Raw genomic sequence first — 461,373 nt, 5'->3', positions numbered from 1 at the left:
CGACGCAGCCGGTGTAGATGGCGGGCAAGATGAAGGTAAGCGCGAGGAAAGAATGGCGATGGCGAGCAAGCATGGTCACGTTGCCTCCTACAATGTCAGGGAAGAGTTCCACGGCCTGGTGCGTTCGACTGAACCTGGGGCTCCCCTATTCCCCTCGCAATCCTGCTCTTCGGCCTGGTCCGGCCGTCCGACGCCGACGCTCCGGGGGCGCACCTCTGCCGTCGACGGCTCAGGCCGCGGTCGACAGCTTGTTTCAGCTGTATTTCGTCAGTGTCAAGAACGGATTTCAGCCTCGTGATCGTCCGTCTGCCTGCCCGGGCACCAGGCCCGGCGCGCCCGGCGCCTCCCGACGTCCGTTCAGGAGGATCTGAAAAGCTGCTCAGGTTGCGGGGACGTGCGAAACAAACTGAAAGGGCGCGGAAGGATCGCGCTTGCGTACCGCGCCTCCCGCTGGTAATCACCGCGCTCCGTTTTCCCGGGCGATCGGGTGTCCTCCCGGTCTCCCAGTAGAAGAGCCGTAACGGCGCTTCGATCCCAGCTCCGCCCCTTCGGCCGCCGCGGGAACCCCCCCGGTGACGCGAAGGGGGCCCACGTCGATGGACGTCGGGCTGGGACCGGAAGTGTACGACGGTGCAACCGGTTCGCAGCGAACCGAAACCCGGTACGGAGTCACTCCGCCCGCCGGTGTCGCGAGGTGTCTCGAATGGTAAGCAAAGCCAGTGCGATGTTTTCGCGGATCGCCCCGCGCAAGGCTCGCATGATCGCCGATCTCGTTCGAGGTCGCGACGCGGACGAGGCGATCCAGTTGCTCTCGTTCACGCAGAAGAGCGGCGCCCCCGTCCTGCGGAAGATCATCGAGAGCGCGGTCGCGAACGCCCAGCAGGCGGGCGCTGACATCGACGCGCTCTTCATCAGCAAGGCCACCGTCGACAAGGGGCCGAACAAGTTCAACCGCCGCTGGCGGCCGCGCGCGATGGGCCGTGCGACCCGGATCACCAAGGGCGTGTCGCACATCGTCATCGAAGTCGACGAGAGAAAGTAAGTAGAGGACCTGCCGATATGGGACAAAAGACCCATCCGTATGGCTTCCGCGTCGGTGTCATCAAGACGTGGAGCAGCAAGTGGTACGAGGACGGCGCTGCGTATCAGAAGTGGCTCCACCAGGACATCCGCATCAAGCGCGCGATCAAGCAGTACCTCTACAACGCCAACATCGCCGGCGTAGAGATCGAGCGCGCCGCCAACCGCGCGAAGGTGATCGTCTTCACCGCTCGCCCCGGCATGGTGATCGGCAAGGGCGGCAAGGGCATCGAGACGCTGAAGAGCGGGAACGTCGGCACCGCGTCGAAGGGTGAGACGCTCTTCCCCGGCGTGTCGTCGTTCACCGACAACGAGGTGTTCATCGACGTGCAGGAGGTCCGGAAGGCCGAGACCAACGCGCAGCTCGTCGCCGAGAACATCGCGACGCAGCTCGAGCGCCGGATCGCGTTCCGCCGGGCGATGAAGAAGGCGGTGTCCACCGCGATGAAGTTCGGCGCGAAGGGCATCCGCGTGCGCTGCGCCGGCAGGCTCGGTGGCAGCGAGATGAGCCGCGTCGAGACCTACCGCGAGGGCCGGGTGCCGCTGCACACGCTCCGCGCCGACATCGAGTTCGGCCTGGCCGAGGCGAAGACGAAGGTCGGCATCATCGGCGTGAAGGTCTGGATGTTCAAGGGCGAGGTCCTGCAGCGTAAGGCGCGCCGGATCCAGTAGAGGGATTGCAGAATGCTGTCTCCGAAGCGAACCAAGTTCCGCAAGATGCAGAAGGGGAACAACCGCGGCCTCGCCATGACGGGCAGCGACGTCTCCTTCGGCGACTTTGCGCTCCAGTGCGTCGAGCCTGCCCGCGTCACCTCGCGGCAGATCGAGGCGGCTCGTATGGCGATCCAGCGGCACGTGAAGCGCGCGGGCAAGCTCTGGATCCGCATCTTCCCGGACCGCCCGGTGACGAAGAAGCCGCTCGAGGTCCGCATGGGTGGGGGCAAGGGCGCGCCCGAGGAGTGGTGCGCGCTCGTGCAGCCGGGCCGCGTGATGTACGAGATCAGCGGCGTGAGCGAGGAGACTGCGAAGGAGGCGTTCCGCCTCGCGTCGCACAAGCTCCCGATGCAGTGCAAGTTCCTCGCCCGCGGGCTGACGTGAGGTAGGCGATGAAGGCGAAGGATTTGCGTGAACGCACCACCGAGCACCTGCGCGAGCTCGAGAAATCTCTGGCGGCGGGTCTGTTCGAGTCGCGGTTCAAAAATTTCACGAATCGGCTGAACGACACCGCGACGATCCGCAAGGCGAAGCGGGATCTCGCGCGGGTGAAGACGATCCTCACGCAGCGCGCGCGTGCCGAGGAGAAGGCGTAGCCATGGCGAAGAAGAAGGCAGAGACCCAGCAGCCGGCCGCTGCGGCGCCCGAGCTGGCAGCCGCGGCGCCTGCGCAGGCCGAGACCGAGGCGAAGGCGCACGGCTTCCGGCGCAAGCTGGTCGGCAAGGTGACCAGCGACAAGATGAACAAGACGGTCACCGTCGAGGTCATCCGGAACGCGCTCGACCCCGTGTACAAGAAGTACGTTCGTCAGCGGGAGCGCTACAAGGCGCACGACGAGACGAACCAGTACAAGGTGGGCGATCGCGTCGAGATCACGGAGCACAGGCCGATCTCCCGTGACAAGCGGTGGCTCGTGACCAAGCTCGTTGCCCGGCCGGTGGAGGAGTAGCGCCATGATCCAGGTGTCGACGCATCTCGAGGTCGCTGACAACTCCGGCGCCCGAATCGTGAAGTGCATCAAGGTGCTCGGCGGCTCGCGCCGCAAGTACGCCGCCCTCGGCGACGTCATCGTCGTCTCGATCAAGGAGGCGTTGCCGGGCACCAAGGTGAAGAAGGGCGAGACGGCGCGCGCCGTCGTCGTCCGCACCGCCCGGGAGTACCAGCGCTCGGACGGCAGCTACATCAAGTTCGACGGGAACAGCGCGGTCCTGATCAACAAGGAGAAGGAGCCGATCGGAACCCGTATCTTCGGGCCGGTCGCTCGCGAGCTCCGCGCGAAGAAGTTCATGAAGATCATCTCCCTCGCTCCGGAGGTCCTCTGATGAAGCGCCTCAGGGTCGGTGACCTCGTGCAGGTCATCAGCGGCAAGGAAGAGGGGAAGCAGGGCCGCATCACCAAGATCCTCGCTGACGAGGATCGCGTGGTCGTGGAAGGCCTGAACACGGTGACCCGCCACCAGCGGCCCACGCCGCGCAATCAGGAGGGCGGGAAGATCACCAAAGAGGCGCCGATTCACGCCTCGAAGGTCATGCCGGTCGATCCGGCGACGGGCAAGCCGACGCGCGTGAAGGTCCGCGTCGGTGAGGACGGCAAGAAGACGCGCGTCGGCAAGAGCGGCAGCGCGATCGGTGTGGGCTAGCCATGGCGGACAAGAAGGAAAAGGACAAGGCGGCCAAGGACGCCGGCAAGGGCAAGGACAAGGACAAGCCCAAGCCGCAGCAGGCCAAGCCGCAGGCGCCCGCCAAGAGCAAGGAAGCCAAGGGCGCGAAGGCCAAGGGTGCCGAGGCCGAGGCTTCCGGGCCGGCCGAGGATCGCCCGCGCGACCCGAACTACGCCCCCCGGCTGCGCACGCACTACCGGAAGAGCGTGACGGCCGCGCTCGCGAAGAAGTTCGGCTACAAGAACCCGATGATGGTGCCCCGCCTGCAGAAGGTGGTCATCAACATGGGGCTCGGCGCCGCGGTGCAGAACCCGAAGATCATCGACTCCGCCGTCGAGGACATGCGGGCGATCTCCGGCCAGAAGCCGGTGGTCACCCGGGCCCGGAAGTCGATCGCGACCTTCAAGCTGCGCGAGAACCTGCCCATCGGGGTGATGGTGACCCTGCGTGCCGAGCGGATGTGGGAGTTCGTGGATCGCCTGATCGCGTTCTCTCTTCCGCGTGTCCGTGACTTCAAGGGCGTGAGCCCGAAGGGGTTCGACGGCAAGGGCAACTTCACGATGGGCCTGCGCGAGCAGATCATCTTCCCCGAGATCGACTACGACAAGATCGATGTCGTGAAGGGGCTCAACATCTCGTTCGTGACGACGGCGAAGACGGACGAAGAAGGACGCGCGCTCCTGACCGAGCTTGGCATCCCGTTCCGGCATTGAGGGATTTTCGATGGCCCGTGCAAAAGAGTTTGCGAAGCTGAACCGTCCGCCGAAGTTTTCTACGCGGCACAAGAACCGTTGCAAGGTGTGCGGGCGCGCGCGCGCTTACTACCGCGACTTCGAGCTCTGCCGCGTCTGCCTTCGGTTGTTCGCGCTCCGTGGTGAGCTCCCTGGTGTGATCAAGGCCAGCTGGTGATTCTATGATGACCGATCCCATCGCCGACATGCTGACCCGCATTCGCAACGCGGCGCTCGCGCGGCACGACAGGACCGAGGTCCCCGCGAGCCGCATCAAGGCCGCGGTCGCGGAGATCCTCAAGTCCGAAGGCTTCATCGCCGACGTGCGCGAGACCGAGGGCGAAGGTCCCAAGAAGCTCACCATCGTGCTCAAGTACGGGCGCGATCGGCAGAGCGCGATCGACGGCGTGCGCCGCGTCTCCCGCCCGGGGCGCCGCGTGTACGTGCGTCACGACAGGATCCCGCGCGTGTTCAGCGGGCTCGGGATCTCGATCCTGAGCACGTCCCGCGGGCTCATGAGCGACAGGGATGCGCGCCGCCTCAAGATGGGTGGCGAGCTGATCTGCGAGGTGTGGTGATGGAAGCTCAGGCGAACGCAGCCCAGCCCGCGAACGGTGACAGCCGGCTCGCTCCGAAGACGTCGCGCGTTGGCAAGCGCCCGATCGACCTGCCGAAGGGGGTCACCGCGACCGTCAACGGCCGGAAGGTCGACGTCAAGGGTCCGAAGGGCCAGCTCTCCCGCGCGATCACCGACAAGGTCGACATCAAGCTCGAGGGCGGCAAGCTGCTCGTGAGCTCGGTGGCGCCGGGGCGCGACGGGTCGCGCCTCCAGGGCCTCACGCGGGCGCTCGTGGCCGCGATGGTGAAGGGCGTCGCCGAGGGCTACGAGCGGACGCTCGAGCTCAAGGGGACCGGCTATCGCGTCGAGCTCAAGGGCACGACGCTGAACTTCGCTCTCGGCTTCTCCCACCCGGTGACGTTCCCGGTGCCCACGGGGCTCACGGCGACGATCCCGGCGGACTCGAAGGGCACCGTCCTCGTCCTCACGGGCGCGGACAAGGAGCTCATCGGGCAGACGGCCGCGACGATCCGTGGCTTCAGGCCGCCGGAGCCGTACGGCGGCAAGGGCGTCCGTTACCGCGGCGAGCGCGTGCGGGAGAAGGCTGGCAAGGCCGGCAAGGGCGGCAAGAAGTAAAGGCGAGCGGCGGCGTATACGCCGCTGCACCGAGGGACGAGACGGTCATGGGCATGAAAATCGTCGGTCGGGAGCGCCGGAAGCTCCGTATCCGCAAGAAGGTCGAGGGGACGCCGGAGCGCCCGCGCCTCAGCGTCTTCCGCAGCTCGAAGCACATTTACGCGCAGGTCATCGACGACGTGAGCGGCAAGACCCTCGCCCACGCTTCGACGCTGTCGAAGGACCTCAAGGGCTCCCTCGACGAGGACAACAAGGTCGAGGCGGCGAAGAAGGTCGGGGCGCTGATCGCGAGGATCTGCAAGGAGAGGCAGATCGACAAGGTCGTCTTCGACCGCAACGGCTATCTGTATCACGGGCGCGTCAGCGCCCTCGCCCAGGCGGCGCGCGAGGCAGGTCTCGATTTCTGACTCCCACAGCCGCTGCCCTGATGGTGAGGGCGGCGGGCGCGGTCAACTGCCGCGGCGGAGAACGTGATAGAGGACGGTTATGGCGTTCGATCATGTCGACGAAGAGAAGCTGAAAGAGCGAGTCATCCACATCAACCGCGTCGCCAAGGTCGTCAAGGGCGGCCGGCGCTTCAGCTTTTCTGCGCTGGTCGTGGTGGGCGACGAAGCGGGCCACGTGGGCATCGGCCTGGGCAAGGCCAACGAGGTGCCGGAGGCCATCCGCAAGGGGAACGATCAGGCTCGCAAGAACCTGTTCCGCATCCCGCTGGACGGCGTGACCATCCCGCACGACTCGTTCGGCCACGTCGGCGCGGGCAAGGTCCTGCTGAAGCCGGCCAGCCCTGGGACGGGCGTCATCGCCGGCGGTGCGGTGCGCGCCGTCGTCGAGTCGGCGGGGATTCACGACGTGCTGTCGAAGTCGCTCGGCACGAGCAACCCGCACAACGTCGTGCACGCGACCGTCGCGGCGCTCCGTGGTCTCAAGAGCCCGGAGAGCGTCGCCGGGAAGCGGTCGATGCAGCTCGACTCGCTCGACTACCAGCGCCGCGGTAGCACGAACACGGCGGGTCGCCGGCGCGCGAGCGTGGCACCGCCCCCCGGGAAGCCGGGCGGCGGCGGTGGTGCACCGAGCGGCGGCGGTGAAGGAGGCTCGCAGTGAAGCTCCGGGTACGTCAGAAGGCCAGCAACATCGGCCAGGTCGAGCACACCCGCAAGATCATCAAGGGGCTCGGCCTGCGTGGGCCGGGGTCCGAGGTGGTCGTCGCGAACACGCCCTCGTTCCGTGGCATGGTGAAGAAGGTCCTCCACCTCGTCGAGGTCGAGGAGGTCGCCGACGGTGCGACCTCCTCGAAGGCCTGAGAAGCGAGATCGTCATTCCAGCGGAGTCGCCGCGTACGGAAGTGTGAAACATGGACATTCTTTCTAAGCTCCAAGCCCCTGAAGGCGCCGTAACCAAGAGGCTCCGCGTTGGCCGTGGCGTGGGCTCGGGCGTCGGCAAGACGTCTGGCCGCGGACAAAAAGGGCAGAAGGCGCGGGCCGGCGGCAACATCAACAAGAAGCACTTCCAGGGCGGGCAGACGCCGATCCAGCGTCGCCTCCCGAAGCGTGGCTTCCGCAACCCGCTCGCGGACATCGTCGTCAACGTCAACGTCGGCGACCTCGAGGCGTTCGACAACGGCGCCCAGGTCGATCTGATCTCGCTCCACGAGCGCCGCCTCGTGCAGGGGCGGTTCGACGTGCTGAAGATCCTCGGCGACGGTGAGCTCACGAAGAAGCTCACCGTGACGGCGCACCGCTTCTCCAAGGGAGCGGTCGAGAAGATCGAGAAGGCGGGGGGCAAGGCGGTCGTGCTCGCGGCGCCTGCACCCCAGGGCAACTCGACGGACTCCTCGTCCTCGTAGTCAGCGCGCACGCGCACCCACCAAGCCGGAGTCCAGGATCGCCTATGGCCAGCCTCGCGGGAATCACCAACTTCCACAAGATCCCCGAGCTCCGGCGACGCGTGATCTTCACCCTGGTGATGCTCGCGGTCTACCGGGTTGGCGTCTTCGTGACGACGCCCGGCGTCGACCGGAACGCGATGCGGCAGTACGTCGCGAAGCAGTCCGGCGGGCTCCTGAGCTTCTTCAACATGTTCTCGGGCGGCGCGCTGGAGAACCTGTCGATCTTCGCGCTCGGGATCATGCCGTACATCTCGGCCTCGATCATCATGCAGCTCATGGGCATGGTCTACAAGCCCATCGACGAGCTGCGGAAAGAGGGCGAGCAGGGCCGGCGGCGGATCGATCAGTACACGCGGTACGGCACGGTCGCGCTCTCGCTGTTCCAGGCCTTCTCGATCGCGAAGATGCTCGAGGGCCTGTCGAGCAGCGAGACCGGGGCTGGCATCGTGAACCACCCCGGCATCGGCTTTCAGCTGATGACGGTCATCACGCTGACGACCGGGACCGCGTTCCTGATGTGGATCGGCGAGCAGATCACGGAGCGCGGCGTCTCGAACGGCGTCTCGCTCCTGATCTTCGCGAGCATCGTCACGCGCATCCCGGCGGAGATCGGCAACTACTTCGCCCAGAACGCCGGCGATCTCCAGCCCCTGACGATGGCCGCGGTCGCCGCGTTCATCGTGTTCGTCATCGCCATCATCGCCTTCTTCGAGAACGGCAGGCGTCAGATCCCGATCGTGTACTCGCGGCGCCAGGTCGGTCGTCGCGTGTACGGCGGGCAGACGGCGCACCTGCCGCTGAAGGTGAACACGTCCGGGACCATCCCCCCCATCTTCGCGTCGTCGCTGCTGATGTTCCCGCAGACGCTGGCGAACATGAACGTCCCCGGGGCCGACCACCTCCAGGCGATCATCAACCGGGGGGACTGGGTCTTCAACACCGGCTATGCGCTGCTCATCGTCTTCTTCTGCTTCTTCTACACGAACGTCACGTTCCAGCCGGTGGACGTCGCGGAGAACCTGAAGAAGCAACAGGCAAATATCCCCGGGATCAGGCCAGGCAAGCAGACGGCGGACTACATCCACCGCGTGATCCAGCGGATCACCGTGGGCGGCGCGCTCTATGTCGCCGCGGTGTGCGTGGTGCCCTCGATCGTCGGCAACCTGCTGCGCGTCCCCTTCGGCTTCGGAGGCACGTCGCTCATGATCGTCGTCGGCGTCGCGCTCGACACCGTGAACCAGCTGGAGGCGCACCTGATCACGCGGAGCTACGAGGGGCTGACGGGCCCCGGTGCCACCCGCATCCGGGGCCGCAGGCTCCCGGAAGCGTGATGGAGGGCAAATGATCTTGGTTCTGGTGGGGCCTCCTGGAGCTGGGAAGGGTACGCAGGCGAAGCTGCTGTGCGCACGCTTCGGCATCCCGCAAATCTCGACGGGCGACATGCTGCGCGAGGCGAAGCGGTCGGGGACGCTGGAGAAGCGCTATCTGGACATCATGGACTCTGGCGGACTCCTGCCGGATGAGGCCGTCATCGGCCTCATCGCTCGCAGGACCGTTGAGCCCGACTGCAGCAATGGCTTCCTCCTGGACGGATTTCCCAGGACGGTGCCCCAGGCGGACGCCCTCGACGAGCTGCTCGCCAGCCAGGGCGGTACCCGGATTGATGCGGTGATCCAGCTGGACGTGGCGCGTCCCCTGCTCGAGGAACGGTTGATCCATCGCCGGACTGACAAACGCAGTGGACAGATATATCATCTCGTCTATAATCCGCCGCCCCCCGGTGCGGAGCTAGAGCATCGGGCCGATGATCGGCCCGAGGCTGTTGCAAAGCGTCTCGACGCCTACGAGGCGATGACGGCGGCCCTTCTGCCGTTCTACGAGCAGAAGCAGCTGCTGCATCGCGTCGATGGGGTCGGGAAGCCTGAAGATGTGACGCACAGGGTACTGTCGGCCATTGGCCGGCCGGGCTCGGGTGGAGAATGAGGCGTAAGAATCAGACCAGACCGCCGAAAGAACCGAAGGGCGACAAGCTCGAGTTCGACGGCGTGGTTCAAGAGGCCCTGCCGAACGCCATGTTTCGCGTGAAGGCGGACAACGGCCTCGGCGTCCTCGCGACCATCAGCGGCCGGATGCGGCAGTACTACATCAAGATCCTGCCGGGCGACCGCGTGACCGTCGAGGTCTCGCCGTATGACCCGAGCCGAGGCCGGATCACGTACCGGCACAAGTAACGTATTTTTTGAGGAATCTGGAGGCTCCCCGTGAAGGTGCGCCCGAGCGTCAAGAAGATCTGCGACAAGTGCAAGGTGGTCCGGCGGCGTGGTGTCGTTCGGATCATCTGCGAGAACCCCCGCCACAAGCAGCGCCAGGGGAACTAGCTCTTTCGGCGGAAGCCCGCCCTCGTTTCGGTTTGGAGTAACCATGGCTCGTATCGCTGGTGTCGATCTCCCGCGTCGGAAGCATGTCGCCTACGCCCTGCCGTACCTGTTCGGCATCGGGCGGACTCTCGCCTTGCAAATCTGCGAGAAGACCAACATTCCGCAGAACAAGCGGATCGAGGAGCTCAGCGATGCTGAGGTGAAGGCGATCCGCGACCTCCTGGACGCCGAGTACAAGGTCGAGGGCGACCTGCGGCGCGAGGTGCAGCTCAACATCAAGCGGCTCATGGACCTCGGCTGCTACCGGGGGCTCCGCCACCGTCGTGGGCTCCCGGCGAACGGGCAGAGGACGCATACGAACGCGCGCACCCGCAAGGGACCGCGCAAGGGCATGTTGCAGCGGCGTCCTGCCGCGACCAAGTGACGAGCGGGGATTAGGACGCCATGGCGCAAGCGAAGACGGCTGCCACCACTACGAAGGCCAAGCAGAAGAAGAAGGTCAAGAAGAATGTCTCCGCGGGCATCGCGCACATTCAATCGACCTTCAACAACACGGTCGTGACGATCACGGACATCAACGGCAACGCGATCGCGTGGTCGTCCGCTGGCGCTCGCGGCTTCAAGGGATCGCGCAAGTCGACGCCGTTCGCCGCGCAGCTGGCGGCGGAAGAGGCGGCGCGCCGGGCGCAGGAGCACGGGATGCGTTCGGTCGCCGTGTTCGTGAAGGGGCCGGGGGCCGGGCGCGAGAGCGCGCTCCGTGCGCTCCAGACCGCTGGCTTCAAGGTGACGCTGATCCGCGACGTCACGCCGATCCCCCACAACGGTTGCCGGCCGCCCAAGCGGCGCAGGGTTTGAGGTAATTCACGATGGCTCGCTACATTGGTCCGGTCTGCAAGCTCTGCCGCCGCGAGGGGATGAAGCTCTACCTCAAGGGCGAGCGGTGCTACTCCGAGAAGTGCGCGTACACGCGGCGCCCGTATCCGCCGGGCCAGCACGGCCAGGGGCGCATCAAGCTGAGCGAGTACGCGGTGCGCCTGCGCGAGAAGCAAAAGGTGCGTCGCATCTACGGCGTGCTCGAGCGGCAGTTCAGCGGGTATTTCCAGGAGGCCAACCGGCGCAAGGGCCGGACGGGCGAGGAGATGCTCGGGCTGCTGGAGCGGCGGCTCGACAACGTGGTGCACCGGATGGGCTTCGGCTCGTCCCGCGCCGAGGCGCGTCAGCTCGTCCGGCACGGGCACGTGCACGTGAACGGCAAGCGGCTGGACATCCCGAGCTACGTCGTGCGGGCGGGTGATCGGGTCGAGCTCACCGAGGGGGCGCGCAAGTTCAAGAGCGTCCTCGCCTCCGTCGGCGGCGCGGACAAGCGGCCGGTCGCGAGCTGGATCGACGTGGATCGCGGCGCGTTCACCGGCTCGATCAAGGGCGCGCCGATCCGCGAGGATCTCAACGAGCCGGAGATCCGCGAGCAGCTCGTCGTCGAGTACTACTCGCGCTGATCGCGCGAGGGCGGCGCGGAGGGGGGCAGCGTCGCGAGCGCACCTTGCAGGGTGCGCTCGCTCGCTGCGGGCTCCCCTCAGCGTCGCCGTCCCGCGTTAGCGCGCGGGAGCATGGAGCCTAGGATGCGGGCAGGAGGCGGCGCCGATCGGTCGAGTGCGGCCGCGGCGTGAGACCTCCGCGCAAACCTCATGAAGGAAGGAGATCGCCATGACGATGAACAACCCGAACCTCACGATGATCGCCCGTAACTGGCGCGATCTGATCCGGCCCAAGGGCATCTCGATCGACGCAGAGAGCGGGACTCAGTTCTACGCCAAGTTCACGTGTGAGCCCCTGGAGCGCGGCTTCGGGATCACGATCGGCAACTCGCTGCGACGCGTGCTGCTCTCCTCCCTCCAGGGGGCGGCCGCGACGGCCATCCGCATCGAGGGCGCGCTGCACGAGTTCACCACCGTGCCGGACGTCGTCGAGGACGTCAGCGACATCATCCTCAACGTGAAGGAGGTCGTCTTCAAGGCGGCCACCCCGAAGACGTACTCGGTGCGGATCGATCGCGAGGGGCCCGGGCCCGTATACGCGCGCGATATCCAGCTGGTCGAGGGCCTGTCGGTGCTCAACCCCGACCACCTCATCGCCGTGCTCGACAAGAAGGGCCCGCTCTCGATGGAGCTCACGGTCAACGTGGGCCGCGGCTACGTGCCCGCCGAGCGCAACAAGACGCCGACCATGCCGATCGGGACGATCCCGATCGACGCGCTGTTCTCGCCGATCCGCAAGGTGAACTACACCGTGCAGAACGCCCGCGTCGGGCAGGTGACCGATTACGACAAGCTCACGCTCGAGGTCTGGACCAATGGGTCCGTCTCGCCCGCGGATGCGGTCGCCTTCGCCGCGAAGATCCTCAAGGAGCAGCTCTCCATCTGGGTCAACTTCGAGGAGAGCGAAGAGACGAGCTACCAGGCGGTGATGAGCGACGACGAGCCGCTCAACGAGAACCTGTTCCGCTCCGTCGAGGAGCTCGAGCTGAGCGTCCGCTCCGCGAACTGCTTGCAGAACGCGAACATCACGCTCATCGGTGAGCTCGTGCAGCGGACCGAGCAGGACATGCTCAAGACCAAGAACTTCGGTCGCAAGTCGCTGAAGGAAATCAAAGAGATCCTCGCGAACATGGGGCTCTCGCTCGGGATGAAGATCGACAACTGGCCGCAGCTCCTCGAGCGCTGGAAGGCGCAGCAGGCGCAGGCGTGAGTCGGTACTGAGGGAACGTCATGCGTCACAAGAAAGCGGGCAGGCAGTTTGGTCGGGATACCTCCAGCCGCAGGGCGATGCTTCGCAACCTGACGGCGAACCTGATCACCCACGAGCGGATCGAGACGACCGACGCCAAGGCGAAGGAGCTGCGGCGCGTGGCCGAGCGGCTCATCACCAAGGCGACGCGGCTCGGCAAGGTCGCGTACACCGCGCACGGGGAGCTCAGCCCCGGCGACAGGGCGCGCCGGCTCCACGCCGAGCGGCTCGTGGGCAGCTACATCCCTCGCTGGGGGGTCGCGACCGATGGCAAGAAGGTCGACATCATCGCGAAGGTGATGATCGATCTCTCGAAGCGCTTCGAGGGGCGACCGGGCGGCTACACGCGGATCATCAAGCTCGGTCCGCGCCGCGGTGACAGCGCGCAGATGAGCCTGATCGAGTTCATCGACGCGCCGCCGGTCGCGGACGCGCCTGCGCAGGCCGCCGAGCCGGTCGCCGCGGCGGAGCCGGCCACCCCGGCGACGACCGCCGGCTGAGCCGGAACCAGGCCGGCGCCGCGTGGCGCCGGCGCAGTGGTAGACAGGACGCCGGGAGAGCGCTCAGCTCGCCCGGCGTTTCTGCGTTGTGAGCCTGGCCAACGATCTGGGGCCGACCGCTGCGTGGGGCTGGTGCGCGCGACGGCTCAGCGGTCGCGCGCGCCGGCTTCAGAGGCGTCATCGCTGCGCGGTTCCGTCTCCTCGATAGGCTGTGCCGGCAGGTCAGGGTCCGCCTTCGAGGAGGCGGTCGGGGACGGCTCGGGAGACGTCTGGGGCTGCGGAGGAGCGGCGCTGTCCTGCATCCGGGGCGGTGCCGAGGCAGGCGATACGGTCGGCTCCGGAGAGGGCGGCGCCGAGGCAGGCGATACGGTCGGCTCCGGAGAGGGCGGCGCCGAGGCAGGCGATGCGGTCGGCTCCGGAGAGGGCGGCGCCGAGGCAGGCGATGCGGTCGGCTCCGGAGAGGGCGGCGCCGAGGCAGGCGATGCGGTGGGCTCCGGAGAGGGCGGCGCCGAGGCAGGCGATGCGGTGGGCTCCGGAGACGGCGGCGCCGAGGCAGGAGACGCCGGCGGGGGCAGAGGAGCCGTGCCGGCTTGCTCTCGAGCGGGCGATGGAGCGCTCCGACGCCGGGCGATGAAGAACATCGAGAGCACCGCGGCGAGACCTACCGCTCCCGCGGCGATGTGGCGGTTCGTCTGGCTCTTCCGCTCGGCGACCTTGTCCCCGAGGGAGGTGAGCGCCGCCCTCGCGCTGGCGTTGGAGGGGTCGAGCTCGAGCGCACGCTCCAGCACGAATTTGTCCGGCGTGCCGCGCTCGATGAGGAGCGCGCCCTCGAGGTAGGCGATCTCCGCTTCGATCTTCTTCGCGCGCTCGCCTGGCGCGTCGAGGCGCAGCGCCTTGCGCAGCATGGCGAGGGCGTCGTCGCGCCGGTCGGCGGGCAGCGATCGCGCCCGCTCCACGTAGGCGTCCACCATCTCCTTGCGGCGCTCGAAGAGCGGCGCGCGGGCGAGGACCTTGTCGAACGCGTCGGTCGCCTCGGCGGGCTTGCCCGCGCTCGCCGCGGCGACGCCCTCGTCCATCAGCTTGTACACCTCCGCGAGGCGCGCGCGATCGTACGTCCCGAAGAGCTCGCGCGCGACACGGTCCCACGACCACTCGCGCGGCGGCTTCGCGCCGGTGAGATCCAGGTAAGCGTCGCGGAGCTGCCAGATGCCGGGCTCGCCGATCGCGGAGATCGCCTCCCGTGCGGCGTCGCGCAGCCGCGCGCGGTCGCTGTTGCAGAAGCTCAGGACCACGCGCATGGCGTCCACGTCCCGGACGCGACCGTAGGCGCGGAGGACGTCGGCCAGGATCTGCGTGTCATTCGACGCGATCGCCTCGCCGGGGATCGCCCGGCCGAGCAGGTCGAGCTGCTTGTTGGCCCACCGCTGGACGATCTTGGCGTCGTGCTGGCGTGCCTCGATCAGCGCGGGGACCGCCTTGTCGCGCAGCTTGGCCACCTGCCGCTGGAGATCGATGCGGAGCAGCTCGCCGAAATAGGCGTGCAGCGCGATGAGCTCGCGGACCGCAGGCGTTGTGCCCGCAGCGACGAGCATCCGCTCCATCGCGAGCAGCTTGACGACATCGCGCCACGCGCTGTCTCGCGGCCGCGCCGCGGCCAGCATGAAATCCAGCCAGTCACCCTCGTCCTTCTCGTCGTCAGCGCCCTTCTTGGTGCTCTGGTCGGCCTTGGTGTCCTTCTTTGTGTCCTTCGCGTCGCCGGCGTCCTTCTTTGCGCCCTGGTCGGCCTTCGCGTCCTTCTTCGCGTCGCCAGCGCCCTTCTTCGCGTCGCCAGCGCCCTTCTTCGCGTCACTGGCGCCCTTCTTCGCGTCACCAGCGCCCTTCTTCGCGCCTTTGTCGGCCTTCGCGTCTGCAGCCTTCTTCTTGTTGCCGTCGCGCGCGTCCTCCCCCTTCTCGCCCTTCATCGCCTTGCGGCCTTCTCTGCGCGCGTCCGCGAGCACGCGAGGCGCCGCGTCCCGATCGAGCGAGCCGCGGATGTCCTGAACGCGCAGCCGCACCGCATCGACGATGCCGGGGATCGGCTCATCGACGGCCGCGCGGGCGTTCTCCCGCGAGCGCGCGTCCTCCGACGTGATCTGGTCGAGTATCCGGTCGAGCTCGCGGACCGCGGTGATGTCGGGCTCCGGGCGGGCGATCGGGGCGAGGCGCGGGAGCTCAGGGAGCGCGGAGGAGGCCGGCGCGGAAGCGCCCGCGTCGCGCTCGCCGGCGGCGCGCGCCGGAGGCGTCGCGAGCGGCGCCGCTGCGAGCAGGCCAAGCAGGACGAGCCGCGCGCACGCCGGCGTGCGTCGCCGCGTCGATCGCGCGCCTGCACCCCTCGGATCCGACGAGCTGCGTGCCAAGCGCCTCAATCCGTGATGCGAAAGTCGAAGAAATCGCCGGAGAAGCCCCGCCACCGGACGTCGACGCGCTCGACGCGCGCGGCGCTCGGGCCGCGGTTCGCCCAGGCGATGAGCTCCTTCAGCTCGTCCTCCTCCCCCTCGGCGAGGACCTCGACGCTGCCGTCGGAGCGGTTTTTCACCCAGCCGGTGAGGCCGAGCCGCTTGGCCTCGCGCTGCGTGGAGGCACGAAAGAAGACGCCCTGGACGCGACCGCGGACGAACAGCTGAACCTGTTTGAGCCCCATGGAACCAGCTTGACTTAGCCGCGCGTTCCGGGGGAGGCAACTTCAGGCAGCACCTGGGGGCCACGCGCAGTTCGCCCGCGCCGTCCTGCGCAAGGATGGCGCGGACGACCTGTGTCCGTGCCGCGCCCCACGACGCGCGCGCATCGTCCGTGCCTCCCGCCGCGCATTGACAGAGCAGACGCGCTTGATAGAGTCGCCGCCCGATCGGCAAGCACAGCCCGCCGATCGAGCGACATGAACGTGAGGGGCGCCGGTTGCGAGGCGAGCCCTCTTCCCTCTGGCGACCCGCCGACATCGACGACATGCTCGGCCCCGCCTCGGGTCCGACCCGCTAGACCCCCCCAACCAAAAAACCAACGACCGACGGCCTCCACGCCCTTGACAGGGCATGCGCCGTCGCATCCTGGAGCTTTCCGACTCATGCACCTCAGGGAACTGAAGCAGAAACCGATGGCCGAGCTCGTCCAGATGGCGAAGGGGCTCAACATCGAGGGCGCTGCCGGGCTGCGCAAGCAGGAGGTCATCTTCGCTCTCCTGCAGGCCCACGCGGCTCAGGACCAGCCGGTCTACGGCGAGGGCGTGCTCGAATGCCTGCCCGACGGCTTCGGCTTCCTCCGGGCGCCGGACTACAACTACCTGCCGGGTCCGGACGACATCTACGTCTCGCCGTCCCAGATCCGGCGCTTCAACCTCCGCACCGGCGACAGCGTGAGCGGCTCCATCCGGCCGCCCAAGGAGCGCGAGGCGTACTTCGCGCTGCTCAAGGTCGACAAGATCAACGGCGAGCCCCCCGAGGTCGCCCGCGACAAGATCCTGTTCGACAACCTCACGCCCCTCTACCCGCAGCAGAAGTTCAACATCGAGAACGGGACGAAGAGCTTCTCGACCCGCATCATCGACATGCTCTGCCCCATCGGGAAGGGGCAGCGCTGCCTCATCGTCTCGCCGCCCCGCGCGGGCAAGACGGTGCTGCTCCAGCAGATCGCCAACGCGATCTCCGCGAACCACCCGGACACGACGCTGATCGTGCTGCTCATCGACGAGCGCCCGGAGGAGGTGACCGACATGCAGCGCACCGTGAAGGGCGAGGTGATCAGCTCGACCTTCGACGAGCCCCCGACGCGGCACGTGCAGGTGGCCGAGATGGTGATCGAGAAGGCGAAGCGCCTCGTCGAGCACAAGCACGACGTCGTGATCTTGCTCGACTCGATCACCCGCCTGGCGCGCGCGTACAACACGGTCGTCCCGCCGAGCGGCAAGATCCTCTCCGGCGGCGTCGACTCGAACGCGCTGCACAAGCCGAAGCGGTTCTTCGGCGCCGCGCGCAACGTCGAGGAGGGCGGCTCGCTGACGATCGTCGCCACCGCGCTCGTCGACACGGGCTCGCGCATGGACGAGGTCATCTTCGAGGAGTTCAAGGGCACGGGTAACAGCGAGATCCACCTGGATCGCAAGCTGATGGAGAAGCGGATCTTCCCCTGCCTCGACATCAACAAGAGCGCGACCCGCAAGGAAGAGCTGCTGCTGCCGGAGTGGATCCTCCAGCGCGTGTGGCTGCTCCGCCAGCTTCTGCACCCCCTCAACGTCATCGACTCGATGGAATTCCTCCTGGACAAGGTGAGCCGCACCGAGACCAATCAGGAATTCCTCGAGAGCATGAACCAGTAGCGGCACGTCCTAAGGGCGCTCCTGGCGGTCGTCGGGAGCGCTCTCTGTCGCGCGAACGGTTCGCGCAGGGGACCGCGCGCGCGCTCCTCCGGGCGAAGTCGTGTTAGCGTCTTCTGGTGACCGCGAAGGCGGAACAACGCACGAAGGCGCTGCAGGCTCGCATACAGGAGCTCGAGGCGCGCCTTGCCCACGCCGACAAGACGGTGCGGGCGCTCCGGGATGTGGGGCTGGCCCTTGGCAGCACCCTGGATCTCGACCAGCTCCTCGCGCTGATCCTGAACAAGATCACCGAGCTGCTCGACGCAGACCGAGCCACCCTCTACCTGCTCGACGAGCAGCGGCAGCGGCTTTTGTCGCGCATCGTCATCGGCGAGGAGGCGCGCGCGATCGAGCTGCCCGTCGGCGCGGGGATCGCGGGCCATGTCGCCAAGATGGGGCGCACCGTCCGCGTGAAGGACGCCTACCGGGATCGCCGGTTCCAGCGCGACTGGGACGAGGTCACGGGGTACCGCACCCGCTCGATCCTCGCGGCGCCGATGAAGAACCACGTCGGCCGGACCATCGGGGTCATCCAGGTCCTGAACAAGCACGGGGAAGGGGAGTTCTCGGTCCACGACGAGGAGCTCCTGAGCGCGCTGGCGACGCAGGCGGCCGTCTCGATCGACAACTCGCGGCTGTTCCTCTCGGTGATCCAGAAGAACACGCAGCTCGTGGAGACGAAGGAGCAGCTCGAGCACCGCGTGAGCGACCTCAAGCTGCTCTTCGACCTCGAGAGCGCGATGGGCCGCGCGACCACGATGGAGGACCTCGCGCGCGCGGTCATCACGGAGGCCGGCAGGGCGTGCGAGGCGCGGGCGGGGGGGATGCTCGTCGACGAGATCGAGGGCGGGCTGTTCCTCTACTTCTTCGATCTCGCGGCGTCCGACGGGGGCAGCGCGCCGCCCCGCGCGCCCGCCCTCGGAGAGGAGCCGGACGGCGTCGTGGGCGGGGCGCCCCCGATGCCGGCGGTGAAGCGCATCGCGATGCGCCGCGGCGAAGGGGTGGTCGGGCGCGCCATGGTGAACAACGAGGCCGTCTGCTTCTCGCGCGAGGGCGGGGGCGAGGAGCCGGACGACACGCTCGTGTCGCCGCGGCTCGCCCAGCTCGTCGGCGCGGAGCTCAGGACGGCGATCGCCGTGCCGCTCGAGGGCGAGGACGCGGTGCCGATCGGCTCCATGGCCCTCTACAACTCCAGGAACCCCCACGGCTTCTCGAAGGACGATCGCGCGTTGCTGCGGCTCGTGTCGGCGAACGCGTCGACCGCGCTGCGGCTGTTCCGGTCGCGCCTCGAGCGGGAGCAGAGCGAGCGGCTCACCACGATCGGGCGCCTGCTCTCGGGCGTGATGCACGACATGCGCACGCCGCTCACGGTGATCAGCGGCTACGTCCAGCTCATGGCCGGCGCTCCCGACGCGGCGACGAGGGAGGACCACGCGCGGCTGATCCTCAAGCAGTTCGACGTGATCAGCGCGATGCAGCGCGAGGTGCTGGAGTTCGCGCGCGGCGAGCGGAGCATCCTCGTGCGCAAGGTCTACTTGACCAAGTTCTTCGGCGACATCGAGAAGCAGCTGGAGCACGAGCTCGCCGGGACCGGCGTCTCGCTCTCCCTGGAGCTCGAGGACCGAGGGACCGCGCGCTTCGACGAGGCGAAGATGACGCGGCTCCTGCACAACCTGGTCCGCAACGCGGTCGAGGCGATGCGGCCAGGCGGTGGCACGGTGACGATCCGCGCCTACCGCGACGAGGGCGACCTCGCGGTCTGCGTCGCGGACACCGGGAAGGGGATCCCCAAGGAGATCCAGGGCCGCCTCTTCCAGTCGTTCGTCACCTCCGGCAAGCGCGGCGGCACCGGCCTCGGGCTCGCGATCGTGAAGAAGATCGTCGACGAGCATGCCGGGACCATCACGGTCGCGTCGTCCGACAAGGGCGCGAAGTTCACCATCCGCCTGCCCCAGGAGAGCGCGCCGTCGCGGTCTCCTGGGACCGGGCAGCCCCAGCTGGCGTCGACGGACGGCGGCTCGGCGACCAAGGCGGGCACGAGCGTCGCGCCGGTCGTCCACGAGGGCATCCCCCGCCGCAGGCCGGCGGGCTCAGCTTCCTCCGTCACTCCCGTGAACGAGCGGGGCCGACGCTCGTCCAGCAACGGCTCGGACGCCTGACGCGCCCCCGCCGCTTGCGCGAGGCGCACCCGATGGAGAGACTCGAACGGTGTCCCAGCTCCGCCTGAAGCTCCTCGAGCCGCACCGGACGTCGCTCGAGAAGTGCGTCTACTGCCCCAAGCTCTCCCGCGCCGCCTGCCCCGTGTCGAACGTCGAGGCGAACGAGACGGTGACGCCGTGGGGGAAGATGTCGATGGCGTACTTCGCCGCGCGCGGCGACGTGCCGCTCGACGCAGGCCACGCGGATCCGGCCTGGGCGTGCTCCGCGTGCTTCGGGTGCCGCGAGCGCTGCGATCACAAGAACGAGGTGGCCACCGTGCTGACGGACGCGCGCGCGGAGCTCTTCGCGCGCGACCTCGCGCCGGAGGGGGCCAGGCGCGTGGCGGAGCGCTTCTCGGCCCGCGAGGAGGGCCGCGCCGGTGAGCTCGACGCGCGCTCTCGGTCGGCCGCGGCCGCGCCTGACGCGGTCCACGTGCTGCTCGGGTGCGGCTACGAGCGCCACGCGCCGGACGTCGCCCGCGACGCGCTCGACGCGACCGAAGCGCTGACGGGCGCCCCGACCCGCCCGGTGCGCGCCTGCTGCGGGTTGCCGCTCCTGTACGCCGGCGATCGCCCGGGCTTCGAGGCCGCCGCGCGGCGGCTCGCCGCAGAGGTCGCGCCCGGGGGGCGCTTCGTCGCCGTCGATCCCGGGTGCGCGCGCGCCGTGCGCGTCGAGTACCCGCGGTTGGGGGTGAGCGTGAAGGCGCCGGAGCTGTTCGTCGATCTCGCGCGCTCGTCGCTCGACCGGCTGCAGCGATCGACCTCGGAGCGGCGGGTGCGCTACCACGATCCCTGCCAGCTCGGGCGCGGCCTCGATCGTTACGACGCGCCCCGGGAGATCCTCGCCCGCATCACGGGGCGCCCGCCGGAGGAGTTCATCCACCGCCGCGAGCACGCCGACTGCAGCGGCGGCGGCGGCCTCCTGCCCGCCACGCGTCCCGCGTCGTCCGCCGCCATCGCCGACGCCAGGATCGCGGAGCACCGCGCGCTCGGCGGCGGGCTGCTCGTGACGCACTGCGCGCAGAGCCTCCGGCGGTTCAGGACGCAGGGCGAGCCGGCGGAGGACCTCGCGAGCCTCGTCGCGCGGGCCGTCGCGCCGCGATGACCGCGCCGCCGCCAGCCGCGGACGAGGCGCGCGGCGGCGCCGCGGGGCCGGACGAGCGGGCGCCCCACAAGCGGCGCACGGTCGCGGGGAGGCTCCTCGCGAGCTACCTCGTGGTGCTCGCCGCCTTCGCGCTGACCGTCGGTTGGAGCGTGCAGGCGCTGCGGGCAGCTTCGCGCGACGCCCAGCTGCTGCGCGCCGGGTACGTCCCGCTGCTGCTCCGCATCGGCGAGGTCCTGGCCGAGCAGAACGTCTTCAACGCCCAGCTCAACCACATCACCGCCGCGAAGAACCCGGGGGACGTGCGCGAGTGGATCGAGACCGCGAGGAGGACCCGCCCGCTCGCCTTCTCGATCGTCAAGGACGCCGCCCGGGCGCTCGCCGGCGCCGATGAGAAGGCGACCGGCGGGGACGCCCGCGTCGAGCAGGCAGCCGCGTCGTCCGGCGTCCGCCGGTTCAGCGACGAGGTCGCGGCCGAGGTGGCGGCGATCGAGCGGCTCGTCGGCGCCAGCCCGGAGCGGTTCGCTCAGCTCTTTCAGGCGCTCGCCGTCGGCGACCGCGACCTCGCCGAGCGCACGCGCGACGAGCTGGTCAAGCGAGAGGTCGAGGGCGCGCAGCGGCTGCGGGCGATCAGGAGCCGCGTCGAGGACCAGATGGAGAGCCTCACCCTCGAGGCGCGGCGGCGCGAGGAGCGCTCGATGCACCTGCTCCTCGGGCTGGGCGTGCTGACGCTCCTCGTCGGCGTGATGATGTCGCTGTACGCGCGGCGCGTGCTCGCCCCGCTGACCGCGGTCACCGAGCGGGCCAACGCCGTCGCGCGCGGCGACCTCACCCCGAAGCAGGCGCTCGCGACGAACGACGAGATCGGCGAACTCGCGACGACGTTCGAGGACATGGTCGCCGCGATCCGCCGCGCGCGCGCCGAGCTCGTGAACGCCGAGCGGCTGGCGGCGATCGGGAAGATGGCCGCGCACGTCACGCACGAGATCAGGAACCCGCTGTCGTCGATCGGGCTGAACCTCGAGCTGCTCGAGGAGGAGGTGGCGCGCGCCTCCGCCGCGGACACGCCTGACGCGGAGCTCAGGCCGGTGATGAAGGAGTCGGCGCAGCTCGTCACGGCCATCCGGGCCGAGGTGGACCGCCTGTCTCGCATCGCGGAGCAGTACCTCAGCGTCGCCCGCCGCCCCCGCCCGCGCCTGGAGCCAGAGCGGGTGGACGACCTGGTGCAGGAGCTGGTGGCGTTCGTGAGGCCCGAGCTCGACCGCGCCGGCGTCGCGGTCCGCGTCGAGGTGGAGGAGGCGGGGCCCGAGATCCTCCTCGACGAGTCGCAGATCCGTCAGGCGCTCCTGAATTTGCTCCGCAACGCGCGCGAGGCGATGCCGAAGGGCGGCGAGATCGTCGTGAGCGTCAGCTTCTCGAGCGGCGCCACGACCATCGCGGTCGACGACACGGGCCCCGGCGTACCGGAGGAGCTGCGCGCGTCCATCTTCGACCCCTTCTTCACGACGAAGCAGCGCGGTACGGGGCTCGGGCTCGCGGTCACGCGGGACATCATCGAGGCGCACGGCGGCACGATCTCGTGCGAGCCGCGCGAGGTGGGGGGAACGCGGTTCCGGATCGCGCTGCCCGCCGGGCGCTCACCGGCCCAGGGCCGCACCGCGGACGCGGTGCTGTGAGCCGCTCCGGCCGCGGCGCGCTCGCGCGGCGGAGAGCGGCACATCCAACGCGGAGCCGCGGCGCGCGGCCTATTTCGGCATGTCCAGGTACTCGAGGGCATACCCCATGAGGAGGAAGCCCACGACGGCGAACAGGATCGCCGCGAGCACATAGACGATGGTTCGAAACGTCCGCGCTGGCGGCGGCGCCGGAGGCCGCTGCTCGATCGGCTGTGGCTCACCGGCGGTGGTAGGCGCCGGGCTCGCCGAGCCCATGCTTGGACGCACGGGTTTGTAGACGAGCGTCGGACCCTGGCCGGTCGTCGACCCGCCCGAGCTGTCCTCGGAGAAATCCGGGAGCGTCCGCGGCGTCACGGGGTGGGACACGAGCGGGGGCACGAGCTCTCGGGCCGCGTTGTTGAGCACCATGGTGCCGTTCGGGCCGGTCCATTGGACGGGCGCCATCGCCGTCTGTCCGCCCGGCGCGCGCCCGCCAGGCATGTAAGGCGGGAGCTGACCCTCGTTCTGCGTGAGCGGCGGCTCCCCGAGGGGGTGGGCTGCCCGCTCAGGCTCGCCATGCGGGCGCACCCCCGTCTCGACCCGCGGTTGCGCCCCCGGGTCGGTCGCCGTGCGGATCAGGATGGGGTCGATCGGCGGCACCGGGAGCTTGACCGCGCCGGAGGACGGGGGCTTGTAGCTCTGGTGCGCTGGCGGGATGGGCGAGCTGCGCGCATTGCCGGAGGCGTTGCTCGCCGGCAGCGTGGAGATGGGTGAGCCGCTGACCGGATGGCTGGAGCTCCTCGCCGGCCGCAGCTCCCGCCAGGCGGTGAGCCCCTCGAGCGCGCTCTGGAAGCGGTCCGCGGGCTCCCGCGCCAGCCCCTTCGCGAGGAACGCCTCGAGCCGCGGGTCGACGGGCCCGTCCATCGCCTCGGCCAGCGTCCGCGCGTCGGTCTTCTGCTTCATCTCGACCATGATGAGCAGGTTGCGCGCCTGGTACGGCAGCTGGCCGCTCATCGACTGGTAGATCATCGTGGCGCAGGCGTAGATGTCCGCGCGGTGGTCGACCGTCTTCGCCTTGCCGATCTGCTCGGGGGGCATGAACGAGAACGTGCCGAGGCTCTGGCCCATCTCGGTCAGGGTCTCCGCTCCCATCTCCTTCGGCAGCTTGGAGATGCCGAAGTCGAGGATCTTGACCCGCTTCGACCCGTCGGGGCGCGCCTCGATGTACACGTTCGACGGCTTCAGATCGCGGTGGATGATCCCGGCGCGGTGCGCGTCGGCGAGCCCCATCCAGACCTGCTCGATGATCGGGTGCAGCTCCTCGAAATCGATCGGTCCCGTCCGCTTCAGCCGATCGATCAGCGATTCGCCCTCGAGCAGCTCGAACACGAGGACGATGCCGTGCTCGGGGTCCTCCTCGACGTCGAGGATCTCGGTGACGTGATCGCTGTTGATGGAGCCCGCGGCGCGCGCCTCGCGCCGGAACCGCTCGGCCGCGGACGACTTGGCCTTCGACTCGGCGCGCAGGAGCTTGACCGCCACCTGGCGGCCGGTGCGGATGTTCTCCGCGGCGAACACCTCGCCCATGCCGCCGCGGCCGAGCTGGCGGATGACGCGATACCGGTTCGCAACGACGGTTCCAGCTTCGAGCTCCAAGCGCGCCCTCGCCACAGAGTATCCTCCGCGCCGATGCAGAGGATCAAATTCTCCGGCGCGAACGAGGTGATCCGACCGTAAGTGGCGGGATGCCGGTCGCAGGCCGCCGTCGCTCTTCCCGGGGCCGAGCGCGGCGGAAGAGCCGTAGGATCGAGCTCTTCCGTGGGCTCTCCCTCCCCCTCGCCGAGGAGCAGGCGCTGCCCCGTCGCGCGCGGTGTCCTCGCGTCGGTCGCAGGGGCACGGCCGCGCCCCTGCGCCGCTGCGGGGCTCACTCCTCTTCTTGCTGGCGGAGCTTCGCCATGACGCTCAGGTCCTCGAGCGTCGAGGTATCGCCGGTCAGCTCTCGACCAGCGGCGACGTCCTTCAGGAGCCGGCGCATGATCTTGCCGCTGCGGGTCTTCGGCAGGGCGTCCGCGAAGCGGATGGCGTCGGGGCGCGCGAACTTGCCGATCTCCTTGGCCACGTGCTCGCCGAGCTTTGCCTGGAGCTCCGGTCCGGCCTTCACCCCCGGCCGGAGCGAGACGAACACCACGAGCGCCTGTCCCTTGAGGTCGTCCGGACGACCGACCGCGGCCGCCTCCGCGACGGAGGGGTGAGACACGAGCGCGCTCTCGATCTCGGCCGTCCCGATGCGGTGACCGGCCACGTTCAGCACGTCGTCGATGCGGCCGACGACCCAGAAGTAGCCGTCCTCGTCGCGGCGCGCGCCGTCGCCGGTGAAGTAGCAGCCCTCGACGTCGCTGAAGTATTGCTTCCGGAAGCGCTCGTCGTCGCCCCACACCGTGCGCAGCATCGACGGCCACGCCTGCTTCAGGACGAGCAGCCCGCCCTCTCCCGCCGCGACGGGCTTGCCGTCCTTCGTCACGACCTCGGGCACGACGCCGAACATCGGCAGCCCGGTCGATCCCGGCTTCGAGAACGACGCGCCGGGCAGCGTGGTCATCATGATCGAGCCCGTCTCCGTCTGCCACCAGGTGTCCACGATCGGGCAGCGGCCGCCGCCGATGGTCCGGTGGTACCAGACCCACGCCTCGGGGTTGATCGGCTCGCCGACCGAGCCGAGGAGCCTGAGGCTCGACAGATCGCTCTTCGCGGGCCACTCGTCGCCTTGCCGCATGAAGGCGCGGATGGCCGTGGGGGCGGTGTAGAGGACGGTGACCCCGTGCTTCTCGATCAGCCGCCAGAAGCGGCCCCAGTCGGGGAAGTTCGGGGCGCCTTCGTACATGAGGCACGTCGCGCCGTTCGAGAGCGGGCCGTACACGATGTAGCTGTGGCCCGTCACCCAGCCGACGTCGGCGGTACACCAGTAGACGTCGTCGTCGCGCAGATCGAAGACGTACTTCGTCGTGATGTGCGCGCCGACCAGGTAACCAGCGGTCGTGTGGAGCACCCCCTTGGGTTTCCCGGTCGAGCCGCTCGTGTAGAGGATGAAGAGCGGGTGCTCGGCGTCGACGATCGTCGGCTCGCAGGCGGGGGCGGCCCCGGCGAGCAGGTCGTGCCAGAAGACGTCGCGGCCCTCCGTCATCTGCACCTCGCAGCGCTCCTGGCCGAGGTGCTGGTACACGACGACGCGCGTCGCGCTCTTCGCCTCCGGCTGCGCGAGCGCCTTGTCGACGGTCGCCTTCAGCGGCACGACCTGCCCGCGCCGGTACGCGCCGTCCTGCGTGATGACGAGCTTGGCCTGGCTGTCGTGGATGCGGTCGCGGAGCGCGTCCGCGGCGAAGCCGCCGAACACGACGGTGTGCACCGCGCCGAGGCGCGCGCAGGCGAGCATCGCCACGGCGACCTCGGGGACCATGCCCATGTAGATCGCGACCCGGTCCCCCTTCTCGATGCCCAGCCGCTTGAGCGCGTTGGCGAGCAGCAGCGTCTCGCGGTGGAGCTGAGCGTAGGTCAACGTGCGCGTGGCGCCGTGCTCACCTTCCCAGATGATGGCGGCCTTGTTCTTGGTGGCCGTCGTCAGGTGTCGATCGAGGCAGCTCTCCGTGACGTTGAGGGTGGCGCCGAGGAACCACTTGGCGTGCGGCAGGGACCAGTCGCTGGTCGTGGTCCACGGCGTGCGGAACACGAGGTCGCCCGCCTCCCGGCGCCAGAACGCGTCCGGCTGCTCGATGCTCTCGCGGTAGAGCGCCTCGTACGTCGCCTGCGCGCCGACGCGCGCACGACGCGAGAACTCGGCCGGCGGCTCGAACCGGCGCGTCTCCTTGAGCAACGACGTGATGGCATCCTGCGACATGGCACCCCTTGAGGGGACGGCGGCAGCCGATCCCCGGCTGACGTTGAAGGGGATGGCGCAAGCCGATCCCCGGCTGACGTGATTGAAGAGGACGGCGGCAGCCGATCCCCGGCCCATGCTCCCCGCTGGAGAGCGCGGCGAACCCTCTACGGCTCACCGCGAGGGCGTGCGAGGATACATCCGTCAAGCGGCAGAACAAGGATGGAACGAGCGCCCGGGATCGGCAGAGGCTGATCACCAGAACGCATACCCGGCGTGCAAGCTGCCCCCCAGCTGCAGCAGCACGGCCGAGTAGAGCGTGACGTCGTCCTGATCGGTGTTCTTGTAGCTGATGCCGCGCGACGACTGGAAGTAGCTGTCGAGCGAGAACCCGAGGAGCACGCCCCCGAGGTCCAGCTCGACGCCCACCTCGGAGAACACGAACGCGTTCACCCCGGCGGCCTTCTGGCACAGGCCATTGCAGATGTCTCCCATCGACGTCTTGATGCTGTCGAACTTCACGGAATCGTAGGTGAGACCGCCCCCGATCGAGCCCACGAACCGCCAGGTCTGCCCAGGGGTCATCAGGCGGACGTTCAGCCCGAGGCGCGTCGAGCCGAGCGTGTAACTGGCGTTCGGGTAAGCGGGGTCATCCGAGCCGGTCGCGATGTTCGCGTACTGGAGCATCACGTCGAACGCCGCGGGGGTGTTCACGCGGTATCCCACCCGGATCGAGCCAGCCCCGCCGCTGTTCGCCTCCGGCGCCGGGAAGGCTCGCGGGTGGCTGAGCGGCCAGAGCAACGACGCGGCGCCGATCACATAGTAGCCCTGCGGCGGGAGCGAGAGGGGCATCGGCTTCGGCGGAGGCGGGGGCAGGGGCGGCGTGAACGGCTGCGCCGTCGGGGTCGCGGGGGCTCTGTCCGGGACCAGCGTGAGCTTCACCTTCTTGTCGCGCTCGCCGCTCACCACGGTGACGCTCTCGTCAGCGCTCGCGTGCCCCTCGGCTCGCGCGCCGATGCGGTGCACCCCCGGCCCGAGCTCCACGACCCGCGTCCCCGAGGACGAGGGGGGCTGTTCCTCGCCGTCGATGATCAGCGTGGCGGTCTGTGGGCTGAGCTCGATCGTGAGATGGGCGAGGAGCGCGCGCATCTCCTCGATGGCGCTGCGCGCCGTCTTCTCGTCGCCCTCATCCATCGTGTCGCGGTGCTGCGCGAGCGCGCGCTCGAGCGCCGCGATGGCCCTCGGGTAGTTGAAGAGGGCCTTCTCGGCGAGCGCGATGTTGAACAGCGGGCTGGCCTTCGGCTTCTCCTTGTAGGCCGCCTCGAACTCGACGACCGCGGCCCGGTAATTCCTGTCCTGGAACAGCTTGATGCCGTTCTCCATGTGCTGCCGGTACGGCTCGACCTGCGCGAGCGCCGGCGAGAGCTGCACGGTCAGGCCGAGCGTCGCCGCGCAGAGCGCCAGCGTGAGTCGTCCGTGTGATCTGCCCAAACCCGCCTCAGTCGACCTTGAGCTGCAAACCAGCCGCGACCCCCGCCGGCTTCGGCGTCGCAACCGCCGGGGTGGCCTGCGCCGGACCGGCGGCCTTCGCCCCGGCGCCCGCGCCCCTGGGGCGCGCCGCGAAGGGGAGCGCCGTCGCCTTCTTCGGGATCGGCTCGGCCTTGGGCGCCGGGGTCGGCGCGACGGGCGCCGCAGCCGTGGCCTCGGCCGGAGGCGGCGCCGGTGTCACAGCCGCCGGCAGCGGGTGGAGCAGGACATCGATCGGGGAGTTGCCGTCCTGGAGCGTCACCTCTTTGTCCACGGGCGTGTAGCCGGAGGCCTCGATCCGCACGCGCTTCGTCTCGCCCGTGCGGCCGCGCAGCGTGCGGTCGGCCAGCGCCACGCCGTCGACGGTGAAGAGGGCGCCTTCGGCGTTCGTCCGGAGCTCGACGGAGACCTGGGTGGGCAGCGCAGGCGCGGTGGCTACGGTGCCCGCCTCCGGCGAGCGGCGCGCGTGAAGGACCGCGCCGGCGAGCCCGCCAATCAGCGCGACCAGCGCCACCGCGGCGAACGCGAGCCGCCGCGGGCCGCGAGCCCCCGTCTGCCCGCTGCTCGACCAGCCCACCTTCGAGCCGCTCCCGGGCACCTCGAGCGTCGGATCCAGCCCGATGCTCGGATCCCCCGGGGTCTGCTTCGCCGGCGTCTGCCCGAGGGCGCCAGGAGCGCTCGTCGTGTGCGCTCCGAGCTCGTCGCTCGAGCTGCGCCGCGACGCGAGGAGCCCGCCGGCGCCGGCGACCAGGGCGTCCAGGAAATCTCGCGCGGAGGAGAACCTCGCGTCCCTGTCCCGCGTGAGCGCCTTCGCGATCACGCGCGCGATCGGCTCGGGGACGGCCGGGTTGCTCATCCGCACGTCCAGCGCGTCCTTCATGCAGATGTTGACGATCACCTGCTCGTACGAGCTGCCGCTGTGCGGCGGGTGCCCCGTCAGACACTCGTAGAGGATCGCGCCGACGGCCCAGAGATCGGTCCTGCCGTCCACGTCGGGCAGCGCCTGCGCTTGCTCCGGCGACATGTAGAACGGCGTTCCGAGCACGGTGCCCTGCCGGGTCAACGTGTGGGCCGGAGCGCCGTCGGCGCGGCGCATCTTCGAGATGCCGAAGTCCAGGATCTTGGCGAAGTTCGGGTCGTCGTCGCGGTCGACCAGGAAGACGTTGTCCGGCTTGAGGTCGCGGTGGACGATGCCCGCCTCGTGGGCGCGGTGGAGGCCGCGGAGGAGCTGCGCGGTCACATGGAGCGCCTCGCCGAGATCGAGCCTGCCGCAGCGCCGGATGCGGTGGCCCAGGTCCTCGCCGCGGAGCAGCTCCATGACGAGGAAGGGGATATCGTCGGCGAAGCCGGCGTCGAAGATCTCGACGATGTGCGCGCTCTCGACGGCGCTGGCCGCCTGCGCCTCGCGGTGGAACCGGGCGACCGCGTCCTTGTTCTGCGCGAGATCGGCGTCGACGAACTTCATCGCGACGCGCTTCCCGATGGCGGTATTCACCGCCTCGTAGACCACGCCCATCCCGCCACGCCCTATCGTCCGTACGATTTCGTACTTCTGAACCCGCTTTCCGACGAGCGCCCCTTCGACCGGCTGGGTCGCTGCGGCGGTGGTGTCGGTGCTGCTAGGCATGGCGGTTCGACGTGGGGGAAGCAGACGAAGCCCGTGAAGCCCTTTGGACGAACCGCATCAAAGAAAGCTGCGCCCCGTCCCCGCGCGGCAGCTTATCACCTCCTCATGCCGGGGTGCATCTTCGCCGGCGGGGCCCCAGGGATGCGTCCGACGAGGATTCTCCGTCGTACCTCAGCCACCCTCATCCGCCTCAGCGCGGCATGGGAGGTGCGTCGGCGCTCGGCGCCTCGGCGAGGCGCGGATCGAGCCCCCCCTCCTTGTCCAGGGCCGAGAGGTCGCTGAATCCGCCGACGCTGGCTCCATTGATGAAGATCTGAGGAACCGTCCGCTGGCCGGAGGCCTTGACCAGCCAGGCGCGGAGGTCGTCGCGGTTCTCCACGTTGATCTCCGTGAAGCGCGCCTGCTTCTGCGTCAGCAGGCGCTTCGCCATGGCGCAGTATGCGCAGTAGTCGGTGACGTAGATGGTGACTTCGGCTGCTTGCATGGGCATCTCGCTCTCTTTCCTTTCCCGGGCAGGCCAAAGATGCAAGCGCGCAGGGCTCTACGTTGCGGTAGGCTGCGCGCATGGCCGAGAAAGAGGGCACGATTCACCTCGATCGCTATACCGGCGACGCGAAGCAGGTCGTTGCCGGCGCACAGCAGATCGCGGACGAGCGCCAGCACGCCGAGGTCACGCCGCTGCACCTGCTCATGAGGTTGCTGGAGCGCGACCGGGGCGTGTCCGAGGTCTTTCGGCGGGCCGGTGCCGACCCGAACGAGGTGCTCCAGCTCGCCGAGAACGCCCTGAAGAAGCTGTCCAGGGCGGGCAGCAGCGGCGTTGCGTACGTGAGCCCTCGCCTGCTCGATCTGCTCGGGCGCGCTGAGCGGGAGGCGACCCGGGACAAGTCGCAGAACGTGGGCATCGAGCACCTGTTGCACGCGCTCGCCCAGGAGATCCGCGGGCCTGCCGGGGAGATCCTCTCTTCGTTCGGCATCGGTCCGGGCGCGTTCCGGCCGCACCTCGGGGCGCTGGAAGCGGCCTCGCGAGAGCCCTCGCCCGCGCCGGCCAACGCGGCCGAGCCGGGTCAACCCGCGCCCTACACGCGGGACCTCGTCGCCGACGCGCGTGAAGGGCGGTTTGACCCGGTCATCGGCCGTGACGTCGAGGCGCGCCGCTTGCTGCAGATCCTCGAGCGGCGGTTCAAGAACCACCCCCTCATCGTCGGCGAGCCCGGTGTAGGCAAGACCGCGCTCATCCGGGGCCTGGCCGACCGGATCGCGCACGGCGACGTGCCCACGAACCTCGCGGGCGCCCACCTCTACGAGCTCGACACCGGCGCGCTGGTCGCCGGGGCGAAGCTCCGCGGGGAAATCGAGCAGCGCCTCAAGGTCCTGGTCGATCGGCTGCGCGGCGAGCAGGACGCGGAGAGCATCCTCGTCGTCGAAGATCTCGACGCGCTGTTCGGCCAAGGGGTGCAGGGCGCCGGTGTGGGCGAGCTCCTGAAGCCGCTCCTGTCGCGCGGGGAGATCCGGATCATCGCCACGACGACGACCGAGGGCGTGCGCAAGATCAACGAGCGCGATCCCGGGATCATCCGGCGGTTCTCGACGATCACGCTGGAGGCGCCGAGCATCGATCAGGCGACGGAGATCCTGCGCGGGATCGCGACAAAGTACGAGGCCCACCACCGCGTCCGCGTGGGGGAGAGCGCCATCACCTCGGCGGTCGCGCTGGCCAAGCGGTACATCTCGGACCGCGCGCTCCCCGACACGGCGGTGGACCTGCTCGACGAGACGTCCGCCCGCAAGCGGGTGGAGGTCGACGGCGTGCCGGCCGAGCTCGACACGCTGACCCGGCGTGTCGACGCGCTCCGCGCCCAGATCGCCGCGCTCGCGGACGACGACGACAAGCTCAGCGTCCAGACCCGCACGCGGCTGGAAGCGGAGCTCGCGGAGATCGAGCCGAAGGCGTCGTCGATGCGCAGCCGCAACGCGTCGCGCCGCGGCGTCATCGCGGCGTGCCAGGCCATCCGCCGGGAGCTCGTCGCCGCGACGGAGGCGTTGAAGGCTGCCCAGCGCGAGAAGGCGTTCGCCAAGATCGGCGAGCTCGAGCACGTCACGCTCCCGGAGATCAGGCGGCGGCTCCAGGCCGCGGAGGAGGCCGCGCAGCGGGAGGGGGTCGCGCCGACCTCGAACGTCGTCGGCGAGTCGGACGTGGCGGCGACGCTCAACGACTGGACCGGCATCCCGGTGGCCAAGATGCTCGAGGGCGAGGCCGAGAAGCTCCTCAAGATGGAGGCGCGGCTCGCGCAGCGGGTGGTGGGTCAGGACGAGGCGGTGCGCGCGATCGCGAAGGCGGTGCGCCGCGGGCGCGTTGGCCTGCGTGATCCGGGCAAGCCGATCGGCTCGTTCCTGTTCCTCGGGCCGAGCGGCGTTGGGAAGACGGAGCTCGCGAAGGCGCTCGCCGAGTTCCTGTTCGACGACGAGCAGGCGCTGACGCGCATGGACATGAGCGAGTTCATGGAGCGCCACATGGCCCAGCGCCTGATCGGGGCGCCACCGGGCTACGCGGACAGCGAGCAGGGCGGCTTCCTCACCGAGGCCGCCCGGCGCCGGCCGTACAGCGTGCTCCTGTTCGACGAGGTCGAGAAGGCCCACGCGGACGTGTTCAACCTCCTGCTCCAGATCCTCGACGACGGCCGGCTCACCGACGGCCGCGGGCGGCTCGCCGACTTCTCGAACACGGTCGTCATCATGACCTCGAACATCGGGTCGAAGCGCGTGCTCGAGACCGACGCCAAGCTCTGGGCCACGGAGGACGGGCGCGAGGCGATCCGCGACGTCCTGCTCGAGGAGCTGCGCGGGTTCTTCCGCCCCGAGTTCCTGAACCGGGTCGACGACATCGTCGTCTTCAAGGCGCTGAGCAAGGAGGACCTCCGGGGCATCGTCGACATCCAGCTCCGTCGGCTGGAGCAACTGCTCACGGACAAGGACATCCGCCTCGCCCTCACGGACGCCGCGAAGGCCCGGCTGGTCGAGCTCGGTTACGAGCCGAGCCTCGGCGCTCGCCCGCTGAAGCGGGCGATACTGCGCGAGCTCCAGAACCCGCTCGCCGAGACCATCCTCGCCGGCGGCTACCAGCCCGGCCAGACGATGCAGGTCGACGTGGCCGACGAGAAGTTCGTCTTCACCAAGGCGTGAGGGCGAAACAGGCGCTGGGCGAGCGGCGAGCGGACCGCGCCGCTGCCGGGCGCGCGGTCCGGGCTGCGCTCTGCCCGGGGCTTTCCAGGGCCCTGCCCGCGTGCGGAGGCCGCGGGCGCGGCCCCAGGTGAAGAACCTGGGCCACGCCGCTGCGAAGCACTTGCCAAGCTGGAGAAGGTCCGTATACTGCCGCTCCCTCGTTCACCGGGCCCTCCAACCGAGGGCCATTTGCGTGGCGTATGGCGAGGGATCGCGGTCCCCAGGTTGAGGAAGACGCACCATGTACGCGGTCATCAAGACGGGCGGCAAGCAGTATCGGGTCGCCGAAGGTCAGAAGCTCCGGGTTGAGAAGCTTGTCGGCAATGCCGGTGACAAGGTCACCTTCAGCGAGGTGCTCCTCGTCGGCGGTGACTCTCCCAAGATTGGCAAGCCCCTCGTGAGCGGCGCATCTGTCGCCGCCGAGATCACCGGGCAGGACCGCGGCAAGAAGATCGTGGTCTTCAAGTTCAGGCGCCGGAAGAACTACCGCCGCAAGAACGGCCACCGCCAGCCGTACACCGAGCTCAAGATCACCGGCATCACCGCCTAGCAGGAGAAGCAGAGATGGCTCACAAAAAAGGCGGCGGCTCCTCCAGGAACGGCCGTGACTCGAATGCGCAGCGCCGTGGGGTGAAGGTGTACGCCGGGGCGCCCGTGCGCGCTGGCAACATCCTGGTCCGGCAGGTCGGCTCCTCGATCCACGCCGGCCACAACGTCGGCACCGGCCGCGACTTCACGCTCTTCGCCCTCGTCGACGGCGTCGTCACGTACGAGTGGAAGTCCAACACCAAGAAGCAGGTGTCGGTCTACCCGGCTTCCTGAGCCTCCCTCACCGGGAGGGCGCCCTGATCCGTCCCATCCAGTCCCGCCTGCTGCGCTCCACGCGCTCCCGAGTTACTCAAGCGCGGTGACGACCTACAAGCTTCTCGCCCTCGACGTCGACGGGACCCTCGTCCGTCGTGACGGGTCCATCCACGACGAGGACCTCCGCGCCATCCAGCGGCTCCAGGATGCCGGCGTCCCGGTCTCGATCGCGACCGGACGTCTGTACTCGGGGACGCGCGAGGTCGCGCGGCGGATCGGCGTGGTCGGCCCCATCGCGTGCGTCGATGGCAGCCACATCGTGCACACCGAGGGCGACGCGCACCTGTACTCGCGCACGATCTCCGGCGCCGAGGCGTCCCTCCTGCGCTCGATCACCGAGCGGCACGCGACGGCGTCGTTCCTCTTCGCGCAGGACAGCATCGTCCACGACGCGACCGGCGCGCCGCACGTCCACTATGTCCGGGGCTGGTCGCCCGCCATCGCCGAGGTCGAGCGCGTCTCGTCGCACCCCTACTGGGAGCACGAGCATGGCCTGCTCGCGCTGGTGGCGCTCGGGAGCGAGCTCCAGGTCGCGGCGGCCGTCGAGGAGGTCCGATCCGAGCTCGGTGAAGCGGCCTTCGTCGTCTCGTTCCCCCTCATGCGCGACGACCAGACGAGCCTCTTCGCGATGATGGTCCGGGCCGCTGGGCCGACGAAGGGGACGGCGATCGCGTGGCTCGCGGAGCACCACGGCTGCGAGCTGTCGGACGTGGTCGTCGTCGGCGACTGGCTCAACGATGTGCCGATGTTCGAGGTTGCGGGGCGATCGTTCGCCATGGCGCAGGCGCCCGAGCACGTGAAGCAGGCGGCGACGGACCGCCTGAAGGCCGACGGCCTGGTGGGCGGCGGCATCGCCGAAGCCATCCGCCGCGCCTTCGGTCGCTGAGCGCCGGCGGACGGGGAGCGCCGGGGGCTACGGAGGAGCGCCGCTCAGCGCTCCCCCACGCCTACGTGCGCGTCAGGTCTTGCGCTGCGCCGGCTGGGCCGCCGCGGCGAGCTGCTGCTGCTGCTGCTGCAGGTACTGAGCAACGGCGCGCGACCGCTCGATGGCGAACTGCTTGACCTCCTTGTTCGGAGAGCCTGCGAGGGCATTCAGCAGCTTGGTCACCTTCTCGAGCTGGCGCGACTGGAACAGCGCCTCGAAGTAGTTGTTCGCCAGGCGCACGTCGCGGCTCATCTTCGCCTCGTGCGGCTGGAGCAGGCGGACCACCGCCTCGAGGTCGTTCTTCTGCCCGTAGAGCGCCGACAGGCAGAGCAGCGCCAGCGGGCTGTCCGGGTTCAGCGCGACCGCCTTCTTGGCGTACTCGACCGCCTTGTCCCGCGTCTCCTCGTTGGCCGCGTAGAAGCCCTGGATCGCGATGTACGGCGCGGCCGTCTTCTTGTCGGCCGAGAACTTCTCGATCGCGGCGACCGCGCTCGCCTCGTCGCCGCGCTGCTTCTCGTACTGGAAGAGGTAGGCCCACGCGTCGATACAGTCCACGTCGATCGCGAGCGCCTTCTCGATGAACTCGCGCTCCTTCGCGTCGTCCTTGCGCGCCTGGTAGAGCTTCGCGAGGTGCAGGGAGGGGTAGGGGTTGTCCTTGAGCAGGTTCTGAGCGCCCTTGAGCGTCCCCTCGGCCTTGTCGTGCTTGTCCTGCGAGAGCTGCGCGATGCCGAGCGCGAGCCAGTCGTCGCCCGTGCCGCCCTTCGCGACCACCTTCGAGAGCACCTGCTCGGCGCGCGCCAGCCGGTTGTGCTTGAGGAGCTCCTGCGCGTAGATGCGCCCGCGGTTCAGGTCGTCGGGCTGCTCGGTCCAGTGCTTCTCGAGCCCCGCGAGCAGGTCCTCCAGGCCGATCGCGATCGGGCGCCCCTGATCGTCCTGCACCTGCACCGCCGGCCCGTTGAAGCCGAGGAGCTGCCACATCTGCTCGAGGGTCACCGCCGCGGGACCCTGCTCGAGCAGGCCCTTCAGCTCGTCGGTCGGCTTGTTCATCGGGATGACGATGAGCGCGTTCCCCGGCACGCCGTTCGGAAACGCGCTCACGGGCGCGACGATCGCCGCCCCTCCGGTGATGTTGAGCCCACCCGCCTGCTGCTGTCCGTTGGTCGTCATCGTCGATGCTCCGAGATCTCTCCCCCACGCGCGCCGAGGCGCAGGCATCGCCCAGCCTCGCCCCGGTACCCTACGCGCCGAAATGATGGGGGCAGTAGTTCGTGTAGAAGGGGCGCGAACGCTAGCAGGGAGGGCCGAGCCGGGCAACGGGGGAGCTCGCAGCGCGCGGGGCCTCACCGCGGCCATCGCGTTCGGGTCAAAGGCGCTTCCGCCCGTGATTCCACCCGCGCTTCCACGCGTCGCCACGGTGAACCTCGCCGCGGTTCCCGCGCTTGAAGTCGGCTGCGCCGCTGCGGTTCGCGTCGCCGTCGCCGCCTCGCGGTCGCTCGTGTGATCCCTGTCGTGCTCGCTGTCGCTATCGCCGTCTCGGACGCCCATCTCGCTCGCCCTCTTCAGCGCTGTCCTAGTCGAGTCGTGGGCCGGCGGCGAGAGGTGCATCGAGCGTGCGCGCCGATCCGGAGCGCGCCGGCGCGCCGCCGCGCAGCCGCTCCGCGAGGTGCGTGCGGCGCTCCTCACGGCGGGTCTCCGCCAGCGCCAGCGACACGGCCCGCGGATCCGCCACGAGCACCACGAGCCGCTTGCCGCGGGTCACCGCCGTGTAGATGAGGTTGCGCGACAGCATCACGAAATGCTGGGTGAGGATCGGCACGATCACCGCCGGATACTCGCTCCCCTGGCTCTTGTGGATGCTCGTCGCGTAGGCGAGCGTCAGCTCGTCGAGCTCCGCTTCCTCGTAGCTGACCTCGCGATCGTCGAAGCGGACCTGGAGCTTCCGCTCCTCGGTGTTCACGTCGGTGATGAAGCCGACGTCGCCGTTGTACACCTCACGGTCGTAGTCGTTGCGGAGCTGCATCACCTTGTCGCCGAGCCGTAACGTCCGCGCGCCGCGCGTGACGCTCGGGCCCTCGGGGTTCAGCGCCGCCTGCAGCCGCGCGTTCAGGTTGATCGCCCCCGCCTCGCCCTTGTGCATCGGCGTCAGGACCTGGACGTCGCGCCGTGCATCCAGCCCGAACCCCTTGCCGATGCGCTCCGTCACGAGGTGGAGGATCAGATCCGCCGCCGCCTCGGCCTCGATCCGCTCGATCACGTAGAACTCGCCGCCGGGCCCGCGCGCGCCCTCCGGCGGCTCGCCGTCGTGGATCCGGTGCGCGTTCCGGACGATGAGGCTGCCCTCGGCCTGGCGGAAGATCTGCGTGAGCCGCACCGTGGGCACCTCGCCGGAGGCGATCACGTCCCGCAGCACCGCGCCCGGCCCCACCGACGGGAGCTGATCGACGTCGCCCACCAGCACGAGGCGCGCCGCGTCGGACGTCGCCTGCAGGAGCGCGTCGGCGAGCGCCAGGTCGAGCATCGACGCTTCGTCGACCACGATGGCCCCCGCCTCGATCGGCCGGCCCCGCTGGCGGCCGAACTTGCGCTGCTTGGGATCGAACTCCAGCAGGCGGTGGAGCGTGACGGCCTCGCGCCCCGTCGCCTCGCTCATCCGCTTCGCGGCGCGGCCCGTGGGCGCGGCGAGCCGCACCGGGAGCCGGGCGCGGTCGAAGAGCGCCAGGATGGCCCGGACGATGGTCGTCTTGCCCACGCCCGGGCCGCCCGTGATGACCAGCACCTTGTTCCGCGCCGCCTGCGCCACGGCGTCCCGCTGGGCAGGCGCCAGCGAGACCTGCGTCTTCGCCTCGAACGCCGCGATCGCCGCGTCGACGCCCTCCACGAGGCGCGCCTCGGGCGCCGCGTCGTCCTCGTCGTCGCCCAGCAAGGAGCGCATCCGGCGCGCGAGCCGCACCTCGGCCTCGTAGAGGTCCTTCGGGTAGACGGCCACCTCGCCGGTCTCGAGCGCCTCGACCCGCACATGGCCGCTCGCCACGAGCGCGTCGATCGCGCTGTCGACCTCGGCGGCGTCGCGCTCGAGCATCGCCGCGGCGAGCTCCGCGAGCTCCGGCCGCGTCGCCAGCGTGTGGCCGCGCGTCGACAGATCCACCAGCGTCTGCAGCACGCCCGCCTGCGCCCGCTCCGGCGAGTCGGCCCGGACGCCGATCGAGCGCGCGATCCGGTCGGCGGTCTTGAAGCCGATGCCCCACACGTCGAGCGCGAGCCGGTACGGGGAGCGGGAGACGATGTCGATCGCGTGGGGGCCGAACCGCTTGTAGATGCGGCTCGCCAGCGCCGGGGAGGCGCCGTGCGCCTGGAGGAAGATCATGATGGCCCCGATCGCCCGCTGCGCAGCCCACGCCTTCGCGACGGCCTGCGCCCGCCGCTGGCCGAGCCCGGGGACCTCGGCGAGCCGCTCCGGCGAGCGGTCGAGGATCTCCAGCGTCTCCGTGCCGAACGCCTCCACGATCCGCTTCGCGTACGCCGGGCCGATGCCCTGCACCATGCCGGACCCGAGGTAGCGCTCGAGCCCATCGAGCGTGGCGGGGGCAATCGGCAGCAGGGTCTCGACCTTGAGCTGCTCGCCGTGCTTCGGATCGCGCTCGTAGCGCCCTGTCGCGCGCACGCGGGTGCCCGGCCCGACCTGCGGGAACACGCCGACCCAGACCTCCGGCGGGGCGCCGGGGGTGACCTCCACCCGCAGCACCCGGAAGCCGCTCGACTCGCTCTCGTACGTGACGCGGACGACCTCTCCCTCGACCGTCGCGGCCCCGTTGCCCGCCACCTCCCGGGCCGAGAAGAGCTTCTGCTGGCCTCCGCCGCCCGGCTGCCGCTCGCCGGTCCCGCCCGTGCGCTCGCCGCGCTCGTCGTGGCGCGGCGCGTTGTCCGGCCCCGGCGTCGGCGCCGGCGCGGCTGCCCCCCGGGCCGCCCGATCGGGGCGGCCGCTCCGCTGGGACGGTTGCACGAGGGCAGCATGTAGCCGCCGACGCGGCGGCGGCAACGTCCTCGTGCGCGGACGAGAGCGCCGCTGCAAAACATCGCGCAACGCCGCACAACGCCCCGCAATCCAGGCCTGCGCTGAACGCGCGTCGCGTGGAGCGCGCCGCATGCGAGCGCGGGGCCGCGGTTGGCGTCGCTCCCTCGTGTCAGTATAGTGGCCCGCGATGGGGCGCAGCACCTTGGTTTCCGTCCTCTGCGCCCTCCTCCTCGCGGGCTGCGCCGGGAGGGCGCCGGAGGCGGCGCGGTCCAAGGACAGCCTGCTGCGCGTGGCCTCCGGGGTGTCCTCGGAGCAGCGCGGCGCCGCGCCTTCGCCCGCGCTCGGAACGGCGGAGGAGGAGGCCGCGCTCGCGGACGCCCACGACGTCGAGGTCGACGACGACGGCGGTGAGGTCGACGACGGCCTGGAGCTGCCGGCGGATCCGGGCACCGGGGCGCGGGCGCACTCGCCGCTCTCGGCGATGACCGAGGCCCAGATCGAGGAGCTGCTCTCGAAGGACCCCGCGGCGCTCGGGCCGATGTCGCTGGGCGCCACCAACGCGGGCGCGCTGTTCAACGGCGTCCGGATGCCCGAGGGCGATCGGTGGGAGCTCGTCGATCCGGCCCACGCCTGGGGGACGCGCGAGACGATCGACGCGATCGACCGGGCGATCGCCGACGTGCACCGGCAGTTCCCGGGGAGCCCGAAGCTCTACATCGGGCACATCAGCGCCCGGGAGGGCGGCCGCCTCTCGCCGCACAAGAGCCACCAGGCCGGGCGCGACGTCGACATCAGCTATTTCCTCGACGCCCGGCACCGCTGGTACCAGCGGGCCACGGCGGCGAACCTCGATCGGGAGCGGACGTGGGCCTTCGTCCGGGCGCTCGTCACCGAGACCGACGTGGAGCTCATCCTCATCGACAGCAGCGTGCAGCGCCTGCTCAAGGAGTACGCGCTGAAGATCGGGGAGGACAAGGACTGGCTCGACGAGGTCTTCCAGCTTGGGTCGAGGAAGCCGCGCCCGCTCGTCCGCCACGCCCGGGGGCACGCGAACCACATCCACGTCCGGTTCTACAGCCCGATCGCGCAGGAGTCGGCCGCGCGCGCGTATCCGCTGCTCGTGAAGCGCGGGGCGATCAAGCCCACGTCGCAGTACGTGCGCCACACAGCGAAGAAGGGGCAGACCCTGGGCTCGCTCGCCCGGCAGTACGGCACCACCGTGGAGGCGATCAAGCGCGCCAACGGCCTTCGATCCACGGCGATCCAGGCGAAGCGCGTCTACAACATCCCGCGGGCGTCCAGCGGCCCCGCCGCGCCGCCGAAGCAGGTCGTCGTGCCGCCGCGGAGGCTGCCCCCGCCGAAGGCGGCCGACGCGCCTCCGCCGCCGGCGCGACACGGCGAGCCCGGGCCCGCGCTGGACGGCTGAGCGGCGGGAGGCGCTCGCGCGTCATCCGGCATGCCCGCGGCGCGGCGAGCCGCCGCAGTGCCGTGGACGCGGCCTCAGCGCCCTCAGTGCTTCACGTCGACGACGAGCCGCGCCGGCTTGGTCAGCTCGAGGACGCGGTACCGGTTCGGCGACGAGACCCCGAGCACCCAGGTCACCTCGGCCTCGAAGTCGCACGTCCGCTCGATCTCGCGCGCCACGCCGAGCGCGAGCTTCCGCTCGCGGAACGGGACCGTGGCGTTCCCCGCGTCGTTGTGCGCCGCCGCGGGGGTCATCCGCACCGCGAGCCATGCGTCGCCCGCGATCTCCGTCGCCTCGCCCGAGCCGCACTGGCGCACCGGCTTGTCGATGTAATCGATGTGGTAGCCCGGCACCGCGTCCCCCTCGAACTCGAACACGACGCGGTCGTAGTGGTCGTGCCGGGCTGCTCGCACGTCGCGCAGGACCGCGACCTTCGCGCCGGCGCGCGGTTTGTCGGTGGCGCCCGCGGTGCCCTCGAACGTGTCGGTGCTCGTGGGATCGGCCTCCTTCGGGGGCCGCGGCGTGGGCGGCTCGTCGTCCACTGCCGGCTCGGCGGAGGCGCGCGTGTCGATCGGCGTGACGTTCGGCATGGGCTGGGCAGGCTCGCTGCCGGCGCCGTTGCGGCAGCCCGCGGCGAGCGACACGGCGGCGGCTGCGAGCAGCAGGGCGGCGGTCCTCATGAGGTCCCTTCCATGGTGCCGCGGCCTCCGCGCGTCCACCGAGACGCCGACGCGCACCGCGACGCGGCGGCGCTCGCGCGGGCGGGGCGGCCGGCGCGCCGCGAGGATCACCGCGCCGAGGCCCGCGCTCGGCTCAGGATGGCCGCGAGCCGGGGCACGATCTCGTCCACCGCGCGCTCGCCCTTCACCGATCCCTCGATGCGGAGGGGCGTTCCCCGGCCGTCCTCGCCGGGCACGACGAAGAGCGGGATCATCTTCGACGCGTAGCCGGCCTCGGCGAGCCGATCCCGATCGCGGTCGAGGTCGAACTCCAGCAGGCGCAGCGCAGGCAGGACCGCGTCGAGCTGGCCGGCCTTCACGGCGTCGTGAAACCTCGTGCACGGCTCGCACCAGGTCGCGCCCACGTAGACGACGAGCTCGCGGCCCTCCCGCCGCGCGCGCTCCCGCGCCTGCTGCACCAGCGCCGCGATCTCGCCGCCCTCCGGCGCCGGCTCGACCTCGGCCCGCAGCGCCGGCGGCCGCGTGGCCCCGCTCCCAGCGGCCGGCTGGGAGGTCTCTTCCCGCGAGCAGCCGAGCAGCGCCGCGAGACAGAGGACCAGCCCAGCGCAAACCGAACCCTTCCTGCCATGAGCGTTCACGTGGTCGTTTGCCTCTCGGCCAGGGTCTTTGCTCAGGGCCGGCCGCGCCGCCAGCGCCTCAGGGCAGCACGAGCTTGATCGAGAACACGTAGTCGACGTTGACGGGCCTGCCCTGGTAGGTGGCCGGCTGGTAGCGGCTCGCCGCGAGCGCGGCGAGGACCGCGTCGTTCATGTGGGGCACGCCCCTGACGATCCGGCAGCCGGTGAGGCTGCCAGCCGTGGTCACCACGCACTTCGCGAGAATCGTCCCCTCGACGTGCGCCTGCCGCGCCTCCCGCGTGTAGACCACCGCGGGCGCCGCGAGCGGCACGGGGCGGGTCATCCCTTCCTGGAAACGCAGGATCTCGGGGGCGGCGGGCGCAGGCGCGGCGGCGGGTCCGGGCGCTGGAGGCGCCGGTAGAGCGACCGCGCTCGGCTCGGCGCCGGGCTCGGCCGTGCCGTCTGCGGTGGCATCGGGCTCGGCTGCCGCCGCGGGGGCGCCACCGGGCTCGGCTGCGCTGATCGCGGCAGCGCCGGGCTCGGCTGCCACCGCGGGGGCGACGCCCGCCTCCACGGGCGCCGACTCTGCCGGCGGCGCTGGCTCCGGCAGCGCGCCTGCCGCCAGCTGCGACCCCGGCGCCGGGGCCGCCGGGAGGGCCGCGGCGAACGCGACGAGCTCCGCCGAGGCGGTCTCGTCCTCCGGGCGCACGAGCAGCACGGCCGGCCTGTAGCCGGGCTTGGTCAGCTGGAGCCGGTACTCGGCCCTGCTCCCGGCGCCCTGCAGCACGAGCCGGCACGGCGTCGCCAGGCAGACCTCCGTCCCTCGGTCGGAGACGCGGGCGCCGGGTGGGGCGCTCTCGATCCTCACGATCCTGAACTCCGCCGCCGCGCCCGGCTCCGCGCCCGCCGATGCCTCGACGGGCACGGCGATCGGCACGGGGGCGGCCTGGACGGCGGCAGGGGTGCTCGTGGCGTCCTGCCCGCGCCAGCCGAGCGCCAGCACCAGGCCCCCGCCGACGATCGCCGCCACGAGCGCGACCAGATAGAGGGACACGGTCGAGTGACGGGGCGGCGCGACGGAGCCGCTGAAGGTCGCGGGAGCCTGCGGTGGAGAGAGCGAGTCGAGCTGCGCCGAGCGAAGCGACACGAGCGGCTCGCCGGGAGAGGGCGAGAAGGCCGAGATGCGGAGCTCCGAGATCGACGGCGCGGAGGGCAGCGCGCCCCCGGGTTGCGCCAGGGACAGGCGGTCCGGGACCGAGGCCCGCGAGCCGTCGGTCGGCTCGCCCGCCGCGCTCTTCAGCGCGGTGAGACACTCCCTCATCGACTGGAAGCGCCTGTCAGGGCTCTTCTCGAGACACCGCATCACGATGGCCGTCATCGCCGGCGACGCGAGCGCGCCCTGGGCGCCATCCGCGAGCGGCGGCGGCGGCTCGCTGACGTGCGCCATGAGCGTCGCTGAGGCCACCTTCCTGTCGAACGGCGCCCTGCCGCAGAGCATCTCGTAGAGCAGGACGCCGAGCGCATAGATGTCCGCGCGCGGCGAGAGCTCGTCGCCCATCGCCTGCTCCGGAGCGGTGTACTTGGGAGAGCCGATGAACAGGCCCCTCTGGGTCAGCTCGTCCAGCTGCCGCCCCGAGACGTCCTTGACCAGGCCGAAGTCGAGCACCTTGACGAAGTCCTTCTCGTCCTCCTGGTCGACGAGGAGCACATTGCCCGGCTTGAGATCCCGATGCACGAGGCCGAGGCCATGCGCCTCGGCGAGCGCGCGGCAGATCTGCCGCGCGATCCGGCCCGCGCGCGCCTCCGGGAGCGCGCCCTCGTCGTGGAGCACGCGGTGGAGCGTGCGCCCGGCGATATACTCCATGGCGATAAAGTAGATCCCGCGCGGATCGTCCCGGCCGTAATCGAAGACCGTGACGGAGTTCGGGTGGGTGAGCCTCGCCGCGGTCGCGGCCTCGCGCGAAAAGCGCCGAAAAAACTCCGGATCTTGCTCGCGGCGCTCATCGGGGAGGAGCAGCTTGAGGGCGCAGATCCGGCCCAGCGCGAACTGCTCTGCCCTGTAGACCCTGCCCATCCCCCCTCGCGCGATGAGCGAGATGATCCGATATCGATCGGCGATCGTCGCGCCGATGAGGGGGTCTTGACCGCTGCTCCTGGCCGCACCCATGGTCTTTACTATATGCGCGATGACGGGCGCACCGCCACCCGAACTCGTGTGTTCTGGCCGACTGCGCGGCTCTGGATCAACGATGCGGCTTGGATCGTACGGCGGTGGAGCGCGATCGATGCGGCGAGTTGCCCACGCGTTTTCCTGACGGCCTCGCCACACGGGTCCGCCGCGGTTAACCAGCGAGCGCCGAATCATTGCGATCCGGTTTCGCGCGGCCCGCGCCCGCGCGCTGTCCAGCGCGGGGCGCCTCTCCTCCGGCGCGCCCGTCACAGCGCGGCGACGTCGATGTCGACCTCGCGCGGCTCCTCGGTGACGCCGCTGCGTGTGGCCTCGGCGCCCAGGATCGCGCCCACGGTCAGGGTCAGGGTCACCTCTCCGCTCGTGAGGGGCGTGGCCACGTACTTCCAGCGCAGCCGCACGCTGCCGCCTCTCTCCCCCTCTGCCGAGAGCGCCTCCACGGCGCGCCGCTCGATCTCCGGCGCCGTGAGCGCGGTGCGGAGCCGATGGCCCGTCGAGGCGATGGCGGGCCAGCGGATGAGGGCGCGGTTGAAGGTCCCATCGAGCGTGTGGGTCACGACCGCGCGGTGCCCCTGGACCCGGACGCCGTTCACGGCCCGGAACACGAACGTCTTGTAACGATGGACCTCCGGGGCGGAAGCCGCCGTTCCGTCCTGGTCCTCACGCAGCGTCCTCCGCTGCACCACGGCCCCGATCTCGTCGTTCGGTATGCCCCAGCTGTTCAGCCGCGCCAGCGCGTTCCGCCGGAGGAGCGCCTCGTCCGGCGAGATCCGCGGCCCGCTCGGCGTCTTCCGCAGGACGAGCACCTGGCCGCTCGACGGGTCCTTCTCATAGGTCCAGTCCGCCGATTCGTGCTCCGTCCGGCGCCCCAGCTCGCTGAGCGGCGTGAACTGCTGATCGGCCCCGATGAGCGAGCGCTGGATGAGCGCGTCATCGAATGAGCGCAGCGTCAGCCGGGCCTCCGGGAGCCTCGCGGCGGGCGCCGTGGCGAGCTCCCGTGAGTCGAACGTGAACCCCTCGAGCGCCTGCGCGGCCGCGGCGATCTCGCCGTCGTCGCCGGTCCCTTCGGTCGTCCCCTCCGGCGCCCCGCAGGCGATGAGGGTCATCGAGAGCGCGGCCCAGAAACCAATCGTTCGCGTCGTCATCGTCATGTCTCCTGTCGTTCGAATCCCTCGGGCAACACGCAGCGTTCGTCGTTCATCCGCCGGGCAGCACGCGCCCGTTCGAGGGGTCGCAGCCGGCGATGTAGTAGATGGTCGAGCCGGTCTTGAGGCCGGTGTTCTTCCGGTCGCGCCACCCGCCGTACTCGTACATGAGCTCCCGCGACGCGAACGACGAGCCGAACACGATGGAGACGGGACAGTCATCGTCGTTGCTGAACTGGCTGTCGTCGTAGGCCTCGTCGATCCAGTTCTCTCCCACCCCGTTGGAGATGGAGCTGATCGAGTAGTCGCCCACATAGTCCTTCACGTGATTGCCGCACGACGAGTCGCCGTGGAACGCGTTCCACATCGTCATCGTGCTGTCCGAGGTCGTGATCTGCTGCCGGTATCCGCCGTTCTTCCACACGTCGTAGTCGCCCGACTGGCACGCTTTGACGACCGCGATCTCCAGATCGCCGCCCGTGCCCGGGTTGCCGAAGAGCATGTTCTCGTTCGTCAGGACGCGGCAGTCGTAGCTGCCGTTGCCCATGACCAGGCCGCTGAAGGCGGGCGTCGACGAGCTCCCGGCGTCGTGCCAGCCGTGCGTGTGGATGAAGACGACATCGGCCTCGTCCGCGCCCGAGCCCGACGCCATGTCGTTCGCCGAGCAGGCGCAGGACGCCGCCTGGCTCGAGTCGGTCCAGTAGCTCCCCCGGGCGCTCGTGTTGTTGCGCGTCGAGACCTCATCCCAGAGCGAGACCATGCTGAGGAGGTTGAACGTGCTCGCGAAGGCGGCGGCGGTGCTCGTGTGCACCGAGTGCGACAGGCTGGTGTCGTCCTCGCACTCCCCCGTGTGTCCGAAGTTCGCGATCCCGTAGACGTGCGCCTCGTGCTGCGCGCGCGCCGACGACGGCATCGCAAGGAGGCACCCGAGCACTGGAACCCCTGCGAGGACATGGAACAATCGCCTGTTGCTCATACGCTCGACTCCTTCGTTGTCTCGATCGGTGGATGTTCGCCGCGACCCGCCGCCCAGCGCGCGCTCCACGGGCACGCCGCCGGTGGACCACGGGCGTGGACCGGCGCCGGGCAGCGTCGACGGGCGCGGGCGTCAGCGCGCCGCGCTCCGTTCAGCGCGGTTGCGCGTCGTTGATGTCGACAACGGCGTCGACCTCGACGACGTCGCCAACGCACCGACGTTATTCGCAGCTTCCGTGCCATCGCCTGGCGTCCGCCAGCGGGGGGCGTCGTGTTGCCCCGGGCTCCAGCGATCTCCCCGGGATGCGCGGCGATCGTGCCTGCGCGGGCGCCGTTGGCCGCCGTCGCCTGCCGTCGGCAGCCCTACGGTTCCGCTAGAGGTGGCGGCGCGATCCCGCGGGGTGATGGCGCGGGCCACCACCACCTCGAGGCGCCGGGCGGCGGTCCAGATGATTCAACCCCCCGGCGCGCGGATGCGCCGCTGAAAATCGCGGCGCGGCTCCGGAACCTGGGGCGGGTAGCGCTGTCGATCCCTGGCGTGGACGCGGTGAGCCGCGGCGCACGCAGAGAGCGGTGAAGCTCGCCGCGCGTGCGCTGGGGCGCGCCGAGAGAGGCGGGCCCTCGAGGGCTCGCTCCATTCAGACCGCTCGCCGCGCGGACATGCGCGCGAGCGCGAGCAGGGAAAGGGCTGTTCTCCGATGGACACGTTCAAGATGGCTCCGGGCATCGCACCCTCGAATCCGTTCCTCAGCAACCTGCCCTTCAGCCCGTATCCGGCCGTCGAGGCCGACGTGCCCGCGGACGCGCCGGAGGGCTCCTATACGTACGCGCTCGTCAAGAGCGCGCCGGACGTCCCCGCCGACGAGTGCGAGACGGACGCGCTGTCGATCGAGGTGATCATCCGGTGGGGGAACACCCCGCTTCACGTGGCGCACCTGACGCCGCCGCGCGCCTTTCATGTCGGCGAGGCGGAGGGCGCCGGGGGCGTGTGCGACTTCTTCCTACCGGCGGAGCGGCTGGGCGCGGCGCGGGCGCCGCTCGTGCTCGTCGGCGAGGGCGGTGAGGTGAGCGCCGTCATCCCGCCGGGCGCGTCGGGATCCATCGATGTCGGCAGCTGCAGGATGACGATCGCGCAGGCGATCGCCACCGGCCGCGCGGTGCCGTGCGCGGAGCTCGACGGGGCGCGGCGGATCGCGCTGCCGCCCGGCGCTCGCGCGAGGCTCGAGCTCGGTGATTTCGGGTTCGAGGTGGCGGTGGGCAAGGCGGGCCGCCGCGTCGCGGGCAAGGTCGGCATGGACCGCCGCAGCCTGCCGTTCACCGCGCTCTCGACGCTGCTCCACGTCGGCCTGCTCGGGGCCATGGCCGCGTTCATGCCCCCGCTCGCCATGGCCGACGACGGCGGCGTGAGCGCGGAGCAGGCCTACCTCATGGCGCAGGCGATCGGGGCGATCGCCGAGAAGGAGCTGCCCGAGGCGAAGGACGTCACCGACGCGAGCGGTCAGACCGAGCGCGAGGGCGGCTCCGGCGCGGCCGCGATGGGCGAGTCGGGCAAGGCCGGGAGCGAGACGAGCCGGAAGACGGGCGGGCGCTTCGAGATCCAGGGGCCGAAGGACAACCGCGACGTGCGGATCTCGCGGGCCCAGGCGCTCGACGACGCGGCGCGCTTCGGCATGATCGGCGTGCTCCAGGCGGGGTCCGGCGGCGATCCCAACGCGCTCTCGGCGCCCTGGGGCGGCGCCGACACGCTCGGGAACGGCGAAAGGAGCGTGATCGGCAACATGTGGGGCGAGACGATCGACGAGTCGGGCGGCGTGGGCGGGCTCGGGTTGACGGGCGTCGGCGAGGGCGGCGGCGGGCATCTCATGGGCATCGGGATCGGGTCCATCGGCACCATCAACCACGGGAGCGGCGTCGGCGACGGGCCGGGCTTCGGCCCTGGCGGCGGCGCGTCGCGCTTCGCCAACGGCCCTGGCCACAAGACGAGCGCGCCGCGCATGCGGGTCGGCTCGCCCTCGGTGTCGGGCCGGATCCCGCCGGAGGTCATCCAGCGCATCGTGCGCCAGAACTTCGGCCGCTTCCGGCTCTGCTATGAGAACGCGCTGCGCAACAACCCGAACCTCACAGGGCGCGTGTCGGTCGGCTTCGTGATTGGCCGCGACGGGGCTGTATCGAGCGTCCATAACGGCGGCTCCGATCTGCCGGACGCCGGCGCGGTCTCTTGCGTGGTGCGCTCGTTCTACGGGCTGTCGTTCCCGCCGCCGGACGCAGGCATCGTGACCGTGACCTATCCGCTCCTCTTCAGCCCCTCTGGCGGCTGATTCCTCGCCTCAACCCCTCCAGAGGCTGATTCGTCTTCTCAGCCTCTCTGTCGGCTGCGGCGTCTCTCGCTTCCGCCGGATCCCTACGGCCCGCCGCCCGTGGCGATCTGGCCGACGGCCCGCTCCGCCTCCGCGATCTCTCGCTCTCGCTGCTGGATCATCACCCCCTGGGGCGGGCCCTGGAAGCGGCGGCGCTCCAGCGCGAACCAGACGATGGCCGTCACGGCGAACACGATGAGCATGATGCCCAGGGCCTTGTCGTTCGGCGGCTGGACGCTCACCACGATCAGCATCAGGCACGCGAGGACGCTGATGATCGCGAGCGGCCGGTACAGCGGGCCGAGGTCCCACGGGCCCATCTTCACCCAGGTGCGGCCGTAGGCGCGCACGCCCATCATCGTGGGCATCACGTACGAGATGTAGAGGAAGATCACGCAGACGGCCGTGATCGTCGAGTAGACGGGCGTGTACACCGTGAAGCCGATCGTCAGCAAGCTGACGACCCAGATCGCCGTCGCCGGCGTCCGGAACTTCGGGCTCACCTTGCGCAGCTGCTCCGAGGCCGGCAGCCCCCCGTCGCGGGCGAACGCGAAGGTCATGCGGGAGGCGGACGTCACCGTCGCCAGCCCGCAGAGGTACTGGGCCACCGAGATGCCGGCATAGAGCGCGATCCGGAGGTTCTCCGGGATGACGCGCTCCATGACCCAGAAGAAGACGCCGCCGCCCTTCGACGCCGCCTCATCCATGTCCGGGATCGCGAGCACGATCGCGCTCAGCATCAGCGCGCCGAAGACGCCGGAGACGAGCACCGCCCGGACGATGCCCCGCGGGACCGTCTGCGCCGCGCCGATCGTCTCCTCGGACGTGTGCGCCGACGCGTCGTACCCCGTGATCGTGTACGCGGGCAGGAGGAAGCTCAGGAGGAACAGCGTGGTCATGCTGCCCGTCTCCGGCCACACGTCGCCTCCCTTCGGCCCGCTGTAGTTCGTGAACGTGACGAGCCGGCTGACGTCGATCGCAGGCGCGTAGAAGAGCATCGCGGCGGTGAGGATCACCGAGACGACGAGGATGAGATACCCGCTGAAGTCGGTGAGCAGCGTGGTGACGCGGATCCCGAGGTGATTGAAGAGCGCCTGCGTCCCCGTGATGAGCGTGACCCCGACGGCCTGCGCCACCAGCGCGCGATCGGGGGGCATCGCGGCGAGATCCACGCCGAACAGCGGGCCGAGCGAGCTCATGATGAACAGGTAGGCGCCGACGTTGATGGCCGCGAGGACGGTGATCAGCCCGATCAGGTTGAACCACGCGGTGGCCCAGCCGAAGCCCCGGCCGCCGAGGATCGAGGCCCAGTGGTACAGGCCGCCCGCGGTCGGGAACGCCGACGCGACCTGGCCCATCGTGAGCGCGATACAGAGCGCGAGCGCGCTGCACACAGGCCACCCGATCCCGATGCCGGCGCCGCCGACGCTGCAAAAGCCCATCTGGAACGACGTGATGCCGCCCGCGATGATGCAGATGATCGAGAACGAGATCGCGAAGTTGGAGAAGCCCCCCATCCTGCGCAGGAGCTCCTGCGCATAGCCCATGCTGTGGAGCGTCTTCACGTCGTCGGCGATCACGCCCTCCACGCTGCCCGGCGCGCCACCTGCGCGCGGCCCGACGTCCCCCTTCGTCTCAACGCTCATGAGCGGTCCCCTTTCGTCACGTGTCTCTCGCCCGGGGCCGACGGAGCCCTTCGGGCCTCGTCAGGATCGGCGCGTCTCGCCGATGAGCGCTCCCCCTCGGGGCCCTCGCCCGGACCTGCACAGCCTACATGGGGGCCCGTGGGCCTGCCCAGGGCTGCGCCCGCGCCCCGCTGCTACCCTCGCCGCCGATGGCCGCCACGACGATCCCCCCGCTCTCGCGCCGGCGCGCGCTGCTCGGCCTCGCCGCGCTCGCCGCGCCCTCGTGCCGGCGAGGCACCTCACCGCCGGCGCCGGAGGAGGCGGCCCCCTCGGCCTGGAAGGATCTCCCGTTCGCGCCCGCCTCCGAGGGCGAAGACCCGCAGCGCGCGCTGCTCCTCGCGCCCGAGGCCGCGCCGGCGCCGCCGCTGCTCGTCGCGCTGCACGGGCGCGGCGAGGCGGTGCGGGGCCTCGAGGTCGGCGCGCGCGGGTGGCGCGACGACTACGGCCTCGACGCGGCGCTGAAGCGGCTCCGCTCGCCGCCGCTCACGCCGGACGATCTCGGGCAGATGGTGACGCCCGAGCGGCTCGCGCAGCTCAACGCCTCGCTGAAGGAGCACCCCTACCGCGGGCTGTGCATCGCCACGCCGTTCACGCCCGACCTCCGCGACCGCTCCGTCGAGGGGGCCGCGGGCTTCGGCCGTTTCCTCGTCGATCGCCTCCTGCCGCGCGCGCGCGCCGAGGGCGGCTGCCAGGCTGCGCGCGAGGCCACCGGTATCGACGGCGTGAGCCTCGGCGGCCGCCTCGCGCTGCTCGTCGGCCTCTCGTTCCCCGACGTCTTCGGCGCGGTCGGCGCCCTGCAGCCCGCGGTGCGGGCGGGCGAGGCGGAGATGTTCTCCGCGCTCGCGCGCCGGGCCATGGAGCGCCGCGCGGTCGCGCTCCGGCTCGTGTCGAGCGAGGCCGACCCCTTCTTGCCCGCCATCCAGGCGCTCAGCGATCGGCTGCGGCAGGACGGCGTGACCCACACCCTGCTCATCGTGCCCGGCCCGCACGACTACGCCTGGAATCGGGGGCCGGGCGGCGTTGAAATGGTGCTCTGGCACGAGCGGATCCAGCGCGGTTTGCCGCCGCCGTGATCGTGGCGGCCCGGCCGTCACAAGCCCCTGACCCAGGCCGCCGAACCGTGTTACTCCCTCGGCAACAACGTGGCTGACCCCACACGCACAGCCCGCGCCGACGGCGCGACCGACCCGCCCACCGTGCGCGAGTGGCTCAAGCCGCTCGAGAGCGCCGGCCTGCGCCGCCACACGAGCGCGAAGCGCGTCGGCGGCAAGGCGGCCTCGCTCGGGCGCCTGCTCCGCGACGGCTTCCCGGTGCCGCGCGGGTGGGTGCTCGACGCGCGGTGCTTCACGGAGCTCGTCGACCGGCAGCTTCCGCCGGGGCACGACCTCGCCACGCTGATCCGGCTCTCGGGCACGAGGGCTGGCGTCGACCGGGCGGCGCGCGCGCGCGACCGCATCCTGAGCGAGCCGCTGCCCGAGGCGCTCTCGACCGCGCTGCAGGCGCTCTGGCAGGCCGTCGAGCAGGAGGCGCCGTGGGGCCTCGCGGTGCGGTCCAGCGCCACGTGCGAGGACAGCGAGGAGACGTCGATGGCGGGGCTCGCGACGTCCGTGCTCGGCGTGCGCGGCGAGGCCGGGCTCGACGCCGCGATCCGGCAGGTCTGGGCGAGCGCCTTCCTGCCGCGCGCGCTCGCGTACCTCGCGCACGCCGGCGTCCGCGACGTCGCGATGGGCGTCGTGCTGCAGGTGATGGTGCGCGCCGAGGCCGCGGGCGTGCTGTTCACCGCGCCCCCGCCGGGGCTCGAGGGCGAGCACTGGCACGCCGGCGAGCGGCTCGTGAACGCCACGCTCGGGCTCGGCGCGCCGGTCGTCGACGGCGCCGCGGCGGCCGACACGATCCGGCTCGCGCGCGACGGCGGCAGGGTCGTCGCGTCGGCGGTGGCGCAGAAGCGGCGCGCGCTCGTCGTGGGCGCGGCGGGTCTCGAAGAGGTCCCGGTGCCCGAGCCGAGCGCCGAGCAGCCGGCGCTCGGCGAGGCCGCGCTGCGGCAGCTCGCCGAGCTCGCCGAGAGGCTCGAGCAAGGCGGCAAGGGTCCGTTCGACGTGGAGTTCGCGGTCGAGGCCGTCGAGGAGGGCCCGCCCGGCGCGGCGCTCGCGGTCGACGGGGAAGCGCCTTCTGGCCAGCCGGAGGCCGCCGCCGCGGCGGGCGCGCACTCCCCGGTAGCATCGGAGGCCGGCGACGGCGCGCCCTCCTCGGTGGCGCGGCGTGTGTGGCTGCTCCAGGTGCGCCCGGTGAGCGGCGGCGGCTTCCCCGAGGGGGGCGACGCCGACACGATCTGGTCGCGCGCCAACGTGGGCGAGGCGCTCCCCGGGGCGGCGACGCCGCTCACCTGGTCGGTGGCGCGGGCGTTCTCCGACCGGGGCTTCCGCGAGGCGTTCGCCGCGCTCGGCTGCCGCGTGCCGCGGGGCGCGCGCCTCGTGGCCAACGTGCACGGGCGCTTCTACCTCAACCTCACCGCCTTCATGCGGATCGCGGCGCAGGTCCCGGGGCTCTCGCCGCGCGCGCTGCTCGGCATGAGCGGCGGGGCGAGCGAGGCGCTCATCGCGCGGCTCGCCGAGCAGAGCGAGGGCGTCTCGCGGCGCGGCTTCTATGCGCGGCTGCCGCTCACGGGGCCGCGGCTCCTCCTCCGGCAGGCGCGGCTCGAGCGCGAGGTCGCGGCCTACGAGGGCGAGGCGCTCTGGGCGCAGCGCGCCCTCTCCGAGCTCGACATGACGCTCCTGCCGGACGACGCCATCGGCACCACGCTCCGGAGCGTCTTCCTGCTGCTCGAGCGGACCGGCACGCGGATGCTGCACTGCGCGTCGGCGTCGCTCGCGAGCCACCTCGCGCTGTGCAAGGCGCTCGAGCGCATCGCGGGCCGCCGCGCCTCCGCGCGCTCCGCCTCCGGGGAGGCGCACCTCGACGCGCCGGCCGGGCGCGCGGAGACGAACGTCGAGCACCTGGCGCAGGTGCTCGCGGGCGGCGTGCGCGAGCTCGACAGCGCGGGGCCGGGCATCGAGCTCGCGCGGGTCGCCGAGCTCGTCATGCAGGATCGGACGGCGCGCGAGCGGCTCCTCGCCGGCGAGGTCCTGTGGCCGCGCGACCTGCCCGAGGGGCCGGCGCGCGACGCGTACGCGCGGTTCCTCGACGCCTACGGCGATCGCGCGGTGCGCGAGGCGGAGCTCGCGACGCCGCGCTGGCGGGAGGATCCGTCGCCGGTCATCGCGATGCTCACGGCGTCGCTGCGCGGGGCGCCGGGAGATCCGGAGCGCGCGCTGGCGCGCGCTCGGGCGCTCGCCGATCGGGAGATGGCGATGCTCGAGACGCGCGTGCCGCGGCTGGAGCTCGCGCTCCTGCGCACGCTCGTCGGCCGGGCGCAGCGCTACGTGCGCCTGCGGGAGCGCATGCGCACGTGGGTGACGCGCGTGCTCGGCATGCTGCGCAGGGTCGCGCTCGACATCGACCGGCGCCTCCGGCGCATCGATCCCTCGCTGGAGCCCGGGAGCGTCTTCTTCTGCACCTACGAGGAGCTCGTGACGGCGCTCTCCAGCGGCCGCGCCGACGTGGGCCACCTCGTCCGGCTGCGGCGCGCCGAGCACCTGCGCGACGCCGCGCGCCCCGATCCGCCGGCCACCTTCATCGGCCGGCCGCCGCCGGTCGTGCTGCCGCCCGCGTCCGGGGAGCGCCTGCTCGGGCTGCCGGCGAGCCCTGGGGTCGTCGAGGGGCGGGCCCGCGTGCTCGATCCGGGCGCCTCGGCGCTCGACGCGGTGGCCCCGGGGGAGGTGCTGGTCGCGCGCACGACCGACGTCGGCCTCTCGCCGCTGTTCCTGGTGGCCGCCGCGGTCGTGACCGAGCTCGGCGGCCCCATGTCGCACGCCTCGATCGTCGCGCGGGAGTACGGCATCCCTGCAGTGGTGAACGTCCCCGGCGTGACGCTGGCGATCAAGACGGGCGATCGGCTCCGGATCGACGGCGATCGCGGCGTGGTCGAGCGCCTGGACGAGCGCGCCTCGCCGTCGTCGCCAGGCGTCGTCGCCGGGGGAGCTCCTGGCGGCGGCGCTGCCCCGCTCGCGACGCCGCCCGGATGACGGCCGCGCGCTTCCGCGTCGGGCCCTCGGACGGCCCCACGGTGGCCGACGTCCTCGAGCGCGCGGGCGGCGCGTCGCGCGGCCTTGCGGGCGCGGCGGCGGAGGGGCGCGCGTTCCTGAACGGCCGGCGCGCGCGGCCCGGCGACGCGGTGGCCCTCGGCGACGAGCTCGCCGTGTGGCCGGCGCGGCGCGACGCGCCGGGGGCGCCGCCTGTGGAGGTGCTGGCGCGCTGGGGGGAGCTCCTTGTCGCGTCGAAGCCCGCGGCGCTGCCGACGGAGCCGGAGCGCCGGGGCACGCGGTCGCTGGTCACGGAGGTCGCGGAGCTGCTCGGGCTGCGCGACCTGCCGCACGCGGCCTCGCGGCTCGACGTCGGCGTGAGCGGCGCGGTGCTGTGCGCGACGGGCGCGCGGGGCCGGCGGCACCTCGCGGCGATGCGCGAGGCGGGGCGCATCGCGCGGGTCTACGTGGGCATCGCCGGGGGTCGCGTCGACGGGGCGGGCACGTGGGATGCGCCCATCGGCGCGGCGCGGGCGCGGGGCGGTCGCAGCCTGCCCGTGGTGGGCGGCGCGGACGCGAAAGACGCGGCGACGCGTTACCGCGCGGTCGCCTCGGCGGGCGGCGGTGCGGCGCCGGCCACGCTGCTGCGCCTGGACCCGGTGACGGGCCGCACGCACCAGCTCCGGGTGCACGCGGCGCACGCGGGGGCGCCGCTCCTGGGCGATCGCGACCATGGAGGGGCCCGGTTGGTGACCACGGCGAGCGGCCGGGTGATCCCGCTCTCGCGCGTCGCGCTGCACGCCTTGCGCGTCACGGTGCCGGACGAGCGCGGCGAGCTCTGCGCGGCGATCTCGCCGGTGCCGGACGAGCTCCGCGAGCTCTGGGGGGCGCTCGACGGCGACGGCTCGGCGTGGGAAGAGGTGCTCTCCGCGACGCTCGAGGCGGCCCTGCCGCTCGGGCCTCCTCCCGGTACCAGATGACCTCGCCTCGCCCTCTCACCCGCGCCGCCCTGGGGATCCTCGCTGGCCTCGCGCTCGCCGCCGCTGGCGTGGTCGCCGTGGCCGAGCCCGAGGCTCCGCCGTCGCGCGCGGGGTATGCGCCGGACCCTGCCGCGCGGCCCAGCGCGAAGCAGTGGGTCTTCGACGTGCAGTACGCGAAGGGGAGGGGCTCGGTCGTACGGGTGCGACCGGTGGCGCTCGATCGCCCTCTCGCGACGGCGCGTGTGATGGGCCGGTTCGCGATCGAGCTGTACGTTGGCCAGGAGCTGCTCGATCGGGTCCGTTTCGACGTGCCGCTGACGGGGGACGCGCCGGAGCGTCCGCCGGGCGCCCTGCTCCGCCGTCCGACGTTCGACAGCGGCGTGACGACGCGGCTGCGCGTGCAGATGGCGGACAACCCGCGCGCGAGCTGGGCCAAGCTGGTGGACCGGAAGACGGGCGCGGAGGAGCGCTTCCTCTGGCCGCCGGAGCAGGACGGCCGGCTCGTGTCGCTGAGCGCGCAGGGCGGGGTGGCCGTCGACGGGGGCGCGCCGGGGGACGCGGGCAAGCTGCCTGCGGACGCCGGGGGATCAGCGGACGCGGGCTGGCCGGACGCTGGCCCCGATGGGGGCTTTCCGCCGGTAGACGCGGGGTGGCAGGACGCGGGGAGGCTCCCGGTGGACGCGGGATGGCCGGACGCGGGCTGGCCGCCGGTGGACGCGGGGCAGCCGCCGGATGCCGGGTTGCCTCCGGATCCGTTCAAGCCGCGGCGGAAGTAGCGCGCCCTGCCTGAGCTGCGGTACCTTGGCGGGCATGCAGGACCGCTCGCTCGCTGTCGTCGCATCGCTCGCCCTCGCCGTCGTCTTCTCCGCGGCGCCGGTCGCCGCCCAGCCGCCTGCGGGCAAGGAGAAGCCGCAGGCGGCCGCGCCTGAGCCGGCGGCGGCCGCGCCCGACGCTGCTTCTTTGCAGCGCAAAGATCCCAACGGGCACACCGGCATCAGCCCCTACACAGAGCAGGTCCTGAAGGGCCAGGCGTCGTTCGTGGCGCGCGACATCCCCGGCGCGATCGCGGCGTTCCAGGAGGCGATCAAGCTGGATTCCTCGAAGATGCTCGGCTTCTACCTGCTCGGCGAGGCGATGCTCGAGTCCGGCAACATGGCGGAGGCCGAGACGGCCTGGACCACGGCGATCGGCAAGAAGGGCACGGAAGAGCTCCACGCCAAGGTGCTCTTCTGCATCGCCGATCTGCGCGAGCGTCAGAAGAACTGGCAGGCGGTGAAGGAGGCGTGGGGGGCCTACAGCGCGTACCTGACGAGCAACCCCAAGGCGACCGGCTACCCGGCGACCGCGGCGGAGCGGCAGAAGCAGGTCGACCGGCGGGTGAAGGACGAGAAGGACTACGCCGCGGTCAAGGAGCGCATCGTTCAGCGCGAGGCCGAGCGCCTGAAGGAAGCCGAAGAGAACGCCAAGAAGGACAAGATGAACCGGTAGCGCGCCCTCGGTTGCGCGCGCTCCCTACCCGCGACGCCAGCCGTCGCTGGGCTGGGCCCCCGCCTCCGTCCACCGGTAGAACCCTTCCCCCGTCTTCTTCCCGAGCTTCCCCGCCCGCACCATCTGTCGCAGGATCACCGGCGGCCGGAACTGCTCCCCCACCTCGCGGTGGAGGTGCTCCAGGATCGCGAGCCGCACGTCGAGCCCGACGAGATCCGTCAGCTTGAGCGGCCCCATCGGGTGCCGGTACCCGAGCTCCATCGCCCGATCGATGTCGACGGCCGACGCCACCCCGGCCTCCAGCATCCGCATCGCCTCTGCACCGAGCGCCACGCCGAGCCGGCTCGTCGCGAAGCCGGGCGTGTCGTTCACCACGATCGGCGTCTTGCCCAGGCGCCTCGCCACCGAGAGCGCCGCCGTCACCGTCGCCTCGTCGGTCTCGAGCCCCCGCACCACCTCGAGCAGCTCCATCACCGGCGGCGGGTTGAAGAAGTGCAGGCCGATCGTGCGCCCGCCCGCGCCGAGCCGGCGCCCGATCTCCGTGATGCTCAGGCTCGACGTGTTCGTGCCGAACAGCGCCCGCTCCGGCGCCGCCGCCTTCACGCGGCCGAGCGCCTCGACCTTGAGATCCATCCGCTCGGGCACCGCCTCGATCACGAGATCGGCGTCCGCCGCAGCGCGCTCGAGATCCGGGGACGCCACGAGCATCCCGATCATCTCGCTGCGCGCCTCGTTGAGCATCTTGCCCTTCTGGACGAGGCGATCGGTCGTGCGCTTGATGTCCTCGATCGCCGCGCCGATCCGCGCGGCGTCGACGTCGTAGAGGCGCGTCACGTAGCCGGCGACCGCCGTGACCTGCGCGATCCCCTGGCCCATCGTGCCCGCGCCGAGCACCAGCACCGTGCGCATGCGCGCTGCGGCGGGGTCCACCACGATCTCGCTCACTTCGGCGGAGCCGCGGTGCCGTCCTTCTGCCGCGCATCCATGCGCTTGCGCACCAGCTCCACCTCCTGGGGCGTCAGCTTGCGCAGGTTCGCCGGGCCCGGCGCGGCGGCGCCCGCCGCGCGCTCGGCCGCGGCGGCGCTCAGGGCCTCCGCGGCGGCCCCCGCCGCGGGCCCGGTCGGCGCCGCCGGACGCGCGCCGGGCTGAGCCGCCGGGCGAGCCTCGGCGATCGCCGGGCGCGCGCCAGCCTGGGCCGGGCGAGCGGCGGCCCCCGGGCGAACCTCGGCTGCGGCCGGGCGCGCGCCTGCCGGCGCGGCCTGCCCCGCGGCGCCGTCGTCACCGCTGCTCATCGCAAGAAAGGTGACGCCAGCCACCACGAAGACCGCGAGCCCCAGCGCAGGGACCCAGTTCGGGGTGGGCGGCTCGTCCGCCGGCAGCGCGCGGGCGGGCTCCCCGTCGAAGCCATGGTGATCGCTCACGTCGTGCGCCGGGGCCGCGTGAGCCTCGTGATGGGCCGTGCTCATGCGCGGACAGTTGCCGCACTTCGAAAGCGGCGTCGAGGGGGTTCCACGCGCTTCCACGTACCGCCCCCACGTCCCGCCCGCGCCCCGCCAGCCAGAACGGCCGGGCGCGCTCAGCCCGCGAGCCGCCGGTGGCTGTCGAGCGCCGCGCGCTGATCCTCGAGATCGTCGCCGTAGACGGCCTCGATCGCCTCCGCCGCCAGGCGGTGCTGCCGCTCCGCCGTCTCCTTCGGCTGCATCCCGTACGCGGCGTCGCGGATCAGCACAGTGCAGAACTCGAAGCGGTGCTCCCCCATCCGCGACCAGATCCGCTGCGCCTCGCCGAAGCGCAGGTGATCCACGAGCGCCGAGGCGTCCGGGATCATCCGGGCGAGCACGCGCGTGTCGAACTCGCGCCCCAGCACCGCCGCGGAGATCACCGTCTGCCGCGTCCGCGGCTCGAGCCGCTCGAGCCGCGCGACGAGCAGGCTGTTCACGGTCCGCGGCGGCATGAACCGGCTCGAGCGCGCGGCGTCGTGGGCCGACCCGTACCGCCCGTCCTCCAGCCAGTACGCGAGGATCTCCTGCGCGAAGAACGGGTTCCCCCCCGCGGTCTGGCCGAGCAGCGACCCGAGCATCGTGGGGAGCGGGCCGCCGAAGAACGGCTCCGCGAGCGCGAGCAGCCGCTCCGCCGGGAGCGGCGCGAGCTCGATCGCCTGCGATGGGATGCCGGCGTCGAGCGGGATGCGGACGTCCACCCCCTCCCCCGAGGACGCCGCCGGCCGCGCCGAGCAGATCACCGCCAGCGGCAGGTCCCTGCAGGCGGCCGTGATCGCGCGCACCGCGTCGAGCGACGTCCGATCGGCCCACTGCGCGTCGTCGAGGTGCACCACCACCGGCTGCAGCGAGCTCTCCGCGACGAGCAGCGCGGCCAGCGCCCCGAGGACCTCGTCGCGCCCCCCGGCGTCGGCCCCGGCCTCCTGGCCGCGCAGCCTGAGCAGCCGCGCGAACGCCCCGCGCGACCTGTCGATCCCGGCCCGCACCTCGGTCCAGCTCTCGGGCAGCCGCTCCAGGAGCAGCTCCAGCGCGAGATCGAGCCCCGCCTCCTTGGCCCGCTGGCCGAGCTCCGACGAGATCCCGAGGTACTCCTTGAGCGCGAACTCGAACGCGTAGAGCGGGGTCCTCAGCGTCTGATCGCAGCGGGCCTCGATCCACAGGAGCGGGCGCATGTCCATGAGCTGCGCGCGCTGGTGGCGGTAGCTGTGCACGAGGTAGCTCTTGCCGATGCCCGCCTCGCCGAGGATGTACACGACGCCGGCGGAGCGCCCGGCGAACAGGGGCTCGAGCGCCTGCGTGAGCCGCCCGAGCTCGACCTCGCGGCCGATGGGGCCGAGATCGTAGAACTCCTCCTGCACCGCGATGCGCCGCCGCTCGAGCGAGTAGACGAGGATCGGCAGGTCGAACCCGTCGAACCGGAAGATGTTCTCCGTCGACCACTGGTGGCTCGCCTCGCCCGCGCGGAACGCCCGCTCGTCCGCCCAGATCGACGACGGCGCGGCCTTCCGCGCGATCTGCGCGGCGAGGTGGATGGCGCGGCCGACGCACGCGAACTCGCGGCGGCCCACGGCGCCGAAGAAGCCGACCAGGCAGCGCGCCCGGGTGACGCCCACCGCGAGCCGGGGCACGCCGAGGCCGTTGCTCTTCAGCTCGAGCGCGAAGTCGAGGGCGCGATCGTGGTCGCTCTCGTGCGCGACGGGCGCGCCGAAGTAGAACTGCGCGCCGAAGCCGCGCTCCGTCACGGTCATGCCGGCGAACGTCGCGCCGTACATCGCCGAGATCTCGTGCAGCTGCTGGAGGAGCTCCGTCGGGCTCTCCACCCGATCGAGCGAGACCGACACCGTCGTCACCTCGCGGATCTCGCCCTCCGGCGCGAGATCGCCCGCGCCCGGCGGCAGGAACGCCTCGACGTCCGCGTCCGTCGGGGCCGACGTGATCGTCAGCGAGGGGGGCCCGCTCAGGAGATCGGCCTCGTCGAGCTCCGCCACGCTCTCCCGCGCGCTGGCCGCGGGGAGCCGCTCGCGGAAGCTGCGATCGAGGTGGAGCTCGCTGTCGTCGACCCCGCGGTCGGTCGCCTGGCAGGCCTCGATCGCGGGGCCGTAGATCAGGAAGTACGCGCGATCCGGGGCGATGCGCACGATCGTCCAGTGGACCGTGCCCCAGGCGAGCCCGATCCTGAACGGCGTCTGCGCGCCCCCGGCGCCCAGGGTGCGCCGCGCCGCGAGCTCCAGGAGGCTGCGCCGCATCGCGAGCGCCGCGCTGCGGGCGTGCCGGGTGACGTTGCGCCCCGGCCGATCGGGGAAGAGCGCGGTGAAACCGCCGCCGGGCGACAGCGTCGCGACGAACCCGCCCGACTGGTGCACGGCCTCGAACAGCGGATCGAAGAACGAGCGCAGCGCGTCCGGATCGAGCGCCTGGCGCGCGATCATCTGCTCGGCGAGCTCCACGATCGCCGGCAGCGAGACGTGCAGGACAGCCGCGTCGACCGCTCCCGCGTATTGCCCTTCGGCGTCCTGTTCGAGGATGAAGTCCGGGACGAGCGGATTCATGTCGAAACTGTATCGGGTATCTCCGCCCGACACGAGCGCGGCGGGAGGGCCGCTCGAGCCCCGGGCGAGCGTCCCCGGGGGGACGCCGAAGAGGCTGTCACGGAAGCGCGCTGCGAGGGTCGTTCAGGACATGTGAAGGGAGGGGTGCGCAGAGAGAGCCTCCGCGCGTGGGCGGAGGTCGGTCCCGTCGGTCCCGTCGGTCCCGTCGGTTTCGTCCGTTTCGTCCGTTTCGTCAGAACGGCCGGGCTGGCAGGCCGTCGACCGGCACCAGGCGGGAGGTGAAGAAGACGCGCACCGTGCCGAGCTCGAGGCGCGCGCCCTCGAGCGTGAAGGGCACCTTGCGGGTCTCTCCCGCGAGGCGCAGGGTCAGCTCGCCGCGCACCGGGCCCGACGCGCTGGCCCCGGGGTTGGAGGCGCCCTCCTCGGCCGACGCGCGCGCGATCTCGACGATGTAGCTCCCCTTGGGGAGGCTCCGCAGCGCGACGGACTCCGTTCTCGTGCTCGTCGCGTCGCGCGAGCGCACACCCACCGACGGGAGGGTCGCGCCCATCCACGAGACGCGCCGCCCCTGCGCGTCGATGACGGAGAGGTCGAGGTCGGCGCCGCCGGTCCACTCGGCGCTGAGCCGCACGTCGCCGGGCAGGTCGGCGGCCGGCGCCGCGTCCGGCTGCGCGAGCCGCCGGTCGATCTCCGCGCGGATGGCGGAGGTCGCGTCGAGGCGGAGCTGGCTCGCGAGCTCGCTCATGCCGCCCTCGCCGGCGCACCGGATCGCGGCGGCGACGAGCTTCGCGTCGCCGGGCGCGAGGTCGGCGAGCGCCACCCGGTGCTGGCACGCGAACGCGGGGCGCCCCGCGGCGTCCCAGAGCTCGGCGAGCCGCGTCTGGGTGGCCCGGTCGCCGGGGCGCACGTCGGCGAGGCCGCCGAGGATGCGCGCGGCGCGGTCGCGCTGGCCCTGCCGCGCCGCGAGGTCGGCGCGGGCGATGAGCGCGTCGGGATCGAGCGCGTCGCGCCCGCTCCAGCGCGCGGTCAGCTCCTGGGCCTCGCCGAGGCGGCCGGTCGTGGCGTAGAGCGCGTAGAGGCCCACCGTCCTGTCGCGGCTGTCCGGGGCCGCCGCGAGCGCCGCCTCGGCGGCCGCGGTCTTCGCGGCGCTCTCGGGCGCGAGCGTGTTCGTCGCGTCGAAGCTCACCTTGCGATCGAACACCCGGCGCATCGGGATCATCCGCCGCGGCGGCGGGCCCGACCAGTCCTGGACGGCGGCGACGCCGTCATCGCGCGACCTCCGGGCGCGAGCGTCCTGCGGGAGCACCGGCTTCGGCTCCGCGGGCGCGGCGGCCGTCGGCGCCGGCGGGGGCGCCGGCATGTCGGTGTCGACGGTGTCGAGCGGGCCCGAGAGCGGATCGAACGACTCCTCGAAGTGGCGCTTCGGCTTGGCGGGCGACGTCGGGCGGGCGCCGGTCGACATGCGAGACTCCGCCTTCGCGGCCGGCGCGGCGTCCGGCCAGCCGGAGCCGCCGCCGCCCCTGCCGCTCCCCGACAGGCCAAGGCCCGCCCCGAGCGCGTCGCCCTTCTCCTCGGCGCCCTCGTCCGCCGCGTTGCCGGGCTCCTCTCCCTCGGCGCTCGCGCTCACGCGCTCGGCCTGCTCCTCGCCCGTGAAGGCGGAGGTGATGCCGTCTCGATCGAGGCCGAACGCCTTGAACATCGCCTCGCTCTCCAGGACGAGCAGCGAGGTGAACCGGCTCGCCACGGAGAAGCGCCGCGACAGCTCGATGATGGCGGGCTTCTGCGCGTCGCCGCCGGTCTCCTCGAGCTCTGCGATCTTCGCCGCGGCGTAGAGGCGCGGGACGAAGGCGTTGCCCGCGCCGGTCGTGGCGACGATGGTGACGGGGTAGGTCTGCTCGAAGCGCTCGCCCGAGACGCGGCCGCGGAGGCGGATCGCGCCGTTGACGTCGGCCCCGGAGCTCATCCGGGCCACGACGAGCGCCTCGCCGCCGGCGCGGATCGGGTCGAGCCGCGCAGGCGTGACCTGGGTGAGGCCGGGCGGGAGCTCGATCTCGGGATCGCGCAGCGCGAGGCCGTACGCCGCGCCGAGGACCGACTGCGCCGCGCTCGCGACCTTCTGGCCGGGCACGTAGGGGACCATCACCCCGCCGCCGCCCCGCGCGAGCGCCCTGAGCGACGTCGTGTCCGCGTCGCTCCCGAGCGCGACAGCGACCACGGCGGCGGCGCCGTCCGCGGGGACCGCGCCGCGCACCGCGGCCTCGATGTGGGCGGGGCGCGTCGGGCCGACCGAGGGCGTGCCGTCGCCGAGGTAGATGATCCGGAGCTCCTTGCCGTCGAGCGGGCCGGCGGCCGCGCGCGCCGCGATCATCGCCGCGGCGAGATCGCTGCCGCCGTCGGGCTCGATGCCGCCGAGGAAGCGCTCGACCTCGCCCGCGGACGCGGCGCCGGGGGCCATGGGGCGCGCGGCGCCGCCCTGGCCGGCGTCGCCGAGCGAGCGGCAGAGGGTGTCGCACGCGAGCACGACGACCTCGTCGCGCCGGTCCATCTCGCGGACGAGCGACGAGGCGAGCCGCGTCGCGCGGGCGAACCGCTCGCCGACCATGGAGCGGCTCGAGTCGACGACGATCGCGTGGCGCCGCGAGGTCGACTCCTGCCACCGGGGGAGCCGGGGCCGGATCGCGATCGCGACGTACGGCGACGTGTCGCTCGCGATGGCCTGCGCCGCGGCGAGGGAGGCCTCGTGCTCCGCGCCGTCGCGCTTCGACGTGCCGCTCGTGCCGGCCGCGCCGCGCCGCGCGCTGTCCACCCGCGGCGCCGCGGGCGGCGTGGGGGCGGGCGCCGGGGCGGGGGGCATCCGGTAGGCCCAGGCGGTGACGGGCCGGTCGCGATCGGGGAGCGCGTACTCGACCGTGAGGTCGCCGGCCGGCGTGAACCCGCGGGCCTCCAGCGTGCGGCGATCGGCCGCGCCGTCCGCGGGCGCGGCGGCGAGCTCGTAGCCGCGCGTCGCGACGCCGAACTCCCGGTCGTGGCCGAGCACCTGAACGTCGAGCGAGAAGTCGCCGATGTTCGCCGTGCCGCTCTGGTCGTGCGCGAGCGGGTAGGTGAAGCGCCGGACGCCGCCGGCCTGCTCGACGGGCTGCGTGTACGTGAGCACGACGCGCCGCGAGCCGCGCTTCGGGATGGGGAAGATGCGCAGCTCGAACCGGCCGCCCCGCTGCCACTCGAGCAGCGCGGGGTCGCGCCACGGGCCGGGGACCCAGATGATCTCCTCGCGCGGCTTGGGCGCCTTGGGGGCGGCGTTCTGGATGACGCCACGCCAGATCGCGGCCCCGCGATCGCGATCGACGAACGCGCCCTCGACGAGCTTGCCGTCCACCTCGAGCGCGAGCCGCTCGATCTGCGCGCCCGGCGGAAGCGGGAACCGGAAGATGCCCTCGAGCTCGTCGTCGGTGTCGTTGGCGAAGGTCTCGTCGATCTCCGTCCTGGCGACGACGTCGACGATCCGCACCTTGACGGCGTGCCTGGCGAGCCGGACGGCCCGCTCTTTCTCCTGCGTCGCGCCTGGCTTGCGCGCCCTGAGCTCGCCGAGGCCGCGGAGCGCCGGGGCGTCGGCCTCCTCGGCGGAGCGGTCGCTCCACTCGAGCGTGTCGGCGAGCGACGTCGCGCTCGCGACCTCCGGCGCGGCGCTCTTCGCGAGCGTCGCCTCCTCACCGGCGCGCACCTCGACGGGCTCGCCGCGCTCGCCGGTGACGCGCACGGCGCCGCGGGCCACCTCGACCGAGGCGCGCCCGGCGCCCGCGGTGATCGCGAGCTTGGTCCCGAGCACCTCGATCTGGCCGTGCGGGACCTCGATGCGCGCGGGCGGTGCGCCGGGGGTCGGGGTGACGTCGAGGACGACGGCGCCCTCGTCGACGCGTGCGCGGCGGCCGTCGCCGGCGATCCACACGCGGGAGCCGCGGTCGATGGCGAGCGCGGAGCCGTCCGCGAGCGACAGGTGGGCGCGCGTCCGCGCGTCGGTGCGCAGGGTCGCGCCCTCCGGGAGCGCGGCGCCCGCGGCGAGCGGCGCGCAGGCGCCCGCGGAGTCGCACGCCTCGAGGCCGCCCGACTTGTCGGCCGAAGCGCGCGACACCGAGGCGACCTTGCCGGACCACGGCGCCCCGGCGGCGGCGACGGACGGCCCCGTTGTTTCGCCGCCGCGCCGCAGGGCGATCCCGGCCGTTACCGCCGCCGCTGCGGCCAGGGCGGCGGCGGCGAAGGCCGAGCGCCGCCCGAAGGCCATGCGGCGCGCTGCCGGCGCGGTTCGCTCCGGGATCGTGGAGCGCGGTCCGCCCGTGCGCGCCTCGGCCGCGCCGGGTCGCGCTCCGGAAGTGTCGGAACGCGGCCGGGGCGTATGGGAACGCCATTCGGGCGTGTCGGATCGGGCGTCAGCGGTATCGGATCGCCCTTCGGTGGTGTCGGATCGTCCTTCGGCGATGTCGGATCGGGCGTCAGCGGTGTCGGATCGCCCTTCGGTGGTGTCGGATCGGGCGTCAGCGGTGTCGGATCGCCCTTCGGCGATGTCCGGTCGCGCTTCAGCGGTGTCCGGTCGCGCTTCGGCGATGTCGGATCGCCCCTCGGTCGCGCTGGATCGCGCACCTGCGGCGCCGTGTTGCTCCTCGGCCGCCACCTTCAGGACGGCGCCGCTCGTTGCGCCCTCCGAGGGGCGCGCCGCCTCGAGCCGCCGGAGCAGCGCGTCTGCGAAGCCGTCCGCCGGCCGGAAGTCCGCGCCGGCCGCCGCGGCGATCTCCGCGGCGCGCGCTGCGTCGTGGCGGAGGTCTCTGCACGCGTCGCAGCCGGCGATGTGCTCGTACAGCGCCGGCCGCGCCGTCCCGTCGAGCACCTCCGCGAGCTGCTCCTCGACCTCGCCGCAAAGCCCAACCGAACCCGTCTCTGTCGCGCCCATCGCCCTTACTCCTCACCCAGCTCGGCCCTGAGCCGCGAAAGCGCGCGGCTCACCCGCTTCCGCGCCGCCGCCTCGTCGATCCCGCATGCGATGGCCACCTCCTTGAAGGAGAGGCCCGCCTCGAAGCGCAGCACCACCGCCTCGCGCTCGCTCGGCTTGAGCCGCGACAGCGCGGCGCGGGCGCGCTCGGCCCGCTCGCGCTCCGCCGCGAGCTCGCTCGCGTCGGGCCGCGGCCGGGTGTCGTGGACGAGGCGCAGCCGCGCCTCACGCCGCGCCCTGAGCTCCGTGTGCCGCCCGCAGAGGCGCCGCGCGATCCCGAAGAGCCAGGCCCGCACGCTCCCCTCGGCGCGGTACTGCGGGAACGCATCGAACGCCGCGAGCAGCGTCTCCTGCACCAGCTCCTCGCTCTCGGCCTGCGACCCCGTGAACGCCATGCACAGCCGGCCCAGCGGCATGGCGTAGGCCTTCGCACACCGCGACAGCGCTTCCCGGAAGTCGCCTGCCCCGATCAGCCCCTCGATCGCTCGCGCCTCGTCGGCCCGCGCGTCGCCCTCCGACCCAACGAGCGCTAACCCAGCTGCCATCGCTGCCTCATCGCCGGCCATGTGCCCCCGTCCCCCGAGTTCGTGACCGGATTTTTTTCGCCCCCCGCCCCCGGCGGACTCCGGTGCCCGATCCCACCGTACAGCGCGGTCCGGCCTTTGCCTTTTGCAATGCGATCCCCGCCGCAGCAGAATCGGCTGTCGCCTCAGGAGCCGCGTTTATGAACGAGACAAGCCCGCCTGGTGTCACCAAGGCCGCCGCGCCCCGAGGTGCGGCGCCGAGCGATCCCGTTGACAGGTCGTGTGTGAAGCGATGGAGACGGTCGCTGGCGCTCGCCGCCGCCGTGTCCGCCGCCGCAGCGCTCGCCGCCCCCGCGGCGCTCGCGCAGGGCGCGCCGGGCGAGGCGCAGGCACAGGGGGAAGGTGAAGCCCCGCCGGCCGGCAAGCGGGTGGTGCTCCCGACCCGGGTCAGCGCGGGCGGGAAGGAGAAGAGGGCGGCCGCCGCCGAGCCGAAGGGGGGCCCGGCCGAGAAGGACAAGGCGGAGCCGTCGGTGGAGGAGCGCGCCGCGCGCGGCGTGGTCGTCATCGAGCGCGGCGGGCAGGTCCTCGGCCTCGGCGCGGCGCTCGCCGGCGACGGGCGCATCCTGACGGCGCTCTCGCCGCTCGGCGCGGGCAACGACCTCACGGCGCGCCTCGCCGATGGGACCACCGTGCGGGTGAAGCTCGGCCACCACGACCGCGTGTGGGACCTCGCGCTGCTCGTGCCGCAGACCGGCAAGTGGGCCGAGGGGCTCACCGCCTCTTCGCGCGATCCGGTCCGGCCGGACGCGCAGATCCGCTCGTTCTCGGCGGCGCGCGGCAAGGTCGCGGCCACCGCGCTCGTGCTGCGATCGCACCGGACGCTGATCGGCGGCGACGACCGGCCGCTCGAGCGCGCGATCGAGCTCGGGTCGCGCGTCTCGCCGCTCGATCTGGGCGCGCCCATCATCGATGAGGACGGCCGCGTGGTCGCGATCCTGGGCCGCGGCTGCGCCCCGAACGAGGGCAAGCCCTGCACGCCCGTCGCGTTCGGCGTACCGATCAGCGCGGTCAGAGCGTTCCTTCGCGCGGTGCCGCCGACGGCCGTGCCGCCCGCGGCGTGGCTCGGGATCCAGGGCGTCAGCGAGGCGGCGCCGGTCGCGAAGGGGGTCCGGGTCACCGTGGTGCACCCCGAGAGCCCTGCGGACGAGGCCCGCTTGACGGGCGGTGATCGCGCGGAGAGCGACATGATCCTCGCCGTCGACGGCGTGCCCGTCACCAGCCCCGAGGCGCTCTCGGACGCGATCCGGACGCACGCGGTCGGCGAGAAGGTCCCGCTCACCTTGCTGAGCCGCGGGAGGTACCGGCAGGTCACGGTCGTGCTCCGCGCTGCGCCGGATCCGTCGGCCGCCGCGGCGAAGCGGCCGGAGGCCGAGCTCCCGCCGCCGAGCTCGAGCGGCAAGGCGACCGAGGAGTACCGCAAGTAGGCAAAAAATGATGCGGGGCCGCGCGCGGATTCTATAAGCTCGGCGCTCGGGCGCGATCCGGTTGACACTGCGTCAACCGAGCCTCCAGGATCGGGCTCGAGCGGCTCGGACGGGCGCGCTTGCGGTTCTCATTCAACCCCGCGCCTCGCGCGGGGCCTTCGATCGGGTGATCCGTGTCCCAAACGTTTCGAATCGAAGTGGCCGGCGAGACGAACGTCGGGCGCAAGCGCAACCACAACGAGGACAACTTCGGCATCATGGTCGAGTACGGCCTCTTCATGGTCGCCGATGGGATGGGGGGGCATGCGTCGGGCGAGGTGGCGTCGAAGATGGCTGTCGACGCGATGCAGGACTTCTTCGCGCAGACGCAGGACGATCCGGAGCGGACCTGGCCCTACAAGATGGACCGGTCGAAGGGCTACGAAGAGAACCGGCTGATCACGGGGATCAAGCTCGCCAACCTGCGGATCTACGAGACCGCGCAGCGCGAGGCGAAGAAGCGGGGCATGGGGACGACGTTCGTCGGCATCTTCACGGCGAACGATGGCGTCTACGTCGCCCACGTCGGCGACAGCCGGGTCTACCGCTTCCGCGAGGGGCGGCTCGAGATGCTCACCGAGGACCACTCGCTCCTCAACGACTACATCAAGATGAAGCGGCTCACGCCCGAGGAGATCGCGAACTTCCCGCACAAGAACGTGATCGTGCGCGCGCTCGGGATGAAGGACACGGTCAAGGTCGACACCCGCTTCGAGGTGCCGCAGCTGAACGACACGTACGTCCTCTGCTCCGACGGGCTCTCCGGGCCGGTGAGCGATCTGGAGATGACGCAGATCCTGACGGAGCATCAGGACATCCAGGTCGCGACCGCCAAGATGATCGAGCGCGCCAACGAGAACGGCGGCCCCGACAACGTGACGTGCGTCCTCGTCCGCTGGACCCAGTGAGCAGCGGTCACCCGCTTCGGATACGGGCCCACCTCGACGTTTTCGGTGCTCAGCGTGCTGGAGCACGCTTCCGCGCCGAAAACGCCGATCTGGGCCCGTCTCCTGTGCGGGTGACCGCCGCTCGGCGGCGGTGATCAGGGCAGGGCGCCGCCGCTCCAGGGGATCAGGACCAGGAAGATGAAGGCGATGAGGGCGAGCATGAAGAGGCTCGTCATCAGGTAGGTCGAGCGCGGCGAACGCGTGGTGCTCCAGCCGTCGCCGTAGAACTTCCCTCGCGAGCGCATCCGGATCCGGCGCTGCACGCCGCGGAGAAGGTTCGGCGGCGCCGCGGGCGGCGGACGCATCGCGCCTCGGACCAGCTCGCGCAGATCGAGCTCGTCGACGAGCGGCAACGAGCCTTCCTCGGGGAGATCGCCTTCCTCGGGGAGATCGCCGTCTTCGGGCAGGTCGCTCAGGGGGGCGGCGGCGGGCGGGCGCTCCACGGGGGGCGCTGAGGGACGGCTGCCGCTCTCCGCGCCCGAAGCGGCCGGCTCATCGGCTTGCCCCGTGCGCTTCGGGTCGTCCGCTCCGCTCATTTCCCGCCTCTCACCTTCTCGCCCATCATCTTCTCGACAAGCGCGCGGAGCTGCCCGCGCGCGCGATGGATCCGGCTCTTCACCGTCCCGTCCGGTAAACCCGTGACCGAGGCGATCTCTTCGTAAGACATGTCCTCCACGTCGCGAAGGATGAGCGCCTCCCGGAACTCGGGATCGAGCTGACCGATGGCGCGCTTCACGACCGCCTCGAGCTGCATCCCCTCCACCAGCTCGTCAGGGCGGCTCACGTCGCCGACGCTCACGCCCTTGGCCGCGGACAGCGGCACCCGCTCGGCCATGGCGTCGACGTCGTCCTGGGCGCCAGCGTGCCGCCGCGAGAGGTACTTCGTCCGGTTCTTGCAGAGATTCACGGCGATCCGATAAATCCACGTCGAGAGCTTCGATTCGCCGCGGAACTGATCGATCGCCTTGAAGACCTGCACGAAGACTTCCTGGGACACGTCCTCGGCCTCGTCACGCCGGCCGAGCATGCGGTAGACGAGCGCGAACACGCGGCGCTCGTACAGGATCACGAGCTCGTTGAACGCGCTCTCGTCACGCGCGACGAGCCGCGCGATGAACTGCGCCTCGCCCGCCTCGAGCGGCGCCGCCGACGCGCGGTCGAGCTCCGCGCCCGCATGAGGCGGAGCGCCGCCCCCGCGGGACCCATCGGCATGGGCCGGGAGGCCGCGTCCGCGGGCCGCATCACCATGGGTCGGGGCTCCGCGTCCGCGGTTCCCTTCATCGCTCGCCACGCCGTCCGGTCCTCCAGGAGCCAGGGGCTCGCGCCCGCCGCGCGGCAGGCGCAGGGCCCTCGGTGAGACCACGGTAAACAACCCCGGCTCGACCGCGCCAGACAATAGCGAGCAGGGCGCGGCCCGAGAGGCGCCTGCGACGGGGTGTGACCGCGCCGGAGGCGCTCGCCCCCGCAAGAGGAACATCGGCCGCCACGATCCCCCTCAGAGCGCGCGGGCGCTCGATTGGTTCCGGCGCGCGGAGCCGAACCACGCCGCGCCGCCGGACGACGGCTCGCAGGGGGTCGACTCGGCGGGAGAGAGGCGGCGGGGCAGGGGATGACGACAGGCGCGCGTCACCCCCGATCGCCGTCGACCTCGGTAGGCGGTTGGAGCGCCTGATACGCCTCGAAGAACACCCGCGATTGCTCCGCGTCAGAGGAGAGCACCCGCGCCCAGCGCCGCGATAGCCGGTGGTAGTCCGCGATCGATAGCCCGCGGGCGGCCAGGGGCGCTGCTGGGCCGCCCGCGAGCTGGATGTCGACGGTGAGCTTCGCCCACGAGGCCGCGTCCGACGGCGGCACGGGCTTCAGCGCGTCCTGCGCCCTGGCGAACGCGTCCGAGTAGACGATCGGGATACGGGCGTTCTCCCCCTTCTCGCGCACGTCCTCGCCGATGCGGGTCATCCAGTGGATCGTCGATTCGTTCCATTGCGCCTCGGTGAGCTGGCGCGCCGCGAGGATCGACGCCTGGGGCCGGTCTCCTTCGGCGATTTCGGCCGAGATCTGCGCGTGATCGAACAGCGTGATCCCGTGGGGCGCACCCTTTTGCGTCGTGCCCTGGTGGGGGCCGTCGGATCCGCCCGGCATGCGCGCATCGTGGTAGCGCCTTGCCGCCGCCGTCCAGAGGGTTGTTGCGGTGCCGAGGCGTGTGTAGACGAGCCCTCGAGATGACGGAGAAGGCGCCTCTCGCGCAGATCCCCGGCGGTCCGAGCCCGGCCGAACCGGTGCCGCGCACGCCGGTCCAGGGGTTCGACCTCGCGACGTACGCTGCCCTGGCGGTGAGGCTCGCCGAGGGCGGCGAGCCGCGCGCGGTGGCGCTGGCGCGCGCTGGCCTCGACGAGGCGCGCTGGCTCTCGATCGAGAAGGCGTGGCTGCTCCGGATCGCGACCTCGCTCTTGCAGCAGGATCTCACGCTCAGCCAGGAGCTCGAGGACGCGAGCGCGGCCGCGCGCGCGGCGCTCCCGCCACCTCCGCCGCTCGCAATGGAAGAGTACGCTGCTCTCGTGGCCGGGATCGAGGCCGGGCGCGATGCGGGCGTGCTCCTCGCCGGAGCGAAGCTGACACCCGCCGCGTTCGCTCGGCACAAGCTCACATGGGAGGCGCGGCTGGCCTCCGACGTGGCGCTCCGTGCGTCGTTCCAGGCCATGGTGGAGCAGAAGAAGCGGACGATGTGACCGCCGCGAGCGTCTGGTCACGGCTGGCCCCGTCCGCTATTCTCGCACGCTGTCGGAAGGGGTGAGCGATGGCCATCGCGGACGCGAAGATTGCCGGCTCCATCGGGCTCGAACCGGACACCTCGGCGGACGAGGGGGCGCCGACGAGCGACGCGCGGGCCGTGCGGCGGGCAGCGCCGGCGCTGCCGGCGATCGCGGCGGTGCGCATCGAGGGCTTCGACGAAGCCACGGGAAAGGCCGTCCTGCGCGCCGACGGCGAGGTGGTGGGGGCGGCGATCGATCCGGCGGTGAGCGTCTCGGTGCTGCGCACCGCGATCGCCCGTGAGGAGCGTGTGATCGTCGAGGCCCACGACACCGGGTGGGTGGTGATCGGCGCGCTGCGGACCGCGGCGACGCCCGGCGTGGACGAGGGCGACGAGTTCCGGATCAAGGCGGGGCGCGTCACCATCGACGCGAATCACGAGCTCAGCTTCGTGACAGGCGCCGCGAGCCTCGTGCTCCGGGCCTACGGCCATGTGGAGACGCTTGCGGAGAACATCACCACCCGCGCCTCGAGCATGCACAAGATCATCGGGCGCATGATCCGGCTCAACTAGGGAGGCTCACATGCCGCTCGCGAACCAGCACAAGCTCGTCGCCTGCATCGCCTCGGGGCACGTCGCCGTGAGCCAGGGCCCGAACGACGTCTGCAAGACACCTGCGCCGCCGGCCCCGTCGCCCGTCCCGCTGCCGTACCCGAACGTCGCCGTGTCCGCGACCATGGGGCCCGGGTACACGACGAAGACGCTGGTGATGGGCACGCCGATGTGGACGAAGAAGGGCAAGACAGCCATCTCCAACGGCGATCAGCCCGGCGTCGCGCTCGGGATCGTCAGCAACAAGATCATGGGGATGTGCGAGATCACGATGGCGTCGAACGACGTCTACGCCGAGAACGGCGCGGTCACGCGCACGCTCGACTCGTCGCTATCGAACGGCTGACGCGCCATGTCGGCCCAATCGAGCGGCACGGTGACGAACGGTCCGGGGACCGGCGCCCCGGGCGGCGACAAGGATCCGTTCTGCGAGACCTTCGTCACGACGCTGCACGAGTGGTGCGGGACGGAGCCCAAGGTCACGCCGTGGTCGAACGGGAAGAAGATCCGGCCGAGCTTCAACAACATGTACTTCAAGAATCTGGCGAAGAACTACCCAGATATCTTCAAGAACATGATGAGGGAGGTCCCGCTCATCGTGAAAGACATCGGCACGAAGACGGCGCCCAACGTCGTCGCCATCTTCCGCGCATCGTCGGTCCCGGCCGGCCATGCCCTCTCCGGTCTGGCTGGGGCCTTGCTCGGCGCCTACAACCCGGCGAACGGACCCAACTGGACCTCCATGCGCGATGGCATGTTCAAGGCATTTTACAGGCAACCCCAGGTGGGGCCATACAAGCCCGCTTTTCCAGACGGGCTCTCCAAGGACGGCAAGACCTGGCTCGAGATCAAGCGTCCGCTGGACAGCACAGACGAATTTCAGGAGGCACAACACAAGAAGTTCAAAGAGACAGGCGGCACGGTCCACGAGGCCGGCTGCAACTGCCCAGGGGCCAACTGCAAGAACGGGAAAGACTGCCCGGAAGGGTATCCGCCGGCCGATCCCCCTCACTGGTGAAGGATTCCACGTCATGCCGATCCTCGATGGTCTCGAGTTTACCCAGGCCAGCCTCCGGGTTCGCTACCGGGCGAGCCTCGATCCGCAGATCGTCACCCTCTCGGTCACGACCCAGGGGGTCGCGAGCTTTCCTTACGCGCAGCTCATCCTGCGCAAGCTGCTCACCTCGATCAACGCGGGGAGCGCCGGCGGCTCGCGCTTTCCCCCCACCGCCGGCGCCGCCATCGTCGTCGACGAGTCGCCCGAGCTGCACGGCCCGAACTATCTCTGGAGGGTCCGACTCGCCGCCGTGGATCCGCTCTTTCTGCGCACGATGGTGGAAGAGCTCCGGTACGCCGGGGCGGGACATGCGGTGACGTCGATGGAGATCTCCGGCTCGCTCCCGCTGGACGACACCGCGCTCTCGGTGCGCGAGGACGACGTGAAGCGCTGGCTCGACAACCCCGGCGCCTACCTGGAAGAGTGGCCGAACCCGGGTTTCCCCATCGTCGAACGGGGGCGCTGGGCGATGTTCCGCTTGCAGCTCGATGCGCAGATCACCGGCGAGCTGCGGCGAAAGCTCGATCTCGTCGCGCTCGGCTGGCTCGATGCCGTCTCTTCCTACCTCTGGGCCACCGGCGAGTACGAGGCGGGCAACATCGATCGCTGCATGCCGCGCTGCGGTTCGAGCAAGGACGAGTTCTCCGCCGCCTATCGCGATTTCTACTTCTCGCCCGTGCCGGCCCGTGCCCGGCTCGTCAACGCGCTCTCGCGCTTCCACCACACCGTGGCGCCCATCGCGCTCGCGACGATCTCCCCATGAGGAAACCTGCCATGGTCGATCCGCCTCCGCCGATCGTCGAGAAAGACGGCATCCCCAAGGTCTACAGCGCGCTCGGGGCCTTCTTTCACCTCGAGCACATCGAGCCGGACGACGAGGCGCGCCTCGATCGGGTGAACGACCTCGTCCACGACTGGTTCGGCGAGCGGCTCACCTTCACGGATGCCCCCTTCGTCGGGGGGATTCCACCGTTCCGGAGGGCCGATCTCGATTACATCTCCGGCTATTGCCGGACGCTGGAGCTGCCGGCCGATCCAGAGGAGAGAGCGGCAGCGCTCAGCTTCGACTTCGGCCGCGACGGCTATTCGCTGCGGTGCTGCGGCGGGGCCGAGCGGAGCCACGCTTCTCCGTACGGCTACGGTTTCTGGGCCACCTTCGGCGGCAGCGAGGCCGAGGTTCGGATCCCGGCGTGCTCGATCCTCCGCTTGACGGTGCCGGACACCTGGCCTCACGAGGATTTCGCCGCGCGCGTGACCGCAATCGCGCGCGAGCTGCGCCTGCGCTGGGCCGCCGCGGGGCTCACCTACGCGACCTGGAAGGTGTATGGATATCAGGTCGAGGACGAGGCCATCTACGCCCACGCCCGGCGCTACCTGGGCTATGACGTCCCTCATTATCTCAACTCGACGGTGCAGCTCTTCGACGCGATCCGGTCGGTCAACTGGCTCACGTTCGTGGGGCCGGCCCTCGCGGGCCGCCTGCGCGAGGCAGGGCAGAAGCTCGAGAGCGCCGGGCCGCTCCAGGTGAGCTCGGTGGGCAGCTCGGTGTTGATCCGCGCCGGCGATCGGCCCGAGCGCGGCGACGTCAACCGCCTCCAGATCCCGCAGGCCTATCAGGCGGCCGACGCGCTCGTGCGGCCCGTGCGCGCGAGCGGGACGCCCGCGCAGAGCCTTGTGCTCTTCGGATCGCCGTGGAGCGTGGCGGAGACCTCGGAGTGGCTCCAGCGCTTCGGCAAGGGCGGTGTCCTGCCGCCGCCGCCTCCGCCAGCGTCGCCCGACGACGATATCCCGTTCTGACGGGCTCGCCATGAAGGTGCAGAACATCACCCGAGGGCGCCACTACGCCGTTCCCATCAAGGACAAGACCGGACGCGCGCACCTCGTCACCCTGCTCAAGGTCACCTTCGCCGCCGGCCCGACAGGCCGGGTCGAGCTCGTCGACGAGGGCGCCGCCGAGGTGGATCTCGTCGACACCTACAACGGCGAAGACGCCGCGAAATCCAGCATCCGGCGGCCGTCGCAGATCTTCGACGCAAAGCCCGGCACCGACGTGATCCTGCTCGGCCACGCGCATCCTCCGCTGCGCGGCAAGGCCACACACGTCGATGTCACGCTGCGCTTCGGGGCCATTGCGAAGACGGTGCGAGCACATGGCCTTCGCGTGTGGAAGGCGGGGACGTTCGGCGGCGTGTCCCCCGGTCCGGCACGCCCCGTCAGCGAGCCCATTCCGCTTTGCTACGAGCTCGCCTGGGGAGGGATGGATCTCTCCGATCCCGAGCACCCGGTGGGGGAGCCGCGCAACTACGTGGGGCGCGGCGTCGCCCGCGATCCCGATGCGCTCGTGGGGCGGCCCGCGGCGCAGCTCGAGCACCCCGAGCACCCGATCGGCAGCCGCGATTGCGTGCCCTGGAGCTTCGGGCCGATCCACCGCCACTGGCAGCCGCGGGCGTCGTATGCGGGCACGTACGACGCGGCGTGGATGGAGACCAAGATGCCGCTCTTGCCCGACGACTTCGATCCCCGCTTCAACGTCTGCGTGCCGCCGGAGCAGTGGTCTCGGGTGCCGCTGCGCGGCGACGAGCCGTGCGAGATCCTGGGGGCCACGCCGGAGGGCGCCTGGCGCTTCCAGCTCCCGCGCTTCGCCCCGGGGTTCTCGAGCTCGATCCGGGGGCGCGTGCAGGATCACCGCACAACCCTCGATACGATCTTGATCGACGCCGACGCCATGCGCGTCGAGCTCACCTGGCGCGCCGCGATCCCGCTGCCGCCGAAGCTCGAGATGATCGAGCACGTGCGGGTGATAGAGAAGAAGATCCTCGCCTGAGGTGCGTCAGGCGTCCTCGACCATCGGCGCCAGCTCGGCCTGCGGCCCGGTGGCGGTGAGCTTGATCTGGCTCGCCTTGATCACCACCTGACCGGCCGAGAGGGTGACGCTCGATCCGCCCACCTTCATCGCGATGCTCGCCGCGTTCATCGCCACGGCGCCGCCCACGTTGATCGACAGGCTCGACTTGCTCGACAGCACGATCTCGCTGGCGGCGTTTGCGGCCCAGGCGCCGCCCACCGTGGTCGCCTTGACGCCGCCGACCTTCACCGCCACGTCCGCGGGGCTCGCCGAGATGAACGCTCCGCCCACCGTCGAGGCGCGGGCGCCGACCGTGACGTCGGTCTTGCCGGTCGCGACAGCCTCGATCTTCGAGCCGCCCACCGTGATCGACGCGACCCCGGCGGCGGCCATGGAGACGCCGAGCCCCGCCGCCTCGACGCAGCTGCCGCCGACGGTCTCGGAGAGCGCGGCCGGCGTGCTGTGGGCGACCACCATCGGCGTCATCGTGGTGTGGCTGCCTCCGATGGACAGCGAGCGCGCGCTGGTGACGGTCACCGACTCACCGCCGCCGATGGTCTTGGACCGCGAGCCGCCGACCGACCACGTCTGGGACGTCCCGACGGTGAGCCCGTGATCGGCGTCGACCTTCAGCGTTTCGTTGGCGCCCACCGTGAGCGCGTGATCCACGCCGACGCTGTGAATGGCCTTCGTGGCCACCTTCTCGGTCTTGTTGTTGGCGACGGCGAGGTTGAGATCCTTCTGCGCGTGCATGTGGAAATGCTCGCCGCCGCCGCTGTCGTCCATGCGGATCTCGTTATGGCCGCCGCCCCCCGGCGATGATCGCGATTTGAGCGATGATGTTGTCTTCTCCTTGGGCAGCGTGTAGGGCGGCTGCAAGGTGCGGTTGTACACGCGCCCCACAACGATCGGGCGGTCGGGATCGCCGTCCTCGAACTCGACGAGCACCTCCCAGCCGACGCGGGGGATGGCCACGGATCCGCTGGTGTGCATCTGGCCCACGCGGACCCAGGCCGAGCTCTTGTCGTCGCGCGAGCTGCGCCGATCCCAGAAGAAGTGCACCTTGATGCGGCCGAACTCGTCGCAGTGGATCTCCTCGCCGCTCGGGCCCATGACCCGGGCGAGCTGCACGCCGCGCACCACGGCCCGCGGCGTCCGCGGGAGCGGGCGATAGGCGGTGGCGCTCGGGAGCGCCTCGAATCGGTTGGAGAAGCTCACGGCTGTGCCCTGCGTCAGCCAGCGGTGCGTGACCTCGACCACCACCCACTCGCGCTCGAGGCCCGCGTCGGGCGCCTCCGTCAGCGCGAACGTGTGCCCCGGGGTCAGGGAGAAGACGTTGCTCTCGCCGGTGACGCGCGACGCGTCGGTATCCATGGCCTCGACGCGGAGCCGCGCGCGCCGCTGCCCCTCCGCGGGATCGACGTAGCGGCCGGGGTAGTCGTAATGCTCGCGATCGAGCGGCGCGCTGCCCTGCGCGGTGGCCTCGAGATCGAGCGCGGGGCGCTTGAAGTCGTGATCGCGGAGCGTCACCTTGACGGGCCGCAGGCGCTCGCGCTCCGTCAGGCGCAGGATCGCCTGGCGCGACGCGAGACCGCTCTGCGGGCGGAAGGGGATCTCGTGGTCCGGCGACGTGGCCGCATATGCCGACGCGCTGTCGCCGAAGACGAGCTTCGTCCCCTCCTCGGTGTGCTCGAAGAAGTAGAAGATGCCGTCCTCTTCCAGGATGCGCGACGCGAACGCGAGGTTCGTCTCGCCGAACTGCGTGCACACCTCGCGTGTCGGGTACGAGCCGGAGAGGCGGAACGAGAGGGTCGCCGCGTCGAGGCCCGCCTCGTCGAGGAGCGCCTGGACGATCTCGCGTGTCGTCTTCTCCTGGAAGATGCGGTGATCGGTGCTGAAGCCGAGGACCGCGAGCGTCGGCTCGATTGTCAGCGAGAACCTCGTGCCTTCGTCGGGGTGGCCGGCGCGGAGGCGGACGCGCGTGACCACGCCGAGGTACCGGCGCACCACTGCGCCGCTCGCTGTGTCGCCGACGAGGACCGCGGCGCTCTTCCACACCAGCGGGCGCGGGTCGAAATCGGCGATCGGCGCCTCGAGATCGACGTCGATGGAATAGAGTCGCGATATCCCCTCGGAGCACGTGACGGCTGTCACCAGGACGGCGCCTGGCTCGATGCCGTCCGCGGCGAAGACGAGCTGGTACACGGCGGTGCTCTCGGTCGTCATGGGATCCTCAGTTGTGGTGAATCTGCGACGCCTGCTTGGTGATCATCGCGCCGGGGCTCGCGAGCGAGGGCGCCTTCACCTCCACGCTGCTGCCGGTGATCGTGATCGACGCGGCGCCGCATCGGATGGAGATCTCCGAGTCGGCCTCGATCTCGATCGACGGCGCATTGGCGAGGAAGGCGCCGCCCACCGTGATCGCCAGCGCGCCGGTCGCCTGCTCGCTCGCGTTGCCGCCCGTCGCGATCACGTACGCTCCGCCCACCGTCTCGGCGAGCGCGCCCTTCACGCTGGTCTCGCAGCCCGAGGCGCCGACATGGATCTTGGCGCCGCCCACCGTCTCGGCCGCCGCGCCGCCCGTCATGTTCCCGAGGCCCGTGGCCGCGGCGGTGATCCAGCTCCCGCCGACGGTCACGCTCATCGAGCCCAGCGCCGCGCGGGAGACCCCGAGCCCCGACGCAGAGAGCATCGAGCCGCCGACCGTGAGCGTGCGCCCGCCCTTGGCCTCGAGCTTGGCGCCGGAGCTCACCGTGACCGAACGGGAGCCGCCGATCGACGCCGACTCCGAGCCGCCCACGGTGACCACGCGATCGGCCGATACGTTGAGCGTCTCGGAGGCGCCGATGGTGACGCTCTGGCTGGATGAGACAGAGGCCTTGAGCTTGCCGCCGACCTTGGTCTCGAGGTTCGAGCCCACGTCGTGCGTGTGGTTGACCCCGACCTTCTCCTGCTTGTTGTCGCCGATGACGACGTTCATGTCCTTCGAGGCATTGATGAAGATCTCCTCGGAGCCCTTCTTGTCCTCGAAGCGGATCTCGTTGGTCGAGCCCCCGCCGGGCGTGGTGGCCGTCTGCCACGCGGTGCGCGTCTTGTTCGCGGGCAGCGCATAGGGCACGGGGTGCTGGCCGTCGTAGAGGTGGGTGAGCACGAAGGGATCGTCGATATCGCCCTCGTGGTGGTGCACGAGCACGTCCCAGCCGATGCGCGGGAGGACCATCGATCCGCCGGTGGCGAACTGCCCGACGCGCATCCAGGTCGACGCCTTGTCATCGCGCTCTCCGCGGCGATCCCAGTGGAGCTGGACGCGCACGCGGCCGGCCGCGTCCGGGTGGATCTCCTCGCCGGGGGCGCCGACCACGACGCCGGTCTGCGGGCCGCCGGGCGTCTGGATCGCGTGCCGCACGCGCGGCGTGCGGAACGGGGTGGCCTTGGGGATCGCCGACCACGCGATGAGCGGGTTCTGCGTCTCCCCCGCGGTGAGGGTGATCGAGTCGAGGAGGTAGTCGCCGTTGAGCGCCGCGATCGGGTGCTCGGCGAGCTCGAAGACGAGGCCCGGACGGAAGCGGGTCGTCTCGGTGTAGCCGCGGAGCTGCGATCGGCGCGCGCGCTGGGCCTCGAGCTCAGCCTGCGCGCGCCGCTGGCCGTCCCGAGGCGCCCGGAAGCGGCCGGGGAAATCGTAGATCTCCAGAGCGCCGTCGCCGGCGCGCTCGTCGAGGAGGAGCCGCGGCTTGTCGAAGTTGTGGTCGCGCAGGCGCACGGCGCTCGACGTGAGGACCGACGCCCTGTGGACCCTCGTGACCGAGTCGGCCGTGGTGTTCAGGCCATGCCCTGCTCGGTACGGCACGCGGGCCTCTCCCTCGATCGGCGCGGAGGTCGTCGAGGTGTCGGAGAAGACAAGCACCGTCGCGTCGCTGGAAAACTCGAACCCATAATAGATGCCCTCTTCGGCCAGGAGCCGCTCGATGAAGGCCCAGTCGGACTCGCGGTATTGAACCCAGAACGGCCGAACGGTGTAGCCCTGCTGCGTCGACCACCGCACGGCGCTCGCGGGGACGCCCGCCTCGTCGAGCACCTGTTTCAGCACGTCGACGACGGTCATCTCCTGGAAGAGGCGGCAGTCTCGACCCACGGTGAGCGGGGCGACCTCCGGCGAGAGGGTGAGCTCGTAGATCGCGCCGCGCGTGGCCGGCGTGCGCGCGACCGCCGTGACGAGGCCATGGATCGAGAGCGCCTGATCGAACCCGTCGCGGAGCGTGAGCGTGAAGGGGCTGCCGAGCAGATCGCGCGCGGCCGGCCCTTCGATCTTCGAGGCGCGCGCGGTGAACGAGAACAGCTCGCTCAGCGCGGCCCGGCCCTGCACGTGGTGCAGCTCGAACGCCTCTCCCGCAGCCGTCAGCTCGATGATGCTCATCGCTCACCCCACGAGGTTCGGATTGCCCGAGATGGTGACCTTGCCCGACGCGTCGAGCGTCACCAGACCCACGAACGAGGCCGACGCCGGCGTCAGGTTGAGAATGCCGCCGCCTCCGAGGAAGTTGGCGACGCCCAGGACCCGAATGGCCACCTTGGGCGCAGCGATCGACACCTTGCTCCCCGCGTTGGCGCAGAGCACGCCGCCCACCGTCACGGCGGCGGCCCCCTTGGTGGCCCCCTCGCGGTTGCCGCCGGCCGCTTGCACCAGCACGCCGCCGACCGTCGCCGCCAGCGCGCCCACCACCGACTCGCTCACCGTCGCGCCGGAGACGGCGAGCTTGACCCCACCGATCGTCTCCGACTTGGCGCCGGCGATCGCCACGCCGACGCCTGCGCCTGCGGCGGAGACCATCGATCCGCCGACGGTCAGGCTGTGTGAGCTCGACGAGCTCCGGCTGACGCCGAGCGCGGCGAGCGTCGTGTGGCTCCCGCCGGTGGTCTCGGAGTCCGAGCCGCCGATGTTCATCTCGAGCCCGCTTCCGATGCTCACCGTCTCCGAGCCGCCCACGCTCTTGGTGCGATCGGTCGTGATCGCCACGCTCGCCGCCGCGCCCACGGTCGTCGACTCGTTTGCGCCGATCGAGACCGTCTCTTTCCCGCCGATGGCGACCTCGCTGTCAGAGCCCACCTGGAGCTTCTCGTCGACGCCGATGGTCTCGGCCTTGTTGTTGTTGGTCTGTCCGTCGTAGTCCTTCGAGGCGTTGATGAAGAGCTCCATCCCGCCCCCGCCGTCCTCCATGCGAAATTCGTTGGATTTGCCGCTCGCGGGGCTCGACGGTGTCTGGATCGCCATCCGCGTCTTCGCCGCGGGGTAACCGTACGGAGAGACCCTCTCCGCGTTGTACAGACGCGCGACCGCCACGGGGCGATCAGGGTCGCCGCCGACGTAGGCGATGGCCATCTCCCACCCCATGCGCGCGAGCGCCATCGATCCGCCGATGGGGAGCTGGCCGACGCGCATCCAGCACGAGCTCGTGTCGTCGTCCTTGCCTGCGCGATCCCAGAAGAACTTGCCCTTCATCCGGCCGAGCTCCTCCGTGTGGATCTCGGCGCCCGAGGGGCCCGTCACCACCGCGGAGTGGACGCCGGAGATGCGCGGCGGCGGCGCCGTGCGGGCCGGCCGGAACGGCCGATCCCAGGGGATCACGGTGATCTCGTTGGTGTAGGAGGACCCTCCGCCGTGCACCTCGATCCGGTGCTCCACGGCGGTGATGAGGTATCTCGTCGAGAGCGCAGGCAGCGCCGTCTCCTCGAGCTCGAACCACGCGCCCGCGCGGAACGCGAGGTGATTCGACGCGCCGGTGCCCACCGTCTCGCCGGCCTGGATCTCCTCGCTGCGGATCTTCGCGAGGATCTGGCCCTCCGCGGGCGTGCGGTGCCCGGTGAAGTACTCGAAGTGATCGCCGTGCCCGCCCGCGCCGTCGCTCACGGTGAGATCGACCATCGGCGTGTCGAAGTTGTAATCGCAGACCGTCGCCTTGGCCGGCACCGCGCGCGTCTCGAGCTCGAAATCGAAGACCCCGAGCCCCCGCGCGTCGGAGGAGACGAAGCGCACGCTCGATTCGCCCGTGATCGGCTCGAACGCGCTCTGCGCGTCCGCGAACGTGACGTGCGTCGATCCGTCGTTGTCCTGGATGACATAGAAGACGCCCTCGTGCTCGGCGAGGCGGGACACGAACGCGAGATCCGTCTCTCGATACTGAACGCAATAGGTCCGCTGGAACGGCTTGCGCTGGAGCGAGAAGCTCACGTGATCGGCCGGTATGCCGGCGCCGTCGAGCACCGCGGCGATGATCTCCTGCGCGTTCTTCTCCTGGAACATCCGCACGTCGGCGCGCAGGGCCAGGAGCGCCAGCTCGTGCGCGAGCTCGACGGCGACGCGGCATCGATCCTCGCCCTCCATGTCCTCGACGCGCGCGCCCGTGACGACCAGGTGGAAGTGTCGGGCGGCGGCGCCGTCGATGGAGACCGCGAGCGAGACGGGCGCGGCCATCTGCGCGTCCCAGTCGATGTCGGCCGGCGCCACGAGGTCGACGCTCGCGCGCGTGGGCTGGGAGAGCGCCTCGACGACGCGCGCCGAGAGGACGACCGCGCCGTCGAGCCCGGGGCCTTGGAGCGTCAGCGAGAGGGCTTGGGGCATCGTCGAGTTCCTCCGCCGATTACACGGTGATGATGTGCGTCCGGTACGCGGGCTCGCCCGAGAAGGTCGGCGGCAGTCCCCACCAGAGCGCGTGCCAGATGAACGTGCTCCCCTGGCCCTGCCAGGCGCCGGCCGGCAGGTGCGCTCCGACCCAGCGCTCCGCGACCGTCCAGCTATCGGCCATCATGGCGATGGCCACGTGCTGACGGTGCGGGCTCACCGCGAACGTGCCGCCGAGCGCGGGGTCGGTGTACTCGTGGCGGTGGGGGTGCGCCCTTCGCCAGCTCGCCCACGCGCCCGCGCTGGTCGTCGGCGAGCCGACGTTGCCCGCGCCGTGCGAGTCGGGCTGATCCGGCGCGCTCAACCGCTGCGCGCCGAAGAAGCGCTTGATCGCGTCCATGTTGGTGGAGTTCCGCCCGATGTTGCACGCGCGCAGCGCCACGTGCGCGAGCCGGAGGCCCTGGACCCGCCGCATCAGCGCGCGCAGCGACGCGACCTGCGCCGCGCTGAGGTTCAGCAGGGGGGCCGCCTCCGCGTCCGGCAGGGGCGCCAGCGCGCTGGTGCCCGGCGCGTCGGCGAGGACGCCCATCGATCGCGCGTCGGCGAGCACAAACTGCGCGCGCTGGCGATCGCGCGCTGGCACGAGCGGCTGCGCCCCGGGGACGAGCGGCATGCTGAGCCCCTCCGGCGTGCCGTGCTGCACGACGAGCGCGCCGCCGCCGCCTGCGAGCGTCGCCATGCTCGTGAGGAGCGACTCCAGCGTCATGCCGGGGAGGAGCACGCTGCTGTCGACGTGCATCGTCTCGGTGGCGCCTATCGCCTCGTTCGGGCAGCGGCGATAGAAAGCGTCCGCGAGCGGGTGCACCTGCGTGTCGATCAACGCAACGGAAGGCACCGTATCCCTCCCCCGGACGCGCTTATGGTCCGGCTCCTGCGCTTCGTCCCCTGGGACGTGCCACGAAGGATACACGACGGCTGGGCCGTTGACACCGTGCGGCGCCGTCGCAAACAATCGCTCGCCCCGTGACCACGCGCCAGCCCTCCCACGCCGATGCGATCCTCGTCGGCGCCGGCGCGCGCACCGCGGGGGGCCTGACGGCGCTGCAGGTCACGATGAGCGCACGTGCGCAAAAGCTCGCGCCGCGCGAATCGTACATGATTGATAAAACCGGAAATCGGATCGCGACGGCGCGGCTGCGCTCCATCGGCGATAACGTCTTCGGCATCGATCGCTTCATCACCCTCGGCGGTCCCGCGCTCACGCAGGCCGCATTCCCCTGGCTCTCCGCGCAGCGCCGCGCCGGGCACCCCGAGCCGCGCCTCCCGGTCATCGTCGCGCTCCCGAGCGATCGCCGGCCGGGCTTCGATCCGCGCCTTCGCCAGCACCTCCTCCCCGCGCTCGCCGCGCGCGCGCAGGTGCCGATCGATCTCGATCGCTCGGAGCTCGTCTGCCGGTGTCGGGGAGGCGGCGTGATCGCGTTCGAGAGGGCGCTCGCGCTGCTTCGACGCGGCGATGCGGCGGCCGTCGCCGTGGGCGGGATCGACAGCTACTTCGATCCCGACGCGCTCGAGCACCTGGACAAAGAGCTGCGCCTGCACGGCCCGGAGACCGAGAACGGCTTCATCCCGGGCGAGGGCTCGGGGTTCGTCGTCCTCGTGCCGCACACAAAGGCGCACGGGCTCCGGCGCGCGGGGAGGGTGCTGTCCGTCGGGGTCGCCGACGAGCCGCGCCCCTACGGATCGCCGGAGCCGAGCCTCGCGCTCGGGATGACGACGGCGCTGAAGCGCGCCGTCGAGTCCGCGAGGCTGTCCGGCGCGCGGAGCATCCCGTGGGCGCTCACCGACGTCGCCAACGAGCGGCACCGCGTCGACGAGTGGTCGAGCGCCTTCCTCCGCGCGCACCTCGCGTTCACCCCGGAAGCGGTCCACGACCAGCCGCTGCTCGCCACCGGTGATCTCGGCGCAGCGAGCGCGGCCGTGCTGCTCGTGATGGCCTCGACGCGCTGGGAGACGGGCTGCGCGCTCGGCGACAGCGCGCTGATCGCGGCGGCTTCCGACGGGCCGGAGCGCGGCGCCATGATCGTCGCCAGGGAGGCCGCGTGACCCTCCCGGAGGCGCGATCGGCGCCCGGTCCGCGCGCAGCCCAGCTCGCGCGCGGCGCGATCGAGGAGGTCCTCTTCGCGATCCAGGACATCCCCGTCGACCTCGATCGGCACGACCTCCGCGATCGGCTCCTGCGCGCCGTGCAATGCACGTTCGCCGTGCGGGACTCACCGGTGATCTCCGCGGCGCACCTCGACGGCCTGCGCGAGGCCGCTGCGATGGCGACCGAGGGCCGCGCTCTGCTGACCCGCGCGGGGGATCCAGCGGCGGTCGAGCCGCTCCGGCGCGCCGTCGAGCGCCTCGACGCCGCGGCCGCCGCGCTGCGCGAGGGGGCGGACGCGGTCGCGCAGATCCAGCTCGCCCGCCGTCACGAGCTCATGGGCGATCCCGACGCCGGAGGGCCGCCTCCGGCGCGCGCGTTCCGAGCCAGCGTCGGCTTGCCCGAGCTGCACGCTCCGCCGCGCCGGCCGCTGCTCCCGCACGTGATCGTGGAGCCCCGCGCGCCCTTGCCGGCCCCGCCGCGCCCGCCGGCCCGCACCCCGCGCCCGTCGACGTTCGAGGAGCTCGAGGCCTTCGCGAACGCGAGCGCCGCGCCCATCGGCGACGATCCCGTCGTCGCCGAAGCGCCGCCCGGCGAGCCCGCCGTCCAGTACTTCGAGCCCGCGATCGCGGAGGTCGACGCCCTGCGCCACCTCGGCCGCGACTGCCTGGAGGACATCGCGGGGCTCCGCAACCTCCGCAAGCCGAACGCGCTGGAGAGCTGGATCGATCAGGGACCCTTCGAGCAACGGCTGCTCGACAACCTCGACGCCTTCGCTGCCCTGGGCGGCGCCGTGCTCCCGCTCGTCTCGCTCTTCCACGCCGAGGCCAGATCCCCCGATCCGGAGCGCGCCTTCGCCGTCGCCCTGACCCTGGGCTGCATCGAGGGCAGCGACACCGTCGGCGCGGCGGTGATGACCCTGAAACAGAGCCCGCCAGAAGAGCTCCCAGGATGGCTCGAAGGCTTCTGGCTCGCCCCGAGCCCTGCCATCGACGTCGCGATGGCCGATCTCTGCGCGAGCTCGCGCCCTTCGCTGGTGGCGCTCGCGCTCGACGTCCTCGGCGCCCGCGGCAGCACGCCCGACGACGTTGTCATGGCGCTGCTCGAACGCCCGGAGCCGGAGATCGCCGCGCGCGTCGCGCGAGCGCTCGCGACCGCGCTGCCGCGAGGCGAGGCGATCGATCACCTCGAGCGCGTCTGTGGCATGACCGGCGACGACGAGGTCTTCGTGACCGCCGTCGAGTCGCTCCTCCGTCGTGGGCACAGCCCGGCGGTCGACCTCCTGCGCAGCGCGATCGACGCGCGCACCTCTCCTGCGCGTGGTCGTCGCGCGCTCCCGCTGCTCTGCCTCGTCGGGCGCGCGGGCGACCTCGACCGCCTCCTCGCTGCAGCGAACGCCGCCCCCACGGCGCTCCTCTTGCGCGGGCTCGGCCGCTTCGGGCACGTCGAGTCGCTCGGGACCTTGCTCAACTTTCTGGAGCACGAGGACAAGGACATCGTCGCGGCCGCTGCGGAAGCGCTGGAGCGGATCACCGGCGCCGGCCTCCGTGAGACCATCGAGGAGCCCTGGGAGCTCGAACTCCCACCTGAAGCCTCGGGGGCCGGCGGCATTCCGGTCCCGGCGCGCCGTGTGGAGCGCATCATCACCGATCTGGCGCCGTGGTCCGCGTGGGTTCGAGACAAGGCACGGCGCCTCGACGCCAAGCAGAAGACCCGGGGCGGCGGGCCGTTCACGCCGCTGCGGATCGTGGCCGAGCTCGAGGCCAGGACCACGCCGCCCGAGCGCAGGGAAGAGGCCTTCCTCGAGCTCTGGCTCGTGACGGGGCTCTCCTCGCCGTTCTCTCCGCACGACTGGGTCGCGCGACAGCAGAGACACCTCGCCGAGCTGCGCGCGCAGGTGTCGGCCGCCGCGGGCGCGCCGGGCGCCTGGTCGATCGCCGCGCGGCACAACGTCATGGCCCCGCTGGCGAAGCCGCGGTCTCCGTTGCCTCGCGCTCCGAGCGCCGACCTTTCGCCGCACCTGGCGGAGCCGTCGCCTCGCGCTTCGAGCGCCGACGTTTCGCCGAGCCTCGCGGAGCCCATATCCTTCGAGGAAAGGGCGTCGAGCCCTCCCGCTGCTCCGACACCTGCGCCCAGCTTCGGAAGCACGACGACGGCCATCCTGTCCCCCGCGTTGATCGCGCAGCTCACGGCAGGGGTGCTGCCGTTTCAGCAGGGCAGCCCGGCGGCCGATGCCGACCCCACGCCTGCGCCCAGCTTCGGAAGCACGACGACGGCCATCCTGTCCCCCGCGTTGATCGCGCAGCTCACTTCAGGGGTGCTGCCGTTTCAGCAGGGCAGCCCGGCGGCAGATGCCGACGAAGGCCGAGCCTCCCAGCCGCCGCCGTCACGCTCGTCTTCGCTCCCGGCTTTGCCGTTCCGGCCGCCCCCGGGCCCCACAAACGCGGAGTCAGCCGCCGCGCCGGCCCAGAGGCCCGCCTCCGAGAGCTCGACGGCGCCCACGCCACCCGGCGCGGCCTCCAGCGCGGGTCCCGCGGAGATGAGCCTCGCACAGTACGCCGCGCTCTGCGCCGAGCTGGCCGTCTTCCCCGAACAGGCCGAGGCGATCTTCGGACGGTACGGGCTCTCTGTTCCGCGCGACCGGCTCGCGGTCGATCTCGCCTGGAAGGAGCGGCTGCGCCGCGACCCCGCGGAGCACCAGCAATGGCAGGCCCGCTACCGCCACTACGTCGCGTACTGGACCGAGCAGCGGACACGAGGACAGAGGTAGGCTCGGGGTCACCCCGGGCTCGGTGCCGCGGCTCCAGCAGCGCCGCCTGAGCAAAGGCGGCACCCGGGGGTGCTGGTCACCGAGCTGCTGGTTCCGGCGCGTGGATTCGAACCACGATTAGGGGATTCAAAGTCCCCCGTCCTGCCCTTGAACGACGCCGGAGTGCTGCGGGACGGAGCCGACCGCCGCGCGGCGCGCACCTTAGCGCGAGTCGCGCAGGATGGCACCCGTCCCGATCCATGAGTCGGCTCTGCGGCCCGGATAGCTGATGCCGCGCGTGGCGTCCGCCTCGGATCGACCTCGCCTCAGGCGGAACTGCCCGCGCTCGCGGCGACCCGCCGGCGCCGGCTTCGCGCCCGACGCCGAGGCCTTCTCCGCCCGGTGGAGCGGCAGCGCGGGCGCGCCGGTGTCCTCGACCGAGGCCGCGGCCGCTTCCTCGCGCGCCGGGGCCGCCTCGGCCGTAGCGCCGTCGCGCGCCAGGGCCGCCTCGGCTGCCGCGCCGTCGTGCGCCGGGGCCGCCTCGGCCGCAGCGCCATCGCGCGCCGGGGTCGCCACGGGCGTCGCTGCGGCAAGTGTCGCAGCGCCGGCCGTCGCGGCGAGCCCCGGGGCAGGCAGGGCGACCTGCGCGGCGGCGGCCGCGACGCCCTGGGCCACGCCGAGGTGCGCAGCCGGCGCGGCCGCAGGCCTCGCCGGCGAGGCCGCGGGGGCGACCACGCTCAGCACCGAGAGGCCCAGCACGAGCACGAGCGCCGCGCTGCCCGCGGCCGCTCCGGCGGCGCTGCGAGAGACGCGGGCGCGCCGCGCGAGCCGCGACCAGACGCCCGACACGCGCCCGCGCGGCGTCTGATCCGCGTCGCGCGCGCCACGCGCCGGCCCGAGCCCGGGCTTCGCGGCGGCGGGCCTCGGCGCCACGGCGCTCGGGAGCGTGTCGGGCGGGGACGAGGGGGCCGCCGGGAAACAGGACGGAATATCAAGAGAAATCGGCTGCGAGGGGCTGTCCTGCCGCAGCACGGCCTCGGTCAGCGGGAACCGGCCCAGGGTGAGCGCCTCGGCGCGCTCGCCGCGCGCCTTCGCGGGGGCGCCCTGGTGGAAGCGGGGCGCGACGGAGCTGAGGTCGTCTGGCGTCAACGCGAAGCTGAGCGGGCCTGTGGACTCAGGCGCCTCGCCCGCGGCGGAGAGGGCGGGCGCCTCGTCGCGCGGGGGCGGCTGGGAAATGGTCCAGCCGAGCGCCTTCACCTCGCCGGCAGGCGTCCAGCACTCGAGGCCTTCGCGCCAGACGCGCGTGCTGTGGGGGAGCTCCCCCAGCTCGAGCGCGCGCCAGAGCGTGACCGTGCTCATCGCCTCCAGAAAGTCGCCGCGGTCGATGCACCAGGGCTTCGACTCCGCCGGTGCCTCCTCCGCGCCGCCGGCGTGCGACGTGAACGGCATCGTGGGGGCGCTGCAGAGGCTGCTCAGCTGCCCCTGCCCGCACCCCTCCGCGCCGCCCGACGCCGGCACGCCGTCGCCAAGCCCCTCCACCTTGTACGCTGCGCTCGGGCCCATCGCTGTCTCCCTAGCGAGCCGTGGCGGCCCACCCGATGCTGCTTCCGGGTGCACCTCCGCTGCTCTCGTGCGTCGGTAGCGGATGGTGGCGCGGTGGGCCAAGAAAGGTGCCGGGCGGGGCAGGCGCCCAGGCCGGGAGCGCTGCGCAGGGCGGCAGGACCCGCGGGGGCGGAGGCGCGGCGGCTGTGTGCGGGGAGAGGGCGCGGCGACGCTGCGCCGGGAAAAGGGCGCGGCGGCTGCGTGCGGTGCAGCGGTGTGGGGCGCGTGTCGCGGCCCGACGTCAGAGATCGGTGTAGTTGTCGGCGAACATCGCGCGCTGGCCGAGGAAGGCGATCTCGAGCGTGCCGCTGACGTCTGTCCCCCCGGTCGAGCTACGGACCACGTTGAGCGCCGGCATCAGCCGGATAAGCCCGCGGTACTCCGTCCCCACCGGCGCGCGCGCCAGCGTTACGTGGACCGGGGCGCGCAGGCTGAGGCGGACATCGGCGGGCGCCTCGTCGTTGAGCGCGACCGCTACCTTCGCGCCGAGCGCTGCGCGGAACGTGGCGTTCGCCACCTTGTCGACGAGCCCGGCGTGCGCCGCGATCGTGAGCTCCCTGCTCTGCACCGGCGCGCCGAGCACCTCCTTCCTGCAGCGCGTGGCAGGGACGAAGGTGGTGGACTGGGTGACCGGATCCACGCCCTGGACGACGTCGCCTGCGGGCTCGCACCACTCGAGCGTGTCCGTCGACGCGGTCCAGCGCGAGTCGAACTTGATCTGCCCTTCGAGCGTGGGCGCGAGCTTCTTTCCGCCCTCGCCGACGTAGATCGCCGCCGCGCCGACGCTCCAGGGCACGGCGGTGAGCTCGCGCGGCGCGTAGGTCGGCGGCAGGCTCTGGTCGCGCCGCTCGGGGCCCGGACCCAGGTAGCTGAACCGGGTGCGGCCGACCGCGCCGCCGACGTAGAGGATCAGCGGGGGATAGGCCGAGCTGCCCTCACCCTCGAAGTCGAGGCGCGCGAACGAGGCGGACAGGCGCAGGGTGCCGGTGGGCGTCTGGGCCGCATCGTCGGTGCCGGAGAACCCGATCAGCGTGGCCAGCCCGTGCTCGGCCGCCACCTCGGCCTCGATCACGGCGCTCACATCCCATGCCGTCGGATCCGTCACCTCGCCGAACCCGGCCAGCACGCCGAAGCCGACCCGCGCGAGCGCCGCGCCCTCGGAGCTGCCCGTGACCTCGACCGGAACGAGGTAAACGAGCTCGCGCCCCGTGGTGGCCGGCGAGATGGCCGCGCCCCCGGCCGGCGCGAGCGGCGCGATGGGGGCGATGGGAGCGCTCGACGCGGCCGGGGCGACAGGCGCAATGGCGCGGCCCGGCTGCGCGGGCGCCACGGTCGCGCCAGCGCCCGGCGTCGGCGCGGCAGGCGCGGCGGGGGTACTCGGCGCGGCGGGCGGGACCGGCGCCGTGGGGGCGCTGGCCGCCGTGGGGGCGCCGGGCGCGCTGGCGGCCGGCCGGACGGGCGCCGGGGGCGTTGCGCCCGGCGGCACGGGAGCCGACGGCTGCCCCGCGCCCTGGGCGAGCGCGGGCGCGGCCAGCGTGAGCGAGAGCAGCGCTGCGGCGCGCCGGAGAAGCGGGGCGCCCCTCACGGCGCCACCGTGAACCGGAACGTGAGGCCGTCGGCGCCGCTCGACGTATCGAATTCGGCGCGGGTGCTCTGGTTCGTCTTGGGATCGAAGGCGAAGATCTGGAACTTGCCGCTTCCATTCCGGACCCTGAAGCGGAACACGTAGTTGCCGGGATCCAGATCGAACTCGGGGAACACCGTGTTGCGGATCGAGAAAGGCTTCACCCCCGCCGGATCCGCGGTGGGCGCCGGGTCCTCGAACAGATAGCCGACGGCGCTGAGGTGGTACTCGTCGCTGTGGAGCTTGAGCTTGATCCTCTTCATGGTCGCGCGCGATCCTCTCACACGCGCGCGGCACGGTACAGCGGCAGATCACCGCCGCACGGCAGACCTCCCCGACACCGCTTCATCGCGTTGGAGCAGGGCGCTGGCGCTGCCCATGTTGCTCAGGCGGATGCACGTCTCCAGGCCATGCCGGAGGTTGCGAAGCGTGAGCAGCGGGCCGAGGTCCACTCGCAGCGACGCCAGGGTCTGGGCCACCGCAGGGCGGACCCCGGTCAGCAGGCAGCGCGCGCCGAGCAGCTCCACCGCGTTCACGAGCCTGAGGAGCCGGTCGGCCGTCGAGGAGTCGACCATTTCCACGCCTGTGACGTCGATGATGACGAACCGGCACGGCTTGCCGGCGACCTCTGCGAGCAGCTGCTCGGTTATCTCTCCGCTCCGCCGCGAGTCGAGGATGCCGATGATCGGCAGCACGAGCACCTCGTTCCATATCTCCAGGATCGGGGTCGACAGCTCCTGGATCGTACGGTGCATCCTGTCGAGCGTCTCGTTTCTCTCGTGCGCGACGGCGAGCTGCTGCTCGAGCTCCTTCTCCCAGTTCTTGCGATCGCTGATGTCGCGAAACACCACGACCGCGCCCCGTGAAGAGCCGTCGTCCGCGTAAACCGGCCGCGCGCTCGCGACGATCGGCACCCCGTCGGGCCGCTTGGGATGGCGGATGAAGAGCTCCACGCCGAGGACGCTCTCGCCTCCCAGCGCCCGGGCGAGCGGCAAGCGCTGAGATGGGAATAGCGTTTTCGTGTCGGGATAGTAAATACCGTACGTCTCACTCCACTGGTCCGGAGCGAGCTCCGGCGCACGGGCCCCGATGAGGTCCTCTGCGACAGGGTTGAAGTACGTGAGCCTACCCTCATTGTCGGCGAACACGACCGCATCGGCGATGCTGTCCAGGATGGCTTGCTGCGAGCGCGCCCGCGCCTCCCAGTCGACGTTCGTGTCGTCGCGCGCAGCGGTGGAAGAGCGCTGGTGGTCTCCGTTCTTGCGCAGGTCCACGCTGCGCTGGACCGCTGGGGCGGTCCGCTTTCGCGGGGCACGCGTCGGCTTGTGCCTGGTGGACTTCGACGAAGCGAGCGCGACCCCGTTGTTCGACCTGGACGGTGGCATAGTTTAGCCCCCTAACGAACCATGTCGTGCGTGATCCTTGCCTGATCTTTCGCTTATACGAGATCGCTTTGGTTGTAAATCGGTGATTTCTCGATAGTCGGTGGTCGTTGCGTGGTGCCAGGCACCGATCCTGTGTTCTGGACGCACGATCGAGATTGGGCGCCTCCGTCCTTCATTGCAATGCAGGCCGCGGTCGCCTCGGGCGGGGGACACGCGAGCACGCCGTGCGCCCGGGGGCTTCCACTTCACCGAGCGGTTCGATGAGAAACTGACACGCGGAAAAGGACGGCCTGTCGCACCAGGAGATGTGGGCACGTCTGCTCCGAGCCCAGCGGCAGCACCAGCAGGAGAGCGTGCTGGCGTATCGGATCAAGCTTCCTCCGCGCCCAAGGGGCACCGTCGGATGCCTACGTCCGCGCGCTATCCCTCGCGTGCTCCGAGTCTGCGCTCGCCGTCCACGCAACGATTGCTGAGCCGCGCCCGGACCATTTTGACGAGCGCAGGTGGGTCATTTCTGGTGAACGCCGAAGGATGCCGGAGCGGTAATGTTTCAGCTGGGCGTGTATGTAGGGAGCGGCGGGGGCGCTCGGGTATCCGTGATAACTTCGGCCTCATGGTGGTATCGATCATCGGGCGGAGCAGTGGCGACGGGCGTGGGCTTCGGCACTGGCGGGCGCCGCACGCAAGTTGGTTCCTCGCGGCGGCGCTGATGACGGTCGCGTGCAATGGGAGGGTTGTGCGAGCGACCGGCGAAGAGGAGAGCGACTCGGCATCGAGCGCCGGCGCGGACGCGGGCGGCGCGCAAGGAAGCGCTGGCGTCGGTCACGCCGCGGGAACAGGCAGTTCCAGCGAGGCGGTGGGCTCGAGCGGCGCGGCCGGCGCCAGTCCCTCGGGGGGCGCTGGTGCGGGAGGTGACGGCCCCGGCCCCGGTTTTCCTTCGGAGGACGGCCCCGGTTACAGCGTCGCGTTCCCCGGAGACGGCGTCAACGACAGCCTCTATGCGGCGGCGCTCGACGCACGGGGGCGGCTCGTGGTCGGCGGCGGTGCGGATGGCACCCTCTCGTTGAATGGTGAGGACCACGCAGGCGCCGTGCTGCTGTGGCTCTCGCCGAGCGGCGAGCTCGTGCAGGCCAGGAGCTTCGGCAGCGCCGCTTACGAGACGCAGGTGAACGGGATTGCTCCGCTCGCCGACGGGTCGATCATCGCGGTCGGCACGTTCCGCACCAGGGTCGTCATCCGCGACGAGATCTGGCTGCCCACGAACGAGAATTTTGGCCCCGACATGTTCGTGATGAAGGTCGCGGCGAACGGCGAGGTGATCTGGGGGCGACACTTCGGCGGTATGGGGTACGACGTGGCGGAGAGCGCGGCCGTGGCGCCGAACGGCAACGTGTACATCTCGGGTTACGTCAGCGGTGCGATCGACTTCGGAGGCGGCGTCCACGAGGCCGGTGGGGACACGCCCTTCTTGCTGACGCTCGACGCCGATGGCGGTTATGTCGCCAGCCAGGTGTTCAACCCGAGAGCTGACCTCGACACGTGGCCCATGACGAACGCAACCGGAATGGCGCTCGGCAGGGACGGGACCGTCTGGCTCACGGGATACGCTGGTCTGTCGGAGATCTACGGCTCGTACTTGACGCAGGTGTCACCGACCGGACAGCTCTTGAGCCGCACGCCTTTCGGTGACGATGGCTTCACGCTGGCAAACGACCTCAACGGCGTGAGAGGCGGCGGCGCCCTGATCGTCGGTTACATGAACGGGACGGCCGATTTCGGCGGAGGCCCGCGGAACACGGTCGACTCCACGAAGCTCTTCGCGGCTCGCTTCGGCCCCGGCGGCGAGCCGCTGTGGAGCTCCCTCGTCGGCGGCGCGGCCGACTACTTCGCACGAGCCTCCGCCGTCGCGGCTGACGGCAGCGTGTTCATCACGGGCGAAGCTTACCGCGTTGCGGAGAACCCGATGCTCGTCCGCTTCGCCGCCGACGGCACGCCGGGCGAACCGGAGGTCTTCAACGCTTTCGGACGCTTCTTCGCCGTCTGCACGGGAGGAGAGCACTCCGTCTACCTCGCCGGCCAGCTCGACGCTCGCAGCGACTTCGGCTTCGGACCCGTCGGCGGGCAGCGCGAATTCGTCGTGGTGCGGTTGGTCAGGTAGCTGGCGCCGACGACAGCGCGGCCGTCGGCTCGGCTTCGCCTGTCTCCGGCTGACGCGCCTCGAGGTGCTCAGCCGCCGCCGGCGCGCCGCACGGCGACGCCGACGCCGGCGGTGCTCCAGCAGCCGCTCATGTTCCACGAGATGGTGGTGTTGGTGTTGGCCACGACGTAGCCGGCCAGCGCTTGCATGATCGCCGGAGAGGTCAGGCGCAGGTTCATGGTGGAGGTCGCCCCGGTGGGGCTGATGGTGCCGCTGACGTTGCCGTTGCGCCCCCCCAGCACCGTGTACACGAACGAGCTGGTCCCGCTGAAGTTGGTGGTCACCCCTCGGGACACCGTGCCGTTGCAGTCCGTCGTGCTGATGTGGGTGCCGGTCGACGTGGTGCTCGCGAACGGGTTCGACTGATGCACGCCCTTCAGCTCCACCACGTTGGCGTAGTACATGCCCCAGGTGGCCGTGTTCGCCATCTGCACCACCACGGGCTTGTTGCCGGTGGTGGTCGGCAGCTGGCTGTCCAGGATGTAGTAGATGCTGGCCCCGGCATTTTTATCGGCCGGCGGCACCTGCTGCGTGTTGTAGAGCGTCATCGCCGTGCCGTCGTAGGTGACGCTCACCGGCGCGAGGGAGTTCTCGGAGGCGACGACCCCTACCAGGACCATGCGATCGTTGCCCGGCAGCGTCGCCAGCGCGTGGGTCACGTTGACGATGGGGATCGTCGTCCCGGTGGAGGCCACGCTGCCGGTCGTGCCCGAGTTGACGACGGCGATGTCCGGCGTGACGACGCAGTTGCCGTTCGAGCAGATGGGCCTCGCTGCCGAGCACACGTCGCCGCAGTCGCCGCAGTTGCTGGCGGTGCCGAGCTGGGTGGTGCAGCCGTCACGGGGGTCGCCGCACGCCTTCCAGCCCGCGTTGCAGGTGGGCACGCAGGTGCCGGAGGTGCAGGCGACGGCGCTCGCGTTGGTGTTCCTGCACACGTCGCCGCAGTCAGCGCAGTTGCTGGCGGTGCCGAGCTGGGTGGTGCAGCCGGCCTCCGGGTTCGCGCACGCTTTCCAGCCCGTGTTGCACGTGGGCACGCAGGCGCCGGCCGTGCAGGCGGTGGCGCTCGCGTGCGCTGAAAGGCACCGGGTGTCGCAAGCGCCGCAGGCATTGATGTCGCTGGAGGCGTCCTTCTCGCAGCCGTTCATGCCGTTGCCGTCGCAGTTGCGCCACAAGCCGCTGCACATCGGCCGGCAGTCGCCGCCGCTGCAGCCGTTGCTGGTCACGTGCGCACCGGCGGCGGTGCTGCACACCTGGTTGCAGTCGCCGCAGTGGTTCGCGTTCGTGGCGGTGTCCGTCTCGCACCCGTTGTTCACGTTGCCGTCGCAGCTCTCGTAGGCTCCGGAGCACACGGGGTTGCAGCCCGACGAGCTGCAGGTGTTGCTGGTGACGTGGGCGCTGGTCCCGCTCTGGCACACGAGGTTGCAGCCGAGGCAGTTGCTCTCGTCGTTCCACAGGTCGATGTTGCAGCCGTTCTTCGGTACCCCGCAGTCGTCGTACTGCGCGGTCGTGCACATCGGGTTGCAGGCGCCGTCGAGGCACTGGTTGCTGGTGGTGTGGATGGTGTTGCACTGGGTGGTGCAGGTGCCGCAGTTCCCCTCGTCGGTCTTGAGGTTGGCCTCGCAGCCGTCGGTCAGCGAGTTGTTGCAGTTGGCGTAGTCCGCCTTGCAGCCGACGAAGGAGCAGGTGCCGCCCTGGCAGGTCGCGCTGGCGTTCGCGTAGATGGTGTTGCAGTTGACGCCGCCGGCGGCCGCGCAGGCGCCGCAATGGGTCTGGTTGACGTTGACGTTCGTCTCGCAGCCGTTGTCCGGATTGCCGTCGCAGTCGCCCATCCCGCTGTTGCAGGTCTTCACCTGGCAGTCGCCGCCCTCGCACTTGGGGGTGCCGCCGGCGATGGTGCAGACCTCGCCGCAGCCGCCGCAGTGGCTGAGGCTCGTCGCCGTGCTGGTCTCGCAGCCGTCGCTGTAGCCGCCGCCGCAGTCGGCAAAGCCCTGCTCGCAGCTGTCGATGGCGCAGCCGGTGGCCGTGCATTTGCCGGTCCCGTTGGCGACCGTGCACAGGCCGCCGCACGTGACGCAGTTCTCCGGATCGGCGGCGAGATCCACCTCGCAGCCGTCTTCGGGGTCGCCGTTGCAGTCGCCCCTGCCGGCCGGGCAAATCGTCTCGCCGCACTCGCCGTCGCGGCACCAGGGCCTGCCGCCCGCCGTGGGCACGCACTCGATGCCGCACCCGCCGCAGTTCAATACGTCGCGGTTGATCGCCCTCTCGCAGCCGTCGCCGATCAGGCCGTTGCAGTTGGTGAAGCCCTCGTCGCACGCGACCTTGCACTCCGACGCCTCGCAATAGGCGTCGCCGTTCACGGCCGGGCACAGCTCTTCGCAGCCGCCGCAGTGGCTCGAGTCGGTCGCGGTGTTCACCTCGCAGCCGTTCTCGGGATCGCCGTCGCAGTCGGCGTAAGGCGCTGCGCACTCCTTGACCTTGCAGGCGCCGCCCTGGCACTCGGCCGTCGCGTGCGGCAGCGCGCACTTCTGGCCGCAATCGCCGCAGTTGTCCGCGTCGGTGCGAACGTTGACCTCGCACTCACCCTTGGCCTTGCGATCGCAGTTGGCGTAGCCATCCGGGCAGGTGGGGCCGCACACCCCGTCGATGCAATCGTTGCTAAGGCAGTCCCCGCTCGAGCGGCAGATCTTGCCGTCCTGGCAGCCCCCGCAGTCGGCGCCGCAGTCCACGTCGCTCTCGGTGCCGTTGGGCACCCCGTCGGTGCAGGTCGGCGCGACGCAGAGGCCCTCCTGGCACACGCCGCTCTCGCAGTCGCTGGCCCGGTTGCACTTCTGGTTGGTCGTGCACTTCTTGTCGCAGCTGCCGCCGCAATCGATGTCCGACTCCGAGCCGTCGCGGGCGTCATTCATGCAGCCCGTTTCCTGGCAGACGCCGTCGATGCACTCGCCCTCGGCGCAGTCGCGGCTCGCGGCGCAGCCGGAGCCGAGCGGGCAGGGATCGCACTCGCCGCCGCAGTTCAGGCCCGTCTCGCCGTCGGACTGCGTGTCGTCTGTACAGTGCGCCGGCGGGCCAGATACCGACGCGAACTCGAAGTCCGGCACGCTGCACGAAACGGCGGCGGCGAAGATCCCCGCCGTCAGCGCGGCGGCCGAGAACGCGCGGAGCAGCGCGAAGCGACGCAGAAAGCTAGGGGTCGACATCGAACGCCAAAAGTATCATTCGCTGGCGGATTTCGCGGCCACAAATTGAGAAGACCGCGTCAGGATCCGCGCGCGAAAGCTCCGCCAGCGCGCGCGCACCTCCAACCACGACGCGGTGCGGCGTCGCGCCGCGAAGGCCGCGCCGCCACGTTGACAGGAGCGGAGGCGTCAAGTCACCATGGCAAGCGCCGCATGAGGAATTTCCCGCGAATTTTCCGCGTCGCAGCGGTGCTGCTGCTGCTGCTCGAGGCGCCCGCGCTCGCCCAGGAGACCGACGAGCTCAAGCAAGCCCGCGCGCAGTTTCAGCAGGCGACCGAGCTCGAACAAGCTGGCAACTGGGCCGCGGCCCTGCAGCGGTTCCGCGAAGTCGGCCAGGTGCGGATGACGCCGCAGGTGCGCTTCCACATCGCCGTGTGCGAGGAGAATCTGGGGCGGCTCGTGGCCGCGCTCGGTGGTTACGAGCTGGCGCTCGCGGAGGCCGACGCCGTCGGGCCCGATTTTCGGGCCGAGGTCGATCAGTCGATCGGCCGGCTGCGCGCCCGGATCCCGAAGCTCGTCATCGTACGCGGCAAAGGGGCGGCCTCCGCGGCCATTGCGCTCGACGGCATCGCCCTCGGCGGGACGTCCATCGGCGTCGAGGTGCCGCTCGATCCCGGGCCTCACGCGCTCACCGCCAAGGCTCCCAATTACAGGCCGTTTCAACAAACGGTGGAGCTGAAGGAGGAGGGGGTGACGCGCGTCGAGGTGACGCTCGAAGCGTTGCCGCAAGAGCTGCTGATCCAGGTGGGCGCCTTGCGGGAAAAGCCGCCGTCCAAGGTGGTGCCGTACGTCATCGGGGGCGTCGGCGCCGCGAGCCTGATCGGCTCCGGGGTGTTGTTCGGGCTCCGCCAGGGAGCGCTCAAGGATCTGGAAGACGCCTGTGGCAAGGACGGCAAGTCGTGCCCGCCCTCCATGCAGTCGCGCTACGACGACCTCAAATTCTATCACTATGGCGCGCAGGTGGCGCTCGGCGTCGGCGTCGTCGCGGTCGGCACGGCGACCGCGATCTTGCTTCTTCAGAACAGGAAGCCAAAGCAGCCCGAGAAGACCTCGCTCGAGCTCGTGCCCGTCGCGGGCGGATCCGAGATCGGCGCGAGTCTCTCAGGAACCTTCTGATCCGGTCGAATTAGCTAGAACCCAGGATCATGCTTCCATGACTTGGGCGGCGTGGCGGTCGGCGTCGGGGTCGGCGACTTGGTCTGCTCGGCGGGCTTGTTCTGACGACGGGACGACGCGCGCGCGGGTGACACCGGGTGCGGCGTCGGCGTTGGCGCCGGCTCCGGCGCTGCGCTGGCCGAGACCGAGGCAGAAGGCTGGCTCGGGGGCGTGTCGAGCTCGGTCGCAGGGGGCGCCTCTGCCTTGGGAGGCGCGGGCGCCAGGGCGGCGGACGCCTGGGCGGCGGGCGCGGCGACGGAAGGAAGAGGGGTTGGTGCGTCGCCGCTCCGGAGCAGTACGGCGAGCACGCCGGCGGCGAGGAGACCGAGGAGCACGACGGCGGGCAGCGCGCGGCTCCTGGAGCGCGCGAACGGCGGGATCTCGTCGTCGAGCGTGATCTGTCCGGCCACGCCAGCGGCCGCGCCGCGGAGGTTGACGGTCCTGAAGGCGCTCACCGACGAGGGGCTCGCGCCCGTCACGTCGGACATGCCGACGTTGTTGCTCAGCTGATTGCGGTCGGCGCGCTCCAGCGCTTCGGCGAGGGCCGCGCGCGTCTGCTGCTGCTCCTCCTCGAACAGCTCGCGGACGAAATTGGCGACGTCCTCGTCGGTGGCTCGCTGGTGCGGCGGCAGCGCCTTGTCGAGCGCTCGCATCAGCTCGTTGGCCGTGGCGAAGCGCTGGTCGCGCTCCTTTTCGAGCGCGCGCATCAGCACGGCCTCGAGCGACGCCGGGTAATCGGGCTGGAACTCGTGCGGCGCCTCCACCGGGTCCGTCGACGAGATGGAGAACAGCGTCGCGCCCTCGTTCTCCTTGCGGAACGGGTGTTTGCCGGTGGTGAGCGCGTAGAGCACGATGCCCATCGCGAACACGTCGACGCGCCGATCGATCGCGTCGCCGCGCACCTGCTCCGGGGCCATGTAGCTCACCTTGCCCTTGAGCTGGCCGGCCTGCGTCGTGCTGTCGTTGAGCGCGGTGGCCTTGGCCACGCCGAAGTCCACGACCTTCGCCAGGCCGTTGTAGGTGACCAGGATGTTCTGCGGGGAGATGTCGCGGTGCACGAGGCCGACGAGCTGACCGCTCTTGTCTTTGAGCTCGTGCGCGGCGTGCAGGCCGGCGCAGGCCTGCGCCACGATGCGCACCGCGATCGGGATCGGCATGCCGGTCTGCCGCTTCGCGACCTTCATCACCTGGTTGAGCGGAATGCCGTCGATCCACTCCATCGCCAGGAACAGCACGCCGTCCTGCTCGCCGAGATCAAGGATCTCGACGGCGTTCGGGTGGCGGATCTGCGACGCGAGCGACGCCTCCGAGAGGAACATGCGCTCGAACTGATCGTCCTCGGACAGCGTCGGCAGCATCGTCTTGACGGCGACGATCTTCTGGAAGCCGCGCGTTCCCTTCAGCCGCGCCGCCCACACCATGGCCATGCCGCCTGCTGCGATCGGCAGCAGCAGCTCATAACGCCCCAACACGGACCCGGGCCCGAGCTCGGCCGGGGTGTTGGGCAGGACGTTCGGCGCAGGATTCACGCTACTCGGAAGGCTTGCTAAGGTCCCTGACTGTACGAGTGTGCGGCGACACGGAGCGAGTGCCTAGCGATAAGAAACACGGCGGAGACAAATCGTGGCTATCGCACCCGTGACCCCCATCTCCTTACATCCACCGACAGCTGGCAGTGCTTCGCGGGTGGGCAGCTGCCGCTAAAACGTCGTTAGGAAGTCCAAACGCCGTCCGGAAGTCAAGCTGCTCTTATCCGCCTATCATCGTACAAGGACGGCGGACGGGCGCGCCGTCGCACATCGTCACCGCCGCACGACGAACATCGCAGCGAAATACCCGTCTGTGCCGTGCACGTGCGGCAGCAGCCGGAACGCGTCGCCGCCGCCCGCGAGCTCCCGCGCGAGCTCTGCGTCGAACGGCGCCGGCTCCAGCCGGACGCCGAGGCCGTCGTCCGCCGGGGCCGCGAGCCGCGCCGTCACGGCCTCGCACTCCTCGCGCAGCACGCTGCACACCGCGAACACGAGCCGGCCGCCGTCCCGGGCGCGGGTCGCGGCGCGCCGCGCGATCGCGACCTGGAGGTCGGCCAGGCGCGGAAGGTCGTCCGCCTCGCGCTGGAGCGCGATCTCCGGGCGCCGCCGCAGCGTGCCCACCCCGGAGCAAGGGGCGTCGACGAGCACCCGGTCGTAGCCCTCGGGGACGTCGCCCGCGCCCACCGTCCAGTCGACGGCGTAGGTCTCGCGCACGGTCGCCGCAGCCCGCCCGAGCCCGTCGCGCGCGCCGGCCTGCGCATCGCCGGCCTCTGCGCCTGCGTCTTCTGCGCCCGTGCCCTCCGCGGTCGAAGGAGGCGCGCCCAGCGCCGCGCGGAGCTGCGAGAGCTTCGCAGGGTACAGATCCGCCGCGTCCACAGCGCCGCCGGGCAGCACCGCGCGCGACAGGATCCACGACTTGTTGCCCCGGCCGGAGCAGGCGTCGAGCACGGCCTCGCCAGGCCGCGCGCCGAGCGCGAAGGCGAGCGCCTGCGCCCCCTCCTCCTGGCCGATCCACGCGGCGCCGAAGCCTGGGAGCCGCCGGAGATCGCCCGCCCCCCGCGCGACGATCGCGGTCTTCGAGACGCGCCCCGCCTCGAAGGTCGCTGTGGGCGCGGCGGCCCGCAGCGCCTCGAGCCACGCGTCGCGGTCCTCGCCAGGGGCGAGGCAGAGGCCTGTCGGCGGCGGCACCGGGCCGGCCGACAGGAACGCCTCGGCCGCGGCCCGGCCAAGCGAGCGGCGCAGGGCGCCCCGCAGCCACCCCGGCGCGGAGGCGACCACCGCGCTCGCGAGCGGCGAGCGACCGCCGGACTCCACGGCCGCCGCGAGCCGGCGCAGCACGGCGTTCGTGAACGCGCCGACCCGCGGCCCGCCGGCCGCCTGGGCGCCGTCCACCGCCTCCGAGACCGCGGCGAACGAGGGGATGCGATCGAGGAAGCAGAGCGAGTACGCCCCCATCAGCACGTGGGCGCGCACCAGCGGGTCGGTCGTCCAGCGGCTCTTCGCGGCGAACTCGGCGATGCGCGCCTCGAGCGCCGCCTGCACGCGCAGGACGCCGTAGACGAGCTCCGTCGCGAGGCCCACGTCCCGCGGGTCCAGCGCCGGCGCGCGGCGCAGCTCGGCGTCGAGGGCCGCCGAGGCGAAGGCCTCCGAGCCCCACACCCGCGCGAGCACGCGCGCCGCGACCGCGCGCGGCGCGCTCTCGGTCGGATGCGGCGGGCGCGCGCCGCGGCCCCCGTCGCGCCCGCCACCCTGGTCCCGGTCAGCCAACGAGCTCCTTGAATTGCCCCTGGATCACGTCCCAGCGGCGCTCGACGTCGTTCTTGAAGGCGATGCCCATCAGGCCGATGAGCACCACGAGCCCGACCAGGCTCGCGATCTCGCGGACGCGCAGCGGCAGCGGGCGCCGCAGCACGGCCTCGAACGTGAAGAACAGGAGGTGGCCGCCGTCGAGCACCGGGATGGGCAGCAGGTTGATGAGCCCGAGGTTGATCGAGATGACCGCCATCGCCCAGACGAAGTAGCTGACGCCCTTCGCGCCCTCCTCGCCGATCACGTCGTACACCGTGATGGGGCCGCCCAGCGTGGAGATGCTGACCTTGCCCTCCATGATGCGGACGATCCCGACCATGATGAACCGGATGACGTCGTACGTCTCGTCGACCGCGCTCTCCAGGGCGAACTGGAAGGCCGAGGGGCTGTCGACGAACGGCTCGGCCACCATCGGCGACCAGTTCGACGCGCGCAGGTAGAAGCGCGGGCGGTGCTGGCCGTACTCGTCGATCCAGTCCTCGCGGCGGAGCTCGATGGTGCCGCTCTTGCGCTGGCCCGAGCGCTGCCACGTGATCACGTGCGGTCTATCCGGAGCCGCGAAGAGCCGCTCGACGAAGGTCGACCAGGCGGTGACCTCGACCCCGTCGACCTCCGTGATGCGATCGCCCGGCCGGAGCTCGGCGTCCCACTCGGCCGAGCCCTCGGGGACCTCGGCGACGTAGAGGTCGGCCGGCTCGATGCCGGTCCGCGCGAGCAGGTCGCCGTGGCCGCTCTCCGGCGTCAGCGCGGCGACGCCCGACTCGTAGACGGCGAGCTCGGCCAGCCCGCCGAGCGCGCGCGGCACCGTGACCGGCCGCAGGTAGGTGACAGGCACCGTGGCGCCGCGGCTCTCCTCGAGCGCGAGCTCCAGGTCGGCGAACGTCTTCACGGGCGTGCCGCGCACCTCCGTCACGACGTCGAACGTGCGCAGCCCGGCCCGGAACGCGGGCGAGTCGGGCCGAGAGACGCCCACCACGGCGGCGGGGCGGCTCGGCCGGATGCCGATCTCGCCCACCCGGTCCACGATCTCGAGCGGCTTCTGGACGACCTTCTCCTCCGGGACGACCGTGACCTCGACGTGCTCCTTGTTGCGGAACACCTTGAGCCGGAGCTCCTGGTTGGGGCTCTTCGTCACGATCCGGTGCAGCTCGGCGAAGGTGCTGACGCGCTCGCCGTCCACCTCGAGGATGCGATCGCCCGGGACCAGCCGGCCCTCGGCCGGGTGCCCCGGCAGGACCACGCCGACCGTCGGCGGGACGAAGCGGGTCTCCCCGATGAAGACGGCGAAGTAGAGCAGCACCGGGAAGAGCACGTTCATCGCCGGGCCGGCCATGACGATGATCACGCGCTTCCAGAGCGCCTGGGACTCGAAGGTGCGCTTGCGATCCTCGGGGAGCACGGCCTCCTGCCGGTTCTCCTCGAGCATCTTCACGAAGCCGCCGAGGGGCAGGAGCGCGACGCAGTACTCCGTCTCCCGGCCTCGCAGGCGCAGCACCCGGGGGCCGAAGCCGATCGAGAAGGTGAGGACCTTCACGCCGAAGATCTTCGCGCACACGAAGTGGCCGAGCTCGTGCACGAAGATGAGCACGGAGCAGAGCAGCGCGAAATACAGGAGGTCCACGGCGGCGGTTGTCTTTACGCGAGGCCGGGCTCGGTGACCACTGGCCACTGAGGGGGCGCAGGGCCGCGACGCCCCCGCACGAAGGGCGGCCTCCGGCGCAGGGACGGCGTCCGGTCCGTGGAAAGGCGCCCTCCGGCGTGAGATGCCTTCATGGCGATGGCCCCGGCCGGTCGCCCACAAACAGCCGCAGTTCCTCCGCGTGGCGAAATGTCACAGAGCGCGGGCGCGCGATGCGCGATGCTGACGAGCGCCAGAGGGCCGCGGGCCCCGTGCATCCGTGATATCTCACCGATGGAACTCGGCCGGGCGCTGCGCCCGCGAGCGGCGTCTCACGGCGGACGGTCCCCTGGCCGATTCTCGCGATGTGCCCTGATACGAACTGCGAGGTCCCATCATGAAGCACACGATTGAGCACGACCTGAACGACAGCGAGGCAAAGCTGGCGACCGAACGAGCGATCGCGCAGTACCGAGAGCGGTACGCCGAGTACGAGCCTTTCCTCGTATGGCACGACGCGCGGCGCGCCGAGCTCGGCTTCTCGGTGAAGGGCGTCAAGCTGAAAGGCAGCATGGAGCTCCGCCCCGGCGCCGTGGATGTGGATCTCGACGTGCCTCTCCTGATGCGCCCCTTCAAGGGGGTAGCGATCGCCGCCATCGACAAGGAGGTTCGTCACTTCATCGAACAGGCGCACCGCGAACGGGCTCAGGGAGGCGGCAAAGCCCCCTGAGCGAGCGGGCTGTTCCGCTATGGACATGAGCGCCAGCCGGCGCTATGTTGCTCCAACAGTAACTACTTCGCCGGCCGAAGTACGCCCCGCGACACGACTCACTCCAGTGCTCGGCCGGCAGGGGGCTGTCTCCTCGCCGCTCACCCTGCCGGCCTCGTCGTCGCGCTCACGGAGCGAGCGCCTTCACGGCCGTCAGCTTGTGCGAGGCCAGCACGGAGTGGATCGCCGTGATGAGGCTGCTCGCGTCGATCTCGCAGCGCATGACGAACCGCGGCGCCAGCTTCTCCACGGTGGTCCTGCGCTCGATGACGACCGCCGGGAGGCCGTTGATGAGGCGCAGCTCGTGGCGGAGCGCTCCGGGGTCGTCGATCCTCAGCAGGCCGACGTAGAACCGCGCGACCCGGTTCGGGCCGACGACGATCCGGCGCGCCGCCTTGAACTCGCCGTTGGCGTCGTTGATGACCCGGACGCCCTCGCTCAGCAGCGCCTCGATGGCGGCGACGTCCTGCGTCGCCAGGGTCTGCAGGAAGCGCACGAGCGCCGCGCCCGACCGCTCGACGAGATCGGGTGAGGGGCGGCAGCGGTCGCGCTCGTACGGCTCGAGGGCGCGGCGGGCGCGGTGGTGGGTCGTCTTCACGCTGGCCTCCGACAGGTCGAGCGCGGCGGCGGTCTCCTGCACCGAGTAGTCGAAGACGTCGCGGAGCAGGAGCACCGCGCGCTGCTGCGGGGTCAGCGCCTCGAGCGCGATGAGGAAGGCGAAGGACGCGCTCTCGAGGAGGTCGTAGCGGCCCTCGGTGCCGTCCTTGCCCGGGATCTCGAACGACGGGGGCTCGGGCTCCGCCTCGATCGGGGAGGGGAGCCACGGTCCGTCGTAGGCGAGGCGCTTGCGGCGCCGGAGGGCGTCGCGGCCGAGGTTCAGCGCGACGCGCGCGAGCCAGGGGCGGACGGGCTCTTCGGTGCGCGCGGGCGGGCGCTCCAGCGCGCGGACGAACGTCTCCTGCACGATGTCGTCCGCGTCCGCGGCGCTGCCGGTGAGCCGGTAGGAGAGGGCCCAGAGGAAGCGCTCGTGCTCGCGGTAGCTCGCGGCGACGAAGCCGGGGGTGGCGAGCCCGGCGCTCGGGGCAGGAGAGGCCGTGGAGCTGCTCATGGAGCGTCGGGTAACCCCGTCACGCCGCGCGGTCGAGGGCGCGGCGCGAGAGGATGGCCCTCGCGGCGTCCCGCGCGCTGGCGAGGCTCGCGTCGGCGAGCATGCCCGTCGGCCCGACCCAGTCGCCCGCGAGGAAGAGCCCGTCGAGATCCGGGACGCGGACGCCGGGGCGCCCTGCGTGGCCGCCGCCCTCCGCCGTGACCACGGCGTTGGAGACGACGAGCGAGGGCAGGAAGCGGCGCTCGACGATCGCGTCGCGGTAGCCGGGCTGCGCGCGGTCGAGCAGATCTTCGAGCTCGCGCTCGGGGTCGCGGCCGGCGAGCTCGGGGCTGTACTGGGCGGTGTGGATCACGGCGCCGCCCGCGGGGGCGAGGCGCGCGGCGTCGGAGTGGACCGACAGGTAGAGCGGGCGGTCGATGCCGAGCACGAAGCCCGGGCGCGCGCGAGGGAGCCTCGACAGGGCGACGTCGAGGCACGCGGCGCGGACCGGGAGGGCGCGCTCGGCGTGCGCGGCGAGCGCCGTGCTCGAGGGAACGAGCGCGGCCACGGCGCGCGGGCTCGCGGCGATGAGGATGGCGCTGGCGCCGAGGCGGTCGCCGTTCGCGAGCTCCACGGCGGAGACGGCGCCACCCTCGGCCGCGATCTGCGTCGCCCGCACGCCGGTGAGGATCTCCACGCCGGCCGCCACGGCGGCGTCGCGCAGGCCGCCGACGAGGGTCCTCCAGCCGCCGTCGAGGTAGAGCACCCCGTGGCTCAGGGCGAGCTGCAGCTGGGCGAGCGCCGCGCCGGCGCTCTGGTGATCGTCGTCGGCGCAGTAGGTCGACAGCCGGATGAGCGCGCCGGCGAAGCGGCGCACCTCGGGCGTCCGGAAGGCGTCGCGGAGCCAGGCCGAGACCGGGACCGACGCGAGCGGCGCGGGGTTCACCGCGGCGAGGCTGGTGAGGACGCGCCCCATCTCGACCTTCGCGGCGAGGGGGAAGAGGCCCGTCGTGAGGAGCGAGAGGGCGCCGGACGGCAGGGTGTGAAGGGCGCCGCGGTCGAGCGCGAGCGCGCCCGACTGGGAGGGCACCGCGCCGGTGAACCGGACGCCGAGCTCGCGGAGCACCTCGTGCGCCGCGCCCCCGCGGTAGAGCGCGTGGGCGCCGAGGTTGAGCGAGAAGCCGTGGCTCTCCTGCGTGGAGGCGCGGCCGCCCGGCGCGTGCGCCTTCTCGACGAGGGCGACCGACCGACCCGCCCGGCCCAGGTACGCCGCCGCGGCCAGCCCCGCGAGCCCGCCGCCGATCACCACCACGTCTTTTGTAGTACGCATCACATAGCCCCTTTCCTGGCGGTACCACGATCGGGGGGCCGGAAAGGTTACGCGCGCCCTGTCGAATTTTCGGGGCGCGCCCGGAGGGCCGGACGGGGAGGGGGCTGGACGGGGAGGGGAAAGCGGCGTGCCGGCGCTCAGGTGGCGCGGACGAGCGGCGTGTCGACGAGGTGCTCGGACAGGAACCACACCTGCATCTCGTTCGTGCGGAGGACGTCGCTCATGAGCAGATCGGCGGTGCCATCGTCGCGGTTGTCGGTGGCGAGCTTCACCGCCTCGCGCGTCTCCGCGAGGATGACCTCATGCGCGTCGAGCAGGCGCGAGAGCTGAGCTGGCACCTGCTCGCGGCCGCGGGGCGCCCGCTCGATCCTCGTCATCTCCGCGACGTCGTGCGCCATGGCGATCGCGACGCCGCCCAGCGTCTGGACGCGCTCGGCGAGCATGTCGATCAGCGCGGCTTGCTCCTTGAAGTGCTTGTCGAAGAGCAGGTGGAGCTGGAAGAAGGTCGCCCCGGACACCTGCCAGTGGTGCTTCTTGTACATGTCGCGCAGGACGAGCGTGTCCGACAGGATCTGATTCAGCGCCCGGATGCTCTCCGCGCGCGACTTCGCGGCGAGCGCCAGCGGATAGTCCACGACCGTCCCGAAAGGCTGGATCTCCTTGCCTCGCTGGCGGAGGAGGGGCTGGGCCTCCAGCGCCCGCGCTCCGCCTTCCTTGCCACGCCGCTGCTTCCTCTGTACTGCCATGGTCCCCTCCACGTCGATCGGTTCACTACGTATCTAGAGCCCGACCCCGCTCCGTCCATGGCCGCACGTCCGCTGTCGTGTCCACGCGGGCCCGCGCGGCGCTCCGCTGGAGGGCGCGCCCGCGCGCCATCGGCGGCTCGCATCCGGCCGCGATTTCGTGCAAAGTCCAGCCCAGCATGAAACGGCTCCTGCTCACCAGCGCGCTGCCCTACGCCAACGGGCACATCCACATCGGCCACCTCGTCGAGTACACCCAGACCGACATCTTTGCCCGTTATTGGCGGATGACCGGGCGGAGGTGCATTTACCTGTGCGCCGACGACACCCACGGCACGGCCATCATGATCCGCGCTCGGCAAGAGGGGCGGAGCGAGGCCGACGTCATCGCGGACATGAGCGCGGCGCACCAGCGCGATTTCGCGGCGTTCCAGATCCGGTTCGACCACTACGGCAGCACGAACTCCCCGGCGAACCGCGCGCTGTGCGAGGAGATCTGGGCGTCGCTGCGCGAGCGCGGCATGGTGACCACGAAGGAGGTCACGCAGCTCTTCGATCCGCAGGAGGGCATGTTCCTGGCGGATCGCTTCGTCAAGGGCACCTGTCCGAAGTGCGCGGCGCCGGACCAGTACGGCGATAGCTGCGACCGGTGCGGCTCGACCTACGCCGCGACCGATCTGGTCGAGCCGAGGAGCGCGCTCACGGGCGCGCGGCCCGAGGTGCGGAGCGCGCAGCACCTCATGGTGGCCATCGAGCCGGAGCGGCCGTTCCTGTCGACCTGGACGCAGGGCGAGGGGCGGATGCCAAAGGAGATCGCGAACTACCTCGCAGGGCATTTCCTGTCGGAGCCGCTCCGCGACTGGGACGTATCGCGCCCCGCGCCGTACTTCGGGTTCGAGATCCCCGACGCGCCAGGGAACTACTGGTATGTCTGGTTCGACGCGCCGATAGGGTACATGGCCGCGAGCAAGGAGTGGTGCGCCCGGGAAAGCGAGGCGTTCGACGACTGGTGGCGTTCCGAGGAGACGGAGATAGTCCACGTCATCGGGAAGGATATCGTGTATTTCCACACGCTCTTCTGGCCGGCGATGCTGAAGAGCGCGAGGTTCTCGCTGCCGTCGCGCGTGCAGGTGCACGGGTTCCTCACCGTGAACGGAGAGAAGATGTCGAAGAGCAAGGGCACCTTCGTGCTGGCCTCGACGTACCTGAATCACCTCGACCCGGCGTACCTCCGTTATTACTACGCGAGCAAGCTGAGCTCGAAGGTCGACGACATCGATCTGAACCTGGAAGAGCTCGTCAACAAGGTGAACGCCGAGCTCGTGAACAAGGTCGTGAACCTGGCGAGCCGGTCGTCGCGCTTCGTGGCGCAGACGGGGCTGTCGGCGGCCTACCCGGAGGATGGGGGGCTGTTCGCGGCGGCGGCGGCGGAGGGCGACGCGATCGGGGCGGCGTACGCGGCGTTCGACTATGCGCGGGCGACGAGGAGCATCGTGGCGCTGGCGGACCGGGCGAACGAGTATGTCGACCGGATGCAGCCGTGGGCGCTGGCGAAGCAGCCGGAGAAGAAGGCGGAGGTGCAGGCCGTTTGCACCGTGGCGCTCAACCTGTTCCGGCAGATCGTTCTCTACTTGGCGCCGGTGCTCCCGAAGCTGGCCGACGACGTCGGGCGGCTGCTCGGGTGCCCCATGGACCGGTGGGAGCTCGCGAAGACGCCGCTTGTGGGGACGCCTGTGGCCGCGTATGAGCACCTCATGAAGCGGGTCGAGCCGGGTGCAGTGGAGAAGATGATCGCGGAGAGCCGCCCTGCCGAGGAGGCGGCGGCGCCTGCTGGTGCGGCGGGGGCGAACGCAGAGGCGGGCCAGGCGGCGGGCGGGGGCGCGGCCGCGGAGGACGATGGCGCGGCGCTCGCCAAGGAGCCGCTCGCGCCGGAGTGTACGATCGACGACTTCACCAAGGTCGACCTGCGCGTCGCGCGCATCGTCGCGGCGGAGCACGTGCCCGAGGCGAAGAAGCTGCTCAAGCTGACCGTCTCGCTCGGCGGCGAGGCGCGGAGGACGGTGTTCGCCGGGATCAAGGCGTATTACAAGCCGGAAGATCTCATCGGGCGGCTCGTCATCGTGTGCGCCAACCTGGCGCCGCGGAAGATGAAGTTCGGCCTCAGTGAGGGGATGGTGCTCGCGGCGGGGGACGAGACGGTGCATATCCTGGCGCCGGACTCGGGGGCGAAGCCGGGGATGCGGGTGCACTGAGACGGCTGCAGGCTGCGCGGGCTCGGTGGGCCCGCGCAGCCGCCGCGCCACGTCCTCGACTGTCGGCGTAGCGGACTACTGGCTGAGGATCGGGGGGAGGGTTGGCCGCGGGAACGGGAGCACGATCAGGCCCTGTTTCTTGATCTCCACGTTGGTGAGCTCGCCGAACGCGCCCCGCGCGGTGACGGTGATGTTGGTCCTCGTGCCGTCAGCCCAGAAGAGCTCGCGGGCCTGGCCGTCAAAGGTCAGCTGGCCGAGCTTGCGCACCTGCTGGTGGACGATGCCGCAGGTCTCGGCGCCGGCGGGCGGGTACTGGGCGGCCAGCGTCGGGTCCTCGACGATGTGCCAGACCACAACGCTCGAACCGAGCGGCGAGTCGTAGACGTCGCCCGCGCCCCAGCGGTTCTCGAGCAGGAAGTACTCCTTGTCGCCGCGCGCGGCGTCCCAGAGCAGCGTGACCTCCTTGCGGGTCTCGATCGAGGCCAGCGGGACGGTCTGGGTGGTCCACGAGCCGATCTCGACGAGGTCCGGGGTCACGAGGGCGCTCTTCAGCTTCTCGAACGGACCCATGTGGGTGGCCTGCCAGTGCCAGTACATGGCGTCGAAGTACTTTGACGCCGTGCTCGACGAGTCGCAGCCGTACATGTCCTGCGCGTCCAGGATGCGGTGGGTGAGCTCGTGGGCGAGCAGGCCCACGCCGTTGCGGCGATCGGAGTCGAACGACGATAGGTAGACGTCGAGGAGGTCGAAGTTCAGCGGCGTCGAATTGCCGTCGACCGCCACGTCGACGCTGCGGTTGGTGCCGTAGGCCGAGTTCTGCGGGCGAACCACGATGAGGACGAGCTCGTCGCGGGTGATCTTGCCGTCACCGTTGGTATCGTAGTTGTGGAAGTTGATGCTCGCGTCGGCGGCGCGGATGGCGTCGCGCCAGGCCTCGGCGTGCCCGCCGGGCGTGTCCCAGTACCAGTTGCCCTGGTGCGCGGCCGGCGCCTGGGCGAACGGGCCGCAGTTCACGTACTGGAAGCTGTCGAAGGCGAGCTTGCCGTCGGTGTTGTCGGCTAGCCAGCCCTTCATGCTCATGCCGCCGTCGCCGCCCTCATGGTAGTTGAGGATCTGGGAGAGCGAGGGCGCGGCGTGATCCGGGCGGACCGGGTCGATGCACAGCACCAGGGCCTTGTGGGTGCGCACGCGCGGCGAGTGGCCATAGCCCAGGCCGATGCCCATGAACGCCTGGGCGAAATCGGAGCCCGAGCGCCTCTTGGCGGCCACGCGGAGGGAGCGGTCGCGGATGTTGGCGGTGGTGCCGGTGTCGCTGCGCGCCTGCAGCGTCACGGTGTGGTTGCCCGGGCGCAGGTTCTTGAGCACGAAGGTGTGCGAGTTCACGCGCATGAGCGGCTCGCCCTGGATGAGGGTGACGTCGCTGGGCTGCGCCGGCACGCCGTCGACAAGGGCGCGCAGGAACAGGCGGCCGCTCGAGGAGTAGACCTCGCCGGAGAAGGTGATGGCCGCGCTCTCGGCGGCGGCCTGGGTGTTGAGGTTGACCGAGAGGTCGGGGATGTTGGTCCAGGTCAGGCCGGAGAACGGCACCGGCGGGCCCTGCATGGTGGCCGCCGCGGTCGAGCCGCCCGGGGCCGAGGCCGGCGCGGCCGAGACGGTCACGGTGCGGTCGCCGAGGCGGATGTCGCCGCCGGCGGTATCGCCGGACCACTGGATCTGCACGGCGTGGTTGCCGGCGGGCACGTTGGGCGCGACGAAGGTCATGCTGCGCGTCCCGCCGCGGTTCGCCATGTTGGCGTGGAGCAGCGTCACGTTGCCCACGTCCACGCCGTCGACGAGCGCGCGCACGAACAGGCGGCCGCTGTTCGAGGAGGCCTCGGCCGCGAAGGTGACGATCAGGTCCTGCTGGGCGCTGGTGGTCAGCTGGGTTGTGAGGCCTGGGACGTTTTCCCAGGCGGTGGTGGTCTTGATGAGGTCCGGGCCGCTGGGCGCGGCGGCCACGGCGAGCCGGCCGTCGCCGCTGAAGGGCGCGGCCGAGTTGACCACCAGCGAGCGATCGCGCATCTGGGCGTCGCCGCCGTTCACCACGTACCACTGGATCTCGACGATGTGCTGACCGGCCGAGACGCCCGACTTCACGAAGGTGAAGGAGCGCGTGCCGTCGAAGTTCTCGCTGCCCATCTTGATCTTCACGTCGCTCGGCGAGACCGGCGCGCCGTCGACGAGCGCGCGCAGCCACACCGTGTTGGTGGCGTAGATCTCGGCGCTGAAGCTGATCTCCAGGTTGTCGCCCGCGTGCGAGTAGACCGCGCTGGACAGTCCGGGGGCCGACGTCCATGCGCTCTTGGTCGCGATCGCGTAGGGCGCGCCCTCGGCGGGCGAGAGCACCGACAGGTTGCCGACGGGGTTCTGCTGGTAGAGCGAGAGCGCGGCTGCCTCGCTCGCGACGTCTTCCTCGTCGGACTCCACCTGCGAGACGTCCTCGTCGCCGGCGCAGCCGAGCTGGACGGTCGAGGCCGTGAGAGCCATGAGGGCAAAGTGCTTGAGACGCCTCCGCGGGGCCAGGAAATCCCAGCCGGCGTCGCGCTTGTCCTGACGCTTGAGATGCTGAAAGAACGCCATGATGACACCTCCGGAAAGAGCCAATAAGCCCTTGTCCTCGAATCGGATCCGGCATGACGGCCCATGTCCCATCGCAGAACACCTGGCGATCGGGCTGTCCGTCAGCGCGTGTCATCCCCGTCACTGCACATGAGGTGCCAAGCAGCGGTGCTGTGTGATTGGGCTCACCGCCGGGCCGGCGTGTGTACGGCGCCGCCCGGGCCAGGCACGCTGGCTTTCGCAGAGCGCGTGCTTTGGAGCGGGAACCTCGCCGCCCCGCGGGCGTCCTCCACGCCCACGCCGACGTTGCGCGACCGAGCCAAGGTCGGCTGGAGCATGGGACGGCGCGCGGTGAGCATGGGACGGCGCGCGGGCGCGCACGTGGGCCGCCCGGAAGCACTCAGGACAGCCCGGACCATGCGGTGTGAGGCGACGACGAACAGAGGCAATGTTCCGAAGACAGGTCGATACCAGGGCCTTCGAGTAGCCCCTTGACAGCCGCCCAGAACTCGAATCACGTAAGCAGCATGACCCCGCATCATGGCGATCGAGCATCTGGCGATCGGGTCAGTGTCGGCGGCGAGCGCCAGCACCATCCTCAGCTTTTCGCCCGCGACGAGGTGCTCCACGAGATCGACGCGCTCTTCCGGAGGGGCGCGACCACGGTCCTCGTCACGGGAACCCCTGGCGTCGGCAAGAGCGCGATCCTGGCCAGCTATCTTCAGCGGGTCACCGCGGCCTGTCAGGTCGAGCGCGTGCGCGGCAGGATCGCTGAGTCGAGCCGGCGCCTCGCGCGCTGGGCTGAGCAGGTTGAACGCAACGTACGAGCGCACCCGTCGAGCGCGCGCTGGGCGGTCGCCTCCCATTTCCTGAGGACCAGCGCGTTCGATCGGCCCGATATCGTCGCGAGCTCGCTCGCAACGCAGCTTGAGAACCGCTTCATCGACATGCGCGACGGGCACGCGCACCCCGAGCGCCGCCTCATCGACCTCATCGAGCGCATCTCGAGGCGTGTCCTGGAGCCGGATTCCATGAGCCTCCTCCTCGTCATTGATGACCTCGACGAGGCGGAAGACGAGAGGGGTTACTCCGATCTCACCCGCCTGCTCCCCGCCCCGCTCCCGCCGCGCGTCGTCCTGCTCGCTTCCTCGCGCCCTACCACGGATCTCGGCTGGTTCATGCGTTACGCCCCGGCGCTCGTCGACCTCGACGCCCCGCGATGGATCCCCTCGAATTACGCGGCGTGCCGGGCCTTCTGGGACGGCGTCGTCCGGGAGCTCGGCCTGCCGGCCTACGTCGCCGACGAGGCCGTGCAGCGCGCCCAGGGCAACATGCTCTACTCCGTCGAGCTCGCCGAGTGGCTGCGGCGGTTGCCCCCCGAGGGCCGCCTCGGCGCTCCGCTCCCCCGCACGCTGCGTGACGTCTTCATCAAGCTATGGGGCCGCGTGAACCACCTACCCGCCGAGTCGGAGCTGCTGGTCAAGCGCAGCCTGGCCCTCCTCTGCGCCGCTCCCTCACCGCTCCCCCTTTCGTATATCGCCGCGCATACCGGCTGGAGCAGCCACCTCCACGCGACCACCTTTCTGCGCGTCACGCGCCCCTTTCTCCAGCGCTTCACGACCCCGGGCGCCGAAGACACGTTCCGCCCGTTCCATGATGAGCTCCGGACGCTGATCACAGAGCAGCTGACCGCCGAAGCTGCGGCAGCCAGGGCCGCTCCGTACTATGCCAGTGTGCCGCCGCCTGCCTCCTTGCCGCCGCCTGCCTCCTTGCCGCCGCCTGCGGCGTCGACCCCGCCGCCGCCGGCGCGGACCACGGGCAACCGAGGCACCCTGGTGATGCGCGCGGTAGAGCCGAGCCAGCGGCCGGCGCTCGACCAGGGCTCGGCGGCGCGCGTGCAGCGGGCTCACGCCCGCGGCGATGAGGCAGAGCGCATCGCTGATGCCGAGGCGGAACGCGCCATGGCCGCTGCGGAGGAGCAGGTGCTCGGTCCCGTGGCCGCTCGCTACGCCTTCCTCGTCGGGGTAGGCCGCTACGATGACCGCAGCATTGGCGATCTGCGTTTTTGTGTCAACGACGTCGTCGCGCTCGGGAACGCACTCAAGAACGAGCTGGGCTACACCGTCGTGAAGGCGATGCACGATGGCGTCGAAGAAGAGCGTATGTTGCCCCTGCGCAACCGCGTCTTGCAGGAGCTGAGCCTCTTCGCCAGTGGGATGAGCCCCAATGACCTGCTCCTGGTGCATTTCTCCTGTCATGGTACCCTGCACAAGGGCAAACCGGTTCTCCTCTTTCGCGACACCGGCAAGCAGGTGCTCTCCGAGACGTCTCTCTCGGTCAACAGGATCAAGAAGATCCTCCTCAAATCGCCCGCCCGTCGCAAGATCCTCATCCTCGACGCCTGCCACGCCGGGGTCGATCTCGGCCGGGCGCCCGGCGCTCCCTCGCTTCTCCCTGGGTTCGTCCACGATGCCTTCGAGCTGGCCGAGGGCATCGCTGTCCTCTCGGGCAGCACTTCCCAGCAGATCGCGATGGAGCGCCCGGAAGCCAAGCTCGGTGTGTTCACATCGTTCGTGCTCGAGGGTCTTCGCGGCGCCGCCGATCGCACGGGTCGCAAGGGGTTCGTCACCGTGGATGATCTGAATCACTACGTCACGTACAGCGTCCAGCAATGGAGCCGCGAGCAGTCGCTCTCCCTGCAGACCCCCACGGCGAGGATCGAGGGGACGGGGAGCATGATCCTCGCCGACTTTCGCCATCGGAGCGCCTGAGGGCTCGACGCCGACGGCGCCTCGGCTCCTCGTGGGGCGACCGGCGCGTCCGCCGCAGAGGTCACGCGCGGTGACGCGCCGCCCGTGCGCGCGGCACGCTGTGCGATAACGTCGATCGCCGCTCTAGCACTGCTGCGGGAAGTTGCCCCGGATCGGCAGAAAAACCGCCATGGCGCCAAGGTCGCCAAGGGGAGAAGAGGAAGTGCCGTCTCGGCATTTCCCCCTCCCATTTCCCTGGTTTCTTGGCGCCCTTGGCGTCATGGCGGTTCGCTTCCCCCTCCGACTTCCCGCAGTAGTGCTAGCGTCCGGCCTGCGCGGTGACGGTTTTCGGCTTTGTGATCAGAGGATCTGCTGGACCCGTGGGGTTGATCTGGGAAGCCTTTGTGCCACCGGCGTCAGTGAACGTGCCGAACTCGGCGGGCCTGGCGTCCTTATGACCTGCCTGTCCAGGCGCCGGATCGCGACCGGCGAGCGCGGCGACGATCTCTTTGCGGCGGAGGGGTGTCGGTGAGCTGAACGCAAGGACCTTCCCCTGGGTGGGCGTGACGAGCCAGCCCGTGGCTGGAATGCGCGTGGCCTCGCCGGCCTTGGCGTGGATGGCTTCGCCATCCAGCGGGTACGTCGTGACGGCCCGACTGCTCTCGGCGACCTGCACCAGGTACACGTAGGCGTCTTGCTCGACCGTTCCCTTGAAGGCTATCTTCGTGTTCGCGGGAGCCACGAACTTCTCGGTCGCGGCGGCGGAGAGCTTCTTCGTCGTGTCGCCGACGAGCACCGAGAGAGCCCACCGCAGGCGGTGGAGCTCGTCGCTCGACGCGGAGGGGGCGCTCTTCTTGGCTTTCCTGCTGGCTGACTTCGCCGCAGCTGCCGTGGACTGTGTTGCCCGCTTGGGTCTCGCAGCGGTGTTCCGGATCGGCATGACCATGTTCTCCTGGAGACGTGTTGTCTGGATGATGGAAGCACACGAGGACCGATAAGCTGCGCGAGCGAGGGCGCCCGGCGGTGAAGCGCCGTCTCTGTCCGTTCCTGGTCGTCGCGGCCGCTGCCGCCTTCTGCTCGCCGCTTCTGCCGGCGAGGTGCGTCACCGCGAGGCGCACCGGAACCCGAGCCCAGAGCGACCCTCGATGCGCTTCGAGCGGCCGCGCGTCACGCCTCGAGACATCACATCGAGCGCCGGCCAGGAACCGCCACGGCGTATGCGCTGGTCCTCCTCGCGCGACACGCCAGGGCCTTCCGTCACGGGATCGACGCAATTGCCGCATGGGCCATAGTGAGAAAGCAAGAACTGATCCTGCACCCATTCCGCTGCATTGCCGCCGAGGTCCCAGACCCCCTCCGGTGTCCTGTCCTGCGGGGACGTGCCCACGTCGTGCTCGCCCTTCGGCGACCTCTCGCAGAGGCCCTTCTCGTACACGCCAAAGGCGACGCCAGCGCAGCGAGGTGGATCTGAGCCCCACGGAAACCGGCGCGCTGTTGCTCCACGCGCGGCGAACTCCCACTCGGCCTCGGTGGGGAGGCGTTTCCCGCGGGCTTTGCAGTAGAGCGAGGCGGCGTCCCAGGTGACCTGGATGACCGGCTTGCTCTCGTAGTCCGGCCGGGGCACGAAGCGCCTCTCCGGGAGCAAGAGGATCCCTGAATACTCGGGGAAGAGATCGACCAGCAGATAGCCGCGCGCGCGCTCGTGCACGTAGCGCTGGATGCGGTGCTCAGGATCCTCCTTGATGTCGAGCGCTGGCGAGGTGACATCGAGCCACGCGGCGAAATCCGCGTTGGTGGTCTCGTAAGCATCGATATAGAACGGGGAGACGGTCACCTCTCGCACGGGCTGCTCTCGCTCGAGCAGGTCCCGGCGGCACTCGGGCCCGAGGCGCCGGCACTCGGCGTCGATCTCGGCGAGCGTGCTCCCCATCCGGAATTGGCCTCCCTGGAGCCGCACCATGTTGGACAGCGTCACCGGCGCTCTCTCCGGGGGCGCTGGCTTCACCGGCACATTGGCCACGAGCGCCGCCTTCAGGGGGGGCCTCCAGGTCAGCGCCGCTTGCACGGGCTCGCCGCCGGCGCCGTTGCTGTACACGCGGGCGAGGCCATAGGATGCGGCGACGAGCAGCGCAGGGATCGCGAGCAAGCCAACCAGGCGCCGCGCCTGTGGCCGCGCGGATGACGCGGTGACCTCTTGCGTCTCGGTGCGCTCGACGCGCACCTCCATCTGCTCCGGTGTGTCGGCCGCGGGGACGGGCGACGGCGTGGCCTCGGACGGAGCCACCTCCGCCGTCTCGGCGACCTTCGTTCCGCCTGGCTGTGAGCCCCTCTCGGTAAGGGTCGTCTCCCGGACGGCCGGCTTCTTCACGGTCGTCCTGCCGGCGTACCCCGCCTCGGAGGTCGCTGCTGACGTCGACTCCGCTGCGGCTCCCACGACCGCTACCGGCGTGACCGCGGTCGTCGCTGCGGTGTCGCGGCGCATGGCCTCGGCGATCTGGGCGATGTCCGGGCGCCGCGACGGTTCCTTCGCCAGCATGCGCCGGATCAAAGTCGAGATCTCCTGGGGCACCTCCGGGGCGACCTCGCTCAGAGGACGCGGATCCTGGAAGAGGTGCATGCGGAGGATCTCGACGGGCTCACCCGTGAACGGCGGCTCCCCGGCGAGCAGCTCGTGGAGGACGACGCCCAAGGAGTAGACATCCGATCGGCTGTCCACCGCCGATTGACCGACACACTGCTCGGGCGACATGTACATCGCCGTTCCGAGCACCGAGCCCGGCGCGGTGACATCGGCCTTGTCCTCGGTGAACCGGGCGATGCCGAAATCCAGCAGCTTCAGGCGCTCCCCGCCGGACGCCTCGTCGTCGGCGACGAGCATCATGTTCGAGGGCTTCAGGTCGCGGTGGACAATCCCGTTCTTGTGGACTGCCGCCAGCGCCGACGCCGCTTGACGTCCGATACGAAGCACCTCCGGAAGGGCGAGCCTCTTGCATCGCATCAGGCGACTCCGGAGCAGCTCACCTCGGAGATACTCCATGAGGATGTACGGCTCGCCCTGGGGTGTCTCACCGAAATCGAAGATCTTCACCAGCCCCGGATGGTCAACCAGGCTCAGCGCGCGCGCCTCATTGGTGAACCGACGAAGCTGGCTCGTGTCCCGGGCGAGCTGGCTGGAGAGCACCTTGACCGCCGCGAGCTGTCCAACGCTCTGATGGACCGCGCGGTAGACAACCCCCATCCCCCCACGGCCGATCTCCTCGGTGATGAGGTACTGGCCGATGGTCGATCGGATGAGTGAATCCACGCTGCGCCTCGGTTCAGACTCGGTGGCCTCGAACGGCTCGGGGGAATTCTATAACGGTGAACGATGGGGGAAAACGACCTATCGATGCCCCAGCCTGCGCGACGCAGCGGGGGCCAATGCGATATGCCGCCCACGCTGTAATTTTGCTTCGCGCTCGGGGAGCGCGCGCAGTGAGCGCCACGTCAGCGGCGGAAGCGCTGCACATCGAGGTCGTGATGGGCAATCCATCGATAGATCTGCTTGCGCGACCGGCGCGTCGCCCGCGCGATGTCCGCCACCACGCCGCGGTGCGTGCGGAGCAGCTCCTCCAGCTGGGCTCGATCGGGGGGAGGCTCCCTCTCGTCGGCCGCGTTGGACGCGTCTTCCTCGCTGGCGAGCGCGGGGTCCGACGAAGCGTGTGCGTCGGAGGTGGTCGTCGGTGGAGCTGCGGGTGCTGCGCTGGACGGAGGCCCGAGCCGGTCGGCCACGAGCTCGAGATCCAGCACGCCGGCATCGCCGCCGCGAATGCGGAGCTGCGCGGCGAGGGCGAACACCTCGCGAACATTGAAGGGCCACGGATGCAGGAGCAGTGCCTCCGCGAGCGCGGAGCTGATGCGCGCGCGGGGCCGGCCCAGGGCGTGATCGAGCAGGGGCAGCACGTCCTCGCGCCGCTCGCGGAGCGGCGCGATCCCGAGCGGGAACTCCGAGAGCCTCGCGAAGAGATCGCCGCGAAAGCGGTGCGCCGCGATATCCGCCGTGAGGTCGCGGTTCGTCGCGGCGACGATGCGGACGTCGCAGGCGACCGGGGTTGTCGCCCCGACGGGGAGCACCATGCGATCCTGCAGCACGCGAAGGAGCTTGGGCTGCACGCCCTGCGGGAGGTCGCCGACCTCATCCAGGAAGAGGGTGCCCCCGTCGGCGGCGCGGAACAGCCCGGGGCGGGCCACTGCCCCGCTGAACGCGTTGGCCAGGTGACCGAACAGCTGGCTCTCGGCGAGGCTCTCGGGGATGGCGCTGCAGTTCACGGCCACGAACGGCCCTCGCCGCTTGCTGGCGTCGTGCACGGCGCGCGCCACCACCTCCTTGCCGCAGCCGCTCTCGGCGAGGAGCAGCACCGTGACCTCGGTGGGGCCGACGCGGTGGATAGCGGCACGCAGCGTGCACATCGATGGAGCGTCGCCGAGGAGCGATGGCACCGGCGCGTCGGCCTGAGGCTCCGGTTCGGCGCGGACCACCAGGTACGAATCGCCTATCGAGAGCACGTCGCCGTCGTCCAGCAACGCTTCCTCGATGCGCCGTCCGTTCACGTACGTGCCGTTGCGGCTCTTCTCATCGACGACCCGCAGCCGGCCGAGCGCGTCTGTGTGAAGCGTCGCGTGGAGCCGCGATGCGCGAGCGTCGCGGGGCAGGGCGATGCCGCTCCGCACCTCCCGCCCCATGGGCGTCGCACCTCGCGACGGCGTGAAGAGGACCGGCGGGTTCAGGAGGTCGTCGCCGGAGTAAACCAGGCGCAGGCGGAACACCCGCAGCAGGCTGCGCAGGATCGCAGGCGCCTTTTCCTCGGTCGTCGCCGCGAGCGGGACCTCGCCTGGCCTGCTGGTGGGTACATCCTGGGGCATTCACTAGACAAATAGCGCATCGCGGCGCTCTCCTGGGGACCGCGAGCGGCTCTCCCGGAGGCCATGCGCCCCGTGGCGGCGCTTCCTGAAATTGCAGTGAGAGTGAACTGGCGCTGCGGTTATCGTTCCGCTGGGTGTGCACGGGTCACGGGACCGCCCGCGGGCCGTCCCGGCGGAGGGCGGTAGGGGCTCGATGGGCGTCGCCGGGTCGCGGCGGGCGTCCACATCGGGCGCGCGGCGACCTATCATCCTGCTCCGCGAAAAACTTCCATGGAGCTCGATGAGCACACGTACGTGGGCGGATGGGTTTGAAGACTCGACTGGCGATCAGGAGCTCGCCGTGAGACGAGATGCGCTCCACTCCTTGCGTGGCCCGGAGGGAGGCTATGCCCGATCGCACCGCGGCCTTGCTTCGTTCTGGGGGACCATCGCGGAAGAGATTCGCGCTCGGCCGCCTTCGCCCGACCTTCTTCCGTTGCTCACGCAGCTTGACGACTGGCTCGTCGGCGGGCCGCGGTGGTGAGCACCAATCCCGCGCTGGTGACGTTCGCCTCCCTCCTCACCGGCTCGGAGCAGCAGCTGGTGCAGCGGTGGGCGACAGACACGTGCGCAGGCCTCGACGAGCTCCTTCCCCGACCGATCCCTCACGTGACGACGGACCGGAGCGCGGCGGACCCGGAGCGAACCCGTCGGATCCGCGCGGGCGCGACATACGACGAAGTCGATGGATACCTGTCGAGGGACATGGTGATTCGCCCCACGGACCTCTCGCCCGACGAAGCTTGGCGCCTCGCGGAGAGCCGAGAGGGGGAATCGCGGATGGTCTCCTTCGCAGGCATCTTGCCCGATCTCCCCGAGGAGATGCGCGAGAGCGCTGTTCGAGAGGTCATGTCCTCCTACTGGGTCCATGGCGACCGGCTGGCGCTACGCGTCCTTTCGGCCTGCGCGCCCTGGATGGCCCTCGCCGACGCGGCCAGGGTCCTCTGCAGCGAGCTCGGCAACGACTGGACAGGCGACCTCCCCGGGATGCTGGTAGGCTTCGGCAGCCTCACCGAGCTCTCTCCGCTCTTGCTGCGGTTGGGCGGGACGGCGGCGATCGTGGGGGTCGCCCGTGCCATCGCCGAGGTGGGTCAATGGCTCTCCTAGCGCACCGATCACATTGGAGTCCCGAGGAATCAACAGAAGGGAAGAGAAACCGCAAGGGGCGCAAGGGGCGCAAGGGGAAGGAAAGAGAATATCTCGTCTCTGGTCCCTTGCGCCCCTTGCGCCCCTTGCGGTTTCTCTCTTTCCCGCATTCCTTGCCCTTGGAGCTTGCTTCCTGGCAGCTCGGCTGGGCCTCGCAACTCATTGAATCCAGGCAACTTTCAACCTGTTCGGTGCTCTAGCTCCGCGTGCCACAGGTCGCGCCAGAAACACCGGTCGATGACGAGCGGCGGCCGGGAGCCCCTGTGGCTGTCAGCGATAGGGCATCTTTCACTTCGCCCAGCGATAGGGCTTCTTTCATTCACGCGCTTGAGCGCTGGTACTACGCCTTCAAGCACGGAGGGCTCGACGCCCTCCGTCCGAAGCCGCGCTCGGATCGCTTGACTTGAAGCGCCGCCGCCATGCGCCGGGGGCCATGCCGGCCCACTGCCGGAACGCGTGACTGAACGAGGCCTCGGACGAGTAGCCGGTGAGGTGCGAGACCTTCGCGAGCGGCGCGCCCTCGCGGAGGAGAACCGCAGCCTTCTGCATGCGGAGCCGCGTGAGGTAGCCGAGCGGCGGCTCGCCGACGAGCTCGGTGAAGCGCGCCGCGAAGACCGAGCGCGAGAGGCCCACTTCCTTCGCGAGCGAGGCCACCGTCCACGGCTCCTCGGCGCGCCGGTGCATCGCGCCGAGCGCCGCGGCGGTGCTCGGATCGCGGAGCGCGCCGAGGAAGCCGCCGCCGTCCTCAGGCAAGCGCGCGAGGTACGCGCGGAGGATCTGGATGAACATGACGTCCGCCATCCGAAGGAGGACGATCTCGGACCCGGGCCGGTTCGTCTCGACCTCACGAGTGATGAACTGGATGTTCTCGAAGAACGACGGCACCGCCTGCTCCGTGTCGGGAGTCATCCGGATGAGCGGTGGCAGCGTCGCGAGGATCGGTGTCGCGAGCGGATCGTCGAGCACGAAGGCGCCGGTGATGAAGGTCGTCTCGGGGCCTTTCGTGCCGAGATCGATGTGGATGACGCCATGGGTCGAGTGGGTGGCGCATCGCGCGACCTCGGCGAAGCTCCGGGGGGTGCTCCGCGGATGGTCGCGCAGCGCGTGGGCGTGGCCGAGCGGAAGTACCGCGAGATCGCCACCGGAGAGCGCGACGCGCGGCTCGTCCGTCTTGTCGACGCTGAGCCAGGCGCTGCCGCGGACCACGTAGTGGAACCGGATGCAGCCCTTGCTCACCGGCAGGGCAACGCCCCACGGCGCGCGCCCGACGGTGGAGACCCAGCGCGTCCGCTGCAGACGAACCAGGGCAAGCACCGCGCTCAAAGCATCCATCGATCGATAGCGTAATGAGCGCGGGCCGCGGTGTCCAAGCCGTGCGGACGATTTCGAAACTTTCCCGGACAGCTTCGCATGGTTCGTACGGATCGCGAACCGTATGAAGGATGCGTCGTTCTCGACGAAAGGAATCTCATGTCCAGCAAGCTCGATCTTTCGAAGGAGTTCATCGGTCGCCGTGTCCTCGTCACCGGAGGCTCGCGCGGCATCGGCGCGGCGATCGCTCAGCGCCTCCTCGATGCCGGCGCCAAGGTCGTGGTCGCCGCGCGCTCGCGCAGCGACGTCACCCCCGCGGCGGCGACGTTCATCTCCGGCGACGTCCGCACGAGCGAAGGGGTGAAGGCGATCGCCGCAGAGGCGCTCGTGGCCCTCGGCGGCCTCGACATCCTCGTGAACAACGCGGGCGGGTCGCGCGCGTTCCTGGAAGGCTCCGCGACGATCCCCGACGAGGAGTGGCAAGACGCCCTCGCGCTCAACCTCTTGTCCGCGGTCCGCCTCACGAACGCGGTCCTGCCGGCGCTCCGCGCCTCGAAGACCGCCGCGGTCGTGAACATCTCGTCGACGGCAGCGACGATGCCGATCGGCTCGTTCGCACATTACTGCGCCGCGAAGGCGGCGCTCGACACCTACTCGCGCGCGCTCGCCGTGGAGCTCGCGCCGAGCGGCGTCCGCGTGAACGTCGTGACGCCGGGGCCGGTGGCGACACCCAGCTCTGACGAGCTGCGGAAGACGTACACCGATGGGATGGGCATGCCGGTCGATGCGTTTGTCCAGCAGGTGCCGCTCGGACGCCTCGGCACCACCGACGATGTCGCGGAGGTCGTCGCGCTCCTCGCGTCGGATCGCGGGAGGTGGCTGACCGGCGGGAACTACCGCGTCGACGGCGGAATGACGGCGCGCTGACGGTCAGGCCATCATCGGGCTGCCGGAGCCAGCAACTGGCGCCCGTATCGAGATGCAGGTCGGCTTGCCTGCGCGGGTAGGCCAGGGCCGCCGGGGTGAAGAGGCTCGTGACGCTCTCGGTCTGGGGCGCCGCGGGCGAGGCGTCCTGCCCGCGGCCGCGCTCCGCTGAGGTAGCGCGCGTCGATCGGCCCCTGATCTGGCATTCTCGCATGTTGCGCGCGGCGCTCGCCCAGCCGGGCTTGTCCTTGGCCATCGCGCGCGCGGCGGCGGGGCGCGCGGCGCACTTTACATCGTGGCGCTCCGCTACGTGGGCGATCCGAACCAGGTGGTGAGGGCGTCGCGAAGGCCGTGGTCCGTCCCTTCTCCGACCCACGCGACGTGTCCGTCGGGTCGAATCAAGACAGCCGCCGGCGCAGGTACCGCGCCGAGCACCGGGAGCTCCCACACACCAGCGGGGCGAGCTTCGAGCAGCCGAACACGAGCGGCCCAGGGAGTGATGTCGAAGGCCCCCGGCTCACCGAGGTTGAGCAAGACCGGCCTTGCCTCGTGCAGCAGCGTGAAGACTCGCAGCGGTCCGCTTTCGGTGACCAGCTCGAGATCGGGCACGCGACGTCCGAGCAGCGGGTGTCCTTCACCGAGGTCGTAGCGAATGTCGAGACCCGACATCATCGCGGCGTAGCGCTTGCGAGGCTCGTCCATCTTGAGCAGCTCGGTCACGGTCTCGCGCAGGGCCTCCGTTCGATCGTCGCCGCGACCGAGCGCGGTTTGTGCCATGGTCAGGCGCAGCACGCGGGCAGCGATGGGGTGCCGCTCGGCGTGATAGGTGTTGAGCAGGCTGTCGGGCGATGTGCCGTTCACCACCTGGGCGAGCTTCCATCCCAGGTTCACGGCGTCCTGGACGCCGATGTTGAGTCCCTGTCCACCTGCCGGCGCGTGCACGTGCGCCGCGTCGCCCGCGAGGAGGATACGCCGGTCTCGGTAGGACGCCGCTTGCCGAGCCATGTCGCTGAATCGGGATAGCCAGGTCGGGTTATGAACACCGAAGTCGGTGCCGTAGACCGCGACGAGCGCATCGCGCAGATCCTGTAGCGTCGGCTTGTCAGTTTTGCCGACGTGCGGCTCCACGAGCACGACGCCAACACGCTTTCCGTCCTCCAGCTTCCCCAGGGCGTTGACGCCCTTTTCTCCGCGGCGGACGCCCCACGCGGGCTCGTCCGCCATGTCCACCTCCGCGATCAGGTAGCTCGTCGACGCGTCCCATCCGGTGAAGTCGATGCCCGCCTTCTTGCGGACCAGGCTGCGACCGCCGTCGCACCCGACGAGATACTTCGCTCGTAGCGTCGCGCCGTCAGACAGCTCGACGTCGACGCCCGTGTCGTCCTGCGCAAACCCCGTCACGTCACGCCCGCGATAGAACGTCACCGGCAGCTCGGAGACCCAGTCGGCCAGGATGCGCTCGATCCGGTTCTGGCGGAGCGCGAGCCCGTGGTTGTGGCGAACAGGGAAGTCGCTGATGTCGAGAGGGATGAACGAGAAGCCAGCGACCTGCATCACCTGCCCTTGTGAGAGAAAGCGCTCCGCGACGCCACGCTGATCGAAGACCTCGATCGTGCGTGCGTGCAGGCCGCCCGCGCGCGAGCCGGCGAGGTCCTGGTTCTCCCGCCGCTCGACGACGGCGACGTCGATTCGCGCCAGCGCAAGCTCGGCCGCCAACATGAGTCCCGTCGGACCTCCACCAGCGATCATCACGGCGTGCTTCGGCATCTTCATGGTGCAGCACGATGCGGCACACCCAGGGGCTTCCGGCAAGCCCCCATGTCTGGTATACGCTAGAGCTGGAGATGGCCGGGAGGCGCGCTCGTCTCCTCGCTGCACGCGCGCCTCGCGGCACGCGGTGGCGCGCCGAATTTTGCGATCGTCCGGCGTTCGTAGGTGATCATCGACGCCGAACGCGGCGTGCTGCATCGCCTTCGCGCGCTCCAAAGCTCTGGACGAGGGGCAGGAAGAGCTCGTCCACGATGGACTGGATGCGTGCGGGCTTCAGCGGCTTGAGATCCATGAGCAGGTCGTGCCGCACGAGGTCGTACGGCAGGGCGAGCACGGCGGAGGGAATGCGCTCGAGGTTGATCTCACCGCGGTCGTGGGCGCGTTGGTAGGGGATGCGGGCACGCGGCTTCGGGGTGTCCATGACCTTGTCGCGCACCTGCGAGGGGGTCAGGCCGGTGCCGGCCAGCAACCCCGAGAAGGCGGCGGCTGCGGCGATGGCGAAGAAGCCGGCAAGGGCGTCGCTCAGGGCCGTCAGGTGGGCGAGCAGGTCGCTGCGCAGGGCGCCGGTGTCGGGGACCGCGACCGGGTTGGCGTCCCGGCGGTGCTGGATGGCGGCGAACACCAGCTCGTCCTTGTTCGCCCAGCGACGGTACAGGACCGCGATCCCCGTGCGAGCGCGCGCGGCGACCGATTCCATGGTCAGGTTCGCGAAGCCGACCTCGACCAGCTCGTCCCAGGTCGCGTCGAGCAGATCGGCCTCGAGCTGCGCGCCGCGCCGCCTGCTGCGCACTCGCGTTCGTGTTCCTGTCGCCATGGATCTGACCGTTTAGAGAGATTTTCATTTCTTATCAACATCGCGGGTGATAAGAGATGGATCACTCTCTTGAACCGGAGGCCGACGATGGCGGATCCCGAGGCGTGCGCAGTGCTGATCGTCGGCGCCGGCCCGACCGGGCTGACGCTGGCTTGCGAGCTCGCCCGCAGCGGCGTGCCCTTCCGCCTGATCGAGGCCGCCCCAGGCCCGCGGCCCGGCTCTCGCGGCAAGGGCATCCAGCCGCGCACGCTCGAGGTCTTCGACGATCTCGGCATCGTCGATCGCGTGATCGCCCACGGCCGGATGGCGATGCCGATCCTCTCCACGGCTCCCGACGGCCGGGTGACGCTGGGCGGCGCCATCCCTGAGGCGTTGAAGGGTCGCTCCGACATCCCCTATCCGGCGAGCCTGATCACGCCCCAATGGCGCACCGAGGAAGCGCTGCGGCTGCGGCTTGTGGAGCTCGGCGGCGCGGTCGAATTCGGTGCTGTGCTCGCGAGCTTCGAGCAGTCCGACGGAGGCGTGTCGGCGGTGGTTGTCAAAGGCGGTGAGACGGAGACGCTCGCCGCGCGCTGGCTGGTCGGCTGCGACGGCGGCCACAGCATCGTCCGCAAGCAGGCCGGCATCGCGTTCGAGGGGGAGACCCGCGAGGAAGTGCGGATGATCGTCGCCGACGCCCACGTCGACGGCCTCGACCGCGACGCCTGGCGCATCTGGTGGCATGAGGAGGGCGTCTTCGGCCTCTGCCCGCTGCCCTCGACCGACGTCTTCCAGGTTCACGCCGTCGTCGCGCCGGGACAGGACCCCGAGCTCAGCCTCGCGAACATGCGGGCGATCCTCGAGCGGCGGAGCGGCCGCACCGACCTCCGGCTCCACGAGCCGACGTGGTCGTCGCTGTGGCGCGCGAACGTCCGCCTGGTCGACAGATATCGCGAGGGTCACGTGTTCCTCGCCGGCGACGCGGCGCACATCCACTCGCCCGCCGGCGGCCAGGGAATGAACACAGGCATCCAGGATGCGCACAACCTCGGCTGGAAGCTGGCGGCGGTCGCGAACGGCGCCTCGCCGGCATTGCTCGACAGCTACGAGGCCGAGCGGCGACCGATCGCAGGCGGCGTGCTCGCGCTCTCGAACACGCGCCTCCAGCAGGTGCTCGAGCGGAAGGACGTCGCCCTCCGCCGCGATGCGAGCGTCACCCAGCTCGACATCCACTACCGCGGCTCTTCCCTGGCGCGCGACGACCGCGAGGAGGCTGCCCTGCTCCGCGCCGGCGACCGCGCCCCCGATGCGACGAAGCTGGCCACGGTGGAAGGTGAACGCCGGCTGTTCGAGCTGACGCGCGGCGGGCGCTTCACGTTGCTGAGCTTCGGGCCCGCGCCTGCGATCGGCGCCTCAGCCTCCGACCTGAGGACGCTCCGTGTCGTCGGACAGCCGGCGGGCCCCGGCGACGTCGCCGACACCGCGGGCCATCTCGCCCGCGCCTATGGCGCGACGGAGCGCACCCTCGTTCTCATCCGCCCCGACGGCTACGTCGCGCTGATCTCCGACGCCGGCGACGCCTCGGCCGTCTCGGACCATCTCGCCGCGTTCCGCTGAGCGTCGCGACGGCGGGTCTGCGACGGGCGCGACAGAGAAGCGCAAACCCGATGTGAGCGAAGTGCGTTCTGGCAGCGGCGAGGGCCATGAGGGCGTTTGGTGCCAGCCGACCGTTGCTTCGACGATGCGAAGCGTGGTCACGGGACGACCAGTACTGGAGCGCCCTTGCGGACCACGTAAGATATGACGAACTTGAGCGGCTTCGTGGCGCTCGTGTTCTTGAACATCACGTGGGGCACGTTCGGCAAGTCCCGAAAGCTCTGCCCTTCGCGGACCTCGATGGTCTTGCCGCCCTCGAAGGTGGATTCGAAGCTGCCGTTCACCACGTACCCGACGCCAGCCGCCGGGTGGTGGTGCGGCGGCGCCGCGACGCCGGGCGCATACTCGATGAGGTACATCCGCGTCTCCCACCCGGGAAGCTCCTGCAAGTCCGACTGATCGAGCAGCGTGCGCGAGATTCCCTGGGCAGTTTTCGGTTCCTGGGCGCGCTCCGCGCTTCCTGCGGAGCCTGGCGCGGTCGTCGCCGGAGCTCGTGCATTCGGGGGCGTTTCCACCGCAGGCGAGGCAAGTTGGTTGGCGTTGGCCGCCGGCACTGGAGCCGCGCCGCCCTCGGTTTCCTGCGTTCGAACGCTCGGCGTCGCCTCCGGCCCGTTCAGCGGGAGCTTCGAGTCAGCGGACACAGGCGCGGGGGACGGCTGCGTCGCACAAGCGCTCACCAGAAGAAGCAACAACGTCGCACCGCCGAACAACGTCGAGGAAAACTTGCAATCGAGCACGCTCTTTTCCATGGCACTCCTCTTCCAAGTCGAACCGTCCGGGGCGAGCTCAGACCTGCGTGGCGATTGCGGCAACGGCCGCCGCCGAGCGCCTCTTCATCGCACACTTCCTGACGGGGCCCTCACGCGTCTCCGCATCAGGAGAGGTTCTTGGAACGCCTCCTACAGAACTACATTTGTAGTTCATGGCTTGCCGCTTGTCAACGGTCCAAAGCAGGGGGACATGGGTTGAAATCTCTCGCCGGATCCCTGGCCGGACCTCAGGCGGGCGAAACTAGCTCTCTTCACCGGTAAGGCCCTGCCGCCGGCGCTCCCGGCAGCCGGCAGGAGCCGCTCGCGCAGGACGGGTGGCCGAACCAGCCCGCGAGCCACTTCCTGTTGCCCGACAGCGCGTGGAAGAAGCGCTCCGCCATCTTCGAGAGCGTGTCGCCGCTCAGCCGGTACGACCACTCGCGATACCCCTCGAGCGCCCAGAGCGCCACGATGAAGGCCGCGGGGCCAGCCCAGACCTCGCCGCGATCGCTGATCACGACGAGCTCCTCGCCGAGCCAGGGAACGGCCCCGTACCGCTCCGCCGCCTCGGGGGAGCGGGCGGGCAGGAACTCCATCTCGACAAGCGCCGTCTGGTGCTCCATCCAGTGGCGGCACCGCGCGCACAGCGCGCATTCGGCGTCATAGAGCACGGTGATTCGCTCGATCATGGCCCGCTCTCCTCGCAGCGCGGAGGCCAGGGCGCCTGGCCGCGCCGCCAGCGCGAGGCGCCACGGCGCCTCACGCCCGCGTCTGCGCTCGTCACGCCGAGACCTCCGCGACGGCCCGCCGGCGCTGTCGCTGCGCGGACATCTCCTCTTCCGCGCGCTCCGTGCGCGGATCGATGCGCATCTGCGGCGCGACCGGGGGAGGCAGGACCGCGAGCTTCGCGCGGCGGCGGATGCGGTGGAACACGAGGAGGTTCGTGAAGTGCATCAGCGCGAGCGAGAGCAGGAGCAGGCCCAGCTTCGACGACAGCACCTCGACCGCCTCCGTCATCGTCGCCGAGCCTTCCGCCTTCAGGATCAGCGACGCATACCCCAGGTTCACCAGGTAGAACCCCACGACGAGCAGGCGGTTCACCGCCTCGGCCATCCTCGGGTTGTCGGCGAACACCTCCTCCAGGAACACCGATCCATTCTTGAACAGCGTGCGGGCGATCCAGATCGTCAGTCCGACGCTGATGACCGCATAGGCCCCGTACACCGCGATGAGATAGCTTTCGACCGCTTCTGCCATGGTTCGTCTCCTCGACAGCCCTCTCAGCAGCGCCCGTGCCAGCCGCGGGATCCGCGCTGATCGACCGGATCGAGGCGCGGCGGCGGGCCGCGGTGCCCAGGCCATGGGCAGGCCGCTGTCCACGCCGTGGACACCTCGCGCCCCCGGGGCCTCTGGCGCTATCGTCGGGGCTTCCTACCCCGCCGAGGCCGTGTGAGACCCCTGGTCGCTCTCGCGTACTACCCGCTCTGGGCCGCTGCCGTGACCGTCGCGGTCACCGCGCTGCGGCTCGGGCGCAACGTGGGCCGCGGCCTCGTCGCGCTCTGCTTCTTCCTCGCCTTCTGGGTGACAGGGCTCATCCTGCTCGAGACCGACGGCACGCTCGTTCTCGCCGAGCACGTCATTCCGAGCGGGATCATCGTCGCCGCGGGCCTCGCCCACGCCTACGCCGACGTCGCCGGCGCCTCGCGCCGCCCCGTCGTCCTGGCCTACGCCGTGAGCGCCGCGGTCGCGCTGCTCGGGGCCGTCGACCCGCGCCTCCTCTACGGTCCTGGCGCCCGCTCGCCTGGACCGCTGTTCTTCCCGCTCTCGGTCGTCATGGGCGTCGCCTGGGTCGTGGTCGGCGTTCGCCTCGGGCGCGCGGCGCTCGCGGCCCGGGGGCTCCAGCGGCAGCGCATCGCCGCGCTCTTCTTCGGCAGCGTGCTCGCCACGCTCGGGGGCGGCTTCGTCGTGGTGCTGCGTGTGCTCCGGCTCGGCGACGTGCTCCTCGGCGCGCCGCTCCTGCTCCTCGCCATCCTGCTCGTGGCCTACGCCGTGCTCATCGGCGAGCTGGGCCGCTCCCGCCGCGTCTTCGCGCAGGGGCTCGCCTACGCCGGCCTGACAGCGCTCCTCTCGACGCTCGGGCTCGTTGTCTTCTTCAAGGTCCTGCCCGTGATCGCGCCAGGCGGCGGCGCGTCGCTCGGCTGGCTCGCCTTCGTCGTCTTCCTCGCCGCGCTCCCGTCCGATCCGCTGCGCATGCTCGTCGTGGAGCACCTCGGGCGCCGGCTGTTCTCGAGGCCCATCGGCGTCCGCGACCTCGCCGACGAGATCGAGCGCGTCGAGGTGCGCGCCGACCAGGCCGAGCGGCTCGCCGAGCTCGGCCGCCTCGCGAGCGCGGTCGCGCACGAGATCCGCAATCCGCTCGGGGTCATCGCCGCGCAGGCGAAGCTGCTCGAGCGGCAGGGCGCCAGGCCCGAGACCGTGGCGTCGCTGCGCGCCCAGGTCGACCGGGCGAGGCGCTTCCTCGACGATCTGCTCCGCTACAGCCGCCCGAGGCCGCTCGAGGTGAGCGAGGTCGACGTGCTCTCCACGCTGCGGCTCGCGGCGAGCCAGGTCCGGCAGATCGTCGGCGAGGGCGCGCCGCCCATCGAGGTGGCGCCCGAGTCAGGCGGCTCGATCTTCGTCGAGGCCGACCGCGGGGCGTTCCTCGACGTCGCCACGGCGCTGCTGCAGAACGCGGCCATCGCGCTCGACGGGAGCCCCGAGGGGCGGATCCGGGCGGTGGTCACGCGCGGCGAGGGCGGCTTCGTGGTCGTGCGCGTGGAGGACAACGGCCCGGGGGTGCCGGCCGAGATCGAGGCGATGCTGTTCCAGCCGTTCGTGACGGGTCGGGGGCGAGACGCAAAGCACCCGGGCACGGGCCTCGGCCTGGCCGTCGCGGCGCGCTGGCTGGAGCGGCACGGGGGAGCGCTGCGCTACGAGCGCGGCCCGGGGGGCGGCGCGCGCTTCGAGGCGCGGTGGCCCGAGAGGGCGGCGGAGGCGGCGGGGTGAGGTGACGCCGGCGCTAGGGCGATCCGATACCGAGGAACGGGTTGAACGAATAGCTCCTGGAGAAGCCCGCAGGCACGCCGAAGTAGTGCGCGACGAGCTTGGCAGGATCGGTCGCGATCTCCCCGCGGGCGATGGGCCCGTCATCGCCGTCGTCCCAGCCCCACGGCGCGTTGGCGGCGTTCGTCGGGCAGTAAAAGGACAGGCCTGAGCCGCAGCCGCCGCCGCGGTCGCCGAGGAAAGCGCCGCTCGAGGTGAACAGCGTCGCGAGGTTGCGGCGGGGCCAGATGCCGTCGGGCCCGTACGTGTCGATCAGCCGGTAACGCACGTCCGGGTCCGAGGCCGACGAGGGCTCCTCGGCCTGGGTGAGCGACGGATAGTACTTCACCCCGTCGCCTACGATATCGTAGCTCGGCCAGGCCTTGAGCCCATGCCCCTTCGCCTCCTGCGCCGTGATCGGGTGGCTCTGCCCCCCGAACGAGGCGAGCGACAGCTTGCCGTCGATGGACTCGTTGCCCCCGACGAGGGGGCTCCCGTCGGGCACGAACGAGTAGAAGTCGGTGTGGGCGACGGTCACGGCGCCTAGGAGGCGGCCGTGCTCGGTGCCGTCGCGCTCGACGATGACGAGCACCCCTTCGGAGTCGTTCTCGTGCTCGGTGTCAAAGGGCGAGTCCATCCAGTCGCGCGGGTGGAAGAAGGTGTACACGATGAACCAGTGTGTGCCGGTCTCGACGACGGCGTGGTAAGCGTGCGCCGGGAGGGCTCGCCCGCCGGCGTTCTCCCAGTTGTTGGTGGCCGACCAGTCCCCGTCGAAGTCGACGCGGGAGATGTAATCGGCGCGGCCGCCGAGCGCGTGCGAGCCGGTCACGTCCACGTCCTGGTAATGGATCGGCGCCCAGCGCAGCGCGAGCGCGGCGCGCCCATCGGCCGAGGTGACAGTGAGCGCGTCGCTGGCCTCCGCGACAGCCTCCTCGGCGACGTCGAGTGAGCAAGCAGAGAGCGCGAGACACGAAGCAGCCACGGCGGCGCCGCGGCGATTCAAGGACATCATGGGAAGACCGCCTTTCCTCCCCACGACTAGATGAACGGCGGAAGAGCTCGCGTGAATTCGTGGCGACGTTGTCGAGGAGCATCAGTTACGAGACGAGATAGTCCAACGCCTCTGCCAAGGAGATGAGATGCCGTCTCCGGCGGCGGCGTCACATCACGCCGAGGCGTGCTCCGCCGCGAGCGGCGCCAGCGTGCGACCGTACGCTTCGGAAACGTCAACCCCCAAACGCAGGACCTGCCCCGACTGACAGAACATTCTTCTCTGCAATCTCGCACTCTTCCTCACCCTGAAAGCTCCCCTGGAAAAGCGGTGCTATATCAACAATTTGTCGATGCATCGAAGGAGTCGCTTTCACGCCACAGCTTGCGGGGCGCACAGCGACGTACCTCAGGCGTCCCGCTCCAGAGGTCGGCACCCACAGAGTCGAGATGGCAGCTATGATGTTGCCCCGCCACGGAGCCTGGGCGCTGTGGGGCAGCTGAACGGAAGGGAAACGACGTGAGAAGCAGGGATGTCATCAGCTGGTCCGTCGCGCAGGGCGCGGTGGCGTTGATCCTCGCCGGCTGTGGCACGAGCGAAGGCGACGGTCTTGGCAGGGCACACCTGGCCGTCGGACAAGAGCTCGCCTCGGAGGCGGAGCCCAACGGGACGGCGTTGCAGGCGAACGCCATCTCCAGCGACACGGTCGTGCGCGCCAACCTCGTTCCAGACGGCGACATGGATCTCTTCTCGTTCCAGGCGCCTGCCGGGAGCCGTGTCTACGCGGCCGTGATGACCGCGTCTTCTACCGCATCGCAGGACGCCGACCTCGACATCCTCGATCAGGATGGCACGACAGTGCTGGAGACCGACGTCTTCAACGGGTCGTTCGGGGGCCTGTCGCCGAGCATCGCGGGCACGCACCTCGCGACCGCGGGAACGTACTACGCGCGCGTGCGCGTGCCCTCCGCGACCGTCCAGGTGCGCCCCTACGACCTCCACCTCAAGGTGCAGAGCGGCGCGCCCACGGCGGAGATCGAGCCGAACGACACGACACCGCAGGCGCTCCCCGCGACCGGCTGGATCGCTGGCACGCACACCAACGCGAGCGATGTCGACAGCTACTCGCTCTCCCTCAACGCCGGCGACACCCTCTTCGCGAGCCTCGATCAGGACCCGACGCGCGACCTCACGCAGTTCGCCGCCGCGCTCGCGATCGGTCCCTTCGGGTCCGGGTTCGACATCCAGGTGGACAACCAATCCGGGCCTGTCGAAACACCGTACTCGGACGCCATCTTCGCGACGGTGAAAGCCGCGGGCACCTACAGGGTGACCGTGACGGGCTCGGTGACGGCGGGTGATTACGGGCTCAGCGTGAGCGTCCATCCGGCGGCGCCGAGCGTGGGGTGCACCACGTACGACAGCGCGAACGTGCCCAGGGACATCGTCTTCGGCGCGCCCACGACGTCGTTCATCGACGTTCCGGGCGCGCCCCGTATCGGTGACCTGAACGTGAGCGTCCGGCTCAGCCATCCCATGCCCCCCGACGTGGACGTGTACCTCGTCTCGCCGGCCGGCAACACCAACGGTCTCTTCACCGATATCGGCAGCAGGACCTACCCGAACCTCGATATCACGATCGACGACGAGGCTGCGTTCCCGGCCGGACACTTCACCCTGCTGAACGGCATGATGGTGCAGCCGGAGCTCGACTACCGCTTGCACTGGTTCGATGGGGAGAACGGTGGAGGCCGGTGGACGCTCACGCTCCGGGACGACACGGACAACTCGAACAACCTCGGCGCGTTGTCCGCGTGGAGCCTCACGATCTGCGACGCGCCGATCCCCGCGCTCTCGTGCTCGAGCGGCGACGACCCGTCCACCCGGCTGTCGGCGGACTTCGAGGGCGGCGCGCAGGGCTTCACGCACGCCGGCACAGCCGACGCGTGGGCGCTCGGCGCACCGAGCGCCGCGCCGATCGCGACGTGCAACGGCGGGACGCAATGCTGGAAGACGAACCTGTCGGGCGTGTACAACGCGAGCTCAAATCAGGATCTCGTCTCCCCTCCGATCGACCTGTCCGGGGTGGAGGGGCCCATCCAGCTCCGCTGGGCGATGAAGTACCAGCTCGACAACGCGTCCTCGGATCACGGGTGGGTGGAGATCCGCGAGGTCGGGGGGGCGAACGCCAGGCGCCTCTGGGAGTTCCTCGATGCATCGATGACCACGACCGTCGGTAGCTCCAACCTGGTGCTCCAGGAGAGCGCGGGATGGGGCACGCATTACGCCGACATCAGCGGATACGCCGGAAAGCGAGTCGAGGTGGTGTTCCACCTCGACAGCGACGCGAGCGTCCAGCTTGCCGGTCTCGCGATCGACGACGTGTCGGTCCTGGGCTGCCCGCGCAGCAGCACGGGCGAAGGCGGCGATACCGGCGGCGGAAGCACCACGGGCGAAGGCGGCGCGACGGGCAGCGGCGCTGGCGGCGCGGGGACCGGCGGCGCCACGGCGACCAGCGGCGCCGTCACGAGCGGCGGAAGCACCACGGGTGAAGGCGGCGCGACCGGCAGCGGCGCCGGCGGCGCAGGGACCGGCGGCGCTACCGCGACCAGCGGCGCCGTCACGAGCGGCGGAAGCACCACGGGTGAAGGCGGCGCGACGGGCAGCGGCGCCGGCGGCGCGGGGACCGGCGGCGCCACGGCGGCCAGCGGCGCCGGCACGAGCGGGGGCAGCACCACGGGCGAAGGCGGCGCGACAGGCAGCGGTGCTGGCGGCGCGGGAACCGGCACCGCCACGGCGGGCAGCGGCGCGGGCGCCAGCCCGAACGGCGACCCGTCCGCCAGCAGCGACGAGACGGGCGGCTGCGGGTGCCGCTTTGTGGGCGGTGACGAGCCCACGTGGCCATGGCCTGCGGCGCTCGCGCTCATCGCGCTGGGCACGATGCGTCGCAAGCGGTTACGCTCGCGAAGCTCCTGAGGAGATCCCGTCCAGATGACCCCTGAAACCGTCGATATCCTCGATCCAGACCTCTACCTCGCGGGTGCGCCGCACGATCGCTTCGAGATCCTCCGCCGGGAGGCGCCCGTCCACTGGCACCCCGAGCCGGCGGGCAGGGGGTTCTGGGCGATCACGCGGCACGCCGACGTCGCCCGCATCTCGCGCGATCCGGCCGCGTTCTGCTCGGGGCGCGGCCTCTTCATCGAGGATCTCCCGCCGGGGGACATGCGCGACAACCCCGATGTCATGATCATGATGGATCCGCCCCGGCACGCCCGCTTCCGGGCGCTGGTCAGCAAGGGGTTCACGCCCCGTGTCATCCAGCGCCTCGAAAGCCACGTGCGGGAGCTCGTGACGAGGCTCATCGACGACGCCTGCGAGCGCGGCGGGTGCGACTTCGCCAGCGACATCGCGGGCAAGCTGCCTCTCTCCGTGATCCTCGAGGTGCTCGGCGTCCCCCGCGAGGATCAGGAGCAGATGCTCGACTGGACGACGCGGTTCTTCGGGGCCAGCGATCCTGCCTATGGCGTCACGCCCGAGGAGCTGAACGCCGTGCTCCACAACATGAACGCCTATGCGCACCAGCTCGCCGAGCAGCGGCGGAAGGAGCCCAAGGACGACATGCTGAGCTTGCTCATGGCCGCCGAGGTGGACGGCGAGAAGCTCTCCTACACGGAGTTCGGCGGCTTCTTCAACCTGCTGCTCACGGCCGGCCACGACACCACGAAGAACCTCATCTCCAACGGGATGCTCGCGCTCCTCGACCACCCCGACCAGCGCCGGCGTCTGCTCGAGGATCCCTCGCTCCTCCCGACCGCCATCGAGGAGATGCTGCGCTTCACGCCGCCGGTCTATTACTTTCGGCGCTCTGCGGTGCGGGACACCGAGCTCCACGGGCAGCGGATCGTCGCCGGGGACAAGGTGGTGCTGTGGTACGTCTCGGCCAACCGCGATGAGGCGGTCTTCAGCGATCCGCATAAGTTCGATGTCGGCCGGACGCCCAACGAGCACCTCTCCTTCGGCATTGGCCCCCACGTGTGCCTGGGCCTCGTGCTCGCGCGCCTGGAGGCGCGGGTCGCCTTCGAGGAGCTCCTGCGCAGGCTCCCCGATCTCGAGCTCGCCGGGCCGGCCGTGCGGCTCCGCTCGAACTGGGTGAGCGGTGTGAAATCGATGCCGGTCCGGTGCGCGCGCCCTGCCGGATAGCTCGTCCCAGGGCGTGCCCCGTCTCCAGCGGCTTCTTCGGATTGCCCGTGGAGGCGATCGCCCAACCGACGTTGGCTTGGAGCCGCGCCCGCACGAGCGAGGTCATGTGCGCCGATTGACCGGCGCAGTCACTTGTAGATGAACCCGAGCTTGTCGATGCGCGCGCCGGAGCGGCCGTGGATACCGGTGATCTCGTCCGATTGCGCGACCGTGCACTGCGCTCCGGAGGGCATGCTGCCGCCTTCGATCACCTGGCCTTGATTGGTCTCGAGCCGGATGTAATGCACTTCGTCCTGGGAGCTCCCCGTGCAAGCCTTCGCGTAGGTGAGCCGCTCGCCCGCGCGCATGTTCATCTCTTTGAGGCTGCCGCCGTCGCCGCCGTACGTCACCTCCTCGCCGGTCTTGTAGCGGAGCGAGATCATGTCGACGCGGGCACCGGTCCGCACCGCGACGTGCGCGATCCTCTTCGGGTTCGCGAAATTCTCGAGGTCGAACGCGCCGCCGCCGTTGCCACCGACGGCGGACGTATAGAGGACGTTCTTGCTCTGCCAGCTCCCTTCCACGGCGCTGTCGTTGTAGGCGACCCAGACGGTGCTCTGCCCGGCTGCGGCCTTGGCGCTCTTCAGCGCCTCGTTCTCGGCCCACGTGCGCGGGACGCCGTAGACGTACTGGCCGCCGCTCTCGTTCCAGCAGATGTCGTCGCCGCCGTACCAGTGGCCCTTCGCCGACGTGATGTACCACGCGCCGGCGTTGTTGCGGCAGGCGAAGGCGTAGGTGCTGGTCAGGCACTTGTCGTCATTGAGCTTGCCCGAGCCCCACGACGTGGCGCAGTCTTCGTCGCCGCTGTCATTGGGCTCGTTCGTGTCCCACAGATACACATCCGGGGTCCACTTCCCCTCCGCGGCGATGTCGTTCGAGGAGATCCACACCGAGGCGGAGCCTCCTTTGAGCGCCTGGAGCTTCTGGTTCTCCGTCGCGTTGACCGGCGTCGCGAACGTGAAGGTGCCGCCGAACTCGCTGTAGCAGGCGGCGGCCCCCTGAGCCCAGGGCCCGTAGCTCGCGGTGATCTTCCAGTTCCTGCCGTCGTCGCGGCAGGCGTACCGGTACGAAGAGGAGCAGGTCGCGTCGTTCCAGCGGCCGTTTGCCTTCATGACGGCGCAATCCTCGTTCCCGCCGGCGTCGTTGGGCTCGCTCGCGTCCCAGCTCCAGACGCCGGCCGCCAGACGATCCGTGTCGTACTCCACCATGTAGTCCAGGTTGACGACGTTGACGCCCGCGAGAAGGTAATCCCTGATGTCGTCCGGGTAGAGGTACGAGCCCTCGCCGGAGATCCCGGAACCGGCCGTCAGATCCTCGAATTTGCGGCCGATCCCGCCCATGCCCGTGAAGACGTACGCGTTGTAGCCGCCGAGCCCCGTGCTGCAGTCACGCGACCTGTTGTCCCAGACGACGACCTTCTTGCCGCCGGCCAGGACCTGGGCCTTGGTCAGCGTCGCGGGGATCTCGCCGCATTGCTGCGGCTTGTAGATCCAGTTGCCGATGTACTCGTCGAGCTCGTCGTACACGACGTCGGCGCGGCCGTCGTAGTAGGCCTCGAGATAGAGGAGGATGACCTGATCCCTGGAGTCGTCGCTCTTGAGCCAATCCCTGATCTCTTGCAGGCCGGTCCTCAGGTAGTTGTCGTAGAAGCTGCAGCCCGCGTGGTCGGACTCGCCGTGGCAGAGGAGCATGCGGTAGGGGTATTGAAACACCCCCTCGTACTTGGGGTACCAGTGCACGTCGAGCTCGATGAAGCGCGCGCCGAGCCGGAGCTGGTCCTTGATGGACAGGGCCTGATTCGGGTCGGCATACCCGTAGTCGGCCGAGTTGAAGCTGTTGTGCGTGCCCATCATGGTGTTGTCGGCGAGGGGCGTCGCATGATCGATCTGGCGCTGGTACTTCCAGGCGCGCCCGATCCATCCGCCATTGTAATCGTCGATCCCGTCGGCGCGGGCGGTGGTCGCGGCGGACGTCACGCCGAGGGTCATCAGGACAGCGGCGATCATGGAGCTCGTTCTCATGGTGAAACCTCGCAGTGGATGGCGTGCGCTCCGCGCGCCGTGATCGGCGCGAAGCGCGAAGGGCTGCATTCATTCGAGATGAGGGCCGAGCCTCGCGCCTCTCGGCGCGCTCGCCTCATCGACTCGTCAATGAATAAGCCCTCTCCCGACCGCTGGCCATGAGCAGGGGTTGCTACCCGTCGAGCGGATTTTGGTCACCCCCGACCGCCGCGCTAGGCCTGCCGGAGCGCCTCCAGGAGCTTGACGACCTCCTCGAACGCCGATCGGATCTTCGGCGACTCGAAGCTCGAGGGGCGGGCCAGCGCCCAGGCGTAGATCTTGCTCTGCACCTGGTCCTCCAGCACAGGCACCAGCCCGCCTTCGAGCGACGCCACGGGGACGGCCACCTCGGGCAGGAACGCGATGCCGCACCCGCGCGCGGCGCACTGCTGCAGCAGGAAGGGATCGGTCATCCTCAGCGAGGGCGCGATCGGGAGCCTCGTCCCGTCGGCGAGGGGGAGCGTGTCTCCGGGGTCTCCGGGGCGCTCCCACAGGAGCAGGCGGTGCGCGGCGAGATCGTCGACCTGCGACGGCGTGCCGTGCTGCTCGAGGTACGCCGGGCTGGCGACGAGCCGCTCCCGCAGCGTGAGCAGCTTGCGGGCCACCCAGGGCCCGTCGGGCGGCTTCGCTCCGAAGCAGATGGCCGCGTGCACCTCACCCGAGAACGCGAGCGCCGGATCGTCCACGGAATGGATGCGCCACGTCACCTTCGGGGTGTGATTGAGCGCGAGGTGAAAGAACGCGCTCGCGATCTCGGGCAGCATCCCCTGCGGGATGGCGATCCGCAGCTCGCCGCTCGGCTCCGCCCCCGCCTGGCGGACCGACTCCGCCAGCGACTGCACGTCGTGGAGCAGCCCGCGCGCCTTGTCCACCAGCACGGCCCCCGCGCCGGTCGGGACGGCGCCCTGGTGGCTGCGATCGAGCAGCTTCACGCCCATCCGCGCCTCGAGCTCGTCGAAGCGCCGCCGGAGGGTGGCGAGCGGGAAGCGCAGCGCCTTGGCCGCTGCCGCGAAGGAGCCTCGGTCGACAATGGCCACGAACACACGCAGCTCATCCAGATCCACGGGTCATGCCTCTCGTCCTGGCGCTGGGGCCTTCGGCGCCGTCTGGGCCCGCGTTCGCCACGCGGGACAGCTCTGGAATGCTTCCAACATGCAGCGCGGGAGACCCGTATCGGACCGCTTCTCAGCGTACACGAGGAGCACACCGACGTGCTCCTGGATGAACCTGTCTGGATCCGCGCCCTGGCGGCGCGGTACGGTCACCCGTGACCGAGACCGTCCTGCTCATCGACGACGATCCGGGGTTTCGCGACGCCTACCGCGAGCTGCTCGCGCTGGAGGGCTACGCCGTCGCCGAGGCCGGCGCCGCCCCGAAGGCGCTCTCTGAGCTCCGCCGCACGAGCGCGCGCCTCGTCGTGCTCGACCTGATGCTCCCGCCGTCGGGCCGCCCTGAGGAGGGCGCAGCGCTCGCGGACAAGCTCCTCGCCGAGCGGCCCGCGGCCAAGGTGATCGTCGTCTCGGGCGCGGGCGAGACCCCGCTCGCGCTGCGCCTCGTCGAGCGCGGCGCGTACGACTTCCTGGCCAAGCCCGTCGACCCCGACGTGCTGCTCTCCGTGGTCGCTCGCGCGGCCGCGCGCCTCGCGCTGGAAGACCGGGTCGCAGAGCTCGAGCGCTCGCTCGCCGCCCGCGAGGGCGACGCCTCGGCGATGCTCGGCCAGTCGCCGGCCTTCCTCGAGGCGAGGACGCTGTGCGAGCGCGCGGCGCCGACCGACGTGCCGGTGCTCATCACCGGCGAATCGGGCACGGGCAAGGAGGTGTTCGCCCGCTACCTGCACGCAAGGAGCCGCCGGAAGGACAAGGCCTTCATCGCGGTCAACTGCGGCGCGCTCGCGCCGACCCTCCTGGAATCGACGCTGTTCGGCCACCGGAAAGGCGCCTTCACGAGCGCGATCAAGGACGCTCCCGGCCTGTTCGTCGAGGCGGACGGAGGGACCTTGTTCCTCGACGAGCTCGGCGACATGGAGCCGGCGCTGCAAGTGAAGCTCTTGCGCGTGCTCGAGACGGGCGAGATCCTGCCGGTGGGCGCCGCGCGGCCGCTGACCGTGGACGTCCGTGTCGTTTCGGCCACCCACAGAGCGCTCGAGTCGATGGTGGCGGACAGGACCTTTCGCGACGACCTCTACTGGCGCGTTCGCGGGATCGAGATCGCCTTGCCGCGGCTCGCGGACCGCGTGGGCGATCTGCCGCTCCTCGCGCAGCACTTCCTGAACCTGTCGCGGGCCCTCGTGCCGCGCTCGCCGGTGACCGCGATCTCGCCCGGGGCGATGCGCCGGCTCGAGGCCTGCGAGTGGCCCGGCAATCTGCGAGAGCTCCGGCACGAGATGCAGCGCGCGCTCGTGATGGCCGGGGGCAGGGGAGAGATCCTCGAGGAGGACCTCTCTCCGGCGCGGCGAGGCAGCGCGCCCGCGGCACCAGCAGGCGACGAGCCGGCCGAGGGGGCGACGCTGGAAGAGAAGATTGCCGCGCTGGAGCGGCGCGAGATCGCCGCCGCGCTCCGGGCGACCCAGGGCAACAGGAGCCAGGCAGCGGCGCGGCTCGGGCTGTCGCGCCAGGGGCTGCTCAACAAGATGGATCGTCATGGACTGAAGTGATCTCGGTCGCTCGTGCGCTGGTGAAGGAAGAGTTTGACCAAACGAGAATGACGCGGGATCTCATGGGCTGAAGTGATCTCGGTCACTCATGTGTTGGTGAAGGAAAAATTCAATCGATCCAGAACGACACGGGATCAGAAAGCACCCACAAAAACATGAGCCGCGCCGAGCGCAGGCCGGCACTGAAGAAGCCGAGAGCGCGGCTCCTCATGAGCTGCAGCTGGGGCGGGTGGATCGAGACCATGGTCCCGCCGGAACGGGGTCGCCTGTGCGCCCTGATCCGGCGCGATGCCCGCCGCCTGACACGCGCGATGTCGCCCGCTCCTCGCGAGGAGCGCCCATCGCACGACGCGCAACTTCAGGAGGAATCATGACGCTAGGCAGGTTGGTGTTCGTGGGGTGTCTGTCGCTGGTTGGCTCCGCCCTCGTCGCCTGTGGGAACAGCGACGCGGATCGCCTGGGCGAGGGGAGAGGCAACGTGGTCGGCACTCCGCCCGCGTCCGAGTGGGACGGCTGTACGCTTACCCAGGGCTACTGGAAGAACCACGTGGCGAGCTGGCCGCTATGGGAGCTCAACATCGGAGGAGTCGAGTACTCCCACGCGGAGCTGCTGGAGCTCTTTCAGACGCCGCCTCGGGGCGACACCAGCCTGATCCTGGCCCACCAGCTGATCGCCGCGCTGCTGAACGTGGGCAGCGGCGCGAACGACGCCGCCCTGGGCGGGGCGCTCGCGGACGCCCAGGCGTGGATGACGGACAACAAGGACGCCGATGGCCGGCTCCCGTACGGCGTCAAGCAAGGCAGCGCGGCCGGGGATGCCGTCGCGCTGGCGGATGTGCTCGCTGACTTCAACGAGGGCGGCATCGGCCCTGGCCATTGCGACGGCGGCCCGAGCAGCGGCTCCGGCGACCCCGGAGACAGCAGCAGTTCCGGCGATCCGGGCTGCAGCGACGACGGCTGGAACGATTGCCCCGACGACGGGAGCACGGGCGAGAGCGATGGCGGCGGCGGCTCCGACCCCGGCAGCTCCGACCCCGGCGGCGGCGGCTCCGACCCCGGCGGCGGCGAAGGCGGGTCGGCTCCGACGTGCGCGGATCCTTGCAGCGACGGGTGCGCCGATGGCTACATCTGCCTCGCCGGGTGTTGCGCGTTCATCGCCAACTGACCCGACGAACGAGCCCCTGTGCGTCGAACGCCCAATGTGAGCGTTCACGTCACAGGTTCGGGGCAAACGCCACGCGGACCGTGACCGCGGCGGTGATACGGAGTTTGCCGGGCTCGACGGGGAAGCCGTCCGCGCCTCCGAACCCACCCTTCATCTGCTGCGCATAGATATCGCGCTCCGGTTGAACGACCGAGATCGACTGCAGCTCGACGATCCTGATGTTCGCCGCCTTGGCCACCGCCTTGGCGTTCGCCTGCGCGTCCTGCACGGCGGCCGCGAGGGCCGCGCGGCGCGCCTCGGTGGGGTTGCTCAGGAAGAACTCGAGCCCGCCGACGTCATTGGCGCCCGAGGTCAGCGCGGCCTGGAGGATCTTCGAGCCTGCGGCCTGTAGCTCGGCCGGCGACACGCCCCGCAGCGCGACGGCGAGCTGGCTGGAAGCCGAATAACCGATGATCCTGGGTTCGGTGATCTCCTCGCGCGCCAGGCTCGACTCCTGGATCGGCGAGAGCGAGATATTGACCGTGCGGATCTCCAGCCCTGGGATAGCGAGGCCGCGCAGGGCGGCGAGCACTGCCTGCGACCTGCTCGCGGCCTTGTCGCGCGCGGCCCCGAGCGTCTTTTCGCGGGCCTCGACGCCGATGCTCGTGCGCATCGAATCCGCAGGCCTCGTGACCTCGCCGGCGCCGCCGATCGTGATCGTCCGGTTCTCGGCGTTCTCCGCCGTGGCCTCGGGTTCCTCGGCTGCGAGGCCATCCGTTGCGAGGCGCCCGGCAACAGGGCTCCCGGCCAGCGCGGTCGACGAAATGCACGTCATGACCCCGAGCGCGAGCCCTGCGATGAGGCTTCGCGTGAGGGTCGGCATCATGGGACGCATCGCGATTCTCCTCCTTCGAGCGGATCGGCTGCCCCCGGCAGCCGAAATCGCTGTCAGCGCACCGAATCTAGGGCCGAGGAGGCTCGACCGCGAGGGGCGGGCTCGAGGGTCCTTCGCTTCTGTAAAGTACGGCCTCTGCCCGCGAGGCGCCCGCATGCCCAGCTGCGGGCCTGCCCCGGGTTGACAGGACATCCTTCTCTGCCCGGCTCGCGCCTCACGCGCCCAGCTCGAAGAGCTGCATCGCCACCAGCGCGACGCAGTCGGGCTCGCGCGAATCCGACACGATCTGCCGGAGCTCGTGAAAATAACGCACGTGCAAGGCCCGCAGCCGCGCGAGATCACCGCGCGCGACGCTGACGAGGTTGTAGGAGTACAGCCCCGGATCGCCGCGGCGCTGCCGGCCCGCTGCGACGTCGAGCCAGTGCGCTTTCAATCGTTGTCGCGGCTCGGCGGCCCCGCGGGTCATGTCGACCGTCTCGGCCGTGACGGCGTACCGCCCTCCGCGCCATCGGATCAGGCCTGCCCGCGACAGGGCCTCGAGGCACGCGCGCACCTCGTCGTGCGGGAGCGCGAGGCGAGCGGCGACCCAGGCGTCGTCATGGCAGGGGAGGGCCGCGTAGCTCGCGAGCTCGAGGACGCGCAGGACCGCGTGAGACCAGGGGAGCTCCGTCGCTACCCGCCGGCGCTCCTCGAGCACACCGAAGTCGCGCGCCACCGAGGGCAGCTGCCCCGGATGGACGAAGAGGGCGAGGAAGTCGAGGAGCCGGTCGGTGGTCGCGTCGACGAGGGCCAGCACGTCGGGCAGCCGCGGCTGGGAGGTGCCCGCGATGAAGCGCGACACCTGGGACGCGCTGCGCCCGATCCGGGAGCCGATCTCGGCGTTGCTCAGCCCTCCCTTGACGACCTGAAGGAGCGTGGCCGTGAGGGCCGGGTCGGAGACGGCGACGCCCGCGCCGAAGGCGGACTCCTGGCGCACGAAGTCCGAGAGCACACGATGGACCTCAACGCCGTTGTAGGCCGCGACGCGCAGCACCGTGGGGAGCGTGGGAAAGCGCCGCCCGGACTCCCAGCCGAAGGCGACGTTCGTCCCGTAGCCAAGGCGGACGCTCAGCTGCCGCTGCGAGCGCCGGCCGCGGAGCGCCCGGCAGAAATCTCTCGCGATTTCATCATATTGCGACGTGTTGTATCGCATTTATGCATCGATACTAGCACATCGGAGCGATAGATAATGCGTAACTGCGCTACGCGACGCTTGCGAGGGCTCCTGCGCTGCGGCAAGTGGATGCTGATGGAGGCTTCGATGAACGTACGGCTTGCTTGCTGGCTCCTGGCGGGGCTGCTCATGGGGTGCGCGGGCGGGGGACAGACGGGGGAGGTCGCCGCCGACCCCTGCGACTTCCTCCCGCAGACAACGGGTCAGGCCGTGGAGCACGCCCTCTCCGACCCGACGCCGCTCGGTGTGAGCGGCCAGCAGGCCATCGACGCGACCGGGGGGACCGGAAGCTTCGACGTGACATGGGCCAACGGGACGGCGAGCGCCGTGAGCTGGTCTCTCGCCGCCGACACCGAGAGCTCACCGGTCGTGGCGTACATCGACCGCAGCAGCGCGTGTGCCGACGCCTATCTGCAGATCCTCGTGCTCGGGCATCTATCGAGCAGCGACGGCATGCTCCACCACGAGCAGCGCGGGGCGCTCTATCGGGGCGACGACGGGGCGGCGCAGCTTCGCCTGTCCTTCTCCTTCGACGAGAACCCGTTCCCGGACGTGTACGCCGGCCGCGGATCGGGGGACAGCTGCGCCGGGTGCGGCGGCGCATTCGAGCTCTCCGTCGAATCGCGCTGGGCGGCGGGCGAGTCGACCCCTCGGGGCCATGTGGACCTGATCGAGAACGGGACGCTGCTCGGCGAGGTCGGCGCCTTTTGAGGGCGCGCCGGTCAGGGCAAAGCGGTGGTGATCACCTCCTTGATGGTCGCGGTGCTCTGGCCCGGGCGGTCGACGCAGGACGGGTAGTACTGGCCGGCCCCGTTGAGGCTCTGGCAGACCCCGCTGCATGGTCCGACCATGCGGATCACCCCGCACCCCACGATCTGGCCGTCGGACATCAGGTGGCCCGCGGCGCAGTCGCGCTGGTAGGCGCGCGAGTTGGCGACCGTTGCGCTGTTGTAGCAGGCGTTGATGTAGGGTTGCGCCGCGAACAGGTTGCCCCAGAAGGCCCCCTCGATGTCCGGATAATCGATGAGCTCCTGGCTGGAGGAGAGCGTCTTCAACGGATCCCGCAGCGAGCGGGCGGAGATGAGGACCGGTACTCGATAGTAGTTCACGCGCGCCGCCACGCAGCTGGAGACCATGCGCTGCCCGAGCTCGTCGAGCGGCCCGCTCGCCCAGGTGGGCGCGACGCCGAGCAGCCCGGGGTAGCGCTCGTTGTGGACGACGCCGCTGGAGTCCGTCCACGAGAAGGCGAAGGACGCCGTGCTGGTCAGGGCGCAGCTCGTCGCATAACGCATGAACTCGCGCGCCAGCGCGCCGCTCGTCCCTGGATCCCGGATCGCGGTGAGGTTTTGCGCGCTGAGACCGTTGAGGTTCAGGGCGTTGAGGTTCAAGGCGTTGAGGTTCAAGGCGTTGAGGTTCAAGGCATTGAGGTTCAGGGCGTTCGCGCTGAGCGCGTTGCCGCTCAGAAGGGCCCCCTGGGATTCCCCCACAGGCTCATCCCACGCACCGATGTCCACCACCTCGGCGGCGCAGCCCGACAGCACACCAGCCCAGCCAAGCACGATGAATGTCTGCTTGAGAGACATGGGTTCCCCCCCATTTCTGGCGTATAACCCGACGGCTCCCTGCGCGCGGGCGCGGGCTAACCAACCATCGCCCATAGGTTCACTATGGGTTCAATATTTTACCTTTTCCTGCATTGTCACGCCCGTGAAAGATGAGTCAGCGGCGATGAGGATGGGTGTCCGGGGCGTCCGATTCGGTCAGCGTCGTCAGCTCCGCGTGCCAGCGACGGAGGCGACTGACCATGACGGTCGGCGTGGTGGAGGCGGCCGCGAGGGCGCGCTCGATCTGCGCCCGGGCATCGACGTGCCGGCCGCGACGGAAGGCGGCGAGGGCCCGCGCTTCGAGCACCTCGATCCGCTCCTGCCCTACCGAGCAGCGCGCGGAGCGCTCCTCGAGCGCCGCCCACGCGGCGCGGTCGTCGTCGCGGGTCGCGAGCTCGATCATCGAGCAGAGCACGTCCTCCGAGGGCTTCAGCGCGTCACCGCCGGCTTCCTCTTGCGCCGCTCGGAGCCCCAGGGCGATCCCGCGAGCGCCCGCCTCGTCGCCCTGGTAGAGGCGCAGGCGCGCGGTCAGGAGCGCCACGGCGATCGGCGCGTGGTGCTCGCCGCAGCGCGGCCCTATCGCCTGGACGGCGCGCGCGTGGGGCGCCGCGGCCTCGAGATCGTCCATCAGGTACAGGTACTCGGCGAGGTTGAAGCGGCCGATGAGCTCGAACGCTGGCTGGCCGAGCTCGTGTCCAAGCGCGATGGTGCGCTCGCAATCGGCGATCATCCCGGCGCGGTCGCCCCGGAGGGCCCGCACGAGCCCGCGGTTGTTCAGCGCTGCGCCGAGGTGCATGAGATCGCTGCGCTCCTCGCAGCTGAGGATCACCGCGTCGAGGTCCCGCGCCGCTTCGTCGACCCGGCCGAGGCTGGCCAGGATGAAGCCGAGCATCAGCCGGGCGATGATGTGCGTCTCGTGGCCCTCGTCCCCGAGCCGCGCCGCTTGCGCCGCGGCGCGCGAGAGCACCATGGCGGCCTCGTCCTCGCGGTCGACGCGGTGGAGCGAGCGGCCCAGGCCGAGGAGCAGGCGGGCGCCGAGCAGGGGTGAGGCCACCCAGTCGGCCAGGCGCTCGGCGGCCGCGACCCGACAGCTCGCCGCCCGGTACTCGCCCGTCCAGTCGAGGATCATGGCCTCATCGAGGAGGAGCTCGATCTCCGCCGCTGGCTCCGACACCTCGGCCGCCTCGTCGCGCGCCGCGGCGAGATCGGCGAGGGCCTCGGCGTGACGCCCGAGCCGGAAGCGAGCGAGGCCCCGCGCGTGGCGCGCCGCGGGGAGCAGCGCGCCGAGCAGCGCCTCGGCGCGCCCATAACAGCCCTCGGCGTCGAGGTAGGCCCGGCGCGCGGCGGCGAGCTCGGCGCCTCGAATGAGCAGCGACGCCGCCTTGGCGGTCAGGCCGCCGCGCTCGCAGTGCGCCGCGAGCACCAGCGGATCGGCCTCGCCCGCGGCCTCGAGCCACTGGGCGGCGAGGCGGTGGCCGAGCGCTCGATCGTCCTCGGTGAGCTGCGCGTAAGCGCCCTCGCGCAGGAGCGCCTGGCGGAAGGAGTACTCCTCCTCGCCCGGGAAGCGGCCCTCGCGGCGGCGGACGCAGAGCTCCCCGGTGACGAGCGCGGCGAGGTGATCCGCGAGCAGAGCGGGGTCGCCGCCGAGCAGGTGCGCGACGGCGCCTCGCCAGAACACCTCGCCGAGCACGCTGGCGGCGCGCAGGATCCGGCGCGCAGGGGGCGGGAGCGCCTCCAGCCGGACCTGCACCATCGCGACCACCGTCTCGGGCAGCGCGTCGCCTCGGCCTTCCGCCGTCGCGCGGATCAGCTCCTCGAGGAAGAAGGGCTGGCCCTCGGACTGGGTGACCAGACGATCGACGAGCGCCCCGTCGGCCGCGTCGCCCAGCGCCTCGCGCGTGAGCTGCGCGCACGCCCTCGGCGAGAGCTGCCTGAGCCAGAGCTCCTGCCGTCCGCGATCGGCCCAGAGATCGGGGTAGGTCTGCTTGATCTCGGGGCGCGCCGTGGCGAGCACGACGAGCGGCTGGTCCGCGAGTTCGCGCAGGGCCGTGTCGATGGCCGCGACCGAGGCGCGATCGGCCCAGTGCACGTCCTCCAGCGCGAGCACCACCGGCTGGACCGCGCACTCGGCGCGCAGAAAATCGCGCAGCGCGCGCTGCATCTGCTCGCCGAGCAGCTCGGGATCCTGCCGGGCGGCGCGGAGCGGGAGGCTGTCCTCGTCGGGAAAGGGGACCCCGGCGAGCTCGCCGAGGAACACCTCGATCCGGCGCCGCTCCTCCTCGGGCACGCGGCGGGCGACGCGGGCCCGGAGGAGCGCGCGCCGGTCCTCGATGGGCTCGCCGCCCGTGATCCCCGCCGCGCTCCGGATCACCTCCGCGAGCAGGCCGCCGATGGAGCCCGCGCGCAGCGGAGCTCCGAGCCCTGCCCAGATCTCCACGGGCGTACCGGCGCGCCGGAGGGCCGCGAGGTGCTCCTGGAGCAGGCGGGACTTGCCCATGCCCGCGGCGCCGAGGACGAGCACCGCCCGGGCGGCGGGCTCGCCGGCGCAGGCGGCGAAGGTCTGCTCCAGCAGGCGGAGCTCGTGATCGCGGCCGACGCAGGGCGTGGGCCTGCCGAGGAGCGGGCGCCACGGCTCGGCGGCGCTGCGCTCGCCGCGCAGCTCGACGGCGCCGGACGCGGTGATCGCGGCCTCGAAGCGGGCCTCGAGCAGCCCGGCGGTGGTCCTGTCGAGGAGGATCTGCGGCGCGTCTGTGCCGCCCGCGCTCCGGAGCAGCCCCGCCGCGCGCTGGATGGCGTCGCCGACCGGCAGGCCGCGCCCGAGCTCGCCCCAGCCGACCGTGATCGCGATCGGGCGATCGGGGACGCGCTCCCGCAGCGCCAGCGCGCAGCGCGCGAGCTGCGCGGCGACGTCGGTGGGCACGTGCGGGCGGCCGACGATGAGCACCGCCGTCCCGTCGGCGAGCAGCTCCAGGCGCCCCTCGAAGCGGGCGGCGACCTCCCGGAGCGCGCCGGTGTCCGCGTCCGCCTCGCAGACCGAGAGGGTGGCGTCCAGCGCGGACGCTGGCGCGCGGCCGATCACCGCGACGCCGTGGAAGCGGCGCTCGCTGTTGGTGAGGGCGGAGCTCGTCGGTGCCGGGATCGATCCGCCGTGGACCTCCTGCGCCGCGAGCGCGGCGTGGGCCGCGGCCCCGTCGCGCGGGCGCCGCGCCGGATTCTTCTCGAGCATCTGCGAGAGCAGCGCGTCGAGCCACAGGGGTGCGCCGACGCAGCGCTCGGACAGGTGCGGCGGATCGTCGAAGATGATCCTGGCGAGGAGGGCGACCAGGTGATCTGCCTGGAATGGCGGCGCGCCGGTGACGCACTGGAAGAGCACGCAGCCGAGCGAGAAGATGTCGGCGGGCGCGCCGACCTCATCGCCGCTGCGCGCCTGCTCCGGGGCCATGTAGTCGGGCGTGCCGACCAGCACCCCGGCGCCGGTGATCGGCGCCATGTCCAGGAGACGGGCGACCCCGAAATCGAGGAGCTTGGGCTCCTCGATCCGGCCGCGGACGAGGAAGATGTTGGCCGGCTTGAGATCGCGGTGGACGATCCCCCGCGCGTGGGCGGCGCCCAGGGCCGCGGCGACGCGCGCCCCGAGCTCGACTGTCTCGGCGACCGTGAGCCGCCGGCGCGAGAGGAGCCGGGAGAGGTCCTCTCCCTCCAGCCATTCCATGACCAGGAAGGGCGTGCTCTCGCGCGCGGCGCTGTAGGCGACGTACCGGACGATTCCGGGGTGTGCGAGACGGGCGAGGAGCTCCGCCTCCCGCGCGAAGCGCGCGAGGTGCTGCGGCGACGGATCGTGCAGCACCTTGGCGGCGACCCGCCTTCCGGTGGTGACGTCCCAGGCGCGGTAGACCGCGCCCATGCCTCCGCTCTCCGCGAGCGCTTCGACGCGGAAGCGCCCCCCCAAGAGCTCCCCCGAGCGCACCGCTCAAGGATAGACGGAGAATGCCGTTCGTCCAGCGATCCTCTGGATTCTGGCCGCGGATCGTGCGCGCGTGGCGCCCCGGACGCATCGATGGTTGACCCCGATTCCGACCCTGGCCGATGTCGCCACGGGCCCGCTGGGGAACCTCCGATGGGGAGATCGCCTCTTCTGAGCGGGAGTCCCTCCCGAGAGCTCGAGGAGGTGAGCGAGGTTACTTCTCGAGCGTCAACAGACCCAGCTTGTACGGCAACTTGCCGTAATCCCCCCCGACGTTCGGATCTCTGCCCTGGTAGAGGAACTGCATGTTGCACGCGTTGATGGTCATTCGCTCGTCCTCCCCGGAGCGGATCAGTTCGCCATGGCTGATGTCGTCGCTCCAGTCCCCGCCTTCGTACGTCACGTTGGAAGGGCCGGCGAAGGGCTTCTGCTTGGTGTCCGCCAGCGGAGCCCAGGGGCCGTCGAGGCTCTCGGACGTCCATGACCTGAAGAAGCGAGGGCTGTTGTCGAACGCCTCCACCAGGAGCAGGTACTTGTTCGTGCCATCCACCTTGTAGACGTTGCTGGCCTCGAACAGGAGCCCCGAGCTGGGAGCCGTCATGACGACCTCGTACCCATCGAAAGCCGGGAATTTATCGATGCTGACCTTGGAGCGGTAGAGCTTCCCGTCGTCCCGCGAGAAGAACAGATGACAGTTCTTGTCGTCGCAGATGTTCCAGAAGTCCAGCGCGCCAAGGACGCTCCCCATGGCGCCGGGCTCGCCTTTGAGCAGCGGTTGGGGCCGGCTCCAGCCGTTGGGGTTGTTGATGTCGTCGTTGGTCGAGTACCGGCCGTTCCACTGGTAGATGAGGTACCACTTGTTGTGCGGCCGGAAAAAGAAGACCTGGGGCGCGACCGTGCTGCCGGTGGGCCAGCTCGCCATGTGCTGTTGCGGAGCGGAGCTCGCCTGAGCGAAGTCGGTGAAGTTCAAGTACACGGAGCTCCACGAGCCGCTGCCCGACGTGGTGTCGAACACGGTGGCAAATACGTGGTACTTGCCGTCGTGGAACACGATCGTCGGGTCCTTGACGGAGGCGAAGGTGCGGCCAGAAGGCGGCTTGGGGCCGATCACCGGAGGCCCCGACTTCCACTTGAACGAGGTGGGCAGGTCGCAGGTCACGGGCGAGCCGCCCGCGCCTGCGCCACCACCGCCGTCCCCCGGAGCGCCGCCGCTCCCCCCGGCCCCGGCCGTCGGGTCGCCGCCCGTACCCGGTTCGCTTCCGCTGCTCGTGCTCGTGCTCGTGCCGGGGATCGATCCACCTGTGCCCCCTGCGCTTGTGCTCGCGCCTGTCGTGCTGCTGGCGCTCGTCGTCGGGTTCTCCGAGCCACCCGCGCCATCAGGGGGTGGCTGCTCGTCCGCCGTGTCGCTGCCGCAACCGGCGAGCGCGGCGAGCACACAACCGAGGACAGAGAAACGAAGGATGGAACGGGACGGAGTCAGGGGGCGGCGAGGCAAGTCGAAGGGAGTGATCATGCTGGTCTCCAGAGGGATGCCCGATCGGGCCGCGAGCTCCTCAGAGCCCGACCGTCAAGGTGAACGCGTACGAGGACGAAGGGCCGGTGCCACATGGCGGCCCACCCAGGGCAAAGCGGAAGGATACCCGGAGTCCGAATTGTGAGCGTTCACATGGCGGGAGTCAAACAAAAACCGGCGCACGGTCATCCTCGGGCTCAATGGGTGCGCAGCGGCGGCCGGCGGCGGCGTTCGTGTGAGCTGTCATACAAGAAAGAAGCATCAAGGGAACGTGGCTTTCGCAATGTCGACCCTGCTGGTCCCCGCCCAAGGAATCCCCTTATTGGGCAGCCCTTTTCAGCGGGGAAATTGAACCGGGGAGGCGGGGAGACAGGGAGTATTTGAAGATTTTCCTCCCTGTCTCCCCGCCTCCCTGTGAATTTTTTGAAAAATTTGAGGGGATGCCTCCAGGGGCCTCGCAGCTGCCGACCGTGGTCCCATGAGCCTGACGATTGGCACCTTTGGCATCGAAAGCTGGCAGGGCGGGGGAGGCGGCTCGATGCCTCCGAGGGCTGACGGGCTCGCTCCGGCCTCGGGAGTTGACCCTCGCGACTTTTCATGGTCGTCTGAATGCCTGGATGAGCCCTCGCACATCGATCCGTTCAACCCTTCTGGTGCTCGCAGCGGCGGCCCTCTCCGCCTGCCAGACCAACGCGGCCTCGCCCGTCCTCAGCACCTCCGCGGCCCTCTCACGCGGTTGCCCGGATGCGGAGCCGCCTCCGGATTGCCAGCTCATCACCGACGGCGGCGTCGCAGCGCCCATCTCTCCGGGAGGCCCGCAGGGGACTCCCCCCGACGCCGTCATCAAGGACTGCCGCGTCGTGCCCCGAGGGACATTCACGTACGGAAACATCAACGTCATCAAGGGCGGCGCGCTCTTCTTCCGCGACGAGCCCGGCGAGACCAGGCTCTATGCCCGATCCATTCTGGTGCAAAAGGGCGGCTCGCTCCGCGCGGGCGCCTGGTGCAAGCCGTTCGGCAGCGGCGGAGGCAAGCTCACGATCGGCCTCTGGGGCGGCGCGCCGGGGGTTGACAAGACACCTGGGGCCACATGCAAGGACGAGAGCGGCAAGGAGGCGGCCTGTTATCCGCCCGATCGGGTGGGTAAGCTCTGCACCGGCCCCGATCTCAACGACCCTTGCCAGGCGTCCGACACGCGCGAGACAGCGGGCAACAGCGCTCGGTTCGAGGGCTACGAGAATCTCCACGGCGACGGCACCTATTTCGGCTCCAAGGTCTTTGCCGTCAGCTACGGCGGCAGCGTCGCGCTTTTTGGCAAGAAGGGAGTCGCTGACAGCGTGCGCGCCAATCCCGAGGCGCCCGCAGCCCGCGAGCGGATGTGCGCGATCCCTCCGGCCGATCAGCAGCTCGACGACGCGGCGTGGGCCGCCGGAAGCGGGATCAGCTGGGCTCGCTTGAACCAGGGCGCGGCGCCGAGCTCCACGGCGCTCGTCGTGGACCGGCCGGTCGACTGGGCGCAAGGGGACAAGATCGTCCTCGCCACGACGGACTGGCAGCCGAGCCACAGTGAGCTGTTGACGCTCGCCGGCGCGAGCGGCCAGGAGCTCACGCTCCCTCCGGGCGGAGCGACCCGCGAGTTTCACGAAGGCAAGCTGTTTCAGATCGATCCAAAGCGCTTGAGCCACGATCCGGCGCGTACCAGGAAAACGGTCGACGTGAGGGCCGCAGTCGGCCTGCTCACGAGGAGCATCACCATCCGCTCCATGGGGGCGACCTTCGATCCGACGAGCGGCATGCCGAAGGACTTCCCGAGAGCCGAGGATTGCCGGCTCGATCCGTCCAAACCCCCTCCGCCCGAGGACTGTTATTTCGGGGGCCATGTCATCGCCCGCCAGGGGTTCGGGCGGTTTCAGCTCCAGGGCGTCGAGCTCTACCAGCTCGGTCAGGGAGGGAGGATGGGCCATTATCCCGTCCATTTCCACCTGGCCAAGGACACCTCGTACACCAACGCGTTCGTCGCCGACAGCTCCATCTGGGAGTCGAATACGCGCTTCGTCACCATCCATGGGACACACGGGGTCAACGTGGCGCGCAACGTCGGCTTCCTCTCGGTTGGCCACGCGTTCTATCTCGAGGACGGCTCCGAGATCGATAACTCGTTCTGCTACAACCTCGGCGTCTCGGCGCGCGCGACGTTCAAGGAGTACTTCACGGCCCAGGACCGCGACAGCCCGACGCAACGGTTCGTCCCTCCGATCCTCGACAAGGTCCTCAACGCGGACACGCAACAGCCGGACACGGTCGGCAGCGATTCAATGACCCCCGCGATGTTCTGGATCATGAACGCCGACAACGATTTCGTCGGTAACAAAGCCGTCGGCGTCGAAGGGGTGGGGACGTGCTACTGGCCTCTCCACTCCTTCATCAGCGGGCCGAGCCGAACCATGTCGTGGTCGCCGGGCTACGCCAGCTGGAACGGGCCCGGCCAGGTGGCGCCGCTGCGCCGCTTCCGCGGAAACTCGTGCTCAACGGCGGCCTACGCGATCATGATGGAGCGGGCGAGCGGCTTTCCCCTGCCCGAGAACCTGTCGAGCAACGCGGGCCTCACCCCGGTCCCCGCCCCTCACGACGTCGGCAGCGACATGCTGCCTCGGTTGAGCGCCAACTTCAACGCGACGAGGGCGACGAGCTCGGGAGAGCCGATGGGCACCTGCAGCCCGGGGATGAAGGGGAACCTGGCCGGTGTGCCGGGCGGGGGCGCCGAGGCGTGCGCCACGACCGTCATCGACCATTTCACCACCTCGTTCAACTGGGCGGAGGACAACGTCGGCTCGGTCTGGCTCCGGCCCTATCATTATCTGTTCTCCAACAGCGCGGTGACGGATCAGCTCTACGGCGGCCTCGGCATGGTGAGCGGCGGCAGCCCGGAGCAGGCGCTGCCCGGCCAGCTCGCGATCGCGGCGGACAGCGTCTTCGTCAGCAGCACCGCCGATCCGCTCGCGCCCGCTGCTTCTTCGCTCGGGCCGATCCTGTGGACCGACGCGAGCAAGACGTGCACGGGCGCCTTCGACAACGAGCGCGCCAGGTGCACGGGCGCCTTCTGCACGCTCAAGAAGGACGGCGTGTCCTACTTCGTCGGTGGCTTCCAGCCGAAGCGGCTCATCACCATCTACGATGGTCCGTTCTTCTCCGACGGCAACGTATTCATCGCCGACGAGCGAGCAGGCAGCCCGCCTTGCTGGAGCGTCTACTCGCGCACCAACCAGCCCCTCGTCGACAAGAGCCGGGTGCGCGTCGTCGACGCCGGCGTCGGCTGGAAACAGCCGAACGGCTTCTATTACCCGCCCGTATTCGCCTTCCGCGACAGCGGTTTCGGCCTTGCCTCGACGCGGCACAACGTCGTCGATCAGTACCAGGATTACTATTATGGCAATGGCGACCCCGTCCCGCCGAAGCCTGAAGTCCACAGGATCCTCGGCGATCAGAGCTTCACGCCGATCGACACGACGACCATCCTCAACGACCTCGACGGCACGCTCAACGGCATCAAGCCCAAGGAGGGGGTTGCGCGAAGCTCGGGCCTCAGCAACAACCATTTCTACGACGCGCCGATGACCGTCCCCGAGTGCAACTCGTTCGGGACGGTGACCATGCCCCACGAGTTCGCGAGCACCTTCATCGCCCGCCTCACCGCCATGCCGAGCTCGCCGGTGATCACCAACGACTCGCCGACCACCGACGACTCCTGGTCTGGCCGCAAGCCGGCGGTCGCCGTGTATCGCCAGTATCGCCTCGATTCAAAGGATCCGGCCGAGCGATGCGAGGGCGCCGCCACGATCTGCTCCGACGCTGCGACGCAGGCCTGCCTCCGCGGCACGTTCTTCATGGGCGCGGCGCTCGGCCAGGGGATGGGGCTCACCATGCGCAACGGGAAGTTCTTCATCGACACGGCCAGCGCCGCGCAGAACGGCGCCTGCCTGGGCGCCAGCAACGTCGGCTATCAACGGGCGAGCTTCGACAAGAACAACACCTATGCGGTCTACAACCTGTTCGCGAACAGCGAGACCAGGGTGACGTATCAGATCTACGTCGGCCCGAGCTTCGATCCGAAGAAACACTTCAACTGGGTGCGGGTGCTGCCGCACGGCAACGCGTCCACGCGGTACCTCACCAAGAAGGAGGCGAGCCTCCCTCCGCCGGACGCCGCCGCGTTCGACCGCAAGACGGGCGTGCTCACGATCACGATCGATCACAGCCGGATCGCGGGCTCCTTCGACTTCGACCCGAAGGACGATCTCCGCTGCCAGCCCCGCGATCTCTGCTCGCCGAGCCCGGACAACAAGGGGTGTGTCGCCGCCGGCTCACTCCCCAGAGGCTACGAGGGGCTGGAGAAGCTGGTCGCCCGCGTCTGCGAGACCTGGGCGGCGCGCGCGTACTCCGAGGTCAAGGACGTCGGGAGCCCGGACAAGGGGCTCTTCCTCGCCGAGTGCCCCGCCGGCGGCTGCCTCGGCTTCGCGTTCACGCTGCCGGCCGATTTCCAGCCCAAGCCGTACAACGCGGTGGACCCGAAGCTGAAGCTCACCGAGGTGTACCCGAAGAATGAGATCTGGAACCGGCCGATGGTCGCCGCCGACGCACAGAGCTGCCCGCTGCCGGCCGGATCGGGGGGCGGCGGCGCTCCATAGCCTCTCTCCCGAGGTTGCTTCAGAACCAGACGTGACGCTGGTTCGGCTGCTTGTTCATGCATCGAAAGGCGCGGCGTTCGCTCCTCAGCCTGCGGGAGCGACGGTCCGGCGGGTGTCCCCGTCCGGTGGGAGGGGATCAGGACCTGAGGGCGTCCGCGAGCTTCTTCTGCTCATGATTGGAGGGAATGCCTTGGTCGTCACGCCGCCTTGCCCGGCAGCAGGGACGGCCAGCTCCGCGGCGGCTTGAACCGGTGGGTCGGCGTGGGCCCGTCGACGATGTGCTCGACGCCCTCGAGGTGACTGCCAGGGAGCAACACCCCGCCCAGCGACTCCCGCACGAGCGGTATCCGCGCCGGATCGAAGCCCATCCCCTGCGAGGCGATCGCGTCGACGAGGCCCGGATCGAACCCGCCGATCAGGAGCCCTGCGCGCACGGGCGTCGCCCCGAGCGGCCCTTCGCCCTCGCCAGCGACGATGCCGTCTACGATCGTCAGGTACCGCCGCTGCGGCTCCACGCGCAGCGCGCCGCCGCGGTCCGCGAAGAACAGGATGCGGTTGAGATCCAGGATGGTCCGCCAGAGCGTGTTGTTCCCCTCCCAGCTGCCATCGATGACCTTCGGCGGCGCCCCGAGCCGCGGCGCGCGCGCGACGAGCGAGTGATCGCCGGGGAGCGGGAACCGGCTGAGCTTGTTCTCCACCGCGTCTCCGAGAGCTTGAGGCCGATCGAACTCGTCGCCGCCCATGGACGGATCGCCCTCGGTGAAGTGCGGGAGCCAGTACTTCTCGTTCGTCAACCCGATCACGCTCTTCAACGAGAGCGTGATACCCGTCTTCTTGTGCGTCTTCAGCTTGGGGAGGTTGATGACGACATCCGCGTCGAGGAGCGTCTGGGGAATGCTGTACTCGTGCCGCTGCCCTGCGTGGTGCGGCACCGGCGTCGCGTAATGGCTGCGGTGGAAGCGGAGCGCCGCGCTGCGCGGGGCGCCCGCGCCGGCGAAGAAGCTGTTCGAGCCCAGATCGACCACCCGGTAGCCCCGCGGATCGCCGGGCAGGCGGCGGCGGAGGAGCAGGCCGAGGTTCCAGGAGCGGCCGAAGCGGCGCACGTCGTCGAGCGCGAACACCGGCGCGACGCGGAAATACCGCAGGTCGATGAAGTCGATGTCATGCCCCTGGGCCTTCAGGTGATCGATGACGTCGAAGATGCCGAGCGGGCCGGCGACTTTCTCGATCTCGCAGCCCTCGACCGGGGAGTCGATGACGCGCACGCTCCCGCGCGGGCCGGCGGCGCGAAGCGCGTAGTCGAGCACGGGCCGGAGCAGCGAGCCGTGCGTGCTGGAGGCGGCGAGCCGCTCGCCCGTGATCTTCTGGTGAAGGTTCTTCGAGGAGACGAGGTTCGGCTTGACGACGACGCGGTCCCCCGGCGCGATCAGGTCGCCGAGCGGGTTCCACGCGGGCGTGCCGGCGCGGGCCGCGTCGAGGCCGAGCCGGCGGAAGAGCGCCTCGACGGCCTCGTAGACAGGGCTCGGCGGGCCGTAGGGCGCGCTGCCCCCGTAGCTCACGCCCGGCCTCGATACCGTCACCACGCGGCTGCTCGTCGCGGTCATCGGGAGCCCCCGGTCAAGCGCCCGCGCCGCTCAGGCCGGACGAGAGGATCTCCGCCGGCGCGGCGCGCTGGAAATCGACGTTGAGGCGCGAGACGCTCGCGAGGTGCTTGCCTGTGCGGACGAGCGCGATGTCGTCGGCGAACTCGACGTCGATGCGCATCCGCTCGCCGAGGTGATGGCGGAACGTCGCGAGGACCTCGTCCAGGACCTGCTGCGAGAACCGCCCGCCCTTGACCACGCGGAAGGTGATGGCGTCGCGCTCCTCCTGCACCACCTGGAAGCGCTTGATCGCGTAATCAAACTCCTTGAGGTAGTGCGCGAAGAACGTGCCGGGCAGATAGCGCCCGTCCGTCCCCCGGATGATGGACTGGACGCGCCCCTCGATGCGGCCGACGCGCGGCGCCCCCCGGCCGCAGGGGCACGGCGCGGACGGGGACATCGCCTCGGCGAGATCGCCGATGCGGTAGCGGACGAACGGCATGCAGAAGTTGTTGAGATCGGTGATCACGACCTCTCCGATCTCCCCCGGCTCGGCGGGGCGCCCGTCGCGCAGGACCTCGACGATGTACCCCTCGGCCACGACGTGGTGGCCCTCGTGCGCGTCACACTCGTACGCGATGCCCGAGAACTCGCGGCTGCCGTACTTGTCGAAGACCTTGCAGCCGAACGCCTCCTCGATGAGCCGGCGGCTCGGCAGCGGCAGCGTCTGCGCGCTCGACATGATCGCGCGCGGCCGAGCCGCGACCTTTCCTGTGCTCTTGACGTAATGGGCCAGGAAATCGAGCGCCTCGGCGTAACCATCCATGAGCACCGGCCGCGCGCCGGCGATCCTCGCGATCATCTCTCCCAGGTTGTCGTCGGAGAGCTCGAAGATCGGGATGAACGTCCGGTTCGAGAGGATGGCGTCCGCGCGCTCGCGGGCCGCCTGCCACTTCGTCATGCCGATCGTCTGGTGCCAGAGCCGCACCGTGGGGTCGCCGAAGCGGTAGCCCGTCCACTCCTGCGCCCGGAGCGTCGCCGCCCAGCGGAACTCGAGCTGAGCCCGGTCCGCGTAGCAGACGAAGGGCTCGCCGGTGGAGCCGCTCGTCGTGATCTTGAGGACCTGCGACTTGTCGTGGTTCTCCGACATGATGTCGAAGTAGAGGTGGCGCCGGATATCCGCCTTGGTGAGGAACGGCAGCTTGTGGAGGTCCTCCTGGCCGCGGATGTCCTCGGGCCGGAGCTTGAGCTCCTGCATGCGAGCGCGGTAATAAGGCACGTTGCGGTAGCAGTGGCGGAGCAGCCGCCTGAGCTTCTCGTCCTGGAGCTCGCGGGTCTGCGACGGCGTGAGCCACTGCGTCCTGCGCAGCGTCTCGTAGTAGTGCTCCACATCGCGCGTGATCATCCAGTGCGTGTGGTTGAACGCGGCCAGGTACGCGCGCCACCTCGCCGTGGAGAGCGGATCGCGCTCCGGCGAGCGGTCGATCACCGGGTTGAGGCGGAGGTACTGAGTGGCCACGTCCGGCGGGATCCGGTCCACGCGGTACTCCCACGCGGCCTTGCCGAGGTCGTAAAACGACTTGACCACGGCGCGCGCCGCGGCCTGGTCGAGGAAAGAGACGCCCTGCCGCCGCTGCTCGAAGAGCGTCTCGACCTCTTTGTAGGAGTAGCCCTTGGCGTGGGCGGCGACCAGGATGAAGGACTGCCAGTAAAAATAGCTGCCCTTGTACGTCAAGAGATCCTGGAACACCTCCCGGGCGCACATCACGAAGCCGCTCTTGTTGTCGTGGAGCGACATACCGAAGGTGGTGTTCAAGAGGCGGTTGAGGCCGCGGCTCAGGTGGTACCGGCGGTCCCTGCGGCGCCCGACGGCGCTCCTCCAGCCCTGGACGACATCGACGCTGTGCTCGTAGAGCTCGCGCCGGAGGCGCAGGAGGTCCTCGGGCTGGTACTGGAGATCGGCGTCGATGGTGGCGACGAGCTTGCCTCGCGCGGCGGCGGCGCCAGTGCGCCACGCCGCCGTGATGCCGCGGTTCTGCGGGTGGAAGCACCCCACGACGAGCCCGGGGTGCGCGGCCATGAGCGCGCTGATCGTCGCCTTGGTGCCGTCGGTCGAGCCGTCGTCGACGAGGATGAGCTCGCCCGTGAGCGCCCCTTCGCGGAAGACGCCGAGGATGCGGTCGGTGAGCTCGGGGATGTTCAGCTCCTCGTTGAGACAGGGCACGAGGACGGAGAGCTCGATCGGCGTCTCCGGAGCAAGCTCACGATGGGCATCGGTCATGGCGTGTTTCCCTAGTTTACCTGGAAGCGGAGCGCGCGACGGTTTGCGGGCGCGCGGCGCGCGGCGCGGCCCGGAGGCGGGGCCGGAGTCACAGGGGCACGCAGCGGAAGCACGCGCGGATCGGCAGCGCGTCGTGCGGCGCGGCGCGGCGCTCGGTCACGCGCAGGTGGCGCGCCAGCAGGCGGCCGAACTCCTCGGGTGTCCACTGGTGCAGGTGGTAGACGTCGCCGCCCCACTGGATCCGGTCGCGCAGGAGATAGCCCACCGGCGTGCGCCGCACGATGCCCTTCAGCCGCGCGATGAGCGGGTCGTTGGGCACCGTGATCGCGGCCACGCCGCCGGGGCGCAGGAGGCGGGCAATGGCCGCGAGGACGGCGGCGGGATCCACGGTGTGCTCCAGGACCTCGGTGCAGACGATGCGATCGAAGCTCGCGGCGGGGAGCTCGAGCTTGTCGACCTCGCCCTTGAGGAAGCGGGCGTCGTAGCCAGCGAGGTTCTTGCGCGCGGTGTCGAGGAAGACGTCGGAGACGTCGATCGCCGTGATGCGGGCCCGCGGGAACATCCGGAGCACGTGCCCGCCGCCCGAGCCGATCTCGGCGAGGTCGAGGCCGGCGCAGTCGCCGAGCATGCTGCGGAGGATGGCGAGCCGCTCGCGCTCGATGAGCCGGATCGGCAGCGGGGCGCGGTCGTAGTAGTCGTCGATCGGGTGCTCTCGGGCGAGGCGGTCGTTCAGCGCCTCCACGTCGATGTCGCCGGCGGCGTTCGCCATGGCCGGGCCCATAGCACGGGGGCGGCGGAGCCTCACCCCGGCGACCGCTCCGCGCCCGGCGATGTGACCGCGCGGCCATCCTCCGACGTGAACGTCGAGGTGGCGATCCGCCTGGTCGCCGCTGTCACCGGCCCCAGGCTGACCGACGTCGTGCTCCAGGAGATCGAGGCCGAGCTCGACGACGTGCCCATGTGCTGGTGTCGCAGCATCCGATGGCGCGCATGGCAACCGAGGACGAGATCGCCGGCTCGGCGCCATGGCTGTGCTCGGATGGATCGGCCTGCGTGACCGGTGCTCCGCTTCCAGTTCCGGTCGACGGCGGCTCCCTGGTCGTGTGAGAGGCCGCTGACGGTGTAGGGCGGCGCGCATCCAGCACGTCCGCCGGGAGACGCTGTTGAGCGCCCCCGGACGCATCGTCTGAGCGCGCGATCACGCGATCACGCGATCGCGTGATCACGCGCTGGTTGCCGCTGCGGGCGGAAAGAAAAAAAGATTGCTAAGACACTCCTTGCTGATGGTGCCCCAAGGGAGTAGCCTGGGCCCCTCACGACGTCACTGGCTCTCGACACGATGCGTTCTCTCTCCCTCCACGCGAGGGAGATCGTTGCTCGCGCGGATGACTGGACGACGCACCGTGTGCCTGCGCGGGTTCGCCGCGCGGCACGTCCCCGTTCGATCCGCGACGGCTTCATCGAATGGCAGGCGAAGAGCGCTCACGAGCGCAGCTGCAAGCCGTGAAAGTAACGTGTCATGGGTAATCGTCTCTATGTCGGCAATCTCTCGTACAGCACCACCCGCGAGTCCCTCGAGGCCGCGTTCGCTGGCAGCGGCGAGGTCCGCGAGGTCTCGATGCCGACCGATCGGGAGACCGGCCAGCCGCGCGGGTTTGCGTTCGTCACGATGGGCTCGGCCCAGGCCGCGAACAACGCCATCTCGCAGCTCAACGGCATGATGCTCGATGGGCGCTCGCTCAAGGTAAACGAGGCGCAGGAGCGTCCGGCAGGCGGCGGCGGCGGCGGCGGTCGCGGTCGTTACTGATCGCTCCTTCGTCGAGTCGGAACATCGCGGCGGGCCACGAAGGCCCGCCGCATTTATTTTGTCTTCAAGGCGCCCGAGCCGCACGCCGGTGCGCGCGAGCGCCGCGCCAGGCGAGAGGGCCGCTGGACCATGGGGCCGCTGCACGACGCCATCGTGAGCTGGCGCGGCCACCGCTACGGCGACTGCAACTTCAACAACGACGACGGCTCGCGCGACACGCTGGCCCTCGATATCGCCGACGCTCGGCGAGCTCTCCCTGAACAACCGCCACAAGTCCTCAATGAGCCCGAGCTTCGCGGTGCGCTGGTTCGAGGTCGACCTGGCCTATCAGATCGCCCGCCTGGAGCCCGCGGCCGCGCGTGCCGAGGAGGTCCACAGTCGTCTCTGGCCGCTGATGCCTGAAGCGCAGGATCGTGAAAAAAGCCCCGCATCGACGAGATCGACCTCTATGTTATCAACTTTCGTGGTGCCGCGGCTCGTTCTCTGGTACAGGATGACGCTCGCGCAGCGAAGTTGGACGCTCGCGCAGCGAAGTTGATAGCGATGCCGCCTGGACCCGTTGGGCTCGAGCGACAGGCAAGGCCGTAAAGAGCCGCTCGAGACAGCTCTGCATGCACATCCGGAAGCGCGCGCCCGGCGTGCCTTCCGCGCTCGTGCGGCTGAGCTCAAGGAAAGTGGTCGCCATGAAAGCGTGTTTATCGCGGGTCGTGGATGGCGTGGAACAGAGGCTCTGCTGGCGCTTCCAGGTGCACGGGAGGAGCGAGGCCCTGTACGAGCCGGCGGACGGCTCGCACGGTCCGTTCGATCGCGACCGCCAGCGGAACCTCAGGCTGGGCGAGACGTTCCAGCGGCTGGACCGCTCGGGATCTCCCCGGAAGTACGATGGGCTCTTCTGGCAGCCAAAGAGCTCGATCGACGGGTTCGGTCCGTAAGTGAGAGGCTGGACCGTGGCGGCCGGAAGCGAGGACAGCATCCATCTCCGGCATGACACGGAATCGTGAACTTGTCGCCGAGCTAGCAACCGAGTCGTGCAACACAGCCATGTCTACCTCCCAGAAGCCCGTCACCTCCGCCACCTTGCTCGCCACCGCTGCCCACCTCAACTTCCGCGCGACGTCCCGCGACCGGAGCGGCTCGACGCTCGGCGTGCTCGTCGACGCGTCCGGCGCTCAGCAGTACCTCGTGATCGCCTCTGGCGGCGCGGAGGGCACCTGGACGCTCGCGAGCGAGCTGCCCGTCGGCCTCGCGCCCTTTCTTCTGTACGAGAGCGCCGCCAACGTGCTGCGCGGCGGAAGCTTGAGCGAGGACGGGAGCATCTCCTTCCATGGAGCGCTGTATACGATCGAGTCATCGGTCGACGGCAGCACCCGCGCAGCGAAGGTGAGCGGTAGTGTTTGAGCGCTGTCGCGCTCGGATGCCAACCCGAGGATCTGGTTCAGCACAGTTGCAGCGCTGAGGCCCGAGCTCGCCTCCCGTCAGGGCTCGACGCGGCACCTCGCGCTGCACCCATCGCCCGCCGCCGTGTTGCCGTCATCGCACGTCTCGAGCCCGGCGACGTCGCCGTCGCCGCAGACGATCGCGGGATCGACCAGCGTGCGGCGCAGCGTGAGGTCGCTGCGCAGGGCGCCCACGTGCGCCTTGAACGCGCTCAGGTCGCCTCGAGTCGCGTCGCCGGCGCTGGCCTTGCCGAGCACCTGCTCCGCCCGATCGATGGCCGCGAGCACGGCGCCCTCGTCCCACGCCGCGCTCACGATACGGGCGAGCTCGGCGCGATACCGCTCGTCGAGCGCCGGGATCTCCCGGATCCGGCGCGGGAGCACGGCGACGGGCTCCGTCTCGGTGTCGAACTGCGGGTCGTCCAGGATGCGGTCCATCCCGTGGGCAATGAACACGAAGCGCCCGTCGGCCGGGTTCTCGTAGAGATAGTAGTTGTTCGCCCGGTAGGCGTAGCCGTCCCAGTGGCCGAGCAGCGTCTCGAGGGCGTAGCTCGTGAGGAACCGATCGAGGTCGAGGCGCTCGCTCACCTCCGCGGCGAGCTGCTCGTCCGACGCTTCCTGGATCGCGGCGGCGAGAGACCGGAGCTCTGCCCCGCCGCCGTCATCGCCGCCGTCGAGCTCCACGGCGTCGATGTCCTCGGCGAAGTCCCCGCAGCACGGGCCCTCGTAGAGCACGCCCTCGTCGTTCACCTCGCCGAAGTGCCGCCGCAGGAACCGCTTGTCGATGGCCTCCGTGACGACGTAGATCCCCTGGTCCGCGCCGTTGAGGCTCACCACCGCGTGCGCGGTGCGCGCCGCGGGCACGCCGGCGCGGTCGTGCAGATCCTCCCCGACCTGCTCGCGAAGGAACGTCGGGTCCTGCTTGGCGTTGTTCAGCAGGAGCTTCTTGAGCCCGTGCAGGCTCACCGCTTCATCGAACTCGTCGAACTTGAGGCTGAAGCTCGGCTTTTCGGACAGATCCACGGCCGAGTTGCCCTTCTGCCGGATGCCAGCGCCGCTGACGACCTCGCCGTCGTAGACGAGGGTGCATGGGACGCGCTGGTCGAGATCCGTGCGGAGCTGCCCCAGGTGGGCCTCATCGACGGTGATCGCGATCTCGTGCAGCGCCGTCCGATCGAAGACCACGTCGCTGCCCGGGTCGAGGGGCACACAGCCACCCTGGCTCGCCGCGACGAGCGCGAGGACCGCGGGCGCATGAAGGGATCTCATCGTTCCCGGCCTACCGCTCCGCATCGCTCCTGGACTCCGTAGTCTGGCCAGGGTGGCTCACCTCGGCGGGGAGCCGGCCGCCGACGGCGTGGCGGAGCTCGCCGACAGCGGTCCAGTAGCGGCGCACGAAGCGCAGCAGCCGGAGCTCAAGGCGCACGCGGCGCTCGTCGACCTCGAGCGCCCGCCCCACGTCGACGTTGCGCCCCTCGATCGCCCGCTGCGCCTCGGCGCCCGCGCGCTCGGCGGCAGGGGTCATCCGGCGCCGGAGCTCGGTCACGAGGGCCCGGGTGGCCTGCGCCTCGGCCAGGCTCGTCCGCACCTCGCGGGTCACGAGCTCGACCGCGGCGCCGAGCGAGCGCTGCTCCGCCTTGCGCGCCGCGTCCGCCGCGACAACGGCCGCGCGGTGCGTGTCGAACACCGGCAGCTCGATGCCGAGCCCGAGCGTCCACCCGAGGCCGAGCACGCTCTCGGGCCGGAAGTCGTAGCCGACCTCGACGAAGGAGAGCCAGGGCCACCGCGCGGCGCGCTCGGCGTGGAGCGTCGCTTCCGCCGCGTCGCCCTGCGCTGCCGCGAGCTCGATCTCGGGCCGGCGCTTGAGCGCGAGCTCGACGGCCTCCGCCTCCGTGGGGAGCTCCGGGGGAGGCCACGCGCTCTTCGGCGCGCCGATGAGGCGCACGGGCGCGCCAGGATCGAGCCCCATGCGCGAGAGGAGCGCCGCGAGCGCCGCGCTCCGCTGCGCGCGCAGATCCGTGCCGTCCTGCTCCGCGTCGACGGCGGTGAGCTCCGTCATCGCCTCGTCGACCGCCGTCGTCCGCGCGGCGGCGAGCTGCCCCTTCATCCAGGTGGCGAGCGACCGGCGCGTCTTGGCCACCGCGTCGGCGGCCTCGATCTCGGCGTCGAAGAGGAGCACCTCGTCGAACAGCGAGCGGACGTCGGCCTCGAGGGCGATCTCGATCTCGCGCGCGTCGGCGCGCGCCTTGGCCTCGTCCACGCGCGCCTCCGCGACGTTCGCGTCGACCTCGCCCGGGCGGGTCACCGGGAAGCGGAGCGCGGCGCTCAGCCTCGGCTCGCGCTCGATGATGCGCTCGAGCTCGATGTTCGAGAGGCGGAGCTCCGGGTTATCGAGGTGGTCCTCCGCGTCGACCTGCGCGGCGGCCGCCTCGGCGCGGGCGCTCTGCGCGGAGAGCTCGGCGCTGTGGTCCCTCGCCCAGGCGACGGCGTCCTCCACGGTCATCGCGATCGGCCCCGCGCTGGACGCGCGCGGGCCCGCGCCCGGGCCCGCGCGGCGGAGCGCCGGCGCGCCGGCGGACGCGCGGCCCTCGCGGTAGAGGGCGATCGCCCGGTCGGACGCCGCCGGCCTCGGCGGGGAAGAGCAGCCCGAGAGGGCCGCGCAGAGCAACATGACGGGGATCGCCGCGCGGCGGCGGCGCTGGCTCACTGGCCCCACGAGAGCTCCTGGAACGAGGGCGCGGCGGCGTCGAACACGATCGTCAGCGCGCCCGGCGTGAGCGACGGCGTGATCCCCTCGGGCTTGAGCCCCGGGAACCGCTGGACGAGGCGCGGCGAGAGGACGCCCCCCTCGGGGCGATCCACCCGCCACAGCGCGCCGGCGTCGCCGTCCGCCGTCGAGGGCGTCGACGTCAGGGCGAGCGCGCCGTCCGGCATGAAGACGAGCTCCGAGATGCCGCCCGGCGTGGGCTTCCCGTCGACCTCCACGTCGACGCGCGCGCGCGCCCACAGCGAGACGCGGGCCGCGTCGAAGCGCGCCGCCTCGGCCGCGGTCCGCTGCTTCTTCTTCGCGCTCGCGGCCTCGACCGCCCCGGCGCCCTCGCCGCCGAACAGCGCGCCGGGGGAGCCGACCCGCCAGATCATCGCGTTGCCCTGCGCGTCGAGCGGCGCCTTCAGCCCGAGGTACAGGGCGCCCTGCCGGAAGGCGAGGCCCTCGATGTCGAGCGCCCGCGTCCCCTCGGGGAGGCCGAGCGCCGCGGCGCGCGATGGGTCCGCGTCGAGGACCTCGGCCAGGTGGATCTCGCCATCGACGCGGAAGCCCTGGCCGTCCTGGCGGAGGCGGAGGAGCGCGGTCCGCTCCGACTTGCGCTTCCCCTTCTTGCTGTAGCTCTGCGACGACAGGAGGTAGATCTCGCCCGCGTCCCCGGCCGCGATCCCCTCGACGTCGTTCAGCTCGTCGACGCCGCTCACCGGCACCGGATCCGCGGCGACGGCGCCGCCCGCGGACATCGCGAAGAGCCAGGGCGCGCCCTCGTTGTTCTGCTCGTGGCCCGTGTCGTCGCTGACGATGAGGTACCGGGACTCGCCGGGGCGCGCGAGGACGCCGGACGGCTCGAAGCGCGTTCGGCTCGCCAGGGTCGGGGGCATCTTCATGGGGGACTGGGACGCGACCGCGCCGGCCTTCGGCGCAGCGCCGGACTTCGGCGCGGTGGTGGTGGGCTTCGGCGGCGGCGGCTGGGCGGGGGCCGCGCCGCGGCGCGCGTCGAACGTGATGTCGAAGGCCTGGCCGGGGACGAGCGCCATCGGCGCGTCCAGCGCGATGGTGACGACGCGGCCCCACGCCGGCATCTCCGGCGTCGGCCAGCAGCGCGGGGGGAGCTGGGAGACGAGCGGCCCCACAGCGACGACCGTGCCCGGGATCGCGTCGCCGAGCTGGCCCCGGATGTAGAGCTCGGCGGAGTCCCCGTCGTTGACGCCGAGGGCGAAGCGCTCGGGGACGCAGGCGACCGCGCGCGCGCCCGTGCGCGCGCTCAGGAGCTGCACCACGGGCATCCCGGCCGGGACCACGTCGCCGGGCTGCCTGTCGATGGACGTGACGCGCCCCGCGTTCGCGGCGCGCAGGACGTAGCTCGCGCGCCGCTGCTCGAGCATCGCGATGTTCTCGGTCGCGACGCGCACGTCCGCGTCGAGCTTCGCCGCCAGCCCCGACGTCCGATCCCGGAGGCCGTTCCGCCGCCGCTCCGTCGCCTTGAGCTGCTCCGTGAGCATGTTGAGCGTCCGCGGCTTCTCGCTGGCGATCGCCGTGACCGTCGCTTGCTGCAGGTCGAGCTTCGTCAGGTCGTCCAGCACGGCCTGCCGGTTCTCGACGAGCGCCTTCACCCTCGATATCTCGCTGTCCAGCACCTTCGCCTCGGCGACCGCCCGGCGCTGCTCCTCGCGGTGGACGGCGAGGTGGCGCTCGACCGTCTCGCGGTTCGTGTCGAGCTCCTGCTCGAGGACGGCGAGCTCCATCTGCAGATCGGCCTCGACCTGGGCCTTCTCCGCCCTGGCGACGGCGATCTCGGCGTCGATCACCGAGCTGTCGAGCGTCGCGATGATCTGCCCGGCCTCGACCTCCTCGCCGACGCTCACCTCGATGGAGGCCACCCGGGCGGTCTCTACCGGCGAGAGCGCCTCGGGCAGCGCCTCCGCGAAGCCGAAGACCCGCCCGCGCGGGCCGTTGCCCAGGTGGAGCCACAGGGCGGCTCCGAGCGTGAGCACGAAGGTGATCGCGGGGGCGGCGTCCTGGAGCGCCGCGCGGAGTCGCTGGAAGCTGTACATCGATGATCCTTGCACGGTGATGACGACGGCGGCTGTGTCAACGAAGCGAGAGGGCCCGCGAGGGCGTGACCGACAGGCATCCTCCGCGATGGACCTCGGCCGCTAGAGATCCAGCGTCGGCTCCTGAAGCATGAGAGAGACGTCCTGCACGCCCGGGATGGCCTGGAGCTTCGCGACGAGCGCCGAGCGCAGCTCGGGCGCGAGGACGGTGATCTGGTAAGCATGCTCCATAACGGTCCCCTGCGCAGCCTCCCGGAGGGTCACCAGCGAGAAGGTCCGGCAGTGGGTGCGGAGCACCTTCGCGAGCGCGTCCTCCACCTCGGGCACGGCGGGCGCGGTGAAGCGGAGCAGGCCATCCGGCTGTCGTCGCGAGCCCCAGCCGGAGAAATGGAGGAGCAAGGTTCCGGCGGCGAAGATCGCGGTCCCGCCGAGGGCCGCGCCGATCGCCTGGAGGCCGCAGGCGATGCCGACGCCGAGCGCCGCGAAGACGAACATGACGTCGCGGGGATCGCGCATGGTCGTGCGGAACCGGACCGCGCTCAGGCCCACAGCGACGCCGATGCCGGCGGCGATGCTGCTGCCGACGGCGAGCATCAGCATGCAGGTGATGACGCTTCCCATCGCCATGCTGTGCACGGATGAGCGGGAGTAGGAGAGCCCGCGAAATGTGGCCATGTAGACGAGCGCGACCGCCTGGCCGAGCCCGAACGCGAGCAGGAGCGCCACGACCGCCCTGCGGAGGTCCATGGCGCTCCCCTGGGTGACCCATCCGAGCCAGTCTATCATGGCGAGCCGCTCTTCCCTGCGGTGATCGCCGGGCGCTGTGCATGCGGATGCACGCGTTTCCGCGTCACGGCGCCTCGGCGGCGGCCCCGCGGCCAGGGTAGGGGCGCGCTTGTTTGATGTAGAGCGTCGGCGGCTCGTCGGGGTTCGCGTCGTTGTCGTACTTGAACTCCACGTCCATCGCATACCAGCCGTCGTTGCCGCTCGCCGGCCCATAAGCGGGGGAGAACCGCTCGTGGATGGCGTCGAGCGCCACGCCGAGCTGATGGACCTGCGCCGTCGAGAGGACCGTCTGGCCCTCCGGCATGAGGCTCGAGTGCGTCAGGTAGGTGACCGGCTGGTTCGGCTGGTTGAAGAAGTAGAGGAACGCGTCGTTCGTCACGCCCGCGGGGGGGGCGACCACCTCCACGTCACCGCCGCTCTGCACGTTGACGTAGAACGCGGGCTGGACCCCGGCCGTGTCGAACGGGTTGTTGGTGACGGCCACGCCGTTCGCCTCCTCGGCCGGGAAGTTGTGGTGCACGAGCAAGGCCATCCCGATGGTCCGGTGGTCGATGCCGTAATAGGTGCGCTCGTCGAAGGTGCGGAGCTTCCAGGCGCTCGCGTAGGTCTTGCGGATGGCGTCGAGGACATCCTCCCAGTCCGTCGGATCGCCGGTGTTCGAGTCGTAGCAGCCGGCGCACGGGAACCCGTCGAGATCCTCGCTGTTCGTGCTGGTGCGGAAGCGCATCGGGTGCCCGGGGTACTCCGCCTCGATCTTCGCCTTGAGGAGCTCCTGGAACTCGGCGTCGATGGGCGCGGCCTTCATGGCGTCGCGGAGCGCCTTCAGCTGCTCGTCGCGGGACGCGGCGTCGGTGTTGAACTTCGGGTCGGCGAGCAGCGCGTCGATCTGGTCGTAGAACCCGTTCTGCTTCATGAACAGGTCATAGTAGTACACCGGGATCGCAAAGGCCTTCTGGATGGGGACCTCGGGGAGCCTGGCCAGGATGGAGTAGTGAGCTGCCTTGCCGCCGAAGGCGAGCACGGCCTGCTTGATCGCGTCCCGGAGCGGCTCACCTTCCGGCGGATCGGGGGTGACCGCCTCGATGTCGCGCAGATCGGTGACCGTCAGATCCAGCTCGGGGAGCGTGACGGGCGTGGGTTTGTGCGCCTCCCAGAACGCCTCGGCCTCCGCCTCGGTGACCTCGCGGACGCTCCAGGACGACGCCCCCGCGGTGAGCTCGACGAGCTTGTCCTTCAGCGCGAGCAGGTCGGGGTGGCTCATGGCGTTGCGCAGCCCCATGTTGGGGGTGCGCCGGTTCTGGGAGAGCACGTTGACGTGCGAGAGGGGCGTCTGGAACTCCTCGGTGATGATCCCCTGGACGACCGAGATGTCGTTGGGCGCCTCGTCGAGGACGACGATGTCCTGGTGGGACAGGTACTCCGAGTCGAGATCCGCCGCCTTCGCGAAGTGGAGCCGGCCCACCGCCGTGCCCAGCGAGAGCGGCTGGTAGTCGATCCCGGCGTAGAGATCGCCGGTGCTGACCACGGGGATGTCGGAGGGGAGCTTCTTCGCCTCGGCCGCGACGGCCTCCGACGTGGGGTGGAAGGCGAGCTTCGACCCGAAGAAGGAGGCCGCCTTCACCGCCCTGAACAGGGTGGTGATCATGTCCGCGGACGCGGTGTCGTAGGGGGAGAGCTCGACGGCCCACACGTCGGGACCCTCGTAGTGCGTCACCGCGCCGAGGACGAAGCGGCGATCGGGCGTGAAGTACTCGGTCGCGTTGAACTCGGCGAGGGGCGGGACGAGGGGCAGCGCGTCGCCGGAGAGGTGCGATGACACGAAGTCGTAGTGGATCAGGTAGAGAACGCTGTTCTGGAAATACAGCGCGTTCTGATCGGCTTGATCCAGGACGACCTTGACCGACCGCGCGCCGGGCAAGCTGGCGTCGATGGGCACCGACGCGAGCGCCTCGAAGTCCGCGGCGCACCCCACGCGCTTCAGGAACTCCGTGGATTCATCGGCGTCCTTGCGTTCGCAGACCTCTCCGGTCACGCCGATGTCGTCCGAGCCGCCGCCGCACGCCCCCGGAAGCGCCGAAGCGAGCAAGGCGAGCGCGACGATCGACGTGATGCGAGTGCCTTTGTACATGATTCCTCCTGAGACAAGTAAGCTGACCGAGCAGCGGCGCGCGCCGGTAATCCCGCGTCAAGGCGTCAGGGCGTCAGCGCAAAGCAGTAGAACCCGCCGTAACCGCCGCCGGACCCGACGGTGACCGTGTTGGGCAGCGGCCCCCCCTGCTCCAGGAGGTTGATGCCCGGCGCGCACCCCGCCTCGTCGAGGGATGACATCCAGTTGGCCATGTTGATGTCGCCGCCGGGCCCGCCGCCGCCGCCGGGCCTGGGGCCGCCGCCGCTACCGGAGCTGCCGCCGCCACCTCCGAAGTTCCTGGGCCACGAGTGACCGACGCGCGGCCGCCCCTCGCTCGTGTCGCCCGACTTGGCCGTCCAGTCCTTGCAGGTCGCGGTCGCGCTGTAGAGCTGTCCCTTGTCGTTCGTCCCCGTCAGCATGTCGTGGTTGTCCACCTCGGGCTGGCTCGGATCGGGCTGGTGGTTGGGGACGCCGTCCTCGTTCGGAAAATCGTCGATGATCGCCTCGTCCGCCGCGACGGGGCGGTCGTTGAGCAGCTCCTCTTTGTTGTTGGCGAACAGCCGGCCGAGCCGGTCGTACCAGGGACCCTCGCCGATCCGATCGATCGCGTTGACCTGCTTGCCGTCCTCGCCTGCGACGGCGCTCAGGAAGGCGCGCCACTGCTTGCTCCCCGCGCCGGGGAGGCTCTTCTCGGCGATGGTCGCGCAGATCTTGTCCGCGCCGCGGAGCCCGGCGCCGGCGCCCGTCTCTCCGAAGCGGAGATCGCCGCCGAAGCCGTCCTGGGAGCCCGACAGCTCCTGCAGGGCCACGAGGCTGGTCACGAAGAAGCTGAATTTCTCGGTCGTCCCGCCGCCGGAGGTGGACGAGGTGGTGTCACCACCGGAGGTGGACGAGGTGGTGTCGCCGCCGGAGGTGGACGAGGTGGTGTCGCCGCCGGAGCTGGACGAAGTGGTGCTGCCGCCGGAGCTGGATGAGGTGGTGTTGCCACCGGACGACGAGGAGGTGGTGTTGCCGCCGGACGACGAGGAGGTGCTGGTCGAGCCGTCGCTCCCGAAGTCCACCTCCGAGTCCGAACCGGAGCAGCCGACCACGTGCGAGAGCAGCGCGAGGGTGAGGGGCATCAGCAAGGGGCGATAAGTGCGTGTCATGGTCTCTGTATCCCTTTCCTTGTTAAGCTAGATGGTCGGCCGCGCCGCGGATCGGCGAGGCTCACTGGCAGGTGAGATCGCTCTGGCAGGTCTGGCCGTCGGGGCACTGCGAGTCGTCGTTGCACGAGGTGAGCCCCGCGATCACCACCGCCTGCTCGATCTGGGATGAGACGACCAGATCGACCCGGCCGGGCGGGATCGTCGCGGAGCCCACGGACTTGCGCGTGACGATGATCGTCGGGAAGCCCGCGACGCCGAGGTCGAGGAGCTGCTTGACGAGCGACGCCGGGACATCGAGCGAGCCGGTGTCCTCGACGTTGCACTCGATCATCCCCTTCGTGCCCCCGTGATGGCTGATGTCGAGCTTCACATGGAGGTTGGAGATGCCGTCCTGCCCTGGCGGGGTCCACGCGAGCTGCAGGGGCTGACCGGGATCGAGCTCTATCGTCTCGTTCAGGAGATCGAGGGGGCTCACGCCCTTGGCCTCCACCGTGAAGGCGCTGAAGAAATCGCCGCTCGCCTCGAAGCGGACCACCTGGCCCTCGTCGGCGGGCGGGTAGCCGAGCTTCACGCCGGCGGGAGGCTGGTAGTTGTTCGCCGTGGGGCTCATGACGAGGGACGCCGCGCCCGACTCGAGGTTCAAGCCGGTCACCGTCACGTCTCCGGCGCTGTGCGCGGCCGGGTAGGGCTGGCACGTGTCGTCCTCCACGCAGACGGCGCTGCCCCCGCAGGGCTCGTTGCAGAACGGGACGCGCGGCGTGAGGAGCTGACAGCTCCCCTCCTCCGCCTGCACCTCCCAGACGATCTGCGAGGGCGTGGGGCCGTCGTAGATCTTCCCGATCACCGACGTGCTGCCCGACGCACCCGGCTCGGCAGAAGGCAGCGAGCGCACCTGGAAGGCGCCGACGAGCTTCGTGGGATCGCCGGTCGGTTCGCCCGTCCCTGTGGAGCCGCCGGAGCTGCCGGAGCCGCCCGAGCCGCCGGAGCTCGCCGAGCTCGCCGAGCTCGCCGAGCTCGACGTGTCGTTGGTGCCGTTCACGGAGCTCGAGCAGGCGAGCGAGGCGAGGGCCACGACCCCGCCAAGGACGCCGGTGCGCCAGCCGCCCAGTGAGGGGAATTTTTCAATTCGGCAAAGGTTTTGCGACATCTCGATGGCCAGGTGGCGACGCGGCGGGATCAGGGGTCAATCTTTTTTGAAGAAGCCCCGCCGCGCGGACGCCGGCGATCCGGCGTCAGGCCCTTGCGCTCAGCCGCCGTCGAGCTCGGACAGGCGCGCGCGCAGCCGCGGCGCGTGGACGCTCTCGCCGTGACGCGCGAGGAAATCGGCGATGGCCGCGCGCTCGTCGGCCGCCCGCCCGAGCCGGCGCAGGCTCTGCACCCGGCCGACCCGGGCCTCCGCGGCGAGGGGGCCGCCGGCGGCGAGGTAGCGATCGAAATAGGCGAGCGCCTCCGCCGCCTTGCCCTGGTGAAGCGCGATCTGCCCGAGCGACACCAGGGCCGCCCGCGCCTCGGGGCTCGCCGGGTACTGCGCGAGCAGGGCGCGGTAGGAGGCGTTCGCCTCGGCGCTCTTCCCCTGCCCGAGCTGGGCCTGCGCGCGCAGGAGCAGCGCTTGTGGACCCGCCGCAGGATCCTCCGCGCGCGGCCTGGGCGGCTGCTGCGCGCGATCCCGGGCCCCGACGGCGCCGGCGGCCGCGGGCTCGCCGGTGGGCGCGCCGGCGCCGGGCGAGGGCTCGGCGGCGGGCGCGCTCGCGCCGGGCGGCGGCTCGCCGGTGGGCGCGCCGCCGCCTGGTGAGGGCTCACCGGCGCCTGGTGAGGGCTCGCCGGTGGGCGCGCGGGTGCCTGGCGGAGGCGACTCCGGAATCGAAAGCGTGGGGAGGCTCAGGACCGTGCGCCGTGCGCCGCTCGGATCGAGCGCCTCGCTCCCGCTCGGCGCGGGCGCGGGCGCCTGCGCAGGCCCGTCGAACAGCTCCGCCGCGAGCGCGGCCAGGAGCGTCGCCGCGACGGCGACGCCCGCGAGCGACCCGGCGATCCCGCGCCGCAGCATCGGCCGAGGCGCTGCGCGCAGCCTCGCCGTGCTCTCGGGCGCGGCCTCGACGCGGCCGCCCCTGGCGTCGAGGCGAGCGGGTCGAGGCTCGAGGCGGGCGCCCCCGGGCTCGAGGCGGGCGCGCGCGAGCACCTGCTGCAGCATGGCGGCGTCGCTGAGCTCGCGGCCGTCGCCGCGCGCGTCGCCGAGCTTGCCGATGGCGGCCCAGAGCGGCGCCTCGCTGCGGAGCTCGGGGTCGTCCTGCTCGGCGCGGCGGAGGAGCTCCGCGTCCTCGGGGCGGATCGGCTCGCCGCGCGCCTCCGCGGCGAGGATCGCGGGCACGAGGTCCAGATCGATCTCGGACTTCTGCGTCCCTGTCATGATGCTCTCTTCCGGCCGACGGCGAGGTCCTGTCGCACCTGCTTGCGGAGCGCGCCGATCCCGAGGCGCAGCCGGCTCTTCACCGTATCGGGGCTGACCTCGGTCATTCCGGCGATCTCCTCGATGGAGTAATCGAGCGCGTGGTGCAGGAGGATCGCGTTGCGCTGCGCCTCCGGCAGCTCGTCGAGGTACGCGCGCGTCTCGCGCGGGAGGGCCTCGAACGGGGGTTGGTGCGGCGCCTGGGCGAGCTCGTCGTCGATCGCGCTCTCCGGGGCCACGGGCGCGCCTTCTCGGCGCTGCTGCCTGGCGTACCGAAGGATCGTCCGGACGGCGACGCGCCTGGCCCAGGCCTCGACGGCGGACTCGCCGCGGTAGCTCGACGCGCTCTCGAGGATCGCGAGCAGGGCGAGCTGCGCTGCGTCGTCGGCGTCGGCCGCGCTGCGGAGGAACGTCCGCGCGATCCGGCGGACCCGCGAGATCACGTGCGTCATGAGCCAGGCCTGGGCCTCCGGGTCACCCGCGCCGGCGCGGCGCATCCGTTCGAGGTCAGGCGGCACGGGCACGGCGGGTGACGGGGCAGGCGGCGGGGCGGGGGCGGGGCGCGTCATGGCGCTGGCCAGGAGCGGCTCGGGCAGGGGGCCGAGGCTCTTGGAGAGAGCTCGCGCGCGCTCAGCGTCCATCGCTTCGACCTGGTGCGATGCACGGCCCGACGCGGGTCAATTTTCCTTTCGTGCCGGGTCATGCGGCGCGAGTGGTCATCTCCTGACCATGCCCGCGGGGGCCGGCGAGGCCGGCAGGGCGAGGCCGACCTCCAGCCCGACGCCGGCGAGGAACCGCACCGGATCGGCCGACAGCGCGAGGGCCGGGTGTACGGCGGCGTCAGGCTCCGTCAGGAGCACGTCCACACCCAGCGTCGTCTTGAGGCGGAGCCACCCGGTGAGCGGGACTCCGAGCTCCACGACCGGCGCGACGCTCACGAGCAGATCGGTCCGGGCGTCCGGCGGCGGCAGCTGCTGCGGAAACATTCGTGGCCACCGCCATGGGGGCGGCGGTGGCGGCCCAGGGCCATGATCGGGAGGCGGCTGCTGCTGCTGCGGCTGCGTGAGCGCTTGCTGCGTCGCGGCTTCCTGCGGGACGCGCTCGACGACATCGACGGTGGCGCGCGCGCCGAGCTGCAGGTCGAGGCCGAGCGGGAGCCTGAGCCGAACCTGGCCGGTCGTGCTCACCGGGTGGCGCGAGAGCTCGAACGTGGACCGCTCGTCGCCGAGGGAGGTTGAGGGGATCAGCTCGTATCCCAGGCCGAGGACGGCGTAGTCCACCGGCGCCCAGGAGGCGCGGAACGCGGCGGCGCTCTGCCAGGGCGTGTCGCTGCTGAAGTTCGCGCCGGTGTAGCCGGCGAGGACGGCGAACGTGGGCAGCGGGCTCGCTTCGCGGCGGGCGCCCATGGATGGCGATGGCGGGCCCGCGGGCGGCTGCAGGTCCAGCGCGGCGTCCTCGGCCGCTGCGGCCGCGGGCGCTGCAGGGGGCGCGGCGGGCTCGGGGGCAGCGGCGGGCTCGGGTGGAGCCGCCGGAGCCGGTGCGGCCGCGGCGACCTTCACCTCGGCCAAGCCGGCGACGTGGCCCTCACGGAGCTCCTCGGCGACCGCGCCGGCGATGTTGGCGAGCGACTCGAGGGCGGTCGCGGTCTGCCCGGGCAAGACCGGGATGCGGCGGCCGTAGATCTGCTCGCCGTCGCGCTCGACGACGTACAAGGCGAGCTCGTCGCTCGCCCCGGCGTCGATCCAGAGCACTCCCCGCGCGTCCCACGTGTCGGCGAGCGCGTTGGCGTCGGGGAGGAGCGTTTGCAGCACGGGCCTCGGCGTGCCGGGACGGACGATCTGAAGGCGGACGCCGACGGGGCGGATATGGGCGACGACGAGGTCGATGGCGCGCTTGTCGATGCCGCCGGCGCCCGGGAAGGCAGCGAGGACGAGCACCGGCTCGCCTGCGGCGCGCGGCTCGCCCGCTGCGGCGGGCAGGGAGACGGCGGCCAGCAGAGTGCCGGCGACCGCGCTCGCGGCCGTTCGGGCAGCGCGGAGGGCGAGCGCGAGCGACGCGGCCGGCACGGGCACCGAAAATTATCATCCTTCCCTGCGGGGCACCATCCCCCGCAGGGCGTAGGCGTTCCCACCCATCGGTCACCCAACGTGGACGTGGACGTGGACGTGGACGTGGACGTGGACGTGGACGTGGACGTTTACGTAGTCGTGGTCGTGGTCGTGGTCGTGGTCGTCAACGGCAGGCCGTGAACGACCACGACCACGACCACGTTCACGTCCACGTCCACGTAAACGTTCGGATGTAGGAGAACGCGGCGGAAAGCTTGTTAGCGCCTATGCCCCGCCGGGGACCGGCCGGACAGAGGCTGCGCCCGCGCCCCTGTAAGCCCGCTTGCCCGCCTCAGCGCGCTCCGGTCGACCGCGGGTAGCTCCCGAGCACCTTCACCATCTCGCAGCGCGCGCGGAGCCGCTCGATCGCATCGGCGACGCGTGGATCGCTCCGGTGCCCCTCGAGATCGACCAGAAAGACGTAGTCCCAGTGCTTCTGCCGGCTGGGCCTCGACTCGATCCGGGTCAGGTTGATGCCCGCGTCGTCGAAGATGGCGAGGACCCTGCGGAGCGCGCCGGGCTCCTCCTGCACGGAGAAGACGATCGAGGTCTTGTCCGCGCCCGTGGCCGGCGCGTCGCCCGGGGCGATCACGATGAAGCGGGTCGCGTTCTCGGCGCGGTCGTGGATGCGCTCCCGCAGGAGTGGCAGCCCGTAGAGCTCGCCCGCCCCGCGGCTGCCGATCGCCGCCGCGGCGGGGTCGCCGAGGGCCTCGTGCGCCGCCGCGGCCGCGGAGACGGTCTGGACGATCTGCGCGCCGGGGAGGTGCTTCGCGAGCCAGAGGCGGCACTGCGAGAGCGCGTGCGGGTGCCCGTGGACCCGCGCGACGCCGCTCAGCCCCTCCGCCTTGCTGAACAGGCAATAGGCGACGTCGAGCACGAGCTCCTGCCGGATCTGGAGGTCGCTCTCGATCAGGGCGTCTGCCGTCAGGGTCACCGAGCCGTCGGTCGAGCTCTCGACGGGGACGACGCCGCAGGCCGCCTCGCCCGCGCGCACCGCGTCGAAGACGCCCTCGATGGTGCCCGTCTCCCTGTAGAGCGCGGCCAGCCCGAACAGGTGCCGCGCCGCGACCTCCGCGAAGGCGCCCTCCGTCCCCGGAAAGGCCACCTTCATGGGCTCCTCCAGCGACAGGCAGGCGCTCATCACCTCACGGAAGAGGACCCGGATGGCGTCGCGCGGAAAGCGGCCCGCGCCCTTCGCCTGCAGGCGGGTGAGCACGCGCCGCTCCCGCTCCGGGTCGTGAAACTGCGTGGCGTTCGCGGCGCGCTTCGCGTGCGCGACCTCGACGGCCACCTCGGCCCGCTCGGCAAGGAGCTCGAGGATCCGGTCGTCGATGCTGTCGATTCGTTCGCGAAGCTCGCCCAGGGTCGCCATGAATTCTTCCACCTCGGATGGGGACGGGCGGCCATCAAAGCGCAGGGGGCGCCGCAGCGCAAGGCTCGCCTCGGCGCAGGGAATGAGGCGAAGAACGCGCGCGAGGGAGACGAACGTCAGGGGCGAAGCGGCACCCGTGCGGGCTCGACGCGTGGAGCGGATGGGCGAGAGAGAGAGGATGAGGGCGCGGAGGATGAGGAAGAGAGAGCTCTTGGCGCGGGAGCGGGAGGATCGGCCGCGGGAGTGAGAGGATCGGGCTCGGGAGCGAGAGGATCGGTCGCGGGAGTGAGAGGATCGGTCGCGGGAGTGAGAGGATCGGGCTCGGGAGCGAGAGGATCGGCTGCCGGAGTGAGAGGATGGCGCCCGTGGGAGAACTTATGCTTCCGGGCTCAGCTCGGGAGCGGCGACGGTTCGTTGGCCTGGGCCTTCCTGCGGGAGCGCCGTCTCACGGTCGTCCGGTAGCGCGATACGAACCTGGCCGCGATCTTGGGTTGGTCGCGAAAGGCATAACGGCCGCCCTCGCGGATCTCCTTGGCGAGCTCGTCCGCGGCCCAGAAGCAACGGTTGCGCAGATCCAGCGCGTGCGCGGCGCTCGCGTCCGACGCCTCGTTGGCGGCGGCGTCTTCGAGCGCGTCAGCGAGCGCCTTGGCCCGCGCGAGATCCTTCGTCGTGATATCGGTCACGCCGAGCGCGCCCTCGTGATCGGACCAGAAGTCGATGAGATCGCGCAGGTCCTGGATGGTGTCCGAAAGGCCCGAGCCGTCGGCGATGCGCGAGAGCTCCTCCTGGGCGGCGTCGTCGTCGCGGCAGCCCCAGCGGCCGCCGGCCACGAGCTTCGCGTCGAGCGCCTCGGCCTCGTCGCGGAGCTTGCGCTGCGCGGACGTGAGCGTCACGGCGCCACGCGCCCTCTGCCACGCCTTCTCGAGCGCGCCGAGGCGCCGCGCGAGGCGCGCGAGGAGATCCACCTTGTCGGAGGTGACACCGATCCTGGACATGCGTGATTGCTGCGCTTGCGCGAGGCGCGTCAGGGAGGTGAGCTCGCGGTTCGCGACGCTCAGGGGCATGTCGGGGGCAGACGCGTAGGCCGAGTCCAGCGCGAGGAGCGCCTCCTCGCTGGTCGGATCGTGGGGCTTTACGGCCGGGCGCTTCGACTTCGTGGTCGGTGCCCTGCTGGACGACCTGGCCTTGGGAGACGTGGATCCGGGCATGTTTTTCACGGTGCTTGTCGGGGGCATGAGTTCCCTCCTGGTTGAGAGGTACCGGAGGATGGTCGCGTATCGAGAGTGGCTGTCAAGGTCGTTTGGCGCGCTGGCGCGTCTGAATGCTGCTGCGCCGAGCCATTCGCGCGACACCGAGGGATAGGCGGCCGGCGAGGCGAGGAGAGGGCGGCGCGCTGTAATCGGTTGTAATCGAGGTGGTGTTGACACGGCGGGTCATGCGGGACATAGGTGGCTGCGAATTCAACAGACCTTGCGTCGGGAGTGTCTCGAATGCGACACGCGGGCTAGTGCGGAGCGGCCTGGCGTCGGCGCGGCTTTGGCGGCGCCGACGTGGACGAGCTCGGCGTACCAGAACCGCCTGCTGTGCGAGATGGCGAGGTCGTAGCGCTGAGCATCGAGGACGAGCGCGCTGCGCTCGTCGAGCGTCGCTCTCGCGCCCGGTCCACGGCTCTTGCTCTTTGGGTCGACAGACCACGATGCAGCGGCGAACGCGGACGGGCGTCCTCTGGGTTGAGCCAGGGATGCGGGACGGGCGGGGGGCCGTTGCGTGGTTCCTCCGCGAGATCGCTCACGGAGAGGCGCTCTCCTTGGTTCAACGATGCCCAGGGCGGGTCGGAGCGCCGGCAAGAGCCGGCTGCCACCTGCTTCGGCCGTCCCCTGCGCTTCGGAAGTTTCCGGCCGACCGGTAGGGTCACGTTCTGCACGCGGACGGGCCGAACGGGTGGCTCGGCTGGTGCGCGATAACGCCTTCTTATCAGGCACCAGGCCCACGACCTCCTGGGCTTCCAGTGCGAACGCGCTCAGGGGTGCCGCGGCCGGGAGGCTCGCCTCGCGAGCGGCGGGATCATCTTCTCCAGGTTGAAGCGCCGCGCGCCCCGAGCCCACGGCGGCGCTCCTCAGCCCGTAGCGAGGCGGAGCCGCCGCGACACCACGGCCGCGCCACGGCGCAGGGGACAGAGCGGCCGAGGACGCCGCGCAGCGCGAGCTTGTCGAGCACGCCCGCGTTGATGCCTGCCGGTCCATGGCGCCCGGTCACGGTGGGACATCCCGCTCACGGCGTCGGGCGCTCCGTCCGCCGATCCAGCCGACCAGAGCGACGCCGTCTCTGGTTCGTTCCCCTACGGGTCGACGGACCACGTTGCAGCGACGAAGGCGGACGGTGGGATCTCGTCTCCGAGAGGGAAATAATCGTACGCTGAATTGGCCGTCACCGCTGTGCATGCGCCGGCGCTGTTGGGGATGTAGATGGTTGTGCCGCTGAGCCGTTCTCCGACCGAGAACATGCGGATGCGATTTGTGAGGGCATCGCACGCTGCGTCGGATTGGGCGGTATTATATGCGTATTTCGGAGTACATCCTTTCTTGTACATAACAACTTCCTTCGTGCAGCTTGACTCCGCGAAGTATCCACTTATTGGAGTGGCGATCGACGCGTCTACAAGGCCAGGAAGACAGCGTTCCTGGCCGTCTGCAGCGAGATAGAAGGCGCAGATTTCTCGTCTTGTAGAGTCAAACCAACGTGTTGTATCGTATACCTTTGCCCCGTCCTCGGTGGTGCGATACCGCGCTTTTAGCCGAGACCCGCTCATCGGATCTGCTGAGGCGTCCGGTACGGGGTCCATAAATCCGCCAAATCCGCCGTTGCCCCCGTTGCCGTGGGCGCCGGAGCTCGCGGCGGTCTGCTGCGCGTGCGCGCCGCCCGCTGCGCCCTGGCCGGAACCTCCCCCGGTCTGCTGCGCGGTGGTGCTGCCTTCGGCGCCTTGGCCGGAACCTCCCCCGGTCTGCTGCGCCGGGTGACCGGACGAACCCTTCTCGGAGGCCGCGCAGGCCACCATCGCCAGATAGATTGCGCCACCGCCGAGCAGCGCCGAGACCACATCACGCATCCGCATCGAAAGACCTCCCGCCCCGGCGCTCGTCCGAGAGCGCTGCCCAGGCTACACGACCGACGAGCTCGCCGCGCGCCACGGCATCGAGGGCCGCGGCGCGGCCAAGGGCCAGCCGCCCGCGGGCAGCGCGAGCGCAGCGAGCTCGCGGAGCTCCCACGTTCTGGCGAGCTGGGCCGGGCCACTGGACGCGCGAGGAGCACGGCGACCGCGAAGCAGGCGCGGGGTCGTGGCGGCCCCTCGGGCAGGACGGTCAGAATACGAAAACCGTCCTGTTCGGCGCAGCCTGACCGGAAGGTGAGCGCTTCGTGCAGCCATCGCGCATCGAGCGGGACGCGGACCAGGCGCCGCCCGTCGAGCTCGCCGGCGTTCACCTCGACCCTATGGCCGCTGCGCATCGACCCCGGCAAGAGCCGCAAGGGGGTGGCGCCCATGGCGATGACCGGGCGCTTCCCGCCGGCCACCGAAGACGTGACCTGCGCATCACGGATAGACGTACCCGAGAACGCCCTCGTATGCCCAACATTGCCCGTAGCAGAAACCGCTCGGATGATAGGCCTTCGTGTAGTAGTGATCGCCGGCAGTTTCGGACCAATATCGATGGAGCGGCACCGTGCCGGCATATTGCTGGGGAAGAATGTGTCCAGTGACACCTTCATAGGTATAGTTCAATGCACCGCCGCCCAATTCGGACCAATTCGTCGTGTAAAAATGATCACCAAGACCCTCGTTCCAATACTGGTAAATCGGAACGGTCCCTATTTCAGCGTTGCGCAGAATCGACCCTTCTGACACCTCGAAGCTGTATCCGTAGGAGGCCAAGCCAGCGTCGTTTCTGTCGATCGTATAGTAGTGATCGAGATTCGAATCGTTCCAGTATCTCCAGAGCGGCGTGAGGCTAATGTCGGGCAGCTGCTCGTCGTCGAATACAGACGCGCTCGCAACGGCGCCTGTTATAGGAGCCCATCCGCTGCATCCTTCTCGCTCGGTGCACACCTGCAAGCGCTTTATATTCTGGATTCTCGGATAGCCGACGTACCAGCACCCGTTGCTCGGTGCATAATCCGTTTTCACCACTCCAGGCTTATTCGTCAGCTCGTACCAGACACGGACCCTATTGCCATCGGCTTGGTTGTCACACCACCAGAAGTTAGTGCGATTGACGCAAGCCTTGCCATTTTCACCGTGCTTGACGCATCGGCGCCCGACCCCAGGCGCGCACGCCATCTTGCAAGCTGCGAATCCTCCCAGGCCGCATGCGACGGGGCCCCAGACTCCGAAGGCCAAGCATCTTGCCGCCACCATGGGCGCAGCTTGGACCCCAATGCCCACAACGTCACAGACGTCGTCGCAGGTCAGCTTCAATGCCTGCTGCGCTTCGCCTACAGGTTCCTCGCTGACCAATCCGACACTGTCCGCTGGAATACCATCGTCGCCGACGTCTGTGCCGACCACGGAAGTACCGTCGTCGCCCGCACTTGTGCCATCGTCGATAGCGCCGCACGCCGTGACGAACACAGCTACCATCAGGACCATCTTCTTCATGCGAATCTCCTCGCGCGCGTGGTGGAAGAGACTGGGTATCGATACCCAAGCGGACCAGCGTCCACCGCTGTAAACGCTAGCATGGACCACTTGCTTGCTTAAATTCCATTCTGGAATGTTGCACGCAAACACAGCAACCGAGCTCCGCGGACAATAGGCGCGACTCTGCGTGCACCTCCGCGCGCTCGAACAGCAGCACGCAACAAGAGGGCTCCGGAAGACGGCACCCTGGCCACAGAACAGGCGTCGATTTCGCCGAGCTCCACTGCGGCGCCGCGCGTGAGCCTCCGAGCGCAGCGGTCCTCGCGGCGTCTCCCGGACCGGTGTGCACCCGCGCGTCCCGGCGGGAACTCTGGGCTTAGACGGCCTCGTCGGCGGGCACCAGGCGCGCGGCAAAGAAGCGCCCGTTAAACCACCATGCCACGTCGTGACGGCGACCCTCGTGCACGAGGGCGCCGCCGGCGTCGAGCGTGCCGGCGCGGAGCGCCGCCCAGACCTCGCGCGAAAACATCACCGGGCCCAGGCCGGGAGGCCCCTGGCGGCCCCTCAGCGCCTCGTAGGTGGCCGGGCGCGGGGTGCTTGGCAGCTCCAGCGCCGTCCACCGCGCCTGACCCGGCCCGGGGCCCTCGACGACGGACAGGGCGGTGCTCAGGTCTCCGTCGGGCGCGAACGTCCCCCACGCGGAGCCGCCGATCGGCCGGTAGTCAAGCCGCGCGGCCACGGCGAGCAGATCCCGATCGAGCAGCGGTCGGGGCGGCGCGAGCTCGGGCCGCGTGGTGGGTTCGGCCGGCGAGCTGCCCCCCGGAGCAGGGGAGGGGCGCGGGGCGTCCTGGGGCAACACCGAGACGACGCGAAAGCCGCCGCGGCCCGCAAAGCCCTCACCCTGCACGCCCCGCCGCGGATGGAGCCAGTCGCCGTCGAGCGCGACCTGGGCGAGGCCGAGCGCACCGGGCGCATCCTGCGCGCCGGAGGCCTGCGCGCGGAGCGGGGCGGGGATCTCGCTCGGCGAGAGCCGGCCGAGCGGCGTGCGCGGCATCGGACGGGTGATCGCCTCGGGGCTGCGCGCGGTCGCAGGGCCGGTGTTTGGGCACCGCTCGGAGGCAGCGCTGCCCGGCGTGGATGTCGCCACGGCCGGGCCGACGTCCATAAGCGCCGCGTGGCAGCACTCGCCGATGTACCAGAGGGCGAGCTCGTAGCGGTAGCCGTCGAAGCAGAGCGCGCCGGACGTGTCGAGCGTGGCGGAGCGCAGGACGTCCTAGGTCGAGCGCCGGAACATGAGTGGCCCCACGCCGGGCGGCATGGGCTCCACCTCAGGGAAGGGCCCGCCAGCGTGCGCGCGCGCTCGCTCAATGATGGCCCAGCGCATCCGGCCCGGTGTCGCGCCTTGGACGATGGCGAGGAACCACGTCCTGTCGTCCGCCGCGGCGAAGCTGCCCAACCCGTCGAACGGGCCCCCGAACGGCTGGAAGTCGAGCCGGGCGACAAGGTCGAGGACCGACCGCGCGAGGCGAGGCCTCGCCGGCGTCAGCACGTGGCCCTCTTGCGGAGCTCGGCCGCGGCGGCGCCGCCGTGCGCGGCGAGGCGCGCGGCACTCGAGCGCGGGATGCTGACGGCCTGCCCCGTCGCGTGGGGTCGCGTCGCGTCCGGTGCCACGGGTCGGAGCTCCGGGAACCCGTCGGCGATGGCGATGCGATGGAGCGCCCACGCGATGACGGCGCCGTCGTCGGCCGCGAGCTCGTCCCGCTCGCTCTCGAGGATCTCGGGCGAGTAGACGGCGAGGCAGGCGCGGTAGCGTTCGCGCACGTCGTTGAGGATCTTCGCGTGTTGTTCCACCCAGAGAATCGAGGAACAGGATGTCATCATACCAAAAATCCTTGGATCCGGCGCTTCGGGCCGGGCTCGTGGTCATGCCGTGATTGAACGTTGGGTGTTGCCGGACCGGCCAGCGCTAGACCGGACAGGGCCGCGGCCCTTTCGTTCGAACGTCCCTCCGCTGCCCGGTGCTCGGCTCCGCCCAGGGCGAGCTCTCCACGCCGGAGCGCTCAGCCCAGAGCGCCTAGCGCGCGCGGCCTACGACTACGGGGCTCAGCAGGGGGCGGTCAGCCGCGCAGCTCGCGACGCGCCTTCTCCAGCTCCTCCAGGTGCTTGGTTTCCGGCTGCGGAAACCCGGGGGGCATGCGCGGGCTGCGCTCGCCGACGATGACCATGGGGCCTGTCTTGTGGAGCGCCGCCGTCGCCATCCCGTCGAGCCGCCGCAACTCGGGTTCTTTGCCCCGCGCGGTGAAGCGCAGGGCAAAACCCGGGACCATGCTGACCTCCGACCCCTTGACCATCGGCAACCAGACGAGGTCCACGACGCGCGCCGCTTCCGGGTCGACGGTGCTCACGGCCGCCGGAGGGTCGGCGTACTGGACGGAGCCGACCAGGCGCAGCGCCCACTCGAGGACGGAGCCGTCATCGGCGACGTGAGTTTCGACGGCCTGGAGGGGCCGATCGGGCGCAAAGAGCCTCATCGCCGCGCGGTAGCGAGCGCGCGCGGCCTCGAACAGTGTTTTGTGCTGTTGGGACCAGGAGCACGAGAATTGATTGGATGCTGGATTGGATGAGGGCATGAATGGACTCCTCTGTCAGGTCGGCGGTTGTTGATAATGACGAGCCCCCCCGGCGGGCCGACCGTTCCGCCGGGTGGAGCAGCTGGACGAAGGGGGCGAGGAGGGAGCGGGGCGTCCACGCCTACATCGACGCTACGCGTCCACGCGTTGACTACATCCTGCGCATGACGCCCGAGAACTTTCCCTACCAGGCGTGTCTCCCACATCCCAAGACGCGCCAAATCCGCCGCTCTATCGGACGCAGCGCGCCCACGTGGGCAGCTTCAAGGTCGATGTCTGCTACTTCGTGTGCGTCGGCGGCTCGGTGTTCTACTCGGAAGGCGCCGGCTCATCGCACCTCGCGTTCGAGGACATCGACGGCGATGGGCTTCAGGATCACGTGCTCAAGCGGGACGGCGACGCGACGGTGTACGCGCGGGTCAACGCGCTCGGCAAGACGAATCTCTTGCGGCGGGTGGGCCGGCCGCTCGGCGGGAGCATCGAGCTGGACTACCAGCGCGAGGGCAACCTGGTCGTGCCGAGCGAAGGGGCGCTCGGCGAGATGGATAGGGCGCCTCAGGTCGATATGCCGTCGAGCCAGTGGGTGCTGAGCGAGGTGACGGTGCACGACGGCGTGGAGGGAGCGCCGGGGGTGTACGGGGTGCATGCGTACCGGACGAGCATCGCGACGCACGCGGATGGGGTCTACGACCGGGAGGAGCGCGTCGAGCTCGGGTACGGGCTCGTGACGACGACGGCGCTCGGCGAGGATGGCGTCACGGCGATGTCGAGCGAGGACGTCGAGCACCTGAACCACGACGTCTACCGCCGCGGCTTTGTCGCGCACTCGACGCTGCGCGACGGCGACGGGCTGCTCTACACGGTGAACGAGGTCGACTACGCGCCGCCGCCCCAGGGGCTGGAGCCCAGGGTGGGCTGGTTCTTCCCCAAGGAGACGGAGAGGAGGAGCGCGTTCTACGAGGGGACGACCGCCGACCCGAGCGCGCCGCACAAGAGCACGCGCGAGACGCGGGTCTTCGATGAGCTCGGCAACCTGACCGAGCTGCACGCCGACGGCGAGGCCAATACGCCGGACGACAATCTGCATCAGAGGGTGGACTACACGGAGCCTGGCACGGCTTACATCGTGAAGCCGGAGCTCGTCGAGACGACGGACGAGCAGGGTCGCGTGCTGCGCCGGCGCACGGCGACGTACTGGCCGGGGACGGGCGCGCTGCGGACGGTCACGAACGTCATCTCCGGCGGCAAGCGGGCGGATGGGACGACCTACGCGAACGTGGAGGCCACGTGGAGCTATGGGTTCGATGACTTCGGCAACCTCGAGACGTCGACCGACCCGAACAGCTACAAGCTGACGTACAGCTACGATGAGGTGACGCACAGCTACCGCACGTGCGCGAGCGACAGCTTCGGGTACCATTCGAACAGCGTGCCGAATCTGCTGTATGGCACGGTGGCTCAGGAGACCGATGTCAACGGGCACACGATGGTGCACCGGGTGGACGACTTCGGGCGGCTCACCGAGGTCTGGGGGCCGGGCGATCTGGCGGAGGACGGCGAGGACGCCGTGCCGGTCGGGTGCACGCCGAGCAAGGTCTGGAGCGCGGAGGAGCCGGCGGGAGAAGGGGAGCCGGCGATCGGGTTCGAGTATGCGCTCCAGCCGGGTCAGACAGCGGCGCTGCCGGCGTGGGCGAAGACGAGCCACAAGGACGTGGAGCACCCGGGCGACCCGATCGTGACGGTGACGTTCGCGGATGGGCTGGGGCGCGTGCTGCAGACCAAGAAGGACCACGAGCGCGACACGGGTACGGGCACGGAAGTCGGGATGACGGTCAGCGGGGCGGTGTCGTTCGACGCGCTCGGCCGCGTGGTGGAGCAGGGGCAGCCGGGCTTCAGCGCGGAGGCGGACACGGCCTTCGTGAGCCTGGCGCTGCTGCGGCCGACGCTCACGCGTTATGACGCGCTCTCGCGTGTGCGGGAGGTCGCCATGCCGGACACGAGCGCGCCGGGCGGCTACGCGCGGACGGCGATCGAGCACGACCTGGTGGCACTGGAAGGACAGTTGCTGTTCCAGGAGATGGTGATCGACGCCAACGCGAAGATGCGGAACACGTACCGGGACGTGGGTGGGCGGATCGCGGCGGTGGAGGAGTTCAACCGGATCAAGGGGGTGGAGACGCGGATCGTGACGCGTTACCAGCATAACCCCCTCGGCGAGCTCGTGCGGGTGACGGATGCGCGGAACAACGCGACGACGGCGACGTACGATTCGGTCGGCCGGATGGTGACGCTGGTGAGCCCCGACGCGGGCCGCACGGAGTGGCGGTACGATCTGACCGGGAACCTGCGAGCGAAGCAGACGGCGGAGCTCGCGGGGCGGGGGCAGCTGATCCGGTACGAGTACAACTTCAACCGGCTGCGGAAGATCGACTATCCGGTGACGCAGGACGTGGTCTACACGTACGGCGAGCCGGACGACGCCGGGGACGAGGAAGGCAACCGAGCGGCGCGGCTGGTCGGAGAGACGAGCGCGGCGGGTAAGCGCAGCTTCCGTTACGATCGCTTCGGCAACACCGCGGAGCTGAACTCGGAGTTCCCGAGGCTGCGGGAGCCGCACCGCGGGCCGTACCAGGCGACGATGAAGTACATGTTCGACGCGCTGGGGCGGATGCAGGAGCTCCACTTCCCGGGTTCGGGCGAGGAGATCGTGCGCTATGGGTACGACCGCGGCGGCGCGGTGGTGTCGGTGGTCGGGGAGAATCAGCGGGTCAATCCGCAGCACCCGAGCGAGCCGAGGACGACGGAGTACCTGAGGCACATCGGGTACGACGAGTTCGGGCAGCGGGTGCGTGTGGTGGCGGGCAACGGGATCGAGACGAAGTACCGGTACGACGAGTCGACGAGGCGGATGACGGAGGTCAACGCGGACCACCAGAGCGCGCAGATGCGATCGATGGGGCGGCCGCCGAGGCCGTTCCAGCGGCTGCGGTACCGGTATGATCTCGTCGGCAACATCCGTGAGTTGAACAACGAGGTGCCGTTCGACGAGTCACTGAGCGGGGCAGTCATGGTGGCGCGGACGCAGCAGCGGTTCGCGTACGACGACCTGAACCAGCTGACCGAGGCTTCGGGGATCTACCAGGAGCGGAACCAGGAGCAGGAGCGGTACACGCTGGGTATCGACTACGACGTCCTCGGGAACGCGACGACGAAGCGGCAAGAGGTGGCCCGGTACGGGCGGGTCGGGCCGGACAATTGGCAGCTGCAGTACCCGATCCGGGAGAGGACGTACCGGAACGACTACCGCTACACCGGGCCGAGGCCGCACGCGGCGAACCAGGTGGACGAGTACGTGCCAGCGGAGTCGCAGCCGCGGCTGAGGGAGCTGTCGTACGACGCGAACGGCAACCACAAGCCGTGGAAGTACCGGGGCAGCCCGCAGCGCACGCTGAGCTGGGACGAGGACAACCGGCTGGTGTCGGTGAGCGAGAACGGGCAGGAGATGTCGCGTGCGCTGTACGACGGCGCGGGGGAGCGGCGGGTCCACCTGCACCGGGTCGCCGGGGAGGAGGAGACGGCGTACGTCGACCAGCACCTCGTGGTGCGCAATGGGGTGATCGCGACGAAGCACCTGTTCGCGGGGGAGACACGGATCGCGAGCAAGATCGACGCGGACTACTACCAGAGGCCGCCGGTGCTGTACTACCACCCGGACCACCTCGGGAGCACGCAGTACGTCACCGACCAGGACCAGGCGCTGAGCCAGCACGTGGAGTACCTGCCGAGCGGGGAGCTGTGGGCGGACCAGACGGACTCGCGGTACCAGAACAGGCAGCCGTACCTGTTCAATGGGAAAGAGCTCGACCTGTCGACGGGGCTCTACCACTACGGGGCGCGGAGCTATGAGCCGAGGCTCGGGGTGTGGCTGAGCCCGGATCCGGTGCTGACAGAGTACATGGTCGGCAGGATCAATGGCGGGGTGTATCGACCCATCAACCTAGGGATGTACACGTATGCGTGGAACAACCCGGTTGTGCTCATGGATCCCACGGGAAAATGGCCAACGGTCGAGGAAATCGAGGCAGGCCTCGCGCGTGCAGAGGATACCGTTCTCGGATTCTCGTACGGATTTGTGCTCGGCGCGACACCTGTTGTTGGCAACGTGTTGGGCTTCTTGCCGCCGCCAAAGGATACCGAGTCGTTCCAAGTCGGCATGGGAGCCGGGCAGATGACCGGCGGCGCGGTGCAGATGGCTGTAGGCGGCGTGATTGCAGGTGGTTCAGCTGCAGGCGGCGTGGCGGCCACCGCCGGTTCGGGCGGCGCAGCGGCTCCCGCAGCAGTTCCGGTTGCTGTCGCGGGCGTCGAGGTGGGGGTGGTGCTCGCCGTGAGCGGTCGTGCCGCTGTGATGCAGGGCGCCATGACCATGCAGATGGCAGCGACCGGTGGGGATAGCAGCGGCGGAACGACAGCACCGGGGGTCCCGACCGCGGTACCAGCTTCCCAGATCAGCGAGCATCTCGCCGCGAAAGCGCCCAAACAGGTAACGCCCGGGACGCGGATGCTGGAGGGGCAATATGTGAGCGACCAGGGCCGAGTGGAGCCCTGGAAAGCTTACTATGACGAATATGGGCGACTGGTCGGAAGAACCGATTATAACGCAGGTAATAAGGCGCAAGGGATCCCGGATACGCATCATCATGTATACGACTGGTCGAAGCCTGGTGCTGCCGGTCAAGAAGTCAAAAGCCACGTTCCCGGAGAGTATAAGCCACAATGACAAGCGAATCGTTGGCGCGCACGATCGCGCGAATGGGACATGTGGTTCAGCTGAGTCTCGATCGAGGCCTCGTAGAAGGAGAAGGTTCAGGTTTGGTCTTGACGGTTCGGTTGCGTGATCCAGATAACGCTGAAGATACGGTTGTTGTGTTTAGTGGTGTCGTGCAGCTCAAGTTTAGAGGTGATTCGGTTTCGTTGACTGAATTGGTGTTGTTTGTTGTTGAGGATATAAGTGACCGTGGCTGGGAGGACCTGTTTTATAGGGTGACCGACGCGGAGGAGGATTTTGTGTGCTTTCTGTGTCGTAGTATCGAGGTCAAGAGTCAGGTTTCCTGAGCGAGGAGGACGTGCGTCTTTACGTAAGGCGACGCGGACCGAACCGGCGACGCGCAGGGCTTTCGGGGCTCGGGAGCACGCAGCACGTCACCGACCAGGACCAGGCGCTGAGCCAGCACGTGGAGTACCGTGGACCGTACCAGGCGACGCTGAAGGATGTATTCGACGCGCTGGGACGGATGCGGGAGATCCACTTCCCGGGTTCGGGCGAGGAGATCGTGCGCTACGGGTACGACCGAGGCGGTGCGGTGGTGTCGGTGGTCGGGGAGAACCAGCGCGTCAATCCGCAGCACCCGAGCGAGCCGAGGACGACGGAGTACCTGAGGCACATCGGGTACAACGAGTTCGGGCAGCGGGTGCGTGTGGTGGCGGGCAACGGGATCGAGACGAAGTACCGGTACGACGAGTCAACGAGGCGGATGACGGAGGTCAACGCGGACCACCAGAGCGCGCAGATGCGGTCGATGGGGCGGCCGCCGAGGCCGTTCCAGCGGCTGCGCTACCGGTACGACCTCGTCGGCAACATCCGGGAGCTGAACAACGAGGTGCCGTTCGACGAGTCGCTGGGCGGGGCCGTGATGGTGGCGCGCACGCAGCAGCGGTTCGCGTACGACGACCTGAACCAGCTCACGGAGGCGTCGGGGATCTACCAGGAGCGGGGAAACGAGCAGCAGCGGTACACGCTGGGCATCGACTACGACGTCCTCGGGAACGCGACGGCGAAGCGCCAGGAGGTCGCTCGGTACGTGCCGAATGGCCCGGGGCAGTGGCGGCTCGACTACCCGATCCGTGAGAGGACGTACCGGAACGACTACCGCTACACCGGGCCGAGGCCGCACGCGGCGAACCAGGTGGACGAGTACGTGCCGGCGGAGTCGCAGCCGCGGCTGAGGAAGCTGTTCTACGACGCGAACGGCAACCACAAGCCGTGGAAGTACCGGGGCAGCCCGCAGCACACGCTGAGCTGGGACGAGGACAACCGGCTGGTGTCGGTGAGCGAGAACGGGCAGGAGATGTCGCGTGCGCTGTACGACGGCGCGGGGGAGCGGCGGGTCCACCTGCACCGGGTCGCCGGGGAGGAGGAGACGGCGTAGGTCGACCAGCACCTCGTGGTGCGCAACGGGGTGATCGCGACGAAGCACCTGTTCGCGGGGGAGACACGGATCGCGAGCAAGATCGACGCGGACTACTACCAGAGGCCGCCGGTGCTGTACTACCACCCGGACCACCTCGGGAGCACGCAGTACGTCACCGACCAGGACCAGGCGCTGAGCCAGCACGTGGAGTACCTGCCGAGCGGGGAGCTGTGGGCGGACCAGACGGACTCGCGGTACCAGAACAGGCAGCCGTACCTGTTCAACGGGAAGGAGCTCGATCTGTCGACGGGGCTCTATCACTACGGGGCGCGGAGCTATGAGCCGCGGCTGGGGGTGTGGCTGAGCCCGGATCCGATCCTGGACCAGTACATGCGGGGGGCGCCGAGCGGTGGGGTGTACCGGCCCATCAACCTGGGGCTGTACACGTATACGTCCAACAACCCTGTGGTCCTCGTCGATCCGACCGGGAAGTTCGATGACGCGACGCGGAAGTTCATTGCCACGGCGCTCGCGGCGGCGGCGCTCGAGCCGACGCCTGTCGGAGAGATTGTCGTTGCTGGTGCGTTGGTTGTAGGGTCTATCGGCTACGCAGGCTATCTGATCTTTGATGCTGCCGCGAATGGAGACCCTCCCAAGCCACCCGAATCGTTCCCCATACCCGAGGACACGCCCGACCACGTCGCGGCGCCGCCGCTACCGCCGGCGGCGGGAGGGGGTGGTGACAAGCAACCGCCGAAACCCCCCGCGCCTCCTGAGGCGCAGCCGCCGGGAGAGCGGAGGACACCTGGAGGCGGAGGCGACAGAGCGCGCGATGATGCAAATGGTGGAGTGAGGCTGACGGGTGCTGGCCGGAAAGTGCTTCAGGACCCCGCGCTTCGCCAAATGAAGGACAAGACGCTCCGCGAAGAGATCCTGGCGCGAGGAGGCGGAGGAGGGGTGGTGAGAAAAGCTGGAGATCTGGCAGACAGAACAATTGGCGAACTCGCGAACGCGGCAGCCCAAGGAGACGGGGCAGCGGTCAAAGCAATCAAATTGCTGAAAGATGCCGCTCGACTTGGCGGCAAGAATCACGGCCAGTAAACTGAGATCGAGAGCATGAACGTACTTGATGTGATGCGTCCATTCGTCGACGAAGGTAGCTCGTTGACCATGGTTGAATTATACGTAGATGAGGACCTTAGCGGGCAATGTGTCGGCGTGCGCCTCGCGTTCTCTGAGAAGGAGTTTTTTGTCCATGCAGAAGGAATAGATGATTCTATATGCGTCTCCGAGGCTTTCCCCGCTGCTCTTTCGGATGGGGCGATTCGTACGGTGTTGGCGCCTGCTGAGTGGATCTCGGCGATCGGATACCCCATTCTCTGGGCGTGGGTAATGACCAATACCCAAGGCAGGATCGATGGGTTACAGATCGAGTTTGGTACTGTTGATCATCCTTCAATTACGTTGCAGATCGTGGTTCGCGCCTCAACGCTTGTACTGCGCACGCTTTAACACCACTGTGTCGCGACCGGGCGGGGTGAGCTGAAGCTGCCTCAGGAATCTCCCGGAAAGCTGGAGCCTTTAGGCGGACCGGAGCTTGCCGCCCGATGGGCGCGACGCAGCCTCCTATGCCGTGGAGTACACGATGGACGCTGCCGCCCAGCGGCGGCTGGACGCCTACTTCTCGGACATCGGGGACATCCTTGCCCATCCGCTGCGGCGCGAGTCGTTCGCGATCTATGCGATGGGGCTGCTCGGCGAGGCGGAACGCAAGAGCATCGAGCCGCTCGCTGCCCGAGCCTGCCCCGACCCGGCGCGCGTGCAGGCGGCGCACCAGAGCCTGCAGCATTTCATCTCGAACGCGCACTAGGACGACCGCGCCGTGCGCCGGTACGCAGCCCGCTACGCCATCGCGGCGATGGCTGAGCACGCTCTGGTCTCGGCGTGGATCATCGACGACACGGGCTTTTTTTGAAGAAGGACGAGCACTCGGTGGGGGTTCAACGGCAGTACACCGGCTCCGCCGGCAAGATCACCAACTGCCAGATCGGCATCAGCCTGAGCGTGGCAACGCGCTACCACCACGTACCCGTCGATTTCGAGCTGTACCTGCCTCTGAGCTGGTCCAAGGATCCGACGCGACGGCGCGAAGCCCGCATTCCTGCGTCCGTGCAGTACAAGAGCAAGGTCGACTTGGCGCTCGGCATGATCGACTGCGCCGTGCGCGAAGAGATCCCCGGCGACATCGTGCTCGCCGATGCCCTCTACGGCAACGCCCATGAGTTCCGGGAGACGGTGCGCCTGTTGGGGTTCGACTACGCCGTGGCGATCGAAGCGCCCATCAAAGCCCTGCGTCTCAACGGAAGCGACTCCGAGCGATGCACCCCGGTGAGCGTGGGCGAGCTGGAGCGACGTCTCGGCCGTCGGGCCTTTCGGCGGATTGCCTGGCGCGAAGGGACCGGGCGCACGTTGTCGTCGCGCTGCGGCGCGTGCGCGTAGCGAGCCGCGATGGCCTTCCGATCGCGCAGCACGAGCCGGTCTGGCTCCTGATCGAGTGGCTCGACGGGGAACGTCAGCCGACGAAGTTCGCCCTCACGACGCTGCCGGCCCGAATGTCCCGGAGGGAGATCGTTAGCATTTACAAGGAGCGCTACCGTACCGAGAAGGTCTACGAGGAATTGAAGGGCGAGCTCGGCCTGGATCACTTCGAAGGCCGGCGCTTTCCCGGCTGGCACCACCATGTGACCGTCGCCCTCAGCTGCTACGCGTTCGTTGTCGCCGAACGCGCGCGGCATTTTCCCCCCTCGGCCGGACGGACGCGTTGCTCCTCGCCGTTCCCGCTCGCGGCCTGAGCGCCATTTTAGCGACTCCTTCGCCACCTGTCGTCTCGCCATCGCCCGCGTGCTGACCCGCTGGCTGTCCCGGTGCCCCAGCTGCCACCGTCGACACGCCGAGGGCCCCAGGCTCCAGTCCCTCCGGCTGTGACACAGTGGTGCTAGGCCGAGGCGATTGATGGCGGTCCCCCTCAGGATCCCATGATGACGTTGCCTGGGAAGCGGTATACTGTGCGGCGACAGCGCAGCACCATCGAAAGGATCAGGCGGGAAAAGACGATCTCGTCAGCTTTGCCGGCTTCGCGCCCCCGAGAGGATGACCCACCATGGAAACATCGTTTGCTCCCTCCAAGATCCAAACGAAACAGATCAAACACCCCCGGGCCTGGGATGGAAAGAACCTGACCAAGGACGAAGTTGCCTTCGATCTCGGGCCCAGACACCTGGATGCATTTGACCGCGTGATCCAGGAAGCCCGGAAACGCAGCGTCACGCTCGAGAACGCTTCCAACGAGGATTTTCAGCTCGAGGACATCCAGGACGATGTGCAGCTCATCGCCGACAGAATCCTGAATGGCCGCGGCGTGGTCATCGTTCGCGGATGGCCGATGGACCGCTTTACGGAAGCGGAGATTGCTCTCCTTTACTGGGTATTGGGCAAGCAATGGGGCCAACCCATCGTTCAAAGCTGGAAAGGGGATCGCCTCGGCTATGTGACCGATGTTCCCCAGCTGGTACCGGGGACGCGGGGCAAAGGTTTCACCTCCGAAAACGCGATGACGCTCCATACCGATTACGGTGGCATCATGGGGCTGATGGCCATCCGGCGGGCCAAATCGGGGGGATCGAGCGGCCTGGTCAGCGGAATAGCGATTCATAACCGCATTGCCGCCACGCATCCGGAGTATCTGGCGCCTCTGTACGAGGGCTATTATATTTACTGGACGGGCAACGAGAAGAAAGGTGAGCGTCCAATCAACCCCGACTACCGCGTGCCCCTCTTCAGCGAGCTCGACGGGCAGGTCAGCGTTTCTTTCATGAACAAAAGGGTCGTCGAGCAGGCGGTCGCGGAGCGGAAAGAACCGCTCACGGAACTGCAGCGCAAGGCGCTCGAATACTTTCATGTCGTCGGGGATGAACTGAAATTCACCTTCATGCTGGAAGCGGGCGAGGCGTTGTTCGTCAACAACTACGCCATTCTGCACGACCGCGCTCCCTTCGAGGACTGGCCGGAACAGGAGCGCCGCCGCTTTCTCCTGCGGCTGTGGCTGAGGACTTCCCAGGAAACGCAGCCGGTCCATTCGAGCATTCGTCGGTTTTACGACACAATTACTGGAAATTTCTCCCCGTCGCCGGCGAAAGTGATGTAGTGAGAATTGCCCCCTTGCCCTGCAATCCTTCACGCGGGAAATCGACATGTCGAACAGCCTTGCAAGGTACACTGGCCATCCCGGGGCCTGGAAAGCCTCGGACCTGACGAAAGAAATAATCTCCTTCGATCTCGGGCCCCGGCACCTGAAAGCGTTCGAAAAGATCATGGATGAGGTGCGGAAACGTAACCTCACGCTCCGGACCGCTTCCGAGAGCGATCTTCCCCTCGTCGAGATTCACGACGATATCCGCCGGATCGCCGACGAAGTTCTCCACAAGCGCGGCGTCATCATCATCCGCGGCTGGCCGGTCGAGACCTATACGCCGGAGGAAATGGGATTGTTGTTTTGGGCCGTGGGCAAGCAGCTCGGAGTGCCGGTCGAGCAGAGCCATCACGGCGACCGGCTGAACCAGGTCATCGATCTCGGGGGCGGGCGGGCCTACAACTCCAATATTCCCCTGGACATGCACAGCGACTTCAGCGCGCTGGTCGGTCTTCTGACGATCCGCAAGGCCAAGTTGGGCGGCCACAGCGGAATAGCGAGCGCCCTCGCCATTCATGACAAGATCGTCGAGGCCCATCCCGAATATCTCGCCCCGCTCTATGCCGGTTACTACGTCCATTGGCAGGGGGAGGAGGCGAAGGGCGAGCGGTCGCTGATAACCGATTACCGCGTTCCGGTCTTCAGCGAAGTCGAGGGCCAGCTCAGCGTCTTCATGGTCAAGCCGTTCCTCGAGCAGGCCGCGAGGAACAAGGAAATGACCCAGCTTCAGCGGGACGCGCTCGACTATTTTCAGCAGGTCGCCGACAGCGACGAGTTCGCCTACAAGTTCATGCTGGAACCAGGAGAAGCTTCGTTGATGAGCAACTACACGGTCCTTCATTCGCGCTCCACCTTCGAGGATTGGCCCGAAGTCGAGCGGCGCCGGCTCCTCCTGCGGCTCTGGCTCAAGTTGCATCCCGGGGACCGCCGTCCCCTCCATCCCAATTTGCAACGCTTGCACACCCATGACGGGTTCTACGTGTCGGCCAAAAACGGCGAAGCGCCGCAGGTATCGGCCACGTGACGGGACCTCTACCTGAAAGACGTCGATGATCGACCTGGCAATCGTCGGACTTGGGCGGTGGGGCACCTTCCTCGTGGATGCCGTGCAGGGCGTCAGCCCCAAAGTCCGTTTTGCCGCCGCGGTCAGCCGTACTCCCGGACGCATCGAACAGGCAGCCGCCTCGCGGGGGATCAAGGTCCTCGCCTCGCTGGAAGAAGCGCTGGCCCAACCGACGATCGCGGGCATCGTGCTCGCCACACCCCATTCCCTCCACGCGGCGCAGATCGAAGCCTGCGTCCGCGCGGGGCGCCCCGTTTTTGTCGAAAAGCCGTTCACGCTCACCTCCTCCAGCGCGGCGCAGGCCTCCGCTGCCGCTTCGGCGGCGGGAGTTGTGGTGGCCACGGGGTTTAACCGTCGGTTTCTTCCCGCGATGCGCAAACTAAAGAGCGTCGTCGGGGAGGGCGGCCTCGGCACCCTTCGTCACATCGAAAGCAACTTCTCCGCGAACCTCATCGGGCGATTTTCCCCCGGGCAATGGCGTTTGACAGCGGAGGAAAATCCGGCGGGCGGCTTCGCCGGAGGTGGCATTCATATGATCGACGCGATCATCCATCTCGGCGGTCCCGTCACCGGCGTGTTCGCGGTGGGCTCCTCGCGCATCCCGGCCCTGGAGCCTCTTGAGGACACCGTCTCCGCCCTTCTCACCCTGGCCTCCGGAGCCACGGCCTCGGTGACGACGATGATGGCCACGGCGCCGACATTTCGCCTTCAGGTATTCGGGACCCAGGGCTCCGCGGAGATTCGTGGCCCGGACACGCTCGAAATTGTCGACCTCGCAGGCAAAGGCGGTCCCTTTTCCTTTGAGGCTGTTTCCACGGAGCGCGCCGAAATCGAGGCTTTTGCCGATGCCATCTCCGGAGAGGCCCCGTATCCCATTCCCATGGACGACGTGCTCAACGGCGTGGCGGTTTTCGAAGCCATTGGCCGATCCCTCTCCACGGGCGGCCCTGTTTCCATTGCTGATGGGGGGCCATAGAATTGGAATGAATCGCCGACACGACCACTACCTGCTCACGCCGGGGCCCCTTACTGTCCCGCCGGAAATCCGTGAGACGATGCTGCTCGACCGGAACCCCTACACGGGCGACTTCGTCAACATGACCGCCGCGATCCGCCGCTATCTGCTCGAGATCGCCAACGGCACGGAGACGCATGCCTGCGTTCCCCTGCAAGGCAGCGCCAGCTACGCCATCGAAGCGGCCATGCAGACCCTGGTGCCGCGTACCGGCACGATCCTGATCGTGCAGAATGGCTTCTACGGAATCCGGCTCAGGGAAATCGCCGAGGGCATTCGCCTCAAGGTCACGACGCTCGAGCTTCCGATGCTGCCGTTACCGACGCGCGACGATCTCGAAAAAGCCCTCGACGCCGACCCCTCCATCACGCACATCGCCATGTGCCACGCGGAGACCGGCACCGGCGTGCTCAATCCGGTCGAGATGGTAGCGGAAGTGGCCCGGCGCAGGGGTAAGCGCCTCATCATCGATGCCGTCGCTTCCTTCGGCGGCTTTCCCATCGACGTGGCCACGCTCGATCTCGAGGCGCTCATCATCTCTCCCAATAAATGCCTGGAGAGCGTCCCGGGGATCGGCCTCGTCCTCGTCAACAAAGACGCCCTGGCCGCCTCGGCGGGCAGGTCCATGTCGCTTTCGCTCGATCTCTATGCCCAATGGAGCACGATGGAAAAGAGCGGCATCTGGCGCTGGACGCCGCCAACCCACGTTGTCGCGGCCCTGGCCAGGGCCTGCGAACGACACCGGCGGGAAGGCGGCGTGGCCGCCCGCGGGGCACGTTACCGGCGCAATTGGCGCATCCTGATCGACGGCTTCCGCCAATGGGGATTCCGGACCTTGATCCCCGACGAGGTGGCCATCCCCATCATCGCGACCTTCCATAATCCCGAGCCGTTCGCGCATGACTTCCGGCCCTTTTACGAAGCACTGGAGCGGCGCGGGATCACCATCTTCCCGGGACGGCTGACCGCCGCCGGAACGTTCCGCATCGGTGTCATGGGCGATCTGATCGAATCGGACATCCGCATGATCATGAACGTCATCCGCGAAGTCCTCGGCGAAATCGATTCGCGCTACAAGGACCTGCCGCGGATCAGCTAGGGCGTATTGCCGCCACGATGGCGTCCGCCAACGCATTGGCCGACGCGGGGACCATGTCGAGATAAAGCGCGGGATCGATGACCTCAATCTCCATCAGGACAAACTGGCCACCGCGCAGGACGCCGTCGACCCGCGCGTAAACGGGACGACCAGGTACATGCCGCAAGACCTCCTCCGCGGCCGCCACATGCTCCTTCTCGGGAGCAACGGACACCGGAGCAAGCGGGCGGTAACGCCCGTTCACCCGAAAATCGTCGGGATTGGGACGCTTCCTCACGCCATGGGCGAAATGTCCGCCGATAAACACGAGCGACAATTCGCCTTCGCGGATTTCCGGCATGAATTCCTGGAGCAAGAGATCGTTCCGGCCCGTTTCGGCGCGCAGGGCCTCGGCCTGCGCGGCCACCTGGTGGCGCTCAACGAGGGTCACGCCCACGCCGCTTTCCCCGATGCAGGGCTTCAAGACGAGCCGATCTCCAGGAATTTCGGACGCCGTGGTCTCTATATCTGGATTTTGATCGACGATGCGCGTGACCGGGCAGGGTACTCCGTGGGCGATGAGGTCAAGCAGATACCGCTTGTTCGAATTCCATAGTAGCAGGTCGACTTTATTGATCACGGGAATCGCCTCGCCCCGCAATGCATGGATCCATCGGAAAAATTTCTCACTCTGCTCCGTGTAATCCCATACGGAACGGACCACCACGCCCGCCGCGTGGCCTTTTGCCTCCTCCTGCGGTTTGATCTGGTCCCAGGGACGCAAGACGGCTTCCACGCCTCGATGTTCCAGGGCCTTCTTGAGCGCCAGATCGCAGCCGATTGCCTCGGGAGGGATCTTCGCGCAGGTCGCCAGTAGCAGCTTCACGGCACACCTTGCTTCTGGTCGACGGCGGCAACCACGCCCGTCTCGCTTCCATTGTGTCGCTCAAGAAGCACGGCGTCATAGACCGCCCCGGTATGGATTAGCGGGGTGACGCGCCAGGACCCGGAGAGCTCCTTCTCGAACGGATAATTGCAGAGCGATTTGATTCCGTTGCCGTAGCGAAGGATGATCTTTGCCTGCCCGTGCATCTGGCCGCCTAGTTGCCGAAGAATGGCGGCCTTCTCCTTGACCAATGCGGCGATGATGAAATGGCTCGCCTCTCTGACACAAGGGATCGTTTCGAGCGGACGGCAGCTACACCGGATCCGCTCCGCCAGACCCTGATGCATGACAAGATTTCTTGCGAGACGGGTCGCTTCAGGATCGATGTCGTGACACAGCAACGCCGCCTCACTTTCCCGGGCGAAGAGCAGCGCCGTGACGGGCAGCGCCCCGGCCCCTATGAAAACAATCCTCGATTTCGGGCCTATCCCAGAAGCCGCCAATTCCGCCCGGAACGACTTCCGAAACTCCGTGTAAGTCGCATCCAGATAGGCTTCCAAAGGCAAGGTTCCCTCTGCCAGTCGCTGGCAAAGGTGGCGGGAATGGTCCTTTTCCAGGTCGCAGAGAGCGCGATCCAGAACATCGCGAAGCATCGTGGCCTCGTGAAGAAGCTCGAAATCGCCTTCCCAACGCCGCCAGTACGAGGCGTTCTCCGTATCCATGACGAACTGGCGAACGGAGCCCAGCTTTTTTTCCAAGGGATCGAAATTGCCGCAACGGCCGGCTTCCTGGTGAAGCTCTTCAAGCTCGGAGCTCAGGGCGCGCAATTCAGCCAAGAAGAAATGTTTGTTTGATTGCATGAACCTTCGCGCCTGAAACCGGGTTGGGGAGATGTGTCGGAAGTTGGGCATCAACGATGTGGTCTACAACTGGGGCCGCCTCGGAGCCCATGGGCGTTAACCATGGGTGTCCGGATAAGCTTTGGGGCGACTCTTCTGAAACGAGGGCATTTTGCTCATTTCACTCGGCGCAGCTTGGGTCGAGGCGGCGGCAGCGGTGAGGGGACATCGCCCTCTGCAAAACGTGCACGGTGCGTTCGGTCATGCTCCTGCTGCAGGTGGAACGCCCAGTAGGCTTCGAAGTCGCCGCTCGAGCGCAGCGAGCGGAGGCGCGGCACCGCCTCTGCGCCTTGGAGCGACCAGCGAGCCCCGGTGCGGTCCATGCGATCCTCGACGAGATTGCGGCATGCGCCCTCGAGCACCTCCGTTGCGATGGGCAGCCCCGCTGCGAGCGCGCGATCGTAGTGCAAGATCGTCCGATGCTTCAAGAAGCGCCCGTTGAACCACCACCCCAGATCATGCAGGCGACCCTCGTGCAGAAGAGCGCCACCGGCGTCGAGCGTGCCAGCACGGAGCGCCGCCCAGACCTCGCGCGAGAACATGACCGGCCCGAGGCCAGGAGGCCCCTGGCGACGCCTGAGCGCGTCGTAGGTGGCCGGGCGGGCGGGGCGCGGGGTGCTCGCGAACTCCGGCGCCCCCGTGGGGACGCGTCCGTCCTGGAAGAGCAGGGATCCGTCGCTCTGGAGCTCGGGATCCCGGCGTGATGCCTCACCCGCCCTGTCTCTGCGGAGGAGACACCTGGTCCTCACGGGGCGACAGCTCGATCGAGGCGACGGGCTCACGAGGGGGCCGGAAGAAACGCCCCTCCCGCTGATGCGCGTCGATGAACCGCGGGGGCGAGCGCCGCCCCGACCCGGCACATGCGTTGCTGAAGGGCTGAAGAGCTGAAGAGCTGAAGAGCGAAGCGTCGCTGAAGAGGCCCGCTGAACGCCCTCCGACGACCGAGGGCGCGAGCGCGCGCCAGAGCAAACGATGCGTGTCCCCTTCGCGCGTCACTGCGGCGGGCGAAGCGAAAAGGAGGGTAGTGGAATGAGGGTTGAACCGATGGCTCAAAAGCATGTTCGTTCACGGCGCTGGCTGTGTCCCTTGCTGGCGCTGCCGCTGGCCGCCTGCGCGGCCGACGCCGGCGGGGTGGGCGACTTCGAGGAGACGGCCCAGGTCGCATCGCCGATCGTCGACCCGACGCCGGCGGGGCCCAGCGAGCTGCTCGCGATGGTGAAGGTGTCGACCTCGCAGGGGAGCTGCTCGGGCATGGTCATCGCCGCGGACACGGTCCTCACGGCTGCGCATTGCTTCTGCGAGGAGGGCTACGTCGGCGACAACGGCTGCTCCACGGACGCGACGGTGACCTTTCGCCCCGACCCGGCGACGCCGGGCGCGCGCCCACGCGTGCTGAGCGGCGTGGCCGAGATCCAGCCGGACTACAACCCGTCCTGGACCGAGAGGCAGATCGAGCATGACGTCGCGGTCATCAAGCTGAATGGCGTCGCGCCGGCGCACGTGAAGCCCTTCGTCGTGGCCAACGATTATCCCGCAGAGGGCTCGAGGGTCACGATCGCCGGATTCGGGCGCACGGGCGCGGACTGCAGCACCCCCTTTGGCACGCTGAACTTCGACGCCGCCGTGGTCGGCGGGTACGAGGACGGTTACGACATCCTGCGCTTCAACGACCAGGTCTTTTGCAGCGGCGACTCGGGCGGGGCTGTCTTGAACGTCGAGGCGAGCCGGCTCTACGCCGTCCACTCGATGCACACGTGGACGGTGACCCACGGCTGGGTCAGCAAGGGGGTCACGACGGGCTCCGAGTTCGACTGGATCAAGTCGCACATGTGCCCGTCGTCACCCTCGAACCAGTGCAGCGGCCACGGCGACACGTGCGACTGCTCGGCCAGCACCAACTTGCTGTGGCGGCACACCAATGGCCAGGTCGCCATCTGGTTCATGGATGGCGGCGACATCGTCGGCGAGGCCTACCCCGGCGGCCAGGACCCGAGCCTCTCCTGGCAGATCCAGGGCTCCGGAGACTTCGACGGCGACGGCCAGAGCGACGTGCTCTGGCGACACACGAGCGGTCAGGTCGCCATATGGTTCATGGATGGCGGAGCCGTCGTTGGCCAGGCCTACCCCGGCGGCCAGGACCCGAGCCTCTTCTGGAAGGTGGCTGGCGTCGGCGATTTCGACGGCGACGGGCGCTCGGACGTCCTGTGGCGCGACGCCAACGGCCAGCTCGCCATCTGGTTCAAGGGCGACGCCGCTCAGGCCGCGTATCCCGGCTACAACAACCAGCCCGCGCCGGTCGACAGCTCGTGGAAGGTGCAGGGCGTCGGCGACTTCGACGGCGATGCGCGCTCGGACATCCTGTGGCGAAACACGAACGGCCAGGTCGCGATCTGGTTCATGTCGGGCGGGGTGCGGGTGGGCGAGGCCTACCCCGGCGGCCAGGACCCGAGCCTCTTCTGGAAGGTGCAGGCCATCGGCGACTTCGACGGCAACCTGCGCTCGGACATCCTGTGGCGGGACGCCAATGGCCAGCTCGCCATCTGGTTCGGCGGCGAGCAGGGCTTCGACTCGCCCTCATACAACAACGCGCACGGGCCCGGCGACCTCGCATGGCAGGTGCAGGGCGTCGGCGACTTCGATCACGATCGCCGCGACGACATCGTCTGGCGGCACACGAACGGCCAGGTCGCCATCTGGCTGATGAACGGCGCGCACTTCGTCGGTGACCTGTACCCGCGCCAGGTCGACAGCGGCTGGGCGATCAAGGGCATGCTCCACGACGCCGGGCGGTGAGCTGTCGAGGAAGGGTCCTCGGTCGCCCGGGGCCCCTCTTACAGGTGGGCGCCGCTGACGAGATCGTCGATCTCGCCGGGCGCAAATCCCACCAGATCCGGCTCGGCCGAGAGCGCCACGCCGAACCGATCGAGCACCCCTCGTCGCACGCGCCGCGCGAGGCCGAGTAGCTCCTCCGCCGTGGCGCCGCCGCGGTTCACCAGCGCGAGCGTGTGGCGCGTCGAGATGCCCGCGGCGCCATGGCGCGTCCCCTTCGCGAAGCCGGCGCGCTCGATCAGCCACGCTGCGGACAGCTTCACCCGGCCGCCGTCCGCGGGATACCGCGGGATCGCCTCGCCGGGCGCGAGCACGCCCGCCGCCTCGATGCGCGCGATGACACCCGCGGCGGCGCCGGGCGCGAGCGTCGGGTTCATGAAGAACGACCCCGCGCTCCGGCCGTTCTCGTCGGCCGGATCGAGCACCATCGACTTGCCGCGGCGGAGCGCGATCACCGTGCTGCGCACCTCGCCGAGCGGCGGCGCGGCGCCCCCAGAGGATGCGAGCGCCCGCTGGAGCTCGGGGTAGCGCACCGTCGCGGCGCCCCCCGGGCGCAGCGCGAACGTGACGGCCGTGATGACGTACCGCCCGCGCCACGCGCGCTTGAACCGGCTGTCGCGGTAGCCGAAGCCGCAGTCCGCACCGGAAAGGACCACCGCCACCCCCGTCGCGCGGTCGATCGCCCGGACCTCGACGATCGTCTCCGCGACCTCCTGGCCGTACGCGCCCACGTTCTGGATCGGCGTCGCGCCGACGTCGCCCGGAATGCCCGACAGGCACTCGACGCCCGCCCAGCCCTCGGCGACCGAGCGCGCCACGAGGTCGTCCCACGCCTCGCCCGCCCCCGCGCGCACGAGGGCGCGCCCGGCCTCCCCGCCGCCGCCGGTGTCTCCGCCGCCGCCGTCCTTTCCGCGCCCGCGCAGCAGCTCGATCCCGCGGATCCGCACGCGCAGCACAAGCGCGTCGACGCCCCGGTCCGCGACCAGCAGGTTCGAGCCGCCGCCCAGCACGAAGAGCGGCACGCCGCGGGCCTCGGCGAAGCGGAACGCCTCGATCACCGCGGCCTCATCGGCGGCCTCGGCGAAATAGCGCGCCGGCCCGCCCACGCCGAGCGTCGTGAGCGCGGCCAGCGGGACCGACTCGCGGACGTCGAGGCTCACGGCTTCTTCTCCGGCGCCTTCGGCCGCACCCCGCCGCGGACAGCGCCCGGCCCCTGCGCGCCGCTGGCTTGCCGCGCAGGCGCCGCCGGCCGCGCCACCCGGATGCCCGCCATGAAGCCGCTGTCGACCGCCTGCACCCGCTCGACGAACGCCTTGTACTCGTCGATCGACACGGTCCCCGTCGGCAAGCTCAGCGCGAAGTCCTCCTCGATCGCCGCGCCGTAGCTGCCCTTGCGCGACGCCGCGAGGCCCGCGTGCTCGACGCGCACCCCCTCGGGCGCGCGCGCGACCGCGTAGCCCTCGGGCAGCGCGATCCTGCGGCGCACGTGGTACTGGAGCGCGGTCTCGATCGCGAGCGCGCTCTTGCGGGCCCCTCGCGAGGCGTACGAGGCGCCGAGCGTGCTCGTGTACGCGCGCGGGAACACGAGGTGCACCGGCTCCAGCCCCGGCAGCGTCCATGCCGCGGCGTCCTTGCCCACGGGCTGGGCGAAGCCGTGGATCGTCACGGTGGCGCGGAGCGCGACCTCCCACGAGCCCTCCGTCGACGAGACGACCACGTCCTCGACGTCGGCCCACGGGAGCCAGCCGAGCACGACGCCCCGGAGCATCTCGCGCCGCGCCGTGCCCACCACGGTCTCGAACGCCTCCGAGAGCGCCTGCGCCGCCCGCCCGTGCAGAAGAATCGTGAACGTTCCCGCGGCGTTACCCTGCGCGTCGACCGTCAGGCGCAGGTCGATCTCGTCGCCGGTCTCGCCGCTCGTCCCGGCCACGGTGACGAGCTCGCCGCCCGGCAGCATGGCGGCGCGGCCGCGCAGCTCGGGGCTGATGCGGCCGGGGGGCAGCGGCGGGCCCTCGACGTCGGCGTCGATCCACACGTCGCCGCCGGGCAGGCGGGCGATCACGAGCGGGTGGCGGAAGCGCCCCGCGTGCGGCGGGAAGTCCGCCGACGAGCTGAACGGCTCGGTCTCGGCGATCGCGAGATCGGCGCGCACGCCGAGCTCGCGCAGCGCGCGGTAGACGACCCACGACCGGCTGCCCTGGCCGAGCTCGAGCATCGCGCGCGCCGTCGTGCGCTGCGGGCCGCCGCCGAGCAGCGCCGCCATGTCCGAGAGCTCGGCGCCGCCGGCGACCTTCACCGCCTTGCCCGCGGCCGCGACGACGCGCTCGAGCAGCGCGGGCGACGGCGTCCGGTCGGCGCCCGCGGCCTCCCGCGCCCAGCGGGTCATGTACGGATCGCGGTCCTCGAGCGAGCGGATGTTCTCGTCGAGCGCCGCGGCCACGTGGTCCCAGGTCTGCGTGCCCAGGCTGACGCCGACGCCCATCTCCACGCGGGGCACGCCGTCCTCCATGCGCCGCGGCGGCTGATCCTTGATGCGCCAGACGCTGACCGTGGAGGCGCCCTCGGCGCGCTGCTCCGCGGCGCCGAGCAGCGGGTGCGACCAGAGCGCGAGCGGGAGCGACGTCGGGCGGCTGACCTCGATCGTCGCCTCTCGGACGCTCGTGCGCTCGGGGAGCAGGTCCCACGTGTCGATGACGAGCTGGCCGCCGTCGCCCGGAAGCGCGTAGCCCTCGGTGACCTGCTCGATGTAGTCACCCTGCTCGAGCTGAGAGAGGTCGCTCTGGTCCTGCGCGGCGTTCGACGCCGCGTCGGGCGCGAGGATGCGGCCGTCGCGCTTGTGGATGCGGCGGCGCAGCAGGCGCGGCATGGCGCGGCCCTCGATGAGCGGGCCGTAGGTGGCCGCGCCCTGGGCCACGTCCGTGGTGCCGGAGACGCGGCGGAGGTCGTACGTGACGTAGTGGACGAGCCCGTCGGGCGAGATCGTGAACCGCTCGACGTGGCGGAGCACCGCGGTCGCGGCGCCGGGGAGGAACGCCTTCTGCTGGTCCTCCAGCACGAGCTTGCGGCCCTCGGCCTCGAGCGCCGGCGCCGGATCCGGCGCGAGGCCGAGGGCGCGGGTGATGGGGCCGATCCCGGCGGGGGTGTCGCGCGCCGTCGTGCGATCGCGGGCGAGGCGGCCCCGCACGGCGCGGGTGTCGCCGCGGCCGGCGGCGAGGCCGAGCGCCTCGAGCATCGCCCGCTGCCCCGGCGGCATCGCGTCGTACACGGCGAGCGCGCCGCGCAGGTCGCCGCGGGCGACGCGCTCGCGGAGCTCGACCTCGCGCAGGGCGTCCGGCGCGCGGCGGAGCCGGCGCAGCCGCTTGATCTCGGCGAGGACGGCGTCGCGGTCGCTCGCGTCGAGGAGCGCGCCGAGGCACGCGGCGCTCGATCGATCGAGCCCGCCCTCGCAGGCGGCCTTCACCGCGTCGACGCCGGCGCGGCCGTGGATGCGGTCGTCGACGACGGCGACCAGCGCCGAGCCGGGCGCCGCCGCGGCGAGCTTCGCGTACGCGGCCTCGGCGACGTCGGTGACGTTCGCGCGGCGGGCGACCACCGCGAGCTCCGCGAGGACCATGCGATCGCCGTCGGCGACGGTGGGCGCGCTCAGGCCGGTCGGCCCGGGGGGCGCGACCCGGACGCCGAGCTCGCGGAGGGCGTCCATGGTGCCTTCGCCTCGGCCGCCGCGGCGCTCGGCGAGCTCCGCCTTGTAGAGGCGCGCCTCCCACGACGCGGGCCACGCGGCGAGCACGCGATCGACGGCGGCGCGGATGCGCTCGACGACCTCGGCCTCGGGCAGATCGCCCACGCGGCGGATGGCCCTCGCGTAGAGCAGGTCGAGGCGCGGCGAGCGCGGCGCGGCGGCGGCCGGGGGCGGCGCAGCTGCCGGCGCGCGTGGCGCGGCGGCGGCCGGGGGCGGCGCAGCTGCCGGCGCGCGTGGCGCGGAGGCGGCAGGGGGTGGCGCGGAGGCTGGCGGGCGTGGCGCGGAGGCTGGCGAGCGCGCGTCGCTCTGGCGGAGGCGGCCGTCGCCGTCCGGGTCGAGGAGGTGCTCGGCCGCGCGCGCGTCGCCGAGGGCGAGCAAGGCCGCGGCAGCGACCTCGACGTTTGCTGCGCCAGGGCGCTGGCCGGCGGCGCCGCTCGACGCCGCGGCCGGCGCCAGGCTCACGGCGGCGGGCCGGGACGCCGACGCGGTCGCGGCGGCGCCGGGGCGCGGCGCGCGGGCGCGGAGCGGGAGGCCGTTCTCGCCCCACGCGGTGAGCTCGATGGCGTCGCCGTCGCCCTTCTGCGCAACGCGCACGACGACGCGCAGCGTCCCCGGCTGGGCCTCGACCGTCGCGAAGCGCGTGACCTGCGCGCCGCCCGCTGCGTAGTCGCGGTGGAGGGCGGGAACGCCGCCCACCTCGAGCACGGCGGCGGACGATGAGGCGAGCGCGAGGCTCACCCGCTGGGCGATCGGGTTGTGGAGGTCGACGACCACGGCGCGCGTCCCCTGGAGGGCGCTCACCGCGTCGATGTCGATGGCGCACGCGTCGGCGCGGACGACGATGGGCGAGGCGCTCTGCGCGAACGGCGCGAGCCCCGGGTAGGCCCTGGCGAGCGGCGCGCCCGGCGCGGAGCTCACGGGGGACGGCCGGGCGAGGCCGTGGAGCGGCGCGGCGTCGAGCGGGCCGACGAGGGCGGCCTCGCCCGCGCAGCCGCGGCGCGCGCTCCAGGTCGCCGCCGCGGCCTCATCGCCGACGAAGAGGGCGATGCGGTGGAGGGCCCTCGCGAGCGCGCCGCGCACGAACGGCATCTCCGGCGCGCCGCGGCCGTCGACGTCCGCGAACGCCCAGGCGCGCTGGAGCCGGCGGGCGACCTCGGGGAGCGCCTCACGCGAGCGGAAGGCGATGGCCGCCGCGTCGGGGTCGGGGCCGCCCGCGGTGCCGGCGCCGAAGACGAGCGCGTCGAGGGACGCGATCACGGTGGCGAGGGCGCCGTCGTCGCTCGGCGCGCCGACGGCGCGGTCGAGGGCGTCGAGGTACGGCGCGGCCGCGGCGGAGCTCGTGATCTCGCCCTCCAGCGCGGCCGAGAACGCGGCAGGGAGCGGCGCGTCGGCGGGGAGCGGCGATGCGGCGCCCCGAGGGGCGCACGCGGCGGGCGCGGCGGCGGCGAGCGCGAAGGTGAGCGCCAGGGCGGCGCGGCGAGCGACGAGAAACGGGCGGCGGGCGACGTGGGGGCGCTCGGCGAGGCGAGGGCTCCCGGGGCGCTGGCCGGCGCTCGTGGGGCTGCGGGGGTGGGTGGTCACGATCGGCGTCTCCACGGCGCCGCGCGCGCGGTGCCTGTCCGCCGTTCCTTACGGGCCTGGGATTGCCGACGCAAACGTGAAGTTCGGCGGGGGAGAGCGGGCTGACTGACGGCCGGGGGGCGGTTCCGGTGAGCGTGGAGTGGGGCGCAGGGCCTGGGCGCGCTTCGGTGGCGCCTACGCCGCGGGTCGCTGCCCTGACCGGGCTCGAGTCGCCCCACGCTCTGAGCCGAGGTGGCTGGGGCGTGAAGAGCGCTCTCGATTGGGATGCGGTACGCCGCAACCAGGAAGCGCCTTACCTCCCTGCTTACATACGGTCGGGGGGCGGTGGTCAGTGGACCGTGGGCGCCAGCGAGACGGACCTGCATCGACCGCGCGCCGCAGGCGTGAAGAGCGACCCGCGCAGGCGAAGAGCCGTATACGATGGGCTTCATGCAGCGAGTCGAGGGCGCGTGGTGACCGCGGACGGGCGGAACATCGAGCCGACCAGCGGCGGCGACACCTGGCAGAGTTCGGGTGAATGGATTCGGCGGGGCTCTGCCTGGGGCGTCAGGCGGGGGCCGGTCGACTGGGTTCGATCGACCACGGCCGAAGGGGCGCGACCGGGCGGTCTGGGGGGCGCGAGCCAGACCGCGGCGGAAATGAGGGTGGGGGCATCATGACGGGATTCTGTGATCTGGAGCCTCTCGGATACTTTGGTCCCGATCTGGCAAAGGTTCTGGTGGCCGTCGGTTGGCTGGACCGTGAGATGCCGTTCGAACGAGGGCCGAGCGAAGTGCTCGTCTACCGTCGTCTTGAGGAGTTGTTGAAGGACCCATTTCAGCCAATCGCTCTGGCCGGTGGACATCCCTGCAATCTCTGTCAATTCGATGCTGAAGCGTGCTGTGGCACAAACCTGTTCATTCCGGGCGACGGTTACTTGTTCGTCTGCCCCGGCCTGATCACCCACTACATCAACGCGCACCAGTACGCGCCGCCACCGGCGTTTGGTCGAGCGGTGCTTGCTTGTCCGGACACCAGGTCGATGGAATACAAACGCCTTTATTTGAGGAACGGTGGACGCCTGCTTGCTCGGCATGCCTGACATGGCGTTGTCCGGAGCGAGCCCAGTCTGGCGCGCACAGTCTCGAACGGTACCATTCGACAGCACGAGGAGGCGCTGCATCTACGATGAACGCGATCGACTACCGCACCGGCGATGCGACAGATCCCGTTGGAGAGGGAGCAAGGATCATCTGCCACGTCTGCAACGACATCGGCGGCTGGGGGCGCGGGTTCGTGGTCGCGCTCTCGAAGAAATGGCCCGAACCTGAGGCGCAGTACCGCGCCTGGCATGCCCGGGGTGAAGCAGCTGGATTCAAGCTTGGAGGAGTGCAAATTGTGAACGTGAAAGGCGATCTTTCAGTCGCCAACATGATCGCCCAGCACGGCGTGCATCCGCACCAGGGCGTTCCCCCGATCCGCTATGATGCGCTTGAACAATGTCTCGCCACGCTTGCGGAGCATGCGCAGAGTGTCAGCGCGTCAATTCATATGCCAAGGATCGGCTGCGGCCTGGCGGGCGGGAAGTGGCCAGAGGTTGAGTCCATCGTCCAGAGGACGCTCTGTGCTGCCGGACTGCCCGTGCACGTTTACGACCTCTAGCGCGGCGATCACGAGCCGCCTTACGCCCCTGCGTCATACGGCCGGGGGTGAGAGCCTGGTGTTCAGGAGCTCGTGGTCGCGCCGGACGGGGTTGCTGGGTCCGCCGCTGGTTCGGCGGACCAACACCTGGAGACGTGACGCACTGGGAGAGCACATGGGAGTCAACCTCACGCTTCTTCTGGGCCATTCACTGGGAGTCACCGAGCTGCTCGCATTCACCGAGCGAGCGTCGGCCTCCCTCGAGATGCAGCGCGCGGCCCGGCAGCTGTGGCAGGTGCTGCGCCCGCGGTGGCCGAACCTGGGCGGGGTAGAAGAGTTCGCGACGGTTGTGGCCTGCGAGCGTCTCACGGAGGACGAGGTGCAGGCGGTCTGGGCGCGGGGGGAAACTCCGTCGTTCGAGTGGGCCGGCTTCAATCTCTACTTCGGTAGACGAGCCGTCGAGGCGACCCACTTATCGAGGTCGTCGCCCCTGTGACGAAACAAGAGATCCAAGCCTTGTGCGCTGTCGCGCTTGAGTCCTTCAAGGACGTGCTCCCCCCAGAGCGCTTCCGCGATGCACACGACTGGGTCCACAAGTACGGGGAGTGGGGGCTCGCCATGGAGCACGTCATCGACTGGGTCGGCGACCTCGGTCTCCCGGTCGACCAAGCGCAGTTTGACGCCATCGAGCGCGCCATGGCCGCGATGGGATGGGCTGAGAGCTCAAGGATGAAGTGGCTCCGTGGATATTTCGCGTCGCTCACAGCGCAGAATTCCCATGAAGGTTAGTCTGCATGAATCTTCACAAGCGCCATGCTCGTGCATGGCGCCCTGCAGGAGGAAAGCCAATTGCCTGAGCTCCATTTCCGCGGTGCCCGCCCCGAGGACGCGGCCCGCCTTCAGGACATCCGGCGCGCGGCCTTTGCGCCCGTGTTCGCGTCGTTCCGCTCGATCCTCGGCGACGAGCTCTACGAGCTGGCGCAGCGGCGAGACGACGAAGCGCAGGAGGGGCTGCTGACGTCGCTGATGGCGGCCGACTCGGGCTGGGAGCTGTACGTGGCGCAATCCGGCGACGAGGTCGTCGGCTTCGTGGCGCTTCGGCTCGCTCCGGAGACGCTTGTCGGCGAGATCGGCCTCAATGCCGTCGACCCCGCGCAGGCCGGCAAGGGGATCGGCACCGCGATGTACGAGTTCGCGGCGGCGCGCCTGAAGCAGGCCGGAATGAAGGTCGCCACCGTCGGAACCGGCGGCGATCCGAGCCACGCTCCGGCGCGACGCGCGTACCGGAAGGCGGGGTTCGACATCGAGATCCCCAGCGTGTGGATGTACCGCAAGCTCTGATCTAGCCAGCCGACGTTGCCGCCTGCGATGTGCATGGCACAATGCGTTTTGGCGCCGAGCAGGCCGCTGCCGACCCGCCATGCGGGCGGTCAGGGTCCAGCCCGCTCGTAGTGCATCCGTGCCTCGGGTGATCGCATGAAGACCTACAACAAGGCAGATTTTCCGGTCGCGAACGTCCGGCGCTTCCTGGAGCCGGGTCCTGTGGTGCTGGTGAGCTCTGCGCACAAGGGCCAGCGGAACATCATGACGATGGGCTGGCACATGGTCATGATGCAGGAGCCATCCCTCGTGGGGTGCTTCATCTGGGACCAGAACGACAGCTATGAGATGGTGCGGCGCAGCAAAGAATGCGTGATCAACGTGCCCACGGTCGATCTCGTGCGCGCTGTTATCGGGATAGGGAACAGCCACGGATCCGAGGTCGACAAGTTCGAGCAGTTCGGGCTCACCGCGGTCGAGGCGACGAAGGTCGGCGCGCCCCTCATCGCCGAGTGTTATGCGAGCTTCGAGTGCAAGCTGGTCGACACGAGCGCCGTCAAGCGCCTCAGCCTGTTCGTCTTCGAGGTGGTGAAGGCGCACGTCGCGACATCGCCGCGCTATCCGACGACCGTCCACTACCGCGGCGACGGGGTGTTCATGGTGTCTGGTCGCAACGTCAGCTACCGGAGGCTCTTCAAACCGGAGAACCTGTAGCCGGGGCGCTCGATCCGCCGTCGTCGTGGACGATCGCCCAGCCGAACTCGGGTGCGAGCGCGCCGGTGGCGGCTTCCTGCGTGACGCCGAAGAGCCCTGCGACGAAGCGCAACGGGTGAACCGAGTCGTCGCGCACATCGACGAAGTTGACAGGCGCGCTGGCGATAGAGCCCGGGATCGCCAGAAGGCTCGGTCCCTCGGCCTTGAATCTCCAGTCCGTGCGCTTCTCTGCGGCGCGCAGCGCCTGCTCCCACCGGCCGAGATACGGGTTCGGCTCGAGGCGCTCGCCGTTTTGATCGAACGTCTTGAGGTACGGAAAGAGGACGAGGAGCCAGCCGGTCAGCTCGCTCGGCCCAGAGCCGCTCTGGTAGCGGAAGAACGAGCGCCAGAACGCGGGGTCGACGTGCCCCTCGGCGGTGCGGACGACCTCGTCGAGCACCGGGAGCAGCGCGTCCGTCCAGGCCTCGAGGCCGAATTCAGACAGCATCGCGGCGCGCCGGCGAACGCTCTTCCAATCGTCGACGTTGCCCAGCAGCGTGATCGAAGGGATGCCGCAACCAGCCATCATCTCGTACTCGAAGTAAGGCTGGAACGCGTCCATGAGGACGACCTCTGAGGCGGCGCGCTCCACGGCGCCGGTCGTCGAGAAGTCGGCCACGATCAGGTCGCGCAGGCGGCCGATATGCGCGGCGATCTGGTCCGAGAATGCCGTGAACGCCTCGGGCCATGGATTGGGCTGACCCAGGAAGAAGTCGGGCCGCTCGATGACGAGCTTCTTCTTCCCCTGGTGACGGACGAACCGCCCGCGCAGCGCTTCGGCGTTCAGCGCGACGTGGTGGGCGAACCCTTGCGCGAGGCAGAGCCACACGGCGTCCGGCGACAGAACCAGCGGATGGTGAAGGTAAAACGCATCGTGCGCCGCCTGCGCGAGCGCGTGGGCGTCGGTCGCGGAGACCAGCGGCGCGTCGCTCGACGAGAACGCCTCGATGCGCGCCAAGGGAGGTCGCGGCTTCCCGCGGAGCATTCGCCGCTGCTCCGGCGCGGTGCGCTCACCCCCGCCGAGCAGGCTCGGGATGGCCTTGGCGCGATCGAGCACCTGCATGAGTTGCGTCGGCCGATCGACATCGGACACGGCGAAAGTGATTGACATCGATGCATTCTACCCTGCGCATCGACGACACCTCAACGCCGCTTCCCGAGGCTCCCGCTGCTGCGATCCGCAGCTCCCGCGCCCCGAGGCCGACCGTCCAAAGTGTTGTCGCCGCCGCCTTCGATTCAATCGCCTGCGCGATCCGGCAATGGCTCCGGCCCGCTCGCTCGCCAGCGCCGCGCGCTCCCGCGCCGACGAAGCGCGGCGGGCGCACCGGAGGCGCCGCTCGCGCTTCGTCGGCGCGGGAGCGCGCGCCTCTTCCGTGAGCGTCCTCATCATGACGGCTATGCGACGCGCGGGAGGAGACGCTCCCGCCGGATAGAGAGCTGAACAACCTCCTGCGATGTGCCGGGCAACCCGCCGACAGCACCGAGAAATCAACGTCGCCGTCGGGAATTCCCCTCAGGACGGCTCGGTAGAAGCCCTGTCCGCGCTTGCAAGAAAGTAGACCGCCCGGCGACGGTTCTGCTAGGGGGGTCTATCATGATCATCGCGCTCACCGGACAGAAAGGTGGGATCGGCAAGAGCACCACGGCCGTGAGCCTCGCCGTGGCCGCGCTGGCGAACGGCCGGCGTGTGCTGCTCGTCGACGCCGATCCCCAGGGGACCGTCCGCACGTGGGGCGACGTGGCCGCCGAGGCGGGGCACGATACGCCGACCGTCATGGCCATGGGCGCCTCGATGCACAAGCCGGGACAGCTGCCGGAAGTCGCCGCCGCGTACGACCTCACCGTCATCGATTGCCCCCCGCGCCACGGCGAGATCGCGCGATCGGCGCTGATGGTCGCCGACATCGCCATCTACCCCTGCGGCCCCACGGCCGCGGACGCCTGGGCCCTCACCGCCGCGATCGAGGTGTTCCGCGAGGCCGCCGCGCTGCGGAGCGCGCTCAAGGGCTGCATCCTCATCACGCGCAAGCAAGGCCGCACAGCGCTCGGTAAATCGGCGCGCGCGGTGCTCGAGACGTCGGGCTTGCCGGTGCTCTCCACGGAGCTCGGCTATCGCATCGCCTACCAGGAGTCCCTCGCCTGCGGGCAAGGGGTGACGGGCTACGCACCGCGGGACGCCGCGGCCAGAGAGATCACCCACCTTCTCGAAGAACTGGAGAAGCTTCACCATGGCCAAAAAGCAAGTCGCGGTCTCGCTACGAAAGCCGCCGTCGCCTGAAAAGGCCGACGCGTTCGTCGCGGGCGGCGAGGGCGGCAAAGCGGCAGACGACGTCGTGAGGTCGAGGCCCGCCGCCGATCAGCGCGCGCACGACGGCGAGAAGCCCGTCGAGGCGCGCCACGAGCGAGCGCCGGAGGCGCCGCAGGAGCGAGCGCAGGAGGCGCGGCCAGGCGCCGAGCCGCCCGCGGCGACGGCGCCGCAGGCACCGAGCGCCGCCGCCGGGCCCCAGGCGCTCGCCACCACCTCGGAGCCGCACGCCGGCCCGCCGGTGCTCCTCGGGAACGACGGCCGCGCTCGGCGCGCGGTCACCGTCTACCTGCCCGATCCGCTCGCGGATCGGCTGCTGCTCCATTGCATCGAGAACGATCGCGACATGAGCAACCTGGTCGGCGAGGCGGTCGAGGTCCACCTCGACAAGCGCCTCGGACCGGCGTCCGTCTCCGCGGCCCCGGCTGAGGCCGCCGCCGCCCCCCGCGAGGCGCCGCCGCCGAACGCGAGCTACCGCACCGAACCGTTCCGTCCGGCGGACACCGGCCCGAAAGGGCGGGTCGGTCGCGTGGTCCAGGTCGGCCGGGTGCTGATGACGCTCTGGCGACAGCGGCCCCGCGCGAGCTGACCGACCAGCGCGCATCGACTCCGCCCCTATCGCACCTGACTGGCGCGGCCGCCTCGCCAGGAGTTGACGTTCACGTCCGGCTCGCCAATGAGAAGCTAGGAGACAATGGACGTCGAAGAAAAACTCTTGAACATCCTCCTCGTCGAAGACGACGACGTCGACGTGATGAACGTCCGCCGGGCGTTCAAGCGGAACAACATCTCGAATCCCCTCTGGGTCGCCGGGAACGGCGTCGAGGCCCTCGAGATGCTGCGCAGCGGTGTCGTCCCGGTGGAGCGGCGCCTCATCCTGCTCGACCTGAACATGCCCAAGATGAACGGGATCGAGTTCCTGCGCGAGCTGCGGGCCGATCCAGAGCTCGTGGCCACGTCGGTTGTCGTGTTGACCACATCGAACGACGATCGCGACAAGGTGGGCGCCTTCAACCTCAACGTGGCTGGCTATCTCCTCAAGCCGGTCACGTTCCTCAGCTTCGTCGAGCTCATGGCGGCGCTCAACAAGTACTGGAGACTTGTGGAGCTACCGTAGCGAAACACATCGTCTTTCTGGTCCTTGTCGAGACGAGGCGCGCCCCGCGCGGCGCGCGCACACGCTATCAGAGCGGCAACGCGCGTTGCGCCTTCAGGCGCGGTGTCGTGCGGAGGCCGATTGCGTCCTCACCGGGTTTGCGCCCCTCCCGGAGCTGCTCGATACGTCGGAAGATGCGGTTACCCAGGCTCCGGCTCGGCGTCGCGATCACCGCGCTGCTCGGCCTCTCCTCGATGGAAGGTGTCCGCCGAGATCCCCGTGTGCATCGCGATCTGAGCGGCGGCGGCCGGGCGGCGTCCGGCTACTTGCTGCGCTTCACGACGCCGAGCGCCTTCTGCGCCGCCTTGACGGCCGCCTGCGCCTCCTTGCCGGGAGCGCCCGAGAGCGCCGACATGAGGGCCGTCGCGACCTCGCGCCGGCTGTGCGCGTGCACGTCCGCGAGCCTCAGGTAGAGCTGCGCCTTGTCGGCGAGATCGGCGTCGCCGCGCCGCGCCTCGATCCGCTCGACAAGGCAGGCCGCCACCGCGGTGTCGTCCATCTTCTTCAGCACGTCGAGCGCCGCCGCGCGCTTCGCGAGCTCCGGCCGCGCCTCGATGAGGTCCACGAGCGGGGTGAGCGCCACGGGGCCGAACGCGCGGATCGCGTCCGCCACGATGCCGGGCTTGTATCCGTCGGCGTAGGCCAAAAGAAGCTCGCTCAGCCCGCGGACGTCGCCGAGGAAGCCGAGCGCGTACGCGGCGATCTTCGCCTCCCGCTCGTCCACGCCGCGGCTCGCCAGCATCCGCACGAAGGTCTCGACCATCTCGACGTCGCCGAGCTGCGCGAGCGCGTAGGCGGCCTCCTCGCGCACGTCGCGGGAGGCGTCCGCGTAGAACGCGCGGCGGAACGCCGGCAGCGCGGCGAGGTCGCCCAGCTCGGAGAGCGCCTTCAGCGCCTCGATCCGCTCCTCCTTGGTCGGCGCCGCGCCCAGCGTCTTCGCGAGGTCGTGCACCCGTTCCAGCCGCGCGGCGCGCCGGCTGCGCACCCAGTCGCTCCCGAGCCCGGCCGGCTGCGTGACGTGCGTGACGTCAATCACGTCGAGCGCGTCGCGGGCGAGCGCCCGCAGGCCGGCGTCCTTCGCGTGCTCCTCGACCTTGCGGAGCATCGCCGTGGCCTCGGCGCGGGCCGGGCCGCCGTGCAGCACGACCGCCTGCAGCACCCGCACCGCCGTCAGCTTCGCCACGCGGCCCGCCTTCACCGTGAGCGCCTTCTCCGCGGCGGCGATCGCCTCCGCCCCGAGCGGCGCGAACGTCCTCGCGATGGTCGGCGTCGCGGTGCCGTCCGCCCAGATCGGGAAGATGCTCGCCACGAGCTCGCTCGCCGGCAGCGACGCGTAGTAGCGCGCGTGGTGGACCGCGGCGACGTAGCGGTTCATCGCGCCCGCCGCGCGCCGCCGCGCCACCTCGTCCGGGGAGAGCGTCTCGTCGGGCCGCGCCACGGCGACGCTCTCGTAGGTCGGCACGCGCTCGGTCGAGCCGCGGTCGATCTGCGTCGCGCCGGCCAGGCGGACGAGCGCCATCTCGAGCACCTGGTAGAGCTTGATGAAGTCGTCGAGCCGATCGGCCGGCTCCGGCCGCTGCGGCAGCGCCTGGAGCAGCGCGGCCTGCTTCTCGAGGCGGAGATCGCGCAGCCGCGCCGCCAGCGGATCGGTCGCGCGCGCGCTGAGCCCGGTCAGGCCCGTGACGAGCGCCTCGGCGAGCTCCTCGCGGACCTCGCCGAGCGCGATGGCCGCCGGCGAGGCGCCCGCCTCGCGGGCGGCGGCGTTCCACGCGGAGCCCTCGAGCGGCCCGCCCCGCGCGGCGAGGCCCTGATCCAAGACAGGGCGCAGCTCCAGGCCGAGCGGCCCCTCGACGACAGCGGCGAGCGGCCACAGCGTGGGCAGCGCGGCGTCGATGCCGACGTCCCCGAGCAGCGCGCGGAGCCGCGCGTCGCGGAGCGAGCCGGCGAGCCGCTCCTCGAGCGCCGGGTCGTCGGGCAGGTGGAGCGCCTCCCCCTTGTCGTCGACCGCCGAGAGCCGCGCGCCGCGCGCGAAGAGCGTGTCGGTGAGCACCGCCACGGGCACGAGGTCGGGCGCGAAGACGTCCTTGCGGTGCTCCTGGAGCGCCGCGAGCGCCGCGCCGACGTCGGGCAGCGCCCGCGCGAGCACGGACTCGAGGGCGCCGGCGTCGAGCGGGCGCTTGTCGCCGAGATCGCTGAAGTCGACGCGGAGCGGCGGGTAGCCCGGGTAGGTCGTCGCCCGCGCCCCGGCGAGCACCTCGCCAGCGAAGCTCCGCTTCGGGTCGGTCCGCTTCGCCAGGAACACCGGGAGGATCTGCTTCTCGCTGAAGTGGCGGCCCGACTCGAGGTCGATGAAGCGGCTCTCCCGGATGACGAAATCGTCGCTCGTCGTCCGCGTCGAGAAGGCGTACTCGATGAGCGTGAGGCCCTCCGCGGGCTTCCTGTCGGACGCCTTCCACGTCTTGCCGACGAGCTCCTCGACGTGGCGGTCGTCGAGCGGCTCGCCCGCCAGGTGCTTCTCCAGCTTGCGGGCGGTGAGCAGGAGATCGGCCATCACGTTCGCGTAGGCGACCGCCGGCAGCGCGCCGCGGGGAGCGCCCCGGGCCTGCCGGCCCCCCGCGGCCTGCCTGCGGAGCAGCGCGGCGAGGTCGAGCGTCCGCGCCGAGAGGCGCCGGAGGCGGTTCTCCCGGAGCGCCTCGGCGAGCTTCTCCATCTGCTCGATGCGGTCGCCCCCGATCGTCGCGACGCCGGACACGCCGAGCTCGCGCACGAGCGTGCCGACCTGCTCGACGCCGGACTTCATCATGGCCTGCGCGTTCGCGCTGCCCTTCTTCACGCTCTTGCGCGCGGTGTCCCCGCCCGGCGCGCCGGGCGGCGCCGCCTCGCTCACGGCGAACGACTCGGGCGCGCGCGCCCACGCGACGAGCAGCGCCGCCGCGTGCTTGCAGAACGCGGTGTTGAAGGTCCGCGCCGGGCAGGAGCAGCGCCCCTTGAACGCGGGCGCCGGCGCGTCGCTGTAGACGAGCGACACCTTGTAAGGCGAGGCCCCCGAGCCCTTGGCGTCGCAGAACAGCTTGTTCTCGTAGCGCGCGAGGTTCAGGAGCTGCCCGCCGTCGTAGAGCAGCGTGCCCTTCTTGAGCTCTCCCGCGTCCTGGATGAACGCGCGGAGCTCGCCGGCCCCGATGCGCTTCACGTCGCCCGGGGCCGCGCTCACGGCGCCTCCGCGGGGGAGCGCGCCGGGCGCGGCGCCGTGGGGATCTCGTCGTTCGGGAGCAGCGGATGGGCGGCCGGCATCGGCCTGGAAGCCTATCACGGGCGGCGGCGCGCGAGCTCTTTGCGGCCTCCGCCGGCCTCCGCCCGATCAGGCCATCGGGCCGTCAGGCCATCTGTGCGCCGGCGCTGGCGCGCTCCGCCGCGGCTTCGCCGAGGCGCGGGTAGTCGACGTAGCCGCGCGGGCCCTCGGAGTAGAACGTCGCGACGTCCGGCGTGTTGAGCGGCGCGCGGCGCGACAGGCGCTCCGGGAGATCGGGGTTGGCCAGGAACGGCGCGCCGAAGGAGACGAGATCCGCCGCGCCGGTCCGCAGCGCTTCCTCCGCGGTCTCCAGCGTGTAGCCGCCGTTCACGACGAGGGCGCCGCGGAACCGCTCGCGGAGGAGGGGCGTCACCCGCTCCGCGGCGTCGAGCGCCTGCCCCGAGAGCGGCTCCACGACGTGCAGATAGACGACCTTGCGCGCCGAGAGCTCGTCGGCGACGTGGCCGAAGATCGCCCTCGGATCGGAGTCGCTCATGTCGTTGAAGTCGGCCAGCGGCGAGAGCCGCACGCCGACCCGGTCGGCGCCGAACACCCCGGTCACGGCCTCGGTGATCTCGAGCAGGAACCGCGCCCGGTTCTCGACCGAGCCGCCGTACCGATCCGTCCTCTGGTTCACGCCGTTCCGGAGGAACTGGTCGATGAGGTAACCGTTCGCCGCGTGGATCTCGACTCCATCGAAGCCGGCGGCCTTGGCCCGGCGCGCGCCGTCCTCGAACTGCGCGACCACGCCGGCGATCTCGCCCGTCTCCAGGGCGCGCGGGGTGGTGTACGGCTGCGGGCCCTCGGGCGTGTACGCGTGGCCCTTGCGGATGGCGACGGCCGAGGACGAGACGGGCGCCTGCCGGTTCGGCTGGAACGAGGGGTGCGACGCCCGCCCGACGTGCCAGAGCTGAAGGAAACCGCGCCCTCCCGCCCGGTGGATCGCGTCCGTCACGAGCCGCCACCCGGCGACCTGCGCGTCCGTGTGGATGCCGGGTGTACGGAGATATCCCACGCCCTCCGGGGTGACCTGCGTCGCCTCGGTGATGATGAAGCCCGCAGAGGAGCGCTGCTCGTAGTACCGCGCGTTCAGCTCGGTCGGCACGTTGCCCTCGCCGGCGCGGCAGCGCGTCAGCGGCGCCATCACGAGGCGGTTCGGCAGCGAGGCGGGGCCGAGCCCGAAGGGGCTGAAGAGCAGGTCTTTGGCGGTGGTCACGATCGAGGCTCCTTGCAAAGAAGATGTAGCTTCCGAAAGGGAAGTGGCATCCGTTCGGCGAGCATCATGAATCTGCACTGCACGAAGTCAAGTGACTTCCCTTTTGGAAGTGGACAGGTCATGCTGGTGTCTGGGACGACACATGAAGCACGCGTGCCAGCACCTCTGCGAGAAGTTTCAGGTCGCGATGGACGTGCTCGCGAAGCCCTGGAACGGGCTCATCATTGCGACGCTCGAGGAGGGGGCGCTGCGCTTCGGCGAGATCGGCGAGCGGCTCGACGCGATCAGCGATCGGATGCTCTCCAGCCGGCTGAAGGAGCTCGAGGCGCTCGGCCTCGTGGTGCGGCGCGTCCTGCCGGGGCCCCCCGTGCGCGTGGAGTACGAGCTGACCGACGCCGGGCGGGGATTCGGCGAGGTGGCGCAGGCGATCTCGCGGTGGGGAGAGCGGCTCGCGGTGAGCGCGGCGCGCGGCGGGGGGGCGAAGCGCACGGCGCGCGCGGCACGGGCAGCACAGCAAGAACCAGCGGCGAAGCGCGCGCGGGCGTCATCCACGTAGCCTCCACGCAGGTCGCGTGACGGATGTCACGAAGGAGTCCGCCCGGTCCTGAGCAGCGCTCAGGCAATGCCTGACGCCGAGCGCTCGTGTGGCGAGGTAGCGAGATGAGCGCCTCTGTTGAACTCGAGGTTGCGCTTGCCGCTCAGGTAGAATGGTGATGTAATTTGAGGGCTTCGCATCTCGGTGGCTGTCGAAGCGGGGTGCAGATTCGTGGGATACGAGCTCAGCCGTTAGGCAGGCGAGTGAGGCGTACGAAAGTACGCGGCAATGAGCCGAACGACACGGATGAGCCCGCCAAATACGCGCCAAGTATGCGCCAACTATGCGCCAACTATGCGCCAAGTATGAAAAAGCACCCCGTTGTAACGCGAGGCGTTAACGCGTAGGCGTCCCCTGGGGGTCGCGGTGGATCGCCGTATGGTACTGCAGCACCAGCGCCGACCGGGGGGGATGCGGCTCGCGCACCAGTTCTGGTTGTCTCTTGTCCTCCCCATCGCGATGGCCATCCTGCTGTATGGCATCTTCGCGTCGGCGCACCGCAAGCAGGTCCTGCGGGAGGAGGCCACGGCGGAGCTCCGCAACTACGCCACCCTGCTTCAGGCGTTCGTCGAGAGCGCGCTGCAGCGCAGGGACGTCGCGCTCGTCCGGCGGCGGGCAGAGGACTTCGCGAGCGCCGAGCGCATCCTTGGCATCGCCGCGTTCACCAGGGAAGGTGAGGCGATCTTCATCACGAAGGGAGTCGAGCGTGACGCGGAGCGCCTCGAACAGCTCGCGCGCCGGGCGTTCCGTGAAGGCGGCGACATCGAGGAGTCCGCCAGCCTGGCCGAGCAATCCGTGCTGCTCCGCACGGTGTCCATCCGGCCGAGCAGCGCCAATCAGCCCCTGGTCGCTGTCCTGGTGCGCGATCGTCACTACGTCGAGGTGCTGGAGCGGACGTTGAATCACGGCCTCGCGGTGACTGGCGTCGTGCTGCTGCTGGTCAGCGCGGTCGTCGCCGGGCTCGTCGGGCGCTTCACGGTCGCGCTCCCGGCGCGGGCCATCCTCGCCGGGGCCGAGCGCGTCGCGAGCGGGGATCTGGACGCGGCCGTGCCCGAGCGGGGCGCGGAGGAGCTCTCTCGTCTGGCGAGCACCTTCAACACGATGACCAGCTCTCTCCGCGAGGCGCGGGAGCGCGCCATGCGGGAGGAGGCGGCGCGGGTGAACGGGGAGCGCAAGCTCCAGCAGGCGCAGGCGCTCGCCGCCGCGGGGCAGGTGGCGACCTCGCTCGGCCATGAGATCGGATCGCCGCTGAACGTGATCCATGGCCGCGCGCGCCGCGCGGCCGACCTGCCCGGCTGCCCAGAGCACCTGCGCGCCGAGCTGGAGACCATCGCGCGACAATCCGAGCGGATCACGCGCGTCGTCTCTCGCCTCGTCTCCCTCGCTCGGCCGCCGAGGCCGCAGCAGGCGGACAGCGATCTCAGGCGCGTCATCGACGATGTGGTCGCTTTCCTGGGCCCGGAGTGCAGGAGGCGCGGCATCGAGCCGAGCGTCGTATGCCCGCTCGAGGGCGCCTCGAGGGCGCGCGTCGCCCTCGACTCCGATCGTCTGTTTCAGATCGTGTTCAATCTGTGCTTGAACGCCGTCGAGGCCCAATGCCGCGGCGGCGAGCTCGTGGTGCGCGTCCTGCCCGAATGCGATGGTCCAGCGGGCTCTTCCGTCGTGTGCTTCGAGGTCGCCGACGCGGGGCCGGGGATCCCTGCCGAGGATCTGCACCGGATCTTCGACCCGTTCTTCACGACAAAGGCGGCCGGCGGCGGGAGCGGGCTCGGGCTCGCGATCGTCCGTGGGATCGTCGAGGAAGCCGGCGGCTCGGTGGAGGCCGCAGCCTCGTCGACAGGCGGGGCGCGCTTCCGTGTCACCCTTCCCGGGATCGTGTCCGATTCACCGGCGAGCGTGGAAGCGAGCTCAGAGGCGAGCTCAGCATCAAGTAGAGGGGGTAGAGAGGAAGGACAGAAAGCATGAGTCTGAGCTCACCAAGCGTGTTGGTTGTCGAAGACGACGATGATCTCGGCCGGTTCGTCGTTGACATCGCCAAGGACCACGGCTACCAAGCGACGCACGTGGCCGATGCGATGTCGGGCCTCGGTCTGCTCCCGTCGGGTGAATTCGACCTCCTGATCACCGACATCCGCATGCCGGGGATGGATGGCATCGAGCTGATCGCGCGGGCCAAGGAGCACGACCCGTCGCTGGCGGTCATCGCGATCACCGCGTTCGGCTCCGTCGAGACCGGGATGCGCGCCCTCCGCGTCGGCGCCTCGGACTACCTCTCCAAACCTTTCCGCTCCGATGAGCTAAGCTCTCGCATGCAGCGCGCGCTCGAGCGTCGCGCTCGCGATATCGAGCATGCTCGTCTCCAGCGGCAAGTCGCAGAGGTCTTGCGCCGCGGCAAGCCGTGAAACGGCGGTACTCCAGGGTCTCATGACGCCGAGCTCCCCCGGCATCGACGAGGCCTGAACACCTGAAACGGGAACAAAGCACTCCAGGCGCGCTATCGTCGTCAGGAAGGTGGTCATGCAATCGAACAACATCGCGGCGACCTTGAAGGACAAGCACGGGAGCGGAGCGAGCAAGAAGAAGTCGCCGCCCCGCAAGCGCGGCGCCAACGGCAGCCACCTGGATGTGCGGGAGATGCAGCTCCAGGCGGTGCTGGAGGTGCTCAAGGCGGTGAAGGCCGGCAACTTCTCCGCGCGCGTCGGCATCGGCGAGGTGCCTGGGACGATCGGCCAGATCGCCGATGAGGTGAACGACGTCGTCCAGCAGCTGCAGACCGTCGGCTCGGAGATCACGCGCGTGGCGCGCGAGGTAGGCACCGAGGGCAAGCTGGGCGCGCAGGCGGAGGTGCAGGGCGTCAGCGGGACGTGGAAGGACCTCACGGACAACGTGAATGTCCTCGCGGGCAACCTGACGAACCAGGTGCGCAACATCGCGGTCGTGACGACGGCGGTGGCGAACGGCGACCTGTCGAAGCAGATCACGGTCGAGGCGAAGGGGGAGATCCTCGAGCTGAAGAACACCATCAACAAGATGGTGGAGCAGCTGCGCGCGTTCGCGTCGGAGGTGACGCGCGTCGCGCGCGAGGTAGGTACGGAGGGCAAGCTGGGCGCGCAGGCGGAGGTGCGCGGCGTCAGCGGGACGTGGAAGGACCTCACGGACAACGTGAATGTCCTCGCGGGCAACCTGACGAACCAGGTGCGCAACATCGCGGTCGTGACGACGGCGGTGGCGAACGGCGACCTGTCGAAGCAGATCACGGTCGAGGCGAAGGGGGAGATCCTCGAGCTGAAGAACACCATCAACAAGATGGTGGAGCAGCTGCGCGCGTTCGCGTCGGAGGTGACGCGCGTCGCGCGCGAGGTAGGCACGGAGGGCAAGCTGGGCGCGCAGGCGGAGGTGCGCGGCGTCAGCGGGACGTGGAAGGACCTCACGGACAACGTGAATGTCCTCGCGGGCAACCTGACGAACCAGGTGCGCAACATCGCGGTCGTGACGACGGCGGTGGCGAACGGCGACCTGTCGAAGCAGATCACGGTCGAGGCGAAGGGGGAGATCCTCGAGCTGAAGAACACCATCAACAAGATGGTGGAGCAGCTCCGGACGTTCGCCGCGGAGGTGACGCGCGTCGCGCGTGAGGTAGGCACGGACGGCAAGCTCGGCGGCCAGGCGCAGGTGCCGGGCGTCGCCGGCACGTGGAAAGACCTCACCGACAACGTGAACCAGCTCGCCGGCAACCTGACGAACCAGGTGCGCAACATCGCCCTCGTCACGACGGCCGTCGCCAAGGGCGATCTCTCTCAGAAGATCACCGCCGAGGCGAAGGGGGAGATCCTCGAGCTGAAGGACACCATCAACAAGATGGTGGAGCAGCTGCGCGCGTTCGCGTCGGAGGTGACGCGCGTGGCGCGCGAGGTAGGCACGGAGGGCAAGCTGGGCGCGCAGGCGGAGGTGCGCGGCGTCAGCGGGACGTGGAAGGACCTCACGGACAACGTGAATGTCCTCGCGGGCAACCTGACGAACCAGGTGCGCAACATCGCCCTCGTCACGAAGGCGGTCGCGAGCGGCGACCTGTCCCAGAAGATCGCGGTCGAGGCGAAGGGGGAGATCCTCGAGCTGAAGGACACCATCAACAAGATGGTCGATCAGCTGCGCGCGTTCGCCGCGGAGGTGACGCGCGTGGCGCGCGAGGTAGGCACGGACGGCAAGCTCGGAGGCCAGGCGCAGGTGCCGGGCGTCGCCGGCACGTGGAAGGACCTCACCGACAACGTGAACCAGCTCGCGGGCAACCTGACGAACCAGGTGCGCAACATCGCCCTCGTCACGAAGGCGGTCGCGAGCGGCGACCTGTCCCAGAAGATCACGGTCGAGGCGAAGGGGGAGATCCTCGAGCTGAAGGACACCATCAACAAGATGGTCGATCAGCTGCGCGCGTTCGCCGCGGAGGTGACGCGCGTCGCGCGCGAGGTAGGCACCGAGGGCAAGCTCGGCGGCCAGGCGCAGGTGCCCGGGGTCTCCGGCACGTGGAAGGACCTGACGGAGAACGTCAACGTCATGGCCTCGAACCTCACCTCTCAGGTGCGCGGCATCGCCAAGGTCGTGACCGCGGTCGCGAACGGCGATCTCCGCCAGAAGCTCGCCCTGGAGGCCAAGGGTGAGATCGCGTCGCTGGCGGACACCATCAACGACATGACCTACACGCTCCGCGTGTTCGCCGAGCAGGTGACCACGGTCGCGCGCGAGGTCGGTATCGAGGGCAAGCTCGGCGGCCAGGCCAAGGTGCCTGGCGCGGCCGGCACGTGGAGGGACCTCACCGACAACGTGAACCAGCTCGCGGGCAACCTCACCACGCAGGTGCGCGCCATCGCCGAGGTCGCGACCGCCGTGACGAAGGGCGACCTCACGCGGGCCATCTCGGTCGAGGCGCAGGGCGAGGTCCTTCAGCTGAAGGACAACATCAACCAGATGATCTCGAACCTGCGGGACACGACGCGCGCCAACCAGGAGCAGGACTGGCTGAAGACGAACCTGGCGCGCTTCTCCGGGATGATGGCCGGGCAGCGGACGATCGAGGCGCTCTCTCGCCTCATCATGTCCGAGGTGACGCCGCTCGTCTCGGCGCAGCACGGGGCCTTCTATGTGCTCGAGTCGGAGGAGAAGCACCCGACGCTGAAGCTCACGTCGAGCTACGCGTTCCAGAAGCGCAAGGGCATCTCCAACCGGTTCTCGCTGGGCGAGGGGCTCGTCGGGCAGTGCGGCCTGGAGAAGAAGAGCATCGTCGTCACGGATCTTCCGGACGACTACATCCGGGTGAGCTCGGGCCTCGGCGACGCGCCGCCGCGCAACATCTGCGTCCTGCCGGTGCTCTTCGAGGGCGGCCTCAAGGCGGTCATCGAGCTGGCGAGCTTCCAGAACTTCACGCCCATCCACCTCACGTTCCTCGAGCAGCTCACGCAGTCGATCGGCGTCGTGTTCAACATGATCGGCGCCAGCATGAGGACGGAGGAGCTGCTTCAGGAGCTCCAGAGGTCCAACACCGAGCTCGGCTCGCGATCGCAGGAGCTGGAGGAGAAGGCGTCGGAGCTCGAGATCAAGAACCGCGAGATCGCGCGCGCCAGCGCCTCCTTGGAAGAGAAAGCGAGGGAGCTGTCGCGCACCTCGAAGTACAAGTCCGAGTTCCTCGCGAACATGTCGCACGAGCTGCGCACCCCGCTGAACAGCCTGCTGATCCTCGCCAGGATCCTCGCGGACAACGAGGAGCACACGCTCAACCCGAAGCAGGTCGAGTACGCGAAGACCATCGCCGCGGCGGGGCAGGACCTCCTGCAGCTCATCAACGAGATCCTCGACCTCTCGAAGATCGAGGCCGGCAAGATCGACGTGAAGACCCAGCGGGTGTTGCTCTCCGAGCTGGCCGAGTACGTCGAGCGGAGCTTCCGGCAGATCGCCGAGCAGAAGGAGCTCGAGTTCTGGGTGCGGGTCGCGACCGGCGTCCCCGCGGGGATCATGACGGATCTGCAGCGGCTGCAGCAGATCCTGAAGAACCTGCTGTCCAACGCGTTCAAATTCACGTCGTCCGGGCGGATCTCGCTCGAGATCGAGGTGGCCAGCAAGGCGCTCACGTTCAAGCGGGAGACGCTCATCAAGGCGAAGACCGTCCTGGCGTTCGCCGTCACCGACACGGGGATCGGCATCCCGGCGGAGAAGCAGACGCTCATCTTCGACGCGTTCCAGCAGGCCGACGCGTCGACCAGCCGCACCTACGGCGGCACGGGGCTCGGCTTGACGATCAGCCGGGAGCTGGCCAGCCTGCTCGGCGGGGAGATCTCGCTGAACAGCACGCCAGGGCTCGGCAGCAAGTTCACCCTGTACCTGCCGGCGGAGCGGACGGAGCCGAAGGCGACCAGGCCGGTGCGCGCCGAGCTGCCCGAGCCGGTCGCGCCGCTCCTCACGAACGGCACCTCCTCGGTCGCGCTCGCCGGGCGGAGCGTGCTTGTCATCGACGATGACGCGCGCAACGTCTTCGCCATCACGAGCCTGCTCGAGCGGCGCGGGGCGCACGTGGTCCTGGCCGAGAACGCAAGGCACGGTATCGAGATCTTGCGCGAGGCCGATTCGCCCATCGATGTTGTCCTCATGGACATCATGATGCCCGAGCTCGACGGCTACGAGGCGACGCGGGAGATCCGGAGCGATCCTCGCTTCAACGAGCTGCCGATCATCGCGGTGACGGCCAAGGCGATGCCGGAAGATCGACAGAAGTGCCTGGACGCCGGCCTGAACGATTTCGTGGCCAAGCCGGTGGACGAGGGTCGACTGATGTCGACCATCCTGCACTGGGTGCGGCCGGATTGAGCCACGGAGCCGTACGGTGTCCACCCCGCCCGCGACGACCAGCATTCTCCTTGTAGACGATCAGCCGGAGAACCTGACGGCGCTCAGGGCGATTTTGTCTGACGAGAGCTATCGCCTCGTGACCGCCGCGAGCGGGAAGGACGCGCTCCTCAGGATCCTGTCCGAGGATTTCGCGGTCATCCTGCTCGACGTGCGGCTGCCCGACATCGACGGCTTCGAGGTCGCCTCGCTCGTGAAGCAGCGGGAGCGATCGCGCCACACGCCGATCATCTTCCTGACGGCGGCGACGGACGATCTCGCGGCCATTTACAGGGCGTACGCCGTGGGCGGCGTCGATTACCTCCTGAAGCCGCTCGAGCCGGAGGTCGTCCAGGCGAAGGTCGCCGTGTTCGTCGAGCTCCACCGGCGCGGCGAGCAGATCAAGGAGCAGGCGGAGCTCCTGCGCCAGGCCGAGCAACGGCGGCGCGACGCCGAGGTCGAGGACCTCCGGCGCGCCGCGCAGGCGAGGTACCAGCACCTGGCCGACGCCATCCCGCAGTGCGTCTTCACGGCGAAGCTCGACGGCGGCATCGATTACGTGAGCTCGCGCTGGCTGGAGTACACGGGGCTCGCGTTCGAGGCGCTCCGCGGCTGGGGCTGGCAGGCCGCGGTGCACCCGAACGATCTGAACCAGTTCGTCAGCAAGTGGCGGCGCTGCCTGGAGTCGGGCGAGCCCTTTCAGGGGGAGTGTCGCCTCCGATCGATCCACGGCGCTTACCGGTGGCACCTGTGCCGGGCTGTCCCGGAGCGGGACGTCTGGAAGCGGGTGGTCGCCTGGCTCGGCAGCTTCACGGACATCGACGACAGCAAGCGCCACGAGCAGGAGCGCCTGCACCTCCTGACGCGCGAGCGGGCGGCCCGCGCAGAGGCCGAGGCCGCGGTGCGTCGCTCGGAGATCCTCGCGGAGGCGTCGAGCTCGTTCTCGGCGTCGCTCGACGAGGACAGCGTCGCGGCGGCCCTCGTGCGCATCTCTGCGGAGCGCGTCTGCACCTGGTGTGTGCTCGACCTGCGGGAGGAGGGCGGCGCGCGCCGGCTCGCTGCCGCGCACAGGGCCCGCGACGCAGCGCGGTTCATGGAGCGGTTCGGCCCGCGGGAGCTCACCTTGACCGCGGACGGCGTCGGCGCGGTGCTCACGACCGGCCGCCCCGATCTGCGCGTCGAGTGCGCTCCGCGCGACGTCGCCGTGGCGCTCGACATCGGCGATCCCGCTGTGATCCAGGAGATCGGCGCCAGCAGCTACCTGTGTGTGCCGCTCGTCACGCGCGGCGAGGTGCTCGGGGCGCTCAGCATGGTGTGGGTCGAGCCGGGCGAGCGCTTCGAGCCGCCCGATTTCGCGGTCGCCCTCGACGTCGCGCAGCGCGCGGCGCTCTGCCTCGAGAACGCCCGGCTGCTGCGGATGACGCGAGAAGCCGTGCAGATCCGCGAGGATTTCGTCGCGGTCGCCTCGCACGAGCTGAGGACGCCGCTCAGCGCGCTGGTGCTCCAGGTCCAGGGCCTCACCCGCGCCCTCCACCGCGCGGACGGCGGGCTGCCGGCGGAGCAGGTGCTGGCGAAGCTCTCCCAGGCCGGCGGGCAGATCGACCGGCTCACGCGGCTCATCGACACGCTGCTCGACGTGGCGCGCATCAACAGCGGCCACCTCGAGCTCAGCCTCGATGACGTGGATCTGTGCGACGTGGCGCGCGACGTGGCGGGCCGCCTCGAAGCCGAGCTGGAGCGGGCCGGCTGTACGCTCGACCTGGACATGCCGGTGACCGCGGTCGGCCGGTGGGACCGCCTGCGCATCGATCAGGTGATCACCAACCTGCTCGTGAACGCCATCAAATACGGGCGGGGCAAGCCGATCCAGGTGCGCATCTCGGTGGATGGGAGGTCCGCGGTGCTCCAGGTGGCAGATCAGGGCATCGGGATCGCTCAGGAGTACATCGCCCGCATCTTCGGGCGCTTCGAGCGCGCGGCGCCGACCAGCTCGTATGGCGGGCTGGGTGTCGGCCTGTACATCGTGGACCAGATCCTGAGGGCCCACGGCGGCAGCATCCAGGTGGAGAGCGCCCCGGGCATGGGGGCGAGGTTCCAGGTGGCGTTGCCGCTCCCGCCCCGAGCGGCTGGTCCGTCCGGGCCCCTGGGCGAGCGCCCTGGATCATCGTTGACCGGTCCCGCTGGCTGAGAGGCGCTCTCCTGAGCTCACCTGGCGCCCGTGGGGCAGGGATGCGGTCGCGCTGCGCCACCGTTGCAACCGGTGGTTTCAACCGTGAAAGGCGGCTCACGGTCTCCCCGTGAAAAGCGGCGACGCCGGCATCCGGCCATCGTTGGCCTGCATCGTGCAACAAGCTCGTGACAGAGCGCCCGGTGCGACACCCGGGGGCAGTCCCTCGCCGATCACCACGGAGACACGGAGGCACGGAGCGAACCCAGACCCGTGCCTTCGTGCCTCCGTGGTGCCTGCGTGCATCCGCCGTGAGAGGCGGAAGGCGAGTGGATCTCCCGGGTGGACAAGTTCACGTCCGGACGGGCGCTCAGGGCTCGTGATCTCCGCACTGCGACGCTGCGTAAAAGATCAAAACGGTTTATAGGTGATGAGCCCTCGCTGAGCGACGTGATCAGTCCGCCACACATATCGGTAGTTCAAGTGAAACTTTCTATCAGCCTAGTTGGCCCCTCGATCAGCGCCATGGACAGCGCGGGTCCCCTCCTGGTCAAGACACCCTCTCTCGAAGAGGTGGTTCGGGCGGCCGGGGCCCGTCGGCGGGTCTCTGCGAGCGCTGCCCGGGGCGCCACGTCCCGGAAGCGCGCCGCCGCCCGGCGGACGGACGAGCGCTCGGCGAAGGCGACCCGCCGCGCGCGGTGACTGGGCCGGCGCGGGGCGTCGCGGACGCCCTCGCTGACGCCGGGCGGTGTCGAGAGAGCACGCCGCCCCCGCTTTGGCGGCGCGAGGGGTCACGGAGGCACAGACGACGCAGAGGAAGGAAAAGAACCTCTGTGTCCTCTGTGCCTCCGTGGTTTTTGTGCCGCCGCCGGGCGCTCAGCGCGCCTCGGCGTCGAGCAGCGGGCCGAGGTCCTGACCTCGCATGAGCCGCTCTACCACCTTGACGAGGAGCTTCGGGGTGCAGCCGAAGCAGGGGGTCCCGAGGGCGGCGAGCTTCTGCGCCATGTCGTGGTCGTACGAGGGTTTGCCGCTGTCGGACAGCGCGAGCAGGCAGATCGACTTCACCTTGCTGTCGGCGAGCTGGCGCATGCGGGCGACGAGCTCCTCGGCGTTGCCGCCCTCGAACAGGTCGGTGATCAGGATGAACAGCGTCTTCTCGGGGCGCTCGATGAAGTTCGCCTGGGCGTAGGCCACCGCGCGGTTGATGTCGGTGCCGCCGCCGAGCTGCGCCGTGAACAGCACGTCGACCGGATCGACGAGCATCGGAGTCACGTCGACGACCTCGGTATCGAAGAAGAGGAGCCGAGTGCGGAGGACGTCGAGGGACGCGAAGATCGCGGCCATGATGGAGCTGTAGACGACGCTCTCGCCCATGGAGCCCGACTGGTCGACGAGGATCGCGACGTCCCACTCGTGTCTCCGGGTCTGGTTCGCCCAGAAATAGAGCTTGTCCGGGACGAGGCGGCGCCGTTCGGCGTCCCACCCTCTGAGGTTCTTGCGGATGGTGCGCTTCCAGTCGAGGTTCCTGAGGACGCGGAGCGGGCTCGTCGTGTTCCGCCGCAGGGCGCCGAGGACGGCGGTGCGGATCTCGGACTCGAGCGCGCGCCGCACCTCCTCGACGACCTCGCGCACGATCTGGCGGGCGGTCTCCCGGGCGGCGTCGGGGATGAGGCCCTTCGCGCTCATGAGGGTGGCGACGAGCTCGACGTTCTTCTCGAGGAAGGGCAGCGTCTCGGGCTCGAAGAGGAGCTGCGTCAGCCCTCGCTTCTCGATGGCGTCCTTCTGGACGAGCGCGACGATGTCGTGGCTGAAGAACTCGCGCACCGCGGAGAGCCACTCGGGGACGTACGGCCGCGAGCCGCCGAGGTTGCCGGCGCGCTCGTCGTAGATGAACGAGAGGGCCTTGTCGAGGTCGCCGAGCCGCCGCGGGTCAACGTGAAGAGCGGACGCCCCGCCGCCGAGCCCGCCGAGGGAGAGCCGAGGATCGACGCGCTCGGCCTCCGGCCCGAGCGCGAGCCGCCAGCGCAGGAGGGCGTCGCGGTCGCCGTCGGTGAGGTCGTCCGTCGCGCCGGCGGGGGAGGGGGGCGGAGGGGCTTTCTTGGGGGTGCGGGCGCTCATCGCTGTGGGGTGTCGGAGGGGTCGCGAGCTCTCCAGAGAGCCTGTTTGACGGAAGCCCGATGAGCCGTTGAGCGGCGCGAGCAGCGAGCGGCCGCCAGCGCTGTGCGCGCGTACCGCACAGCGGCAGGATAGGGGGCGTGGTCGCGAGGCACAAGGAGGACGGCGCAGCGGAGCGCGGCGTGGCTGCCGCGCTCCGCCGGCGCGCCGGCGCTACGCCTTCGGAGCCCCGACGGTGAACTCCCAGACGAACTTCCCCTTCCCTTGCTTCTCATCGGGCGGGGTGAGGACGAGCCCGTCGATCGACTTCACGACGCAGCTCGACACCTCGTCCGACGTGGTGGTGCCGGCGGGGTCGACGGCGACGTTCGTGATGCGGCCGCTGTCCTCGAGCACGGTGAAAGCGACGGTGACCCTGCCCTGCGCGCGGGGGTTCCGCGCGAGCTCTGCGTCATAACAAGCGCTGATCTCGTCGCGCCTCGTCTCGAGCAGCGCCGCCGTATCGTCGCGGTACATCTCGGCGTTCCGCACGGCGAAGGAGCAACCCGCGGACGCGCTCGCCAGAACCATCATGGTGAAACCCGAAAACAACTGCTTCATGCTCGCCTCCTTGCGGGGAGCGCCGCTCACGGGCGGCTTCAGACCAGCTCTCATTTCCCGGCGTCCGCGGTCTTCTGCGCGGTGTCCTGCTCGACGATGTTGAACTCGACGCGACGGTTCTTCTCGCGCCCCTCCGGCGAGTCGTTGTCCGCGATGGGCTTCGATTTGCCGAAGCCCTTGGCGGTGAGCATGCCGGCGGCGATCCCGTGATCGACGAGGTACTTCATCACGGCTTTCGCGCGGCGGTCCGAGAGCTTCAGGTTGTGGTCGGCCGACCCCTCGGCGCTCGCGTGACCCTCGATGGCGATCTTCTTGATGTGCGTGTGCTTCTTGATCGTGCTGACGACCTCGTCCAGCAAGCTGTGGGACTCCGTCCGGATCGTCGCCTGGTCGTATTCGAACTGGATCTTCTCGTTGATGATGATCTTGTCGTCCGTCACGACCACGCGCTCCGGCGGGGGCGGCGGAGGCGGCGGGGGCGGCGCGGGCGGCCGGCCCACGACGGCGAGCGCCTTCCCTCCTTCGAACGTCGTGACGCCGCCGCAGGCGATTGCGCCCAGGCCCATCGCCGTGAGCACGGCGCCGGCGACCCAGGGCCCGAGGCCCGTGGCCCGCCTTGCGACGAGCCCGCGGCGGGGGCTCGGGCGGCTCGTCACATCTCGTTTATCGTCGATATCGTTCATGATCGCGTCTCCATGGCCCGCTGTCACGGGCCCAGGCCATCGGGGCGCTCTGCGTCGCCCCTCGATGAAACCGCGGGAATCGGCAGGCCGGAGCGCGTCGCGCGCAGGAACTCCGCGAGCGACGTGAGCGCGTGGAGATCGCCGGGCGCGAGGGCGCTCGCCGCCGCGTGGAGCCGCTGGCGAGCCGAGTCGGCGGCGTGAGATCTCCTCGGCTCAGCGCTTTCGCTGGGCCACGCATGCTCGAACGAAGCCGGTATCAGACCGCGGGTGTGAAACCACGCGAGGATGGTGGCACGGATTTGTGCGAGCCGGAAGACGCGCCAGCGCCGGAGCTGCTCTGGCCTGCCAGAGAGCACCGCCTTGAACCGCCGAAACGATCCCCGCCCCTGGAGGCAATGCAGGAGCAGCACCTGGAGCTCGAGGTCGTCGACCGTCGGGATGAACGCGTGGAGCCATCCGTATTGCTCCCGCGCGCCGATGGCCTCGACGCGCACGCAGCGCGGATCCGCCTCGATGCGCGCGCGCGTGTCCGGGTCGGCGAGCCCATCGACCAGCCGGATCACGGCGCCTGTCTCGAGGTGAAGGAAATAGCGGATGTGCTGAGCGGTGTTGTCGAAGGCGTTCGCGAGAGCGTTCCAGTCGACAGGGATTCTCCGGTTCGCAGCAGCGGACTCCGGCGTGGTCGTGCACATGGGCGCGCCCGGCCTGAGGCAGCTCCCATGCCAGCCGTGCAGGAGTCGCGCGCCTGCGCGGCGCGCCTGGGAGCATGTTTTCCGCCAGCGGCTGCGGGTGTCGCGTTGTGCAACAGGTCGATGAGGAGCGGAGTCGCGCCCCCTGGGAGGCTGTAGCGCGCGCTCGACCCGGGCGCGGCAGCGCGCGGTGCGGCTGGGCCGCCGGGCGGATCACGGCTTCGGATCGCTCGAGCGCCCTCCGCGCATGCCGTACCGCTCGAGCTTCCGATAGAGGGTCGCCCGGTCGAAGCCCAGGATCTGCGCCGCCTGGCTCTTGTTCCCGCCGACCACCTCCAGGACACGCAGGATGTAGCGCCGCTCGACCTCCTCCATGGGGACGAGCTCGGTCGGGTCGTCGCTCGAGACGAGGACGTGGGAGCGCCGGTAGGTCCGGATCTTCTCGGGCAGGTCGTCGACGGTGATGTGATCGTACCGCGCGAGCGCGACCGCCCGCTCGATGCAGTTCTGGAGCTCGCGCACGTTGCCGGGCCACGCATAGGCCATGAGCTTCTCCGCCGCGGGCGCCGAGAGGCCCTGGATGGGCCTCGCCTTGACGGTCGCGAAGTGCTCCAGGAAATGCTGCGCGAGCAGCAGCACGTCGGCGCCGCGGGAGCGGAGCGGCGGCAGGTCGACGTGAACCACGTTGATCCGGTAGTAGAGATCTTCGCGGAAACGGCGCTCTTCGATCGCGGTCTCGAGGTCGCGGTTCGTCGCGGCGATGAGCCGGACATCCACCGGGAGCTCCTTGTCAGCGCCGACGGGCCGGACGACGCGCTCCTGGAGGGCACGCAGGAGCTTCGGCTGGAGCCCGATCGGCAGCTCGCCGATCTCGTCGAGGAACAGGGTTCCGCCGTGGGCCCGCGCGAACAGGCCGCTCCTGGCCCCTTTGGCGTCGGTGAACGCGCCTCGCGCGTGGCCGAAGAGCTCGCTCTCGAGGAGGGCGTCCGGGACCGCAGCGCAATTGACCGCCACGAACGCGCCCTCGCTCCGCCGGCTGCGCTGGTGCACGGCGCGGGCGACGAGCTCCTTGCCGGTCCCGCTCTCTCCCGTGATGAGGATCGACGTGTCCGAGTCGGCGATGCGATCGAGCAGATCGAACACGCTCCTCATCACCGGGCTGCCGCTGAGGATCTGCTCGTACCCGTGGGCGTCGGCCACGGCGCGTCGCAGGCGGCGCACCTCCTCGCGGAGGGCGCGGTGGCGCAGGGCGCGCTCCACGGTGAGCCGGAGCGCGTCGAGCTCGAACGGCTTGGTCACGAAGTCGTACGCGCCGGCGCGGATGGCGGATGTGGCGGTGTCGAGGCTCCCGAACGCGGTGATGACGATGACCGGGAGATCGGGCCTGTTCTGGACGATCCGCTCGCAGAGATCGAGGCCGCTCATGCCGCGCATGGTCATGTCGGTGATCACGACGTCGAAATCCTCCACGCCGAGGAGCTCGAACGCCTCGGCGGCCGACGTCCGCCATGCCGTCCGGAACCCGCGCTTCTTGAGCCCGGCGTCGAGGAGCTCGCAGACGCCGCGCTCGTCATCGACGATCAGGACGCGCCCTGTCATGAGTTCCCCCGCGGCAGCATCATCGTGAAGCGACTCCCGGAGCCCGCCCGGCTGTCGACGTGGATCCAGCCGCTGTGCTCCTTGATGATGCCGTAGGCGACCGACAGGCCGAGCCCGGTCCCTTCACCCACGGGCTTGGTCGTGAAGAACGGCTCGAAGATGTACTCCAGGACGTCGGCCGGTATGCCCTGCCCCTCGTCACGAACGGACAGCGCGACATACTCCCCCTCGGCTCCTCCCTGGTCGTCTGGGGGACTCGCGCGCTCTGCCCGGAGGCCGACGGTCAACGTGCCGCCGGACGGCATGGCCTGGATCGCGTTGACCACCACGTTGGTGAGCGCCTGCTGGAGCTGCTCGGCGTCTGCGTGGACGACCAGCTCCGGCGTGTCTCCTTCCTGGACCATCGTGACGCCCTGCTTCTCGGCCAGCGGCCTCAGCATGACGAACGTGCTGTGAATGACGCTCCTCAGCGGGGTCTCCTGCTTCTCTGCGCTGCGACGCCGGGCGAAATCGAGCAGCTGGCGGATGATCTGGGTCATCCGCTGCGACTGCTCGAGGATGATCTGCCCGTTGGCCGGCACCTCATCTCCCGTGACGTCCCCGTCCACCAGCATGCGCGCGCGCCCCGCGATGACCTGGAGGGGCGCTCCCAGCTCGTGGGCGATCCCGGACGCGAGCTTGCCGACCGTGGCGAGGCGCTCGGCGTGGCGGAGCTGCTGGAGCGCGGCGAGCCGCGCGGCCGCCTCGGACTCGAGCTTCCGGTATGCAGCGGCGAGGCGATCACACATCGCGTCCATCTCCCGTCCGAGCTCGCCGATCTCGTCCTCCTGGCGCAGCGACAGGCGCCGGGAGAGATCGCCGGCGCCGATCCGCCGCGCCTGATCGATCAGCGTGCGCATGGGACGTCCCACCAGCCCGACGCCGAGGGACGTCGCGAGCAACCCGCATACCAGCGTCAGAGAGGCCGTCGTGACCGCTGTGTTCAGGATCATGCTGTGGATGGTCCGGCGGGCTCCCGCCAGCGACTCGGAGAGCTCCAGCGCGCCGACGCGGTCGCCGGTCACCGGCACCGGCACGCACGTGACGAGCACGTCTGCGTCTTCGCGAGGGAGCCTGTGCACGACCGCCTGCCCTCGCGAGACGGGGACGAGCAGCTCCGGCGCGAGCCGGGGCCGATGGGCATCATCCGCCTGCGCGTCGAGCCAGACCCACCGGAGGTCCACCTGTCGCTCGCGCTCGTTGGCGTCCTCGACCAGGCGCAGCGCCCGCGCGGGCCCTTCCGTGCGCCACACCCCTGTGATGGCGGCGGCCAGCGCGCGGCCCATCGCGTGATGGTCCCGCTGGACATCGTTCTCGAAGGTCCTGGCCTCTCTGCGGATCTGCACGTAGGCGCTCAGCGCGAGCACAAGGAAAACCCCGAACACCAGGGCGAGCGTCAGCTTGCGCGCCAGCTTCATGCCTGACGTCGTAGCGCAGGTGGAGCGCGGCGAGCCATCGCCGCTCGACGCCGCCGCAAAGTACGACATGCTGCATTTTGCGGCACCGGCGATGGCCCGCGCGCGGGCCGCGCGGGCCGCTGGAGCGCGCTCCCCTGCGGAGCTCGGTGGGCCGCTTCGGTATTACCTGTTATCGCGGGCTGGCGGGTGCCTTCTCTGGGCAGCAGAACAGGTGATCTGGCACCAGCATGGCGCAGCCGTCTTTCCAGGGGTCGTCAGGCGCGTAATCCGTCCGGTTCTCCGCTGGATAGAAGTACGCTCTGGGCTTCGCTGGATCCGCGCAGGCGCTGTCGCGCTCCGGCGCTGCCTCGCGGCCCTTCGGCGCGCTGGTGACCCTGGAGCAGGCGGCGAGCGCGGCGCACGCCAGGAGGAGCATGAGGAGCGCCGCGAGGGGCCGGCGCGCCCGGACCAATGCGATCTTCCGCGTCACCGAGGGAGCATCGCACGATGGCCTGCGTGAAACCAGCCGAGCCCGCGTCGTACGCGTGATCGTTCAGCCGCCAGGGCGGCCCCCTGCGCCGGCGACGTCGGTCAAGGCGTAGTGCCTCATCTCCTGGATGTTTTCGAAGAAGGGCTTCACCTTGGCGAAGAATGACGGGAACGACGCCTCCTTGCGAAACCCCTGGAGGTGGCCTTCCAGCGAGTCCCAGCGGATGCGGACGACGAAGCTTGTCGGCTCCTCGGTGCATCGGGAGATCTCGTAGTCGAGGCAATGCGCGGAGCCGCGCAGCTCTGTGGCTGCGGCGCGATAAGCGGACAGGAACGCCTGCTCTTGCTCTGCGGGAATCGTGTAGCGAATGTACTCGATGATCATGGCAGCTTCCTGGGTTGGGGGGCCTGGGGGCGCTGTGCGGCGGCACGTGCCACCCGGAGACCAGAGATACGCGCCGGCGGAGCGATCGTCGAATCGATGGTAGGCGCGCCAACGCATAGGTGATGTCTATGGGTCGGCGTGGTATCCATCGACCATGCGCCTGCAGTCGGTGGACACCCACCTTGTCGTGGCCTTGCACGCTCTGCTTCAGGAGAGGAGCGTCACGCGCGCTGCGCGCCGGGTCGGCGTGACGCAGCCCTCGATGAGCCACGCGCTTTCACGGCTGCGCGCCCATTTCGGGGATCCGTTGCTCGTCCAGGTGGGCAGGCAGATGACGTTGAGCGAGCGTGGGCGGGACCTTTTGCCGAGAACAGCCGAGGCTGTCGAGCGGCTCGAGCAGGTCTTCGGTCAGGCCGAGCGGTTCGACCCGAGGCGCTCGACCCGCACGTTTCGGCTCGTCGCGACCGACAACCTGGAGCTGCTCGTGCTCCCGCCGTTGACCAAGATCCTCGCCGCCGAGGCGCCGCACGTCAACCTGCGGTGCCGCAACATCCCGCCGGATTTCGCCGAGCTCCTGCGCCGCGGCGAGCTCGACGCCAAGCTCGGGCGCGGCGGGCCAGTGCCCGACGGATGCCGGTCCACGCTGCTTGCAGCCGAGCAGCTCGTCTGCGTGATGCGGCGGGGCCACCCGGCCTCTCGGAAGGCGCTCACGGCGGCGCGCTACGCTGCCTGCGAGCACCTCATGATCTCGCCGCACGGAGAGGACCACAACATCATCGATCATGAGCTGGCAGCGCGGGGGCTGCGCCGGCGGGTGACCCTGACCGTATCGCATTTCCTCGTCGCTCCGTTCATCCTCTCTGGCTCTGACCTGCTGCTCACCGTGTCCGCGCGGGTCGCCGAGGCGCTGGCCCGACAGCTCGATCTCGTGGTGCGGCCGTGTCCGCTCGAGGCCAGGGGCTATACGTTGACGCTCGTCTGGCCGGAACGCTCCGAGGGCGACGAGGGCCACAGCTGGCTTCGCGCCGCCATCGAGCGCGCCGTCGCGTGCGAGCCGGTCGCGGAGCTCTGCGAGGCTGGTGGGCCCCCTGCGCGAGGGCGGTGAGCAGCTTATCGCTTTCGGTCGCGGCCGCTTGTCGGCCCAGGTGTAGCTCAGGACGAGCGCCCAGCCGGATCGGCGGCTATCGCATCATGCACCTCGTCGCGCGTCCCGGTTCCGGCGAGCAGGTGCCACTTCCGGAGCGTCGGCAGGTCGCGCATGGCTTCCACGGCGGACCGAAGCGCTGGCGGCATGGGGCCGAACCGCGCTTCGTACAGCTCGATCGTCCCCTGCGCCATCCCCTGCTTGCGCCCCTGCTCGATGAACTGCTCGACGAGCTCCTGGGTGGTCATGACAAACTCCTCTTCCTCGGGCGTCGCCGGTCCGGGCTCGACGAGCGCCGCTCGGAAGCGTAGCAGAGGGCCGAGCGCGATGGCGCGCTCCGGCGCGTCTTCCGGTAGCTGGCGGAGCACCGCAAAGAGCGCGCTAATGCTTACGTGCTCTCGCGGTCCGACGTGCTTGTTTCTGCACACGCACGATCGCTCTCGCTCTGGGGCGCAGATTGTCCTCGCCCGGCGAGCCATTGACCGGGGCGAGAGCGCCTTCGTGGCGACGTGCCCGACCCATCCTGCCCTCTGAAGGGCCATGATGGTTCCTGGCTGCCACGCGGTGTGGGCCTGCGGAGACACCCGCCCCCTGCGCGGCGCGGCCTTTCCTGACAGCGCTCTGCGGCACGCGCCGTGCTGTTTCGGGCCGGCATGCCGCGCCCCCGACTCGCCACATCGATCGCTTTGCTTGCGCTGATCTCCGGCTGCGCCGCCCGCCCGCAGTCGGCCCTTCCCGTTGCCCTCGAGGTTCCGCCCCCGCCTGCCCCGCGTTCGTCCGAGTCCAAGGGCGCTGAGGACGCCGCGCTCGGCGGGGCGCTCTTGGTCTGGGGACGCACGGGCGATGGGCCGCCGAGGACATGGCACCTCAGCGAGGGTGGCGCGGTGATCCGCGAGGAGCCCGGGATCGTCGTGGCGACCGGCCGAGGGGAGTGGCGCTGGGAGGTGCGTGAGGTGAAGGTGGAGACCTCGGCCTGCGACTTCGGGCCCGGGGAGACGCGCGAGCCGGGCGAGGGGACCGCGAGCCGCGCGGAGCTCGTGCTGCGCGGGACGGGGGTGCGCCAGCTGGTGATCGCGCCGCCGGACGCGGACGGGAGCAACGTGATGCAGCACGAGGCGGAGGCGATCGGGAGCGTCGGGCCGTACCTGTTCATCGAGGAGCGGACGTACAACGACGCGTGCGGCGCGCACGGCTTCATGGGCGCGGCGTTCACGGTGTGGGACGCCGACAAGGGCGCGATGGTCGACCTGCTCGCCGAGGTGTCCGGCGTGCCGGCGCTGCAGGGCGAGGCCGAGGCGCTCCTCGACGAGGACGAGGCCGAGCCGGAGGCTGCCCGGCAAGAGGAGAATGCGCCGGAACTCGTGCAGATCGCGCCGACCTTCGACGCGCGGGGGGCGCTACGGGTGACCGCGAAGCTAGCGCGCGCTGCGTGCTATGCCTGCGGCGACGGCACGTGGAGCTCCTACACGCGCTCGGCGGTGGTGCCCACCAAGAAGGCGCCGGAGCGCCTCGCGGCGTGGGCGTCCCCGCCGCCCGGCATGCAGAGTTTCCTGGCGCAGCACCCGGACCTCAACGTCGGCGGCTGGTCGCGGGCCGGCCGGGAGGAGTGAGCCGAGCGAGCCCCGCTGGCCCGGCCAGACGGCCCCGGCGCGCGCCCGTAGCGATGTACTTGTACACAGGTGGCCATGGAAGCAGGAGAGCTCAACGACGCCGCGGCAGCTGGAGCAGGAAGTGGTCGACCTCGGGGCCTTCGATCGATCTAGCGCGATAGTAGCCACGGAGCGGCCCTTTGCACTCGATCCACTCGCTGTCTCTCACCTGGCATTCTTTCGTGAGACATCGCTCCTTGTACTGTTCTCGCCAGTCGCCATTTCGCGCTTTGCTGATCATCACCGCCGCTAGCGCGGTCGTGGAGTCGTCTTTGTAGTCCAATACTTGTTGGTGAATCCTGAAATCACGAGCCCAGCGCTTGACTTCGATGATGGCATGCTCGGATGGGAAATCGTCGTGCGTCGCTCTGACGTCGGCGAATCCCGTACTGCGCCTGTCCTCGCGTACGGCCTTCCACCCCCGGGAAATCAGGTTCGATGTGATGAGCGCAGAGAACAGCTTCTCCTGCACGAGCTCGCCGCCTTGCCTGAACATGTCGAGCCCCATGGAGCGCACCACGACGAGGATGTCGAGCAGGTCGGTGATGAGCTGCTTCCGGAGCGTCGGCTTGCTCTTGCGGGCGCGCCGGGGCTCAAAGTTGAGGATGCTGGGGATCGTTGTGACGAGGATGGGATCGGCATCGGCGGCCGACAGGACCTGGATTAGGCCTGCGGACTGGAGCAGATGGAGGATGTCCAGGATCTCGAACTGAAGCGGGTTCTCCTCCGTTGCAAATATTTCGTCCACCTTTCGTCGGCGGAGCTTCCCGCCGCCTCGTAAGATGACGTCCCAGAACCTCATGGGCAGGCGCGACAGCCTCACGTCCGCGATCGCTCGCCGGAAGCGGCGTACGAAATCCGGCCGCCTCTCTCTGAAGGAGCCATAGATCTCGACGACGTCCTCGACGCGAACGGAGTTTCGCTCCCATAGCTCGTGGAGACCGTACTGTGCGAGGTAGGCGTTCCCTCCCGAGTGCAGCAGGAGATGATCGATGATCTCGTCGTCGACCATGACACCCATTCTCTCCCAGAGAGGTGAAGATAGCGCCCGTAACTCGTCCCGCGTGAACGCCGGCATGATGAACCGGCGCGCGCGTGAGAGGAAGGGAGAGGCCAGCGATTCCCCTATGTCGAAGACCCCTAGGCCTCCCGTGGCGAAGACCTTGAGGCGGGCGGAACGAGCCTTTCTGGCGCTCTCGATCCGCTTGAACCACTCTCGCCCGAAGCCTGACGGATCAACGTAGTCATTCAGCTCATCGTAAAGCAGGACGAGCACATGCGGATCGGACTTCACGTCATTCTGGTATCTCTCGATAACCTTGAGAGGCTCGGCGAGCCGATAGAGATCTTGGCGCAGAGGCTCGAGCCTGCCTTGTTCGACGGGGACATCCACAAGAAGCTCATCCACCAGCTTCCGGCAGAGCGCATCGATGGTCCTGAACATCGGTGGCTCGCGGAAAAAGAGCGACTGGACGCCCGGGATACCTTGGAGCTGTTTGTGCAGCTGGGCGAGGAAGACGCTCTTACCCACGCCCCAGCTGCCGAGCAGGTATCCAAGCCCTCCTCCCGACATCAGCTCCTGCCGTACCTCGCGCAGCAGGTCGGTGCGCGGCACGACGACTTCAATGTCTTCACCCAGGCGATAGGGGTTGTGCTCATGCGCCATGGCGCGCCCTCCGCCGCTGCACCGCACGCGTGCGCACTGGCGGCGCGTGCGCGCCACGCGGTCGGAGCGCTTCCGGGATCCGAGGCATCTCTGCGCTGCCGGTCAGCAGGCCATAGCGCTGGAGATGCTTCGCCGCGCTTCCCTCCCAGCCGTCGTGTGCCGCGACGACCTTGCCCGGATCCTTGGTGCTTGGTGCGGTGAGCTCCTGAAAGAGCACCAGCGCCGGCGGCGAAGATCTCGCCAGCAAGGTGCGAATCTCGCGTCCGGCCTCGAGCACCAGAGCGCGCTGTCGAACCAACATCGCGGCTTCGGCGCAGAGAACATCCGTGTGTACGACGTGCTGGCTATCAGGCTGATCGCGCTTCACCGCTTCGAGCAGGGCCGAGCCGTACTGCCGCAGTAGCACCGGGAACCCGCCGGTTGACGCCCAAGCGGCTTCCTTCGTCATCGACCCGACGGTGAGACCTACCCGGAGGCAGAGGCGCGTGAGGAGATCGTCGCTCTCGTCGCGTCGGAGCGGGCCCAGCCAGGAGATCTCGCAGTAGGAGCGCAAGGGGTTGTCTGCCGTTCCGCGGTCGGAGCGCAGGAGCGGTCCTGGGTCTCGCCCGACCAAGGCAAGTGAGACGCGCTGAGTGTGCTGCGCGATTCGACGTAGCCGCTCGAAGAGCTTCTCGATGCGCCATATGCCGTGCTCGCCGAGGTGGTCCTCGAAGAGCAGATCGCATTCATCAAGAATGAAGCAGATAGGCAGAGGCTGGATGGCGAGCGCGAGCTGGAGCAGGCGCTCGAAGTCGTCCAGCAGCTCGGTCTGACGCTCGGGCAAGACAGCGTGGGGGGCTGCCCGGAGGAGCCGATCGCGCAACTGCTCGACCATGACGAAGAGCAGCTTGTCGAGCCCTTGTCCTGCGGGATGCTGCACATCGGCGATGTTCTGCACGTCCAGCGCGACCACCAGCGCCTGAACCAGCGCACCGTCCTCGAGCGCGGGCGTGAAGTGAATGAGCGCCTGCGGGGCACCGACGGGATCGAAGCGCTCCGCCACGGCCTGAAGGAGCGAGGATTTTCCGACCTTGCTCAGCCCGAAGAGGCCCACTGCGTCACCGCGGAGGAGGCGCGACGAGAGGCGCGAGATCTCATCCTCACGGCCCATCAAGGCGCGCCCGTGGACGGGATCGACGCGGCTAAAAAGGTCGAAGTCGCGCGCATGGAGGCGGATCGACTCGATGAGTGGTGGAAGCACATTCTCCACGGGAACCCAGGGGATCCGCTGCCCCCAAGGACCGGGAAGAAACAGGAGGCGCTCGGTGAGGTCCCTGCGCTCGGTTGCGATGAGCAGCAGATCGGGATCAATCTCGCTGGAACCCGCAGGATACTCCGCCGCCCGGAGGATGTCTCGACCGTCGAAGCCCCCGGTGGCTGCCAGGATCCGTAGCTCGGGCGCTAGCGCGAACGTTTCGCGGAGCTGTGCCGACGCGCGTGCCTGGATGAGCCATGTGGTGCTGAGCTCGTTCAAAGGCTCAATCCTGACCGGTGTGCAGCCGTCTCTCTGCAGGCGGTTGAGCATCTCCTTGCCCCAAGGGACTCGCTGGACGAACAGTGCTTCGTGGCGCGCGTGCCGTTGCTCGGCGGTCTCGGGCACCTCGTCGGGCAGTGTCAGATCGATAGCGCCCGCGAGCGTCTTGAATGCCGGGAGGAAATCGTCCTTCACCCCGGTAAGGGAGGCCCACGTGAAGACCTCCTGGAGGCCGCACACCAAATCGGCTCCCGCAGCAGCGAGGAATTCGGCGACCCGGCGTGGTTCAACGCCGTTCTGCGTGAGGTGGTGCGCTGCCAAGCAGACGAGCCACGGCTCGGTGGCGATCGGGGGAGCGGCGCGCTTCAACGCATCTTTCAAGGCGTCCCCGAAGACGGTGGGCATGAATGCGAAGCACGTCGCCACGAGCTCTTTTCTTGAGTCGGAAGGATCGACGGCCGCAGTCAACCACAGGCGTCGAACTGCATCGTAGACAGTCCAGAAGAACGCGTTGACGTCTTCTCCGGGCTGCGCGGCGGCCTCGACGGCCCTGAGGAACGCGCAGGCATACAGGCCGATGCGCACCAGGACGAGACTTGGCTCGTCGCTGTCATGGTCCTCGTAACGGACGAGGAACTGGCTCCGACGTCGTTGCGGTTCGAGGCGCGCGTAGGCCGTGCGCCACGCCGTGGCCGGGGCGGGGAGGCGCGCGAGGAGCCGAGCGAGCGGCTGCACGGCCTGAGGCCGATGCGACCAGATCGCTGCGGTCGAGAGGCCGGGGGCGCGACCGTCGAGGATCTCGACGAGCCACGCCCAGTATCGTTCCAGCTCTTCGTGGGGAGCACCAGCAGCGTCCAGCACGCGGGCAGACCCGTAGAGCAGGGGAAAGGCCTCGTAGCCGAGCTGCCGACAGCCCTCGCCGATGTGCGCAGGCTTCTTGAAGGAGCGGGCACGCACCGAACGTCGGGCCGAGCCATCACGGACTTCGCGCTGCGTCATCGCCTCGCGTTCTTTCCAGAAGCGATGAAGGAAAGCTACCCGGACGCCGCTGTGTACTAAACTTTCCACCAGCGTCTCCAACGCGACATTGGAGGTGGACTCATCGCCTTGGGGTTGTCTCGTGACGTCGCTCAGATGCTGCGCCGACAAATCGGCGAGCATCCCGCACGCGATCGTCGCGCCATCTGGGCGGGTGAGGAGCAGGCCATACGCCTCGCGCAACCATTGGGTTTGCGTGCCCTGATCGCCGAGGAAATCGGCGTGCATTCGGAGAAGCTCCGCCACGAGCAGCAGGGCCACGCTGCGGGTCCATCGACCCTCCTCGTCAAACACGGGCGGAGCGGCTCGGATGAGCTCTATGAGGAGCTCCCTATTTGAGGCGATGTGCGACTGGCAGACGGTGTTCCTCATCAAGCTGGGCCATGGCAGCGCGTCGAGCGCCTCGAGCCAGGCCTTTCGATCGAGCCGCAAGAGGACATCGAGCTCGAACCCCGCAGCATCTTTGAGGGGGCCGTCGTACCTTCGAGCTTCCCACACGAAGAATGGATCACGCGCATGCTGCCAGTGCCGAGCCTCAGCTTCGAGCTCCTCTTGATCGCGTGAATCCAGGCGCTCGTCTGGGAGCGCGTGCGCGGTGGTGGTGCACGTCGTGATGGCAGACTGCAGGGCTTCAATCCATGCGCGGTGCCGCGCCGGGTGGGCCAGTACACCTTCGACGAACGCGTCTTGGAATGCCATGAGCGCGTCAAGGGGTAATCCTTCGCTGTCATGGTACACGTGTAGCAACGCCGCGACGTCCACGGGGCCTGACGAGAGATCCATGGCGGCGCGCATGACCATGGCGACACGTTCGCCCCTTTTTGCGCGACCTCGTTGCTGTGCTGTCGCCTTGTCGAGCCGCGGGGCGCTCATGAGCATCCCTCCTGTGGCCATGAGCAACCTTGGGGTTTCACCGTTCGAGATGCGTGTCTCTCCCGCAGCCACGGTGCGAGTTCCTCCGCGTTGCTCCAGGCTTGATGGAGCTTGTCTCGCAAGAGCTCCGGGTGCGAGAGGGAGACGAACATGGTGCCGCGCGATGCGAACTCATTGAAGGAGGAACCCAGGAGCCAAATGCGGTCGTCCACCAAGAGAAAGCGATCGTGGATGGCGGGGCGTTTACCGGGCATAACGCGGATGTTGAAAGTGTTGATCTCCTTCTGAGCTGCAAGGTTCTGGAGCTCGGCGTGGAGTGCGTCCCCCTGCTCCGTGTCGCTCGAGGAGGTGTCTATCGCCTGGAGTCCCTTGGCGGATGTGAGGATGGATACGGGTACATCGATCTGTCCTACGGCCAACGCAAATCGGACCAGCTCTGGACGGGCGAAGTAGGGGTCGACGATGAGGACCTCCCGCCTCGCCTCATTGAGGAGGCTCCGGAGGATCTCCGTCGCCTCCTGGACGTCATCGTCGAACCACCTCTCGCGCAGGTCTCGGGCTGCATCCTGAGCCTTATGTGCGCGCTGCGCTGCCCAAATGCGCGATTCGGCGATTGGGACATGCGGCTCCCGTGTCGAGCCGACCTTGATGATGCGGCCTTCGGTCCTGCGCGTCGCAACTTCATAGTCGTCGGCGGCCCGCCGGGGTGTCGCGGGCACCGGGACAACACGCTTGCGGTTTTCGCCGATAGAGAGTCTTCCCGTTAGGCCAGCCAGGACGACGGTGTGTCGCGTATGAAGTAGGCCGCGAAGCGGATCGCGAATTCCCTCTCGAAATCGTCCGATTTTATGTCTGAACTTTACGCGGATGAGAGGACCCTCGAGGGTGACCCTCGTCGTGGAGCACTCCCCCGAGGCCCGCTGCTCGTCGATGGCGAGCTCCAGGCCAGTAAGGTCCTTTCCCGCCCGTGGGTGCAAGCGGTAGAGCATCTGGCCGATGTGCTCCGTGCTCGTGGGCAGCCGTCTTCCCTCCATCTTTCTGAAGAGTGGGTTGGGTGCTAGGAGGTGCACCGAGCCCCAGAATTCCGGGTAGTCGTCCAAATCGAAGTGAAGCCGCTCCGACAGGAACTCGACCGCGTTGCGGCACTCGTTTTCACGTGGCCAGAGCGTCTTCAAGTCCAAGTCGATCAAGGGAATCATGTGGTGCATACGTGGCTGCCCGTGCCACGTGGGGACGAAAGGCGCTTCCTGTTGTTGCTCCACTGCAAGCGCAAGGCTCGGCCATGGGGGCTCTTCCCCGAGATCGAGCAGCCGCAGTCGTCGTGCTTGCTCGTCGCCTGGGGCCGGAAGCGTTCCATCGTCCGTCGGTAGCACCGCGTCCCCGCGTCGGCAGCGAAGATACCACTCCAGTGCTCGTCCGGCCGGCATCACGGTGTGGCGCACGTACACTCGGCGTTCGCTCTTTCTGAGCTCACGGACCTGCTCGCCGTCGTCGGCGGGCGGCGGCACTTCCGCAGGGAGGAGCTCGACCAGCCCGAATAGCAGCACCCGTTCCTTCGTTCGTTTATGCAGGTCCCACGCGAGGTGAACGACCGCGTGGCTGTAGTCGCTCTCGAGCGTCGCGAGCGGATGGGACGGCTGGGCGGTCACTTCCTGGATTGCCATATCCGCTTGCATCATGAGCCGGTGGCGGTCGGCCGCGCAACAAGGGCGGCGCGGGGGCGCGCCGCGGTCACGGCCCAGCGTCAGAGCAGGTCGTCCAGGTCGTCCATGGCCTGCGACAGGTCCTCGCTCATCTCCTTCAGCTTCTCGCGGTCCTTCTCCAGGAGCACCGCCTGCGCCGCGCGCGCCTTGTCCCCGAGCTTCCGCGACGCGAGCACGTTCTCGAGCAGGTACCGCCGCTCGGTCGCGCCGAGCGCCGCGAACGCGCGCCGCAGGACCGGGAGCGTGTCCTTGAAGCGCTCGGGGGGGATGCCCCCGAGGAACGTGTCGAGCGCCTCGACCACGGGGCGGCTCTTCACGAGCACCAGCGCGTTCACCTCGAGGAAGCCGGCCAGGAACGACGCTGCCGCCTCGGGCGGGGCCGCGCTCCCGAGCCGCAGGCCGACGATCCGCGCCACCTCGGCGTCGTCGATGACCTGCGCCAGGTAGAGCAGCCCGCACGCGAGGCCCGACGCCGTGGGGTTCACCGCGTCGCTGTCCACGAGCGCCCGCGCCGCCTCGAACCACGCGGCGCGATCGACGATCGGCTGCGACAGCGCCACGTCGTGCAGCGTGCGCAGCGCCTCCTTGGCCGGGGCGACCGCCTCGTCGCTGCCCGTGCAGCCGCCGTGGACGCGCAGGACCGCGCGTGCGTACGTCTTCTCCAGCATCGTCGCGATCACCCCGTCGCCGAGCGACGACAGCGAGCGCGACGACCCGAACGACGCGAGCCCCGCGAAGGCGCGGCACGCCCGGGCGAGCGACGGCAGATCGCTGTCGCCCGCGGCGAACCTGTCGCACGCGTCGAGCGCCGAGGCCGCCGCGCGGGCGCTCGACGCGAGCACGGCGTTCAGCAGCACGTCGGCGGCCTCGCCGGTCGTGTGGCACGCCGCGAGGTCCTCCTCGAGCAGCCGCGTCGCCACCTGCTCCAGCGTGTCGCCGAGGACGATCTTCTCGACAAGCGCCACGTCGGTCGCCGGCGTCCACTGCGCCTCCCACGTCTCGCTCAGCTGCCGGAGCAGCTCGTCCGGCGGCACCTCGCTCGCCGCCTGGCCGCGCCGCTGCCCGCGAGCGCCCGCGCCGCCCCGCCCGGCCGCCCGGGTGCCGGCGTACGCCGCGTAGGGGATCTTCGCGATGCGGAGCCGGTGCAGGAGCACGCTCGTCCCGACCTCGACCTCGTTCGTGAGCGACAGCCGGAACGACTCGGGCGCGTCGGTGGCGGGGAGCCTGCGCTCGCGCACCTCGCGCCAGAACTCCTCCTGGAGCGAGTTCTTCCCGATGCCGCCCCCGACGCGGCCCACGTTGCGCCCGATGACGGCCGGCCAGAGGAAGCCGTCGACGTGCGTGGCGTCGCCCCGGCACATCGTGGCGATCGTCGCCTCGCGCACCTCGTCGAGGCCGGGCTCCGCCTTGCCGCGGAGCTCGGCGAGCGAGACCGCGAGTCGGAAGGCCTCGATGGTGTCGGCGAGCGAGGCCATGAAGCCGCGGAGGCGGAGGTGCTCGGTGAAGTCGATCAGCACCTCGAGGGTGGCGCGCCGGAAGTCGCCGCCCGCGTCGTGCGCGCGCTGGTAATACTGCGGCGCCCGGTTGCCCGCGCCGTACCCGAGCTGCTCGGAGAGCCGCGGAAAGCTGAACGGGATGAGCGTCACGGCGCACGGGATCGGCGCCGGCAGCCGCGCCTCCAGCGCCGGATCGACGTCGCGCGCCGCGAACGCCGCCGCGTGCGCCGCGCCGAGCACGGCCGCGACCTCGTGCGGGGCGAGGTCCGGCCCCATGCGCTCGAGGATGCTCCGCGCCATGTAGGCGTCGCGCGCCCGGTGGATCAGCCGGTCCCCGTCGCTGCGCACGAGGTCCGCGTACGCGAGCAGGGCCTCGCGGAACGGCCCGGGATCGTAGCGGGGCGCCTCGAACGAGGCCTCCCAGAACTCCTCGAACGAGCGGAAGCCCCGGGCGCGCGCGCACGCCGCATAGATGCTCTCCTGCTCCCCCTCCGCGCTGGCTGGCTCGCCGTCGCCGCCGTCCCCTGCGCCGCCGTCGTCCGCGTGCTCGCCGTGTCCTCCGTGTTCACCTTGCTCGCCGCGGTCCTCGTCGATCTCACGCTCGTGGCCGCCCGGATCGTCGGCGTCGTCGTGGCCGACCAGGGCGCCGTCGAACGGCGCGAGCGTCGTGCCGACGGGGATGTCGATGAGCTCGACGCGCACGCCGTGCTCGAAGGCCCATTTCACCGCGACGTACTCGGGCGAGTAGGCGGCGAACGGCCACAGCGACGACGCGGGCTCCCCGTCGGTGCGGTAGCCGAGGATCGCCACGGGCGGGACGGTCTTCGGGTCGACGAGCGCCTCGAGGAGCGAGGTGGCGTCGCTCGGGCCCTCGACGAAGATCGCCTTCGGGCGCACCTCGTCGAGGTAGGCGCGCAGCGTCGCGCTGGAGCGCGGCGAGTGGTGGCGCACCGGAAAGAGGTGGACGGCGGCGAGCCGGTCGAGGTCCATCGGGTCCCTTCAGATCGCGAGGCGCTTCTTGGCGGAGGCGTAGAACTCCTTCCAGAGCCCTGCGCGCCCCTTGGCCACCGTCTCGCAGTACTCGCGGACGGCCTTGAGGTCGTCGCCGCCCTCCTTGCTCACGGCGCCGAGCAGCGAGCGGGAGAGGTCGTCGGCGGTCACCTTCCCGGTGCCGAAGTGCTGCGCGAGGATGCCGCTGTTGAAGAGCACGCTGATGGCCTCCGCGGTCGACAGGACGGAGCCCGGGGTCTTCACCTTGGTCTTGCCGTCCTTGGTGACGCCGGCGCGGAGCTCCTGGAAGAGCGTGACGAGCAGCTTGGCGAGCTCGGCGGGCGGCTCGACGCCGACCTGGTAGTCGCCGCGGAGCTCGGCCTCGCGCTTCTGCACGATGCTGATCTCCTGCTCGAGGTCGTCGACGACGGGGACGGTGATGAAGTTGAAGCGGCGCTTGAGCGCGGCGCTCATCTCGTTGACGCCGCGGTCGCGGGTGTTGGCGGTGGCGATGAGGTTGAAGCCGCGCTGCGCGGGGACGACCTGGTCGAGCTCGGGGACGGCGATCTGCTTCTCGGACAGGATGGAGATGAGCGCGTCCTGGATCTCCGACGAGGTGCGGGTGATCTCCTCGAAGCGCGCGAAGCGCCCGTCGCGCATGGCGCGGAGGATGGGCGAGGGCACGAGCGCCTTCTGCGAGGGGCCTTCGGCGAGGAGCAGGGCGTAGTTCCAGCCGTATTTGACGTGCTCCTCGCTGGTGCCCGCGGTGCCCTGGACGACGAGGGCGCTCGTGCCGCTGATGGCGGCGGAGAGGTGCTCGGAGAGCCAGCTCTTGGCGGTGCCCGGCTCGCCGACGAGCATGAGGGCGCGGTCGGAGGCGAGGGTCGCGAGGGCGACCTGCACGAGGGCGCGATCGCCGATGTACTTGGGGGTGATCGCGACGCCGCCGACGGGTTTGTCGCTGCCGAGGATGTAGGTCTCGACGGCCCTCGGCGAGAGGCGCCACCCGGGCGGCCTCGGCGCCGTGTCGTGGGCGGCGAGGGCCGCGAGCTCGTGTTCGTACTTGGTCTCGGCGGGCTGGCGGAGGTCGCTCATGGGTGGCGCAGGAGGTTACCGCAGAACGGGGCGGAGAGAGGGAAAGAGAGGGGCGCGAGCGGATGCGATCTCCGGGAGTACGGGTGGAGCGCGCCGGGAGACGAGAAGCTGCTTGTTCATGAGCGTGGCTTGACGCTGTGTCGCCTCGCGCCGGATCCTGCCCTCGAAGCGGCGCCGCTTGCACGGAAGACGCACGGAAGACGCGCAACCGAGGCGCATGGGCAGGGGATCGGCACGAGAGGAGAGGCGGCGGATGATGACGAGCAAGAGCCGTGGACGAGGCGCGTGGTTCGGGGTCATCGCAGCGGCTGTTGTCGCCGGTGGTTGCGTGGCTGCCTGTGCGAACCAGGACCCTCCCGGCAAGGGGGGAGGCGGCGGTGCGGGCGGCGGTGGGCCTGGCGGGGACGAACCGGGCGGCGGCGGTGCGACCGGTGGCAATGGCGCGGTGGGCGGCGGCGGTGCGACTGGCGGCGATGGCGCGGCGGGCGGCGGCGGTGCGACTGGCGGCGATGGCGCGGCGGGCGGCGGTGGTGCTGGTGGGGACGAACCGGGCGACACCGCGGTGGGCGGCGGTGGTGCTGGCGACGGTGCAGCCGGCGGCGGCGGGAGCGGAGCGGGCGCCGGGGCGCCGGCTGGGCCGCGGAGCTGCGGCTCGGGGGGGCTGGCGAAGGAGCCGCTGTGCGGACCCGAGGGCATCAGCTGCTGTGACAGCAGGCTCGTTCCGGGTGGCACGTTCAATCGGCACTTCGATGGTGTGAATTATATCGATGACTCCTATCCGGCGACGGTGAGCAGCTTTCTCCTGGACACGTATGAGGTGACGGTGGGGCGGTTTCGTGCGTTCGTCGAGGCCGGCCAGGGGACGCGGGCGAGCGCACCCGAGGAAGGCGCGGGGCAGCACCCGGAGGTCCCGGGGAGCGGCTGGTCTGCCGACTGGAACCACTGGTTCGAGGAGGACACCGCGGCGCTCAAGGAGGCCGTGCTGCGCTGCTACGCGGACCCGGAGGTGTCGACGTGGACCGATGAGGTCGGGCCGAACGAGGACCTGCCGATGAACTGCATCACATGGGCAGAGGCCTTCGCGTTCTGCGTGTGGGATGGAGGGCGCCTCCCGACAATCACGGAGCTGAACTACGCGGCATCCGGCGGCGACGAGCATCGGGTATACCCCTGGGGCCAGGGGATCGACCCGAGCCGTGCGAGCTATGGTTGCATCGCGGACGGGAGCCCCGCGCAGGAGTGCGCGCTGAGCGACATCCTCCCTGTCGGATCTAGGCCGGCGGGAGCAGGGCGATGGGGACAGCAGGACCTGAGCGGAGGCATGGAGGAGTTTACACGGGACTGGTCGGGCACGCTCTCGGTCACGCTCCCGGTACCGTGCGTCGACTGTATCATCCTCGAGCGGCCCTCGGAGGGCTTCTACTTGCAGACCCACGGCGGGAACTATCGGGAGGGCGAGCTCGTTCTGCAGGCGGCCAGTCAGGGTATCTACCGAAGCCCGGGTCGCTACTCCTGGAGCGGGGTCCGCTGCGCGAGGACGCCGCCACCTGCCGAGTGAAATCTGCCCTCACGCCATCACAGCACGTCGTCGACAAGGTGATCGAGCTCATCCTGTGAAAGGCCGGGATCAGGCGCCCGCCGCCCGAGCTGCTCGATCTGCTCGACGGTCGGAACCCTGAGGTTCCTCAAGTCGGTCGCGTTGACCTGTGTGTGACCGTTGAACTGTCGAACGTGCGTATCCACGAGGGTCGAGTTCAAGAAGGCAGCCAGGCCCCGCGCCATCACGGCCGGCAGCCCCTTGCCGTTTCGATGGAGCACGTTGAGATGGTTCTCGAACCCGATCCTGTCTCCCGGCGCGCTCGCGGGTGTGAAGAGGGCGGCGACGACCCGCCGCCGCTCCTCCTTCGACGAGAAGCGCTTGACGAGCACGTAGTTCCCGCTGGGCATCCATAGATTGGCGGTCCCCGGGGCGTCCACGAGGGCGTTCGGCTTCTTCCCGCGTTTGGGCCAGCGAACGACGCCCGACGCGAGGTGCGTCGGGTAGATCAGCGGACCGGTGTCTCTGTCGGGCTCCTGCCGCAAGAACTCGCGCGCTCGGAAGTCGACGACCTTTCCCGTCGAGACGCCCACATTCAAGTCCGCCAAGCGGGATGGCATGCGCGCGAATGCGGCAGCGACCTTCTCCCCGGCGTCGTCCGGCACCACGTGGACGAACAGCTCGGGATCTCCAGGCCGGACGACGTGTTCGAATGGCACAGACCGGACGGACAGCAGCTCGCCCTCGGGACCGCGCGACGACGAGATGGTGACGGACCCGCACCGGCCGCCCCTGACGGCATGAAGAATGACGTTCTCTTGAAGGACCTCGTCCTCCGCGAACGCCGCCTTGCGCGATTCGAAGACGTGCACCCTTCGCAGCGACATCTCTCGGAAGAACAGCTCCCGGAACGGTCGAAAGTAAGGGCCATTGCAGAAGCTCCGAGGGGTGATCGCGACGAGCTCCCCGCCCGGCTCCAGAAGGAGGATCGCGAGACCAAGAAAGGCCGTGTACAGGTTGCTGGTCTCGAGGCCCACGCGCCGCAGCGCCGCCCTGGCCTCGGTGTCCGAGTTGAGCTTCTTGTAGGGGGGATTCAGGATCGCGTGCGTGAACGAGCGCGGCATGCCCGGGCGAGGCTGGCCGCCGTCGAGCCGCTCGACGGCTGACCGGATGAAGTCGGCCTCGATGATGCGGGCAGCGAAGTCGATCCCGGCGCCGGCGCACTCGTCGCGACACGCGCGCGCCGTCCGGCGCAGGTACGCTGCGAGCCGCGGGTCGATCTCGAAGCCAGTCGCGCGGATCGCGCTCGGGCGCATCCGGCGGGCGCATGCGCTGGCCGTGAACGCGGCGAGGAGGCTGCCCACACCGGCGCCGGCGTCCAGCACGCGGATCTCCTCGCAGGACCGCTCGAACAGCGACGCCATGAACGACGCCACCGGCGGCGGCGTGAGGAACTGACCCAGCTCGGACCGCGTGCGGGGATCGAGCGCCCGCGCGGCCTCGATGCGGTGGAGGTCGACGCGGTCGAGGAGCGGCGGCAGGGCGACTGCCTCGCGTCTCGCTGCCCGGCTCATCGATGACGTGGTTACCGCAGCGCCGCCCTCGCGGCGAGCGGCGGTATCCCGAAGCGCTCGCGCACCTCGGCGAGCGGCAGGTGAACGACGTCCCAGAAGTTCCAGCGATCGCTCAGATCGACGTTGCAGGCCGCGCCGCGCGCCACCGCGCGCAGCACCTTGCGCGCCTCGAAGAGCCCGATCTGCGGCGCGGCGACGGGCGTGATCTGGATCCCGAGGTGGAACTGCAGGATCACGAAGAGCAGGAAGGCGAACCCGTCGCGCCGGATGAACCCCGCCTGGAAGGAGCCGGCCTGGATCTCGCCCGCAGGATCGGTGTCGTACTCCGCGAGCACATGGCCGAGATCGTGGAACACCATGCGCTCCGGGATCGCGTCCCGGCTCTCGCCGGGGAACAGGAAGCCGCGCGCGGTGCAGTGCTCCCAGAACACCCGGCCGAACGTGCCCTCGGGCAGGAGCCCGAGCTGCTTGTAGCGGAGCGCCCGCGAGCGATCCTCGACGCCCGCGCGGAAGAAGGGCCCGAGGAGCCGGCGCACGCCGGCCAGGCCCTCTTTCCTCAGGACCTCGCCGGCGAACGCGCCGAAGATCCGGCGCCGCACGGCGGCCTTGGCGAGCCCCCTGTGACCGCGCGCCACGAGGCGGAGCACGCCCACCCCCCCCTCGCGCACGCCGAGCGCCCGGGCGAGCGCTTCGACCGCATCCACCTCGGCCGCCGTCACCTCGCCGTCCGCCATCGCGGTCACGAGCGCGAGCTGCACCAGCCGCTTGCGCCGGTGCGGATCCGGGATCGCGCTGGCCACCGCCTCGGGCGCGACGCGCGGCAGCGCTTCGACGTCGGCGCGGGCCCCGTGCAGGGCCGCGAGCTCCTCCAGGACGGCGCGCTGCTCCGGGTGGAAGCGCGCGAGCGCGCCATCGGCCAGGGCCACTTCCCGGAGCGCGCCGAGCGCGGCCGGGATCTCATGCGACAGAAACACGACGATATCCATGCTGACCTCCTCTTCCGACAAGGGGTTTCACGCGAGATGTCCCGCGAATGGGCTCACTCTCGCTGGAACGCGCGGATCGCTGACAGGATCGCCGCCGAGATCTCCGGCGGCAGCGACCTGGCCGTTTCCATGATCACCCGGACCCGCTCCGCGCTCGCCTGGTCGACGAAGCGGCGGCCGAGCGGCGTGAGCGCGAGCGTCTTCGCGCGGCGGTCCTCGGGATCCTCCTGCCGCGCCAGGAGCCCCCGCTGCACCAGGCCATCGACGAGCCGGCTCCCGGCCGAGGCCGAGAGCCCGAGCGACGTGGCGAGGGCGGTGACGCGCACCGGGCCCTCCTGATCGATGAGGTGCAGCGCGGCCACCTGCGCCACGCTGAAGTCCTCCTCGTGCAGCGCGCGCGCGAGCCCCGCGATGATGCGCGAGAACATCATCCGCGTGAACCGCTCGAGCGGCGAGCCCAGGACCTTTTGCTTGCTCACAATATTATCTATTACGCATTAGTTGCTTATGCGCAAGTAGTTGCCGGCACGATCGCGCGATCACCAGCGCGGGTCCGTCCGTCGCGGAGGGCGGGCAGGCGCGCCGCGCGGCCGGCCACCGACCGGCGCGGGCGGTCAGCCGCACAGGCGGTCAGCGGCGCAGGCCGGTCGCTTCACGCGGCGGTCGCCGCCCGGGCAGCCGTTACGTGCGGGCGGCGGTCACGTGCGGGCGCCGGTCACTTGCGGGCGCCGGTCACGTGGACCTCGCGGAGGCGCGCCCGCGCCGCCGCGTAGTACGGCTCGATCTCCTTCGCCGCCGGCGTGCCCCAGAGGTTCTTCCGCTCCTCCGGGTCGCTCGCCAGGTCGTAGAGCTCGAACCGGGCGCCGCCCGAGATCGTCAGCTTCATGTCGCCGCGGAGGAACGACCGCCGCGCGTCGTTGTACGGCCCTGCCGGCATGTCGATCAGCACGTCGCGCGCCTGGGCCTGCTCGCCCGGGGCGAGGAACACGTCGGGCAAGAGCGACGCGCCCGACAGGAAGTCGCTCGCGGCCGCGCCCTCGGCAGGCCCGGGCACCCGCATCAGATCGAGCAGCGTCGGCGCGAGATCGATCAGGCTGCGCCGCGCCGAGACCCGGGACGGCGCCGCGCCCGGCACGTGGACGACCAGCGGCACCCGCACGAGCTCCTCCCAGAGCTCGAAGCCGTGGCGGAACATCTTGTGCTCGCCGAACGCCTCGCCGTGATCGCTCGTCACGACGATCGCCGTGCGCCCGCCGAAGGGCGCCGCCGCGATCGCGTCGAGCAGCCGGCCGATGTGCCGATCCGTGAAGGCCACCTCGCCGTCGTAGAGATCCCGCTGCGAGGCCGCGCCGAAGCCCGCCGCGTCGTCGTGCCGGAGGTAGTCGGCGTGAGGGTCGAGGTAGTGGATCCACAGGAAGAAGCGCCCGCCCGTGTTCTCGGTCGACCCGATCAGCCGCAGCGCGGCGTCGGTCAGCGCGGCGCTCGTCGCCTTGTTGTCGACGTCCCAGGGCGCGCCCTCCGGCGGCGCCGCGGACATGTCCACCACGTCGAAGCCGCGATCGAGCCCGCCGAAGCTGCCGAAGTAGCGGTGCCCGTGCACGCTCATCGTGCGCACCCCGGCGCGCTTCAGGCGCTCGGCGACGAACGTATCCTCCTCGCTGAACTTGTTGAAATGCCCCCAGTTCCTGTGGGTCTCGCTCCCGTACTTGCCGATGAGCATCGGGCCGACGCTCTTGCCCGTGTAGGACGCGAGCGAGTACGCGCGCTCGAACACCGTGGAGCGGGCCGCGAGGCCGTCGAGGTTCGGCGACACGGGCCGCTGGTTGCCCGCGTAGCCGAGGTCCCAGCGGAGCGTGTCGATGGTGACGAGGACGACGTTCAGGTCCGCCGGCAGGCGCGCGGCGGGTGAGTCGGCGCGCGGGGGCGCCTTGGGGGCTGGGGCGAGCGCGGCGAGCGCCGCGGACGTCAGATCGCCGCCGGAGCAGTCGTCGTCGATGCCGTTGTCGAGGATCTCCTCGGCCAGCGGGTGGACGCGCGCGTCGCGGTCGTCGCAGTCCCCGCCGCCGAAGAGGGCGGCCGCGCGGTCGCCGTCGCGATCGGCGAGGCGGCGCAGGACCGCGAGGCTCTTGCCCCCGACGGGCGCGCCGCGCTCGATCGCCTGCGCCACCGCGGGCTCCTCGTTGAGCGCGGAGGCGGCGCGCGTGGTGAGCGCGAGCGGCAGGAGCGCGGCGAGGAGCGCGACCGGCGCGCGCACCGTCCGGACCGCGACCGGCGCGAGGAAGGCGGCGAGCGCGACGACCAGCAGGAGCGCCGGGGCGCGCAGGTCGAGCTCGGGGCGCTTGAAGATGCCGTAGATGCCGAGGAAGCCGCCCTCGCCCGAGACGCCGCCCGTGGCGACCCCGAACGCGAACAGGGCCGCGGCGATCGCGAGCGCGACGCCGCCGGTGACCGCCGGATCGACGCAGGCGGGGCGGCCGTCGCTGGCGTTGGCGAGCGCGCGCCTGAGCGGCGGCGTGAGGGCGAGGACGGCGAGGCCCGCGATGAGGCCGAGGCCGAGCGCGCCCGCGGCGACGGCGGTGCCGACCAGGAGGGGCGCGGCCTCGAGGCCGAGCAGGGCGCGGGCGAGGTGGGCGCACAGGGTCATCCAGAGGAAGGCCGCGAGCACCGCGAGCGGCACGAACGCCGCGATGTCGGCGGGCCGGCCGATCGCCCGCACCCGCAGCGCGCCCACGAGCGTGGCCGGCGACGGCGGGCTCGACGGGTCGACCACGATCGCGGAGGCGCCCGCGAGCAGGCCGACGACGAGCGCGACGGGCGCGAACACCCCGATGTCGGCGAGGTAGGTGGCGAGCTGGAAGGTGGCGTCGTCGCCGGCGCCCGCCGTGGCCCACCCGGCGTCGAGCGACGCGGCCACGACGCCGAAGACGCTGGCGCCGAGCGCGCTCCTGGCGAGCCGCCCCGCCCACGCGCGGGCCAGCGTCGGGACCGCGGGGCCCGGCGAGCTCGAGGCTCGCTTCACGCCGGGCTCCGCTTCCGCGCCATGGGGTGAGCGGCGTCGTAGACCTTGAGCAGGTGGTCGATCGAGACGTGCGTGTACCGCTGCGTGGTGGCGAGCGAGGCGTGCCCGAGCAGCTTCTGGATGGCCCGGAGGTCGGCGCCGCCGTCCAGCAGGTGGGTCGCGCAGGTGTGCCGGAGCGCGTGCGGGTGCAGGTCGGCCCGGCCGGCGCCGAGCGCGCCGTAGCGCTGGACGAGCGCCTGGACGCGGCGCACGCCGATGCGCGCGCCGCGGCGGGACAGGAAGAGGGCGCGGGGGTCGCGGGCGCCGGTGGTCGGGTCGGCGAGCTCGTCGCGCCGCTCGAGGTAGCGCTCGATCGCCGCGAGGGCGTGGGAGCCGAGCGGGACGATCCGCTCCTTGTTGCCCTTGCCGACGACGCGCACCGCGGCCCTGTCGGCCGGGTGGCGGTCGACGTGGGTGAGGTCGAGCCCGCAGAGCTCGGAGACGCGCAGGCCTGCGCCGTAGAGGGTCTCCAGCATGGCGCGGTCGCGGAGCCCCTCGGCCGTCTCGGCCCCGGGGATCTCCATGACCTCGGCGGCGGCGTCGACGTCCAGGAAGGTGGGCAGCGGGCGCCGGACCTTGGGCAGGGCGAGCTGGGCCGCCGCGTTCTTGTCGACCTCGCCGCGCCGCTCCAGGTAGCGGAGCAGGGCGCGGGCGGCGCCCACCTTGCGCGCGATCGAGGCGGGCGCGTGGGTGCGCGCGAGCGAGCCCAGCCAGCTGCGCAGGAGGAGCACGTCGAGGCCATCCACGGCCGGAGCCTCGTCCGGAGAGGGGGCCTCGCCGGTGGCCGGGAGCTCGCCGGTGGCCGGGGCCTTGCCGGTGGCCAGGGCCTTGCCGGTGGCCGGGGCCTTGCTGCGCGCTCGCGCAGGGCGGTGATCGGCGTTCGCGGCCGCCTTCTCGCGGGCGAAGCGCGCGAGCTGCTCGAGGTCGCGCCGGTACGCATCGACGGTGTGGCGCGAGGCCCGCCGCTCGGCCGTAAGGTAGGTCAGGAAACGCGCGATCGCCTGCTCCAGTGTGGTCCCGCCGGATCGATCGCCGCTCCGCCGCGCGTGCATCACGGGGTTTGCCCTACCACCAGGACGGCACCGCAGGCAAAGACTCGCCGGCGGCCGAGGTGGGGCGCCGGTCGACCGGCGCCGCTGCGCGGCGCGGCAGGGGAGGCGGGGGCTGGCCGGAGGGGACCGCGGTCGCCAGGTCCCGCGGCAGGTGGAGGTCGCAGGGCGCGTCGCGCCATGCCCAGATAAAAAGACGCCCCTCACGGATCACGAGCGAACCACCCACCCGGTGGGCGACATGGCGCGAGCGCCGCGCGCTCCCGGTTCTGCTGTCCAGGATGATCGATGATCTGCGCTGTCGAAGCGTGAATCGGAGTGCCGAGCAAGGCGGTGAAGACCGGCTGTCTCGACGCGCGTGAGACCGACGCCTGCTCGCTCGCAGCGGAGGAGCCGCTCAATCGTAGTTGCCCGTGACGGACCGCGGCGGGACGTGCTTGTGATCTCGATGTGTATGCCGCTCTCGGTGTGGTACGAGGGCTTGCCCGGGGCCCGGGCGCACGAGGAGCATGAAATGACCACCGCAGCCGTGAGCGAGCCGGCCGTCGAGGCGCCGCCGAAGCTTTCCTTTGCTCAGACCCTGAAAGGCCTGCCGCGCTCCTTCTGGATGGGCTGCACCATGGAAATGTGGGAACGGCTGGCTTACTACGGCGTGCGCGTCGTCATGCCGATCTACATCGCCCAGGCCGACGAACCTGGAGGGCTCCACTTCAGCCAGCAGGACAAGGGCACCATTTACATGGTCTGGGCCCTCATCCAGTCGCTGCTCCCGATGGTCTCCGGCGGTTACGCCGACCGGTACGGCTACAAGCGCACGATCTTCATCACGGTGTGGCTGAAGATCATCGGTTATCTGCTGATGGCGACGCAGCGGAGCTTCACCGGCTTTCTGCTCGGCGTGGTCATCCTCGCGACGGGCACGGCCCTCTTCAAGCCCGGGATCCAGGGCACCCTGGCCCAGTCGATGGACAAGTCGAACTCGTCGGTTGGCTGGGGCCTTTTCTACTGGCTCGTGAACGTGGGCGCTGCGATCGGCCCGCCGCTCGCCGGCTACCTCCACGGCAAGAGCTGGTCGTGGGTCTTCTATGGATGCGCCGCCATCATCTCCCTGAACTTCCTGATGCTGCTCACGTACAAGGAGGTCGACTCCGGCGCTGACAAGACCTCCGATGCGTGGAAGGTCTTCAAGGACACGATCAAGAACATCTGGGACGCGCGGCTCATCACCGTGATCCTGCTGCTCTCGGGGTTCTGGCTGATGATGTACCAGCTCTGGGACCTGATGCCGAACTTCTACACGGACTGGATCAGCAGCACCTCGTTCGTGCAGAACAACTCCTGGCTCCCGACGTCGTGGCTCGATATCAAGGATCCGCGCGGGGTCCAGCTCAAGCAGGAGAACGTGCTCAACGTGAATCAGGTGTGCATCGTCCTGCTCCTCGTGCCCTTCTCGTACCTGGTGGCGAGGATGAAGGTGCTCTCGGCGATGACGCTGGGCATCCTCGTCGCCATTTTCGGCATCCTCGTCTCAGGGACCACGACGTCGCTCTACGTCCTCTTCCTGGGCATCCTGCTCTTCTCCATCGGTGAAATGCTGACCGGCCCGAAGAAGAGCGAATATTTCTCGCTCATCGCGCCGAAGGGAAAGAAGGCGCTCTTCCTCGGCTACGTCAACATCCCGGCGGCGATCGGCCCTGCGATCGGCGCGCAGCTGGCCGGGATCCTTTATGGGACCCGGGGCGAGAAGGCCACGCTGGCCCTGCGCTACCTCGCCGAGAAGACCGACTTCGCCAAGGGGAAGGCCTGGGACGGCGATGTGGCGTCGCTCTCGGAGCTCCTCGGGGTGTCGCGCCAGCAGGCCTTCAGGACGCTGCAGGAGACGCTGCACATCGACGCCGCCGAGGCGACGCGCCTGCTCTGGGACACCTACAGGCCTTACGAGATCTGGTATTCGTTCGCGGCGATAGGGGTCGTTTCGCTCGTGGGGATGCTGATCTTCTCCCAGCGCTCGAGGCGGTGGAAGGACCTCGACGTGTAGGGCGCGGCGGCGCGCTCGGGTGAGCGAAGCGGAACCTGGCGCTGGCCGGCTCAGCCGGTCGCCCCACGCGCGGCGCCTCCAGGCAGGGCGGCTCGCAGTTACGTCAACGCTTCGGCCGCCGTCATCGCGGTGACGGCGCGCTCGAGCCACCGTTCCAGGACCTCGAGCTCGGCGCAGCCCTCGATGCGTGCGTCCTCCTCAGGATGCAGCGCGAGCTGCCGCTGCGCGAGCACCCTGCGCAGCGCGGTTCGGGCCTCGGAGAGGCGGCCCCGCTCGATGCCCTTCTCGACCAGCTTCTGCTGCACGTCCGGGTTTGCACCGAGCAGAGCCTGAAGGATCTCCCGCTCCCGCGCCTTGACCTCGGGGTCGTCACCCTTGCCAACCCACCACAACAGCTCTTCGCGCACGGTCGCCGACATCGCGGTGAATCTTACCATGCCGAGCACCCACGCGAGCGGCATTCGCGAGGCGACCCACCGGGCAAACTCGTCGAGCGCCCGTCCGGAGCGGGCGACCAGGAAGGGCACGAGCTCGTCGAGCAGCGGAAGGTCGTTGGCTGCGATCCACAGGAAAGGGAAGCTCGACGGCTCCACACGGTAACAAGCTGGCCCGACGGCGACGAGCGCGCGTTGCGCCCGCAGCCAGTCGGGTACATGCGGCGCAACGAGCCAGAGCGGCTCCTGGCCCGACCACGCACGCGTGCCCTCTTCCGCCCGTTGCACCTGCCTCGCCTGCCGCCGGAGCAGAGCGCGCTCCACGGCCGGGAAATCGAGATGATCTCCTGGCATTTTCAGCTCGACCAGGACCTCCTCGTGGCTCCCGGCCTCTGGCCACGGGGCGGGCAGCGCTGCGATACGGTCGGGGTGGCGTACGAGCAAGAGCACATCACTTTGCACCTTCACCAGGCCGATCTCGGGCGGATCCTGCCATGTGACAGCACCGCCGGTGATCCGCTCCGTCTCAGCGGCAAAGGTGCGTTTGGCGAACTGGTCCGGCTGCCCCACGCGCGGCTCAGTAGCAGAGCGTGTCCACAGGAACCAGCGCGTTATGCCGTGTTCTTGGCCGCTTCGTCTCTTACGCGCGGCGGTGCATGCGCATCACGAGATCGGATTGCCAACGAGTTTTTATTTTTCGGATCAGCCACTCCGCTGCTGAATTCGCAGCGCTTCGGCCTACTCGCACGCCTCGCCGAGGACGTACCCGTGCTTGCAGATGCAGCGGCACTCGACCTCGAACTCGGGCTCGTTGCACGCCGGCCGGACCTGCCGCATCTGGTTGGCTGTCCGCCCCTCCTTGTCCTTCACCTGCACCACGATCTCGTAGTCGTGATCGAAGATGTCGCTGCCCGACCAGTTGTTCGGGCAGACTCCCACGTTCGCGAAGGTCGAGATGTCGGCGTCGACGCTCGCGCCCCAGCCGTCGCCGGTCGGCTTGAGGTTGACCGTCCTCGATTCGGACATCACACGCCCGGACACAGGATCGCGGAGCGAGCCGGACAGCTGGACACCGCAGGCGCTCAGGTTCGTCGCGCGGACACCCAGGAAGAGCACCCGCCCGCCCTGCGGCGGCATGATGATGTCGATCCCGTCGCCGTCGCTCACCGGGTGCGCCGCGTCGCTCGAGTCGAGCGCGATGACCTCCATGCGGATGTCGGCGCCCTCCTCGCCCAGGTACCCGAGCTTGCAGGCGTGCTCGACCGGCGGGGGATCCCCGCCGTCGTCGGCGCACGCCGGCGCGGCGAGCAGCAGCGCAGCGAGCCCACGGCTCGCCGCAGCGGGCCAGGCCATCAGCGGTCCCGTCCCTCCGGCGCCGGAGGATCATCCCCGTCGTCCTCCGGCTCCTCCCGCGGGATGGGCGCGCGCGGGCGCCTCGTGGCGCCGAAGGAGCTGGAGCTGGTCGGCGCCATGGTGATCGGCGCCACCGCCCGCGAGTCGGGCGTCGGGCGCTGGGACAGCGCGTCGCTGCGCCACCGGCCGTCGACCTCCGCCTCGGCCCGCGCCGGCGCCTCGCTGGGCGCCGAGCTCCATTCATGAAGACCAGCCTGCGGGAAGGGCGTGCGCTCGGCCAGGTACGCCGCGAGCAGCCGGTCGCGTTCGAGCTCTTCCGTGCTCGGTGGCGGGGGAGGATCGAGCGTCGGCAGCTCGTCGGTCCACGTCAGGTCCGCGTCCTCCAGGCTCGGGCCGGACCCGGCGCTGGAGAACGCGCGCGGCGCGTTTCGCTCCGTCGGGACAGGCTCCGGGGCGTAGCTCGGGGCACCGCCCGGCGCATGGCTGGAGGCACGGGCCGGCGCCGGGCTGGGGGTACGGGGCGGCGCGTGGCTGGAGGCACGGGCCGGCGTCGGGCTGGGGATGCGGGGCGGCGCATAACCAGGGGCACGGTCCGACCCGTGGCTGGAGGCACGGGTCGGCGTCGGGCTGGGGATGCGGGGCGGCGCGTAGGCCGGGGCGCGGTCCGACCCGTGGCTCGAAGGACGGGGCGGCGCGTAGGCCGGGGCGCGGTCCGACCCGTGGCTCGAAGGACGGGGCGGCGCGTAGCCAGGGGCGCGGTCCGACGCGTGGCTCGAAGGACGCGGCGACGCATAGGCCGGGGCGCGGTCCGACGCGTGGCTCGAAGGACGGGGCGGGGTGTACGTGGGCGCGTGATCGAGCGCGCTGGCGGGCGGAGGCTCGGACGCGAAGGAAGGGCTCCGCGAGGTCGGCGGCGGCCCCGGCGGCGGCGGATCGATGGTCGGGAGCTCGTCGTCCCAGTCCCAATCCTCCGGATCAACGCGGGAATCCGACCGGCGCGACGACGCGCCGAGCCGGAGATCCCCCGACCTCCGCGACGCCGGGAACGCTGCCGGAGGGCCGATCGTCGGCAGCTGGCCCACGCCCTGGTCCCGCGCCGGCGCCTCGTCCCGGCGCTCGAACTGCCGCGACGGGCGCGTCGGCTCGGGCGCGGGCACGGAGTACCTCGTCGACGCGACCTGCCCGAAGGGCCGCGAATCCCGCGGCAACCGCGGCGGAGGAGGGACGGCCATCGCCGCGCGCGCCGCCGCTGTCGAGGGGGGCGGCTGTGTCGAGATGAGGTTCTCGTCGCGACCCCGCTCGGCCGGCGCCGGGCGATCTGCCTGCGCGGGCTGCCGGGGTTGCACGCTGGTCGGCGACGACCCTACCGGCGCGGAGCCCGCGAGCGGCCTGCCAAGCCACGCGGCCTCCTTGCGCGACTGCGCGGCGCGCGCGCCTTCCTCCGAGCGGACCGCGCGCGGCGCGAGCGTGTCGCCCGGCTCCGTCGGCGGGACCTCGTCGCCGAAGAGCACCGGCGCGGCGGCCGTCACGCGCGACTCCACCCCCGCGGCGCCCCTCCCGGAACGGAAGCCGAACGCGGCGCGGATCGCCCGCTCGTGGTGAGGCTCGACCTCGACGGGCCGGACGATGAAGCACGGCTCCGCGCCCGGCGCCCGCACCGAGAGGTCGACGTCGAACGGCGCGCCGAGGAGGTGACCCTGCTCGTCGAACAGGACGCGCACCGGCGGCTGCGCGAAGTGCGCGGGCGACAGCGGCGTCGAGAGGACGACCCCGAGCTCGCCGGTGCTCAGCTGCACGAACGTCCCGGTCGGGATGATGCCGAGCGCGCCGACGAGCAGCTTGCCGATCGCCCGGTCGGTCGCGCTCTCGGCGCCCGTGATCATGCGCTGGAGCACGGCGTCGAGCGACGAGGCGCCGCCCGACGCGGTCTCGATCGTCGGGAACGGCGCCGTCCGGAGCTCGGTGAACTGGCGGGCGGCCGCGAGGATCCGCGCGAGCACCGTGGGGCTGCGCCGGCCGCTGTAGAGCGGGCCCTGCCGGCCGCCTTGCCGGAGCGCGAGCGCCTCGTAGGCGATCACGGTGCGCGTGATCGAGGGCGCGTGCAGCTTGCCGAGCGCCGTCAACATGACGGCCGCGCTCGCGGGCAGCCGCTCCTTCTCGTCGTCGCTCAGGCCACGCTCGAGGAGAGGGCGCGCGACAGGCTCCCCGCCGTCGGCCGAGCCGGCGAGCACCCCCGTGAGCCGCAGCCGGCTCACGTCGTAGAGCAGCGCCGCCGTGACGAGGCTCCCGAGCATCCTCCTGTCGGTCGTGAGCTGCCGGGCGATGCCCAGCGCGATGATCGCCGTGGACACGCTGAGACCCGCCTCGTCCGGGTCGGCGATCTTGCCCGCGGCGACCGAGAGCAGGAGGCGCGCGTCCTCCTCGGCCGCGGCGACGAGCTTCTGCGCGACGCGCTTCACCCGCTGCGGCAGGATCGCCGGGGACGAGCGCAGCGCCGCGTAGAACGACCGCATCACGAGGATCGCCGCCGCGTAGGTGCGGCTGATCCGGCCGATGCGGGTGCCGTCGCCGTCGATCGCCCCGCCAGGGAACGGGTTCGTGAGCTTGCGGACGCGGACGCCCCGCAGGCTCGACTGGAGGAGCCGCGCGGCGATGCTGCGGTCGCGCTGGGCGTCGGCGAGGAGGCGGGCGAAGGCGGCGAGCTCGGCGCGGCGGACCGCCTTGTCGAGCACGAGCTCGGAGACGTCGCAGGCCTCGAAGAAGCTGCCGAGCTCCAGGGCGACCTCGTACGTCTCGCGCGAGGCGCGGAGCATCTGGCCGTTGATGAAGAGGGTGTTGCCCGCGAACACGATCGTCGCGGCCTCGCTCCCCGACAGCTCGCAGAACTGGACGATGCTGTCGATCGCGGACGGAACGAGCGACAGCACCGCCTGGTTCGAGTCGCTGTGCAGGAGGCACGCCTTCGCGAGCCGGTAGATCATCTGCACCAGGCCGAGCGCCGCGCGGCGCCGCACGTCGGCCTTCACGCCCGAGATCGCCGTGTCGCCGGTGCTCTCGTGGAGGTTGGCTTTCTCCTCGCTCACGGCTTCCTCCCGCCCCGGGGCGACGGAGCCGGGCCCGGCTTCGTTGAGGGCACCGCGCTGCTCGGCGCAGGCTCGATGGCCGTGCGGGACGGCGCGCCGAGCGGCAACGAGGCGGGGCCCTGCCGCACGCTGTACGGCGCGGCGCTGGTGCTCGAGGGCGGAGCGGGGGACCTCGGCGGCGTGGCCGGGCGCGGCATCGACGGCGGCATGGGCGGCGGCGCGGCCGTCGGGGTGGACGACGAAGCGGAGGACGGCGGCGGCGGCCCACGCCGGCTGAAGGGCACGGAGGTGGGAGGCGCCGAGGCGGCGCTCGTCGAGGCGGGCACCGGCGAGACGAGCGGCGGCCTGTAGCCGGGTCGGCCGGCCTCGCCGCCGTTCGGGGCCATGGTGCCGGGGCGCGGGGTGCTCCACGGCTCGAGCTGGTCCGGCAGGCTGAGCGGCCCGCCCGGGCTCACGCGCCGGACCGAGACGGGCGAGTACGAGCGCGTCGCGCGGGAGGGCGGCGCGCTCGCGTCCGGGTGCGCCGGCGCCGGCGGGCGCTCGCTCGGGCGGGTCGGCGCGACGAGGCGCGCGGCGATCGCGACCGCGGCGCGCGCGGCGGCGTCCCGCACCGGCGGGGTGTTCCACCAGCGCGGCTTGGTCGCCTCCTTGACCGCGCGGAGCGCCTCGTAGCTCCGCGCCTGGCAGAGGAAGTGCGCGGCCAGCTCGCGGGTCTGCTCGATCGCCTCGGACGGGATGAGCTGGCGCTTCTCGAGCAGCTCGATCGCGAGCTTCTCGGCCCGCGCGGGGTTCAGCTGCGCGACGGTCTCGAGCCACTGCCGCCGCTCTGCCCCCGAGAGGTCGTGGAACGACGGCGCGACGATCCGCCGCACGAGCGTCGGGCCCGCGGCGAGGACGCCGAGCTTGCCGATGAGGCGAAGGGCCTCGCAGCGCACCGGCGGCGCGGGGTCGTCGAGGAGCTTCTGGAGCTCCTCCCGGACGCGCTCGGCCGCGGAGCCCGCGGAACCGCCCTCGCTCGCGGCGGCGTCAGGGAGCTCGGCGAGCGCGCTGATGCGCACCTCGACGTGCGGGCTCGCGAAGCCGGCCTCCAGCGCGGCGAGGGCGCCGGGGGTCTTGAGCTGCGCGAGCAGCTGGAGGAGCGTCAGGGCGAGGGGGGCCGGGGCGCGAGAGAGCAGGTCCCCGAGCTCGGCCTCCCGGCCCGGCGCCCACCGGCGCATGTAGGCGAACAGGACCTCGCGCAGGCGCTCGGACTGCACAGCGCCGTGGCACTGGCATGCGGCGCTGAAGAGCGAGCCGTCCTCGAGCACGTCGAGCGCGTGGGCCAGCCCCTCGACGATCGCCGGGTCGAGCGGTGCCACGCTCCGGCTCGCGCCGGCCTGTGCCGCGTTCCGGATTGCGCCGGCCTGCAACGTGTTCCGGCTTGCGCCGACCTGCGCCGCGCTGCGCCCTGGGTCGGCCTGCACCGCGCTTCGGCCTGCGCCGGCCGGCAGCGTGTTTCGGCTTGCGCCGGCCTGCGCCGCGCTTCTGCCCGCGCCAGCCTGCGCCGCCACGCCGATTTGCGCCGCCACACCTGCGGCCGCCGCGCTGTGGCCCGCTGCGCCGGGGGCTGACGCTCCCGTGGCCGCCGCGGCGGGGGCCGCCGGCTCCTCCGGGTGAGCCGTCGCGAGATCGCTGAGGATGGCCTTGAGCGCCTCGACCGGGAACATCGCCTGCGCGAGCGCCCGGTCGACGGTGCGCGGCGAGAGCTGCGGCAGCGCGGCGCTCGATCGACCCGCGGCACTCGCCGCGCCGCGCTGCATGCCGTCGAGCCGCGCGAAGAACGCGCGCCGGAGCATCGTCTGCACCTCGAACGCGAGCTCGTAGCTGTGCAGGACGATCTGGTCGGCGGTCCACGCGGTGAGCGCCCCCGTCATGCGGCCCTCGTCCCCGTGCCGGACGGCGTCCACGTAGCCGTCGACGAACGCGTCCATGTACCGCTCGTTCCACTGCTCCGACGGCAGCGAGATCTGGGCGCCGAGGGTGCTCCGGGTCAGCGGATCGATGGCGAGCGCCGAGGCGGCCGCGCCGGTCTCCGCGAGCGCGGCCTCGACGTTCCTCTGCAGCGCCCTGCCCGCGAGCGAGCTCTCGTCCCAGAGGCTCTCGATCTGCGCGAGGGCGCGCGCCCCTACCGCGACCTCCCGGCACTGCTCCTCGAACTCCTCCAGGTCCACATCGCCCTCGGCGAACTGGTCGATCGCCATGTACGCGATGTGCTCGAAGCGCCGGTCCCAGAGCGCCGTCACGGCGTCGTCGTCCTCGCCCATGCCGAAGCTCTGGTCGCGGAGCAGGATGGCGGCGAAATCGCGGAGCTCGGCCTCGGTGATGCCGGCCTTGATCTGGATCTTCCGGATGCCGTCGGCGAAGAGCTGGTAGGGGATGCGATCGAACGGCGGCCTGTCGGGCTGCCAGATCGGCTGGCCGCCCGAGGTGAACGCGCTCGGGGTGACCTCCCAGCGGACGCCGAGCGGGTTCTGCGAGAGCGTGCGCGTGATCTCGTCGAACGCGAAGTGGATGCCCTTGTTCACGTGGGGGTGGTTCCACCCGTACTGGCGGATGTTGCTGAGCACGAGCGCGAGCTGCTTCCAGACGCCGACGAGCCGCTGGCACGTCTGCTCGACGAGCGCGATCGACGGCGGATCCTGGTCCTCGTCGATGGTGTCGTTGCCGCGGACGAGCACGCGCGGCGCCTTCTTCTCGCGCGAGGGCGTCAGCTGGCCGGCGGCGTGCGCGGCCGTCAGCCGGCGGAGCTCGCCGCGCATCGCGGCGGCGCTCTGGAAGCGGCCCCCGCGCTCGAAGGCGAGCGCCTTGTCGACGAACGCCACGATCTCGACCGGCAGGTCGGGGACCTCGGTCGCGATCGACGGCGCGGTCTGCGTCGCGGCGAGGAAATACGACTCGGACTCGCTCCGGCCGCGGTTGAGCCGCTTGCCCGACAGGAGGGTGAACAGGCTCGCGCCGACCGACCAGAGGTCGGACCGGCCGTCGATGCCGGACACGCCCATCGCCTGCTCGGGCGACATGAAGGCCGGCGTGCCGAACGTGAGCCCCGCGCGCGTGGCCTGCCGCTCGGGGTCGCGCATCCGGGCGATGCCGAAGTCGAGGACCTTCACGTGGCCGGCGCTCGTGACGAAGATGTTGGCCGGCTTGATGTCGCGGTGGACGATGCCGATCGAGTGGCACTTCTCGAGCAGATCGAGCACGACGTCGAAGACAGGCAGCACCTGGGCGAGGGGGAGGGTGCCGCCGGCGCTGCTCGCGAGCCGCTGGAGCGTGGTGCCGGAGAGCAGCTCCATGACGAGGAACGGCTCCCCGCGGTCGCTGAGGTCGTCCTCGACCACGGCGACGCGCGCCGGGTGATCGACCCGGTTCGCGATCTTTCCCTCGCGCAAGAAGCGGTCCCGCAGCTCGGCGTTGCGCGCGAACTCGATGTGGAGGACCTTGACCGCCGCCCGCGTCCCCCTGCGGTGGGTCGCCGCGAACACCGCGCCCATGCCGCCGACGCCGAGCAGATCGTCGAGCCGCCACTTGGCGTTCAGGGCTGTCCCGATCCGCGCAGCGGCGGTGTCCACGAGGTTCGGCTCCTCGGCGTGCGGGTCGAGCGGGGCCATAGACCGGGCAGCGATCAGGGGCCGCGCAGTGCGCGGCAGAGGGCGAGCAAGCCTGGCCGAGCATACATGGTTCCCGCTGAAGCGCGAACCATGACAAGGTCGTCCGCCCCCACGGAATAAAGGTGGGAGAAGCATTCTGTGGGGCTGCTGCCAGGCACCTCGCAGCGCGCAGCGCGCGTTTCACGTGGGTTCACGTGGGTTCATGTTGGTTCACGTTGGTTCACGTTTCCGCGTGTAGCCGATAGAGACGATCACGGCCCAGCGCAGAGCGCGCCGACACTCCCGGACAATCACCGACGATTCCCCGCTTCAGCGCACGTCCAGCCGCGGCGCTGCGCCGGCGTCCTGCTCGGGGGCGCCTGGCCACTCGGGGCACGTGGCGCGGTAGTCGATGCCGGGCATGAGCTGCGCCCATTCCTCGCGCGTGAAGTTGCGCCCGGCGTAGGCGCACGCGCGCGCCATCAGGGACTCGGCCGCGATCGAGAAGACGCGCGCCGCGCCGTCGTTCGCGGCGGTCACGACGCGGGTGGCGTCGGGGCTGAACACGGCGTCCGTCAGCGTGACGCCCTCGGCGCGGAGGGTGATCGCCTCGCCCTGCCCGTCGACGGGGAGCACCCGCGCGATGCCGTCGCTCGACACCGCGACGAGGCGCGCGCTGTCGCTGCTGAACGCGACGGTCCGGACCGCCGCGCCGAGGCCGCTCAGGAGGAGCGGCTGGCCCTGGCCGTCGAGGCGGAGCAGCCGCACGCAGCCGTCGAGCGCGGCGATCGCGACATGGCTCCCGTCCGGGCTCACCGCGATCGCGGCGATCGCCCGTTCCTCGTACCCCGACGGGAGGACGCGAGGGGCGCCGCGGCCGTCCGCGGGCCACACCTTCACGTTGGGCCCCGACGTCGCCACGATGTGCTGGCCATCCGGGCTGAACGCCGCCCTGAGCAGCCCCGCGCGCTCGTCGCGGAGGACGACGGGCTCGCCCGGGACGCCGTCCTCGAACACGCGCAGGATGCCGTTCCACGAGGTCGTGACGATCCGGGTGCCCTCCGGGCTGAAGGCGACGCCCACCACCCGGTCGTCGTGGACCCCGAGCACGATCGGCTGGCCCCGCCCATCGGCGCGCCAGATCCGCGCCGTCTTGTCCGCCGAGCCGGTGACGAGGCGGCTTCCATCGGGGCTGAAGTCGACGCTGAGCAGGTGCTCCTCGTGCCCGCGGAGGACGACGGGCTCGCCGGAGCCGTCGGCGCTGAAGACGCGCGCGGTCTTGTCGGTCCCGGCGGTGGCGATCCTGCTGCCGTCGTGGCTGACGGCGATGCCTGTCAGCGGCCCCTCATGGCCGCGCAGGAGCAGCGGCTCGCCCGGCCCGCCGAACCGCCATACCCGCGCGGTCCCGTCCTCCGACGCGGTGACGACGCTCGCGCCGTCGCGGCTGAAGGCGGCGCTGTTCACGACCCCCTCGTGGCCCTCGAGGACCATCGGCGCGCCCTTGCCGCCTTTGCTCCAGACGCGCGCGGTCCCGTCCGCGGAGGCCGTGACGACCGCGACGCCATCGGCGCTGAACGCGGCGCTGCGCACCGCGCCCTCGTGCCCGCGGAGGACGACGGGCTCACGCCGATCCGGGCCGAGGATGCGCGCCGTTCCGTCGCCCGTCGCGAGGACGATGCGGTCGTCCACCGGGCTCGTGTCCGCGCTCTCGACGCCCGGCCCGAGCCCCTTCAGCGCCGCGGGGGCGCCGTGCCCGTCGGCGCGGACGACGTAGACCGTCCCGCTGATGGCCGTGGCGAGGATCCGTGCGCCGTCGTGGCTGAACACCGCGCGCCGGATGAGCCGCTCGCCCAGGGGCACGACGAGCGGCGGCTCGCCCTCCATGCCGGGGCGCCACACGTAGATCGCGCCGCCCGTCGTCCCCGCGACGACGCGGCTGCCATCCGGGCTGAACGCCACGCTGGTCGGCGCGGCGTCCCTCGTGCTGAGCGCGCGAACCTCGTGGCCGTCGGGGCGCCACAGGCGCACCGCGCCGTCGGTCGACGCGGTCGCCAGGAGGCTCCCGTCGTGGTTGAAGGTGACGGCGACGACGCCGCCGGGGGTGCGGGCGCGCAGCACGAGCGGCTCGTCGTGCCCGCCGAGGCGGAAGATCCTCGCGGCCCCGTCGGCCGAGGTGGTGGCGACGAGGCGACCGTCGGGGCTGAAGGCCGCGTGGTAGACAGCGCCGCCGTTCCCGACGAGCACCTCCTGGTCGACGGCGGGGCCCCAGACCGCGTCGCCGAGCGCCTGCACCACGGCGGGGCCCGCGGGGCGGCCGCTCGCCCTGGCGGCGAGGGCCGCCTCCACGGCGAGCAGGCGCGCGCGGGGCAGCAGGCCCTCGGCGCGCTCCTTCGCCGACTGGGCCGCGAGCCGCCGGGCGTCGTTCTCGCGCGACTCCTGCTGCGCGCGGAGGAGCGCCCGCTCCTCCTTCCCCATCTGCCAGAGGAGCACGAGGATCAGGCTGCCGAGCAGCGTGACGGCGACGGCGAGCACGGTGATGAGCCGCCGCGTCGACCGCTTCTGGCCCTCCGCCCGCGCGCAGGCGGAGAGGAACGCCGTCTCCTCCGCAGAGAGGTCCCCCCGCCCGTCGCACCACGACGTGAGCTCCACGAGCGCCACGCCGCCCACGAGGTAGTCGTCTCTCCGCCCGTGCGACAGCCAGCGCGCGAGCGGCTCCCTGGTGGCTCGGTCCGCCTCGCGCGACAGGACCCACGCCCGGTCGAAGACCCGGCGGACGACGCGATTGCGCACGTCGAGGTACAGCGCGCCCGAGGACGCCGTCCGCTCCACGGAGAGCCCCGAGAGCAGCAGCGTCCGCTGGACCGGGTCCCCGGCGTCGGCGCCCACCCGGTGGCCATCGAGCAGCTGCTTGTAGAGCTGGAGGAGCGCCGGCGCCCGCCCGAAGCGGGGCCCCTGCGCCTCCAGGCACCGCTCCGCGTGGCGCAGGTTCGGGTCCTCGGTCCGGCCCTGGTCCAGGAACCGCCGCGCCACGGCCTCGTCGACGTCGAGATCGCGCCGCTCTCCGACGAGATCGGCGCAGAGCCGCTGCGTCATGTAGGGGTGCCCCGAGGTCCACGCGAAGACCGCGTCGAGCAGCGCGTCGGGGTCGGGCACGAGCCCCTCCAGGCCCGCGCGGAAGCCGCGCGCCTCGGCGCGGGTGAAGTCGTCGAGCCGGATCGGGCGGCCGATGTTGAACGGCGCGCGCGCCGGATCCGCGACGAGCTCCGAGGGCGCCGCCGCCCCGAGCAGGCAGAAGGTCAGCCGGGCGTTGGCGGGGCGCTCCGCGCGCCGGTTCACGAAAGCCCGGAGGATGGCGAAGAAATCGTCCCGCGAGAACGGCAGGGCCAGCGTGGCGTCGACCTCGTCGATGAACAGGACGATCGCGGAGGAGATCTCCACGAGCACGACGTCCTCGAGCCAGCGTAACCAGCAGTGCACCGGCCCGAGGTGCCAGTGGGCATCCCAGAACTCGTCCGGCGGCTCCAGCCCGAGCTGCTCGGCGATCTCCGAGGCGATCCCGAGGTACCAGCTCACCGGCGAGGTGGTGTCGGTGCCGAGGGCCCCGAGATCCACGCTCGCACACTCCACCTGCTCGGCGCGGAGCCGCATCGAGACCTGGAGTCGCAGGCTGGACTTCCCGATGTGCCGGGTCGAGAGCACATAGCAAAGCTCTCCGCGCAGGAGCGCCTCGAAGAGCTCTCCGTCCGCGGGACGCTCGACATAGATCACGCCCTCGCCCACGGTCCCGCCCGCCTGGAACCGGCGCCTGTGATCTCCGGCACTGGCCTGCGCCTGATCGAGGACGGGAGGCGCCGAGAAGGTCACGAATCTGACGGTGCCATGCGACGCCAGGACCGTCAACGGAACGACAGCCCGTCTCGCTGGCGTCCGTGGTGAAACAACAGGGCTCGCGACGGCGCGGTGAATGTCACGCGAATGTCGCCTCGGCCGGATGGGCTGGCGCTCACGCGATCGGGATTCGTCGGCGAAGGCGCTGGCGACGCGCGGCCCGTCCCGGCCGCGGCTGTGCGCCTGCGTTGCGCGCCTGCGTTGCGCGCCTGCGTTGCGCGCGGCGCGATTGCGTGTGCGTCGATCGTGTCGCGCCGCGAAAACCCGCTTTTTACGTCCAGAAATCGTGGACCGGGCCACTGCTGCCGGTGTAGCGTTCGCGCCGTGCGAGGGGCGTTGAGGGCGGGGCAGAATCGCATCGTGGCCGCGCTGGCCGCCGCGCCGCTGCTCGCCTGCGCATTGCGCTCTGCGGCTCGGAAGGCTCCTGTGGATACTACGGCTTTGCCTGACACTCCAGAAGCTCCTGCCGGAGCGCGCGGGCGGCCTGGCCCGGACGCGCTCGCGCCGGCCGCGGCGCTGCCCATCGGGCTCATCAGGCGAGATGGGCTCTCGTTCGGCGCGTGTGTCGGTCCGCGTGGATGCGTGATGGCTCAACACGCCGAGCTAAGGTGATCACGATGGACCGGCGGCGATCGAGACTCTCCCTCTGGCGGACGGCGCGCGTGGCCGCCCTCGCGCGGGCGGCCGGGGCCGCCTCGCTCGCGCTCCTCGCGGCGGCGTGCGCCGAGCTCGACCAGGAGCCCGCGCGGTCGGTCTCGCTCGGGGTGCACGCGAGCGGCTGGCGGGAGGAGATCATCTATCAGGTGTTGATAGACCGCTTCGCCGACGGCGACGCGGGGAACAACACCCGGGTGTCCTCGGCGCCGGGCAGGTGGCATGGCGGCGACTGGAAGGGGCTCGAGGAGAGCCTGCCCTACCTCGAGGAGCTCGGCGTCACCGCGCTCTGGATCTCGCCGATCGTCAAGAACGTCGACACCGACGCCGGCGTCGACGGATACCACGGTTACTGGACGCAGGATTTCACAGAGGTGAACCCCCATTTCGGCGATCTTGCGTCGCTGCGCCGGCTCGTCGCGTCGGCCCACGGCCGCGGAATGAAGGTCATCCTCGATATCGTGACGAACCACGTCGGCCAGCTGTTCTATTATGACATCAACGAGAATGGGCAGCCCGACGAGGACGCCCACGGCAGCGGCGAGGACGGGCGCGTCCAGGTCGATGGAGTGAACGAGTACGATCCGGAGTTCGACCCCCGCGGCGTCCAGGCGCGGACGTCGCTCGGCAAGTCGGGGCCGGCGCCGATCGTCTTCCGTCACGACCCCGCGACCAACCACCTCCCGCCGCAGCCCGAGCTCTTCCAGGAGCCCGAGGTCTACAACCGCAAGGGGCGCATCCTCGATTTCGAGGATGTCGACCAGCTCGTGCACGGCGATCTCCCGGGCGGCCTCAAGGACATCGACACCTCCCGCTGCGACGTGAAGCGGGCGATGGTCGACGTGTTCGTGCGCTGGGTCGAGCTCACCGACGTCGACGGGTTCCGCATCGACACGCTGAAGCACGTCGAGCACGAGTTCTGGCGCTATTTCACGCAGAACGTCCGGCTGCAGCTGGCGGCGACGGGCAAGACCGATTTCTTCATGTTCGGCGAGGCCTTCGACGGCAAGGACGACCTCGTCGGCAGCTTCACGAAGCACGAGGTCCCGGCTCACCCGCACGACGAAGCGCTCGGCGGGAACCTCGAGCGCGAGAACGGCGACGAGGCGGAGGGGGGCTGTCCGGGCGCCGCGCCGATCACGGGGGACTCGGTCGACTCCGTCCTGTATTTCCCCCAGCTTTATCGGGTCTTCCGCGATGTTTTCCGGGACGCCCAGGCCACGCGGCGGATCGAGCAGCTCTGGGACGCGCGGGCGCTCAACTACGGCGCTGAGCCGAACGAGAATGGCATTGGCGTTCCGCCGCTGAAGGCGCTGGTCAATTTCATCGACAACCACGACGTCCCGCGCTTCCTCCATGTCGGCCCGGGCGCCTCGCCCTTCAAGGCCGATCCCGAGGCGGCGCTCAAGAATGCGCTCCTGTTCCTCTTCACGGAGGAAGGCATCCCTTGCCTGTACTACGGCACGGAGCAGGGCTTCAGCGGCGGTGACGATCCGGCGAACCGCGAAGATCTCTGGGAGAGCGGCTATGACACGCAGCGCCCGCTCTTCCGGTGGGTCCAGCGGCTCACGGCGCTGCGCAGGGGCTATGAGGCGCTCACCGTCGGCGAGCAGCGGGTGCGCTGGTCGACGGAGCGGACGGGCGAAGGGGACGAGGACGCGGGCATCTTCGCGTTCGAGCGGGGGGCGCCGGACGGCGACTATGCGCTCGTTGTGCTCAACACGCACCCCCGGAAGGAGAGCTCCACGAGCTTCAACGGGGCGGCGATGGCGACGGGGCTGACGCGGGGGACCGTGCTCGTCGACGTGCTCTCGCCCGAAAAAAAGACATATAGGGCGGGCGCGAACGGCGCTGTCACCGTCAAGCTCCCTCCGGTGAGCGGGGCGCTGCTCATCCCGGAAGACCAGGTCATCCATGGTCTCTGATCCTCCCCGGCACTCCTCCCTTCCAAGAGAGTCTCCAATATGGCGTCTGTCAAAGTGCGCGGACTCAACAAGCGATTCGGCCAGACCCACGTGCTGCGCGGCGTCTCGGTCGACGTGCCCGACGGCTCGTTCGCCGTCCTCGTGGGCCCGAGCGGCTGTGGCAAGTCGACGCTGCTCAGGCTGCTCGCCGGGCTCGAGGAGGCAGACGACGGCACGATCGCGCTCGGCGACCGCGACGTCACGCGCCTGGAGCCGCGCGATCGCGACATCGCGATGGTGTTCCAGTCGTACGCCCTCTACCCGCACCTCACGGTGCGCGAGAACCTCGCCTTCGGCCTGAAGCTCCGGAAGACGCCGCCCGCCGAGATCGAGGCGCGCGTGAAGGAGGCGTCAGAGATGCTCGGGCTCGGCCCGCTCCTCGACCGGCACCCCCGGGCGCTCTCCGGCGGCCAGCGGCAGCGCGTGGCCATGGGCAGGGCCATCGTGCGGCGGGCGCAGCTCTTCCTGTTCGACGAGCCGCTCTCGAACCTCGACGCCGCCCTGCGCGCGCAGGTGCGGGTCGACATCCGCAAGCTGCACGATCGGCTCGGCGCGACCAGCGTCTACGTCACCCACGATCAGGTCGAGGCCATGACGCTCGCCGACGAGATCTTCGTGCTCAACAAGGGCGTCGTCGAGCAGTCGGGGCCGCCTCTCGATGTCTTCGCCCGGCCTCGCACCCAGTTCGTGGCGAGCTTCCTCGGCAGCCCGGCCATGAACTTCGTCGACGCGCGCCTGGAGAGCCGGGGCGGCCGGTGGGTCGCGACCCAGGGCGACCTCGCCATCGACATCGACGCGGCCGACTTCCCGGGCGCGCTCTCGTCGGGGCGGCAGGTGACGGTCGGCGTGCGCCCGCACGAGGTGGACCTCGCCTCGAGCGACGGTGGCACCCCGTTCGAGGTGGGGATCGTCGAGGCCCTCGGGGCCGAGTCGTACGCGCACGGCACCGTCGCGGGGGCGCCGTTCGTGGCGCGCCTCGACCCGGCGGCGCGCGTCGCGAAGGGGGACACCGTGCGCGTCGCGCTCCGCCAGGTGCACCTGTTCGACGCGGACTCCGGGCTGAGCCTGCGAGAAACGTGAGGCGACCGTGCCGAGCCGTCGCTGTCGTTTCGCGCTCGCTGCGCCCGCGCTGATCCTCCTCTTGCCCGCGCTCGCGGCCGCAGCGCCGCTCCGGCTGTGGCACGCCTACCGCGACGACGAGGCCAGGGCGCTCGACGCCATCGTCGCGACCTTCAAGGGCGAGGAGGTCGAGGTCCTCGCCGTCCCGTTCGACGCCTACGCCTCGAAGCTCCAGGCCGCGATCCCGATGGGGGAGGGGCCCGACCTGTTCATCGACGCCCACGAGCGGCTCGGCGACTACCGCGCGCGCGACCTCGTCGCGCCCGTGGGCGACGCGCTCGAGCCGGGCGGCGAGGCCGTGTTCCAGGGGCCGGCGCTCGCCGCGGTCCGGCAGGGGGGCGAGATCCTCGGCCTGCCGATCAGCCAGAAGTGCGTGGCGCTCTACATGAACACCGCGCTCGTGAAGGAGCCCCCGGCGACCCTCGAGGACATCGCGGCGCTGGCCGGCTCGCTCCCGCAGGGCGTGGTTCCGCTCGCGTACGAGGCGTCGAACGCGTACGCGCACATGCCGATCCTCGCGGCGTTCGGCGGCGCGATGCTGGGCGAGGACGACCAGTTCGGCTTCGTCGGCCCGGGGCCGGAGCGCTCGCTCGAGCTCGTCCGTTCGCTGATCGAGCGGCGGGTCGTCCCGGAGGACGCGAACGGCGCGCTGGTGACCGACCTGTTCAACGCGGGCCGCGCCGCGTTCGTGATCAGCGGGCCGTGGTTCGCGGGTGGCCTCGGGGAAGAGGCGAGGCGGCTCGCCCGCGTCGTCCCGCTCCCGAAGGTGCGGGAGACCGGCCTCCCGATGCGGCCGTTCATGACCGTCGAGGCGGTGATGCTCTCGCCCCAGGGCGCGCGGCGCGCCGAGGCGCGGGCGCTCGCGCGCCACCTCGCCGGCGCCGCGGCCGCGGCCACGCGGATCGAGGTCGCGCGCACGCCGCCGGTGCGGAGCGACGTGGCGGTCCCGGCCGGCGACGCCTTCATCGCGGCGTTCACCGAGCAGGCCAAGGTGGCCATCCCGATGCCGACCTCGCCGGCGATGCGCTCGACCTGGGAGCCGTCCACGCGCGCGATCCGCAAGGTGCTCCGGGGCGATGCGCCCCCCGACGTCGCGCTCGCCGAGGCCAAGCGCCGCTTTGACGACGTCCGCCGGCCGCTCCCGCCCGCCGCCTCGCCGGCGCCGCTCCTCGTCGCGCTCGGCGCGCTAGCGCTGCTGCTCGCTCTCCGGTGGGTCCGCGCCGCGAGGGGCGCGGCGCCCGGCGCCGCGCGCTGGCGCTTGTTCCGGCGATCGCTCAGACGCTCGCTTCCTGCCTACAAGTACGTCGCGCACGCGGTCGTCGCGATCGGCGTGCTCGTGGTGGTCCCGCTCGTCATCGGCGCGGCGACGTCGCTCTTCGCCGGCAGGGGCGAGGGCCTCCGGTACGTCGGCCTCGCCAACTTCATCAGCATCCTCACGGCCCGCGGCGGGCCGCTCTTCGCGAGCGGCTCGTTCTACCTCGTGCTCGCGGTGACCGTGCTCTGGACCGCGGTGAACCTCTGCCTCCACGTCCTCCTCGGCGTCTCGCTGGCGCTGCTCCTCCACCGCCCGACGCTGCGCCTCCGGGCGCTCTACCGGGTGCTCCTCATCGTGCCCTGGGCCGTGCCGAGCTATGTGACCGCGCTGTCCTGGAAGGGCATGTTCCACCGGCAGTTCGGGGCCGTCACCGGCCTCATCGAGGCGGTGAACTCCGCGCTCGGGACGAGCATCGAGCCCATCTCCTGGTTCTCGAGCTTCACGACGGCGTTCACGGCCAACGTGACGACCAACGTCTGGCTCGGGTTTCCGTTCATGATGGTGGTCACGCTGGGCGCGCTCACCGCCGTGCCGGAGGATGTGCTCGAGGCCGCCGAGGTCGACGGCGCTACCCGGTGGCAGCGTCTACGGAAAATTACGTTACCTCTGATCCGGCCGGTGCTCGCGCCCGCGGTGACGCTGGGCGCGATCTGGACGTTCAACATGTTCAACGTCGTGTTCCTTGTGTCCGGCGGCGACCCGGACGGCACCACGGACATCCTCGTCTCCGAGGCGTACCGGTGGGCGTTCACCCGCGAGGCCCAGTACGGCTACGCGGCGGCCTACTCGGTGCTCATCTTCCTGCTCCTGACGCTCGCGACGCGGGAGTGGCGCTTCCGGCGGCGGACGCCCGTGTCGGCCATTCCGCAGGGCGGGGCCGAGGCTGGCTCGGCGCCTGTGCCGGCGGCGGCGACGGAGGCCGTGTGACGCGGAGGCCCTCTCCGATCGAGTCGATCGCGGTGCACGCCGCGCTGGTCGCGGCGGTCGCGTTCGCGCTGTACCCGGTGCTCTGGGTCGCCTCGATCGCCTTCTCCGGGGCGCGCCCGCCGGTGCCGGAGGTGCTGCCCATCCCGAACCAGCCGACGTTCGAGCACATCGTGGCGGTGGTCACGACGTCGAAGAAGGTCGGCGGCGAGCCGATCTGGCTCTTCCCCCGCCAGCTCGCCAACTCGATCGTCGTCGCGCTCGCGACGGCGGCGGCCGGCGTCTCCGTCGCGGTCCCGGCGGCGTACGCGCTCGCGCGCTTCCAGTTTCTCGGCAAGGACCGCGGCCTGCGCGCGCTGCTCGCGACGCAGATGTTCCCCACGGTGGCGAGCGCGATCCCGCTGTACCTCCTGCTCGACGCGCTCGGCCTGCTCAACTCGCGGACCGGGCTCGTGCTCTGCTACGCGTCGACGGCGGTGCCGTTCTCGATCTTCCAGCTCCGGGCGGCGTTCGAGGCGATCCCGGTCGACCTGGAGGAGGCGGCGATGGTCGACGGGGCGACGCGTTTCCAGGCTTTCCTGCGGGTCGTGCTCCCGGCGGCGCGGCCGGCGATCGCCGTGACGGCGCTGTTCGCGATCATGACGGCGTACAACGAGTTCATCCTCGCGGCGACGCTGCTCGGCAAGGAGGAGATGTTCACGCTGCCGGTGGTGCTGCAGCGGTACATCGGCGAGTACGACGCGCAGTGGGAGCGGTTTGCGGCAGGGGCGCTCCTCGTGTCGCTGCCGGTCATGGCGGCGTTCTATGTGGTGCAGCGTCACCTGATCGCGGGGCTGACGACAGGCGGCGTGAAGGGGTGAGCGCGCCGCGGTGAGCGTGGCAGCGGGCGCCCCGGCCGCCGCGCGCCGGCGGCGCAGGCCGTCAGCGCCGGGTCCGCCGGCGACGCGACCCGCGCTGCCCGGCCTCGTGGCGCTCGGGGTCGAGCGGCGTCCCTCCTACTTGCCCGCTGTGCCCCGGCGCCGCCCGTCCATGGGCCCCGACCCTCGCGGCCGTGGACGCCCGATCGCGACCCCGCTATCTCCATGAAGCCATGCCGAAGGCCGAGGATCCCCCGCCAGTCGCCGCGCCGGGGACCGCTCACGCGGACCCCCGCCCGTCGCTGGGCGGCGAGCCCCGCCCGTCGGCGGGCGGTGAGCCTCGCCCGTCGCTGGGCGGTGAGCCCCGCCCGTCGGTGGGCGGCGACGCCGAGGGCCGCGGCACGTTCCTGCCGCTCCCCTCCGCGCTGCAGCGGCGCCTCAGCCGGCCCTCCTGGGAGAAGTTCGTGCTCCCGCTGCTCGGCCCCGTGCTCGCGCTGCTCGTCATCGGCGCGGTCGCCACGCTCGAGGCCGCGCTCGACTGGACCATCCCGAACCCGCCCGCGATCCTCTCGATGATCATCGTCTTCGCGGCGTTCAGCGGCGGCCTCTGGGGCGGCATCGTCACCGCGCTCATCTCGTGCGTCTTCTTCGCGCTCTACTTCTCCGAGGACGGGGTGCCGTTCTCGTACAAGGACGACAACCTCCTCCGGGTCATCGTCTTCGCCGTCACCACCCCCGCCATGGCGGTGATGGCGAGCATCGCGAAGCGCCGCGCGGACGCCATGGGCGAGGCCTCGCTCGAGAACGAGCGCGAGCACTCCGCGAGCCTGCGCGCCCTGCTCATGCAGCGCCAGGCGGTCGAGGACGAGCTCCAGCAGGCCAAGGAGGCCGCCGAGGCGGCGAGCCGCGCGAAGAGCGAGTTCCTCGCCAGCGTGAGCCACGAGATCCGCACCCCGATGAACGGCATCATCGGCATGACGTCGCTCGCGCTCCAGACCGAGCTCACCCAGGAGCAGCGCGAGTACCTCGAGATGGTCAAGATCTCGGCCGACGCGCTGCTCTCCATCATCAACGACGTCCTCGATTTCTCGAAGATCGAGGCCGGCAAGCTCGAGATCGAGCCCGTCGTCTTCGACCCGAGCGAGATCATCGGCGACGCCGTGAAGACGCTCGCGCTCCGCGCCCACGAGAAGCGGCTCGAGCTCGCCTACGACGTCGGCCCCGACGTGCCCGAGGCGCTCGTCGGCGATCCGCTGCGCCTGCGCCAGGTCCTCGTCAACCTCGTGAGCAACGCGGTGAAGTTCACCGACGCCGGCGAGGTCGTCGTCCGCGCCGAGGTCGACTCGCGCGCGCCCCTCACGGCCGACGAGGAGGCCAGCGCGGACAGCCAGGGCGCGCCGAGCCTCTACGCGGGCGAGGCGCTCGGCGACGCCGTGGTGCTCCGCGTGAGCGTGATCGACACGGGCATCGGGATCGCCCCGGAGAAGCAGCGGCTCGTCTTCGACGCGTTCGCTCAGGCGGACGGCTCGACCACCCGCAAGTACGGCGGTACGGGGCTCGGCCTCACGATCTGCGCCCGCCTGGTCGAGATGATGGGCGGCAAGATCTGGATCGAGAGCGAGCTCGGCAAGGGCAGCACGTTCCACTTCACCCTCCAGCTCCGGGCGCTCGAGGGCGCCGCCCGGTCGCGCCGCCTGGAGATCCCGAAGGACCTCCTCGGCACGAAGGTCCTCATCGCGGACGACAACGCGACCGCGCGGCGCATCCTCGCGGACACCATCGAGGGCTGGGGGATGAAGGCGGTCCCCGTCGACTCGGGGGCGGCGGCGATCGCGGCGCTCTCGGAGGACTCGGGCGTGTGGGCGCTGCCCTGGGGCAAGCCGGGGGGCAACGCGGTCGGGCCGAGCAGCTCGTTCGGCCTCGCCATCGTCGACGCCCGCATGCCGAAGGTCGACGGCTTCGCCGTGGTCGAGCACTGCCGGAAGCGCGAGATCCTGAAGGGGCGCGTCCTCATGCTGCTCAGCTCGACGTCCGCGCAGGCGGACGCCGCGCGCTGCCGCGATCTCGGCGTCTTCGCCATGGTCACGAAGCCCGTGAAGACGTCCCACCTCCAGGAGGCCGTGTTCCACGCCTTCGGCGTCCCGACGCGGACCTCGCTCCGGTCGGCCGACCTGCGCCGCGCCGCGCCGGGGACGCGCGCGCGCGGCCTGCGCGTGCTCGTCGCCGAGGACAACGCGATCAACCAGAAGCTGATGCGCCGCTGGCTGGAGCGGCAGGGCCACCACGTGCACATCGTCGAGAACGGCCGCCTCGCCGTCGAGAAGATCGCGGGCGGGCAGTACGACGTGGCCCTGCTCGACGTGGAGATGCCCGAGATGGACGGCCTCCAGGTCGCGCGGGTCGTCCGCGCCCGCGAGCGGCGCGAGGGCGGGCACATGCCGCTCATCGTCGTGACCGCGTACGCGATGAAGGGCGACCGCGAGCGCTGCCTCCGGGCCGGCTTCGACGGCTACCTGTCGAAGCCGGTGCAGGTCGAGGAGCTCTACGACATGATCGACCGGCTCGCCGCCGGGCCCTCTGCCCTGGAGATCGAGGACCCGACGCGCATGTCGCTCGGCGCGCCGAGCTCGTACGCCTCGGTGCCCTCGTCGACGTTCGACAGCGGGCCGCCGAGCACCCGCTCGGAGGAGCGGCTGCAGCCCTCGCCCTCCTCGATCACGGCCCGGCCGATGTTCGATCGCACCAAGGCGCTGGAGCGGACGGGCGGCGACGCCGACCTCCTGCGCGAGCTCGCCGAGGTCTTCCTGGAGGAGTGCCCGCGCTGGATGGGCGACATCGACGACGCGGTGGCCGCCGGCGACGCCCGCAAGCTCCAGCGGGCCGCGCACAGCCTGAAGGGCGGGGTCGACAGCTTCGGCGCGCGGAGCGCGTTCGAGGCCTCCTTCGCGCTGGAGAAGATGGCGCGCGCGAACGAGCTCGGCAGCCTGGCCGAGGCGCAGTTCGCGCTGCGGGCGCAGATCGAGCGCCTGCTCCCCGAGCTCGCCGCGTTCGTGCGTGAGGGCGTGCCGGCGGACCCGGAGCCGCCGGTGCAGGGCGAGCGGCGCTCTGATAGCGAGGTGACGCGATGGTGAGGGTGCTCGTGGTGGACGACTCCCCGATGGATCGGCGCCTCTCCGGGAGCTTGCTCAAGAAGCGCGCCGGGATGGAGCCCGTGTACGCCGAGAACGGCGTCGAGGCGCTCGAGACGATCGCCAGGTCGATGCCCGAGATCGTGCTGACCGATCTCCAGATGCCCGAGATGGACGGCCTGGAGCTGGTCGAGGCGATCCGCCGCGATCACCCGTACCTTCCGGTGATCCTGATGACGGCGCACGGCAGCGAGGAGATCGCGGTGCAGGCGCTGCGGCGCGGCGCCGCGAGCTACGTCGCGAAGCGGAGCCTCGCGGCGGAGCTCGTGAACACGGTCGAGAACGTCCTGGCGGTGGCGCGGCTCGATCGGCGAGAGCAGCTCCTCCTCTCGTGCCTGACGGTGACCGAGTCCCATTTCGAGCTCGACAACGACGTGGCGAAGGTCCCCGCGCTGGTGGGCCACGTCGAGCAGAGCCTGGGCCGGATGCGGCTGTGCGACGAGACGGGCCGGATCCAGGTCGCGGTGGCGCTGCGCGAGGCGCTCGTGAACGCCATCGTGCACGGCAACCTCGAGGTCAGCTCGTCGCTGCTCGACGAGCAGCCGAGCGCCTTCTCCGCGCTCGTCGAGAGCCGCCGGACGGAGAGCCCCTACCGGGATCGGCGCGTGCTCGTCATGGCGCGGGAGACGCGCACCGAGGCGACGTACGTGGTGCGCGACGAGGGGCCCGGCTTCGACCCGCGCAACCTGCCGGATCCGACCGACCTCGCCAACCTGGACAAGCCGAGCGGCCGCGGCCTGATGCTGATCCGCACGTTCATGGACGAGGTGCGGCACAACGACAAGGGCAACGAGATCCGCATGGTGATGAAGTGTCGCTCGCCGGGGACCGGCGGCGATCCGGGCGAGGACGGCGGCTGACGCGGTCGCGACGCGACCTGTTACCCTCGGCGCTTGGCCGAGAAGACGAGAGACCTCGTCGTCGCCGTCTCCGGCGCTCTGCGTTGACGATCGGTTCGAGCAGTTCTCGAATCGGCCGCCGCGCGGCTTGCCGCCCAACGGAGTTGGCCTGTTCGGCGTGAGCGGCGGCGTCCGCCTCCGGGTCGGGGCTGGCCAGTCCTCCACTGCGACAGGTTGCCTGCGGCGCTGGCGTGCGCCTCGATCGGTCCGGGGGCTTCGCCCGCGTGCTTCAAGAACCTGGCGATATTCGGGATCAGGGACTCCTTGTATTCAGGTTTGCCAGACGCGCACGATTGCTGGTTGGCGATGTTTGACACGTCCCGCCCCGCGGCGACCTTGATGACCGCACGCGCATCGACATCCGCTGCGAAGCGACATCGAGGCGTCGCAGAAGGACACGTCTGGAACATGGTATGGCTGGACAAGCGCGCGCAGCCGTGGGACGGGGGAGTAGGGAGAGCGAGGTGATGGTTCAGGGTAGCCGGGGCAGTGAAGTCGAGCTGCCGGAGCAGCGGGGCGGCGGATCTGACGGCTCGGTCCAGGGAGATGGCGCGGCCGGACAGCAAGCCACGGGAGGCGACGCCGGCCGCTCGACGCGCGATGTGAGTCGCCTCGCGGGGCCGCCCCTCGGCGGAGCAGGCGCCCATGAGACGCCACGTGTGATGACCGTGGGCGTCATCACGCCCTATCTGGATGGCTCGTTCTGGAACCCGGTCCTGACGGGAATCCACGATGCGGCGCGGCAGCACGGTTGTCGGACGCTGGTGATGCGCGGCACGGCCGCCTCGCTCCAGGCCCCCTCGCTCTCCAGAGAACAGGTGGATGGGTGGATCGTCGTGATCGGGGTGGACGGCATCGAGCAGCTCGCTGCCGAGCGGGTCCCGCGTGTCGTCGTCGGCACCCATGTGCACAAGGGCAACTGCCCGTCCGTGATCCCGGACAACCACAGCGGGATGCGGAGCGCGGTGCGCCATCTGATCGGACACGGGCACCGGCGCATCGCGTTCGTCGGCTGCCTCCATGAGTCCGATGTCCGCGAGCGCTTCGACGCCTACCGAGAGACGCTCGCCGAGGCGGGGATACCGTTCGATCCAGATCTGGTCATCCGGACCGACGACAACTGGTATACCGGCGGCGAGAACGGCGCCCCGCAGCTCCTCGCGCGGCGGAATGCGTGTACAGCGGCGGTCTTCGGGACGGACAAGAACGCCATCGGGATGATGCCGTTGCTGAAGGAGGCGGGCGTCCGCATCCCCGAGGAGCTGGCGATCGTCGGCTTCGACGATGTACCGGAGGCGCAAGCAGCCGACCCCCCGCTGACCACCGTGCGCCAGCGGTTCGAGACGCTGGGGAGCGCCGCGTGCGATCTCCTCGTCTCGATGCTCGCCGGCGAGACCTCCCCGCCCGAGCTCGTGCTCACGCCGAACACCTTGATCCCGCGGATCTCGTGCGGATGCGACGTGCTCCAGAGCTTCCTCGACGAGGACACGGCGCCGGGGGAGCACGGCGGCGGAGATCTGGATCGACGGATGGTCGAGCTGCTCCTCGCGCCTCGGCCCCTGGCGCCCGATACGTCGCCTGCCGCGGTATGGCCGGGGGTCGCCCTGGTGCTCGAAGCGTATGGGGCGGCGGTCGAGGGGACTGCGCTCCCTCCGGCGAAGGCGCTGGAGCGCGCCTACCAGCAGGCCGTCGAGATCTCGTCCGATATGGGCACCTTGATGGCGATCGTGCGCCTGCTCCGCCGCTCCCACGAGCGGCGGGGTGGGGACGCGGCGTCCGCTCGGCGGGTCGAAGCGTTCCTGGACAGCGCGCACCTCTCGATCGCTCGGGCTCGGCTCAGCGTCGAGGCCGGGTTCGTGGCGCAGCTCGGGATGCTCGTGCGGTCCAATCACGACGTGGGCCTCGCGCTGGTCAGCGGCTCTCAGCAGGAGTCCCTGTCGCTCTCATGGCTCGCAAAGACCAGCGCGATCTGGGCCTGCCTTGCGCTCCGGGAGGACGCGAAGACGCTCGTCGTCGCCGGCGCCTACAGCCGTGACGGCAGCGCGACGCCCCCTATCGGCAGCCGCCATCGGCTGGAGGCGTTTCCGCCGGAGCACCTGCTGCCGCCCGCGGCCGCGAGCGGCGCGCTCATGATGATGCTGCTGCCGATCCGCACCGAGCGACGCGACTGGGGGTTCGTGGCGCTCATGGGGCCGACCCTCCGCGAGCTGACCGGCGACGAGGGCACCATCGGGGTCTGGGCGTCGCTGCTCGCCGCCGCCCTCGAGCGCGGCGAGCTCGTCCAGTCGCTCTCGACGAAGAACGCGGAGCTGCAGATGGCCTATGCGAGCGAGCGAACGCTCTCGGAAACGGTGCGCGAGCTCGGCTGCCCGCTCATCCCGCTCCTGCGCGGCGTTCTGCTCGTGCCGCTGATCGGCGCGATCGACCGGGACCGCGCCCTCCAGGTGCTCACGGCCGTGGTCGAGGGGGTGGGTCGGCATGGGGCGCGCTTCGTGCTGCTCGATATCACCGGTGTGCCGACGGTGGACGCGCAGGTCGCCCAGGCGCTGGGCCAGACCAGCCGCGCGGTCGCCCTGCTCGGCGCGCGCGTCGTCCTGGTCGGCGTGCGCCCCGAGATCGCGAGGAGCCTCATCGACGTGGATCTAGGCAATCTGGCCACGTACGCGTCGCTGGCGGGAGCCCTTCACGAGCTGACGAAAGGGGGCCTCCGCCCTTCTGGCGCGAGGCGAGGCGCAGCGCGCTTCGCCTGATGGCCGTGGCCTCGCGCGGCGCGGTGCTCATCGCGGCGTCGGCGCTCTCGATGGCGCCGACGTTCGAGGCTCGACCGAGCTCACAGGTAGAGGTGCGCCATCTTGGCCCACGCGTGTTTGTTATGGGCGCGGTTCTGCCATACGTGGAGCTGGTGCGGGATCCCGCGGTTTGCCATGGCAGCGGCGAGCCTCTGGTTGCTGGCTAGAAACGGATCGTGCTCCCCGATGACCAGCTCGACCCGGAGGCGGCGCAGGTGAGAGAGCACGGCCTCCTCTCTGATGTTCGGCAGGAACATCGTCGGCATGTGGAAATACACGAGGTCCTCGAAATGGCCCTCCAGCAGGCTCTTGAAATCGTCGACGGCCTCCGTGAGATCGAAGCGCCCGCTGAACGCGACCGCCTTGCCGAAGAGATGAGGGTGGCGCAAGGCGATATTCACAGCGTGGTATGCGCCCAGACTGCAGCCGTGGGAGATAAGGAAGCTCCCTGCGTTCAGCTGCTCGCTGAGCGGGAGGACCTCGTGGAGCAGGTAGTCCTCGTACGCCTGGTGACGCCTGATCCTGTCGTACGGGCGCGCGGCCAGGCAATAGAAGCTCTGGCCGTCGACGCTGTCCACGCAGTAGAGCTGGAGCCAGCCGTTCTCGACCCGCTCGCGCACGGCCTCGAGCATGCCGAAGTCCGCGTAGTCGAAGAAGCGCCCGCACCGGGTGGGGAACACAAGGACGCGCGCGCCTTTGTGGCCGAAGACGAGCAGCTCCATGTCCTGGCCCAGCCGCGGGCTATACCATTTATGGTGGCTGCGCTGCATGGTCCGCCTCTGCGAAGATCTCGGGACGCCTCGCTTGAAGCAGGTCCCGCCATAACAGGTAGCCGGCGCGGCTGAGGTGCAGGCCATCTGGCTCGTAGAGCTCGGGCCGCGGCCGCCCGTGCTCGAGCATCGGCTCGACGACGTCGATCACGTACGACCGAGGGCGCGCCGCGAGCAGCTCCGCCGCGAGCCGGTTCGTCTCGAGGATACGATCGAGGAGGTGAAAGCGCGCCACGGACGGCTTGATCGTGATGAACGTGAGCGGTATGGCGCCCGCGCTCTCGTCCAGCTGCGTCACCAGAAAGCCGAGCTGCTTTACGATCTCGGTCGGGGACTCTCCGTCGCCGATGTCGTTGTCGCCTGCGTAGAGCACCAGCGCGCGCGGCGCGAGCGGGTGGACGAGGCGCCAGAAGAACCACGAGCAGGCCGCCATGGTCGAGCCGCCGAAGCCGCGATTGACGACAGGTACGCCGGGGAAATCATCGCGCAGCGTGGACCACAGGCGGATGGAGGAGCTGCCGTAGAATACGACAGAGCCAGGCGGCGCCGGCGAGCGGCGCTGCTCCTCTTCGAGGGCACGGACGTCCGGCTCGTACCAGTGCACGGGGCCAGGTTACCTGGAGGGTCTTCTGTTGGTGCGACACGTTCGCGACGATCGTCTGTCGGCGGGGCTCGGGGCCGCGGCGATCGCCTCGGCTCGGGCGCTCCGTGCCGAGGGTGCCGGCGGGATCGCGGTGGGACCGACCGTGTCGGGCCCGAGATCGGCGACGCCGCAATCGGCAGGTGCGCCGCCGGAGCCTCCCGTGCCGCCGGAGGCAGGGTCTCCACCGCCGGAGCCAGCGGTCTCTAGCGTCGCTTCTGGGACTTGCGGCGCAGCGCCAACCCGTGAGACCTTCTGTGCGGGAGATCGCTGCGCGGCGCCCGGATCGACAGACGCGCCCCGGCGGCTCCGGTCGACCAGTCGACGGCTCGTCAGGTGGACGGATGACCGATGCTGCAAACGAGGCTTGTCGAATACCTGCTCGCGTCTGTCATCGTCATGACAGCGACTGCCTGTGATCGTGAAAAGAGCAGCGCCGAGCGGGTCGAGGAATACCAGCGGTTCGTGGACGAGCGGAGCTCCTGCACGTCGACCTCGGAGTGCGTCCTGGCCGGCGGTGGGTGCCCACTCGGCTGTGGTTCGGGGGTTCGCTCCGAGCATGCCGAGGCGGTGAATGCCAAGGCAAAGCAGTTGATCTCTGCCTATGAAGAGGGCGGGCAGGCCTGCAAGTACAGGTGTCCGTCGCAGCACGTCGAGTGCCGAGCAGGGCGTTGCACGGCGGTCCCGGATCCATGACGATGCGCGCGTCGGAACAATCCTTGATGAGATCGGTGCAGGCGCTCGCGCAGCCGGCGGACGTGCAGCGCGCGCTGTTCCCCGATTTCGTGTGTGTGGGTGACGAGCTCGCGAACGACTTCGACAGCGCGCGACGCGCGTTCCTCGCCGAGACGCTACCGCTGGCGAGGCCCCAGCGTGAGGCGCTCGATTCGCTCGACCGCTATCTCGACGCGCTCTCCGGTGAACACAACGCGGAGTTCTGGCTGGATGCCGATCAGCTATCCCTCGATCCCCGGTGGGAGGTGATCCGCGCCAAGGCGCGCCTGACGCTCGTGGCGTTCGGCTGGCAGGACGAACCGCCGCCGCAGGATGGAGCGATCTACGTGAATGGGCGCCAGCTCGTGCATAACAAAAAGCGCTCATAGACACGAGTACACGGCCCCGATCAGCGCCCGCCACCGCGGGTCGCCGCCCTCGCCGCTCGCGATGGTCTGGTTCGGCGTGTAGCCGAACCCGAGCCCCGCGTCGGGGTCGGCGAAGCCGAGCGGGCCGCCGGCGCCAGGGTGGCCGAAGGTCCGCGGGCCGCGCCCGAAGGGGCGCAGGGCGCTCGGGAGCATGAACCCGAGCGAGAACCGGCTCTCCGCGAGGAGGACGGCGTCGAGCCCGGCCGATCGTTCCACCAGCGCGGCCTCGACCGCCTCCGGCGACAGCACGCGCGCGGCGCCGGCGAGGGCCCCGCCGTTCGCGAGCGCGCCGTACATCCGCGCGAGCGCGCGCGCGTTCGCGTGGCCGTTGAGCGCGGGGATCTCCGCGCGCCGGGCGCGCGCGGTGTTGACGAGGCCCGGCGTCACAAGGTCGCGCGGCCTGGTGAACGCCATCGAGGTGAGCGACGCCGGGTCGCGGAAGCTCGCGGCGAACGCGCCGCCCAGGCCGTTCGGGCTCGCGATGGTCGGCGGCACCTCGGCGATCCGCCCGTCGTGCTCGGCGCCGGTCCCGATGTGGAAGTCCAGGCCGAGCGGGCCCGCGACGGCCTCCCGGAGGAACGCGCCCACCCGCTGCCCGCTCGCGCGCCGGATCACCTCGCCCACGAGGAAGCCGAACGTGACCGCGTGGTAGCCGTGCCGGGCGCCCGGCTCCCAGAACGGCTCCTCCGCGGCGAGGGCGGCGGTCATGGCCTGCCAGTCGTAGAGCGCGCCCTCCTCCGGCTCGGCGCGGAGCGCCGGCAGGCCGGCGCTGTGGTCGAGCAGCTGGGCCACGAGGACGCGCCCCTTGCCGGCCGCGCCGAACTCCGGCCAGGCGGCGGCGACCGGCGCGTCCAGGTCGAGCGCGCGCCGCTCCGCGAGCGCGTGGGCGCACAGCGCCACAGCACCCTTCGTCGCCGAGAAGACGTTCACGATCGTGTCGCCGCGCCACGGCGCGGTCCTCGCCGCGTCCCGGAAACCAGCCCAGAGGTCGACGACCACGCGGCCGCGCACGGCGGCGCACACGGCGGCCCCGAGCTCGGGAAACCGCTCGAAATTCGAGGCGAACGCCGCGCGCACGGGCGCGAACGCCGGATCGCAGGAGCCATGGATCGCGAGGTGCATCGCTCGTCCTTTCGTCCCTTCCTCGGGGCAGTGCGTGCCGGAAGCGCGCGGGCGAGCCACCCGGCCTTTCGAGCCCGACCCCGATGATTCACAACCTAAGTTGCGCAACCTTGGTTGATGAATAGGGCCGCCGCCCGTAGCCGTCAACGTCATTTGCGCAACCTCGGTTGCGGGTTACACGCTCCGGCCGTGAAGCCTGCGCGCCCGGACGAGGACCTCGTGCTGCTCTTCGCCGCCATCGCGGCCGCGAACAGCGACGAGGTGATGCGCCGCGTGGAGCGGGCCGGCCACGGGGATCTCCGGCCGAGCCATGGCTACGTGTTCCAGCACCTCATCCCGGGGCCGGTGAAGGTGAGGGAGCTCGCGGAGCGGCTCGGCATCACGGCGCAGGGCGCCTCGAAGGCGGTGGTGGAGCTGGAGGAGCTCGGCTACGTGCGCCGGCGCGTCGCCGAGGACGACCAGCGCAACCGGCTCGTGGAGCTCACCGACCGCGGGTGGGCGGCGGTCGAGGCGGGGCGCGCCGCGCGCGCCGCGGTGAACAGGCGGCTCCGCGCGCTGCTCGGCGAGGAGCAGGCCGGCGCGCTGCTCGCGTCGCTCCAGCGCATCGCAGAGCGCACGGGAGGGCTCGAGCTCCTGTCCTCGCGCCGGCTCCGCCAGCCGTAGCGCGCCCGGGTCCGACCCGGCGGCTGCGCGGCCGGGTCGAGGACCGATGCGTCGATGTGCAGCGCGCGTCTCAGTCGCCTGGCGCGGCGGGCCCGAGGAGCGAGGTGTCGATGCGCAGCACGCGCGCCGTGTAGGGCCCCTCGAACGACGCCTGCGTGCGCATGGCCACGGTGAGCTCCGTGCCGAACGCGGAGACATCGACGAGCGGGTGCTGCTCGTTCAGATCGTTGAAGTAGCTCCCTCCTGCGATCGCGGGGAGCGGCAGCGTCACCGCGACCTCGGGCGCGCCTCCTGCGGCAGGCACGCGCACGAGGCGTAGCTCGCCGCGGCTTTCGTCCGCCACCGTGTGGCCGACGCACACCCGGTCCAGACCGGTGTCCTGCAACTCGTACGCGAGCGTCTGGTCGATGTGGCTGATCAGGAGCGCGATCCACGCGTCGCCATCGCTCGTGCGCGCGGCCGCGAAAGCCGACCATGCGAGCCCGGAGGCCACCACGTGGCATTCGGCCGGGCAGCTGCTCGGAGAGCCCGGAGGCGGGATGTCGACGCCGTCCTGGCAGCGGTGCGTGGGCGTCTCGGTGCCGGGAATTGCGACCTCGTCGAAGCCGCCGTCCTCGTTGGCGCTCGCCAGCCGCAGCCCGTCGGTGTGCTGCACGACCGCCGCGAAGCGCGGAAACGTCGCTTGTCCTGCGGGCTGCGGCGGCCGGATGGGCTCGTAATCGAGCAGGAAGCTCGCGGAGTCCGGGGCGCCAAGGCTCCGCTCCGTGGTGCCGTCGAGCACCGTGAGCTGCAGGACCCCTGGGAGCGCTTCGACGAGCCCGAACGCCAGCGGCGCGTCGTCGGGCGCGAGGGCGAAGCGGGCGTAATCGCTGCCGCTCGGCCGGCTCGCCGGCGCGACGTCCCAGGCGCCGCTGGACGTGCGCGTCGTGTGCGCGACGCTGTCGGGCGCGTCCGTGTTGATCCAGATGTGGGGCTCGCCCCGGGAGTCCACCGCGACATCGAGGACCGGCACGTAGTTGTCGTCCCGATCGAACACCAGCTGCTTCTCCGTCGCGCTGCCGGCCAGCGGCAAGAACACGACACCGCCAGGATAACCGTCACCGCTGCTTTTCGTCTCATCCACCGCGGCATACGCCCTTCCGTCCGGCGAGAGCGCCACGCTCACGGTAGTGGACTGCACGTCGAAGTCTCGTTGTGCCGCCCCATCGTCGTCGAGCTCGAACAGCCGCGTCGGGTCGTTGCTGCTCGTCACGAGGTATGTCGCGCCCGCCGCCGGCACGGCACGCACCCCGCCCGCTGCAAACGTGGAATCGGTGCACGTCACCTCCACGTCGAGCGTGATCGCGCAAGGCGCGTCCGCGGGACAGGCGTCGTTGTGATCGCCTCGCCGCGATTCACACGTCGCCGGGGCGTCGCCAGCGCCGCCCTGACCGCCCGCGCCGCCTTGATCCCCGGCGCCACCTTGATCCCCGGCGCCGCCGGCCTCTTCTGTGTCAGCTGGCACGGTGGTATCGCCCTGGCACCCGAGCGTCACCGACAGGCCGGCGAGCATGCCGGTCCCAAGCATTCGAAGGATGTGTATTTGCAATTTCTGGCGCATGAGCAATCGCCTCCCTGCGATGCGCTGGCGCTTAACATCAAACGTGCCAGTCGATCTCCTGCGCAAAAGCCGATGTCACACGCGATGCGTTGTGTCGGTCTGTGTCAGAATGCTCATTCAGCCCGAGCCGCAGCCGTGGTTACCGTGAAGCGTCTCAGTCGCCTGGCGCGGCAGGCGCGAGGCGCGAGGTGTCGACGCGCAGCACGCGGGCCGTGAAGGGCCCCGTGCGTGACGCCTGCGTGCGCATCGCCACGGTGAGCTCCGTGCCGAAGGCGGAGACATCGACGAGCGGGTGGCGCTGGTACACATCGCTGAAATGGCTCTCGCCTGCGATCGCGGGGAGCGGCAGCGTCACAGCGACCTCGGGCGCCCCTCCGGCGGCAGGCACGCGCACGAGGCGCAGCTCGCCGCGGCTTTCGTCCGCCGCGATGTTGCCGACGCACGTCGGCAGATCGGCGTTCTGCACCTCGTAGGCGATCGTCCAGTCGAGGTGGCTGATCAGGAACGCGATCCACACGTCGCCGTCGCTCGTGCGCGCGGCCGAGAAGGCCGACCATTCGAGCCCGGAGGTCACCTCGTGGCAGTCGGCCGGGCAGCCCGGCGACGGGGAGTCGCCGAACCCGCGCTGGCAGCTGTACGGCGGCATCGCTGTGCCGGGGATCGCTACCTCGTCGACGCCGTCGCCCTCGCCGGCGCTCTCCAGCCGCAGCCCGTCGGGGTGCTGCACGACCGCCGCGAAGCGCGGAATCGTCGCTTCACCGGCGGGCTTCGGCGGCGGGACGGGCTCGTAACGGATCGGCGAGCTCGAGGGGACCGGAGCGCCAAGGCTCCGCTCCGTGGCGCCGTCGAGCACCTCGAGCTGCCAGCTGTCGGAGCCCGCTTGGACCATACCAAACGCCAGCGGCGCGTCGTCGGGCGCGAGGGCGAAGCGGGGCCAACCGCTGTCGGCCAGCCGGCTCGCTGGCGCGACGTCCCAGGCGCCGCCGGACGTGCGCGTCGCGTGCTCGATGATCTCCGGCGCGTCCGTGAGGATCCAGATGTGCGGCTCGCCCTGCGAGTCCACCGCGACATCGAGGACCGGCACGTATTTGTCGTCGCGATCGAACACCATCTGCTTGTCGGCCGCGCTGCCGGCGAGCGGCAGGAACACGACACCGCCGGGATAGCCGTCACCGGTGCCTTGCGTCTCATCCACCGCGGCGTACGCCCTTCCGTCCGGCGAGAGCGCCACGCTCACGCTCATGCTCTGCACGTCGAAGTCGCGTTGCGTCGCCCCGTCGTCGTCGAGCTCGAACAGCCGCGTCGGGGCGTTGCTGCTCGTCACGAGGTACGTCGCGTCCGCCGCCGGAACGGCCCGCACCCCGCCCGCTGCGAAGTCGTGCCCGGTGCACGTCACCTCCACGTCGAGCGTGATCGCGCAAGGCGCGCCCGCAGGACAGGCCTCGCCGTGGTCGCCCTGCTGCGACTCGCACGTCTCCGGGCCGCCGCCTGCGCCACCCTGACCGCCTGCGCCGCCTTGACCGCCCGCGCCGCCTTCACCCCCGGCGCCGCCGGCCCCTCCTGTGCCAGCTGGCACGCTGGTATCGCCCTGGCACCCGAGCGTCAGCGACAGGCCGGCGAGCATGCCGGTCCCGAGGATTCGAACGATGAGCAACTGCAATTCTCTGCGCATGAGCGCTCGCCTCCTTGCGATGCGCTGCCATCCAGCACCAAACGTGCCAGTCGAGCTCCTCCGCAAAAGCCGCCGTCACGCTCGATGGCTTGTGCCGTTCTGTGTCGAAATGCTCGTGGTGTTCGCTGCTCCTGTTGCAGGCGCGGGCCCGACGACCACGCGCCTGCCGTGGACTCGGAGCGCCTCAGAGGTTCATGCCGCCTGACGCCTCGATGCGCTGGCCGTTGATCCACTGGCCCTCGGGCGAGAGCAGCACGGCGACCGCGCCGCCGATGTCATCCGGGAGGCCGACCCGGCCGAGGGCGGTCTGGGCGGCGATCATCTTGTTCAGCTCGGTGTTGTCGCGCACGGCGCCGCCCCCGAAGTCGGTCTCGATCGCGCCGGGCGCCAGCGTGTTCACCGCGATCTTCCGCGGCCCGAGCTCCTTCGCCAGGTAGCGGGTGAGCACCTCCACGCCGCCCTTCATCGCGGCGTAGGCGGCGTAGCCGGGGAAGCTGAACCGCGTGAGCCCCGACGAGACGTTGAGGATCCGCCCTCCGTCCGCGATGAGCGGAAGGAGCTTCTGCGTGAGGAAGAACGTCCCCTTGAGGTGGACGTTCATGAGCGCGTCGAACTGCTCTTCGGTCGTCTCGGCGAAGCTCGCGTAGGCGCCCATGCCGGCGTTGTTCACCAGGTAATCGAAGCGATCGCGCCGGAAGCGACCGGCGAGCTCCGCCTTCACCGCGGCGGCGAACGCGTCAAATCCGCGGGTGCTCCCCAGATCGAGCGTGACGGCCGCCGCCGTCCTCCCCTTGGCCTCGATCTGCTTCACCACATCTGCCGCCTCGGCCGCGCCGCCGCGGTAGGTGATGATGACGTCCACGCCGCGATCCGCGAGGTGGAGCGCCATGCTCTTTCCCAGCCCGCGGCTTCCGCCGGTGACGAGGGCGACGGGGCTACGCTTGGATGTGCTCATGGTCGGGTCCTTTCGATGGCGACGCGGCTGCTCGCCGCTGTCGGCGGCGGTTGCTCGCCGCTGTCTGCGACTGTGAATAGCGATCCGATGCCGGTTGCGGAAGGCCCTGGGTTCCGACACACTGTTTCGCCAGTCGAAACAATGACCGTCGACGTCGGATCGCTGAAGATCTTCGTGAAGGTGGCGGAGCTCGGCAGCTTCACGCGCGCTGGCGAGCACCTTGGCATGCCCAAGGCGCGCGTGTCGCTGCGGTTGAAGGCCCTGGAGGCCGAGCTCGGCACCCGGCTCCTCCAGCGCTCGACGCGCGTCGTGCGCCTCACGCCGGACGGGGAGGAGCTCCTCCCGCGGGCGCGGCGCCTCGCGCTCGAGGCCGACGAGCTCGGCGCGATGTTCCAGGCCGCGCGGGGCCTGCGCGGGCGGGTGCGGATCGATCTGCCGGTGAACTTCGCGCGCGACGTCATCATCCCGCGCCTGCCCGAGCTGCTCGCGCGCCACCCCGAGCTCGAGGTGCTCCTCAGCACGACCGATCGGCGCGTCGAGCCGCTCCGCGAGGGCTTCGACTGCGTCCTGCGCATCGGCGCCCCGGGAGGCGACGGGCTCGTCGGCCGCAGGCTCGGCGTGCTGCGCATGATGAACTGCGCGAGCCCTTCCTATCTGCGCCAGTACGGTACGCCTCGCCGGCTCGAGGATCTCGAGCGGCACCTCCTCGTGCATTACTCGACGACGCTCGGCGCCGAAGCGCCGTCGTTCGAGTACCCCCACGAGGGCGGCTACCGCGAGTGGCCGATGCGCAGCGTGGTGACGGTCAACAGCGCTGACGCCTATTTCGCCGCGTGCGTGGCCGGCCTCGGCATCATCCAGGCGCCGCGGGCGGGGAAGCTCGCCAGCATCACCGCGGGCGAGCTCGTCGAGGTTTTACCCTCCCTCACCTGCGCGCCAATGCCCGTCTCGCTCCTCCACACGCACGGTCGAAGCGTGCCGCGCCGCGTGCGCGCGGTGATGAGCTGGCTCACCGAGGTGCTCTCTCCGCACCTCGAAGCGCTCGACCGCTGATCCACGCGCTCCCGGCCGGCGAGTCCTCCCGCTCGACCACTCGAGGGCTCACGCCGCGCGCCCCGGCGCGATCCGCAGCAGATCGAACTCCGCCACGAAGCCCTCGCCCAGCGGGCTGCAAGCATATAGGCCACACTCCACCTCGCGTGCCCCGTCGTCCTCGTGCAGGTGGGCCATGCGGATCTGCGTCCACGCCGCGCCGTCGTCCGAGCTGTCGACGAGGTAATCGGGCCCTTCCCGCCGGACGCGCAGCCAGATCTCGCGGCGATCCGAGGGAAACGGCTGGGTCGACCAGTCGCTGTAGCCCGCGTTCGTCACCACCGCGCCGAGCCGGCTCGGGCCGTCCGGCTCGAACTCGACCGACGTCTTCAGCCAGCACGACTCCGCGATTCGCACCATGAGCCCCGCCTGGTCGTACTGGTGCGCCGGCCGGAACCGCACATGGCAGGTCATCACGAAGTCGCCGCCGGCGCGGGTGAAGAGGAAAGGCCCGTTGTCGTTGCGAAAGCCGTAGTGCGTCCGCTGCCAGTAGTCCGTCTTCGCGGCGGGCTCGACGACGAGCACGCTCCGCTCCGGCGCGACCGCCCAGCGCGCCGGCGGGTTGCGCCACGTGAGCCGCGGATCGATTCCAGGGTTCGTAAAGCCCTCTTCCAGAAGCTGTCCTGTCATGATGCAGACCTCCGAGAGCCGCCCAGCGCGCGGTCCGCCCGCGCGCGGGCGAGGGTCGGGAGGCTACCACGGAGCGCGCCGCCCCTGGACGCGCCGCTCTGCGATCCGCCGCGCCGCTCAGGCCGAGGGCTCGCGTGGGCCGAGCACCGCGTCGTGGAGCTGGTCGAGATCGAACGGTTTGGCGAGGAACCGCGTGAGCCCGAGCTCCGCTGCCAGCTCCGAGACGTCCACCGCCGCGCTCACGAGCACCACGCGCACCGCCGGATCGACCCGCGAGAGGATCGCCTTCGCGCAAACGCTGGGAGAGAGCCCTGGCATGAAGTAGTCGCACAGCACCGCCCGCAGCCCGTCGCGCTCGCGCTCGAGCAGCGGGAGCGCCTCGGCGCAGTCGGCGACCTGGAGGCACTGGAGCCCCCACCCATCCAGGCTGAGGGCGACGAGCTCCCGGAAATCGGGGTCATCGTCGATGACCAGCACGCGGTTTCGCAGCATGTTCCCTCTGCTCGCTAGCGCCTTAGTTCCAGAGAAAAGACCATGAGGTCACCGGGCCTCCGCTCGATCCAGAACCTCGCGCCGTGGAGCCGGGCGATCCCCTGGACGAGGTGGAGGCCGATGCCCGTGCTGCGCGGCTCGTCACGCCGCCTCTCGAACGCGACGACGGCGAAGGGCTCCAGCAGCTTCTCGAGGTCCTCCGGGAGATCCTTCCCGCCCCGGACCTCGATCGTGATGAGCACGCGCGCGGCGGATCCGGCGTCGATCGTGAGGAGCACCGGATCGTGCTCCAGCGCGACGGACACGGCCTGGACGAGCAGGCTCCAGAGCGCCTGCTCAATGAGCTCTGGATCGCCCAGGAGGTGCGCGTCTCCCCGGGGTACCAGGCGGATGCTGTGAGCCCTGGCCACGAGCTCGAACTCTCCGATCACGCGGCGGGCGAGCTCCTCGACGTCGATCGCTTCGGGCTTGAAGGGGAGCTCGCCCCCGGAGATGCGCGCCGACCACAGGAGATCCTGGACCAGGCGGCCGAGGCGCGTCGCCTGGCGATCGATGATCGTGAGGGCGCGCTCGCGGATGGCCGTGTCGTTCCGGTGGTTGAGCGCGATCTGCGAGAACCCCTTCATGGTGGTGAGCGGCGTCTTCAGCTCGTGCGCGGCGACGGCGAGGAACCGGTCGCGATCCTTGTCGCGCTCGGCGATGGCCTTGAAGCTCGTGTTCAGCGTGTGGGCGAGCACGGCGAGCTCGTCGTCCCCCCAGTCCCCGAGCGGCTCGTAGACGCCGAGCTCGCGGAAGCGTTGGACGGCGGTCACCATCCGGTGGATGCGCGGCGCGATCGCGCGGCGCACCGCGAGGCCGAAGAGCGACGCCGCCGTGACGCCCCCGAGGCCGACGGCCATGAAGACGAGGAGGATGCGCCGTCGGATGCGTTCGAAAGCGTCGTAAGCGACCTCCATGTAGCGCAGGTTGATCTTGTGCAGCTTGATGAGGGCGTCGCTGAGGTGCTCCACGTCGGCGCGCCGCAAGTGCGGCGCGGCAGGCGTCGGACCCCCGAGCCCGGTCGTGCGCTCGAGGTGCATCACGACAGCGGCGATGGTGTCCGCCGCCTCGCGCTCTTCGTCCAGGAGCACGAGCTCCCCGGCCCGAGCGAGCGCAGCGCGGAGGTGGATGGCGTCAGGTAGGGTCGAGGTCGCCGTCAACCAATCGCGCTGGTACCGATCGATGAAGGAGCGGAGCCGCATCATCGGCTCCCGGACCTCCACAGAGACGTCCGACGGCGGGCGAGCGAGCAGGGCATAGAGAGCGTTCGATGACTCGATGCCGCTGCTGATGACGACGAACGGCTGGAAGACGTAGTGACGCAGATAGGCTGTCTCGGTAGCCAGCCGCCTGAGCGCGACAACGGACAGCGTGATGCCCAGGGCGGCCAGGATCAGCTGACTCAACACGAGCAAGGAAAGACGCCTTCCTATGGACATCCTCCCCGGAGGCCCGTTGCCCCCGCCGCTCGGAGGCGAGCCCGCGTGCTGAGCGCGTTGAGACCACCGAGGCATCGGCCACCTCCTCGGTGTCACCGTGGAAGCAAGGGGGGCACCACGACAACGCCGGAGCGACCCTGGCGATCGCCCCCTCCCGCTCGTTCGCTTTCGCTATTGCGGCCGCCCCTGCGCGATCCAGCTCTCGACGAGCTGGATCTCCTCCGGCCCGACCGCGGGCAGCCCGAGCGGCATCCCGCGCACCGCCGGAGCCGCGTGGCCCGCCTCCTCCGCCTGCCGCGCCAGCAGCGCGGCGACGAGGCGAGGGGCGCCGTCCGGCCCGCGCGAGAATACGCTCCGCCGCTCGCCCTGATCATCGACGTAGCCCGCGGCGATCCCCTCGTACGTGGCGAGGTTCAGCCCGCGCGGCTTGAACCCGAACCCGCCCGTGTTCCCGGGCCCGCCGTCGCCGAGGGCGTAATCCGGCTCGGAGTGGCAGTGCCTGCACGTGACGCGGAACACCCGGCGATCCACCTCGGCGTAGGTCACCCGCCGCGACAGCAGCGGCAGCCGCTCGGGCGCGCTCGCCGACGCCCGCGGCGAGAGCTCCGCGGTTGTGACGAAGGCCGCGATGTCCCGCGCCTCGGCGGGCGACATCGGCACCTGGGGCATCGGCGTGCCCGGCTTGATCGCCGCGGGGTCGAGCACCCACGCGACGAGATCGGCGGGCTCCATCCGGTCGCGCGCGTGCCTCAGATCCGGCGCCAGGGCGATCGCGGCCCGCGTCTCCTTCTCCATCGCTTTCACGGGCGCGACCGCCGTCACCCCGGCCGTCCCGGAGAAGGCGTGGCACGTCCCGCACCCCTTGGCCTCGTAGAGCTCGCGCCCCCGGGCCGCGCTCGCGCCCTCCAGCGACGCTGTCGGACGTTCGCGCCGTTCGCCCCGCTCGCGGCGATCGCGCGTGAGGTAGGCCGCGATATCGCTCGCCTGCTCGGGCCCGATCGCGAGCCGCGGCATCGTCGCGTGCAGGCGCGGGCGCACGTCGTGCGGCGACAGCAAGAACCCGCGGATCCAGTCGCGGCGCAGCCTGTCGCCAGCGGCGGCGAGCGACGGCACGTCGCGCAGCTGCACGAGGTTCTCGTTCCACCGCTTCATCGCCGCGGCCGGCGCCTGGAACCGCCCCGCCGCGATGTCCTGGTGGCACTGGACGCAGTGGGCGTCGCGCGCCGCGGCCGCGTGCCCGGTCCCATCGTGGCAGCGGTTGCACTGGAACTCCGCGACGAGCCGCTCTCCGCGCGCCGGATCGCCGGCCGGCGCCGCGGCCACGGCGGCCGGAGCGGCCGCCCCGGCGCCGCTGCCGCTTGGCGGCGGAGCGGCCAGCGCCGGGCCCCGCGCGTCCTCGGAGGTACACCCCGCGGCGCCCGAGGCGAGCGCCGCGAGCAGGGCGAGCAGCGGGCGGGCGCGCATCGGCGTCAGCTCTGTTGGCCGACCGCGCCCACCGCGCCGGTCGCCCGGCAGAGCGCCTTGTTCTGCGCCATCGTCTCGCACCGGGTGGCCGCGGCGTCGTGCCCCGCGTTGTCCCCCGAGAGCGCGCGCAGCCGCGCCAGCGTCGCGTACGCCTCGGGGCTCGTCAGGAGGTCCTTCTCGGCCAGATCGCCGAGCAGCTTGAGCGCCTCGCCGCGGTGCTCGGGCGCCCTGGCGAGCGCCTCGCCCAGGTCGGTCTGGAGCGCCGGATCGTTCTTCCGCTGCTCGTTCAGCCGGCGCAGCGCGCGGATCGACCAGTCGATGTTCCCCTTGCGCTCCTCGGCCGACGCCCCGCCCCACGTCTCGAGCAGCTCGCGCGGCAGCTCCGGTCCGACCTGGAGCGCCCCGTCCGCGCGCGCGGTGGCCACCGCGAGGACGCGGAAGGCCCGGTTGATCAGCGGGTCCTTGTCATACGAGATCCGCCGGATCTCGGGGAACATCCGGATCACGCTCCCCGCCGCCGCGGTGAACCGGCCGTTGTGAAGCGCTTGCTCGGCCTGGGCGATCCCCATCACGCGGTGGTCGATCGCGGGCATGATCTCGACTCCACCGCAGGCCGACGCGTCCGCCGCAGGGACGGCGGCGGACGCGATGAGTGCACAAAAAAGCGTGAATCGAACGGCGGGACCATTCATGGAAGGACCTCCTCGGGAAGGCTGCGCCGGCGCGCCCCGTCGCTCATCGGGCGCTGCCGATCGACTGTGACAACGCTCGAAGAAAAAATGTTGCTTCCCCGATCGCGATCTCGAGCGAAGGCGCGCCGCGCTCCCGCGCAGCTGACCGCCCTCCCGCGCAGCAGATGAGACCGCCCGTGTGAGTAAAAGTGCGCTGCTGCGATGCGATGGTTGCCTTGGTGCGCGGCCCGGTGTCCAATGCAGGCCTTCCAAGGAGATCCGGCATGTTGAAGAAGCGGCGCGTCGCGATCGCGGTCCTGCTGGCCCTCGCCAGCGCGCTCCCGGGGTGTAACAGCAGCAGCAAGAAGGCCGACTGCGCGAGCCCCGAGGTGTTCTGCGTGGGCCTCGTCACCGACATGGGCAAGATCGACGACAAGTCGTTCAACCAGTCGGCGTGGGAGGCGATCCAGCGGGCGCAGAAGGAGCTCGGCGCCACGACGCAGTACATCGAGACGACGGATCCGAAGGACTACCCCAAGAACATCTCGACGTTCGCCGAGGAGCGGTACGACGTGGTCGTCACGTCGGGCTTCGGGCTCACGGAGGCGACGCGCGCCGCGGCGGATCAGTTCCAGGGCGTCAAGTTCATCGGCATCGACCAGTTCCAGATCGCGACCAAGCCGAACGTCGTGGGCCTGGTCTTCCCCGAGGACCACGGCGGCTTCCTCGTCGGCGCGCTGGCCGCGATGATGACCAAGACGGGGAAGATCGGCGCCGTGCTCGCCACCGACGCCGTCCCGCCCGTCTTCCGCTTCGGTGAGGGCTTCCGCGCCGGGGCGCGCCACGTCAAGCCCGACATCGAGCTCAGCGTCGTCTATCACAACGACGTCGGCTTCGATAAGACGTTTACCGATCCCGAGTGGGGGAAGACGACCGCCGTCTCGATGATCGACAAGGGCGTCGATATCGTCTTCGGCGGCGGCGGCAAGACGGGCAACGGCGCGCTGCTCGGCGCGGCGACGAAGGGCGTTTACGCCATCGGCGTCGACACCGACCAGTACTTCACGGTGCCCGAGGCCCAGAAGGTCCTCCTCTCCAGCGCCGTCAAGCTCATCTCCGACGGCACCTTCGACCTCATCAAGTCGGCCAAGGAGGGGAAGCTGCCCTCGGGGAATTTCCAGGGCAAGTCGGGGTATGCGCCGTATCACGATCTCGACGCCAAGGTCCCCGCCGAGGTGAAGGCGAAGATGGAGGAGCTCCGGAAAGGGCTCGTCGACGGGACGCTCAAGACGGCGGTGCCGCCGGCCAAGGGGCCGTGAGCGCCCTGGGCTCCCGAGGATGCGAGAGAAGCTGATCCGGCGCCTCCGGCCGCTGCTCCTGCCGGCCCTCTCGGTGTTCACCGCGATGGTCCTGGGCGGCGTCCTCATCGCCGTGGCCGGGGGCAACCCGCTCGAGGCCTACGCCGGCATGCTCGAGGGCGCGCTCGGGTCGCCGCGGGCGGTGAGCGAGACGCTCGTGTGGGCGACGCCGTACATCCTGGCTGGCCTGTCGGTCTCGCTGGCGCTCAAGGGCGGCCTCTTCAACATCGGCGCGGAGGGGCAGCTCGCGCTCGGGGCGCTCTCCGCGGCCTGGGCGGGCCACTGGCTGCCGCAGCTCGTGGGCGGCGGCCTGCCCGCGGTGCTGCACGTCCCCCTGACGCTGCTCCTCGGCGCGCTCGCGGGCGGGCTGTGGGCCGCGGTGCCCGGGTGGATCAAGGCGCGTGCGGGGGGACACGAGGTGATCAGCACGATCATGCTCAACTACGTCGCCCTCAACGCGGTCAGCTTCCTCTTGAACGGCCCGATGAAGGACCCCGAGGCGTCCAACGTGCTCTCCCGCACGCCGCTCATCGACGAGAGCGCGCGCATCCCCGCGCTCGTGGAGGGCTTCCGGCTGCACTGGGGCTTCCCGCTCGCCCTGCTCGCGGCGGCGCTCGTCGGGTGGGCGCTCCAGCGGACGACGTTCGGCTTCGAGATCCGCACGGCCGGGCAGAGCCCGGACGCCGCGCGCTACGCCGGCGTGCGGGTGAGCCGCACCGTGATCGCGACCATGGCGCTCTCGGGCGCCTTCGCCGGGCTGGCCGGCGCCATCGAGGTGAGCGCGCTGCACCACCGGCACGAGCTCGGGTTCTCGCAGGGGTACGGCTTCGACGCGATCGCCATCGCCCTGCTCGGCAAGGCGCACCCTGGCGGGACGGTGCTCGCGGCCCTGCTGTTCAGCGTGATGCGCAGCGGCGCGACCCGGATGCAGTACCTGACGCAGGTGCCGATCGACGTGATCTCCATCATCCAGGCGCTGATCCTGCTCTTCGTCGCGGCGGACGCCCTGGTCCGGCGCATCTACCGCGTCCGGGGCGAGCGCGAGCGGCTCGTGCTCACGCGCGGGTGGGGCGGTTAGCGCGCCGGCTCGAGCGAGCAGCCGGGGACCGGAGCGGGGAACGGGAGCAGGGAAGGACGAAGATGGGCTATCGACGCTACGCATTCATCGCGGTGGTCGTGGGCGTGCTGGTCCTCGTCGTGACGCTGGTCGGCGCGTCGCAGGTGCCGCCGCTGACGATCGTGGCCAGCATGGCGGCCACGACGCTCGCCGTCGCCACCCCGCTCACCCTGGGGGCGCTCTCGGGCGTCTTCTGCGAGCGCTCCGGGGTCGTCAACCTCGGCATCGAGGGCATGATGCTCGCGGCGGCGTTCTCGGGCTGGTTCGGGTCGATCTACGCGAGCTCGATCCTGGGCTTCCCGCCGCTGCCGAGCCTGCTGCTCGGCGTCGTGATCGCGGTCGCCACCGGCGCCGCGCTGGGGCTCTTGCTCGCCGCGCTTGCGGTGACCTTCTCGGTGGACCAGATCCTCGCGGGGACGGTGATCAACTTGCTCGCTGTGGGGCTCACCGGCTTTTTCAACCGCCAGCTCTTCTTCGGGTCGGGCAGCGTGTTCGGCGGGCAGGTGCCTCACGCGCCGGGCGTCCTTCCGCGCCTCAGCGTCCCGCTCCTCGCGGACATCCCGGTCGTGGGCCCCGTGTTCGAGCAGCAGCCGATCGCCGTCGCCGCCGTCGCGCTGGTCGGCCTGACGCACCTCGTGCTCTTCCGCACGCGGTGGGGCCTGCGCGCGCGGGCCGTCGGCGAGCACCCCCGCGCGGCCGCGACGGTCGGGATCGACGTGGCCCGCGTGCGCTACGTGAACGTCGTGATCGGCGGCGCGATCGCCGGGCTCGGCGGAGCGTATTTCACGCTGGAGTCGGTGCCGTCCTTCGAGCCGCTGATGACGAACGGGCGCGGCTTCATCTCCCTCGCGGCGATGATCTTCGGCGACTGGACGCCGTTCGGCTCGTGGGCCGCGGCGCTCGTCTTCGGCGCGGCGCAGGCGTTCCAGATCAACCTGCAGCTCTTCCGCGATCAGATCCCGCCGTCGTGGTCGTTCCTGCAGCAATCGTCGGTCGTCGGGCTCGTGCCGTATCTGCTGACGCTGCTGCTCCTGACCGGCGTCATCGGCAAGACCACGCCGCCGGCCGCCGACGGCCTGCCGTACGAGCGGGAGGGGCGGCGGTGACGGCGGTCCTCGAGGCCCGGGGGATCACCAGGCGGTTCTCCGGCGTCCTGGCGAACGACAAGGTCGATCTCGACCTCCGCCAGGGCGAGATCCTCGCCCTGCTCGGGGAGAACGGGGCCGGCAAGTCGACCCTGATGAACATCCTTTACGGGCTGCTGCGCCCGGACGAGGGGTCGCTCCTCCGGAGCGGGCGCCCGGTCGCGCTGCGCTCGCCGAGCGACGCGATCGCGCTCGGGATCGGCATGGTGCACCAGCACTTCATGCTGATCCCGGTGTTCACGGTCGCCGAGAACGTCGTGCTCGGCGCGGAGCCCGTGCGCGGCGCCCTGCTCGACCGCCGGCGCGCGAGCGCGGAGGTCCGCGAGCTCTCGGCGCGCCACGGGCTGGACGTCGATCCCGACGCCCGGGTGGAGGACCTCCCGGTCGGCGTGCAGCAGCGGGTGGAGATCCTCAAGGCTCTTTACCGGAAGGCGGAGATCCTGATCCTCGACGAGCCCACGGCCGTGCTCACGCCCCAGGAGGCGGACGAGCTGTTCCGCGTGCTGCGGGGGCTGACGGCGCGGGGGGTCTCGGTCCTGTTCATCACGCACAAGCTCAGGGAGGTGCTCGCGGTCGCCGACCGGGTGACGGTCATGCGCGCTGGGCGCGTGGTGGGCGCCGCGATCCCGGCGGAGACGGACGAGCGCGGCCTGGCGGCGATGATGGTGGGCCGCGAGGTGGAGCTCCAGGTGAGCAAGGCCCCGGCGAGCCCCAAGGACGTCGTGCTCGAGGTGCAGCGCCTCGGCGTCGCGAGCCGCCGCGGATCGGGCGCCGACGTTGTGCGCGAGGTGAGCTTCTCGGTGCGCGCGGGCGAGATCCTGGGGATCGCCGGCGTGCAGGGCAACGGCCAGACCGAGCTCTGCGAGGCCATCACCGGCCTCTCGCCGCCCCGCGCCGGGCGCGTTCTCCTCCGGGGCCGCGACGTCACCGGCGCGCTGCCCCGCGCCCTGATCGAGCGCGGCGTCTCGCACGTGCCCGAGGACCGCCAGCGCCACGGGCTCGTGCTCTCGTACGCGATCGCGGACAACCTCGTGCTGTGCACCTATGACAAGGCTCCATTCGCCGTGCGCGGCGTGCTCCGCGACGAGGCCCGCGAGGAGAACGCGAAACGGTTGATAAAGACCTTTGACATCCGCGCGCCCGGCCCGGCGACGCCCGTCTCTGCGCTGTCGGGCGGCAACCAGCAGAAGGTGATCCTCGCCCGAGAGATGAGCCGCCCCGTGGAGCTGCTCGTGGCCAGCCAGCCGACCCGGGGCGTGGACGTCGGGTCGATCGAGCACATCCACCGCGAGATCGTGGCGGCGCGCGACGCGGGGGCGGCGGTGCTGCTCGTGTCGGCGGAGCTCGACGAGATCCTGGCGCTGTCGGACAGGATCGCGGTCATGTACCGGGGCGAGATCGTGGCGACGCGGGACGCGGGCGCGGTATCGCGGACGGAGCTCGGGATGCTGATGGCCGGGGTGCTCCCTGGCGAGGAGACCCCGCCGCCCGCCGCGGAGGAGGTCGACGCATGAGGGGGCGCGCGCTGCGCGCGCTGGCCGTGGCGGCGCCGCTCGCGGCGGCGGCCGCGGCCTCGTTCGCGCCGCCGTCCGCCGCCGCCCCGACGCTGGAGCAGTACCGGTATTTCCGGGCGCTCTCCCTCGACCTGAAGGGGCGGCTCCCGACGCGCGAGGAGCTCGCCGAGCTCGAGTCGTCGGGCTTCGATCTGGACGCCTGGATAGAGCGCCACCTCGACGGCCCGGGGTATGCCGAGCGGCTCACGCGCATCTACATGGATGTCCTGCGGCTCGAGCTCGGCCCGGCGGGGCTGTTCACGCCGCCTGCGACGACGCTCCGCCGGGTGGAGGTGCTCGGCCCGGAAGGCAAGCCGCTCTACGTCTATTACCGCGTCAACCAGCGCCGCCTGAACCCGGTGATCGACGGCGAGTTCTGCTTCTCTGACGTCGAGAGCGGGCTCCGGGTGGCGGCCTATGCGCCCGTCAAGGGGACGCCCGCCCGCATCTCCCAGCGGCTGCTCGACGAGCGGACAACGCTCGTGCGCCCCTACTGGCTCTATCGCGATTACCTCTCCGTCGTCCCGACGCAGCGTTATGGCGACGGGTGGAAGGACCCGGACAGCGCCTATGTCCCGCTGCCGCAGCTCCTGGTCGAGCCGGACGGCAAGACGCCGACCGTCGAGGTCCGGGTCTGCAAGGAAGAGGCGCAGACCGCCGACGTCGGCCACATCTACGCGAGCGACATCCCCCCGCCGCCGAAGGGGGCACCGCTGCCGCCGGGCCGCACGCGCCCGCCGGTGCGCGAGGATCGTTATGCGAAGGCGCACCGGGGCGAGCCGATCTCGTGCCGGAGCGCGCTGGCGCCGGCGATGAGCGTCGACTGCGGCTGCGGCATCGGCCTCGAGCACTGCCTTCCCGCCGACAGCTCGGGCAGGGATCCGCGCGGCTTCGCGCTGCCGGCGAATACCCCGCTCGGCATCGAGGATCCCATCGGCTCCGCGCCGCACACGATCACCGGCTGGAACAAGTTCTGGTGGTCGCAGGAGGCGATTCATTACATAAAACACGTCTTCGCGGCGGATCGCGATTTCCGGGAGATCCTCACCGGGCGCTACACGTTCATCAATGGCCCGCTCGCGCAGTTTTATCGGTCGAGCGCGCCCGCGGCGTGCTGCTCGCTGCACCAGTCGTATGGGATGCGCGAGGACGAGGCGCCCCTGTTCTTGCCGGGCGCGGTGCCGCCCGTCGTCGCGCCGCAGGACGTCTCGGCCTGGACGTTCATCCCTGATCGCGGGCCGCGCGCGGCGGGGATCCTCACGACGCCGGTGTTCCTCACGAAGTATTCCTCGCGGCGCGCGCGGGCGGCGGCGCTCTACAGCGCGTTCCTGTGCAAGAGCTTCACGGCCGAGCACGCGGAGCTCCCGCCGTCGGAGGAGCCCGACCTCATGGTCCGGCCGGGCTGCGCGAGCTGTCATGCGACGCTGGAGCCGCTCGCGGCGTATTTCACGCGGGTCGAGGAGACGACGTGGACCTATCTGCCCGCCGAGCGGTTCCCGATCGAGAACCCGAAGTGCAAGCTGAACGCGGAGGGGAAGACGGGGCAATCGTGCGAGCGCTTCTACGACCCTGTGTTCTCGAGCCGGGAGCGCGGCGTGCTGCGGGGCGCCTATGCCTCGGCGGATCACGCCGAGCGCGGCCCGGCCGGCGCGGCGGCCGATCTCACGCGCATGCCGGAGTTCGCGTCGTGCGCGGTCGAGCGCGTCACCGAGTCGTTCCTGGGGCGGCCGCTGCGCGAGGAGGACGAGGCGCTGCTCGGCGCGCTGCGCGAGCGGTTCGTGTCGCGCGGCTACCGGATGCGGCCGCTGGTCGAGGCGATCGTCCGCTCGCCGGCGTATGCGCGCGCGAGCAACGTGCGGCCTGCGCTGGAGCGGGGCGGTGCGGCGAAGGGCGAGGCGGCGGAGCGGGGCGGCGCGACGCGCGGCGAGGGAGCGCGGTGATGCGGGGCCGGGGGAGGGCGCCCGGCGGGACGGGGGCCTTCGCCGTCGTTGCCGTGGCCGCGGTGGCCGCGCTGGCCGGCGCGTGCGCCCCGCCGGAGGCGATCGCGCCGCGGCCTGCCGCGCCGCTCCGGGAGACGGGGCGCGTCGCGCAGAGCCGGGCGCCGAGGGAGGATCTGCGGCTCATCCCGGCCGAGGCGTACCTGAGGACCTATCTCCGGCTCTTCGGCGGCCTCGCGCCCGCCGAGGTCGAGCGCCGCGCGCGGGGGGACGACAAGGCGGCACTGTTCGACACCTGGGGCGACTACCTCGCGGCGCTCGGGCTTCCGGATTACGGCCTGGATCTCCCGCGCGCCACGCAGACCAACGCGCTCATGCTGGCGGCGTTCGAGCGGCTCGGGATCGCGCTCTGCGACCGCGCCCTGGAGCACGATCTCAAGGCGAAGGAGCGCGTCCCGATCGAGCGGCGGCTGATCTTCGCGTTCGATCTGCCCGCGCAGGACCCGGACGAGGCGGCGTTCGCCCCGCGCTTCGACGTGCTGCACCGGACGTTCCTGAGCTACCCGGCGCGCCTCGCGCCGCCGGATCGGCAGGGGAAGTTCTTCGCGCTGTACGAGGGGACGGTCGCGCGGCACCGCGCGAAGGGCGCGGCGAAGTCGCGGTTCTCGCCGGAGGAGGCGGGGTGGGCGGCCGTCTGTTACGGGCTCGTGCGGCACCCGGAGTTCCATCTGTATTAGGGGTACTCTCAGCGGGCCCACGGCGCGGCCAGCGTCGCGCGTGGCTCCGGCCGCGCCGGCCGTGATCTACTCGTCGCACTCCTTGACGTGAAACAGAGCAGAGACGAGCAGCGCGGGATGGCCGTCGAGGGCTCGCTGCAGCTCGCAATCACCCGTCGAGAAGTCCACCTCGCGCGGATCGCTGCCGACCGTCGCCACGACGTGGCAAAAGCCATCGTAGAAACCCTCTCCTGTGTGCATCGCGACATTCGGTAGAGGCGCGCCGTCGTCATCCTCGCGCTTGACGAGCAATGCAATTGAGCTGATCGGCGGGTTGTCGTCGCGTGCGCGGTCCAGGTACATCTCCGGCAAGGAGTCTTTCAGGTAGCAGCCCGTCGACCACCTCTCCCCTGTTTTCACGAACCTCTGCCCATCATCGCCAGTATCGTAATTCAGGGTTTCACCGTCGAGCGCAACGACCGCCTTCCCCGCGATGTCCGGATGGTTGACGCACGCCATCGCTGGCAGCGAGAGCACGGCCAGGAGCGTGAGCCGCGCGCTCGACATGGACATCGTCATCCGCCTCACGGGGTGTCCCACCAGATCTCGGAATAGGAGCATACGATGTGCGGCTCGCGTCGCTCCAGGGTGCCAAGCACGGCAGCGACGCTCGGGGAGCAGGCGCCTGGCTCTTCCTCCACGAGCGTGGCGCGCATCGCGCTGAGCGGGAGGGGCGAGGTGATGTCCGCGCAGGCCGTCTCCCCGAGGCCGACAGGGAGCCCCGCGTCCATGCGGTCGCTGCATGCGCTGTCCCCATACAAGCCGACGTCGGCGACGCACCTGCCCCCCGCTGGGGGACCACACTCGCACGGAGCGCAGGCGCGGTTGTCGATCAGCTGTTCGAAGAACTCGTGTCGCGTCAGGCCATTCCTGCAAGTTCCCTCGCTGCTGGCCTGCATGCAGGGGATGAACCCCGGCGGTTCCTGCGCCGTGTTGCCGGCGCACACCCGGACGAACCTTGCAGGAACGGGCGGTGGCTCGGGCGTCGCCGAGGGGGTGCACGGCGAGAGTGTCGGCGGCTCGTAGACGATGGACGCGACGTCGTCCGGCTGGACGGGCGACGGGAGCGCAGCGCACGTCCCATCCCATCCCGCTCCGGCGTCGAGCACGATCGATGTGCTTCCGCCTGGGCAGGTCATCGCGTTCGCCATGACCGTGGAGGGCAGCTCGCACGCCGCTGGACCGCATTCGCACGCATCGCACGTGTCCGGCAGCCCTTCAGGCGCGTCAACCATCCAGCCTTCCCACTTCGGCGGCTGGCCGTCGATACAGGGAGGCGCATCGTCCTCCGCACCTACCCACATCCACAGCACTGGAGCCGAATCGGCCGGCGGCGGAAGCAGCGGCACAAACCACTCGTCTTCGCACGCGAGCAGCGTCGTCGCGGAGACGAACAGCAACATCGGACGCCGAATCAGAAAGGCCTCCGTGCCAGCGTCGGCATGCTCACGCGCTGACGGTCCAAAGCGACATCGCCGACGCTCACCATCGAACCCGAACCTCCGCGCCGTGCGCCGTCACTCGAATCTGCGCGTCGTTCGGCAACCAGACGTACACGAGGGTGGCCGCGCCTGCTGCCGCCCCAGCGATCAACGCGCTGGTACCCAGGAGACGCATCAGCTTCCCGCTTGCGGCAGTATCGACCATCTCGTCGTAGTCGGGTTGAAATGCGGGGTCGACCGTGCTCATCAGCTGGGCGTGCTGTCGAGCCGCCTTCGCCTCCTGCGCGTACCCCTGCGCGCTCTGCAGGGACACGGCGCCTGCCGCCAAGAACCCGACCGAGGCCACCGCGCCCGTCGTGACGATCCGGAGGTCCGGCCCGGGCCGGCCTGCGCCCTGCGGCGGCCCTTTTGGCGCCGCAGGCCCGGGCGCACCAGGCCCGGAAGCCCCTTTCGGCGGCTGCGCGTGGTCCTCCGGCGCTTGCGCCGGCTTGTCGAACGTGAGCGGCACCTTCTTCGACTCGCCCGCCTCCACCCTCACACCCGCGCGCGCGACCTGCCCCTCCTGCCCGACGGCCATCACCTCGTGCTGGCCAGGCCTCACGTAGACGCGGCTGCCGTCCTTCACCCCCCGGCCGTTCACGAACATGCCCACGACGCCGGGCGGCGGCATGAGGACCACCTCACCTACGCGCCGCCGGGCCCGGGCGAGGTCGGCGTGCCGGTGGTCATACAGGCGCCGCTCCACCTCCGTGCGTGGGGCCGGCATGTGCTCGACGCACTGCGAGAGCTCCACGACGGCCTCCTCCCAGCGGCCCATCCGCAGGTCGAGCTGCCCCATGCTGCACATCGCGACGTTCGACCGCTCGATATCGTACACCTCGCCCCACAGCTCCCGGGCTCGCGCGACGTCGAGTCGATCCAGCGCCGCCCCCGCCTCGCGAATGAGCTCCTTGACGGCTCGCGAGCGCTTCAGAGGCGCCTCCGCACGCGCGGAAGCAGTCGCGAGTAGCACGAGGAGCAACACTGCCCACGACGGAAGCCAGGATGCTGATCGAGGACCTCGCACGCTCCACCTCGGGCGCGCCAACGCACGTGACCGCGCGCCAGCGTCACGCTCGCTCTCTACCATCCACCGTGTGTGCCTGGCCAGCGTTCCCGGCGCGCGAGCGATGCCGAGAGGCATCTGGCGTTGCATTGCATTCCGGCGACGAAATTTCTCATCCCACCCGCATCGATGGCCGGATCATCCTTCCGGAATCGCACCCGCGAGGAGGATGGCCCTTGGACGGGACGTGCGAAGGCGGTCGCAGCGCGCTACCGCCGGGTTGAAGAACACCTCCACCGGCGGGCGCTGCGCTGTCCGCGGATGTGCTGGTGTGCGTGCGCGTCGATGCTCGTCATCACGACCGCGCCAGGCGCCCTGCCCGGACAGCCGCTCCTCCATCCAGTCGCGGAAGGTGCTGATATAGACCTCGCGTACCTCGTCGTTCGGGATCGACAATCGATACGCCGGCACGTGGGTCGTCCCCGCCTCGACCGCCTCGGCGCGCAAGTACCCCGAGAACACGAGCAGGGCAAAGAGCGCTCGCGGGCTGCACGGCACCCGGAGTTTGATCTGTAGTGATAACGCACTGCCGAAATTCGTTCCTGGTTCTGCGGGAGGCCCCCAGCGAGGGTGTCCTTCGCGCGGTGAGTTGAGCTACCGCCTGATGCGTGTTACGCGCCGCATTGGCCAGCATGGAAGCCCTCCGACTCGTCGCGCTCGATCTCGACGGCACGCTGCTTCGGACGGATGGCTCGATCTCCGCGCGGACGCGCGGCGCCCTCGCGATGGCCGAGGCGGCAGGTCTGACGCTCATGTCGGTGACCGCGCGGCCGCCCCGGCGCGTGCGGCAGGTCGCGGCTCAGACCGGCCTGCGCGGTACGGCCATCTGCAGCAACGGTGGGCTCGTCTATGACGTGACCAACGACGCCGTGCTGCGGCAGAACCTGCTGTCGGCTGCCTCCGCGTCGGCGCTCATCGAGAGCCTGCGCGCCGCTGTACCCGGCGTCGCCTTCGCCGTCGAGGCGGGGATCCAGTACGGGTGCGAGCGCGGCTATGTGATCCCCGGCGAACATCCGAACGATCGCGACGACCCGCGGATGCGGCGGGACGATGCGGTCGCGCTGTGCAGGGAAGGCGTCACCAAGCTGATCGTCCAGCACGCCGGCTGGCCGCTCGAGGACCTGCTGGAAGTCACGCGCGCCCACGCGGGCGCGCTCGCGAGCGTCACGCACTCGGGCTCGAACTTCGTCGAGGTCGCTGCGGCTGGCGTCACCAAGGCGCTTGCGCTCGAGGCGTACTGCGCCGAGCACGGCATTGCGGCGGCGCAGGTGATCGCGTTCGGCGATATGCCCAACGACCTGCCGATGCTCGGCTGGGCAGGGCGCGGCGTCGCCGTGGCCAACGCTCATCCCGACGTGCTCGCCGCCGCCGCCGAGGTCACGAGCTCCAACGAGCACGACGGCGTCGCGCTCGTGCTCGAGCGGCTCGCGCACCTCGGCTTCGTTCCGAGCTGGTATTGAGCGCACCTCGGCCTCGTCACCTCAAGGCGGCATCAGAGCGCACCTCGGCCTCGCCACTTCAAGGCGGCATCACGACCAGATCCCCGATGAGCTCGTTCGTGTAGCGCCGGTGCACGCGGTGGCGGTCGCGTTCGACGGCAAGGTCGTGCGGGCGCAGGCGGCCCCGGAGGGTATCCTGAGGAGCACGCCCGATGCCTCGCCACGCTTCCCACCCCCGCCGCCTCGCCGTCCCGCGCCGCGCGCTGCTCGAGGCCGCTGCTGGCGCGGCGCTCGCCGGCGTCCTCGGCCTGCCCGCGCGCGTGCTCGCCGCGCAGGGCAAGGCCGCGGAGGACGAGTTCTTCCTCTTCATCCACGCTTCCGGCGGCTGGGACGTGACGCTCTGGGCCGATCCTCGCAACGAGGCCAGGGGCCTCGTGAGCCCCTCGACGACCGACAACACCGACACCGCGGGGCTCCGCCTCTGGGTCGACGCGCCTGCGGCCGGCGGCGCGAAGAGCTTCGCGCCGGTGACGCCCAAGGGCTCGAGCCTCGCGTTCGGCCCCGGCATCGGTGGCCTCGCGGACATGCACGACCGGCTGTGCATCATCAACGGCCTGGCGATGAACACCGTGAGCCACCCCGACGGCACGGCGTTCTCGACCACGGGACGGCACCTCAGCGGCGGCCGTACCGTGGCCTCCACCGTCGACGCGATCTGCGGGAGCGAGCTCGGCGCGAGCCAGACCTTCCCCGTCGTCTCGGTCCAGTTCCCCTCGGCGTTCGTCGGCGATCGCCTCGATCGGCGCGCCGTCCCGCTCATGGTCGGGGAGATCGGCACCCTCAGCCGCTCGCTCTCCCGCGCGCGCCACTACGACACCGACGAGGACCGCGCCGCGGTGACCGCGCTCCTCTCCGAGGAAGCCAGCTCCCTCGCCGCGCGATCCAGCCACGCCGACGCCCTGCGCGGCTTCGCCATCCAGGCGGAAGGGCTGGGCAAGATGCTGAGCGCAGGCCTCCAGGAGGTGTTCTCCAGGGGCAAGCTCATCCAGGCGCACCCGGAGTTCAACCATGCGGCCCGCTACGCCAGGCAAGCGGCCGTCAACGCCGCGTTTGCGATCGAGGCCATGCGGCGGAACGTGGTCCGCTGCGTGAGCTTCTCGAGCAGCGGGTTCGACACGCACACGAGCACCTACCGCCAGCACGCGGCCACCCAGCAGGAGCTCTTCGACCTGATCGCCGCCCTCCTCGGCTCGCTCGACAAGACCCCGCACCCGACCCGGGCCGGCAAGAAGCTCTCGGATCACACCCACATCCTCGTGACGAGCGACTTCTGCCGCACGCCTCAGCTCAACACGGCGATGGGCCGCGACCACTACCCCAACAACTCCGCCATGGTGATCTCACCGCGCTTCCGCGGGAGCTTCGCGTTCGGCAAGACCGACCCGGAGCAGCTCCTGCCGCTCCCGGCGAAGACGTTCCAGGGCGGGCCGCGGCCGATCGCCCCGCCGGACCTGCTCGCCACCTTCCTGTTCGCCTTCGGCATCTCCCCGCGCGAGCACCTGCGCGACGGCGAGGTGGTGCCGGAGCTGCTCCGGTCGCCGTGACGCTCCTCCGCCGAGCGGCGTCCGCCGCCGCGCTGGCGCTCTCGTCCTCCGCGCTGGCGCTCTCGTCCTCCGCGCTGGCGCTCTCGTCCTCCGCGCTGGCGCTCTCGTCCTCCGCGCTGGCGCTCTCGCTCGCCGGCTGCGCGTCGCACGCTGCGGCGCCCCTCCCGCCGCTCGTCGTGCGCGAGGTCGCGTGGCCGTCCCCGGGGGAGCTCGGCCCGGTGCGCGCGGTCGCCGACGACGGGCGCCGCGTCGTGGTGTTCCACGACGGCGCTGCGGCCGTCTTCGTGAACGGCGCCCTCGCGAGGGTGGAGCGCGCGCCCCACCGCTGGGTGAGCGCCGCGGCCCTGCCCGCGCCCGACGGCTACGGCACGTGGATCGTCGGCGTCGACGCCGAGGGCCGGCTGCTCCGGCTCCCGGGCCAGGGGGCCTTCGAGGCCGTCTCCGACCGCTACGGCCTCGAGCGCGCCGCGGTGCGGTCCGCGATCGGCCTCGGCGAGGGCGGCGCCACCTTCGCGCTGGACCGCGAGATCGCGGTGGCGGACGGCGAGACCGTCACGCGCTACGCGACGGGCCCGCTCGCGACGTTCGCGGCGGGGGCCGGGCGCGTGGCCTTCGCGGCCGGGGGCGATGGGCTCGGCGCCCTCGACGTCGCCACGAGGGCGCTGCGATCGTACCCGCTCCCGGCGGACGGCGCCGCGCCGCTCCTCGCCCTGACCGGCGCGGGCGCGCTGCTCGCGGCGACGCCCGAGGCGCTCTACGCGGAGGATGGCGCCGGCGTCCTGCGCCTCCGGTTCCGGGCGCGCGCCGCGCTCCACGGGCTCGCCGTCTCCGGCGACCGCGCGTGGTTCGCCGACGGCGACGAGCTCGGCGTGCTCGATCAGGCCGGCGCGCGCGAGACCCGCGGCGCGCGCCTCCCGCAAGGGGGCAGGCTCGTCGGCTCGCCGAGCGGCGACGTGTGGCTGCTCGCGTCGGGCGCCCTCCGGCGCTTCGCTGCAGAGCACGACGACGGGCCCGCCTGGGGCGAGATCGCGCCCGTGTTCGCCCGCGCGTGTGCGCGCTGCCACCTCCCGCGCGGCGAGGGCGGCGTCGACCTCTCCACGCCCGCGGCGTGGGCTTCGCTCCGCGAGGCCATCGCGCGCCGGGTCGTGAACGAGCGGAATATGCCGCCCCCGGGATACGCTCTGTCGGAGGCTGACCGCGCGCGGATCCGCGCCTTCGTCAGGCGCGCAGGGCCGCCCGCGCGGCCGTGATGTGGGCTCGCCGCCGTGGCCGCGCGGCGCGATCGCCCGCGCGACCGCGAGGCGCGCTCGCCGCCGCCGCGCGCCCGTCTTGCGCTACCCTGGGGCACCATCGCGAAGAGGAGAGCTGCCTGATGATGTCGTTCAGCCCGGATCCACGCCTCGCAGAGCAGCAGATGCACGCCATCATCTACTACCTCACGGGGTTCGGGTACATCGACGGCGAGCTCGATCCGACCGAGAAGTCCTTCATCCGCGGCTACATCCACGACCTCGTCCGGCAGCGCGCGCGCGACGCCCTCGGCGGCGAGTCCCAGGAGAACCAGGACGTCGTCGGCCGGTGGACCAGCCATTTCCACGAGGTCTTCTCCGAGATCGACCACCAGATCCAGAGCCATTTCACCGAGAGCGTCGCCGAGGGAGAGGACCCGAAGGACTTCGTCCTCTCGAAGATCAAGCTCCGCTGCTTCGAGCTCCTCGACGGCTTCGACGACGACAACCGGAAGGCGCTGCTCGCGACCGTCGACGAGCTCATGCTCGCCGACGGCGTCGTCCACCCGAACGAGCAGCGGTTCCGCGACGAGCTCTCGTCGCTCCTGTCGGCGTCCCCGATCGAGATCGAGGACGTGGACATCGAGACGATCGAGCAGGGCGCCGTCGTGATCGATCCGGCCACGCGCAAGCAGGCGCGCGAGGTCGATCACCCGTTCTTCAAGGCGTTCGAGTGGGACTACGCGAGCGATCCGGCCACGTTCGCGGAGCAGGCCAAGGTCGATATGGACCTGATGCGCAGGTTCGAGGCGAAGCTCGAGGAGCAGCGCGCGCGCGGCGCGGGCCGGCTCGACGGCGCCGCGGATTTCGCGGGCTTCGCCGGGCAGGCGCCCTTCCTCGACGGCCACGTCTACGTCGCCTCGCCCGATCCCGCCGAGGACGTCGAGCTCCTGGTCATCGGCGATCTGCACGGCTGCTACTCGTGCCTCAAGGGGGCGCTGATGCAGGCCGACTTCTTCGCCAAGGTGCAGGCCCACCGAGACGACCCCGCGAACAACCCGCGGATGATGCTGGTGTTCCTGGGCGACTACATCGATCGCGGCAGGTTCAGCTACAACGGCATCCTGCGCACGGTGATGCAGCTCTTCCTCGCCGCGCCCGACAACGTCTTCGTGCTGCGCGGCAATCACGAGTACTACGTCGAGCTGAACGGCCGCGTCCTCGCGCCGGTGCGGCCCTCCGAGGCGATGAGCTCGCTCGCGGCCATCGCCCCGAACGAGGTGTTCGCCGCCTACATGCGCCTCTTCGAGGCGCTCCCCAACATGCTGGTCTTCGACCGGATCCTCTTCGTCCACGCGGGGATCCCGCGCGACGAGACCATCGCCGCCCGGTGGACGTCGGTGTCCTCGCTCAACGACCCGGAGATCCGGTTCCAGATGCTCTGGAGCGACCCCAGCGGGGCCGACGCGATCCCCGCGGAGCTCCAGAAGTCCACGGCGCGCTTCCCCTTCGGCAAGCGGCAGTTCAAGAGCTTCATGCAGAAGCTCGGCTGTACCACGCTGATCCGCGGCCACGAGCGCATCCCGGAGGGCTTCCGCGTCGTGCACGACGACCCCGACGGGGTGCTGCTGACGCTGTTCTCCGCGGGCGGGAAGACCAACGACGACCTGCCAGAGACCAGCAACTACCGCGAGGTCACGCCGATGGCCCTCACCATCCGGTACAAGGGCGGAGTCAGCCAGCTGACCCCGTTCGCGATCGAGTACGAGCGGTACAACGATCCGAAGTACAACGCGTTCTTCCGGGAGCAACTGCCGCCGCTCGATATCACCGCCGATCTGGACGACCCCCGGCCCTGATCGGCTGCGAGGCGGGATAACGTCTCCCACGCTTCGCGCGCGAGGCGGTGGGCGTCGCCCTCAACGACGTCGTGCCCTCGACGACGCCGTCATGATGTGCCGCGCCGCTTGGCATGATGTGCCGCGCCGCTTGGCACACCGCGCCCTGCAGCCCCCTCGATTTCGCGGGCATTTCGCGGATCCATCGACCGGACGTCGTGGGCACACCGGTTGCCACATGCTGCGGCATGCTCCGCCGCTTACCCCTGGGTCTTGGTTTGCTTACCTCCCTTCTGCTTGTTGCGGGCTGCTCCGGGACGGTGAACCACACAGGTACGGGCGGCGGGGATCCGGGCGGCGCCGGCTCGGTCGCGGGGACCGGCGGCTCCGGCTCGGTCGCGGGCACGGGCGGCTCCGGCTCGGGCACGGGGACCGGCTCGGGCACGGGGACCGGAGGCGCGGGGACCGGAGGCGCGGGGATTGCCGGAGCGGGAGGCGCCGGCGGGGGATTGCCCGCCCGATGCACGCTGCCGCAGGATATCGGGCCCTGCGATGGCGCGATCCCGCGCTACTGGCACGATCCGCGAACAGGCGTGTGCGTCCCATTCACTTATGGCGGCTGCGAGGGCAACGAGAATCGCTTCGAGTCGCTCGAGCAGTGCCAGGAGGCCTGTCAGGGCGGCGCTCCTGACATGGATGCGTGCGAGGCGCTGGGCGATTGCATCCTCGCATCGCCGGGCTGCTGCGGCGCCTGCGATCCCGTCGATGCCCGCGCGTTCGTCGCGCTCAACCGGGCGAGCGTGCACGACTACCAGATGGCCACCGGGTGCGAGGGGGTGGCGTGCGGGCCGTGCGCGGATGTCGATGAATCCGAGCGCACCTCTCAGTACTTCACCGCCACGTGCGAGGCCGGGCGCTGCGTCGTCGTCGATGTGCGCGAGTCGAAGCTGACAGAATGCGCGATCGCGTCGGACTGCGTCCTGCGCGACGGCCTCGACTGCTGCGAGGGGTGCGACGGGAGAGGCATCGTCGCCCTCAACAAGAGCGCGGATCTCCAAGGCACGGTCTGTCCCGGCAACTTCGGCGCCGCGTGCAATCCGTGCGCGCCCGTGTACCCGCCCGGGATGACGGCGGTCTGCTCGTCGGGCAGGTGTCAGCCGCAGATGCCCGCCTCACCTTGAGCGAGAAGCGCGCCCGGCGTGCGCCGCCGTCGGCCCCAACCTGGGTCAGTTCGTGCAGGATGGGGGCGAAGGAGCCCGGCGCCACCGTCGCTCTCGATCCGCGAGACGTGATGGGCCCGCTCGACCCCCGCCGGCGGGACTTCCTCGCTGCCACCAAGGCCATCCTCCTCCTCGCCGCGCCCGCAGCGCTCGCGTTCGTCGCGGCGGCGGGGGATGCCCGTGCCGACATCGCGGTGAGCGCGGGCGGCGTCGAGCTCGACTGGAGCGCGCCCGGAGAATGCGCGGATCGAGGGCGCGTGCTGGCCGAGATCGAGCAGCGCCTCGGGCGGTCGTCCGCTGCGAACGGCGAGCCGCCGCTGAAGGCGCGCGCGGTGGTGTCCCGGAACGAGCGCGGGTCGTGGGACCTCCGCCTCACGACGACGCTCGGCGAGGCGACACGGTCGCGCGAGCTCCACGGCGAGACCTGCGCCGAGCTCGCCGACGCGGCGGCGCTGATCATCGCGCTCGCCATCGATCCCGACGCATCCAGCCGCGGCACCCCGAGGGCGGATCCGGACACTGGCGCGGGGCCAGGCGAACTCGCCGGCGCGGATCCAGGCGCTGGCGCGGATCCGGGCGCTGGCGCGGATCCGGGCGCCGGCGCCCATCCGGAGGTGGACGCTGCTCCGGATGCGCCCACCGCCGCCGAGGCGCCGCCCGCGGCCTCGCCCCCGCCGGGGGCCAGCGCGGCCCCGGCGCAGCGCCCGTCGCGCCCCCTCGAGCTGCGCGGCACGCTCAGGGCCTCCGGCGTCCTCGACACCGCCTCGCTCCCGGCGGTCGCCCCGGGCGCCGGCATCGCCGCAGGCGTGCTGATAGGAGCCGTCCGCGTCGAGCTGTCCGGCACGTACTTCGGTGCGCAGCAAGCGTTCGTCGAGCGGACGACGATGGGCGGCGACGTCCAGCTGACCACCGGCGGGCTGCGCCTTTGTTATGCCATGCGTTATCGCGCGTTCGAGCTCGGGCCCTGCGCTGGCATCGAGGTCGGCGTCATGAGCGCGGCCAGCTTCGGCGCGGCGTCGCCCGGCTCGAACCGGGCGCTCTGGGTCGCGCCGTACCCCGGAGCGCTCGCGAGCTTCGCCCTTTCGGACCAGATCCGCGTCCCGCTCACGATCGACGTCCCGTTCCCGGTGACGCGCGATCGGTTCGTGCTCGTCGGCATCGGCGCGGTCCACCGGAGCGCCGCCGCCACGCTCCGCGCCTCGCTGGGGGTCGAGGTGCGATTTCCGTGACGGATCCAGGCGGCGCCGGCCATGTACTTCGCGTGACGAGGACGTCCCCCGCGTCGGCGCTTCCCTTCGCGGGGTCCGTGTTCGATCCGCACCTCGGCGTCCACGACGCGCCCGCCTCCCTCGATTTCGACGCGGTCTACGACGAGCACGCCGACTTCGTCTGGCGAAACCTGCGCCGGCTCGGCGTCAGCGAGGCGAGCCTGGACGACGCCTTCCAGGACGTCTTCGTCGTGGTCCACCGGCGGCTCGGCGAGTTCGAGCCGCGGTCGAGCGTGAAGGCGTGGCTGTTCGCGATCCTCTGCCGGGTGGCGCGCGATCACCGGCGCCTCGTCCGGCGCAAGGGAGGGCTCGAGGAGCTGCCGGGCGGCGTGGCGGACCGCGCGCCGGGGCCGGCGGAGCGGCTCGAGCAGGTCGAGGCGCTGAAGCTCGTCGACGCGCTCCTCTCGGAGCTCGACGATGACAAGCGCGCGGTGCTCGTGATGGCGGAGATCGAGGAGATGAGCGCGCCGGAGATCGCCGCGGCGCTCGACGTGAAGCTGAACACGGTCTACTCGCGGCTGCGCGCCGCGCGCCGCGAGTTCGAGCTGGCGCTGGCGAGGAGCGGGGGCGGATGGCCATGAGCGATCCGGGCGAGAGGGCGCGCGCGCTCCTGAGGGTGGCCCGAGCGGACGGGCTCGCGTCGTCCGACAAGGCGCGGCTCCGCGCGGCGCTCGCGGGGAAGCTCTCGGCCGCCGCGCCGCAAGCGCCCTCCGGCGAGGCGCCCACGTCGCCGTCGCCGTCGCCGTCGCCCCCGCCGCCGCTCGCGGGCAGCGGGCCAGGCGGCGGCGTGCTCTCGGGCAAGGCGGCCGGCGGCGTGCTCTCGGGCAAGGTGATCGCGGCGGGCGCGCTGATCGGCGCCGTTGCCTTCGCCGGCGGCTTCTTCACCGGCAGGGCGACCGTCGACACCCCTCCGCCGGCCAGCGCGGCGCCGCCGGCGAGCGCGCCCGCGGTGGCTCCGCCCGCGGCGACGCCGCCCGCTGCGGCTCCGGAGGCCGCGCCGGCGCCGAAGGCAGCGCCCCCGCGCCCGCGCGCCCCTCGCGCGGTCGCGCCGGCACCGCCGCGGCCGCTGGACCCGGGCGCGGAGGACGCCGCACGAGCGCCCTCGACAGGCGGCGGCGAACGCGAGCCGGCGCGCTCGCGCGGCGGACAGCCGGCGAGGCCGAGCACGCTCGCCGCGGAGATGGCCTTGCTGCGCGAGGCGCAGGACGCCGTGCGGGACGGCGATCCGTCGGCTGCGCTCGATCGCCTCGACGACCTCGGCGCCCGGTTTCCAGAGGGCCAGCTCCGCGAGGAGCGCATGGCCGCGCGCGTGCTCGCCCTCTGCGCCGCGGGGCGGGCGCGGGAGGCGCGCGCGGAGGCCGAGCGGCTCCTCGGCGAAGCGCCGGGCTCGGTGCACGCGGGCCGCGTCCGCGCCTCATGCGCGTTCCGAGAAAATATCGACTGACAGAGACGGATGTTCCTCGCGCCGGCCATGTACCGATGGACCGCAAGAGACAGGAGGAACCACATGAATCGTTCGACTCGCGTCGCGCTCGCGTTGCTCTTCACCGCTGCCTCGCTCGGGAACACCGGCTGTCAGTCGCAGGACCGGCCCATCGGCGGCGGTGAACCCAGCCCCGACAGCCCCGACAGCAACGACTCCAGCGCGGCCGCGCTGCTCATCGCGCGCTGGGAGGGATATATCGAGAACTACCAATTCCCCTCGGGAACGGACGTGATCCAGCTCGACATCGACACCGTGGAGGGCACGTCGATCCAGGGGAAGGTGCGCTTCGGCGCGGGGGCCTCGGTCCCCCCGCCCGTGGATCCGGACGTGGGCTATCCCCCGAGCGCCGACCCGGACCACCGATACGATACCCACGTGCCTTCCGAAGGGTTCGATTTCACCATGTTCGGTGCGCAGCTCACCGACCGCCGGCTGCTGTTCTTCATCGACCCCCGGGAGCTCTGGAAGGGATGGTGCGAGCTTCAAACGTCGTACCCCGTGTCTCCTGGCTCAGAGACCTACCTCTGCATGCCCAACGAGGGGTGGAGTGGGGGGCCCGACGTCTGCTACCAGGGCGGGCAGCCCGCCGACTGCGGATACCTGGAGCTGTGTGGAAGCTTCATTTGCGATTGTCGTGAGTCCGGGTGTACCGTCGATGCGCAGAGTGCGGTCGGCTTCGATGTTGCCATCGACGAGCAGGAGGCGAACGGCAGCATAACGTTCGGGAGCAAGCTCTACAACGTCCGGCTGACGCGCGACCCCTGACGGCGAGCAGCTCAGGGACCGGTCGCCTCGACGACGCCGTCATGGTGTGCCGCACGGACTGGCACACCGACGCCCTGGGCCCGCGCGATCCGGGCCGAGATCGGCGGGCGCATCGACCGGACGCCCAGGGCATGCCCGTTGCAACTCGCCCGGCATGCCTCGGCGCTTATCCCTGGGTCTTGGCTTGCTTAGCTCCCTTCTGCTCGCCGCAGGCTGCTCCGGGAAGGTGGACCGAGAAGGCTCGGGCGGCGGGGACCCGGGCGGAGGCGGTTCGTCTGTGGAGACCGGCGGCGGAGGCGGCGACGGGCAATTGCCCGTCCGGTGCCTGCTGCCGGCGGATCCTGGCCGGTGTGAGGCGGCATTCCCGAAATACTGGTACGACCCGGCCGCCGGCGCGTGCAGGGAGTTCACCTACGGCGGCTGCGAGGGCAATGAGAACCGCTTCGATTCCCTCGACGCGTGCGAGGAGGCCTGTCGGGGCGAGCTCCCCGACATAGGCGTCTGCAATGCGCCGAGCGATTGCATCCTGGTGTCGCGGGGCTGCTGCGGCGCCTGTGACACGGCCAATGCCGAGAACTTCAGAGCCATCAACCGCGCCGGGACGAAGCTCAACGAGATCATCCAGGGGTGCGGGGGCGTCGCGTGCGGGGCATGCCCGGAGGTCACCGAGGCGGAGCGCACGTCCCAGTACTTCACCGCCACGTGCGAGGCGGGGCGCTGCGTCGTCCTCGACGTGCGCGAGTCGCCGCTGACAGAGTGCGCGGTCGACTCGGACTGCGTCCTGCGCGACGGCCTCGGCTGCTGCGAGGGGTGCGACGGGACAGGCATCGTCGCCCTCAACCAGAGCGCGGAGCTCGATGCCCTGGTCTGTCCCGCCGGCACGGGCGCATGCCCTCCGTGCGTGCCCGTGTTCCCGGAGGGGACGACGGCGGTCTGCTCGTTGGGCAGGTGTCAGCCTCGGATGCCCCCGACGCCTTGAATGAGCAGGAACGACCAGCGCTCCCGGCGTGCGCGGTCAGGCGCTGTCTCCTGAATCGTAGATAAGGCACTTCCTTGCACCCACCCGGGCGCCTTTCGAGGCTCGACGCGTCAATGGCCGCGCTGCGCCGATTCCGGTGAACAGCTCTGGCGCATTGGACGGGAAGGACGGAAACTGACCGTTCTACCGTCGCCTCGCATTGACGCTGAGCGCCTGGCCCCGATAGCCTGTTCCATGGAGCGCTCGTAGATTCTTCTTTCTTCGACCTCATTCACGAAGGAGCTGCCCGTGAATCGAAGCACCCCGAGGATGCTGCTCGCGGCCATCGCGCTCTCCAGCGCGGTCGCGTGCTCGGGAACGTCTGGCGATGGCGGATCGGATCCGGGCGACGGCCCCGGTCCCGGTCCCGGCCCCGGCCCCGGCCCCGGTCCCGACCCCAGCGCCCAGTGCGAGCCCGGCGTCACCGCGCCCGGCCCGACCCCGCGCCTGACGCGGCTGACGCACACGCAGTACGACAACACCATCCGGGACCTCTTCGGCAAGGACATGAAGGCCTCGGCGGCGTTCCTCGCGGACCCGGCGTTCGAGGGGTTCAACAACAACGCCAAGGGGCTCGTCGTCTCCGACCGCCTCGCCCGCGATTACCGCCGCGCCGCGGAGACCATCGCGGCCGATGCCGTCGTCGACCAGGCCGTGCTCGGCAAGATCGTGCCGTGCGCGCCGGAGGGCGACGGCGCGGTCTGCGCCCGGCAGCTCATCCGGGAGCTCGGCGAGCGCGTCTACAGGAGGCCGCTCTCGGCGGAGCAGGAGGAGGCGTACGCCGCCGCGTACGCCCGCGGCAATGGCCTCTTCGACGCGGGCACGCCGTTCGAGCAGGGCGTGCGCCACGTCATCGAGGCGATGCTCCAGTCGCCGCACTTCCTCTACCGCATCGAGCTCAGCGAGGAGCTCGACGGCGCGGGGATCATCCCGCTCGACGCCTACGAGGTCGCGACGAGGCTCTCGTACCTGCTCTGGAACAGCCTGCCCGACGACGCGCTCCTCGAAGCGGCGGAGGGCGGCGCGCTGGGCACGCCCGAGGGCATCGAGGCCGAGGCGCGGCGCATGCTCGCCGACCCCAAGGCCACGAGCGCCCTGGACGACTTCCACGCCCAGTGGCTTCACATGAGCCGTTACGCGGATCTCTCGAAGGATCCAGCGCTCTACGAGGACTTCGACGCCAGCGTGTCCTCGGCCATGGTGGCCGAGACGAGGCAGTTCATCCGGCACGTCGTCCTCGAGATGGAGGGCGACTTCCGGACGCTGATGACGGAGCCCGTCGGCTTCGTGAACGACAAGCTCGCCCCGATCTACGGCGTGGAGGGGTCGTTCACGAGCGCGCTCGTGGAGACGCCGCTCGACCCGGCGGAGCGGGCGGGGCTCCTCACGCAGGCCGGCTTCCTGAGCTCGCACGCGTTCTTCAACAAGAGCTCTCCGATCCACCGCGGCGTGTTCATCCAGCGCCAGATCCTCTGCACCGACCTCCCGGACCCGCCGGCGGACATCAACACGACGCTGCCGCCCCTCCAGGGCGAGATCAAGACGACGCGCGACCAGGTGGAGGTGCACACGTCGCCGGACGCGTGCAACAAGTGCCATGGCGTGATCAACCCGCCGGGCTTCGCGCTCGAGCACTTCGACGCGGTCGGGCGCTACCGGGCCGACGAGGACGGCGAGACGATCGACGCGACAGGCACGATCGCCGTCGGGGACGGTGAGATCAGCTTCGACGGCGCCGTGGACCTCGCGACGCAGCTCGCGGAGAGCCCCGTCGCGCAGCGGTGTTATCTGACGAACTGGTACCGTTACGGCAATGCGCGCCAGCTCTCGCGGGAGGACGCGTGCACGATCGCCGAGCTCGACGAGAAGCTCGGCGCGTCCGGGTACAACATCAAGGAGCTGCTCGTCGCCCTCACGCAGACGAAGACGTTCAGGTATCGCGCCGTGGAAGAGGTGGACCAATGAATCGCAGAACGTTCTTGCGGGGCGCGTGCGGGGTGATGCTCGGCCTCCCGCTCCTCGAGTCGCTGCTCCCGCGCGACGCCAAGGCCGACGCGAGCGCGCCGCGCCGGTTCATCGCCTTCTTCATGTGCAATGGCGTGAACATGGCCAAGTTCTTCCCGAGCACGCAGTACGGCGCGCTGACGGCCGCCTCGTTCGGGGCGACGCGGGCTATAGCGCCGCTCGCCGCGTACCGGGACAAGCTCTTGATCCCGCGGGGCATCCACATGGCGCCGCGCGGCTATGGATTCGACCCGAGCGCGGGCGACGATCACGCGAAGGGGATGGGCTGCAAGCTCACGGCGCAGCCGCTCGTCGAGGGCAGCCAGTACGCGGCGGGGATCTCGCTCGACCAGTTCATCGCGAACAAGCTCAACCCGCAGGGCACGCCCGCGCTCACGCTGATGGTCGGGGCGAAGACGCCGAACGTGCGCGGGCACATCTCGTACACCGCCAGCGAGATGCCCGTCTCCGGCGAGAACAACCCGTGGCTCGCGTACCGGGACCTGGTCGGCGGGACGGACCTCGAAGAGGAGGCGCTCGTGCGGCTCACGAAGCGCCGCGAGAGCGTGCTCGACCTGGTCTCGGTCGAGTACGAGGCCCTGCTCAAGAAGAAGCTCAGCAAGGCCGATCGCGACAAGCTCGAGATGCACTTCCAGACGGTGCGCGACCTCGAGGTGGGCATGGGCGGTACGGGCATCATCCCGCGTGAGCTCTCGCCGGAGCGAGCGGCGGAGATCGAGGCGATCGACCCGGACACGGTCGCGTTCGACGCGGAGTTCAAGAAGGTCGGGCGGATGCAGATGGACATCCTCGCGCTGGCCATCGCGACCGGCGCGACGCGGTCGGCGACGTTGCAATGGGGCTCGGGCGCGGCAGGGCCGATCTTCAAGTGGGATGGGATGGCCCACGAGTACAACCACCACAAGCTCTCCCACGGAAACACGAGGGACGACGACACCGGCAGCGTCGTCGACGGCTACGAGGAGATGCTCTTCAACATCGACCGCTGGTACGTGGGCGAATATGTCTATCTGCTCGACCGGCTCGCGAGCTACGAGGAGGGCGGGGCCACGGTGCTCGACAACAGCGCCGTCGTGTTCATGAACGAGCTCTCCGACGGCAAGCGCCATGATTTCCGCGACCTGCCGTACATCATCGCGGGCGGCTGCGGCGGCTACTTCAAGACGGGGCAGTACGTCAAGGTGACGCGGCAGTCGAGCACGGTGCAGGACAAGGACGCGCCCCAGAACAAGCTGCTCACGACGCTCGCGAACGCGGTCGGCTGCACCGAGCAGGGCGGGGGGCCGATCACGAACTTCGGCTCCTTCGGCGAGCCCGGCGAGTTCGACGAGCTCAAGGCCTGATCCGGCGAGAGATTTCAACGCAAAGGCGCAAAAAAGAACAGATTCTGTGTATTTTTGCGTCTTTGCGCCTTTGCGTCAAAATTTCTCCTCGTTCGCGATACAGATCCCTGGCGGGATTTTTACTGATTTGAAGCGTCGTAGTTGAGGTTCGGGCCGAGCCAGCGCTCGACCTCCGCGACGGTCATGCCCTTTCGCGCGTGGTAGTCGACCACCTGGTCGCGATCGATCTTTCCCAGGCTGAAGTACCGGGCCTCCGGGTGCGCGAAGTACAGGCCGCTCACGCTCGATCCGGGCCACATCGCGAACGACTCGGTGATCAGGATGCCGGTGCTCTTCTCGACGTCGAGAAGCCGCCAGAGCGTGCCTTTCTCCGTGTGATCCGGGCACGCGGGGTACCCCGCCGCGGGCCTGATGCCGCGGTACTTCTCCTCGATGAGCTCGGCCTTGGTCAGGTCCTCCTGCCGGCCATAACCCCACTCGTCGCGCACCCGCTTGTGCAGGCACTCGGCGAACGCCTCCGCCAGGCGATCCGCGATCGCCTCGGCCATGATGGCGTTGTAGTCGTCGTTCCCCGCCCTGAACCGCTCGCACAGCTCCTTCAGGCCGATCCCGGCGGTCACCGCGAAGCCGGCGATGTGGTCCCGGAGGCCGGTCTCCCTGGGCGCGATGAAATCGACGAGCGACCGGTTTGGCTCGCCGTTCTCCTTCGCCGTCTGCTGGCGAAGGAAGTGAAACCGCTCGAGCACCTTCGTGCGCGTCCCGTCCGCGTATACCTCCACGTCGTCGCCCACGGCGCTGGCGGCGAAGAAGCCATACACGCCGCGCGCCGTCAGCAGCTTCTTCTCGATGATCATGTCGAGCAGCGCGTTCGCCTCGGAGAAGAGCTGGCGCGCCTGCTCGCCGTACTTCTCGTGCTCCAGGATCCGCGGATAGACGCCCTTCAGCTCCCACGTGTGGAAGAACGGCGTCCAGTCGATGTACTCGCGCAAGGTGGCGAGCGGGAAGTCCTCGAGCACGCGCGCGCCGGTGAACTCCGGCACCGGCACGTCCTCGGCGCGCCATTCGATCCGCGTCCGGTTCGCGCGCGCGGCCTCGAGGGAGACGAGCTTGTGCTTCGGCGCCGCGTGGAGCCGCCGGAGCTTCTCGTACTCGGCGCGGTGCTGGGCGACGAACGCCGCCTTGCCCTCCTCGCTCAGGAGGCTCGTCGTGACGGGCACGGCGCGGCTCGCGTCGACCACATGCACGACCGGCTCGCTGTAATGCGGGGCCACCTTCACGGCCGTGTGCGCCTTGCTGGTCGTCGCTCCGCCGATCAAGAGCGGCAGCTTGAAGTTCTGCCGCTCCATCTCGCGGGCGACGTGGATCATCTCGTCGAGCGACGGCGTGATCAGCCCGCTCAGGCCGATCAGATCCGCCTTCTCCTGCCTGGCGCGCTCGAGGATCTTCTCGCACGGGACCATGACGCCCATGTCGATCACCTCGTAATTGTTGCACGCGAGCACGACGCCCACGATGTTCTTGCCGATGTCGTGGACATCGCCCTTCACCGTGGCGAGGACGATCTTCCCCTGCGTCTTCACCTCCTGCCCAGCGGCGGCCATCGCCGCCTTCTCCTCCTCCATGAACGGCGTGAGGTACGCGACGGCCTTCTTCATCACGCGCGCCGATTTCACCACCTGCGGCAGGAACATCTTGCCCGCGCCGAAGAGATCTCCGACGACGCTCATTCCATCCATCAGCGGGCCCTCGATCACGGAGAGCGGGCGGCCGAGCTTGGCGCGCGCGTCCTCGGTGTCGATATCGATGTACGTGTCGATGCCCTTGACCAGCGCGTGCGACAGCCGCTCCTCGACGGTGCCTTTGCGCCACTCCTCTTCTCTCTTCTCGGTCGCGGCGGCGCCGGCGCTCTTGGCCTTCAGCGCTTCGCCGAAATCGACCAGCCGCTCCGTGGCGTCCGGGCGCCGGTTCAGCAGGACGTCCTCGACGAGCTCGCGGAGCTCCGGCTCGATCTCCTCGTACACCTCGAGCATGCCCGCGTTGACGATGCCCATGTCCATGCCGGCCCGGATGGCATGGTAGAGGAACGCCGAGTGCATGGCCTCGCGCACCCGGTTGTTGCCGCGAAAGCTGAACGAGATGTTCGACACGCCGCCGCTGACCTTGGCGTGCGGCAGGTTCGCCTTGATCCAGCGGGTCGCCTCGATGAAGTCGACGGCGTAATTGTTGTGCTCCTCCATGCCGGTCGCGACCGTGAGGATGTTCGGATCGAAGATGATGTCCTCGGGAGGAAACCCCACCTCGTCGACGAGGATGCCGTACGCGCGCTTGCAGATCCGGATCTTGTCCTCGTAGGTGGCGGCCTGCCCTTGCTCGTCAAAGGCCATGACCACGACGGCGGCGCCGTACTTGAGGACGGTCTTCGCGCTCTCGCGGAACTTCGCCTCACCCTCCTTGAGCGAGATGGAGTTCACGATGCCCTTGCCCTGCATGCACCGGAGGCCCGCCTCGATGACCTCCCATTTCGACGAGTCCACCATGAACGGGACCTTCGCCACCTCGGGCTCGCTGGCCAGGAGCAGCAAGAAGCGCGTCATCGCAGAGGCGCCGTCGATCATGCCCTCGTCCATGCAGATATCGATGACGTTGGCGCCGTTCTCGACCTGCTGGCGCGCCACGCCCACCGCTTCCTCGAATTTCCCTTCCTTGATGAGCTTCGCGAATTTCGGCGACCCGGCGACGTTGGTGCGCTCGCCCAGGATCATGTAAACGCCGGGCTGCTGCGTGAACGGCTGAGAGCCGGACAGGCGCAGGGGGATCGGCGGGCCGGACGAGGGCGCGCTGCTGGGCGGGGCCTCGGCGGGGGTCCTGGGGTCGAGGGCACGCGGGGGCTTGCCGGCGAGCGCCTTGGCGATGGCCGCGATGTGCTCGGGCGTGTTGCCGCAGCAGCCGCCGGCGATGTTGAGGAGGCCTGCGTCGGCGAAGCCGCCGATGTGGCGCGCCATGTCCGGCGGCTCCAGATCGAAGCCCGTGGGGGAGAGCGGGTTGGGCAGGCCGGCGTTCGGGTAGCAGGAGATCGCGGCGCTGGACTTCTCCGAGAGGTCGGACAGGAACGGATACATCAGGTCCGGGCCGAGCGAGCAGTTCAGCCCGATGGCGAGCGGGTTCACGTGCTTCACCGCGTTCCAGAACGCCTCGACCGTCTGCGCGGAGATCATCGTCTCTCCGCCGCGCCCGACCGCCGCCGAGATCATCACCGGCAGGGTCTTGCCGTCCTTGTCGAACACCTCTCGAATGGCGACGAGCGCGGCCTTCGCGTTGAGCGAGTCGAAGATGGTCTCGACCAGCAGCACGTCGGAGCCGCCGGCGATCAGGGCGCGGATCTGGTGGACGTACGCTGCTTTCACCTGATCGAACGTCACGACGCGGAAGCCGGGGTCGTCGGCGTCCGGGGAGTTGGACAGGGAGACGGTGAGCGGGCCGATGGCGCCCGCGACGAACCGCTGCCGCCCGTCGGCGTTCGCCACGCGATCGGCCCATTCGCGGCACTGCCGCGCGGACTGTTCGTTGATCTCCCAGGCGAGGTCGTTGAGGAACGGGTCGTCGATGATCCGTTGATAGAAGGCCGGGTCCTTCCGCCCGCCGTGCTCCCGCGGGTCGTCCACGAAGAACTCGCTCTGGGTGATGCTGGTCGCGCCGAAGGTGTTGGTCTCGATGATGTCCGCGCCGGCCTCGAGGAACCGCCGGTGGATGTCGCAGATCATCTTCGGCTGCGTGAGCGAGAACAGATCGCCGTTGTTCAGCAGGTCTTTCTTCGAATCCGCGAATCGCTCGCCCCGGATGTCCGCTTCCTTCATCCCGTAGGTGCGGATGGTCGTCCCCATCGCCCCGTCGATGATGACGATGCGGCTCTGGAGGAGCTTCTGGAGTGGATGAAGGGGAGGCGTGGTGTTGTTGGACGGCATGATCAGCCTCGCTTGGCGCTCTTGGAGGGACCGGGGGTCGGCTTGTCGGCGATGGCGAGCACGACCTGAAAATGGGGTTTCTTTGTCTCGCGGCAGGCGACTTCGGACGCGACGACATCGAGCTTCACGCGGGTGAGCATGGCGCGGATGTCGGAGGGCGAGAAGCCGGGGTGGCGCTCGCCGTAGGGCACGGTGATCTCCCGCTGCTGGTGCGCGTCGAGCGACAGGATGACCACCCGACCGCCTGGGCGGAGCACGCGGGCGCACTCTTCCAGCGCCCGCGGCGGGTCCTCGGCGTAGGTCAGCGTGTGAAACACGAGGACCGAGTCGAAGGAGGCGTCTCCGAACGGCAGAGCGTGGACATCGGCGATCTCTACGCGGACGTGGGGCTGGGTCGAGAACCGCTCTCTCGCGGCCTCGATCATCCGGCTGCTCGAGTCGACGCAGGTGAGCGAGCGGCAGTAAGGCGCGAGCGAGCTGGCCGCCGCGCCGTCGCCCGAGCCGACGTCGAGGACGTCGCCGAGGCGGAGCAACGCGGCGATGCCGACCGCGAGCGACTGCCACGTGCGGCCCGGGGAGTAGTGCCTCTCCATCTCGCCGGCGAAGGACTCAGGGAGGCCGCCGCGCCGCTCGGCGTCGAGCTCCAGGAGGCGCCGCTGGTCGCCCTCCAGGGTCGGGTCGGGCGATTTCGTGGCCTCATCGAGGAGGGCCTTCGCGGTCCCGGGCAGGGTATCGACCGCGAGCGCATAGAACGACTGCGGCCCCTGGCGCCGATCCCGGACGAACCCTGCCTCGCGGAGCCGCCCGAGGTGCGTCGAGACGCGCGACTGCGCGATGCCCGTCACGCGAACCAGATCCGTCACCCGCAGCTCGCGGTCCCGGAGGAGTACGCAGAGCCGTATCCGGCTCTCGTCCCCGAGGAGGTTCAGCGTCTCGATGTATTCGGAAAGACTCATGTATTCATGTATCGCGATGTGCGAATGTCATAGAGGCCCCGGCTGCCGGAGTCAAGCGCGCCGGCGCCGGAGGAGCACCGAACGCTGGCCGCGGCGACGAACGCGCCGCGGAGGTCGTCCTCGGACTGCTGGAAGTGCGCCCAACCAGGGCGATGGATCGGAAGGATGGTCTTCGCGTCGAGCGTGCGGCACGCGGCGATCGAGCCCGACGGCGCGTCCGCCGAGCCTGCGGCCACCGCGCAGCTCAGAATCGTGCGAGCGCGGGGCTAGCCCCGGTCGAGGCCGAGCGCACGGGCCACGCCGGCCCCGTAGACGGGGTCGGCCTTGATGCAGTTGGCGACGTGCCGGCGCTGGACGTCGACCGACGCGCCGCCGAGGGAGCGCGCGGTGTTTGCGAACAGCGCCTGCTGCTGCGCCGGCGACATCAGGCGGAACAAGCGACCTGGCTGCTCCCAGTGGTCCTCGTCGGCGCGATGATCCCAGTGTGCGGCGTCGCCGGCGATGGGCAGCGGCGGCTCACCGGCGCCGGCGTTGTCGTCCCATTCGCCGTGTCGGTTCGGGAAGTAGCTGGTCGTGGCGCCGAGGTTGCCGTCGACGCGCATCGCGCCGTCGCGGTGGAAGCTGTGAAACGGGCACTTCGGCGCGTTGACGGGGATCTGGTTGAAGTTGACGCCGAGCCGGTAGCGCTGCGCGTCGCCGTACGAGAAGAGCCGCGCCTGCAGCATCTTGTCGGGCGAGAAGCCGACGCCGGGGACGATGTTGGCCGGCGAGAACGCGGCCTGCTCGACCTCGGCGAACACGTTGTCGGGGTTGCGGTCGAGCTCGAGGACGCCGACCTCGATGAGCGGATAGTCGGCCTTCGGCCAGACCTTGGTGAGGTCGAACGGGTTATGCCGGTGCGTCCGCGCCTGCGCCTCGGTCATGACCTGAATGCAGAGCTTCCAGCGCGGAAACCGCCCCGCCTCCAGGCTCTCGAACAGGTCGCGCTGGTGGCTCTCGCGGTCTCGCCCCACCACCGCCTCGGCCTCGGCGTCGGTGAGGTTGTCGATCCCCTGCTGGCTGATGAAGTGGAACTTGACCCACACGCGCTCGTTCGCGGCGTTGATCATGCTGAAGGTGTGGCTGCCGAAGCCGTGCATCGTGCGATAGCTGCGCGGGATCCCGCGGTCGCTCATCACGATCGTCACCTGGTGGAGCGCCTCGGGCAGCGACGTCCAGAAGTCCCAGTTGTTGTCCGCGCTGCGCATCCCGGTGCGAGGGTCGCGCTTGACCGCGTGGTTGAGGTCGGGGAAGCGCAGCGGGTCGCGGAAGAAGAACACCGGCGTGTTGTTGCCGACGATGTCCCAGTTCCCCTCTTCGGTATAAAACTTCACCGCGAAGCCGCGGATATCACGCTCGGCATCGGCGGCGCCGCGCTCGCCGGCGACCGTCGAGAATCGCACGAACACCGGCGTCCGCTTGCCGACCTCGGCGAGGAGCTTGGCCCGGGTGTACCGCGTCACGTCGTGCGTCACGGTGAACGTCCCGTAGGCGCCTGAGCCCTTGGCGTGCATACGCCGCTCGGGGATCACCTCGCGGTCGAAATGCGCGAGCTTCTCGATCAGCCAGATGTCCTGCAGCAGCGCGGGGCCGCGCGGCCCGGCGGTCTGGATGTTTACATTGTCGACCACGGGCGCACCCGTGGCGTGCGTCAATTTGGGTTTGGACATTGAAGTCGACGACGTAATGCGACAGGCCGGCGCGGCAAACCCGACCTTGGTCGGGTGTCGGCGTCTGGCCACATCAACGAGCACCGTCAAGGATGGGGCGCAGATCTACTCCAAGGGCTGGGGCGCCGGCCGGCCCGTGGTGTTCAGTCACCCCATCTCCTCACCCCCCTAAGGTCGGGTTTACCCTCCACCCGTCGTCTGCCACCTTCCGCGCGGACCCTGCCGATGACAACCAGCGCTGACCCCGAGCTCATCCTCTTCAACGGGCGAATCACCACCATGGATCCGCGGGCGCCCGCGGCCTCGGCGGCGGCGATCCGCGGCGGGCGATTCGTCGCCGTCGGCGACGACGCCGGCGTCCTGCGCCGCGCCGGCGCCGGCACCCGCAAGATCGATCTCCGCGGCCGGCGGGCGATCCCCGGCCTCATCGATTCACACCTCCACCTCATCCGCGGCGGCCTCACCTACAACAGCGAGCTGCGGTGGGACGGCGTCGCCTCGCTGGCCGAGGCGCTGAGGCGGCTGCGCGCGCAGGCCCAGATCACCCCGCCGCCGCAGTGGGTCCGCGTCGTCGGTGGCTGGTCGGAGTTCCAGTTCGCCGAGCGGCGCATGCCGACCCTCGACGAGCTCAACGCGGCCGCGCCGGACACCCCGGTGTTCGTGCTCCACCTCTACTCGCAGGCGCTGCTCAACCGCGCCGCGCTGCGGGCCGTCGGCTATACCCGCGACACGCCCGACCCGCCGGGCGGGGTGATCCAGCGCGACCGTCACGGCGAGCCGACCGGCCTCCTGATCGCCAAGCCGAACGCGTGGATCCTCTACGCCACGCTGGCCAAGGGCCCCAGGCTCGGCCCTGACGAGCAGCGCAACAGCACCCGTCATTTCATGCGCGAGCTCAACCGCCTCGGCATCACCGGGGCGATCGACGCCGGCGGCGGCTTCCAGCAGTACCCCGAGCACTACCAGATCATCGAGGAGCTCGCGGCCGCCAAGCAGCTGACCGTGCGGCTGGCCTACAACCTGTTCACCCAGCGCCCCGGGCAGGAGCTCGAGGACTTCAGCCAGTGGGCCAAGGCCGTCAGCCCTGGCCGCGGCGACGATTACTACCGGCTCAACGGCGCCGGCGAGATGCTCGTCTATTCGGCCGCCGACTTCGAGGACTTCCTCGAGCCGCGGCCCGACCTGCCGCCGCACATGGAGGCGCAGCTCGGCCCCGTGGTCGAGCACCTGGTCGCGCGTCGCTGGCCGTTCCGCCTGCACGCCACCTACGACGAGTCGATCACGCGCATGCTCGACGTGTTCGAGGCCGTGAACCGCAAGGTCCCGTTCGCCGGCCTGCGGTGGTTCTTCGACCACGCCGAGACGGTGTCGGCCCGCAACATCGACCGGATCGCCGCGCTCGGCGGCGGCATCGCCATCCAGCATCGCATGGCCTACCAGGGCGAGCACTTCCTCCACCGCTATGGCCCGGAGATGACGAGCGACGCACCGCCGGTGCGGCGCATGCTCGCCGCGGGGATCCCCGTGGGCGGGGGCACCGACGCCACGCGCGTCGCCAGCTACAACCCGTGGGTCGGCCTCGGCTGGCTGGTCTCCGGTCGCAGCGTCGGCGGAACCGAGCTGCTCGGCCCCGGCGCCCGCCTGTCGCGCGAGCAAGCGCTGCGCCTCTACACCGCCGGCAACGGGTGGTTCTCCGGCGAGGACGGCCAGCGGGGCCTCGTCGCCGAGGGCCGCCTCGGCGACCTTGCGGTGCTGTCCGACGACTACTTCGTCGTGCCAGAGGCGGAGATCCGCAACATCACCTCGGTGCTCACGGTGGTCGGCGGCGACGTCGTCCACGCGAGCGGCGACTTCGGCGGCCTCGCTCCCCCGCCGCTGCCGTTCAGCCCCGACTGGGCCCCGCCCGCGCAGTACGGCGGCTACGACCCCGGCGTGGTCGCCCGCGCGCTGAGCCGGCGCGCCCGCCACCCTCATCACCACCGCGGCCTCGCCTGCCCCTGCGCCGTGTTCTAGCCGCTTCTTCCGCGGCCCCTTCGTCGCCCACGCCGGCCGCACCCGAGACGTCGACTTCGTCGCCTCCTGGCTGGCCCTCAAGCTCTGACAGTCACCGTTCGTTCATTCGTTTCATCTTCGCCAAAAAAGGACTCACAGACCATGCCCACCGCCACCGCCGCTCCCGCCAAGTCGCTGCTCACGCCCGGCGATCACACGCTGATCCTCATCGACCACCAGCCGCAGATGGCGTTCGCCACCCGCTCGATCGACGGCGTCCTGCTGCGCAACAACGCCGCCCTGACGGCCCGCGCGGCCCGCGTCTTCGGCGTCGCCACGATCCTCACCACCGTGGCCGAGAAGACCTTCTCGGGCCCGATCTTCGCCGAGATCCGCGCCGCCCAGCCGGAGGTCGACCTCATCGATCGCACCACCATGAACTGCTGGGAGGACGCCAACATCATCGCCCGCGTCAACAAGCTCGGCAAGTCGCGCATCGTCATCGCCGGCCTGTGGACCTCCGTGTGCATCGTCGGCCCCGTGCTGTCGGCGATCGAGCAGGGCTTCGAGGTCTACGTGATCACCGACGCCTGCGGCGACGTGTCGGACGAGGCCCACGAGCGCGCCGTCACGCGCATGGTCCAGGCCGGCGCGCGCCCGCTGACCGCCCTGCAGTACTTGCTCGAGCTCCAGCGCGACTGGGCCCGCGGCGAGACGTACGGCGCGACCACCGGGATCGCCGCCGAGCTCGGGGGCGCCTACGGCCTCGGCATCATCTACGCCAAGTCCATGTTCAGCGCCTCCGAGGGCGGCCACTAGGAGCGCATGAAGCTCTACCTGCTCTCGCTGGGCGTCGGCGTGCTGGTCGGCATCCTCTACAGCGTGCTGAACGTGCGCGCACCGGCGCCGCCGATCATCGCGCTGATCGGGCTGTGCGGCATGCTCCTCGGCGAGCAGGTCGGCCCGGCCGCGCGGCGGCTCCTCGCCGGGGAGCCGCTCAGCGCGGCATGGTTCTCCCGCGAGTGCGTGCCCAAGATCACCGGCGTGCCCGCGCCCGAGTCCGACCATGGCGACCATGCCCCCCGCTGATCCGCCCATGCACGCTTGAGTTTTTCAAACGCCATCTCTAACGAGGATCTCCCATGAAAGAAGAAACATTCACCGGCCGCGGCGGCACGCGCCTCCACATGCGTTCCTGGCGGCCGGCGGGAACACCGCGCGCCGCCGTTGTGCTCTGCCACGGCGTTCTTGCGCACAGCGGGCAATACAAGTGGTCGGGGGAGCAGCTGTCGGCGGCGGGTTTTGCCGTGTATGCCTACGACCATCGCGGGCGTGGCAAATCGGAGGGGCCGCGCCTGTTCGTCAATGACGTCGCCGAGTACACGGACGATCTGGGAACGTTCATCGCCCTGGTGAAGACCCGCGAGCCCGGCCTCGACGTGTTTCTGCTGGGTCACAGCATGGGCGGCGTGATCTCCTGCACCTGGGCGCTGGATCATCAGAGGGAGATCGCCGGTTTCATCTGCGAGAGCTTTGCGTTCGAGGTGTGGGCGCCGAAGCCCGTGCTGTCGCTCGTGCGTTTCCTCGGGCGCGTGGCGCCAAAATTGCCGGTGCTGAAGCTGCATGAGAAGGACTTCACGCGCGACCCGCAAGCCCTGCAGAAGCTGAATTCGGATCCGCTGACCCATGGTGAAGTCCAACCGGCGGGCACGGTGGCGGCGCTGCTCAAGGCCACGGACCGCATGCGCGCGGAGTTCGGGAGCATCACGCTGCCCTTGCTCGTCATGCACGGCACCGAAGACAAGGCCACCGTGCCTGCGGGCAGCCAGCTTTTCCATGACAAGGCCGGTTCGAGCGACAAGACGCTGAAGCTCTACGAAGGGCACTTCCACGATCTGCTCAACGACCTCGGCAAAGAGCAGGTGATGGCCGACGTGGTGGGCTGGATCAACGCGCGCGTAGCCTGAGGCTTCCGTCATGAAGAAAGGCTTTCGCGTTCTATTGCTCGCGCTCGCCGTGGTGGCGTGCTCAGGGCGGCCTGAGAACAAGCCAGCCAGCGCACCCACGCACAGCGCACAGATCGGAAGGGATATGGCAGCCACCGCACCCACGCACTACGTACAGGTTGGAAGCGATAAGATTGCCTACCGCAGCATCGGCACGGGCAACCCCATGGTGCTCATCACGCGCATGCGCGGCACGCTCGATACCTGGGATCCACTGTTCCTCGATGAGCTGGCGAAGAACAACCGCATCATCACGGTGGACTATCCGGGCGTGGGTCATTCGGACGGCAAGCTGCCGCAGGGTATCGGCCAGGCCGCGGACTTTGTGATTGCGTTCGCGGACGCCATGAAGCTCGAAAAATTCATTCTCCTGGGCTGGTCATGGGGCGGTACGGTGGCGCAGACCGTGGTGGTCGAACATCCCGGCCGCGTCACGCACGCGATCCTCGTGGGAACGGCGCCGCCCGGCAAACGCGCGGTGGAAATTCAACAGGCGTTCATCGACCGCGCGTTCAAGCCGGTGAATGACCTGGACGATGAGATCGTGTTGTTCTTCGAGCCGCGCTCGGAGTTCAGCCGAAAGATGGCGAAGGAGTCGCGGGACCGCATCCGCGCGCGCCCCGGCGTCGATGAAAAAATTCCGTCGACTCCCGAGGCGATCAAGGCCTACCTCGCCGCGGCCGAGGAATATCACGTCGATGAGGCCGGGCGGCTGCAGAAATTGATGGTCACGCGCACGCCGCTGCTTATCATCAGCGGCGACAACGACATCAGCACCGCCGCGGACAACTGGTTCGCGCTGAATCGCAAGATCCCCAACGCACATCTGGCCGTGTATCCCGAGTCGGGTCATGCCCCGCAGCATCAGTACCCGCAGCTCGCCGCCGAACAGGTGGCCTCGTTCCTGCGTCACGCCATTCAATAGATAGAAGGAGTGCCACATGCCGATCTTCAAGACCAAAGAAGGCGTCGAGATTTTCTACAAGGACTGGGGCAGCGGCCAGCCTCTGGTGTTCCATCATGGCTGGCCGCTGTCGGCAGACGACTGGGACGCGCAGTTCATGTTCTTCCTTGCGAAGGGCTTTCGCGTCATCGCGCACGATCGCCGCGGTCACGGGCGTTCGTCGCAGACCGTCGACGGCAACGAGATGGACACGTACGCCAACGACGTGTCGCAGCTCACCGCTCACCTCGGCCTCAAGGGCGCGGTGCACATCGGCCACTCCACGGGCGGTGGTGAGGTGGCGCGCTATGTCGCGAAGTACGGGCAGGACGGCCGCGTGGCCAAGGCCGTGCTCATCGGCGCCGTGCCGCCGATCATGGTCAAGAGCGACAAGAACCCCGGTGGCCTTCCCCTCGAGGTGTTCGATGGATTCCGCGCCGCGCTCGTCGCGAACCGCGCGGAGTTCTACCGCGCTGTGCCCGAAGGGCCGTTCTATGGATTCAATCGTCCAGGGGTCAGGACGCTGCCGGGTGTCGTCGACAACTGGTGGCGGCAGGGCATGATGGGCGGTATCAAGCCGCACTACGACTGCATCAAGGCGTTCTCGGAGACCGATTTCACCGACGACCTCGAGAAGATCAATGTGCCCACGCTCGTGATGCACGGCGACGACGACCAGATCGTGCCGATCGCGGATTCCGCGCTGCTGTCGATCAAGCTGCTCAAGAAGGGCACGCTCAAGGTCTACAAGGGCCTGGGGCATGGCCTGTGCACCATCAACCCGGACGTCGTCAATCCGGATCTGCTAGAGTTCATCCAGTCGTGAGAGCGAGGGCCGCGGACACGAGAGTCCGCGGCCTTTCATCGCTGCCTGCGAACCTGGGCCGGTATGGACGGGATCTTCGGCCGGGAAAACCCGACCAAGGTCGGATTGCCCCCTTGCTCCCTCGAGCGGAGCCTCGGAGACGCTTCGACGCCGGACTGTGAATTGCGTCACGCGATCGTCGGCTTCGGCCTGCGGGACCGAAGCTTGACTGTGGCGGTAGACGGCGATTATCTGCTCACTTGCTTCGGTCGCGGTACGCGAGGCGGAGCGATGCGCCGAGGTAGGATGTGTCCGTACGGAACGCCCCCCGCTCAGCTCCGTTGCCGCTAGCACCGGCCCACCCACGGTGCGCCCCATGACGACCTCGCACGACCCCGCAGCCGTCTGCTTGCGCGACGACGGCGAGCTCGCGCTCTACCGCAGCAGTGAGGGACAACCGTCGTTGATCTTGCGGCCGGTTCATGCGCCTGCGGCGGACCTGTTGCAGAAGCTGGAGAATGAGTTCGCGCTCCGCGAGGAGCTGGATTCGGCGTGGGCGGTGTGCCCACGTGAGCTCGACTCCAGACCGGGCCGCACGAGGCTCTGGCTGGAGGATCCCGGCGGTGAGCTGCTCGCCCATCGGGTCGGACGCGCCTGGCCGATAGGCGACTTCCTGCGCGTGGCGCTCGGCTGGACGCGCGCGCTCGACCAGCTGCACGCGCGCGGCATCGTGCACAAGGACATCAAGCCCGCGAATGCCCTGGTCGACGTGGACAGCGGCGCGGTGTGGTTGACCGGCTTCGGCGCCGCCGCGCGCGCGGCGGACGAGCAGCGCGCGCGGCCGCCGACCCTGGTCGGCAGTCTGCCGTACATGGCGCCGGAGCAGACAGGGCGCATGAGCCGAGCGGTCGATACGCGCAGCGACATGTACGCGCTGGGCGTCTCGTTCTACGAGTTGTTGACGGGCGGCCTGCCGTTCGCCGCGTCGGAGCCGATGGAGTGGATCCACTGCCACGTGGCCAAGCAGCCAGCCGACCCGCGCGATCGCGTGGCCGAGCTGCCGGCGCCGCTCGCCGCCATCGTCTTGAAGCTGCTGTCCAAGCCGGCGGAGGAGCGCTACCAGACCGCAGCCGGCCTGGCGCGCGATCTGGAGCGCTGCCTGCTCGATTGGAGTGCGCACGGCAGCATCGAGCCTTTTTCGCTCGCGAGCGGGGACGCACGCCACCGCAGCATGCCCGAGCGCTTGTACGGTCGCGACCGCGAGCGCAACGCGCTGCTCTCCGCCTTCGAACGGGTGCGCACGAGCGGCGCTCCCGAGCTCGTGCTCGTGTCGGGCTACTCGGGGATCGGCAAGTCGGCCCTCGTCGACGAGCTGAGGCGGGCCATCGGCCGGCGCGCGGCGTTCGCGTCGGGGAAGTTCGACCAGTTCAAGCGCGACATCCCGTATGCCACCTTCGCCCAGGCGCTCGAGAGCCTGGTGCGGCAGGTGCTGGGCCGGCCCGCAGAAGAGCTCTCGGCGTGGCGAGAGGCGCTGCGGCGCGCGCTCGGCACGCACGGTGGCCTGGTGACGAACCTCGTGCCCGACGTCGAGTTCATCCTGGGACCGCAGCCGCCGGCGCCCGAGCTGCCCCCGAACGACGCCAAACAGCGCTTCCAGCTGATCTTTCGGCGCCTGATCGCGGTGTTCGCCAAGCCCGAGCAGCCGCTGGTGCTGTTCCTGGACGACCTGCAGTGGCTCGACGCAGCCACCCTCGACTTGATCGAACATCTGGCCTTGCACCCCGAGCTGGCGAACCTGCTGATCGTGGGGGCGTTTCGTAGCAACGAGGTCGACGCCGAACACGCGCTGCACCGCCTGGTCGCGCGGCTGCGCGCGGCGGCCGGACGCGTGGAGGAGATCTCGCTCGCAGCGCTGGCCCCGCCTGACGTGGCCGACCTGCTCGCGGACGTCCTGCAGGCGGACACCGCCGAGCTCGCGCCGCTCTCGGAGCTGGTGCACGAGAAGACCCACGGTAACCCGTTCTTCGCGATTCAGTTCATCAACGCGCTCAACGAAGCGGAGCTGCTCCATTTCGATCCGGCGAGATCACGCTGGCGCTGGGACCTCGAGCGCATCCGAGCGCGCGGCTTCACCGACAACGTGGCCGAGCTGATGATCGAGAAGCTGACGCGCCTGCCGGAGCCCACGCGTCGCGCGCTGATGCACCTCGCCTGTCTCGGTATTTGCGCGCCGATCGATGCCCTGGCGCTCGCGCTCGGTACCGGCGAGCGTGAGCTGACCGCCGCGCTGGACGACGCGCTGCGGAGCGGGCTCGTGGTGCGCGTGGAGCGCGAGTATCGCTTCTTGCACGACCGCGTGCAGGAGGCTTCATACGCGCTGATCGACCCGCGCGAGAGGCCCGCCCTGCACCTCGCCATCGGCATGAGGCTCTCCGCAGAGTCGGCCGAGCGCGCGCGCGAAGAGGGCAGCTTCGACATCGTGAACCAGCTCAACCGCGGCCTCGACCTCCTGCGCACGCGTCGAGAGCGCATGCGCGTGGCGGAGCTGAACCACGCGGCGGGGCGCCGCGCCAAGGCAGCATCGGCGTACACCTCGGCGCTCGTGTACCTGGCGGTGGCCGATGTGCTGCTCGGCGAAGACCGCTGGGAGAGCGACTACGCGCTTGCCTTCGCGCTCAGCTCCGACCGCGCGGAGTGCGAGCTGCTCGCCGGCGAGCTCACGGCCGCCGAGGCGTGCTTGACGCAGCTCGCGCCGAAGGCTGCCAACCTGGTCGACCGCGCCGCGGTCGCGCGGCTCCGCATCCTGCTCTACACGACGGCGGGTCAAAACGGCATGGCCGTGCAGGTCTGCCTGGACTTCCTGGGTACGATGGGCATCGACTGGACGCCGCGGCCCACGCGCGACGAAGTGGAGAGAGAGTTCCAGAGTCTGTGGGACGAGCTGGGTGATCGCAGCATCGAGTCGCTGATCGAGCTGCCGGTCAGCAACGACAGCTGGCGCGCCGCGCTCGACGTGCTCACGGCGGCGCAGCCGCCCGCGCTCTTCACCGACAGCGACCTGCACGATCGTCTGGTCGCGCGGATGGCGCGCCTCAGCCTCGCTCACGGCAACAGCGATGGCTCCTGCTACGCCTACGCGGTGCTGGGCGTGGTGCTCGGCTCCACCTTCCGCGACTATCCTGCCGGCAATCGCTTCGGCAAGCTGGGGTTCGATCTCGTCGCGGCGCGCGGCTTCGAGCGCTTCAAGGCGCGCGCGTACATGTCCTACGGCGCCCACGTGAACACGTGGGCCCAGCACATCGACACCAGCCTGGTGCTGGTGAGACGGGCGCACGCGGCCGCGCTCGAGGCGCTCGATCTGACCTTCGCCGGCTTCAGCAGCGAGACGCTGGTGACGCTGCTGCTCGGGAGCGGCGCGCCGCTGTCGGAGGTGGCGCGCGAGGCGGAGCGCGGGCTCTCGCTCGCTCGTCGTACCGGCTTCGGGCTGGTCGCGGACATCATCACGTCGCAGCTGCAGCTGATCCGGCTGCTCCGCGGCCACACGCCCAGCTTCGGCTCGTTCGACGGCGACGACTTCGACGAAGCCAGCTTCGAGCGGCACTTCGCCGAGGACCAGCAGCTCGCCTTCGCCACCTGCTGGTACTGGATTCGCAAGCTGCAGGGGCGATTCTTCGCGCGCGACTACGCGGCAGCGCTCGCCGCGGCCCGGCAGGCCGAGGCGCTCTTGTGGACCTCGCCCGGTCATTTCGAGGTGGCAGAGTTCCACTTCTACACGGCCCTGGTGCGCGCCGCGCTCTACGATGCGAGCTCGCGCGAGGAGCGCACGCGCCACGCCGAAGCGCTGTACGAGCACGAGCGTATCCTCGCCTTGTGGGCGCGTCACTGCCCGGACAATTTCGAGAACCGAGCCAAGCTGGTGGCGGCGGAGGTGGCGCGCATCGAGCGGCGCGAGCTCGCCGCGGAGCGGCTCTACGAAGAGGCCATCGACTCCGCGCGAAAGCACGGCTTCACCCAGAACGAAGCCGTGGCAAGCGAGATGGCCGCCCGCTTCTACGCGATGCGCGGGTTGAGCGGCGTGGCCCTGGCCTATCTCAGGTCGGCGCGCGATGGCTACGCCCACTGGCAGGCGACGGGGAAGGCCACGCAGCTCGAGCTGCTCGAGCCGCGCCTGCGCGAGGAGCCTTCGCTCACGCGCTCCAGCATCGGGGCGGCGCGCGTGGAGCAGCTCGACCTGGTGCCCTTCCTCAAGGCTTCTCAAGCGCTATCGGGAGAGATCCAGCTCGAGCGCCTGATCCGCACCTTGATGACCATCGCGCTCGAGGGAGCCGGCGCGGAGCGGGCGCTCTTGATCTCACCACGGGGAGAGGAGCTGTGGGTCGAGGCGGAGGCGGTGACCGCGGCCGACCACATCGAGGTGCGGCTCGTTCGTGAGCCCGCGCCAGCGAGCGATGCGCCCGCGTCGATCCTGCGCTACGCGGTACGCACACAGCAGCCGCTCCTCCTCGGAGATGCCGCGCTGGACGCGCGTTTTGCCGCCGATGAGCACGTACGGCGCACGCGCCCGCGCTCGATCTTTTGCGTACCGCTCGCCAAGCAGGCGCGGCTGTCCGGCGTACTCTATCTGGAGAACAACCTCGCGTCGCACGCCTTCACGCCCTCGCACCTCACGCTGCTCGAGCTGCTGGCCTCGCAGATGGCCATTTCGCTGGAGAATGCGCGGCTCTTCGACGACCTGCAGCGCGAAAACACCGAGCGCCGCAAGGTGGAGGAGCTGCTGCGTCGCACCAAGGCCTACCTGGCCGAGGCCGAGAGCTTGACGGACACGGGCAGCTTCGGCTGGAAGTTTGCGACCGGAGACCTGTTCTGGTCGGAAGAGACGTATCGCATCTACGAGGTCGAGCCGAGCACCAGGCCTTCGCTCCCGCCGCTGCTGGAGCGCGTACCCAAGGAGGAACGCGCGAGCGTGCAGCAGGCGTTCGAGCGCGCCAAGAGCGAGGGGCAGATGATGCTGGAGCACCGGCTGCTGTGCGCTGGCGGGCGCGTCAAGTACCTGCGCATCCGCGGACGCGCCCGCACCAGCTCGGACGGCAGCGCCGAGATCGTGGGCGCGGTGATGGACATGACCGCATCGCGACGCGCGGCGGAGGACCTCGAGGAGGCGCGCGCGCAGCTGGCCCACGTCGCGCGTACCACCACGCTGGGCGAGCTCGCCGCGTCGATCGCGCACGAGGTCAATCAGCCCCTCGCGGCCATCGCCGCGGACGCGAGCGCGGGCGTCAACTGGCTCGATCGCGCGGAGCCCGATCTGGTCGCCGTGCGTGAGTCGCTGGTCGCGATCGTGAACGACGGCCATCGTGCCGGCGACGTGCTGGCGCGAATTCGCCGCCTCTTGACGCGCTCGGCCGCGCACCGCGAGCGTTGCCACCTCGACGCCGTGATCAGCGCGGCGCTGCCGGTGGCAGAAGCCGAGCTGGCGCGACGTCGCATCGCCCTCGAGCTGGGGCTCCGATCGGGCGGGGCGCAGGTCTTCGCCGATCCGGTCGAGCTGCAGCAGGTCATCCTCAACCTTTTGCTCAATGCGGCCGAGGCTTCGCGGGATCTGCCGGAAGCGCGCCGACGCGTGCGCCTGGAGACGACGCTCTCGGAGGGCGCCGGCCGCGTCTGGGTCGTGGGCGCCGTCTCCGACGCGGGTGTCGGCCTTTCGCACGTGGACGGCGCGCGATTGTTCGAGGCGTTCTACACCACGAAGCCCGGAGGGCTGGGCATGGGATTGTCGATTTCACGCTCGATCCTCGAGCGCCACGGCGGCCGACTTTGGGCCGAGCCAAATCCTGTATTGGGCGCGACGTTTCGCTTCGAGCTGCCGGCCGTCGAAGGAGCCTGACGCTCGGCAGGGTTAAGGGCCCGTCCGACCGGCTGCGCGCGAGCGGCTCAGTCGCCGCGTGTGATCCGATGGATCGCGTCGAGCAGGTCCTTGGGCTGGAACGGCTTGGTCAGGAAGGCCACCGCGCCGGCGCGGAAGCACTGCTCGCGCATATCTTCGTCGCCGTGGGCGGTGAGGACGATGACCGGCAGCCGCGACGCGCGGCGGGTCAGCTCGACGAGCAAGTCGACGCCGCTCATCCCCGGCATGCGGACGTCGAGGACCAGGACGTCCATCGCCTCGATCTTGCCGGCGGCGAGGAACGCCTCCGCGGAGGCGAACGTCTCGACGTTGAAGCCCGTCGACTTGAGCAGGTTGCCGAGCGAGCGGCGCAGCGACGCGTCATCGTCGACGATCGCGATCAGCCGTTCTTCGTTCATCGCCCTCGTCCTCCGTCGGCTCCATCGAGGTGGCCGAGGCGCAGGGCGAATCGCACCAGCTCGGCGACGGAGCCGGCCCGCATCTTCTCCATCACCTTGGCCCGCTGCTCCTTCACCGTCGCCTCGCGCGTGCCGAACTCCGCCGCGATCTGCTTGTTGAGCTGGCCGGCGACCACCCCGCGCATCACCTCGCGCTCGCGGGCGCTCAAGGACTCGTAGCGGCTGGTCAGCTCGGCCAGGTCGCAGCGCTCGATCCGGGCCACGCGGTCGCGCTCGATCGCCTCGCGGACGGCTGCGATCAGGTCCGCCGGCCGGAACGGCTTCGTCATGAACTCGACCGCCCCCGCCTTCATCGCCCGAACCGACATCGGGATGTCGCCCTGCCCGGTGAGGAAGATGATCGGCAGGTTGACCCGGGCGTCCGAAAGCCGACGCTGCAGCTCGAGGCCGTCGAGCTGCGGCAGCTTGACGTCGAGCACCGCGCAGCCGCGCGCGTCGGAGTGATCGGCGGACAGGAAGCTCTCGGCGCACGGGAAGGTCTCGACCGCGAGGTCGACGGACGCGAGGAGCCGACTCAAGCTGGCGCGCACCGACGCGTCGTCGTCGACGACGAAGACCTTCGGGGCCGGGGAGGAGAGGGTCGAGGTCGCGTTCATCCGGAGCTCCGCTGCAAGTCGCGCGAGATCGCCGTGAGCGAGGAGCCGAAGGTAGCACCGATGCCGGGCGCGTTGGGCTGGGCCCAGAGCCGGCCGCCGTGGCGCTCGAGGATCGAGCGGCTGATCGCCAGCCCCATCCCCAGGCCGCCCTCCCAGAGCGGCTCCAGACGAACCACGTCGACGGGCATCGGCTCGCCGGAGCCCTCTCCACCGGAATTCTCGTGCGTCGGTACTGCCTTGGTCATCGATCGTGGAAGGTCGATCGTCCTGCGGGATGACCCGAGTCTACCCGACCACCACGGGTGCCCGGCGCCGACCGACACCCGACCTTGGTCGGGTAGCGGGCGCCCGCGCGACGCTGTTTCCGGCGATGGCCCGTTATCGACCGGCTTTTCTGGCAGGACCACGAACCGCCGCTCCGCGGCGAGAGAATTGTCTTGTATAACGTCATGATGTCCGTTATAGCGGAAGTATGTTTCCTTGCCTCGTAGCCATGCGGACGTTCGGTGCTCGCTCGGGGGCGTGCTGTCGAACGAGCGCTTGTCCTTCTTGCTGTAGTTAGCCGCATGCGCCGCGGCGCGGGCTGCGGCGAGGAGAACAGCGAAGCAGCGCCCCCGCGTCCCCGGTGACGTGCGGCGCCGTGGCTCGTCGTGACGGCCGAGTCACGCGGGTCATCACCGTCAGAGCCCGCCCTTCTCGTGGCGCGCCCGGCTGAGCTTTTGCCGGTGCGCGAACCGAGGCGTCCCTTCTGGAGGACGGCGGAGCCTCGCTCACGACGACGTTCGACTCCGGCATGCGGCGCTTCCAGCACTCCCAAGGAGACAGGTATGAAGCGGTTCTTCGAACGTCATCGATGGATTGGTTCGGCGCTCGCGAGCGGACCCTGGTTGTTCGCGACGTTGCTCGGCCCGATCGGTTGCGGGAGCGACGACGACGCGGGCAGCGGTGGCAGCGCCGCTCAGACCGGCAGCTCGAGCAGCGGGTCGGGCGGTTCCACGGGCGGCACCGGCAGCGCCACGAGCGGTGCCGGCGGCGGTGGCAACTCGGGTGAAGCTGGCGCGACGGGCGAAGGCGGCGGCGGTGCGGCGGGCTCGGGCGGCGGCGGCGGCGCCGGCGGTACGGGTGGCGGCGGCGGTGCCGGCGGCACGGGCGGCGGACATGGCGGTGCCGGCGGCACGGGCGGCGGAGATGGCGGCGCCGGCGGCACGGGCGGCGGCGGTACGATCGTCGAGTTGCCGAACATCGTCACGATCGTGGCCGACGATCTGGGCTTCTCGGACCTCGGCGCGTTCGGCGGCGAGATCAGCACACCGAACCTCGATACGCTCGCCGCCGAAGGCCGCATCCTCACCGGGCACCGCTCCGGATCGCTGTGCGCGCCGACCCGCGCGATGCTGGTCTCGGGCACCGACAGCCACTCTGTCGGGCTGGGCCGCATGGGCGGTGGTACTGGACCGCAAGCAGGGCAGCCCGGCTACGAGGGCTACCTGACCGACAACGCGCTGTCCGTCGCCGAGATCCTGAGAGACGCCGGCTACCATACGTACATCGCCGGCAAGTGGCACCTCGGCGACACGGAGGATCAGAGCCCTCCGGCGCGCGGCTTCGAGAAATCGTACGTCCTGCTCCCCGGCGTGGCGACGTTCTTCAACGAGTTCGCCGACACACCGACGACCGCGCAGGCGCAGCTTTATCGCGAGGACGGTGTGTACACGCAGCCGCCGCGCGACTTCTACGCGACCGAGTTCTACACGGACAAGCTCATCCAGTACATCGAGAGCAACCGCACCGACGACAAGCCGTTCTTCGCGTTCGCGACGTACACCACGCCGCACTGGCCGCTTCAGGCGCCGCCAGAGTACATCGACAGGTACCGCGGCCGCTACGACGCGGGCTACGACGTCATCCGCGAGCGGCGCCTCGAGCGGCTCAAGAGCCGCGGCGTCATCCCCCGATCGTTCACGCCGAATCCCCGCTTGCCGAGCGGCGACAGCAACCCGAAGACCTGGGAAGAGCTGACGCCGGAGGAGAGGACCTACGAAGCGCGGCGCATGGAGATCTACGCCGCGATGGTCGAGAACCTCGACGCCAACATCGGCAGGCTGATCCAGTACCTCAAGCGGGTCGGCGAGTACGAGAACACCTTCATCTTCTTCCAGTCCGACAACGGCGCGGAAGGTGGCAATCGCGAGGGCTTCGCCGCCACCGACCCGAGCCGCTCCGGGGCGGTGGTGAACACGCTCGAGAACCTGGGCCGACCGGGGTCGTACATCGGCGTCGGCCCCCGCTGGGCCGAGGTGAGCGCCACGCCGTTCCGGCTGTGGAAGAGCTACACGACCGAAGGCGGCATCGCCGTTCCGGCCATCGCACGGCTGCCGGGACAGCACCAGGCCAGGCCGCAGTTCGACGGAACCACGCACGTGATCGATTTTCTGCCGACCGTGCTCGATCTGGCCGGTTTGCCCGATCCGGGCCGTGCCTACAAGGGCAGGGAAGTCGAGCCGATCAGCGGGCACTCGCTCTTGCCGGTGCTGGAAGATCGGGCGACCGGCCTGCGCGCGCCCGGCGAGACGTTGATCTGGGAGCACGGCAACCACCGCTACGTGATCCGCGACAACTGGAAGCTCTTGTGGCTCAGCGCGCCCTATGGCCCGACGCCGCGCGCCTGGAGCCTGTTTGATCTGGCCACCGACCGCGGCGAGATCAACGATGTTTCCGCGGCTCATCCGGACGTGGCGGCCGAGCTCGCCGCCGCGTGGGCGCAATACGCCACCGCCCGCGGAGTCATCCTCAACGAGTAAACGCGCACCCTGCCGCGCGCGAGCCGCGGGCGTCTCTGCACGACCCGCGCCTCGCGGCGGCGCTCGCCCCCGCTCCGCACATGGCTGATCCCCGACTCGTTCGCTCGTGGCCCATCGCTGCCCTGACCCTGGCGCTTATCGGGCTCGTGGTCTGGCGCGCGTCCACGAGCGCGTCCTCGCCCGCGCCAGCCGACGCCTCCACGGCGAGCGCTTCGGGGGCGAAACCCGGGGCGGCGCACGGCGACGCCGCGGAGGCCTCGTCGGCTGTCGCAACGCTGGTCAGCCCGGCGGAGCGCTCGCCAGAGCGCGCAGCTGCCGGCTTCGTCGGCAGCGATCGCTGCGCGCCGTGCCACGCCGAGGAGCACGCCGCTTGGCAGGGCTCGCAGCACGCGCGGGCCATGCAGCACGCGAGCGCCGCCACCGTGCTCGGGAACTTCGAGGGGGCGCGCCTGCGTTACGCCGGGCAGGTCCACCGCTTCGATCGCCAGGACGGAAAATACTGGGTCACCACGGACGGCGCGGATGGACAGCTGCACCGCTACGAGGTGCTGTACACCTTCGGCGTCGAGCCGCTCCAGCAGTACCTCGTTGCCGGCCCGGGTGGACGCTTGCAGGCGCTGCCGTTTGCGTGGGACGCGCGGCCCCAGGCACGCGGTGGGCAGCGCTGGTATCACCTGCACGAGCGCGACAACGTGCGCGCCGGCGACGTGCTGCACTGGACCGCCGCCAGCCAGAACTGGAATCACATGTGCGCCGAGTGCCACTCGACGCACGTCACGAAAGGGTACGACGCGGCCGCGGATCACTTCACCACCACCTGGTCCGAGATCAGCGTCGGGTGCGAAGGCTGCCACGGCGGCGGCGCGCGCCACCTCGACTGGACCAGGGCGAGGACGCCGGACCCCTCGAAGGGCCTCGACGTGCGCTTCGACGAGCGCCAGGACGCCACGTGGACACGGCTGCCGAGCGGCACCGCGCAGCGTGGCAAGAGGCCCTCGAGCGGCACCGAGAGCGCCACGTGCGCGTTCTGCCACAGCCGCCGCGAGACGCTCTCGCAGCCGTTCCGGCACGGCGCCCCGCTGCTCGACAGCGTGGCGCTCGAGCTGCTGACCGCGCCCTTCTACACGCCCGACGGCGTCATGAGCGACGAGGTCTTCACCTACGGCTCGTTCCAGCAGAGCAAGATGGCGCACGCCGGTGTGACGTGCAGCGACTGCCACGAGCCGCACTCCGGCCGTCTGCGCGCCGAGGGCAACGGCATGTGCGCGTCCTGCCACGAACCGGCGCGCTTCGATGTCCCCGCGCATCACCACCACGCCGCGAACGCCGCCGCCGCGAACGCCGCGAACGCCGCGGCCACGCCCAGCGCGCCCGCCGCTCCGCGCTGCGTCGACTGCCACATGCCGGCGCGCACGTACATGGGCGTCGACGTCCGTCACGATCACGGCTTCCGGGTGCCTCGGCCGGATCTCTCGGTCCGCCTTGGGATCCCGAACACGTGCACCGACTGCCACGCGCAAAAGCCCGCGAGCTGGGCCGCCGACGCCGTGCGAGCCTGGCTCGGCCGCCCCGCGCAGGGCTACCAGACAACCACCGAGGTCTTCGCTCTCGCGCGCACCGCGCCCGGCGACCCTGCCGTCGCCGCTGAGCTCCAGCGGCTCGCGGCCGACCGCGCCCTCCCCGCCATCGTGCGCGCCACCGCGCTCGCCTCGCTGCGCGCCGCCCCGACGGCCGCGTCGCTCGCCGTCCTCGGTGCGGCGCTCGCCGATCCCGACCCGTTGGTACGGCGCGCTGCGCTCAGCGCGCTGGAGGGCTACGACCCTCGTCGCGCCGCGGCCGTCGCCGCGCCGCTCCTCGCCGATCCCGTACGCGGTGTGCGCATCGAAGCCGCGCGCGTGCTTGCAGGCGTCGACCTTCGCGCCTTGCCCGAGCGCGCCGCGCGGGAGCTGGACGGGGCGTTGCGCGAGTACATCGCCACGCAAACCCACCACGCCGATCGCGTCGAGGCCCAGAACAACCTGGGCCTCATCTTCACCCGCACGGGCGAGCCGCGCGGCGCCGAGCACGCCTACCTCGCCGCGCTTCGCATCGAGCCCGGCTACGTCCCCACGTACGTGAACCTCGCCGACCTCTATCGCGAGCTCGGCCGCGACGCGGACGGCGTCGCGCTGCTTCGGCGCGGCATCACCCAACTTCCCGAGCAGGCCGAGCTGCTCCACTCGCTGGGCCTCGCCCTGGTCCGGCAAGGCCACAAAGACCAAGCGATCGAGCCGCTGAAACGCGCCGCCGAGCTCGCGCCCGAGCAGGCTCGCTTCCAGACCGTCTACCAGGCCGCGCTGACCGCCTTGCGATCATCCACCCCGGCTGCTCACGCCCAGCCTCGTCTCGGGCGGCCGTGAGCTCCTCTACACCCAGGGGGGCACCACGTTCACGACCGCGTCGGTGACTGCTGGGGGGCGGTCGCTGGCGCAGCGCGCCACGCTCGTGCCTTTCGCATGGCACGTCCCCTGCAGTCGGGCTTCGCCCTGAAAAGGAGCGTTGCCCTGTCATGACGAAGCGACCTTCTCGGCGGACCTTCCTCCACGCCGCGGGTGCCAGCCTCGCGCTCGGCGCGTGTGCGGGGAGCGCGCAGCTGCGGCAAAACGCTACATCCGCGGGCTCTTCGGAGCCTCCCGAGGGGCCTTCCTCCGGGGCGCCAGAGGAAGAGGACGTCGCGCTGCCGGCGGGCGGCGTGATGCCGACGAGGACTCTCGGGCGGACCGGCGTGAAGGTCAGCCTCCTCGGCCTCGGCGGCTACCACATCGCGGTCCCCAAGGACGAGCAGGAGAGCATCCGGCTCGTTCGCTTCGCGATCGATCACGGGGTCAGCTTCCTCGACAACTGCTGGGATTACCACGACGGCAAGAGCGAGGAGCGCATGGGCAAGGCGCTTCAGGACGGATACCGCAGCAAGGTCTTCCTGATGACCAAGCTCGACGGCCGCACCCGGGCGACCGCCGAGGCGCAGCTCGAGCAGTCGCTCCGGCGGCTGCGCACCGACGTCATCGATCTCGTGCAGATGCACGAGATCATCCGGATGGGCGATCCCGAGCAGATCTACGGACCCGGCGGCGCGATGGAGGCGCTCGTGGCCGCGAAGAAGGCTGGCAAGATCCGGTTCATCGGCTTCACGGGGCACAAGGACCCGGACATCCACCTCGCCATGCTGAAGATGGCCGAGCGGCAGGGCGTCCCGCTCGACACCGTGCAGATGCCTCTCAACGTCCTGGATCCCCATTACCGGAGCTTTGAAAAGGCGGTGCTCCCGGTGCTGACGCAGCAGGGCATCGGGGTGCTGGGGATGAAGCCGTTCGCCGGCGGGGAGATCGCGAAGACAGGCGTGGTCTCGCCGGTAACCTGCCTGCACTATCCCATGAGCTTGCCGACGTCGGTGGTCATCACCGGCTGCGACAGCCTGGGTGTCCTCAAGCAGGCGCTCAAGGCGGCTTACACGTTCCAGCCGCTCGGCAACGAGCGCGTCTCGGCGATCCTCGCGCGCACCGCCGAGCTCGGGGCCAGAGGGGAACACGAGCAGTTCAAGACCACGGAGCGCTTCGACGGCACCACGAAGAACCCCCACTGGCTGACGACCGCGGACCTCTGAGCGGAGGCTGAGGCTGGTTCAGAAGCCGAAGGTCGGATCCTTCTCGGAAGCGCCCTTGCTGGAGGGCGCACCCTGAGAGGGCCGCCTGGCCGGGGGAGGCGCCTGCGGGCGCGTCGGTCTGAGCGTGGCCTTTGCGGCGCCAGGTGGGGGGGCGGCCGGGGCGTCGGCCGCGCTGCTCGGGGCTGACGAAGCCGACGCGGCAGGGACGGCGCTCGCGTCCGGGGGAGGCGGGGAAGGCACCTCCTCCACCCGTGTCGGCGGTGCGGATGATTCCGGAGCGTGGGGCGAAGGCGCCGCCGCAGGGGCAGCGGTGACCTCGGGAGCAGGCGAGCGAAGCAGGACGACGGCGGCGATCCCCAGGCCGACCACGAGCACGCTGGCAGCCACGGCGAGCACCGCCCGCGACGGGGCGCGACGATCCACGGGCGGGGACAGCGCGCCTCCCACGGCCTCCAGCGTGCCGCTGGCGGTCAGCGTGCCGCCCGCGGCCAGCGTGTCGCCCGGGCCTCCCATGCCTCGCGGGACCTGCGTGGGGTCCGCCACGACCGTGCCGCCCGCCGCCAGCGAGCCGCCGGCGGTCACCGCGTCGTCCAGGGCCACGGTGCCACCTCCGGCCGGCGCGATGCCTTGAACCGGCGGATAGCCGTGAGCCGGCGCGACGCCGAGAGCCTGGGCGATGCCGTGAGCCGGCGCGACGCCGTGAGCCGGCGCGACGCCGTGAGCTGGCGCGACACCCTGAGCCGGCGCGCCGCCGTGAGCCAGCGCCTCGGTCGAGTCCAGCGAGTCGCGCGAGTCCGGCACCGCGGCGCTGCGCTGCACCGCCGCGGCGAACGCGCGGGCGAGCTCGCTCGCGCTCTGGAACCGCTCCGCGGGCTCGCGCTTGAGCGCGCGCTCCAGGAAACGATCGAGCTCGGGCCAGATATTCGGCGCGAGCTGCGAGGCGACCGGGATGTCGCCCGTGCAGATCTCCACGAGCACGTCGCCGAGCTCCTCCCCGGGGAACGGCAGCTGGCCCGTGAGGCACTGGAAGATGATCACGCCGAGCGACCAGAGATCGCTGCGGAAGTCGATCGTCTTGCTCCGGCGCACCTGCTCGGGGCTCATGTAGTGCGGCGAGCCGATGAGCGTGCCGGTCTTCGTCGCGTCGGCGGCCAGCCCGGTGCCGGTCGCCTTGGCGACCCCGAAGTCGAGGATCTTGACGATCTCCTCGCCCTGCCGCGCGAGGAAGATGTTCGCCGGCTTGAGGTCGCGGTGGATGAGCCCCACCTCGTGCGCGCGGCGGAGCGCCTTGGACACCTGGCTCACGATGCCGAGCAGCTCCTCCGGCTCGAGGCGCCCGTGGCGCGCGAGGTACGCCGCCAGATCCTCGCCCTCGAGCAGCTCCATGGCGAGGTAAGGCGTGTCGCCCTCGAGGCCGTAGTCGTAGACGTGGACCACGTTGGGCGTCCGGAGCTGGGCCGAGGCCTTCGCCTCCCGCTCGAACCGCGCGCGCGCGACGGGGGAGTCGGCGTGCTGCGGCATCATGAACTTGAGCGCGACCTCGACGTCGAGCTGGAGGTGCCGCGCCACCCAGAGGAAGCCCATGGCGCCGCCCGACAGCGGCCGCTCCAGGCGATACTTCCCACCGACGACGCTCCCCGCTTCAAGCGACAGCATGCGATCGAGCCTTCCGCGTCCCAGCGTCCTTCCGTTCGGGCCTCCGCGGTCTAGCAGAGGCGGGGCCCCATGTCGTGCTTCTTACAGCGGCCGGCATCTCGCCCCATCATGCCACGGGCGCGGCGACGCGACGAAGGTCGAGCGTGAGCAGCCAGCTGTCGCATCTTCTCCTCCCCCGCATCGGCAAGCTGCTCCCCCGACCCCGTCGGTGCTCAGCCGCATCGAGGCGAGGGGTCGATGTCGCTGAAGGATGTCGCTGAAGAGGGAGGAGCTGCTCCCGCCCAGTGGGCCCAGGGCTCCGCTCCCGCGCACGCAATGCTGGTGAAATTTTCCGGCTATCCAGGCGCTCGGGGCCCCGCCGATCGCTGACGTCGATGCAGCCCAGAGATAGGGGCGAGCTGCCGTGCTCGTCCGTGACACGGGCCAGCGCGCTGCGTGCGCAGGAGCTCGATCTTCAGCGTCGAGGCCCACGCCTTCGACCGCCGCGTCCTTCGCGCTTCTCCCGCGGTACGCGCACGCACACCCCGAACATCCGCCCGACGAACTACCACTCTCCTATCCATCGATTCGCTCCCCCAACGCCATGACGGTACAGCGCTGAAGATGCGATTTCTGAACGACGTCGATGCGGCGTATGTACGCATGTAATAGACAGATTCTTCTCCTCTCCATACGCGGCGCCGCTCTCCGTCGCTTCGTAAAAACAGCACGCCTCGCGCGAAAATTGGCTTGCTGGCGCATCCGATGAATCCCATCTTCGTCACCGCATCAATGCGCAGCAGATTCGACGCCTTCGGCAAGAGCGTCCTGAGCGAGACCCTCGGTCTCGTCGGCGGCGCCGACACTCAGGTCGAGGTCATCGCAACTTCCCAGACCATGGACATTGGGTACGTGCCCGATCCCGCCCGCGCCGCGTTGCGCGCAGAGCTCGGCCTGCTCGGCGAACTCGCGGCAGAGCCCTGCCAGTTCGAGCCCTTCCACGACACCCCCGGTCCGGCCGAGCTGCGCGGCTGCGTCCGCAAGCAGCTCCAGAGCCCTCGGCGCGCACCGCGGAAGACGCGGAAGAGGAGGAGATCGTGACGGAAGTTCAGCAGTGGTTCGAGCAGCTCAAGCAATCCCTCCGCGACGAGGCGCGGAGGGAGGGTCTCCAAGAGGGGCGCAAGGAGGGTCTCCAAGAGGGGCGCAAGGAGGGTCTCCAAGAGGGGCGCAAGGAGGGCCTCCAGGAGGGGCGCAAGGAGGGCCTCCAGGAGGGGCAGCTCCGGGTGCTGGTGAGGCAGTTCGAGAAGAAGCTGGGCCGACCGCTGACCGACATGGAGCACTCCGTGTTGGCTGAACGGTTCGAGCGCCTGGGCGCCGATCGCCTTGACGATGCCAAGCTGGCACTCCCGCCTGATGCGCTCGCCGCCTGGCTCGCGGACCCGACGGCGCGCTGAGACAGATCCGTCGTTCGCCGAGATGGCCCCACGGGTGCCTCCCCGGCGCGCGTCGGGCTCCGCTGCTCGGGCTCCGCAGGGCCCGTAGGGCCATCGGCGAGGCCCAGGAAGAGCCCGCCCAGCGGCAAGGATCCGAAGCGCACGCCCTCGGCGCATCGCGCGGGGCCGTCTTCGCGGCGTCCGGTACTAAGCTGCGTGCGCCATGGTCGACGCTTCCCCCATCACGGCCGTCCTGGGCCCGACCAACACCGGCAAGACCCACCGCGCCATCGAGCGCATGCTCTCCCACGACTCGGGCATGATCGGCCTGCCGCTGCGGCTGCTCGCGCGCGAGGTCTACGACCGGGTGACCACCCGGGTCGGCGAGGCCCGCGTCGCGCTCGTGACCGGCGAGGAGAAGCGCGTCCCGAGGCGGCCGGACTACTGGGTGTGCACCGTCGAGGCGATGCCGGTCGATCTGGAGGTCGACTTCCTGGCCATCGACGAGATCCAGCTCGCCGCGCACGACCAGCGCGGCCACGTGTTCACCGAGCGCCTGCTCCTCTCGCGCGGCCGGCGCGAGACCTGGTTCCTCGGCGCCGACACGATGCGGCCGCTCATGGCCGAGCTCGTGCCGACCGCCAGCATCGTCCAGCACCCGCGCCTCTCGCGGCTCGCGAGCGCCGGGGCCGGCAAGCTCTCACGCCTGCCGCCGCGCAGCGCCGTCGTCGCGTTCTCGACCCCGCAGGTCTACGAGATCGCCGAGCGGCTGCGCGCGCAGCGGGGCGGCGCGGCCGTGGTGCTCGGCGCGCTCTCGCCCCGCACCCGCAACGCGCAGGTCGCCCTCTTCCAGTCGGGCGAGGTCGACTACCTCGTCGCCACCGACGCGATCGGCATGGGGCTCAACCTCGACGTGCGCCACGTCGCGTTCGCGGCGCTCCGCAAGTTCGACGGGCGCGCCGTGCGCGACCTCGACCCCGCCGAGCTCGCGCAGATCGCCGGCCGCGCGGGCAGGCACCTCGCGGATGGGACCTTCGGCACCGTCGCGCCGCTCTCGCTCCCCGACGGCGTGGCCGCCGCGATCGAGGCGCACCGCTTCCCCCCGGTGCGGAGGCTGCTCTGGCGGAGCAGCGAGCTCGACATGAGCTCGATCGACGCGCTCCTCGCGTCGCTCCGGGCGCGCCCGCGCGCCCGCTCGCTGAGGCTCGTCGACGACGCGGAGGACACGGCCGCGCTGGCGAGGCTCGCCGAGGACCCGGAGGTGCGAGCGCGCGCGCGGGGTGAAGAGGCGGTTGGGTTGCTCTGGGAGGTCTGCCGCATCCCCGACTTCCGCAAGCTCCTGTTCGAGTCGCACGTCGCGCTCCTCGCCGAGATCTACGGGCAGCTCTCCGGCCCGAGCGCGGCGCTCGACGCCGGCTGGATGGCCGCCCGGGTGACCGAGATCGACGAGGTGGGCGGCGACATCGACACGCTGATCACGCGGATCGCGTCGATCAGGACGTGGACGTACATCTCGAACCACGCGCGCTGGGTCCGCGACGCGGCGGCGTGGCAGGAGCGCACGCGGGCGATCGAGGATCGCCTGAGCGACGCGCTCCACGAGCGGCTGGTGCAGCGCTTCGTCGAGCGGGGCGGCGGCGCGGCGCGCCGTGCGCGGGCGGCGTCGAGCGCGCGGGCGGCGCCGGGCGCGCGGGCGGCGCCGGGCGCGCGGTCGTCCTCGGGCGCACGCCGGGTCGAGGCCGAGCCGCCGGCGTTGCCGGAGGGGCACCCGTTCGCGCCGATCGCGGCGCTCCGGGCCAGGCTCGCGCCGGGGCCCGCGGCGCCGGCGCCCGAGGACGACCGGGCGCGCTGGGTCGAGGCGCTCGTGGGGGCGCCGCACGAGCGGTTCTCGGTCGACGTGGGCGGGCGGATCTTCGACGGCGAGCAGCTGCTCGGGCAGCTCGCGCGCGGCCCGACGCTGCTCCTGCCCGACGTGAGGCTCGCCGCGCTCGAGGACCTCGGCGCGGGGGCGCGGTCGCGCGTGCTCCGGCGGCTCGTGGCGTTCGCGCGCGATCTCGTCGAGCAGCTGCTCGCGCCGCTGCGCTCGCCCGAGGTGCGCGCGCTCCCGGGCGCGGCGCGCGGGATCGTCTACCAGCTGGAGCAGGGGCTCGGGACGGCGGCGGCGCGGGACGCGGAGGAGCAGGTCGCGGAGCTCGCGCCGGAGGGCCGGGCGCTGCTCGCGGCGCACGGCATCGAGGTGGGCGAGCGCGTGCTCTACGTGCAGCCGCTGCTCCGGCGCGGCGCGCTGGAGCGCCGCCTCGCGCTGTGCGCCGCCTGGTTCGATCGCGACCGGGTGCCCGCGTGCCCAGCGCCCGGCGCGGTGTCGATGGCGGTCGCGCGGGGCGTGGATCCAAGGGCGTACGCGGCGATCGGCTACCCGGTGTTCGGGACGCGGGCGCTCCGCGCGGACGTGGCGGAGCGGGTGCTCCGGGCGCTCGCGAGCGGCGAGCCGGCGGAGCGGCTCTCGGGCTGGATGGGGTGCTCCGCGCGGGAGGCGCCGAGGGTGGCGGCGTCGCTGCTGGGGTAGGAGAGAGGGCCGGCGACCGTCCGACGTCGAGGTCAAGCGCAGAGCGGAGCGGCTTCTCGGCGAGGTGCGGCCCGCGATTCGCTTGAACTCTGAGCGGTTTTTCTGGATTCTGGGCGGGTTGTCCAGTTGTCTGAGGTAATTCTCGATTCTGCTCTGAATTGTCCAGATTCGAGTGATTGAATTCTGGATTCGGCTCGATTTGCGCAGATCTTCAGGCGTATTTCTATATCTCGTCGACTTGTGTCTTGTTTGTAGACCAGGATGTCTCGCTGCCCTGGGCACCCGGGCTCACAACTGCGGCGGTCCCCGCGCCCTCCTTAAAAAACGAGGCGATTCTCATGTCCGAATTGTCGTCCAAGAGCGCGAGCCAAGATCTGACGAACGCCGTCAAGCCGGCGGCCATTATCGTCATCTCGCTCTATATCGCGGCGCAGCTCATCAGTCAGATCGCAAGCCTCAAGATCGGCGTCGTCTTCTCGTTGGCCGTCGATATGGGGACCTTCATCTATCCCCTTACCTTCACCTTGCGGGACATGGTCCACAAGACCATCGGCAAGCGCGGCGCCCAGACGCTGATCCTTTGCGCCGGCGGGGTCAATCTCCTGATGGCCCTCTATCTCCTCTGGGCCGCACAGGTGCCGTCTGACCCGTCCTGGGGTCTCGGCGAACAGTTCTCGGCGATCCTGAGTCCGGTGTGGCGAATCGTGTTCGCAAGCATCGTCGCGGAGGTCGTGAGCGAGCTGCTGGACACCGAAATTTTCCACCGGGTTCGCGAGGCCTACCTGAGAAAGGCGGGCCCCAGGCGCCAGTGGCTCGCGGTCCTTGCGAGCAACGCGGTCAGCGTTCCGGTCGACAACCTGCTGTTTTGCTTCGGTGCCTTTGCATTTGTCCTGCCGTTCGATGTGATCCGGGAGATCTTCGCCATCAATCTGGCGACCAAATTCGCCATGACCCTGATAAGCCTGCCTGGCATCTATCTCGTGCCCGACAAGACAGGCAAGGACGCCCCGGGGCTACAGGCATAGCCCGCTGCTCAAGGCTTGCAGAAATCTTTGGCCGTCTGGACGGCGGCGACGGTGACCTTCACCGCCTTCGCGCCGCCGGAGATGACGTACTCGGACGCCCCGTAGATGTCCGCGCCCGGCGCCCAGTTGTACGAATAGCCCAGCCTGGTCCAGGGGAAGCCTGTGGGCGTCTGACCCTTCTCCGGCACCTGCCACGACGACATCGCATGGTTCGTGAACCACCTGTAGTAATCGGCCGGCGCCGGTGCAGACTGCTTTTCAGGCAGCTTCGTCCCGTTGCAGGAATCGGTGTCGACGCGGGCGTCCGTGCACGGGCGGAAGATGCTTGCGGCCGGCACCCCCGAGAACGTGACGAACTGCCGCTCCATCGTGTCCGCGGGGAGCGGCGGCTGCGGGGCTGACATGCCGAGGACCTGGTGGATCTGGAGCACCACATCGCCTGTCCACGTCTTGCACTTGTTCTGGAGCTCGCCGTTGCTCGTGACCCACACGTCCCACTTCACGTTCACGGGCTGCTGCGCCACGTAGGCGCCGCACTTGTTCGGTCCGCCGTCGCCCCGGCAGCCGGCCCAGGTGGTCACCGTGTAGGTGCCGTTCGCGTCGGGCTTGAGCGGCACGAGCTTGCGCGTGGCAGCGGGCGTGACGACGGCGGACTTGAAGATCGCCTCGCTGTAGAGCGCATCCAGATCCACCACCGCGGGGGCCGCCGGGCCGGGCGGGGCTGTCGCCGGCGCGGTGGCGGCTGTCGCGGGTGCGCTCGTGGCTGGAGCGGGGCTCGTCGCAGGGGCCGCGGGCTCTGGGCTGGGTGATGGGGCCGTGGCCGCGGCGGGAGGCCGAGCCCCCGACTCCGCGACGCACGCTCCGAGCGGGAGCAGGAACAGGCTTGTCATGGCCGCCGACGCGGCGCGTGAGGGTCGGATCATCTTCGCGGCTTCTCCTTGGTTGCCGAACAACACTATCCGACCTGCGGCGCCGGCTACAGCGTCACGGGCCCCCTGTGCCGAGGAGCTGCCCGGTCGGCCACGTCGACTCCGGCGCGACGTGAACGAAGGTCATCTCGAGGTGATCGACGAGCCGTCGGTCGCCGCGAGCTCTTCAGGACTGATGGCCGAGGAGGCAGGGGCGGATGCTCTCGACGCGTGCAAAGCCGGCATGGCCGTGCCACGGTAGGCGCCTGCCACGCAGAGCTCGATGCTGAGGCCCCCGCGCACCACAGGCCACGTCCTCACCCTGGTGCTCCTCCTCGTGGTCGCGCCCGCCCAGGTCAAGGCGGGTGATGCCGCGCCAATCCCCCCGGCCATGGCCGCGCCAGGCGAGGCGAAAGCGACCGCGGCGCCGCCGACGAAGGATGTCTCCACCGGGCGCCGCGCCGTCGCGGCGGCTGGCGCGGTGTTCCCCGGGGGTATCGCACACGGCACCGGGCACCTGATCCTGGGTGAGCCGCGCACGGGCTGGACCCTCCTGGCGCTCGAGGGCGCGGGGGCCGGCCTTGCCGTGGGCGGGCTCGCGGGCGCGGCGGCCTCCGGGGCCTCGCGGCGCGTCATCGCGCCGATCGTGCTCACCACCGTGACGGGCGTGGGCCTGTTCGGGATCTCCCTTCTGGCGGACCTCTATGGCGTGCTCGCCCCGGAGGGCGGCACCGGCAGCCCTCCTTCGTCGCTGCCCTGGGTCGAGACGCAGCTCGGATTCGCCTACGTCCACGACCCCACGTTCGCCTACCGCACGTTCCTCGTGCCAGGCATGGATCTGCGCCTGAGCTCGCTCCGCCTCTCGGGCTCCGGCTGGTTTGCCCTGAACGACGACAATGCGCGCCTCCGCGCCGAGGCCGCGCATCGCTTCATCGGCCCCGGCACGCCGGACGGCCCGCGCGCGGCGGACGGCTCCTTCCTCGAGATCGAGGCCGCGCTCACCCATCACCGCTATACCTCCGACGACTTCTCGATCACCACCGGCGAGGTCGCCCTCAAGGGCCGGCTCGATCTCGCCCACCTCGGGCGCACGCTGCGGGGCTCGTTCGCGGAGATGGGCTGGGGGATCGCGGTCGAGGGCTACCGCCACGGCCGCCGCCCGCTCGAGGGGAACGAGCTCTTGATTCCCTACTTCGCCTTCGGCGCGTACCTCGGGCACGCGGGGTATCCGCGCGGCGAGGCCAAGGTGGTTTACGATCACCGGCACGACGGGGTTGTCGGCGGCGCGAAGCTCCCCGGCCTCGGCAGCGGCGTCCCGGGCCATTTCGGCCTGGAGGGCCGGCTCTATGCCTCGCCCCGCTGGGGCGTGCTCGCCGACGCGAAGGCGGGCTCCGCGTACGTCGGGCGCCTCGCGCTGCTCTTCCGCCCCGGAGACTCGCCATGATCCTGAGAGACGCTCTCCTCGCGCTGATCGCCCTCACTGCGCCGCTCGCCCTGTCCTGCCTGGACGTGGCCGAGGGCCGCGCGCGCCGCGACCTGGAGGTGGGAAAGGCCTCACGGGGAAAGGCGCGTGTCGCCGTGGACGAGGGGCTCGCGGCGATCCGCCGCCTCGACGCGGGCGAGCTCGCGCTCTGGGCGAGCGCGCCCGCGCTCTCGATCCGCCTCACCGACGAGGCGGGCGGGCCGTGGAAGATCACGATCGAGAACATGCTCGCCGACGCCGAGCTCTCGGCGCGCGTCGGGGACGAGCGTGTGCCCGTGGAGCTTGTCGAGGCGCCGTTTCCGACCCAGCGCACCTTCCGCCTCTCCCTGCCGCCCGGCGCCGAGGCGACCCTCTCGCTGGGCCCGCCGGACGCGGCGCGGCGCGAGCCGTGGCGGTTCGCGGTGTTCGCCGACGTCCAGGAGGACATCGACCGCGTTCAGGACATCTACGCGAGGATGAACGAGGCGGAGGGCATCCGCTTCGCGCTCATCAGCGGCGATCTCACGTCGCGGGGCTCGCCCGAGCAGCTCGAGCGATTCCAGCGCGAGATGAAGACGCTCCGTTTTCCCTGCTATGCGACGCTCGGCAACCACGAGCTCGGCACGCGGGACGACCTCTACCACGAGTGGTTTGGCCGGGGGAATTACCGCTTCGTGTTCCGGGGTGTGCAGTTCACGATGCTCGACTCGGCGAGCGCGACGATCGATCCGCTCGCCTATGGGTGGCTCGACGGCTGGCTCACCGAGGGGCAGGATCTCCTGCACGTGGTCACGATGCACCTCGCGCCCCTCGACCCGGTGGGCTCCCGCAACGGCGCATTCGCGAGCCGCGCCGAGGCGAACAAGCTCCTCACGATGCTCGCGGACGGGCGCGTGGATCTCACGTTCTACGGCCACATCCACTCGTTCTATGCGTTCGAGAACGCGGGGATCCCTGCGTACATCTCGGGCGGCGGCGGCGCGATCCCCGAGCGGCTCGACGGCATCGGGCGCCATTTCGTCACCGTCGACGTCGAGCCCCCCGGCAAGATAGCGCAGGTCGCCGTGGTTCGCGTGGATTGAACCGGATCGCTTCGCTGTCCGGGCCGATCGTCATCGCAGGCGCCCTTCGAGCTGGCTGTCCGCGTTGTTCGCCCTCGTCGCGCGGCCGTCGTAGCCCTCGTCCGTCAGCCCCTTGCGGTAACCGCGGTCGATGAGCCAGCGCAGGAGCCTCGGGAATGCGCCGGCGCCGCTGCCGAGGAGGCGAATCATCTTCGCCTTCGCGCCGCCGCTCTCGTTCAGCGCGAGGTGCCTTGTCGCCGAGCCCGCAGCGTCCCACGACGAGACGACGGCAAAGGGGCTCGATGCGAGGAAGCGAGCAACGCTCGGATCGCCGAGGGGTCCGCCTTCCCTTTCGTGGCGTGTGCCATCACGCGGCAACGGCGGCTCGACGGCGGCGACCTTGACCGCATTCCGAAATGAGGACATTTTGTTTCGCAATCCGGCCATGGGTTCGAAGCGAAGGAAGCGCCCCGCGTCGTCCGTGTCATCCACGGCATCGCCGGTATCGGCATCGCCCTCCGCCGGCGCCACGAAAGGGTCGTCGGCCCCGCCCGCGTCGTCGTCGATCGCTTCCCCCGGGTGGACCTTTCATGGCGACGTCCAGATCGCAAACGAGCCACGCGCATCGGCGGCCGAGGCGATGGAGTCGCTCTCGCGTCGCTTCGCGCGCGAGGATCGTGGCCAGTGGCGAAGCACGTTCGGCCGGCCCGCCAACGCCATTGGCCTGAGCATGGTCACCGGCGGGTTGGAGAGCGAGTTCCACAGCCATCGCGAGTCACAGCTGTTCTTCCTCGAGCGCGGCGAGGTCACGTGCGAGGCGTCGAACGCGCTGTGGATCGTCCCACCGCGTTCGGCGCTGTGGATCCCCGGCGGAGTGCTCCACAAGATACGAGGGCGCGCGCCGCTCGAGGGCTACGGCGTCTTCATGGAGCCGGACGCGGCTCCGAACCTGCCGGCCGAGTGCTGCGCCGTCTCGGTCACGTCGCTCTTTCGCGAGCTGCTCTTCCGTCTCGCGGCGCGCCCCGCGCTGTACGACCTCGACGGGCCGGATGCGCGGCTCGTGGCCGTCCTGTTCGACGAGCTGGCGGCGGCGACGATCGAGAAACATCGCCTGCCGATGCCGGCCGACCCGCGCCTCCGAAAGCTGGTCGATGCGATGGCGACCAACCCCGCCGACGGCGCGACGATGGGGGCGTGGGCCCGCCGGATCGGCGTCGGCGAACGGACCCTCAACCGGCTGCTCGTCCGGGAGACCGGTCTCAGCTTCGGTCGCTGGCGCCAGCAGCTCCACATCGTTCTGGCCCTCCAGCGGCTCTCGCGCGGGGCGAGCGTGCAGAGCGTCGCGAGCGACCTCGGCTACGAGAGCGCGAGCAGTTTCGTCACCATGTTCCGCAAGGCGCTCGGCACGTCGCCGGCGCGGTACATGGCTCGTCGTCTCGGTCGCCTAACGCTGGACCAAGGCGCTCAGCCATGACTCGATGTCCCGCGTCGGCGGGTAGCTGTCTTGCTCTCGCTCGCGATCGTCGCCAATCGAAAACCTGAACATCGGGCACTCTTCATCCGGCGGAAAGACATTCTTCTGTACGACGGCCCCGGTCCGCCTATCGAGCACGGTGGTCTCCGTCTCCTTGAACCGGATCGTCAGGTCAGGGAGCGGCTTGCCCGCTCGGTCCTTGTACCCGGTGCACGTCTTTCGGCCCTTGATCTCCGGGAGCCGGCGCGTGAACGCCACCTGATCGACGTCTTGCAGCAGGACCGCCTGGCCGAAGAGCTTCATGGAAGCCGTCTCCAGGAGGAGCACGCTGCTCTGATCGCTCTCCTGCTTCGGCTCGCCTTCGAAGAGGACCGGACCATTCTTGACCCGATCGAGCACCGACAGGACGGACATGGCGGCGTCGACCTGGCGCAGCTCGATGGAAGCTGCCTGTCCGGAGGGGAGCTCGAGCTCGAGCTTCGCCTTGGGCCCTAGCAGGTGATCGCGGTACCTGGCGACTGGAACTCTCCCGAGCTGGCCCTCGACATTGTCGAGCTTGATGATGTCATAGATAGCGCTCTCGATGCGCCCGCTCTTCTCCGCGACCTTCCACCTGGTGCCTTCCGGGAAGCCGTGGAAGGTGATCTGGTAAGTGCCCTCGAAGATGGCGATGTCGCCGTGGAGCGCTTCGTCGGACTTGACGACGAATTTGCGCTCGTTCGCCCACTCAAGATCGAGCGGGCCGCGGAACGCTCCGGGGACCCGTGCGCCCCGCGGGGCGATCATGGCGATGCTCACGAGCATGGCGACGGCGACGGCGACCCCGATGAGGATCGCTGCGAGCGTGCGTCTCGGCGTCGGAGCGGGGCGAGGCGCCGCAGCGGGGCGAGGCGCGGCCCCGGACGGGCCTGGGCGCTGCAGCTCGTTGTGTGTTCCGCAGTAACGGCACACGATCGTGCGGCTGCCCGGCGGGACCTCCAGCGGCGCGATGCATCGCTGGCAGTGGTAAACGTTGACGGGGCTCATCGGCTGCAAGCTCCCCAGGAGCGCGAGGGCACGTGGAGACTCCACGCGCGGGTTCCACGCTGAAGCTGAAACGTGAAAAGGGCGGGGACGAGCTCGTCGACGATCCCTACATCATCGCCTCTTCCTCGCCCAGGCTTCGCGTTTATCTACCTTGACAAATGCACAGTATCGCGCAAAAGTTCGACCTGGCGTGTGTCCACCTTGACAGGTGAGCAGTACTGCGCAAAAGTTCGACCGGGTACGCCTGCGCCCGCACGAAAAAGAGGAGATGACGATGCCCATGATCGGACGACAGTGCACGCGCGACGGCAGGACGGTCTGCCTTCGGATGAGTCAGACCGGTCTACCGGTGAATCAAGAGGAGCGCGGGCTCTCGCTCGTGTACGGGTGGGCGAGCGAAGAGCGCCGCGCGCAAGGGATTCCAGCGTCGATCCAGGGAGTCGAATTCCGCACCGACTCGGGCAAGGTCCTCGCGTTCGACTTCTGCCCGTTTTGCGGCGAGAAGCTCGCGGGGAGCACGAGCAGCGTCCGAGCGCCCGTCGCTCGGCGTACCGCCTCGGAAAGCGCCCGCACCGAGCCGCAGCGCACCCGCACCGAGTCGCAGCCGGCAGCGGTCGAGCGCGCACAGCGGGCTGGGCGCGCGGTCGAGGCCGTGCCGCCCACCCCTCCGAGCGCACCGGCGCGCGCGCAAGCGGCGGCGAGCTCGACGACGCTGAAGGTGCTTCGCGAGAAGCTCGGGCTCTCGCAGGCCGAGCTCGGCGAAAAGCTCGGCCTCGCGCGCAGCTCGGTCGCCAACTACGAAAACGGACGGTCACCTCTGTCGCAGCGGCTCCGCAAGTGGGTCGCAAAGCACGAAGCGAAGCTCAACGAAGGGGGCAGCGGCGCAGCCGGCCGCGGGAACGCAGCCGCCTAGAGCGACGGTCACCCGCTTCGGATACGGGCCCACCTCGGCGTTTTCGGTGCTCAGCGCACCGGAGTGCGCTTGCGCGCCGAAAACGCCGATCTGGGCCCGTCTCCTGTGCGGGTGACCGCCGCTCTGCACGTGGCAGAGGTGGGTGGAAATCGCTGTGGATCGACGAGGGGGAGCGCCCGGGGGCTGTCGCCCGCGCCTGGATCGCGCGGGAGCTCTCGTCGCGACAGGCGCCTTGTTCGGCGGTAGAGTGGCCGCCCTTCCCCCCACGGAGGCGACGATCGATGAAGACAGGCCTGCTCCGTTCTGCGCTCGCGCTGGGTACCCTGCTCCTGGCCGCCGCGGGGTGCGAGGAGAAGACGACGGCGACGGCGACGGACGCGAGCGCGGAAGGCCGGGTCGCGAAGCTCTCGGTCGCGTCCTATGATCCCACCCGCGAGCTCTACCAGGAGCTCAATCCGGCGTTCGAGCGGTGGTACAAGCAGAAGACCGGCAGGGACGTCGACGTGGAGACCGATCACGGTCCGTCGGGCAAGCAGGCGCGCGACATCGCGGCCGGCAAGGAGACGGACGTCGCGGCTCTGTCGGTCGACTTCGACATCGACACCATCTCCAAGGCGGGGCTGCTCCCCGCGACCTGGCGGGAGCGCCTGCCGAACGGCTCGGTGCCGTATACGTCTGCAGTCATCTTCCTGGTCCGCAAGGGCAACCCCAAGCAGGTGAAGGGCTGGGAGGACCTCGCGCGACCCGAGGTCGTGGCGCTGTGCCCGGATCCGAAGACCGGCGGCGGGGCGCGGTGGATCTACCTGTCGACCTGGGCGCACGCCGAGCGCAAGGCGAAGGCCGAGGGCCGGACGGACGCGGAGGCCGCGGCGCGCGAGTTCACGGCGAAGGTCTATGACGACGCCATCCTCGACCCGGCCATGCGCGGCTCGTCGACCCGCTTCATCGTACAGAGCACGGGCGACGTCCTCTTCGGCTGGGAGAACGAGATCCTCCAGATCGCGGCCGATCCGGCCACGGCCGACAAGTTCGAGGTCGTCGTCCCCTCGGACTCGATCACGATCGAGGTCCCCCTCGCGGTCGTCGACAAGGTCGCCGAGCGGCACGGCGTCAAGGACGTCGCCGAGGCGTACGTCCAGTTCCACTTCTCCGACGAGGGCCAGGAGCTCATCGCGAAGCGCTACAACCGCCCGTACAGCGAGGCGATCGCGAAGAAGCACGCGGAGCGGCTCAGGCCGCTCTCGCTGTTCCGGTTCAAGGACCATTTCAGCGACTGGCCGACCGTGATGAACGTCCACTTCAGCCAGGGTGGCGAGCTCGACAAGATGCGGAAGAAGTGATGTCGCGCGGCGCGCGCGTGCTCCCTGGGCTCTCGCTCTCGCTGGGCGTCACGGTGCTCTACCTGAGCCTCGTGGTCCTCTTGCCGCTCTCCGCGCTGTTCCTGAAGACGGCGGAGCTCGGGTGGGAACGGTTCTTCGGGGTGATCACGAGCGGCTGGGTCGCCGCGGCCGTGCGGTTCACGCTGGGCGCCTCGCTCGTCGCCGCGCTCCTCAACGTCGTCGTCGGCCTGCTCATCGCGTGGGTGCTCGGCCGGTACACGTTCCCGTTCGCGCGCGTGATCGACGCGGTGATCGACCTGCCCTTCGCGCTGCCCACGGCCGTGGCTGGCATCGCGCTCTCCACGCTGTACGCCGAGAGCGGTTTGCTCGGCGGGTGGCTCTCCGGCCTGGGTTTCCGGTATCCATGGCCCGCGTGGCGGGGGTTCGCGCACGGCGGCGGATGGCCCGGATGGCGCGAGTGGCCGATCGAGTGGACGGTGTACGACAGGATCTCCCTGGCGCCGCTCGGGGTGGTGATCGCGATGGCCTTCGTCGGGCTGCCGTTCGTCGTGCGCACGGTGCAGCCGGTGATCGAGGACCTGAGCCGGGACGTCGAGGAGGCGGCGGCGACGCTCGGCGCCGGCCGGTTCCAGATCTTCCGCGCCGTCGTCCTGCCCGAGCTCGCGCCGGCGCTCCTCACGGGGTTCGCGCTGGCGCTCGCGCGCGGCCTCGGCGAGTACGGGTCGGTGATCTTCATCTCGGGCAATCGGCCCGACACCGAGATCGCGTCCCAGGTGATCATCAAGATGATCGAGGTGAACGAGACTGGCACCTACGCCGACGCGACGGCGGTCGCGGTCATGCTCCTCGCGGCGTCCTTCGCGCTCCTCCTCGCGATCAACCTGCTCCAGCGCGCCGCCGCGCGCGGCCACGCAGGCAGGGCGGCGGGCTGACCGCCCGCGGCCGGCGGACCCGAGGCACGAGATGCTCGCCGCGCGCTCCCGGGCAGGCAAGGCGGTCTCCGTCGAGGGAGCCGGCGCGCGCCGGCTGCTGATCGGCCTGTGCGTGGCGCTCGTCGGCGTGTTCCTCGTCCTCCCGCTGGGGGTGGTGTTCTGGCACGCCTTCAGCGAGGGGCTGAGCGCCTACGGACAGGCGGTCTTCGACCGCGCGACGTTCCACGCGGTGAAGCTCACGCTCTTCACCACGGCCATCGCGGTGCCGCTCAACACGCTCTTCGGCGTCGCGGCGGCGTGGGCCATCGCCAAGTTCGAGTTCCGGGGCAGGAGCCTGCTCGTCACGCTGATCGATCTGCCGTTCTCGACCTCACCGGTGGTCGCCGGCCTGTGCTTCGTCCTGCTCTTCGGGGCGAACGGGTTCTTCGGCGCGTTCGTGAACAGGACCTATGCGGTGAGCCTCGGGTTCACGAGCCTCGAGGTCTCGACCCGGGTCATCTTCGCCCTTCCTGGCATCGTGCTCGCCACGGTGTTCATCACGTTCCCGTTCGTCGCGCGAGAGCTCATCCCGCTGATGCAGGCCCAGGGGACCGAGGAGGAGCAGGTCGCCCGCGTCCTCGGCGCGAATGGATGGCAGATCTTCTGGCGTGTCACGCTGCCCAACATCCGCTGGGGCCTCCTGTATGGCGTCATCCTGTGCACCGCCAGGGCGATGGGCGAGTTCGGCGCCGTGTACGTGGTCTCGGCGGGCTCGTCCGATCAGGTGACGCTGCCGCTCCACGTGGAGCGCGTCTACTACGCCAACATGGTCCGCGTCGTGCCCGCGTTTGCCGTCGCCAGCCTCCTCGCCGGCGTGTCGGTGATCACGCTGGGCGTGAAGGCGGCGGTGGAGTGGCGGTTCAAGGGCGAGCTGAAGAAGACGGACCGCGGCTAGCGGTCCCGACGCCGGCGAGGCCCGTCCACCAACCGTTCGAGAGGGCGAGCGCGATCCAGCCCTGCAGATTGGCCTGCAGCTGCGCTGCTTCCGCCGCCGTGCAGCCCTGCTCGACGGCGGCAAGGGCCTGCCCGAACGGCAACTCCCGGCAGCGCTCGAGGAGACGGGCGAACAGCGGATCCACCGAGGTCGTGGTCGTGCCGGCGGCGCTCCGGGCGAAGACCCACGCGCGGGTGGACGCGTGGCGGCGTCTTGCGTCCAGGGGGCCCTCGTCCAGGTTGCCCCCCGCGAGCCGCGAGAAGCGCGCGAGGTCCCAGTCCTCGTGGGTCAACGAGAACGACACCGCGAAGCGCAGCCGCGCCTCGGCGAGCCTGGCGAGCTCCTCGGGCGTTGGCCGCCAGAGGCCCTCGAACGGCGCCTCGCAGGCGCGCCGCTCCGCCTCGTCCATGCGCAGCGCCTGGCGGACCATCTCGAGCGGCGCCCTGGAGAGCTCGATCCGCCGGCGCCACGCGTCGTCGTGCCCGCGCGCCGGGCGCCCCGGCTGGCGACCGGGGCGCGCGCCGTCAGGGCCGCGCAGCGCGCTGCGGAGCCGCTCGGCGAACCCGCGCGTGCTCTCGTCGAGGTCGAAGTGACGGGGCGGGCACGCCTCGAGGTGGAGCGCCGCCAGGTGATTGAAGTGCCAGCAGCCGATCGCCCGCGACACGCGCGGGAGGCTCGTCTGCAGGGCGGTGAACAGGCGCATCCAGTACTGGCGGTGGTAGACAGCGAGCCGCTCCGCCGGCGCGAGGCCCCCGGGGCCGCCCTTCACCTGCGCCACGAGCCCCGCGGGATACCGCTCCTGCCGCTCCCGGAAGCGGCCCGCGCTCGAGTCGAGCGGCGCGCGGAGGACAGCGGTGAAGTCGCGCTGGAGCTCCCGCAGCCAGCCCGGAGGATCTCCACCTTTCGGGCTCATGACGATCGCACCTGCCGCGCCTTGCCGAGCTCCGCGAGCGCCACGTGCAAGGGCGGGATCTCCGCATCCCATTCGAGGAGCGTCGGGAAAGGACCGCCCCGGCGCCACGCCTCTTCGTAAAGAGACCATACCTCGTCGCACACAGGGCGATCGTGCGTGTCGTGCCGCAAGCCAGAGGGCAATGTCTGGTGACCAGCCAGGTGGACCTGCAGGACCCGATGCCAGGGCACGCTGTCGAGGTACTCGCGCGGATCGAACCCGTGATTCTCGCTGGAGACGAACACGTTGTTGAGATCCAGCATGGCCCAGCAGCCGGACTCCTCCACCACGCGGCGGTAGAACTCCCACTCAGGCACCACGTCGCGCTCCCAGGCGACATAGGAAGACAGGTTCTCGATCCCGAACGGGACGCCGAGCGCCTCCTGGATCTCGAACGCCCGGCCCGCGGCGTAGGGGATGAGCTCCGGATCGTAGGGCGCCGGCAGGAGGTCGTGGTGCGTCACGCCCTCGAACGCCGTCCAGCAGAGGTGATCCGTGAAATAGGGAATGCGGAGCTCCTGGATCAGATCCCTGAGCCGGGACAGGTAATCGCGATCGAGGGGGGCCTCGCCCAGCAGGTTGACGGAGACGCCGTGGGCGGCGATCGGCGTGCGCTCGGCGATGCGCCGGAGCCGCTCCCGGGGCAGGGGAGACGCGCCGAGGTAGTTCTCTGCGATGATCTCGAAGAAGCCGAGCTCGGGCGGGGTCCGCTCGATCGCCTCGTAGTGCTGCGGGCGCAGCCCGAGGCCGAGCGCGTCTCGCGGGATGGACCGCGCGCCGGGCGCCCGATCATCGCTTGTGTCTCGCGGCGCGCTCATCGGTCAGAGGGTCAGTTGCCCGGGTCGATCGGGTCTGGCGTCGGCACCTGCTCGAAGTTGTCGCCCTCCGGCGTCAGGGTGCGGAGGTAGGCGATGAGCCGGTCCATCTCGGACCGCGAGAGCACATGATAGGAGCCGGGCATGTTCGCGTAGGCGGTGCCCTCGGGCGTGGCGCCGTCGATCCCGAACGCGATGATCGATTGCAGGTACGGATCCGAGCGGCGCTCCCAGAAGTCGGCGAGGAAGGCGCTCACGTCCTCGCCTGGCGGCACCTTCACCGAAAACTTACCCGCCGCGGCGCTGTGGCAGTAGTCGCACGTCGCGGCCTTGAACGCCGCGGGGCCGTCTCGATCCTGGTCCTCGGCGGTCTCCACGCAGCTCCAGCCCTCGCAGCCGTTCACGGCGCGACACGTGTGCTCGTAGAGCTCATTCCAGCTTTGATAGACCATGCCGCGGCAGCTGTTGTTGCCGGAGCAGGCCGCGTGGACCTGGACCACGCCGGGGCGCGCGGTGCCGGCCAGCATGGCGGACTCGGCGCACGCCGCGGAGAACTCCTCGAAGGAGATCTGGCCGTCGCCGTCGGCGTCCATGAGGGCCAGCGCGTCCACCAGATTGGGCTGAGCGGGATCCTCGTTAGCGCTCCACACCAGGGTCTTGCCCGGCGCGTCGGCCCCATCGCAGTCCGAGTCGATGTTATCGAAATTCCGCTCCTCGGCGCCGGGATGGACGGTGTTGTTGAAGTCGTCGCAGTCGCCTGCGCGCGGGGTGAGGCCATCCCTGTCGTGGTCGCTGTCCTCGTCACCCACGGGCTCACCGCCGGCGCCCGCCGTTCCGGAGCCGCCGGTCCCGGCCGGGGACTCGCCGCCGGAGCCGCCGGTTCCGGCGGAGGGCTCGCCGCCAGAGCCGCCGGTCCCGATCGGCGTCACGCCGTCATCGTCGCCGCAGCCCGGAGCAAAGGCGGCGAAGCTGGCGAGCGCCAGCGCAAGCAAGGTGGATCTCGGCGATTGGGTCATGGTGCTCGTCGTGCCTCCGAAGAAACGCGCTGGGTGCGCCTGCAGGCTACCCGGCGCACGACATGTGGCACGGCTGGTGCGCGCGGAATATGCGGCAAGTTGTCGCGGGCCCATCGTCGACCGGACGGAGCGTGGCTGTACAGGCGGCGTCCCGCGCGCTCCCGCCTCTGCGCCTAGGGCCGGTCCGCGGGGCTCACCGCCCGCGCCGGTGTCGCGCCGACGGTGAGATAACCCATGAGCGCGTCGGTGATCGCCCGCCGGAGCGCGCCGTCCTCGACGCCCGCGGGCGGATCGAGGGCCGCTGCGTGGACGAGCTCTTCGAACATGCGCAGGACAACGTAGGTGGCGAGATCGAGATCCGGCTGGACGATCTCCGAGCTGTGGCGCGCCAGCAGCCGTCGGGTGCAATCGAAGACCGCCCGGCTGGCCGCGCTCAGCGCGCGCTGTTGCTCCAGCGTCGGGAGATCGGCGTGGAGGAGCCGTTGCAGCCGCGGCTCCGACCGGTGGAGCTCAAGGCTCCTCTCGACGAGCGCCTCCGTCGCCCCTCGCAGCGAGACGCCGTCGGCCGCCGCGTCCACCTGCTCGACGAGCCGCAGCATGTGGCGCACGTGGCGCTCGTGCAGCGCGGTGACGAGGGCGTCCTTGTTCGGGAAGTACTGGTACACCGACCCGACGCTCACCCCCGCGATCTTGGCGACCTGGTTCGTGTTCGCCCCGTCGTAGCCGTGCGCGTCGAAAACGCGAGCCGCGGCCTCGACGATGGTCTCCACGAGGAAGCGCGAGCGCGCCTGGCGAGGCTCTTTGCGCGGCTTTTCTGGGCGCTTCATCGTCTCTCCCGAACGCGAGTCTCCGCGTTTTGCCCTGTCGCTAGACTGGTGGGGCATGATCACCTCGAACGCACGCTCGCGCAATCTGCTCCCGCCGGTCCTTCTCCTCCTCGTGGTGGCGGTCATGTGGCTGACGCACGCCGTCCTGCCGTTCTCGCCGGTGCTCCCGGCGTCGTATCGCTGGCTCGGCGCCTTGCCGCTGGCGATCGGCGTCGCGATGGCGGTCGCGGCTCGCGCGCAGTTCGCGCGGGCCGCGACGGAGATCAACACCTTTGCCGAGCCCACGCGGCTCGTGACCGGCGGGCTGTTCCGGTGGTCCAGGAATCCGATGTACCTCGGGATGGGCCTCGCCGCCGCGGGCATGGCGGCGTTGAGCGGCGCGGCGACGTCGTTCCTGCTCGCGGCCGTCTTCGTCGCGGTCGTCGACCGCTGGTACATCGCGTTCGAGGAGCGGCGGATGCGCGCCCGGTTCGGCGCTGCCTACGAGAGCTACGCCCGATCGACGCGGCGCTGGGTCTGACGGCGTGCGCTGGCGGAGCCGCCATCCATCGCCGCTCGCAGGAATACGGGGCCGGATTTGCGCGCAGCGGCCGAGCGAAAGGAAGTAAAAGAGGTCCTGAGCGCAGAAAGAAGGAAGAGAGGATCGCAGGATGACAGGCATGCTTCGCGGCGGGCTGTGGATCGGTTGTGCAGCAGCCGTGGTGGTCACGGCGGCGCCGGCGAGCGCCATGCAGCCCGCGTCCGGGGATCCTCCTGCGCCTGCTGCGCTGCCGAGCGTTCCGGCCGCCGCGCCGGCTGCGGGCGACGCGGCGGCAGCGCCCCTTCTGTCGCCGCCGGCTGCGGGCGACGCGGCGAGCCGGCCTCCTCAGCCGCCGGCTCCGGGCGGCGGGGGCGCGCCGCCAGCCGGGGTTGCGCCGCCCGGAGCTCCCCAGGCGCCTCCGGGATGGACGACGAGCCCGGGTCCCTGGCGGTTCGGGAGCGCTCCCGTGCACGCGCGGCCCGAGCCGAAGCGCGTGTGGTACGGCTTGCCGCACCTCCTCGCGCTCGGCGGGGCCGTCACGCTCGGGCCAATCGCCATCGCCACGGAGAACGAGGTGCTCGGGGTGCTCGGCTGGACGGCCGCCGGCGCGTTCGTGTTCGGCGGCCCGATCACCCACTGGGCCAACGGCCACCTCGGCATGGGCTTCGCCAGCCTCGGCCTCACCGCCGGATGTACGATCGGCGGCGGAATGGCCGGTCTGCTCATCGGCACCGCCTCGAACTCCGGCGGACGGGACGACATCGCTGGCCTGCTCGCCGGCGGCATCCTCGGACTGGTCACGGCCAACGTCATCGACATCGCGCTCCTCGAGCACGAGGAGCCCCCGGCGGCCGAGAGCTACGAGTACATCCGCCTCCGCCCGCTCTGGCTCCGGTTCGCGCCGCACGTCGCCCTCGCGCCCGGCCGCACCACCTTCGGTCTCAGCGGCGCCTTCTGAGAGGCCGCGGCGCCGTCCCTGCGCCTCGGGCGGCGCTTCGGCCTGGCCCGGCTGCGGCGGGGGTGTAGCATCCGCGCGTGTTCACTCCGAGATCAGGTGCACGACGCTTCGTCGTCGCCGCGCTCGCCGCGCTCCTCGCGCTCGCCGCGCTCCCGGGTTGCGGCGGCGCAGAGCGGCAGGACCCCCAGTTCGCCGATTCCCCCGCGGTCCCGCTCCCCGGGCCCCCGGGCGCCGCGCCGCTCGACGCGCCCGGCGGCGCGCCGGAGGAGCTGCCCGGCGTGGACACGGCCGAGCTCGTCCGCCGCGAGCGCGATACCTGGTGGCAGCTCGTCTCGCAGCTCTACGCGCCGTGCCCCGATCAGGCGGTGTCGCTCGCGCAGTGCGTCCGCGAGTCGCGCTCCTGCGCGGCCTGCGCGCCCGCCGCGCAGCTGCTCGCCGACAAGATCCGCGGCGGCGCGAGCGGCGCGGAGGCCCAGGCCGCGTACGGCGTGAGGTTCGGTCCGAACGTGAAGCAGATCGACCTCGCCGACTCGCCCTCTCGCGGGCCGGAGCGCGCGTCGGTCCAGATCGTCGTGTGGTCGGACTTCGAGTGCCCTTCCTGCGGGCGCGCGGTCCCGCACATCGACGAGGTGGTCGAGCGCCACGCGCCGTACGTCAGGCTGATCCACAAGGTGTATCCGCTGCGATCGCACCCGCACGCCGACGCCGCGGCGCGCGCGGCCATCGCGGCGCACCGCCAGGGCCGCTACTGGCCGATGGAGCGCGTCCTGTTCGAGAACCAGCAGCGGCTCGAGGAGAAGGACCTGCTCGGCTATGCGCAGAAGATCGGCCTCGATATGGCCCGGTTCCGCGCCGACATGGCGGGCGAGCCCGCCGCCCGGGTGGTCGCGCGCGACAAGGCCGAGGCCGACCGCGCCGGACTCTCGGGGACGCCGTTCATCGTCATCAACGGGCGGGAGTTCGATCTGGCGCTGTTCAGCCTCCAGGGCGAACTCGACCGGTGGATCGAGACCGAGCTCGCGATCCTCGGAGGGCGCGAGGCGGCGGCGGCGCCCGGGGGCAGCACGCCGCGCGACGCGCCTTGAGGGAGATCGGCTAGCTGGGCCGGTTCTTCTCGGACATCTGGCCGCCGCCAGCGCTCGTCCCCTGCGAGGGCCCGCCGCTCTTGATCTCGACCGAGCGGCCGCGCTGCTGCTGCTGCGGCAGCTTCAGACAGACCTCGAGGACGCCGTTCTCGAACCTCGCGTCCACGTCCTCGACCCGCACGCCCTCGGGCAGCGGGATGGAGCGCGTGAACGACCCGTAGCTGCGCTCGGTGTAGCTCATCCCTTCGCGCTGCTCCTGCTGCTCCTGCCGGCGCTCGCCCTCGATGATCAGGGTGTCCTCCCGGAGCTCCACCCGGATGTCGTCCTTCGTCACGCCGGGGAGGTCGGCCTTGACGACGAGCTGACCGTTGCGCTCGCCCAGCTCGATGCGCGGCGACCAGAGGCCGCCCCCGAGGGACGCGAGACCCCGCCCCCCGCCCTGCTCGCCCATCGTGCGGCCCTGCCTGAACGGCGAGAGCAGCCCTCCGAAGCCGAAGTCGTCGAACATGCGATCCATGTCCTCCATCATCCGGCTCATCATCGCGAACGGGTTGAAGACGCCGCCTGCCGCGCTGTACCGCCCGAGCTGGCCGCCTCCCGGCTGACGCTGCATCCCGGTGGACTGACCGCCGGCCCCCTGGGAAGGGGTCTGACCTGTCGCCTGGCTGCCGGGCTTGCCTTGCTGCGACTTGGCCACGGGCACGTCCTGGCCAGTCGGCTGACGCTGCTGTTCCGCCATAAGAGCCTCCTTGCGAACGTCGCGAGCGTTCGCGAACGCTCGTGAACGTTCGTGAACGTCAGACTTGCAAGTGTGGTGCCGTGTCGCGAGCGTGAACCAACGTAGATGACGTGGCCTGTCGACGCGCCGCTGACCGTGTCCGCCACGCCGCGCCGCGCAGGGCGCCGCGGAAAGCCAGACGGGCGCGCCATCCTCGGCAGAGCGCGCCGGGGCCGAGCTCGCGCAGGCGCCGCTGCGCCCGGGAGCCCGGTGAAATCGCTCACCGCCACCGCGCGAGGATCTCCTCGAAGCGCTCCAGACTGCACGGCTTCTGCAGCACCGGATGGCTGAGATCGGACTCGCGCAATCCTGCTTTCCCGTACCCGGTCAGGAAGACGAACGGGATGCCTCGCTCGCTCAGGATGTCGGCCACAGGATAGACCTTCTCGCCGGCGATGTTGACGTCCAGGCTCGCCCCGTCGATCTCGGCCGCGCGGGCCAGGCGCATCGCGTCCTTCATGTTCAGCGCGGGGCCGATCACCACACAGCCGAGGTCGGTCAGGACGTCTTCGAGGGACGAGGCGATCATGGGCTCGTCCTCGACGATGAGGACACGCAGCCCCTCCAGCCCGCGCTCGTCTCCTAGGGCCGGGTTCATCCTACGCCCACGCGCTCGAGGGGCAGGTCCATCACGCAACGTACGCCCCCAGGCAGGTAGTCGAGGCGCACCTCCGTGGCGAGCTGGCGCCCGAGGTCGCGCTCGATCAGGCGTGAGCCGAAGCCCTTGCGGTGCGGAGGCCGGACAGGCGGCCCGTTCGTCTCCTGCCATACCAGGTGGAGCAGCCGCTCGTGCGCTTGTGTGATCATGTCCCATGTGACCGCGACGTGGCCGGACGGCCGCGATAACGCTCCGTACTTGACCGCGTTGCTCGCCAGCTCGTGAAAGACCATGCCGAGCGTCACCGCCGCCTCCGGGCGGAGGCGGACGTCCTGTCCGGCCAGGCGGACGCGATCGGCGTCGCCGTTGGCGTGCGGCGCGAGCTCGGCGCGGACGACGTCGTGGAGGTCGGCGCCCTGCCACGCGGTCTGGTTCAGGAGGTTGTGGGTCTGGGACAGGGCGAGCAACCTGGCGAGGAAGGCGTTCGTGAAGGCCTTGGGCGAGTCCGCCATGCGGAGCGTCTGCACGGCGATCGCCTGCACGATCGCCAGCGTGTTCTTCACCCGATGGTTCAGCTCGTTCATCAGGAGCTTCTGGCGTTCCTCCGCCTGCTTGCGCTCGGTCACGTCGAGGAAGAACGCCACCCCCTGGCTCTCCGATCCCTCGAACCGCGCGCCGCCGATCACCACCGGGACGCGGCTGCCGTCCTTTCGGAAAAACTCCTTCTCATGCGGCCTGAATTCACCCGTCAATCGGACCTGCTCGAGCGTCCGCTGGGTCGTCTCCTTGAACTCCGGCGGCGTGAGATCTGCCCAGCGGATGGTCCCCGAGGTCAGCTCTTCACGGCTGTAGCCGAGCATGCAGAGGAGCGCGTCGTTCGCGTCGATGACCCTGCCGTCGAGGTCCCAGACGGCGATCCCGATGATGTTGGAGTCCACCAGGCGCCGGATGCGCGCCTCTCTCTCCCGCAGCGCCAGCTCCGCCCGCCTGCGCTCGCCGTTCTCTTGCTGAAGCTGGGTGTAGAGGCGCGCGTTCTCCAGCGAGATGGCGGACTGGGAGGCCAGGAGCTCCAGCACCTCGATCCGATCCGCGGTGAAGGCGCGCGGGGTCAGGTTGTTCTCCAGATAGAGCACGCCGACCAGCGCGCCCTGCTTCACCAGGGGGAGGCAGAGCACGGAGCGGGGGCGCCGCCCGCGCACGTAGGCGTCTTCCGAGTACAGGTTGGGCACGGCGGCGTCGTCCAGGATCACGCTCTCTCGCGTGCGGATGACGTACTGGAGGATGGCGGTGGGGAGATCGCTCGAGGTGACGGGCGTCTGGCGAAGGGTGACCTCGACCCGGCCGCGCCGGGTGACGACCTCGGCCTCGATGTCGTGCGCGGCGTGCGCGGCGTGCGCGACGTTGGATGCGCGGATCAGCAGCCCCCGCTCGGCGCCCGCGTGCTCGACCGCGATCGTCAGCAGGGCCTCGATCACCCGGTCGAGGTTCAGCTCGCCAGAGACCGCCTGCGAGGCCCTGAGCATGGTCATGAAGTCGAGCCCCGGGCGCGCGCCGTGACCCACGTCGGCGCCGCGGACGTCGGCGCACCCGTCCCGCGCGAGGTCGGTCCGCCTGCGCAGCGCCTCCGGCCCGAGCGCGTGCGGAAAGTCCCTCTCGAGGCGCAGCATCGGCCGCATGGCGCCCCAGCGCGCATAGAGCCTGTGCGCCTCGGTCATGTAGGCGCGCGCGACGAACGTCCTGCCCAGGTCGAGGTAGTGTCGAGCGCAGAGCTCGTTGGCCAGCGCCTCGTCGTGCAGGAAATGGCCCTCCCGCGCGGCCGCGATCCCCTGATCGTAGAGGGCGCCCGCGCCCTCTCGCCGCTCGCTCCGGGCGACCTCGGCCTTCAGGATCAAGCTGCGGTGGCGGTGGCTCTCCGGGCCGAGCGCTGCCCACGACGCCACCTTGCGCGCGCACTCCCCGAGCCTCGCGAGGTACGCCTCCCTGAGCGCGGGGGCGGCTGCGTCCGCGGCCCGTGAGAAGGCCAGCCCGCCGTAGAAGTGATAACAAGGGCTCGCGTGCCACGCGGCGAGCATGCCGAGGCTGCCCGGGTCGGTGGAGCCCCAGATCTCGGCCACCTCCTCGTACGCGCCCTGGAACACGCCGGCGAGGACCTTGAAGACGTTCACGAAGTAGAGCGACGCCCGGTTGTCGATGCTGCGGGCGTCCTCGGTGACCGCGTCGATGTCGACCCATGCCCCGCGCCGCCAGTCGCCCTCGTCCTGCGTGCTCAGGTAGTCGCAGAGCTGCCCGGCGGCCCCGACGATCCACGTGATCGCGTTGAACTTGTCGAGCTTGCAGAGCGGCTGATACAGCCTCGCCTCCTCGATGATGTCGTGGAGGTGCTCCCCCCGGAGGAGGCCGTTCATGCTCGCGTTGCACGCATTGTAGAAGGCCCAGATGTACTGCCCCGTCTCCATGCCGGCGTGGACGCCCTTGCGCAGGGACGCCTTCGAGCTCTCGTAGGTATCCATCCAGTGCTGGACCCATGCTCCCCACATGTTGCACAGCATGGACTCGGACTTCGCGTCCGGGTGGCGCTCGTTCAGGCGGACCGCCGCCCGCCCGAACTCGTACCCCTTCTCGATGTCGAGCCTGGCGCACAGCAGCGTCCCGAAGTTCACGTAGGCGTATATCGAGTTCCTCGAGATGCCATGGGTCAGCGAGTTCTGGAGCGCCTTCATCACCGTGATGCCGAAGTTGTTCGTGCCCAGCTGGTAGGTCGGCGAGAACATCTCCTGGAGCACGTCCTGCAGGGCGGCGATCTCGGGATCGTCGAGCGCGGGCAGATCGACCAGCGACGCGATCGGGCGGTCGCCGATCATCGCGATCGTCCGCTCCATCTCGGCCATGAGCGCGTCGTCGCCCGGATAAGGCGGCAGGTCGATGTCGTACGCCCGGAGCGCGGCGAGCCCCTCTTCCATGGCGGCCGGCAGATCGTTCTTGAGGATCTCCACGTTCATCTTCAGGCGGCGCACCTCCGTTTTGTGGAGGCGCCCCACCGCTCTATCGAAGCTCCTTGTGAGGGTGGAGAGCGCGTCGTCGTGGCGCCCGCAGAGCGACTCCAGGAGCCCCTTCTTCGTGTGGTAGGTGAAGGTCAGCTCGTAGCTGGAGGTCCACGCGTCTCCGGGCAGCATGGATATGCCATGTTCCAGGTACCTGAGGGCCGCGGTGAAGGCCGACGACTCCTGGGCGCGCCCGGCGGCCTGGAGGTTGAGCCTCGCCGATTCCATGCGCTCTTCCGGCGCGCGGATCAGATCGCCGGCGCTGTTCAGGTGATTGACGACGTCGAACAGATCGCGCCCCTCGTCGGAGCGCGGCTTGCCGAGCAAGAGCTTCCCGATCCGGTAGTGAAACGCCGGCCTGTCTGCCTCCGGGATCAGCGAGTACGCCGCCTCCTGGATCTTGTCGTGCGCGAATCGATACTGCTCGTCCGCGCTCACGATCAGGCCCTCGGTGAGGGCGTGGTCGAGGCTCGCGTACGTCTCGTCGGAGGGCCGCTCGCTGACGGTGTTCAGGACATCCATCTCGAACGTGTTGCCGATCGCCGAGGCCAGCCGGAGCACCCGCTGCGTCGCCTGCGGCAGGCGCCGGATGGTCTCCGCCATGAGGCTCAGGACGTTATCGGTGCACTCCAGCCGCTCGATCCGGCGCAGGTCCCAGCGCCAGCCCTCCGCAGGGTCGAAGACCAGCACCTTCGTGTCGTAGAGGTGCCGCATGAACTGCTTCACGAAGAACGGGTTGCCCCCGGTCTTCTTCAGGATGGCGCCCGCGAGCGCCTCTCCGCCGCCGATCTGCAGGCTGTCGTCGATGAGCTCGGTCAGGTGCGTGAGGCCGAGGGGCGCGAGGACGATGTCGCGCGCCTCGAGGCCGCCCTCGGTGAGCTGCTCCAGGGCGACGAGGAAGGGGTGGGTCGGGCCCACCTCGTTGTCGCGGTAAGCGCCGCAGAAGAAGAGCGACTCCACGTCCTCTCTCGCGAGGACGCTCGTGAGCAGGCTCAGGCTGGCCGAGTCCACCCACTGTAGATCATCGAGGAAGATGGCCAGCGGGTGGGCGTGCCGGGCGAAGACGGACACGAAGTTGTGGAAGTAGAGGATGAAGCGGTTCTGGGCCTCGACCGGGCCGAGCGCGGGGACGGGCGGCTGCTCGCCGATGATGTGCTTGAGCGACGGGAGGACGTCGCAGATCACCTGTCCGTTGGTCCCGAGGGCGCACAGGATGGCGTCCCGCCACCGCGTGATCCGCTCCTCGCTCTCGGAGAGGAGCTGCTTCACGAGCGTGTCGAACGCGTGGACGATGGCGCTGTAGGGCGTGTCGCGGTTGTACTGATCGTACTTCCCGCTGATGTAGTAGCCCTTCTCGCGCACCAGCGGCTTCAAGATCTCCTGGACCAGGGACGACTTGCCGATGCCCGAATAGCCCGAGACGAGGACGATCGTCCGCTTGCCCCGCAGCACGTCGTCGAACGCGTCGACGAGCTTCCGGATGTCTCCTTCGCGGCCGTAGAGCTTCTGAGGAAGCCGGAAGAGGTCTCTCCTGTCGTGGCGGCCAGGGCTGAACGCTCCTATCTGGCCGCTGCGCTGCCATTGTGCTCGGATCTCCTCCAGATCGGCCTTCAGCCCCTCGGCGCACTGGTAGCGGTCTTCGGCGTTCTTGCTGAGGAGCTTCATCGTGACGGCGGAGAGCGCGTCGGGCACCTCCGGGTTCAGCTCCGAGGGGGCGACGGGCGTCACGGCGATGTGGGCGTGCATCAGCTCGAGGGGGTCGAGCGCCTCGAACGGCCTTTGCCCGGCGAGCACCTCGTAGAGGACGACGCCGAACGAGTACATGTCGGTGCGGTAGTCGACGCTGCGGTTCATGCGGCCGGTCTGCTCGGGCGACGTATAGGGGAGCACCTTCGAGAGGACGCGGTGGCAATAGATCTCCTCCTTCTCGCGCGTCACGATGGAATCCACGCCAAAGCCCGTGAGCTTCACCTGACCGTCCTCTCCGAGCAGGATGTTCGGTGGCCTCACGTCGCCATGGATGAGGCCATGGCGATGGATGTCGGCCAGGGCCTCGGCCACGGGGATCAAGATGTCCAGCGACGCGCGGACGCCCAGCTTGCAGGCCGTCTTCGCGGACAGCGGGGCGCCCGGGAAATACTCGGTGACGAGCGCCAGGCCGTCCTCGTGCTCCTCGACGGCGTACACCTGGACGACCCTCGCCGAGCCGACCTGCCGTATCGCGCGGTAGGCGTGCCGGAAGCGCATGATATCGCCGGCTCGAGCGTCATCGGTGTGCAGCATCTTGATCGCCACGTCGATGCCGTCGGCGTCCCGGTGCGCTCGATACGTGGTGGAGCCCGGGCCCTGGCCGGTCTTCGCGGTGACGTGATACCCCTTGAGCCGGGCTGTGCCTGGTCGCACCGAGAGCGCGCGCCCAGGCTCGACGGAGCGAGCCTCCTGGACAGCAGGTCGATTCCATGCCTCCGACGTGTCCCGCATAGCGAGGGCGTTTGAGCCCACGAGTTGCCATGTCAACTGGACAGCCGGAGCCGGCGGGGCCGCCCTCAGCGCCCGCTCAGATCGCGTAGCGCAGGATGATCTCGGTGAGCCCCGCCGCGAGCAGCAGCAAGAGCCCGCCCACGAAGCAGAACAGCGTGAACCGGTCGTCCCGCCACCGCTGCCGGAGCGGCACGATGTCCCGCTCCGGCAGCACGACGGCCCTCAGGGTCGCGTGGATCGGCAGCCCCCCCGGCCGCAGCGCGGCCGCCACGTGCGGCGGCTGCGCCAGCCCCATGTTGATGAACCGCGTCACCCCCGCGCGGAGCCGGTCCCCCATGCCGGGCATCGCGCTGCCGATCGCCACCGCGCGGAGCCACGGCGCCCGCTCGAACGCGTTCGCCATCGCGATCACCCCGAACAGCTGCCGCAGCCGCGGCATCAGCGCCCGCACCTCGGCCAGGTGCTGGAACGCCCGCGTCCGCGCCTCGGGCGCGTCCTCCGAGCTCACCCGCGCAAGGCAGGTCGATTCCAGCCGCGCGTTCAGCCCCTCGAGCTCCTGGAGGATCCGCGGCCCAGCGTGGTCCGGGCTCGTCTCGAGAGGGAGCGTGAAGCCCCAGGGCTCCTCGCGCCCGCGCTCGGCGGTCCACTGGAACACCTCGGCGAAGCCCCAGAGCGTGTCGTAGCGCGACAGCACCACGTACGTCGGCACGTCGGCGCGCAGCGCCCGGCCGACCTCGACGAGGTACGCGCGAATGCGGTTCGCGTACGCGTCGAGCCCCTGCTCGTCGAGCTCGACGAACTCCGCGATGCTCAGGACGAGCAGGATGCCGTCGATCGGCTCGCGCTCCCGCGAGCGGCGCAGCTCGTCGCAGAGGTGCGAGAGCTCGGCCGGCTCCCGCCGCGGGCCGAGCACCGACGCCTCCGGCTCGATGAAGAGCGCCTCCTTCGCCAGCCAGTAAGAGCACCGCGCCCCGGGCACGCCGATCGGGAGCTGCCCGCCGCTCACAGGCCACGTCAGGTTCATCGAGCGGATCACCGTGGAGCGGCCCGAGCCGGGCTCGCCGAGCACCAGGTAGCAGGGGACCGCGTAGATCCCCTGGCTGCTGTCCAGGTTCGCCTGCTCGACCAGCGTGTGGACGCTCGCCAGCTCGTAAACGAAGGAGCCGCTCATCGGACCCTTTGGGCGATCGTCCACGCGAGCGCGAGCGCGCCGGCGATCGCGACGAGAGATGCCAGGACCCGCCCGACCAGGACGGACCGCCAGAACGACTGGGTGGGGAGGTGCTGGACCGCCACGCCTTCGACCTGCACCGGCTTGAGCACCCCGCCTTTCCAGTCCCGATCCGGATCCACGCCGAGCTTGAGCGACAGCTCGCGGCGGATCCGCAGCAGATCGTCGGAGTTCTGTCCCGGCAGCCCGTAGCGCCCGCGGAAGCCGAGCCCGAGCACGCACGCGTACGTCGCCATCACCGGGAGCGGGCCGTTCCGGACGCGCTCCAGCCGCTCGAAGAACTCGACGCCCGCGTTGTTGGTCGTCCACCGCGACGCCTGGAGCGGGCGCTGCGCCCAGACCGGCCGCAGGTCCGGGAGCGACATCGCGAACTCGTCCGCGCACGCGGCGATCGCGAACATCCCGTCGTCGACCGAGACGACCGGCATCCCCTGCGCCAGCCTGGACCCCTTCAGCTCCTCGAGCAGCAGGTTCGCCTGCCGCAGCACGTGATCGGCCGGCGGCCGCCGTGGGGACTGGCGGAGCATGCAGAGCCAGAGGAGCATCTCCTCACCGAAGACGCCGATGGACGTTTCCACGCGGGCGCGAGCTTACGCCAGGCGCGCACCGACCGTCGACCCGGGCGCGCGTTCACCGTCAACAGCGGCGCCAGGCCGCGCCTTGCGCCGTGGGTGCACCGGAGCGTCGACATCCGGGAGGGGCCGTGCCTATGCTCCGGCCGCTTCTCGAGCCCCCTTCGAGAGCAGCCGGGGTCGCGCAAAGGCGACCCCCTTGAGGAGAGGTCATGTCGGAGATCCAGAGCGTCATCGCGCGCGAAGTCATCGATTCGCGCGGCAACCCCACCGTCGAAGCCGAGGTCACCACGCTGAGCGGCACGGGCCGCGCGGCCGTGCCGAGCGGCGCGTCGACCGGCGAGCACGAGGCCGTCGAACTCAGGGACGGCGACAAGAAGCGCTTCCTCGGCAAGGGCGTGCTCACCGCGGTGAAGAACATCGAGACCGTCCTCGGTCCGGCCGTCCTCGGGATGGATGCGCTCGACCAGGCCGAGCTCGACAAGGTGCTCATCCAGGCCGACGGCTCCGCCAACAAGTCGAAGCTCGGCGCCAACGCCATCCTCGCCGTCTCGATGGCCGCCGCCCGCGCCGCCGCGGACACGGTCGACCTGCCGCTCTGGCGCTACCTCGGCGGCGCCGCGGCGCGCGTCCTTCCGACGCCGCTCATGAACATCCTGAACGGCGGCGTGCACGCCGACAACGGCCTCGAGATCCAGGAGTTCATGGTCGTCCCCTACGGCGCCGAGTCGTTCGCCGAGGCGCTGCGCACGGGCGCCGAGATCTTCCACACGCTGAAGGGCCTGCTCAAGAAGGACGGCATGGTCACGGCCGTCGGCGACGAGGGCGGCTTCGCCCCGCGCCTCCCGTCGAACCGGGCGGCGCTCGAGTACGTCGTGCGCGCCATCGAGGCCGCCGGCCACCGCCCGGGCGAGGACGTCGGCGTCGCGCTCGACTCGGCGCTCAGCGAGTTCTACGACGCGAAGACCGAGCGGTACACCTTCGACAAGCAGTCGAAGACCCGCGAGGAGATCGTCGCCATCTACGACGAGCTCGCCAAGGCGTTCCCGATCGTGTCCATCGAGGATGGCGTCGCCGAGAACGACGAGAAGGGCTGGCGCCTGCTCACGGAGCGGCTCGGCAAGAAGGTCCAGCTCGTCGGCGACGACCTCTTCGTGACGAACCCGGCGCGCCTCGCGAAGGGCATCGAGGACGGCCTCGCCAACGCCATCCTCATCAAGCTGAACCAGATCGGCACCGTCACCGAGACCCTCGAGTGCATCCGCCAGGCGGCCGATGGCGGCTACCGGTCGATCATCTCCCACCGCTCGGGCGAGACCGAGGACACGTTCATCGCCGACCTCGCGGTCGCGACGAACGCGGGCCAGATCAAGACCGGCTCCGCGTCCCGCTCGGATCGCGTCGCGAAGTACAACCAGCTGCTCCGGATCTCCTACGCGCTCGGCGACGGCCAGGTCTTCGCCGGCCGCGCGCCGTTCCGCCGCCCCGGGGCGAAGCGCGTCAGCTAGTCCCACCCGCCAGGAGTCCGGCCCGGAATGGCCGGACTTCTGCGCCGCTTCGCGTTCGCGTCCCACCCGCCAGGAGTCCGGCCCGGAATGGCCGGGCTCCTGCTCGGGTCGCCGCGCCTTCGCGCTGGCGTTTCTTGCTTTATTTTCCGGGGATTTCCCCTGCGCACCGCGCCCCGGGGTCCGTGCCGAGGGCCGTGGTCGAGACGGCGGGAGGCCCCGCGCGGCGCTGACCGCGCCGTCGGGGTCCGCCTTGCAGCGCTACCAGCGGTCGCGCCCGCCACCGCCGCCGCGGCCACCGCCGCGTCCGCCGCCGCCGCCTCCACGGCCGCCGCCGCCGCCACCCCCGCGGAAGCCGCCACCGCCGCCGCCGCCGCCGCCGGGGCCGCCGGTGCGCTCGCGCGCCTCGTTGACCGTCAGGGTACGGCCGTCGAGGTCCTTGCCGTGCAGCGCATTGATGGCCGCCTGCGCCTGGGCATCGCTCACCTCGACGAACCCGAACCCGCGCGACTGCCCGGTCATCCTGTCCGTCATCAACTGAATCGAGAGTACCTCGACGCCGGCCCCTTCGAACGCGGTGCGCAGGCTGTCTTCCGTCGAATGGAACGCCAGGTTCCCCACATAAAGCCGCTTGCTCATGTCTGCCGCCAATCCCGTTGCACGATCCCCGCTTCCCTCGCGGACGGCCCGGATCGTGCCGCGGGCCGCACGCGAAAACGCTCCCCGACGACCGGCCGTCACCCCACGTTCGGACGAGGCAACCACGTTGCAGCAGGCGGCCGGATCAGAGGTCGAGGACGAACGAGCCTTGAGGCGCTCCGGAAGCTACCGGCCGGCGACGGGGTACGCAAGGTATTCCCCCAGGTTGGCCGCGTCTGCCTGTTGATGAACGCGACCGCGGGCGGCGCGTCGGGCGGCGGGAGACCGCGCGCACCCGCGTTGGATGCGGCGCGCGCCTCGCGCCGCGACGCTCCGTGCGATGTGGACGAACGGGGATCCGGGTCCTCTTCGCGCCGTTCGTGCTCGAAATCCCGAGGCGCTGGCCGTCAGACCGGGCATGGTACCTTGCCTGTTCGGAGCTCGACCTGGAGGTCAGATGATGAGGTCACGCGTGTTCTCGGCGGGGGCAGGCTCGCGCACGGTGCATCGAGGGACGCTCCTCCTCGCCTTCGCGACGGCGATCGCGGCCTCCGCGGCGGCGTGCTCCTCGGGCGACGGCGCCGGCGCGTCGGCGGGCATGTCGGCGGGCATGTCGGCGGGCGGGGCGCAGGGCGGCGGCGGCTCCTCGGGCAGCGGCGCGGTGGAGGGGCTCGTCTCGCTGCGCGTCGAGCCGGGCGCCGCCTCGGTCGCGCTCGCCTACGGCGAGTCCGCCGTCGTGCAGCTCGCGGCGATCGGCCGCTTCCAGGACGGCTCCGAGCGCGACGTCACGGCGCAGGTCCGCTGGGGGACCAGCGACCTCTTCGCCCGCGTGGACGCCGGCGAGCTCACGACCGCCTCGCCCGGCCGCGTCCGGGTGGTCGCCTCCGACGGGCCCCTCACGGCGAGCGCCGACGTCACCGTGAAGCTCGCCGGCACGGTCGCGTTGCCCGGCGCTCCCCCTGGCGCGAGCGCCGCGTTCGACGGCGCGCCCGAGGCGGCGAGCGCCCCGGCGATCGCCTATCCCCTCGACGGCGCGCTCTTCCCGTCGAACATCGGCGAGGTCGAGCTCCACGTGCGCAAGGGCAGCGCCGGGCAGCGGGTCGGCCAGATCGAAATCGCGGGTGATTTCATCGAACTGAGGTTGGTTTTCGCCTGCGAGCCGCTGCCGGACGAGGGCGGGTGCGCGATGGCGCTCCCCGCGGAGGTGGTCCCGATGCTCGTGCGCACGAGCGAGGGCGAGGTGATGGAGACGCGCGTCCGCCTCGCCGCCGAGGACGGGGCCGAGCTCGGGGAGAGCGCGGCCATCGACGTCCGGTGGGCGAGCGCGGCGCTCTCCGGCGGCCTGTACTACTGGCGCACCGACGGCACCACGCTCCAGTCGGCCGCCATCTACCGTTATGATCTCGACGACGCGGCGAGCCCGCCCGAGCTGTTCTGGGAGAACGAGCAGTCGCCGCCGCTGGCGAACGGGCAGGAGATGCCCTGCATGGGCTGCCATGCCCTCGCGCAGGCCGGCGACAAGATGGCGCTCACCTTCGGCGGCAGCGGCCCCTCCTCGTTCGCGCTGGTGGACGTCGCGACCGCGGACATCATCGCGCTCCGCAACACCGACACCGCCGGATTCGCCACGATGACCACGTTCTCGCCGGACGGCGAGCTCATGCTCAACGCCTTTCGCGGCGCGCTGACGCTCCGCCGCGCCGACGAGACGCTCGAGGCGCTCGGCGATCTGTTCACCGACGAGGGCGAGCGGCTGACGCAGCCGTTCTGGTCGCCGGACGGCAAGCACCTCGCCTTCGTCGCGTGGCAGCCGGGGGAGAACGGCGCGGGCGACGAGCTTTACGGCGACACGGTCCGGGGCGCGCAGATCCTGATCGCGGGCTCGGACGGGGCGGGCGCGTTCGAGGCGCCGCGGCCCCTCGTGCCGCGCGAGCAGGGAAGGACCCATTACTATCCTGCCATCTCGGACGACGGCGCCCTCGTCGTGTTCAACACGTCGCGCTGCGACGGACCCTCCGGCAACGGGCCCTATGGCAACGACCCGTGCGACGCCTACGACGACAACTCCGCGCGACTCCAGATCATCCCGGTCGAGGGGGGCGCGCCCGTCGATCTCGCGCGGGCGAACGGCGATGACGCCTGGGCGAACTCGTGGCCGCGCTTCGGGCCGAGCCACGACACCTACCGTGGCAAGAACCTTTACTGGGTCGCGTTCTCGTCGCGGCGCCCCTACGGCCTGCGCCTCGCCGGGTCGAGCGACGGCACGACCAAGCCGCAGCTCTGGTTCGCGGCCGTGACGCTCGCGCCGGGCGGGGCGCAGGGCGGCGACCCGAGCTTCGCGCCGGTGTGGATGCCCCGGCAGAACGACGACATGGCCAACCCGACGGGCAACCATATCCCGCAATGGGCCGAGAAGGCGCTCCCCGTGCCGCAGTGAGCGAGGCAGGCGAGGGGCCCGCGCTCGCCGGGCTTCCCGCTCAGGCGGCGCGCGCGGCGGCCACCGCGGCGCGGGGCTGCACGACGCCGAAGCCCTGCCGCTCCGCCGCGATGCCGGGCAGCCCGCGCGCGGTCTTCATCAGGATGCGCCGGCATTGCTGCGGGGAGAGGCGCGGGTTCGCCTCGAGCATCTGCGCCACGACGCTGCTCACGATCGGCGCGGCGAAGCTCGTCCCGTCCACGTGTTTGTAATGGCCGGAGATCACCTTCTGATCGCGCAGCTTGGCCGCCGCGAGCTGGCGCACGAGGTACGGCTCGCGGCCGGCGATGGCGTCGAGGTCCGGATCGACGCACGCGTGCTCGACGAGCAGCCCGGGCAGCTCCTCGTCCCGGGCGCGGTCGAGCAGCGAGAGGAGCTGCGCCTGCGCCGCGGTCGGCGTCCCGGGCAGGATGGGCGCCGCCAGCCAGATCGCCGGCGCGATGATCTCCGGCTTCTGCAGCCCGTCGAGGGTGAGGCCGTACGAAGAGTGGTAGTTCCACGTCTGCTCTCCTGCGCCGCCGTCGTCGAGCCCCCCGACGGCGATGACGCTCGGCGCGCTGGCCGGCGGCAGGACGCGGTGCCCCGGGTCGTGCCCTGCGTTGCCCGCGGCGGCCACGACCACGATGCCGTGTCGGGTCGCGTCGTCGGCGGCGCGCGACAGGCTCCCGGTCAGGTACGACTCCTCGTAATCGCCTCCGCAGGAGATATTGAGCACACGGATTCCGTACTGCTCGCGGTGCGCGATCACCCAGTCGATGCCCCGCCGGATGTCGTCGTGGACGATGCGGTGGGCAAAGCCGACCTTGACCAGCACCAGGTTCGCCTCCGAGGCGAGGCCGCGGAAGCGCCCGTCGGAGAGCGCGCCGTTCCCGGCGGCGACCACCGACGTCATCATGCCGTGCCACGACGAGGTGTCGCCTTGCTCGAGCGCCGACGGGCCCGCCTCGGGCGCGAAGAGGTCGTGGTAGGCGAGGACGCGGTTCCGGGGCGTCGTGAGGTCCGGGTGGGCGTAAAAGCCGGAGTCGAGGAAGGCGATGGTGACGCCGCGGCCGGCGTAGCCTGGGTCCGCGTGGAGCCGGTCCGCGATCGGCAGGATACGCCGGGGGTCGAGGTCGCTTGCAGGCATGGGCGGGACACTATTTCACCGATTCGCCTCCCGGGCTCTCAGGAAATCCGCGCGAGCCTGCTCGCTCGTCCGACTGGCACGCTGGAGCCTTCGGTCCGGAGGGGATAGACAAAGCTCCTTGCGCGATATGCCTTCGTCCCGGAGAAGTGACGCTCCGTGAACAGGGTGCGAGCACATGTCGGCTGAGCGCCGGGCTCCACGCGTGAGCCAACGAGCCTCACACGAGCTCCACGATCGAGCCGTCGGCGCGTGCCTCGAACACGCCGAGCGCGTCCGCGCCGGTGTCGATGTGGCCCATCGCGGCGAAGGCGCTCGGGCCGATCCGCGAGCGGTGCCGCCAGTGCATGTGGCCCGCGACCACGAGCTTGGGCCGCAGCGAATCGACGACCAGCCGCGCGAGCTCACTGCCGACCTGCTCGGGACGGTTCGCGCGGCGCATGCCCGCGAGCTCCGCCTCCTGCTCGGGCTCGATCGCTCCGCGGGGCCACTCGTGCAACACGAGGATGTCGCAGCTGCCGTAGCTCGCGGCCTTCATCACCTCGTCTTCGGTGTAGTACGCGAAGAGCTTCTTCTTCTGACTTTTGATCTCGCGCAGCGGCGGCCGCCAGGCGAGCGCGTCTTCCGAGTAGATGCCGCTCAGGCCCACCACCCTGAGGCCCGCGACCTCGACGCGACCGACGCGGCCGAGGTAGTAGCAGTTCGGCGCGATCTCGCCGCCTCTGGGGAACTGATCGAGGAACCCGTAGGGCTCGTGGTTGCCGCCGATGAAGTAGATCGGCCACTCGAAGCTCGCCATGCCCTGGTCGAAGGCCCAGAAATCACCGAGATCCCGGTACTTCTGCGGGAGCGAGGCCGTGGCCAGATCGTCCTCGTGGCGGTGCGGCTCGAAGTCCCCGACCTGCAGGACGAAATCGATGTGACGGCGATGGCGGTGCTCCCAGGCGTCGAGCAGCTCGACCATGGAGTGCATGGCGCCATGCACGTCGCCGACGACGGCAACGATGGTGGAAGATGTCATGCCCGTTCGCGCATTGTACAGGAACGCGGGTTCAACGGCTGGGGCCAATGTTCTGGATCATGGGGCTGCTGGAGCAGCGGCGGGGTCACGGAGGCGCAGGACGAAGCCGCCCCGAAGCGGCGCAGGAGCCTGGCTGCCATGGCCGGACTTCTGGCGCGCGGCGCTGGACGGGCCTGCGCTGTTCCGGCAGGCTCGGGCGCATGCGGTCGTTCATCGCGACGATGGTCTACGAGCTCCACCCGGACACGCCCCCGGAAGCAAGGAAGCTCCTCCGGGCGCACCTCGTCGGCAGGCGCTGGCAGGACAGGCACGAGGGCGCGGCGATGCCGTCGACCGCGGTCTGGATCCGCCGCTCCGCGGAGGACCACGAGACGACCGACGACCTGCACGCCGCGTGCGCGCGCGATCTCGGCGACGCGGTGGCCGCCGTGGCGCGGGCGGGGCGGCCGATCCAGGTGCTGCGCGCGTGGATCCAGGTCAGCGGCGCAGGGACGTACGGGCTCGTCACGGTGCCGAGACCGGCGGACGGCTGAGCGCGCGCGGCGGAAAGCCGCGCTCTGCCGCGGCGCTTCGGATAGGCTTGATGGCTCGAAGGGAGGCTTGGATGGCTCGAAGGCTGGGAATTGGCGCGGTGCTGTTCTCGCTGGTCGCGCTCGCGGCCGGCTGCGGGGGGCTCTCGACGGAGGAGGCGCAGCAGCGCTGTGCTCAGCTGCGCGACGCGGTGCCGTCCTGCTCCACCGACGAGAGCCACGATGAGTGCGTGAGCTGCTACGAGGAGTGCGGCGACGCCTGCGAGCCGTCGGGGGCGTGCCCGCAGACGTTCACCTGCGCGGAATGAGAGGGAGCTGCATGAGCAAGAGCAGGAAGGATTCGCTGTTCGTCGTCGCCCTGGTTGCGGTCGCGGGCGCCGTGTCTGGCTGTGGCGGCTACGACACGGAGAAGGCGAGGGAGGTGTGCGCCGAGCACGTCGGCGAGGTCACCTCGCCCGCGCTGGAAGCCTCGTACGCCGACTGCATGGACTGTTACCAGGAGTGCGGTTCGGACTGCGCCGTGATGGAGAGCTTTCCGCCGCAGTTCGCCTGCTCTGACTGATCGCCGCGCGCGCGATCGACGCAGGGAAGGGGCACCCCGACGAGGCGCTACGGGAGGGCCAGGCGCGCGGCCTCGCTCGTCGCCAGCGTCAGTTGACCTGGATGCCGCAGTTGATGAACTCGATCGAGGTGTCGATCCGGAAGTGGGAGTCGGTCACGTGGCGCTCGGCGAAGAAGAAGTCGAGCTGATACGTCTTCCCGATCTCGAGCCCGAGCTCGTCGAGGTCGACGACCTCGAGCTCCTCGGCGTGGATGCCCCCGAGGTCGACCACCTTCTTCCCGTCGATGTACGTGAAGACGTCGTCGTCGCCGGCGAACGTGAACTGCTCGCCGCCCTTGTACTCGAAGCCCATGTGCATCTCGAAGGTGAAATGGTAGTTGTGCGGCCGCCCCTCGTTGCCGAACAGCGCCTCGTCGATCGGGAAGAACTCCCGGTTGTTGTACGTCCACACGCCGTCGCGCTCGGGGTCCTCGAACTGCAGCGTGACGTTCATCGGCATGTTCACGCCCTCGGTGTCACGGAACCACACGTCGAAGTTCTCCTTGCCGGTCGTGGTCGTGGTGCCGTCGGGCCCGCCGGCATAGACGGGTTTCAGGTCCTCTCCGAGGGCGTCCGTGACGATCATGTGATCGTCGCAGTTGGTGCACTTGCCCTCGTCCTGCGGCTCCATGTCGGGGTGCGCCTCCTTGAAGTCGCGCACCCGGCCGGTGAACTTGCCGTCGCACGACTTGCCGGTTTCCTGCCCGTTCCCCCCGGCGCCCCCGCCGACACCGCTGCTGCTGACGGTGGGATCGACCGAGCCGAAGCTGTCATCGTACCCGCCCGTCCCGCTGGGCCCACCGGTCCCACCGGGCCCACCTGCGCCCTGTCCCTGCGATGACGCGTCGCCTCCGCTGCTATTTCCCTGGTTCTCCACTGCACTGCACGCACCCAGCACACCCATAAGCGCAAGCGCCGCCACGCACCCAGCCGTCTTTTTCATCGCCAACCTCGTGTTAAGATGCCGTCCCAAGACCCCGGCGGTTAAATAGCATAATGGTGTCCTCCCGGCGTGCTGACGTGGTGCGTTATCGGGTGGAATTGCCCCCGGCAAATGTGCCTATTCTTTTGATGGTGCTGGCATTTTCCGCTGTCGGTGTTCATCGGCCGATCCTCGCCACAAGCGCGTCGGGAGCAGGGAGCACGTCAATTCGACGACACCGACGCTCCGGCCACCCAGCGTCCGCCGGCCGACTCCCTAGCTGACGTCCAACGGCCGACTTCCGAGCTGACGGCCACAACCATGTTCCCCTCTGCCGCCCCGGCGATCGTCGCCCTGCCGCGCGAGGCATCCTTCGTGGCGGCGCGATCTCCGGCCACGTCGTTTCGTCCACAGCGCGGGCCGTTCGTGGCTTGGGCCACGTCGGCGGAGCCGCTGCGCCGGCACGAGGGGCTCGACTTCCGGGCACGCTCGGGTTACGCGAGGACCGCTCGTCACGGACACGGAAGAGACGCAGGTGCGCAGTGGACCACGAGACGCGGAGCGATATCGAGCCCGACTCCAGCGCCGCTGAGGCGCGGGAGGCTCGCCTCGCCGCCGAGGCGAGCCCGGTGCCTGTCCCGTGGACGGAGCCGCCGCCCCGGCGATCGACCGGCGCCGGCGCCGGCGAGGCGACCTGCCCTGTCTGCCTCGAGCGCATCGCCGCCGGGGTCGCCCTCTGCCCCGAGTGCGGTGAGCCGCCCGACGCGCCCAGGCGGCCAGCGACGGCGCCTTCGATCCCCGATGCCCCCAAGGACGCGAGCTGGCTCGCCCTCCACTGGCGCCCGCTCGTCACGATCGGCGCGATCCTGGGGCTCATCAGCACCGGCGGCGCGCTCCGCTACCTGGCGCCCCACCGGTTCGCGCCGTCCCGGGCCGCGTCGCCGGTCGCGCCCCCGGCCCCCGTGTGCGGGGCGCCGTGCTGGAGCGGCGAGTCGTGCCAGCTCGGCCGCTGCGTCTGGCAGCGCCCGAACGACGTCGGCCACCTGGCCGACACACACACGCCCTCGATCGCCGGGCCCTTCTCGCTCCCCAAGGACGCGCTCGACGCGCTCCCGCTCGACCGCGACCGCTTCGTGGTCGCGCTGTCCGCCGGCCTCGAGGTGCGCAGCTCCCGGACCGGCGAGGCGCTGAGCCTCGTCTCCGAGGCGCCCCACGTCCGGCGCCTGCACCGCGTGGGCGATGTCGTCTACGCGACCGCGCCCTCGCGCATCTACGTGATCGACGCCGCCACGACGCGGCTGCTCAAGACGATCGAGCTCGGCGAGGCCGTGGGCGACATCCAGGTCGGCGCCTCGGGCCGGCGCGCGCTCGCCTCGCTGCCGGCGGCGCACGCGGTGGCGATCCTCGCGACCGAGTACCACGCCGAGATCGAGCGCATCCAGTTCGGCGACGACGCCGTGGGCCCCGTGGCCGTGGACGACAGCGGCAGCCGGGCGATCACGACGACGGGCCAGCTCCCGCTGTCCGGCCAGCGCGAGCCGTCGGGCGGCGTCGCCTATCCGTTCGACCCGAGCCGGCTCGGCTCCGAGCAGGATCGCGTGCGCACCTCGATGGTGGGAAACCCGGCGAGCGCGCTCATGATCCCCGACGGCTCGGCGGGCTTCGTGGCCCTCCGGGCCGAGAACACCCTGGTGCCGCTCACCTGGCTCCCGTCGGGCGCGGTCCGGCAGGAGGCGCGCATCACGACGTGCCGGGAGCCGGAGCAGATCGCGCTCGTCCGGAGCGACCGGCGCGCGATCGTGCGGTGCAACGAGGGGCGGGCGATCCAGGTCTTCGATCTGTCGAAGCGCGAGCTGCTCCGCGCCGTCACGTTCCCTGGCCGCGCGCTCGACATGGCCGTCGCTCCGGACGGGGCGCAGGCGGTCGTCGCGCTGAGCGGCGACGGGGCGGGCTCGGTGGCCCTGGTCGATCTGAAGAGCTACGCGGCGAAGGTCCACCCGCTCGGCGGCGAGCCGACGCGGATCCGCCTCGCCCCCGACGGCGGCTCGGCGCTCGCGCTCGGCGATCGCGCCAAGGTCGCATGGGTGCTGCAATGAGCGAGCGTCGCGTCCCGTGCCCGAGCTGCGGCGCGCGGATCGTCGAGGGGGCGCGCAAGTGCCGCGCCTGCAAGGGGTGGCTCGGCGAGCGCCACCGCGGCTCCGCGGGGTCGCTCTCCGGCCGCGAGCCGCGCCTGGCGCGGGCCGCGGTGACCGTGGCGAGCGGCGTCGCGGCCGTGATCATCGCCACCCTGACCAGCCTGAAGTCGCCCGTCGGCGAGGCGCCGCCGCTGACCGCGCTCGCGCCGGAGGGCGCCGCCTCGCGCGCCGCGCGCGACACGCCTGACGACGCGCCGGACCCCGCGGCGTTCGGCCCCGACGCCGCGGAGCCCGCGCCGCCCCCGGCGGAGTCGAAGGGCCGCTGGCGCGCCCGCGAGTTCCGGATCGGGGACGTGCACCCGCTCGACGTGGTCTTCAACCCGAGCGGCGCGTCGATCTACGTCAGCGCCGACGACGCCTCGCTGCGCGAGTACAAGCTCCAGAGCGGCGAGCTCATCCACAAGGCGTCGATGCCCGCGCAGGGCGACCACATCCGGCTCCTGTTCGACCGCTACGTCGCGGTGCTGCGGCACGAGGACGCCGCGCGGATCCCGGTGATGGACACGACCGCGTGGGATCGCGATCCGGTCCTGCTCGACGTCGGCCGGACGCCGGGCGACATCGTGGCGCTGCCGGACGGCAGGACGGTGGTCGCGGCGACGACGGACACGAAGCGCGTGACGAAGTTCGAGCTGCCGACGGGGGTGCGGCTCGCGAACATCACGCTCCCGCACGCCACGGGGCAGCTGTTCCTTGTGCAGGCCGAGGGGCGCCCCTACATCGCGGCGCTCGGCGCGCTGACGCACGCGGGCCGGCCGGCGGGCGCGTGGATCGACCTGTTCGATCCGAGCGAGTCGCCGTTCGGCGCGACCCGGCGGAGCATCGCGGTCGGGCGCGAGCCGCGCGAGGGCGACATCACGAGGGACGGCGGCGCCGTGTTCTTCCCGGATCGGCTGTCCAACACGGCGATCCTGCTGAGCGTCGCCGGGGTGACCGAGACGCGGAAGACGCCCGTCGGCGTCGGGCCGACCGCGGGCTTCTTGCTCGATGAGGACCGGTACGGCATCACGCTCAACGCCGAGGGGCGGACCGCGAGCGTCATCGACCTCTCGACGATGGAGGTGAAGAGCACGCTCCCGCTCCGCGGGGTGCCGCTGACGGGCGTGACGTCGCCCGACCGGAAGACGCTCTTCGTGGCGCTCGGCGGGACCCAGTGGCCGCCGGTCGGCAGCGGCGTCGCGGTCATCGCGGGCGACCCGCCGAGGGTCGTCGCGTCGCTGCCCACGGGCAAGGGCGCGTGCGCCGTGGCGGTCTCGAAGGACGGCGCGCGGGCGGTGGTCGCGTCGTACTGGGACCGGTCGATCACGGTGCTCGAGCAGTAGTAGCCCGGCCGGGGCGCCGGGGCGGCGCTCCGCGCATTGCTCGCCCGCGGCTCGTCTCGATGGCTGGCAGGTTTCTCCGAGGTTCCGCGGCGCGCAGGTAACGACATCTCCGGCGAACAGAGGTGTCGAACACCCGCCATAATTTCGTCCCTGTCATCTTTGCGAAACCTCTCTGCGCAGAGAGTGGGAGCAGGCTCAGCAGAGCCGACGGCAGTTCCGAAGGTCGTCTCGTTGCGTTGGCGACGAGGCCACAGCGGTTGTCCTCCAGCCCACCCCCTGCTCTGCCCATGACCAACAAGCATCCATGTCGTCCGTTGTTCCGTGTGCTCTTCGGCGCGAGCCTTCTTTGTCTGCCTGCGTTTCAGGCGTCGGCTCAGCCCGCGACGGAGCCTGCCGCCGCGGATCCGGCGGCGCCTCCGCCGGCGGACAAGCCCAAGCCGCCTCCTTATTCGTTGCCGTTTCAGCTCCGTCCGGTGGTCGCGGCGTCCGTGGTGCGCTCCGACACCGCGATCGCCTTCTACAGCGCTCCTGGCGCGAGCTCCTCCGGCTCGACCGTCGCGTCCACGCTGCTCTTCAGCTACAAGGTGACCGACGATCTGGCCCCGCTCGTGCGGCTCGGCGTCGTCTCGAACTCCCCGCCTGCGGGCGACTCGGGCTTCGGGTTCCTGAACCCTGTCGTCGGCGCAACGTATGCGCTCAAGCTCACGCCCGAGCTGCGCCTCGCCCTGTTCCTTGGCCTCACGGTGCCCGTGGGCTCCGGCGGCGGCAACACGCCGAGCCCCGAGATGGGCCCCGCGAGGACGGCCGGGATCTACGCCCGCTCGGCGATGGATAACGCGATGTTCGCCGTCAACGACTTCACGGTCTTTCCGGGCGTCGGGTTCGCCTATATCGCGCACGGCTTCACCGCGCAGGTGGAGGCCACGGTGCTCCAGCTCATGCGGGTCCGCGGGGAGGACGTGCAGCCGGACTCCTCGAAGACGAACTTCACCGCCGGCGTGCACCTCGGCTACTTTGTCGTCCCGATGCTGTCGATCGGCGCCGAGCTCCGGCACCAGCGCTGGCTCTCGACGCCGGTCTCCGTGCAGAAGGACGCCTCCCGCGCGACGCGCGAGACGACGACGGTGGCCGTGGGGCCGCGCGGCCACTTCAAGCTGGGAGAGAAGATGTGGTTGCGCCCCGGCGTCGCGTTCGCGATGGGGCTCGATGATCCGATGAAGGCGTCAGAGCACAAGATCCTGCAGATCGACGTGCCGTTCGCCTTCTAGATTCCCGATCCTGCTCCAACCATCGGTCCAGGCTGGCTTGCCCGTCCGGTGCACGGCCAGAGCAGCCGACCGATCGCTTCGTCAATCCCCTTCCGCCGGGCGCCGGCCGCCCAGGGACGAGCGCAGCGGGGTTGTCGTGGTATCGATATGGTATCGATACGGGAGGGACCTGACGATGTCACGATCGTGGGAGGATGAGGCGGGGGGCGCGGTGTCCGGCGGGAGCCGTGCGCGCGCGCCGGTTCCATGGCTGAGCCGCCTTGGAGCGGCGCGCGGGCTCGGCAGCTCCGGGTTCACCGACGGTCCCGAGGTCTCACCCGGCCGACCGGCGCCAGCGCTTCGAGGCGTGTCGTCCTCGTGAGCCGCGCTCCCTCCCCGTACACGATCACCGGGAACCTCCACGAGGGCGGCAGAACCCGCCTGCTTCGCGCGGTCCGGAACGCCGATGGCCGCCCGGTGATCTTGAAGGTCATCGACCCGAGGAGCGGCTGCTCGCAGGACATCGAGCGTCTCCGGCGCGAGTACACGATGGGCGAGGCTCTCCGCCACGAGGCCTTCGTCGAACCGCTCGCCCTCGAGACGTTCGAGGGACTGCCGGCGCTCGTCATGGAGGATTTCGGCGGCGAGTCGCTCGATCACCTCATCGACGGCCCCATGAGCGCCGGGCAGTTCCTCGAGCTCGCCCTCCGTCTCGTCACCTGCGTGGCGGAGCTCCACCAGCGGGACATCCTCCACAAGGATCTCAAGCCCCAGAACATCCTCGTCAACGCGACGACAGGCGAGGTGAAGCTCGCCGACTTCGGTCTTGCCTCCCGCCTCCTGCGCGAGCAGCCCCCGGTGGAGACTCCCCGGCTCATCGAAGGCTCCTTGCCGTACCTGTCTCCGGAGCAGACGGGGCGAATGAATCGGGCGATCGACAGCCGCGCAGATCTCTATGCGGTCGGCGTCACCTTCTACCAGATGCTCACGGGGCGCCTGCCCTTCGAGGCGCGGGATCCGCTCGAGTGGGTGCACTGCCATGTCGCCCTCGCCCCGCCGCCGCCCTCCGCGGTCGTCCCCGGGATGCCCGAGGTCCTCTCGGCGATCGTCCTGAAGCTCCTCGCCAAGATGGCGGAGGATCGCTACCAGACCGCCCGCGGCCTCAGGCACGACCTCGAGCGGTGCCTCTCGCAGCACCGAGCGCGCGGCAGGATCGAGCCGTTCTCCCTGGGCGAGCGCGATATCCCCGGCCGCGTCCAGCTCCCGCAGAAGCTCTACGGCCGCGAGCGCGAGGTGAGCGCCCTGCGGCGTACGTTCGAGCGCGTCGTGGACACGGGGGTCCCCGAGCTCGTCCTGGTCTCTGGCTATTCCGGCAGCGGAAAGTCGGCGCTCGTTCACGAGCTCTACAAGCCGATCGTACGGGAACGAGCCCTGTTTCTTTCGGGGAAGTTCGAGCGATACAAACGCGGCATCCCTCACTTCACGCTCGTCCAGGCCTTCCGGGATGTCGTGTGCGAGATCCTCGCCGAGCCCGAGGACCGGATTGCGGCCTTCCGGCAGCGGCTGCTCGACGCGCTCGGGCCCAACGGACAGCTCATCGTGGACGTCATCCCGCAACTCGAGCTCGTCATCGGCCCGCAACCGCAGGTCCCTGAGCTCCCGCTGGCCGAGGCGCAGCACCGGTTCCGCGTCGTGTTCCGGAGCTTCATCGGGGCATTTGCCCGGAAGGAGCACCCGCTCGTGCTCTTCCTCGACGATCTCCAGTGGACCAACCCCGCGAGCCTCGGGCTCCTCCATGATCTGGTGACCCACCCCGAGACGCGCCACCTCCTCTTCGTCGGCGCGTACCGCGACAACGAGGTGACGGCCTCGCACCCGCTCATGATGGCGCTCGACAAGGTGCGAAAGGACGGCGCGCGCGTCTCGGACATCGTGCTCGGCCCGCTCTCCCGGGAGCACGTGGGCGCGCTCGTCGGCGACGCGTTCCGCTGCCGCAGCGAGGAAGCCGCGCAGCTGTCGGCCCTCGTCCACGAGAAGACGGCCGGCAACCCCTTCTTCGCGATCCAGTTCCTCACCGCGCTGCACGAGGAGCGGCTCATCGAGTTCGACGAGCGCGCCGAGATCTTTCGATGGGACGTCGCGAAGATCCGCGAAAAGGGCTTCACAGACAACGTGATCGACCTGATGGTCGGCAAGCTCGTGCGGCTCCCTCCGCGCACCCAGGGGGCGCTGAAGCACCTTGCCTGTCTCGGAAGCACCGCCGGCGTCGACCTCCTCGCGATGGTCCGCGGCAGCTCGGTGGAGGAGACGCACGCGGACCTCTGGGAGGCCGTCCGCGCGGGGCTCGTCCTGCGCAGGGACGTATCGTACAGGTTCCTCCATGACCGGGTCCAGGAGGCCGCCTATTCGCTCATCCCCGAAGACGAGCGGCCGGCGACGCACCTCGGGATCGGCCGGCTGTTCGCGTCGCGCGCGGCGCCGGAAGAGCTCGAGGAGAAGATCTTCGAGATCGTCAATCAGCTCGGCCGCGGCGCTCCGCTGATCACGTCACGGGAGGAGCGCGAGCGGGTGGCTGAGCTCAACCTCATCGCGGGCAAGCGCGCCAAGGGGTCGGCGGCCTGCGCTCTGGCGCTGAGGTATCTCGCTGCCGGCAGGGCGCTTCTCCCGGAGGACTGCTGGGAGCGACGGTATGAGCTCACCTTCACGCTCGAGCTCCATCGGGCCGAGTGCGAGTACCTCACCGGCGATTTCTCGGCGGCCGAGGCGCGGCTCTCGGCGCTCTCACGCCGCGCCGGGGGCGTGGTCGATCTGGCCGCTGTCACGTGCGTGCGCCTCGGCCTCTACACGACCATGGACCGCAGCGATCGCGGCGTCGACGTGGCCCTCGACTACCTCCGGCGCGTCGGCATCACGTGGTCGCCGCACCCCACGGACGAGGAGGTACGGAAGGAATATGAGCGAGCCTTGGAGCTGCTCGGGGGCCGTTCGGTCGCGGATCTCATCGACTCACCCCAGGTGGCCGATCCGGAGTGCCGCGCGACCCTGGAGGTCCTGACCCATGCCCAGTCGCCGGCCCTGTTCACCGACGCGAACCTGAATTGCCTCGTCGTGACGCGCATGACGAACCTCAGCCTCGAGCGCGGCAATTGCGACGCATCGTGCCTCGCCTACACCTGGTTCGGCATGCTCCTCGGGCCGCGCTTCGGCGATTACCGCATGGCCTACCGGTTCGCCAGGCTCGGCCTCGATCTCCTGGAGCGCCGCGGGGCGCTGCGCTTCAAATCCCGCGTCTACCTGGGCTTCGGGCACCGGGTCAACCCGTGGGTGAGGCACATGCGCACCGGCGTCGAGCTCCTGCGACGGGGCTTCGAGGCGGGGCAGGAGACCGGGGACCTCACGTATGCGTCGTACAACAAGAACTGCCTGATCACGATCCTCCTCGCCGCAGGAGAGCCCCTCGGCGAGGTGCAGCGAGAGGCTGAGTGCGCGCTCGACTTCGTGAAGCGGGCGCGGTTCGGCCTCGAGGTCGACATCATCACCGCGCAGCTCAGGCTCATCCGGGCGCTCCGGGGCCTCTTGCCCGATCTCTCCTCGTTCAACGACGCCGACTTCGACGAGCGCCGGTTCGAGCAGCGCCTGGAGGGCGATCCGCGCCTCGCGATCGCCACCTGCTGGTACTGGATACGCAAGCTGCAAGCGCGCTTCCACGCGGGCGACCTCGACGGCTCGCTCGAGGCCGCGGAGAAGGCGCGGCCGCTCCTCTGGACGTCGGGCTCGTTCTTCGAGGTGGCCGAGTACCATTTCTATGGAGCGCTCGTGCGGGCGGCGCGCTGCCGCGCGACGGACGCCGCCGAGCGGCGCCGGCACCTCGAGGCGCTCGCCGCTCACCAGAGGCAGATCGACACCTGGGCGGAGAGCTGCCCCGAGAACTTCGGCGACCGGGCGGCGCTGATCGGCGCCGAGATCGCGCGTCTCCGCGGCGACTGGGACGACGCGGCCCAGCTCTACGAGCAGGCGATCCGCTCGGCGCGCGCGAACGGCTTCGTCCACAACGAGGCGCTGGCCTACGAGATCGCGTCGGGGTTCTACCGGGAGCGAGGGTTCGAGCTGATCGCGGACACCTACCTCCGCGAGGCCCGCGCCTTCTATGTGCGCTGGGGGGCGGACGGCAAGGTCCGGCACATCGATCAGCAGAATCCGCGTCTCTGGGACGCGAGGCCGCTCGCCCCGACCGCCTCCTTCGCGGCGCGGTTCGAGCAGCTCGACCAGCTTTCCGTGGTCAAGGCGTCGCAGACCATCTCGAGCGAGATCGTCCTCGACAAGCTCCTGCGGACGCTGCTCACGGTGGTCCTCGAGCAGGGCGGCGCGCAGCGAGCTTGTCTCGTCCTGCACCAGGACGAGCGCCTCTCCATCGGCGCCGAGGCCATTCTGGAGGAGAGCGGGGAGGTGAAGACCCTCCTCCCGCGCTCTGCGGAAGGCGCTTCACAGCGCGTCCCCATGGCGCTCGTCCGCTACGTGCAACGAACGAAGGAGCGCGTCATCCTGAGCCCTACCGAGGCTTTCGCCGGCAAGTTCTCCGGCGACGAGTACTTCGCGCGGCGCAAACCCAGGTCGGTCCTCTGCATGCCCATCCTGAGGCAGGCGGAGGTGGCAGGCCTGCTTTATCTCGAGAACAACCTCCTCGCCGGCGCGTTCCCGCCCGAGCGGCTCACCGCCCTGTCGCTGCTCGCCGCGCAGGCCGCGATCTCCCTGGAGAACGCGCGGCTCCTCTCCAAGGAGCAGGCCGCGAGGACCGGGGCCGAGGCGGCGGAGCGGCGCGCGGCCTTCCTGGCCGAGGCCGGGGAGATCCTCTCCGGGTCGCTCGATTACGAGGAGACGCTGGCGCGCGTCGCGCGGCTCGCTGTGCAATCGCTCTGCGACTGGTGCATCACCGATGTCGTCGAAGGCGAGCAGATCCGGCGAAGCATCTGGGCGCACACGGATCCCGCGAAGGAATTGCTGCTCGAGCAGCTGCGGCAGCGGTATTCTCCTGCCCTGGACTCGCCCCATCCGGCGGCCAGGGCGCTGCGGCGTGGTGAGCCGTTGCTGGTCTCCGGGTGCTCCGAGGAAGAGCTCCGGCACTACTGCGAGGACGACGAGCATGTGAGGCTCATCCGCGAGCTCGGGGCGCAGAGCCTCATCGCGGTGCCGCTCATGGCGCGGGGACGGCCGATCGGGGCGCTGAGCGTCGTCTCGTCCGCGCCGGGGCGCCTCTACGGGGAGGCCGACCTGGAGATCGTCCAGCACGTGGCGCACAGGGCCGCGCTCGCGATCGACAATGCGCGGCTGTACCGCGCTGCCCAGGAGGCCATCCGCATGCGGGACGAGTTCCTCACCGTGGCGACGCACGAGCTGAACACGCCGATGACGTCGCTCACGCTCTCGCTCGAGGCCATGGATCGTAGCCTTCGCTCGGGTCGGCCCTGCGACCAGCCGGCGATGGGCAGGCAGGTCGACCGCGCGTTGCGGCAGGCGATGCGCCTGGCCCGCCTGAACCGCGAGCTCCTCGAGGTCTCGAGGATCGACACGGATCGGGTCTCGCTCGACCTCGCGGAGGTCGACCTCGGTGGGGTCGTGCGCGACGTGATCGCGCGGTTCGAGCTGGATCTGGCGCGCGCCGGGTGTTCGATCTCGCTGACGACCAGCGGCCGGAACGTGGGCTCTTGGGATCGCTCCCGGGTCGACCAGATCGTCACGAACCTCGTCGCCAACGCCATCAAGTTCGGCGCGGGCCAGCCCATCGAGATCGTCCTCGGCGAGGAGGCCGGGACAACGCGGTTGTCGGTGAAGGATCACGGGATCGGCGTCGACCCGGCGCGCCAGGAGCGGATCTTCGATCGCTTCGAGCGCGCCGTGTCCGACCGGCACTACGGCGGGCTGGGGCTCGGCCTTTACATCAGCCGTCAGATCGCGCAGGCGCACGGCGGCTCGATCCGTGTCCAGAGCGCGCCCGGCGCCGGCGCCACGTTCACCGTCGAGCTCCCCGGCGCCGGACCGCCGGTGTCGCAGCGGGCGCCGGTCTTCTCGAACGATTCGATAGGAACGATTCGATAGGAGGGCGCTCCTTCACATCGTGATCGCGAGCGACCATGGCGCCCTGTACGCCGTGTCAGCGCTCCCTGAGGTTCGCTGGCTATCGCAGCTTCACGGTGTGTGCGGCGATCGAGGATGATTTTCGCACAATTGGCTCCTCATGTCCGTAAGTGTTTGTTGTTCGGTGAAACGTTACGTTTATCACTCGCTGTTTGTTGTGATTTTTGGAGCTTTCAATTCGTCTCTCCGTGTCGATTCCTGGTGGTTCATGCTGTCTGCATGGATTAGAGTCGTGCGCCGATGCATAACCGCTCCGACCAGTTCTCCAAGAACTTGCTGCGAGACGGGCTGAGCCTCGTCTCGGCGGCGGAGACCGAGGTGGAGGTCCTGGCAGCGACACAGAAAATCGATGTCTACAGCGTGCCTGATCCAGCGCGGCACGCCGAGCGCGCCGGCATGGGCCTGCTCGGCGAGCTCTCGGCGGAGCCGAGCCTGTTCGAGCCGTTTCACCGCACGCCGAGCCTTCGTCTGATCCGGCAGTGCTTGCGCAAGCAGCTCACGTGGCACCACGAACTCGAGCGCCGCGCCCGCTCTGCGGCCGGATCCATCGCGCCGGACGAGGACGTCGACGCGCCATCGCAGCCGGGGGTGGACTTCCCTGCGCTGGTCGTCATCGGCCCGGGGCGCCCTGAGACGGTGCTCGACGCGTACCGCTGCGAGCCGGCGCAGCCAGGCGTCTACCACGCCGTGCCAGGCCTGGCGATGCGCGTCGTGGTGCTCGCCGAACTGCCCCGGACGCGTGCGACGCTGCTCCTGCGGCTGCTCGGCTCGGGCCGTCTCCTGCGCGAGGCGCTGGGGGATCTGGCGGCGCTGCCGGACGATGCCTGGGAGAAGAGCATCGCCAAGCCGTTGCTGGTACACTTCCGGCTCGGAAGACAGGAGCCGGCGATCGACGAGGAGGACGATGTGAGCGCAGAGATCCGGGCGTGGTTCGAGGATTATGAGAGGAATCTCCGGGCCGAGGAGCGGAAGGAGGGCCGGGCCGAGGAGGCGGCGCGTGCTGTGCTGATCGCGCTCCGGGCTCGAGGCATCGCCGTGCCGGATGTGGCGCGGGAGCGCATCCTGGCCGAGAAGAATCCGGAAACTCTGGAACGGTGGCTTGAGCGGGCCGTCGTCGCCGCGTCGCTCGCCGAGGTGCTCGACGACCCCAGCTGAGCGGTGCCGGTCAAGCAAGGGTCTCTCCGGAGATGCTGCCCGCAGCGGGGTGTACCGGCGGTGCGAGTAGTGGCACATCTTCAGGCATAGCGCACCTCTCGTTCGCGCGACCGACTCGCCAGAGGTGGCGAGAAAACAGCCTTCACCCTTCGCGTAGACTTCCCCTTCGTTCGATGGGCCGCGGGCATGATCAGGTGTCGAGGCGCCGAAGGATGCCATGAGGCGGAGATCTCTCCGTTTCTCTCGCGTCCTTGGCGCCCTGATGGTTCAATCTTCTTCGCCAGGTGCCCTGACGGTTCAGGCAGGTTGCACCGGATAGGCACAGAGACTGCCGAGCGGAAAGCGGTGCTGTGTTCTCTGGGCCTCCCTCGTCGAGCCCTGGCTCTCGACTCGGTGCGAAGCGCTCGACGTCACGGCATCCGGCGATGCTTCCCGGGTTGACGCTACACGGCGTTCGCCCGATAGCTTTCGCATGCGTTCGGGGAACATGCTGGCCCTGCTCGGCGTCGGGCTGCGGTGGTGAGCTATCCCCCCCTGCGCGCGTGCGTGGTCGTGTTGGCGGCGCTGGCCGCCTGCCGTGACGGCTCGGGTACGCCGGGCGCCGGGCCGGCGCCCGACGGGGGTGTTGTGGCGCAGGCGCCCTCCGTGGCGCCCACCGCGAGCGCGGCCAGCGCCCCGAGCGCGCCGTCGCTCGACGCGGGGGGGGCGGACGCAGCGGCACCGGACGCAGCAGTGGCAGATGCGGCAGCGCCAGACGCGGCAGCTCTGGACGCCGCCGCGCCGGACGCCGCCGCGCTGGGCGCAGGCTGCAAGCTGCGCCGAGGGCCGCTCTCGCTCTCGCTCCGCGGGCCGGCGCTGCTCTGGTCTCCCGACGAGGCGGAGCGCGCGGACTTCCGGGTGATCTTCAACCGCGACGGCGTGGCGCAGCACGTCGCGCCGTCGTTCGGCGCGCTCACGGCGCCCAGCTCTCCGCCCGCGGAGCCCGCGCCTGACGCCGGGGATGGCAGCGGCGATCCAGAGCGCGCCTCGTGGCCGGCGTGCGCGGTGGCCTCTCGGTTCGTGTACTGCATGGATCACGGCGGCACGATCCGGAGGACCCCGCTCGGCGGCGGCGAGGGGCCGCCCATCGGCGCCGGGCGCCGCGGCACGGGGATCTCCGCCGTCGCGCTGCCCGGAGGGCACACGCTGCTCGCCTTTCTCTCGGATCGGAAGACGAGCGAGGGCGCCGTGACGCAGGCCTTCGCGGTGCTCGACGACGGGGCCGCTGTGCCGCTCTCCGAGGAGGGCAGCGGCGCCACTTTCGTCGCGCTGTCGCCCTGGAAGGGAGGCGCGCTGGCGATGTACGTCGACGCGCGCTCGGCGCTGACGCCTGTGCACGCCCGCACGCTGGGGCTCACGGCGGAAGGCAAGCTCGAGCTCGGCCCTGACGCGGTCGTCTTCGTCGGCGACGCGGGGGAATCGCGGATGGGCGGCGCGCTCGCCATCGGCGCCGCCGGGCCTGCGTACGTGCTCCTTCCGGCGGCGAAGGACATGTCGGCGTTCGGCATGGCGGCGATCCGCGTCGACGAGGCGCCGCGCGACGACATGCCCGCGGTCTGGTCGCTCTACCCGAACGGGCTCAGCCCCGCGCCGATCGCGGCCACGCAGGGCGTCTCGCCGATCCACGTGGCCCGGGTCCGGCCGGTCTCGCGCGAGCCCGGGGCGCGCCACGCGCTCGAGCTCGGGCAGCTCGACGGTGAAGGGCGGTTTCAAGCGCGCTGCGTCGCGGTGGAGGGCAAGTCGTTCAAGCACGTGGCGATCGAGGCGGATCGCGGCGGCTCGCTGTGGATCGCGTACACGACGGCGGCCGGCACCTTCATCGAGCAGCGCGCCGCTGGGCCGTGATAAGCCAATCGCGTGGATTCGCGAATCCATTCCTATCGTAAATCTTAAGGAGTCGAGATGAAGCTAGGTTATATGCCCAGGGGCATTTCATGGCCGCTCGTGTCGCTGATCGCGCTCGGCGTCGCTGGCTGCAGCGATGGCGGCGGCGGTGATGCTGGCAGCGCGGAGAGCGCCTCGTCCGCCGCCGGCGGGCCGGGGGGCGCGGGCGCGGTCGGCGCCAGCGCCAGCGCCGGCACCGGCGCAGGGGCAGGGGGCGGGGACGGCGTCACGACGGGCGCGGGCGCTGGTCCGGGCAGCTCCACGACGACCGGCTCCACCTCCTCGACGAGCGGCGGTGGCGAGGCCAGCGCCACGAGCACCGGCGCGACCACCTCGACGGGAACGGGCAGCGAGCCGGTGAGCTGCGACTATCCCGCGGAGTACGCGAACGGATCCATCACCTTCTACACGCTCGACATGGGCTCGACCGAGGTGAACTGCAGCTACCCGATCGTCGGGCGCAACCCGGATGTCGTCGGACACGTCCCGTTCGGCGGAGGCCAGTACTTCGCCGCCATGAACACCGCCGACTACAACGCGGCGGGGATGTGCGGCGCGTGCGTCGAGGTCTCCCGGGACAACGGGCGCAAGGTGCAGGCCATGGTCGTGGACCAGTGCCCGATCGCCACGAACCCGAAGTGCACGGCGGGCCACATCGATCTCAGCAAGAACGCCTTTCTCCAGATCGGCGAAGAGCGAGAGGGGTATCTGGGGACCACCCACGGCGGCGCGGCGGGGAAGATCTCCTGGCGGTACATCCCCTGTCCGACGACGAGCGCCGTCTCCTTCCGCCTCAAGGACGCGAGCAACAAGTACTGGAACGAGATCCTCGTCGAGGGGCACGCGCACCCCATCGAGAAGCTGGAGGTGCAGATCAACGGCACGTGGCAGACGGCCACGCGGCAGTCGTACAACTATTTCGTCGTCGGCGATGGAAATATGGGGAATGCGCCGTACCACGTCCGCGCCACCGACATCAACGGCTCCACCGTGGAAGCGATGCTGGAGCTCAAGGCCGGAAACCAGCCCGCGAGCGGGCAGTTCGCCGCCTGCGACTGAGACCGAGGCCTACGCCCTCTGCTCGAGATCGGCCGCATGTCGGCCCAGCGGTGGCCGCGCCCTTCGCGCGGCGCCGGCCGAGCTCCCCCGGGCGCCGCGACCGCGCCCGGGCTGCGAGGCGCGCGCTCGCCAGCCCGGCTCGTCACGGGGCCAGCTGGTAGGATGGCCGCCCCTGCGGGCGGACGCGCCGCCGGGATCTCCAGGAGAACACCGTGCAAGACCCTCGCCCCGCCCCGTCGCTGCTCACCATCGACGACTTCGAGCGCGCAGCGCGCGCCCGGCTGTCGAAGATGGCCTATGACTACTACCGATCAGGCGCCGATGAGGGCCGCACGCTCCGCGAGAACCGGCGCGCCTTCCGCCGCCTCGAGATCCATTACCGCGTCCTCGTCGACGTGGCCGAGCGGGATATGAGCACGACGGTGCTCGGCACGAGGGTGCCGTTCCCCATCCTCGTGGCGCCGACCGCTTATCAGCGCCTCGCGCACCCCGACGGCGAGATCGCCTCCTCGCGGGCGGCCTCCGAGCTCGGCACCATCTTCACGCTCTCCACCCTCTCGACGACGAGCCTCGAGGCGGTCGCGGACGCGTCTCCAGGGCCGAAGTGGTTCCAGCTCTACGTCCACAAGGATCGCGGCCTCACGCGCGCCCTCATCGAGCGGGCCGAGGCCTCCGGCTACCGGGCGCTGATGCTGACCGTCGACACACCGGTCCTCGGCCGCCGGATAGCGGACGTGCGCAACGGCTTCGCGCTGCCCGAGGGGCTCGTGATGGCGAACCTCGTCGACGCCGCGGCGGGCGCGCCGGCCGAGGAGCGGGGCTCTCTTCTCGCGTCCTACGTGGCCTCGCGACATGACGCCTCGCTGACGTGGCGCGACGTCGGGTGGCTCTCCTCGCTCACGAAGCTCCCACTCCTGCTCAAGGGCATCGTCAGGCCGGACGACGCGGTCCGCGCGCTCGACGCGGGCGCGGCCGGCGTCGTCGTCTCCAACCACGGCGCGCGGCAGCTCGACGGCGCCCCCGCGACGATCGAGGTCCTCCCGGCGATCGCCGATGCGGTCGCCGGGAGGTGCCAGGTGCTGATGGACGGCGGTATCCGGTGGGGTACCGACGTGCTGAAGGCGATCGCGCTCGGCGCCCGCGCGGTGCTGGTCGGACGCCCAGTCCTGTGGGGACTCGCCGCGCTCGGCGGCGAGGGCGTCGCGCGCGTGCTCGCGGGGTTGCGCGATGAGCTCTCGATCGCCATGGCGCTCGCCGGCTGTCCTACCCTGGCATCCATCGATCGCGACCTGATCCGACGAGCTCAGGCGCGATGATGGATGCCTGAGTCGCACGAGCGCGGAGTTTTCCAAGATCGGCGCTGTCCCGCGTATGGCCTGGCGGATGGCGACGCTCACGACGCTCACGTGCGTACGTCGACCAATTGCTGCGCTCCGCTAAATCGAGGTGTCAAGGCGTCTTCGACGAAAGAAAAGGTGGCGGCCACTCAGCCTCACCCGTACACTCGGCCATCGTGAGCAGCGCAGTACCTGCGAGGGAGCGGTGGCGGAGGCTCTTCACGCGAGGCGCTGGCGCCTCCGGGGGGGTGCCAGCGTCTGAGGGAGCGGACCCGACCATGGGGATTCGGCTCCGGCGGTTTGCGGGGCCGGCGGCCTACCTCGATCAGGTGTCGTCGCTCCGGATTGCCCACCTGACGGATCAGCACGTCGGTCGCGTGACGTCCGTCCGGGTGCAGCACGCGGCCGTCGCGCTGACGAACCTGCAGCGGCCCGATCTTGTCGTGCTCACGGGCGATTTCGTGTGTCACAGCCAGCTCTACCTCGATCAGCTGGAAGAGGTGGTGCGCGGCTTCGAGGCGCCGGTGATCGCGGTGCTCGGGAATCACGATCACTGGTCGGGCGCCGACGCGGTGAAGCGCGCGCTCGAGCGGGGCGGCGCTGCGGTGCTCTGCAACGCAAGCACGGTGATCACGCTGGGCCATGAGCGGCTCCAGGTGGTGGGGCTCGACGACGCGTATACGGGCCACGCGTCGCTCGAGAAGGCGGTGAAGGGGATCCGGCGCGACCTGCCGACGCTGGGCCTCTCGCACATCGCCGAGGAGGCGGACGGGCTCTGGCGCCATGGAATCCCGCTGGTGCTGTCGGGCCACACGCACGCGGGCCAGGTGACGGTCGCGCGCCTGAACGAGCTCTCGATCGGCAAGATCGCGGGGCACCGGTACATTCACGGGCTCTATGGCACGCGCAAGCGGGCGGAGCCTGGCCAGGGGGCGGTCTACGTCGGGGCGGGGATCGGCGCGGCGGTGATGCCGTTGCGCCTCGGCGAGCGGGGCCAGCGGGAGGTCGCGATCTTCGAGCTCGGCAGCGAGCCGGGGTCGTTCGACGAGCACCACGCGGAGCAGGAGCCGCACCTGGGGCGCAAGCCGTCGCCGGAGCTCATGGCGAGCCGCGCGGCGAAGGTGGTGCGGAACCGGGAGCGGCGGGCGCGGGTGCACCGGCACAGCGAGGGGAGCATCGGCGGCGGAGAGCCGTAGCGCCGCGGCGCCCGAGGTCGACCCTGGTCGCGCGGGTCAGCGCTTCGAGCGCGGCTTCACCACGGTCCGCACGAGACCTTCGCGGCCCTCGAGCACCAGGGTGTTCACCGTCTCTTGCCTTTGCCTTGCCGAGGGAACGGCAAGACGAGCCCGCCACGGTCGTCGCCGGCGCTCCGGAGTCCCCTCGCGTCCCGGTCCAGGTCGTCCTTCGCCGGGCTCTTGCTCAGGAGCCGCGCGTGGGCACGCTGCACCTGCAGCTGCCAGGGGCGCGACTCAGCGCGCTCGCTCTCGACAAGCGCGTGGTCGTAGTGCTCGCGGGCGCGGGGGTGGTCGCCACCCACCTCGGCGAGGCGGCCAAGGTGAAAGGCGACCGGCCCCCAGTAGAGTGAAGAAACGCTGACATGGCCGTCGCCATGAGGATGCAGCCGGTCGTACACGGCGCGCGCGCAGTCCACGTTTCCGAGCGCCACGGCGAGCTCGGTCAGGAAAACGAAGCAGAGCAAGAGGTGCGCGTCTTCGGGGAAATGCCGCAGATCGCGCGTGACCCCCTCGAGGTCCCTCCGCACCTGCTCTCGTTGACCGAGCTCGAAGCGAGCGCACATCCACGCGAGCTTCCCGACGACGAACGTGGGAACCTCGGTCAAGATGCGCTCGAAGATGGCTTGCACCTCCTGCATCCTGCTTCGCCGTTCATCGACGCTCATGTGCCATGCCAGGGTGATCAGGTGCCCACCGAACCGCCACTCGGCCGCCGTCTGCCCGACCGCCGTGACACCGAGATCGAACCGCGCGCGCAGCAAGGCCTCGGCCTCGGACAGCCGCCCTTCTTGAAACAGGCTCGTACAACGCAGCAGCCCGACGTGCCACAGGTGGACCGGATGCCGGAGCCGCGCCGCGAGCTGGGCGTGCTCTGCCGCTTCACGAGCGAAGCGACCCCCCTCGCCGAGCTGGAGGGAATGAGCCGCAAGCCAGAGCTTGCCATCGAGGCGGGCCAGCGGATCGCCGAGCCTCTGGGCGAGGGCCACCATCTCCTCCGCACGTTCAATCGCCTTGCGACAGTGCTCCGGCTGGAAGTCGGATAAATGCGAGAATCGTAAGACGTCCTGGAGCGTCCGCTCGTCCTCACAACGGCGAGCCATCGCGATGGCTCGCTCGGCCATCGAGAGCCTCGTCTCCACCGACTCCGTGAAGTAGCTGATGAAGGCCTGGACCGCGAGCAGGCGCGCGCGCAGGGGACCGTCACCCGGCACGCACTCGAGAGCTTCACGCACCTGAGCGTGGAATTCTGGTTGGACGATGGCGACGTCTCGCACAAGCTCGAAGGCGCCGAGGACGGCGGCGGCAAAGCCCTCGTGGTCCAGGGCCGCCAGACAGGCTCTCATGAGCTGATTGAAGGTGCCGAGGGCCTGTGTCGGCTGTGCCGAGAGCGCCTGGACCTCTGCCAGGCCGCGCAGGGCCGCGTGGCGTGCTGGCGCATCGCTCGCGGTCAGATCGAGTAGACCGAGCACCCGGCGGTAGTGCTCGACAGCGAGCTCATAGGCGAAGAGCTGTCGCGCCTGCCGGGCGGCCTCGACACCGTAGCGAATCGCCTTCTCACCTCCGATGTGCGGCACGGCTGCCGAGAAATGATGGGCGAGCTGCGTGACGACGAGGTTTTCGTGGCTGCCCTGCCGCTCGAGGCAAGCGGCCACTCTCGCATGAAGGTCAGCCCGGACGGTGGGAGGAAGATCCTGATAGACGACATCCCGGAGAACGGCGTGCGTGAACTTGTAGTGCCCAGGCGAAGCCCGCACGTCCTCGACGATGCGGCCGACGAGGGCGGGTTCGAGGGCGGCGATGCCGTCGCGCTCCGCGAGACCGTTGACCTGGGCGACGAGAGGCCAACCAAAATCGCGGCCGATCACGGCAGCCGTGGCCAGCACCTCCCGGGTGCTCGGGGGCAGCCGACCGAATCGCTCGCGAACGGTGCTGCCGAGCCGCGCGGGGACGCGCAGGGGATGAAGCGCGGGGAGCTCGCCTTCGGCCTCGAAGGCCCGGGCCGAGCCGGCTCGAACCAGCTCGTGAATCAGGAGAGGGTGACCCTCGGTCGCGCGGTGGATGGCCTCGGCGCCCATCGAGGAGACATCGTCCGGCGCGAGCACCTGGAGGAGCGCGTGAACGTCGGGCAACGAGAGCCCCGAGAGCTCTATGCGCTCGAGGCGAGCCGACGAACCGCTCAAAAGCGACTGGACGGAGGCGCGGTCATCGATCTCGATATCTCGGCACGTGGCGACGACGAGCAGGCGTGAAGCGCCGATCGCGCGGCGCAGGAACTCGAGCATCAGGATCGAGGAGTCGTCCGCGAGGTGCACGTCCTCGATGACGGCGACGAGCGGCCAGGCGCCCGCGGCGTGCATCAGGAATCGAGCGATCGAATCGAAGATTCGAAAGCGTGTCCGGGCGGTCTCCGCGGTGGGCTCCAGGTCAGCCGGCGTCGCCCCCAATCGCGCCGAAAGATCGGGCAAGAGCGCCGCCAGATCGTGGGCAGCGTCTCGAACGACCTCGTCGACTGGCCTCGATCGTGAGAGCGAGAGGAACGATCGCACGACCTCGATCCACGGCCAGAACGCCGGTGCCCCGCCTCCTTCCCACGCGCGACCCCAGGCCAGCTGTGCGCCAGAGGCTTCCGCCTGACGTGCGAACGCCTCGACCAGATGGCTCTTGCCGATGCCGGGGCCCCCGGTCACCACCACGACCGCGCCTTCGCCCGCTCGCGCCGCCGCCAGCGCTCGCATCAAGCACGCGAGCTCTTGCTCACGGCCGACGAGGGCTCGCGCGGGAAGACCCGCTGTCGCTTCGGGAAGGCCAGGCGCCTCTTCCGGCTCCGGTACGGCATGCACGGTCTCCGCGAACCGGAAACCTTTGCCGCGCACCGTGACGATGAAATTCTCGTCCGTGCCCTCGGCCAGCACACGGCGAGCGAGCATGATGCCGCGATCCAGCGCCGCGTCGCTGACCACGGTGCCTCGCCAGGGACCGGCGATCAGCTCGTCGCGCGTCACGAGTCGGTCGCCGCTTCGCGCCAGAAACAAGATGATCTCGAGCACCTGCCGCTGGACCGGCACCACCGCGCCACGCCGACGTAGCTCGAATTTTCTTTCGTCGGCTTCGTACGGACCGAACCGAAGCGTGCCAGGGGGGAGCCGCGAGGAGCTCATGCGAAGTGGGGTTATAGGGCGATTATAGCACGGGCGGCTGGAACTCGTAAAGGCCGTCCTCACGCGATACCTGCAGCGTTGCTTCACGAACGAGAGAGGTCATGGACTGGTCAGGGTCCGCTCAGGGAAGGCCGTCCCAACAATGTGTAGATCACAGCACGTGAATGCGGCTGACACGACGCACGTGCAGCGCCGCATTGACGATCGACCGGTCCGTCGCCCGAGTGGGCGCCGGGAAACGACAAGGAATCATCCAATGCGATCGACCAATCTCTTCAGCTTTCTTTCGACGTCTCTCGTGCTGCGGACTGCTGCGCTCCTGGCGGCCACTGGGACCCTCATGCTGACTTCGGCCTGCGTGGGCGAGGTGGCCAGCGAGGACGACGCCAGCGAGGACGAAGCTACCGCGAGCGACGCCCAGGCCCTCGGCGAAGCCGCCTGTGCCACCGTCGAGGCGGATGCCGCGGTCTCCGGGAGGATCGGCGACCTCATCACGCCCGCGACCTACAGCGCACCGGGGTGCTACAAGGCGTACATCACGGATCTCAACAGGACCAGCTTCGACGGCGACCTGACGACGGTCACGTGGGCCGGCCCGAACACCCCTGCCGCCTGCAATGACAGTGTCATGTACCTGCAGGTCTACAAGAAGTCGGGGACCAAGTGGGTCGCTGAAGGCGCCAAGCAGACCAAGCGCGGTTCGTGGGTCGAAGCCGGCGGGCTGGCCATCTGCGACGCTCCTGGGTTCATCGTCTCGCAGGGCGCAGGCGGCAGCAGCTACCGCTTCGCTGCGAGCGCCCGTGTCGTCTCGACCGGGGCCACGGTTCCGATCGAGCTCTTCACGCAGCGCAGGTTCTAAGTCGGCGAGCCAGGTTCTCGCTCGCCCATGGAGCGGGTCGCGAAGCCGCTCTCCGGATCCCTGGCCGGACTCCCGGTGGGTGGAATCAGTAGCGAAAGCCCAGGGATCCCGAGGGCCCCCAGAGGATCGCCGAGGCGAGATCGACGTTCATTCGACCCGCGAGGTAGAGCGCGTGCCGATCGACGGTGAGGAGGTCGTAGCTCAGGTGCGCGCTGAGCCCGAAGGCCGTGGAGGTCATGGATGACGTCGACGTCGCGCGGGCCACCGCGAGCAGGAGCAGGCCAGCGCCTCCACCGAGCCGGAAATCGCCGAGGTGGGTCTCCACCTCGAAGCTCGGGCGGATCATGCGCGCGGGGAGGCCGAACTCGGTGACGCCGACGAAGCCCTCGAGCCCTCCCCAGAGCGCGACGTGATCGAGCGTGCCCCCGGCGGCGGCACCGAAGCTCGCTCCATAGATGGCGAGGGAATAGAAGCTTTGCCACGAGCCGCCGGCGTGGAGCTTGGCGCCGAAGCCGCGCCTCCACCCCTCCGGGAGCTCGGGTCGGGAGGACTCGGGTGCGGGCTCCTCGGGCAGCGGTCCCTGCGGAGCCCAAGCGTAGGCGCCGGGTGGCGGCGAGGGGAGGGGCGCCGGAGCGGGCGGCCCCGGAGGAGGCGGCGGCTCCTGCGCGCTGGCGAGGGCGGGGGCGAGGAGCCCGGAGAGCGCGGCCGCGACGCCCCATCGTCGCCTCGACGAGCGGATACGCCGCCTCATCGGCACACCACCGGGCGCGCGGCGCCTGTGCTCCCCCCCGAGGCGAGCTTCATGCGTGTGGCGGCCTGCTCGCAGACGTCGCTCGCGACGAGGTCGCCGCACTCCCTCTCCTGGATGCACCGGCTCTCGTCGGCCGTGAGCCACAGCTCCTCGTTCCCGTTACAGCTGACGTTCTGCTCACAGAGCGCGGGAGTCGCAGAGAACGACGGACAGCACTCCTCGAGGTGCGCAGCCGCGTTTTCGCACAGGAACTGCTGCTCGCTGATACCCATCCCGAGGGCGAGCGGCGCGAGCAGGAGGACGCACAGGATGTGACGGGCAGAGATCCAGGATCTCACGTTCGACCTCGCTGCAAGGCATAAAGGCGGTGCCGCGGAGCGCGGCGCCCGCGGGCGCCATGGCATCCTACCGCGAGCGCTGGACCGTGTCTTCTGTCTCGCCCCCGCACGATCGAGGAACCCCTCGGGTCGGTCGATTGGAATTGACGCTCGGCATGTGACCGCTCACATTGGCGACCGCACATCCTCCTTTGGCTTCGTCCGGTAGTGCACCGGGCCGCTCACGAACCTGACATGGCCACGCGAACGAGCCGCGATACCAAGGCAACGGCGTTTCGCGTCCCCGGCCTCAACTGCCGGCACCCTCGCCGGACTGGTGTAAAATGAGAATCTCTCTGTTCGTGGTTCCTGCGATGATGGTCCTTCTTGCCTGCGGCTCCGACTCCGACCCGCCTGCGGATGACCAGGCCAGCGCCAGCACGACCGGCGCTGGGGGGTCGGGCGGGGGAGCCTCGACGGCCGCCAGCACGAGCGCCTCCAGCAGCGCGAGCTCCAGCAGTGCGGGCGGCGGCGGCGGGGCCGGCGGCAGCGGCGGCGGGGCCGGCGGCAGCGGCGGCCAAGAAGAAAACCTGCTCGCCGCGGCCGACAGCATCGACGGCTTCCGCTGGGAGATGCCGTGCGACCAGGACCCGGGCAACAGCGACGAGTGTGCGTGTTCGGCGCTGGTCGACGAGACCAAGACGTTCGGCGGCTCGCCCGACACGGTCTATCTGGTGACCGTCCGGCTCCGCGGCGTCGTCGAGCCGGAGACCTACAAGGGCGGCACGCCCGACGGCATGCACTTCCGCGTGGGCGGTACACCCGACAACGCGACGTACAACCGCTACAGCATCTCTGTCTCCGACCCGGCCGAGGTCTACTGGCTCAACGATAGCCCCACCGTGGGGCACGACACGTTCAAGATCGACCACACGAAGACCATTCCGATCCGGGGCGGATCCAAGGTGTCCTTCAAGGGCGAGGATCCGAATCACACCAGCATCGCCAACTTCAAGCATCTGGTCGTGGACGGCATCCCCCCGGCGCCCGAGCCGTACGTCGGTCAGTTCATCCAGCTCGACGTGCAATCCGTCGAGAAGCAGCAGCCGTGAACGCGCGCCGCGCCGCTCGCGCTCCTCGCGCTCGAGCAGCCGCGGAGCGGCGCGGCGATCTCGCTCACTCGATCGGCGCGTCCGCGCACGCGCCCCGCGCGTCGACGGAGGTGCCGCTCGCGGCCGCCGTGCAAGCGTTGGCGTACGTCTGGCCGTCACAGCCGCACACGGGCGCGAGCTCCTTCGTGCAAACATCGGGCATCTCCGCGCAGCTGCCGGACGCGTCGGCGCGCCCGCAGATCGCGGAAGGCGCGTACTTGCAGTAGAGCCCCTCGCCGCACACACGCGGCCCGCCCAGGGTGAAGCCGCCGCAGCTCTCGCCGATCCCCACGATCGTGGGGCCGCACTCCCCCGCGCTCCTCACCGAGACGCCGGCCGTGGCCGCGACGCAGGCGTTGCTGTACGTGCGGCCATCGCAGCCGCACACCGGATCGTAGTCCTGCGGGCACGCGTCGGGCATGAGCTCGCACGTGCCGCTCCGGTCGTACGCGCCGCAGTTCGCCGCGGGGGCGAAGTCGCAATATAGGCCCGCCGCGCAGCGGAAGCCGGCGATGCCCCCGCACATGGCGCCGGGCCGCGCGAGGGTGAAGCGGTTCTCGTGATCGACATACGCCGGTACTGCCGCCACGTCGCTCGCCGCGAGCGCGCCCTCGGCGGCCCCGGTCTCTTCCGCATCCGCGATCTCGGCATCCTCGGATGCCGCCGTGCAGGCGGCGAGCGTCACAGCGAACACTGCACCCAGAACATGTGTCATCTTCATGATCGTGAAAACTCCTCGTGAGGAGGCGGCCCGGCGCTCCGGGCGTCTCCTCGGCCATGCGCATCGCGCGCGAGCTGGGCAACGCGTCGCTGTGCGATGTCGCCGTGTCCTCCAACCCGTCGAGCCCTGGCTCGACCTGGGGCGACAGTGCGTCGGCATGTCAGGACTCCAGCGCCTTGACGATCGCTCTCCTTCACGCCCCACGGCGTCTGCGCTCATCGACTCGGTGTTTGCTCGCTTCCCGCGTTTGCCGTTTGTCGTTCATTGAGCGTCGATTGCCGATGAGCGCCTGCCGTCTGTCGTCCACCGCTTGTCGTTCGTTGCCGTCTGCAATCGGTGTTCCCTGGGAGACGAGATGAGCCCGCCCGCCGCGGAACTTTGCGGCGTCGCGGGAGCGGGGAGCGCGGCGATCGCCAGGTCAGGGCGGGTCGGACGCCGAGAGGACCGCGCGCGCTCCCTGTTTCTACCTCACATGCGGCGATGCGGCGTTCCGCCACACGGGGGTGCGGGCTGTAGGAGCCCATCCCCCGAAGCGGGGCAGTTTGCTACGTGGAAGGCGGGAGGGGCGCTGGGCGGGGGCCGCCTTCGGGCAGCGACGATTGTGATGCTGACATAAGCCGCTCTGACGCGCCGCGGGGTGGAGGGGGCGTCGAGGCAGCGATGCGCGCGGTGAGCGAGAGGAAGCGGGAAGACGTGCGGGGAGAGGCGGGGAACGCGGGGAACGCGGGGAACGCGGGGAAGCGCGGGTGAGGAGCGGGGGAGCGCGGGAGACCACGAGCGCTCGCCGCGCGCTTTCGTGACAGCTCGGTTGCGACGCCCCTTGCTTTTGCTGCGCGAGGACGGCTAAGTCTGGTTTTGCTCGAATGGTCCGTGCCAGCGACAAGACTGCGAACAACCGCACCCCTCGGGAGCTCAACCGCTCCCTCGTCCTTGACCTCGTGCAAGAGCACGGCCCGATTTCCCGCACGAACCTCGCGCGGTTAAGCGGGCTGACCAAGCCGACGGTCTCGGCCATCATCGAGGAGCTCCTCGACAGCGGCAGCGTCCGCGATGTCGGGACCGAATCGCGCGGCGGACGCCCAGCGCGGCTCCTCGAGTTCAACGACGACAGCGCGGCCTTCCTCGGCATCGAGATCGGTGTCGAGCAGACGGCCGTGGCCGTGGCCGACGCCCGCGGGCGGCTGCGGGCGCGCCTGGAGCAGCCCACCGTCCTGCGCGATCCGCACCGGACGGTCCGCGATGTGGTCGAGCTCTTGCCAAAGGTGCTGCAGCTGAGTGGGGTGCCGCGGAAGCGGCTGCGCGGCGCCTGCGCGGTCTTGCCTGGGCTCATCGAGCGGCCGAGCGGCGTCTGCGTGCTTGCGCCCAACCTGGGCTGGGAGCGGTTCCCTGTGCGCGCGGAGCTCAGCCGCGCGCTCCGCATGCAGGTTCCTGTGTACAACCTGCCTCAGGCAGCCGCGGTGGCGGAAGGGGAGCTCGGCGCGGCGCGGGGGCACGCGTCGTATGTGTGGATTTACGTCGGGCTCGGCGTCGGCGCGGGCCTCGTCGCCGATGGACGCCTGTTCTTCGGGATGCAGGGGTACAGCGGTGAGATTGGCCACTGCCGCGTTGCGGACGACGGCCCGCCTTGCGGCTGCGGGCGCCGCGGATGTCTGGAGACGTTCGCCTCGGTCATGGCGCTCCGGCGCGCCGCCGAGGCGGCCTCGGCGCGCTCACCCCAGCTCGCCGCGCTCGCTCGCCCGCACGCCGTCAGCGCCGTCGCGAGCGCGGCGCTCGCCGGCGACGAGAGCGCCCGCGCGATCTTCCACGAGGCGGGCACGCAGCTCGCGCGCGGCATCGCGGTCCTGCTGAACCTGCTCAACCCCCAGCTCATCGTGCTGGGCGGCGAGCTGCTGGCCGCGCCCGACATCCTCCTTGCCGGCGTACGCGAGGAGCTGCCGCGCCACGCCGTCCGCGGCGCGGACGTGCCGGTCGTTGCCTCTCCGCTGGGCGGCGAGGCGGGGGTGCTCGGCGCCCTCCTGCTCGCGCGCGAGGGTGCGGTTCGCTCGCTCCGCCTCGTGCCCGACGGCGTTCTCCAGGACAGCGCGCCGTAGCGCACCGGCGCCGCCGCGCGGGCCCGCCAGCGGCTTCGTCAAGAGATTTTTCGAAGCCTGGGCCAGGGGCAAGCAGAGGAAAAGAGAAGGAGAGACAGCATCGTTCTCTTCCGGCGCGCTCCTTCGTACCTCCCGGGGCACGGGAATGCGGAAAAGAGAAAAACCGCAAGGACGCAAGGGGCGCAACAGAGGAGAGATGAGATAGTTTCCTGTCTTCCCCTTGCGTCCTCGCGCCCTTGCGGTTTTCTTTTCTTCCGTTGATTTCCTCGAAATTCTAATTGGAACGGGTTTTAGGCGGGCGAGGCGCGCTCTCCGCGCGCCGCGCCGCCCATCGGGGCGGATGACCCGGAGCGCCCCTCGGCGAGGAGCGGCGCGAACGCGTGGCGATCATGCCAGGTGAGGGCGCCGAGCAGGCCGAGCAGGACGACGGCGTTGATGGCGGCGCGGGGGTCGAGGAGCAGGTGGAACAGGGCGATGTTCACAACGACCGGCCATAACAGCGCGAGCGCGAGGGGGCGGCGGCGGTCGAGGAGGAGCAGGATCGCGGCGGCGATCTCGACGACCTTGACCGCATAGATGTAGCCGCTGTCGACCAGAAGCTGGACGAACGGGTGGAGCGGCTCGGGGACCGGCACGATGCGCACGAATCCGTTGATGCCGCCGAGCAAGACGATGAGGCCGAGGGCGACGCGGGCTGCGCCGACAGCGCGGGGGGGCATGGATCCTCCTTGGGTTCAGGGGATCACCATGGCCCCGGCCGTGGCCTCGGCTTGTACGAAGTGGCTGCGAGCGACCGAGCCCGGCGTGCGGCCCAGCGTGGCGACGATCGCGCGCGCCAGGTGGGCCTGGTCGTGGAAGCCGCCGGCGAGCGCCGCTTGCGCCAGCGGGGTGCCGTCCATGAGCGCCTGGATGGCCGTCCGCACGCGCAGGAAGGTCACGTAGTCGCGCAGCGGGTGGCCGAAGGCGCCGTGAAACAGGTGGGAGAGCCGCGAGCGAGAGAGGCCCTCCGCGGCGGCCAGCGGGCCCAGCGCCGGGCGGCCCGGCGCCTGCTCCGCCAGGCGGCGCATGGCGCGGAGCACGCGGCGATCGACCGGCGGGCCGCCCGGCGAGAAGGCGCCGGCGCACGCCCTCATGACCTCGTGCGTCGCCGCGAGATCGAGCCGGCCACGGAGCACGTCGCGCGCCGCCGCGCGCGCCCGCTCGGCCTGCGCACCTTCGAGGACGAGCACCCGCCCGCGGGCGGCCGCCTGGGCGCCGGCGCCGAGCCCGTCGGGCGTCAGGAAGACCGTTACCGTCGCGCCGGGCGAGCCAATGGAATGCGCGACGCCGGCGCCGGTGAGCACGGGCGCGCGCACCTCGAACGGCCGCCCGACCTCGACCTCGATCTCGAGAGGACCCTCGACCGGCACCACCAGCTTGACCAGGTGGAGCGCATGGCGGCGCGTCCCCCCGGCGCTCTCGATGATGTGCACGCCGCCGTGGCCGACAAGCGCCGTGTGCTCGAGAGCCGTCACGCTCGAGAGCACATCACCCGGGCGCGGGTGGCGCAACCGGCAAACGCGCGGCAGCGGAGCGCGCCGGAGAGGCCATTTCCTGGGCGGTTCCGGAGGACGCCTGCGTTGACGAAGCGACGGCGCGACGGCGTTCTGCGCAGGCGCGCCCGGCGTGCCCTCGTTGACGCTGCTACCTCGAGCGGGCATAGGAGGGAGATGCGCAGAATCGCTATCGAAGGGATGACCTGCGGCCACTGCGTCCAGGCGGTCTCGAAGGCGCTCACGAAGGTCGCTGGCGTGACGCGGGTGAGCGAGGTGAGCCTCGAGCGCGGAGAGGCGGTCGTCGAGGGGAGCGCGACGGCGGAGGCCCTCCTCGCGGCCGTGCGCGAGGCCGGCTACGAGGCGCGCGACGCTGGTTGACGCCGCGGTGCGCCGCAGCGCCGAAACGCGGCCGCCTTTGGTATGGTGGCGGCCACCATGACGCGACAGCAGAGCGAAAAGGGCTTTCCGGAAGGGTTCCTGTGGGGCGCCGCCGCGGCGTCGTACCAGATCGAGGGCGCCGCGCACGAGGACGGCAAGGGGTCGTCCGTGTGGGACATGTTCTGCAAGAAGCCGGACGCTGTGTGGAACGGTCAGACGGGCGACGTCGCGTGCGACCACTACCACCGGTACCCGGAGGACGTCGCCCTCATGCGCGACATCGGCCTCCGCGCCTACCGACTCAGCATCTCGTGGCCGCGCGTCCTCCCGGAGGGCACGGGCGCCGTCAACGAGCGCGGGCTCGCGTTTTACGATCGCCTCGTGGACGCGCTGCTCGAGGCGGGCGTCGAGCCCCACGCCACGCTGTTTCACTGGGACTTTCCTCTCGCGCTCTACCACAAGGGCGGGTGGTTGAACCGCGACAGCGCCGACTGGTTCGCCGAGTACACGAGCGTCGTGGTCAGGAAGCTCGGCGATCGGGTGAAGGACTGGATGACGCTCAACGAACCGCAGGTGTTCGCCGGCGCCGGCCACTACGAAGGTCGCCACGCGCCCGGCGACCGGCTGCGCTTCGCCGAGGTGCTCCGGCTCTGCCACCACGTCTTGCTCGCGCACGGCAAGTCGGTGCAGGCCATCCGCGCGTCGAGCCCCGGGAGGTGCAACGTCTATTATGCGCCCGTCGCGCAGGTCAAATACCCCGCGACCTCGTCACCGGAGGATCTGGAGGCGGCGCGCGCGGCCACGTGGTCGGTGAACGCCCGGACCACGTGGACCAACACGTGGTGGATGGATCCCGTGTTCTTCGGCAGGTACCCCGAGGACGGGCTCCGGCTGTTCGCGAAGGAGCTGCCTGAGGTCCGGAACGGCGACATGGAGATCATCGCGCAGCCGGTCGATTTCTGCGGCGTGAACGTCTACTGGGGAGTCCCGGTGCGCGCCGGGGCGAACGGCGCAGCCGAGGTGGTGCCCCACCCGGTGGGGCACCCGATCACCGCGTTCGAGTGGCCGGTCACCCCCGAGTGCCTCTACTGGGGGCCCAGGTTCTTCTACGAGCGGTACAAGCGGCCCATCGTGATCACAGAGAACGGCCTGTCCACCCGGGACTGGATCTCGCTCGACGGGAAGGTGCACGACCCCCAGCGCATCGATTTCATCGCGCGCCACCTGATCGAGCTCCGCCGGGCGACCGCCGAGGGCGCGGTCGTGAACGGCTATTTCCACTGGTCGATCATGGACAACTTCGAGTGGGCCCACGGCTACAAACACCGCTTCGGCCTCGTCTTCGTCGACTACCCGACGGGCAGGCGAGTCCTCAAGGACTCGGCGCACTGGTATCGTGAGGTCATCGCCTCGAACGGCGCGACCCTCGGAGGGTGATCGGGGCCGCGTCGCGCCTCGATGGGCTGCGGCGTTCACCAGGCTCGTTCGGTCACGCTCGGGGCACGAAGCCCGCTCCCCACCACCGGTCACCAACGTGGACGTGGACGTGGACGTGGACGTGGTCGTGGTCGTTCACGGCCTATCGTTGACGACCACGACCACGACCACGTTTACGTAAACGTTCACGTCCACGTCCACGTTCACGTTCACGTCCACGTCCACGTTCACGTTCACGTCCACGTCCACGTTCACGTAAACGTCCACGTCCACGTTCGGATATAGGAGAACGCGGCGCGAAGCTTGGTTAGGGCCGAGGGGATGGGCGTGAGCGCCGCCGACGGCAGCGTGAAGGCAGTGTGAGGAACGGCCACTCGCCCCGGATCACCGGGCGAGTGGCCGTGTCGCCAGCCCGCTCCTCGATAAAGCGCCTCGGGCGGCTCAGGAGGCGATCGGCTCTTCGCCGTCTTCGTCCTCGTCGTCTTCGTCGTCGTCTTCGAGCGACTCGTCGCCTCCGCCCGCCAGGTCGTACCCGTGCGGATCGAACTCATCGAACATGGCCTGCAGGCGCTCGCTCAGCGAATCCCACGTGTCCGGCGGCTCGTTCGCCTGGCGGTCGCGCTCAGCGAGGGCGAGCGCGGCGGCGACCACCGCCGTCAGCGGGCGCGCGTCCTGGAGCACAGCGACCTTCGAGGCGTCGCCGCTGCACGCGTAAGCCAGCAGATACGCCCTGTAGATCTCCTCATTCGTCTTGTCGCTCATTCCTGTTCCTTCGTTCTTGTCGTCCGCGCGTCGCCCGCCGCCCCGTCGCCGTGCTCTGGCCTTCTGGGCGCCGTGGAACCCGGGGGCGCGAGCCTAGCCCATCTCGGCGGCCCTCGGGGCCGCGTCGCGCCGGAAGCCCGCGCCACGCGGGCGCGGTCGGCTCAGTAGCGCAGCCGGTCCCGCAGGGCGCGCACCGCGCGCTCGAGCCCCTCATGGTGGTGGAAGCAGCACTGCCCGATGCGCGGCTGGCACTGCGACGAGCGGAGCATCTCCAGGAACACCAGCGCGCGCGCGTCCCCCTCGAGCGCCGCGCGCTCGAAGAGCGTCTCCTTGCGCTTGCAGGGGGCCTCGCGCAGCGCCACGGCGATGCGCAGCGGGACGCTCGCGCGCTTCAGCACCTCGGGGCGGCGGAGCAGCGCCGCCGCGCGCTTTCCGCCCTGCGTGCCCCCGTAGCCGCTCGCGATCTCGTAGGCGATGTCGAGGCCCTCCGGGCCCAGGCGGCTCTCCAGCGCGTCGAAGATCACGTCCGCGCGGCCGTCGGTCCGGTACGAGCTCTTCACGGCGACGGCGGCAGCGGCCGTCATCACGTCGCGTTGCTCGAAGGCGGCGCGATCCTTCTCGAGCAGCGTGAGCAGCGCGCTCTCCGCGTCGCCCCACCGCTTCGCCCGGACCGCCGCCACGAGGCGCTCGCGCTCGGCCGGGAGGCCCGCGCCCTCGAGCGGCTCCGGGCCAGCGAGCGCCGCGCCCGCGTCTGCCGCGCCCGCGCCTGCCGCGTCTGGCGCCGCCGCGCCCGCGTCCGGCGCCGCCGCGACGTCGGCCGACCCGGGGGCCGAGGCGCTCGCGACGGGCGCCTCGGAGGGGGCCTGCGGAGGGGGGCCGAGGGCATCCTGCGCCTGGGCGGCCGGCGCCCCGGTGGGGGCCGTCTGCGCCGCTGCGGGCGCCGCCTGGAGCTCCGGGCCGGCGGCCGCCGGGGCGCCCGCGCGCAGCCAGCTTGCGCCCGCGGGCAGCCGGCCGACGAGCAGCGCGCCCGCCGCGCCCATCGCGGCCACGGCGGCCACCCCGAGGAGCCAGCCCCACGCGCGCCTTCGCGCCCGTGGCCGGCCTCCAGGTGCCCCGCGCGCTGCCTTCCCTGGCGCCCCGGCGTCAGCTCCGGTGGCCCCGAGCTGCAGGTCGAACCCATCGGCCTCGGCGCTTCCGGTCGCCGCGCCGCCAGCCGTGGCTCCCCTGGCCGCAGCGCCGCCGGCCGCGCCCGCGCGGTCTTGCCCTGCCGGCAGCTCGGGCGGCATGGCGTGCGGGATCGCGCGCAGCGGGTCGCTGAGCCGCCACGCCCCGCTCGAGAGCGGCTCCTTCCAGGGGAGGAGGCCGAGCGCCTCGGACCTCGGCACGGCCGCGTCGAGCGCCGCGAGCAGCGCGCGGGCGTTCGCGGGGCGCTCCGCCGGGTCCTTGCGCAGGATGCGCATCACGAGCGCCTCGAGCTCGCGCGGCGCCGCCGTGCCCGGAGCGCGCAGCCGGAGCGGCGGCGGCGCCGTGTGGAGCTGCTCGCGGAAGATCTCGACGGGCAGGATCGCGTCGAACGGGTGCTTTCCCGCGAGCATCTCGTAGAGGATGAGCCCGAGCGCGTAGAGATCGGAGCGCTCGTCGACGTAATCCATGCCCTGCGCCGCCTCGGGCGCCATGTACGCGAGCGTGCCGAAGACCATGCCGCTCAGCGTGATCCGGCCGCCGTCGGGCCGCGCCTCGCTGCTGTGCGCGTCCGTCGTGGAGAGGCGCTCGATCGGCACCTTCGCCAGGCCGAAATCGATGAGCTTCACGGCGTCGGTGCCGTCCTCGACCATGACGTTGCGCGGCTTCAGATCGCGGTGGATCACGCCGCGCTCGTGGGCCGCGGCGAGCGCCGCCGCGATCTGCCGCGCGATCTCCGCGGCGCGCGAGGCGGGCAAGGGGCCCTTCTTGATGATGCGATCGAGCGTCGTCCCGCGGACGTGCTCCAGCACGAGGAAGCGGGAGCCGTCGGGGAGGGTGCCGAAGTCGGTCGCCGAGGCGATGTTCGGGTGCTGGATGTGCGCGCCCGCGATCGCCTCGCGCTCGAAGCGCGCCGTGAGCTCCGGGGAGCCCTTCGCCGAGGGCAGGAGGAGCTTCACGGCCAGCCACTTGCGCAGGAGCAGGTGCTCGGCCTTGTAGACCGCGCCCATCCCGCCCGTCGCGACGAGCTCCACGATCCGGTACCGATCCGAGAGGACCGTCCCGACCAGCTGGGCCGCCGCGCTCTCCGCGAGCGCGTTGCTCGCGGCGGGCGGCGGATCGCCGGGGGCAGGGGGCGGGGAAGCGCTCACGTGAGGCGTGAACTGTCCGGCCTACCCCGATTTTTGTCAAAGGTGCGCTGATGTGGCGGGGCCGCTCCGGCTTGCCTATTGAATTGGCCGGGCGCCCGGGCCAAAGGATGCGCCATGGCCGATCCCGTCCACGCCCTCGCCCGCGCACTCCAGGCGGCGATCACCGCCGCGTTCGGCGCCGACCACGCCGCGGTTGATCCTTCCCTGCGCCGCTCCACCCACGCAGACTACCAGGCGAACGCCGCCATGGCGCTCGGCAAGCGCCTCGGCAGGCCGCCGCGCGAGGTCGCGGCGGCGATCGTGGCGGCGCTAGAGCTCGACGGGATCTGCCGGAAGGTCGAGATCGCGGGCCCCGGGTTCGTGAACCTGACGCTCGAGGACGCGTACCTCACGCGCGAGCTCGCCGAGACGGCGGGCGGCGGGCGGCTCGGGATCGCGCCCGCGGCGCAGCCCGAGACGGTGATCGTCGACTACTCGGGCCCCAACGCCGCGAAGGAGATGCACGTCGGCCACCTCCGCAGCACGATCATCGGCGACGCCCTCGCGCGCGTGCTCGAGGCGCTCGGCCACCGCGTGATCCGCCAGAACCACCTCGGCGACTGGGGCACGCCGTTCGGCATGCTGATCGAGCACATGCTCGATCTCGGCGAGGCCGCGGCCTCGCAGGAGCTCTCGGTCGGCGATCTCGACGCGTTCTACCGGCAGGCGCGCGCGAAGTTCGACGGCGACCCGGCGTTCGCCGAGCGCTCGCGCCGTCGGGTCGTGCGGCTCCAGGGCGGCGACGAGCAGACCCTCGCGCTCTGGCGGCAGCTCGTGCGCGAGTCGACGCGCTACTTCGAGTCGGTCTACCGCCGCCTCGGCGTGACCTTGACCGACGCGGATTTCGCGGGCGAGAGCTTCTACAACCCGATGCTGACCGACGTCATCGAGGAGCTCGGCCGGAAGGGGCTGGCGCGCGAGAGCGAGGGGGCCCTCTGCGTCTTCCCGGCCGGCTTCACGGGCAAGGGCGGCGAGCCGCTGCCGCTCATCGTGCGCAAGCAGGACGGCGGCTACGGCTACGCCACGACGGATCTCGCGGCGATCCGCCACCGCCTCACGACGGTCGGCGCGCGCCGGCTCATCTATGTCGTCGGCACGCCGCAGAGCCAGCACTTCGCGATGGTCTTCGCGACCGCGCGCGAGGCGGGCTGGCTCGCGCCGCCGGCCCGGGCCGAGCACGTGGCGTTCGGCTCGGTGCTCGGGGCCGACAAGAAGATGTTCAAGACGAGGAGCGGCGACACCGTGAAGCTCTCGGACCTGCTCGACGAGGCCACGGAGCGCGCGTCGAAGGTGGTGCGGGAGAAGAACCCGGAGCTCGACGCCGATGTCGCCGACGCCGTGGCGCGGGCGGTCGGCGTGGGCGCGGTGAAGTACGCCGATCTCTCGAGCGACCGGATCAAGGACTACGTGTTCGACTGGGATCGCATGCTGGCGTTCGAGGGGAACACGGCGCCCTACCTGATGTACGCGCACGCCCGCATCCGCTCGATCTTCCGGAAGGCCGGCGTGGAGTCGCCGCGCGAGGCGGGGATCGTGCTGAGCGAGCCGGCCGAGCGGGCGCTCGTGCTGGAGCTGCTCCGGTTCGGCGCCGTGCTGGAGGACGTGGCCGCCACGCTCGAGCCGCACCGCCTGTGCGGTTACCTGTTCGAGCTCGCCGGGACGTTCACGACCTTCTACGAGCGCTGCCCGGTGCTCCGGGCCGAGAGCGACGAGGTGCGCCGCTCGCGCCTCGCGCTGTGCGACCTGACGGCGGAGGTGCTGGCGAAGGGCCTCGGCCTGCTCGGGATCGAGGCGCCGGAGCGGATGTAGCGCGTCCGGCAGCGGCGCCCGGCCTGCCTGCGTTCGGCGGGCGCGCATCCGTCGGAGGATGCGCGTGTCTGCCTGAGCTGCGCGTGTCTGCCTGAGCTGCGCGTGTCTGCCTGAGCTGCGCGTGTCTGCCTGAGCTGCGCGTGTCTGCCTGAGCTGCGCGTGTCTGCCTGAGCTGCGCGTGTCTGCCTGAGCTGCGCGTGTCTGCCTGAGCTGCGCGCATTCGGACCGAGGTTGCGCTCGCCTGCTCGAGGTTGCGCGCGACGTCGGTCCGTTCCCTCTGGCAAAGTGCAGCATGATCGAACAACGGTTGGCTCTCCCCTGCGTCGGCATGGCCGTGATAGCGGTGCTCGCCGTCGCATTCGGGTGCTCCGCGGTGGGCGGCGCATCCGCGCAGGGGGGCGGGGAAGACGGGCGCGAGGAGCCCTCGGGGACCATCGGCAAGGACGGCCCCGACGGGCTCGATGAGCCGGGCGAGCCAGGGCTCGGCTCCGGTGGCGCAATCCCCGTCACCGATCCCAACGTGGACGGCGACGGGGATGGGTTCACGCCCGCGGAGGGCGATTGCAACGATGTTGATGGAAATGTGAATCCAGGCGCGATCGAGGTTGAGGTCACCGTGCCTGACGCGAGCGGCCAGATCCCCGCGCCGGCGGACGAGGATTGCGACGGTGTGATCGACAATGTGCCGCCGCCGTGTGACGAGGGCCTCTCGCTGGAGGATTTCGACCCGGTGAGCGGGGCCAAGGCGATCGACCTTTGCGCTGTGGCGTCCCGCGAGGACAGGCGGTGGGGCGTGCTCTCCGCGAGGTATGTCCGCGGGGACGGCTCGCCTGCAGAGCGGTCGCCCGCGGTTGGCCTCTTCGAGGGGTTCGGCCCCAACGTGCACGTGCAGGGCGGCGCGCGCCTGCTCGCGCTCTCGACGGGGAGCGCACGCCTGCCTGGCCACCCCGACGCCTGCTGGTCCGGGAGCTGCGCGAGCTACGGTCCCGGCTCCGCGCCGCCCGGGTTCCCTCAGGACAACCCTTCCTGTCCTCCGTCCAGCTTCATCAACGATGACATCGGCCTGGAGGTCGTCCTCCGCGCGCCGACGAACGCGACCGGCTACGAGTTCCTCTTCAAGTTCTATACGTTCGAATATCCCGAGTGGGTCTGCGAGGACTTCAACGATCAATTCGTCGCGCTGGCGACGCCCGCGCCTTCCGGGTCGTACAACGGCAATCTCTCCTTTGACGGGGAGGGAAGGCCGGTCAGCGTCAATATCGCGTTCTTCGATGTCTGCGACGGATGTCCGCTCGGCTCAGACGAGCTCGTGGGGACGGGGTTCAGCCCGCGCCACGACGGCGGCACCCGGTGGCTCAAGACCCGCGCGCCGGTGCGTGGCGGCGAGGAGATCTCGCTCCGGTTCATCCTGTTCGACACCGGCGACGATCGCTTCGACTCGACCGCGCTCATCGATGGCTTCCGCTGGATCGCGACCGGCGGCACGGTCAGCCTGGAGACGGTGCCCGCGGTCCAATTCCTCTGAGGCGAGGGGCGCTCCTCCCCCGCGCCGGCGCCTCGTCGGGGTGGGGTCGCGAGGCCTGGTCGCCTCGCTGGGCGCTTCGGGCTACCGGCACGTGCGGCAGTCCCCGCCGCAATCCACGGCGAGCTCGCTTCCATTCAGGACCCCGTCGTCGCACGAGGGCGCCTGGCAGACACGCTCCCTGCACACGCCGGACCCGCAGTTCTCGCCGGTGAGGCACGCCTCGCCCGCGGGGCAGAGCGGGCACGAGCGCGTGCCGCAGTCGATGCCGGTCTCGAAGCCGTTCGCCACGCCGTCGACGCAGGTCGGAGCCTGGCAAACCCCCTGGCGACACACGCCCTCCTTGCAGTCGATGCCCGTCTCGCAGGAGGCGCCGAAGCCGCAAGGCTTGCACGAGCCGCCGCAGTCGCGGTCGGTCTCTCCTTCGTCCTCATCCGTGACGTCATTGCTGCAGTGCGGGGGGATGCAGGCGTCCGCCGTGCAGGTCCAGCCCTTGAGGCACTCCTCGCAATTCCAGATCTGGATGACACCACCACTCCCCTCGCAGGAAAGGAAAAAAGGCGCCGTCAGCCCCAATGCAATGACGCGTCGAAGCATGGTGCTCGCTCTTCTCGTAGTTGATGGTCTGGTGACGATGACAGTACATCATGCACGGGCATCGAGGGCACCGATCTGGCTTTTTGCGCGCGGATTTATAGCATTCCGGACTGCCTCCCCGGATTGTCAAATAATCGACATGAAAAGGTCCTCGGTGTTCGGGCGCCCGGATCCAACGCGCGGAGATCGGACACGCAGAGATGGGACGTGCAGAGTAAGGCGGGTGAGGAGAGGGGAGGGGGCTCATCCACCACGCGCCACGCGAGAGCGGCCACAGCGGCCGTTCTCTACGGATCGGCAGGAGCGCGCCGTTCGATGGCTCTCGCGCCCGACAGGACCGCACCGAGCGCGCCAGCTGGACGGCGATGGGAAGAGGGGGCTGTGAGGGCTCCCGGGCGGGGCGGCGCGCTCCTCACGCGAGGCGGTGCGCGCCGCGCTCAGGTGCGGGCGGCGGCGCGTCGCGCCGTGATGAAGGATCGCACGCAGAGGGCGACGTAGCCCGCCGAGAGGACGGCCATCACGGACTGGGCGATGACGGCCGGCGGGCGCGCCACGTCGCCGCCGGAGAGCAGCGTCGGCAGCTGGGCCAGGCCGCGTGCGGAGCCGAGGAAGCCGAGGACGCCGACCATGGCCGACGCGTGCATGGCGTGCATGCGGTACCTCTCCTGTCGCGCGAGCAGGCCGAGCCCGATCGCGACGACCCCGAAGCCGGCCGGAATGAGCGCCGTCGGCGCGCTCGTCGCCGCGAATCCGCCGACGCCGAGCGCTGTGAGCAGCGCTCCGTAGCCCATGGTCAACGTGGACATGCTCGACATGAAGAGCCTCCTTTTGTTTCGGAGGCCCGGGATACCGCGCCGGGCGCGCGTCCGCCACCGCATCCGCCCGCCCGCCCGCGACCGCGGCCGCCCGAGGTCGTCGCGCTCGCGTCCCTCAGCCCTCGCGCCGTCGCGGGTCTTCGCGGGCGGGGCGCCGCGGCGTGGTTAGAATCCGCCGTCGATGCTCGGCCTCTCCCGCCTGCGGGACAGCTTTGCCTACACCCCACGGACGCTCCAGCTCGTCTGGCGCTCGTCGAAGGCGGCGAGCGTCGCCCTTGGCGCGCTCACGCTCGCCGCGGCGGCGCTGCCGCTCGGGGTGGCCTACGTGGGAAAGGCGATCACGGACGCGGTGGTCGCCCGCGACGAGCGCGCGGCGCTCGTGTGGGTCTCGGTCGAGCTCGGCCTCGTGGCCGCGCTGGCGCTCGTGCAGCGCGGGCTCTCGCTGACGCGGCAGCTGCTCGGCGCGCAGCTCTCGATCGACATCCACGGGATGATCCTCGAGAAGGCGCTCTCGCTCTCGCTGGTCCATTTCGAAGACCCCGAGTTCTACGACCAGCTCACCCGCGCGCGCCGCGAGGCGTCGTCTCGCCCCGCCTCCGTCGTGACCGAGAGCTTCTCCCTCGTGCAGAACCTGATCACGCTCGCGGGGTACGCCGCGCTGCTCGTCGGGTTCAGCGCCCTCGCGGTGCTCGCGCTCGTGCTCGCGGCCGTCCCCGCCACGGTCGCCGAGGCGCGCTTCTCAGGCGCGGCGTTTCGCCTCCGGAACTGGCGCTCTCCCGAGGCCCGCCGGCTCAATTATCTGGAGTACGTGCTCGCCAACGACGGCCACGCCAAGGAGGTGAAGCTCTTCGGGCTCGGGCCGACGTTCCTCGAGCGGTACAAGGCGCTCGCGGCGTCGTTCTACCGGGAGGACAGCGCCCTCGCGGTCCGCCGCGCCGGGTGGTCCTATGGCCTGTCGCTCCTCGGCACCGCCGCGTTCTACGGCTGCTATGGCGCCATGGCGGCCGGCGCCGCGGCGGGGCGCCTCTCGCTCGGCGAGATGGTCCTTTACGTCGCCGCCTTCCGGCAAGGCCAGCAGGCGTTCCAGGCCGTCCTCGCAGGCGTCGGCGGCATGTACGAGCACAACCTCTACATGTCGAATCTCTTTCAGTATTTGGCCATCCCGACCGGCGAGCCGACCGCGCCGCCGGCCGGCAGCGGAGGCGCGCTTGTGCCCCTGTCGGCCGAGGGCGCGCACGACCGGGGCGTGCGGTTCGAGGGCGTCGGCTACCGGTATCCTGGCCAGTCGCGCTGGGCGCTCCGGGGGATCGATCTCCACATCCCGAGCGGCCAGAGCCTGGCGCTCGTCGGGCACAACGGCGCCGGAAAGACCACGTTCATCAAGCTGCTCGCGCGGCTGTACGAGCCCACCGAGGGGCGAATCCTGCTCGACGGCAAGGATCTCCGCGCCTGGGAGCCCGACGCGCTCCGCCGGAGGATCGGTGTCGTCTTTCAGGACTTCAACCAATACCAGCTCACGCTGCGCGAGAACGTCGGGGTGGGCAGCGTCGAGCACCTCGCGGACGAGCCGCGCGTCGCGCGCGCGGTCGCCGAGGGCGGCGCCGACGAGGTCGTGACGGTCGTGCCTGGGGGCCTCGACGCGCAGCTCGGGCGCTGGTTCAAGGGCGGCGTCGAGCTGAGCGGCGGGCAGTGGCAGAAGGTGGCGCTCGCGCGCGCCTTCATGCGCGAACAGGCCGACATCCTCGTGCTCGACGAGCCGACCGCGGCGCTCGACGCCGAGGCGGAGCACGCGGTCTTCCAGCGGTTCCGGTCGCTGTCCAAGGGGCGGACGACCATCGTCATCTCTCACCGCTTCCCGACCGTGCGCATGGCCGACCGCATCGTCGTGCTCGACGGCGGGCGCATCGTCGAGGAAGGCACCCACGACGAGCTCGTCGCCCGTGGCCAGCGCTATGCCCGCATGTTCGCGCTGCAGGCCGAAGGGTACCTGTAGCGCCGCCGGCGCGGCGCGTTCGGTGCGCCGGCGAGCGGCCGCGCTCCTCACGCGAGGCGGCCTGCCTTCTCGGAGGCTCAGGCGAGCTCTGCCTGCTAGGCTCGCGCTCATGCGCGACACGCTCCCCAAGGAGGTCGGCCAGGCGGTCCACATCCTCCGGTTGCTCCGTGGGCTCAGCATGCAGGAGTTCGCGGAGCGGGCGCAGCTCTCGGCCACGTACCTGCGGCAGGTCGAGCGCGGCGAGCGGGATCTCGGGCTCGGCGCGCTCGGCCTGATCGCGCAGGGGCTCCAGTGCGAGCCGCGCCTCCTGCTCCCCGGCGACGGGCGCAGCCCCGTTGCATCCATCGTGGGAGAGCGCTTTGACCAGGCCGAGGAGACGCTCCAGAGCGCGATCCTCTTTCTGCTCATGGAGCCTGACGATTCACCGAGAAAGCAAGCAATGCTCGCCCTCGCCAGCGAAGATCCGGAGCGCGCACGCCCGGCAGCTCCGCCCAAGTCGCCCCGGCCGGAGCGCGCTTTTTCAGGGCGTATTACTCCGCCTTCGAGCCGTCGTTCCGGAAAGTGATAGACCCGCCTCGCGCGCTCCGTGGCGCCGGTTCGCGCTGGCGACGGCTTCCGCGCGCCTGAGACCTCTGTTACTGTCTCCGCCAACGGATGTTCCCCGCGCCGTGTCCGGGGGTGTCATCAACTCGAACCTCGTGCCGGAGGTCCGACGCAGTGAGCAGAATCTTTTGGGCTGATCCAACACCGCAGCCAGCATTGAAGAACGCGCGCCGCGCTGTCCCCTCCTTCCCGCGCGGGAGGCCTGAATCCTCCGTGCCCGCCGCGCGGATCGAGGCGGAGGGGCCATGGTGATCCTGGGGCAGGAGCTCGCGGGGTACACCATCGTCGCGAGCCTCGACTCTCCCGCTCCGGCGGAGGCGTATCGCGCGCTCGACGCGGACGGCCGCGAGGTGACGCTCTATGTCCAGGAGGGCATGGGCATCGACGCCGATGCGTTCCGCGGCGCGCTGGAGAGGCTCCTCTCGCTGTCTGCGCGGGTGCACGGCATCGTGCCTGTGATCGCGGGCGGTATGGAGGGAGATGCGGGGTGGATCGCTGCCCGGCAGAGCGACGATCCCTCGGTGGAAGATCTGCTGCCCCGGCTTCGCTCCGTCGCGTACGAGCTCGTCGTCGACGTCGCGCGGACGCTCGGCGCGGCGCACGCGCTGGGGCTCTCGCACGGGGATCTCGGCCCGCACACGGTGGTGATCACCGGTCAAGGCGCCGCTGTCCTGAGGGCGTTCGGGCTGCACCTGCTGTTCGGGGCGCCCGAGGACGCCATGGCGGATGCGGCGCGGTACCGGGCGCCGGAGCTCTTCAACGACGCGCACGACCCGCATGCGCGCGCGATCGATCAACGAACCGACGTCTACGGGCTCGGGATGCTGCTGTATTGCCTCCTCGGGGGTGAGCGCCCGTTCGACGGCCGCGACGATCTGGATGTGTGCGCGCTCGACGAGGTGCCGCCGCCCCTCGAGGGGGTGTCGGCCCAGGTGAACGAGGCGTTGACCCGGGCGCTCTCGAAGGACCCTGACGCGCGATTCCAGACTGTTCACGAGCTCATGGCCGCCGTGCGGCCGCTGCTTGTGGGCGCGGCGCCGCTCGCGGGGGGAGCTCCGCCGCCGAGGGGGCCGCGCCCGCAAGCAGCGGCCGCCCCGTCGCTGCAGGAGTCGGCGCCGGATACGGAGCGGAGCGTGCCCGCTCCGGCGTCCCGCAACACGCTGCCCACCGGGACACTCCCTCCGGAGGCCATGCGGCACCCCGTCGTCGAGATCGCCGCACCGCGCTCGCGCAGCAACGTCCTGTTGGCCGGCGGAGCGCTGCTGCTCGTCGCGCTGACGAGCGCCGCCGTCGCTGTGCCGTTGAGCTCGTACATCGCCCAACGTGGGATACCGCCCCCACCAGCCGAGCCGCCGGCGCACGCAAGTGATTCACATCACAATGAATCAACGGCCTCACCGGTGCAGTGCGACCCCGGCGCCTCCGAGGCGGTGGGTCCTGCCGTCGAGGCGCCGGCGACGAAGGCCGGGGCGACGCGCCGTGCTGAGCCCGCCCCGCTGGTCGCGACTCCCGCCGTGGAAGCCAAGGGTAGCCCCGGGCAACCGTGGTACGGCGACCAGCTTTTCTAAGGCAATCCCGCAAGTCCGGTAGCAAACGACACCCCGGCGGATTGGGGCCGCCGGGGTGTCTACGCCGCAGACCTCGTGCCGGAGGCCTGGACGCATGGCTACCCTACTAAATGCATTGCCTCGATCGATCGAATTTTCTCACGTCGCAGACAAATTTTGTTCGATTGCCAGAAGAGCCGGTTTTTCGGCTAGATTTGGGGGGCGGACGGCGGGCTGGCGAGAGGCTGAGCGGGGGGCGAACCGACCGAGGTTGAGGCCGGGACGCCGACCGAGGTTGGGGTGAACCGACCGAGGTTGAGGGCCGGGACGCCGACCGAGGTTGAGGGCCGGGGCGCCGACCGAGGTTGAGGGCCGGGGCGCGGGGTGAACCGACCGAGGTTGAGGGCCGGGGCGCCGACCGAGGTTGAGGGCCGGGGCGCGGGGTGAACCGACCGAGGTTGAGGGCGGGGCGCCGACCGAGGTTGAGGATGCCGGCGGACCGAGGTTGGGATGCCGGCGGACCGGGATGCTCAACCGCAAGCCCGAGGACGCGGTCGGCCTCAGGCTCCCCTCGGCTCACCGCGATCGCTCAGCGGAGCTCGGTCCCCGGGAGCGGCTGGAACACGTTGGCCCGGTACCACCTGAGCTCCTCGATCGACTCGCGGATGTCGTCGAGCGCACGGTGGATCTCGCGCTTCTTGGGCGCCGCGCGCAGCGGATACCAGCGGCGCACGAGCTCCTTGAGCGTCGAGACATCCACGATGCGGTAGTGCAGGAAGGAGAGGAGCTCCGGCATGTAGCGCTGCAGGAAGGCGCGGTCCTTCCACACGGAGTTGCCGCACAGCACGGCCGTTCCCTTGTCGCAGTGCGCCTCGAGGAACGCCCGCGTCTCGGACTCCGCGTCGCCGACCGAGAGCGTGGACGCGCGGATGCGCTCGAGGAGCCCCGAGCGCTCGTGGAGATCGCGGACGAAGTCGCTCATTCCCGCGAGGACGCTCTCCGGCTGGTGGATGACGAGGCACGGCCCCTCGGCGACCACGGTCAGGTCGGGCTCCGTGACGATGGTCGCGATTTCCACGATCGCGCACGAGCTCTCGTCGAGCCCGGTCATCTCGAGATCGACCCACACCATGCGCTGCGACCGGTCCGTCATCGGCGGCGAGCATAGCCGATCCCCGCCGGCTCAGGTCCACCGAGACCCGGCGCGACCAGGCTGCCCCGGGAACGGGCGGTGTGCTAAGCACGGGCCGGACATCGGGCTCGGAGGCCTGTCATGCGAGACGTCTTCATCGTGGATGCCGTTCGCACGCCGCGCGGGCGCGGCAAGGCGGGCAAGGGAGCGCTCTCGGGCGTGCACCCTCAAGAGCTCCTCGCGCAAACGCTCAATCGCCTCGCCGAGAAGACCGGGATCCGCAAGCAGGACGTCGAGGATGTGGTCGTCGGGTGCGTGACCCAGGCGGGCGAGCAGGGCGCGTGCATCGCGCGCACCGCCATCCTCGCGGCCGGCTGGCCGGACGCCGTGACCGGCGTGACCGTCAACCGCTTCTGCGGCTCGGGCGCGCAGGCGGTGAACTTCGCGGCGATGGGGGTCATGTCCGGCCAGCAGGAGGTCGCCGTCGGCGGCGGCGTCGAGAGCATGTCGCGCGTGCCGATGGGCTCGGACGGCGCGCCCCTCGACGGGAACAACCTCGCCCTCCGCAAGAAGCTCGCGATGGTCCCGCAGGGCATCTCGGCGGACCTCATCGCCACGATCGAGGGCTTCTCGCGCGAGGACGTCGACCGCTTCGCGCTGGAGAGCCAGCGCAAGGCCGAGCGGGCGGCGGGCGAGGGGCGCTTCGCGAAGAGCCTCTTCACGGTCGTCGATCTCGACGGCAAGCCGCTGCTCGACAGGGACGAGCACCCGCGGGCCGGGGCGACGATGGAGGCCCTCGCGAAGCTCGAGCCGGCGTTCGCCAGCCTCGGGTCGACGCCGATGGGCCCCGCCGGCGAGACCGTGGATGCGCTGGCGCTGGCGCGCTATCCGCAGGTGGCGTCGATCCAGCACGTCCACACGGCGGGCAACTCGAGCGGCATCGTGGACGGGGCGGCGGTCGTGCTGCTTGCGTCCGGCGACTACGTGAAGGCGCACGGGCTCAACCCGCGGGCGAGGATCCGCGCCACGGCGACGGCCGGCGCCGAGCCGGTGATCATGCTGACGGCCCCTGCGCCCGCGTCGGAGCGCGCCCTCAAGAAGGCGGGCATGCAGGCGCGCGACGTCGATCTCTGGGAGATCAACGAGGCGTTCGCGGCGGTGCCGCTGCAGACGGCGCGCAAGCTCGACATCGACCTCGACCGCGTCAACGTGAACGGCGGCGCGATCGCGCTCGGGCACCCGCTTGGCGCGACCGGGGCCTGCCTGATCGGGACGGCGCTCGACGAGCTCGAGCGCGCCGGCAAGGCGACCGCGCTGATCACGCTGTGCATCGGCGGAGGGATGGGCGTGGCGACCATCCTCGAGCGGGTGTGAGCCGCTCCGGCGCGGCGATGGGGGTGCGCGATGAGCACGGGGGCGCCTCGGACGAGCACCAGCACGGGCGCGGCGCTCGGCGCGGCGAGGCGCACGATCACGGGCATCACCATGCCCCAGGTCACGACCACGACCACGACCACGGCGACCCGCAGCACCACGACCACAGCCACGATCTCCGGCATGCGCCGCTCCGCCGGCTGATCGCGGCGTTCGCGCTCACGACGTCGTTTCTGGTCGTCGAGGCGGCGATCGGGTGGTGGTCGAAGAGCCTCGCCCTGCTGGCCGACGCGGGCCACATGCTCGCGGACGCCGCGGCGCTCGGCATCGCCATCATCGCTCAGCGCATCGCGGCGCAGGCGCGGACGCGCGAGCGGACGTACGGCTTTCGGCGCGCGGAGGTGCTCGCGGCCTTCGCCAACGGCATCGCGCTGGCGCTGACGGCGATCTGGATCTTCATCGAGGCGGCCCACCGCTGGCGCGCGCCCCAGGCGGTGCACGCCGAGGCGCTGGCGATCACCGCGGCGCTGGGGCTGCTCGTGAACGTGGTCGCGGCGCTGCTGCTCTCGACCGGCGAGCACGGGCACAACATCAACACGCGGGCCGCGCTGGCGCACGTGCTGTCGGACGCGCTCGGCTCGGTAGGCGCCATCGCGGCGGGCGTGCTCATCCTCTCCTTCGGCTGGACTCGGGCCGATCCGGTGATCAGCGCGGCCATCGGCGCCCTCGTGCTCTGGGGCGGCTGGCGGCTCGTGCGCGACACGTCCCGCGTGCTCATGGAGGGCAGCCCGATCGAGATCGATCTCGCCCACGTCGAGGACACCATCCGGAGCGTGCCCGGCGTCGTCGACTTCCACGATCTGCACGTCTGGTCGATCTCCGACGGCTTCAACGTGCTCACCGTGCACGTGGTCCTCGCCAAGGGGCACCACGGCACGAACGTGGCCGCCGCGGTGGCCCGGCGGCTGCGCGAGAAGCACGCGCTCACCCACTGCACGATCCAGCCGGAGCCGCTCCAGGAAGAGCTCCTGGTGACGCTCAGGCGCCCGGGCGCCGGGGCGCCGGGCGGGGACGGGCCCGCTTAGAGCGGCGGTCACCGGCGTCGGATACGGGCCCATCTCGACGTTTTCGGTGCTCAGCGCACTGGAGTGCGCTTCCGCGCCGAAAACGCCGATCTGGGCCCGTCTCCTGTGCGGGTGACCGCCGCTCGGCGACGGCGACGCGTGTAGCGGGGGCGGCTGAGCGCGGCTCTAGATCGGGCTCTCCGTCCCGCGTCACACGCCGCACTCGACGTTGCCGCGCTGGAGCCCCGCGAGGCGCGAGTCGCCGAGCGCCTCGGCCTCGGCGAGGAGCCACCGGAACATCGCGTTCGCGATCACCCGCTCCTTGCGCGTGTTGAACAGCCAGACGGCCGCGTGGCACACGTCGGCGTGCAGCTTGGGGAACGCGAGGCGGCGGAACTCCACGCCGACGAGCACCGCCGCGGCCTCGTACTGCGCGCGCAGCGACGTCCACTCGCGCCACTCCGAGAGCGGCGGGAGCTCGCGCCGCTCGTCGACGCGGCGGCGCAGGGCGTCGCACGCGATCTCCACCTCGGACAGGAGCTCGTCCCGGAGGCGCCGGCGCGTGCGGCCGATGGTCGCGCCGAGGTCGTCCCACGCCGCGCGCGGCACGCGCGCCGCGCGCAGCGTCGCCGCGAGGTCCTCCTCGACCGCGCGCGCCAGCGGACCGAGCGCCGCCTGCGCCCCCGAGGCGCCGAGCGACGCCGCCCGCTCGCGGAGCTCGGCCTGCGCGCGCTCGTCGTCGAGCGCCGCGTCCCACGCGCCGCCGAGCCGCCTGAGGTCGTCGCCCGAGACCTGGTCCCGAGGCCGGAGCAGCAACGTGGCGTGGAGCAGCACCGCCCGGCTCCACAGATCGCCCTCGGCGACCTTCGCGGCGCAAGGCTCGGGCGCCTCCGGCTCCGGGCGCGGCGCGCCCGCGCCCGCGGCCAGGGCCCGACGCACGAGCGGGAGCGTGGCGCGGCGATGGGGCGCGATGAGCCAGCGCAGCCAGAGCCCGAGCGCCCCCGGCGCGGGCTCTTCGCCGAGCAGCCGCGCGGCGACGGCGCCGAGCAACGAGATCGCCCGGCCGCCCCCCACGCACGCGTATCCGGACACGGCCGTCCAGTCGCCGCGGGACGCCGCTTCTGCGGCGAGCCAGCCCGCGGCGATGCGGCGAGCCTCGCTGGGGCAGGCGCGCTCGTCCAGGCTGCCGACGCTGTCGAAGAGCGCCCGCGCGCCCTCCGCGTCGCCGCGGTGCGCCGCGAGCATCGCGCCGGCGGCGATCCCCGCGCCGCGGAGCGGATCCGCGCTCACCGAGGAGGGCGCGGGCGCCGCGCCGGTACGCTCGCCGGCGCGCTCGATCCGCTCGCTGACCCAGGCCCCCACCGCGGCGTCCGGCTTCCTCGCGCGGCAGAGCGCCCACGCGGCCGCGAGCGCCGCGCCGCCGCGCCGGTCGGCGCGAAACGTCCCGTCCGACAGCGACGCGATGAAGTACGCGGCGCGCGGCAGCCCGAGCGGGATGATCACGTGGCGAACGAAGGGCCAGGGGGCCATGAGCAGCGCGAGCGGCGCGAGCGGCACCGCGCACCAGAGCTGACCCCCGGCGAGCGCGAGCGCGAGGAGGATCGCGATCGGCACAAAGACGAACAGCACGACGACGTTCCAGAGGCCCACGCCGAGCATCGCGGGGCGCGGCGCCGCCCCGGGCGAGGCCTTCCGCGCGGCCGCCTCGCTGATCACCCGCACGACGACGGCGAGGGCCAGGAGGACGCCCCAGGTCATCTCGCCCTCCAGCCGAGCGCGGACAGCGCCTCGGGCCACGGCGCGCGCGGATCCTCCCCCGGCGGCTCCGGCGGCGGCAGCTCGCCGAGGTCGTCGTCGAGGTCGTCCTTCGGCGGGGGACTCGGGTCGAGCCGCGCCCAGACCTCGTGCGCCAGGCGGCGCTCCGGGTCCCGCAGCGCCGCCATGGCCTGCCGCACCTTGTCGGCCGTCCGCGCGCCGGGGCCGACCGGCGTCGGGTACGCCGCGGCGCTCGCGAGCTTCAGCTCGAGCATCCCGAGCAGCTTCTGCCCCTCGCGCTCGATCTCCGCGCGGCTCGCGCTCGGGCGCAGTCCGAGCACGTAGAACGGGTTGTCGCGGATGCGGCCGATCGCGTCGTCCATCACCGCACCCCTGACTCGTGGCCGAGCCTGCGCTTCTGCGCGTCGACCGGCAAGAGGCGCCAGAGCTCCTCGGTGATCGTCCTGAGCGCCGCCGTGTCGCCGCGCTCCGCCGCGCCGCGCCCGTCGCGCACGAGCCGCTGCGCGCGGACCAGATCCGAGGCCTGGTGCGCCTCGGAGGCGGCGTCCTCGAACATCCACACCCACGCCTTCGGGTGGCGCTGGAACGCCGCGCTGCTCAGGTTGCGGACCAGCCGGAGCTGCCGCTGCAGCTCGATCTGGTTCTTCTCGGCGCGCGCCCGCGCGACGCCCTGCGCGGCCTCCTCGAGGAGCGCCTTCTCGGTGCTCGAGCCGAGCTGGGAGATCCACGTCGACGCGCTCGCGACCGCGGCCTGGGCCTCGGCCTCGAGCTCCGGCCAGCGCTTGTCGGCCTCGGCCTGCTCGAGCAGGACGTCGAGCTCGAGCAGCGCGCGCCGCGCCTTCTGCCCCGCGTCGGCGTCGCCGCCGCGCGCCGCGGCGGCGTCGCGCTCCACCTCGGCGAGCGCGCACTCCACGTAGGTGACCTTGCCGAGCGCGTGCGGCGCGTCCCTGCGCAGGGCGGCCTCGCGCACCGTGGCGAGCCGCTCGCGCATGGCCGCGATCGAGGCGTCGAGCACCTCCGGCGCCGCCTCGGGGACGAGGAGGTGCGCGACGCGCTCGAACACGAGCCCCTGCGACGGGATCAGCGCGCGCGCCGAGAGGTGCCCGCCCCGATCGAGCTCGAGCGTCAGCTCGATCGCCGAGCCCGCGGGCAGGGTCGCGGTGAGCCCGCTCCCGTCGATCTCGAGCGTCCCGACCACGCGGCAGAGGTGGGCGACGTCGAGCTCGCCCTGCACGACGGGGATCTTCAGCACGCACGCGCTGGAGCCCTTCGGGACGCTCTCCACGCTGTGGTGCACGAACGTCCGCCGGGCCGGCAGCGGCGCGCCTCGCTCGAAGTAAACCCGCACGGAGTTGTCCGCGAGCGCGACCCCTATCGTGCGCGACAGCGGCGGATCGCCGATCGTGAGCCCCTGGACGATCGTGATCGTCTGCGGGTGCACCGGCACCCTCGCGCCGCCGGCCGCGCTCGCCTCGATGTTGAACACGTTCGGCCGGCGCGGGAGCAGGTCGACGGTCACCACGAACGCCCCCTCGGCGTCGAGCGGCGCCTCGGCGCTCGTCCACCCGTCGCCCTCGCGCGCGAGCCGGATCCGCTCGGGCGCGGCCCCTGGCCCCTCCATGACGCGGCCGACCACGTGGGGCGTGAGGTCGCTCGACATGGCCGGGTACTGGAGCCAGAGCCGGCGACCTTCCTCCTTGGGCCGCGCGCCCGAGGAGGAAGCCCGCGCGTCGAGCCCCGCCGTCGCCGCGTAGATCGCGGCCCCCTGCGCGACGAGGGTCATCGGGTCGAGCCCCTCGCCGAAGGGCGCGCCGAGCGCGTCCCGGACGCGCTCGCGCAGCGCCGGCATCACCGTCGGCCCGCCCACGAGCACGACGCGCGCGAGCTGCGACGCGTCGTGCCCGTGCGCCGCGAGCAGCCGCCGGCAGACCTCGATCGAGCGGTCGATGATCGGCGCGCAGAGCGCGTCGAGCGTGGACCTCTTCAGGACCAGGTCGACGTCGACGGGCGCGCCGTCCACCTCGAACGCCGCGGGCACCGCGAGCGCCGCTTCGTCGGCGCGGGTGAGCTCGATCTTGATCTCCTCGACCGCGAGCTTGAGCTTGCGGAGCGCGGCGGCGTGCCGCGGGTCGGCGCGGCTCACGGTGACGCCCTGGGTGCGCCCGATCTCGGCGAGCGCCCAGTCGACGATCGCCCAGTCGAAATCGCGCCCGCCGAGGAAGTTGTCGCCGTCGTGCCCGACGACGCGCAGCAGCCCGTCGCGCGTCTCGAGCAGGGAGACGTCGAACGTCCCGCCGCCGAGGTCGTAGACGAGCCAGCTGCCCGTCGACTCCTCGACCGTCCAGCCGGCGGCCAGCGCCGAGGCCACCGGCTCCTGGATCAGCTCGACGCGCTCGAACCCCGCGCGCCGCGCCGCCTCCGACGTCGCCGCGCTCTGGGGCAGCTCGAAGAGCGCGGGCACGGAGATCACCGCCGAGGCCGGCAGGACCCCGAGGTGCTCCGCGACGTCGGCGCGCAGGGAGCGCAGCACCTCGGCGGCGAGCTCCTCGGGCTTCTTCGCGACCTTCGCCGCCGCGAACCCGATCGGCTGGGCCGTCCCCATCAGCCGCTTGAACTCCGCGCGGGTGTTCTGCGGATCGCTCTCGAGGAACCGGCGCGCGCGCGCGCCGACCGTGATCGTCCCACGCGCGTCGATCCGCACCACGCTCGGGGTGAGCGTCGCGCCCTGGGAGTTCCTGACGAGGGTGACCTTCTCGCCGTCGAAGGCGGCCGCGGTCGAGTTCGTGGTGCCGAGGTCGATGCCGACGTAAAGCGGGCGTGCTGCCATCGCTCGCAAGGATACACGCGCGGAACGGCGGCCGCCCGGTGAGGCATGGAACACACCCGGCGAAGCGCCCGCGTGGCGCCTCGCCGCGAGCGCCCGCCCGCCGCAAGGCGCGTCCGCCCTCGGGGTACGGGAACAGCGTACGTCAGCGCAGCGCCGCGACGTCCGCGGTCACCCTGCGAACAGCTGCGTCACCCAGACCCGGCCGGTCGGGTCGCGCACGACCGCCACACCGCTCCTCCGGTAGCGCCGGTCGAGCAGGTTGCCCCGGTGCGACGGGCTCGCCCAGATCGCGCGGTGCGCTCCCTCGGTCGTGCCCGAGCTGGCCACGTTCTCCCCCGCGATCGTGGCCTCGTACCCGGCCGCCCTGAGGCGCGCCGCCGGATCGCCCGAGCCCACGTCGTGGCCCACCATCTTCGCCTTGATCATCTCCTCGGAGTGCGCCCGCGCCAGCGCGGCGAGCGCCGCGTCGCGCGCGAGCGCTGGCAGGCGCTCCGACGCCCGCGCGGCGTTCATCATCCGCAGCATCGCGTCCTCGTCGCCCTGCGCCCCCTTCGCGGCCTCCTCGCCCGGCGCTGCCGCGCGGACGAACCGGCCCGGCGGAGCGCTCCCCGCGAAGATCATCGCCTCCAGCACGGGCCTCGGCCCGGTCGACACCGTGGCCAGCACCTGCACAAGCCAGCTCCCCGGCTGGTCGACCGCGAAGCTCGAGCGGAGCCGCGCGCCCGACAGGGAGCTCAGCACCGTCTTGGGCGCGCCCCGTGGCCCCAGCAGCACCACCTTCGCAGCGGTCGCCGGGACCCGCATCGTCCCTTCGAGGGTCACCCATTGCCCTACCCGCGCGGTGGTCGGCAGCGGCGACAGGTCCGCGAGCGCGTCCACCCCGATCGCGGACACGATCACCGTCCCGTCCGGCTTCTTCGCCTGGGCCACCCCACATCGCCGCACCCCGAGGGTGGTCCAACCCGAGAGCCACCCGTCGATCCGCGCCCCGATCTCCGCCGGCCCGAGCCCTCGGCCGGAGATGGACCATCCCCTCGGCCAGGCGTGCGGCGCGCCGGCGGCGCGCAGCGTGAACGCGAGCTCGTCGGGCGGCATGATCTCCCCGCCCTGGAGCTGTCGCTCGACGTTGCGCTGGGCGACGGCGGCGAGCGCCGTGTCCGCGCTGCCGCAGTGCGCCGCGAGCGCGGCGATCTCCGGCGAGACCGCCTTGGGGGGTTGTGGCGAGCGCGTTGTCGCCTCCCACGTCAGCGCCGGCGGCTCCGCTGCCGCCACGCCCGCGGAGGTGAGCGCCGCGCCGAACACCCCGCTGGCCCACCATGACCGCATTCGTCTCGGCTAGCAGGTTTCCCGCCCCGGCGCTTGTTCACCTGCAGCGCCGCGAAAGCCGCGCGGTCCCGCGGGCGGCTCGTGCTACCGTGGCCGTCGCGCAGCATGGCTGAGGTCTCCAAGGCCGCGAAGGTCGGCGTGATGACGATCGTGCTCGCGGGCGCGGCCTACGGTGGGTACCGCTTCGTCTCGCGCGACGTCGGCGGCGGGAACGGCTACCGGGTCTGGGCCACGCTGCCCGACGCGATCGGCGTATCGCCGCAATCGCGGGTGATGATCTCGGGCATCCAGGTCGGCGTCGTCGACAAGATCTCGCTCTACAACGGCCAGGCGCGCATCGACATCAAGATGAGCCCCGACGTCCCGCTCTACGAGGACGCGGCCATCGGCAAGCGCGCGACGAGCCTTATCGGCGAGTCGTTCGTCGTGCTCTCGCCCGGCACCGAGGGCAAGCCGCGCATCCCCGACGAGGGGAGGGTCCTCTATTACATCGATGAGCCGACGATCCAGTCGATGCAGGGGCAGGTCTCCGAGATCCTGAAGGACGTCAAGACCGTCACCGAGACGCTGAAGAACACCGTCGGCTCCGAGGGCGGGCAGGAGCGGCTCGCGCAGATCCTCGACAACCTCGCCGAGGTCACCGAGCAGATGAACGCGACCGTGCGCGAGAACCGCGCGGGCGTCACGGAGACGATCAACAACATCAACCAGATCACGGGCGACTCGGGCCCGCGCCTGCGGGAGATCCTGCGCAACGTCGAGCAGGTGAGCCGCGACATCCGCATGATGACGGCCGCGGCCGAGGTGCCCGGCAAGAACGGGCAGCCCGGGGAGCTCCGCAGCGCCGCAGAGCGCGTGGGCCGCGCGACCGAGAGCCTCGAGTCGGCGCTGAAGCACGTGGACAGCGTCGCCGCGCGCGTCGACCGCGGGGAGGGGACGCTCGGCCGTATCACCCGGGACGAGACGCTGATCAACGAGGTCGAGACGGTCGTCGAGAACGTCGGTGAGCTCGTCGGTGGGCTCAACCGGTTTCAGACCGTGGTCGGGCTGCGGACCGACTACAACTTCCTGGCGAACACCGTCAAGAGCTACGTCGAGCTCAGGCTCCAGCCGGCGGAGGACAAGTATTACGTCTTCGAGCTGGTGAACGACCCGCGCGGCAAGACGGACTTCCAGCAGATCGACGTCGACACGACCAACCCGAACGAGCCCGCGCACTACCGCGAGGTCCGCACGATCACGACGAACGCCTTCCGGTTCTCGTTCCAGTTCGCGAAGCGGCTCGGCCCCTTCACTGGCCGGTTCGGCATCAAGGAGTCGACGGGCGGCCTCGGCCTCGATCTCCACCTGCTCGACGACCGGTTCGAGCTCCGCCAGGACCTCTTCGGCTTCGGCGAGGAGCTGTCGCCGCGCTGGCGCGTCGCGCTCGCGTACGAGTTCATCCGGAAGCTGTGGCTGCTCGGCGGGATGGACGACATCCTGAACGCCGATCGCCGGGATTACTTCATCGGCCTGCAGCTCCGGTTCAACGACGCGGACCTGAAGACGGTCCTGCCCTTCGCTCCGTCGAGCTTCTGATCGCGCTCCCGTCTTCTCGGCGCGGCCCCGGCGGTGCGGCGCGGCCCGGGCGGTGCGCCCGAGCCCCTGTGCTATAGCGCGAGCATGAAGCGCTCGCTTCTTCACGGAGTGCGTCGCGGATACGCGCTCTTGATCCCCTTCGTCGCGATCTCCGCGGCGGCCTTCGCTTCGGCCTGTCAGGGGTGCAAGCTCCCTGCGACGGCCGCCGTGAGCGCGGACGCGGACGTGGACGCGAACCCGAACAGGCCGACGGTGCGGCTCTACGTGCTCAGCACCGTGGCTGGCGCTCTGGAGCCGTGCGGTTGCACGAAGGATCAGCTGGGAGGCATCGACCACCTGGCCGCCCTGATCGAGGCCCAGCGCGGCGAGGCCCCGGAGCGGCTCGTGGTCGGCGCGGGGCCGCTGCTCTTCACGGACCCCGAGGTGAAGCCGGAGCGCACTTCGCAGGACGCGTGGAAGGCCGAGGCGATGGCGCTGGCGGCGAAGGACATCGGGCTGACGGCGTGGGCGCCTGGCGAGAACGACTGGGCGCTCGGCGCGGAGGCGCTCGGCAAGTACCAGGAGCAGTCCGGGGCGTTGCTGCTCGGCAAGAACCTCGAGGGCGCGAAGGGCGTCCAGGGCGTCGTCGTGCGCGACGTCTCCGGCGTGAAGGTGGGCCTCATCGGCGTGAGCGACCCGAAGGGCCGCTCCGGCGCCTATCCCGAGGGCGTCAAGCCCGGCCCGGCGATCGACGCGATGAAGGCGGGCGTCGAGGAGGCGAAGAAGCAGGGCGCGAGCGTCTTCGTGGGGCTCGCCGCGCTGCCCAGGGGCGAGGCGCTGCGGCTCGCGGACAACGTGCCGGAGCTGCACGTGCTGGTGCTCGGCAAGCCGAGCGAGCGCGGCGACGGCAACGACGGCCCGAAGCCGCCGGAGATCATCGGGTCGACGCTGGTCGTGGAGACGCCGAACCACCTCCAATCAGTGGCGGTCGTGGATCTCTTCGTTCGAGGCGGCGGCAGCGGCCCGCTCGTGTTCGCCGACGCGGGCGGCGTCGCGAAGGCCGGGGAGCTCATCAGCCTGTCGGAGCGGATCCGGGAGCTCGAGATCCGCCTCAACGGCTGGGAGGGCGACAAGCGGGTCGCGGCGAAGGACATCGAGGCTCGGAAGGCGGATCTCGAGAAGCTCCGGGCCGAGAAGGCGCAGATCGAGGCGGCGGAGACGAAGGTGACCGGCAGCTTCTTCCGCTACAGCTCGGTCGAGGTGCGCGAGAAGCTCGGGGCCGACAAGGACGTCGCCGGGCAGCTCCTCGCCTATTACAAGCGGGTCAACGACCACAACAAGCAGGCCTTCGCGGATCGCGTCCCCGAGAAGCCGGCGAAGGGCGAGGCCAGCTACATCGGCATCGACGCCTGCACGAACTGCCACGACGAGGAGCGCAAGGTCTTCGACGGCACCGCGCACGCGCGCGCCTACGCCACGCTGCAGCAGGATTTCAAGGAGTTCAACCTGGACTGCGTGAGCTGTCACGTGACCGGGTACGGCAAGCCGGGCGGCTCCACGGTGACGCACAACGCCTCGCTGCAGAACGTGCAGTGCGAGGAGTGCCACGGTCCCGGCTCGCTGCACGCGAAGGATCCCGAGAAGAAGGGGCTCATCGTGCTCTCGCCCCCGCCCCAGAGCTGCGTCACGCAGTGTCACCACTCGCCGCACGTGGAGGGCTTCGAGCCCATGTCCAAGATGCAGCTCATCCTCGGCCCCGGGCACAGCAGGTACTGAAAGAGGGGGCGCGACGGCAGCCCTCTCCTTCTGGTTCCTCTGGTTCTGGGCTGCTCCTGGGCTGCGGCATTCCCGCGCCGTTTCGATCGCGCTACGGAATGCGCCTGTGACGAACGTCCACGCCGTCGTCTCCCGCCTGGGCCCGGTCGAGAGCGCGATCCTTGCGGAGCTCACCGCGGGCGCGCCGCCGTTCGCGGTGCACCGCCGCGCCGCGCTGAGCTCGACGCTCCGCTACCTGGAGGGCGGCAGCGGCTCGCCGGTGGTCCTCCTGCACGGCCGCGGGAACGCCGCGACGACGTGGTTCCCGCTGCTCCCCGAGCTCGCGCGGCGCCACCACGTCGTCGCGGTGGATCTTCCCGGATTCGGTCACGCGTCGTCTCCGCCCTTCGGGGGCGGGGGCTTCGAGGAAGGCCTCCGCTTCTTCGCCGATCCCGTGGAGGAGCTCCTCCTCGAGCTGGATCTCGGCGACGCCGCCCTCGTCGGCCACTCGCTCGGCGCGCTGGTCGCGGCGGAGATCGCGCTCCGCAAGCGCGCGCGCCCGCGGAAGCTCGTGCTCATCGGCGCGATGGGGGTCGGTCCCGTCATGACCGCGTGGAGCCGCGCCTATTTCCGCGCCCCGCCGGAGCGCCTGGTGCGGGTGCTCGGCCCTGCGCTCTTCCGCCGCATCCATCCGCCGCGGCCCACCCCGCTGGGCGAGCGTCTGGCCGCTTTGCACAGCGAGTTTTACGCCGTGCCCGACGGCCGGGTCGCGCCCGTCGCCGCGTTCAACGCGCTGTTCCCTGCCGTCGGCGCCGTTCCCCACCGCCTCCCGCGGCTCGGCGAGATCGACGCGGAGACGCTGGTGCTCTGGGGCGAGCGCGACGACGTGTTCCCAGCGCCGATCGGCATCGCTGCGGCCGCCGCGATCCCTCGGGCCACGCTGCGCATGGTGCCGCTCGGGCACGCGCCCCATCTGGAGGACTCGGCGCTCGTCCTGCCGGAGCTCACCGCGTTTCTCTCGGCCGGAGCAGCCTCATCCCCGTAGCCCGCATGCGGTGGCGTGACGCCGCCGTGCCGTCCAGGAGGGGAGGATTGCGTTCTGGGATGGGAGGATCGCGGTCGGGGATGAGAGGATCGCGGTTCGGGGGCCGCTCAGTGCATGCCGCCGACGAGCCACGCCTGCGCCGGGACGAGCACCTCTTCGGGCGAGCCTCCGCCCTGCGACGCCGGGCCGGTCGCGCTGCCGTCTCCCATCGGTGTCATCCGGAACCCGTGGTCGCCGAACACGAGCAGCAGCGTGCGCGGCGGCAGGCTGGCCATGAACCGCGCGATCACATCGGAGACCTCCTCCGCGATGGCCTCGATCCGCTCGGCGAACGGCGGCCCCGCGGCGCGCAGGCGCGCCTCCACGAGGTCGAGCTTCATCAGCTCGCGCGACCCGACCCGCTCGCGCCGCAGCGTCGCCACCGCGCGTCCGCGGGCGATGGCGGGCTCCGCCTCGCTCGGGGGCATCGTCTCGCGGAGCCCATCCGGCCCGCGGGCGAGCAGCGAGATCTGCGCGGTCGTCGTCGGCGGCAGCGCCGCCCAGAGGAGCGATCGCTCCACCAGGATGGCCCGATCCACCAGGATCTCCTTCAGATGCGCGGCGACCCGTTCGCCGAGGTCGAAGCGCATCGCGTCCACGAGCAGGAGCTTCACCCCGCGCGCCCCGTTGAGCCGGGCGATGCGGGCGGCGATGTCCGGCGCATCGAACACCATGGGCGGCCGCTTGCCGGTCACCCGCAGCGCCGAGAACGCCTCCCGGTAGCTGTGCTCGAAGCTGGTCCTCCAGCTGTCGACAACGCCGCGCACCGCACCGTCCGTCTCGCCGGCGAGCGTCGCGCCGAGCAGCGGCGTGTAGTGCGTCGCGAACAGCTGCTCGATGACCCGGACCGGCTTCGGGCCGCGGGCGTTGTCGAGCTCGACGGCGAGCGCACGCCACTCCGCCGCGCTGAGGACCCGGTCGCGCGGCGCCTTCCGCTCCCGCCGCGCCTGCGGGGGCGCGTCGGCGTCCGCCTGGGCCGCGTCAGCGTTCGGCGCGCTCGGCGCGGCCTCGTGCGCCCCTCGCGGTGGCCTGAGCGTCGTCCCTGCGCCGTGCTCCTCGTGCGGCGCACCCGGCGCGGCGGCCGGCGCGCTCGGCTCGGCGCTGGCGGGCGCCTCGTCCGTGCCGGGCGGCGTGCTCGCGCCCGGCGCCCGCGCCGCGACGGCGCTCCTCCCGGCGACGGCCGCCGGCGCGTCCGCGCGGCGGATCCTCGAAGAGCGGGGGGGCAGCACGCCGCGCAGCCGTCCCTCCGTCCGCCCTTCGGCGGAGGCGGGCGATGCAGAGGCTCCATGCGTCTCGGGGGCCGTCGGCTTGGCCTGGAACGCCTCGTCCGGGGCTGTCGGCCCGGCCTGGAGCGCGTCGTCCAGCGCTGTCGGTCCGGCCGGGAGCGCTTCGACCGGAGCTCTCGCTCCGGCGCTCGGCTGCGCCAGCCCGACGGGGCGCTCCTCCCCGCGCGCCGCGAGGCTTCGCACCTGCCCGCGCGGGGACATGGTGGAGATGGCGCCGTACCCGTCGCACGTGCTCCTCTCGACGAGGTCCGCGAGGGGCACCGGCGCGAGCACCTGCGCGGACCTGTCGTCCGCGTCGAAGACGAGGGCGACGGGCGCCTCGCGCGCCGCGCCGAGCCAGGCGAGGAGCGTCGCGCTGTCGTCCGGGTGGAGCGCGCGCGGCGAGGCTGCGCGCCCGCCCGCGAGGCGCGGCAGGGCGACGGCGAGGCCCGCGGCGCCGAGCGCCCTGGCGCGGAAGATCTGGTCGGCGATCACCACCTCGACCGGCGCGCCTTCCTGGACCCGCGGCGGCAGCGCGCCGCGCAAGGCCAGCGCGAGCTCGACGGCCTCCTCGATCGTCTCGCGGAGCTGCCCGTCCGGCGCCGCCGGGGCGCTCGCCCAGAGGAAGCGCTGCGACCTGAGCTCGCGCTCGGAGTCGGCGCCCTGCCCGCTCGGGGCGAAGCGGGCTGTGCCGCACGGGGGCGCAGGGGGGGACGTCGGTCGGCCCTCCTCGGAGGCGGAGTCGAGGCGGGAGACAGGATCGAGGCGCATCGCGCGGGACCCTCGCAGAGCTCGCGGAAATGGGCCAAGTTTCGGCGAGCGAGCGCGCGCGTGACTGCCGACCGCGCCGGTCGCGGCATCAGCGGGCCGCGCGCGAGGCCGCGGCGGGTCTCGGGTGGGGGCCTAGCGGGACTCGCGCGCGGTCTCGGCCATGAGGGCGAGCAGGGAGCAGGCGATGGCGAACCGGGCGTCGATTCGGCCCTGGTTCATCGACAGGTCGAGCGTGAACTCCTTCACGAAGAACCGGAACACCTGCTTCACCTTCGCGACTTCCTGCTGCTGGAGCTCGATGTGCCACTTCCCGACGAGGAGCGGGAACATGCGGCGGAGCAGCGCGGCGCCGTCCTCCTGCATCAGCCCGACCGGCTGATCTGCGGGGTCGAGGATGTCCCAGGTGTCGCGGACGATCGATTTGAGCCCGCGCGACCGGATGGTGCCGACGCGCTCGCTGGTGCGCGCGTCGAGGACGTCGAGGCACCTGTTGAGGGCGATGACCTGCCGCGAGCGGATCGTGAGCAGCGGCTGCGACTCCGACTCGTCTGCAAAGAGGGTGAACTCCTCACGCAGCTTGAGCAGCGGGTGCTTGACGAAGCAGACAAGGGAGCCGTCGGGCGCATAGACGTGGAACTTGCGGCCGAGCAGCGACCAGAAAGGCCGCTTGATCGTGTACGTGGGGTGCGAGAACGGTTGAACTGCGAGGCCGCCGTACGCGGCTTGGGCTTGGACCATGGGGCTGGCAGTCTGCATTGGCGTCGAGTAGGCCGGAGCCGAGCGCGTCGGTCAAGCGGCGACTACGGCGTGTCTACCGCGTGAGCCGGGCCGCGCTCGTCGGCGGCAATGCCCGCTGCGATGGTCTTCACGAGCTCTGGTTTGACGACCTTGCCCATCGCGTTGCGCGGCAGGGCCCGCACGACGATCGACTCGCGTGGGACCTTGTAGGGCGCGAGGCGCTCCTTCGCCCAGGCGCGGAGCGGTCCGGTGGCGCACTCCGCCTCTCGCCCGGGCGCGGCGACGACGACCGCGACGACGCGCTCTCCCCACGCCTCGTCAGGGAGGCCGATCACCGCGACCTCGGCGATCGCGCCGTGCTCCCGCAGCGCCTCTTCGATCTCGAGCGCGGACAGCTTGTACCCGCCGCTCTTGAGGATATCGACCGAGGTCCGCCCGAGGAGCCGGAAGCACCCGTCGCTGGAGCGCTCCGCGACGTCGCCGGTGCGGAACCAGCCGTCCTGGAAGGCCGCGGCGGTGGCGTCCTCGCGCCCGAGGTATCCCTTGAAGACGCTGGGCCCGCGGATCCAGAGCTCGCCTCGCGCGACCGCGGCGCCGCCGCGCGGCGCTGGCGGGTCGCCCGGCGGTTGTTCACCCGGCGGTTGTTCACCCGGGGCCCACGCGTTGCCCGCGTCGTCCGTGATGCGGGCCTCGACGGTCGGCAGCGGGAAGCCGACCCAGCCTGCCCGCCGCGCGCCTGGATCGAGCGGGTTGCTCATGCCGACGCCGATCTCGGTCATCCCGAAGCGCTCGAGCGGGATCGTGCCGGTGAGGTCGCGCCAGCGCTCGGCGAGCGTCACCGGCAGCGCCGCGGAGCCGCTCGTCGCGAGCCGCAGGGCCTGCGCCCCCGCGGCGAAGCCGGGCGCGCCGCCCCGGTCGATGTGCTCGAACAGCCGCTGGTACATGGTCGGCACCGCCATGAACGACGTCACCGAGCGGCGCGCGATCTCGGCGGCGACGCGCTGGGCGTCGAAGCGCGGCAGCATCCTGGTCGCGCTGCCCGCGAGCAGCGACGTCATGAGCGCGATGACGACGCCGTGGAGGTGGTGCAGCGGCAGCGCGTGCAGCAGCATGTCGTGATCCGAGAAGCCCCAGGCCGCGCGCAGGAGCTCCGCCTGCACGGCCAGGTTGCGGTGCGTGAGCAGCGCCCCCTTCGGCTTGCCGGTCGTGCCGCTCGTGTAGAGCAGGAGCGCCGGATCATCCGCGGCGATGTCGGAGATCGCCGCGTCTCGCCCCGGGGCGGCGCGCTCGAGGTCCTCCACGCGGAGCACGGCGCGGCCCGGCGCGATCGGGGCGGCCACGGCGGTGAGGTCGCCGTCGGTGATGATCCGCCGCACGCCGGCGTCGCTCGCGAGCCACTCGAGCTCTGCCGGCGGATAGAGCGCCGACAGCGGCAGCACGATCCCGCCGCCGAGGAGGGTGCCGAGGAAGGCCGAGACCCACGCCGCGCCGGGCGACACGAGGAGCAGGATCCGCTCCCCCTCCAGGGAGCTCGGGCTCTCGGCCTCACCCGCGCCGCGCCGCGTGCCGCCGGCGAGCAGCGCGCCGCGGATGCGGAGGGCTCGCTCCAGGAGCGTCGCGAAGGTGGTCTGCCCCCGCTCGTCCTCGACGGCGGTTCGGGCGGACGAGCCGAGCTGCGCCAGCCGGTCGATGAGCGGGGAAGCCATCGCGCGAACTCTCGCACAGCGGAGGTGCGCGGAGCCAGGCCGGTTGGTTACACTGCCGCGCCATGAGAGCTTCCTGCCTCCTTTTCAGCGCCTCGCCGCGCCTCGCGGTCGCCGCCGGCCTGATCTTGGCCGCGGCGGCGTGCGAGAGCGCGCCGAAGCCCTCCGAGCCTGGCGCGGCCGCCACGGCGGCCCCGAGCGTCGAGGCGCCTGTCGCGCCGCCGAAGCCGAAGGGCATGCCCGAGCTGCTCGTCGACTCCATGGGCCCCTACATCGGCGGCCAGCGCGTGGATCTGGCGCAGAAGGAGGGGCCCGAGAAGCTGACGAAGGCGATCCGCGAGCTGCCGATCGAGGGCAAGCCCGTGACGCTGCTGGCCGACAAGAGGGCGAAGCCGGCCGCTGTCGCCGCCGTCGTGACGGAGCTCGGCGCGGCGGGCGCGCCGAAGGTCGTCATCAAGACCGACGGGCGAGACGACCTCCCGAAGGAGATCACGGTGGTCCCTGAGGGGCGCGTGTCGAAGCCCCCTTCCTGTGCCGTCAGCACGATGGTGCTGAAGGACCTCGCCACGGCGATCTGGCCGTTCGGCGGCGGCATGGGCAAGAAGCAGCGCAAGGGGCTCGCCGGCCCGGATCTGTCGAACACCGGCGAGCAGCTCACGAAGGACATCGCCGCGTGCAGCGCGACGGTGGCCTTCTTCTCGGCGGACGACGAGGTGCCCTGGGAGATGGCGCACAACCTGGCGGGCACGGTCATGGCTTCCGACGCGAAGAAGAAGCTCGACACGCTCGTCCTGCTCCGCGCTGCCCCGGTCGCGGGGCGGCCGGTGCAGCTCGGTGGAGGCTGACGTGCGTGGCGCCGGGGGGCTCCATCGCCTGGATCGCCGTGCCTTCAGGGCGCACCGGCTGCAGCGGGCAGCGCGTGCGCTCGGTGCGCATTTTTGCGGAGGGGCTGTCGAACGCGGTGGGGCGAGATCGCGTGTGTGCTCGTTCGAGCGCGGGTAGGGTTGGCTGGGGTGACCGCGGCACGATCCGGCACACGCGGTGGTGCTGCGAAGGCACGGAAATGCGCGGGCGAGCGCTCGCCGTTGGGGTCGGCCTGGATCATGAATAGGGCGAGTCGCCGGTCCCCTGCGCCATCGGGGGCGTGACAATCACGGGAGGATGGTTCGGACATGTCGAAGCGACTTCTTGGATCGGCCCGCGCGAACAGGGGCCGAAGTCTCCGTCCCCGGGCTTCCCAGCCGCGGGTGTCGGCGGCGCCTGAGGGGCCGGCCGTCGCGACCAGGGACTCCGCGAGCCCGGTCGCGAGCGGCTCGGACGTCGTCGCCGAGGAAGCTGAGTGTTCCGTGGCTCCTGCGCTGGCCGCCGGCGCCGCGGACGATGCTCCCGCTGTGTCGCCGGCTCTCGAGGCGCCCGCTGCACCGATCGTCGCGGAGGTGGCCGCGGCTGCGCCGGTCGCCGAGGCTGCGCCGGTCACCGAGGCTGCGTCGGTCGCTGAGGCAGCGCCGGTCGTTGCGGCTGCGTCGGTCGCTGAGGCTGCGCCGGTCGCTGAGGCAGCGCCGGTCGCTGAGGCAGCGCCGGTCGTTGCGGCTGCACCGGTCGTTGCGGCTGCACCGGTCGTTGTGGCTGCACCGGTCGTTGTGGCTGCACCGGTCGTTGTGGCTGCACCGGTCGTTGTGGCTGCATCGGTCGCCGCGGCTGTACCGGTTGCTGAGGCTGCGCCGGTCGCCGCGCTTGCGCCAGCGTCCGAGGCGCTCGCCGCGCAGCGCGCCGTTCCACGCGACACGGACGATGCGGACCCTGACAAGGCGCTGGAGCACGACCCGTTGAGCATGGCTCCACAAGCCGGCGCCCTGAATCAGCCGGGTGCCCTTGCGTCCCCGCCCGACGAGCTTGCGTCCGACGCGGATGCCCTCGATCTGATCGACCCTTCCTCGCCCACAGCGGCGTTCTTTCGGCGTGATGAAGAGGAGTCGTTCCCGCCGCTCGCCGAGGTGGCCAGCGGCCCCGACGATCACGCTGACGAGCGCCTCGTTGTGGTTCATCAGCTGTCGCCCGAGACCCTCGCCCGGCGGGCGCGCCTTCGTCGGATCGTCGCGGCGGTCGCGGGGCTCGCCGGCGTGATCTCCGTGGCGGTCGTCGCCAAGGCGGTGTTCTCGAGCAAGCCGTCCTCGCCTGCGCCGGTCGCGATGGCCGCGCCGGCTCCGAAGCCAGCGCCCGTCGAGACGAAGCTCCTGGCCGCGGCGGGCGCTCCCTCTCCGGCACGGGCGAAGACGCCTGCGCAGACCGAGTCGGCGCTGACGGAGCTTTCTGCAAAGGGGGCCGGCGCCGTTCCCGAGCCGGTGAAGGAGGCGGCCGACGCGGAGAAGGCCGCGGCGGAGAAGGCCGAGGCAGAGAAGGCCGAGGCAGAGAAGGCCGAGGCAGAGAAGGCTGCGGCGGAGAAGGCTGCGGCGGAGAAGGCCGAGGCGGAGAAGGCCGAGGCAGAGAAGGCCGAGGTAGAGAAGGCTGCGGCGGAGAAGGCCGAGGCAGAGAAGGCCGAGGCAGAGAAGGCTGCGGCGGAGAAGGCCGAGGCAGAGAAGGCCGCGGCGCCGGCGGCCGGCGCCGCGGACGCGGGCAAGCTGAAGAAGGAAGCGCTGAGCTTCCTCAACCGCGGCCGGTACAAGGACGCGATCGAGGCGTCCCGCGCGGCCATCGCGGTCGATCCGAGCGACGCGCTGCCCTATCTCTACCTGGGCTCGGCGCTCCAGGACACGGGCAAGTGGAAGGACGGCCTCGCCGCGTACAGCGATTGCGTTCGCAACGCCACGAAGGGTCCCGTCCACGAGTGCAGGGCCATGGGCGGCCGCAAGTAGCGCTTAGCGCGGGCGGCGAGCGAGCTGCGCGAGGAACGCCGCGGCGGCGGCATAACCGAAGGCCACGCCCGTGGCGAGGCGGCTCGCATGCCAGACGGGGCGCAGCCCGAGGTCCTGGGTCGCCACGTCGACCGTCATCAGCGCGGCGAGGGCGATGAGGATCGGGCGCCACGCCGTCATCGCCAGGCGAGGGCGCGCGATCGCGGCGCCCGCCGCGAACCCGGCGAAGATGCCAGCGCAGCGACTGCAGAGCGGCATGACGACGCCGTCGAGCGCGAGGGAGCGCTCGGGCATCCGGTGGCACATCGGCGCGAAGACACGATCGAGCGCTGCGCCGAGCTCCCCGAGCGGCGCGCGGCTCCGCGCGAGGGGGAGGCACCAGGGCAGGGCGCCGAGGAGCACCAGCGCGCAGCGCACGATCGATCGCAGCGAGGGCTGCTCGGCCGGGCTCGATTCGTCAGGCGCCTGCGGCTCGGCGCCTGCGCCGACGGCGGCGGGGACCTGCGCCACCGGCTGCCCGCGCCCAGAAGCGCGCGCGGCCACCTCAGCCTCTGTCGGGCGCGCTCTTGCCGAGGTGGCGCATCACCTCTTTCAGGTCGCTCCAGACCTCTCGCTTCGCGCTCGGCTGGCGCAGCAGGTAGGCCGGGTGGAACGTGGGCATGATCGGGATCGAGCCCTTGTAGAGCTTCCACGTGCCGCGGAGCTTCGTGATCCCCTCGCTCGTCCCGATCAGCCCCTGCACCGCGGTGGCGCCGAGCGCCACGATCACCTTCGGCTTGATCAGCGCGAGCTGAGCCGTGAGGTACGGGCTGCAGGCCGCCATCTCGGCCGGCTCAGGCTTCCGGTTCTTCGGCGGCCGGCATTTCACGATGTTGCAGATGTAGACCTCGTCGCGGTGGTACCCCATCGCCGCGATCATCTTGTCGAGCAGCTGCCCCGCCGCGCCGACGAACGGCTGCCCCTGCAGGTCCTCTTCCGCCCCTGGCCCCTCGCCGACGAACACGACCTCGGAGCTCGGGTCGCCGCGCGAGAACACCGTGTGGGTGCGGCCCTCGTGGAGCGGACACTTCTGGCAGGTGCGGACCTCCTCCGCGATGAGCGAGAGCCGCGCCGCGCGCTCCTCCTTCGTGTCCGGCAGCGTTGCGCTCGCGCGTGCAACCGTATCCGCGCGAGGTGCCGGTGCGGCGCTCACGGCAGGCCGGGGTGACGGCTCGGGACCCCGCTGCGCCTGCGTCGGCGACCACGCCCCCTGCGACTCGGGGCCGCCGCGCTGCTCGGGACGCGGGGAGGCGCCCGCAGCGCTGCCACGCTGCTCCGGATGCGGCAGAGGGGCGCTCGCGGCGGCTCCGCGCGGCTCCGGATGCAGAGGGGCGCCCGCAGCGCCACCGCGCGGCTCCGGCGGCGAGAACGCCGCGCCGCTCCCCCCTCGCGCCACCGGCGGCGAGGGCGCATCCTGCCCGGAGAAGCCGCGCTCCGGCCGCCGAGGCGCCGGCGGAGCGCCGTCCGAAGACGCCGCGCCCAGCGCCTCGTGGAGCGCTGCAGGGTGGCCCGGCATTCCGTCCGCGCCGGTCGCTGCGTGCCATTCCAGGAACGCCCGGACCGAGGCGGTCAGATCGGCGAGCTCTTCGCGCAGCGCTTCGACCATGGTCGTCCCCTCAGTGGCCGCCCTGCTGCGCGAGCCAGCGCTCCGCGTCGAGGGCGGCCATGCAGCCCGTGCCAGCGGCCGTGACGGCCTGGCGGTAGTTCCAGTCCTGCACGTCGCCCGCGGCGAAGACGCCCGGGATGTTGGTGCGCGTCGAGCCCGGCACCGTCTTCAGGTAGCCGTTCGGGTGCGTGTCGAGCTGCCCGACGAAGAGATCGGTCATCGGCGTGTGGCCGATCGCGACGAACAGCGCCGCCGCCGGCACGAGGTGGCTGTCGCCCGTCTTCGTGCTCTTCACGCGGACGCCCGTCACCATATCGGCCTTCACGTCGAGCACCTCCTCCACCACGTGGCTGTAGAGGATCTTGATCTTCGGGTTATCGACCACGCGCTGGACCATCGCCTTCGACGCCCGGAACTCGTCGCGGCGGTGCACCAGCGTGACGCTGCTGCAGAGGCCGGACAGGTAGGTGGCCTCCTCCATCGCCGTGTCGCCGCCGCCGACGACCACGACGTCCTGGCCGCGGAAGAGCGCGCCATCGCAGACCGCGCAGGCGCTGACGCCCTTGTTCTTGAGCTTGTCCTCGCTCTCGAGGCCGATGTAGTTGGCGCGCGCGCCCGTCGCGATCACGACCGCCTTCGTCAGGTAGAGCGTGTCCTCCACCCACACCTTGAAGGGGTGGCCCGTCAGCTCGACCTTGGTCACGTCCGCCGTCACGATCTCCGTGCCCTGGTGGGCGGCCTGATCGCGAAAGCGCTGCATCAGCTCCTGGCCGGTGATCTTCTCGGGGAAGCCGGGGTAGTTCTCGACGTCGGTCGTGAACATGAGCTGGCCCCCCGGGATCAGGCCGCCGGCGCTGAAGCCCTCGATGAGGAGCGGCTTCAGGTTGGCGCGCGCCGCGTAGATGGCGGCGGTGAGCCCGGCGGGGCCGGAGCCGATGATGACCAGGTTGCGGACGTTCGATTCACTCATGGTGGAGGCATCTTATAGGCGCGACCGCCTTCCGCGTCGACCGCCCCGGCGGTCCGGCGCGCCTCCGCTGCGCCGCGGCTCCGCGCCTCCTGTCCTGCGCTCCACCATGTCGGAGGCACGTCGGAGCCACGCCCGAGCAGCCGCCCGCTCAGAAGCGCATCGTTCCGCTCAGACCGAACTCGTCCAGGTTGCTCTCGAAGCGGCCGCCGTTGACGCTCTGGATGCTGCGGTAGCCGCTCAGCGCAGCGCCGGATACGGCCTTGAGGCGCCCGTTCCCGCCGTTGTCCAGCGCACCGAAGGACGTGTGCTGAAACGCGGCTGAAATGTCGACCGGGCCGACGCGCGCGGTCACGCCGGCCCCGACGCCGATCCGGTAGCCGAGGTGGAAGTCGAGGTTCAGATCGGCGTCGTCCTGCCCCTTGTTCTCGAAGAAGCCGCCGGCGCGCAGCGCGAGGAGGCTCGGGAGCACGACGAAATCGCCGCCGAGCCGGACTCCCAGGACGTCCCGCCAGCGGTGCGGGACGTCGGCGTTGGGCGGCACCGTGCCCACGCTCGTGCCGCGCACCGGGATGCCCTCGCGGAACCGGACCTCGATCGCGTCGACCGCGCTGTTGTTGGCCCAGGTGAAGTCGAGCTCCACATCGAAGAGGTCATCCGCCATCGGGTCGCGGACGTGGGGCTCGGCGGCGGAGGCGCGGCGTGCGCTGCGTGCGTTCACTACGCGCCGCGCGCCGGCGCGAGGCATGTGGTACCGGAGGCCGAGCTTCGCCTCCATGGGGATCCGCATCGTGAGATCGCCGGCGCCCTGCTCCTCGGTGACGTTGCACGCCGGCGCCTCGCCCTTGCAGGGGTCCTCGTCCTTGGCCCCTGCCGGCGTCCAGTAGCGAGACTCGATGGTGAGATCGGTCTTCGCGCGCACGGCGTCCTGCCACTTGAACCATGCGCCCAGATCGAGGTGAGCCGTCGCCGCCCAGCGCGCGCCGAGGACGAAGCCAGGGATGAAGAAGTCGGTCGCCTTCGCGCGCGTGCGCAGATCGCCGTGCGCCTTGAAGTCGTCGCCCCCTTCGCCCGAGAGCGCCTCGCTGAAATTGATGAAATCGATCGCCGCCGTGCCCCAGATGAAGCCGGCGCCGAGCGAGACACCCTCCGCGGGGGTGAAGCCGACCGAGAGCGTCGGCATCAACATCAGGGCGTCGAGCGACGTGAGCAGGTACCGCTGGGGCGACGGCTGCGTCATGTCGCCGAAGCTCGGGTGCGTGTACCGGAGCGACTCGGGCCATGCCCGCTCGCCGACGCCGTGCGGGCCGAGCACCGCGACGCCGACGGCGAGCGCGTCGCTCACGCGCAGGGTCGCCGCGAGCTGCGGGTTCGGGAACAGGCCACCCTCGGCGCACACCTCGGGATCGGGGCTGCCGTCGCTGCCGGGCGCCGGGATCGCCGTCGTGGCGCTCGGCGGGACGGGGCGGCCGCCGGGGCCGAGCCTCGTGAAGCACTGGGCCAGCTGGATGAAGTGGACGCCGCCGTGGGCGCCGCTCCGCTGCGCGGCGAGCCCCGCCGGGTTGAAGTAGGCGGCGAGCGGATCGTCCGCCCGCGCGACCCACGCCCCGCCGCGGCCGAGCTGGAGCACCCCGATGTCAGGCGAGTCGAGCCCTGACGACGCGCGCGCGGCGCCGGCGGCCACCATCGCAGCGAACGCGGCGCCCGCGGCGCCGGCAGATCCTCGTCTCATGACCCCCCGTCCCCGCCGCGCGGCGCTCCCCGCCGCTCGGCCTCACTTCACCGGAGACGCCTTGAGCGCCGCCTTGCCGTCCTTCACGTAGACCGTGAAGCGAACACGCGAGCAGTTGTGGCGAGCCACGAGCGCGTCCTTGTTGCGCTGCAGGGTCCCCTTGAACTTCTCGAAGGTGAGCGCGTTCGTGGGCTC

355 protein-coding genes, 1 tRNA gene and 2 pseudogenes (2 of these 358 cut by a window edge) are annotated in these 461,373 nt (G+C 70.6%); 184 read left to right on the top strand and 174 right to left on the bottom strand.

Annotation, left to right across the window (positions count from 1 at the left end):
- Positions 1 to 73, bottom strand: partial view of a hypothetical protein gene (locus WME79_RS43745; RefSeq protein ID WP_437540058.1) — the start only. It extends 656 nt beyond the left edge of the window; the window shows 73 of its 729 coding nt (coding positions 1-73); its start codon is at positions 71 to 73; its stop codon lies beyond the left edge, outside the window.
- A gap of 630 nt (positions 74 to 703) precedes the next feature.
- Here WME79_RS43745 and rplV point away from each other — a divergent pair.
- The 24 genes and pseudogenes from rplV to rplQ all read left to right on the top strand — a co-directional run bounded on the left by rplV (position 704) and on the right by rplQ (position 12,930).
- Entirely contained in the window at positions 704 to 1,042 is a 339-nt protein-coding gene (gene rplV / locus WME79_RS43740; protein WP_012240567.1) for a 50S ribosomal protein L22, read from the top strand.
- 17 nt (positions 1,043 to 1,059) lie between these two features.
- Positions 1,060 to 1,752 (top strand): 30S ribosomal protein S3, encoded by a 693-nt coding sequence (gene rpsC / locus WME79_RS43735; RefSeq protein ID WP_020740980.1) that lies wholly within the window; start codon positions 1,060 to 1,062, stop codon positions 1,750 to 1,752.
- Positions 1,753 to 1,764: 12 nt separating this feature from the next.
- Positions 1,765 to 2,178 carry a 50S ribosomal protein L16 gene (gene rplP, locus WME79_RS43730; RefSeq protein WP_012240565.1) on the top strand — a complete coding sequence of 138 codons (414 nt, stop codon included), beginning with the start codon at positions 1,765 to 1,767 and terminating at the stop codon, positions 2,176 to 2,178.
- 8 nt (positions 2,179 to 2,186) lie between these two features.
- The gene (rpmC, locus tag WME79_RS43725; RefSeq protein WP_437277610.1) at positions 2,187 to 2,390 is read left to right on the top strand and encodes a 50S ribosomal protein L29; all 204 of its coding nucleotides are present in this window, start codon (positions 2,187 to 2,189) and stop codon (positions 2,388 to 2,390) included.
- A gap of 53 nt (positions 2,391 to 2,443) precedes the next feature.
- Positions 2,444 to 2,743: a 30S ribosomal protein S17 gene (rpsQ, locus tag WME79_RS43720; protein ID WP_272102908.1), complete on the top strand. Its 300-nt coding sequence runs from the start codon at positions 2,444 to 2,446 to the stop codon at positions 2,741 to 2,743.
- Between the two features lie 4 nt (positions 2,744 to 2,747).
- On the top strand, positions 2,748 to 3,116 hold the full coding sequence (rplN, locus tag WME79_RS43715; RefSeq protein WP_012240562.1) for a 50S ribosomal protein L14: 369 nt from the start codon (positions 2,748 to 2,750) through the stop codon (positions 3,114 to 3,116).
- Positions 3,116 to 3,433, top strand: a complete 318-nt coding sequence (gene rplX, locus WME79_RS43710; protein ID WP_012240561.1) for a 50S ribosomal protein L24 — start codon at positions 3,116 to 3,118, stop codon at positions 3,431 to 3,433. The genes rplN and rplX overlap by 1 nt, the downstream gene beginning before the upstream one ends.
- 2 nt (positions 3,434 to 3,435) lie before the next feature.
- Positions 3,436 to 4,167, top strand: a complete 732-nt coding sequence (gene rplE, locus WME79_RS43705) for a 50S ribosomal protein L5 (RefSeq protein WP_437527774.1) — start codon at positions 3,436 to 3,438, stop codon at positions 4,165 to 4,167.
- Between the two features lie 10 nt (positions 4,168 to 4,177).
- Positions 4,178 to 4,363 (top strand): type Z 30S ribosomal protein S14, encoded by a 186-nt coding sequence (locus WME79_RS43700; RefSeq protein ID WP_012240559.1) that lies wholly within the window; start codon positions 4,178 to 4,180, stop codon positions 4,361 to 4,363.
- A gap of 4 nt (positions 4,364 to 4,367) precedes the next feature.
- On the top strand, positions 4,368 to 4,763 hold the full coding sequence (gene rpsH / locus WME79_RS43695; protein WP_012240558.1) for a 30S ribosomal protein S8: 396 nt from the start codon (positions 4,368 to 4,370) through the stop codon (positions 4,761 to 4,763).
- Entirely contained in the window at positions 4,763 to 5,380 is a 618-nt protein-coding gene (gene rplF, locus WME79_RS43690) for a 50S ribosomal protein L6 (protein WP_437527769.1), read from the top strand. Before rpsH ends, rplF begins: the two co-directional genes overlap by 1 nt.
- A 47-nt stretch (positions 5,381 to 5,427) precedes the next feature.
- Complete coding sequence (rplR, locus tag WME79_RS43685; RefSeq protein ID WP_012240556.1) at positions 5,428 to 5,787, top strand: 50S ribosomal protein L18; 360 nt, start codon at positions 5,428 to 5,430, stop codon at positions 5,785 to 5,787.
- Between the two features lie 79 nt (positions 5,788 to 5,866).
- Positions 5,867 to 6,346, top strand: a pseudogene (rpsE, locus tag WME79_RS43680) (30S ribosomal protein S5); the annotation flags it as partial.
- A 134-nt stretch (positions 6,347 to 6,480) separates the two neighbouring features.
- The gene (gene rpmD, locus WME79_RS43675) at positions 6,481 to 6,684 is read left to right on the top strand and encodes a 50S ribosomal protein L30 (RefSeq protein ID WP_012240554.1); all 204 of its coding nucleotides are present in this window, start codon (positions 6,481 to 6,483) and stop codon (positions 6,682 to 6,684) included.
- A gap of 50 nt (positions 6,685 to 6,734) precedes the next feature.
- On the top strand, positions 6,735 to 7,226 hold the full coding sequence (gene rplO / locus WME79_RS43670; protein ID WP_437527765.1) for a 50S ribosomal protein L15: 492 nt from the start codon (positions 6,735 to 6,737) through the stop codon (positions 7,224 to 7,226).
- 44 nt (positions 7,227 to 7,270) lie between these two features.
- On the top strand, positions 7,271 to 8,599 hold the full coding sequence (gene secY, locus WME79_RS43665) for a preprotein translocase subunit SecY (protein WP_437527762.1): 1,329 nt from the start codon (positions 7,271 to 7,273) through the stop codon (positions 8,597 to 8,599).
- A 10-nt stretch (positions 8,600 to 8,609) separates the two neighbouring features.
- Positions 8,610 to 9,251 carry an adenylate kinase gene (locus WME79_RS43660; protein ID WP_437527760.1) on the top strand — a complete coding sequence of 214 codons (642 nt, stop codon included), beginning with the start codon at positions 8,610 to 8,612 and terminating at the stop codon, positions 9,249 to 9,251.
- The gene (infA, locus tag WME79_RS43655) at positions 9,248 to 9,499 is read left to right on the top strand and encodes a translation initiation factor IF-1 (protein WP_012240550.1); all 252 of its coding nucleotides are present in this window, start codon (positions 9,248 to 9,250) and stop codon (positions 9,497 to 9,499) included. Before WME79_RS43660 ends, infA begins: the two co-directional genes overlap by 4 nt.
- Positions 9,500 to 9,529: 30 nt before the next feature.
- Complete coding sequence (gene rpmJ / locus WME79_RS43650) at positions 9,530 to 9,646, top strand: 50S ribosomal protein L36 (protein WP_012240549.1); 117 nt, start codon at positions 9,530 to 9,532, stop codon at positions 9,644 to 9,646.
- A gap of 43 nt (positions 9,647 to 9,689) precedes the next feature.
- On the top strand, positions 9,690 to 10,070 hold the full coding sequence (gene rpsM, locus WME79_RS43645) for a 30S ribosomal protein S13 (RefSeq protein ID WP_437527757.1): 381 nt from the start codon (positions 9,690 to 9,692) through the stop codon (positions 10,068 to 10,070).
- Positions 10,071 to 10,090: 20 nt separating this feature from the next.
- Entirely contained in the window at positions 10,091 to 10,501 is a 411-nt protein-coding gene (gene rpsK, locus WME79_RS43640) for a 30S ribosomal protein S11 (RefSeq protein ID WP_012240547.1), read from the top strand.
- An 11-nt stretch (positions 10,502 to 10,512) separates the two neighbouring features.
- Positions 10,513 to 11,142 carry a 30S ribosomal protein S4 gene (rpsD, locus tag WME79_RS43635; RefSeq protein WP_437527753.1) on the top strand — a complete coding sequence of 210 codons (630 nt, stop codon included), beginning with the start codon at positions 10,513 to 10,515 and terminating at the stop codon, positions 11,140 to 11,142.
- A gap of 208 nt (positions 11,143 to 11,350) precedes the next feature.
- Positions 11,351 to 12,391: a DNA-directed RNA polymerase subunit alpha gene (locus tag WME79_RS43630; protein WP_012240545.1), complete on the top strand. Its 1,041-nt coding sequence runs from the start codon at positions 11,351 to 11,353 to the stop codon at positions 12,389 to 12,391.
- Between the two features lie 20 nt (positions 12,392 to 12,411).
- The gene (gene rplQ, locus WME79_RS43625) at positions 12,412 to 12,930 is read left to right on the top strand and encodes a 50S ribosomal protein L17 (protein ID WP_437527751.1); all 519 of its coding nucleotides are present in this window, start codon (positions 12,412 to 12,414) and stop codon (positions 12,928 to 12,930) included.
- A 146-nt stretch (positions 12,931 to 13,076) separates the two neighbouring features.
- Here the strand turns inward: rplQ and WME79_RS43620 are convergent, their stop codons facing one another.
- Both WME79_RS43620 and yccX read right to left on the bottom strand, forming a co-directional pair.
- Positions 13,077 to 15,326 (bottom strand): hypothetical protein, encoded by a 2,250-nt coding sequence (locus WME79_RS43620; protein WP_437527748.1) that lies wholly within the window; start codon positions 15,324 to 15,326, stop codon positions 13,077 to 13,079.
- A 5-nt stretch (positions 15,327 to 15,331) separates the two neighbouring features.
- Positions 15,332 to 15,610 (bottom strand): acylphosphatase, encoded by a 279-nt coding sequence (gene yccX, locus WME79_RS43615; protein ID WP_012240542.1) that lies wholly within the window; start codon positions 15,608 to 15,610, stop codon positions 15,332 to 15,334.
- 420 nt (positions 15,611 to 16,030) lie between these two features.
- Between yccX and rho the strand changes: the two genes are divergently transcribed.
- The 4 genes from rho to WME79_RS43595 all read left to right on the top strand — a co-directional run bounded on the left by rho (position 16,031) and on the right by WME79_RS43595 (position 22,293).
- Positions 16,031 to 17,278: a transcription termination factor Rho gene (rho, locus tag WME79_RS43610; protein WP_012240541.1), complete on the top strand. Its 1,248-nt coding sequence runs from the start codon at positions 16,031 to 16,033 to the stop codon at positions 17,276 to 17,278.
- A 116-nt stretch (positions 17,279 to 17,394) separates the two neighbouring features.
- Positions 17,395 to 19,476, top strand: coding sequence for a GAF domain-containing protein (locus WME79_RS43605; RefSeq protein ID WP_437527743.1), 2,082 nt, complete (start codon positions 17,395 to 17,397; stop codon positions 19,474 to 19,476).
- Between the two features lie 49 nt (positions 19,477 to 19,525).
- The gene (locus tag WME79_RS43600) at positions 19,526 to 20,620 is read left to right on the top strand and encodes a (Fe-S)-binding protein (RefSeq protein ID WP_437527741.1); all 1,095 of its coding nucleotides are present in this window, start codon (positions 19,526 to 19,528) and stop codon (positions 20,618 to 20,620) included.
- Positions 20,617 to 22,293, top strand: coding sequence for an ATP-binding protein (locus WME79_RS43595; protein ID WP_437527738.1), 1,677 nt, complete (start codon positions 20,617 to 20,619; stop codon positions 22,291 to 22,293). Before WME79_RS43600 ends, WME79_RS43595 begins: the two co-directional genes overlap by 4 nt.
- Positions 22,294 to 22,362: 69 nt before the next feature.
- Here the strand turns inward: WME79_RS43595 and WME79_RS43590 are convergent, their stop codons facing one another.
- The 5 genes from WME79_RS43590 to grxC all read right to left on the bottom strand — a co-directional run bounded on the left by WME79_RS43590 (position 22,363) and on the right by grxC (position 29,781).
- Complete coding sequence (locus tag WME79_RS43590; RefSeq protein WP_437527735.1) at positions 22,363 to 23,928, bottom strand: serine/threonine protein kinase; 1,566 nt, start codon at positions 23,926 to 23,928, stop codon at positions 22,363 to 22,365.
- 268 nt (positions 23,929 to 24,196) lie between these two features.
- A complete protein-coding gene (acs, locus tag WME79_RS43585) occupies positions 24,197 to 26,164 on the bottom strand; it encodes an acetate--CoA ligase (protein WP_437527732.1) in 1,968 nt (655 codons plus the stop codon).
- 234 nt (positions 26,165 to 26,398) lie between these two features.
- A complete protein-coding gene (locus WME79_RS43580; protein WP_437527729.1) occupies positions 26,399 to 27,634 on the bottom strand; it encodes a hypothetical protein in 1,236 nt (411 codons plus the stop codon).
- 7 nt (positions 27,635 to 27,641) lie between these two features.
- Positions 27,642 to 29,297 carry a serine/threonine-protein kinase gene (locus tag WME79_RS43575; RefSeq protein ID WP_437527727.1) on the bottom strand — a complete coding sequence of 552 codons (1,656 nt, stop codon included), beginning with the start codon at positions 29,295 to 29,297 and terminating at the stop codon, positions 27,642 to 27,644.
- A gap of 190 nt (positions 29,298 to 29,487) precedes the next feature.
- Positions 29,488 to 29,781 carry a glutaredoxin 3 gene (gene grxC, locus WME79_RS43570; protein WP_437527724.1) on the bottom strand — a complete coding sequence of 98 codons (294 nt, stop codon included), beginning with the start codon at positions 29,779 to 29,781 and terminating at the stop codon, positions 29,488 to 29,490.
- A gap of 80 nt (positions 29,782 to 29,861) precedes the next feature.
- Between grxC and WME79_RS43565 the strand changes: the two genes are divergently transcribed.
- The 4 genes from WME79_RS43565 to WME79_RS43550 all read left to right on the top strand — a co-directional run bounded on the left by WME79_RS43565 (position 29,862) and on the right by WME79_RS43550 (position 34,266).
- Positions 29,862 to 32,477: an ATP-dependent Clp protease ATP-binding subunit gene (locus WME79_RS43565; protein ID WP_437527721.1), complete on the top strand. Its 2,616-nt coding sequence runs from the start codon at positions 29,862 to 29,864 to the stop codon at positions 32,475 to 32,477.
- 280 nt (positions 32,478 to 32,757) lie between these two features.
- On the top strand, positions 32,758 to 33,066 hold the full coding sequence (gene rplU, locus WME79_RS43560; RefSeq protein ID WP_012240531.1) for a 50S ribosomal protein L21: 309 nt from the start codon (positions 32,758 to 32,760) through the stop codon (positions 33,064 to 33,066).
- Positions 33,067 to 33,080: 14 nt separating this feature from the next.
- Positions 33,081 to 33,338 (top strand): 50S ribosomal protein L27, encoded by a 258-nt coding sequence (gene rpmA, locus WME79_RS43555; RefSeq protein WP_012240530.1) that lies wholly within the window; start codon positions 33,081 to 33,083, stop codon positions 33,336 to 33,338.
- Positions 33,339 to 33,423: 85 nt separating this feature from the next.
- Entirely contained in the window at positions 33,424 to 34,266 is an 843-nt protein-coding gene (locus WME79_RS43550; protein ID WP_437527716.1) for an HAD family hydrolase, read from the top strand.
- 72 nt (positions 34,267 to 34,338) lie between these two features.
- Here the strand turns inward: WME79_RS43550 and WME79_RS43545 are convergent, their stop codons facing one another.
- Positions 34,339 to 35,472 (bottom strand): tetratricopeptide repeat protein, encoded by a 1,134-nt coding sequence (locus tag WME79_RS43545; protein WP_437527713.1) that lies wholly within the window; start codon positions 35,470 to 35,472, stop codon positions 34,339 to 34,341.
- A 403-nt stretch (positions 35,473 to 35,875) separates the two neighbouring features.
- The gene (gene recD2, locus WME79_RS43540; protein WP_437527710.1) at positions 35,876 to 38,305 is read right to left on the bottom strand and encodes an SF1B family DNA helicase RecD2; all 2,430 of its coding nucleotides are present in this window, start codon (positions 38,303 to 38,305) and stop codon (positions 35,876 to 35,878) included.
- Between the two features lie 199 nt (positions 38,306 to 38,504).
- On the opposite strand from recD2, the gene WME79_RS43535 reads away from it, so the two are divergent.
- Entirely contained in the window at positions 38,505 to 39,743 is a 1,239-nt protein-coding gene (locus tag WME79_RS43535) for a LysM peptidoglycan-binding domain-containing protein (protein WP_437527707.1), read from the top strand.
- Positions 39,744 to 39,826: 83 nt separating this feature from the next.
- Here WME79_RS43535 and WME79_RS43530 read toward each other — a convergent pair whose 3' ends face one another.
- The 5 genes from WME79_RS43530 to WME79_RS43510 all read right to left on the bottom strand — a co-directional run bounded on the left by WME79_RS43530 (position 39,827) and on the right by WME79_RS43510 (position 45,388).
- Entirely contained in the window at positions 39,827 to 40,462 is a 636-nt protein-coding gene (locus WME79_RS43530; RefSeq protein ID WP_437527704.1) for an AMIN-like domain-containing (lipo)protein, read from the bottom strand.
- A 107-nt stretch (positions 40,463 to 40,569) separates the two neighbouring features.
- Positions 40,570 to 41,100 (bottom strand): thioredoxin, encoded by a 531-nt coding sequence (locus WME79_RS43525; RefSeq protein WP_437527701.1) that lies wholly within the window; start codon positions 41,098 to 41,100, stop codon positions 40,570 to 40,572.
- A gap of 58 nt (positions 41,101 to 41,158) precedes the next feature.
- Positions 41,159 to 43,246 carry a TonB family protein gene (locus tag WME79_RS43520; protein ID WP_437527698.1) on the bottom strand — a complete coding sequence of 696 codons (2,088 nt, stop codon included), beginning with the start codon at positions 43,244 to 43,246 and terminating at the stop codon, positions 41,159 to 41,161.
- A gap of 269 nt (positions 43,247 to 43,515) precedes the next feature.
- Entirely contained in the window at positions 43,516 to 44,412 is an 897-nt protein-coding gene (locus WME79_RS43515; protein ID WP_437527695.1) for a hypothetical protein, read from the bottom strand.
- Positions 44,413 to 44,464: 52 nt separating this feature from the next.
- Positions 44,465 to 45,388: a hypothetical protein gene (locus WME79_RS43510; protein WP_437527692.1), complete on the bottom strand. Its 924-nt coding sequence runs from the start codon at positions 45,386 to 45,388 to the stop codon at positions 44,465 to 44,467.
- A 697-nt stretch (positions 45,389 to 46,085) separates the two neighbouring features.
- On the opposite strand from WME79_RS43510, the gene WME79_RS43505 reads away from it, so the two are divergent.
- Complete coding sequence (locus WME79_RS43505) at positions 46,086 to 47,705, top strand: AgmX/PglI C-terminal domain-containing protein (RefSeq protein WP_437527690.1); 1,620 nt, start codon at positions 46,086 to 46,088, stop codon at positions 47,703 to 47,705.
- A gap of 83 nt (positions 47,706 to 47,788) precedes the next feature.
- On the opposite strand, the gene WME79_RS43500 is transcribed toward WME79_RS43505, so the two are convergent.
- Positions 47,789 to 49,291 (bottom strand): amino acid permease, encoded by a 1,503-nt coding sequence (locus tag WME79_RS43500; protein ID WP_437540055.1) that lies wholly within the window; start codon positions 49,289 to 49,291, stop codon positions 47,789 to 47,791.
- A gap of 287 nt (positions 49,292 to 49,578) precedes the next feature.
- On the opposite strand from WME79_RS43500, the gene WME79_RS43495 reads away from it, so the two are divergent.
- The 5 genes from WME79_RS43495 to WME79_RS43475 all read left to right on the top strand — a co-directional run bounded on the left by WME79_RS43495 (position 49,579) and on the right by WME79_RS43475 (position 56,015).
- The gene (locus WME79_RS43495) at positions 49,579 to 50,502 is read left to right on the top strand and encodes an alpha/beta hydrolase (RefSeq protein ID WP_437527687.1); all 924 of its coding nucleotides are present in this window, start codon (positions 49,579 to 49,581) and stop codon (positions 50,500 to 50,502) included.
- Positions 50,503 to 50,571: 69 nt separating this feature from the next.
- A complete protein-coding gene (locus WME79_RS43490) occupies positions 50,572 to 53,550 on the top strand; it encodes a PEP/pyruvate-binding domain-containing protein (protein WP_437527684.1) in 2,979 nt (992 codons plus the stop codon).
- The gene (locus tag WME79_RS43485) at positions 53,547 to 54,527 is read left to right on the top strand and encodes a pseudouridine synthase (RefSeq protein ID WP_437527681.1); all 981 of its coding nucleotides are present in this window, start codon (positions 53,547 to 53,549) and stop codon (positions 54,525 to 54,527) included. Before WME79_RS43490 ends, WME79_RS43485 begins: the two co-directional genes overlap by 4 nt.
- Positions 54,524 to 55,303 carry a hypothetical protein gene (locus tag WME79_RS43480; protein ID WP_437527679.1) on the top strand — a complete coding sequence of 260 codons (780 nt, stop codon included), beginning with the start codon at positions 54,524 to 54,526 and terminating at the stop codon, positions 55,301 to 55,303. The genes WME79_RS43485 and WME79_RS43480 overlap by 4 nt, the downstream gene beginning before the upstream one ends.
- Before the next feature lie 34 nt (positions 55,304 to 55,337).
- Positions 55,338 to 56,015 carry a hypothetical protein gene (locus WME79_RS43475; protein ID WP_437527676.1) on the top strand — a complete coding sequence of 226 codons (678 nt, stop codon included), beginning with the start codon at positions 55,338 to 55,340 and terminating at the stop codon, positions 56,013 to 56,015.
- Positions 56,016 to 56,039: 24 nt separating this feature from the next.
- Here the strand turns inward: WME79_RS43475 and WME79_RS43470 are convergent, their stop codons facing one another.
- The 5 genes from WME79_RS43470 to WME79_RS43450 all read right to left on the bottom strand — a co-directional run bounded on the left by WME79_RS43470 (position 56,040) and on the right by WME79_RS43450 (position 65,589).
- A complete protein-coding gene (locus WME79_RS43470) occupies positions 56,040 to 56,924 on the bottom strand; it encodes a 3-hydroxyacyl-CoA dehydrogenase family protein (protein WP_437540053.1) in 885 nt (294 codons plus the stop codon).
- Positions 56,925 to 56,956: 32 nt separating this feature from the next.
- Positions 56,957 to 57,481 carry a hypothetical protein gene (locus WME79_RS43465; RefSeq protein ID WP_437527673.1) on the bottom strand — a complete coding sequence of 175 codons (525 nt, stop codon included), beginning with the start codon at positions 57,479 to 57,481 and terminating at the stop codon, positions 56,957 to 56,959.
- Between the two features lie 110 nt (positions 57,482 to 57,591).
- Positions 57,592 to 60,063, bottom strand: a complete 2,472-nt coding sequence (locus WME79_RS43460; RefSeq protein WP_437527670.1) for an AAA family ATPase — start codon at positions 60,061 to 60,063, stop codon at positions 57,592 to 57,594.
- A 232-nt stretch (positions 60,064 to 60,295) separates the two neighbouring features.
- Positions 60,296 to 65,005 carry a VIT domain-containing protein gene (locus WME79_RS43455; RefSeq protein WP_437527667.1) on the bottom strand — a complete coding sequence of 1,570 codons (4,710 nt, stop codon included), beginning with the start codon at positions 65,003 to 65,005 and terminating at the stop codon, positions 60,296 to 60,298.
- 5 nt (positions 65,006 to 65,010) lie between these two features.
- Entirely contained in the window at positions 65,011 to 65,589 is a 579-nt protein-coding gene (locus WME79_RS43450) for an RNA polymerase sigma factor (protein ID WP_437527665.1), read from the bottom strand.
- A gap of 179 nt (positions 65,590 to 65,768) precedes the next feature.
- Between WME79_RS43450 and WME79_RS43445 the strand changes: the two genes are divergently transcribed.
- Positions 65,769 to 67,052, top strand: a complete 1,284-nt coding sequence (locus tag WME79_RS43445) for a S1C family serine protease (protein ID WP_437527661.1) — start codon at positions 65,769 to 65,771, stop codon at positions 67,050 to 67,052.
- A 173-nt stretch (positions 67,053 to 67,225) separates the two neighbouring features.
- Positions 67,226 to 67,999 (top strand): Stp1/IreP family PP2C-type Ser/Thr phosphatase, encoded by a 774-nt coding sequence (locus WME79_RS43440; protein WP_012240508.1) that lies wholly within the window; start codon positions 67,226 to 67,228, stop codon positions 67,997 to 67,999.
- Positions 68,000 to 68,133: 134 nt separating this feature from the next.
- On the opposite strand, the gene WME79_RS43435 is transcribed toward WME79_RS43440, so the two are convergent.
- The 3 genes from WME79_RS43435 to WME79_RS43425 form a co-directional block, all read right to left on the bottom strand.
- Positions 68,134 to 68,574, bottom strand: a complete 441-nt coding sequence (locus tag WME79_RS43435) for a hypothetical protein (RefSeq protein WP_437527657.1) — start codon at positions 68,572 to 68,574, stop codon at positions 68,134 to 68,136.
- Complete coding sequence (locus WME79_RS43430; protein WP_437527654.1) at positions 68,571 to 69,401, bottom strand: sigma-70 family RNA polymerase sigma factor; 831 nt, start codon at positions 69,399 to 69,401, stop codon at positions 68,571 to 68,573. The genes WME79_RS43435 and WME79_RS43430 overlap by 4 nt, the downstream gene beginning before the upstream one ends.
- A gap of 263 nt (positions 69,402 to 69,664) precedes the next feature.
- Positions 69,665 to 70,177, bottom strand: coding sequence for a hypothetical protein (locus WME79_RS43425; RefSeq protein WP_437527651.1), 513 nt, complete (start codon positions 70,175 to 70,177; stop codon positions 69,665 to 69,667).
- A gap of 80 nt (positions 70,178 to 70,257) precedes the next feature.
- Between WME79_RS43425 and WME79_RS43420 the strand changes: the two genes are divergently transcribed.
- From WME79_RS43420 to WME79_RS43390, 7 genes are all read left to right on the top strand, one after another.
- Positions 70,258 to 70,764 (top strand): hypothetical protein, encoded by a 507-nt coding sequence (locus tag WME79_RS43420; protein WP_437527648.1) that lies wholly within the window; start codon positions 70,258 to 70,260, stop codon positions 70,762 to 70,764.
- Between the two features lie 68 nt (positions 70,765 to 70,832).
- Positions 70,833 to 71,360: a hypothetical protein gene (locus tag WME79_RS43415; protein WP_437527645.1), complete on the top strand. Its 528-nt coding sequence runs from the start codon at positions 70,833 to 70,835 to the stop codon at positions 71,358 to 71,360.
- Between the two features lie 10 nt (positions 71,361 to 71,370).
- The gene (locus WME79_RS43410; RefSeq protein ID WP_437527642.1) at positions 71,371 to 71,745 is read left to right on the top strand and encodes a PAAR-like domain-containing protein; all 375 of its coding nucleotides are present in this window, start codon (positions 71,371 to 71,373) and stop codon (positions 71,743 to 71,745) included.
- A 6-nt stretch (positions 71,746 to 71,751) separates the two neighbouring features.
- A complete protein-coding gene (locus WME79_RS43405; RefSeq protein WP_437527639.1) occupies positions 71,752 to 72,417 on the top strand; it encodes a hypothetical protein in 666 nt (221 codons plus the stop codon).
- Between the two features lie 13 nt (positions 72,418 to 72,430).
- A complete protein-coding gene (locus WME79_RS43400; RefSeq protein WP_437527636.1) occupies positions 72,431 to 73,219 on the top strand; it encodes a hypothetical protein in 789 nt (262 codons plus the stop codon).
- Positions 73,216 to 74,253, top strand: a complete 1,038-nt coding sequence (locus tag WME79_RS43395; protein WP_437527634.1) for a type VI immunity family protein — start codon at positions 73,216 to 73,218, stop codon at positions 74,251 to 74,253. Before WME79_RS43400 ends, WME79_RS43395 begins: the two co-directional genes overlap by 4 nt.
- Before the next feature lie 10 nt (positions 74,254 to 74,263).
- The gene (locus WME79_RS43390) at positions 74,264 to 75,280 is read left to right on the top strand and encodes a DUF2169 family type VI secretion system accessory protein (protein ID WP_437527632.1); all 1,017 of its coding nucleotides are present in this window, start codon (positions 74,264 to 74,266) and stop codon (positions 75,278 to 75,280) included.
- A gap of 6 nt (positions 75,281 to 75,286) precedes the next feature.
- Here WME79_RS43390 and WME79_RS43385 read toward each other — a convergent pair whose 3' ends face one another.
- Genes WME79_RS43385 through WME79_RS43370 form a run of 4 tightly spaced genes read right to left on the bottom strand, consistent with a single transcriptional unit; the run spans position 75,287 to position 82,812 of the window.
- Positions 75,287 to 77,527: a type VI secretion system Vgr family protein gene (locus tag WME79_RS43385; protein ID WP_437527629.1), complete on the bottom strand. Its 2,241-nt coding sequence runs from the start codon at positions 77,525 to 77,527 to the stop codon at positions 75,287 to 75,289.
- A gap of 7 nt (positions 77,528 to 77,534) precedes the next feature.
- On the bottom strand, positions 77,535 to 79,715 hold the full coding sequence (locus tag WME79_RS43380) for a type VI secretion system Vgr family protein (protein ID WP_437527626.1): 2,181 nt from the start codon (positions 79,713 to 79,715) through the stop codon (positions 77,535 to 77,537).
- 3 nt (positions 79,716 to 79,718) lie between these two features.
- A complete protein-coding gene (locus tag WME79_RS43375) occupies positions 79,719 to 81,917 on the bottom strand; it encodes a type VI secretion system Vgr family protein (protein ID WP_437527624.1) in 2,199 nt (732 codons plus the stop codon).
- A 19-nt stretch (positions 81,918 to 81,936) separates the two neighbouring features.
- Complete coding sequence (locus tag WME79_RS43370; protein ID WP_437527621.1) at positions 81,937 to 82,812, bottom strand: hypothetical protein; 876 nt, start codon at positions 82,810 to 82,812, stop codon at positions 81,937 to 81,939.
- Positions 82,813 to 82,940: 128 nt separating this feature from the next.
- On the opposite strand from WME79_RS43370, the gene WME79_RS43365 reads away from it, so the two are divergent.
- Positions 82,941 to 84,020 (top strand): hypothetical protein, encoded by a 1,080-nt coding sequence (locus WME79_RS43365; protein ID WP_437527618.1) that lies wholly within the window; start codon positions 82,941 to 82,943, stop codon positions 84,018 to 84,020.
- The gene (locus WME79_RS43360) at positions 84,017 to 86,830 is read left to right on the top strand and encodes a hypothetical protein (RefSeq protein ID WP_437527616.1); all 2,814 of its coding nucleotides are present in this window, start codon (positions 84,017 to 84,019) and stop codon (positions 86,828 to 86,830) included. Before WME79_RS43365 ends, WME79_RS43360 begins: the two co-directional genes overlap by 4 nt.
- A gap of 88 nt (positions 86,831 to 86,918) precedes the next feature.
- Here the strand turns inward: WME79_RS43360 and WME79_RS43355 are convergent.
- The 5 genes from WME79_RS43355 to WME79_RS43335 all read right to left on the bottom strand — a co-directional run bounded on the left by WME79_RS43355 (position 86,919) and on the right by WME79_RS43335 (position 91,309).
- A tRNA-Gln gene (locus WME79_RS43355) sits at positions 86,919 to 86,992 on the bottom strand.
- 39 nt (positions 86,993 to 87,031) lie between these two features.
- Positions 87,032 to 88,372 carry a hypothetical protein gene (locus WME79_RS43350; RefSeq protein ID WP_437527613.1) on the bottom strand — a complete coding sequence of 447 codons (1,341 nt, stop codon included), beginning with the start codon at positions 88,370 to 88,372 and terminating at the stop codon, positions 87,032 to 87,034.
- Positions 88,373 to 88,652: 280 nt separating this feature from the next.
- Positions 88,653 to 89,996 (bottom strand): hypothetical protein, encoded by a 1,344-nt coding sequence (locus tag WME79_RS43345; RefSeq protein WP_437527610.1) that lies wholly within the window; start codon positions 89,994 to 89,996, stop codon positions 88,653 to 88,655.
- On the bottom strand, positions 89,993 to 90,298 hold the full coding sequence (locus WME79_RS43340) for a hypothetical protein (protein WP_437527607.1): 306 nt from the start codon (positions 90,296 to 90,298) through the stop codon (positions 89,993 to 89,995). The genes WME79_RS43345 and WME79_RS43340 overlap by 4 nt, the downstream gene beginning before the upstream one ends.
- Before the next feature lie 48 nt (positions 90,299 to 90,346).
- Positions 90,347 to 91,309 (bottom strand): STAS domain-containing protein, encoded by a 963-nt coding sequence (locus tag WME79_RS43335; protein WP_437527605.1) that lies wholly within the window; start codon positions 91,307 to 91,309, stop codon positions 90,347 to 90,349.
- A gap of 724 nt (positions 91,310 to 92,033) precedes the next feature.
- Between WME79_RS43335 and WME79_RS43330 the strand changes: the two genes are divergently transcribed.
- Complete coding sequence (locus WME79_RS43330; protein ID WP_437527602.1) at positions 92,034 to 93,578, top strand: hypothetical protein; 1,545 nt, start codon at positions 92,034 to 92,036, stop codon at positions 93,576 to 93,578.
- 68 nt (positions 93,579 to 93,646) lie between these two features.
- Here WME79_RS43330 and WME79_RS43325 read toward each other — a convergent pair whose 3' ends face one another.
- Positions 93,647 to 96,814 (bottom strand): hypothetical protein, encoded by a 3,168-nt coding sequence (locus WME79_RS43325; protein ID WP_437527599.1) that lies wholly within the window; start codon positions 96,812 to 96,814, stop codon positions 93,647 to 93,649.
- A gap of 192 nt (positions 96,815 to 97,006) precedes the next feature.
- Between WME79_RS43325 and WME79_RS43320 the strand changes: the two genes are divergently transcribed.
- Complete coding sequence (locus tag WME79_RS43320) at positions 97,007 to 97,969, top strand: PEGA domain-containing protein (protein WP_437527597.1); 963 nt, start codon at positions 97,007 to 97,009, stop codon at positions 97,967 to 97,969.
- 14 nt (positions 97,970 to 97,983) lie between these two features.
- Here the strand turns inward: WME79_RS43320 and WME79_RS43315 are convergent, their stop codons facing one another.
- The 3 genes from WME79_RS43315 to rseP all read right to left on the bottom strand — a co-directional run bounded on the left by WME79_RS43315 (position 97,984) and on the right by rseP (position 102,967).
- A complete protein-coding gene (locus tag WME79_RS43315; RefSeq protein WP_437527594.1) occupies positions 97,984 to 99,537 on the bottom strand; it encodes a serine/threonine-protein kinase in 1,554 nt (517 codons plus the stop codon).
- Between the two features lie 273 nt (positions 99,538 to 99,810).
- Positions 99,811 to 101,304, bottom strand: a complete 1,494-nt coding sequence (locus WME79_RS43310) for an RsmB/NOP family class I SAM-dependent RNA methyltransferase (protein WP_437527591.1) — start codon at positions 101,302 to 101,304, stop codon at positions 99,811 to 99,813.
- Positions 101,297 to 102,967 carry an RIP metalloprotease RseP gene (gene rseP / locus WME79_RS43305; protein WP_437527588.1) on the bottom strand — a complete coding sequence of 557 codons (1,671 nt, stop codon included), beginning with the start codon at positions 102,965 to 102,967 and terminating at the stop codon, positions 101,297 to 101,299. The genes WME79_RS43310 and rseP overlap by 8 nt, the downstream gene beginning before the upstream one ends.
- A 394-nt stretch (positions 102,968 to 103,361) precedes the next feature.
- Here rseP and WME79_RS43300 point away from each other — a divergent pair, with 394 nt between their 5' ends.
- Entirely contained in the window at positions 103,362 to 103,694 is a 333-nt protein-coding gene (locus WME79_RS43300) for a polyhydroxyalkanoic acid system family protein (RefSeq protein ID WP_437527585.1), read from the top strand.
- Between the two features lie 166 nt (positions 103,695 to 103,860).
- Here WME79_RS43300 and WME79_RS43295 read toward each other — a convergent pair whose 3' ends face one another.
- From WME79_RS43295 to WME79_RS43285, 3 genes are all read right to left on the bottom strand, one after another.
- Positions 103,861 to 104,841 carry a sigma-70 family RNA polymerase sigma factor gene (locus WME79_RS43295; protein WP_437527582.1) on the bottom strand — a complete coding sequence of 327 codons (981 nt, stop codon included), beginning with the start codon at positions 104,839 to 104,841 and terminating at the stop codon, positions 103,861 to 103,863.
- A gap of 19 nt (positions 104,842 to 104,860) precedes the next feature.
- A complete protein-coding gene (locus tag WME79_RS43290; protein ID WP_437527579.1) occupies positions 104,861 to 106,150 on the bottom strand; it encodes a phytoene desaturase family protein in 1,290 nt (429 codons plus the stop codon).
- 137 nt (positions 106,151 to 106,287) lie between these two features.
- The gene (locus tag WME79_RS43285) at positions 106,288 to 106,896 is read right to left on the bottom strand and encodes a Dps family protein (protein WP_437527576.1); all 609 of its coding nucleotides are present in this window, start codon (positions 106,894 to 106,896) and stop codon (positions 106,288 to 106,290) included.
- A 176-nt stretch (positions 106,897 to 107,072) separates the two neighbouring features.
- Between WME79_RS43285 and metG the strand changes: the two genes are divergently transcribed.
- Positions 107,073 to 109,145 carry a methionine--tRNA ligase gene (metG, locus tag WME79_RS43280; protein WP_437527573.1) on the top strand — a complete coding sequence of 691 codons (2,073 nt, stop codon included), beginning with the start codon at positions 107,073 to 107,075 and terminating at the stop codon, positions 109,143 to 109,145.
- A gap of 75 nt (positions 109,146 to 109,220) precedes the next feature.
- On the opposite strand, the gene WME79_RS43275 is transcribed toward metG, so the two are convergent.
- Complete coding sequence (locus WME79_RS43275; protein ID WP_437527570.1) at positions 109,221 to 111,764, bottom strand: EF-hand domain-containing protein; 2,544 nt, start codon at positions 111,762 to 111,764, stop codon at positions 109,221 to 109,223.
- A 506-nt stretch (positions 111,765 to 112,270) separates the two neighbouring features.
- Here WME79_RS43275 and WME79_RS43270 point away from each other — a divergent pair.
- Positions 112,271 to 114,514 carry a caspase family protein gene (locus tag WME79_RS43270; RefSeq protein WP_437527567.1) on the top strand — a complete coding sequence of 748 codons (2,244 nt, stop codon included), beginning with the start codon at positions 112,271 to 112,273 and terminating at the stop codon, positions 114,512 to 114,514.
- Between the two features lie 298 nt (positions 114,515 to 114,812).
- Here WME79_RS43270 and WME79_RS43265 read toward each other — a convergent pair whose 3' ends face one another.
- The 3 genes from WME79_RS43265 to WME79_RS43255 all read right to left on the bottom strand — a co-directional run bounded on the left by WME79_RS43265 (position 114,813) and on the right by WME79_RS43255 (position 119,395).
- The gene (locus WME79_RS43265) at positions 114,813 to 115,439 is read right to left on the bottom strand and encodes a hypothetical protein (protein WP_437527564.1); all 627 of its coding nucleotides are present in this window, start codon (positions 115,437 to 115,439) and stop codon (positions 114,813 to 114,815) included.
- Between the two features lie 156 nt (positions 115,440 to 115,595).
- The gene (locus WME79_RS43260) at positions 115,596 to 117,797 is read right to left on the bottom strand and encodes a protein kinase domain-containing protein (protein WP_437527561.1); all 2,202 of its coding nucleotides are present in this window, start codon (positions 117,795 to 117,797) and stop codon (positions 115,596 to 115,598) included.
- Between the two features lie 182 nt (positions 117,798 to 117,979).
- Entirely contained in the window at positions 117,980 to 119,395 is a 1,416-nt protein-coding gene (locus WME79_RS43255) for a sigma 54-interacting transcriptional regulator (protein WP_437527559.1), read from the bottom strand.
- Between the two features lie 519 nt (positions 119,396 to 119,914).
- On the opposite strand from WME79_RS43255, the gene WME79_RS43250 reads away from it, so the two are divergent.
- Positions 119,915 to 120,541 carry a hypothetical protein gene (locus WME79_RS43250; RefSeq protein WP_437527556.1) on the top strand — a complete coding sequence of 209 codons (627 nt, stop codon included), beginning with the start codon at positions 119,915 to 119,917 and terminating at the stop codon, positions 120,539 to 120,541.
- Between the two features lie 387 nt (positions 120,542 to 120,928).
- Here WME79_RS43250 and WME79_RS43245 read toward each other — a convergent pair whose 3' ends face one another.
- Positions 120,929 to 121,912 carry an AraC family transcriptional regulator gene (locus WME79_RS43245; protein WP_437527553.1) on the bottom strand — a complete coding sequence of 328 codons (984 nt, stop codon included), beginning with the start codon at positions 121,910 to 121,912 and terminating at the stop codon, positions 120,929 to 120,931.
- A gap of 138 nt (positions 121,913 to 122,050) precedes the next feature.
- Between WME79_RS43245 and WME79_RS43240 the strand changes: the two genes are divergently transcribed.
- A complete protein-coding gene (locus tag WME79_RS43240) occupies positions 122,051 to 122,818 on the top strand; it encodes an SDR family oxidoreductase (protein WP_437527550.1) in 768 nt (255 codons plus the stop codon).
- A gap of 303 nt (positions 122,819 to 123,121) precedes the next feature.
- Here the strand turns inward: WME79_RS43240 and WME79_RS43235 are convergent, their stop codons facing one another.
- Positions 123,122 to 124,582 (bottom strand): FAD-dependent monooxygenase, encoded by a 1,461-nt coding sequence (locus WME79_RS43235; RefSeq protein ID WP_437540051.1) that lies wholly within the window; start codon positions 124,580 to 124,582, stop codon positions 123,122 to 123,124.
- A 172-nt stretch (positions 124,583 to 124,754) separates the two neighbouring features.
- A complete protein-coding gene (locus WME79_RS43230) occupies positions 124,755 to 125,399 on the bottom strand; it encodes a TetR/AcrR family transcriptional regulator (RefSeq protein ID WP_437527547.1) in 645 nt (214 codons plus the stop codon).
- Positions 125,400 to 125,486: 87 nt separating this feature from the next.
- On the opposite strand from WME79_RS43230, the gene WME79_RS43225 reads away from it, so the two are divergent.
- Positions 125,487 to 126,995: an FAD-dependent oxidoreductase gene (locus WME79_RS43225; RefSeq protein WP_437540050.1), complete on the top strand. Its 1,509-nt coding sequence runs from the start codon at positions 125,487 to 125,489 to the stop codon at positions 126,993 to 126,995.
- Positions 126,996 to 127,132: 137 nt separating this feature from the next.
- Here the strand turns inward: WME79_RS43225 and WME79_RS43220 are convergent, their stop codons facing one another.
- The 3 genes from WME79_RS43220 to WME79_RS43210 form a co-directional block, all read right to left on the bottom strand.
- A complete protein-coding gene (locus WME79_RS43220) occupies positions 127,133 to 127,423 on the bottom strand; it encodes a cupin domain-containing protein (RefSeq protein ID WP_437527545.1) in 291 nt (96 codons plus the stop codon).
- Between the two features lie 632 nt (positions 127,424 to 128,055).
- On the bottom strand, positions 128,056 to 128,472 hold the full coding sequence (locus tag WME79_RS43215) for a thiol-disulfide oxidoreductase DCC family protein (protein ID WP_437527543.1): 417 nt from the start codon (positions 128,470 to 128,472) through the stop codon (positions 128,056 to 128,058).
- 91 nt (positions 128,473 to 128,563) lie between these two features.
- On the bottom strand, positions 128,564 to 129,040 hold the full coding sequence (locus WME79_RS43210; protein WP_437527540.1) for a hypothetical protein: 477 nt from the start codon (positions 129,038 to 129,040) through the stop codon (positions 128,564 to 128,566).
- A gap of 192 nt (positions 129,041 to 129,232) precedes the next feature.
- Here WME79_RS43210 and WME79_RS43205 point away from each other — a divergent pair, with 192 nt between their 5' ends.
- A complete protein-coding gene (locus WME79_RS43205) occupies positions 129,233 to 130,828 on the top strand; it encodes a sensor histidine kinase (protein ID WP_437527537.1) in 1,596 nt (531 codons plus the stop codon).
- A 13-nt stretch (positions 130,829 to 130,841) separates the two neighbouring features.
- Here WME79_RS43205 and WME79_RS43200 read toward each other — a convergent pair whose 3' ends face one another.
- Complete coding sequence (locus WME79_RS43200; protein ID WP_437527534.1) at positions 130,842 to 131,876, bottom strand: hypothetical protein; 1,035 nt, start codon at positions 131,874 to 131,876, stop codon at positions 130,842 to 130,844.
- Positions 131,877 to 132,374: 498 nt separating this feature from the next.
- Here WME79_RS43200 and WME79_RS43195 point away from each other — a divergent pair, with 498 nt between their 5' ends.
- Positions 132,375 to 134,831 (top strand): proprotein convertase P-domain-containing protein, encoded by a 2,457-nt coding sequence (locus WME79_RS43195; protein ID WP_437527531.1) that lies wholly within the window; start codon positions 132,375 to 132,377, stop codon positions 134,829 to 134,831.
- A gap of 15 nt (positions 134,832 to 134,846) precedes the next feature.
- Positions 134,847 to 136,055 (top strand): cytochrome P450, encoded by a 1,209-nt coding sequence (locus WME79_RS43190; protein WP_437527528.1) that lies wholly within the window; start codon positions 134,847 to 134,849, stop codon positions 136,053 to 136,055.
- A 128-nt stretch (positions 136,056 to 136,183) separates the two neighbouring features.
- On the opposite strand, the gene WME79_RS43185 is transcribed toward WME79_RS43190, so the two are convergent.
- Together WME79_RS43185 and WME79_RS43180 are read right to left on the bottom strand one after the other, a co-directional pair.
- Entirely contained in the window at positions 136,184 to 138,115 is a 1,932-nt protein-coding gene (locus WME79_RS43185) for a jacalin-like lectin (protein ID WP_437527526.1), read from the bottom strand.
- 212 nt (positions 138,116 to 138,327) lie between these two features.
- Positions 138,328 to 139,218 carry a LysR family transcriptional regulator gene (locus WME79_RS43180; protein ID WP_437527523.1) on the bottom strand — a complete coding sequence of 297 codons (891 nt, stop codon included), beginning with the start codon at positions 139,216 to 139,218 and terminating at the stop codon, positions 138,328 to 138,330.
- 203 nt (positions 139,219 to 139,421) lie between these two features.
- Between WME79_RS43180 and WME79_RS43175 the strand changes: the two genes are divergently transcribed.
- Positions 139,422 to 140,807 carry a sigma-54-dependent transcriptional regulator gene (locus tag WME79_RS43175; RefSeq protein ID WP_437527520.1) on the top strand — a complete coding sequence of 462 codons (1,386 nt, stop codon included), beginning with the start codon at positions 139,422 to 139,424 and terminating at the stop codon, positions 140,805 to 140,807.
- Between the two features lie 370 nt (positions 140,808 to 141,177).
- Positions 141,178 to 141,972 (top strand): hypothetical protein, encoded by a 795-nt coding sequence (locus tag WME79_RS43170; RefSeq protein WP_437527518.1) that lies wholly within the window; start codon positions 141,178 to 141,180, stop codon positions 141,970 to 141,972.
- A 49-nt stretch (positions 141,973 to 142,021) separates the two neighbouring features.
- Here the strand turns inward: WME79_RS43170 and WME79_RS43165 are convergent, their stop codons facing one another.
- Positions 142,022 to 142,846: an SIMPL domain-containing protein gene (locus tag WME79_RS43165; RefSeq protein WP_437527515.1), complete on the bottom strand. Its 825-nt coding sequence runs from the start codon at positions 142,844 to 142,846 to the stop codon at positions 142,022 to 142,024.
- A 214-nt stretch (positions 142,847 to 143,060) separates the two neighbouring features.
- Positions 143,061 to 144,038, bottom strand: coding sequence for a DUF4423 domain-containing protein (locus WME79_RS43160; protein ID WP_437527512.1), 978 nt, complete (start codon positions 144,036 to 144,038; stop codon positions 143,061 to 143,063).
- Positions 144,039 to 144,146: 108 nt separating this feature from the next.
- Here WME79_RS43160 and WME79_RS43155 point away from each other — a divergent pair, with 108 nt between their 5' ends.
- Complete coding sequence (locus WME79_RS43155) at positions 144,147 to 144,770, top strand: hypothetical protein (RefSeq protein ID WP_437527509.1); 624 nt, start codon at positions 144,147 to 144,149, stop codon at positions 144,768 to 144,770.
- An 11-nt stretch (positions 144,771 to 144,781) separates the two neighbouring features.
- On the opposite strand, the gene WME79_RS43150 is transcribed toward WME79_RS43155, so the two are convergent.
- The 3 genes from WME79_RS43150 to WME79_RS43140 form a co-directional block, all read right to left on the bottom strand.
- Positions 144,782 to 145,642 carry a hypothetical protein gene (locus WME79_RS43150; protein WP_437527507.1) on the bottom strand — a complete coding sequence of 287 codons (861 nt, stop codon included), beginning with the start codon at positions 145,640 to 145,642 and terminating at the stop codon, positions 144,782 to 144,784.
- Between the two features lie 136 nt (positions 145,643 to 145,778).
- Positions 145,779 to 149,567, bottom strand: a complete 3,789-nt coding sequence (locus WME79_RS43145; protein ID WP_437527504.1) for a protein kinase domain-containing protein — start codon at positions 149,565 to 149,567, stop codon at positions 145,779 to 145,781.
- Between the two features lie 274 nt (positions 149,568 to 149,841).
- Positions 149,842 to 151,140, bottom strand: a complete 1,299-nt coding sequence (locus WME79_RS43140) for a non-reducing end alpha-L-arabinofuranosidase family hydrolase (RefSeq protein WP_437527501.1) — start codon at positions 151,138 to 151,140, stop codon at positions 149,842 to 149,844.
- 617 nt (positions 151,141 to 151,757) lie between these two features.
- Here WME79_RS43140 and WME79_RS43135 point away from each other — a divergent pair.
- Positions 151,758 to 155,825, top strand: coding sequence for a hypothetical protein (locus tag WME79_RS43135; RefSeq protein WP_437527499.1), 4,068 nt, complete (start codon positions 151,758 to 151,760; stop codon positions 155,823 to 155,825).
- Between the two features lie 197 nt (positions 155,826 to 156,022).
- On the opposite strand, the gene WME79_RS43130 is transcribed toward WME79_RS43135, so the two are convergent.
- The 4 genes from WME79_RS43130 to WME79_RS43115 form a co-directional block, all read right to left on the bottom strand.
- Positions 156,023 to 157,408 carry a DUF362 domain-containing protein gene (locus tag WME79_RS43130; RefSeq protein WP_437527496.1) on the bottom strand — a complete coding sequence of 462 codons (1,386 nt, stop codon included), beginning with the start codon at positions 157,406 to 157,408 and terminating at the stop codon, positions 156,023 to 156,025.
- A 34-nt stretch (positions 157,409 to 157,442) separates the two neighbouring features.
- A complete protein-coding gene (locus WME79_RS43125; protein WP_437527493.1) occupies positions 157,443 to 159,689 on the bottom strand; it encodes a glycosyltransferase in 2,247 nt (748 codons plus the stop codon).
- Positions 159,690 to 159,777: 88 nt separating this feature from the next.
- On the bottom strand, positions 159,778 to 160,458 hold the full coding sequence (locus WME79_RS43120) for a methyltransferase domain-containing protein (RefSeq protein WP_437527490.1): 681 nt from the start codon (positions 160,456 to 160,458) through the stop codon (positions 159,778 to 159,780).
- A 32-nt stretch (positions 160,459 to 160,490) separates the two neighbouring features.
- Positions 160,491 to 160,667 carry a hypothetical protein gene (locus WME79_RS43115; protein ID WP_437527487.1) on the bottom strand — a complete coding sequence of 59 codons (177 nt, stop codon included), beginning with the start codon at positions 160,665 to 160,667 and terminating at the stop codon, positions 160,491 to 160,493.
- A 541-nt stretch (positions 160,668 to 161,208) separates the two neighbouring features.
- On the opposite strand from WME79_RS43115, the gene WME79_RS43110 reads away from it, so the two are divergent.
- From WME79_RS43110 to WME79_RS43095, 4 genes are all read left to right on the top strand, one after another.
- Positions 161,209 to 161,496, top strand: coding sequence for an RNA recognition motif domain-containing protein (locus WME79_RS43110; RefSeq protein WP_437527485.1), 288 nt, complete (start codon positions 161,209 to 161,211; stop codon positions 161,494 to 161,496).
- Positions 161,497 to 161,776: 280 nt separating this feature from the next.
- Positions 161,777 to 162,034, top strand: coding sequence for a hypothetical protein (locus WME79_RS43105; RefSeq protein ID WP_437527483.1), 258 nt, complete (start codon positions 161,777 to 161,779; stop codon positions 162,032 to 162,034).
- Between the two features lie 145 nt (positions 162,035 to 162,179).
- The gene (locus WME79_RS43100) at positions 162,180 to 162,428 is read left to right on the top strand and encodes a hypothetical protein (protein ID WP_437527481.1); all 249 of its coding nucleotides are present in this window, start codon (positions 162,180 to 162,182) and stop codon (positions 162,426 to 162,428) included.
- Between the two features lie 109 nt (positions 162,429 to 162,537).
- Positions 162,538 to 162,894 carry a hypothetical protein gene (locus WME79_RS43095; RefSeq protein WP_437527478.1) on the top strand — a complete coding sequence of 119 codons (357 nt, stop codon included), beginning with the start codon at positions 162,538 to 162,540 and terminating at the stop codon, positions 162,892 to 162,894.
- Positions 162,895 to 162,971: 77 nt separating this feature from the next.
- Here WME79_RS43095 and WME79_RS43090 read toward each other — a convergent pair whose 3' ends face one another.
- The 18 genes from WME79_RS43090 to WME79_RS43005 form a co-directional block, all read right to left on the bottom strand.
- A complete protein-coding gene (locus tag WME79_RS43090; RefSeq protein ID WP_437527476.1) occupies positions 162,972 to 164,201 on the bottom strand; it encodes a CotH kinase family protein in 1,230 nt (409 codons plus the stop codon).
- A 10-nt stretch (positions 164,202 to 164,211) separates the two neighbouring features.
- Positions 164,212 to 165,648, bottom strand: a complete 1,437-nt coding sequence (locus tag WME79_RS43085) for a TolC family protein (RefSeq protein WP_437527473.1) — start codon at positions 165,646 to 165,648, stop codon at positions 164,212 to 164,214.
- On the bottom strand, positions 165,636 to 167,750 hold the full coding sequence (locus tag WME79_RS43080; protein WP_437527470.1) for an HlyD family efflux transporter periplasmic adaptor subunit: 2,115 nt from the start codon (positions 167,748 to 167,750) through the stop codon (positions 165,636 to 165,638). The genes WME79_RS43085 and WME79_RS43080 overlap by 13 nt, the downstream gene beginning before the upstream one ends.
- Positions 167,751 to 167,852: 102 nt before the next feature.
- On the bottom strand, positions 167,853 to 168,536 hold the full coding sequence (locus WME79_RS43075) for a DUF4956 domain-containing protein (protein ID WP_437527467.1): 684 nt from the start codon (positions 168,534 to 168,536) through the stop codon (positions 167,853 to 167,855).
- 64 nt (positions 168,537 to 168,600) lie between these two features.
- Entirely contained in the window at positions 168,601 to 170,664 is a 2,064-nt protein-coding gene (locus WME79_RS43070) for a PEP/pyruvate-binding domain-containing protein (RefSeq protein WP_437527464.1), read from the bottom strand.
- Positions 170,665 to 170,729: 65 nt separating this feature from the next.
- Positions 170,730 to 171,812 (bottom strand): hypothetical protein, encoded by a 1,083-nt coding sequence (locus WME79_RS43065; protein WP_437527462.1) that lies wholly within the window; start codon positions 171,810 to 171,812, stop codon positions 170,730 to 170,732.
- Between the two features lie 61 nt (positions 171,813 to 171,873).
- A complete protein-coding gene (locus WME79_RS43060; protein WP_437527460.1) occupies positions 171,874 to 172,884 on the bottom strand; it encodes a hypothetical protein in 1,011 nt (336 codons plus the stop codon).
- Between the two features lie 174 nt (positions 172,885 to 173,058).
- On the bottom strand, positions 173,059 to 174,216 hold the full coding sequence (locus WME79_RS43055) for a tetratricopeptide repeat protein (protein WP_437527457.1): 1,158 nt from the start codon (positions 174,214 to 174,216) through the stop codon (positions 173,059 to 173,061).
- Entirely contained in the window at positions 174,213 to 174,896 is a 684-nt protein-coding gene (locus WME79_RS43050) for an RNA polymerase sigma factor (protein WP_437527454.1), read from the bottom strand. The genes WME79_RS43055 and WME79_RS43050 overlap by 4 nt, the downstream gene beginning before the upstream one ends.
- A gap of 75 nt (positions 174,897 to 174,971) precedes the next feature.
- Positions 174,972 to 176,327 (bottom strand): hypothetical protein, encoded by a 1,356-nt coding sequence (locus WME79_RS43045; protein WP_437527451.1) that lies wholly within the window; start codon positions 176,325 to 176,327, stop codon positions 174,972 to 174,974.
- A gap of 328 nt (positions 176,328 to 176,655) precedes the next feature.
- On the bottom strand, positions 176,656 to 177,735 hold the full coding sequence (gene pheA, locus WME79_RS43040) for a prephenate dehydratase (RefSeq protein ID WP_437527448.1): 1,080 nt from the start codon (positions 177,733 to 177,735) through the stop codon (positions 176,656 to 176,658).
- A 389-nt stretch (positions 177,736 to 178,124) separates the two neighbouring features.
- Positions 178,125 to 178,970: a hypothetical protein gene (locus tag WME79_RS43035; protein WP_437527446.1), complete on the bottom strand. Its 846-nt coding sequence runs from the start codon at positions 178,968 to 178,970 to the stop codon at positions 178,125 to 178,127.
- Between the two features lie 1,103 nt (positions 178,971 to 180,073).
- Complete coding sequence (locus WME79_RS43030; RefSeq protein ID WP_437527443.1) at positions 180,074 to 180,841, bottom strand: hypothetical protein; 768 nt, start codon at positions 180,839 to 180,841, stop codon at positions 180,074 to 180,076.
- Positions 180,842 to 181,324: 483 nt separating this feature from the next.
- A complete protein-coding gene (locus WME79_RS43025; RefSeq protein ID WP_437527440.1) occupies positions 181,325 to 182,386 on the bottom strand; it encodes a hypothetical protein in 1,062 nt (353 codons plus the stop codon).
- 358 nt (positions 182,387 to 182,744) lie between these two features.
- Complete coding sequence (locus tag WME79_RS43020) at positions 182,745 to 183,533, bottom strand: hypothetical protein (RefSeq protein WP_437527438.1); 789 nt, start codon at positions 183,531 to 183,533, stop codon at positions 182,745 to 182,747.
- A 108-nt stretch (positions 183,534 to 183,641) separates the two neighbouring features.
- On the bottom strand, positions 183,642 to 183,917 hold the full coding sequence (locus WME79_RS43015; RefSeq protein ID WP_437527435.1) for a hypothetical protein: 276 nt from the start codon (positions 183,915 to 183,917) through the stop codon (positions 183,642 to 183,644).
- Positions 183,911 to 184,249: a hypothetical protein gene (locus WME79_RS43010; RefSeq protein WP_437527432.1), complete on the bottom strand. Its 339-nt coding sequence runs from the start codon at positions 184,247 to 184,249 to the stop codon at positions 183,911 to 183,913. Before WME79_RS43010 ends, WME79_RS43015 begins: the two co-directional genes overlap by 7 nt.
- Positions 184,250 to 184,485: 236 nt before the next feature.
- On the bottom strand, positions 184,486 to 184,998 hold the full coding sequence (locus WME79_RS43005) for a hypothetical protein (RefSeq protein WP_437527429.1): 513 nt from the start codon (positions 184,996 to 184,998) through the stop codon (positions 184,486 to 184,488).
- A 253-nt stretch (positions 184,999 to 185,251) separates the two neighbouring features.
- Between WME79_RS43005 and WME79_RS43000 the strand changes: the two genes are divergently transcribed.
- The 12 genes from WME79_RS43000 to WME79_RS42945 all read left to right on the top strand — a co-directional run bounded on the left by WME79_RS43000 (position 185,252) and on the right by WME79_RS42945 (position 198,612).
- Positions 185,252 to 189,775, top strand: a complete 4,524-nt coding sequence (locus WME79_RS43000) for an RHS repeat-associated core domain-containing protein (RefSeq protein ID WP_437527426.1) — start codon at positions 185,252 to 185,254, stop codon at positions 189,773 to 189,775.
- Positions 189,772 to 190,110, top strand: coding sequence for a hypothetical protein (locus tag WME79_RS42995; protein ID WP_437527424.1), 339 nt, complete (start codon positions 189,772 to 189,774; stop codon positions 190,108 to 190,110). The genes WME79_RS43000 and WME79_RS42995 overlap by 4 nt, the downstream gene beginning before the upstream one ends.
- Before the next feature lie 11 nt (positions 190,111 to 190,121).
- On the top strand, positions 190,122 to 191,204 hold the full coding sequence (locus WME79_RS42990; RefSeq protein ID WP_437527421.1) for a hypothetical protein: 1,083 nt from the start codon (positions 190,122 to 190,124) through the stop codon (positions 191,202 to 191,204).
- A 30-nt stretch (positions 191,205 to 191,234) separates the two neighbouring features.
- Positions 191,235 to 192,287, top strand: coding sequence for an RHS repeat domain-containing protein (locus WME79_RS42985; protein ID WP_437527418.1), 1,053 nt, complete (start codon positions 191,235 to 191,237; stop codon positions 192,285 to 192,287).
- Positions 192,288 to 192,302: 15 nt separating this feature from the next.
- Positions 192,303 to 192,698: a DUF6334 family protein gene (locus WME79_RS42980; RefSeq protein ID WP_437527415.1), complete on the top strand. Its 396-nt coding sequence runs from the start codon at positions 192,303 to 192,305 to the stop codon at positions 192,696 to 192,698.
- Between the two features lie 133 nt (positions 192,699 to 192,831).
- Positions 192,832 to 193,056: a transposase gene (locus WME79_RS42975; RefSeq protein ID WP_437527412.1), complete on the top strand. Its 225-nt coding sequence runs from the start codon at positions 192,832 to 192,834 to the stop codon at positions 193,054 to 193,056.
- A gap of 101 nt (positions 193,057 to 193,157) precedes the next feature.
- Positions 193,158 to 193,685, top strand: coding sequence for an IS701 family transposase (locus tag WME79_RS42970; RefSeq protein ID WP_437527409.1), 528 nt, complete (start codon positions 193,158 to 193,160; stop codon positions 193,683 to 193,685).
- Positions 193,676 to 194,038 carry a hypothetical protein gene (locus WME79_RS42965; RefSeq protein WP_437527407.1) on the top strand — a complete coding sequence of 121 codons (363 nt, stop codon included), beginning with the start codon at positions 193,676 to 193,678 and terminating at the stop codon, positions 194,036 to 194,038. Before WME79_RS42970 ends, WME79_RS42965 begins: the two co-directional genes overlap by 10 nt.
- 308 nt (positions 194,039 to 194,346) lie before the next feature.
- Entirely contained in the window at positions 194,347 to 195,390 is a 1,044-nt protein-coding gene (locus tag WME79_RS42960) for a TauD/TfdA family dioxygenase (RefSeq protein WP_437527404.1), read from the top strand.
- A 46-nt stretch (positions 195,391 to 195,436) separates the two neighbouring features.
- Positions 195,437 to 196,459: a TauD/TfdA family dioxygenase gene (locus WME79_RS42955; protein ID WP_437527401.1), complete on the top strand. Its 1,023-nt coding sequence runs from the start codon at positions 195,437 to 195,439 to the stop codon at positions 196,457 to 196,459.
- Positions 196,460 to 196,484: 25 nt separating this feature from the next.
- Entirely contained in the window at positions 196,485 to 197,474 is a 990-nt protein-coding gene (locus WME79_RS42950; RefSeq protein ID WP_437527398.1) for a Gfo/Idh/MocA family protein, read from the top strand.
- A 7-nt stretch (positions 197,475 to 197,481) separates the two neighbouring features.
- Entirely contained in the window at positions 197,482 to 198,612 is a 1,131-nt protein-coding gene (locus WME79_RS42945; protein ID WP_437527395.1) for a 2-aminoethylphosphonate--pyruvate transaminase, read from the top strand.
- Here WME79_RS42945 and WME79_RS42940 read toward each other — a convergent pair.
- From WME79_RS42940 to WME79_RS42930, 3 genes and pseudogenes are all read right to left on the bottom strand, one after another.
- Positions 198,605 to 199,477 (bottom strand): ATP-grasp domain-containing protein, encoded by an 873-nt coding sequence (locus WME79_RS42940; RefSeq protein ID WP_437527392.1) that lies wholly within the window; start codon positions 199,475 to 199,477, stop codon positions 198,605 to 198,607. The genes WME79_RS42945 and WME79_RS42940 overlap by 8 nt on opposite strands.
- Entirely contained in the window at positions 199,474 to 200,337 is an 864-nt protein-coding gene (locus tag WME79_RS42935) for a nicotianamine synthase family protein (protein WP_437527390.1), read from the bottom strand. The genes WME79_RS42940 and WME79_RS42935 overlap by 4 nt, the downstream gene beginning before the upstream one ends.
- Before the next feature lie 155 nt (positions 200,338 to 200,492).
- A pseudogene (locus WME79_RS42930) lies at positions 200,493 to 200,804 on the bottom strand (ISKra4-like element ISHoc2 family transposase); the annotation flags it as partial.
- 616 nt (positions 200,805 to 201,420) lie between these two features.
- Here WME79_RS42930 and WME79_RS42925 point away from each other — a divergent pair.
- Positions 201,421 to 203,169 (top strand): trypsin-like serine protease, encoded by a 1,749-nt coding sequence (locus WME79_RS42925; protein ID WP_437527387.1) that lies wholly within the window; start codon positions 201,421 to 201,423, stop codon positions 203,167 to 203,169.
- Between the two features lie 38 nt (positions 203,170 to 203,207).
- Here the strand turns inward: WME79_RS42925 and WME79_RS42920 are convergent, their stop codons facing one another.
- Together WME79_RS42920 and WME79_RS42915 are read right to left on the bottom strand one after the other, a co-directional pair.
- Entirely contained in the window at positions 203,208 to 204,365 is a 1,158-nt protein-coding gene (locus WME79_RS42920; protein WP_437527384.1) for a UDP-N-acetylmuramate dehydrogenase, read from the bottom strand.
- Positions 204,362 to 208,525 (bottom strand): hypothetical protein, encoded by a 4,164-nt coding sequence (locus WME79_RS42915; protein ID WP_437527381.1) that lies wholly within the window; start codon positions 208,523 to 208,525, stop codon positions 204,362 to 204,364. Before WME79_RS42915 ends, WME79_RS42920 begins: the two co-directional genes overlap by 4 nt.
- Before the next feature lie 655 nt (positions 208,526 to 209,180).
- On the opposite strand from WME79_RS42915, the gene WME79_RS42910 reads away from it, so the two are divergent.
- The 6 genes from WME79_RS42910 to WME79_RS42885 all read left to right on the top strand — a co-directional run bounded on the left by WME79_RS42910 (position 209,181) and on the right by WME79_RS42885 (position 212,179).
- Positions 209,181 to 209,606 carry a hypothetical protein gene (locus WME79_RS42910; protein ID WP_437527378.1) on the top strand — a complete coding sequence of 142 codons (426 nt, stop codon included), beginning with the start codon at positions 209,181 to 209,183 and terminating at the stop codon, positions 209,604 to 209,606.
- Between the two features lie 86 nt (positions 209,607 to 209,692).
- Entirely contained in the window at positions 209,693 to 210,166 is a 474-nt protein-coding gene (locus tag WME79_RS42905) for a macro domain-containing protein (RefSeq protein WP_437527375.1), read from the top strand.
- 154 nt (positions 210,167 to 210,320) lie between these two features.
- Complete coding sequence (locus WME79_RS42900) at positions 210,321 to 210,641, top strand: hypothetical protein (RefSeq protein ID WP_437527372.1); 321 nt, start codon at positions 210,321 to 210,323, stop codon at positions 210,639 to 210,641.
- Positions 210,638 to 210,934 (top strand): MafI family immunity protein, encoded by a 297-nt coding sequence (locus WME79_RS42895; RefSeq protein WP_437527369.1) that lies wholly within the window; start codon positions 210,638 to 210,640, stop codon positions 210,932 to 210,934. The genes WME79_RS42900 and WME79_RS42895 overlap by 4 nt, the downstream gene beginning before the upstream one ends.
- Before the next feature lie 60 nt (positions 210,935 to 210,994).
- The gene (locus tag WME79_RS42890) at positions 210,995 to 211,486 is read left to right on the top strand and encodes an N-acetyltransferase family protein (RefSeq protein ID WP_437527366.1); all 492 of its coding nucleotides are present in this window, start codon (positions 210,995 to 210,997) and stop codon (positions 211,484 to 211,486) included.
- 135 nt (positions 211,487 to 211,621) lie between these two features.
- Entirely contained in the window at positions 211,622 to 212,179 is a 558-nt protein-coding gene (locus WME79_RS42885; protein ID WP_437527363.1) for a flavin reductase family protein, read from the top strand.
- On the opposite strand, the gene WME79_RS42880 is transcribed toward WME79_RS42885, so the two are convergent.
- The gene (locus WME79_RS42880; RefSeq protein ID WP_437527361.1) at positions 212,160 to 213,329 is read right to left on the bottom strand and encodes a DUF4419 domain-containing protein; all 1,170 of its coding nucleotides are present in this window, start codon (positions 213,327 to 213,329) and stop codon (positions 212,160 to 212,162) included. The genes WME79_RS42885 and WME79_RS42880 overlap by 20 nt on opposite strands.
- A 483-nt stretch (positions 213,330 to 213,812) precedes the next feature.
- Here WME79_RS42880 and parA point away from each other — a divergent pair, with 483 nt between their 5' ends.
- The 3 genes from parA to WME79_RS42865 all read left to right on the top strand — a co-directional run bounded on the left by parA (position 213,813) and on the right by WME79_RS42865 (position 215,640).
- Positions 213,813 to 214,496, top strand: a complete 684-nt coding sequence (gene parA / locus WME79_RS42875) for a ParA family partition ATPase (RefSeq protein ID WP_437527358.1) — start codon at positions 213,813 to 213,815, stop codon at positions 214,494 to 214,496.
- On the top strand, positions 214,447 to 215,112 hold the full coding sequence (locus WME79_RS42870; RefSeq protein WP_437527355.1) for a hypothetical protein: 666 nt from the start codon (positions 214,447 to 214,449) through the stop codon (positions 215,110 to 215,112). Before parA ends, WME79_RS42870 begins: the two co-directional genes overlap by 50 nt.
- 105 nt (positions 215,113 to 215,217) lie before the next feature.
- On the top strand, positions 215,218 to 215,640 hold the full coding sequence (locus WME79_RS42865; RefSeq protein ID WP_437527352.1) for a response regulator: 423 nt from the start codon (positions 215,218 to 215,220) through the stop codon (positions 215,638 to 215,640).
- Positions 215,641 to 215,941: 301 nt separating this feature from the next.
- On the opposite strand, the gene WME79_RS42860 is transcribed toward WME79_RS42865, so the two are convergent.
- Positions 215,942 to 218,890 (bottom strand): HEAT repeat domain-containing protein, encoded by a 2,949-nt coding sequence (locus WME79_RS42860; protein WP_437527349.1) that lies wholly within the window; start codon positions 218,888 to 218,890, stop codon positions 215,942 to 215,944.
- 163 nt (positions 218,891 to 219,053) lie between these two features.
- Entirely contained in the window at positions 219,054 to 220,184 is a 1,131-nt protein-coding gene (locus WME79_RS42855; protein ID WP_437527342.1) for an alkene reductase, read from the bottom strand.
- 142 nt (positions 220,185 to 220,326) lie between these two features.
- Here WME79_RS42855 and WME79_RS42850 point away from each other — a divergent pair, with 142 nt between their 5' ends.
- The 5 genes from WME79_RS42850 to WME79_RS42830 all read left to right on the top strand — a co-directional run bounded on the left by WME79_RS42850 (position 220,327) and on the right by WME79_RS42830 (position 229,837).
- Entirely contained in the window at positions 220,327 to 220,740 is a 414-nt protein-coding gene (locus WME79_RS42850) for a winged helix-turn-helix transcriptional regulator (protein WP_437527339.1), read from the top strand.
- Positions 220,741 to 221,157: 417 nt separating this feature from the next.
- Positions 221,158 to 222,744: an ATP-binding protein gene (locus tag WME79_RS42845; RefSeq protein WP_437527336.1), complete on the top strand. Its 1,587-nt coding sequence runs from the start codon at positions 221,158 to 221,160 to the stop codon at positions 222,742 to 222,744.
- Between the two features lie 17 nt (positions 222,745 to 222,761).
- On the top strand, positions 222,762 to 223,181 hold the full coding sequence (locus WME79_RS42840; protein ID WP_437527333.1) for a response regulator: 420 nt from the start codon (positions 222,762 to 222,764) through the stop codon (positions 223,179 to 223,181).
- A gap of 115 nt (positions 223,182 to 223,296) precedes the next feature.
- Positions 223,297 to 227,631, top strand: a complete 4,335-nt coding sequence (locus WME79_RS42835; RefSeq protein WP_437527330.1) for a HAMP domain-containing protein — start codon at positions 223,297 to 223,299, stop codon at positions 227,629 to 227,631.
- Positions 227,632 to 227,647: 16 nt separating this feature from the next.
- Positions 227,648 to 229,837, top strand: a complete 2,190-nt coding sequence (locus WME79_RS42830; RefSeq protein ID WP_437527327.1) for an ATP-binding protein — start codon at positions 227,648 to 227,650, stop codon at positions 229,835 to 229,837.
- An 855-nt stretch (positions 229,838 to 230,692) separates the two neighbouring features.
- On the opposite strand, the gene WME79_RS42825 is transcribed toward WME79_RS42830, so the two are convergent.
- The 8 genes from WME79_RS42825 to WME79_RS42790 form a co-directional block, all read right to left on the bottom strand.
- On the bottom strand, positions 230,693 to 231,934 hold the full coding sequence (locus WME79_RS42825) for a VWA domain-containing protein (protein ID WP_437527325.1): 1,242 nt from the start codon (positions 231,932 to 231,934) through the stop codon (positions 230,693 to 230,695).
- A 210-nt stretch (positions 231,935 to 232,144) separates the two neighbouring features.
- Positions 232,145 to 232,531 carry an AgmX/PglI C-terminal domain-containing protein gene (locus WME79_RS42820; RefSeq protein WP_437527323.1) on the bottom strand — a complete coding sequence of 129 codons (387 nt, stop codon included), beginning with the start codon at positions 232,529 to 232,531 and terminating at the stop codon, positions 232,145 to 232,147.
- A gap of 50 nt (positions 232,532 to 232,581) precedes the next feature.
- Positions 232,582 to 233,214, bottom strand: a complete 633-nt coding sequence (locus WME79_RS42815; protein WP_437527320.1) for an OmpA family protein — start codon at positions 233,212 to 233,214, stop codon at positions 232,582 to 232,584.
- 23 nt (positions 233,215 to 233,237) lie between these two features.
- Positions 233,238 to 233,906 (bottom strand): UPF0158 family protein, encoded by a 669-nt coding sequence (locus tag WME79_RS42810; RefSeq protein ID WP_437527317.1) that lies wholly within the window; start codon positions 233,904 to 233,906, stop codon positions 233,238 to 233,240.
- A gap of 210 nt (positions 233,907 to 234,116) precedes the next feature.
- Complete coding sequence (locus WME79_RS42805; RefSeq protein WP_437527314.1) at positions 234,117 to 235,502, bottom strand: sigma-54-dependent transcriptional regulator; 1,386 nt, start codon at positions 235,500 to 235,502, stop codon at positions 234,117 to 234,119.
- Positions 235,499 to 236,959 (bottom strand): ATP-binding protein, encoded by a 1,461-nt coding sequence (locus WME79_RS42800; RefSeq protein WP_437527312.1) that lies wholly within the window; start codon positions 236,957 to 236,959, stop codon positions 235,499 to 235,501. The genes WME79_RS42805 and WME79_RS42800 overlap by 4 nt, the downstream gene beginning before the upstream one ends.
- A gap of 169 nt (positions 236,960 to 237,128) precedes the next feature.
- Positions 237,129 to 237,428: a hypothetical protein gene (locus tag WME79_RS42795; protein WP_437527309.1), complete on the bottom strand. Its 300-nt coding sequence runs from the start codon at positions 237,426 to 237,428 to the stop codon at positions 237,129 to 237,131.
- 63 nt (positions 237,429 to 237,491) lie between these two features.
- A complete protein-coding gene (locus WME79_RS42790; protein ID WP_437527306.1) occupies positions 237,492 to 237,812 on the bottom strand; it encodes a putative quinol monooxygenase in 321 nt (106 codons plus the stop codon).
- Positions 237,813 to 237,966: 154 nt separating this feature from the next.
- Here WME79_RS42790 and WME79_RS42785 point away from each other — a divergent pair, with 154 nt between their 5' ends.
- Positions 237,967 to 238,917 (top strand): LysR family transcriptional regulator, encoded by a 951-nt coding sequence (locus WME79_RS42785; protein ID WP_437527303.1) that lies wholly within the window; start codon positions 237,967 to 237,969, stop codon positions 238,915 to 238,917.
- Between the two features lie 47 nt (positions 238,918 to 238,964).
- On the opposite strand, the gene WME79_RS42780 is transcribed toward WME79_RS42785, so the two are convergent.
- Entirely contained in the window at positions 238,965 to 239,204 is a 240-nt protein-coding gene (locus WME79_RS42780) for a hypothetical protein (RefSeq protein ID WP_437527300.1), read from the bottom strand.
- Between the two features lie 636 nt (positions 239,205 to 239,840).
- On the opposite strand from WME79_RS42780, the gene WME79_RS42775 reads away from it, so the two are divergent.
- Positions 239,841 to 240,566, top strand: a complete 726-nt coding sequence (locus WME79_RS42775; protein ID WP_437527298.1) for a hypothetical protein — start codon at positions 239,841 to 239,843, stop codon at positions 240,564 to 240,566.
- Positions 240,567 to 240,657: 91 nt separating this feature from the next.
- Here WME79_RS42775 and WME79_RS42770 read toward each other — a convergent pair whose 3' ends face one another.
- The 5 genes from WME79_RS42770 to WME79_RS42750 all read right to left on the bottom strand — a co-directional run bounded on the left by WME79_RS42770 (position 240,658) and on the right by WME79_RS42750 (position 250,979).
- A complete protein-coding gene (locus WME79_RS42770) occupies positions 240,658 to 242,271 on the bottom strand; it encodes a hypothetical protein (protein WP_437527295.1) in 1,614 nt (537 codons plus the stop codon).
- On the bottom strand, positions 242,261 to 245,695 hold the full coding sequence (locus WME79_RS42765; RefSeq protein WP_437527292.1) for an ATP-binding protein: 3,435 nt from the start codon (positions 245,693 to 245,695) through the stop codon (positions 242,261 to 242,263). The genes WME79_RS42770 and WME79_RS42765 overlap by 11 nt, the downstream gene beginning before the upstream one ends.
- Complete coding sequence (locus tag WME79_RS42760; RefSeq protein ID WP_437527289.1) at positions 245,692 to 247,359, bottom strand: VPA1262 family N-terminal domain-containing protein; 1,668 nt, start codon at positions 247,357 to 247,359, stop codon at positions 245,692 to 245,694. The genes WME79_RS42765 and WME79_RS42760 overlap by 4 nt, the downstream gene beginning before the upstream one ends.
- Positions 247,360 to 247,439: 80 nt before the next feature.
- Positions 247,440 to 249,884: a DUF5682 family protein gene (locus WME79_RS42755; protein WP_437527286.1), complete on the bottom strand. Its 2,445-nt coding sequence runs from the start codon at positions 249,882 to 249,884 to the stop codon at positions 247,440 to 247,442.
- 9 nt (positions 249,885 to 249,893) lie between these two features.
- Positions 249,894 to 250,979, bottom strand: a complete 1,086-nt coding sequence (locus tag WME79_RS42750; protein WP_437527283.1) for an ATP-binding protein — start codon at positions 250,977 to 250,979, stop codon at positions 249,894 to 249,896.
- A 253-nt stretch (positions 250,980 to 251,232) separates the two neighbouring features.
- Here WME79_RS42750 and WME79_RS42745 point away from each other — a divergent pair, with 253 nt between their 5' ends.
- Positions 251,233 to 252,537 carry a formylglycine-generating enzyme family protein gene (locus WME79_RS42745; RefSeq protein ID WP_437527280.1) on the top strand — a complete coding sequence of 435 codons (1,305 nt, stop codon included), beginning with the start codon at positions 251,233 to 251,235 and terminating at the stop codon, positions 252,535 to 252,537.
- Positions 252,538 to 252,554: 17 nt separating this feature from the next.
- On the opposite strand, the gene WME79_RS42740 is transcribed toward WME79_RS42745, so the two are convergent.
- From WME79_RS42740 to WME79_RS42720, 5 genes are all read right to left on the bottom strand, one after another.
- The gene (locus tag WME79_RS42740) at positions 252,555 to 254,090 is read right to left on the bottom strand and encodes an Eco57I restriction-modification methylase domain-containing protein (RefSeq protein ID WP_437527277.1); all 1,536 of its coding nucleotides are present in this window, start codon (positions 254,088 to 254,090) and stop codon (positions 252,555 to 252,557) included.
- An 11-nt stretch (positions 254,091 to 254,101) separates the two neighbouring features.
- Complete coding sequence (locus WME79_RS42735; RefSeq protein ID WP_437527274.1) at positions 254,102 to 255,076, bottom strand: hypothetical protein; 975 nt, start codon at positions 255,074 to 255,076, stop codon at positions 254,102 to 254,104.
- A 53-nt stretch (positions 255,077 to 255,129) separates the two neighbouring features.
- Positions 255,130 to 255,555, bottom strand: a complete 426-nt coding sequence (locus WME79_RS42730) for a MarR family winged helix-turn-helix transcriptional regulator (protein WP_437527271.1) — start codon at positions 255,553 to 255,555, stop codon at positions 255,130 to 255,132.
- Between the two features lie 236 nt (positions 255,556 to 255,791).
- Positions 255,792 to 258,095, bottom strand: coding sequence for a sulfatase-like hydrolase/transferase (locus WME79_RS42725; RefSeq protein WP_437527268.1), 2,304 nt, complete (start codon positions 258,093 to 258,095; stop codon positions 255,792 to 255,794).
- Entirely contained in the window at positions 258,092 to 259,186 is a 1,095-nt protein-coding gene (locus WME79_RS42720) for a tyrosine recombinase XerC (protein WP_437540048.1), read from the bottom strand. Before WME79_RS42720 ends, WME79_RS42725 begins: the two co-directional genes overlap by 4 nt.
- A 511-nt stretch (positions 259,187 to 259,697) precedes the next feature.
- Here WME79_RS42720 and WME79_RS42715 point away from each other — a divergent pair.
- Positions 259,698 to 261,221: an MFS transporter gene (locus tag WME79_RS42715; protein WP_437527266.1), complete on the top strand. Its 1,524-nt coding sequence runs from the start codon at positions 259,698 to 259,700 to the stop codon at positions 261,219 to 261,221.
- Between the two features lie 98 nt (positions 261,222 to 261,319).
- Here the strand turns inward: WME79_RS42715 and WME79_RS42710 are convergent, their stop codons facing one another.
- The 5 genes from WME79_RS42710 to WME79_RS42690 form a co-directional block, all read right to left on the bottom strand.
- Positions 261,320 to 262,225 carry a hypothetical protein gene (locus tag WME79_RS42710; protein WP_437527263.1) on the bottom strand — a complete coding sequence of 302 codons (906 nt, stop codon included), beginning with the start codon at positions 262,223 to 262,225 and terminating at the stop codon, positions 261,320 to 261,322.
- Between the two features lie 168 nt (positions 262,226 to 262,393).
- Positions 262,394 to 263,008 carry a hypothetical protein gene (locus WME79_RS42705; protein ID WP_437527261.1) on the bottom strand — a complete coding sequence of 205 codons (615 nt, stop codon included), beginning with the start codon at positions 263,006 to 263,008 and terminating at the stop codon, positions 262,394 to 262,396.
- Positions 263,008 to 266,091, bottom strand: coding sequence for a hypothetical protein (locus WME79_RS42700; protein ID WP_437527258.1), 3,084 nt, complete (start codon positions 266,089 to 266,091; stop codon positions 263,008 to 263,010). Before WME79_RS42700 ends, WME79_RS42705 begins: the two co-directional genes overlap by 1 nt.
- Positions 266,088 to 269,738 carry a protein kinase domain-containing protein gene (locus WME79_RS42695; protein ID WP_437527255.1) on the bottom strand — a complete coding sequence of 1,217 codons (3,651 nt, stop codon included), beginning with the start codon at positions 269,736 to 269,738 and terminating at the stop codon, positions 266,088 to 266,090. Before WME79_RS42695 ends, WME79_RS42700 begins: the two co-directional genes overlap by 4 nt.
- Positions 269,739 to 270,047: 309 nt before the next feature.
- On the bottom strand, positions 270,048 to 273,581 hold the full coding sequence (locus WME79_RS42690) for an AAA-like domain-containing protein (protein ID WP_437527252.1): 3,534 nt from the start codon (positions 273,579 to 273,581) through the stop codon (positions 270,048 to 270,050).
- Positions 273,582 to 274,222: 641 nt separating this feature from the next.
- Here WME79_RS42690 and WME79_RS42685 point away from each other — a divergent pair.
- From WME79_RS42685 to WME79_RS42655, 7 genes are all read left to right on the top strand, one after another.
- Positions 274,223 to 276,184 carry an alpha-amylase family glycosyl hydrolase gene (locus WME79_RS42685; RefSeq protein ID WP_437527250.1) on the top strand — a complete coding sequence of 654 codons (1,962 nt, stop codon included), beginning with the start codon at positions 274,223 to 274,225 and terminating at the stop codon, positions 276,182 to 276,184.
- Positions 276,185 to 276,223: 39 nt separating this feature from the next.
- Positions 276,224 to 277,303: an ABC transporter ATP-binding protein gene (locus WME79_RS42680; protein ID WP_437527247.1), complete on the top strand. Its 1,080-nt coding sequence runs from the start codon at positions 276,224 to 276,226 to the stop codon at positions 277,301 to 277,303.
- A gap of 7 nt (positions 277,304 to 277,310) precedes the next feature.
- A complete protein-coding gene (locus tag WME79_RS42675) occupies positions 277,311 to 279,584 on the top strand; it encodes an extracellular solute-binding protein (RefSeq protein WP_437527244.1) in 2,274 nt (757 codons plus the stop codon).
- On the top strand, positions 279,581 to 280,441 hold the full coding sequence (locus WME79_RS42670; RefSeq protein ID WP_437527241.1) for a sugar ABC transporter permease: 861 nt from the start codon (positions 279,581 to 279,583) through the stop codon (positions 280,439 to 280,441). Before WME79_RS42675 ends, WME79_RS42670 begins: the two co-directional genes overlap by 4 nt.
- A 230-nt stretch (positions 280,442 to 280,671) precedes the next feature.
- A complete protein-coding gene (locus tag WME79_RS42665) occupies positions 280,672 to 283,569 on the top strand; it encodes a response regulator (protein WP_437527238.1) in 2,898 nt (965 codons plus the stop codon).
- Positions 283,563 to 284,486: a response regulator gene (locus WME79_RS42660; protein ID WP_437527235.1), complete on the top strand. Its 924-nt coding sequence runs from the start codon at positions 283,563 to 283,565 to the stop codon at positions 284,484 to 284,486. Before WME79_RS42665 ends, WME79_RS42660 begins: the two co-directional genes overlap by 7 nt.
- Positions 284,487 to 284,992: 506 nt before the next feature.
- The gene (locus WME79_RS42655) at positions 284,993 to 287,275 is read left to right on the top strand and encodes a substrate-binding domain-containing protein (protein WP_437527232.1); all 2,283 of its coding nucleotides are present in this window, start codon (positions 284,993 to 284,995) and stop codon (positions 287,273 to 287,275) included.
- Between the two features lie 80 nt (positions 287,276 to 287,355).
- On the opposite strand, the gene WME79_RS42650 is transcribed toward WME79_RS42655, so the two are convergent.
- Positions 287,356 to 288,084 carry an esterase family protein gene (locus tag WME79_RS42650; protein ID WP_437527229.1) on the bottom strand — a complete coding sequence of 243 codons (729 nt, stop codon included), beginning with the start codon at positions 288,082 to 288,084 and terminating at the stop codon, positions 287,356 to 287,358.
- Positions 288,065 to 288,688 carry a GDSL-type esterase/lipase family protein gene (locus WME79_RS42645; protein ID WP_437527226.1) on the bottom strand — a complete coding sequence of 208 codons (624 nt, stop codon included), beginning with the start codon at positions 288,686 to 288,688 and terminating at the stop codon, positions 288,065 to 288,067. Before WME79_RS42645 ends, WME79_RS42650 begins: the two co-directional genes overlap by 20 nt.
- 387 nt (positions 288,689 to 289,075) lie before the next feature.
- Here WME79_RS42645 and WME79_RS42640 point away from each other — a divergent pair, with 387 nt between their 5' ends.
- On the top strand, positions 289,076 to 289,420 hold the full coding sequence (locus WME79_RS42640; protein WP_437527223.1) for a hypothetical protein: 345 nt from the start codon (positions 289,076 to 289,078) through the stop codon (positions 289,418 to 289,420).
- A complete protein-coding gene (locus WME79_RS42635; RefSeq protein WP_437527220.1) occupies positions 289,417 to 289,827 on the top strand; it encodes a hypothetical protein in 411 nt (136 codons plus the stop codon). Before WME79_RS42640 ends, WME79_RS42635 begins: the two co-directional genes overlap by 4 nt.
- Here the strand turns inward: WME79_RS42635 and WME79_RS42630 are convergent.
- Positions 289,822 to 290,988, bottom strand: a complete 1,167-nt coding sequence (locus WME79_RS42630; protein WP_437527217.1) for a serine hydrolase domain-containing protein — start codon at positions 290,986 to 290,988, stop codon at positions 289,822 to 289,824. The two genes, WME79_RS42635 and WME79_RS42630, sit on opposite strands and share 6 nt — an antisense overlap.
- Before the next feature lie 189 nt (positions 290,989 to 291,177).
- On the opposite strand from WME79_RS42630, the gene WME79_RS42625 reads away from it, so the two are divergent.
- Positions 291,178 to 291,651, top strand: coding sequence for a MarR family winged helix-turn-helix transcriptional regulator (locus WME79_RS42625; RefSeq protein WP_437527215.1), 474 nt, complete (start codon positions 291,178 to 291,180; stop codon positions 291,649 to 291,651).
- Between the two features lie 70 nt (positions 291,652 to 291,721).
- Here WME79_RS42625 and WME79_RS42620 read toward each other — a convergent pair whose 3' ends face one another.
- The 3 genes from WME79_RS42620 to WME79_RS42610 form a co-directional block, all read right to left on the bottom strand.
- On the bottom strand, positions 291,722 to 293,251 hold the full coding sequence (locus WME79_RS42620) for a hypothetical protein (RefSeq protein WP_437527212.1): 1,530 nt from the start codon (positions 293,249 to 293,251) through the stop codon (positions 291,722 to 291,724).
- A gap of 154 nt (positions 293,252 to 293,405) precedes the next feature.
- Complete coding sequence (locus WME79_RS42615; RefSeq protein WP_437527209.1) at positions 293,406 to 294,923, bottom strand: hypothetical protein; 1,518 nt, start codon at positions 294,921 to 294,923, stop codon at positions 293,406 to 293,408.
- Positions 294,924 to 295,107: 184 nt separating this feature from the next.
- Positions 295,108 to 295,878 carry an SDR family NAD(P)-dependent oxidoreductase gene (locus tag WME79_RS42610; RefSeq protein WP_437527206.1) on the bottom strand — a complete coding sequence of 257 codons (771 nt, stop codon included), beginning with the start codon at positions 295,876 to 295,878 and terminating at the stop codon, positions 295,108 to 295,110.
- Positions 295,879 to 296,019: 141 nt separating this feature from the next.
- On the opposite strand from WME79_RS42610, the gene WME79_RS42605 reads away from it, so the two are divergent.
- Entirely contained in the window at positions 296,020 to 296,931 is a 912-nt protein-coding gene (locus tag WME79_RS42605; protein ID WP_437527203.1) for a LysR family transcriptional regulator, read from the top strand.
- Between the two features lie 48 nt (positions 296,932 to 296,979).
- On the opposite strand, the gene WME79_RS42600 is transcribed toward WME79_RS42605, so the two are convergent.
- From WME79_RS42600 to WME79_RS42580, 5 genes are all read right to left on the bottom strand, one after another.
- Entirely contained in the window at positions 296,980 to 297,600 is a 621-nt protein-coding gene (locus WME79_RS42600) for a DUF1349 domain-containing protein (RefSeq protein WP_437527200.1), read from the bottom strand.
- 117 nt (positions 297,601 to 297,717) lie between these two features.
- Positions 297,718 to 298,092, bottom strand: a complete 375-nt coding sequence (locus WME79_RS42595) for a response regulator (protein WP_437527197.1) — start codon at positions 298,090 to 298,092, stop codon at positions 297,718 to 297,720.
- A 14-nt stretch (positions 298,093 to 298,106) separates the two neighbouring features.
- Positions 298,107 to 299,540, bottom strand: a complete 1,434-nt coding sequence (locus WME79_RS42590) for a sensor histidine kinase (protein ID WP_437540046.1) — start codon at positions 299,538 to 299,540, stop codon at positions 298,107 to 298,109.
- A 201-nt stretch (positions 299,541 to 299,741) separates the two neighbouring features.
- Positions 299,742 to 301,034 carry a c-type cytochrome gene (locus WME79_RS42585; RefSeq protein ID WP_437527195.1) on the bottom strand — a complete coding sequence of 431 codons (1,293 nt, stop codon included), beginning with the start codon at positions 301,032 to 301,034 and terminating at the stop codon, positions 299,742 to 299,744.
- A gap of 5 nt (positions 301,035 to 301,039) precedes the next feature.
- On the bottom strand, positions 301,040 to 301,627 hold the full coding sequence (locus WME79_RS42580) for a hypothetical protein (RefSeq protein WP_437527192.1): 588 nt from the start codon (positions 301,625 to 301,627) through the stop codon (positions 301,040 to 301,042).
- Between the two features lie 362 nt (positions 301,628 to 301,989).
- Here WME79_RS42580 and WME79_RS42575 point away from each other — a divergent pair, with 362 nt between their 5' ends.
- The 6 genes from WME79_RS42575 to WME79_RS42550 all read left to right on the top strand — a co-directional run bounded on the left by WME79_RS42575 (position 301,990) and on the right by WME79_RS42550 (position 309,552).
- Positions 301,990 to 303,024: a BMP family lipoprotein gene (locus WME79_RS42575; protein WP_437527190.1), complete on the top strand. Its 1,035-nt coding sequence runs from the start codon at positions 301,990 to 301,992 to the stop codon at positions 303,022 to 303,024.
- Positions 303,025 to 303,043: 19 nt separating this feature from the next.
- A complete protein-coding gene (locus WME79_RS42570; RefSeq protein ID WP_437527187.1) occupies positions 303,044 to 304,141 on the top strand; it encodes an ABC transporter permease in 1,098 nt (365 codons plus the stop codon).
- A gap of 62 nt (positions 304,142 to 304,203) precedes the next feature.
- Positions 304,204 to 305,286 carry an ABC transporter permease gene (locus WME79_RS42565; RefSeq protein WP_437527185.1) on the top strand — a complete coding sequence of 361 codons (1,083 nt, stop codon included), beginning with the start codon at positions 304,204 to 304,206 and terminating at the stop codon, positions 305,284 to 305,286.
- Positions 305,283 to 306,839 (top strand): ABC transporter ATP-binding protein, encoded by a 1,557-nt coding sequence (locus tag WME79_RS42560; protein WP_437527182.1) that lies wholly within the window; start codon positions 305,283 to 305,285, stop codon positions 306,837 to 306,839. The genes WME79_RS42565 and WME79_RS42560 overlap by 4 nt, the downstream gene beginning before the upstream one ends.
- A complete protein-coding gene (locus tag WME79_RS42555) occupies positions 306,836 to 308,818 on the top strand; it encodes a DUF1585 domain-containing protein (RefSeq protein ID WP_437527180.1) in 1,983 nt (660 codons plus the stop codon). The genes WME79_RS42560 and WME79_RS42555 overlap by 4 nt, the downstream gene beginning before the upstream one ends.
- Complete coding sequence (locus tag WME79_RS42550; RefSeq protein ID WP_437527177.1) at positions 308,818 to 309,552, top strand: hypothetical protein; 735 nt, start codon at positions 308,818 to 308,820, stop codon at positions 309,550 to 309,552. The genes WME79_RS42555 and WME79_RS42550 overlap by 1 nt, the downstream gene beginning before the upstream one ends.
- 66 nt (positions 309,553 to 309,618) lie before the next feature.
- Here the strand turns inward: WME79_RS42550 and WME79_RS42545 are convergent, their stop codons facing one another.
- The 4 genes from WME79_RS42545 to WME79_RS42530 all read right to left on the bottom strand — a co-directional run bounded on the left by WME79_RS42545 (position 309,619) and on the right by WME79_RS42530 (position 312,600).
- A complete protein-coding gene (locus WME79_RS42545) occupies positions 309,619 to 310,098 on the bottom strand; it encodes a hypothetical protein (RefSeq protein WP_437527175.1) in 480 nt (159 codons plus the stop codon).
- Positions 310,099 to 310,115: 17 nt separating this feature from the next.
- Positions 310,116 to 310,994, bottom strand: a complete 879-nt coding sequence (locus WME79_RS42540) for a hypothetical protein (RefSeq protein ID WP_437527172.1) — start codon at positions 310,992 to 310,994, stop codon at positions 310,116 to 310,118.
- Positions 310,995 to 311,073: 79 nt separating this feature from the next.
- Positions 311,074 to 312,045 carry a hypothetical protein gene (locus WME79_RS42535; protein ID WP_437527169.1) on the bottom strand — a complete coding sequence of 324 codons (972 nt, stop codon included), beginning with the start codon at positions 312,043 to 312,045 and terminating at the stop codon, positions 311,074 to 311,076.
- A gap of 231 nt (positions 312,046 to 312,276) precedes the next feature.
- A complete protein-coding gene (locus WME79_RS42530; protein ID WP_437527167.1) occupies positions 312,277 to 312,600 on the bottom strand; it encodes a hypothetical protein in 324 nt (107 codons plus the stop codon).
- 170 nt (positions 312,601 to 312,770) lie between these two features.
- Here WME79_RS42530 and WME79_RS42525 point away from each other — a divergent pair, with 170 nt between their 5' ends.
- The 12 genes from WME79_RS42525 (at position 312,771) to WME79_RS42470 (ending at position 327,373) form a co-directional block, all read left to right on the top strand.
- Complete coding sequence (locus WME79_RS42525) at positions 312,771 to 313,598, top strand: HAD family hydrolase (protein ID WP_437527164.1); 828 nt, start codon at positions 312,771 to 312,773, stop codon at positions 313,596 to 313,598.
- Between the two features lie 191 nt (positions 313,599 to 313,789).
- Positions 313,790 to 315,181, top strand: a complete 1,392-nt coding sequence (locus tag WME79_RS42520) for a DUF1501 domain-containing protein (RefSeq protein WP_437527162.1) — start codon at positions 313,790 to 313,792, stop codon at positions 315,179 to 315,181.
- Positions 315,178 to 316,431, top strand: a complete 1,254-nt coding sequence (locus WME79_RS42515; protein WP_437527159.1) for a c-type cytochrome — start codon at positions 315,178 to 315,180, stop codon at positions 316,429 to 316,431. Before WME79_RS42520 ends, WME79_RS42515 begins: the two co-directional genes overlap by 4 nt.
- A gap of 122 nt (positions 316,432 to 316,553) precedes the next feature.
- Positions 316,554 to 318,269: a metallophosphoesterase family protein gene (locus tag WME79_RS42510; protein ID WP_437527156.1), complete on the top strand. Its 1,716-nt coding sequence runs from the start codon at positions 316,554 to 316,556 to the stop codon at positions 318,267 to 318,269.
- A 299-nt stretch (positions 318,270 to 318,568) separates the two neighbouring features.
- A complete protein-coding gene (locus WME79_RS42505; RefSeq protein WP_437527153.1) occupies positions 318,569 to 319,429 on the top strand; it encodes a BPTI/Kunitz domain-containing protein in 861 nt (286 codons plus the stop codon).
- Positions 319,430 to 319,488: 59 nt separating this feature from the next.
- Positions 319,489 to 320,697 carry a hypothetical protein gene (locus tag WME79_RS42500; protein ID WP_437527150.1) on the top strand — a complete coding sequence of 403 codons (1,209 nt, stop codon included), beginning with the start codon at positions 319,489 to 319,491 and terminating at the stop codon, positions 320,695 to 320,697.
- A gap of 32 nt (positions 320,698 to 320,729) precedes the next feature.
- Positions 320,730 to 321,317 (top strand): RNA polymerase sigma factor, encoded by a 588-nt coding sequence (locus WME79_RS42495; RefSeq protein WP_437527148.1) that lies wholly within the window; start codon positions 320,730 to 320,732, stop codon positions 321,315 to 321,317.
- Positions 321,308 to 322,180, top strand: coding sequence for a hypothetical protein (locus WME79_RS42490; protein WP_437527145.1), 873 nt, complete (start codon positions 321,308 to 321,310; stop codon positions 322,178 to 322,180). Before WME79_RS42495 ends, WME79_RS42490 begins: the two co-directional genes overlap by 10 nt.
- Positions 322,181 to 322,243: 63 nt before the next feature.
- Positions 322,244 to 322,987, top strand: coding sequence for a hypothetical protein (locus WME79_RS42485; RefSeq protein ID WP_437527142.1), 744 nt, complete (start codon positions 322,244 to 322,246; stop codon positions 322,985 to 322,987).
- A 184-nt stretch (positions 322,988 to 323,171) separates the two neighbouring features.
- Positions 323,172 to 323,966: a BPTI/Kunitz domain-containing protein gene (locus tag WME79_RS42480; protein WP_437527139.1), complete on the top strand. Its 795-nt coding sequence runs from the start codon at positions 323,172 to 323,174 to the stop codon at positions 323,964 to 323,966.
- Between the two features lie 288 nt (positions 323,967 to 324,254).
- Entirely contained in the window at positions 324,255 to 325,970 is a 1,716-nt protein-coding gene (locus WME79_RS42475; RefSeq protein WP_437527136.1) for a DUF1592 domain-containing protein, read from the top strand.
- Positions 325,967 to 327,373, top strand: coding sequence for a DUF1552 domain-containing protein (locus tag WME79_RS42470; RefSeq protein WP_437527133.1), 1,407 nt, complete (start codon positions 325,967 to 325,969; stop codon positions 327,371 to 327,373). Before WME79_RS42475 ends, WME79_RS42470 begins: the two co-directional genes overlap by 4 nt.
- A gap of 119 nt (positions 327,374 to 327,492) precedes the next feature.
- Here WME79_RS42470 and metH read toward each other — a convergent pair whose 3' ends face one another.
- From metH to WME79_RS42455, 3 genes are all read right to left on the bottom strand, one after another.
- A complete protein-coding gene (metH, locus tag WME79_RS42465) occupies positions 327,493 to 331,335 on the bottom strand; it encodes a methionine synthase (RefSeq protein ID WP_437527130.1) in 3,843 nt (1,280 codons plus the stop codon).
- A gap of 2 nt (positions 331,336 to 331,337) precedes the next feature.
- The gene (locus WME79_RS42460; RefSeq protein ID WP_437527127.1) at positions 331,338 to 332,291 is read right to left on the bottom strand and encodes an ArsR/SmtB family transcription factor; all 954 of its coding nucleotides are present in this window, start codon (positions 332,289 to 332,291) and stop codon (positions 331,338 to 331,340) included.
- 266 nt (positions 332,292 to 332,557) lie between these two features.
- A complete protein-coding gene (locus WME79_RS42455) occupies positions 332,558 to 334,000 on the bottom strand; it encodes a catalase (RefSeq protein WP_437527124.1) in 1,443 nt (480 codons plus the stop codon).
- Positions 334,001 to 334,225: 225 nt separating this feature from the next.
- On the opposite strand from WME79_RS42455, the gene WME79_RS42450 reads away from it, so the two are divergent.
- From WME79_RS42450 to WME79_RS42420, 7 genes are all read left to right on the top strand, one after another.
- Positions 334,226 to 336,013 carry an amidohydrolase gene (locus WME79_RS42450; protein WP_437527121.1) on the top strand — a complete coding sequence of 596 codons (1,788 nt, stop codon included), beginning with the start codon at positions 334,226 to 334,228 and terminating at the stop codon, positions 336,011 to 336,013.
- Positions 336,014 to 336,154: 141 nt separating this feature from the next.
- Positions 336,155 to 336,811, top strand: a complete 657-nt coding sequence (locus tag WME79_RS42445) for a hydrolase (RefSeq protein ID WP_437527119.1) — start codon at positions 336,155 to 336,157, stop codon at positions 336,809 to 336,811.
- A gap of 6 nt (positions 336,812 to 336,817) precedes the next feature.
- Positions 336,818 to 337,081, top strand: a complete 264-nt coding sequence (locus tag WME79_RS42440) for a XapX domain-containing protein (protein WP_437527116.1) — start codon at positions 336,818 to 336,820, stop codon at positions 337,079 to 337,081.
- Positions 337,082 to 337,134: 53 nt separating this feature from the next.
- The gene (locus WME79_RS42435) at positions 337,135 to 337,959 is read left to right on the top strand and encodes a lysophospholipase (protein WP_437527113.1); all 825 of its coding nucleotides are present in this window, start codon (positions 337,135 to 337,137) and stop codon (positions 337,957 to 337,959) included.
- Positions 337,960 to 337,969: 10 nt separating this feature from the next.
- The gene (locus WME79_RS42430) at positions 337,970 to 338,923 is read left to right on the top strand and encodes an alpha/beta fold hydrolase (protein WP_437527111.1); all 954 of its coding nucleotides are present in this window, start codon (positions 337,970 to 337,972) and stop codon (positions 338,921 to 338,923) included.
- A gap of 16 nt (positions 338,924 to 338,939) precedes the next feature.
- Positions 338,940 to 339,767, top strand: a complete 828-nt coding sequence (locus tag WME79_RS42425; protein WP_437527108.1) for an alpha/beta fold hydrolase — start codon at positions 338,940 to 338,942, stop codon at positions 339,765 to 339,767.
- Positions 339,768 to 340,122: 355 nt separating this feature from the next.
- Positions 340,123 to 345,630: a trifunctional serine/threonine-protein kinase/ATP-binding protein/sensor histidine kinase gene (locus tag WME79_RS42420; protein ID WP_437527105.1), complete on the top strand. Its 5,508-nt coding sequence runs from the start codon at positions 340,123 to 340,125 to the stop codon at positions 345,628 to 345,630.
- A 47-nt stretch (positions 345,631 to 345,677) separates the two neighbouring features.
- Here WME79_RS42420 and WME79_RS42415 read toward each other — a convergent pair whose 3' ends face one another.
- From WME79_RS42415 to WME79_RS42405, 3 genes are read right to left on the bottom strand one after another with little or no spacing between them, the layout of a single operon-like run.
- The gene (locus WME79_RS42415; protein WP_437527102.1) at positions 345,678 to 346,049 is read right to left on the bottom strand and encodes a response regulator; all 372 of its coding nucleotides are present in this window, start codon (positions 346,047 to 346,049) and stop codon (positions 345,678 to 345,680) included.
- Complete coding sequence (locus WME79_RS42410; RefSeq protein ID WP_437527099.1) at positions 346,046 to 346,705, bottom strand: response regulator transcription factor; 660 nt, start codon at positions 346,703 to 346,705, stop codon at positions 346,046 to 346,048. The genes WME79_RS42415 and WME79_RS42410 overlap by 4 nt, the downstream gene beginning before the upstream one ends.
- Positions 346,702 to 346,950 carry a hypothetical protein gene (locus WME79_RS42405; RefSeq protein WP_437527097.1) on the bottom strand — a complete coding sequence of 83 codons (249 nt, stop codon included), beginning with the start codon at positions 346,948 to 346,950 and terminating at the stop codon, positions 346,702 to 346,704. Before WME79_RS42405 ends, WME79_RS42410 begins: the two co-directional genes overlap by 4 nt.
- Positions 346,951 to 347,532: 582 nt before the next feature.
- On the opposite strand from WME79_RS42405, the gene WME79_RS42400 reads away from it, so the two are divergent.
- The 3 genes from WME79_RS42400 (at position 347,533) to WME79_RS42390 (ending at position 353,149) form a co-directional block, all read left to right on the top strand.
- Positions 347,533 to 349,506, top strand: coding sequence for an arylsulfatase (locus WME79_RS42400; RefSeq protein WP_437527094.1), 1,974 nt, complete (start codon positions 347,533 to 347,535; stop codon positions 349,504 to 349,506).
- Positions 349,507 to 349,586: 80 nt separating this feature from the next.
- Positions 349,587 to 351,905 carry a multiheme c-type cytochrome gene (locus tag WME79_RS42395; RefSeq protein WP_437527091.1) on the top strand — a complete coding sequence of 773 codons (2,319 nt, stop codon included), beginning with the start codon at positions 349,587 to 349,589 and terminating at the stop codon, positions 351,903 to 351,905.
- 149 nt (positions 351,906 to 352,054) lie between these two features.
- Positions 352,055 to 353,149: an aldo/keto reductase gene (locus tag WME79_RS42390; protein WP_437527088.1), complete on the top strand. Its 1,095-nt coding sequence runs from the start codon at positions 352,055 to 352,057 to the stop codon at positions 353,147 to 353,149.
- Between the two features lie 18 nt (positions 353,150 to 353,167).
- Here WME79_RS42390 and WME79_RS42385 read toward each other — a convergent pair whose 3' ends face one another.
- Entirely contained in the window at positions 353,168 to 354,805 is a 1,638-nt protein-coding gene (locus WME79_RS42385; RefSeq protein ID WP_437527085.1) for a protein kinase domain-containing protein, read from the bottom strand.
- A 744-nt stretch (positions 354,806 to 355,549) separates the two neighbouring features.
- On the opposite strand from WME79_RS42385, the gene WME79_RS42380 reads away from it, so the two are divergent.
- From WME79_RS42380 to WME79_RS42365, 4 genes are all read left to right on the top strand, one after another.
- The gene (locus WME79_RS42380; RefSeq protein WP_437527083.1) at positions 355,550 to 355,885 is read left to right on the top strand and encodes a hypothetical protein; all 336 of its coding nucleotides are present in this window, start codon (positions 355,550 to 355,552) and stop codon (positions 355,883 to 355,885) included.
- Complete coding sequence (locus tag WME79_RS42375; protein WP_437527080.1) at positions 355,882 to 356,238, top strand: hypothetical protein; 357 nt, start codon at positions 355,882 to 355,884, stop codon at positions 356,236 to 356,238. Before WME79_RS42380 ends, WME79_RS42375 begins: the two co-directional genes overlap by 4 nt.
- A 202-nt stretch (positions 356,239 to 356,440) precedes the next feature.
- Positions 356,441 to 358,783 carry a helicase-related protein gene (locus WME79_RS42370; RefSeq protein WP_437527077.1) on the top strand — a complete coding sequence of 781 codons (2,343 nt, stop codon included), beginning with the start codon at positions 356,441 to 356,443 and terminating at the stop codon, positions 358,781 to 358,783.
- A 338-nt stretch (positions 358,784 to 359,121) separates the two neighbouring features.
- A complete protein-coding gene (locus tag WME79_RS42365; RefSeq protein WP_437527074.1) occupies positions 359,122 to 359,808 on the top strand; it encodes a queuosine precursor transporter in 687 nt (228 codons plus the stop codon).
- 8 nt (positions 359,809 to 359,816) lie between these two features.
- On the opposite strand, the gene WME79_RS42360 is transcribed toward WME79_RS42365, so the two are convergent.
- Entirely contained in the window at positions 359,817 to 360,731 is a 915-nt protein-coding gene (locus WME79_RS42360; RefSeq protein ID WP_437527071.1) for a hypothetical protein, read from the bottom strand.
- 268 nt (positions 360,732 to 360,999) lie between these two features.
- On the opposite strand from WME79_RS42360, the gene WME79_RS42355 reads away from it, so the two are divergent.
- Together WME79_RS42355 and WME79_RS42350 are read left to right on the top strand one after the other, a co-directional pair.
- Entirely contained in the window at positions 361,000 to 362,160 is a 1,161-nt protein-coding gene (locus WME79_RS42355; RefSeq protein WP_437527068.1) for a hypothetical protein, read from the top strand.
- On the top strand, positions 362,157 to 363,260 hold the full coding sequence (locus WME79_RS42350; protein ID WP_437527065.1) for a metallophosphoesterase family protein: 1,104 nt from the start codon (positions 362,157 to 362,159) through the stop codon (positions 363,258 to 363,260). The genes WME79_RS42355 and WME79_RS42350 overlap by 4 nt, the downstream gene beginning before the upstream one ends.
- A gap of 30 nt (positions 363,261 to 363,290) precedes the next feature.
- Here WME79_RS42350 and WME79_RS42345 read toward each other — a convergent pair whose 3' ends face one another.
- Positions 363,291 to 363,665, bottom strand: coding sequence for a hypothetical protein (locus WME79_RS42345; RefSeq protein WP_437527062.1), 375 nt, complete (start codon positions 363,663 to 363,665; stop codon positions 363,291 to 363,293).
- Between the two features lie 214 nt (positions 363,666 to 363,879).
- On the opposite strand from WME79_RS42345, the gene WME79_RS42340 reads away from it, so the two are divergent.
- On the top strand, positions 363,880 to 364,713 hold the full coding sequence (locus WME79_RS42340) for an AraC family transcriptional regulator (protein ID WP_437527059.1): 834 nt from the start codon (positions 363,880 to 363,882) through the stop codon (positions 364,711 to 364,713).
- Here WME79_RS42340 and WME79_RS42335 read toward each other — a convergent pair.
- The gene (locus WME79_RS42335) at positions 364,684 to 365,784 is read right to left on the bottom strand and encodes a hypothetical protein (protein ID WP_437527057.1); all 1,101 of its coding nucleotides are present in this window, start codon (positions 365,782 to 365,784) and stop codon (positions 364,684 to 364,686) included. The genes WME79_RS42340 and WME79_RS42335 overlap by 30 nt on opposite strands.
- A 235-nt stretch (positions 365,785 to 366,019) precedes the next feature.
- On the opposite strand from WME79_RS42335, the gene WME79_RS42330 reads away from it, so the two are divergent.
- From WME79_RS42330 to cysW, 4 genes are all read left to right on the top strand, one after another.
- Positions 366,020 to 366,652, top strand: coding sequence for a helix-turn-helix domain-containing protein (locus tag WME79_RS42330; RefSeq protein WP_437527054.1), 633 nt, complete (start codon positions 366,020 to 366,022; stop codon positions 366,650 to 366,652).
- 281 nt (positions 366,653 to 366,933) lie between these two features.
- Positions 366,934 to 367,992 (top strand): sulfate ABC transporter substrate-binding protein, encoded by a 1,059-nt coding sequence (locus WME79_RS42325; RefSeq protein ID WP_437527051.1) that lies wholly within the window; start codon positions 366,934 to 366,936, stop codon positions 367,990 to 367,992.
- On the top strand, positions 367,992 to 368,924 hold the full coding sequence (locus WME79_RS42320; RefSeq protein WP_437527048.1) for an ABC transporter permease subunit: 933 nt from the start codon (positions 367,992 to 367,994) through the stop codon (positions 368,922 to 368,924). Before WME79_RS42325 ends, WME79_RS42320 begins: the two co-directional genes overlap by 1 nt.
- A 31-nt stretch (positions 368,925 to 368,955) precedes the next feature.
- Entirely contained in the window at positions 368,956 to 369,858 is a 903-nt protein-coding gene (cysW, locus tag WME79_RS42315; protein WP_437527045.1) for a sulfate ABC transporter permease subunit CysW, read from the top strand.
- On the opposite strand, the gene WME79_RS42310 is transcribed toward cysW, so the two are convergent.
- The 4 genes from WME79_RS42310 to WME79_RS42295 all read right to left on the bottom strand — a co-directional run bounded on the left by WME79_RS42310 (position 369,824) and on the right by WME79_RS42295 (position 373,507).
- Complete coding sequence (locus WME79_RS42310) at positions 369,824 to 370,810, bottom strand: HvfC/BufC N-terminal domain-containing protein (protein WP_437527041.1); 987 nt, start codon at positions 370,808 to 370,810, stop codon at positions 369,824 to 369,826. The two genes, cysW and WME79_RS42310, sit on opposite strands and share 35 nt — an antisense overlap.
- Complete coding sequence (locus WME79_RS42305) at positions 370,807 to 371,667, bottom strand: DUF692 domain-containing protein (protein WP_437527039.1); 861 nt, start codon at positions 371,665 to 371,667, stop codon at positions 370,807 to 370,809. Before WME79_RS42305 ends, WME79_RS42310 begins: the two co-directional genes overlap by 4 nt.
- 11 nt (positions 371,668 to 371,678) lie before the next feature.
- On the bottom strand, positions 371,679 to 372,680 hold the full coding sequence (locus tag WME79_RS42300) for a MopE-related protein (protein ID WP_437527036.1): 1,002 nt from the start codon (positions 372,678 to 372,680) through the stop codon (positions 371,679 to 371,681).
- A 173-nt stretch (positions 372,681 to 372,853) separates the two neighbouring features.
- Positions 372,854 to 373,507 (bottom strand): TetR/AcrR family transcriptional regulator, encoded by a 654-nt coding sequence (locus WME79_RS42295; protein ID WP_437527034.1) that lies wholly within the window; start codon positions 373,505 to 373,507, stop codon positions 372,854 to 372,856.
- 55 nt (positions 373,508 to 373,562) lie between these two features.
- On the opposite strand from WME79_RS42295, the gene WME79_RS42290 reads away from it, so the two are divergent.
- From WME79_RS42290 to WME79_RS42280, 3 genes are all read left to right on the top strand, one after another.
- Complete coding sequence (locus tag WME79_RS42290; protein WP_437527031.1) at positions 373,563 to 374,027, top strand: methyltransferase family protein; 465 nt, start codon at positions 373,563 to 373,565, stop codon at positions 374,025 to 374,027.
- 130 nt (positions 374,028 to 374,157) lie between these two features.
- Entirely contained in the window at positions 374,158 to 374,985 is an 828-nt protein-coding gene (locus tag WME79_RS42285; protein WP_437527028.1) for a hypothetical protein, read from the top strand.
- A gap of 77 nt (positions 374,986 to 375,062) precedes the next feature.
- Complete coding sequence (locus WME79_RS42280; RefSeq protein WP_437527026.1) at positions 375,063 to 376,070, top strand: DsbA family protein; 1,008 nt, start codon at positions 375,063 to 375,065, stop codon at positions 376,068 to 376,070.
- Positions 376,071 to 376,080: 10 nt separating this feature from the next.
- On the opposite strand, the gene WME79_RS42275 is transcribed toward WME79_RS42280, so the two are convergent.
- The 5 genes from WME79_RS42275 to WME79_RS42255 form a co-directional block, all read right to left on the bottom strand.
- Positions 376,081 to 376,809, bottom strand: a complete 729-nt coding sequence (locus WME79_RS42275) for an Hsp20/alpha crystallin family protein (protein WP_437527023.1) — start codon at positions 376,807 to 376,809, stop codon at positions 376,081 to 376,083.
- Between the two features lie 259 nt (positions 376,810 to 377,068).
- Positions 377,069 to 377,446 (bottom strand): response regulator, encoded by a 378-nt coding sequence (locus WME79_RS42270; protein ID WP_437527020.1) that lies wholly within the window; start codon positions 377,444 to 377,446, stop codon positions 377,069 to 377,071.
- The gene (locus WME79_RS42265) at positions 377,443 to 382,890 is read right to left on the bottom strand and encodes an AAA family ATPase (RefSeq protein WP_437527017.1); all 5,448 of its coding nucleotides are present in this window, start codon (positions 382,888 to 382,890) and stop codon (positions 377,443 to 377,445) included. The genes WME79_RS42270 and WME79_RS42265 overlap by 4 nt, the downstream gene beginning before the upstream one ends.
- 154 nt (positions 382,891 to 383,044) lie before the next feature.
- A complete protein-coding gene (locus WME79_RS42260) occupies positions 383,045 to 384,139 on the bottom strand; it encodes a type VI secretion system protein (protein ID WP_437527015.1) in 1,095 nt (364 codons plus the stop codon).
- The gene (locus WME79_RS42255) at positions 384,136 to 384,777 is read right to left on the bottom strand and encodes a DotU family type IV/VI secretion system protein (RefSeq protein WP_437527012.1); all 642 of its coding nucleotides are present in this window, start codon (positions 384,775 to 384,777) and stop codon (positions 384,136 to 384,138) included. Before WME79_RS42255 ends, WME79_RS42260 begins: the two co-directional genes overlap by 4 nt.
- A 206-nt stretch (positions 384,778 to 384,983) precedes the next feature.
- On the opposite strand from WME79_RS42255, the gene eno reads away from it, so the two are divergent.
- Positions 384,984 to 386,279, top strand: a complete 1,296-nt coding sequence (eno, locus tag WME79_RS42250; RefSeq protein WP_437527009.1) for a phosphopyruvate hydratase — start codon at positions 384,984 to 384,986, stop codon at positions 386,277 to 386,279.
- 258 nt (positions 386,280 to 386,537) lie between these two features.
- Here eno and WME79_RS42245 read toward each other — a convergent pair whose 3' ends face one another.
- Complete coding sequence (locus tag WME79_RS42245) at positions 386,538 to 386,915, bottom strand: RNA recognition motif domain-containing protein (protein WP_272102343.1); 378 nt, start codon at positions 386,913 to 386,915, stop codon at positions 386,538 to 386,540.
- A 457-nt stretch (positions 386,916 to 387,372) separates the two neighbouring features.
- Between WME79_RS42245 and WME79_RS42240 the strand changes: the two genes are divergently transcribed.
- On the top strand, positions 387,373 to 389,352 hold the full coding sequence (locus tag WME79_RS42240; protein WP_437527006.1) for a hypothetical protein: 1,980 nt from the start codon (positions 387,373 to 387,375) through the stop codon (positions 389,350 to 389,352).
- A gap of 40 nt (positions 389,353 to 389,392) precedes the next feature.
- On the opposite strand, the gene WME79_RS42235 is transcribed toward WME79_RS42240, so the two are convergent.
- Entirely contained in the window at positions 389,393 to 390,517 is a 1,125-nt protein-coding gene (locus WME79_RS42235) for a S8 family serine peptidase (protein WP_437527003.1), read from the bottom strand.
- A gap of 217 nt (positions 390,518 to 390,734) precedes the next feature.
- Positions 390,735 to 391,535 (bottom strand): metallophosphoesterase, encoded by an 801-nt coding sequence (locus WME79_RS42230; RefSeq protein ID WP_437527000.1) that lies wholly within the window; start codon positions 391,533 to 391,535, stop codon positions 390,735 to 390,737.
- 200 nt (positions 391,536 to 391,735) lie between these two features.
- Between WME79_RS42230 and WME79_RS42225 the strand changes: the two genes are divergently transcribed.
- From WME79_RS42225 to WME79_RS42215, 3 genes are all read left to right on the top strand, one after another.
- A complete protein-coding gene (locus WME79_RS42225) occupies positions 391,736 to 392,068 on the top strand; it encodes a hypothetical protein (protein ID WP_437526997.1) in 333 nt (110 codons plus the stop codon).
- A 71-nt stretch (positions 392,069 to 392,139) separates the two neighbouring features.
- A complete protein-coding gene (locus WME79_RS42220) occupies positions 392,140 to 392,373 on the top strand; it encodes a hypothetical protein (protein WP_437526994.1) in 234 nt (77 codons plus the stop codon).
- A gap of 11 nt (positions 392,374 to 392,384) precedes the next feature.
- Positions 392,385 to 392,627 (top strand): hypothetical protein, encoded by a 243-nt coding sequence (locus tag WME79_RS42215; RefSeq protein ID WP_437526991.1) that lies wholly within the window; start codon positions 392,385 to 392,387, stop codon positions 392,625 to 392,627.
- Positions 392,628 to 392,715: 88 nt separating this feature from the next.
- On the opposite strand, the gene WME79_RS42210 is transcribed toward WME79_RS42215, so the two are convergent.
- A complete protein-coding gene (locus tag WME79_RS42210; RefSeq protein WP_437526989.1) occupies positions 392,716 to 393,609 on the bottom strand; it encodes a fibro-slime domain-containing protein in 894 nt (297 codons plus the stop codon).
- 521 nt (positions 393,610 to 394,130) lie between these two features.
- On the opposite strand from WME79_RS42210, the gene WME79_RS42205 reads away from it, so the two are divergent.
- The 9 genes from WME79_RS42205 (at position 394,131) to WME79_RS42165 (ending at position 411,154) form a co-directional block, all read left to right on the top strand.
- Entirely contained in the window at positions 394,131 to 395,684 is a 1,554-nt protein-coding gene (locus WME79_RS42205) for a YncE family protein (RefSeq protein WP_437526986.1), read from the top strand.
- Positions 395,681 to 397,105, top strand: a complete 1,425-nt coding sequence (locus tag WME79_RS42200; protein WP_437526983.1) for a YncE family protein — start codon at positions 395,681 to 395,683, stop codon at positions 397,103 to 397,105. The genes WME79_RS42205 and WME79_RS42200 overlap by 4 nt, the downstream gene beginning before the upstream one ends.
- Before the next feature lie 314 nt (positions 397,106 to 397,419).
- A complete protein-coding gene (locus tag WME79_RS42195; protein WP_437526980.1) occupies positions 397,420 to 398,373 on the top strand; it encodes a hypothetical protein in 954 nt (317 codons plus the stop codon).
- 357 nt (positions 398,374 to 398,730) lie between these two features.
- Complete coding sequence (locus WME79_RS42190; RefSeq protein WP_437526977.1) at positions 398,731 to 404,445, top strand: AAA family ATPase; 5,715 nt, start codon at positions 398,731 to 398,733, stop codon at positions 404,443 to 404,445.
- Positions 404,446 to 404,724: 279 nt separating this feature from the next.
- On the top strand, positions 404,725 to 405,639 hold the full coding sequence (locus WME79_RS42185; protein WP_437526974.1) for a hypothetical protein: 915 nt from the start codon (positions 404,725 to 404,727) through the stop codon (positions 405,637 to 405,639).
- 519 nt (positions 405,640 to 406,158) lie between these two features.
- Positions 406,159 to 407,523: a hypothetical protein gene (locus tag WME79_RS42180; RefSeq protein WP_437526972.1), complete on the top strand. Its 1,365-nt coding sequence runs from the start codon at positions 406,159 to 406,161 to the stop codon at positions 407,521 to 407,523.
- A 57-nt stretch (positions 407,524 to 407,580) separates the two neighbouring features.
- A complete protein-coding gene (locus tag WME79_RS42175; protein ID WP_437526969.1) occupies positions 407,581 to 408,621 on the top strand; it encodes an expansin EXLX1 family cellulose-binding protein in 1,041 nt (346 codons plus the stop codon).
- 212 nt (positions 408,622 to 408,833) lie between these two features.
- A complete protein-coding gene (locus WME79_RS42170; protein ID WP_437526966.1) occupies positions 408,834 to 409,937 on the top strand; it encodes an alpha-hydroxy acid oxidase in 1,104 nt (367 codons plus the stop codon).
- 299 nt (positions 409,938 to 410,236) lie between these two features.
- A complete protein-coding gene (locus WME79_RS42165; RefSeq protein ID WP_437526963.1) occupies positions 410,237 to 411,154 on the top strand; it encodes a metallophosphoesterase in 918 nt (305 codons plus the stop codon).
- 104 nt (positions 411,155 to 411,258) lie between these two features.
- Here the strand turns inward: WME79_RS42165 and WME79_RS42160 are convergent, their stop codons facing one another.
- Complete coding sequence (locus tag WME79_RS42160; protein WP_437526961.1) at positions 411,259 to 414,351, bottom strand: ATP-binding protein; 3,093 nt, start codon at positions 414,349 to 414,351, stop codon at positions 411,259 to 411,261.
- 256 nt (positions 414,352 to 414,607) lie between these two features.
- On the opposite strand from WME79_RS42160, the gene WME79_RS42155 reads away from it, so the two are divergent.
- On the top strand, positions 414,608 to 415,210 hold the full coding sequence (locus tag WME79_RS42155) for a hypothetical protein (RefSeq protein WP_437526958.1): 603 nt from the start codon (positions 414,608 to 414,610) through the stop codon (positions 415,208 to 415,210).
- An 85-nt stretch (positions 415,211 to 415,295) separates the two neighbouring features.
- On the opposite strand, the gene WME79_RS42150 is transcribed toward WME79_RS42155, so the two are convergent.
- Together WME79_RS42150 and WME79_RS42145 are read right to left on the bottom strand one after the other, a co-directional pair.
- Positions 415,296 to 415,961: a hypothetical protein gene (locus WME79_RS42150; protein ID WP_437526955.1), complete on the bottom strand. Its 666-nt coding sequence runs from the start codon at positions 415,959 to 415,961 to the stop codon at positions 415,296 to 415,298.
- Entirely contained in the window at positions 415,958 to 416,299 is a 342-nt protein-coding gene (locus WME79_RS42145) for a hypothetical protein (protein WP_437526952.1), read from the bottom strand. Before WME79_RS42145 ends, WME79_RS42150 begins: the two co-directional genes overlap by 4 nt.
- A gap of 353 nt (positions 416,300 to 416,652) precedes the next feature.
- On the opposite strand from WME79_RS42145, the gene WME79_RS42140 reads away from it, so the two are divergent.
- A complete protein-coding gene (locus WME79_RS42140) occupies positions 416,653 to 417,390 on the top strand; it encodes a hypothetical protein (RefSeq protein WP_437526949.1) in 738 nt (245 codons plus the stop codon).
- A gap of 64 nt (positions 417,391 to 417,454) precedes the next feature.
- On the opposite strand, the gene WME79_RS42135 is transcribed toward WME79_RS42140, so the two are convergent.
- Positions 417,455 to 418,150, bottom strand: coding sequence for a Kazal-type serine protease inhibitor domain-containing protein (locus WME79_RS42135; RefSeq protein WP_437526946.1), 696 nt, complete (start codon positions 418,148 to 418,150; stop codon positions 417,455 to 417,457).
- A gap of 863 nt (positions 418,151 to 419,013) precedes the next feature.
- On the opposite strand from WME79_RS42135, the gene WME79_RS42130 reads away from it, so the two are divergent.
- Positions 419,014 to 420,240 (top strand): ROK family protein, encoded by a 1,227-nt coding sequence (locus WME79_RS42130; RefSeq protein WP_437526944.1) that lies wholly within the window; start codon positions 419,014 to 419,016, stop codon positions 420,238 to 420,240.
- Positions 420,241 to 420,530: 290 nt separating this feature from the next.
- Here WME79_RS42130 and WME79_RS42125 read toward each other — a convergent pair whose 3' ends face one another.
- The gene (locus WME79_RS42125) at positions 420,531 to 420,959 is read right to left on the bottom strand and encodes a membrane spanning transport protein (protein ID WP_437526941.1); all 429 of its coding nucleotides are present in this window, start codon (positions 420,957 to 420,959) and stop codon (positions 420,531 to 420,533) included.
- 15 nt (positions 420,960 to 420,974) lie between these two features.
- Positions 420,975 to 421,754: a helix-turn-helix domain-containing protein gene (locus WME79_RS42120; RefSeq protein WP_437526938.1), complete on the bottom strand. Its 780-nt coding sequence runs from the start codon at positions 421,752 to 421,754 to the stop codon at positions 420,975 to 420,977.
- A 195-nt stretch (positions 421,755 to 421,949) separates the two neighbouring features.
- Here WME79_RS42120 and WME79_RS42115 point away from each other — a divergent pair, with 195 nt between their 5' ends.
- Together WME79_RS42115 and WME79_RS42110 are read left to right on the top strand one after the other, a co-directional pair.
- A complete protein-coding gene (locus WME79_RS42115) occupies positions 421,950 to 422,153 on the top strand; it encodes a CopZ family metallochaperone (protein ID WP_437526935.1) in 204 nt (67 codons plus the stop codon).
- A 57-nt stretch (positions 422,154 to 422,210) separates the two neighbouring features.
- Entirely contained in the window at positions 422,211 to 423,590 is a 1,380-nt protein-coding gene (locus WME79_RS42110; RefSeq protein ID WP_437526932.1) for a GH1 family beta-glucosidase, read from the top strand.
- Between the two features lie 135 nt (positions 423,591 to 423,725).
- On the opposite strand, the gene WME79_RS42105 is transcribed toward WME79_RS42110, so the two are convergent.
- From WME79_RS42105 to WME79_RS42095, 3 genes are all read right to left on the bottom strand, one after another.
- Complete coding sequence (locus tag WME79_RS42105) at positions 423,726 to 423,863, bottom strand: hypothetical protein (RefSeq protein ID WP_437526929.1); 138 nt, start codon at positions 423,861 to 423,863, stop codon at positions 423,726 to 423,728.
- Positions 423,864 to 424,031: 168 nt separating this feature from the next.
- Positions 424,032 to 424,352 (bottom strand): hypothetical protein, encoded by a 321-nt coding sequence (locus WME79_RS42100; protein WP_437526926.1) that lies wholly within the window; start codon positions 424,350 to 424,352, stop codon positions 424,032 to 424,034.
- Positions 424,353 to 424,513: 161 nt separating this feature from the next.
- Positions 424,514 to 426,685 carry a protein kinase domain-containing protein gene (locus tag WME79_RS42095; RefSeq protein WP_437526924.1) on the bottom strand — a complete coding sequence of 724 codons (2,172 nt, stop codon included), beginning with the start codon at positions 426,683 to 426,685 and terminating at the stop codon, positions 424,514 to 424,516.
- Positions 426,686 to 426,799: 114 nt separating this feature from the next.
- Between WME79_RS42095 and argS the strand changes: the two genes are divergently transcribed.
- Both argS and WME79_RS42085 read left to right on the top strand, forming a co-directional pair.
- Positions 426,800 to 428,533 (top strand): arginine--tRNA ligase, encoded by a 1,734-nt coding sequence (argS, locus tag WME79_RS42090; protein ID WP_437526921.1) that lies wholly within the window; start codon positions 426,800 to 426,802, stop codon positions 428,531 to 428,533.
- A gap of 307 nt (positions 428,534 to 428,840) precedes the next feature.
- Positions 428,841 to 430,058, top strand: a complete 1,218-nt coding sequence (locus WME79_RS42085; RefSeq protein WP_437526918.1) for a choice-of-anchor L domain-containing protein — start codon at positions 428,841 to 428,843, stop codon at positions 430,056 to 430,058.
- Positions 430,059 to 430,139: 81 nt separating this feature from the next.
- On the opposite strand, the gene WME79_RS42080 is transcribed toward WME79_RS42085, so the two are convergent.
- On the bottom strand, positions 430,140 to 430,652 hold the full coding sequence (locus WME79_RS42080) for a hypothetical protein (protein ID WP_437526916.1): 513 nt from the start codon (positions 430,650 to 430,652) through the stop codon (positions 430,140 to 430,142).
- Between the two features lie 437 nt (positions 430,653 to 431,089).
- Positions 431,090 to 431,467 (bottom strand): hypothetical protein, encoded by a 378-nt coding sequence (locus tag WME79_RS42075; protein WP_437526913.1) that lies wholly within the window; start codon positions 431,465 to 431,467, stop codon positions 431,090 to 431,092.
- A 181-nt stretch (positions 431,468 to 431,648) separates the two neighbouring features.
- On the opposite strand from WME79_RS42075, the gene WME79_RS42070 reads away from it, so the two are divergent.
- The 3 genes from WME79_RS42070 (at position 431,649) to WME79_RS42060 (ending at position 435,631) form a co-directional block, all read left to right on the top strand.
- Positions 431,649 to 433,460, top strand: coding sequence for an ABC transporter ATP-binding protein (locus WME79_RS42070; RefSeq protein WP_437526910.1), 1,812 nt, complete (start codon positions 431,649 to 431,651; stop codon positions 433,458 to 433,460).
- A 109-nt stretch (positions 433,461 to 433,569) separates the two neighbouring features.
- Positions 433,570 to 434,025 carry a helix-turn-helix domain-containing protein gene (locus tag WME79_RS42065; RefSeq protein WP_437526907.1) on the top strand — a complete coding sequence of 152 codons (456 nt, stop codon included), beginning with the start codon at positions 433,570 to 433,572 and terminating at the stop codon, positions 434,023 to 434,025.
- Between the two features lie 283 nt (positions 434,026 to 434,308).
- Complete coding sequence (locus tag WME79_RS42060; RefSeq protein ID WP_437526904.1) at positions 434,309 to 435,631, top strand: serine/threonine protein kinase; 1,323 nt, start codon at positions 434,309 to 434,311, stop codon at positions 435,629 to 435,631.
- A gap of 568 nt (positions 435,632 to 436,199) precedes the next feature.
- Here WME79_RS42060 and orn read toward each other — a convergent pair.
- The gene (gene orn / locus WME79_RS42055; protein ID WP_437526901.1) at positions 436,200 to 436,763 is read right to left on the bottom strand and encodes an oligoribonuclease; all 564 of its coding nucleotides are present in this window, start codon (positions 436,761 to 436,763) and stop codon (positions 436,200 to 436,202) included.
- 120 nt (positions 436,764 to 436,883) lie between these two features.
- Here orn and WME79_RS42050 point away from each other — a divergent pair, with 120 nt between their 5' ends.
- Complete coding sequence (locus WME79_RS42050) at positions 436,884 to 438,116, top strand: acetyl-CoA C-acetyltransferase (RefSeq protein ID WP_437526899.1); 1,233 nt, start codon at positions 436,884 to 436,886, stop codon at positions 438,114 to 438,116.
- A complete protein-coding gene (locus tag WME79_RS42045) occupies positions 438,113 to 439,201 on the top strand; it encodes a cation diffusion facilitator family transporter (protein WP_437526896.1) in 1,089 nt (362 codons plus the stop codon). The genes WME79_RS42050 and WME79_RS42045 overlap by 4 nt, the downstream gene beginning before the upstream one ends.
- Before the next feature lie 189 nt (positions 439,202 to 439,390).
- Here the strand turns inward: WME79_RS42045 and WME79_RS42040 are convergent, their stop codons facing one another.
- The 4 genes from WME79_RS42040 to WME79_RS42025 all read right to left on the bottom strand — a co-directional run bounded on the left by WME79_RS42040 (position 439,391) and on the right by WME79_RS42025 (position 445,109).
- Complete coding sequence (locus WME79_RS42040) at positions 439,391 to 440,977, bottom strand: hypothetical protein (protein ID WP_437526893.1); 1,587 nt, start codon at positions 440,975 to 440,977, stop codon at positions 439,391 to 439,393.
- Positions 440,935 to 441,318 (bottom strand): hypothetical protein, encoded by a 384-nt coding sequence (locus WME79_RS42035; protein WP_437526890.1) that lies wholly within the window; start codon positions 441,316 to 441,318, stop codon positions 440,935 to 440,937. The genes WME79_RS42040 and WME79_RS42035 overlap by 43 nt, the downstream gene beginning before the upstream one ends.
- The gene (locus WME79_RS42030) at positions 441,318 to 443,783 is read right to left on the bottom strand and encodes an Hsp70 family protein (RefSeq protein WP_437526887.1); all 2,466 of its coding nucleotides are present in this window, start codon (positions 443,781 to 443,783) and stop codon (positions 441,318 to 441,320) included. The genes WME79_RS42035 and WME79_RS42030 overlap by 1 nt, the downstream gene beginning before the upstream one ends.
- Before the next feature lie 168 nt (positions 443,784 to 443,951).
- Positions 443,952 to 445,109, bottom strand: a complete 1,158-nt coding sequence (locus WME79_RS42025) for a CAP domain-containing protein (protein WP_437526884.1) — start codon at positions 445,107 to 445,109, stop codon at positions 443,952 to 443,954.
- A gap of 105 nt (positions 445,110 to 445,214) precedes the next feature.
- Between WME79_RS42025 and WME79_RS42020 the strand changes: the two genes are divergently transcribed.
- The 3 genes from WME79_RS42020 (at position 445,215) to WME79_RS42010 (ending at position 449,466) form a co-directional block, all read left to right on the top strand.
- A complete protein-coding gene (locus tag WME79_RS42020; RefSeq protein ID WP_437526882.1) occupies positions 445,215 to 446,687 on the top strand; it encodes an MlaD family protein in 1,473 nt (490 codons plus the stop codon).
- A gap of 129 nt (positions 446,688 to 446,816) precedes the next feature.
- Positions 446,817 to 448,442 carry a multiheme c-type cytochrome gene (locus WME79_RS42015; RefSeq protein WP_437526879.1) on the top strand — a complete coding sequence of 542 codons (1,626 nt, stop codon included), beginning with the start codon at positions 446,817 to 446,819 and terminating at the stop codon, positions 448,440 to 448,442.
- A 106-nt stretch (positions 448,443 to 448,548) separates the two neighbouring features.
- Positions 448,549 to 449,466, top strand: a complete 918-nt coding sequence (locus WME79_RS42010) for an alpha/beta fold hydrolase (RefSeq protein WP_437526876.1) — start codon at positions 448,549 to 448,551, stop codon at positions 449,464 to 449,466.
- A 107-nt stretch (positions 449,467 to 449,573) separates the two neighbouring features.
- Here the strand turns inward: WME79_RS42010 and WME79_RS42005 are convergent, their stop codons facing one another.
- The 3 genes from WME79_RS42005 to WME79_RS41995 form a co-directional block, all read right to left on the bottom strand.
- A complete protein-coding gene (locus WME79_RS42005) occupies positions 449,574 to 451,541 on the bottom strand; it encodes a hypothetical protein (RefSeq protein ID WP_437526874.1) in 1,968 nt (655 codons plus the stop codon).
- A gap of 132 nt (positions 451,542 to 451,673) precedes the next feature.
- Positions 451,674 to 452,279 (bottom strand): hypothetical protein, encoded by a 606-nt coding sequence (locus tag WME79_RS42000; RefSeq protein WP_437526871.1) that lies wholly within the window; start codon positions 452,277 to 452,279, stop codon positions 451,674 to 451,676.
- A 62-nt stretch (positions 452,280 to 452,341) separates the two neighbouring features.
- Complete coding sequence (locus WME79_RS41995; RefSeq protein WP_437526868.1) at positions 452,342 to 453,985, bottom strand: AMP-binding protein; 1,644 nt, start codon at positions 453,983 to 453,985, stop codon at positions 452,342 to 452,344.
- Between the two features lie 62 nt (positions 453,986 to 454,047).
- On the opposite strand from WME79_RS41995, the gene WME79_RS41990 reads away from it, so the two are divergent.
- Entirely contained in the window at positions 454,048 to 454,827 is a 780-nt protein-coding gene (locus tag WME79_RS41990) for a biopolymer transporter ExbD (RefSeq protein WP_437526866.1), read from the top strand.
- Positions 454,828 to 455,814: 987 nt separating this feature from the next.
- Complete coding sequence (locus tag WME79_RS41985; protein ID WP_437526863.1) at positions 455,815 to 456,834, top strand: tetratricopeptide repeat protein; 1,020 nt, start codon at positions 455,815 to 455,817, stop codon at positions 456,832 to 456,834.
- A gap of 3 nt (positions 456,835 to 456,837) precedes the next feature.
- On the opposite strand, the gene WME79_RS41980 is transcribed toward WME79_RS41985, so the two are convergent.
- The 5 genes from WME79_RS41980 to WME79_RS41960 all read right to left on the bottom strand — a co-directional run.
- Positions 456,838 to 457,377, bottom strand: a complete 540-nt coding sequence (locus WME79_RS41980) for a DUF2085 domain-containing protein (RefSeq protein ID WP_437526860.1) — start codon at positions 457,375 to 457,377, stop codon at positions 456,838 to 456,840.
- Position 457,378: 1 nt separating this feature from the next.
- The gene (locus WME79_RS41975) at positions 457,379 to 458,479 is read right to left on the bottom strand and encodes a uracil-DNA glycosylase family protein (protein ID WP_437526857.1); all 1,101 of its coding nucleotides are present in this window, start codon (positions 458,477 to 458,479) and stop codon (positions 457,379 to 457,381) included.
- Between the two features lie 10 nt (positions 458,480 to 458,489).
- Entirely contained in the window at positions 458,490 to 459,449 is a 960-nt protein-coding gene (gene trxB, locus WME79_RS41970; RefSeq protein WP_437526854.1) for a thioredoxin-disulfide reductase, read from the bottom strand.
- A gap of 148 nt (positions 459,450 to 459,597) precedes the next feature.
- Positions 459,598 to 461,178 carry an OmpP1/FadL family transporter gene (locus WME79_RS41965; protein WP_437526851.1) on the bottom strand — a complete coding sequence of 527 codons (1,581 nt, stop codon included), beginning with the start codon at positions 461,176 to 461,178 and terminating at the stop codon, positions 459,598 to 459,600.
- A gap of 42 nt (positions 461,179 to 461,220) precedes the next feature.
- Positions 461,221 to 461,373, bottom strand: partial view of an MXAN_5187 family protein gene (locus WME79_RS41960; protein ID WP_437526849.1) — the 3' end only. It continues 1,611 nt past the right edge of the window; 153 of the gene's 1,764 nt are visible here — the last part of the coding sequence; the start codon falls outside the window, past its right edge — the gene reads right to left on this strand; the stop codon is at positions 461,221 to 461,223.

It is taken from the genome of Sorangium sp. So ce726, assembly GCF_051521405.1.
In the GTDB taxonomy this organism is placed as follows: Bacteria; Myxococcota_A; Polyangia; order Polyangiales; family Polyangiaceae; genus Sorangium.
The sequence above is the reverse complement of the archived record's forward strand: the minus strand, read 5'-3'. Positions and strand labels throughout refer to the sequence as shown.

What these genes read in the sequence shown, in the direction of transcription:
- WME79_RS42570 (WP_437527187.1), top strand. Translation starts at nt 303,044, where the DNA reads ATGCGAGAGAAGCTGATCCGGCGCCTCCGGCCGCTGCTCCTGCCGGCC.
- WME79_RS43500 (WP_437540055.1), bottom strand. Translation starts at nt 49,291, where the DNA reads ATGGGCTATGCGCAGGAGCTCCTGCGCAGGATGGGGGGCTTCTCCAAC.
- WME79_RS42925 (WP_437527387.1), top strand. Translation starts at nt 201,421, where the DNA reads ATGGCTCAAAAGCATGTTCGTTCACGGCGCTGGCTGTGTCCCTTGCTG.
- WME79_RS42100 (WP_437526926.1), bottom strand. Translation starts at nt 424,352, where the DNA reads ATGAGCGACAAGACGAATGAGGAGATCTACAGGGCGTATCTGCTGGCT.
- WME79_RS43110 (WP_437527485.1), top strand. Translation starts at nt 161,209, where the DNA reads ATGGGTAATCGTCTCTATGTCGGCAATCTCTCGTACAGCACCACCCGC.
- WME79_RS42130 (WP_437526944.1), top strand. Translation starts at nt 419,014, where the DNA reads ATGGTCCGTGCCAGCGACAAGACTGCGAACAACCGCACCCCTCGGGAG.
- WME79_RS42735 (WP_437527274.1), bottom strand. Translation starts at nt 255,076, where the DNA reads ATGGATATCGTCGTGTTTCTGTCGCATGAGATCCCGGCCGCGCTCGGC.
- rplV (WP_012240567.1), top strand. Translation starts at nt 704, where the DNA reads ATGGTAAGCAAAGCCAGTGCGATGTTTTCGCGGATCGCCCCGCGCAAG.
- WME79_RS42680 (WP_437527247.1), top strand. Translation starts at nt 276,224, where the DNA reads ATGGCGTCTGTCAAAGTGCGCGGACTCAACAAGCGATTCGGCCAGACC.
- WME79_RS42240 (WP_437527006.1), top strand. Translation starts at nt 387,373, where the DNA reads ATGATGAGGTCACGCGTGTTCTCGGCGGGGGCAGGCTCGCGCACGGTG.
- WME79_RS42575 (WP_437527190.1), top strand. Translation starts at nt 301,990, where the DNA reads ATGTTGAAGAAGCGGCGCGTCGCGATCGCGGTCCTGCTGGCCCTCGCC.
- WME79_RS43410 (WP_437527642.1), top strand. Translation starts at nt 71,371, where the DNA reads ATGCCGCTCGCGAACCAGCACAAGCTCGTCGCCTGCATCGCCTCGGGG.
- WME79_RS43380 (WP_437527626.1), bottom strand. Translation starts at nt 79,715, where the DNA reads ATGAGCATCATCGAGCTGACGGCTGCGGGAGAGGCGTTCGAGCTGCAC.
- WME79_RS42705 (WP_437527261.1), bottom strand. Translation starts at nt 263,008, where the DNA reads ATGGCCTGGCCCGCTGCGGCGAGCCGTGGGCTCGCTGCGCTGCTGCTC.
- WME79_RS42780 (WP_437527300.1), bottom strand. Translation starts at nt 239,204, where the DNA reads ATGACCACCCAGGAGCTCGTCGAGCAGTTCATCGAGCAGGGGCGCAAG.
- WME79_RS43135 (WP_437527499.1), top strand. Translation starts at nt 151,758, where the DNA reads ATGAGCCCTCGCACATCGATCCGTTCAACCCTTCTGGTGCTCGCAGCG.
- WME79_RS43005 (WP_437527429.1), bottom strand. Translation starts at nt 184,998, where the DNA reads ATGCCCTCATCCAATCCAGCATCCAATCAATTCTCGTGCTCCTGGTCC.
- WME79_RS42225 (WP_437526997.1), top strand. Translation starts at nt 391,736, where the DNA reads ATGCGGTCGTTCATCGCGACGATGGTCTACGAGCTCCACCCGGACACG.
- acs (WP_437527732.1), bottom strand. Translation starts at nt 26,164, where the DNA reads ATGTCGCAGGATGCCATCACGTCGTTGCTCAAGGAGACGCGCCGGTTC.
- WME79_RS42370 (WP_437527077.1), top strand. Translation starts at nt 356,441, where the DNA reads ATGGTCGACGCTTCCCCCATCACGGCCGTCCTGGGCCCGACCAACACC.
- WME79_RS43700 (WP_012240559.1), top strand. Translation starts at nt 4,178, where the DNA reads ATGGCCCGTGCAAAAGAGTTTGCGAAGCTGAACCGTCCGCCGAAGTTT.
- WME79_RS43330 (WP_437527602.1), top strand. Translation starts at nt 92,034, where the DNA reads ATGGTGGTATCGATCATCGGGCGGAGCAGTGGCGACGGGCGTGGGCTT.
- WME79_RS42110 (WP_437526932.1), top strand. Translation starts at nt 422,211, where the DNA reads ATGACGCGACAGCAGAGCGAAAAGGGCTTTCCGGAAGGGTTCCTGTGG.
- WME79_RS42485 (WP_437527142.1), top strand. Translation starts at nt 322,244, where the DNA reads ATGAATCGTTCGACTCGCGTCGCGCTCGCGTTGCTCTTCACCGCTGCC.
- WME79_RS42305 (WP_437527039.1), bottom strand. Translation starts at nt 371,667, where the DNA reads ATGAGCGCGCCGCGAGACACAAGCGATGATCGGGCGCCCGGCGCGCGG.
- WME79_RS43080 (WP_437527470.1), bottom strand. Translation starts at nt 167,750, where the DNA reads ATGTACAGCTTCCAGCGACTCCGCGCGGCGCTCCAGGACGCCGCCCCC.
- WME79_RS42400 (WP_437527094.1), top strand. Translation starts at nt 347,533, where the DNA reads ATGAAGCGGTTCTTCGAACGTCATCGATGGATTGGTTCGGCGCTCGCG.
- rplN (WP_012240562.1), top strand. Translation starts at nt 2,748, where the DNA reads ATGATCCAGGTGTCGACGCATCTCGAGGTCGCTGACAACTCCGGCGCC.
- WME79_RS43465 (WP_437527673.1), bottom strand. Translation starts at nt 57,481, where the DNA reads ATGAGCACGGCCCATCACGAGGCTCACGCGGCCCCGGCGCACGACGTG.
- WME79_RS42080 (WP_437526916.1), bottom strand. Translation starts at nt 430,652, where the DNA reads ATGCTTCGACGCGTCATTGCATTGGGGCTGACGGCGCCTTTTTTCCTT.
- WME79_RS42610 (WP_437527206.1), bottom strand. Translation starts at nt 295,878, where the DNA reads ATGAGCACATCCAAGCGTAGCCCCGTCGCCCTCGTCACCGGCGGAAGC.
- WME79_RS42445 (WP_437527119.1), top strand. Translation starts at nt 336,155, where the DNA reads ATGCCCACCGCCACCGCCGCTCCCGCCAAGTCGCTGCTCACGCCCGGC.
- WME79_RS43545 (WP_437527713.1), bottom strand. Translation starts at nt 35,472, where the DNA reads ATGACGACCAACGGACAGCAGCAGGCGGGTGGGCTCAACATCACCGGA.
- WME79_RS42450 (WP_437527121.1), top strand. Translation starts at nt 334,226, where the DNA reads ATGACAACCAGCGCTGACCCCGAGCTCATCCTCTTCAACGGGCGAATC.
- WME79_RS43415 (WP_437527645.1), top strand. Translation starts at nt 70,833, where the DNA reads ATGGCCATCGCGGACGCGAAGATTGCCGGCTCCATCGGGCTCGAACCG.
- rplU (WP_012240531.1), top strand. Translation starts at nt 32,758, where the DNA reads ATGTACGCGGTCATCAAGACGGGCGGCAAGCAGTATCGGGTCGCCGAA.
- rpsH (WP_012240558.1), top strand. Translation starts at nt 4,368, where the DNA reads ATGATGACCGATCCCATCGCCGACATGCTGACCCGCATTCGCAACGCG.
- WME79_RS42715 (WP_437527266.1), top strand. Translation starts at nt 259,698, where the DNA reads ATGACCACCGCAGCCGTGAGCGAGCCGGCCGTCGAGGCGCCGCCGAAG.
- yccX (WP_012240542.1), bottom strand. Translation starts at nt 15,610, where the DNA reads ATGGGGCTCAAACAGGTTCAGCTGTTCGTCCGCGGTCGCGTCCAGGGC.
- WME79_RS42140 (WP_437526949.1), top strand. Translation starts at nt 416,653, where the DNA reads ATGATGGTCCTTCTTGCCTGCGGCTCCGACTCCGACCCGCCTGCGGAT.
- WME79_RS42615 (WP_437527209.1), bottom strand. Translation starts at nt 294,923, where the DNA reads ATGCGCAGAGAATTGCAGTTGCTCATCGTTCGAATCCTCGGGACCGGC.
- WME79_RS42540 (WP_437527172.1), bottom strand. Translation starts at nt 310,994, where the DNA reads ATGTTGCTGTTCGTCTCCGCGACGACGCTGCTCGCGTGCGAAGACGAG.
- WME79_RS42295 (WP_437527034.1), bottom strand. Translation starts at nt 373,507, where the DNA reads ATGAAGCGCCCAGAAAAGCCGCGCAAAGAGCCTCGCCAGGCGCGCTCG.
- WME79_RS43255 (WP_437527559.1), bottom strand. Translation starts at nt 119,395, where the DNA reads ATGCCCCAGGATGTACCCACCAGCAGGCCAGGCGAGGTCCCGCTCGCG.
- WME79_RS42785 (WP_437527303.1), top strand. Translation starts at nt 237,967, where the DNA reads ATGCGCCTGCAGTCGGTGGACACCCACCTTGTCGTGGCCTTGCACGCT.
- WME79_RS42660 (WP_437527235.1), top strand. Translation starts at nt 283,563, where the DNA reads ATGGTGAGGGTGCTCGTGGTGGACGACTCCCCGATGGATCGGCGCCTC.
- WME79_RS43210 (WP_437527540.1), bottom strand. Translation starts at nt 129,040, where the DNA reads ATGGCAGAAGCGGTCGAAAGCTATCTCATCGCGGTGTACGGGGCCTAT.
- rho (WP_012240541.1), top strand. Translation starts at nt 16,031, where the DNA reads ATGCACCTCAGGGAACTGAAGCAGAAACCGATGGCCGAGCTCGTCCAG.
- WME79_RS42545 (WP_437527175.1), bottom strand. Translation starts at nt 310,098, where the DNA reads ATGTCGAGCGCGCGGCTCACGCTCCTGGCCGTGCTCTCGCTGCCAGCG.
- WME79_RS43065 (WP_437527462.1), bottom strand. Translation starts at nt 171,812, where the DNA reads ATGACACGCACTTATCGCCCCTTGCTGATGCCCCTCACCCTCGCGCTG.
- metG (WP_437527573.1), top strand. Translation starts at nt 107,073, where the DNA reads ATGAAACGGCTCCTGCTCACCAGCGCGCTGCCCTACGCCAACGGGCAC.
- WME79_RS43435 (WP_437527657.1), bottom strand. Translation starts at nt 68,574, where the DNA reads ATGAGCGGAGCGGACGACCCGAAGCGCACGGGGCAAGCCGATGAGCCG.
- WME79_RS42685 (WP_437527250.1), top strand. Translation starts at nt 274,223, where the DNA reads ATGGACCGGCGGCGATCGAGACTCTCCCTCTGGCGGACGGCGCGCGTG.
- WME79_RS43575 (WP_437527727.1), bottom strand. Translation starts at nt 29,297, where the DNA reads ATGCCTAGCAGCACCGACACCACCGCCGCAGCGACCCAGCCGGTCGAA.
- WME79_RS42420 (WP_437527105.1), top strand. Translation starts at nt 340,123, where the DNA reads ATGACGACCTCGCACGACCCCGCAGCCGTCTGCTTGCGCGACGACGGC.
- WME79_RS43155 (WP_437527509.1), top strand. Translation starts at nt 144,147, where the DNA reads ATGAACGTACGGCTTGCTTGCTGGCTCCTGGCGGGGCTGCTCATGGGG.
- WME79_RS42285 (WP_437527028.1), top strand. Translation starts at nt 374,158, where the DNA reads ATGACAGGCATGCTTCGCGGCGGGCTGTGGATCGGTTGTGCAGCAGCC.
- rpmA (WP_012240530.1), top strand. Translation starts at nt 33,081, where the DNA reads ATGGCTCACAAAAAAGGCGGCGGCTCCTCCAGGAACGGCCGTGACTCG.
- WME79_RS42885 (WP_437527363.1), top strand. Translation starts at nt 211,622, where the DNA reads ATGAAGACCTACAACAAGGCAGATTTTCCGGTCGCGAACGTCCGGCGC.
- WME79_RS42050 (WP_437526899.1), top strand. Translation starts at nt 436,884, where the DNA reads ATGCGAGACGTCTTCATCGTGGATGCCGTTCGCACGCCGCGCGGGCGC.
- WME79_RS43295 (WP_437527582.1), bottom strand. Translation starts at nt 104,841, where the DNA reads ATGAGCAGCTCCACGGCCTCTCCTGCCCCGAGCGCCGGGCTCGCCACC.
- rpsM (WP_437527757.1), top strand. Translation starts at nt 9,690, where the DNA reads ATGGCTCGTATCGCTGGTGTCGATCTCCCGCGTCGGAAGCATGTCGCC.
- WME79_RS43035 (WP_437527446.1), bottom strand. Translation starts at nt 178,970, where the DNA reads ATGCCCCCGACAAGCACCGTGAAAAACATGCCCGGATCCACGTCTCCC.
- WME79_RS42020 (WP_437526882.1), top strand. Translation starts at nt 445,215, where the DNA reads ATGGCTGAGGTCTCCAAGGCCGCGAAGGTCGGCGTGATGACGATCGTG.
- WME79_RS43265 (WP_437527564.1), bottom strand. Translation starts at nt 115,439, where the DNA reads ATGGTCATGCCGATCCGGAACACCGCTGCGAGACCCAAGCGGGCAACA.
- WME79_RS43485 (WP_437527681.1), top strand. Translation starts at nt 53,547, where the DNA reads ATGACGGCCGCGCGCTTCCGCGTCGGGCCCTCGGACGGCCCCACGGTG.
- WME79_RS42525 (WP_437527164.1), top strand. Translation starts at nt 312,771, where the DNA reads ATGGAAGCCCTCCGACTCGTCGCGCTCGATCTCGACGGCACGCTGCTT.
- WME79_RS42460 (WP_437527127.1), bottom strand. Translation starts at nt 332,291, where the DNA reads ATGAGTCTTTCCGAATACATCGAGACGCTGAACCTCCTCGGGGACGAG.
- WME79_RS43460 (WP_437527670.1), bottom strand. Translation starts at nt 60,063, where the DNA reads ATGAATCCGCTCGTCCCGGACTTCATCCTCGAACAGGACGCCGAAGGG.
- WME79_RS42235 (WP_437527003.1), bottom strand. Translation starts at nt 390,517, where the DNA reads ATGCCTGCAAGCGACCTCGACCCCCGGCGTATCCTGCCGATCGCGGAC.
- WME79_RS42160 (WP_437526961.1), bottom strand. Translation starts at nt 414,351, where the DNA reads ATGAGCTCCTCGCGGCTCCCCCCTGGCACGCTTCGGTTCGGTCCGTAC.
- WME79_RS43495 (WP_437527687.1), top strand. Translation starts at nt 49,579, where the DNA reads ATGGCCGCCACGACGATCCCCCCGCTCTCGCGCCGGCGCGCGCTGCTC.
- WME79_RS42135 (WP_437526946.1), bottom strand. Translation starts at nt 418,150, where the DNA reads ATGAAGATGACACATGTTCTGGGTGCAGTGTTCGCTGTGACGCTCGCC.
- WME79_RS42470 (WP_437527133.1), top strand. Translation starts at nt 325,967, where the DNA reads ATGAATCGCAGAACGTTCTTGCGGGGCGCGTGCGGGGTGATGCTCGGC.
- WME79_RS42850 (WP_437527339.1), top strand. Translation starts at nt 220,327, where the DNA reads ATGAAGCACGCGTGCCAGCACCTCTGCGAGAAGTTTCAGGTCGCGATG.
- WME79_RS42770 (WP_437527295.1), bottom strand. Translation starts at nt 242,271, where the DNA reads ATGGCGCATGAGCACAACCCCTATCGCCTGGGTGAAGACATTGAAGTC.
- WME79_RS42155 (WP_437526958.1), top strand. Translation starts at nt 414,608, where the DNA reads ATGCGATCGACCAATCTCTTCAGCTTTCTTTCGACGTCTCTCGTGCTG.
- WME79_RS42790 (WP_437527306.1), bottom strand. Translation starts at nt 237,812, where the DNA reads ATGATCATCGAGTACATTCGCTACACGATTCCCGCAGAGCAAGAGCAG.
- WME79_RS42555 (WP_437527180.1), top strand. Translation starts at nt 306,836, where the DNA reads ATGAGGGGGCGCGCGCTGCGCGCGCTGGCCGTGGCGGCGCCGCTCGCG.
- WME79_RS43630 (WP_012240545.1), top strand. Translation starts at nt 11,351, where the DNA reads ATGACGATGAACAACCCGAACCTCACGATGATCGCCCGTAACTGGCGC.
- WME79_RS42025 (WP_437526884.1), bottom strand. Translation starts at nt 445,109, where the DNA reads ATGCGGTCATGGTGGGCCAGCGGGGTGTTCGGCGCGGCGCTCACCTCC.
- WME79_RS42595 (WP_437527197.1), bottom strand. Translation starts at nt 298,092, where the DNA reads ATGCTGCGAAACCGCGTGCTGGTCATCGACGATGACCCCGATTTCCGG.
- WME79_RS42910 (WP_437527378.1), top strand. Translation starts at nt 209,181, where the DNA reads ATGACGGGATTCTGTGATCTGGAGCCTCTCGGATACTTTGGTCCCGAT.
- WME79_RS42745 (WP_437527280.1), top strand. Translation starts at nt 251,233, where the DNA reads ATGATGACGAGCAAGAGCCGTGGACGAGGCGCGTGGTTCGGGGTCATC.
- WME79_RS42415 (WP_437527102.1), bottom strand. Translation starts at nt 346,049, where the DNA reads ATGAACGAAGAACGGCTGATCGCGATCGTCGACGATGACGCGTCGCTG.
- WME79_RS42115 (WP_437526935.1), top strand. Translation starts at nt 421,950, where the DNA reads ATGCGCAGAATCGCTATCGAAGGGATGACCTGCGGCCACTGCGTCCAG.
- argS (WP_437526921.1), top strand. Translation starts at nt 426,800, where the DNA reads ATGGCCGATCCCGTCCACGCCCTCGCCCGCGCACTCCAGGCGGCGATC.
- secY (WP_437527762.1), top strand. Translation starts at nt 7,271, where the DNA reads ATGGCCAGCCTCGCGGGAATCACCAACTTCCACAAGATCCCCGAGCTC.
- WME79_RS42380 (WP_437527083.1), top strand. Translation starts at nt 355,550, where the DNA reads ATGAATCCCATCTTCGTCACCGCATCAATGCGCAGCAGATTCGACGCC.
- WME79_RS43190 (WP_437527528.1), top strand. Translation starts at nt 134,847, where the DNA reads ATGACCCCTGAAACCGTCGATATCCTCGATCCAGACCTCTACCTCGCG.
- WME79_RS42565 (WP_437527185.1), top strand. Translation starts at nt 304,204, where the DNA reads ATGGGCTATCGACGCTACGCATTCATCGCGGTGGTCGTGGGCGTGCTG.
- rpsD (WP_437527753.1), top strand. Translation starts at nt 10,513, where the DNA reads ATGGCTCGCTACATTGGTCCGGTCTGCAAGCTCTGCCGCCGCGAGGGG.
- WME79_RS42075 (WP_437526913.1), bottom strand. Translation starts at nt 431,467, where the DNA reads ATGTCGAGCATGTCCACGTTGACCATGGGCTACGGAGCGCTGCTCACA.
- WME79_RS43020 (WP_437527438.1), bottom strand. Translation starts at nt 183,533, where the DNA reads ATGGACGTCGGCCCGGCCGTGGCGACATCCACGCCGGGCAGCGCTGCC.
- WME79_RS42805 (WP_437527314.1), bottom strand. Translation starts at nt 235,502, where the DNA reads ATGACAGGGCGCGTCCTGATCGTCGATGACGAGCGCGGCGTCTGCGAG.
- metH (WP_437527130.1), bottom strand. Translation starts at nt 331,335, where the DNA reads ATGCCGTCCAACAACACCACGCCTCCCCTTCATCCACTCCAGAAGCTC.
- WME79_RS42330 (WP_437527054.1), top strand. Translation starts at nt 366,020, where the DNA reads ATGATCGGACGACAGTGCACGCGCGACGGCAGGACGGTCTGCCTTCGG.
- WME79_RS42320 (WP_437527048.1), top strand. Translation starts at nt 367,992, where the DNA reads ATGTCGCGCGGCGCGCGCGTGCTCCCTGGGCTCTCGCTCTCGCTGGGC.
- WME79_RS43025 (WP_437527440.1), bottom strand. Translation starts at nt 182,386, where the DNA reads ATGAAGAAGATGGTCCTGATGGTAGCTGTGTTCGTCACGGCGTGCGGC.
- WME79_RS43450 (WP_437527665.1), bottom strand. Translation starts at nt 65,589, where the DNA reads ATGGCAGCTGGGTTAGCGCTCGTTGGGTCGGAGGGCGACGCGCGGGCC.
- WME79_RS43290 (WP_437527579.1), bottom strand. Translation starts at nt 106,150, where the DNA reads ATGCGTACTACAAAAGACGTGGTGGTGATCGGCGGCGGGCTCGCGGGG.
- WME79_RS43340 (WP_437527607.1), bottom strand. Translation starts at nt 90,298, where the DNA reads ATGAAGAGGATCAAGCTCAAGCTCCACAGCGACGAGTACCACCTCAGC.
- WME79_RS43515 (WP_437527695.1), bottom strand. Translation starts at nt 44,412, where the DNA reads ATGACGACGCGAACGATTGGTTTCTGGGCCGCGCTCTCGATGACCCTC.
- WME79_RS42665 (WP_437527238.1), top strand. Translation starts at nt 280,672, where the DNA reads ATGCCGAAGGCCGAGGATCCCCCGCCAGTCGCCGCGCCGGGGACCGCT.
- WME79_RS42425 (WP_437527108.1), top strand. Translation starts at nt 338,940, where the DNA reads ATGCCGATCTTCAAGACCAAAGAAGGCGTCGAGATTTTCTACAAGGAC.
- WME79_RS42520 (WP_437527162.1), top strand. Translation starts at nt 313,790, where the DNA reads ATGCCTCGCCACGCTTCCCACCCCCGCCGCCTCGCCGTCCCGCGCCGC.
- WME79_RS42760 (WP_437527289.1), bottom strand. Translation starts at nt 247,359, where the DNA reads ATGGCAATCCAGGAAGTGACCGCCCAGCCGTCCCATCCGCTCGCGACG.
- rplP (WP_012240565.1), top strand. Translation starts at nt 1,765, where the DNA reads ATGCTGTCTCCGAAGCGAACCAAGTTCCGCAAGATGCAGAAGGGGAAC.
- grxC (WP_437527724.1), bottom strand. Translation starts at nt 29,781, where the DNA reads ATGCAAGCAGCCGAAGTCACCATCTACGTCACCGACTACTGCGCATAC.
- WME79_RS43470 (WP_437540053.1), bottom strand. Translation starts at nt 56,924, where the DNA reads ATGCGCACGGTGCTGGTGCTCGGCGCGGGCACGATGGGCCAGGGGATC.
- WME79_RS43235 (WP_437540051.1), bottom strand. Translation starts at nt 124,582, where the DNA reads ATGCCGAAGCACGCCGTGATGATCGCTGGTGGAGGTCCGACGGGACTC.
- WME79_RS42030 (WP_437526887.1), bottom strand. Translation starts at nt 443,783, where the DNA reads ATGGCAGCACGCCCGCTTTACGTCGGCATCGACCTCGGCACCACGAAC.
- WME79_RS42635 (WP_437527220.1), top strand. Translation starts at nt 289,417, where the DNA reads ATGACGATGCGCGCGTCGGAACAATCCTTGATGAGATCGGTGCAGGCG.
- WME79_RS42750 (WP_437527283.1), bottom strand. Translation starts at nt 250,979, where the DNA reads ATGAGCGACCTCCGCCAGCCCGCCGAGACCAAGTACGAACACGAGCTC.
- WME79_RS42825 (WP_437527325.1), bottom strand. Translation starts at nt 231,934, where the DNA reads ATGAGCGCCCGCACCCCCAAGAAAGCCCCTCCGCCCCCCTCCCCCGCC.
- WME79_RS43455 (WP_437527667.1), bottom strand. Translation starts at nt 65,005, where the DNA reads ATGGGCGCGACAGAGACGGGTTCGGTTGGGCTTTGCGGCGAGGTCGAG.
- WME79_RS43150 (WP_437527507.1), bottom strand. Translation starts at nt 145,642, where the DNA reads ATGTCTCTCAAGCAGACATTCATCGTGCTTGGCTGGGCTGGTGTGCTG.
- WME79_RS42430 (WP_437527111.1), top strand. Translation starts at nt 337,970, where the DNA reads ATGAAGAAAGGCTTTCGCGTTCTATTGCTCGCGCTCGCCGTGGTGGCG.
- WME79_RS42300 (WP_437527036.1), bottom strand. Translation starts at nt 372,680, where the DNA reads ATGACCCAATCGCCGAGATCCACCTTGCTTGCGCTGGCGCTCGCCAGC.
- WME79_RS43325 (WP_437527599.1), bottom strand. Translation starts at nt 96,814, where the DNA reads ATGTCGACCCCTAGCTTTCTGCGTCGCTTCGCGCTGCTCCGCGCGTTC.
- WME79_RS43105 (WP_437527483.1), top strand. Translation starts at nt 161,777, where the DNA reads ATGAGCCCGAGCTTCGCGGTGCGCTGGTTCGAGGTCGACCTGGCCTAT.
- WME79_RS43125 (WP_437527493.1), bottom strand. Translation starts at nt 159,689, where the DNA reads ATGACCGATGCCCATCGTGAGCTTGCTCCGGAGACGCCGATCGAGCTC.
- WME79_RS43595 (WP_437527738.1), top strand. Translation starts at nt 20,617, where the DNA reads ATGACCGCGCCGCCGCCAGCCGCGGACGAGGCGCGCGGCGGCGCCGCG.
- WME79_RS42630 (WP_437527217.1), bottom strand. Translation starts at nt 290,988, where the DNA reads ATGCACCTCGCGATCCATGGCTCCTGCGATCCGGCGTTCGCGCCCGTG.
- WME79_RS42820 (WP_437527323.1), bottom strand. Translation starts at nt 232,531, where the DNA reads ATGAAGCAGTTGTTTTCGGGTTTCACCATGATGGTTCTGGCGAGCGCG.
- rpsC (WP_020740980.1), top strand. Translation starts at nt 1,060, where the DNA reads ATGGGACAAAAGACCCATCCGTATGGCTTCCGCGTCGGTGTCATCAAG.
- WME79_RS42955 (WP_437527401.1), top strand. Translation starts at nt 195,437, where the DNA reads ATGTCGAACAGCCTTGCAAGGTACACTGGCCATCCCGGGGCCTGGAAA.
- WME79_RS42405 (WP_437527097.1), bottom strand. Translation starts at nt 346,950, where the DNA reads ATGACCAAGGCAGTACCGACGCACGAGAATTCCGGTGGAGAGGGCTCC.
- WME79_RS42245 (WP_272102343.1), bottom strand. Translation starts at nt 386,915, where the DNA reads ATGAGCAAGCGGCTTTATGTGGGGAACCTGGCGTTCCATTCGACGGAA.
- rplE (WP_437527774.1), top strand. Translation starts at nt 3,436, where the DNA reads ATGGCGGACAAGAAGGAAAAGGACAAGGCGGCCAAGGACGCCGGCAAG.
- WME79_RS42390 (WP_437527088.1), top strand. Translation starts at nt 352,055, where the DNA reads ATGACGAAGCGACCTTCTCGGCGGACCTTCCTCCACGCCGCGGGTGCC.
- WME79_RS42580 (WP_437527192.1), bottom strand. Translation starts at nt 301,627, where the DNA reads ATGCCCGCGATCGACCACCGCGTGATGGGGATCGCCCAGGCCGAGCAA.
- WME79_RS42210 (WP_437526989.1), bottom strand. Translation starts at nt 393,609, where the DNA reads ATGAAAAAGACGGCTGGGTGCGTGGCGGCGCTTGCGCTTATGGGTGTG.
- WME79_RS42600 (WP_437527200.1), bottom strand. Translation starts at nt 297,600, where the DNA reads ATGACAGGACAGCTTCTGGAAGAGGGCTTTACGAACCCTGGAATCGAT.
- WME79_RS42550 (WP_437527177.1), top strand. Translation starts at nt 308,818, where the DNA reads ATGCGGGGCCGGGGGAGGGCGCCCGGCGGGACGGGGGCCTTCGCCGTC.
- WME79_RS42150 (WP_437526955.1), bottom strand. Translation starts at nt 415,961, where the DNA reads ATGAGGCGGCGTATCCGCTCGTCGAGGCGACGATGGGGCGTCGCGGCC.
- WME79_RS42870 (WP_437527355.1), top strand. Translation starts at nt 214,447, where the DNA reads ATGGCCAAAAAGCAAGTCGCGGTCTCGCTACGAAAGCCGCCGTCGCCT.
- WME79_RS43660 (WP_437527760.1), top strand. Translation starts at nt 8,610, where the DNA reads ATGATCTTGGTTCTGGTGGGGCCTCCTGGAGCTGGGAAGGGTACGCAG.
- WME79_RS42845 (WP_437527336.1), top strand. Translation starts at nt 221,158, where the DNA reads ATGGTACTGCAGCACCAGCGCCGACCGGGGGGGATGCGGCTCGCGCAC.
- WME79_RS42440 (WP_437527116.1), top strand. Translation starts at nt 336,818, where the DNA reads ATGAAGCTCTACCTGCTCTCGCTGGGCGTCGGCGTGCTGGTCGGCATC.
- WME79_RS43050 (WP_437527454.1), bottom strand. Translation starts at nt 174,896, where the DNA reads ATGGACGCTGAGCGCGCGCGAGCTCTCTCCAAGAGCCTCGGCCCCCTG.
- WME79_RS43200 (WP_437527534.1), bottom strand. Translation starts at nt 131,876, where the DNA reads ATGATGTCCTTGAATCGCCGCGGCGCCGCCGTGGCTGCTTCGTGTCTC.
- WME79_RS43520 (WP_437527698.1), bottom strand. Translation starts at nt 43,246, where the DNA reads ATGGGTGCGGCCAGGAGCAGCGGTCAAGACCCCCTCATCGGCGCGACG.
- WME79_RS42125 (WP_437526941.1), bottom strand. Translation starts at nt 420,959, where the DNA reads ATGCCCCCCCGCGCTGTCGGCGCAGCCCGCGTCGCCCTCGGCCTCATC.
- WME79_RS43420 (WP_437527648.1), top strand. Translation starts at nt 70,258, where the DNA reads ATGACGGAGAAGGCGCCTCTCGCGCAGATCCCCGGCGGTCCGAGCCCG.
- WME79_RS42455 (WP_437527124.1), bottom strand. Translation starts at nt 334,000, where the DNA reads ATGTCCAAACCCAAATTGACGCACGCCACGGGTGCGCCCGTGGTCGAC.
- WME79_RS43275 (WP_437527570.1), bottom strand. Translation starts at nt 111,764, where the DNA reads ATGGCGTTCTTTCAGCATCTCAAGCGTCAGGACAAGCGCGACGCCGGC.
- WME79_RS42835 (WP_437527330.1), top strand. Translation starts at nt 223,297, where the DNA reads ATGCAATCGAACAACATCGCGGCGACCTTGAAGGACAAGCACGGGAGC.
- WME79_RS43160 (WP_437527512.1), bottom strand. Translation starts at nt 144,038, where the DNA reads ATGCGATACAACACGTCGCAATATGATGAAATCGCGAGAGATTTCTGC.
- WME79_RS42200 (WP_437526983.1), top strand. Translation starts at nt 395,681, where the DNA reads ATGAGCGAGCGTCGCGTCCCGTGCCCGAGCTGCGGCGCGCGGATCGTC.
- WME79_RS42800 (WP_437527312.1), bottom strand. Translation starts at nt 236,959, where the DNA reads ATGAAGCTGGCGCGCAAGCTGACGCTCGCCCTGGTGTTCGGGGTTTTC.
- WME79_RS42185 (WP_437526974.1), top strand. Translation starts at nt 404,725, where the DNA reads ATGCATAACCGCTCCGACCAGTTCTCCAAGAACTTGCTGCGAGACGGG.
- WME79_RS42005 (WP_437526874.1), bottom strand. Translation starts at nt 451,541, where the DNA reads ATGCGCCTCGATCCTGTCTCCCGCCTCGACTCCGCCTCCGAGGAGGGC.
- cysW (WP_437527045.1), top strand. Translation starts at nt 368,956, where the DNA reads ATGCTCGCCGCGCGCTCCCGGGCAGGCAAGGCGGTCTCCGTCGAGGGA.
- WME79_RS43530 (WP_437527704.1), bottom strand. Translation starts at nt 40,462, where the DNA reads ATGAGGACCGCCGCCCTGCTGCTCGCAGCCGCCGCCGTGTCGCTCGCC.
- WME79_RS42975 (WP_437527412.1), top strand. Translation starts at nt 192,832, where the DNA reads ATGGACGCTGCCGCCCAGCGGCGGCTGGACGCCTACTTCTCGGACATC.
- rplF (WP_437527769.1), top strand. Translation starts at nt 4,763, where the DNA reads ATGGAAGCTCAGGCGAACGCAGCCCAGCCCGCGAACGGTGACAGCCGG.
- WME79_RS42720 (WP_437540048.1), bottom strand. Translation starts at nt 259,186, where the DNA reads ATGCACGCGCGGCGGAGCGGCGATCGATCCGGCGGGACCACACTGGAG.
- WME79_RS43245 (WP_437527553.1), bottom strand. Translation starts at nt 121,912, where the DNA reads ATGGATGCTTTGAGCGCGGTGCTTGCCCTGGTTCGTCTGCAGCGGACG.
- WME79_RS42810 (WP_437527317.1), bottom strand. Translation starts at nt 233,906, where the DNA reads ATGTGCACGACCACGCCGGAGTCCGCTGCTGCGAACCGGAGAATCCCT.
- WME79_RS43170 (WP_437527518.1), top strand. Translation starts at nt 141,178, where the DNA reads ATGACGCTAGGCAGGTTGGTGTTCGTGGGGTGTCTGTCGCTGGTTGGC.
- WME79_RS42385 (WP_437527085.1), bottom strand. Translation starts at nt 354,805, where the DNA reads ATGCTGTCGCTTGAAGCGGGGAGCGTCGTCGGTGGGAAGTATCGCCTG.
- WME79_RS42325 (WP_437527051.1), top strand. Translation starts at nt 366,934, where the DNA reads ATGAAGACAGGCCTGCTCCGTTCTGCGCTCGCGCTGGGTACCCTGCTC.
- WME79_RS42035 (WP_437526890.1), bottom strand. Translation starts at nt 441,318, where the DNA reads ATGGACGACGCGATCGGCCGCATCCGCGACAACCCGTTCTACGTGCTC.
- WME79_RS43300 (WP_437527585.1), top strand. Translation starts at nt 103,362, where the DNA reads ATGAAGCACACGATTGAGCACGACCTGAACGACAGCGAGGCAAAGCTG.
- WME79_RS43120 (WP_437527490.1), bottom strand. Translation starts at nt 160,458, where the DNA reads ATGGCGAACGCCGCCGGCGACATCGACGTGGAGGCGCTGAACGACCGC.
- rplX (WP_012240561.1), top strand. Translation starts at nt 3,116, where the DNA reads ATGAAGCGCCTCAGGGTCGGTGACCTCGTGCAGGTCATCAGCGGCAAG.
- WME79_RS42935 (WP_437527390.1), bottom strand. Translation starts at nt 200,337, where the DNA reads ATGCAATCAAACAAACATTTCTTCTTGGCTGAATTGCGCGCCCTGAGC.
- WME79_RS42620 (WP_437527212.1), bottom strand. Translation starts at nt 293,251, where the DNA reads ATGCGCCAGAAATTGCAAATACACATCCTTCGAATGCTTGGGACCGGC.
- WME79_RS42165 (WP_437526963.1), top strand. Translation starts at nt 410,237, where the DNA reads ATGGGGATTCGGCTCCGGCGGTTTGCGGGGCCGGCGGCCTACCTCGAT.
- WME79_RS42655 (WP_437527232.1), top strand. Translation starts at nt 284,993, where the DNA reads ATGGTTCAGGGTAGCCGGGGCAGTGAAGTCGAGCTGCCGGAGCAGCGG.
- WME79_RS43405 (WP_437527639.1), top strand. Translation starts at nt 71,752, where the DNA reads ATGTCGGCCCAATCGAGCGGCACGGTGACGAACGGTCCGGGGACCGGC.
- WME79_RS42065 (WP_437526907.1), top strand. Translation starts at nt 433,570, where the DNA reads ATGCGCGACACGCTCCCCAAGGAGGTCGGCCAGGCGGTCCACATCCTC.
- WME79_RS43070 (WP_437527464.1), bottom strand. Translation starts at nt 170,664, where the DNA reads ATGTACAAAGGCACTCGCATCACGTCGATCGTCGCGCTCGCCTTGCTC.
- WME79_RS43075 (WP_437527467.1), bottom strand. Translation starts at nt 168,536, where the DNA reads ATGATAGACTGGCTCGGATGGGTCACCCAGGGGAGCGCCATGGACCTC.
- rplR (WP_012240556.1), top strand. Translation starts at nt 5,428, where the DNA reads ATGGGCATGAAAATCGTCGGTCGGGAGCGCCGGAAGCTCCGTATCCGC.
- WME79_RS43090 (WP_437527476.1), bottom strand. Translation starts at nt 164,201, where the DNA reads ATGAGATCCCTTCATGCGCCCGCGGTCCTCGCGCTCGTCGCGGCGAGC.
- eno (WP_437527009.1), top strand. Translation starts at nt 384,984, where the DNA reads ATGTCGGAGATCCAGAGCGTCATCGCGCGCGAAGTCATCGATTCGCGC.
- WME79_RS42060 (WP_437526904.1), top strand. Translation starts at nt 434,309, where the DNA reads ATGGTGATCCTGGGGCAGGAGCTCGCGGGGTACACCATCGTCGCGAGC.
- WME79_RS42000 (WP_437526871.1), bottom strand. Translation starts at nt 452,279, where the DNA reads ATGGTCCAAGCCCAAGCCGCGTACGGCGGCCTCGCAGTTCAACCGTTC.
- WME79_RS42070 (WP_437526910.1), top strand. Translation starts at nt 431,649, where the DNA reads ATGCTCGGCCTCTCCCGCCTGCGGGACAGCTTTGCCTACACCCCACGG.
- WME79_RS42945 (WP_437527395.1), top strand. Translation starts at nt 197,482, where the DNA reads ATGAATCGCCGACACGACCACTACCTGCTCACGCCGGGGCCCCTTACT.
- parA (WP_437527358.1), top strand. Translation starts at nt 213,813, where the DNA reads ATGATCATCGCGCTCACCGGACAGAAAGGTGGGATCGGCAAGAGCACC.
- WME79_RS41990 (WP_437526866.1), top strand. Translation starts at nt 454,048, where the DNA reads ATGAGAGCTTCCTGCCTCCTTTTCAGCGCCTCGCCGCGCCTCGCGGTC.
- WME79_RS43145 (WP_437527504.1), bottom strand. Translation starts at nt 149,567, where the DNA reads ATGGGCGCGGTCTACCGCGCCTGGGACGTCACCACCGGAAGGCGGGTC.
- WME79_RS43400 (WP_437527636.1), top strand. Translation starts at nt 72,431, where the DNA reads ATGCCGATCCTCGATGGTCTCGAGTTTACCCAGGCCAGCCTCCGGGTT.
- WME79_RS42640 (WP_437527223.1), top strand. Translation starts at nt 289,076, where the DNA reads ATGCTGCAAACGAGGCTTGTCGAATACCTGCTCGCGTCTGTCATCGTC.
- WME79_RS43095 (WP_437527478.1), top strand. Translation starts at nt 162,538, where the DNA reads ATGTCTACCTCCCAGAAGCCCGTCACCTCCGCCACCTTGCTCGCCACC.
- WME79_RS43385 (WP_437527629.1), bottom strand. Translation starts at nt 77,527, where the DNA reads ATGACGACCGAGAGCACCGCCGTGTACCAGCTCGTCTTCGCCGCGGAC.
- WME79_RS42980 (WP_437527415.1), top strand. Translation starts at nt 192,303, where the DNA reads ATGAACGTACTTGATGTGATGCGTCCATTCGTCGACGAAGGTAGCTCG.
- trxB (WP_437526854.1), bottom strand. Translation starts at nt 459,449, where the DNA reads ATGAGTGAATCGAACGTCCGCAACCTGGTCATCATCGGCTCCGGCCCC.
- WME79_RS43115 (WP_437527487.1), bottom strand. Translation starts at nt 160,667, where the DNA reads ATGCTGCGACACCAGCACATGGGCACGTCGTCGAGCTCGGCCTCGATC.
- WME79_RS42490 (WP_437527145.1), top strand. Translation starts at nt 321,308, where the DNA reads ATGGCCATGAGCGATCCGGGCGAGAGGGCGCGCGCGCTCCTGAGGGTG.
- WME79_RS43165 (WP_437527515.1), bottom strand. Translation starts at nt 142,846, where the DNA reads ATGCGTCCCATGATGCCGACCCTCACGCGAAGCCTCATCGCAGGGCTC.
- WME79_RS42260 (WP_437527015.1), bottom strand. Translation starts at nt 384,139, where the DNA reads ATGAGCGGCTCCTTCGTTTACGAGCTGGCGAGCGTCCACACGCTGGTC.
- WME79_RS43285 (WP_437527576.1), bottom strand. Translation starts at nt 106,896, where the DNA reads ATGGCAGTACAGAGGAAGCAGCGGCGTGGCAAGGAAGGCGGAGCGCGG.
- WME79_RS42175 (WP_437526969.1), top strand. Translation starts at nt 407,581, where the DNA reads ATGAAGCTAGGTTATATGCCCAGGGGCATTTCATGGCCGCTCGTGTCG.
- WME79_RS42755 (WP_437527286.1), bottom strand. Translation starts at nt 249,884, where the DNA reads ATGGACCTCGACCGGCTCGCCGCCGTCCACCTCTTTCCGGTGCGCCAC.
- WME79_RS42960 (WP_437527404.1), top strand. Translation starts at nt 194,347, where the DNA reads ATGGAAACATCGTTTGCTCCCTCCAAGATCCAAACGAAACAGATCAAA.
- WME79_RS42435 (WP_437527113.1), top strand. Translation starts at nt 337,135, where the DNA reads ATGAAAGAAGAAACATTCACCGGCCGCGGCGGCACGCGCCTCCACATG.
- WME79_RS41975 (WP_437526857.1), bottom strand. Translation starts at nt 458,479, where the DNA reads ATGGTCGAAGCGCTGCGCGAAGAGCTCGCCGATCTGACCGCCTCGGTC.
- WME79_RS43425 (WP_437527651.1), bottom strand. Translation starts at nt 70,177, where the DNA reads ATGCCGGGCGGATCCGACGGCCCCCACCAGGGCACGACGCAAAAGGGT.
- WME79_RS43185 (WP_437527526.1), bottom strand. Translation starts at nt 138,115, where the DNA reads ATGAGAACGAGCTCCATGATCGCCGCTGTCCTGATGACCCTCGGCGTG.
- WME79_RS42395 (WP_437527091.1), top strand. Translation starts at nt 349,587, where the DNA reads ATGGCTGATCCCCGACTCGTTCGCTCGTGGCCCATCGCTGCCCTGACC.
- WME79_RS43010 (WP_437527432.1), bottom strand. Translation starts at nt 184,249, where the DNA reads ATGATGACATCCTGTTCCTCGATTCTCTGGGTGGAACAACACGCGAAG.
- WME79_RS42605 (WP_437527203.1), top strand. Translation starts at nt 296,020, where the DNA reads ATGACCGTCGACGTCGGATCGCTGAAGATCTTCGTGAAGGTGGCGGAG.
- WME79_RS42410 (WP_437527099.1), bottom strand. Translation starts at nt 346,705, where the DNA reads ATGAACGCGACCTCGACCCTCTCCTCCCCGGCCCCGAAGGTCTTCGTC.
- WME79_RS42340 (WP_437527059.1), top strand. Translation starts at nt 363,880, where the DNA reads ATGGAGTCGCTCTCGCGTCGCTTCGCGCGCGAGGATCGTGGCCAGTGG.
- WME79_RS42900 (WP_437527372.1), top strand. Translation starts at nt 210,321, where the DNA reads ATGGGAGTCAACCTCACGCTTCTTCTGGGCCATTCACTGGGAGTCACC.
- WME79_RS42360 (WP_437527071.1), bottom strand. Translation starts at nt 360,731, where the DNA reads ATGATCCGACCCTCACGCGCCGCGTCGGCGGCCATGACAAGCCTGTTC.
- WME79_RS41995 (WP_437526868.1), bottom strand. Translation starts at nt 453,985, where the DNA reads ATGGCTTCCCCGCTCATCGACCGGCTGGCGCAGCTCGGCTCGTCCGCC.
- orn (WP_437526901.1), bottom strand. Translation starts at nt 436,763, where the DNA reads ATGACGGACCGGTCGCAGCGCATGGTGTGGGTCGATCTCGAGATGACC.
- WME79_RS43475 (WP_437527676.1), top strand. Translation starts at nt 55,338, where the DNA reads ATGCAGGACCGCTCGCTCGCTGTCGTCGCATCGCTCGCCCTCGCCGTC.
- infA (WP_012240550.1), top strand. Translation starts at nt 9,248, where the DNA reads ATGAGGCGTAAGAATCAGACCAGACCGCCGAAAGAACCGAAGGGCGAC.
- WME79_RS43505 (WP_437527690.1), top strand. Translation starts at nt 46,086, where the DNA reads ATGGACACGTTCAAGATGGCTCCGGGCATCGCACCCTCGAATCCGTTC.
- pheA (WP_437527448.1), bottom strand. Translation starts at nt 177,735, where the DNA reads ATGGCGACCCTGGGCGAGCTTCGCGAACGAATCGACAGCATCGACGAC.
- WME79_RS41965 (WP_437526851.1), bottom strand. Translation starts at nt 461,178, where the DNA reads ATGAGACGAGGATCTGCCGGCGCCGCGGGCGCCGCGTTCGCTGCGATG.
- WME79_RS43225 (WP_437540050.1), top strand. Translation starts at nt 125,487, where the DNA reads ATGGCGGATCCCGAGGCGTGCGCAGTGCTGATCGTCGGCGCCGGCCCG.
- WME79_RS42740 (WP_437527277.1), bottom strand. Translation starts at nt 254,090, where the DNA reads ATGAGCCGGGCAGCGAGACGCGAGGCAGTCGCCCTGCCGCCGCTCCTC.
- WME79_RS43030 (WP_437527443.1), bottom strand. Translation starts at nt 180,841, where the DNA reads ATGCGTGATGTGGTCTCGGCGCTGCTCGGCGGTGGCGCAATCTATCTG.
- WME79_RS42215 (WP_437526991.1), top strand. Translation starts at nt 392,385, where the DNA reads ATGAGCAAGAGCAGGAAGGATTCGCTGTTCGTCGTCGCCCTGGTTGCG.
- WME79_RS42365 (WP_437527074.1), top strand. Translation starts at nt 359,122, where the DNA reads ATGTCCGAATTGTCGTCCAAGAGCGCGAGCCAAGATCTGACGAACGCC.
- WME79_RS42220 (WP_437526994.1), top strand. Translation starts at nt 392,140, where the DNA reads ATGGCTCGAAGGCTGGGAATTGGCGCGGTGCTGTTCTCGCTGGTCGCG.
- WME79_RS42500 (WP_437527150.1), top strand. Translation starts at nt 319,489, where the DNA reads ATGGGGGCGAAGGAGCCCGGCGCCACCGTCGCTCTCGATCCGCGAGAC.
- WME79_RS42865 (WP_437527352.1), top strand. Translation starts at nt 215,218, where the DNA reads ATGGACGTCGAAGAAAAACTCTTGAACATCCTCCTCGTCGAAGACGAC.
- WME79_RS43480 (WP_437527679.1), top strand. Translation starts at nt 54,524, where the DNA reads ATGACCTCGCCTCGCCCTCTCACCCGCGCCGCCCTGGGGATCCTCGCT.
- WME79_RS42695 (WP_437527255.1), bottom strand. Translation starts at nt 269,738, where the DNA reads ATGGCCCCGCTCGACCCGCACGCCGAGGAGCCGAACCTCGTGGACACC.
- WME79_RS43215 (WP_437527543.1), bottom strand. Translation starts at nt 128,472, where the DNA reads ATGATCGAGCGAATCACCGTGCTCTATGACGCCGAATGCGCGCTGTGC.
- WME79_RS42510 (WP_437527156.1), top strand. Translation starts at nt 316,554, where the DNA reads ATGATGTCGTTCAGCCCGGATCCACGCCTCGCAGAGCAGCAGATGCAC.
- WME79_RS42355 (WP_437527068.1), top strand. Translation starts at nt 361,000, where the DNA reads ATGCTGAGGCCCCCGCGCACCACAGGCCACGTCCTCACCCTGGTGCTC.
- WME79_RS43535 (WP_437527707.1), top strand. Translation starts at nt 38,505, where the DNA reads ATGGGGCGCAGCACCTTGGTTTCCGTCCTCTGCGCCCTCCTCCTCGCG.
- WME79_RS43230 (WP_437527547.1), bottom strand. Translation starts at nt 125,399, where the DNA reads ATGGCGACAGGAACACGAACGCGAGTGCGCAGCAGGCGGCGCGGCGCG.
- WME79_RS43320 (WP_437527597.1), top strand. Translation starts at nt 97,007, where the DNA reads ATGAGGAATTTCCCGCGAATTTTCCGCGTCGCAGCGGTGCTGCTGCTG.
- WME79_RS42650 (WP_437527229.1), bottom strand. Translation starts at nt 288,084, where the DNA reads ATGCAGCGCAGCCACCATAAATGGTATAGCCCGCGGCTGGGCCAGGAC.
- WME79_RS42995 (WP_437527424.1), top strand. Translation starts at nt 189,772, where the DNA reads ATGACAAGCGAATCGTTGGCGCGCACGATCGCGCGAATGGGACATGTG.
- WME79_RS41985 (WP_437526863.1), top strand. Translation starts at nt 455,815, where the DNA reads ATGGCTCCACAAGCCGGCGCCCTGAATCAGCCGGGTGCCCTTGCGTCC.
- rplQ (WP_437527751.1), top strand. Translation starts at nt 12,412, where the DNA reads ATGCGTCACAAGAAAGCGGGCAGGCAGTTTGGTCGGGATACCTCCAGC.
- WME79_RS42345 (WP_437527062.1), bottom strand. Translation starts at nt 363,665, where the DNA reads ATGTCCTCATTTCGGAATGCGGTCAAGGTCGCCGCCGTCGAGCCGCCG.
- WME79_RS42290 (WP_437527031.1), top strand. Translation starts at nt 373,563, where the DNA reads ATGATCACCTCGAACGCACGCTCGCGCAATCTGCTCCCGCCGGTCCTT.
- WME79_RS42765 (WP_437527292.1), bottom strand. Translation starts at nt 245,695, where the DNA reads ATGAGCGCCCCGCGGCTCGACAAGGCGACAGCACAGCAACGAGGTCGC.
- WME79_RS42275 (WP_437527023.1), bottom strand. Translation starts at nt 376,809, where the DNA reads ATGGCGGAACAGCAGCGTCAGCCGACTGGCCAGGACGTGCCCGTGGCC.
- WME79_RS42350 (WP_437527065.1), top strand. Translation starts at nt 362,157, where the DNA reads ATGATCCTGAGAGACGCTCTCCTCGCGCTGATCGCCCTCACTGCGCCG.
- WME79_RS42815 (WP_437527320.1), bottom strand. Translation starts at nt 233,214, where the DNA reads ATGAACGATATCGACGATAAACGAGATGTGACGAGCCGCCCGAGCCCC.
- WME79_RS42585 (WP_437527195.1), bottom strand. Translation starts at nt 301,034, where the DNA reads ATGCGCGCCCGCCCGCTGCTCGCCCTGCTCGCGGCGCTCGCCTCGGGC.
- WME79_RS43140 (WP_437527501.1), bottom strand. Translation starts at nt 151,140, where the DNA reads ATGATCACTCCCTTCGACTTGCCTCGCCGCCCCCTGACTCCGTCCCGT.
- WME79_RS43375 (WP_437527624.1), bottom strand. Translation starts at nt 81,917, where the DNA reads ATGCCCCAAGCCCTCTCGCTGACGCTCCAAGGCCCCGGGCTCGACGGC.
- WME79_RS43240 (WP_437527550.1), top strand. Translation starts at nt 122,051, where the DNA reads ATGTCCAGCAAGCTCGATCTTTCGAAGGAGTTCATCGGTCGCCGTGTC.
- WME79_RS43510 (WP_437527692.1), bottom strand. Translation starts at nt 45,388, where the DNA reads ATGAGCAACAGGCGATTGTTCCATGTCCTCGCAGGGGTTCCAGTGCTC.
- rplO (WP_437527765.1), top strand. Translation starts at nt 6,735, where the DNA reads ATGGACATTCTTTCTAAGCTCCAAGCCCCTGAAGGCGCCGTAACCAAG.
- WME79_RS43350 (WP_437527613.1), bottom strand. Translation starts at nt 88,372, where the DNA reads ATGGGCCCGAGCGCAGCGTACAAGGTGGAGGGGCTTGGCGACGGCGTG.
- WME79_RS42270 (WP_437527020.1), bottom strand. Translation starts at nt 377,446, where the DNA reads ATGAACCCGGCCCTAGGAGACGAGCGCGGGCTGGAGGGGCTGCGTGTC.
- rpsK (WP_012240547.1), top strand. Translation starts at nt 10,091, where the DNA reads ATGGCGCAAGCGAAGACGGCTGCCACCACTACGAAGGCCAAGCAGAAG.
- WME79_RS42230 (WP_437527000.1), bottom strand. Translation starts at nt 391,535, where the DNA reads ATGACATCTTCCACCATCGTTGCCGTCGTCGGCGACGTGCATGGCGCC.
- WME79_RS43565 (WP_437527721.1), top strand. Translation starts at nt 29,862, where the DNA reads ATGGCCGAGAAAGAGGGCACGATTCACCTCGATCGCTATACCGGCGAC.
- WME79_RS42310 (WP_437527041.1), bottom strand. Translation starts at nt 370,810, where the DNA reads ATGAGCCCGAAAGGTGGAGATCCTCCGGGCTGGCTGCGGGAGCTCCAG.
- WME79_RS43395 (WP_437527634.1), top strand. Translation starts at nt 73,216, where the DNA reads ATGAGGAAACCTGCCATGGTCGATCCGCCTCCGCCGATCGTCGAGAAA.
- WME79_RS43390 (WP_437527632.1), top strand. Translation starts at nt 74,264, where the DNA reads ATGAAGGTGCAGAACATCACCCGAGGGCGCCACTACGCCGTTCCCATC.
- rpmC (WP_437277610.1), top strand. Translation starts at nt 2,187, where the DNA reads ATGAAGGCGAAGGATTTGCGTGAACGCACCACCGAGCACCTGCGCGAG.
- WME79_RS43270 (WP_437527567.1), top strand. Translation starts at nt 112,271, where the DNA reads ATGACCCCGCATCATGGCGATCGAGCATCTGGCGATCGGGTCAGTGTC.
- WME79_RS43445 (WP_437527661.1), top strand. Translation starts at nt 65,769, where the DNA reads ATGAACGAGACAAGCCCGCCTGGTGTCACCAAGGCCGCCGCGCCCCGA.
- WME79_RS42905 (WP_437527375.1), top strand. Translation starts at nt 209,693, where the DNA reads ATGAACGCGATCGACTACCGCACCGGCGATGCGACAGATCCCGTTGGA.
- WME79_RS43100 (WP_437527481.1), top strand. Translation starts at nt 162,180, where the DNA reads ATGAAAGCGTGTTTATCGCGGGTCGTGGATGGCGTGGAACAGAGGCTC.
- WME79_RS43055 (WP_437527457.1), bottom strand. Translation starts at nt 174,216, where the DNA reads ATGACAGGGACGCAGAAGTCCGAGATCGATCTGGACCTCGTGCCCGCG.
- WME79_RS42880 (WP_437527361.1), bottom strand. Translation starts at nt 213,329, where the DNA reads ATGTCAATCACTTTCGCCGTGTCCGATGTCGATCGGCCGACGCAACTC.
- WME79_RS42950 (WP_437527398.1), top strand. Translation starts at nt 196,485, where the DNA reads ATGATCGACCTGGCAATCGTCGGACTTGGGCGGTGGGGCACCTTCCTC.